General features: G+C 39.1%; 386 protein-coding genes, 4 tRNA genes, 3 pseudogenes and 1 riboswitch (2 of these 394 cut by a window edge). Of the genes and pseudogenes, 224 read left to right on the top strand and 169 right to left on the bottom strand.

Features of this window, described 5'->3' with window-relative positions; genetic code table 11:
* On the top strand, positions 1–494 hold the end of the coding sequence (locus CBM24_RS21855; RefSeq protein WP_075994945.1) for a DUF885 domain-containing protein. 1,261 nt of this gene lie to the left of the window's left edge; the window shows 494 of its 1,755 coding nt (coding positions 1,262–1,755); the start codon falls outside the window, past its left edge; it ends in the stop codon at positions 492–494.
* A 62-nt stretch (positions 495–556) separates the two neighbouring features.
* On the opposite strand, the gene CBM24_RS21850 is transcribed toward CBM24_RS21855, so the two are convergent.
* On the bottom strand, positions 557–1,546 hold the full coding sequence (locus tag CBM24_RS21850) for a GlxA family transcriptional regulator (protein ID WP_088162733.1): 990 nt from the start codon (positions 1,544–1,546) through the stop codon (positions 557–559).
* A 135-nt stretch (positions 1,547–1,681) separates the two neighbouring features.
* Here CBM24_RS21850 and CBM24_RS21845 point away from each other — a divergent pair, with 135 nt between their 5' ends.
* The 6 genes from CBM24_RS21845 to CBM24_RS21820 all read left to right on the top strand — a co-directional run bounded on the left by CBM24_RS21845 (position 1,682) and on the right by CBM24_RS21820 (position 8,812).
* On the top strand, positions 1,682–2,104 hold the full coding sequence (locus CBM24_RS21845) for a DoxX family protein (RefSeq protein WP_075993942.1): 423 nt from the start codon (positions 1,682–1,684) through the stop codon (positions 2,102–2,104).
* A 94-nt stretch (positions 2,105–2,198) separates the two neighbouring features.
* Entirely contained in the window at positions 2,199–2,648 is a 450-nt protein-coding gene (locus CBM24_RS21840; protein ID WP_088162732.1) for an SRPBCC family protein, read from the top strand.
* A gap of 9 nt (positions 2,649–2,657) precedes the next feature.
* Positions 2,658–3,059 (top strand): VOC family protein, encoded by a 402-nt coding sequence (locus tag CBM24_RS21835; RefSeq protein WP_198385978.1) that lies wholly within the window; start codon positions 2,658–2,660, stop codon positions 3,057–3,059.
* A gap of 66 nt (positions 3,060–3,125) precedes the next feature.
* Entirely contained in the window at positions 3,126–4,094 is a 969-nt protein-coding gene (locus CBM24_RS21830) for a dimethylarginine dimethylaminohydrolase family protein (protein ID WP_088162730.1), read from the top strand.
* 196 nt (positions 4,095–4,290) lie between these two features.
* On the top strand, positions 4,291–5,175 hold the full coding sequence (locus tag CBM24_RS21825) for an ABC transporter ATP-binding protein (protein ID WP_088162729.1): 885 nt from the start codon (positions 4,291–4,293) through the stop codon (positions 5,173–5,175).
* Positions 5,156–8,812 (top strand): M1 family aminopeptidase, encoded by a 3,657-nt coding sequence (locus CBM24_RS21820; protein ID WP_232475602.1) that lies wholly within the window; start codon positions 5,156–5,158, stop codon positions 8,810–8,812. The genes CBM24_RS21825 and CBM24_RS21820 overlap by 20 nt, the downstream gene beginning before the upstream one ends.
* Before the next feature lie 179 nt (positions 8,813–8,991).
* On the opposite strand, the gene CBM24_RS21815 is transcribed toward CBM24_RS21820, so the two are convergent.
* Genes CBM24_RS21815 through CBM24_RS21790 form a run of 6 tightly spaced genes read right to left on the bottom strand, consistent with a single transcriptional unit; the run spans position 8,992 to position 17,042 of the window.
* On the bottom strand, positions 8,992–10,131 hold the full coding sequence (locus CBM24_RS21815) for a cytochrome-c peroxidase (protein WP_088162727.1): 1,140 nt from the start codon (positions 10,129–10,131) through the stop codon (positions 8,992–8,994).
* A 7-nt stretch (positions 10,132–10,138) separates the two neighbouring features.
* On the bottom strand, positions 10,139–10,789 hold the full coding sequence (locus CBM24_RS21810; RefSeq protein WP_145330124.1) for a hypothetical protein: 651 nt from the start codon (positions 10,787–10,789) through the stop codon (positions 10,139–10,141).
* A gap of 34 nt (positions 10,790–10,823) precedes the next feature.
* On the bottom strand, positions 10,824–12,203 hold the full coding sequence (locus CBM24_RS21805; protein WP_088162725.1) for a RagB/SusD family nutrient uptake outer membrane protein: 1,380 nt from the start codon (positions 12,201–12,203) through the stop codon (positions 10,824–10,826).
* Positions 12,204–12,222: 19 nt separating this feature from the next.
* Complete coding sequence (locus tag CBM24_RS21800; protein WP_157698570.1) at positions 12,223–15,432, bottom strand: SusC/RagA family TonB-linked outer membrane protein; 3,210 nt, start codon at positions 15,430–15,432, stop codon at positions 12,223–12,225.
* Between the two features lie 25 nt (positions 15,433–15,457).
* Positions 15,458–16,474: a FecR family protein gene (locus CBM24_RS21795; RefSeq protein WP_088162723.1), complete on the bottom strand. Its 1,017-nt coding sequence runs from the start codon at positions 16,472–16,474 to the stop codon at positions 15,458–15,460.
* Positions 16,475–16,523: 49 nt separating this feature from the next.
* The gene (locus tag CBM24_RS21790; RefSeq protein WP_088162722.1) at positions 16,524–17,042 is read right to left on the bottom strand and encodes an RNA polymerase sigma factor; all 519 of its coding nucleotides are present in this window, start codon (positions 17,040–17,042) and stop codon (positions 16,524–16,526) included.
* A gap of 718 nt (positions 17,043–17,760) precedes the next feature.
* On the opposite strand from CBM24_RS21790, the gene CBM24_RS21785 reads away from it, so the two are divergent.
* Complete coding sequence (locus CBM24_RS21785) at positions 17,761–19,785, top strand: glycoside hydrolase domain-containing protein (RefSeq protein ID WP_198385977.1); 2,025 nt, start codon at positions 17,761–17,763, stop codon at positions 19,783–19,785.
* 216 nt (positions 19,786–20,001) lie between these two features.
* Here CBM24_RS21785 and CBM24_RS21780 read toward each other — a convergent pair whose 3' ends face one another.
* Entirely contained in the window at positions 20,002–20,898 is an 897-nt protein-coding gene (locus tag CBM24_RS21780) for a helix-turn-helix domain-containing protein (protein WP_088162720.1), read from the bottom strand.
* Between the two features lie 126 nt (positions 20,899–21,024).
* Between CBM24_RS21780 and aroE the strand changes: the two genes are divergently transcribed.
* The 25 genes from aroE to rfaD all read left to right on the top strand — a co-directional run bounded on the left by aroE (position 21,025) and on the right by rfaD (position 87,415).
* Complete coding sequence (gene aroE / locus CBM24_RS21775) at positions 21,025–21,885, top strand: shikimate dehydrogenase (RefSeq protein WP_088162719.1); 861 nt, start codon at positions 21,025–21,027, stop codon at positions 21,883–21,885.
* Positions 21,885–22,247: a phage portal protein gene (locus tag CBM24_RS21770; RefSeq protein ID WP_088162718.1), complete on the top strand. Its 363-nt coding sequence runs from the start codon at positions 21,885–21,887 to the stop codon at positions 22,245–22,247. Before aroE ends, CBM24_RS21770 begins: the two co-directional genes overlap by 1 nt.
* A gap of 1,219 nt (positions 22,248–23,466) precedes the next feature.
* The gene (locus CBM24_RS21765; RefSeq protein ID WP_088162717.1) at positions 23,467–23,973 is read left to right on the top strand and encodes a UpxY family transcription antiterminator; all 507 of its coding nucleotides are present in this window, start codon (positions 23,467–23,469) and stop codon (positions 23,971–23,973) included.
* 64 nt (positions 23,974–24,037) lie between these two features.
* Positions 24,038–24,610, top strand: a complete 573-nt coding sequence (locus CBM24_RS21760; RefSeq protein WP_088162716.1) for a D-sedoheptulose 7-phosphate isomerase — start codon at positions 24,038–24,040, stop codon at positions 24,608–24,610.
* Entirely contained in the window at positions 24,607–25,119 is a 513-nt protein-coding gene (rfaE2, locus tag CBM24_RS21755; protein WP_088162715.1) for a D-glycero-beta-D-manno-heptose 1-phosphate adenylyltransferase, read from the top strand. The genes CBM24_RS21760 and rfaE2 overlap by 4 nt, the downstream gene beginning before the upstream one ends.
* Entirely contained in the window at positions 25,097–25,591 is a 495-nt protein-coding gene (locus CBM24_RS21750; RefSeq protein WP_088162714.1) for a D-glycero-alpha-D-manno-heptose-1,7-bisphosphate 7-phosphatase, read from the top strand. The genes rfaE2 and CBM24_RS21750 overlap by 23 nt, the downstream gene beginning before the upstream one ends.
* An 82-nt stretch (positions 25,592–25,673) precedes the next feature.
* The gene (locus tag CBM24_RS21745) at positions 25,674–26,312 is read left to right on the top strand and encodes a 4'-phosphopantetheinyl transferase family protein (protein ID WP_088162713.1); all 639 of its coding nucleotides are present in this window, start codon (positions 25,674–25,676) and stop codon (positions 26,310–26,312) included.
* Positions 26,313–26,332: 20 nt separating this feature from the next.
* Positions 26,333–38,851 carry a non-ribosomal peptide synthetase gene (locus tag CBM24_RS21740; protein WP_088162712.1) on the top strand — a complete coding sequence of 4,173 codons (12,519 nt, stop codon included), beginning with the start codon at positions 26,333–26,335 and terminating at the stop codon, positions 38,849–38,851.
* Between the two features lie 16 nt (positions 38,852–38,867).
* Positions 38,868–39,758, top strand: coding sequence for a DUF6734 family protein (locus CBM24_RS21735; protein WP_088162711.1), 891 nt, complete (start codon positions 38,868–38,870; stop codon positions 39,756–39,758).
* A gap of 11 nt (positions 39,759–39,769) precedes the next feature.
* Positions 39,770–41,560 (top strand): lanthionine synthetase LanC family protein, encoded by a 1,791-nt coding sequence (locus CBM24_RS21730; RefSeq protein WP_088162710.1) that lies wholly within the window; start codon positions 39,770–39,772, stop codon positions 41,558–41,560.
* 54 nt (positions 41,561–41,614) lie between these two features.
* The gene (locus CBM24_RS21725; protein WP_088162709.1) at positions 41,615–51,241 is read left to right on the top strand and encodes a non-ribosomal peptide synthetase; all 9,627 of its coding nucleotides are present in this window, start codon (positions 41,615–41,617) and stop codon (positions 51,239–51,241) included.
* Positions 51,242–51,270: 29 nt separating this feature from the next.
* Positions 51,271–52,242 carry a TauD/TfdA family dioxygenase gene (locus CBM24_RS21720; protein WP_088162708.1) on the top strand — a complete coding sequence of 324 codons (972 nt, stop codon included), beginning with the start codon at positions 51,271–51,273 and terminating at the stop codon, positions 52,240–52,242.
* A 9-nt stretch (positions 52,243–52,251) separates the two neighbouring features.
* A complete protein-coding gene (locus CBM24_RS21715; RefSeq protein WP_088162707.1) occupies positions 52,252–60,153 on the top strand; it encodes a non-ribosomal peptide synthetase in 7,902 nt (2,633 codons plus the stop codon).
* Between the two features lie 40 nt (positions 60,154–60,193).
* On the top strand, positions 60,194–70,768 hold the full coding sequence (locus tag CBM24_RS21710; protein WP_088162706.1) for a non-ribosomal peptide synthetase: 10,575 nt from the start codon (positions 60,194–60,196) through the stop codon (positions 70,766–70,768).
* Between the two features lie 3 nt (positions 70,769–70,771).
* The gene (locus CBM24_RS21705) at positions 70,772–72,379 is read left to right on the top strand and encodes an MBL fold metallo-hydrolase (protein ID WP_088162705.1); all 1,608 of its coding nucleotides are present in this window, start codon (positions 70,772–70,774) and stop codon (positions 72,377–72,379) included.
* A 17-nt stretch (positions 72,380–72,396) separates the two neighbouring features.
* Positions 72,397–74,037: a cyclic peptide export ABC transporter gene (locus tag CBM24_RS21700; RefSeq protein WP_088162704.1), complete on the top strand. Its 1,641-nt coding sequence runs from the start codon at positions 72,397–72,399 to the stop codon at positions 74,035–74,037.
* A gap of 18 nt (positions 74,038–74,055) precedes the next feature.
* Positions 74,056–74,748: a thioesterase II family protein gene (locus tag CBM24_RS21695; RefSeq protein ID WP_088162703.1), complete on the top strand. Its 693-nt coding sequence runs from the start codon at positions 74,056–74,058 to the stop codon at positions 74,746–74,748.
* A gap of 77 nt (positions 74,749–74,825) precedes the next feature.
* Positions 74,826–75,911, top strand: a complete 1,086-nt coding sequence (locus CBM24_RS21690) for a hypothetical protein (RefSeq protein ID WP_232475600.1) — start codon at positions 74,826–74,828, stop codon at positions 75,909–75,911.
* 6 nt (positions 75,912–75,917) lie between these two features.
* Positions 75,918–77,051, top strand: coding sequence for a hypothetical protein (locus CBM24_RS21685; RefSeq protein ID WP_088162701.1), 1,134 nt, complete (start codon positions 75,918–75,920; stop codon positions 77,049–77,051).
* Positions 77,052–77,084: 33 nt separating this feature from the next.
* A complete protein-coding gene (locus CBM24_RS21680) occupies positions 77,085–79,499 on the top strand; it encodes a penicillin acylase family protein (RefSeq protein WP_088162700.1) in 2,415 nt (804 codons plus the stop codon).
* Entirely contained in the window at positions 79,492–79,854 is a 363-nt protein-coding gene (locus tag CBM24_RS21675) for a hypothetical protein (protein WP_088162699.1), read from the top strand. The genes CBM24_RS21680 and CBM24_RS21675 overlap by 8 nt, the downstream gene beginning before the upstream one ends.
* Positions 79,851–81,962, top strand: a complete 2,112-nt coding sequence (locus tag CBM24_RS21670) for an aminotransferase class III-fold pyridoxal phosphate-dependent enzyme (RefSeq protein ID WP_088162698.1) — start codon at positions 79,851–79,853, stop codon at positions 81,960–81,962. Before CBM24_RS21675 ends, CBM24_RS21670 begins: the two co-directional genes overlap by 4 nt.
* A gap of 528 nt (positions 81,963–82,490) precedes the next feature.
* On the top strand, positions 82,491–84,923 hold the full coding sequence (locus tag CBM24_RS21660) for a TonB-dependent receptor (RefSeq protein ID WP_088162696.1): 2,433 nt from the start codon (positions 82,491–82,493) through the stop codon (positions 84,921–84,923).
* A gap of 57 nt (positions 84,924–84,980) precedes the next feature.
* Positions 84,981–86,444: a PfkB family carbohydrate kinase gene (locus CBM24_RS21655; RefSeq protein WP_088162695.1), complete on the top strand. Its 1,464-nt coding sequence runs from the start codon at positions 84,981–84,983 to the stop codon at positions 86,442–86,444.
* Entirely contained in the window at positions 86,444–87,415 is a 972-nt protein-coding gene (gene rfaD / locus CBM24_RS21650; RefSeq protein ID WP_088162694.1) for an ADP-glyceromanno-heptose 6-epimerase, read from the top strand. Before CBM24_RS21655 ends, rfaD begins: the two co-directional genes overlap by 1 nt.
* Positions 87,416–87,445: 30 nt before the next feature.
* Here rfaD and CBM24_RS21645 read toward each other — a convergent pair whose 3' ends face one another.
* From CBM24_RS21645 to CBM24_RS21635, 3 genes are all read right to left on the bottom strand, one after another.
* Positions 87,446–88,759, bottom strand: a complete 1,314-nt coding sequence (locus CBM24_RS21645; RefSeq protein WP_088162693.1) for a M56 family metallopeptidase — start codon at positions 88,757–88,759, stop codon at positions 87,446–87,448.
* A 6-nt stretch (positions 88,760–88,765) separates the two neighbouring features.
* Positions 88,766–89,161 (bottom strand): BlaI/MecI/CopY family transcriptional regulator, encoded by a 396-nt coding sequence (locus CBM24_RS21640; RefSeq protein ID WP_088162692.1) that lies wholly within the window; start codon positions 89,159–89,161, stop codon positions 88,766–88,768.
* An 890-nt stretch (positions 89,162–90,051) separates the two neighbouring features.
* Positions 90,052–90,312, bottom strand: coding sequence for a hypothetical protein (locus CBM24_RS21635; RefSeq protein ID WP_088162691.1), 261 nt, complete (start codon positions 90,310–90,312; stop codon positions 90,052–90,054).
* A gap of 175 nt (positions 90,313–90,487) precedes the next feature.
* Here CBM24_RS21635 and CBM24_RS21630 point away from each other — a divergent pair, with 175 nt between their 5' ends.
* The 4 genes from CBM24_RS21630 (at position 90,488) to CBM24_RS21615 (ending at position 93,238) form a co-directional block, all read left to right on the top strand.
* Positions 90,488–91,108 carry a hypothetical protein gene (locus tag CBM24_RS21630; RefSeq protein ID WP_088162690.1) on the top strand — a complete coding sequence of 207 codons (621 nt, stop codon included), beginning with the start codon at positions 90,488–90,490 and terminating at the stop codon, positions 91,106–91,108.
* Between the two features lie 645 nt (positions 91,109–91,753).
* Positions 91,754–92,218 (top strand): antirestriction protein ArdA, encoded by a 465-nt coding sequence (locus CBM24_RS21625; RefSeq protein ID WP_088162689.1) that lies wholly within the window; start codon positions 91,754–91,756, stop codon positions 92,216–92,218.
* 127 nt (positions 92,219–92,345) lie between these two features.
* The gene (locus CBM24_RS21620) at positions 92,346–92,762 is read left to right on the top strand and encodes a hypothetical protein (RefSeq protein WP_088162688.1); all 417 of its coding nucleotides are present in this window, start codon (positions 92,346–92,348) and stop codon (positions 92,760–92,762) included.
* A 38-nt stretch (positions 92,763–92,800) separates the two neighbouring features.
* Positions 92,801–93,238, top strand: coding sequence for a hypothetical protein (locus tag CBM24_RS21615; RefSeq protein ID WP_088162687.1), 438 nt, complete (start codon positions 92,801–92,803; stop codon positions 93,236–93,238).
* 157 nt (positions 93,239–93,395) lie between these two features.
* Here the strand turns inward: CBM24_RS21615 and CBM24_RS21610 are convergent, their stop codons facing one another.
* Both CBM24_RS21610 and CBM24_RS21605 read right to left on the bottom strand, forming a co-directional pair.
* A complete protein-coding gene (locus CBM24_RS21610; protein WP_088162686.1) occupies positions 93,396–93,734 on the bottom strand; it encodes a multiprotein-bridging factor 1 family protein in 339 nt (112 codons plus the stop codon).
* A 6-nt stretch (positions 93,735–93,740) separates the two neighbouring features.
* A complete protein-coding gene (locus tag CBM24_RS21605) occupies positions 93,741–94,133 on the bottom strand; it encodes a helix-turn-helix domain-containing protein (protein ID WP_088162685.1) in 393 nt (130 codons plus the stop codon).
* A gap of 673 nt (positions 94,134–94,806) precedes the next feature.
* On the opposite strand from CBM24_RS21605, the gene CBM24_RS21600 reads away from it, so the two are divergent.
* From CBM24_RS21600 to CBM24_RS21585, 4 genes are read left to right on the top strand one after another with little or no spacing between them, the layout of a single operon-like run.
* Positions 94,807–95,169 carry a hypothetical protein gene (locus tag CBM24_RS21600; protein WP_157698568.1) on the top strand — a complete coding sequence of 121 codons (363 nt, stop codon included), beginning with the start codon at positions 94,807–94,809 and terminating at the stop codon, positions 95,167–95,169.
* A gap of 4 nt (positions 95,170–95,173) precedes the next feature.
* Positions 95,174–95,815, top strand: coding sequence for a TlpA family protein disulfide reductase (locus tag CBM24_RS21595; RefSeq protein ID WP_088162683.1), 642 nt, complete (start codon positions 95,174–95,176; stop codon positions 95,813–95,815).
* Positions 95,802–98,972 carry a SusC/RagA family TonB-linked outer membrane protein gene (locus tag CBM24_RS21590; RefSeq protein ID WP_088162682.1) on the top strand — a complete coding sequence of 1,057 codons (3,171 nt, stop codon included), beginning with the start codon at positions 95,802–95,804 and terminating at the stop codon, positions 98,970–98,972. Before CBM24_RS21595 ends, CBM24_RS21590 begins: the two co-directional genes overlap by 14 nt.
* A gap of 18 nt (positions 98,973–98,990) precedes the next feature.
* On the top strand, positions 98,991–100,343 hold the full coding sequence (locus CBM24_RS21585) for a RagB/SusD family nutrient uptake outer membrane protein (RefSeq protein ID WP_088162681.1): 1,353 nt from the start codon (positions 98,991–98,993) through the stop codon (positions 100,341–100,343).
* Between the two features lies 1 nt (position 100,344).
* Here CBM24_RS21585 and CBM24_RS21580 read toward each other — a convergent pair whose 3' ends face one another.
* Positions 100,345–100,692, bottom strand: a complete 348-nt coding sequence (locus CBM24_RS21580; protein WP_088162680.1) for a hypothetical protein — start codon at positions 100,690–100,692, stop codon at positions 100,345–100,347.
* Between the two features lie 127 nt (positions 100,693–100,819).
* Positions 100,820–101,809, bottom strand: coding sequence for a helix-turn-helix transcriptional regulator (locus CBM24_RS21575; RefSeq protein WP_088162679.1), 990 nt, complete (start codon positions 101,807–101,809; stop codon positions 100,820–100,822).
* 165 nt (positions 101,810–101,974) lie between these two features.
* On the opposite strand from CBM24_RS21575, the gene CBM24_RS21570 reads away from it, so the two are divergent.
* The 5 genes from CBM24_RS21570 (at position 101,975) to CBM24_RS21550 (ending at position 106,519) form a co-directional block, all read left to right on the top strand.
* The gene (locus CBM24_RS21570) at positions 101,975–102,271 is read left to right on the top strand and encodes a hypothetical protein (RefSeq protein WP_088162678.1); all 297 of its coding nucleotides are present in this window, start codon (positions 101,975–101,977) and stop codon (positions 102,269–102,271) included.
* Positions 102,272–102,324: 53 nt separating this feature from the next.
* Complete coding sequence (locus CBM24_RS21565; protein ID WP_088162677.1) at positions 102,325–103,299, top strand: hypothetical protein; 975 nt, start codon at positions 102,325–102,327, stop codon at positions 103,297–103,299.
* Positions 103,300–103,588: 289 nt separating this feature from the next.
* Positions 103,589–104,482, top strand: coding sequence for a hypothetical protein (locus tag CBM24_RS21560; protein WP_157698567.1), 894 nt, complete (start codon positions 103,589–103,591; stop codon positions 104,480–104,482).
* Entirely contained in the window at positions 104,445–105,290 is an 846-nt protein-coding gene (locus CBM24_RS21555) for a LytR/AlgR family response regulator transcription factor (protein ID WP_088162675.1), read from the top strand. The genes CBM24_RS21560 and CBM24_RS21555 overlap by 38 nt, the downstream gene beginning before the upstream one ends.
* A 41-nt stretch (positions 105,291–105,331) precedes the next feature.
* Positions 105,332–106,519 carry a hypothetical protein gene (locus CBM24_RS21550; RefSeq protein ID WP_157698566.1) on the top strand — a complete coding sequence of 396 codons (1,188 nt, stop codon included), beginning with the start codon at positions 105,332–105,334 and terminating at the stop codon, positions 106,517–106,519.
* On the opposite strand, the gene CBM24_RS21545 is transcribed toward CBM24_RS21550, so the two are convergent.
* A complete protein-coding gene (locus CBM24_RS21545; protein ID WP_088162673.1) occupies positions 106,514–106,732 on the bottom strand; it encodes a hypothetical protein in 219 nt (72 codons plus the stop codon). The genes CBM24_RS21550 and CBM24_RS21545 overlap by 6 nt on opposite strands.
* 284 nt (positions 106,733–107,016) lie before the next feature.
* On the opposite strand from CBM24_RS21545, the gene CBM24_RS21540 reads away from it, so the two are divergent.
* From CBM24_RS21540 to CBM24_RS21405, 30 genes are all read left to right on the top strand, one after another.
* On the top strand, positions 107,017–107,289 hold the full coding sequence (locus CBM24_RS21540; protein ID WP_157698565.1) for a hypothetical protein: 273 nt from the start codon (positions 107,017–107,019) through the stop codon (positions 107,287–107,289).
* A 249-nt stretch (positions 107,290–107,538) separates the two neighbouring features.
* Entirely contained in the window at positions 107,539–107,814 is a 276-nt protein-coding gene (locus tag CBM24_RS21535; RefSeq protein ID WP_088162671.1) for a hypothetical protein, read from the top strand.
* Between the two features lie 14 nt (positions 107,815–107,828).
* The gene (locus CBM24_RS21530; RefSeq protein WP_088162670.1) at positions 107,829–108,692 is read left to right on the top strand and encodes a hypothetical protein; all 864 of its coding nucleotides are present in this window, start codon (positions 107,829–107,831) and stop codon (positions 108,690–108,692) included.
* Positions 108,693–108,705: 13 nt separating this feature from the next.
* Entirely contained in the window at positions 108,706–109,641 is a 936-nt protein-coding gene (locus CBM24_RS21525; protein WP_157698564.1) for a toprim domain-containing protein, read from the top strand.
* A 759-nt stretch (positions 109,642–110,400) separates the two neighbouring features.
* Positions 110,401–110,811 (top strand): plasmid mobilization protein, encoded by a 411-nt coding sequence (locus tag CBM24_RS21520; protein ID WP_088162668.1) that lies wholly within the window; start codon positions 110,401–110,403, stop codon positions 110,809–110,811.
* Complete coding sequence (locus tag CBM24_RS21515) at positions 110,808–111,980, top strand: relaxase/mobilization nuclease domain-containing protein (protein ID WP_088162667.1); 1,173 nt, start codon at positions 110,808–110,810, stop codon at positions 111,978–111,980. Before CBM24_RS21520 ends, CBM24_RS21515 begins: the two co-directional genes overlap by 4 nt.
* 30 nt (positions 111,981–112,010) lie before the next feature.
* A complete protein-coding gene (locus tag CBM24_RS21510) occupies positions 112,011–112,637 on the top strand; it encodes a ParA family protein (RefSeq protein WP_088162666.1) in 627 nt (208 codons plus the stop codon).
* Positions 112,638–112,642: 5 nt separating this feature from the next.
* Positions 112,643–112,972 carry a hypothetical protein gene (locus CBM24_RS21505; RefSeq protein WP_157698563.1) on the top strand — a complete coding sequence of 110 codons (330 nt, stop codon included), beginning with the start codon at positions 112,643–112,645 and terminating at the stop codon, positions 112,970–112,972.
* Complete coding sequence (locus CBM24_RS21500; RefSeq protein ID WP_088162664.1) at positions 112,969–113,289, top strand: hypothetical protein; 321 nt, start codon at positions 112,969–112,971, stop codon at positions 113,287–113,289. Before CBM24_RS21505 ends, CBM24_RS21500 begins: the two co-directional genes overlap by 4 nt.
* Before the next feature lie 6 nt (positions 113,290–113,295).
* Complete coding sequence (locus CBM24_RS21495) at positions 113,296–113,604, top strand: DUF4134 family protein (RefSeq protein WP_088162663.1); 309 nt, start codon at positions 113,296–113,298, stop codon at positions 113,602–113,604.
* Between the two features lie 45 nt (positions 113,605–113,649).
* Positions 113,650–113,955, top strand: coding sequence for a DUF4134 domain-containing protein (locus CBM24_RS21490; RefSeq protein ID WP_088162662.1), 306 nt, complete (start codon positions 113,650–113,652; stop codon positions 113,953–113,955).
* A complete protein-coding gene (locus CBM24_RS21485; RefSeq protein WP_088162661.1) occupies positions 113,952–114,251 on the top strand; it encodes a DUF4133 domain-containing protein in 300 nt (99 codons plus the stop codon). The genes CBM24_RS21490 and CBM24_RS21485 overlap by 4 nt, the downstream gene beginning before the upstream one ends.
* Positions 114,235–116,721, top strand: coding sequence for a TraG family conjugative transposon ATPase (locus tag CBM24_RS21480; protein WP_088162660.1), 2,487 nt, complete (start codon positions 114,235–114,237; stop codon positions 116,719–116,721). The genes CBM24_RS21485 and CBM24_RS21480 overlap by 17 nt, the downstream gene beginning before the upstream one ends.
* The gene (locus CBM24_RS21475; protein WP_088162659.1) at positions 116,714–117,376 is read left to right on the top strand and encodes a hypothetical protein; all 663 of its coding nucleotides are present in this window, start codon (positions 116,714–116,716) and stop codon (positions 117,374–117,376) included. The genes CBM24_RS21480 and CBM24_RS21475 overlap by 8 nt, the downstream gene beginning before the upstream one ends.
* 4 nt (positions 117,377–117,380) lie before the next feature.
* A complete protein-coding gene (locus tag CBM24_RS21470) occupies positions 117,381–118,037 on the top strand; it encodes a hypothetical protein (RefSeq protein WP_157698562.1) in 657 nt (218 codons plus the stop codon).
* Positions 118,034–118,705 (top strand): hypothetical protein, encoded by a 672-nt coding sequence (locus CBM24_RS21465; RefSeq protein WP_088162657.1) that lies wholly within the window; start codon positions 118,034–118,036, stop codon positions 118,703–118,705. Before CBM24_RS21470 ends, CBM24_RS21465 begins: the two co-directional genes overlap by 4 nt.
* 3 nt (positions 118,706–118,708) lie before the next feature.
* A complete protein-coding gene (locus CBM24_RS21460) occupies positions 118,709–119,488 on the top strand; it encodes a hypothetical protein (protein ID WP_088162656.1) in 780 nt (259 codons plus the stop codon).
* Positions 119,489–119,502: 14 nt separating this feature from the next.
* A complete protein-coding gene (locus CBM24_RS27830; RefSeq protein ID WP_232475599.1) occupies positions 119,503–119,985 on the top strand; it encodes a hypothetical protein in 483 nt (160 codons plus the stop codon).
* An 82-nt stretch (positions 119,986–120,067) separates the two neighbouring features.
* Positions 120,068–120,622, top strand: a complete 555-nt coding sequence (locus CBM24_RS27825; protein ID WP_232475598.1) for a hypothetical protein — start codon at positions 120,068–120,070, stop codon at positions 120,620–120,622.
* A gap of 15 nt (positions 120,623–120,637) precedes the next feature.
* Positions 120,638–121,252, top strand: a complete 615-nt coding sequence (gene traK / locus CBM24_RS21450; protein WP_088162655.1) for a conjugative transposon protein TraK — start codon at positions 120,638–120,640, stop codon at positions 121,250–121,252.
* A gap of 184 nt (positions 121,253–121,436) precedes the next feature.
* Complete coding sequence (locus CBM24_RS21445) at positions 121,437–121,661, top strand: hypothetical protein (RefSeq protein WP_157698561.1); 225 nt, start codon at positions 121,437–121,439, stop codon at positions 121,659–121,661.
* A gap of 59 nt (positions 121,662–121,720) precedes the next feature.
* Positions 121,721–122,884 carry a conjugative transposon protein TraM gene (locus CBM24_RS21440; RefSeq protein WP_088162653.1) on the top strand — a complete coding sequence of 388 codons (1,164 nt, stop codon included), beginning with the start codon at positions 121,721–121,723 and terminating at the stop codon, positions 122,882–122,884.
* A gap of 19 nt (positions 122,885–122,903) precedes the next feature.
* Positions 122,904–123,749, top strand: coding sequence for a conjugative transposon protein TraN (traN, locus tag CBM24_RS21435; protein ID WP_088162652.1), 846 nt, complete (start codon positions 122,904–122,906; stop codon positions 123,747–123,749).
* 11 nt (positions 123,750–123,760) lie between these two features.
* Positions 123,761–125,800: a type IV secretion system DNA-binding domain-containing protein gene (locus CBM24_RS21430; protein ID WP_088162651.1), complete on the top strand. Its 2,040-nt coding sequence runs from the start codon at positions 123,761–123,763 to the stop codon at positions 125,798–125,800.
* Positions 125,801–125,827: 27 nt separating this feature from the next.
* The gene (locus CBM24_RS21425; RefSeq protein WP_088162650.1) at positions 125,828–126,358 is read left to right on the top strand and encodes a M23 family metallopeptidase; all 531 of its coding nucleotides are present in this window, start codon (positions 125,828–125,830) and stop codon (positions 126,356–126,358) included.
* Positions 126,351–126,515: a hypothetical protein gene (locus CBM24_RS27630; protein WP_172462462.1), complete on the top strand. Its 165-nt coding sequence runs from the start codon at positions 126,351–126,353 to the stop codon at positions 126,513–126,515. The genes CBM24_RS21425 and CBM24_RS27630 overlap by 8 nt, the downstream gene beginning before the upstream one ends.
* Positions 126,505–127,692 carry an ArdC family protein gene (locus CBM24_RS21420; RefSeq protein ID WP_232475597.1) on the top strand — a complete coding sequence of 396 codons (1,188 nt, stop codon included), beginning with the start codon at positions 126,505–126,507 and terminating at the stop codon, positions 127,690–127,692. The genes CBM24_RS27630 and CBM24_RS21420 overlap by 11 nt, the downstream gene beginning before the upstream one ends.
* Positions 127,693–127,712: 20 nt before the next feature.
* A complete protein-coding gene (locus CBM24_RS21415; RefSeq protein ID WP_088162648.1) occupies positions 127,713–128,519 on the top strand; it encodes a DUF4099 domain-containing protein in 807 nt (268 codons plus the stop codon).
* Entirely contained in the window at positions 128,519–129,133 is a 615-nt protein-coding gene (locus CBM24_RS21410; protein WP_088162647.1) for a hypothetical protein, read from the top strand. The genes CBM24_RS21415 and CBM24_RS21410 overlap by 1 nt, the downstream gene beginning before the upstream one ends.
* 72 nt (positions 129,134–129,205) lie before the next feature.
* Entirely contained in the window at positions 129,206–129,670 is a 465-nt protein-coding gene (locus CBM24_RS21405; protein ID WP_088162646.1) for a hypothetical protein, read from the top strand.
* A 70-nt stretch (positions 129,671–129,740) separates the two neighbouring features.
* Here the strand turns inward: CBM24_RS21405 and istB are convergent, their stop codons facing one another.
* From istB to CBM24_RS21355, 9 genes are all read right to left on the bottom strand, one after another.
* A complete protein-coding gene (istB, locus tag CBM24_RS21400) occupies positions 129,741–130,460 on the bottom strand; it encodes an IS21-like element helper ATPase IstB (protein WP_088160576.1) in 720 nt (239 codons plus the stop codon).
* 27 nt (positions 130,461–130,487) lie between these two features.
* A complete protein-coding gene (gene istA, locus CBM24_RS21395; protein WP_088160577.1) occupies positions 130,488–132,035 on the bottom strand; it encodes an IS21 family transposase in 1,548 nt (515 codons plus the stop codon).
* A gap of 895 nt (positions 132,036–132,930) precedes the next feature.
* Positions 132,931–133,851 (bottom strand): hypothetical protein, encoded by a 921-nt coding sequence (locus tag CBM24_RS21385; RefSeq protein ID WP_088162644.1) that lies wholly within the window; start codon positions 133,849–133,851, stop codon positions 132,931–132,933.
* 8 nt (positions 133,852–133,859) lie between these two features.
* Entirely contained in the window at positions 133,860–135,914 is a 2,055-nt protein-coding gene (locus tag CBM24_RS21380) for a hypothetical protein (protein ID WP_088162643.1), read from the bottom strand.
* Between the two features lie 2 nt (positions 135,915–135,916).
* Positions 135,917–136,903 (bottom strand): hypothetical protein, encoded by a 987-nt coding sequence (locus CBM24_RS21375; protein WP_088162642.1) that lies wholly within the window; start codon positions 136,901–136,903, stop codon positions 135,917–135,919.
* Positions 136,893–138,293, bottom strand: coding sequence for a DNA methyltransferase (locus CBM24_RS21370; RefSeq protein WP_088162641.1), 1,401 nt, complete (start codon positions 138,291–138,293; stop codon positions 136,893–136,895). The genes CBM24_RS21375 and CBM24_RS21370 overlap by 11 nt, the downstream gene beginning before the upstream one ends.
* A complete protein-coding gene (locus CBM24_RS21365) occupies positions 138,290–139,084 on the bottom strand; it encodes a thymidylate synthase (RefSeq protein ID WP_088162640.1) in 795 nt (264 codons plus the stop codon). The genes CBM24_RS21370 and CBM24_RS21365 overlap by 4 nt, the downstream gene beginning before the upstream one ends.
* Positions 139,085–139,746: 662 nt before the next feature.
* On the bottom strand, positions 139,747–141,054 hold the full coding sequence (locus CBM24_RS21360) for a site-specific integrase (protein WP_198385976.1): 1,308 nt from the start codon (positions 141,052–141,054) through the stop codon (positions 139,747–139,749).
* Positions 141,055–141,242: 188 nt separating this feature from the next.
* A tRNA-Ile gene (locus CBM24_RS21355) sits at positions 141,243–141,316 on the bottom strand.
* 89 nt (positions 141,317–141,405) lie between these two features.
* Between CBM24_RS21355 and CBM24_RS21350 the strand changes: the two genes are divergently transcribed.
* The 8 genes from CBM24_RS21350 to CBM24_RS21315 all read left to right on the top strand — a co-directional run bounded on the left by CBM24_RS21350 (position 141,406) and on the right by CBM24_RS21315 (position 149,089).
* Positions 141,406–142,038, top strand: a complete 633-nt coding sequence (locus tag CBM24_RS21350; protein WP_175441966.1) for an HAD family hydrolase — start codon at positions 141,406–141,408, stop codon at positions 142,036–142,038.
* A gap of 90 nt (positions 142,039–142,128) precedes the next feature.
* Positions 142,129–142,323 (top strand): 30S ribosomal protein S21, encoded by a 195-nt coding sequence (gene rpsU, locus CBM24_RS21345; RefSeq protein WP_088162637.1) that lies wholly within the window; start codon positions 142,129–142,131, stop codon positions 142,321–142,323.
* Between the two features lie 101 nt (positions 142,324–142,424).
* Positions 142,425–143,306, top strand: a complete 882-nt coding sequence (locus CBM24_RS21340; protein WP_088162636.1) for a tyrosine-type recombinase/integrase — start codon at positions 142,425–142,427, stop codon at positions 143,304–143,306.
* Between the two features lie 14 nt (positions 143,307–143,320).
* Positions 143,321–143,683, top strand: a complete 363-nt coding sequence (gene hpf, locus CBM24_RS21335; protein WP_088162635.1) for a ribosome hibernation-promoting factor, HPF/YfiA family — start codon at positions 143,321–143,323, stop codon at positions 143,681–143,683.
* Positions 143,684–143,924: 241 nt separating this feature from the next.
* Positions 143,925–144,317 carry a DUF6686 family protein gene (locus CBM24_RS21330; RefSeq protein ID WP_232475596.1) on the top strand — a complete coding sequence of 131 codons (393 nt, stop codon included), beginning with the start codon at positions 143,925–143,927 and terminating at the stop codon, positions 144,315–144,317.
* 374 nt (positions 144,318–144,691) lie between these two features.
* Positions 144,692–145,219 (top strand): ferritin, encoded by a 528-nt coding sequence (locus tag CBM24_RS21325; protein ID WP_075993930.1) that lies wholly within the window; start codon positions 144,692–144,694, stop codon positions 145,217–145,219.
* Positions 145,220–145,442: 223 nt separating this feature from the next.
* Positions 145,443–148,121 (top strand): TonB-dependent receptor, encoded by a 2,679-nt coding sequence (locus tag CBM24_RS21320; RefSeq protein ID WP_232475595.1) that lies wholly within the window; start codon positions 145,443–145,445, stop codon positions 148,119–148,121.
* The gene (locus CBM24_RS21315) at positions 148,118–149,089 is read left to right on the top strand and encodes an NAD(P)H-quinone oxidoreductase (protein WP_312352184.1); all 972 of its coding nucleotides are present in this window, start codon (positions 148,118–148,120) and stop codon (positions 149,087–149,089) included. Before CBM24_RS21320 ends, CBM24_RS21315 begins: the two co-directional genes overlap by 4 nt.
* On the opposite strand, the gene CBM24_RS21310 is transcribed toward CBM24_RS21315, so the two are convergent.
* Complete coding sequence (locus tag CBM24_RS21310) at positions 149,078–149,941, bottom strand: AraC family transcriptional regulator (protein ID WP_075993929.1); 864 nt, start codon at positions 149,939–149,941, stop codon at positions 149,078–149,080. The genes CBM24_RS21315 and CBM24_RS21310 overlap by 12 nt on opposite strands.
* Positions 149,942–150,085: 144 nt before the next feature.
* Between CBM24_RS21310 and fucP the strand changes: the two genes are divergently transcribed.
* From fucP to CBM24_RS21270, 8 genes are all read left to right on the top strand, one after another.
* The gene (fucP, locus tag CBM24_RS21305) at positions 150,086–151,351 is read left to right on the top strand and encodes an L-fucose:H+ symporter permease (protein WP_088162634.1); all 1,266 of its coding nucleotides are present in this window, start codon (positions 150,086–150,088) and stop codon (positions 151,349–151,351) included.
* A gap of 10 nt (positions 151,352–151,361) precedes the next feature.
* Positions 151,362–151,694 carry an L-rhamnose mutarotase gene (locus tag CBM24_RS21300; RefSeq protein ID WP_046672141.1) on the top strand — a complete coding sequence of 111 codons (333 nt, stop codon included), beginning with the start codon at positions 151,362–151,364 and terminating at the stop codon, positions 151,692–151,694.
* A gap of 2 nt (positions 151,695–151,696) precedes the next feature.
* Complete coding sequence (locus tag CBM24_RS21295) at positions 151,697–153,355, top strand: UxaA family hydrolase (RefSeq protein ID WP_075993926.1); 1,659 nt, start codon at positions 151,697–151,699, stop codon at positions 153,353–153,355.
* 49 nt (positions 153,356–153,404) lie between these two features.
* Positions 153,405–154,718, top strand: coding sequence for an alpha-L-fucosidase (locus CBM24_RS21290; protein ID WP_075993925.1), 1,314 nt, complete (start codon positions 153,405–153,407; stop codon positions 154,716–154,718).
* A gap of 2 nt (positions 154,719–154,720) precedes the next feature.
* Positions 154,721–155,485, top strand: a complete 765-nt coding sequence (locus tag CBM24_RS21285) for an SDR family NAD(P)-dependent oxidoreductase (RefSeq protein WP_075993924.1) — start codon at positions 154,721–154,723, stop codon at positions 155,483–155,485.
* 41 nt (positions 155,486–155,526) lie between these two features.
* Positions 155,527–156,384, top strand: a complete 858-nt coding sequence (locus CBM24_RS21280) for a fumarylacetoacetate hydrolase family protein (RefSeq protein ID WP_075993923.1) — start codon at positions 155,527–155,529, stop codon at positions 156,382–156,384.
* 25 nt (positions 156,385–156,409) lie between these two features.
* On the top strand, positions 156,410–157,237 hold the full coding sequence (locus CBM24_RS21275; protein ID WP_075993922.1) for an amidohydrolase family protein: 828 nt from the start codon (positions 156,410–156,412) through the stop codon (positions 157,235–157,237).
* A gap of 181 nt (positions 157,238–157,418) precedes the next feature.
* Positions 157,419–158,210, top strand: a complete 792-nt coding sequence (locus tag CBM24_RS21270) for an SDR family oxidoreductase (RefSeq protein WP_075993921.1) — start codon at positions 157,419–157,421, stop codon at positions 158,208–158,210.
* A gap of 240 nt (positions 158,211–158,450) precedes the next feature.
* Here the strand turns inward: CBM24_RS21270 and CBM24_RS21265 are convergent.
* Both CBM24_RS21265 and CBM24_RS21260 read right to left on the bottom strand, forming a co-directional pair.
* Positions 158,451–158,523 (bottom strand) — tRNA-Phe (locus CBM24_RS21265).
* 42 nt (positions 158,524–158,565) lie between these two features.
* Positions 158,566–158,638: transfer RNA gene (locus CBM24_RS21260), tRNA-Phe, on the bottom strand.
* A 187-nt stretch (positions 158,639–158,825) separates the two neighbouring features.
* On the opposite strand from CBM24_RS21260, the gene mnmA reads away from it, so the two are divergent.
* The 3 genes from mnmA to CBM24_RS21245 all read left to right on the top strand — a co-directional run bounded on the left by mnmA (position 158,826) and on the right by CBM24_RS21245 (position 161,760).
* Positions 158,826–159,917, top strand: a complete 1,092-nt coding sequence (gene mnmA, locus CBM24_RS21255; RefSeq protein ID WP_046672147.1) for a tRNA 2-thiouridine(34) synthase MnmA — start codon at positions 158,826–158,828, stop codon at positions 159,915–159,917.
* A gap of 184 nt (positions 159,918–160,101) precedes the next feature.
* On the top strand, positions 160,102–161,166 hold the full coding sequence (locus CBM24_RS21250) for a PA0069 family radical SAM protein (RefSeq protein WP_088162633.1): 1,065 nt from the start codon (positions 160,102–160,104) through the stop codon (positions 161,164–161,166).
* A gap of 51 nt (positions 161,167–161,217) precedes the next feature.
* Positions 161,218–161,760, top strand: coding sequence for a GNAT family N-acetyltransferase (locus CBM24_RS21245; protein ID WP_088162632.1), 543 nt, complete (start codon positions 161,218–161,220; stop codon positions 161,758–161,760).
* 71 nt (positions 161,761–161,831) lie between these two features.
* Here CBM24_RS21245 and CBM24_RS21240 read toward each other — a convergent pair whose 3' ends face one another.
* From CBM24_RS21240 to CBM24_RS21225, 4 genes are all read right to left on the bottom strand, one after another.
* The gene (locus tag CBM24_RS21240) at positions 161,832–163,250 is read right to left on the bottom strand and encodes an amino acid permease (RefSeq protein ID WP_075993918.1); all 1,419 of its coding nucleotides are present in this window, start codon (positions 163,248–163,250) and stop codon (positions 161,832–161,834) included.
* Positions 163,251–163,635: 385 nt separating this feature from the next.
* A complete protein-coding gene (locus CBM24_RS21235; RefSeq protein ID WP_075993917.1) occupies positions 163,636–163,797 on the bottom strand; it encodes a FeoB-associated Cys-rich membrane protein in 162 nt (53 codons plus the stop codon).
* 6 nt (positions 163,798–163,803) lie between these two features.
* Positions 163,804–165,906: a ferrous iron transport protein B gene (gene feoB, locus CBM24_RS21230; protein WP_088162631.1), complete on the bottom strand. Its 2,103-nt coding sequence runs from the start codon at positions 165,904–165,906 to the stop codon at positions 163,804–163,806.
* Complete coding sequence (locus CBM24_RS21225; RefSeq protein ID WP_046672175.1) at positions 165,906–166,145, bottom strand: ferrous iron transport protein A; 240 nt, start codon at positions 166,143–166,145, stop codon at positions 165,906–165,908. Before CBM24_RS21225 ends, feoB begins: the two co-directional genes overlap by 1 nt.
* A gap of 128 nt (positions 166,146–166,273) precedes the next feature.
* Here CBM24_RS21225 and CBM24_RS21220 point away from each other — a divergent pair, with 128 nt between their 5' ends.
* Complete coding sequence (locus tag CBM24_RS21220; protein WP_075993915.1) at positions 166,274–166,723, top strand: MarR family winged helix-turn-helix transcriptional regulator; 450 nt, start codon at positions 166,274–166,276, stop codon at positions 166,721–166,723.
* 5 nt (positions 166,724–166,728) lie between these two features.
* Here the strand turns inward: CBM24_RS21220 and CBM24_RS21215 are convergent, their stop codons facing one another.
* A complete protein-coding gene (locus CBM24_RS21215) occupies positions 166,729–167,538 on the bottom strand; it encodes a ZIP family metal transporter (RefSeq protein ID WP_075993914.1) in 810 nt (269 codons plus the stop codon).
* Positions 167,538–168,119 carry a phosphatase PAP2 family protein gene (locus CBM24_RS21210; protein WP_075993913.1) on the bottom strand — a complete coding sequence of 194 codons (582 nt, stop codon included), beginning with the start codon at positions 168,117–168,119 and terminating at the stop codon, positions 167,538–167,540. The genes CBM24_RS21215 and CBM24_RS21210 overlap by 1 nt, the downstream gene beginning before the upstream one ends.
* A gap of 200 nt (positions 168,120–168,319) precedes the next feature.
* Between CBM24_RS21210 and glmM the strand changes: the two genes are divergently transcribed.
* Complete coding sequence (gene glmM, locus CBM24_RS21205) at positions 168,320–169,702, top strand: phosphoglucosamine mutase (protein WP_075993912.1); 1,383 nt, start codon at positions 168,320–168,322, stop codon at positions 169,700–169,702.
* Between the two features lie 88 nt (positions 169,703–169,790).
* Entirely contained in the window at positions 169,791–171,866 is a 2,076-nt protein-coding gene (locus CBM24_RS21200; RefSeq protein ID WP_145329712.1) for a Na+/H+ antiporter, read from the top strand.
* A gap of 124 nt (positions 171,867–171,990) precedes the next feature.
* On the opposite strand, the gene CBM24_RS21195 is transcribed toward CBM24_RS21200, so the two are convergent.
* From CBM24_RS21195 to CBM24_RS21180, 4 genes are all read right to left on the bottom strand, one after another.
* Positions 171,991–173,013: a WD40/YVTN/BNR-like repeat-containing protein gene (locus CBM24_RS21195; RefSeq protein ID WP_088162630.1), complete on the bottom strand. Its 1,023-nt coding sequence runs from the start codon at positions 173,011–173,013 to the stop codon at positions 171,991–171,993.
* A 13-nt stretch (positions 173,014–173,026) separates the two neighbouring features.
* Positions 173,027–173,500 carry a hypothetical protein gene (locus tag CBM24_RS21190; RefSeq protein WP_075993910.1) on the bottom strand — a complete coding sequence of 158 codons (474 nt, stop codon included), beginning with the start codon at positions 173,498–173,500 and terminating at the stop codon, positions 173,027–173,029.
* 1 nt (position 173,501) lies between these two features.
* Complete coding sequence (locus CBM24_RS21185; protein WP_232475594.1) at positions 173,502–173,990, bottom strand: hypothetical protein; 489 nt, start codon at positions 173,988–173,990, stop codon at positions 173,502–173,504.
* Positions 173,991–174,086: 96 nt separating this feature from the next.
* Entirely contained in the window at positions 174,087–175,109 is a 1,023-nt protein-coding gene (locus tag CBM24_RS21180; RefSeq protein ID WP_075993908.1) for a LacI family DNA-binding transcriptional regulator, read from the bottom strand.
* A 120-nt stretch (positions 175,110–175,229) separates the two neighbouring features.
* On the opposite strand from CBM24_RS21180, the gene CBM24_RS21175 reads away from it, so the two are divergent.
* The 9 genes from CBM24_RS21175 to CBM24_RS28140 all read left to right on the top strand — a co-directional run bounded on the left by CBM24_RS21175 (position 175,230) and on the right by CBM24_RS28140 (position 188,135).
* The gene (locus CBM24_RS21175; RefSeq protein WP_088162629.1) at positions 175,230–176,714 is read left to right on the top strand and encodes a xylulokinase; all 1,485 of its coding nucleotides are present in this window, start codon (positions 175,230–175,232) and stop codon (positions 176,712–176,714) included.
* Position 176,715: 1 nt separating this feature from the next.
* The gene (xylA, locus tag CBM24_RS21170) at positions 176,716–178,044 is read left to right on the top strand and encodes a xylose isomerase (RefSeq protein ID WP_075993907.1); all 1,329 of its coding nucleotides are present in this window, start codon (positions 176,716–176,718) and stop codon (positions 178,042–178,044) included.
* A 51-nt stretch (positions 178,045–178,095) separates the two neighbouring features.
* On the top strand, positions 178,096–179,772 hold the full coding sequence (locus tag CBM24_RS21165) for a sodium/sugar symporter (protein ID WP_088162628.1): 1,677 nt from the start codon (positions 178,096–178,098) through the stop codon (positions 179,770–179,772).
* Between the two features lie 121 nt (positions 179,773–179,893).
* Positions 179,894–181,849 carry a gamma-glutamyltransferase family protein gene (locus CBM24_RS21160; RefSeq protein ID WP_198385975.1) on the top strand — a complete coding sequence of 652 codons (1,956 nt, stop codon included), beginning with the start codon at positions 179,894–179,896 and terminating at the stop codon, positions 181,847–181,849.
* 42 nt (positions 181,850–181,891) lie between these two features.
* Complete coding sequence (locus CBM24_RS21155; protein ID WP_088162627.1) at positions 181,892–182,539, top strand: 2'-5' RNA ligase family protein; 648 nt, start codon at positions 181,892–181,894, stop codon at positions 182,537–182,539.
* Positions 182,540–182,623: 84 nt separating this feature from the next.
* A complete protein-coding gene (locus CBM24_RS21150; protein WP_088162626.1) occupies positions 182,624–184,501 on the top strand; it encodes an Nramp family divalent metal transporter in 1,878 nt (625 codons plus the stop codon).
* 120 nt (positions 184,502–184,621) lie between these two features.
* Positions 184,622–186,532, top strand: coding sequence for a class II glutamine amidotransferase (locus CBM24_RS21145; RefSeq protein WP_088162625.1), 1,911 nt, complete (start codon positions 184,622–184,624; stop codon positions 186,530–186,532).
* 131 nt (positions 186,533–186,663) lie between these two features.
* Positions 186,664–187,926, top strand: coding sequence for a C4-dicarboxylate transporter DctA (dctA, locus tag CBM24_RS21140; protein WP_088162624.1), 1,263 nt, complete (start codon positions 186,664–186,666; stop codon positions 187,924–187,926).
* 98 nt (positions 187,927–188,024) lie between these two features.
* Complete coding sequence (locus CBM24_RS28140) at positions 188,025–188,135, top strand: IS3 family transposase (RefSeq protein WP_083295844.1); 111 nt, start codon at positions 188,025–188,027, stop codon at positions 188,133–188,135.
* Positions 188,136–188,211: 76 nt separating this feature from the next.
* Here the strand turns inward: CBM24_RS28140 and lon are convergent, their stop codons facing one another.
* Positions 188,212–190,689 (bottom strand): endopeptidase La, encoded by a 2,478-nt coding sequence (lon, locus tag CBM24_RS21130; RefSeq protein WP_088162623.1) that lies wholly within the window; start codon positions 190,687–190,689, stop codon positions 188,212–188,214.
* A 342-nt stretch (positions 190,690–191,031) separates the two neighbouring features.
* Here lon and CBM24_RS21125 point away from each other — a divergent pair, with 342 nt between their 5' ends.
* Complete coding sequence (locus tag CBM24_RS21125) at positions 191,032–191,688, top strand: tetratricopeptide repeat protein (protein WP_070563675.1); 657 nt, start codon at positions 191,032–191,034, stop codon at positions 191,686–191,688.
* A gap of 260 nt (positions 191,689–191,948) precedes the next feature.
* Positions 191,949–192,503, top strand: coding sequence for a ferritin (locus CBM24_RS21120; protein ID WP_088163729.1), 555 nt, complete (start codon positions 191,949–191,951; stop codon positions 192,501–192,503).
* A 98-nt stretch (positions 192,504–192,601) separates the two neighbouring features.
* On the opposite strand, the gene CBM24_RS21115 is transcribed toward CBM24_RS21120, so the two are convergent.
* The 4 genes from CBM24_RS21115 to gpmI all read right to left on the bottom strand — a co-directional run bounded on the left by CBM24_RS21115 (position 192,602) and on the right by gpmI (position 197,688).
* Positions 192,602–194,896, bottom strand: a complete 2,295-nt coding sequence (locus tag CBM24_RS21115) for a TonB-dependent receptor (protein ID WP_088162622.1) — start codon at positions 194,894–194,896, stop codon at positions 192,602–192,604.
* Positions 194,897–195,059: 163 nt separating this feature from the next.
* On the bottom strand, positions 195,060–195,338 hold the full coding sequence (locus CBM24_RS21110) for a hypothetical protein (RefSeq protein WP_157698560.1): 279 nt from the start codon (positions 195,336–195,338) through the stop codon (positions 195,060–195,062).
* A 249-nt stretch (positions 195,339–195,587) separates the two neighbouring features.
* A complete protein-coding gene (locus tag CBM24_RS21105) occupies positions 195,588–196,175 on the bottom strand; it encodes a hypothetical protein (RefSeq protein WP_088162620.1) in 588 nt (195 codons plus the stop codon).
* Entirely contained in the window at positions 196,156–197,688 is a 1,533-nt protein-coding gene (gpmI, locus tag CBM24_RS21100; RefSeq protein ID WP_088162619.1) for a 2,3-bisphosphoglycerate-independent phosphoglycerate mutase, read from the bottom strand. Before gpmI ends, CBM24_RS21105 begins: the two co-directional genes overlap by 20 nt.
* Before the next feature lie 173 nt (positions 197,689–197,861).
* Between gpmI and CBM24_RS21095 the strand changes: the two genes are divergently transcribed.
* The 4 genes from CBM24_RS21095 to CBM24_RS21080 all read left to right on the top strand — a co-directional run bounded on the left by CBM24_RS21095 (position 197,862) and on the right by CBM24_RS21080 (position 200,859).
* Positions 197,862–198,320, top strand: a complete 459-nt coding sequence (locus CBM24_RS21095) for a DUF4783 domain-containing protein (RefSeq protein WP_157698559.1) — start codon at positions 197,862–197,864, stop codon at positions 198,318–198,320.
* Between the two features lie 77 nt (positions 198,321–198,397).
* Positions 198,398–199,255: a carboxylating nicotinate-nucleotide diphosphorylase gene (gene nadC, locus CBM24_RS21090; RefSeq protein WP_088162618.1), complete on the top strand. Its 858-nt coding sequence runs from the start codon at positions 198,398–198,400 to the stop codon at positions 199,253–199,255.
* A 15-nt stretch (positions 199,256–199,270) separates the two neighbouring features.
* Positions 199,271–199,921 (top strand): glycerol-3-phosphate 1-O-acyltransferase PlsY, encoded by a 651-nt coding sequence (gene plsY, locus CBM24_RS21085; protein WP_046674998.1) that lies wholly within the window; start codon positions 199,271–199,273, stop codon positions 199,919–199,921.
* Positions 199,922–200,046: 125 nt separating this feature from the next.
* The gene (locus tag CBM24_RS21080) at positions 200,047–200,859 is read left to right on the top strand and encodes a M48 family metallopeptidase (protein ID WP_088162617.1); all 813 of its coding nucleotides are present in this window, start codon (positions 200,047–200,049) and stop codon (positions 200,857–200,859) included.
* A gap of 79 nt (positions 200,860–200,938) precedes the next feature.
* On the opposite strand, the gene CBM24_RS21075 is transcribed toward CBM24_RS21080, so the two are convergent.
* Entirely contained in the window at positions 200,939–201,415 is a 477-nt protein-coding gene (locus CBM24_RS21075; RefSeq protein WP_046675000.1) for a hypothetical protein, read from the bottom strand.
* Between the two features lie 465 nt (positions 201,416–201,880).
* Here CBM24_RS21075 and CBM24_RS21070 point away from each other — a divergent pair, with 465 nt between their 5' ends.
* On the top strand, positions 201,881–205,264 hold the full coding sequence (locus tag CBM24_RS21070; protein WP_088162616.1) for a carboxypeptidase regulatory-like domain-containing protein: 3,384 nt from the start codon (positions 201,881–201,883) through the stop codon (positions 205,262–205,264).
* Between the two features lie 154 nt (positions 205,265–205,418).
* Here CBM24_RS21070 and CBM24_RS21065 read toward each other — a convergent pair whose 3' ends face one another.
* Both CBM24_RS21065 and CBM24_RS21060 read right to left on the bottom strand, forming a co-directional pair.
* Entirely contained in the window at positions 205,419–206,060 is a 642-nt protein-coding gene (locus tag CBM24_RS21065; RefSeq protein WP_088162615.1) for a hypothetical protein, read from the bottom strand.
* Positions 206,061–206,066: 6 nt separating this feature from the next.
* On the bottom strand, positions 206,067–209,138 hold the full coding sequence (locus CBM24_RS21060; RefSeq protein ID WP_088162614.1) for an Eco57I restriction-modification methylase domain-containing protein: 3,072 nt from the start codon (positions 209,136–209,138) through the stop codon (positions 206,067–206,069).
* Positions 209,139–209,671: 533 nt separating this feature from the next.
* Between CBM24_RS21060 and CBM24_RS21055 the strand changes: the two genes are divergently transcribed.
* Positions 209,672–210,217: a hypothetical protein gene (locus CBM24_RS21055; protein WP_088162613.1), complete on the top strand. Its 546-nt coding sequence runs from the start codon at positions 209,672–209,674 to the stop codon at positions 210,215–210,217.
* Between the two features lie 74 nt (positions 210,218–210,291).
* Here CBM24_RS21055 and CBM24_RS21050 read toward each other — a convergent pair whose 3' ends face one another.
* The 4 genes from CBM24_RS21050 to CBM24_RS21035 form a co-directional block, all read right to left on the bottom strand.
* Positions 210,292–211,068 (bottom strand): hypothetical protein, encoded by a 777-nt coding sequence (locus CBM24_RS21050; protein WP_088162612.1) that lies wholly within the window; start codon positions 211,066–211,068, stop codon positions 210,292–210,294.
* Between the two features lie 27 nt (positions 211,069–211,095).
* Entirely contained in the window at positions 211,096–212,070 is a 975-nt protein-coding gene (locus CBM24_RS21045; RefSeq protein WP_088162611.1) for a hypothetical protein, read from the bottom strand.
* Positions 212,071–212,355: 285 nt separating this feature from the next.
* Positions 212,356–212,709 (bottom strand): transposase, encoded by a 354-nt coding sequence (locus CBM24_RS21040; RefSeq protein WP_088162610.1) that lies wholly within the window; start codon positions 212,707–212,709, stop codon positions 212,356–212,358.
* A gap of 290 nt (positions 212,710–212,999) precedes the next feature.
* Positions 213,000–213,446: a helix-turn-helix domain-containing protein gene (locus CBM24_RS21035; protein ID WP_088162609.1), complete on the bottom strand. Its 447-nt coding sequence runs from the start codon at positions 213,444–213,446 to the stop codon at positions 213,000–213,002.
* 674 nt (positions 213,447–214,120) lie between these two features.
* Here CBM24_RS21035 and CBM24_RS21030 point away from each other — a divergent pair.
* The 4 genes from CBM24_RS21030 to CBM24_RS21015 all read left to right on the top strand — a co-directional run bounded on the left by CBM24_RS21030 (position 214,121) and on the right by CBM24_RS21015 (position 221,373).
* Positions 214,121–214,495, top strand: coding sequence for a hypothetical protein (locus CBM24_RS21030; protein WP_088162608.1), 375 nt, complete (start codon positions 214,121–214,123; stop codon positions 214,493–214,495).
* A 125-nt stretch (positions 214,496–214,620) separates the two neighbouring features.
* Positions 214,621–216,789 (top strand): TlpA family protein disulfide reductase, encoded by a 2,169-nt coding sequence (locus CBM24_RS21025; RefSeq protein ID WP_157698558.1) that lies wholly within the window; start codon positions 214,621–214,623, stop codon positions 216,787–216,789.
* Positions 216,789–220,001, top strand: coding sequence for a SusC/RagA family TonB-linked outer membrane protein (locus CBM24_RS21020; RefSeq protein ID WP_088162606.1), 3,213 nt, complete (start codon positions 216,789–216,791; stop codon positions 219,999–220,001). Before CBM24_RS21025 ends, CBM24_RS21020 begins: the two co-directional genes overlap by 1 nt.
* A gap of 13 nt (positions 220,002–220,014) precedes the next feature.
* Positions 220,015–221,373, top strand: a complete 1,359-nt coding sequence (locus tag CBM24_RS21015) for a RagB/SusD family nutrient uptake outer membrane protein (protein ID WP_088162605.1) — start codon at positions 220,015–220,017, stop codon at positions 221,371–221,373.
* Positions 221,374–221,432: 59 nt separating this feature from the next.
* On the opposite strand, the gene CBM24_RS21010 is transcribed toward CBM24_RS21015, so the two are convergent.
* The 4 genes from CBM24_RS21010 to CBM24_RS20995 all read right to left on the bottom strand — a co-directional run bounded on the left by CBM24_RS21010 (position 221,433) and on the right by CBM24_RS20995 (position 224,732).
* Positions 221,433–221,816, bottom strand: coding sequence for a hypothetical protein (locus CBM24_RS21010; protein ID WP_088162604.1), 384 nt, complete (start codon positions 221,814–221,816; stop codon positions 221,433–221,435).
* Positions 221,810–222,550 carry a MauE/DoxX family redox-associated membrane protein gene (locus CBM24_RS21005; RefSeq protein ID WP_088162603.1) on the bottom strand — a complete coding sequence of 247 codons (741 nt, stop codon included), beginning with the start codon at positions 222,548–222,550 and terminating at the stop codon, positions 221,810–221,812. The genes CBM24_RS21010 and CBM24_RS21005 overlap by 7 nt, the downstream gene beginning before the upstream one ends.
* Before the next feature lie 401 nt (positions 222,551–222,951).
* Positions 222,952–224,040, bottom strand: a complete 1,089-nt coding sequence (locus CBM24_RS21000) for a hypothetical protein (RefSeq protein WP_088162602.1) — start codon at positions 224,038–224,040, stop codon at positions 222,952–222,954.
* A complete protein-coding gene (locus CBM24_RS20995) occupies positions 224,037–224,732 on the bottom strand; it encodes a hypothetical protein (RefSeq protein WP_088162601.1) in 696 nt (231 codons plus the stop codon). Before CBM24_RS20995 ends, CBM24_RS21000 begins: the two co-directional genes overlap by 4 nt.
* Positions 224,733–225,155: 423 nt before the next feature.
* Here CBM24_RS20995 and CBM24_RS20990 point away from each other — a divergent pair, with 423 nt between their 5' ends.
* Both CBM24_RS20990 and CBM24_RS20985 read left to right on the top strand, forming a co-directional pair.
* Positions 225,156–226,184: a hypothetical protein gene (locus CBM24_RS20990; RefSeq protein ID WP_088162600.1), complete on the top strand. Its 1,029-nt coding sequence runs from the start codon at positions 225,156–225,158 to the stop codon at positions 226,182–226,184.
* Positions 226,185–226,215: 31 nt separating this feature from the next.
* Complete coding sequence (locus CBM24_RS20985) at positions 226,216–226,524, top strand: hypothetical protein (protein ID WP_088162599.1); 309 nt, start codon at positions 226,216–226,218, stop codon at positions 226,522–226,524.
* A gap of 16 nt (positions 226,525–226,540) precedes the next feature.
* On the opposite strand, the gene CBM24_RS20980 is transcribed toward CBM24_RS20985, so the two are convergent.
* On the bottom strand, positions 226,541–227,167 hold the full coding sequence (locus CBM24_RS20980; RefSeq protein WP_088162598.1) for a DKNYY domain-containing protein: 627 nt from the start codon (positions 227,165–227,167) through the stop codon (positions 226,541–226,543).
* Positions 227,168–227,330: 163 nt separating this feature from the next.
* Between CBM24_RS20980 and CBM24_RS20975 the strand changes: the two genes are divergently transcribed.
* Positions 227,331–227,636: a hypothetical protein gene (locus CBM24_RS20975; protein ID WP_075993880.1), complete on the top strand. Its 306-nt coding sequence runs from the start codon at positions 227,331–227,333 to the stop codon at positions 227,634–227,636.
* Between the two features lie 30 nt (positions 227,637–227,666).
* Here CBM24_RS20975 and CBM24_RS20970 read toward each other — a convergent pair whose 3' ends face one another.
* The gene (locus tag CBM24_RS20970) at positions 227,667–227,930 is read right to left on the bottom strand and encodes a 5-oxoprolinase (protein ID WP_070567048.1); all 264 of its coding nucleotides are present in this window, start codon (positions 227,928–227,930) and stop codon (positions 227,667–227,669) included.
* A 66-nt stretch (positions 227,931–227,996) separates the two neighbouring features.
* Positions 227,997–228,090, bottom strand: a riboswitch (SAM-I-IV-variant riboswitch).
* Positions 228,091–228,300: 210 nt separating this feature from the next.
* Here CBM24_RS20970 and CBM24_RS20965 point away from each other — a divergent pair.
* The 4 genes from CBM24_RS20965 (at position 228,301) to CBM24_RS20950 (ending at position 233,251) form a co-directional block, all read left to right on the top strand.
* Positions 228,301–229,071, top strand: a complete 771-nt coding sequence (locus CBM24_RS20965; protein ID WP_088162597.1) for a DUF3050 domain-containing protein — start codon at positions 228,301–228,303, stop codon at positions 229,069–229,071.
* Positions 229,072–229,335: 264 nt separating this feature from the next.
* Positions 229,336–230,613, top strand: a complete 1,278-nt coding sequence (locus CBM24_RS20960; RefSeq protein ID WP_088162596.1) for a TolC family protein — start codon at positions 229,336–229,338, stop codon at positions 230,611–230,613.
* The gene (locus CBM24_RS20955) at positions 230,613–231,674 is read left to right on the top strand and encodes an HlyD family secretion protein (RefSeq protein ID WP_088162595.1); all 1,062 of its coding nucleotides are present in this window, start codon (positions 230,613–230,615) and stop codon (positions 231,672–231,674) included. Before CBM24_RS20960 ends, CBM24_RS20955 begins: the two co-directional genes overlap by 1 nt.
* Positions 231,674–233,251 (top strand): beta-carotene 15,15'-monooxygenase, encoded by a 1,578-nt coding sequence (locus CBM24_RS20950; RefSeq protein WP_088162594.1) that lies wholly within the window; start codon positions 231,674–231,676, stop codon positions 233,249–233,251. The genes CBM24_RS20955 and CBM24_RS20950 overlap by 1 nt, the downstream gene beginning before the upstream one ends.
* A gap of 70 nt (positions 233,252–233,321) precedes the next feature.
* Here the strand turns inward: CBM24_RS20950 and CBM24_RS20945 are convergent, their stop codons facing one another.
* The 4 genes from CBM24_RS20945 to CBM24_RS20930 form a co-directional block, all read right to left on the bottom strand.
* Positions 233,322–234,698 (bottom strand): ATP-binding protein, encoded by a 1,377-nt coding sequence (locus tag CBM24_RS20945; protein WP_088162593.1) that lies wholly within the window; start codon positions 234,696–234,698, stop codon positions 233,322–233,324.
* Positions 234,698–235,378 (bottom strand): response regulator transcription factor, encoded by a 681-nt coding sequence (locus CBM24_RS20940; protein ID WP_088162592.1) that lies wholly within the window; start codon positions 235,376–235,378, stop codon positions 234,698–234,700. Before CBM24_RS20940 ends, CBM24_RS20945 begins: the two co-directional genes overlap by 1 nt.
* A gap of 204 nt (positions 235,379–235,582) precedes the next feature.
* Positions 235,583–236,869, bottom strand: a complete 1,287-nt coding sequence (locus tag CBM24_RS20935) for a sensor histidine kinase (RefSeq protein ID WP_088162591.1) — start codon at positions 236,867–236,869, stop codon at positions 235,583–235,585.
* 9 nt (positions 236,870–236,878) lie between these two features.
* Positions 236,879–237,553, bottom strand: coding sequence for a response regulator transcription factor (locus CBM24_RS20930; RefSeq protein ID WP_088162590.1), 675 nt, complete (start codon positions 237,551–237,553; stop codon positions 236,879–236,881).
* 166 nt (positions 237,554–237,719) lie between these two features.
* Between CBM24_RS20930 and CBM24_RS20925 the strand changes: the two genes are divergently transcribed.
* Positions 237,720–238,244, top strand: coding sequence for a hypothetical protein (locus tag CBM24_RS20925; protein WP_088162589.1), 525 nt, complete (start codon positions 237,720–237,722; stop codon positions 238,242–238,244).
* A 144-nt stretch (positions 238,245–238,388) separates the two neighbouring features.
* Here CBM24_RS20925 and CBM24_RS20920 read toward each other — a convergent pair whose 3' ends face one another.
* Positions 238,389–239,138 (bottom strand): hypothetical protein, encoded by a 750-nt coding sequence (locus CBM24_RS20920; RefSeq protein WP_088162588.1) that lies wholly within the window; start codon positions 239,136–239,138, stop codon positions 238,389–238,391.
* Between the two features lie 244 nt (positions 239,139–239,382).
* On the opposite strand from CBM24_RS20920, the gene CBM24_RS20915 reads away from it, so the two are divergent.
* Complete coding sequence (locus tag CBM24_RS20915; RefSeq protein ID WP_088162587.1) at positions 239,383–240,507, top strand: serine hydrolase domain-containing protein; 1,125 nt, start codon at positions 239,383–239,385, stop codon at positions 240,505–240,507.
* An 81-nt stretch (positions 240,508–240,588) separates the two neighbouring features.
* On the opposite strand, the gene CBM24_RS20910 is transcribed toward CBM24_RS20915, so the two are convergent.
* The 4 genes from CBM24_RS20910 to CBM24_RS20895 form a co-directional block, all read right to left on the bottom strand.
* The gene (locus CBM24_RS20910; protein ID WP_075993853.1) at positions 240,589–241,485 is read right to left on the bottom strand and encodes a 3-hydroxyacyl-CoA dehydrogenase; all 897 of its coding nucleotides are present in this window, start codon (positions 241,483–241,485) and stop codon (positions 240,589–240,591) included.
* 64 nt (positions 241,486–241,549) lie between these two features.
* Positions 241,550–243,490, bottom strand: a complete 1,941-nt coding sequence (locus tag CBM24_RS20905; RefSeq protein WP_088162586.1) for an oleate hydratase — start codon at positions 243,488–243,490, stop codon at positions 241,550–241,552.
* 97 nt (positions 243,491–243,587) lie between these two features.
* Positions 243,588–244,484 (bottom strand): helix-turn-helix domain-containing protein, encoded by an 897-nt coding sequence (locus CBM24_RS20900; RefSeq protein WP_088163727.1) that lies wholly within the window; start codon positions 244,482–244,484, stop codon positions 243,588–243,590.
* A gap of 64 nt (positions 244,485–244,548) precedes the next feature.
* Positions 244,549–245,049 carry a GNAT family N-acetyltransferase gene (locus CBM24_RS20895; protein WP_088162585.1) on the bottom strand — a complete coding sequence of 167 codons (501 nt, stop codon included), beginning with the start codon at positions 245,047–245,049 and terminating at the stop codon, positions 244,549–244,551.
* A gap of 217 nt (positions 245,050–245,266) precedes the next feature.
* Here CBM24_RS20895 and CBM24_RS20890 point away from each other — a divergent pair, with 217 nt between their 5' ends.
* Together CBM24_RS20890 and CBM24_RS20885 are read left to right on the top strand one after the other, a co-directional pair.
* On the top strand, positions 245,267–245,719 hold the full coding sequence (locus CBM24_RS20890) for a GNAT family N-acetyltransferase (RefSeq protein WP_198385974.1): 453 nt from the start codon (positions 245,267–245,269) through the stop codon (positions 245,717–245,719).
* Positions 245,720–245,738: 19 nt separating this feature from the next.
* Positions 245,739–246,191, top strand: coding sequence for a VOC family protein (locus tag CBM24_RS20885; RefSeq protein ID WP_075993850.1), 453 nt, complete (start codon positions 245,739–245,741; stop codon positions 246,189–246,191).
* Positions 246,192–246,207: 16 nt separating this feature from the next.
* Here CBM24_RS20885 and CBM24_RS20880 read toward each other — a convergent pair whose 3' ends face one another.
* The 5 genes from CBM24_RS20880 to CBM24_RS20860 form a co-directional block, all read right to left on the bottom strand.
* Positions 246,208–246,747 (bottom strand): GNAT family N-acetyltransferase, encoded by a 540-nt coding sequence (locus CBM24_RS20880; RefSeq protein WP_088162583.1) that lies wholly within the window; start codon positions 246,745–246,747, stop codon positions 246,208–246,210.
* Positions 246,748–246,750: 3 nt separating this feature from the next.
* The gene (locus tag CBM24_RS20875; RefSeq protein ID WP_075993848.1) at positions 246,751–247,113 is read right to left on the bottom strand and encodes a DUF4180 domain-containing protein; all 363 of its coding nucleotides are present in this window, start codon (positions 247,111–247,113) and stop codon (positions 246,751–246,753) included.
* A gap of 112 nt (positions 247,114–247,225) precedes the next feature.
* Positions 247,226–248,149: a Dyp-type peroxidase gene (locus tag CBM24_RS20870; RefSeq protein WP_088162582.1), complete on the bottom strand. Its 924-nt coding sequence runs from the start codon at positions 248,147–248,149 to the stop codon at positions 247,226–247,228.
* 73 nt (positions 248,150–248,222) lie between these two features.
* On the bottom strand, positions 248,223–249,008 hold the full coding sequence (locus CBM24_RS20865) for an alpha/beta fold hydrolase (RefSeq protein WP_088162581.1): 786 nt from the start codon (positions 249,006–249,008) through the stop codon (positions 248,223–248,225).
* On the bottom strand, positions 248,989–249,774 hold the full coding sequence (locus CBM24_RS20860) for a class I SAM-dependent methyltransferase (protein WP_088163725.1): 786 nt from the start codon (positions 249,772–249,774) through the stop codon (positions 248,989–248,991). The genes CBM24_RS20865 and CBM24_RS20860 overlap by 20 nt, the downstream gene beginning before the upstream one ends.
* Before the next feature lie 498 nt (positions 249,775–250,272).
* Between CBM24_RS20860 and CBM24_RS20855 the strand changes: the two genes are divergently transcribed.
* Together CBM24_RS20855 and CBM24_RS20850 are read left to right on the top strand one after the other, a co-directional pair.
* Positions 250,273–251,106: a hypothetical protein gene (locus tag CBM24_RS20855; protein ID WP_157698557.1), complete on the top strand. Its 834-nt coding sequence runs from the start codon at positions 250,273–250,275 to the stop codon at positions 251,104–251,106.
* A gap of 171 nt (positions 251,107–251,277) precedes the next feature.
* A complete protein-coding gene (locus CBM24_RS20850) occupies positions 251,278–252,318 on the top strand; it encodes a linear amide C-N hydrolase (RefSeq protein ID WP_088162579.1) in 1,041 nt (346 codons plus the stop codon).
* 85 nt (positions 252,319–252,403) lie between these two features.
* On the opposite strand, the gene CBM24_RS20845 is transcribed toward CBM24_RS20850, so the two are convergent.
* From CBM24_RS20845 to CBM24_RS20835, 3 genes are read right to left on the bottom strand one after another with little or no spacing between them, the layout of a single operon-like run.
* Entirely contained in the window at positions 252,404–253,501 is a 1,098-nt protein-coding gene (locus CBM24_RS20845; protein ID WP_088162578.1) for an efflux RND transporter periplasmic adaptor subunit, read from the bottom strand.
* Between the two features lie 21 nt (positions 253,502–253,522).
* Positions 253,523–256,813, bottom strand: a complete 3,291-nt coding sequence (locus CBM24_RS20840; RefSeq protein ID WP_088162577.1) for an efflux RND transporter permease subunit — start codon at positions 256,811–256,813, stop codon at positions 253,523–253,525.
* 10 nt (positions 256,814–256,823) lie between these two features.
* Complete coding sequence (locus CBM24_RS20835; RefSeq protein WP_088162576.1) at positions 256,824–258,212, bottom strand: TolC family protein; 1,389 nt, start codon at positions 258,210–258,212, stop codon at positions 256,824–256,826.
* A 170-nt stretch (positions 258,213–258,382) separates the two neighbouring features.
* Between CBM24_RS20835 and CBM24_RS20830 the strand changes: the two genes are divergently transcribed.
* Complete coding sequence (locus CBM24_RS20830; RefSeq protein ID WP_088162575.1) at positions 258,383–259,393, top strand: sensor histidine kinase; 1,011 nt, start codon at positions 258,383–258,385, stop codon at positions 259,391–259,393.
* A gap of 3 nt (positions 259,394–259,396) precedes the next feature.
* Positions 259,397–260,092, top strand: coding sequence for a LytR/AlgR family response regulator transcription factor (locus tag CBM24_RS20825; RefSeq protein WP_088162574.1), 696 nt, complete (start codon positions 259,397–259,399; stop codon positions 260,090–260,092).
* A gap of 98 nt (positions 260,093–260,190) precedes the next feature.
* Here the strand turns inward: CBM24_RS20825 and CBM24_RS27820 are convergent, their stop codons facing one another.
* Complete coding sequence (locus CBM24_RS27820; protein WP_262508006.1) at positions 260,191–260,523, bottom strand: OsmC family protein; 333 nt, start codon at positions 260,521–260,523, stop codon at positions 260,191–260,193.
* Positions 260,524–261,044: 521 nt separating this feature from the next.
* Here CBM24_RS27820 and CBM24_RS20815 point away from each other — a divergent pair.
* A pseudogene (locus CBM24_RS20815) lies at positions 261,045–261,332 on the top strand (FAD-dependent oxidoreductase); the annotation flags it as partial.
* Positions 261,333–261,446: 114 nt separating this feature from the next.
* Positions 261,447–262,016, top strand: a complete 570-nt coding sequence (locus tag CBM24_RS20810; RefSeq protein WP_088162572.1) for a Crp/Fnr family transcriptional regulator — start codon at positions 261,447–261,449, stop codon at positions 262,014–262,016.
* A gap of 37 nt (positions 262,017–262,053) precedes the next feature.
* Here CBM24_RS20810 and CBM24_RS20805 read toward each other — a convergent pair whose 3' ends face one another.
* Positions 262,054–262,950: a LysR family transcriptional regulator gene (locus CBM24_RS20805; RefSeq protein WP_075993836.1), complete on the bottom strand. Its 897-nt coding sequence runs from the start codon at positions 262,948–262,950 to the stop codon at positions 262,054–262,056.
* Between the two features lie 97 nt (positions 262,951–263,047).
* On the opposite strand from CBM24_RS20805, the gene CBM24_RS20800 reads away from it, so the two are divergent.
* Together CBM24_RS20800 and CBM24_RS20795 are read left to right on the top strand one after the other, a co-directional pair.
* Entirely contained in the window at positions 263,048–263,659 is a 612-nt protein-coding gene (locus CBM24_RS20800) for an NAD(P)H-dependent oxidoreductase (protein ID WP_088162571.1), read from the top strand.
* 81 nt (positions 263,660–263,740) lie between these two features.
* Complete coding sequence (locus CBM24_RS20795; protein ID WP_088162570.1) at positions 263,741–264,031, top strand: putative quinol monooxygenase; 291 nt, start codon at positions 263,741–263,743, stop codon at positions 264,029–264,031.
* Positions 264,032–264,176: 145 nt separating this feature from the next.
* Here CBM24_RS20795 and CBM24_RS20790 read toward each other — a convergent pair whose 3' ends face one another.
* The 6 genes from CBM24_RS20790 to CBM24_RS20765 all read right to left on the bottom strand — a co-directional run bounded on the left by CBM24_RS20790 (position 264,177) and on the right by CBM24_RS20765 (position 269,338).
* Positions 264,177–264,500, bottom strand: a complete 324-nt coding sequence (locus CBM24_RS20790) for a hypothetical protein (protein ID WP_088162569.1) — start codon at positions 264,498–264,500, stop codon at positions 264,177–264,179.
* A 96-nt stretch (positions 264,501–264,596) separates the two neighbouring features.
* Complete coding sequence (locus CBM24_RS20785; RefSeq protein WP_088162568.1) at positions 264,597–265,328, bottom strand: type 1 glutamine amidotransferase; 732 nt, start codon at positions 265,326–265,328, stop codon at positions 264,597–264,599.
* 11 nt (positions 265,329–265,339) lie between these two features.
* Complete coding sequence (locus CBM24_RS20780; RefSeq protein WP_088162567.1) at positions 265,340–266,071, bottom strand: YggS family pyridoxal phosphate-dependent enzyme; 732 nt, start codon at positions 266,069–266,071, stop codon at positions 265,340–265,342.
* Positions 266,064–266,606: a GNAT family N-acetyltransferase gene (locus tag CBM24_RS20775; RefSeq protein ID WP_075993830.1), complete on the bottom strand. Its 543-nt coding sequence runs from the start codon at positions 266,604–266,606 to the stop codon at positions 266,064–266,066. Before CBM24_RS20775 ends, CBM24_RS20780 begins: the two co-directional genes overlap by 8 nt.
* On the bottom strand, positions 266,603–267,229 hold the full coding sequence (locus tag CBM24_RS20770; protein WP_088162566.1) for an FMN-binding negative transcriptional regulator: 627 nt from the start codon (positions 267,227–267,229) through the stop codon (positions 266,603–266,605). Before CBM24_RS20770 ends, CBM24_RS20775 begins: the two co-directional genes overlap by 4 nt.
* A 294-nt stretch (positions 267,230–267,523) precedes the next feature.
* A complete protein-coding gene (locus CBM24_RS20765; RefSeq protein WP_088162565.1) occupies positions 267,524–269,338 on the bottom strand; it encodes a mechanosensitive ion channel family protein in 1,815 nt (604 codons plus the stop codon).
* 271 nt (positions 269,339–269,609) lie between these two features.
* Here CBM24_RS20765 and CBM24_RS20760 point away from each other — a divergent pair, with 271 nt between their 5' ends.
* A complete protein-coding gene (locus CBM24_RS20760; RefSeq protein ID WP_088163723.1) occupies positions 269,610–272,078 on the top strand; it encodes a glutaminase family protein in 2,469 nt (822 codons plus the stop codon).
* A gap of 273 nt (positions 272,079–272,351) precedes the next feature.
* Here the strand turns inward: CBM24_RS20760 and CBM24_RS20755 are convergent, their stop codons facing one another.
* Both CBM24_RS20755 and CBM24_RS20750 read right to left on the bottom strand, forming a co-directional pair.
* Entirely contained in the window at positions 272,352–274,271 is a 1,920-nt protein-coding gene (locus CBM24_RS20755) for a sensor histidine kinase (protein WP_088162564.1), read from the bottom strand.
* Positions 274,268–275,011 (bottom strand): LytR/AlgR family response regulator transcription factor, encoded by a 744-nt coding sequence (locus CBM24_RS20750; protein ID WP_088162563.1) that lies wholly within the window; start codon positions 275,009–275,011, stop codon positions 274,268–274,270. Before CBM24_RS20750 ends, CBM24_RS20755 begins: the two co-directional genes overlap by 4 nt.
* Before the next feature lie 187 nt (positions 275,012–275,198).
* Between CBM24_RS20750 and CBM24_RS20745 the strand changes: the two genes are divergently transcribed.
* The 4 genes from CBM24_RS20745 (at position 275,199) to CBM24_RS20730 (ending at position 277,526) form a co-directional block, all read left to right on the top strand.
* Entirely contained in the window at positions 275,199–275,852 is a 654-nt protein-coding gene (locus tag CBM24_RS20745) for a Pr6Pr family membrane protein (protein WP_088162562.1), read from the top strand.
* A gap of 73 nt (positions 275,853–275,925) precedes the next feature.
* Positions 275,926–276,447, top strand: coding sequence for a hypothetical protein (locus CBM24_RS20740; RefSeq protein WP_153845241.1), 522 nt, complete (start codon positions 275,926–275,928; stop codon positions 276,445–276,447).
* Between the two features lie 148 nt (positions 276,448–276,595).
* A complete protein-coding gene (locus CBM24_RS20735) occupies positions 276,596–277,003 on the top strand; it encodes a VOC family protein (RefSeq protein WP_088162560.1) in 408 nt (135 codons plus the stop codon).
* Positions 277,004–277,262: 259 nt separating this feature from the next.
* Positions 277,263–277,526 carry a hypothetical protein gene (locus CBM24_RS20730; RefSeq protein ID WP_088162559.1) on the top strand — a complete coding sequence of 88 codons (264 nt, stop codon included), beginning with the start codon at positions 277,263–277,265 and terminating at the stop codon, positions 277,524–277,526.
* A gap of 43 nt (positions 277,527–277,569) precedes the next feature.
* On the opposite strand, the gene CBM24_RS20725 is transcribed toward CBM24_RS20730, so the two are convergent.
* The 3 genes from CBM24_RS20725 to CBM24_RS20715 form a co-directional block, all read right to left on the bottom strand.
* Complete coding sequence (locus CBM24_RS20725) at positions 277,570–277,854, bottom strand: hypothetical protein (RefSeq protein WP_088162558.1); 285 nt, start codon at positions 277,852–277,854, stop codon at positions 277,570–277,572.
* On the bottom strand, positions 277,848–278,615 hold the full coding sequence (locus CBM24_RS20720) for a hypothetical protein (RefSeq protein ID WP_088162557.1): 768 nt from the start codon (positions 278,613–278,615) through the stop codon (positions 277,848–277,850). The genes CBM24_RS20725 and CBM24_RS20720 overlap by 7 nt, the downstream gene beginning before the upstream one ends.
* Positions 278,616–278,967: 352 nt before the next feature.
* The gene (locus CBM24_RS20715) at positions 278,968–279,588 is read right to left on the bottom strand and encodes an HPP family protein (RefSeq protein WP_088162556.1); all 621 of its coding nucleotides are present in this window, start codon (positions 279,586–279,588) and stop codon (positions 278,968–278,970) included.
* Positions 279,589–280,100: 512 nt separating this feature from the next.
* Between CBM24_RS20715 and CBM24_RS20710 the strand changes: the two genes are divergently transcribed.
* Entirely contained in the window at positions 280,101–280,559 is a 459-nt protein-coding gene (locus CBM24_RS20710; protein ID WP_088162555.1) for a VOC family protein, read from the top strand.
* Here CBM24_RS20710 and CBM24_RS20705 read toward each other — a convergent pair.
* Positions 280,556–280,894 (bottom strand): winged helix-turn-helix transcriptional regulator, encoded by a 339-nt coding sequence (locus tag CBM24_RS20705; RefSeq protein ID WP_088162554.1) that lies wholly within the window; start codon positions 280,892–280,894, stop codon positions 280,556–280,558. The two genes, CBM24_RS20710 and CBM24_RS20705, sit on opposite strands and share 4 nt — an antisense overlap.
* Positions 280,895–281,101: 207 nt before the next feature.
* Here CBM24_RS20705 and CBM24_RS20700 point away from each other — a divergent pair, with 207 nt between their 5' ends.
* On the top strand, positions 281,102–283,486 hold the full coding sequence (locus CBM24_RS20700; protein ID WP_227550123.1) for a TonB-dependent receptor: 2,385 nt from the start codon (positions 281,102–281,104) through the stop codon (positions 283,484–283,486).
* A 67-nt stretch (positions 283,487–283,553) separates the two neighbouring features.
* On the opposite strand, the gene CBM24_RS20695 is transcribed toward CBM24_RS20700, so the two are convergent.
* From CBM24_RS20695 to CBM24_RS20685, 3 genes are all read right to left on the bottom strand, one after another.
* Positions 283,554–284,273 (bottom strand): hypothetical protein, encoded by a 720-nt coding sequence (locus CBM24_RS20695; protein ID WP_088162552.1) that lies wholly within the window; start codon positions 284,271–284,273, stop codon positions 283,554–283,556.
* Positions 284,274–284,279: 6 nt separating this feature from the next.
* The gene (locus CBM24_RS20690; RefSeq protein WP_088162551.1) at positions 284,280–285,443 is read right to left on the bottom strand and encodes a PepSY-associated TM helix domain-containing protein; all 1,164 of its coding nucleotides are present in this window, start codon (positions 285,441–285,443) and stop codon (positions 284,280–284,282) included.
* A gap of 248 nt (positions 285,444–285,691) precedes the next feature.
* On the bottom strand, positions 285,692–286,267 hold the full coding sequence (locus CBM24_RS20685; protein ID WP_198385973.1) for a GNAT family N-acetyltransferase: 576 nt from the start codon (positions 286,265–286,267) through the stop codon (positions 285,692–285,694).
* A 359-nt stretch (positions 286,268–286,626) separates the two neighbouring features.
* On the opposite strand from CBM24_RS20685, the gene CBM24_RS20680 reads away from it, so the two are divergent.
* Positions 286,627–288,156: a DUF2931 family protein gene (locus CBM24_RS20680; RefSeq protein ID WP_088162550.1), complete on the top strand. Its 1,530-nt coding sequence runs from the start codon at positions 286,627–286,629 to the stop codon at positions 288,154–288,156.
* A 15-nt stretch (positions 288,157–288,171) separates the two neighbouring features.
* Here CBM24_RS20680 and CBM24_RS20675 read toward each other — a convergent pair whose 3' ends face one another.
* Positions 288,172–288,663, bottom strand: coding sequence for a GNAT family N-acetyltransferase (locus CBM24_RS20675; RefSeq protein ID WP_088162549.1), 492 nt, complete (start codon positions 288,661–288,663; stop codon positions 288,172–288,174).
* A gap of 280 nt (positions 288,664–288,943) precedes the next feature.
* Here CBM24_RS20675 and CBM24_RS20670 point away from each other — a divergent pair, with 280 nt between their 5' ends.
* Positions 288,944–290,674, top strand: a complete 1,731-nt coding sequence (locus CBM24_RS20670; RefSeq protein ID WP_088162548.1) for a tetratricopeptide repeat protein — start codon at positions 288,944–288,946, stop codon at positions 290,672–290,674.
* A gap of 135 nt (positions 290,675–290,809) precedes the next feature.
* On the opposite strand, the gene CBM24_RS20665 is transcribed toward CBM24_RS20670, so the two are convergent.
* Positions 290,810–291,493: a YceI family protein gene (locus CBM24_RS20665; protein WP_070566941.1), complete on the bottom strand. Its 684-nt coding sequence runs from the start codon at positions 291,491–291,493 to the stop codon at positions 290,810–290,812.
* Positions 291,494–291,801: 308 nt separating this feature from the next.
* Here CBM24_RS20665 and CBM24_RS20660 point away from each other — a divergent pair, with 308 nt between their 5' ends.
* From CBM24_RS20660 to CBM24_RS20650, 3 genes are all read left to right on the top strand, one after another.
* Positions 291,802–292,185: a winged helix-turn-helix transcriptional regulator gene (locus CBM24_RS20660; protein WP_088162547.1), complete on the top strand. Its 384-nt coding sequence runs from the start codon at positions 291,802–291,804 to the stop codon at positions 292,183–292,185.
* Positions 292,186–292,342: 157 nt separating this feature from the next.
* Complete coding sequence (gene acpA, locus CBM24_RS20655; protein ID WP_088162546.1) at positions 292,343–293,689, top strand: acid phosphatase; 1,347 nt, start codon at positions 292,343–292,345, stop codon at positions 293,687–293,689.
* A gap of 34 nt (positions 293,690–293,723) precedes the next feature.
* Entirely contained in the window at positions 293,724–295,556 is a 1,833-nt protein-coding gene (locus CBM24_RS20650) for a cytochrome-c peroxidase (RefSeq protein WP_088162545.1), read from the top strand.
* Positions 295,557–295,607: 51 nt separating this feature from the next.
* Here the strand turns inward: CBM24_RS20650 and CBM24_RS20645 are convergent, their stop codons facing one another.
* The 3 genes from CBM24_RS20645 to CBM24_RS20635 form a co-directional block, all read right to left on the bottom strand.
* Positions 295,608–296,192 carry a hypothetical protein gene (locus CBM24_RS20645; RefSeq protein WP_088162544.1) on the bottom strand — a complete coding sequence of 195 codons (585 nt, stop codon included), beginning with the start codon at positions 296,190–296,192 and terminating at the stop codon, positions 295,608–295,610.
* 130 nt (positions 296,193–296,322) lie between these two features.
* Complete coding sequence (locus CBM24_RS20640) at positions 296,323–296,835, bottom strand: GNAT family N-acetyltransferase (protein ID WP_088162543.1); 513 nt, start codon at positions 296,833–296,835, stop codon at positions 296,323–296,325.
* 287 nt (positions 296,836–297,122) lie between these two features.
* Positions 297,123–297,482 carry a response regulator gene (locus CBM24_RS20635; RefSeq protein WP_088162542.1) on the bottom strand — a complete coding sequence of 120 codons (360 nt, stop codon included), beginning with the start codon at positions 297,480–297,482 and terminating at the stop codon, positions 297,123–297,125.
* A 206-nt stretch (positions 297,483–297,688) separates the two neighbouring features.
* On the opposite strand from CBM24_RS20635, the gene CBM24_RS20630 reads away from it, so the two are divergent.
* Positions 297,689–298,480, top strand: coding sequence for an NIPSNAP family protein (locus CBM24_RS20630; RefSeq protein WP_088162541.1), 792 nt, complete (start codon positions 297,689–297,691; stop codon positions 298,478–298,480).
* Positions 298,481–298,493: 13 nt separating this feature from the next.
* Here the strand turns inward: CBM24_RS20630 and CBM24_RS20625 are convergent, their stop codons facing one another.
* The 4 genes from CBM24_RS20625 to CBM24_RS20610 form a co-directional block, all read right to left on the bottom strand.
* Positions 298,494–298,895 (bottom strand): hypothetical protein, encoded by a 402-nt coding sequence (locus tag CBM24_RS20625; protein WP_088162540.1) that lies wholly within the window; start codon positions 298,893–298,895, stop codon positions 298,494–298,496.
* 205 nt (positions 298,896–299,100) lie between these two features.
* Positions 299,101–299,892, bottom strand: a complete 792-nt coding sequence (locus CBM24_RS20620; RefSeq protein WP_232475591.1) for an AraC family transcriptional regulator — start codon at positions 299,890–299,892, stop codon at positions 299,101–299,103.
* A gap of 202 nt (positions 299,893–300,094) precedes the next feature.
* Entirely contained in the window at positions 300,095–300,652 is a 558-nt protein-coding gene (locus CBM24_RS20615; protein ID WP_088162538.1) for a hypothetical protein, read from the bottom strand.
* A 165-nt stretch (positions 300,653–300,817) separates the two neighbouring features.
* Complete coding sequence (locus CBM24_RS20610) at positions 300,818–302,356, bottom strand: glycosyltransferase family 39 protein (RefSeq protein WP_088162537.1); 1,539 nt, start codon at positions 302,354–302,356, stop codon at positions 300,818–300,820.
* A gap of 169 nt (positions 302,357–302,525) precedes the next feature.
* On the opposite strand from CBM24_RS20610, the gene CBM24_RS20605 reads away from it, so the two are divergent.
* From CBM24_RS20605 to CBM24_RS20590, 4 genes are all read left to right on the top strand, one after another.
* Positions 302,526–303,452: a 2-hydroxyacid dehydrogenase gene (locus tag CBM24_RS20605; RefSeq protein ID WP_088163719.1), complete on the top strand. Its 927-nt coding sequence runs from the start codon at positions 302,526–302,528 to the stop codon at positions 303,450–303,452.
* Between the two features lie 151 nt (positions 303,453–303,603).
* Positions 303,604–304,449 (top strand): M48 family metallopeptidase, encoded by an 846-nt coding sequence (locus CBM24_RS20600; protein ID WP_088162536.1) that lies wholly within the window; start codon positions 303,604–303,606, stop codon positions 304,447–304,449.
* 138 nt (positions 304,450–304,587) lie between these two features.
* Positions 304,588–305,670 (top strand): hypothetical protein, encoded by a 1,083-nt coding sequence (locus tag CBM24_RS20595; protein ID WP_088162535.1) that lies wholly within the window; start codon positions 304,588–304,590, stop codon positions 305,668–305,670.
* Positions 305,671–305,788: 118 nt separating this feature from the next.
* Complete coding sequence (locus tag CBM24_RS20590) at positions 305,789–306,379, top strand: dihydrofolate reductase family protein (RefSeq protein WP_088162534.1); 591 nt, start codon at positions 305,789–305,791, stop codon at positions 306,377–306,379.
* A 51-nt stretch (positions 306,380–306,430) separates the two neighbouring features.
* Here CBM24_RS20590 and CBM24_RS20585 read toward each other — a convergent pair whose 3' ends face one another.
* Positions 306,431–306,928, bottom strand: a complete 498-nt coding sequence (locus CBM24_RS20585; protein WP_075993798.1) for a DinB family protein — start codon at positions 306,926–306,928, stop codon at positions 306,431–306,433.
* Positions 306,929–307,295: 367 nt separating this feature from the next.
* Here CBM24_RS20585 and CBM24_RS20580 point away from each other — a divergent pair, with 367 nt between their 5' ends.
* The gene (locus tag CBM24_RS20580; protein WP_088162533.1) at positions 307,296–307,868 is read left to right on the top strand and encodes a hypothetical protein; all 573 of its coding nucleotides are present in this window, start codon (positions 307,296–307,298) and stop codon (positions 307,866–307,868) included.
* A 139-nt stretch (positions 307,869–308,007) separates the two neighbouring features.
* Positions 308,008–314,007 (top strand): alpha-2-macroglobulin family protein, encoded by a 6,000-nt coding sequence (locus CBM24_RS20575; RefSeq protein ID WP_088162532.1) that lies wholly within the window; start codon positions 308,008–308,010, stop codon positions 314,005–314,007.
* A 72-nt stretch (positions 314,008–314,079) separates the two neighbouring features.
* Here the strand turns inward: CBM24_RS20575 and CBM24_RS20570 are convergent, their stop codons facing one another.
* From CBM24_RS20570 to CBM24_RS20550, 5 genes are all read right to left on the bottom strand, one after another.
* Entirely contained in the window at positions 314,080–315,519 is a 1,440-nt protein-coding gene (locus CBM24_RS20570; protein WP_088162531.1) for a TolC family protein, read from the bottom strand.
* Positions 315,512–318,673 carry an efflux RND transporter permease subunit gene (locus CBM24_RS20565; RefSeq protein WP_088162530.1) on the bottom strand — a complete coding sequence of 1,054 codons (3,162 nt, stop codon included), beginning with the start codon at positions 318,671–318,673 and terminating at the stop codon, positions 315,512–315,514. Before CBM24_RS20565 ends, CBM24_RS20570 begins: the two co-directional genes overlap by 8 nt.
* 15 nt (positions 318,674–318,688) lie before the next feature.
* Complete coding sequence (locus tag CBM24_RS20560; protein WP_232475590.1) at positions 318,689–319,768, bottom strand: efflux RND transporter periplasmic adaptor subunit; 1,080 nt, start codon at positions 319,766–319,768, stop codon at positions 318,689–318,691.
* A gap of 111 nt (positions 319,769–319,879) precedes the next feature.
* Positions 319,880–320,302 carry a hypothetical protein gene (locus CBM24_RS20555; RefSeq protein WP_088162528.1) on the bottom strand — a complete coding sequence of 141 codons (423 nt, stop codon included), beginning with the start codon at positions 320,300–320,302 and terminating at the stop codon, positions 319,880–319,882.
* Between the two features lie 345 nt (positions 320,303–320,647).
* Positions 320,648–320,872 carry a YdeI/OmpD-associated family protein gene (locus CBM24_RS20550; RefSeq protein WP_088162527.1) on the bottom strand — a complete coding sequence of 75 codons (225 nt, stop codon included), beginning with the start codon at positions 320,870–320,872 and terminating at the stop codon, positions 320,648–320,650.
* Between the two features lie 218 nt (positions 320,873–321,090).
* On the opposite strand from CBM24_RS20550, the gene CBM24_RS20545 reads away from it, so the two are divergent.
* From CBM24_RS20545 to CBM24_RS20520, 7 genes are all read left to right on the top strand, one after another.
* Positions 321,091–322,116 carry an NAD(P)-dependent alcohol dehydrogenase gene (locus tag CBM24_RS20545; RefSeq protein ID WP_070566904.1) on the top strand — a complete coding sequence of 342 codons (1,026 nt, stop codon included), beginning with the start codon at positions 321,091–321,093 and terminating at the stop codon, positions 322,114–322,116.
* 229 nt (positions 322,117–322,345) lie between these two features.
* Entirely contained in the window at positions 322,346–323,197 is an 852-nt protein-coding gene (locus CBM24_RS20540; protein ID WP_088162526.1) for a universal stress protein, read from the top strand.
* A 197-nt stretch (positions 323,198–323,394) separates the two neighbouring features.
* Positions 323,395–323,901, top strand: coding sequence for a family 16 glycosylhydrolase (locus CBM24_RS27815; protein WP_232475589.1), 507 nt, complete (start codon positions 323,395–323,397; stop codon positions 323,899–323,901).
* A 28-nt stretch (positions 323,902–323,929) separates the two neighbouring features.
* Positions 323,930–324,205, top strand: a complete 276-nt coding sequence (locus tag CBM24_RS27810) for a glycoside hydrolase family 16 protein (protein WP_232475588.1) — start codon at positions 323,930–323,932, stop codon at positions 324,203–324,205.
* Between the two features lie 39 nt (positions 324,206–324,244).
* Positions 324,245–324,979 carry a YoaK family protein gene (locus tag CBM24_RS20530; protein ID WP_088162525.1) on the top strand — a complete coding sequence of 245 codons (735 nt, stop codon included), beginning with the start codon at positions 324,245–324,247 and terminating at the stop codon, positions 324,977–324,979.
* Complete coding sequence (locus CBM24_RS20525; RefSeq protein ID WP_083663729.1) at positions 324,972–325,175, top strand: DUF417 family protein; 204 nt, start codon at positions 324,972–324,974, stop codon at positions 325,173–325,175. Before CBM24_RS20530 ends, CBM24_RS20525 begins: the two co-directional genes overlap by 8 nt.
* A 178-nt stretch (positions 325,176–325,353) precedes the next feature.
* Positions 325,354–325,761, top strand: a complete 408-nt coding sequence (locus CBM24_RS20520; RefSeq protein WP_157626181.1) for a hypothetical protein — start codon at positions 325,354–325,356, stop codon at positions 325,759–325,761.
* 58 nt (positions 325,762–325,819) lie between these two features.
* Here CBM24_RS20520 and CBM24_RS27625 read toward each other — a convergent pair whose 3' ends face one another.
* Together CBM24_RS27625 and CBM24_RS20515 are read right to left on the bottom strand one after the other, a co-directional pair.
* Positions 325,820–325,996, bottom strand: coding sequence for a DUF6496 domain-containing protein (locus tag CBM24_RS27625; RefSeq protein ID WP_167450483.1), 177 nt, complete (start codon positions 325,994–325,996; stop codon positions 325,820–325,822).
* A gap of 110 nt (positions 325,997–326,106) precedes the next feature.
* Entirely contained in the window at positions 326,107–327,915 is a 1,809-nt protein-coding gene (locus tag CBM24_RS20515) for a glycoside hydrolase family 2 protein (protein ID WP_088162524.1), read from the bottom strand.
* A gap of 69 nt (positions 327,916–327,984) precedes the next feature.
* Between CBM24_RS20515 and CBM24_RS27955 the strand changes: the two genes are divergently transcribed.
* Entirely contained in the window at positions 327,985–328,197 is a 213-nt protein-coding gene (locus CBM24_RS27955) for a hypothetical protein (RefSeq protein WP_262507970.1), read from the top strand.
* Here the strand turns inward: CBM24_RS27955 and CBM24_RS20505 are convergent.
* A complete protein-coding gene (locus tag CBM24_RS20505) occupies positions 328,168–330,207 on the bottom strand; it encodes a M13 family metallopeptidase (RefSeq protein ID WP_088162522.1) in 2,040 nt (679 codons plus the stop codon). The two genes, CBM24_RS27955 and CBM24_RS20505, sit on opposite strands and share 30 nt — an antisense overlap.
* Positions 330,208–330,664: 457 nt before the next feature.
* Here CBM24_RS20505 and CBM24_RS20500 point away from each other — a divergent pair, with 457 nt between their 5' ends.
* A complete protein-coding gene (locus tag CBM24_RS20500; protein ID WP_088162521.1) occupies positions 330,665–333,781 on the top strand; it encodes a SusC/RagA family TonB-linked outer membrane protein in 3,117 nt (1,038 codons plus the stop codon).
* A gap of 71 nt (positions 333,782–333,852) precedes the next feature.
* Entirely contained in the window at positions 333,853–335,340 is a 1,488-nt protein-coding gene (locus CBM24_RS20495) for a SusD/RagB family nutrient-binding outer membrane lipoprotein (RefSeq protein ID WP_088162520.1), read from the top strand.
* Between the two features lie 94 nt (positions 335,341–335,434).
* Here the strand turns inward: CBM24_RS20495 and CBM24_RS20490 are convergent, their stop codons facing one another.
* Together CBM24_RS20490 and folE are read right to left on the bottom strand one after the other, a co-directional pair.
* On the bottom strand, positions 335,435–336,442 hold the full coding sequence (locus tag CBM24_RS20490) for a CobW family GTP-binding protein (RefSeq protein WP_088162519.1): 1,008 nt from the start codon (positions 336,440–336,442) through the stop codon (positions 335,435–335,437).
* Between the two features lie 66 nt (positions 336,443–336,508).
* The gene (gene folE / locus CBM24_RS20485) at positions 336,509–337,180 is read right to left on the bottom strand and encodes a GTP cyclohydrolase I FolE (protein ID WP_088162518.1); all 672 of its coding nucleotides are present in this window, start codon (positions 337,178–337,180) and stop codon (positions 336,509–336,511) included.
* 169 nt (positions 337,181–337,349) lie between these two features.
* Between folE and CBM24_RS20480 the strand changes: the two genes are divergently transcribed.
* The gene (locus CBM24_RS20480; RefSeq protein ID WP_088162517.1) at positions 337,350–337,841 is read left to right on the top strand and encodes a hypothetical protein; all 492 of its coding nucleotides are present in this window, start codon (positions 337,350–337,352) and stop codon (positions 337,839–337,841) included.
* A 13-nt stretch (positions 337,842–337,854) separates the two neighbouring features.
* On the opposite strand, the gene CBM24_RS20475 is transcribed toward CBM24_RS20480, so the two are convergent.
* Positions 337,855–338,304 carry a helix-turn-helix domain-containing protein gene (locus tag CBM24_RS20475; RefSeq protein WP_158638962.1) on the bottom strand — a complete coding sequence of 150 codons (450 nt, stop codon included), beginning with the start codon at positions 338,302–338,304 and terminating at the stop codon, positions 337,855–337,857.
* Positions 338,305–338,380: 76 nt separating this feature from the next.
* Here CBM24_RS20475 and CBM24_RS20470 point away from each other — a divergent pair, with 76 nt between their 5' ends.
* The 8 genes from CBM24_RS20470 to CBM24_RS20435 all read left to right on the top strand — a co-directional run bounded on the left by CBM24_RS20470 (position 338,381) and on the right by CBM24_RS20435 (position 346,121).
* A complete protein-coding gene (locus tag CBM24_RS20470) occupies positions 338,381–339,073 on the top strand; it encodes a CPBP family intramembrane glutamic endopeptidase (RefSeq protein ID WP_088162516.1) in 693 nt (230 codons plus the stop codon).
* Positions 339,074–339,267: 194 nt separating this feature from the next.
* The gene (locus CBM24_RS20465; RefSeq protein ID WP_088162515.1) at positions 339,268–339,888 is read left to right on the top strand and encodes a TetR/AcrR family transcriptional regulator; all 621 of its coding nucleotides are present in this window, start codon (positions 339,268–339,270) and stop codon (positions 339,886–339,888) included.
* Positions 339,889–339,951: 63 nt separating this feature from the next.
* Positions 339,952–341,250, top strand: coding sequence for a TolC family protein (locus tag CBM24_RS20460; protein ID WP_198385972.1), 1,299 nt, complete (start codon positions 339,952–339,954; stop codon positions 341,248–341,250).
* 16 nt (positions 341,251–341,266) lie between these two features.
* Positions 341,267–342,202 carry an HlyD family secretion protein gene (locus tag CBM24_RS20455; RefSeq protein ID WP_088162514.1) on the top strand — a complete coding sequence of 312 codons (936 nt, stop codon included), beginning with the start codon at positions 341,267–341,269 and terminating at the stop codon, positions 342,200–342,202.
* Between the two features lie 6 nt (positions 342,203–342,208).
* Positions 342,209–343,159, top strand: a complete 951-nt coding sequence (locus CBM24_RS20450; RefSeq protein ID WP_088162513.1) for an ABC transporter ATP-binding protein — start codon at positions 342,209–342,211, stop codon at positions 343,157–343,159.
* Positions 343,149–343,892, top strand: coding sequence for an ABC transporter ATP-binding protein (locus tag CBM24_RS20445; RefSeq protein WP_088163713.1), 744 nt, complete (start codon positions 343,149–343,151; stop codon positions 343,890–343,892). The genes CBM24_RS20450 and CBM24_RS20445 overlap by 11 nt, the downstream gene beginning before the upstream one ends.
* 1 nt (position 343,893) lies before the next feature.
* A complete protein-coding gene (locus CBM24_RS20440; RefSeq protein WP_088162512.1) occupies positions 343,894–344,997 on the top strand; it encodes an ABC transporter permease in 1,104 nt (367 codons plus the stop codon).
* Positions 344,997–346,121 (top strand): ABC transporter permease, encoded by a 1,125-nt coding sequence (locus tag CBM24_RS20435; RefSeq protein WP_088162511.1) that lies wholly within the window; start codon positions 344,997–344,999, stop codon positions 346,119–346,121. The genes CBM24_RS20440 and CBM24_RS20435 overlap by 1 nt, the downstream gene beginning before the upstream one ends.
* Positions 346,122–346,217: 96 nt before the next feature.
* Here the strand turns inward: CBM24_RS20435 and CBM24_RS20430 are convergent, their stop codons facing one another.
* Entirely contained in the window at positions 346,218–347,510 is a 1,293-nt protein-coding gene (locus CBM24_RS20430; protein WP_088162510.1) for a TIGR00341 family protein, read from the bottom strand.
* Between the two features lie 257 nt (positions 347,511–347,767).
* Between CBM24_RS20430 and CBM24_RS20425 the strand changes: the two genes are divergently transcribed.
* A complete protein-coding gene (locus CBM24_RS20425; RefSeq protein ID WP_088162509.1) occupies positions 347,768–348,736 on the top strand; it encodes an ROK family protein in 969 nt (322 codons plus the stop codon).
* 249 nt (positions 348,737–348,985) lie between these two features.
* On the top strand, positions 348,986–349,369 hold the full coding sequence (locus tag CBM24_RS20420) for a hypothetical protein (RefSeq protein ID WP_145330466.1): 384 nt from the start codon (positions 348,986–348,988) through the stop codon (positions 349,367–349,369).
* 18 nt (positions 349,370–349,387) lie between these two features.
* Here the strand turns inward: CBM24_RS20420 and CBM24_RS20415 are convergent, their stop codons facing one another.
* Positions 349,388–350,284 (bottom strand): hypothetical protein, encoded by an 897-nt coding sequence (locus CBM24_RS20415; RefSeq protein ID WP_088162507.1) that lies wholly within the window; start codon positions 350,282–350,284, stop codon positions 349,388–349,390.
* A 113-nt stretch (positions 350,285–350,397) separates the two neighbouring features.
* Between CBM24_RS20415 and CBM24_RS20410 the strand changes: the two genes are divergently transcribed.
* Both CBM24_RS20410 and CBM24_RS20405 read left to right on the top strand, forming a co-directional pair.
* Positions 350,398–351,141 carry a glycine-rich domain-containing protein gene (locus CBM24_RS20410; protein WP_088163711.1) on the top strand — a complete coding sequence of 248 codons (744 nt, stop codon included), beginning with the start codon at positions 350,398–350,400 and terminating at the stop codon, positions 351,139–351,141.
* 14 nt (positions 351,142–351,155) lie between these two features.
* Positions 351,156–351,500 carry a hypothetical protein gene (locus CBM24_RS20405; protein ID WP_088162506.1) on the top strand — a complete coding sequence of 115 codons (345 nt, stop codon included), beginning with the start codon at positions 351,156–351,158 and terminating at the stop codon, positions 351,498–351,500.
* Positions 351,501–351,691: 191 nt separating this feature from the next.
* On the opposite strand, the gene CBM24_RS20400 is transcribed toward CBM24_RS20405, so the two are convergent.
* The 4 genes from CBM24_RS20400 to CBM24_RS20385 all read right to left on the bottom strand — a co-directional run bounded on the left by CBM24_RS20400 (position 351,692) and on the right by CBM24_RS20385 (position 354,777).
* Positions 351,692–351,773: transfer RNA gene (locus CBM24_RS20400), tRNA-Leu, on the bottom strand.
* 224 nt (positions 351,774–351,997) lie between these two features.
* Complete coding sequence (locus CBM24_RS20395) at positions 351,998–353,026, bottom strand: hypothetical protein (protein WP_088163709.1); 1,029 nt, start codon at positions 353,024–353,026, stop codon at positions 351,998–352,000.
* Between the two features lie 155 nt (positions 353,027–353,181).
* Positions 353,182–353,625 (bottom strand): hypothetical protein, encoded by a 444-nt coding sequence (locus CBM24_RS20390; RefSeq protein ID WP_088162505.1) that lies wholly within the window; start codon positions 353,623–353,625, stop codon positions 353,182–353,184.
* A 162-nt stretch (positions 353,626–353,787) separates the two neighbouring features.
* The gene (locus tag CBM24_RS20385) at positions 353,788–354,777 is read right to left on the bottom strand and encodes a preprotein translocase subunit SecD (protein WP_157698555.1); all 990 of its coding nucleotides are present in this window, start codon (positions 354,775–354,777) and stop codon (positions 353,788–353,790) included.
* Positions 354,778–355,213: 436 nt separating this feature from the next.
* Here CBM24_RS20385 and CBM24_RS20380 point away from each other — a divergent pair, with 436 nt between their 5' ends.
* The 3 genes from CBM24_RS20380 to CBM24_RS20370 all read left to right on the top strand — a co-directional run bounded on the left by CBM24_RS20380 (position 355,214) and on the right by CBM24_RS20370 (position 357,237).
* Positions 355,214–355,534 carry a hypothetical protein gene (locus CBM24_RS20380; protein WP_157698554.1) on the top strand — a complete coding sequence of 107 codons (321 nt, stop codon included), beginning with the start codon at positions 355,214–355,216 and terminating at the stop codon, positions 355,532–355,534.
* Positions 355,535–355,831: 297 nt separating this feature from the next.
* Positions 355,832–356,398 carry an RNA polymerase sigma factor gene (locus tag CBM24_RS20375; protein ID WP_088162502.1) on the top strand — a complete coding sequence of 189 codons (567 nt, stop codon included), beginning with the start codon at positions 355,832–355,834 and terminating at the stop codon, positions 356,396–356,398.
* A gap of 2 nt (positions 356,399–356,400) precedes the next feature.
* Entirely contained in the window at positions 356,401–357,237 is an 837-nt protein-coding gene (locus CBM24_RS20370) for an anti-sigma factor domain-containing protein (RefSeq protein ID WP_088162501.1), read from the top strand.
* Between the two features lie 63 nt (positions 357,238–357,300).
* Here CBM24_RS20370 and CBM24_RS20365 read toward each other — a convergent pair whose 3' ends face one another.
* Together CBM24_RS20365 and CBM24_RS20360 are read right to left on the bottom strand one after the other, a co-directional pair.
* Entirely contained in the window at positions 357,301–358,134 is an 834-nt protein-coding gene (locus CBM24_RS20365) for a ferritin-like domain-containing protein (RefSeq protein ID WP_088162500.1), read from the bottom strand.
* 21 nt (positions 358,135–358,155) lie between these two features.
* A complete protein-coding gene (locus tag CBM24_RS20360) occupies positions 358,156–358,878 on the bottom strand; it encodes a ferritin-like domain-containing protein (protein ID WP_075993770.1) in 723 nt (240 codons plus the stop codon).
* Between the two features lie 598 nt (positions 358,879–359,476).
* Here CBM24_RS20360 and CBM24_RS20350 point away from each other — a divergent pair.
* The gene (locus tag CBM24_RS20350; RefSeq protein WP_088162498.1) at positions 359,477–362,290 is read left to right on the top strand and encodes a PAS domain S-box protein; all 2,814 of its coding nucleotides are present in this window, start codon (positions 359,477–359,479) and stop codon (positions 362,288–362,290) included.
* Between the two features lie 197 nt (positions 362,291–362,487).
* Here the strand turns inward: CBM24_RS20350 and CBM24_RS20345 are convergent, their stop codons facing one another.
* Positions 362,488–363,375, bottom strand: a complete 888-nt coding sequence (locus CBM24_RS20345; protein ID WP_088162497.1) for an NmrA family NAD(P)-binding protein — start codon at positions 363,373–363,375, stop codon at positions 362,488–362,490.
* 103 nt (positions 363,376–363,478) lie between these two features.
* Between CBM24_RS20345 and CBM24_RS20340 the strand changes: the two genes are divergently transcribed.
* Entirely contained in the window at positions 363,479–363,826 is a 348-nt protein-coding gene (locus tag CBM24_RS20340; protein WP_075993765.1) for a winged helix-turn-helix transcriptional regulator, read from the top strand.
* 344 nt (positions 363,827–364,170) lie between these two features.
* Here the strand turns inward: CBM24_RS20340 and CBM24_RS20335 are convergent, their stop codons facing one another.
* The 13 genes from CBM24_RS20335 to CBM24_RS20275 form a co-directional block, all read right to left on the bottom strand.
* Positions 364,171–366,528 carry a TonB-dependent receptor domain-containing protein gene (locus tag CBM24_RS20335; RefSeq protein ID WP_088162496.1) on the bottom strand — a complete coding sequence of 786 codons (2,358 nt, stop codon included), beginning with the start codon at positions 366,526–366,528 and terminating at the stop codon, positions 364,171–364,173.
* 73 nt (positions 366,529–366,601) lie between these two features.
* Complete coding sequence (locus CBM24_RS20330) at positions 366,602–367,957, bottom strand: PepSY-associated TM helix domain-containing protein (protein ID WP_088162495.1); 1,356 nt, start codon at positions 367,955–367,957, stop codon at positions 366,602–366,604.
* Between the two features lie 7 nt (positions 367,958–367,964).
* The gene (locus CBM24_RS20325; RefSeq protein ID WP_088162494.1) at positions 367,965–368,663 is read right to left on the bottom strand and encodes a DUF4198 domain-containing protein; all 699 of its coding nucleotides are present in this window, start codon (positions 368,661–368,663) and stop codon (positions 367,965–367,967) included.
* Positions 368,664–368,783: 120 nt separating this feature from the next.
* Positions 368,784–370,007, bottom strand: a complete 1,224-nt coding sequence (locus CBM24_RS20320) for a DUF4374 domain-containing protein (RefSeq protein ID WP_088162493.1) — start codon at positions 370,005–370,007, stop codon at positions 368,784–368,786.
* Between the two features lie 23 nt (positions 370,008–370,030).
* On the bottom strand, positions 370,031–372,454 hold the full coding sequence (locus CBM24_RS20315) for a TonB-dependent receptor (RefSeq protein WP_088162492.1): 2,424 nt from the start codon (positions 372,452–372,454) through the stop codon (positions 370,031–370,033).
* Positions 372,455–372,586: 132 nt separating this feature from the next.
* Positions 372,587–373,789, bottom strand: coding sequence for a hypothetical protein (locus tag CBM24_RS20310; RefSeq protein WP_088162491.1), 1,203 nt, complete (start codon positions 373,787–373,789; stop codon positions 372,587–372,589).
* Positions 373,790–373,798: 9 nt separating this feature from the next.
* Entirely contained in the window at positions 373,799–374,398 is a 600-nt protein-coding gene (locus tag CBM24_RS20305) for a hypothetical protein (RefSeq protein WP_088162490.1), read from the bottom strand.
* Between the two features lie 21 nt (positions 374,399–374,419).
* On the bottom strand, positions 374,420–374,983 hold the full coding sequence (locus CBM24_RS20300; RefSeq protein ID WP_232475587.1) for an RNA polymerase sigma-70 factor: 564 nt from the start codon (positions 374,981–374,983) through the stop codon (positions 374,420–374,422).
* A gap of 138 nt (positions 374,984–375,121) precedes the next feature.
* Positions 375,122–376,201, bottom strand: coding sequence for a fatty acid desaturase (locus tag CBM24_RS20295; protein ID WP_232475586.1), 1,080 nt, complete (start codon positions 376,199–376,201; stop codon positions 375,122–375,124).
* Between the two features lie 327 nt (positions 376,202–376,528).
* On the bottom strand, positions 376,529–377,509 hold the full coding sequence (locus CBM24_RS20290; RefSeq protein ID WP_157698357.1) for an IS3 family transposase: 981 nt from the start codon (positions 377,507–377,509) through the stop codon (positions 376,529–376,531).
* The gene (locus CBM24_RS20285) at positions 377,506–377,883 is read right to left on the bottom strand and encodes a hypothetical protein (protein WP_075993755.1); all 378 of its coding nucleotides are present in this window, start codon (positions 377,881–377,883) and stop codon (positions 377,506–377,508) included. The genes CBM24_RS20290 and CBM24_RS20285 overlap by 4 nt, the downstream gene beginning before the upstream one ends.
* 151 nt (positions 377,884–378,034) lie before the next feature.
* Positions 378,035–379,015 carry an IS3 family transposase gene (locus CBM24_RS20280; protein ID WP_157698357.1) on the bottom strand — a complete coding sequence of 327 codons (981 nt, stop codon included), beginning with the start codon at positions 379,013–379,015 and terminating at the stop codon, positions 378,035–378,037.
* Positions 379,012–379,389 carry a hypothetical protein gene (locus CBM24_RS20275; protein ID WP_075993755.1) on the bottom strand — a complete coding sequence of 126 codons (378 nt, stop codon included), beginning with the start codon at positions 379,387–379,389 and terminating at the stop codon, positions 379,012–379,014. Before CBM24_RS20275 ends, CBM24_RS20280 begins: the two co-directional genes overlap by 4 nt.
* 514 nt (positions 379,390–379,903) lie before the next feature.
* Between CBM24_RS20275 and CBM24_RS20270 the strand changes: the two genes are divergently transcribed.
* Both CBM24_RS20270 and CBM24_RS20265 read left to right on the top strand, forming a co-directional pair.
* On the top strand, positions 379,904–381,115 hold the full coding sequence (locus CBM24_RS20270) for an enolase C-terminal domain-like protein (RefSeq protein WP_088163703.1): 1,212 nt from the start codon (positions 379,904–379,906) through the stop codon (positions 381,113–381,115).
* Positions 381,116–381,325: 210 nt separating this feature from the next.
* On the top strand, positions 381,326–381,709 hold the full coding sequence (locus CBM24_RS20265; protein ID WP_088162489.1) for a YidH family protein: 384 nt from the start codon (positions 381,326–381,328) through the stop codon (positions 381,707–381,709).
* Between the two features lie 96 nt (positions 381,710–381,805).
* Here the strand turns inward: CBM24_RS20265 and CBM24_RS20260 are convergent, their stop codons facing one another.
* Entirely contained in the window at positions 381,806–382,987 is a 1,182-nt protein-coding gene (locus tag CBM24_RS20260; protein ID WP_088163701.1) for an MFS transporter, read from the bottom strand.
* A 248-nt stretch (positions 382,988–383,235) separates the two neighbouring features.
* Here CBM24_RS20260 and CBM24_RS20255 point away from each other — a divergent pair, with 248 nt between their 5' ends.
* Positions 383,236–384,165 (top strand): ketopantoate reductase family protein, encoded by a 930-nt coding sequence (locus CBM24_RS20255; protein ID WP_157698553.1) that lies wholly within the window; start codon positions 383,236–383,238, stop codon positions 384,163–384,165.
* A 104-nt stretch (positions 384,166–384,269) separates the two neighbouring features.
* On the opposite strand, the gene CBM24_RS20250 is transcribed toward CBM24_RS20255, so the two are convergent.
* The 5 genes from CBM24_RS20250 to CBM24_RS20230 form a co-directional block, all read right to left on the bottom strand.
* Positions 384,270–385,358, bottom strand: a complete 1,089-nt coding sequence (locus CBM24_RS20250; RefSeq protein WP_410528358.1) for a DKNYY domain-containing protein — start codon at positions 385,356–385,358, stop codon at positions 384,270–384,272.
* A 65-nt stretch (positions 385,359–385,423) separates the two neighbouring features.
* On the bottom strand, positions 385,424–385,798 hold the full coding sequence (locus tag CBM24_RS20245) for a nuclear transport factor 2 family protein (RefSeq protein ID WP_088162487.1): 375 nt from the start codon (positions 385,796–385,798) through the stop codon (positions 385,424–385,426).
* A gap of 201 nt (positions 385,799–385,999) precedes the next feature.
* Complete coding sequence (locus CBM24_RS20240) at positions 386,000–386,800, bottom strand: DUF1080 domain-containing protein (protein WP_088162486.1); 801 nt, start codon at positions 386,798–386,800, stop codon at positions 386,000–386,002.
* Between the two features lie 152 nt (positions 386,801–386,952).
* Positions 386,953–387,633, bottom strand: coding sequence for a hypothetical protein (locus tag CBM24_RS20235; RefSeq protein WP_198385971.1), 681 nt, complete (start codon positions 387,631–387,633; stop codon positions 386,953–386,955).
* A 101-nt stretch (positions 387,634–387,734) separates the two neighbouring features.
* Complete coding sequence (locus tag CBM24_RS20230; protein WP_088162485.1) at positions 387,735–387,938, bottom strand: ArsR family transcriptional regulator; 204 nt, start codon at positions 387,936–387,938, stop codon at positions 387,735–387,737.
* A 192-nt stretch (positions 387,939–388,130) separates the two neighbouring features.
* Here CBM24_RS20230 and CBM24_RS20225 point away from each other — a divergent pair, with 192 nt between their 5' ends.
* Complete coding sequence (locus tag CBM24_RS20225; protein WP_088162484.1) at positions 388,131–390,149, top strand: recombinase; 2,019 nt, start codon at positions 388,131–388,133, stop codon at positions 390,147–390,149.
* Between the two features lie 99 nt (positions 390,150–390,248).
* Here CBM24_RS20225 and CBM24_RS20220 read toward each other — a convergent pair whose 3' ends face one another.
* Positions 390,249–390,515, bottom strand: a complete 267-nt coding sequence (locus CBM24_RS20220) for a hypothetical protein (protein ID WP_075993742.1) — start codon at positions 390,513–390,515, stop codon at positions 390,249–390,251.
* Positions 390,516–390,576: 61 nt separating this feature from the next.
* Positions 390,577–391,485, bottom strand: coding sequence for a diacylglycerol/lipid kinase family protein (locus CBM24_RS20215; RefSeq protein WP_157698552.1), 909 nt, complete (start codon positions 391,483–391,485; stop codon positions 390,577–390,579).
* A 51-nt stretch (positions 391,486–391,536) separates the two neighbouring features.
* On the opposite strand from CBM24_RS20215, the gene surE reads away from it, so the two are divergent.
* Together surE and CBM24_RS20205 are read left to right on the top strand one after the other, a co-directional pair.
* Entirely contained in the window at positions 391,537–392,271 is a 735-nt protein-coding gene (gene surE, locus CBM24_RS20210; protein WP_088162482.1) for a 5'/3'-nucleotidase SurE, read from the top strand.
* Between the two features lie 24 nt (positions 392,272–392,295).
* Positions 392,296–393,324 (top strand): aldo/keto reductase, encoded by a 1,029-nt coding sequence (locus CBM24_RS20205; protein ID WP_088162481.1) that lies wholly within the window; start codon positions 392,296–392,298, stop codon positions 393,322–393,324.
* A gap of 92 nt (positions 393,325–393,416) precedes the next feature.
* Here the strand turns inward: CBM24_RS20205 and CBM24_RS20200 are convergent, their stop codons facing one another.
* Together CBM24_RS20200 and CBM24_RS20195 are read right to left on the bottom strand one after the other, a co-directional pair.
* The gene (locus CBM24_RS20200; protein ID WP_088162480.1) at positions 393,417–394,613 is read right to left on the bottom strand and encodes a GAF domain-containing sensor histidine kinase; all 1,197 of its coding nucleotides are present in this window, start codon (positions 394,611–394,613) and stop codon (positions 393,417–393,419) included.
* Between the two features lie 38 nt (positions 394,614–394,651).
* Positions 394,652–394,831: a lmo0937 family membrane protein gene (locus tag CBM24_RS20195; protein ID WP_088162479.1), complete on the bottom strand. Its 180-nt coding sequence runs from the start codon at positions 394,829–394,831 to the stop codon at positions 394,652–394,654.
* Between the two features lie 212 nt (positions 394,832–395,043).
* Here CBM24_RS20195 and CBM24_RS20190 point away from each other — a divergent pair, with 212 nt between their 5' ends.
* From CBM24_RS20190 to CBM24_RS20180, 3 genes are all read left to right on the top strand, one after another.
* Positions 395,044–395,916, top strand: a complete 873-nt coding sequence (locus tag CBM24_RS20190) for a helix-turn-helix domain-containing protein (protein ID WP_088162478.1) — start codon at positions 395,044–395,046, stop codon at positions 395,914–395,916.
* Between the two features lie 124 nt (positions 395,917–396,040).
* A complete protein-coding gene (locus CBM24_RS20185; RefSeq protein WP_088162477.1) occupies positions 396,041–397,261 on the top strand; it encodes a TCR/Tet family MFS transporter in 1,221 nt (406 codons plus the stop codon).
* Positions 397,262–397,503: 242 nt separating this feature from the next.
* Positions 397,504–399,852, top strand: coding sequence for a TonB-dependent receptor (locus CBM24_RS20180; protein ID WP_088162476.1), 2,349 nt, complete (start codon positions 397,504–397,506; stop codon positions 399,850–399,852).
* Positions 399,853–399,936: 84 nt separating this feature from the next.
* On the opposite strand, the gene CBM24_RS20175 is transcribed toward CBM24_RS20180, so the two are convergent.
* Together CBM24_RS20175 and CBM24_RS20170 are read right to left on the bottom strand one after the other, a co-directional pair.
* Positions 399,937–400,446: an STM3941 family protein gene (locus tag CBM24_RS20175; protein ID WP_088162475.1), complete on the bottom strand. Its 510-nt coding sequence runs from the start codon at positions 400,444–400,446 to the stop codon at positions 399,937–399,939.
* A 201-nt stretch (positions 400,447–400,647) separates the two neighbouring features.
* The gene (locus CBM24_RS20170; protein ID WP_088162474.1) at positions 400,648–403,110 is read right to left on the bottom strand and encodes an outer membrane beta-barrel family protein; all 2,463 of its coding nucleotides are present in this window, start codon (positions 403,108–403,110) and stop codon (positions 400,648–400,650) included.
* Between the two features lie 280 nt (positions 403,111–403,390).
* On the opposite strand from CBM24_RS20170, the gene CBM24_RS20165 reads away from it, so the two are divergent.
* From CBM24_RS20165 to CBM24_RS27610, 8 genes are all read left to right on the top strand, one after another.
* Entirely contained in the window at positions 403,391–404,032 is a 642-nt protein-coding gene (locus CBM24_RS20165) for a MarR family winged helix-turn-helix transcriptional regulator (RefSeq protein WP_088162473.1), read from the top strand.
* 200 nt (positions 404,033–404,232) lie between these two features.
* The gene (locus CBM24_RS20160; protein ID WP_088162472.1) at positions 404,233–405,711 is read left to right on the top strand and encodes a phytoene desaturase family protein; all 1,479 of its coding nucleotides are present in this window, start codon (positions 404,233–404,235) and stop codon (positions 405,709–405,711) included.
* Positions 405,712–405,715: 4 nt separating this feature from the next.
* Positions 405,716–406,552 (top strand): phytoene/squalene synthase family protein, encoded by an 837-nt coding sequence (locus tag CBM24_RS20155; RefSeq protein ID WP_075994923.1) that lies wholly within the window; start codon positions 405,716–405,718, stop codon positions 406,550–406,552.
* A gap of 9 nt (positions 406,553–406,561) precedes the next feature.
* Positions 406,562–407,020, top strand: a complete 459-nt coding sequence (locus CBM24_RS20150; protein WP_075993729.1) for a sterol desaturase family protein — start codon at positions 406,562–406,564, stop codon at positions 407,018–407,020.
* Positions 407,017–407,718, top strand: a complete 702-nt coding sequence (locus CBM24_RS20145; RefSeq protein WP_088162471.1) for a lycopene cyclase domain-containing protein — start codon at positions 407,017–407,019, stop codon at positions 407,716–407,718. The genes CBM24_RS20150 and CBM24_RS20145 overlap by 4 nt, the downstream gene beginning before the upstream one ends.
* 240 nt (positions 407,719–407,958) lie before the next feature.
* On the top strand, positions 407,959–408,522 hold the full coding sequence (locus tag CBM24_RS20140; RefSeq protein ID WP_088162470.1) for a Crp/Fnr family transcriptional regulator: 564 nt from the start codon (positions 407,959–407,961) through the stop codon (positions 408,520–408,522).
* A 76-nt stretch (positions 408,523–408,598) separates the two neighbouring features.
* On the top strand, positions 408,599–409,165 hold the full coding sequence (locus CBM24_RS27615) for an acyltransferase (protein ID WP_198385970.1): 567 nt from the start codon (positions 408,599–408,601) through the stop codon (positions 409,163–409,165).
* Positions 409,166–409,348: 183 nt separating this feature from the next.
* The gene (locus CBM24_RS27610) at positions 409,349–409,753 is read left to right on the top strand and encodes a hypothetical protein (protein WP_198385969.1); all 405 of its coding nucleotides are present in this window, start codon (positions 409,349–409,351) and stop codon (positions 409,751–409,753) included.
* A gap of 140 nt (positions 409,754–409,893) precedes the next feature.
* On the opposite strand, the gene CBM24_RS20130 is transcribed toward CBM24_RS27610, so the two are convergent.
* The 3 genes from CBM24_RS20130 to CBM24_RS20120 all read right to left on the bottom strand — a co-directional run bounded on the left by CBM24_RS20130 (position 409,894) and on the right by CBM24_RS20120 (position 411,413).
* The gene (locus CBM24_RS20130) at positions 409,894–410,226 is read right to left on the bottom strand and encodes a hypothetical protein (protein WP_157698551.1); all 333 of its coding nucleotides are present in this window, start codon (positions 410,224–410,226) and stop codon (positions 409,894–409,896) included.
* A gap of 76 nt (positions 410,227–410,302) precedes the next feature.
* A complete protein-coding gene (locus CBM24_RS20125; protein ID WP_157698550.1) occupies positions 410,303–410,827 on the bottom strand; it encodes a Crp/Fnr family transcriptional regulator in 525 nt (174 codons plus the stop codon).
* Between the two features lie 178 nt (positions 410,828–411,005).
* Positions 411,006–411,413 (bottom strand): DUF5367 domain-containing protein, encoded by a 408-nt coding sequence (locus CBM24_RS20120; protein ID WP_075993724.1) that lies wholly within the window; start codon positions 411,411–411,413, stop codon positions 411,006–411,008.
* Positions 411,414–411,693: 280 nt separating this feature from the next.
* On the opposite strand from CBM24_RS20120, the gene CBM24_RS20115 reads away from it, so the two are divergent.
* Both CBM24_RS20115 and CBM24_RS27410 read left to right on the top strand, forming a co-directional pair.
* Positions 411,694–412,677 (top strand): hypothetical protein, encoded by a 984-nt coding sequence (locus tag CBM24_RS20115; protein ID WP_088162467.1) that lies wholly within the window; start codon positions 411,694–411,696, stop codon positions 412,675–412,677.
* 5 nt (positions 412,678–412,682) lie between these two features.
* Positions 412,683–412,835 carry a hypothetical protein gene (locus CBM24_RS27410; RefSeq protein ID WP_157698549.1) on the top strand — a complete coding sequence of 51 codons (153 nt, stop codon included), beginning with the start codon at positions 412,683–412,685 and terminating at the stop codon, positions 412,833–412,835.
* Position 412,836: 1 nt separating this feature from the next.
* Here CBM24_RS27410 and CBM24_RS20110 read toward each other — a convergent pair whose 3' ends face one another.
* Positions 412,837–413,433, bottom strand: a complete 597-nt coding sequence (locus tag CBM24_RS20110; protein ID WP_157698548.1) for a hypothetical protein — start codon at positions 413,431–413,433, stop codon at positions 412,837–412,839.
* A 109-nt stretch (positions 413,434–413,542) separates the two neighbouring features.
* Here CBM24_RS20110 and CBM24_RS20105 point away from each other — a divergent pair, with 109 nt between their 5' ends.
* From CBM24_RS20105 to CBM24_RS27950, 3 genes are all read left to right on the top strand, one after another.
* Positions 413,543–413,851, top strand: a complete 309-nt coding sequence (locus CBM24_RS20105) for a hypothetical protein (protein WP_088162465.1) — start codon at positions 413,543–413,545, stop codon at positions 413,849–413,851.
* Positions 413,852–414,158: 307 nt separating this feature from the next.
* Positions 414,159–416,381, top strand: coding sequence for a glycosyltransferase (locus CBM24_RS20100; protein ID WP_157698547.1), 2,223 nt, complete (start codon positions 414,159–414,161; stop codon positions 416,379–416,381).
* 281 nt (positions 416,382–416,662) lie between these two features.
* Entirely contained in the window at positions 416,663–416,785 is a 123-nt protein-coding gene (locus CBM24_RS27950; RefSeq protein ID WP_257787001.1) for a hypothetical protein, read from the top strand.
* 198 nt (positions 416,786–416,983) lie between these two features.
* Here the strand turns inward: CBM24_RS27950 and CBM24_RS20095 are convergent, their stop codons facing one another.
* Positions 416,984–418,159 carry a GAF domain-containing sensor histidine kinase gene (locus CBM24_RS20095; protein WP_088162463.1) on the bottom strand — a complete coding sequence of 392 codons (1,176 nt, stop codon included), beginning with the start codon at positions 418,157–418,159 and terminating at the stop codon, positions 416,984–416,986.
* A 457-nt stretch (positions 418,160–418,616) separates the two neighbouring features.
* On the opposite strand from CBM24_RS20095, the gene CBM24_RS20090 reads away from it, so the two are divergent.
* Positions 418,617–418,988, top strand: a complete 372-nt coding sequence (locus tag CBM24_RS20090) for a response regulator (protein ID WP_075993718.1) — start codon at positions 418,617–418,619, stop codon at positions 418,986–418,988.
* A 276-nt stretch (positions 418,989–419,264) separates the two neighbouring features.
* Here the strand turns inward: CBM24_RS20090 and CBM24_RS27605 are convergent, their stop codons facing one another.
* A complete protein-coding gene (locus tag CBM24_RS27605) occupies positions 419,265–419,480 on the bottom strand; it encodes a hypothetical protein (protein ID WP_198385968.1) in 216 nt (71 codons plus the stop codon).
* A gap of 367 nt (positions 419,481–419,847) precedes the next feature.
* Complete coding sequence (locus CBM24_RS20080) at positions 419,848–421,326, bottom strand: TlpA family protein disulfide reductase (protein ID WP_088162462.1); 1,479 nt, start codon at positions 421,324–421,326, stop codon at positions 419,848–419,850.
* 533 nt (positions 421,327–421,859) lie between these two features.
* On the opposite strand from CBM24_RS20080, the gene CBM24_RS20070 reads away from it, so the two are divergent.
* Complete coding sequence (locus CBM24_RS20070; RefSeq protein WP_088162460.1) at positions 421,860–422,093, top strand: hypothetical protein; 234 nt, start codon at positions 421,860–421,862, stop codon at positions 422,091–422,093.
* Here the strand turns inward: CBM24_RS20070 and CBM24_RS28135 are convergent.
* From CBM24_RS28135 to CBM24_RS28130, 6 genes and pseudogenes are all read right to left on the bottom strand, one after another.
* Positions 421,991–422,632: pseudogene (locus tag CBM24_RS28135) on the bottom strand (DUF7003 family protein). The gene CBM24_RS20070 and the pseudogene CBM24_RS28135 overlap by 103 nt on opposite strands.
* Before the next feature lie 63 nt (positions 422,633–422,695).
* A complete protein-coding gene (locus CBM24_RS20060; protein ID WP_198385967.1) occupies positions 422,696–423,358 on the bottom strand; it encodes a hypothetical protein in 663 nt (220 codons plus the stop codon).
* Between the two features lie 33 nt (positions 423,359–423,391).
* A complete protein-coding gene (locus tag CBM24_RS20055) occupies positions 423,392–423,739 on the bottom strand; it encodes a hypothetical protein (protein WP_157698545.1) in 348 nt (115 codons plus the stop codon).
* Positions 423,740–423,834: 95 nt separating this feature from the next.
* Entirely contained in the window at positions 423,835–424,080 is a 246-nt protein-coding gene (locus CBM24_RS20050) for a hypothetical protein (RefSeq protein WP_088162457.1), read from the bottom strand.
* Between the two features lie 315 nt (positions 424,081–424,395).
* Positions 424,396–424,719, bottom strand: coding sequence for an SH3 domain-containing protein (locus CBM24_RS20045; RefSeq protein ID WP_088162456.1), 324 nt, complete (start codon positions 424,717–424,719; stop codon positions 424,396–424,398).
* Positions 424,709–425,092 carry a DUF2929 family protein gene (locus tag CBM24_RS28130; RefSeq protein ID WP_088162455.1) on the bottom strand — a complete coding sequence of 128 codons (384 nt, stop codon included), beginning with the start codon at positions 425,090–425,092 and terminating at the stop codon, positions 424,709–424,711. Before CBM24_RS28130 ends, CBM24_RS20045 begins: the two co-directional genes overlap by 11 nt.
* A gap of 473 nt (positions 425,093–425,565) precedes the next feature.
* Between CBM24_RS28130 and CBM24_RS20035 the strand changes: the two genes are divergently transcribed.
* From CBM24_RS20035 to CBM24_RS19990, 10 genes are all read left to right on the top strand, one after another.
* Positions 425,566–426,102 carry an RNA polymerase sigma-70 factor gene (locus CBM24_RS20035; protein ID WP_088162454.1) on the top strand — a complete coding sequence of 179 codons (537 nt, stop codon included), beginning with the start codon at positions 425,566–425,568 and terminating at the stop codon, positions 426,100–426,102.
* A gap of 316 nt (positions 426,103–426,418) precedes the next feature.
* The gene (locus CBM24_RS20030) at positions 426,419–427,156 is read left to right on the top strand and encodes a FecR family protein (protein WP_198385966.1); all 738 of its coding nucleotides are present in this window, start codon (positions 426,419–426,421) and stop codon (positions 427,154–427,156) included.
* Positions 427,157–427,241: 85 nt separating this feature from the next.
* Complete coding sequence (locus CBM24_RS20025) at positions 427,242–430,748, top strand: TonB-dependent receptor (RefSeq protein WP_088162452.1); 3,507 nt, start codon at positions 427,242–427,244, stop codon at positions 430,746–430,748.
* Positions 430,749–430,758: 10 nt separating this feature from the next.
* Entirely contained in the window at positions 430,759–432,750 is a 1,992-nt protein-coding gene (locus CBM24_RS20020; protein WP_075993653.1) for a RagB/SusD family nutrient uptake outer membrane protein, read from the top strand.
* Positions 432,751–432,835: 85 nt separating this feature from the next.
* The gene (locus CBM24_RS20015) at positions 432,836–434,338 is read left to right on the top strand and encodes an alpha-L-fucosidase (protein WP_088162451.1); all 1,503 of its coding nucleotides are present in this window, start codon (positions 432,836–432,838) and stop codon (positions 434,336–434,338) included.
* A 127-nt stretch (positions 434,339–434,465) separates the two neighbouring features.
* Complete coding sequence (locus CBM24_RS20010; RefSeq protein WP_198385965.1) at positions 434,466–436,997, top strand: glycoside hydrolase family 2 TIM barrel-domain containing protein; 2,532 nt, start codon at positions 434,466–434,468, stop codon at positions 436,995–436,997.
* 207 nt (positions 436,998–437,204) lie between these two features.
* The gene (locus tag CBM24_RS20005; protein WP_088162450.1) at positions 437,205–438,656 is read left to right on the top strand and encodes a hypothetical protein; all 1,452 of its coding nucleotides are present in this window, start codon (positions 437,205–437,207) and stop codon (positions 438,654–438,656) included.
* Complete coding sequence (locus CBM24_RS20000) at positions 438,643–440,202, top strand: hypothetical protein (protein WP_088162449.1); 1,560 nt, start codon at positions 438,643–438,645, stop codon at positions 440,200–440,202. The genes CBM24_RS20005 and CBM24_RS20000 overlap by 14 nt, the downstream gene beginning before the upstream one ends.
* A gap of 40 nt (positions 440,203–440,242) precedes the next feature.
* Positions 440,243–440,581, top strand: coding sequence for a hypothetical protein (locus CBM24_RS19995; RefSeq protein ID WP_070566777.1), 339 nt, complete (start codon positions 440,243–440,245; stop codon positions 440,579–440,581).
* Positions 440,582–440,586: 5 nt separating this feature from the next.
* Positions 440,587–442,536, top strand: coding sequence for a hypothetical protein (locus CBM24_RS19990; protein ID WP_088162448.1), 1,950 nt, complete (start codon positions 440,587–440,589; stop codon positions 442,534–442,536).
* 411 nt (positions 442,537–442,947) lie between these two features.
* On the opposite strand, the gene CBM24_RS19980 is transcribed toward CBM24_RS19990, so the two are convergent.
* Positions 442,948–443,730 carry a DUF6794 domain-containing protein gene (locus CBM24_RS19980; RefSeq protein ID WP_157698544.1) on the bottom strand — a complete coding sequence of 261 codons (783 nt, stop codon included), beginning with the start codon at positions 443,728–443,730 and terminating at the stop codon, positions 442,948–442,950.
* A gap of 307 nt (positions 443,731–444,037) precedes the next feature.
* Between CBM24_RS19980 and CBM24_RS19975 the strand changes: the two genes are divergently transcribed.
* Entirely contained in the window at positions 444,038–445,471 is a 1,434-nt protein-coding gene (locus tag CBM24_RS19975; RefSeq protein WP_088162445.1) for a DUF4932 domain-containing protein, read from the top strand.
* 76 nt (positions 445,472–445,547) lie between these two features.
* On the opposite strand, the gene CBM24_RS19970 is transcribed toward CBM24_RS19975, so the two are convergent.
* The 8 genes from CBM24_RS19970 to CBM24_RS19935 all read right to left on the bottom strand — a co-directional run bounded on the left by CBM24_RS19970 (position 445,548) and on the right by CBM24_RS19935 (position 458,218).
* Positions 445,548–445,931 (bottom strand): hypothetical protein, encoded by a 384-nt coding sequence (locus tag CBM24_RS19970; RefSeq protein ID WP_088162444.1) that lies wholly within the window; start codon positions 445,929–445,931, stop codon positions 445,548–445,550.
* 297 nt (positions 445,932–446,228) lie between these two features.
* Positions 446,229–448,397 carry a glycoside hydrolase family 97 protein gene (locus CBM24_RS19965; RefSeq protein ID WP_232475584.1) on the bottom strand — a complete coding sequence of 723 codons (2,169 nt, stop codon included), beginning with the start codon at positions 448,395–448,397 and terminating at the stop codon, positions 446,229–446,231.
* 49 nt (positions 448,398–448,446) lie between these two features.
* Positions 448,447–449,826 (bottom strand): DUF5116 domain-containing protein, encoded by a 1,380-nt coding sequence (locus CBM24_RS19960; protein WP_157698543.1) that lies wholly within the window; start codon positions 449,824–449,826, stop codon positions 448,447–448,449.
* Positions 449,827–449,831: 5 nt separating this feature from the next.
* Positions 449,832–450,971, bottom strand: a complete 1,140-nt coding sequence (locus tag CBM24_RS19955) for a SusF/SusE family outer membrane protein (RefSeq protein ID WP_070566766.1) — start codon at positions 450,969–450,971, stop codon at positions 449,832–449,834.
* Positions 450,972–451,005: 34 nt separating this feature from the next.
* Positions 451,006–452,715 (bottom strand): RagB/SusD family nutrient uptake outer membrane protein, encoded by a 1,710-nt coding sequence (locus CBM24_RS19950; RefSeq protein WP_070566764.1) that lies wholly within the window; start codon positions 452,713–452,715, stop codon positions 451,006–451,008.
* Positions 452,716–452,735: 20 nt separating this feature from the next.
* Complete coding sequence (locus CBM24_RS19945; protein WP_070566761.1) at positions 452,736–455,678, bottom strand: SusC/RagA family TonB-linked outer membrane protein; 2,943 nt, start codon at positions 455,676–455,678, stop codon at positions 452,736–452,738.
* 391 nt (positions 455,679–456,069) lie between these two features.
* Positions 456,070–457,746, bottom strand: coding sequence for a DUF6377 domain-containing protein (locus CBM24_RS19940; protein ID WP_088162441.1), 1,677 nt, complete (start codon positions 457,744–457,746; stop codon positions 456,070–456,072).
* Positions 457,747–457,978: 232 nt separating this feature from the next.
* A complete protein-coding gene (locus CBM24_RS19935; protein WP_070566757.1) occupies positions 457,979–458,218 on the bottom strand; it encodes a DUF1569 domain-containing protein in 240 nt (79 codons plus the stop codon).
* Between the two features lie 218 nt (positions 458,219–458,436).
* Here CBM24_RS19935 and CBM24_RS19930 point away from each other — a divergent pair, with 218 nt between their 5' ends.
* The 3 genes from CBM24_RS19930 to CBM24_RS19920 all read left to right on the top strand — a co-directional run bounded on the left by CBM24_RS19930 (position 458,437) and on the right by CBM24_RS19920 (position 459,843).
* Positions 458,437–458,721 (top strand): right-handed parallel beta-helix repeat-containing protein, encoded by a 285-nt coding sequence (locus CBM24_RS19930; RefSeq protein ID WP_070566755.1) that lies wholly within the window; start codon positions 458,437–458,439, stop codon positions 458,719–458,721.
* A 254-nt stretch (positions 458,722–458,975) separates the two neighbouring features.
* On the top strand, positions 458,976–459,452 hold the full coding sequence (locus CBM24_RS19925; protein ID WP_088162440.1) for a transposase family protein: 477 nt from the start codon (positions 458,976–458,978) through the stop codon (positions 459,450–459,452).
* Complete coding sequence (locus tag CBM24_RS19920; protein WP_139145007.1) at positions 459,403–459,843, top strand: hypothetical protein; 441 nt, start codon at positions 459,403–459,405, stop codon at positions 459,841–459,843. Before CBM24_RS19925 ends, CBM24_RS19920 begins: the two co-directional genes overlap by 50 nt.
* A gap of 172 nt (positions 459,844–460,015) precedes the next feature.
* Here the strand turns inward: CBM24_RS19920 and CBM24_RS19915 are convergent.
* A pseudogene (locus CBM24_RS19915) lies at positions 460,016–460,870 on the bottom strand (IS3 family transposase); the annotation flags it as partial.
* Positions 460,858–461,139 carry a transposase gene (locus tag CBM24_RS28125; RefSeq protein WP_070566746.1) on the bottom strand — a complete coding sequence of 94 codons (282 nt, stop codon included), beginning with the start codon at positions 461,137–461,139 and terminating at the stop codon, positions 460,858–460,860. The pseudogene CBM24_RS19915 and the gene CBM24_RS28125, both read right to left, overlap by 13 nt.
* A gap of 162 nt (positions 461,140–461,301) precedes the next feature.
* On the opposite strand from CBM24_RS28125, the gene CBM24_RS19905 reads away from it, so the two are divergent.
* On the top strand, positions 461,302–461,373 hold the 5' portion of the coding sequence (locus tag CBM24_RS19905; protein WP_070566744.1) for an AraC family transcriptional regulator. Its footprint extends 807 nt past the window's final position; the window shows 72 of its 879 coding nt (coding positions 1–72); the start codon lies at positions 461,302–461,304; the stop codon falls past the right edge of the window.

The following is a 461,373-nucleotide window of genomic DNA, read 5'->3' as shown; positions in this document are numbered from 1 at the left end:
AAGCTATTCCGGGGCATTACACCCAATTGGTGTATGCGAACCAATCGCCGAGTCTCATCAAGAGTATTTTAGGTAATGGTGCAATGATTGAGGGCTGGGCTGTCTATACCGAACAAATGATGCTCGAAAATGGTTACGGTGACAATGCTCCTGAAATGTGGTTGATGTGGTACAAATGGCATCTGCGTACCGTTTGTAATGCTATACTCGATTATAGCGTCCATGTGAAAAATATGAGTGAAAAAGACGCCATGCATTTGTTGGTTGATGAGGCGTTTCAACAACAGGCCGAAGCAGCCGGTAAATGGAAACGTGTGTCTGTGAGCAGTGTGCAGCTGACGTCTTACTTTACGGGATATAAAGAAATTTATGACCTTAGGGAAGCTGTTAAACAAAAAGAAGGGAAACAGTTTAATTTGAAGGCGTTCAATGAAAAATTCCTAAGTTTTGGTAATTCACCCGTGAAGTATATTCGGGAAATGATGTTAAAATAATTATAAGGAATTCGAGCAATGATAAAGCCACTCAGAGGAGTGGCTTTATTGTTTATCACAGTTTATTGCTCAATGGCGACATCAGCAGTTACCTTGGCAAATTTGTTTCGATAATCTATTGGTGTAAGGCCTGTAATTTTTCGAAAAATATCCCGAAAGGCTTTTGTGTCGGTATAGCCTACATCAAACATCACCTCGGAAACGTTTTTTCGTGATGCTTCGAAGAATTTTTTTGCAGCTTCGATGCGTACGCGTTGCAGGTATTCGACAGGCGTGTTGTTGGTTGCTTCTTTGAATCTCCGTTCAAATGTTCGCCGCCCAATATTGACATGATTGGCCAGTTCTTCGACTGTAATTTTCTCCTCGTACTTCTTCTCGATATAGTCTTGAGCTTGTTGGATATCCAGATCAGCATGATTACGTTGGCCTCTGAATATGGCGAATTGCGATTGATTATCCCGGCTGATATCCAGCGCAAAATATTTGGCTATTAGTACGGCTGTTTCCCTGTCGGAATACTTTTCCACTAAATAGAGTATCAGATTCCATAAGCTGCTCGCGCCACCACTGCTGTAGATATTTTCATGTTCAGTGATCACAGCGCCATCCTCAATTTCAATGTGAGGGTATTTTTCCTTGAACTCTTCGATATGTGCCCAGTGTGTCGAACATTTTTTTCCATCTAAAAGACCTGTCTCAGCGAGCAGGAAAGCACCCACACATAGACTGGCAAGACTAGCCCCTTTGTGGTACAGTTTTGTAAAATAAGGGATCGCTTCGGCATTATCACGTATTCCTTTTTCTATGTTGCCAAAAATAGGCGGTATAATAAGCAGATCTGTTTTCTGAACGTCCTGTAATAGCCGGTTTGTCTTGATGGTATACTCCCCGCTATTGGCCGGAACGTAAGTCGTTAAACCTACATATTCGACTTCAAAAATAGGCTGTTTTCCAAAGGCCGTTAGAAATTCATTGGCCGTATGAAAGGTTCTGAATGCAGGGGTAATACCTTCGATAGTGCCGTATTCGGGAACAAAAACAGAGATTTGCATATCATTTTTGGTTTATGACATAAAGGTACAAATAGTTTTTGTCGTAATCTACCCCTAAAGTTGTCGTCTTTGCAACAGCCGAAATGTTGTGATCCTTTGCATCTTTGTTATATCAATATAAACAATAGAAAAACGATGAAAAAGAACAAAATTGCTTTTTGGATAGCAACGGTATTTATAGTTCTCTGGGAAGGACTGATGCCACTTGGAACACTGTTATTTGCGCCGCAATATATCAATGCGGGCACAAAACCATTGGGATATCCCGACTATTTTGCCTATGCTTTAATTATCTGTAAGCTGTTGGGCGTTATTGCAATTGCAGTACCGCAGGTTCCGACCAAATTAAAAGAATGGGCCTATGCTGGATTGACATTCAATTTAATATTTGCTTTTATTAGTCACGCATGTGTTGACAAAAATGCAGCATTTATGGTGATGCCCATTTTAGTATTGGGGATACTTGCTGTTTCTTATTTCTATCAGGCCAAGATTACTCGTTTAAGCAACAAGGAGACAGTTGGTACAGGAGTATATCATCAGACTTCAGTAGTGTAGCAAGTTTACCGGATTGTATTGGACTGAAAGAATGTACTGAGAGCGAGTAAAACAAAAAATAAGCAATAGTTATTCACTTATAAACAATATAGATATGAAAACGAATCAGGTTTCTTTACATCGAATTATTCAGGCGAGTCCTGAAAAGGTGTTCCGTGCTTTCGCAGATCCGATAGCACATGCCAGCTGGCTGCCTCCTTATGGTTTTGTCTGTACCGTACAGCAAATGGATTTTAAAGTAGGCGGAAGTTTCAAAATGACCTTCATTAATTTTAGTACCGGTCATAGCCATTCTTTTGGTGGTGAGTACCTTGAGATTGAACAAGATACTTTTATCAAGTACGTGGATCGATTTGATGATCCCAATTTACCGGGTGAAATGACTACCACTGTCTCCTTGCGTAAAGTGATGTGTGGTACAGAACTTAAGATTGAACAGACTGGAATTCCTGAGGTTATTCCTGCCGAGATGTGCTACCTTGGATGGCAAGAGTCGTTGGAAAAAATGAGAAAACTTGTAGAGCCTGAAATACCGGATGCATAGCCAATTGATATGATGTTAGTTCAGCCAATGGAACGCTTGCAAAGCGGAATTTTCATTACATTCTCAGGAAATTGTAGAGCGGCACTTACGTTTTATCAGACCTGTTTTGGGGGAACGTTACATTTTGATATGTTCGACCAACCCTTGCATGGCTGTGCTGAAATGCCTGTAGTGAGTGCCACTCTTATTTCCGGACGTGTCGCAATTTACGGCTCTGATTTGGTGCACAACGAGGGACGGAGAGTGGGAAACTACGTCGCTGTGTTTTTGCCCTGTCAGGATATTTCCGAACGTGGGGAATTGATTGAAAGACTTACATCCCAACAAAAAAGAAGAATAGATTTTGATAAGCAGCAGAAATTTATTGAAATAACTGATTTGTTCAATGTGCGCTGGGTTCTGGGAATTTAGGTTCGGCTTTCCTATACATTTGTTTTTTTTGATAAAAAAAAGCAAATTGGACTTAAAATCAGTGCTATGATCTTTGTAGAAAATGAGTTTGCCCCTTTAAAGAAAGTTATTCTTACGGTTTCTGAATTTGGCTTTCCGGAAATGATGAAGGTTGAAGATCTTCGGTTTTTATCTTCCACTGCGCTGGAGGGAGACGATGCCAATGCAGGAAAAGATTTTGGAGAAGTGTATCCCGAATTGCAAAAGGCATGGGAACAAGAGCGCAATAATTTTGCTTTGCTGTTGGAGAAATATGGCGTTGAAGTGTTGCGGCCGCGTAACCTAACAACACTTGAAAAAGTGTCCGGAGGAGAACACGGTTATTCTAATTTCTTTGTCCGTGACCCATTTTTTACCATCGGAAATGCCGTTATTGAGGGGTCAATCCGTTTTATGCAGCGCCGCAATGAAATATGGCCCATTCGCGATCTGTTGGAACGTGAAGTTTATCAAAGTGACTGCCTTTATGTGACAGCGCCAAGACCCGCCATGACGGAGCAGGAGGAGTTGGGATTATGGCATGGCCCTTTTCTAGAAGGAGGCGACATCCTGGTGCATGGTAAACATATTTTTGTAGGCAACTCTGGGCTTTCCTCAAACAGCCTTGGGATTAAGTGGCTCGCTAAACTATTACAGCCTTATGGTTATCAGGTTGAAGAAGTGAAACTTCATCCCAATATACTTCATTTGGACTGTGCACTAGGACTGATCCGCGAAGGATTGATGATCGTTTGTGAGGAAGCGCTACCCTATGGGATACCCCAAAAACTGAAAACATGGGACAAAATTGTGGTCAATTTGGAGGAGGCGAGCTTGCTAGCAACGAATGGTCTACCTATTAATCCGACAGTCTATGTGACAGATCCTGTTTTTGGCTATATTGGAGATAAGCTCTCCGCTTGTGGTGTCTATGTTGAATACGTTGATTTCCAGATCAGCCGTAGCTTTGGCGGATCCTTTCGATGTAGTACACAGCCATTATTGCGAAGTTTTTAGTAGATCTTTTAATGCTATCTAACCCGCTTGGAGACTCATCTTTTTAGGGTATTTGTCCAAAAGCAAAAATAGTTTTTTACCTGTAGATGTGTCCATTGGAAGACTTTCATTTTCGTTTGTTTTTAACTTTTACTATCTTGATGTAACATATCCTTGTTTTGGTATACTAACATATTATTAACAGTTAAAATAAATTATGAATTTATCCATAGAGACCCTTAGTAAGACTTATTCTAATGGAGTAAAAGCTTTAGATGGCGTAAACTTAGAAATTAAGCCTGGGATGTTTGGTTTACTGGGACCAAATGGTGCTGGCAAGTCTTCTTTAATGCGGACAATTGCGACACTTCAGAAGCCCGACAGTGGCCGTATTACTTTTGGTGATATTGATGTACTCAAAAATCAGCTCGATTTGCGGAAAGTTTTGGGTTATTTGCCACAGGAATTTGGTGTTTATCCCAATCTCTCTGCATCAGATCTGCTGCAATATTTTGCAAAGCTTAAAGGAATTAAATCGAAAGCCGATCGGGATGCCATTATCAACCGTGTTCTTGAGGTTACCAATCTTTGGGACGTACGCAGTAAAAGCGTAAGTGGTTACTCGGGCGGGATGAAGCAACGTTTTGGTATTGCGCAATTGTTGCTGAATGATCCCAAGTTAATCATTGTAGATGAACCGACTGCAGGGCTTGACCCCGCGGAAAGACATCGCTTTTTGAACGTTCTACGAGAAATAGGTACAGATCATACCGTCATTTTTTCTACGCATATTGTGGATGATGTGCGTGAACTGTGTCATGAGTTGGCCATTTTGAATGGGGGAAAGATTCTTTTGAGAGGCACTCCTAAAGAATCCATCGATCAATTGGATGGTAAAATCTGGGTACGTATCATCAGTCGGGATCAACTGGATGAGTATACACAAAAATATAACGTTATTTCAACCAATTACAATCAGGACAACACACTCAATATTCGGGTGTACAGCGATGTGCGTCCCGATGAATCATTTGTGAACGCTCAAGGCCAATTGGAGGATGTCTATTTTGTAGCGCTAAAAAATGATCAACGCCATGTTTAAAGCCATCTTTCATTTTGAGTTTGCGCGTTGGTTTAAGAGTTCTGCCGTCTACATCTATATGGCACTCTTCTTTGCGCTTTCGCTGTTTATTATGTTGTCTTCGCTCGGCATCTTTGACGGTATAACAGCAACGACCTCATCCAACACCATTATGAACTCTCCATGGGCGATTAATGGTATGGTTAATGGCATGTCGACTATTATCTATTTTTTGATACCGTCCATCGTTGGAGCCTGCGTCTACCGGGATTTTCAATACCAGGTGCATACGATACTTTTCAGTTACCCTTTCTCAAAAACGGACTATCTACTCGGTAAATTCTTTGGATCAGTAGCTGTTGTATTGGTTATTGTATTTGCTTCAACCTTGGGTATTATCGTCGCACAATTCGTGCCGGGTATCAATCAATCCTTATTGGGACCAATTCATGTTTGGGCATATTTACAGACCTATCTTGTACAGGTTATCCCAAATCTCATTATTTTTAGTGCAATTATCTTTGTGCTGGTAACATTGACACGAAACGTATACGTTGGTTTTGTCGCGGTGTTGATCCTTATTATTCTTCAGGTGCTGGTTCAGAATCTGGCGAACAATATGGACAATCGTTTTGTGGGGGCATTGATAGATCCTTTTGGGGATAGTGCCATCTCATACTATACCCAATACTGGTCTCCAGATGAGAAGAATGTCAATAATCTTCCCTTTACCGGAGCTGTTATTTATAACCGGTTAATATGGCTCGCTGTCGCAGCCTTATTCATTGGCGGATTTTATATGTTGTTTTCTTTTTCACAACATTCGATTTCCTTTAAATCATCGAAAAAAGGAGCCCGTTTAACCAAAAATAACTTTGATAGTATCTTCAAAATCAATCTGCCTAAAGTAAACTATGATTTTTCGACCTTTCATTATTTGAAAACGACATGGACAATGGCACGGTACGACTATCGCTATATCGTCAAAAATCCGGTGTTTTTAATATTGACTTTGGTAGGAGTATTGTTCATTATCTTGATGGCAAGCACCATTGGCTCGATATTCGGAACGTCGACTTATCCGGTGACCTGGAAAATGCTGATGATCCCGGGGACTACGTTTAAGTTTTTCCTGCTGATCCTGACGTTTCTTTTTACGGGACTTCTTGTCCACCGCGGCAGCATTACGCGGATGGGAGGATTGTTGGATACAACAGCGACGCCCAACTGGGCTTTTATGGGGTCGAAGATTATCGCAATTCTTTTGATGCAATTGACTTTGCTGGCCGTTGTGATTGCGACCTGCATGGGGTTTCAGGTGTACCATCACTATTATAATTTTGAAATTGGACAATATGTGATGCATCTGATGGTGTATGGTATGTTGTCAAATTTGGTATGGCTATTTATTTCACTTTTTGTACATACGCTTTTCAAAAATTACCTGGCTGGATTTTTTGTGTTATTGACCCTCTTTATTGGATTACCCTTTTTATCCATGGTCGGTGTAGAACAGGAGATCTATCAGTTTAATCAGGGACCGGATCTGGATTACTCGGATATGGATGGATTCGGCTATGTTCTTCCGTTTTTAACGTATCGGGTTTATTGGCTGCTTTTTGCGGTGTTTTTTGCTGTCATCGCCCTGCTGTTATGGCGAAGAGGTGGTTTTTCGGGAGTTAGGGAGCGTTGGGGTATTTTTAAGGCGAATTTGGGACCGGTAACAACGGCGCTGCTCATTTTTGCCTTTGCGGGCTTTATTGGCATCGGTGCTGCAATATATTACGAAAACCACATTAAAAATCCATATTATACCAGTTTAGATCATGAAAAACAAGCTGTAGAATGGGAAAAGAAATATAAGAAGTATCAGTACAGGCCGCAGCCCCGTGTCGTGGATATTAAGTTTAATCTGGATATTTTTCCCGATACGCGAAGTTTTAAAGCGCATGCGGACTATGTATTGAAAAACAAGACCAATATGCCTATTGATTCTATTTTTGTCAATTACAATAATTACGATTATATATTTTCTTTAAGTGTACCAAATAAATTGATTTCTGCCGACGATAAATATAATTTCAATATTTATAAACTCGAGAAGCCTATGGCTCCGGGCGATTCTATTGTGTTGAAATTTAGTACTGTTAGTCCGGCCAATACCTGGATAAATGAAAAGTCGCCTGTGAAGGGCAATGGTACGTTTATCAACAATATGCTTTTCCCGAATATAGGCTATCTTGACCGTGGCGAGTTGGTAGACAATGATGTCCGCAAAAAGTATGGACTTCCGTATCGCGATAGAATGGCTGCGCAGACTGACAAAAGGGCCCTGCAGAATAACTATATATCCAACGATGCCGATTGGATCCGTTTTGAAGCTACAGTAAGTACGGTCAAGAATCAGTTGGCTATTGCTCCGGGCTATCTCACAAAACAATGGGAGAAAGATGGTCGTAAGTACTATCAATATAAAATGGATTCGGAAATCCTGAACTTTTTTGCATTTAATTCGGCCGAATATGAAGTCAAAAAAGATAAGTGGAACGGGGTTAATTTGGAGATTTATTACCATAAGGGGCATACCTATAACCTCGATCGGATGATGGCTTCCAGTAAGGCTTCTTTGGCTTACTATACGAAAGAATACAGTGCTTACCCGCATCGACAATTGCGTATTATTGAATTTCCGCGCACAGCGGGAACTTTCGCGCAGTCCTTTGCAAATACAATTCCTTTTTCTGAAGCGATCGGTTTTATTGCTGATGTCAATGAGAAGAAAGAAGATGCGGTCGATTATCCCTACGCGGTAACAGCCCATGAGATTGCACATCAGTGGTGGGCACATCAAGTGGTAGGAGCCAATGTGCAAGGGGCTACATTGATGTCCGAAAGTATGTCTGAATATTCATCGCTCAAGGTTTTGGAAAAAAGATATGGTAAAGGGCAGATGCGTAAGTTTCTCAAAGATGCGCTCGATGGCTATTTGCAAGGACGAAGTGCCGAAAAACTAGGTGAAAAGCCGTTGATGTATAATGAAAATCAAATGTACATTCATTACCAAAAGGGATCCTTGGTGCTTTATGCCTTGAGCGATTATCTGGGCGAGGATCTTTTTAACAGGACAGCCCAATCTTATTTACAACGTACAGCGTTTCAAAACCCACCGTATACAACTTCATCAGAGTTTGTGGATAGTTTTAGACAGGCGACTCCTGACTCATTACGTTACCTGATTAAAGATATGTTTGAAACGATCACCCTGTATAACAATAAAATAGAAAAAGTAAGTTCAAAGAAACTTAAGGATGGTAAATACCTGGTTGATATCCAATTTGAAGTGTCCAAGTACCGCGTAGATGGCAATGGGAAAAAGAGCTACAATGACGGAAGTGGACAGCCGCTGTCCTTTAAGAAATCAGATCGTGTGACTCTGAAATCATTGCCATTGGCAGACTATATTGAGGTAGGTGTTTTCTCGGATAAGAAAAGCAAAGACGGTAATAAACGTCAGGAGCTTTATCTAAAAAAGCATAAAATCGATCGAATCAACAATACGATAACGCTGATTGTTGATCAAAAACCCGAACAGGTAGGTATAGATCCTTACAATAAACTGATCGATATTGAATCGGACGATAATCGAAAGGAAATATAAGGAGAGCCCGGCATAAAAAATCCCCATCATGCGATGGGGATTTTTTTATGGCTTTGTGCTGCCTTCGTTTTTTACGCTGTTCATTTAAAGCGATAAGCACATGTTATTTTAAGAAGGCTCGGTTGACACCTTATTTATCTTCGTATTAATGCTGGATTTCTCTTTTTATTTATTTTGGTTTATTCGGGCAATTTTGGCATCGCTATACGCTGTTGTGTACTGCTACTGATAGCCCCTAGAAATTTAAGCACAGCATTAATTTCTTCATTTGTGAGGTTCAGCTTTTTCAGCTTCGCCGAATGAATGGGTTTGGTTTTAGGATCTATCGTAACGCTACGCTGTATCGGTTCAGGATTACCGAGATTATAAAGTTGTACGACGTCCAGTAATGTTGGAAAATTACCATGGTGCATCCAAGGTCCTGTAAGGGTGATTTCCCGTAAAGAGGGCGTTCGAAATGCACCTATATCTTCCTGCTTGCCACTGATATGGTAATGTCCAAAGTCCTGCTGCCTGGTACCATATAATGTTTGGCCATCATTATGGAACTGATTATCTGAAAATAACGGTGTATTGTGGCAGTTGATGCAGCGTGCTTTAGTCCGAAAAAGATGAAGCCCCCAGACCTCGTCATCCGTCATGGCATCTTTATTTCCTTTAATAAAGCGGTCAAATTTGCTGTTGTAGCTACGAATGCCGCGCTCAAAAGTTGCAATAGCCTGTTGAATGCGCGAGATACTGATCGTACTGTCTCCAAAGGCTGATTTGAACAAAGGCCTGTAACCGGCTATTGCCTGAATATGACGTACAGCTACTTCGGGAGCGGTGTTCATCTCAACGCTATCGGTCAATGGGAATAATACCTGGGCTTCCAAGGAGGGAGATCGTCCATCCCAAAAGAAAGTATGGTAGTATCCAACATTATACAAGGTCATTGCATTTCGCTTTCCTACCCGTCGATTGTGCCCATTTGCTAAGCTTTTGCCGTCGCCCCAGCCCAGTTGCGGATCGTGGCAGCTTGCGCAGGCCAGCTGTTTGGTAGCAGAAAGTCTGGGATCGAAAAACAATAATTTTCCCAGCGCTGACTTTTCCTTGGAAAAGGGATTGTCCAAAGGGTATTCTACATCGGGCAGTGATCCGATATCCACAAAATTTGTTTTTACATCATCATCTAGGTGGGGAGTCGGCCATTGCCTGCTGTCGCCGGAAGCATACAATCTGCGCCATAGCGCAATATCAGGAATATCCTGATCCTGCACAAAAGCCAGCAAGATCAAGACGACTCCCAATAAACCAAATACAAGTACTCTTCGTATCATTCGTTGTTTATAGTTCTAACGCTTTGGTACTCAATTTGTATTTACGGGTTACCTTATTTGCTCCTCCGATCGCAGACTCGTTAAAATTCACTTCCAAGTCGATTACACCTTCATTTAGGTCATAGGTTCCCGAACCACTGATACCAATTTCAAAGAACTCCATATCTTTTCGTTCTTCAGCGGATTCGGTTTTCTTATAGATTTTTACCTGTTGTTCTTTTACAGTCACTTTACCGATTTTATCATTATTCTCATTTGGTAAAAATTGCAATACCTGATCGACATTTATACCAGCCGTTTTGATGTTTGTTGAGCCGATTTTATCGCTGTAAAGCGTGACCATCTGGAATAGGTTTACCCCGCTATCTGTCACATAAGGATTGGTAAAGCCCATATAAGTTGTGTCTGTTAATGACACGGTAGGATAGTGTGCTCGGATACGTTTGCCCCAGGTTTGAGTGGCATCATCGAAGCGGTAGATATAGAGTTCAAAATAAGCATCTGTACTGGTAAATGCAGCTACGGCATTATATGGCTTAGCAACAGACTCGGGCTCAGGAGTCACGGTACTGTCCTTGCTACAGGACATGGTAAAAAATAAGATGCTGAAAATAGTGACTAGCTTGGATAACTTAAGGATTGCTTTTAAACTGTTCATGTGTTGTTTTATTAATTTGTGTTTTATTGAGTGATTAATAGCCAGCATTCTGTCTCATCAGTGAATTGGAGAGTACAGACTGTTGTGGAATAGGCAGTACCATATGATCATTTGGATAAGTGACATTACAGTTTGCACCAGTACAGTCATTGCGCATAACGGATTGACCTCTACGCATCAGATCCAGGTATAAGAAGCCTTCAAGACAGAGCTCACGACGACGTTCGTCAAGGATCTCCTTGATCAGTAGGTCTTTTGTGTTGAAAAGATAAGCGCCGAGCTGCGGATTACCGCGTAGTCTGATGACATTTAGGTCTGAAATAGCTTCATTAGCATAGCCAAGTTCAGCTGCCGCTTCGGCATGAATCAAATATATTTCGGAAAGACGGATCAACTTGACGCTTGTTACTGCAGTTTGTATAGTTGGATATTTAAATATTCCACCCTGAGCACGCACATCATTTTGCCCATACAAATGGATTAGATCCTGACTTGGTCCAAACTGATAGTAGGAGTTGCCTGAATCATTGACATAATAACTACCGATTGAGTTACTGGAATAATTGCTCGGCACAGCCAATTCGAATATAGATTCTTTGGTGTTGGCCTGTTTCCAACTGTCGATATACTCAGCATTGGTATATAGCGAATAGTTCGCTTTGAGCAGTTCGGCACATAGTTGGTAAGCTTTTTCCCAATCGTTGCGATTTAATGCTAACCGGGCTTGGAGTGCTTTACTTGCCTGTAAGCTCATATATATTTTGGCATTGCCTTCAAATATAGCTTTGCTATTGGCAAATAAAGAATCAGCGAGGGACAGATCAGCCTGTATAAATTGATATACATCTGCCACTGTGGAGCGTGCAATCTGTGCCTCATTGGGTACAATTGTCGTTTTGGCCAATATGATGCCCGGATGTGAAGCATTTTCGGTGTAACGATAAGGCTGCGCATATAACTGCACAAGATCGAAATGAACCAATGCCCGCAGACCATAGGCCTGGGCCATTACGTTATTGCGTTCGAGTTCACTGACATTCTGCATCGCTGGGACACGCTTTATGATATTATTGATTGCATTGAGTAGCGTATACTGATAACTGTATAGACTGTTCATCGAACCATTTTCGGCATCTGTCTCAAAGGAATAAACATCCGAAAGTGTCGTTTTGCTCGCTACGGTAAACGTTAAGTTTCCGCCAAGCAGGTCTGGGTAAACCATACGCAAGCCATTGTAGTAAGTTGACTGAAATAGGTCTTCGTAAACTCCCGCCAAAGCCGATTTAGCACCCTGCATATCTGAAAAAAGCAGGTCGACCGATACTTTGTTTTCCGGTTCTTTATCTAAAAATTTTGAACAGCCCGTTGTGCCCAAAGTGACAAGAAAAGCAATACTTAGCGTCTTTATGTTCATAGCTCAAATTATTAAAGGATTAAAGTGTGGTGCGTAGGCCAATCGAAAAATTACGTGTCTCGGGATAGACAAACCTATACTCGCGGATACCGTTTCTGCCAGCGGGGCTTTTGTCTTTGAACCAGTAAAGTACATTTGTAACATTGAAGCTCAAAGCTGTCTGCCCTATGCCGATGCGCTTGGTCAATCGATCTGCCAGGCGATAGCTTAAGGATACGTTGCTCAGCTTGAGATAAGTCATGCTGTACAAATAGCGGGAGGAATTGTTGAGTGGTGAGCTTGAATTAAGTTTGGGGATTGCAGTGATATCGCCCGCATTCTGCCAACGATCCAGTAGGTTGACCGACATATTGGAGTTTGCCAGATTATTGCCATCCCGTAAGTAGGTTGTCGATGCAAACTTGTTGCCACCAAGGTTATACTGTATATTGAAGGTGAACTGAAAACCCTTCCAGCCCAGATTGTTGATGATACTTCCTTGAAAATCAGGCATCGAATTGCCTAGTAATTGGTAAGCGTTTTGACCCATTGCCCGTATTTCAGTCCGATTTAACAGCTCTCCATCTGGGGTATAGAATTGTTCCACTCCGGTGCTTGGATCTACACCGCCCCATTTGATACCCCAGAGCGAAGTTGAACTGTATCCCACACGCTGACCTATACCTACATTATCGGAGGAGTTTGCTGCATATTGTTCAATGAGTGGATTATTAAAGGAGGTCACCTTATTTCTATTCCAACCACCGATAAGGGTACTGTTCCAGGTTATCTTAGACTGTTTAAGCCATTGATAGGCAATGCTTAAATCGAGCCCTTGATTGTACATATTGCCCGAATTGACTGGCATTTTGCCATATCCTGTTTCTAATGGCACACTGATGTCTGTAATGAGATTGCGGATATTATTCCGGTAAAGGTCTAATACAAGACGCAATCTATTGAAGGCATTCAAGTCAAAACCGAAGTTGAATTTGATATTCGTTTCCCAACCTAGATCTGGATTTTCGGCAGCAGAAGAAGAGGGAGTTGCACTCATTTGCCCACCATAGGTCACGTTGTTTAAATCATAAAGCCCTCTGGAAGCATATGATCCGATCCGCGAATTCCCTGTGGTTCCGAAGCTGGCTCGAAGACGTAAGAAATCAATTGCTGCAACGGGTTGCATGAATTTTTCGTTGCTGATATTCCAGCCTAATCCAAGCGCTCCATTGAGTGCGACCTGTTTGTCGCCACCAAACATGGACGACTGATCTGCACGGCCACTCAGAGAAGCATAAAATCGCTTGTCATAGTCGTAATTCATTTGTACATAGTTGGATACTGTCGCATCCGAGATTTTAGAGGAAGACGACTGTGTCGAACTTGCGAGGCCGAGTGAGATGACCCTATCGTAAGTAAAGCCGGTACCTTGGCCCACTAATAATTTGCTGTATTGATCTTTTAGTTCTATCCCCGCAATACCAACAAAACGATGCCCGTTTTGCCATTTTGGGCTATAGGTTAACTGTAACATGGAGGTCCAGCTGTACGTCGTGCGATCGTTGATTCGGAGGCGCCCATCTTTAGCTGTGGAAGCACCGGCTATGCCTGAAAGAAAAGTTTCCTGCTTGGATTGCAGCATATTCCCGCCGATAGCTCCGCGCAGGCTTAAAAAGGGTAACAGTGCATATTGCAGTTCAATCCGTGCAGTCCCTGTAAAAGCCAAGGCTTTATCTGTATTTTCAGCCAGCGCTGCGACAGGATTCACGAGCCCTAAGAAGGTACTGTAAGTTCCGTCTTCCTTGTAGGGATTTATATTGGGAGGCATGTAAGCAGCATTTGCAAATTGGTCGAGCCCCTCACGCTGCATCAGTGTCGGCGATATAGTCGTGGTCATTTGCAGTTTATCACTAAACTGATTGTAATAACGCATGGAGCTTGTGTATTGCTTCAGTCCATTTCCCGGACTGGCATTTTGTTGATTTCGGTAGCCCATAGAGAGGTAATACGTATCGTTACCTTTTCCGCCCGAAAGTGATAGATTTACATTATCATAGCGTGCATTGCGTGAAGTCAGTCCAAACCAATCTGTATCAATGGTATTGCTACCCGCCAGACGCGTTGCTTCACTCTCGGTTTTGCCCGTATTGATATGGAACTCCCGTAGTAGCTCATAGTATTGCGGCCCGGAGAGCAATTTCATCCGATTGATAAATGTGGATACACCGGTATTGTATGACGCTGTCAACTGCGGTTTGCCGCTCCGCCCAGACTTGGTGGTGATTAAAATCACACCGTTTGCTGCATTAGCACCATAGATTGCGGTTGCGGCAGCATCCTTAAGTACCGAAATGGATTCAATATCTAACGGATTGATTCCTGCAATTGGGTTCAGCAATGTTTCGCCATTAAAAAGCGAACTGGCGTCGCCAATCTCCTGTTCTTGGACAACGACACCATCCACCACGTACAAAGGCTGCGATGAGGTTGATCGTCCAGTATTGCTTGTCAGGTTTGTCAATGTTCCCTGTCCTCGGATATGGAGCTTAACGGATGTGCCCAAGGAAGTGCTGGGTTCGACATATAATCCCGGTACCAATCCTTCCAACATCTTATCGACACTCTCTATAGGGCGATCGGCCTGTAAATCCTTTGCGCTGACGGTATAGACACTTCCGATCATCTCTTCGCGCAGTTTAGGCGCTTCGTAAGTACTGCTGACGAATACTTCTTCAAGCTGTTGATCTAAAGGTGACAGATTGATCTGCTGTACAGCGGTATCCACCTTGAAGTCGTAATTCTGATAACCTAAGTAACGTACGCCTATTCCCTCGCCGCGATTTTCGGCTGCTGTCAGTATGCGATATCGCCCTAAACTATCGGTGAAATAGGTTTTGTTTTCTTTGCGTAGCATAATAGTCGCACCGGCCATAGGTAAGCCTGTTTTGGCATCTTTCACTACACCTCTTAATTGTATGGGTTTTGGCGCCTTGCTGACGGCTATCAGATTTGAATGTTTAATCCGCTGAAAGCGCAACTGAAGCGTTGAAGCAAGTCTCGACAAATACGTATCGATATTCTCTTTTGCTGTCGGAAGTGGAACGCGTCGCTGCAGTCCGATGGATGCATCGTAGGAAAAATGTACAGCATGTTGCTGCGTCAGTAATTGAAAAGCAGTTTCCAAACTCCCTTGGTTGGAAGCATTTTGAGCTGAAACAGCGCCAGCGAATAATAGAAAAAAAGTATTCAATAAACAGGTTCGTCTTACTGTTTTTTTAATAAAGCACATAGGTATCTGTTGCTATTTTTTTTGATGACAATTCTTTTGAAAAACAAATCGCGGCGAGTGCGGTCTCAACAGGCAGCTTCTCAAAATGCCCGCTATACCGCCATCGTGCATTTGGTTTGCTGAGAGAGATGTGGATACCATAATATTGCTCCATTTTTCGCGCGACTTCAGCAAAAGAAGCATTTTGAAAATGCAAAATACCTTCTGCAAAATTATTGATCTCTGTTGGCGTAAATTTATCGAGATGGATCTCCTGATTTGTGACATACCCCTGTTGTCCTGGACTGAGTAGGGCTTGTTTGTTGTTTAAGTGGTTGGTCAATTTAATTTTTCCAGAAAACAAACTGACTCTGGTATTTTTAGTGTCAGCTTGTTCTACCAAAAACTGTGTTCCTAATACTGTTACCAAGGTATTGCCTGTTTTTACAGCAAATGTGCGATCAGGCTTTTTTGCAATGTTAAAGCGTGCATCGCCATCTAGCAGGACATACATTGTATCCTTACGGAAATGTTTGGGGTATTTTAGTTTACTACCACCCATCAACGTAATCTGGCTGCCATCAGTTAGATTGACTTTAACCATTTTGCCATTTTGGGCGACGACACTGAGCCATTGTTCAGCGGAAACTGTATTTACAGCTAAAGTACGCTGAGGTGAGTCTTTGTAGAAAAACTGACGGAATGTAAATGCTCCTATGAGCAGGATTGATGCTGCGGCGATCCAGCGCCATCTCGTTGTCAGTCTTCGAGTTTTTGTAGGCACTTTGCTTTCGAGTGTCGCAAATAGTTTGTCTTTTTCAACTTGATATTCCGTTTCGGTGATATGCATTTTTAGGGTATCGAGCATCTTTCGCGCGTCTGCAACAAGATCCAATTTATCCGGATTTTCTGCGATCCATGTATCCCAAAAATGAATTTCCTGTTTATTTGCGGTTCCATTATGATAAGACACAAAACTCTCGTCACTGAGCAAATCAACGCTGTCGTTATAAATTTTTTTCATGTATATATGAAGGTAGAGGGAGCAATTCCGTTTTTTTACCGGATTATTTTTATTTTTTTTCTTTTAAAATCTTAACAGATTCATATACAATGTTATAGATTGTGCGCTGACTATTGCCTGTTTTGGAAGCGATCTGTTCATAGGACATATTTTGAAAAAACCTAAGGTCAATCACCTGTCTTTGTTTAGGTGTGAGGGATTCCAATGCTTTTGATAGACGCGCAGTGGTTTCGTTTACGGTTTCCTGTTGTATGAGTAAAGCTTCATGTGAAGGTGTATTATCATTGGGCTGATAATTTCCTGAATTTAATTTTTCATTCAATACGCGATGGTCATTCAGGACACGGCGTAGCCATGTCATTAAATAAGACTTGATATTATCAACATCGGGCAGACGGTCACGTTTTTCCCATAGTTCTAAAAAAAGATGTTGTATACCGTCTTTTACGGCTTCGCGCGAATACCCCAACATAACGCCATAAGCGAAAAGCTCTCGATATACTAAGTCATATAAGGATTCAAAAGCTTCAGAAGAACCTTTTAATGTAGCTGTCCAATGTTGTTTCATGGTAAGAATGGCGCAAATCTACATTTTTATTTAGAATAATTACAAATAAGATTCTCGTTTGTATTTTTTTTGAATAAATATTTCTAGAAAAATGAAGGAATAGATTGGCATCTGCTATATGATTTGGCCTGTTTATTTCGTCAGATTTTTTGTACTGTTCTTAAATTTTTGGCATATAGATGGCTATTTTTTTGCTTTAGCAATCATAAGGTGTGGTTACTTTTTTGTTCTGTGCTCCCACCTGGGCTCGAACCAGGGACCAAAAGATTATGAGCCTTTTCTTCGGTACCTTATTACTAATTGGAAGAGCTTGGATGCTGCTTTGATAACGTAGTTAGTCGAATATTTTTTACTTATCAAAATTTGGCTCAGTTACACTATCTTTACAAAATTTGTGATAAAAATTGTCTCCTCCGATTTTAGGTTTACATTCTGAACTTTGTAGATGGAAAATAATTAATGGAATTAACAGTAGTTTAATATTGGGTTTACCTTGTGTAGGTTAATTTTGGAAGATGAAAGTTCGGTTTTCTGAAGTAAAATAGATCTAATGATTTGCTAAATCGAAATGAGCATTCTCGAAGAATTAATAAATAAAAAACATCAGGCGCTGAAAAAAATAGTTGTTTGCTATGGCCAAGAACTGTATAGGTTAGCTTTTCGTATCGTGAAAAATCAGTTTGCGCCCTTTATACATATGAAAAATAATAGACTATATATGAAAAAATTACTGCTGTCTTTGATGCTCTGTTATGCTACAATTGCTGGAGCGCAGACCGATCGTGTAAACGTCTTCTTGGGATCTTCCGGCGACCACGGCCAGCTTTCACCAGCGGCTTCTTCTCCTTTCCATCAATTGAGCATTGTGCCTTATACTAATCCGGGAACGCATACGGGCTATGAGCATCTTGCCAAGGAAATTAAAGGCTTTACACACAATCGCCTTGAGGGAGTAGGTTGTATGGGCAGTGGTGGACTGATTCTTATTAGACCATTTATAAAAAATGATATAAAGCCGCTGAATAAAATTGACGAGCATGCCCAACCTGGGTATTATGCTTTAAAAACCGCAGAGGGTATTCAAGTTGAAGTGGCTGTGAATAATGATTTTGGTCGTGAACAATATACTTTTCCCGTGGGTAGAAAAGGTTTTTTTATTGATTTGGGGCATGCTTTCAATGGCGCTTTTGTTGACAATGAATTTACACAGGAGGGTAATCTGCTATTCGGTAAAGTACGTGCAAAAACGACCTGCCATGTGGGAACATATACCATTTATTATGCGCTGGAAATTCCTACAGCGAGCGGATGGCGAAAGGAGGGGAACAAAATCTGGGTAGACCTGAAGGAGGAAAGCCTTATAGCAGATGTCAATATTGCATTTTCGGCTGTGGATCAACAGGACGCAAGAAAGACACTTGCAGAATATGATAAGCTAGATTTTTCAACGGTAAAAAAACGTGCAGCTGATCGTTGGAAAACTGCCCTGTCGGTACTGCAGGTAAAGGGCGATTCGGATAAGGTAGATTTATTCTATTCCTTGCTCTACCGCAGTTTACAATCTCCTTTTGTTATCAGCGATGAGCAGGGAAATTTTAGGGGAACAGACGGGAAAATACATCGTTCCAAAGAAACACGTTATCATGGATGGGCAATTTGGGACAATTATAAAACACAACTACCGCTTTTGGAGCTGATAGATACTGAAATGTATGAGGGCGTTGTCTCCTCGATTGCAGACCTGTACCGTTATGGGAAATTTGACTTTGCAGGAGCTCATGAACCAGCAAATTCGGTCCGGACAGAACATGCCGCTGTCGTTCTTTTGGATGCGGTCAAGAAAGGATATCGGGTCGATATTGATGGAATAAAAGATTCGTTAATACACGATACCCTGCGCTATGATTTTAAGAAACCGGACAAGTACCTTGAAGCATGTTATGATATGTGGGCAATGTCCAAGCTTTTTCCGCAGAACAGCAAAACCTATCTGGAGCGAGCAAAATCATATCAGGCAATTTGGAATAAAGATTTTAAAGACCTGACCAAACGGGATGTCGACCGTATGTCGGCACGGGATATGTATCAGGGAACAATTAGGCAATATCGTTGGAATGTACCTTTTGATGTTATGGGATTAAGAAAGCTAGCAGGTGGTGAAGAAAATTTCACACAGCAACTGGATGAGTTTTATGACGGTTATTATTTCAATAGGGCGAATGAACCGGATATGCAATCGCTGACCTTATATAATGCGAGTAAAACCCCTTGGCGCTATCAGGAGTGGATACATCGAATTGCATTGGACACCATCATACAATATTACTTTAATGACAACAGCCGTGGAATCGGAGCACATATCGACCGGATCTATAAAAATGAGCCTAAAGCCTTTGTAAGAACCATGGACGACGATGCTGGTGCTATGTCGAGCTGGTGGGTGCTTTCTGCGATCGGATTGCAACAACCTTTGGTCGGGGAACCTATTTTTTATATCAGCGTGCCATTTTTTGATCAAATCAGATTGGAAAATAAAGAGAATCCACTGACCATTGAGGTGCCGAATCGAAGCGACAAAACGCGTTATATCAAATCGATTAAGTTGAATGGAAGGGATTTGAAGAGGTTATGGATCACACATGAAGAGCTTAGAAAGGGAGGGACGCTGCAGATTGAATCGTCGGAAATACCAACCGATTATGGAAGGGATGATCCTTGGATAAGTCACATGGACAACAATTAAACATGATCTGATCAGAGATTGTAGACTAAATTGGCGTTTTTTACTACTTGGAGATTTAAAAGTACTGGCCAAAGAGATTGGAAAATCGATGACCAGTTAATTCGCTCCTGAATGGAATGGCTTTATACTAAAATAATTCAGTTACAAAATTTGCGATAAAAACTACGAAACTCAATAGTTGTTAATATCAAAGTACGATTGATCAGAGAGTCAGAGTTATTTGGCTACTTTTATTTGAGGTATTGAATCTGCGATTGGAGAGATCAAGACTGTATTTTCAAGGTGTAAATTTCTATATACTTTTGGGGTCAGACCTTTATGGTTTTTAAAAAATTTGTTTAAATGGCTTTCATCGGTAAAACCAAATTCATATACGATCTGCGATAGTGAAACGGTCGGAACAGTTAATCGAGTTTGAATTAAGTTTATGCGGTATTCGTTGACATAATTTCGATAACTTATACCAAACTTTTTTTTGAAATAATCACTGAAATAACTATTCGCAATAGAGAAGTGAGCGGCGATGTTTTTAATCTGAATAATTGACGGTTGGTAGATATGTTGATGTATGAAGGAAATGAGCTCTTCTTTACCGGGCTGACCATTGTCAATTCTTATATGAAGTTTAGCAGCAGCTTCGCTAATTAAGACTAAGATAGATCGTATCTGATAAAATATGAGCGCTGAACGAGAGATATCCTTCGAAAATTTGTACAATACTATATTCTCAATAATATTTCGAAGTATAGCATTGGAAGGTTCATCTATTTTTAATTTCACTTCCTTTAATAACTTATTCTTCATTATTCGGACAGGTTCATATAAATTGAAATTATCTACTGTATGCTGTGAGTGTTCTGACAGATATGCGTCTGTGAACTTTATAAATGTGAAGTGAGTACTTTTGTTTATCTCAAAATAATGTTCGTCTTCTGGACTTATTATAAACAGATCTCCTTCCCCATATTGAAACCTATTATTGTTCAGTAAATGAATGCCACTACCTTTGTGGATATAAACCAGTTCATAATAAGTATGGCTATGAAGGGGTAAATGAAAAGTCTTTTCTTCATAATCATGAATAACGAGTTGATCAAACTGTATTTTCTTCATTTTAAAAAGTGCTTACGATAAAAATACAAAAAATACCTTTAAATATACCTGGGCGTGGCGCCGGTAATATGCAATCTTTGTAATAGAAGATTTATCATTTTGTATCAATTACTTTATTTCACATTTATGCAAGATAACATTGATTTTTTGCCTTTTATTACGGGCTCTTTTGCCAAACCAGCTTCTGAGAATCCAACTGTAATGATGATTGAAGCAGCTTATAGATATCACAGTATCAACGCTCGTTATCTGAATTGCGAGGTTGAGCCTATGCATCTGGCAGATGCTATCAAAGGAGCAAAAGCCATGGGATGGATTGGTTTCAATTGTTCTATTCCACACAAAATAGCGGTCGTTCCATATCTTGATGAATTAGGAGGCTCTGCACGATTGATAGGTGCGGTTAATACTGTAGTTAGAAGGGGGGACCTTTGGATAGGTGAGAATACAGATGGAAAAGGATTTTTAAAAGCGCTAGAAATTATTGAAAATCCTAAGGACAAGTGTATTACAATATTTGGTGCTGGAGGAGCTGCTCGCGCAATTGCAGTTGAATTGGCGTTAGCGGGAGCCCATACAATTATTATTGTAAATAGGGACAAATCTAAAGGTGAAGAACTTGCCGATCTGATAAATAGTAATACTAAAACTAACGCGTTATTTAGTTGTTGGGAAGGAAGGTATAAGATAAAATTATCAACGAATATTTTGATCAATGCAACTAGTGTAGGGCTGTTTCCCAATGTGGATCAAAAACTCGATATTGAATTTGATCTTATCGGAAAGGAGATGATTATCGCAGATGTTATACCCAATCCCCCAGATACTCATTTTATAAGAACCGCTCGAGAAAAGGGATGTAGCGTTTTAAATGGTCTTAGTATGCTCGTTAATCAAGGCAGAATAGCAATTAAATATTGGATGGATATGGACGTCGAGCCTTCTGTTATGCATTCAGCGTTGGCCAATGTTTTAAAAATACACTAATGATCAAATTTAAACGTGTAGATCATATACTCATAAGTGTTCCTTTAGGCGGGCTAGCTTCAGCGCAAAGGTTTTATGCTGAGATATTGCGTTTGAATCAAATCCTTGGTAATCATCCCAGGGGGGCTATTTGGTTTGAAATCGGAGATATCCAGCTTCATATTCGTGAAGAAAAGTACCATCAAACAAATTCTGATATACATCCTGCGTTTGAAGTTTTCGACTTATCCCATGCTAAATTATTTTTGAAGAATCAGAATATAATCGTAAAATACTCGTCCAAGATAGATGGTCGAGAACGATGTTTTTTTCGAGATCCATTCGGAAATAGGTTTGAATTGATCGAATATCTAAGGTGCTAATATAGTGTAAACTTTACAGAAAAGGTATTATTTCCACGTCGTAGGTACCATCTGATTTCTTGTGGTGTTCATAAACTTTTGCGCTGACGGTTGCTATAGTTTTTTCTTTAGCAGGTGAAAAATCCCGTTAGATATCTTTTTACGTGAAGTTCAATAAAAAACTATGCAAAACAGGCCGAAATGGTGTGATTCTCCTAGACCTTTACATCGTCGGAAAATGATGCGTAGAAACGAAAAAAGTCGCTTTTCTATATAGAAAAGCGACTTTTTTGTTCTGTGCTCCCACCTGGGCTCGAACCAGGGACCAAAAGATTATGAGTCCTTTCGTCGGTACCTCATTACCTGATGCAAAAACGTTGTTTCTAGCTTGCAGAAGCAATTTATTGAATATTTTTCACTTATCAAAATTTGGGGCTGTTACACTATCGTTACATATTTTGTTATGAAAATGATAATTTAAATAAGATTTGATCTTAAAATAGCTTCATTTTTGAAAGGTCGAGAAAGGAAATTTTAAACTGATTAGTTATTGAAAATATCGTAAGTTTTATTCCTCAAATATGTATTTGCTACTTCTTGAAATTTATTTAGATATCCAGTTAGAATTCGAATCGAATGTTGTAATGAAACTAAATTTTCTATTTCCTTGACTACTGGATAGGGGGATAGCAAAAATAGATACCGGAGAGAATTATACTAAAAAATGGTGCTAATATTTTTAAAGGTACAAGAGTATCCCCGGAGGATACTCTAACTCCATTCTAGCAAATACAGCAATAAAAGCAGCGCTCTGCCCAACTTCTGCTTGCTCTATTGTACTATTATAGGTTTACAGTACGAACTAAGTTAAAAACCAATTTTGTTGCGGGTAAATTAAATTGATACGCTAAGATTAATTCTTGTCCTAGCCAATGGGATAACCGTCTAGGTTAAATTATTTTTCCGGACGTCTTAATTGCCTTTTATCACTAATTAAAGTTAGTAACTCCAAGCCTCACCTCTTATATATTTAATCCTAAAGGAGTAAAAAAAATGAATGTTAATTTTGTCGATTTTGATTTTTTATCTAGAATATTTTTCCTAGCTTTATGGAAGGTTGTTGAAACTTAATTTTAATAACATATTTGATTTGTAATCATTGTAAATCGTAACCTATATGTGATTTACTGTAGCGACAGCTGTATTCTCTTAAACTTAAGTAAATTATATTTTTTTGTCTATGGGTAGAATTATTCCCGGCTGGTATTTGCTGTATACCCGCCCCAATTATGAATTAAAGGTGAAAAATCAATTAGAAGAAATTAATATCTCCTCATTTTGTCCTTTATATAAACAACAAAAGAAGTGGAGTGACCGTATAAAGATTATTAATTCCCCATTATTTCCATCGTATATCTTTATTTATTTAAATAATGTGCAAGATTATTATAACAGCTTAAAAATCAAAGGTTCAGTTTGTTTTGTGAAGTTGGGACAACAGATTTGTAGAGTTGCAGATAATGTTCTTACCAACTTGAAAACAATTTGTGCAAAGCAAGATAACATTTATATAACCTCACAGCAGTTTAAAATGGGGCAAATGGTTAAAATTAAATATGGAGCCTTTATCGGAATGGAATGTGAAATCATAAAATTTGAAAATAAAGAAAGCCTCCTTGTGCGTGTAGAATTATTGAATAGGAACGTACTAGTAAAACTTTCAAATGAATATCTCATGTCATCATGATTTTTGTAACAATTTTTGAAAATGATTATTTAACTATTTTAGAATTCTTTCAATATAAAAAGCAATGTATTTCGACACCGACTTTAAGAAATCAATTGAAGAGCACAGTAGACTAGCGTCATTTATTAAGGATCATATGGAAAACGAAATAAAGCTTATTGCTGGAGTGATAAAGAGCCAACTATTTGGTAATGGCAAAATATTATTAATTGGGAACGGAGGTAGTGCTGCTGACGCGCAACATATTGCAGCAGAATTCATCGGTAGGTTCAAGGAAGAAAAAAGTCCTTTACCGGCAATTGCATTAACAACAGACTCTTCAATTATAAGCGCTATAGGAAATGATTATGGTTTTGAGAATATTTTTGCAAAGCAAGTTGAAGCTCTAGGTAATCTTGGTGATATATTAATCGCTATTTCAACTAGTGGAAATAGTCCCAATATAATTAAAGCTGTAAATATCGCCAGGCAGAGGGGGCTAATTTCTATTTGTTTGACTGGAAAGAATGGTGGAATACTTAAAGAGATTAGTGACTATTCATTGGTAATCCCTAGCAATGATACTGCTAGAATTCAAGAGATGCATATTTTGCTGGGGCATATTTTTTGTGAATATATTGATAGTGTCTTAGTATGAAAGAGAAAATTAAAAACTTACTTGATTCTAAGATTTTTAGTCTTGAGGAAATGTCTGCTGTTGTGGCCAAATGGAAAAAACAACGTAAGAAAATCGTCTTCACAAATGGCTGCTTTGATATTTTGCATTATGGGCATCTATCTTATTTGATTGAAGGTTCGAGGTTGGGTGATAAACTAATTCTAGGTTTAAACTCTGATGCATCTATTAACAAAATCAAAGGAATAACTAGACCTATTATCAAGCTAGAACATCGGGCAAGAATGCTGTCTGCTTTTCCATTTATTAATGCGGTAGTTCCATTTGACGATGAAACTCCTATTTCACTGATAAGATTATTGAGACCAGATATTTTATTTAAAGGTGCAGACTATGCAATCGATGATGTTGTTGGAGGAGAGATCGTTAGATCTTACGGAGGAGAAGTAAAACTATTGCAATTTGTAGATGGGGCATCAACTAGCGAAATTGTAGATAAGATAAGAAATGAATGCCAATCGCAAAAGTAAAGCACTTTTTCTAGACAGGGATGGAGTAATAAATATTGATAAAGGATATGTTCATAAAATAAAAGACTTCGAATTCATTGATGGCATTTTTGAGTTGTGCGAATTCTTTTATAAGCGTAGATACAAAATTGTAATCATTACCAACCAGTCAGGTATCGAAAGAGAATATTTTGGAATTGAAGATTTTCTTATGTTAACATCGTGGATGATAGATCAATTTCAAGAACGCAGTATAACAATCAGCGAGGTCTACTTTTGCCCATATCTGAATAGTAATATGAGAAAACCAAAGCCCGGAATGATTTTAAAGGCGGCTAAGGAACTTAATATCGACTTGAAAAATAGTGTGTTAATCGGTGATAAGATCACTGACATAACAGCCGGCGAGAATGCTGGGGTGGGCAAATCTTTCTTAATCGAAACAAATAAACCAATAGATCTAAATAACATAAGTTCTCTAATTCATGAATAATTTGTGTGATTAACTAAATTAGCATTATGAACGCCATTTAGTTGAGTTAACCTCCACGCAAATTGTTATGTAGTTTTTTGCAATGGTAAATGTTTTCTATTCCAGATTAGACCCCTCAGTGAGTATCGAATGGGAAAAAGATCATTACAATCTCCTTCCTCAAAGTATGCAACACAGAGCAGAAAAGTATAATAATAAGCATGATCGGGATTTATCTATTATAGGAAAGCTTCTGGTTCTCGAATCGTTTAAGAGCTTTAATATTGACTACTCACTGAATGATGTGAAAATCGATCAATTTAAAAGGCCATTTATTAATCTCGATTTTGATTTTAATATTTCACATTCTAAAGGAATTGTGGTATGTGTTGCAAGCAATAATGCACGAGTTGGAATTGATGTGGAAATAATTGAAGATATGGATATTTCGTGTTTTATTGATTTTTTCAATAAAAATGACTGGACGAAGATCTCTTTGGACAGATCCCTGGGTTTATTTTATAAATCCTGGACAACCTTAGAAGCAATATTAAAAGCACATGGTCAAGGTTTCCTCGGACCTAAATATGTATTCGGAAGTTCTATTTTTCAGCATATTATTTCCTATTTAAATAGAAATTGGAAAATCCATGAGATTACTTTGGATCCATCTTATTGTTGCCACATCGCAATTGATCAATTGGAAGAAAATCAAATCTGTCTGCACGAAGTAAAGTTTTAAATTTAATATACATTAATGATATGGAATTGTCACCTATCCAAGAGTCCATTTTAATTTCTCAACAAATTCATACACTTAGCTCACTATTTAATGTTGGTGGGTATGCAGAAATAAAAAGGGAAGTAAATATAGAACAACTTCGTCGGGCAATTATCCAGGTAATTGATAGAATTGATGTATTGGATCTTATTCAGGACAAATGCTTGGATTTTAATCTGAAATCTAAGTTTGTAATTGAGATATTGGACCAATCTAGAAGCAATAATGCGCATAAGCTTAAAGACTGGTTGCGGGATGAAATGATACGGCCTATACAAGCCGACCAAACTCTCATAGATGTAAAGTTAATTGTTAACGGTACCTCAACTATTTGGTATGTCAAAACCCATCACCTTATTTTTGACGGTTTTTCCATGTCACTTTTTTTTAGAAATGTTCTCAATTTTTATAATAAGCGCCTTTCCAACGTTGATGAGATCGAGATAATAATTCCATCCTTTAAAGACACGCTTAAATCGTTTGATCTATATAAAAGTAGCGAACAATATATTGCGGACCGTAATTTTTGGAAGGAGAGAAACGACTACGCCTCCAATGAGAAAATATTTCCAGCTCTTTATAGAAACAATGATTTAAGTGCGATGTCCGCTAAAAGAATTGAATATAGCATTGACAGTAATCTTGTTAATGATGTAGCTCAGTTTTGTGAGAATTTGAACATTTCGCCTTACAATTATTTTTTAGGTGTATTCTTCGTTACGGCAAAAGTTTATGGAAATTCTTTTGTTAATGTTGGGTTGCCTATATCCAATAGATATGGTGCAAAAGAGAAGCAGGTCTTTGGCCCGATGGTTAATATCTTACCATTGCAATTCGAACTGGATCTACAACTTTCTTTTTCGAACTTCCTACTGAATCTTAAAAAAGAACTTCTTACGATCTATCGACATAAACGATATCCGTTAAAAGATATGCTTGTTGATAAAGATGAAAAAGGGAACCTGTTTAATACCTTCTTTAGTTACCAGACAAATAAGTATGAAGTTGATTTTGAAATGGACGGTTGGAATATTAATTATTTGCATAATGGTCAACAAGAGGAAGAATTTGCATTCCACCTATTGGACTTGGGAAGGGAAAATGAGCTTAAGCTGCTTGTTGATTACAAAGATAAAATGTTTGATCGCGATAGTGTCATTATTTTAATAGAGAATTATATCAAAATGATCTCAACATGCTGTACGAGCTGGTCATCCTCTATTGAAAATATTATATCCCAATATACTGAGGTTGTGTTATTACCTCAACAAGAATCTTTTTATACCGAAAATTTAGCTGCTATCGACAATGAACCATTAATCCAGGTGTTAGATGGGCAATTACAGAAATTTTTGGATGCGAAAGTTTTTTTCCAAGATAGGAGCTGTACATTTGACGAAATTAGCGTTCTATCTAATCAATTTGCGAACTTCCTGACAGGTCAGATTGGTTTCTCAGCAAATAGTAACCATCATATTGGCGTTTCTATTCAACGAACCGACTGGATTGTTATAGCAATTCTGGGTATATTACGTACGGGCGCAACATATGTTCCCATTGACCCCAGCTTTCCCCAGGACCGCGTGAATTATATTTTGGCCGATTGCGATTGCAGCTTGTTAATTACCGATGATCTGTTAGCAGATTTCATTACTAATATCGACACCTATTCTAAAAGCTACAGTTGCAACTATAGCAATGTTAATAACATTGCGTATATCATATATACCTCCGGATCTACTGGAGCTCCTAAAGGAGTACAAATAGGACAGTCAAGCGTTGTCTCCTTCTTAGCCTGGTGTAAACAGGAATTTAATAATTCAAATTTCGACGTTATTTTTTCTACGACTTCAATTAATTTTGATCTATCAGTATTTGAATTGTTTTGCCCGCTTATTCTTGGTAAGGATTTAAGAATAATTGATACACCACTATTAACTTCTATTTACCTGGATAGACATTTGAATATCTTACTTAATACTGTTCCTAGTTTAGTCGGTTCATTTATTGATAATGGTTTTGATTTTAATAATATATCTGTCCTGAATATTGCCGGTGAACCGATTCCGAAGGGTATTTTGGATCAGTTGGATTTAAAAAGAATTGAAGTTAGAAATTTATATGGGCCGACTGAAGATACTACTTATAGTACCTGTTATAGGATTCATGATCCGTCCCAATGTTATATTGGACGGCCAATAGATAATACCCAGGTTTATATTTTAGGATCAAATGCTTCTGTCCAACCTATAGGCGCTATTGGTGAAATATGCTTGGGAGGAGCAGGACTCGCTGTTGGATATTTGAATTTACCAAATTTAACGAACGAACGGTTTATTTCCAATCCGTATTGCGAAGGGCAGCTTATGTATCGAACAGGAGACCTCGGGCGTTGGATGGTCGATGGTAATATAGATTATCTTGGAAGAATTGACGAACAATTGAAAATACGGGGTTATAGGATTGAACCTGGTGAAGTTGAGACAGTCCTTATGCAATACGATGGTATTACTTCAGCTGTCGTAATTCCCAGAGAAAGTACCCCTGGAGATATAAATTTAGCTGCATGCCTGGTTACATCTTCAGATATTAATTTAGACGCTCTTAGGGATTATCTATATCAATATCTGCCTCAATATATGGTGCCAACACATTATATGTATATTGATTCTGTTCCACTTACACCCAATGGAAAAGTTGATCGGAAGGCCCTGTTGTCTATGACTCATTCTGATATTCATTCAGATATGCCTACTATTCCACCAGAAGGGCAGCTAGAGTCTTTATTAGCATCGGCTTGGGCTGATATTTTGAATATTGATATTGCTTTGATTGGCCGAAATTCTAATTTTTTCGATCTTGGAGGGCATAGCCTACGCGCGGTAAGACTAAGTCTAGAAATTTCTAAGAAAATGCTGAAAAGGTTCGATCTGCGGGATGTATTTGCGTGCCCTATCCTACATGAGATGGCCTATGCAATAGAAATTAGTCAACCGGCTGTTCAGGATAGTATTCCTGTGATTAATGAAAATAATAATGGATTTGAGGTATCATTTGGTCAAAGACGCCTCTGGGCCATCAGTCAATTTAATCAAGCTAGCGCAGCCTATAATTTATCTGCGGCATATAACTTTGAAGGAATACTTGATTGGTCTGCTATCGAAGTGGCATTAGAAAAACTTGTCGAAAAAAATGATGTACTGAGGACTTTATTTAAGTTGAATTCAGCAGGCGAGCTGAGGCAATATATTCTTCAACCCAATGAAGTAAAGCTTGACATTCGAAAATATAACGTTGAAAATGAATTAAATGATCTTGATCAGCATATTAGCGCATTTTTTCGGGAGACGTTTAACCTCGAGCAAGCGGGGCTTTTCCGAATCGGGCTTTTTAGAATTGACGCTAGAAATGTGAAGTTTTGTTTTTCGATCCATCACATTATATGTGACGGATGGTCAATGAAAATATTATTGAATGACCTAATAAGTTTTTACAATGAGCATAAGGGATATATATATTCGGCGCGTATTCTGGAGAAAATTCAATATAAGGACTATGCCGCTTGGCATAACAATTTGATTCGTTCTGAAAAAGGTAACTTTCTCAAAGCTTTTTGGATGGAAGAACTTGAAGGGATTCAATCTTCAACGGAGATCTTAGGAGATCTGACAAGACCAAAGATAAAGACTTATAACGGTAGAACTTATAAAAAGGAATTTCTAGTTCCCCGAATTCAAACATTTCAAGAGTTCCTTAATAAAAATAGTTCGTCATTATTTATGGGGCTTTTAGCTTTGGTAAAAGTATTGATATTTAAGTACTCCGGTAAAAGTGATTTAGTGATCGGTACACCGGTCATTGGGCGCACCAACGCAAACCTGCAAGGACTGATAGGGCTTTGCGCAAATACGACCACTATAAGGTCATTTCTGGACCCGGAAAAGACATTTGTCGAATTTCTTAACGATGTAAAACATAAAGTGTTAAATGTTTATGATTATCAGGAATATCCATTTGACCTTTTATTGGACGATCTAAAAGTAGAAAGGGATGTTAGTAGGCATCCGATTTTTGATATCCAAGTAATTCTAGAAGATAAAATCAACGCGAATGATTTTGTGGAACTTAGGAATATTGTGGTTACTGAATACGAACACGAAATAATCGAAACTAGTCGATTTGATTTGGTGTTTAACTTCGAAAAAGTAAATGATAACTTGGCGTTATCCCTGAATTATAATAGTGATATTTATTCTGAACACTTTATAGGAAGATTGGTTTGCCATTTATCTAATTTATTAGATCAGATTCTAATACAGCCAGGTGTTCACTTGGGGAAATTGAATGTGGTTAATGATCAAGAATCTCGGGAAATAATTTGGGGATTTAACCCTGTACCTGAACAGGGTTTGCCTAAAATGTCTTTATTGGAAATAATTAAGAGCTATGCAATAGCCTCTCCAACCAGTATCGCGGTTTCTTGCCAAGGAGAAGATCTGTCTTACTCGCAATTATTGTCCAAAGTTGATGCTTTGGCGAACTTTCTGTCAGAAACTATTTCTTTTCAAGATAAAATTGCAGTCGTTCTAGATCGTTCCGAGTTTAGCATAATATCTTTCTTAGCGATACAATCAGTCGGTGCTATATATGTTCCAATTGATCCTCAATTGCCTAAAGACCGTATTGAATTTATTTTAAAAGATATTGATACCAAATTAATTATTACACATTCTAACTATTTATTTGATTTAGCTTTCTTTAATGGGAGTCTGATAGCCCTGGATATTCAACTTGAAGTATTCGATTCGGTACTGGAAAGTAAGGTAGAAACTCAACCTAGCGATATTTCTTATATTATTTATACTTCTGGTTCCACCGGAGTATCCAAAGGCGTGTTAGTCGAACATAGAGGAATCAGAAATACGATTGTAAACCAGATAAATTCTTTCACTATTGCTGAGAAAAAAAGACACTTACAGTTTGCTTCGCATTCTTTTGATGCCTCAATTTCTGAAATTTTGATGTGTTTGTGTACGGGAGGTGAACTCTATATTATTGACGAATTATCGAAATCTGATCCTTTTTTACTGAGCCAATATTTGAATAGTAATCAGATACAGATTGCTACTTTTCCACCTACAATTATAACAATGCTCAATTATAAACTCTTGGGCGATTTAGAAATTGTTATTTCTGCAGGGGAGGCTTTTAGATTCTATTCGGACGCCAGTAAAACTAAAATTAAATTCTTTAACGCATATGGCCCGACAGAAGCGAGTATTTGTTCCACAGTTTATGCTGTTTCTGATTTTTCCGGTCGTGTTCCTATCGGCCGTCCTATCGGTAACACGCAGGTTTATATCTTGGGGCCGGGTGACTGTGTGCAGCCTATCGGGGCCGTTGGTGAGATCTGCCTCGGAGGGGCCGGTCTTGCACGCGGCTATCTGAACCTTGAAGAGCTGACAACGTCCCGTTTTGTGGCCAACCCGCACGTGGAAGGTGCGCTGATGTACCGGACGGGTGACCTGGGGCGGTGGCTTTCGGATGGTAACGTGGATTTTCTGGGCCGTATGGACGAACAGCTAAAGATCCGGGGCTACCGTGTTGAGCCCGGTGAAATAGAGTCTGTCCTGATGGGCTTCGATGGTGTCAGTGCTGCCGTTGTTCTGGCACGGGAGAACGAATCCGGGGATAAGGATCTGTGCGCCTATGTTGTCTGTTCTGCGGACATCGATCTGGATGATGTGCGGAGCTATCTTTCGGGCCGCCTTCCAAGTTACATGGTTCCGGTTCAGTATATGCGTATCGAATCGGTTCCGCTGACTTCCAACGGTAAGGTCGACCGGCGTTTGCTGCTTTCCATGGGCGGTGATGATCTCCGGTCCGGGAGAACGGTCGTTCCCCCGGAAGGTGACACGGAGGTTCGGCTTGCCTCGATCTGGAGCGATGTGCTCGGCTGCGCTGTTTCTGTCATCGGCCGTGATTCTGATTTTTTTGAACTTGGGGGGCACAGCCTCCGCGCGGTGCGTCTCAGTACGGAGATCTTCCGACAGCTGGGGCGGAAGTTTGACCTGCGCGATATTTTTGCAGATCCCGTTCTCTGTGATATGGCCGTTGCTATAGCCAATAGCAGCGGTGTTGTTTTGGAGGGTATCCCCGGAGTTTCGGACAGTGCTTCGGGTTATGTTCTGTCCTCGTCCCAGCGCCGGCTGTGGGTGCTGAGCCAGTTTTCGGGTGTGGGGACAGCCTATCATGTTCCGGGGACCTTTGTTCTGGAGGGAGATGTCTGCGTTTCCGCTTTGGGACGTAGCTTCGCGCGTGTCCTGCGCCGTCACGAGATCCTCCGGACGGTTTTCCGGGACAGTGCCGACGGTGTTCGGCAGCATGTGCTGGGTGCCGATGAGGTCGGTTTTGTTCTTGGTGAGGAAGACCTGCGTGGTGAAGGCGGGGGCGAGAGCGAGGCACTTTTGCGTGCATCGGCACTGCAGGGGGAGGCGTTCGACCTATCGGCGGGCCCCCTTCTCCGGGGCCGTCTATACCGTGTGGGTGATAGCCGGTGGATCTTTGGGTTTGTGATGCACCACATCATCAGTGACGGCTGGTCTATGGGCATTCTGGTGCGGGAGCTGCTGGCATATTACCGTTCGGAGCAAGATGGAACAGAAGCCGATCTTGTGGACCTGCGTATCCAGTACCGAGACTATGCGAGCTGGCAGCAGTCCAGCCTTGGAGCGTCTGCGCTGTCACAGGCACGTTCATACTGGCACGGCATTTTCGGGGGCGGTGTGCCTGTGCTGGAGCTGGCGACGGACTATCCCCGTCCTGCTGTAAAGAGCTACCGTGGGGGCAGTGTCCGCGGTCATCTGGGTGGCGATGTTCTTTCGGGGCTTCGCAGGCTTGTTCAGTCGGAGGGTTCGACCCTTTTCATGGGCGTTCTGTCTGCGGTCCAGGTGCTGCTGCACCGTTACACGGGGCAGGATGATATCACCGTTGGGAGTCCGCTGGCAGGGCGGGACCATGCTGACCTTGCAGGTCAGCTGGGGTTCTATGTGAACACGGTTGCCCTGCGTGGGCGTGTTTCCGGTGATATGGACTTTTTGTCCGTTTTGGGTGAGGCACGCCGTGTGACGCTTGAAGCACAGGAACATCAGGGCTATCCCTTTGATTCGCTGGTGGAGGAACTTGATCTTGAGCGTGACATGAGCCGGAGTGCACTTTTTGATGTCATGGTGGTGCTGCAGAACAATGATGGTGTCGACCTGACGGATGCGGCTTCGGGCACTGGCCTTGGGATCAGCGCAGTAGATACAGCTGAGGGCGGTGCGAGCAAGTTTGACCTGATCTTTATCGGCACGGAAACGGCGGTTGGTCTTGATCTAGAGATCGAATATAACAGTGACCTATATGAGCATTCGAGTATAGAACGTATGCTGGGGCACCTGGTGGGTCTGCTAAGTTCGGCAGTGGAGTCTCCCGGGACGCCTGTTGGCCGGCTGTCCTATTTAGGGACCGATGAGCTGCTGTACCTGCAGAGCGGGCTGGGCCATCGTGATATAGGTTATCCAGTAGAGGATACGCTGGTTTCGCTCTTTGCGGAGCAGGTGGGTCTTTCTCCCTCTTCCATCGCCTTGGTCTTTGGTGATATTCAGCTGAGCTATGCTGCGCTGGATGAGGAGTCCAACCGCCTTGGTCATTACCTTTTGGAAGAGTATGGTGTGGTCCGGGGAGAGCATGTTGGTCTGTGCCTGGAGCGTAGCGAGTGGCAGGTGATCAGCATGCTCGCTGTTCTGAAGTGTGGCTGTGCGTATGTTCCGATCGATCCATTGTATCCCTCGGAGCGGATCAGCTATATGAAGCGGGATAGTTCGATGCGGGTTCTGCTTGATCCTAGGGTGCTGGATAATTACCTTTCGGCCCGGGAACAGTATTCGATTTTCCCTGTTGATATTGATGTGCAGGCTGGGGATCTTGCTTATATCATCTATACTTCCGGTTCTACGGGCGAGCCCAAGGGTTCGCTGGTCGAGCACCGGAATGTTGTCCGTCTACTGAAGACGGATGCCCCGCTCTTCGATTTTGGGCCATCGGACGTTTGGACGATGTTCCATTCCTACAGTTTTGATTTTTCGGTATGGGAAATATATGGGGCCCTTCTGTTCGGGGGGCGCGTTGTTGTGGTTCCTTTGGCGGTGGCGCAGGACCCGGAAGAGTTTTCCGGTCTTTTGCTCTCTGAGGGAGTTACGGTGCTTAACCAGACGCCTTCTGCGTTTGTAGGGTTGTCTTCACGGCTTGTGGAACAGAGTGTTACGGCCCTTCCGTTGCGCTATGTTATCTTTGGGGGGGAGGCGCTCAAGCCAGGTATGCTGCGGGACTGGTATGAGCAGTATCCCGGTGTTTCGCTGGTGAATATGTACGGGATCACCGAGACGACGGTGCATGTTACCTATAAGGAGATCGGTGCCCAGGAGATTGTCTCGGGAGTTAGCAATATCGGCCGTCCGATCCCAACGTTGGGCTGTTATGTGCTTGATGCCTCTGGGGAGTTTGTTCCTGCCGGAGTTCCGGGTGAGCTGTATGTAGGGGGCGCCGGGGTCTGCCGGGGTTACCTGAACCGTCCAGAACTGGATTCCCAGCGATTTTTGCGGGACTTTATTGTTTCGGGCGAGCGTGTTTATCGTACGGGTGACCGTGTGCGGCTGTTGGCGAGCGGAGACCTGGAGTACCTGGGCCGGCTGGACCATCAGGTCAAGGTACGTGGCCACCGGGTTGAACTGGGAGAGATCGAAAGCCTGCTGTCCGGCCATGCTGGTATTTCGGGATCGGTGGTACAGGCGACCGACCTTTCTGGCGACGGTATCCTGGAACTGGTGGCCTATGTTGTTGGCGATATGGTGAGCGGCAGTGATCTGCGGAACTACCTTTCCGGTCGTCTTCCGGGCTATATGGTTCCGGGGTACTATGTGTTTCTGGAGCGTCTTCCGCTGAATTCGAACGGTAAGGTCGACCGGAGCCTGCTTCCCGTTCCCGACGGACGGAGCGCAGCATCGGGGGATGTATATGAAGCTCCGGGCAGTGACACGGAGATTCGGCTTGCCTCGATCTGGAGCGAGGTGCTCGGTGTTGAACAGGTCGGTGTGCTTGACAATTTCTTTGAGCTGGGCGGGCATAGCCTGAAAGCTGTCAAGTTGAGTTCGTTAATACAAGATGAGTTTGGCGTCCATATCGCTTTAAAAGATATTTTTGCAGATCCCGTTCTCTGTGATATGGCCGTTGCTATAGCCAATAGCAGCGGTGTTGTTTTGGAGGGTATCCCCGGAGTTTCGGACAGTGCTTCGGGTTATGTTCTGTCCTCGTCCCAGCGCCGGCTGTGGGTGCTGAGCCAGTTTTCGGGTGTGGGGACAGCCTATCATGTTCCGGGGACCTTTGTTCTGGAGGGAGATGTCTGCGTTTCCGCTTTGGGGCGTAGCTTCGCGCGAGTCCTGCGCCGTCACGAGATCCTCCGGACGGTTTTCCGGGACAGTGCCGACGGTGTTCGGCAGCATGTGCTGGGTGCCGATGAGGTCGGTTTTGTTCTTGGTGAGGAAGACCTGCGTGGTGAAGGCGGGGGCGAGAGCGAGGCACTTTTGCGTGCATCGGCACTGCAGGGGGAAGCGTTCGACCTATCGGCGGGCCCCCTTCTCCGGGGCCGTCTATACCGTGTGGGCGAGAGCCGGTGGATCTTTGGCTTTGTGATGCACCACATCATCAGTGACGGCTGGTCTATGGGCATTCTGGTGCGGGAGCTGCTGGCATATTACCGTTCGGAGCAAGATGGAACAGAAGCCGATCTTGTGGACCTGCGTATCCAGTACCGAGACTATGCGAGCTGGCAGCAGTCCAGCCTTGGAGCGTCAGCGCTATCGCAGGCACGTTCATACTGGCATGGCATTTTCGGGGGCGGTGTGCCTGTGCTGGAGCTGGCGACGGATTATCCCCGTCCTGCTGTAAAGAGCTACCGTGGGGGCAGTGTCCGCGGGCATCTGGGTGGCGATGTGCTTTCGGGGCTTCGCAGGCTTGTTCAGTCGGCGGGTTCGACCCTTTTCATGGGCGTTCTGTCTGCGGTCCAGGTGCTGCTGCACCGTTACACGGGGCAGGATGATATCACCGTTGGGAGTCCGCTGGCAGGGCGGGACCATGCTGACCTTGCAGGTCAGCTGGGGTTCTATGTGAACACGGTTGCCCTGCGTGGGCGTGTTTCCGGTGATATGGACTTTTTGTCCGTCCTGGGTGAGGCACGCCGTGTGACGCTTGAAGCACAGGAACATCAGGGCTATCCCTTTGATTCGCTGGTGGAGGAACTTGATCTTGAGCGTGACATGAGCCGGAGTGCACTTTTTGATGTCATGGTGGTGCTGCAGAACAATGATGGTGTCGACCTGACGGATGCGGCTTCGGGCACTGGCCTTGGGATCAGCGCAGTAGATACAGCTGAGGGCGGTGCGAGCAAGTTTGACCTGATCTTTATCGGCACGGAAACGGCGGTTGGTCTTGATCTAGAGATCGAATATAACAGTGACCTATATGAGCATTCGAGTATAGAACGTATGCTGGGGCACCTGGTGGGTCTGCTAAGTTCGGCAGTGGAGTCTCCCGGGACGCCTGTTGGCCGGCTGTCCTATTTAGGGACCGATGAGCTGCTGTACCTGCAGAGCGGGCTGGGCCATCGTGATATAGGTTATCCAGTAGAGGATACGCTGGTTTCGCTCTTTGCGGAGCAGGTGGGTCTTTCTCCCTCTTCCATCGCCTTGGTCTTTGGTGATATTCAGCTGAGCTATGCTGCGCTGGATGAGGAGTCCAACCGCCTTGGTCATTACCTTTTGGAAGAGTATGGTGTGGTCCGGGGAGAGCATGTTGGTCTGTGCCTGGAGCGTAGCGAGTGGCAGGTGATCAGCATGCTCGCTGTTCTGAAGTGTGGCTGTGCGTATGTTCCGATCGATCCATTGTATCCCTCGGAGCGGATCAGCTATATGAAGCGGGATAGTTCGATGCGGGTTCTGCTTGATCCTAGGGTGCTGGATAATTACCTTTCGGCCCGGGAACAGTATTCGATTTTCCCTGTTGATATTGATGTGCAGGCTGGGGATCTTGCTTATATCATCTATACTTCCGGTTCTACGGGCGAGCCCAAGGGTTCGCTGGTCGAGCACCGGAATGTTGTCCGTCTACTGAAGACGGATGCCCCGCTCTTCGATTTTGGGCCATCGGACGTTTGGACGATGTTCCATTCCTACAGTTTTGATTTTTCGGTATGGGAAATATATGGGGCCCTTCTGTTCGGGGGGCGCGTTGTTGTGGTTCCTTTGGCGGTGGCGCAGGACCCGGAAGAGTTTTCCGGTCTTTTGCTCTCTGAGGGAGTTACGGTGCTTAACCAGACGCCTTCTGCGTTTGTAGGGTTGTCTTCACGGCTTGTGGAACAGAGTGTTACGGCCCTTCCGTTGCGCTATGTTATCTTTGGGGGGGAGGCGCTCAAGCCAGGTATGCTGCGGGACTGGTATGAGCAGTATCCCGGTGTTTCGCTGGTGAATATGTACGGGATCACCGAGACGACGGTGCATGTTACCTATAAGGAGATCGGTGCCCAGGAGATTGTCTCGGGAGTTAGCAATATCGGCCGTCCGATCCCAACGTTGGGCTGTTATGTGCTTGATGCCTCTGGGGAGTTTGTTCCTGCCGGAGTTCCGGGTGAGCTGTATGTAGGGGGCGCCGGGGTCTGCCGGGGTTACCTGAACCGTCCAGAACTGGATTCCCAGCGATTTTTGCGGGACTTTATTGTTTCGGGCGAGCGTGTCTATCGTACGGGTGACCGTGTCCGGCTGTTGGCGAGCGGAGACCTGGAGTACCTGGGCCGGCTGGACCATCAGGTCAAGGTACGTGGCCACCGGGTTGAACTGGGAGAGATCGAAAGCCTGCTGTCCGGCCATGCTGGTATTTCGGGATCGGTGGTACAGGCGACCGACCTTTCTGGCGACGGTATCCTGGAACTGGTGGCCTATGTTGTTGGCGATATGGTGAGCGGCAGTGATCTGCGGAACTACCTTTCGGGCCGTCTTCCGGGCTATATGGTTCCGGGGTACTATGTGTTTCTGGAGCATCTTCCGCTGAATTCGAACGGTAAGGTCGACCGGAGTCTGCTTCCCGTTCCCGACGGACGGAGCGCAGCATCGGGGGTTGTATATGAAGCTCCGGGCAGTGAAACGGAGGTTCGCCTTGCCTCGATCTGGAGCGATGTGCTCGGTGTTGAACAGGTCGGTGTGCTCGATAATTTCTTTGAGCTGGGCGGCCATAGCCTGAAAGCTGTAAAGGTCATTCAACATATAAAACGTGAAATGAAGATAACACTAAATCTCGCAGACTTCTTTCATGAGCCTACTATTAAGAAAATTGGAAATTATATTGATTTTATAACGAAACAGAAAAAGCAATCTGAGATAAAAGAAGTGTCTAAAAGCATTAAAATATAATTTTACTATTGAAGAAATGAAAATAATCCAAAGCTATTGGTCAAAGCCCGGAAATTTGAATAAAAATGATTTTTTAAATTTCAATCGATGTGGCTGGTTAGATAGAAAATATCATTATTTCGCTTGGATATTAAGTGCAAAGCAATTGCTTAAGTATTATAAAGATGTAGAGCTAGTTACAGATAACCAAGGATATGACTTATTGATTAATAAATTAGAAATACCTTATTCGAAGGCTTCTGTTGAATTAAATGAGATTAAGGATTATCATCCGAATTTATGGGCAATGGGTAAGATACTTTCTTATAGGTTACAAAAAGAAGCCTTTATACATGTTGATGGCGACGTATTTATATGGAAAAAATTCACTGAAAAGCTGGAAAACGCCGAACTTTTATGTCAAAATCCAGAAGAGGGTTTTAGCTATGATCAATACTATCGGAAGGCATTTTTACCTATTGCTTTGAACTTTGATTATTATCCAGAAGTACTTAATAGCTCTATTAATAAAAATGGTTGTATTAAGGCAGTGAATGCTGGAATTTTAGGTGGAACGAATATAAAATTTGTTCAAAATTACACAGAGGAAGCACTTGCATTTATCAATAAAAACATCACAAAGTTAAAACTCATTGATAGTTCTTTATTTAATGTGATTTTTGAACAATTTCTATTCAGGTCAATGGCAGATCACAATAATATAGACATAGCATATTTTCATAATAGTACAGTTTCTCCCCACTTTTTTGAGTTTGCTGGAATTCCAGATCGAACATCCTACATCCATTTGTCAGGTACTTCAAAAAAAGATATACTTCACTGTACGTTGCTCGAGAACAAATTGAGAACTGAATACCCTATGGACTATGCTAGAGTAATACGCCTATTAAAGAAAAATCAAATATAACTTAAGTTTCTATGAATATCAATCTAACCGATATTTACACTAATTATTCCGGATTTTTAATTGAAAATTACTTGAATGATACCGGAGTAAATCCAGCTATAAAAAGAGAAAATAGCATCAACGACGCCAGGCCGTTTATCCTTTTGTATTTGTTAGAAATATATACAATTAATAAGTCAGTTGAATTAAAGGATGTTATTGATAAAGAATTCCAAAATATCCTTTTGTGTAATGATAAGCTAGAAAATGATTATAGTTTAAAATCTGGTATAGGGTTACGTATTTATATTCTAATAAAAAAATATGAATTGGATCATGATGATAGGTACATAGAAAAAGCAATAGATCTAATAAAAGGGGCGGATTATTTATTTCTTGAGTCGCCTTATACATCGAATGGATTAATGGAGGGAAGAAGTGGCTTTTTGGTGTTATTAATAAAACTCCATAAAATAACTAAGCAAGATGACCTAAATCATTATATTGAAAAGTTTCTGTTAAAAATTTTGGAGGAAACAAAATTTGATGAAAACGGATGTTATTGGACGGAATCTTATACGGAGTTTTGCAGTTCAGATAGCCTAATTAATGGAACTCTAGGAATTTTTTACGCACTGAAGTATTTCGAATCATATTTCGGGGATATTTTTATCAATAATCTGGTACAAGAATTTAATATAAAGCTACCATCCCAAGAATATGTCCATGACGGTCAAGAAACGAATATTATTGTGCCTATAAATTCCGAAAACGAATTAGAAAATCAGTTAAAACAAATCTTAATCAAAAATTCATATATCAAAGAAGATTCGGAAGTTTTTAATTGTTTTCAAAATATTGATTTTCAGTTGTTTATTAACAAATTGAATAATCAAATTTTGTCAGCCTGCGCAAGGGACTGGACATTGGACCAAGACAGCTTGTTCGGAGATAAAATGCTGACCACCATGTATTACCATATCAAAACAACTGCATCACCAATTTGTGATGATTCCATTTACCCTTTTTTTTTAGAAAATACTCAATTCCCAGATTCAAAGGGAGCAATCTCTTTAGATTTATCTTCATTGAATCTTCGACGTTTGAAAACAGACTTTCCGAAAACAACAATGGTGGCTAATGCAATTGATAAATTTATAATTCCAAGTTATTTAATTGAATATTGTCCAACGATTTATAAGTCACAAGATTCTCAATTTGCCGGTTATATAGATCGGATTACGAAAATCAATAGCGGTATTCATCCATATATAGTTTTAAAAGAGGCGTTAGAAATTGACTTAAAGAGACTTGAAGTTATAGCTCAGCACAATTTTTGGCAGTCGGACGTTAGTAAAAGCGAGCGTTTTAAATATGTAACTAAGCTATTGGATCAGCCTGAAAACTGGTTATCTGATCAAAAATTAATAATATCTACTGCTGTTAAATTCTTGAAGACTCAGTTCGATTGGAAAGATGCTATTTTTGAGAGCGGTAAAGACTTACTCAATCTACCTGCAGCTAAAACGATAGTAATTTTTACTTCTATTGATAATAGACAAGTTGACGAAATATATTTAGAACATGACTTTCTGCTATTTCTTGATCTTTTTCGCGATGAAGTTAGCGTGCAAGACGCATTAAATCAAATATATTCGATTTTAAATACGCTTGAAGAAGAGAAGTTACTACAAATTTCAAAAAATATTGGTCTTACCAATATCTATAATAAAGCGGATTTTCTCTATTTATTTAAGAACACAATTTTTATGACTCTTAGAAAATGGATACAGCTTGGGATTCTGACCTTTAGCGCGGCCTAAAGCTGCTTATAAACACACGATTATCATTACACTACAATAAATAGCCAATTTGTTATGGATGAATTATTGAAAAAAATTTCGGATAATAATATTTTTCTTGAAGTTATTGATGGAGAGCTTCATCTATTTTGTGCTGACGAAGAAGTAGACAGTATTCTTTTAGGCGAAATAAAGAAGAATAAGGAATTTCTTATTAATATGCTTAAAGATAATACCGTATCACTTGATGACAGTGATAATATCCCTTATGCGATTGTCAATAATGTCTATGAATTATCTGCTGCACAACGAAGGATATGGATTGTCTGTCAGTCAGAAGAATCATGTGCCGCATATAATGTTTTTGGAAGCTATATCTTTAATGGTGCAATCGATTTATTACACTTGGAAAAATCATTTTCTTATCTGATCGAAAAGTATGATGTTTTACGAACGGTTTTTGAAGTTGATAACGATGATGGAAATATTAAGCAAAAAATCCTACCGAATAACGAGCTGCTTTTTAAGTTGGAAGTTTCCGAACTGAATGATATTGAGCGGGTGCGTCATAATATTGTCGGTGATTTTGAAAAGTCATTCAAATTGGATATTTGGCCTCTAATGGCTGCCAAAGTATACAAAGTAGATGAAAATAAGTCTTATTTTTCATTTGTTATACACCATATTATCTGTGATGGTTGGTCGTTAAATATTTTAATAAAAGACTTACTCGACTATTATAGGAACGGTCATGATGAAAATATTTCATTACTACCTCGACCGCTTCAATATTACGACTATTCTGAATGGCAAAACAAAAACTTACTGAATGATAAGATGAGCCATCATCGCACATTTTGGCTAGACAAGTTTAATGATCCAATACCAGTTTTGAATCTGACTGAAGACAAACCTCGTGCTAACTTTAATACATTTAAGGGACAGATAGCTTTAGGTACAATTGCCCCAGAAACAGCAGGAAAATTTAGACAAATTTTAAAAGAGTCTGATACATCAATGTTTATGGGGTTATTTGCGATCGTTAATATATTATTATACAAATTTACAGGGCAAACTGATATTGTTATCGGTACTCCTGTTTCAGGAAGAACACATCATGATTTGTCCACAGTCGTTGGAAGCTTTGTTAATACAATCCCTATTAGGTCTAACATACAGACAGAAGAGCCGTTTCTAGAATTTTTAGGTACAGTTAAAGCAAATATCTTAGAATGCCAGCAACATCAAGAATATCCTTTTGATGAATTGGTCCAAAATATTAAAGGACTTAATATTTCGCAGGGAAGACATCCGTTATTTGATGTGATGATGATTTTACATGATACCGAACTTGACGACATGTTAAATCAAAAAGCTGGTTCTGAATTGGAAATAGAATTTGTGGATGATCTCGTGAGCCGAACAAGTAAATTGGACCTTCAATTAACTTTCGTTGACAATAAAAAGTCAATTGAAATGAGATTCGTATATAATACTGAGATTTATAACCATCAAACTATCGTGAGTTTTATTGATACGCTCAATGATCTTATTGAAAATCTTCTCGACAATGTCTCACAACCGATAGCGTTAATCGATTCAGTTAGTGCTGCACGGAAAAATAAAATTATAAGAGGGTTTAATAATGATTTAAATCAGAATTTATATCAAGGTGGAGTCCCTTATTATTTTAATGAAATAATGGAAAAATATCCATCTAAGATTGCGCTTAATGATGGCTCTATAAGGTTGACTTATCTTGAATTGGATGAATATTCTAATAGAATTGCTAATTATTTAATGGACGAGTTTAACCTGACGAAGGGAGCTCATGTCGCAATTATTATGGATAAGTCAGTTTTTAATATAGCAAGTTTGCTTGCAGTTTTAAAAATCGGTGCTGTTTACGTTCCCATCGATCCTAAGTTTCCTCTTCACAGGATAAAATTTATTGTTGAAGATGCTAGGGCTGAAGTGATATTATGTGACTTTGATATATTTTATGAATTGGATTATATTTCTAAAAACCTAATAGCCGTTGATTTATTGTTTCCTCAAATGGAAAATAAATCGAAAGTCCCATTTGATATCTGTAATCCAGAGGATTTGGCTTATATAATGTATACTTCTGGATCGACTGGAGTTCCTAAAGGAGTTCTTATTGAACATGGGAGTATACTACGACTTGCGCGATTGAATGGTTTTTTAACCTTGGGGTCTGATGATGTTCTATTGAGCACGGGAGCAATCTCTTTTGATGCTGTGACATTTGAGTATTGGGGAATTCTTCTTAATGGTGGATTACTTGTTTTATATAGCAATACCAATACCTTTGATTCTGATATTTTACAAGACGTTATTTTGAATAACGACGTTAATATCCTATGGCTTACTTCCGGTCTTTTTAATGAAATCATTGAACATAAAATTTCTCTTTTTGAACGATTAAAAACTGTCATTGCTGGAGGCGATATTCTTTCTATTAAACATGTCAACTTATTGCATGAAGTATTTCCGCGATTACAGATTTTTAATGGTTATGGCCCGACAGAAAATACTACTTTTTCCACAGTTTATGCTGTTTCTGATTTTGCCGGCCGTGTTCCTATCGGCCGTCCTATCGGTAACACGCAGGTTTATATCTTGGGCCCGGGTGACTGTGTGCAGCCTATCGGGGCCGTTGGTGAGATCTGCCTCGGAGGGGCCGGTCTTGCACGCGGCTATCTGAACCTTGAAGAGCTGACAACGTCCCGTTTTGTGGCCAACCCGCACGTGGAAGGTGCGCTGATGTACCGGACGGGTGACCTGGGGCGGTGGCTTTCGGATGGTAACGTGGATTTTCTGGGCCGTATGGACGAGCAGCTAAAGATCCGGGGCTACCGTGTTGAGCCCGGTGAAATAGAGTCTGTCCTGATGGGCTTCGATGGTGTCAGTGCTGCCGTTGTTCTGGCACGGGAGAACGAATCCGGGGATAAGGATCTGTGCGCCTATGTTGTCTGTTCTGCGGACATCGATCTGGATGATGTGCGGAGCTATCTTTCGGGCCGCCTTCCAAGTTACATGGTTCCGGTTCAGTATATGCGTATCGAATCGGTTCCGCTGACTTCCAACGGTAAGGTCGACCGGCGTTTGCTGCTTTCCATGGGCGGTGATGATCTCCGGTCCGGGAGAACGGTCGTTCCCCCGGAAGGTGACACGGAGGTTCGGCTTGCCTCGATCTGGAGCGATGTGCTCGGCTGCGCTGTTTCTGTCATCGGCCGTGATTCTGATTTTTTTGAACTTGGGGGGCACAGCCTCCGCGCGGTGCGTCTCAGTACGGAGATCTTCCGACAGCTGGGGCGGAAGTTTGACCTGCGCGATATTTTTGCAGATCCCGTTCTCTGTGATATGGCCGTTGCTATAGCCAATAGCAGCGGTGTTGTTTTGGAGGGTATCCCCGGAGTTTCGGACAGTGCTTCGGGTTATGTTCTGTCCTCGTCCCAGCGCCGGCTGTGGGTGCTGAGCCAGTTTTCGGGTGTGGGGACAGCCTATCATGTTCCGGGGACCTTTGTTCTGGAGGGAGATGTCTGCGTTTCCGCTTTGGGGCGTAGCTTCGCGCGAGTCCTGCGCCGTCACGAGATCCTCCGGACGGTTTTCCGGGACAGTGCCGACGGTGTTCGGCAGCATGTGCTGGGTGCCGATGAGGTCGGTTTTGTTCTTGGTGAGGAAGACCTGCGTGGTGAAGGCGGGGGCGAGAGCGAGGCACTTTTGCGTGCATCGGCACTGCAGGGGGAGGCGTTCGACCTATCGGCGGGCCCCCTTCTCCGGGGCCGTCTATACCGTGTGGGTGATAGCCGGTGGATCTTTGGGTTTGTGATGCACCACATCATCAGTGACGGCTGGTCTATGGGCATTCTGGTGCGGGAGCTGCTGGCATATTACCGTTCGGAGCAAGATGGAACAGAAGCCGATCTTGTGGACCTGCGTATCCAGTACCGAGACTATGCGAGCTGGCAGCAGTCCAGCCTTGGAGCGTCTGCGCTGTCACAGGCACGTTCATACTGGCACGGCATTTTCGGAGGCGGTGTGCCTGTGCTGGAGCTGGCGACGGATTATCCCCGTCCTGCTGTAAAGAGCTACTGGGGGGGCAGTGTCCGCGGTCATCTGGGTGGCGATGTTCTTTCGGGGCTTCGCAGGCTTGTTCAGTCGGCGGGTTCGACCCTTTTCATGGGCGTTCTGTCGGCGGTCCAGGTGCTGCTGCACCGTTACACGGGGCAGGATGATATCACCGTTGGGAGTCCGCTGGCAGGGCGGGACCATGCTGACCTTGCAGGTCAGCTGGGGTTCTATGTGAACACGGTTGCCCTGCGTGGGCGTGTTTCGGGTGATATGGACTTTTTGTCCGTCCTGGGTGAGGCACGCCGCGTGACGCTTGAAGCACAGGAACATCAGGGCTATCCCTTTGATTCGCTGGTGGAGGAACTTGATCTTGAGCGTGACATGAGCCGGAGTGCACTTTTTGATGTCATGGTGGTGCTGCAGAACAATGATGGTGTCGACCTGACGGATGCGGCTTCGGGCACTGGCCTTGGGATCAGCGCAGTAGATACAGCTGAGGGCGGTACGAGCAAGTTTGACCTGATCTTTATCGGCACGGAAACGGCGGTTGGTCTTGATCTAGAGATCGAATATAACAGTGACCTATATGAGCATTCGAGTATAGAACGTATGCTGGGGCACCTGGTGGGTCTGCTAAGTTCGGCAGTGGAGTCTCCCGGGACGCCTGTTGGCCGGCTGTCCTATTTAGGGACCGATGAGCTGCTGTACCTGCAGAGCGGGCTGGGCCATCGTGATATAGGTTATCCAGTAGAGGATACGCTGGTTTCGCTCTTTGCGGAGCAGGTGGGTCTTTCTCCCTCTTCCATCGCCTTGGTCTTTGGTGATATTCAGCTGAGCTATGCTGCGCTGGATGAGGAGTCCAACCGCCTTGGTCATTACCTTTTGGAAGAGTATGGTGTGGTCCGGGGAGAGCATGTTGGTCTGTGCCTGGAGCGTAGCGAGTGGCAGGTGATCAGCATGCTCGCTGTTCTGAAGTGTGGCTGTGCGTATGTTCCGATCGATCCATTGTATCCCTCGGAGCGGATCAGCTATATGAAGCGGGATAGTTCGATGCGGGTTCTGCTTGATCCTAGGGTGCTGGATAATTACCTTTCGGCCCGGGAACAGTATTCGATTTTCCCTGTTGATATTGATGTGCAGGCTGGGGATCTTGCTTATATCATCTATACTTCCGGTTCTACGGGCGAGCCCAAGGGTTCGCTGGTCGAGCACCGGAATGTTGTCCGTCTACTGAAGACGGATGCCCCGCTCTTCGATTTTGGGCCATCGGACGTTTGGACGATGTTCCATTCCTACAGTTTTGATTTTTCGGTATGGGAAATATATGGGGCCCTTCTGTTCGGGGGGCGCGTTGTTGTGGTTCCTTTGGCGGTGGCGCAGGACCCGGAAGAGTTTTCCGGTCTTTTGCTCTCTGAGGGAGTTACGGTGCTTAACCAGACGCCTTCTGCGTTTGTAGGGTTGTCTTCACGGCTTGTGGAACAGAGTGTTACGGCCCTTCCGTTGCGCTATGTTATCTTTGGGGGGGAGGCGCTCAAGCCAGGTATGCTGCGGGACTGGTATGAGCAGTATCCCGGTGTTTCGCTGGTGAATATGTACGGGATCACCGAGACGACGGTGCATGTTACCTATAAGGAGATCGGTGCCCAGGAGATTGTCTCGGGAGTTAGCAATATCGGCCGTCCGATCCCAACGTTGGGCTGTTATGTGCTTGATGCCTCTGGGGAGTTTGTTCCTGCCGGAGTTCCGGGTGAGCTGTATGTAGGGGGCGCCGGGGTCTGCCGGGGTTACCTGAACCGTCCAGAACTGGATTCCCAGCGATTTTTGCGGGACTTTATTGTTTCGGGCGAGCGTGTTTATCGTACGGGTGACCGTGTGCGGCTGTTGGCGAGCGGAGACCTGGAGTACCTGGGCCGGCTGGACCATCAGGTCAAGGTACGTGGCCACCGGGTTGAACTGGGAGAGATCGAAAGCCTGCTGTCCGGCCATGCTGGTATTTCGGGATCGGTGGTACAGGCGACCGACCTTTCTGGCGACGGTATCCTGGAACTGGTGGCCTATGTTGTTGGCGATATGGTGAGCGGCAGTGATCTGCGGAACTACCTTTCCGGTCGTCTTCCGGGCTATATGGTTCCGGGGTACTATGTGTTTCTGGAGCGTCTTCCGCTGAATTCGAACGGTAAGGTCGACCGGAGCCTGCTTCCCGTTCCCGACGGACGGAGCGCAGCATCGGGGGATGTATATGAAGCTCCGGGCAGTGACACGGAGATTCGGCTTGCCTCGATCTGGAGCGAGGTGCTCGGTGTTGAACAGGTCGGTGTGCTTGACAATTTCTTTGAGCTGGGCGGGCATAGCCTGAAAGCTGTCAAGTTGAGTTCGTTAATACAAGATGAGTTTGGCGTCCATATCGCTTTAAAAGATATTTTTGCAGATCCCGTTCTCTGTGATATGGCCGTTGCTATAGCCAATAGCAGCGGTGTTGTTTTGGAGGGTATCCCCGGAGTTTCGGACAGTGCTTCGGGTTATGTTCTGTCCTCGTCCCAGCGCCGGCTGTGGGTGCTGAGCCAGTTTTCGGGTGTGGGGACAGCCTATCATGTTCCGGGGACCTTTGTTCTGGAGGGAGATGTCTGCGTTTCCGCTTTGGGGCGTAGCTTCGCGCGAGTCCTGCGCCGTCACGAGATCCTCCGGACGGTTTTCCGGGACAGTGCCGACGGTGTTCGGCAGCATGTGCTGGGTGCCGATGAGGTCGGTTTTGTTCTTGGTGAGGAAGACCTGCGTGGTGAAGGCGGGGGCGAGAGCGAGGCACTTTTGCGTGCATCGGCACTGCAGGGGGAAGCGTTCGACCTATCGGCGGGCCCCCTTCTCCGGGGCCGTCTATACCGTGTGGGCGAGAGCCGGTGGATCTTTGGCTTTGTGATGCACCACATCATCAGTGACGGCTGGTCTATGGGCATTCTGGTGCGGGAGCTGCTGGCATATTACTGTTCGGAGCAAGATGGAACAGAAGCCGATCTAGGGGATCTGCGTATCCAGTACCGTGACTATGCGAGCTGGCAGCAGTCCAGCCTTGGAGCGTCAGCGCTATCGCAGGCACGTTCATACTGGCATGGCATTTTCGGGGGCGGTGTGCCTGTGCTGGAGCTGGCGACGGATTATCCCCGTCCTGCTGTAAAGAGCTACCGTGGGGGCAGTGTCCGCGGGCATCTGGGTGGCGATGTGCTTTCGGGCCTTCGCAGGCTTGTTCAGTCGGCGGGTTCGACCCTTTTCATGGGCGTTCTGTCTGCGGTCCAGGTGCTGCTGCACCGTTACACGGGGCAGGATGATATCACCGTTGGGAGTCCGTTGGCAGGGCGGGACCATGCTGACCTTTCGGGTCAGCTGGGATTCTATGTGAACACGGTTGCCCTGCGCGGACAGGTGAGAGGTGATATGGACTTTTTGTCCGTCCTGGGTGAGGCACGCCGTGTGACGCTTGAAGCACAGGAACATCAGGGCTATCCCTTTGATTCATTGGTAGAGGAGCTAAAACTTAAACGAGATACCTCGCACCATCCTCTTTTCGATATCTGGGTTGTGTTAAAAGATAATGAGGAAATATTTGATCAATCATATCTTGAAAATCTAAAAATTACTGAAGTTGATAACGCCGTAGTCGAATCATCTCGGTTAGACCTATCTTTTGAATTTATTGATTTGCAAAATGAACTACAAATAAAGTTGATTTATAATTCAGACTTATTCAGTAGTAAGCGTTCGTTGAACATTTTGAATCATCTTATTGAGCTCATTACCAATTTGGTAAATCAACCCAGATTAAAAATAGGTGAAGTTCCATATCTAAGTCAGGAAGAATCGGAAAGATTAATTCACTTTTACAGCAAAAACCTAACAACTCCGATCTTCGAAAAACAAAATATTATTGAAATATTCAAAGATCAGGTTGAACTTAATGGAAATAAAACTGCTATAGAATATGGTAAGGTTCGGTTGACATATAAAGACTTAGCTTTATTTAGTGATCATTTCGCAGCATATCTAAGAGAAATGTGCCATGTATGTGCTGGCCAAAACGTGTCCGTTTTGCTTGAAAGAAACGAATATACTATTATAGTCCTACTAGCTATCTTGAAACTTGGGGCAATATATGTGCCGATAGATTTAAACTTCCCAGACAAACGTATTAATGATATTATTACTGATAGTGATAGTAAAGTGGTTATTAATCAGGATAATATAAATGATTTTCTTGCAAACAAAAGAAAATATGAAGATCATATTGTCACACAAGAACTTAATGAAAAATTAATTTACATAGTATATACTTCAGGTTCAACTGGGAAACCTAAAGGAGTAATGGTAAGCCATAGCGCCATTATAGATTATGTAAACGGTATTTTGCAATGTACAAATCTTTTAGAATGCGACTCTTTTGCATTGACATCGACAATCGCTGCGGATTTAGGAAACACTATAATCTATGTAGCATTACTTACAGGTAAGAAAATTGTTATTGTTGATAGGGAAAAAGCGATGAATCCCCAGTTCATGTCAAAGTTAAATGTGGATTGTTTAAAGATCGTACCATCACATTGGAAATCCCTGCATAGCCAAGATAATCCCATAATTCCCAATAAGTGTTTGATATTTGGAGGGGAGGAACTAACAGCAGATGTAGTTGAGAGTATAGTATTAAATGAGCGCAACTGCAATATATATAATCATTATGGACCTACTGAAAGCACAATAGGAAAGTTGATAAAGAAAATAGATAATTCTTCTGAATTAAATATAGGGAAGCCCTTTGGAAATAATATAGTAATGTTATTAGATAAGAGTTTTGGCTTAGTGCCGAAAATGGTTGTAGGAGAGATATTTATTGGTGGGGACGGCCTGGCTGAAGGTTATTGGAATAATCGAGCACTCACTAAAGAGAAGTTTATAGATGTTAACATCACGGGTAGCAAAATTAGATTATATCGTACCGGAGATTTAGGTATTAGAAAAGAAAACGGTGAAATAAAATATCTCGGACGTGTAGATGATCAAGTAAAGATACGGGGGTATCGTGTAGAACTCAATGAAATCAGACAGGAACTGATTTCTAGAAATGAAATAGAAGATGTAGTTGTCTTAACAGCAAATCTCCTAGGAAATGAGAAAGCCATTCTATGTTTTGTAAAAGGAGAAAATATAACCAAAGACGAAGATTTTATTGGTTACCTCAGTGAAAGATTACCGGATTATATGCTTCCTTATAAGGTGTTGAAGGTAGACGATTTTCAATTGTTGGAAAATGGAAAGATTAATAGAGAGAGATTAATTGAATCAGTTTTAGATAATACTGAAGTAATAGATAACTCTAACTGTACTTTAACCGAAAGGAAGCTTATCCATATTTGGAGCTCAGTATTAGGTATTAATGAAAATAGAATCGGCGTAGAAAGTAACTTTTTTGAGCTAGGAGGACATAGCCTATCTGCAATAAGAATTATAGGAAAGATCCATGAAGAGTTTAATGTCCAGGTCGAAATCAGTAATTTCTTTGATAATCCAACAATTTCCACCATCGGAGATGAAATCGATAACATACAATGGTTAAGCAATTAAAACGATAATTTTCATAAAACATATATATCATGCCAGCGATAAAAACTTCCCGAATTGGTAATGCAGAACAAGAACTCTGTGTAATAACACCCGAAAGCGCTTTGAACTCCAATAAAATAAGTTTACTTACTTTTTTAGACGATAATCTCGAGAGAATTTACCAGGACCTTTATAAGTATGGGGGAATATTGTTCAGAGATTTTGATTTGATAAATCAAGAAGACTTTTTACAAATTACTTCGGTATTTTCTAAACATAACAGCTTCGATTATAAGGATGGTAATTCACCAAGGACCAATTTGGGAAATAATGTCTTTACTTCTACAGAGTATCCTAAAGAATACAATATTACACTTCATAATGAACTTTCTTACTCTTCAAAATATCCTAAAATTATATCTTTTTTTTGTGAGACTCCGGCTGAATCGGGAGGCGAAACACCCGTGTTAGACGGGAGGAAGTTTCTGTCGAAATTGAGTAGTGAGATTGTTGAAAAATTCAGATCCCATGGCGTCAGATATTCCAGATTTTTAAGTGGAAAGAAAGGATTGGGAAAAACATGGATGGAAACTTTCGAAACTCAAGATAAGGATCAAATTGAACTTTTTTGTGAAAAGAATAATATAGAATATTCTTGGATTGGGGACAACCTTTATTTATGCCAGCATGGTGTTGGTATTCTTAAACATCCTACAACCTCAGAGTGGGTATGGTTTAATCAAGCAAATCAATTTCACCCAAGTAGTTTACCTGAAGATATTTATAAAATGCTCAAACTTATTCACAGAGAGCAACCTGATAAATACCCTCAATTTGCAACATTTGGCAACGGTGAACAGATCCCGGAAGAGTATTTACATGAAATTACAAAAACATCGTTTGAATCTTCCTTATCATTTAAGTGGCAAAAAGGAGACCTCCTAATCCTTGACAACATTATAATGGCCCATGGACGACGTGCTTACTCCGGAGTTAGAAAGATCTTAGTTACAATGTGTTAAATATAAATTATGAGCTCAACTGTAAAAAAAATATTGACTGGTCTAAGAAAGGCTGGAATTAATCTGAAATTAATAGATGATAAATTAGTTGTCGATTCAAACAACAATTTGGATAATGAAATTCATGTGCTAATTCGTGAATATGAAGAAGAAATAAAGGGTTATTTGAATGAAATTAATGGAATAAAACGGACAAAGATACCATTGGCAGTGCCCAGTGACAGTTATCCTGCTTCCTCCTCCCAGCGCAGGCTATGGGTCCAACATCAGATGGATCCCAATAGTACGGCTTACAATATCACGACAGCGTATACCTTTGACGGTAATATCAACTGTTCTGCACTGAAGGCCTCTGTAGAAGAGATGTTTGCTCGACATGAAATTCTCCGAACGGTACTGTTTGAGAATGCTGCAGGATCACTCCGGCAGCGTATCCTGGGTCCCTTGAGTATGGACTTTAGTCTCCATATCGAAGACCTGGCACAAGACAAGGATTCACCGGAGGTATCGTCGCTGATAGAGGGGGAGTTCAAGCATCGCTTTGATCTGAGCACCGGCCCTTTGGTCCGTTGCAGCCTGTTTCGTCTTAGCGATGATAACTGGATATTCTGCCTGGTGATGCATCATATTGTTAGCGATGGTTGGTCCATGGATATTTTCATACGGGAACTTCTGTCCCTTTATCAGTCGAATTGTGCAGGTGAACTCAATGCGCTTGCGCCTCTACGTATCCAATATAAGGATTACGCATCCTGGCAGCAAGAACAGCTGGTCACCGGAGTTTTTGAGACGCATAAAAAATATTGGCTGGAACAGTTTTCAGGCGAACTTCCCGTCCTGAGCGGACTTGGTGACCTGATCCGACCAGATACCCGTGCAACGACCGGTAGTGTTTTTGTTAAAGCGCTTTGTGAAGACGATATTTCCCGGTTGAAAACATACGTTCAGCAGGAAGGCGGGAGTATTTTCATGGGATTTCTCTCCCTTCTGAGCATTCTGCTGTACAAATACACAAGCCAGTCTGATATGATCATTGGATGCCCGATCGCTGGTCGGGACCAGGCTGACCTTTCGGGCCAGATCGGCTTTTATCTTAATATGCTGGCGCTGCGCACCCGGGTTGATACTGAGACAGATTTCAGGTCTGTTTTCCAAGGGGTGCGAAAGGTTACCTTGGAGGCATATGAACACCAGTCTTTTCCCTTTGACGAACTGATAGAAGCGCTGGCCCCGGTACGGGAATCCGGGCGTGCACCTCTTTTTGACGTGCTGATTGATTATCACGATAATCGGGGGGGAGTCGGTCAACAGGATGTAGGGGACTTTAGGGTCGGTTCTTTTGGAGGAACTGAGCATAGCGTAAGTAAGTATGACCTGACCTTTATGTTCATCGAACATGGAGAAGGAGTCAATCTTATGATTGAGTACAATGACGCGATGTTTACGGCCCCTTATGTGGAGCGTCTTCATCATCATTTTTCCCGGCTGATGCACAACGTGTTATCTGCTCCAGAAGAACCTTTAGACACACAGCACTATTTGTCCTCGGTAGACAAGAGCCAGATATTGGAAGAATTTAATGTTTCTTTTGATTCACAGCGTGAGTTCCGGTCGTTTTTGTCAATGTTTGGTGACTGCGTTAAGAAATATCCGGATTTTGCGGCCATAGTGAACAATGGGAAGAGTACCAGCTACCGGCAACTGGAAGCCCAGTCGGATCTGCTTGCCGATATTCTTTTCAATGATTATGGCGTGAAGAAAGGCGATGCTGTTGGGGTGATGGCTGATCGTTCTGAAGAATTGATCATCTCAATTTTGGGTATCATGAAATCCGGAGGGGTTTATGTGCCGATATCACCAGATTTTCCGGAGGGGCGCAAAGAACATATTATTGCAGATTCGGAGATATCGGTACTGCTTACCCAGGCATCTTACCTTTATGATGTATCGTTCTTTTCGGGTGCAATGTTTATGGTTGATGTCCAGCTCGGTTCGGAAAGCAGGCATTATGAAAGTCATCCCAAAGTAGATTTGACATGTAATGACGGTGCTTATATTATTTATACTTCAGGGTCTACCGGTCAGCCCAAGGGATGCATTATTGACCAGGGCAATCTCTCGAATTACCTTCAATGGGCGAATGGCTATTATTTTACGGAGCTTGCTCACATAAATTTTGCATTTTTTACCTCCATAGGAGTTGACTTGACGATCACGAGTATCTTTTGCCCACTTAGCTGTGGAGGAACTATCAGTATATATGGGGCAGAGCAGACTCTATCGGATACCTTTGGCGCTATATTTTCAGGATCGAGCACGGTTAATTGTCTTAAGCTGACCCCATCGCATATTGACTACCTCGGTGAGCTGGATTTGAGTTCGTCAAATTTGGAATGTATCATCGCCGGAGGTGAACGTTTATTGGAAGGGCAGGTGAACGTTTTGGTAAGTTCGGCCCCTCATGCAAAGATCTATAACGAATACGGTCCGACAGAGACCACGGTGGGCTGTACAGTCAAAGAGATAAAATTGGGTGATGAGATTACCATAGGCCGGCCCATCGATGGGGTGGCAGCTTACATTTTGGATGAGAAAAGGGGGATATGTGGCATTGGTATCCAGGGCGAGCTAGGAATAAGCGGGAAGGGGGTTGGACAGGGCTATTTAAACCAGGCCGAGCTAACGGAGAAACGCTTTATAGCAGATCCATATAGACCAGGTGAGCGCATCTATTTAACAGGCGACATCTGTTGTTGGCGAGCGGATGGGGAATTGGAATATAAAGGTAGACGAGATAGTCAGGTAAAAGTACGGGGGCACCGTATAGAACTGGAGGAGATAGAATCGGTGCTGAATATCCATCCCCATATTAGACAGGCGGCCGTAATCCAGACAGAAGACAATAGCATGGGTATGTTGGAGGCATTTTATGTTTCGGAAGAGCCTATTGACCGGTCTGAAATAGCTACGTTTTTGGAAAGAGCCCTGCCAGATTATATGATCCCGGCTCTATTTACAAAAATAGACCAAGTTCCTATGAGCGCAAGTGGCAAGAGAGACCTAAAAGCACTGCGACAATTATCCTCAAAGAACCATGACATAGATAACGTTATTAAGCCTTCAAGTGGTATAGAAAGCGAATTATTAAAGATTTGGAATGAAGTTCTAGGTACACAATTGGAACGAGTGGGTAGTTATAGTGATTTTTTTCAATTGGGTGGTAATAGTTTGACAGCAATCAAATTACTCGGATTAATTAATAAAAGTTACTCGACTAAGCTGGATCTAAAAGATATGTTTATCCATAAAACTTTTATAGATCAACTGAATATTATTAGATTAAATTATAATTCTGGCACGGACTCAATACCATTGGCAGCGCCCAGTGACAGTTATCCTGCTTCCTCCTCCCAGCGCAGGCTATGGGTCCAACATCAGATGGATCCCAATAGTACGGCTTACAATATCACGACAGCGTATACCTTTGACGGTAATATCAACTGTTCTGCACTGAAGGCCTCTGTAGAAGAGATGTTTGCTCGACATGAAATTCTCCGAACGGTACTGTTTGAGAATGCTGCAGGATCGCTCCGGCAGCGTATCCTGGGTCCCTTGAGTACGGACTTTAGTCTCCATATCGAAGACCTGGCACAAGATAAGGATTCACCGGAGGTATCGTCGCTGATAGAGGGGGAGTTCAAGCATCGCTTTGATCTGAGCACCGGCCCTTTGGTCCGTTGCAGCCTGTTTCGTCTTAGTGATGATAACTGGATATTCTGCCTGGTGATGCATCATATTGTTAGCGATGGTTGGTCCATGGATATTTTCATACGGGAACTTCTGTCCCTTTATCAGTCGAATTGTGCAGGTGAACTCAATGCGCTTGCGCCTCTACGTATCCAATATAAGGATTACGCATCCTGGCAGCAAGAACAGCTGGTCACCGGAGTTTTTGAGACGCATAAAAAATATTGGCTGGAACAGTTTTCAGGCGAACTTCCCGTCCTGAGCGGACTTGGTGACCTGATCCGACCAGATACCCGTGCAACGACCGGTAGTGTTTTTGTTAAAGCGCTTTGTGAAGACGATATTTCCCGGTTGAAAACATACGTTCAGCAGGAAGGCGGGAGTATTTTCATGGGATTTCTCTCCCTTCTGAGCATTCTGCTGTACAAATACACAAGCCAGTCTGATATGATCATTGGATGCCCGATCGCTGGTCGGGACCAGGCTGACCTTTCGGGCCAGATCGGCTTTTATCTTAATATGCTGGCGCTGCGCACCCGGGTTGATACTGAGACAGATTTCAGGTCTGTTTTCCAAGGGGTGCGAAAGGTTACCTTGGAGGCATATGAACACCAGTCTTTTCCCTTTGACGAACTGATAGAAGCGCTGGCCCCGGTACGGGAATCCGGGCGTGCACCTCTTTTTGACGTGCTGATTGATTATCACGATAATCGGGGGGGAGTCGGTCAACAGGATGTAGGGGACTTTAGGGTCGGTTCTTTTGGAGGAACTGAGCATAGCGTAAGTAAGTATGACCTGACCTTTATGTTCATCGAACATGGAGAAGGAGTCAATCTTATGATTGAGTACAATGACGCGATGTTTACGGCCCCTTATGTGGAGCGTCTTCATCATCATTTTTCCCGGCTGATGCACAACGTGTTATCTGCTCCAGAAGAACCTTTAGACACACAGCACTATTTGTCCTCGGTAGACAAGAGCCAGATATTGGAAGAATTTAATGTTTCTTTTGATTCACAGCGTGAGTTCCGGTCGTTTTTGTCAATGTTTGGTGACTGCGTTAAGAAATATCCGGATTTTGCGGCCATAGTGAACAATGGGAAGAGTACCAGCTACCGGCAACTGGAAGCCCAGTCGGATCTGCTTGCCGATATTCTTTTCAATGATTATGGCGTGAAGAAAGGCGATGCTGTTGGGGTGATGGCTGATCGTTCTGAAGAATTGATCATCTCAATTTTGGGTATCATGAAATCCGGAGGGGTTTATGTGCCGATATCACCAGATTTTCCGGAGGGGCGCAAAGAACATATTATTGCAGATTCGGAGATATCGGTACTGCTTACCCAGGCATCTTACCTTTATGATGTATCGTTCTTTTCGGGTGCAATGTTTATGGTTGATGTCCAGCTCGGTTCGGAAAGCAGGCATTATGAAAGTCATCCCAAAGTAGATTTGACATGTAATGACGGTGCTTATATTATTTATACTTCAGGGTCTACCGGTCAGCCCAAGGGATGCATTATTGACCAGGGCAATCTCTCGAATTACCTTCAATGGGCGAATGGCTATTATTTTACGGAGCTTGCTCACATAAATTTTGCATTTTTTACCTCCATAGGAGTTGACTTGACGATCACGAGTATCTTTTGCCCACTTAGCTGTGGAGGAACTATCAGTATATATGGGGCAGAGCAGACTCTATCGGATACCTTTGGCGCTATATTTTCAGGATCGAGCACGGTTAATTGTCTTAAGCTGACCCCATCGCATATTGACTACCTCGGTGAGCTGGATTTGAGTTCGTCAAATTTGGAATGTATCATCGCCGGAGGTGAACGTTTATTGGAAGGGCAGGTGAACGTTTTGGTAAGTTCGGCCCCTCATGCAAAGATCTATAACGAATACGGTCCGACAGAGACCACGGTGGGCTGTACAGTCAAAGAGATAAAATTGGGTGATGAGATTACCATAGGCCGGCCCATCGATGGGGTGGCAGCTTACATTTTGGATGAGAAAAGGGGGATATGTGGCATTGGTATCCAGGGCGAGCTAGGAATAAGCGGGAAGGGGGTTGGACAGGGCTATTTAAACCAGGCCGAGCTAACGGAGAAACGCTTTATAGCAGATCCATATAGACCAGGTGAGCGCATCTATTTAACAGGCGACATCTGTTGTTGGCGAGCGGATGGGGAATTGGAATATAAAGGTAGACGAGATAGTCAGGTAAAAGTACGGGGGCACCGTATAGAACTGGAGGAGATAGAATCGGTGCTGAATATCCATCCCTATATTAGACAGGCGGCCGTAATCCAGACAGAAGACAATAGCATGGGTATGTTGGAGGCATTTTATGTTTCGGAAGAGCCTATTGACCGGTCTGAAATAGCTACGTTTTTGGAAAGAGCCCTGCCAGATTATATGATCCCGGCTCTATTTACAAAAATAGACCAAGTTCCTATGAGCGCAAGTGGCAAGAGAGACCTAAAAGCACTGCGACAACTATCCTCAAAGAACCATGACATAAATAACGTTATTAAGCCTTCAAATAATATCGAGAATGCCTTGATTGAGATTGTCGAAGAAGTCCTTCTAGTTAATAACATAGGGTTACAATCAAATTTTTTCGACTTAGGAGGAGATTCTATTAAATCAATTCAGATCGTTTCAAGACTAAAGAAAAAAGGTTATTTTTTGACAATCCAAGATGTACTTCTTTTTCCCGAATTGAATGAGCTAAAAAATCATATAACTGAAAATATAACAGACAGTGATCAAGGAACAATTGAAGGTAAAGTTCTACTGGGACCTATTCAAAAATATTTTTTTACAACAACAAAGATTGATTACCATCATTATAATCAATCCGTACTACTTGAAATATCAAAAGACCTTAATACGGAAGTACTCAAAGGTATTTTCCAAAGAATAATTCATCACCATGATGCTTTAAGGATGCGTTTTGCTAAAACAGAACATGAATGGAACCAGTTTAATTTGGGGCATGAAGATAATGAGATATCTTTTAGTGTGATTGAAGAAGAAGAATATTTTGATTTTGAAAAATACTGTAATGAGATCCAACGAAGTTTTAATCTAGAAAAGGGGCCACTTATAAAAATATATTTATTTAGAAAATCAAGTGATTCAGATAGATTACTGATTATAGCTCATCATTTGGTTGTTGATGGTGTTTCTTGGCGTATTATTTTCGAGGATCTAGCAATATTGATTGATCAATATTATACTAATAAAGAATTTGAGTTACCAAAGAAGTCAGATTCATTTAAATATTGGATGGAATGGCAAACAGAGTATGTAGCTAGTGGGCAGCTTGAGGAAGAAAAACAATATTGGGGTGATGTGAATGCTAAAGATGTGGTTCATCTAAAAAAAGATATTGCGCTTGGAACTAATTTACAAAAGGACTCAGGAACGAAATACTTTAAGTTAGATGAAAAAACGACAGAATTATTCGTTACCAAAATGAATAACAATGATTATAAAGCTGTACAAAAGGATATTTTACTTGCAGTCCTTTCTTTATCACTTTCACAAATTTTTGAAACAAATCAAATAACTGTCAATTTAGAAGGACATGGCAGGGAGTCATTGGCAAAGAACATCGATGTTAGTAGAACTGTTGGTTGGTTTACAACGCTATACCCTGTTCATTTTGAAGTGAAAAATAAGGAAAATTTATTGAGTCATTTGCTTGATTGCCAGGCCAAAATACAGGAAATACCGAATAATGGGTTCGGCTTTGGGGCGTTAAAATATTTAGGCGGCATGCCTTACCAAATTTTGCCAGAGGTCACATTTAATTATTTAGGTGACTTTGGTAGGGGCGTTGAATTAAAGGAGAAAAAACAACTTTTTAGATTTATTGGGGATCAAGTTGGAGATCAAATACCACCAGATAGAGAACGCTCCGAACTAATCAATATCTCAGCAATAATAGTTGATCGAAGTCTCCACGTAAATATTACATATAGTAAAGAGCAGTTTTTGGATTCAACAATGGATGATTTGCTAAGTTCTTTTAAAAATTACTTATGTAAGTATATCGAACTGCTTTCATCCGATCCGGCTCAGAATGAAAAGACAAAGAATCTTACATTTCAAGGCCTTTCTCAAACGGAGATCGAAAAGATCAATAGTATTTAATTTTTTTTAAGAATTCATTTGGTGAAAATTATTTTTTATAATGATTGAAGATATTTACAAATTAAGTCCTTTACAAGAAGGTCTTTACTTTCATTGGTTAACTAATCCTTATTCACAAGATTATTTTGTTCAGTTATCTTTCAAAATTAAGGGAAAACTTGATGTTGAAATTTTAAAGGAGAGCTATCGAGAACTTGTAGCAAGACATCCGTTGTTAAGAACGTTTTTTAGCCATGAATATGGTTCAACTTTATTACAAGTTGTAAAAACAGGTATTGAATCAGAATATCAAATAATAGAAGAATGTAATGATACCATAGCTGAGAAATTCAAGGTTTCTGACAGATCGAAGGGTTTTGATTTGAACCGAGGTTCTCAAATGAGATTAGGAGTGTTAAAATTTGATGATGAAACATTTGAACTTGTTTGGAGCCACCATCATATTATAATGGATGGTTGGTGTTTAAGTATCTTAATGCGCGATTTTTTTAGCATTTATTTACACAGATTGTCAGGACAACAACCGTTCTTTGCAAAGCTTGTACCTTTTTCGAATTATATTAAATGGTTAGAAACGAGAGACGAAAACGAATCAATAGATTACTGGAGAAAGAAACTTGCTCATATTGAAGAAAATACCGTAATACCTTTTCAAAAGAATGCTCATGAATCTTCTATCAATAAAAGTGAGCATGTAGGATATAATTTTACCAAAGAGACGTCGGACAAAATTCGCAATTATTGTAAACAAAATGGGTTAACAGAAAATACATTTTTTCAAACACTCTGGGCGATCCATCTTTCCAAATTTACTCAGACAAAAGATATCGTATTCGGTTCTGTAGTGTCAGGGAGGCCTGCGGATTTAGAGGGTGTTGAAGAAATGATCGGATTATTTAGTAATACAGTTCCGGTTCATGTTGCAGTTAATACTTCTTTGACTGTTGCAGCATTAGCTAAGCAGACTCAGGAGAGTTTTATTGACTCAATTAACTATCATCATATGCAGTTGGCCGATATTTTATCTACTACAGCCTTTGGTAATGCATTGTTTGATCATATATTAGTGTATGAAAACTATCCTGTTCAAGAATTAATAGCCGGAAAAGAGAAAAACGAAAATTCCAATATTAATGAACTATCAATCGTTTCCTCTCAAGCATTTGATCAAATTGGTTATAATTTTTGGGTTACATTTAGTTCTCGCAAGGATTTTTCTATTGATTTCGGATTCAACAGCTTTATTTACAATGATGGTGAGGTAAAGTGTTTTTTGGATAGATTTGTCAATTTAATTGATTCCCTTCTAGTTAATCCAGTAAATCAAATAAAAGGGTTATCAAATCTTGACCATAAAGAATATCTTAATCTAATCCAATTGTCTCAAGGGAGGAAAGTTAATCTAAGCGGGCGAACAGTTTTGGAATTGTTTCAGAATCAAGTAAAAATAAACGAAGAAAAAATTGCGGTAAAATATAGGGATAAAGAGTTTACTTTTAATGAAATAGATGAATTGAGTTCGAGATTAGCCTCTAATCTTTTGCTAAAATTCGAAATTTTAAAAGGCGACATTATAGCCATCGAACTGCCAAGAGATGAAAGATTAATCATTTGTTATTTGGCTGTTATCAAATGTGGCGCTGTTTTTCTTCCTATTGACTCTTCTTTACCTGCTGAAAGAATAGAGTTTATACATAGAGATAGCAAGTCTGTTTGTTGTTTAACTACCGATCTATTTAACGAGCTGATGGAGGTTGGCCAAATAAATAAACATGAGGTTAAGGTCGAAGGTAATGATGTTATGTATCTATTATATACTTCGGGATCAACTGGAATGCCGAAGGGGTGCTTACTGAATCATGAAGGGATTGTGAATCGATTAGAATGGATGTGGAAATATCTCGAAGGTACAGAATCGGATGTAATACTGAATAAAACAAATTGTGCATTTGACGTTTCGATCTGGGAAATCTTTCTTCCCATTTGCTTTGGGGCTACCCTAGTTTTTGCAGATGGCGATGTTGCTGATCCAGATAATTTAGTAAGTCATATTGAGAAATATTCAGTCTCTATACTTCACTTCGTTCCTTCAATGTTAAATGAATTTATAGACTCAATAAAACTAGATCATCAAAATTTAAATAAGCTAAGGAGCCTTAAACAAATAATTTCCAGTGGTGAAGAACTTAAGGCCGAATTCGTAAATAAGTGGTACAATATAAGTAAAATACCGATTTATAATTTTTATGGCCCAACGGAAGCGAGTATTGACGTAACCTTTTTTAAAACTAGGCTAGGATTAAATAGTATTCCTATAGGACGTCCGATTAATAATATGCAAGTTTATATACTTGATCCTAACGATTGTCCACAACCTAAGGGCGCGATTGGAGAAATTTGTCTTTCAGGTATAGGATTAGCCCAAGGTTATCTCAACAGAGAAACTTTAACAGCGGAACGTTTTGTTCCATTTTCTAGTAATGAAGAAATAACCATATATCGCACTGGTGATTTAGGCCGTTGGTTATGGGATGGAAATATTGAATTTTTAGGTCGTATTGATGATCAGGTGAAAATACGTGGATACAGAATTGAACTCGCTGAAATTGAAAATGCCCTTTTAGCTTCGGCTGAAATTTCATCTGCAGTGGTTATCGCGAACGATTTTGGAAGAGGAGAGTTGGAATTGTGCGCTTTTGTTGTGTCAGAAAGGGAATTTGATAAAAATACTTTGCGTATGAACTTACTGAATCGAATTCCCGCATATATGGTACCCGTTAATTTTATACGTGTAGATTCCATCCCTCTTACGGCAAATGGAAAAGCAGACAAAAAAGCTTTATCTCGAATACCCATTAATTCATCCATTAACGTAGATTTGAGTATAATTGCTCCAGAAAGTGATACTGAAGTTGCTTTAACAGCGCTATGGGCTGAGGTATTGGGAATAGAAAAGCAAAAAATAGGAAAATATTCGGATTTTTTTGAACTTGGGGGGCATAGTCTAAGAACGATCAGATTGATGTCAACTATATTTAAAAAGTTTAACGTCCAGTTAGGCTTAAAACTGTTATTTGACAATTCCTCTTTATCTGGGCAAGCTCTCCTTATCGAAAAATCTACTTTAGATAGTTCTTTAACTTTAACAGGCGCTCCGGCCCAGGAAGCTTATGAAATTTTACCCACGCAGCTAAAGTTATGGATGCTCAGCCAAAATAATGAAGCAAATATTACCTATAACGTTTATGGAGTATACGAATTTGAAAAGGGAATTGATCAAAGTATTTTTGATACGATCTTCAAATATCTGATAAAAAGGCATGAAGTGCTTCGGACAAGTTTTTTTATTGATCAAGAGGGGAAAGTTCAACAAAAGATTATACCTGTTTCAGATGTTTACTTTAATGTAGAGTTGGTTGATACCAACAATAAGACCAATCTTGAAGAAGGTATTTTAGACAAGATATTTCTTCCTTTCGACTTAAAAAAAGGACCTTTATTGAAAGCTTATCTCTTTAGGGCGCCAGGTGCGAAGTTAAAGTTAGTATTTGTTATACACCACATAATTTGTGATGACTGGTCATTTAGGATATTGGAGAATGAATTCCATCAATTAATGGAATCGCAAATAAGAAATGAACAGTTTAGTTTGCCTGAAGTTAAAATACAATTTAAAGACTTTTCTACTTGGAAATTAAATGCTTTAACACAAGAGAAATTGTTGAGCCAGCGGGAATATTGGGCTAATAAGCTAGGGGGAGATCTTATCCGAACACAATTCCCGCTAGATATGCCGAAAAGTGGTCATCAGACATATGAAGGTAGAAGTTTAATAGGGAACTTCGATCAGTCTGTATTGAGGTCTCTCAAGAATTTGGCTACTGATCAAAAAACTACCTTATACGTAGTGGTGCTTTCTGCAATAAAGGCAATTCTATTTCGATATACTTCGGAAACAGATATCCTTGTTGGTTCATCCGCATCAAGTCGAGAAAGAGAAGAGCTTTATGGCACAATAGGATATTTTGTCAACTCTCTTCCCTTGAGGACAATATTAAACGAGGATGACACTTTTCTGTCCCTTTTAAACAAAGTAAAAGCTACTGTTTCTGAGGCATTGGAAAATCAAGACTATGATTTTGAAGAGATCTATGATAATTTAAACAATAATGGATCGGTTAATAGCAATGCATTGTTCAATATTATGGTTGTGTTTCAGCCAAAGGACGCAGATCAGAAACGCCCTCCTATTGCGTCAAATTCAACGCATTCTATCGACTCAAAGATTCAATTACATTCGGGAGTCAGAAGTAAATTTGATATAAGTTTTTTTATAAGGGAAATGGAGACTTCTATTTCTATTAATATAATTTATAATAGTAAACTTTACGAAGATAAAACCATTAAACGTTTATTCGAATCATTTAATTTGCTAGTGACTTCGATTGGTAAGTTTAATCATTGTAATCTTAACAAATTACCTGTTATTTCAAAGGAAGACTTATTATCGATAACACAATTCCTACCTTATGCTACTAATAGTTTTCCGGAATATGATAGCTTAAGTATATTAGACCTCTTTGATGATCAAGTGAGAAACAATGGAAACGCCATAGCTGTAAGTTCTAATAACAGGCAATTATCTTATTTAGAATTGGATATTATATCAAGTAGGCTCGCAAAGCTACTCTTGAATGACTACAAATTAGTACCTGGAGCGCTTGTAGGGATATTATTGGATCGAAATATAGACTACGTAACCTGTATGCTTGCCATTATGAAAACTGGTGCAGCATATCTACCAATCGATATAGAATTTCCTCAAGAACGAATACGAACTATTGTGAGAGAATCGCAGATAAAGATTGTAATCACTCAATCGGAGTATTTATTTTCGTTGGATTATTTTTCAGGCACCTTATTTGCGATTGATATTCAGTTAGATCAAGAAAATCTCGTTCGAGATTATGAATTAAAACGGAATATTACTAAGAATGACTGCGCTTATGTTGTTTATACATCCGGCAGTACAGGAAAACCTAAAGGTGTACGTGTAAGTCATGGCGCAATTTTGGATTATCTATATGGAATCCGTTCGTCAACAAATATTTCAGAGGCGAAATCATTTGGACTGCTTTCTTCTTTTGCAACTGACCTCGGGAACACTACCTTGTTTACCAGTTTGTGTTCAGGAGGAAGGCTTGTTATCTTTTCGACGGAGGAATCAATGAGCGGAAGGGCGATCAAACACCATAATCTAGATTGTATCAAAATTGTTCCAACTCATTGGAAATTGTTAGCATTAAGTGAAGGAATATTTACACCAAATACTACTTTAATTTTTGGAGGAGAGTCGATAGGTGAAGACGTTTTAGATTTATTGAGGAAAAATTCAATCTCATGTATAATATATAACCATTATGGACCAACGGAAACTACAATTGGAAAATTAATTTATAAAATCAATATTCATGAGAAAGATAAGCTACTTCCACTCGGTAGGCCTTTCGGAAATAATGAAGTTTATTTGTTAAATGGGCAAGGAGATTTTGTACCTGTTGGAGCTATTGGTGAAATTTACATCGGTGGTGTCGGTTTATCTTTAGGTTATTTACACGATGCCAAATTGACTAAGGAAAAATTTGTAAAAGCGAAATGGGATGATAGTTTAATTTTATATAAAACCGGAGATTATGGGAGATGGTTAAATGATAAAAACTTATTTTTCGAAGGACGCAAAGATGCGCAAGTTAAGATTCGTGGTAATCGAGTTGAATTACCCGAAATTACAAGGAGATTAGAGGAATTGGAATATATCGATCAAGCAGTATTGCTTCCATTTATGGATTTGGAGAGCCAAATTGAGATTTATGCATTTCTGATCTCAAAGTATAAGCTGCAAAAAGAAATAATACTGGAATATTTAAGTGAATACCTGCCCTCATATATGATTCCAAAAGAGTTGATTTTTGTTGAGAAAATACCTTTGTTAGCAAATGGCAAACTTGATGTTAAATCCTTAAAACAGCTCGCGGTTGATCTTGAAGTAAAAACTTTTAAAATTGAATCACTAACTACTTGCACCGAAATTGAATTAGCAAAAATTTGGAGTAAAGTATTAAATATCAATCTTGATAATATAGGAAAAAAGGAACATTTTTTTAATTTGGGTGGGCATAGTCTTAAAGTAGCTCAACTTGTTAATGAAGTAAATAAAAAATTCAATAAGAACATTGAATTTTATGAAATTTTTGAAACACCGGTGCTGGAAGAGCAAGCTAAATTAATCTTTGATTCTCATTCAGTGAAATATATACCGATAGGTAAGACTTCTGAAAAAGAGATGTATCGGATTTCTGCGTCACAGAGAAGAATCTGGTTAGTCTGTCAAAATCCGGCTGCCGGGAGCATGTATAATATTCCTAAATTTTATGAGTTTGCGGATTTGAACATTGAAAAATTCAAAAAAGCAGTGAATCTAGTTGTTAAAAGGCATGAAATTTTACGTACAATTTTCAAGGAGGTCCAACACGAAACAGATGTGATGCAGATCATACTGAACATGAACGATATTACTATCGTTGTAAATGAAATTGATCTAAGAGGGAATGACGATCCATATGTGCAAGTCCTTGATAAAATTAACATTGATGCCAAAACTCAATTTGATCTAGAAGAATTTCCGCTTTTTGTATTAAACTTGTATCGTATTGCCGATAAAAATCATATACTAAGTTTTGTTATCCATCATATCATAAGTGATGCTTGGTCTGCCCAGAATGTGATGAAAGAGTTCCTTCTCGCCTACAATGCATTTCTTAAAAATGAAGAACCCAATTTGTCAAATATCGAAATTCAATATAAAGATTTCTCAGAATGGCAGCATGATCAATTGGATACAGGGAAGTTGAATAATCAAAAGACATTTTGGTTAGATCTTTTTGATGATTTACCCGAAAAGACCGTTTTACCACATCAATCAACTTTTGACGCATTAAAGACCTACCATGGAAGTCAAGAAAATTTCTCTATTGATGTAAAGATTCTAAATCAATTTAATAAGCTATTGGCAAAATCTGATCACTCTACCTTCACGGGGATATTGGCCTTGATGAGTATTTTGTTAAAAAGATACACTAATTCAGATAAAATTATTTTTGGTATTCCCATTCCTGGTCGGACAAAGGAAGAATTACATAATTCTGTTGGAATGTTTGTAAACCTTTTGCCCATAAAGATTGATTTTAAACCTGAAGATACTTTTCAGGACCTCGTAGATCAGGTTCAAAGATATCTATCGCTTGCTATGCAAAATCAAGATTATCCTTATGATTCTTTGATTGATGAGCTAAATAGTTTAAATAATGCTTGTAAGTCACTTTTCGAAATTATGGTTACCTATAATGATCTTAAAGATACCAAGTCATCGAACAATACGGATATTCTAGGATTTAATACTAGTTCACAGCTCAACAGGAAATATGGAGGAAATGGAACGAGCAAATATGATATTTCGTTTAATTTTTCCGACTCTGATGATGGCCTTATATTGAGGATCGAATATAATTCCGATTTATTTGATAGAGTCTTTATTTTAACTTTTTTTGATCACTTTTTAGGGCTCTTCAATTCCTTGTTGAAAAATCCACAAAGTTTAATAAATAATTTGGAAATGCTTGCAGACCAGGAATTAAAAGAGCTTCTTCGAATAGGTAGTACGGATGAATATAAATTTATCGAATCAAATGTAATAGAGCTATTCTATCATAATTTTTTAGATAAAAAGAATCTATTAGCCTATGCCTCTGGAAAGGTCAAGTATACATATTCACAAATAGATGAAGTTTCAAATAAAGGTGCGATCTATTTGCAAAATTATTTTGAAGGGAAAAAGGGAAATATTATTGCTGTCTTATTACAAAACAAGGATGAGAGATCTATTTTTTCAATATTGAGTATTCTAAAATCTGGTAATACTTATCTGCCAATTGACCCTAATGTATCCGGTGATCGTAGAAACTTTATTCTTACAAATTCCAATTGCAAATATATTATTGACGAAAATTCATTTGAGGAAATGTTTAGTATTGTTGAAGAAGAGATTCCCCTGATGAAGATTAACAGTAGTGATATAGCATATATTTTATATACATCAGGTACTACAGGTACTCCCAAGGGCGTGAAAATAAGTCATCAATCTCTGTTCAAAACAATTAGAGGACATTTAAATATGATGTCTCTCGAGCCAGGGATGAGAATGACTCAGTTTTTTCCATTAACTTTTGATCCCTCTCTGTTGGAAATTTTTATCGCATTGTGCTCCGGATGCCAACTCTTCAATGTCGATGAAAATCTTAGACTTGAGCCGGAAAATCTGGTTAACTTTATTAAAGTTAATAAAATTGATATTTCTTTTTTGCCTCCAGCAATTTTAAGGGTGATTGCTATCGAATCATTAAAAAATTTGAAGATATTACTGACTGGTGGAGAATTAGTAGATAAAAAATATGTTGAACAGTTTGCCCAATTTGGTAAATATTATAATTCTTATGGTCTTACGGAGACTGCCATCGCATCTACTTATTTTGAATATAACGCTCTAGATGAACTACGATATTCTGTACCAATCGGAAAACCGGTTGAAGGAACATATGTCTACGTATTAGACAATGATTTAAACTTGGTTCCAAAGGGAATAAATGGGGAAATTGTAATTGGTGGTTTGAATCCATCAGATGGCTATTTAGACATCGAGCCGAACGAAAAGCCAAAATTTCTTAAAGATCCTTTTAGGAAGGGCTGTCATATATTTCTAACCGGTGATATTGGCAGATGGGATAATTATGACAATTTAATTATAACAGGAAGGGCGGATAATCAAGTAAAGATTAATGGTTATAGGGTGGAGCTTTCTGAAATTGAATATCAGTTGCGAAATTTGTCCTTCGTATCGGATGCCAGGGCATTGATAAATATTCGGGATGGAGTAAAACAGTTGGTTGCAGCTTTAGAAACTGATAAAGAGTTAAGCTTAAACGATATTAATACGGTATTAAGGGTGGAGCTGCCCCATTTTATGGTTCCTAAGGAATATTATATCTATAAAACTTTTCCAGTCAATAAAAATGGAAAGACCAACTTGGAAGAAATAAAAAAGTTGAATGCTGTTAGGCTTATTGATACAACTTTTACTGTTGAATTGACTGTTACACAGCAAATTTTGCACGAAAATTGGTGTCGAGTCCTAAAATTGAATGCAATCTCAATAGATAGCAGTTTTTTTGATATTGGAGGAGATTCATTACTAGCCGTTACATGTGTAGGTGCTATAAATGACAAGATTCATAGAAGGATAAGCGTAAGAGACCTCTACAATTGCCCAACGATCAAACTATTGTCAGATTTAATTGATCAGGAGGGGGGCAATATAAGTAATTCAGAAGTTGTTGATTGCGAAATTATACTAAATGAGTTAAAAGGTAGTGACCTTTGGAGACACCCAATCCAGGAATTTGAAGATAAATTTGATAATGTATTATTAACTGGTGCTACTGGTTTTGTTGGTATATATCTACTACAGAAAATTCTGGAAAAAACAAGTAATGCCATTGTATATTGCCTGGTTCGTGCAACAGACATCGGGCTTGCAAAAGCACGTATTATAAAAAATATGAGTTTTTATGGATTATTCAAAGAAGAATATCTGGAAAGAATAGTACCTGTTTTAGGACATCTTGAGAAAGAACATTTTGGTATCCCAAAAGAACTATATATAAACCTAGCTCATAAAATTGACTATATTTATAATACTGCCGCTGAAATGGATTTGATATCAAATTTCGAAAAATTAAAAAAGGTAAACGTTGTTGGGACATTAGAAATAATTAAATTTTCAACCTACGGGAAGTCTAAAAAAATCATACATACGTCTACATTGTCTATTTTTTCGTCCAATGATAAAAAATCAATAGATGAAAGTACAAATATACAAGACGAAAAACACTATCATTCATCAGGATATGCGAGTTCTAAATGGATGAGTGAAATGCTTCTTTTTCATTTTAAAGAAAAAGGATTGCCAATTCAAATTCACCGACTAGGCTTAATTACGGGCGATCGTATTTCAGGTAGGATGCCAATTAGTCAGTGGTTCCCTAGATTTCTGAAGTCTTGTTACGAGATGGGAGAATATCCCCTAGGTTATGAAGTACCAATTACACCGGTGGATTTTGTTGCAAGTAGCATATATGAACTTTCTCGTTTATCCGATGGTAGTGATGGCGTATTTCACATTTCAAATGAGATCAATCTACCTATTGAAAAGTTTTTTTGTGAGCATAGGCAGTCCAAGGTTCTTATTCCTTTAGAAGGTACGGTATGGTTTAACTCACAATACCAAAAATCGAAGTCTAGACCTCTGGATATTTCACCTTTCTTAGATGCGCGTATAACAAAGATAGATGAAAATGACAAGATAGAGATGAACTTTTCCTCTTCAAATAAGAAGGTAAGCACAGAATATACTATGAAAATGTTAAGCTCATTGGGTATTTATTTACCTGAGCTGGAACCCTATGCAAAAAAATATCTTACTAATCTAATATCTAATATATAAGCTATGAACAATTTAAATGATAAGGTTTGGTATACCAAACCTAACTTAGTTATTGAACCACTTTATGATAGATGGTATGCATGGTCTCATCTCATTTCTCCTGCAACCGCAGCTATGAATATTGTTGGACGTCATCTAAAAATTATGAATTCTTATATTCAATCGCCACAAATTCATGATGCTGCTGTCAAAAATCCCAAAATGTTAGGTGGTCCATTTATGGATTTCAAAAAAAATAGAGTTAATGACATAATCCTTCTAAAAAATCAAACTGAAGAACAACAAGCAAAGAATATTGAGTTTGCAATGGCAGTAACAGAGCTCGATAAAATGTTAAAGAAAGAAGCCAAAGGGTATTCACTTGAACAGTTATACCCTAAAGTTCCTGATCTACTTAAGGGATTGGTTGAACTAACTTATGATTTAAATAACAACCCTTCGTTTCGCTTTTTTGAGCCATTGTTATACAAAAGTGAGTTTTACCGGAAGGACTCACAAAGTATAGCTTTGTGGATAACGAATAATGATGAACGCCCATTTTGTCTAAGTACACCAAGAATTGACGATCCCGAGGTTATACATCTTCCTATATCTTTTGACCACCAAGGTATAGATCTACTCAGTAAAATGAAAAGGAATGGAGGCAGTATACATGAGGTGTGTGAGATGCTTAATGTTCCAGACAATGAAAAAGAATTATTCTTCAATTTCTTTACAGACCAGCCTCTACCTACCTATAAAAGTTATGAAGGAAAGAATACAAGAATGAGATATTTCGGACATGCATGTATATTGATCGAAACACAGGGTCTAAGTATTTTGCTTGATCCATTGATTAGTTACTATGGATATCCGTCAAATGTTGATCACTTTTCTGATTTGGATCTACCCGATGTTATTGATTATGTATTAATAACACATAATCATCAAGATCATATTTTATTTGAGACTTTATTACCGTTAAGACATAAGATTAGGAATATTGTTATGCCGCGAACAACTACAGGAGCATTACAAGATCCGAATCTTAAATTATTATTTACTGAAATTGGTTTTGATAATGTTATCGAATTGGATGATATGGAAAGCATTGCTTTTCCAGATTGTAAAATAATTAGCTTACCATTTACAGGAGAACACAGTGACTTAAATATACAAGCCAAAGCATGCTTTTATGTTGAAGTCGGAAAGAATAAATTTTTGTTTGCTGCTGATTCAAGAATTTTAGAGCCACAGTTATATATAAATATTCAAAAGATTATTGGCGATGTCGATGTGATTTTTTTAGGTATGGAATGTGATGGCGCGCCATTAACATGGCTTTATGGCCCATTGTTGACCGAAGATTTACCTCGAGATAAAGACCAATCTAGACGGCTGGCGGGTTCAAATTTTGAAAAAGGAATAACGTTAGTCGATATTTTTAATCCCAAAGAAGTTTATGTTTATGCCATGGGGCAGGAGCCTTGGCTGGAATTTATAAGTACGGTTAAATACACTCCTGAGTCGAATCCCATAATTCAATCCGATTTACTCGTGGAAGAATGTAAAAAGCGAAATATGATTGCCGAGAGACTCTATGGAGAAAAGGAAATATTATATAATAACTAAAAAAATATCTTTTCTAGATGAAGAAGCTATCCAAACTAGTATTACCAATAATAGGCTATAGAAATGCTATTTCTTATATTTTTCTTGGTATTCTAACAGGTGTTTGCAGCTTTTCGTTTATAAATCTGATTACTAAAGTTGTTGGATTTATCATAGATGGAAAATTGAATTCTGTCAGTAAAGATTATATATTGTTATTTGCTCTGGTGATCTTAGTTTACGTTTGGGGAAGAAGGCAATTGGCATTAACGAGTATGGATATTTCTTTACAGATAAGTTGGACATTGAGAAAGAAGATTCTGAGACTACTAATAGATTCAAATTATTATAAAATTTACGGTAGTCTCACTAAGATCCAAACCTCTATTTTATCAGATATCAATGTGCTAACAAATGCTTCCCTTAGTATTATAGATTTTACGATTTCATTATTTGTTGCCTTATCTGTGTTAATTTACCTTTCGATGATCTCTGTTAAATTGTTTTTAATTACATTAATTGTAACAGCAGTTGGAGTTTTTATTTATTATTTTACGTCTAAAAATAATGTTCATAATTTAAATAAAAATAGATTAATAGAAGATGAATTTCAACGAAACCTAAATACTGCGATATTCGGTTTAAAAGAAATTTATATTGATCAAAGAAAGGGAAATTATCTGTACAACGAAAGTATTCTAAAAAATGCAAGAGAATCCCTTTCTTTTGGTTTGAAAGCAGGAACAGCGTTTATAAACTCGCAGATGACTGGTCAGGTACTCTTTTACGTGTTGATTGCAATGATTTTGCTTGTTTTCAGTTTCTTATTATCTCTAAAAGCATCAGATGTTGTGACATATGTCTTTTCTTTAATTTATTTATTAGGATCTGTTGAGTCGTTGATGACAAATCTTCCGGGACTATTGAAGGCAAGGGTTGCCGCAAATAAGATTGAAGAATTAACATTTTCTATGGAGGAGCTGCTGCTATCACAAGAAAATGCCAGCAGCTCTTTCCCAATAACTGGTTCATTTACCACCTTAGAAGTTATAGACTTAACATTTAACTACGGAAATGATAAAAAATTTCAAATAGGGCCAATAAGGTTTTCGCTGACTCGCGGGGAGATTGTTTTTATTTATGGGGGGAATGGTAGCGGTAAAACAACTTTAATCAATGCTATCCTGGGACTTTTTCCTTTCACAAATGGATGTATAAAAATGAATGGTAATATCGTATATCCCAACATGGATGAGTATTACCGCTCCAATTTCAGTGTAGTTTTAAATGATTTCTTTTTATTCGATGAAGTTCTTTCTTATGAGACGGTCGATACGGTATTATGGGAATATTATTTAAAGCTATTTGAGATTGCGCATAAAGTTCAAATGATTGGTAATAGATTTTCTACTTTACAGTTGTCAACCGGCCAAAGAAAGAGACTTGCATTAGTTATTGCATTAATCGAAAAAAAACCTGTTATCGTTCTTGATGAATGGGCTGCAGATCAAGATCCCTACTTTAGAGAGAAATTTTACTGTCAAATCTTACCTGAGCTGAGTAGCAATGGATATACTATTATTGCGATCACCCATGATGAAAAATATTATCATTATTGCAATCAATTATTTAGAATGGAAGAGGGATTGCTATATAAGGAAAAAATAAATTTTATTTAATGTCAATAACTAAAAATTATGGCTCAAATTTTTTTAATTCATTTTGCCGGAGGAAGTTTCTATTCCTTCGATTTTTTAAAACCTTATTTGACGAACCACGAATTTATACCGATTGAGCTACCCGGTCGAGGAAAAAGGATTAAAGAACAGTTAATTACAGATTTTTCATTGGCCGCAACTGATCTATGTAAACAGGTGGAAAAGCATGTTGAGGGGAAAGATTTCATTATTTATGGGCACAGTATGGGAGCATATTTATCATTAAAAGTAGCGTCAATATTGGAAACAAAGGGATTAAAACCAAAAAGTATAATTGTGAGTGGTAACATCGGCCCGGTGAAGAAAGATAGCAATAAATTTAGGCACTTATTGAGTGATCAGGAACTACTTCTGGAACTAAAAGAAATAGGCAGTGAATCAGCTTCGCATTTTACGAACAAGGAATATAGAGAATTTTTCCTTCCAATCTTAAGGTCTGATTTTCAAGTGGCGGAGAAAAACAATCCGTCTGATTTCGATGTCGTGTCCATTCCAATTATTGCTTTAATGGGAAATAAGGAACACTTTAACGAGAAAATTGATAATTGGAAGTCTTATACATCTTCCGAATTTAGCTGGCATATTATGCAAGGCGGACACTTCTTCATCTATAATGCTGCTAAAGAAATTGCGAAACTAATGAATACCATCCTCTTACCTTCAATAGCATGATAAGTAAACACGATTTTCTAAAATATATTATTCAATGTAATTCAACCTATAACAAATCTGAAATTGATTCGGTATTAATGCTAGATAACGAAAAGATGAATTTTATTGGGGATTGTTGTTTCAGGTTTAATAAATTTCGTTATATAAATGATTATTTCCAATGCTCTGAAATTATACTCAATTATACAAATGATTCAAATAAAATTTTATACGAAACATTGTTAACTAATAACCCTTATATACGGCTTGAGAATAAGAATTGGGATTCAATAAATTTTGAAGATTATGATATCGTTTTTGTAATAGCTCATTCTGAAGATCAACTTCTTGAGTATTTGTGCCTTCGTTATCAGGACGATATTATGTCAAACAAATTTTGTGCAAAAATTTACTCAATTTCGAGTGTTACATTAAAAAAGGAGGAATATTCCAACTTTGTTTTTCCTGAATATCCTAAAATTTTAGATGTTGTCAAAAATTTGGGACCCGGCGAGATTTATTTAGAAACGGATGAAATCGACCAAGGCGAGGGTTGGTTTTTAGAGCAAGGTGTAAAAGAAGGAGACAAAGTGTTTGTAATGGTGGATTCGTCTTCCGCACGAAGTAAGCTAATGAATTTGGTAGAATACTTTGAGTTATTAAAGTCGCTCCTGCAATTACCAGACGTAAAATTATTAATTTTTGATGAAAACAAGATTGGAAAAAAAGCCTTTTATAAAGAGTGGTTAGGAGAAGATCTAATCTCACGATTAATTGTTAGTGAAGGAAAATCATTGCGATTTAACATTTCTCTACTAGGTTCTAGCTTTATTACAATGATTTTTGGCCCATGCACTGGTATTATGCATTGTTCTTCCAGTGTATATAACCATTTTTTTAATAAGGGGATGAGTATCGAAATGATGCCCTTAATGATAGTGTATACCGGCATATATGAAGCTCCTGAAATGGGGGTTGATTTTTGGTGGGGAAGCTCGCCATTAATTAAATGTTTGTTGCTAAAGACACAAAATAACCAAAATATGCTTCTTCAACTCTCTCAATTAAGCGGAAATATGTCTAATAACGAAAATAACGCTCTTCCATGTAGTGAATACAATAGCAATCAGCTCTTCGGATTTATAAATAGAGAACTGCTCTTTAATAAAAGATATTTAAGCTAAGAACTTATGGATTATAATACTCTTTACGCAGCAATCGATAAGGCGTATACTCAATTACAAAATAAAGCCCAACCTAAAATACTGGTACTATTCACCGAGCAAATTACGCTTTTAGGAGACTGTTGTCTGATCTTTGATAAATTTCGGCATGTCTGCAATTATTACAATATTAAACATCTGGATATAAATTTTTTGGGGTGGCAAAATACACGGTTTATAGAGTCACTACTGCCTGGAAACCCTTATATTAAAACCTTTTCAATATTGTCCTCATTAGAAGAAGTAAAATTAAAACATTTTGATCTGGTTTTATTGATTTCATCAGATGAAAGCAAATTTTTGGACTCACTATACAACCAATACTTTTTTGTAAACACATCTAACGATTGGAAAACTGCAGTTATATCCCTATCTGAAACTGTTCTCAAGCCAAACGTTAACAACAAATTTGTTTTTTCGACAGATATTAAACTTAAACAATATTTGAGCGCTCTGCATATTTCAAAGATATTTTTGGATGACAGGGAAATCGAAAGTGCTGAGAACTGGTTCAATAATGAAAGTGTAAAGGATAATGAAAAGCTTGTTGTTTATGTCGATTCCTCAGCAGTCAAAAATAAACTGTTGAAGCAAGAAGTACAATTCGATTTATTAAAAAAGCTTTTATTGGAGGATCCCTTAAGGAAAATATTAATCTTTGATGAATTAAATATTGGTAAACAAAGTTACTATAATATTTGGTTAAATTCTAGTTTATCCAGTCGTCTCATATTTGCCAATGGAAATTCGTTAAGGCATGATTTAAGCCTACTTAGTTCAAGAAGAGTTGAACTTATTATTGGACCGTGTAGCGGGTTAATGCATTGTGCTTCGTCTATCTTCAACGCGCTAATAGAAAACAACAAGTACATTTCCTATCCTAAAATTATCGTTTACACAGGAAATTATGGTTCAGAACGTTATAATATTAATTTATGGTGGGGTGCGTCGCCACTCGTAAAATGTCTCTATATTCAAAAAAATAACACGATTGGTGTGCTATTGGAACTGCCTTCTGGTGAACGAGATGATATTCCCAGACTCTCCACCGATCATTATACTGCTGAAATGCTCATAAATGCTTGCAAAGGTAGATCATAAAAACCTATTATTCACTTTATCACAGAAACATAAATGAAAAAAGTATTTGACCAGATATTTTCAATAGGCATCATTGTAATATTAATATTTATATTGTCAGATCGATTTTTCATGCTTCCCCCATTGGGAAGGGTACTTGATCCTTATGTCGGTATTGTTCAAAATGAAGGAGATACTGATCAGAATAATGCCGTAAAAGTAGATTTTAAACTTAAAGATAGCGTAAATATATTTTTTGACGAGAGAATGGTACCCCATATTTTTGCGAACGATTTTTCCGACTTAGCTTTTGCGCAAGGATATATTATGGGAAAATTACGATTGTGGCAAATGGACTTTATCGTTAGAAGTACAAAAGGAAGCCTGTCTGAAATTTTATCAAAAGATTATTTAGATTTTGATCGTAATCAACGTAGATTGGGATATCTCATAGCGGCAAAAAGAACATTACAACACATGGAAAAGGATCCTGCTATGAAAAATATTTTGGAGTCTTTTACTGCAGGTGTAAATGCGTACGTGGACGCGCTTGATGATAGACAAATGCCAATTGAATTTAAAATGTTAGGCTATAGACCTGAAAAATGGACAAGTTTAAACACTGTTCTTGTAATGAAATCAATGATTGGCAATTTATCAGGTTACGAAGAAGATGAGAAGTTAACCAAATTAAAAAAAAACCTGTCTGAAGGTGACTTCAAAGAGCTGTTTTCAAGTCCAGCAGAGGATATTGAGCCATTAGCTAGATACGAACATAATAAATTTCTAGACTTATTAAACGATTCGTTAGGCTTGGAGTATCTAGATCATATTCTTCTTCATGAAATAAAGGATGAAAGTCAAGTTGCGTTTAATCCAAATTTTGGAAGCAATAGCTGGGTAGTGGGGCCTAAGAAAACAAAAAGTGGATCTCCGATTTTAAGTAACGATCCTCATTTAGGCTTGAGTTTGCCTGCGATATGGATTGAAATGCAACTTGTTTGTAAAGGAATGAACGTATATGGGGTAACAATACCCGGTATACCCGCAATACTGATCGGATATAATAAAAAAGTCGCTTGGGGGATAACAAACGGTGCCATGGATGTAAAAGATTGGTATAAAATGAAAATATCATCAGATTATTCTAAATATTTTATTGACGGGAAGTGGCAGAATACATCGATGTTTATCGATACTATTAAAGTTAAAAATGATCAATTTTTTATTGATACTACATATTATTCGTGCCATGGACCTATTGTATATGATAAGAATTTCAAGCCTCAGTCGAGTTTGAATAATCATGCACTTCGCTGGCAATTACATGAACCGTCGAATGATCTTACTGCATTTATGATGATTAACCAATCACATAATATGGAAGAGTTTAAAACGGCAATTTCAAATTTCGAGGGAACGATGTTAAATTTTACCTTTGCATCCACAAATGGCGATATAGCGGGCTTCTTGCAAGGAAAGTATCCTATAAAATATATTAATCAGGGAGCATTTATTTTGGATGGCACGACATCAAAACACTTGTATAAGAATTACATTCCAGAAAAAGAACTTCCACATGTTGAAAATCCCTCTAATCAAATTATAATTTCCGCAAATCAAACTCCTACAGATCGGTTCTATCCATACTATTATAATGGTTACTTCATTGAAAATAGAGCAAAACAAATTATGTCTCGTTTGAACCATAATAAGCAATTTGATCTTAATATGATGAAAGATATTCAGCTAGACAATGTGAGCTACTTTGCCTCTTTATCGGTTCCGGTTTTACTACAATACGTCGACCAAAAAAATCTTAATGAAAGAGAGCGTAATGTAATTTCTAGATTAAGTCATTGGGACTATAGTTTTAATTATGAAAATGATATTGCTGGATTTTATTATCTGTGGTGGGAAAACCTAAAGAAACTAACATGGGACGAGTTCAAAACTTATGGTAAAAGTCCTAATGATGATGTGTTATTAAAATTGATTAAGACAAAACCAGATAATACCTATTTCGACGAAACAGAGACAACGGAAGTGAAAGAAAATGCGGCGGCGGTTGTATTGAAAGCATTTAGGAACGCAATATCAGAATATGCTGAAGAGGAAGATTTAAATGGTACAAAATGGGGCACACATAATCCTGTTAATTTCCATCACCTTTTGAAGGTGAAGGAAATGAGTGAGTTAAGAGTCTTTTCTTCAGGACATCCTGATGCAATCAATTCAATATCGAAAACCTGGGGACCATCTTGGCGTATGATCGTCGAATTACATCAAAATGAACCTGTGGGTTACGGAATTTTTCCAGGCGGGCAATCCGGAAATCCCGGTTCTAAATATTACCGAAGTAATATCACTGGCTGGAACCAAGGGAAATTTTATAAACACAAATTTTTTCAATCTGCACAATCTGCATCTAATGGTTCGGAGCGTAAACTAACATTATACGATGAATAGAAAAAATAATCTCATCAAAGTGGCCATTTTAGTTTTTTTTATAACCTGTGTTAGTAAGCAAATCAACGGCCTGGAATGGTGGTTTTACGTTATACCATTGTTTTTTATAGGAATTTTCTATAGGAATTTGATCAGCGGAATTTGGATATTTTTTATAGGCTTTTTAACAAATTTTGTTCAGTGGATTTTATCAAATATTTTTTTTTATTTGATAAAATCTGGTGCCTTAATTGATCAATATAGCTTCACTCATGTTTTGCTTGGTTTATTTGTTTCCGGAGCAATCGGTGGACTACTTTCTGGATTAGCTCTATATGCAGGTAAGAACTTTCTCAATAATAATATAAGGTCATGACACAATTTCAATCCACTCAAAAACATGTAGATACATTATCTTTATTGCAAAAAAACGTAAGTTTAAAAAGACCTGCTTTTATGTCTTCTTTTAATACTTTTAATTCGCTTTATCTTGAAGTTGCTGATTTGCTTAATGACCTATTGTGCCAAGGGCGTGGTGATAATCAATATTCTACATATTTCTGTAACTCTAGTATAGAAGCAATTCATTCAGCAGTTAAGATTTCTCGACATGCTCTTACGTCAGGTGGTGTTAGGGCTAGCTTAATTACTACAATATTGTATGATCCAGAAAATTATTATTCTTATTTATTTGACCAAAGCTTGAACGATGGGAAAGTACTAATACCGAATTTTTTCAGAATAAACAAAAGTTCATGTTTTAAAAAGATTTACGAAAATGAACCCGTGATTGTGATTTATCCATTGCGCGAAATCCTCAATATTGAATTAGATGATATTCTTTTGGCTAAGAAAAAAAATAATATTATTAAAATTTTGGACGTTTCTCAAACATCCGATTTTGAAAAGCAATTAGGTAAAATTAATATATCTAATTTTGACATCGTGATTTGGGGTAAGAATCTGACTCACGGACTATTTCCATTTGGTGCAATTTCAATTACATCTAAAATTTATTCAGTTTGGAATTCTCAAAACACCTATGGACTACATACAAATACATATGGAGGCAATTCTATTGCATTAAGTTGTGTTAAGGAAATACTGCAAAGAACACACCATAATATCCTTGATAACAATTTGTCAATTAGTGAGCAGAAATACTCGAAACCAAAATTACCAAAAAAGCATTTTCCTCCTACAGGATGTATAAATTCCTATGCAGTAATACCTATGTTAATGATCACGTCGCATGTTGTCTTTGAAAAAGCATCTGGTAGTTTTCTGTTTCTGAAAAATCCCTTAAGTAAACGGATCTTAGACTGTTTCGGTGGAAGTGGATGTAATTACATTGGGCATAATAACGAAAAGTTTCTCTTTTCTGTTTTCCAGAGATTTAAGGAAGGGATTGACTATATTCAAGAACTACAAAACTTGATGTTTAACAGAACAGGACTTCCGAAAATTATCCAAGCAGTTAGCGGGGCAGAAGCGGTAGATAATGCTATTCGAATAGCGCTGACCGCAAACTCTAAAAATGGAAAGATAATCTATTTTAGAGGTAATTTTTCGGGCAAATCATTGATATCAATTAATTTGACTTCTGGAGATCATACCGTATTTGGGCCATTATATGAGGACAAAATCGAATTAGATGCAAATAAAAGTAGTATCATAAAGGATTTCGAAAAAGCCATTTCGAATAATGATATTGCAATGGTTTGGTTTGAGTTTATACAGGGCAGAAATTTAACTGCACTTGATATCGAATTGATAAAAGTAATAGATGAAAATCGAAAGAAATATAACTATCTCATTGGAATAGACGAAATTCTTAATGGGATCTATAGGACAGGTTCCTTTCTAAGCAGCGGCAATTTGATTAAACCAGATATAGTTACTTTTTCAAAAGCTCTTAGTGCCTCTATTTTCCCAATATCAATTACTCTATTTTCTGAATCTGTCTATAATGATGCAAAATCAAAAAACGAAGATTTGGTAAACATGCTAGAAAGTCAATTCAAATCTCAATTATCTGCACATTTTGCATTTCAGCTCATTACCTATATTGAAGAAGAAAATCTTTCTGAAAATGTCAAATCAATAGAGGCTTATATCAAAAGGAATAAAAATGGTTTATTAAAGAGATCTTGGAACCTGAAAGATATACAGACTTACGGTCTCCACATTAAGCTTGACTTCCATTATAATAAGTTCCCTTTCAGTCTTTTAGGGAGAAAGCTTTCGGACACACTTATAAGTCATGTTTTTTTTAATAAAACCGGTGTTTTATGTGTGTCAAATCGTCTATTACCTCCCTTAAATATCAGTAAGGAAGAAGTTAAGATCCTAATGAATGGAATAAAAACTGTTTCGAGATACCCACGCGCAGGATTTTTTTTGTTAGGATTAAAATTACTCTTCATAGAAAGATATCTTTTATTTAAGGCTAATGTTCATGCGAAAAAAAAATTAAAAATCTAGTTCATGTACTTAAAGTAGGAAATTTTTCCTACCTTTATTTACACAAAAAAATAATTGCAATTATAAACTATGGGAATTAATAATGTGCTGATCAACTATAAAAGTAGAGATTTTAAGTTTTTCAATCAAAGACAGGACCAGTCCGTTTCGTGGATGGTTAAGAACAAATGTAATTATTTGATAATAGCAATTTTTTCGTTCAGCGTTTATTCCTGTGATTTTCAAACGTCGAAAAAGGAAAGTGCTGGAGAACATGTTAATCTTAGCGGGCACAACGAAAATATAGATGAGGTGTCTTCGACTTTCGACACGAACGAGTTAATAACATATTTAAAGGCAAGAAAATTGATAAATGATTATGACAATTATAACGTGAGATTTACCAACAGTGGTATCTATATAAATGATGAACGACAGCCAGATGAACTCTTTGAAAATCTTATGAAGAGGTATAAAATAAATAGTCGAAAATCTTTTGATATACGGCACTCGGTCACTACAAACTAAATACTGCTAAATATATATATTATGATTAGAATAATTACAGTTTTGGTACATATAATACTTGTTTTTTTTGTTGATTTCGTTTATGGACAGAATATTAATGGCCGCGTTTTCGATTCAAATTTAAAGGCTGTTCGGGGCGCGAGCGTTTATTTAAATTTGGCAGAAAAAGGAACAATTGTAAAAGTCGAGTTAACTGATAGTGCGGGAAGATTTCTATTTAATAATGTAAAGAAGGGGAATTATGAGTTAGTCGTATCATATTTGAATCAAAAAACGAATTATGATAAAGTAGTTGTGTTAGATAAAAATGAAGACTTAAATGTGCAAGATATAATCCTAAATAATGATTTAAGACTTAGCGAAGTTGTGGTCCAAGGAAATAGGCCTTTAGTTGAACAAAAAATAGATCGCACAATCGTGAATGTAGATCGACTTGTAAACACAGGTAGTGGCACAGCACTTGATGTAATTGAAAAGTCTCCAGGACTAAGGGTCGGTGAAAATGGTGAAATTTCGCTAAAAGGGCGGGCCGGGGTAACAGTGTATATCAATGATAAGCCTTCTAATTTATCTGGCTCCGATCTCGAAAATTACCTACGCTCTCTTTCCAGTTCATCTATAAAGCAATTAGAGATTATGACTAATCCACCTGCACAATATGATGCTGCAGGGAATGCAGGTGTATTAAATATAAAGACAAAACGAAATAATAGTGAAGGTTTTAATATCGGACTAAACCTTAACATGACTCAACATAAATATACATCAACTATTAATAATATTAATTATTCATATCAAACGGAAAAATATAATTTTTATGGTAATCTTGGTTATTCAAATAGAAATGGTTTCTCAGATTTAACCATTGAACGTAAATACTTTAATGATGATCAAACTTTTAAATCGTTTTTTAATCAAAATTCAGATTTAAGAAAAATGGGATATGAATTTCAAAAGAGTATCGGATTTGATTATTATCTATCCCCAAAGACAACAATTGGCGTAGTTTTAAATGGTGTTTATAGAAAACCGAAATTGAAATTTGCAAATACGAGTGAATTTAGAAATCTGGGGTCAAAAATAGATTCTGCCACACATTCCAATAACTCAGAAAAGGGGAAATTTTTAAATGGGTCTATAAATATGTATTTAAAACATGAGTTCAATGAAAAACAAAATATTTCATTCGATGCGGACTATTTGAAATTTAGCTCCGATAATAACCAGGATTTTAAAAATATAAATTATGACAGTCAAAACAATATATTATCGAATGAAAACTTATTGGGATATCTAAAGTCTGACATTGAAATACGTTCATTAAAAAGTGATTATAACCATTCGTTTCCTAATTCGATAAAGTTTTCTGCGGGTGGAAAATTGAGTTTTACTTCAACGGATAATATTGCAGATTACTATAATATAGAGTCAGGAACCAAAGTCATAGACTTTGATAAGACGAATAGTTTTAAATATAAGGAAAATATTCAAGCATTATATTTCAATCTACAAAAGGAATATAAAAAATTCAATGTTCAATTAGGTCTGAGATATGAAAGGACGGAGTTAGAAGGACATCAATTAGGTAATTTGCATAAACCTGACTCATCTTTTAGTCGATCATATGGTAGTTTCTTTCCTACTATATATCTTATGTATACAGTAGATACGTTGTCTAATCATCAACTTAAATTGAATTATGGACGTCGTATAGATCGTCCGTATTATCAAGATTTGAATCCCTTTTTAACCCCAATTGATAAATTTACTTATTTGGCTGGAAATCCTTTTTTATTACCGTCATTTTCTAATAAGATTGAATTAGGGTATACATTTAAGAAAAGATCAACGGCAACAGTTGCTTATAGTAAGGCAACCAATCAAACTAGTGAAACTATCGAGATTAACAATGGAATATATTACAGTAGGCCAGGGAATATTGGTTCGACCGAGATTTTAAGTTTTTCAGTTGACGGAAACTACGATTTAAAAAAATGGTTAAGTTTTCAATTTTTTACTAGCATAGATTATCTCAAAGCAAGAGGGCCCTTTTATGGTGGTTATTTGGATATTGATGGAGTTAATGCCTATTTGCAAGCTTTGAGTATAGTCAAACTTCCGAGGAATTGGTCGATTCAGGTGGACGGAAATTATCAAACTGATGTAGTCAATGCCCAATTTAAATACAAGCAAAAATGGGCGTTAAACCTTGGATTAGCCAAAAAAATAGGAACCAGATCTAATTTGCGCCTTGCAATTAATGACATATTTTATACGAATATCAATCAAGGTATTATACGAAATTTAAATTTAGCAGAAGCGAGTTATAAAAATGTGGGGGATACCAGAAAAGTTACAGTAAGCTATTCAATTCAGTTTGGAGGGGGAAAAAAGAAGGTGAGAGAACATATTGCTGATGGTGCAAATGAGGAAAAGGGTAGGGTAAAACAGTAAATTCAAGTTTATAGGAGAAAAAAGTAAAGAAATATAGCGTGTTAAAAAGAGGTTTCGATGAACTATTATAATATAATTAATGAATTTCAAAATTGTTCAATTCTAGTTATAGGCGATTTAATGTTGGATAAATTTGTAATAGGAAACAGCTCGAGATTAGCTCCAGAAGCTCCCATAGCTGTCGTGGATGTTCAGAGTACCAAAGTAGCACTAGGTGGGGCTGCAAATGCGGCTTTGAATTTCAGGTCCCTCGGAGCGCGAGTAAGTTTTTTCAGCATATGTGGAGATGATCAAGAAGCTGATTTAGCTGAGCGACTTCTTGCTAATGAAGAGATTGAAACAACTTTACTTCGAAATACAGCGTTTAAAACTAACTTGAAAACACGTGTAGTTTCTGACGGTCAGGTACTTGTGCGTTATGATGTCGGATCGAAAGTACAGCTTGAAACGAAACTTGAATGGCAATTTATCAACTTTTTGGAGCAGAATTTTTGTAAATACGATATGTTAATAATTTCGGATTATAACAAAGGGCTCTTTTCAGAGAATATAATATCGAAGTTGGAGCAATTAAAGCAACAATACTGCGTTTTTATTGCTATCGATTCAAAAAATCTGACGGCGTTTAGAAATATTAATCCTGCAGTTGTTAAGCCGAATTATTCTGAAGTAATCAATGCTTTACAGATTAGACCGGAAAATGATAATAGAATAGAGCAATTGAAAAATCTTGGAAGTGAACTTTTTGGAAAATTTAATTCAAAAATCATTACGGTCACTCTTGATAAAGATGGCGCAATGTATTTTGTTGAAGATAAATTTGAGTGCAGAGGTTTTGCATATCCGGTTGACTTCCAGCAAGTGTCTGGAGCTGGCGATGCTTACTTTAGTGCAATGACACTTTCTTTGTTTGTCGGTGCATCGATTGAAGAAACTGCAGAAATTTCATCTGCGATGGCAGCTGTTGCGATCTCTAAAAAGGCGACAGCATTTTGTTCTAAAGATGAGTTAGTGGCATATTTTGCGAAAAATCAGAAAATGATATACGACCGTGTGCAATTAAAATCTTTGGTCGAACTATATAGATTGCAGGGCAAAACGATTGTTTTTACAAACGGTTGTTTCGATATTTTGAATAGTGGGCATGTTAGTTTTTTGAGGAAAGCTAGAGAACTGGGAGACATATTGATTTTGGCGGTAAACGATGATGAGAGTATAGCTAGAATAAAAGGTGAAAGCCGTCCTATCAATACGCTGGAGCAAAGGATAGATGTGCTTTCGGGTTTGAGTTCAATCGATCATATATTTACATTCGGGGAATTGGATGATTCACCGCTAGAGTTTATTCATATCATAAAGCCGCAAATTTATGTTAAAGGAGGTAATTATGATAAAAGCGATCTAGAAGAGTCGCCCTTGGTTGTACAGAATGGGGGAGATATTGTCATTATTCCCTTAATTCCAAATGTCTCAACTGCCAATACAATCGGTAAAATAATGAAAATTAATGAGATAGACTAATGTGTAATAAGAAAATTTTAATCACTGGTGCGTGTGGTTTTATTGGTAGTTGTATGGTAAGCTACCTTAATAGTAAAGAATTGGATAATTTAGTTTTGGTTGATAATTTTATTGATAAAGGGAATAAGAATTTACAGGGTAAAAAATTTGCTGATTGCATCGAACCTATTTCTATTTTTAATTGGATTGCTAAAAATAAAAATGATATAGAAACTATTATTCATTTAGGAGCTAACACGGATACCCAAGAATTAGATTATCGAGTCCATAAAATTTGCAATGAGTTATTCACAAAAAAATTATGGATATATTGTAATATTTATGGTATTAAATTAATATACGCTTCTTCTGCAGCTACATACGGAACCTGTGAAGGAACATTGAAAGACAACCATTCTGAAATAGACCTATTAAAACCTTTAAACCCCTATGGTCAAATTAAAAACGAGATTGACAAATGGATTTTGAAGCAAAATTCATATAATCCCGAATGCATTGGATTAAAATTTTTCAATGTATATGGTCCTAATGAATATCATAAGGGAAGTATGGCAAGTATGGTTTATCATTGTTATAACCAAATAATTTCAACAGGAAAGGTTCAATTGTTTAAGTCTTACCATACCAATTTTGAAGATGGTGCTCAATCAAGAGATTTTATATATGTTTTGGATATTGTAAAGATTATTTACTGGATGTTGTCTAATAAGATTCCGTCTGGGATATACAATATTGGCACTGGGCAATCGAAAACTTTTGCTGAATTAAGTAAAATTGTATTTAAAGGCATGTCGATTAATCCATCAATTGAATATATTGAGATGCCATTATCGTTAAGAAAAAGATATCAGTACAATACTTTGGCTGATATTTCGAAATTAAGATCACTTGGGTATGATAAAAAACTTTTCTCCTTGGAGGAAGGAATAGATGACTATTTATCTTTTTTAAAAACTAATAGATTCTATTAATTTATAAAACGGGCAAGCGTTTCCAAGAATTTAATCGATGATTTTAATTGTATACGTGTAATTTAACCTGCTTTGACTTTCGGTAACATAGTGATGTAGAACTTCTTTATGCAAACTATTGCTTTGTTTTTTTCCATTTAGGTATAATGCATAATTTGTTATTTTTAAAGAAAACGAATGAGGGTTAAATTTTACGTTATTTACTTTTAATAATGATATGACTTTATCTTTTTGGACTCTGGGAAGGTTTTTGGTGGCAGGAGTAGTTTTATAAAAACTAAATAAATCAGAATAAAACTTTTTAGATAAACTTTTAGAAAACACTAATAGAACTGATATACTAATAATAAATAGCAGATTGGTCAACAATGCTTTTTTTTCGATACCATTAATAGTTCCATTCTTTTGATCCACTATCGATTCAACTCTTTTCAATAACATGTTTTTTTCTCCGCTTGAGAAGCTGAATGATAGACGGTTTGGAGAGTATTCTTCACACACTAGCAAAGCTTCGATGTAAGTTGTTTTTGCAGAAATAGTTAACGCAATCTTATCACAACAAAGTTCTCTCTCGAATTTAATACGTGAAGAGATCCACTTGAGAATGGGGTTGAAGAAAAAAACAATTTCAACTATTCTTTGTAACAAGTTAAATAAGTAGTCTTTTCTTCTTATGTGTGCCAATTCATGTGCAAGTATAGCGGTAATAAGATCCTCTTTTATATTAACCGACATTCCAAAGGGAATGAGTATTATTGGCGAAAAAAATCCCACTACAATAGGAGATTTTACCTTTCTGGATTCGTAAATACGTATTTTTTTTGAAATGGCTAACTGGATTGTGGTATTGTCCAAAACCGTTTTTATTTCATTGCTAACGGGAGAAAGATTTCTAGTGCTAAGAACATATATTTGTCTGAATTCCAATACGAGTAATATTAATTGGATTAAAATGATAGAAAGCCATATCGTGAGAATTATATTTTCGTGTTCAGAAATATGGAAATCTATAAACGTAACTATAGTATCATAGTATTTGTCAGGCAGGCTATTAATATTGTTGGTTGAAACTTTATCTACAGAAATGGAGTGCCGGGTATCGAACGAATTGATAGATATAGAGTCTTTTAACAAAAAGAAACCTGAAACGTATAGAGAACACAAAAGGATTAGCGCAGTAGAAAAAATCCAATACCTAATCTTTGAGGACATGGTTTTACCAAAAAAAAGTATAAGCCCTAAAATAGCCACAGTGATGGATGTATACCAAAATGTATTTAGGAATGTTTTATATAGCTCCCCAGAAAATGGTATCAAAATATTAAAGATTGAATAATGATTCATACTCAACTACTTCTTCATTTTATCTAATATATTTTTTATTTTATTTAAATCGTTTTGTGAAGCTTTTTCATTACCGAGTATTTGCAAGATTAAAGAACTAGCTGACCCCCCAAATAGATTTCCTATAAATCTGTCGATTAAAAGGCTTTTCGTTTCATATTCTTCAATTGCAGAATCGTAAATATGCTTCATATTACTTTCGTCCCTTTTAAGTAGTTTTTTTTCATACATGATTTGCATTAGCTTAAGAGTAGAACTATAATTAACAAATCTTCGTTTATTTATAAAAGTATTTACTTGTCGAACGGTGGAGGGTCCCATCTCCCATATAGCCTGAAGAATTTCTAATTCAGCTTTAGTGGGATCAATAACAATGCCTATTTCTGGTTCTTTCTTTTTCATAGCTGAAATTACTTATTTTTTTTCGAGATTTCAATAGTAGTGTTTCAAATAGAATAGTGTATATGACTTTTTCTTTAATTTAATTTATTATCGTTGAAAGAAAAATTGTGATAAAGTATTTTGATAATAGATTTGAATTTTTAAAATTAAAATCCATTAAACTATCTTCAATGTTTAGCCTTACTTTATTTATGGGCTTATAATTTATGTAAAAATTTTTGTTATTTTTTTATTTGTTAATTTTTTTTTAAAAAATTTTGTATATTTAATTCACTTGTTTATGTGATTTTTTGAATTAAAAAAGAAACAATTTTTATTTAAATTAACGCAAGTTTATCTTGACTTAAGGCATATTAATAGTGATTTAAACCGGCTGTTGTGAAATACCCGGTTTTTTTTGCATTATGATAAATTGAAATACCTATCGATAGTATTGGTTTTATATTGAGCAGATTGAAAAGTCCATTTGGAACATTCTCGACTGGACTTTTCAATAGTCATTCCCTTCTAGGCTCTGTTTTTCTGAATGTAATTGATCGAATAAATCACCTTTTTGGTATGGGTCGATCATTGTTTCGTCGAAAATATTTGGGAATATATTTTAATAAAGTAAAAACATACAACGAAATTGAACCTTATAATTTAAAAGGAAAATACAGGAATTTTAATAATACTTTTCGCAGCATAATCTTTTTTTTATTCCTGTTCACTAAAGATATACCATTCTGGTCGTAAAATTATTGCAAAGTACTTACGTGGCGAAGAACTTGACAAGAAGCTTCAGGAAATATTTGGAAAATAAATACCAGCCCTGGTATTATGCATATAGTTAGTTAGAATAGGCCGTATCTCAAATGCGGCCTTTCTTTTTGAATCAGCAGGTTTTTCTATTAAATCCTGTATCTTAAAGATATCGCTCGCCAAATATCATTTGCAAACTCTTGGTCTACCTCAGAATTTTCAAACAACCAAATTCCATCTTTCTTAATTAATTTCTGTTCCATTCCGTCCAATAATATATCAATTTCTGTTTGGTCCGTTTTTATCTCTCGTTTTAATAATTTAAGTTGATAATCTTGTCCCTTGAAAGTAATTCTAAAAGCCTGTCCCTTAAACGGGTCATAGCGCCAAGTCTCAATTGTGTCTTCCATATATATTAATCGCAATCAAAATAGAAAAAGAATCTTAAATAATCAATTTTAAGTTTTCTGTTATTTCTGAAGTTTCTATTTTATGTTTTTTTAGTAATGATTTGTCGCTAAAAGTTGTTTATTTGTTTAATAAAGTATATATTTAATGAGATAATTAAATCTAAACCGATTCAAAATGAAAACAAATAAGACTCTAAAGATTGTTATTGCAGCATTAGTATTGTATATTTTTAACTCTTGTTCCCAATCTAAAGGGGATCAATATATTGGCTTCTGGATTGAGGACGGAAAAGAGCATTCTGAGGTTCTGGAAATAAAAAAAGAGGGTGATAAATTATATTTGAATAGTAAGGATATCGAGGCTCCTGCCACTTACAACAAAGAAGATAAAACACTTAAGACCCAAATCACAAATGGAGTTGCTTCTGTCGATATTTTGATGAACCTTTTGGATGATCCTGATAAAATGAAAATGAGTATTGCAAACAAAGGCGCCGAGTTTTCAAGAGTTTCTAAAGAAAAAGCTGAAGAATATAGAAAAGCATATGAGCTTTATTATGATCCCGAATTTTTTGTAGGCGAATGGAAAAGTGAGGTCGAAAAAGAAAAACCTTTAAAGATCATCAAAGAGGGGGATTCATACTTCTATATTGACGGTTTTCTCGGTAAAAGGAAGTTAGCCTACGACAATAAGAAGCACTTGCTTATAGGTAACATAGGTATGACTACAATTACAATCAAAAGGAGCGGAGAAAAAGAAATTACTGCTTACGGTAAAAAATATCAAAAAATTTGATAGCAAATTTCAAGTTTTTGCACTGTACCTATGGGCAAAAACTTGATTAATCCTTATTTTCATTTAGTTCGGACAATAGCTCTGTCTTGAGTACTTATTAACATTAGATATAGTCCATTTTCTCTCCCTAGAACTGGATATGTGAACAAATCGATTGTCTCACTGTGTTGAGATTGAAGGGTTTTTATAATGTTATTTTACTTGTCTAATCAGAAAATAACAACAGCGGCTTTAGCGCTTAAATCTTCCAAAGAAGTGTCTTTTATTTTCTTTTCCAATGCAATTCTCATTTGCTTCCACTTATCCTGTCAAGATCCAGTATGCCCTTTTTGATTCGTTTCAAGAACGAAGGTAAGGCGTGTTACGGATTCTAAAGGTCATTGCGAGTTTTGAAAAAATAATCTCCAGCCCTTTGGGTAGTATTTTTTTTCCAAAAACCTTTTATCCTCCTAGACACTAACCTTCTTCTGTTCCTGAAAACGAAGCAAAAGCATACTCCGGCTCTTTAGACGAATAAAAAAAATGTCAGCTATGGGAATTAAAACGGATTGGAAACAGAACAAAAAAGAAAACGAAAACAAGCACCTCCTCTCATTGCCGAATAAATCAAAAAATCCATTCACGAACCATTAAAACATTAAAGACATGACACATCAATTAAATATCTCAGAAGCTAGGGTTTATGTTGGAACATTCCATAAGTACAATACTGGATCACTATATGGTAGATGGCTTGAATTATCTCACTATTCAGACATAGAAGAATTTTACGATGCCTGTAAGGAACTCCATGCAGACGAGGAAGATACAGAATACATGTACCAGGATTACGAAAATATTCCAGAAGAGCTAATTAGTGAATATGGTATTAGCGCAAACATTTTTGAAGTCCTTGAAGCAATAGAAGGAATGGATGAAAATCATAAAGAACCATTCTTTGTGTGGTGCAATAATCGCAGTAGAAACTTGGCTAGGGAAGGAATTTATGACCTCATATCCAATTTTGAAGAAGACTATCAAGGCGATTACGATGATGAAGAGGATTTTGCAAGGGATATCATTGAAGAGCTGTATGATCTACCCTCAATTGCCAAACAATATTTTGACTAAGAAGCATTCGCAAGGGATCTGTTCATGACTGATTACTGGTTTGAAGATATGGCTTTGTCTTCTGTGAATCATAAAAAATTTTTCGACCAGGCGATCTGACCTTGGGTCGCCTATAAAATTCAAACAGATGAAAACAATAATTAACAAGAATAATAAAGGAGTACTGACATTTAGAAAATTCGATGAAAATGTATTGCTGAATTTCAGCTTCGATATCGACCAACTATTCAAAATTATCCTATATGATGCAGACTTCGAACGGTTCGAGATATTCGACAAAAACAAAAAATTACTGCTGACAACAAATCAATTTGAAGAGGAGCCAAATGTATTTATTATACAACCCGTCAAAGTAGAACGTGACGAAGAAATTAAGTGGACAAATTTCGATGCGTACCGCACACCTATGTACCTCTATGGTAAAAAGGTCGAGTGGAAGGTTAACAACAGGATATTTAAGACAAAAAAATCAGCGACAGTCTTTGCTGAATTTACGAATACCAATATTGCGGAGATTATCGAAAAATTCATTCATCGAGGCTAGCGGAAAGAACTAAAAATAAATTTATAAATCAGAAAATCATGAATAATCAAAATTTTTCAATAGAAAGTGTTCTATTTGGTATTGAAAATATCAAAGGACCAATTGAATTGGTTCAATTTGCAAACCGCTTAGCGTCACATGAGGGTATTAGGTCATTTAATAGAATGGCTGTCGTAAAATTCTCTAATATCAAAATAAATAAGGCTCTTCCAAATGCCGTTCCAACAGATGAGACTTTGATAATAGCGAATGAGATAGGCCCGTACTTGGATATTTATTTGTGTATCAGAAGTGGAAAAAGTTGCTGTAGAATCGCTACGGCACATTTCCCAGATGATGAATTTTATATACATGACGAGTATCGGCATACTATACTTTTAGACAAACTCAGCGATGAGGAAATCAAATGTCTATTTAATATGGTTTGTGACGACCCTTCTGTCATTCAGCCAAAACCTATTATTACAGAGTATTAAACTATTTTAAAAGGAGAATTATTTCTTTTTTAATCTCCTTTTTCAATAAAAGAAAAGGCCCCTGCACTTTCGCGCAGAGACCAGATTCTCAAATCTTTATATTTTCTACTAAACTTGAAAAGTTAATTGACAATTTTTCAGGCTTAATGTTATATCTCTATGAACTTTTATTGTCCTTAATAATCTCGATTAGCTCTTTCACAAGATCTTTAAGGCCGATATCGCCGGAATAAGTGCCAATATAGCAATTTACACTATTATTATAGTTACCTGATCCTGTATTTATATATATAGGTTGTTTATTTGATGTTAAAAAAGCTGGTAATGGGATATTGTAAACTTGGGAGAGCTTAGAGGCTTGTTCATAGGTGGGAACTTTCTTTCCGGAAGCGATGTCTCTAAATTCATCTATATTAATATCCGCTAAGGTAGCTACTTCATCGTCACTCCAACCCCTTTTCTTGTTTTCATTCTCAATAATTACTGCTGCTAGCATGATTCGTTATTTTTGATTATTTAATATTCTTTCAAGCAAGTTAGTGAATTTCTCACGTTCTTTCCTAGATTGCTCTATCTCATCTTTTAACAACTGGAAGATTTCCTTATTTAGTTCTCCATTACTATTGTCATATTTTTCAATATTACTTTGAATACTGTTATGATAGTTCCCCTGACCGTTGTTATAATATACTGCGCTTGATTCAGAAGCATAAAAATATTCAGGATCAATTTCATAGAGCTTAGCTAACTGTTTAGCTCTTTCAACCGTCAATCTTATTTGTTCAGCTTCTAATTTATAATAAGTGGATTGGCTAATCCCAAGTTCTGTTGCAATATATTCTTGACTAAAACCTTGATCTTCTCTTAATTTTCTCAATTTACTTCCAATATTCATAACAATCAATATTAATGGTAATAATTATGAATAATTATATTCATAATTGTAATTGTAAATATACTATAAAATGCTCAATTTTACATGATTTATGTGTGTAAATGTGAAATGATTAATTTATTTATAAAAGTGTTAATGTAATAAATTGGAATAGATTATTAAAAATAATAATCTTAATTTTGAGAACTTCATTGTCTAAACGACAGAGTTTTCATTCAAGACTCTCGTTCATGAAAACCGGCTAAATTTTCAAATGGATACGAGATGATAGGATGAGTGCACTGTTCCGACCATATTTATGGCTCCGGGACTGTGTTCCTATCAGCTGCACGTATCCAAGGTCCTTAGCCGGTACCCCATGAACATGCAGACGGGCACAGTCCGCGGAGCCAATTTTTTCGCTAATGCGAATCTAAATATGGTATGATTAGAAAACAATTATTTAAGAATATTATAAGATCTCCTGAATAATCTTTCCGAGTAGCTGGCAATGTCTGGCTTAAATAGCTATTGGGTGCAAATTGCCAATAATTGACACCTTGTGAATTCCACTTTAACGCCCTCTAGCTTTCCAATTAATATATTTTCTTAAATGCAGATTTGGTTCAAAAAGTAACTGATTCATTCAGAATGGAATAGCTATGCCCCAAACTTGCGGTTAATTATCTGAGAAATGATGCCTAATTATAACAGTTTGATCCAATTTGACTTGGAACTCTATGAGATTTACCGAACAGGATATAACCCTGTCGAGAATGTGAAAAATTTTTGGGAGCAGTATTCCTTAAGTACAGTTTACGAATATATTGTAGCATTACAGACATACGTTAGCAATGAGGAAAAAGTAAATCTACAACTGTCTGAATTTTCTGTACATCTGCTCCGGGTGTTGATAGCATATCTTATGATCCATATATCTGAAATGGATTTGAGAAAAGTCTCAATTTCAGTAGATCCAAATAAGGAAGAGTTGGAGATATTTAAAAAGATCTATGATTTCTTCCAACGTGTAACCCCTTCTAATCCCAATCCCTAGAATTATGAAAAAAATAAATCTACATTCCAATAGTAGCCTACTGCTACATATCCAAATGCTTAAGACCACAGTACTTGTGATCCTATATACTTTAGTTTCTATGTTTAGTTTATCAGCTCAGACGCCCCGCAAGGATAGCGGGGCAGATGGGCTCATTACAGGTGAACCATTACTTGTTGGTCAAAAATTACCCGAAGAATTTTGGAAAAGAGAATACCTAGTCTACAACAATGGAGATACAACGAGGCAGACTCTCGAAGGCTACCGGGGAAAATTGTTGGTATTGGATTTTTGGGCGACATGGTGCGCTATCTGCCTCGGACAGATGAAAGATAAAGACGAATTGTTCAACCGTTTTCCATATCACGCAAAACTTATTTATGTCAACCCAACACAGACAAAAGATAAGTACTCCAATATTGTAAAGATCCAAGATAAACTTGCAGAGCGTTCGCTGACAGGAAATTTCCAGTCGATCATACAAGAGGAATACCTTCAACAGCTGTTCCCTAATTATATCTATCCACGATATGTGTGGATCGGCCCTAAGGGGGATCTAATCGCACTGACACTGGCCCTTAGTGTAACAGATGGACATATCAAAGACATGTTGAACTTAATTAATCCAAAAGATGGAAAGAAATAAAGTAATCTGGCTTTTTCTGATGCTTTTGCTTGCTGTAACAGCAAAAGCTCAGCTTAGTGGTACCGTCTTGGATCAGGAGACTGGACTGCCCATACGGGATGTAAACATTATTATAAAAAGTAAAGCTAAGGCAAAAACGGATAACCAGGGGCAGTTTTTCATTGCCGAAAAGATAATTGGCCAACAGGTGACTTTTCGGCATATCGCTTATAAGGATACGAGCATTTCCCTCCAAGCGGATAGACAGCTTGCTGAGTTGACAGTCATGCTTACCCTCAAGCATGGAATGATCGGCGAAGTAGTTGTCAATACAGGCTATCAGAGTGTGCCGAAAGATCGTTTGACCGGTTCCTTTTCCAGCGTGAGCAAACAGCAGCTTGAACAGCAGATCGGACGCGGTATCACGGCAATGTTGCCTTCGGTAGCCAATGGTGTGATGCTGGACAATAACAGTACCTCTGCAAATCGATTAATGGTTCGGAGTTTAAGCACCATCAAAGCAGAAAAGAACCCGTTGATTGTCGTAGACAACTTTCCTTATGAAGGTAATCTCGATGACATCAATCCATTGGATATTGACAATGTCACTGTACTGAAAGATGCTGCTGCATCTGCGATATGGGGTGTGCGTGCCGGAAATGGTGTGATCGTAGTGACTACAAAAAAAGGACAGTTCAATCAACGCCAAAGCTTCCGCTTTTCTACGGCCATTAAAACTGGAGCACCACCAGACTTGGCCAGATTGGATATAATGTCTTCTTCGGATTTTATTGGGATGGAAGAGTTCCTGTTCAATAAAGGCTATTACAATAGTCGGATCACCAGTAGTGCCATGCTGCCATTGAGTCCGATCGTGGAAGCATTGGAACGATTGAAAAATCATAAAATCACCCAAGAAGAATATGATGATTTGAAAAATAGACTATCGAGGTTAGACCTGCGCGATGAATATAGAAAGCATTTCTATAGCAATTCGCTGTACCAGCAATATCACTTGCAGGGAAATGGCGGTAACAGTGTACTGGCGTGGGTATCCTCGCTGGGGTATGACAAAGATCTAGGTGCCACAAATAGTAAAAGTGAAAGACTTACCTACAAGCTCAATAATACATTGAAGATCCGCAAAGATATTTTGCTTTCAACTGATATCAATCTTATCCATTTCAAGGCTTCGACGGGCATGCCCGCCTATGGTGATGTTAAGATGTCGACTTATGAGCTGTATCCTTACGCTACTTTTGCAGATGATCATGGTGTTCCACTGCGCATCGCACAGCGGAACAATGACTACGTGGATCAGATGACCAAAGAAGGCTATGTGCTTGATTGGAACTATTATCCCTTAACAGATTACCGTCATTTGGACAATAGTAGCCATCAGTGGATATTAAACTGGAATACGGGACTAAAATATGATGTGTCTAACTCCTTGAGCATTGATCTCAAATATAACTTGATGCTTGATCGTACGGACGCTAAAAACCTACGTAACCCGGATAGTTATTTCAGCCGTAATCTGGTTAACTCTTTTACTGAAATTGATCGCGTGAAGGGCACCGCGACATTCAATGTCCCTAAGGGAGGCGTTCTCGATCAGTCCGTAGCACGGCAGACTGCCCACAATGCCAGACTGCAGATGAATTTTAACCGTACAATAGATGTGCATGGTTTTTCAGGGCTCTTGGGTTTTGAGGGACGGATTAAAAAAGGGACAGGTGAATCTTCACGTTTCTATGGCTACAATCCGGCCACACTTGCGGTGGCAAACGTGGATTATATCGGACGTTACCCGGATCTGGTCACCGGTGCACTCAACAATATTCCCAATGGTCAATCCTTGACACAGACAGAAGTGCGCTATCTTTCGGTCTTTGCCAATGCAGTTTATTCTTATAAAAACAAGATAAATCTCTCAGGAAGTGTACGGCGTGATGCGACTAATCTATTTGGTCTCCGTACCAATGACAAATGGAATCTCCTTTGGTCTGTCGGGGGGAGCTGGAAAGCTTTGGAAAATAAAGACTGGGTGGATAGACTAACGATGCGCGCTACCTATGGTTTCAGTGGGAATGTTGATCCATCCATGGCTTCGGTGAATACCATTCAGTATTTAGGAACCAATGTGCTGAATAATTTTCCGATTGCCACATTTGCCTCTTATGCCAATCCAGAATTGAAGTGGGAAAGTATAGCGACATTAAATCTGGGGACTGACCTCATATTATGGAAAGATAGGCTCAATATGACCTTTGACTGGTACTCAAAACAAGGAAATGATCTCTATGGATTGGATGAAATCGATCCTACCGCGGGCATAGGGGCTACCGTGGTGCGCAACTCGGCAAAAATGAAAGCTTCTGGTCTGGATATAGCAATAGCAGTAAAAGCTTTAGAGAATAAAGACTGGGGAATACGCTTTCAGATAAATCTGAGCAAAAGCGCCGACAAGGTGCAAAAGTATTACCTGAATAACGCCCTTGGTCGCAATTTCGTTAATGAACGAACGATCGCGGGTATTGTAGGAAAACCTATTTATTCTCTATTCTCTTATCCTTGGAAAGGGTTGGATACGGATGGAAATCCCATCGGGTATGTCGAAGGAGTAGAATCCAAAGATTATAGACAGATTTATAATAATACCAAGCTGGAAGACATGGTCTATGAAGGACCGACATTACCGCGATGGTATGGAGCTGCGGGGAGCAGCATTCGATTCAGAAAACTGACCCTAGACTTTCGTTTGCTCTATAAATTTGGACATTACATCCGTTCACGGAGTATAGACTATAATGCCCTTTTTGCACAGAATATAACGCATGCAGATTATGCGTTGCGATGGAAAGAAGCTGGCGACGAAAACAACACTACTGTACCTGCGATGATTTATCCACTGAATAGCAACCGGGAAAACTATTATCGCAATGCTTCTGTATTGATCGAGCCAGCATCGCATATTCGATTACAATATATTAATCTGCAATATAAGTTAGAGCAGATTCTGGGAGGTAAGATAGATGCAACTTTGATTTTGAACGCCGATAATGTTGGCCTGTTGTGGAAAGCCACTAAAAAGAATTTTGATCCTGAATATGAAAATCGCTTCAACGCGATCAGTCCTTCGAGACAATGGTCGTTTGGTTGTCGCATCAATTTTTAATTGCTAAATGAACTTATCATGAAAAATACAATTAGTTTAATTTTCATTTTTGCCCTATTGTTGTTTAGCTTTTCGGGCTGCACATCTTTTCTGGATGTAAAATCGGATAGCAAACTAGCCGTCCCGACGTCATTGGAAGATTTTCGGGCACTCCTGAATAGTGTCGATAACAGATTGGCTGTTCCTGAGGGAGAAGTGATGTCGGCAGACCAATATCTCCCTGATGATGAATATGACGCCTTGTTTTGTCAAACGGATCGTGATCTTTATCGCTGGGAAGATAGTCCCATGATCCAGCAATGTGATGGTAGTGGCGGTTGGGCTTTGGGATATGGAAGTATATATAAAGCGAACGTTGTCATACATGGTGTAGAGGATTTTGAAAAGGCAAACGGAGTAAGTACTCTTTCGGCTGATGTCAAAGGGCAAGGGTATTTCAATAGAGCGATCAATCTTTACGAACTTGCGCAGGTGTGGTGCACGGGATTTGATCCCCAACAAGCGGAAAACACCCTAGGGCTCCCGCTTAAAGTTACCGATGATTTTAATGAAAAGACCATCCGGTCATCTTTAAAGGCGACTTTTGATCTTATTGTCGACGATCTACAAAAAGCTGCGGCGCTTTTGCCGGATCAACAGAACAATATTTATTGGGCTAGTAAGGTAGCCGCATGGGCTTATCTCGCCCGCGTATATCTTTATATGCACGATTATGAGCAGGCGCAAGCCTATGCCCAAAAGTGTATCAATTCAAATTTTAAACTGTTGAATTATCATAATGTCGATGGTGGAAAGGCATTTCCTTTTAAGGTCGACGGCAATCCAGAGGTGATCTATCCCCGTTTTCTTTCAACGGATTATTATTCCATAAGCATCAAAGTGAGTCGTATGGATAATCTTCTTTATCAAAGTTTTCCGGAAGATGATCTAAGAAAAACTTTGTTTTTCAATCAAAATGATAATGGACTTTTCTTCCGAGGAGATTATGGCGGTGGCTCGGGAGGCTCATTTTGCGGCCCTACGGTTGCTGAAATGTATCTGATTCATGGGGAATGTGATGCCCGAATCGGAAAGACAAACGAGGCTAGTAATACTTTGCGGAAGTTTTTAAGTTATCGACTTAGCAAAGAGAATTCTGTTTTTGAAACTCAGGTACTGGATCAGATTTTACAGGAGCGTAGAAAAGAACTGCTGCGGCGAGGTATTCGATTTGGAGATGTGAAGCGCCTCAATAAACTAGGGGCAGATATCTCATTAAAAAGAACCATTCGGGGCAATACATACATTTTACCGCCGAATGATTCTCATGCGAACATTTTGATTCCGCAAAAAGTGATTGAACAATCGGGAATCGTTCAAAACCCGCGGTGAGTTACTCGCTTCTTCGTGTTGGAGTTGCACTTTGTACCCCAGAGAGATCACCTAGATCATCGAGATGTTGCTCGATACTTTTGTCCGAAGGAACGTCTAGACTACATGGGATTTTGGTCGGTTGTCCACAGGTAAAATTTGAATTTTGTGATGGACTCCAATTCGCGGGGTCCATTACATTTGATTCTAAATTTGTAGATGGACCATTGTAATAATACGTCGTAGACGCTTTTACGGTTGAGGGTAGATCCTTTTTCATCACTACACTTGCCGCATACGTACCGATTGCGAGCAGTGCCAAGATTAAAGTGAAGAGTGACGCCTTCACTGCGAATTTATGTTTCATCATAACTTAAGAGTTTTGATTATAATGCTAAATTACAGTAATATGAACTAGACCGTTAGGCAGAAAGGGAAGTGCAGGAAGGTATAAAAGTAGATTTAATATTTACGCCTATTAAATCCGTATCAAACATTTAATCATTGCTAAGATTTGTTTTTTGAAACTGCTTAAAGTTTAAGGAAGTTAACCCCGTTTGGTTTTTAATAAAAGCATTCATTTCGGTTGTACTACTAAAACCACATTCTTCTGCCGTGGCCAACAGTTTGTCGTTACCGACAATTATAGTCGCGATATGGTCTAATAAAACCTGATGACGGTAACTGATAAATTTACATCCGTAGTGTTTTTTATGCTCGTCATTGAGATGATGCCTAGTTACTAAAAGTACCTCGGCAATATCAGATAATTTAACCTTAGCCCCCTGATGAAGAATCATAAGTTGTAATAAATTACGAGCTCGGTCTATCAGTATTTCATGCCCATCATCACGTAACTTAAATCGACTGAGTTGAATTAAAAAGATCATATGCTTTAAGATCAAATGCTCATTATCTAGTATATTGGGGTTGATTCTGCTAAATAGCAATTTTAATTGACGTTTAGTGATTTCACCTACACGAAAAGTGACACTATTAATCGACCGTTTTGACTGCGCTTTTTTAGCGATTATCAAATCTTGCAAAAAGCTAAAGTGTCTATTGGCAGGTGGCCGAAATAGTCCTGCATCTAAAATAAAGCCGACCATAATATGATGCCCTTTAGGTATTTTTAACTTATACTCTCCCTTAGAGAGATAAAGATAAGCACCTCGTCCTTCCACAAAATCCATCACGAACTCTTGAGACCTATGGATTTGCCGTAGTGGGGAATTGCTCAATAAAGGATAGACTAGATGTAAATCACCCATAGAGGTGTACACGGGTATATTTTCTTCTTGATCCATCCAAAATTCATAATAATAGAGATAGCCATACCGACCATCAAAAGTAAGCTCACTAATGCTATTGAATTTGGTTGTCCAATGCCGTTCATTCGCATTACGAATAGGATGGCTAACAGATTGTCTTGGCTGATCAACAGCTTGGTATTCTTGTGGCAAGGCGAAATAAAAACTTCTTTCCATAAACTGATCTCTTTTAATGATTGAATAGGTTTAATGGTTTGGTTAACTGTTGTTTACTGATTAAAATGTCATTATAGTAAAATTTTAAAGAGTAGCCAAAAATAAATGTGTATAGGATTTGGTACCCTGTAAAAGGGTTTTTAGATACTGTGAATTTTTAAGTATATGGAAATTTTTGATTCGCAGGTCCACAGAACCCATGTGTTCAAAAATGAATCTTTTGTCTTGTTTTTCTACCAAATTAGCCTTGTGATCACAACGCTTTCATGGCCTGAAAGCAAAGTGACCAAACTGGGCAAGTTTGGTGCTGAGCGAAAACCAAAGATGATAAAGATAATGGAACAGCTTTTTAATGAAATGCAACAATTAGCTGATCAAGCACTTTATACATTTTCCAATTTGGAAACAATAAAGTTTATGATCGAATCTGCAGAAGAAAAATGTAGTCTATACTACTTATAAAATCTAATCGGTGATCCGGACACCTTTTTTTTAGCAATTTAAACAGATAGAACATGAATTTCATTAACCAAAATATTAGTCAAAACTCTGCGTCAACACATAACAAGCTATCTTTTAGTTCTCAAAGTTGGATTAGAGGGCTAAAATGCGCTTCTCTTTTTTATCAATGGGAGCTTGTTAAAAACTACGAATCGGTTTTCAAATTATTAAAAATGTACCAGCATTGGTCTAGTCAGGAACGTCATCAGGTTAATGAATTGTTGTTAAAACGTCTTATTGATATTTGGCCATTTACTGATAGAACCATTCGAATATGGAGCTGTATGCATATAGGACCATATGGAATGATTGCTAGGGTCCTAATTGTGCTTGGATTCAAAGTAGCTGTGTTGCTTCGCTCAGACGTCTATGAAGAGCAAGTAGCTATATATAGAAAACAATTTAAACTTTCATTTGGAAAGGATGCTACAGAAAGTGAATTATTATTTATAAGATCGGACGTAGGAAATCCTCTATTACGGTTAAAGGACGCCATCTGCAAGGGGTTTCAAATTGTTATATTTATCGACGGTCAGCTTAGTAAAAATGAGCATGGAAAAGGATGGGGTAAAGTAAATCTTTATAATTCAGATATAAATCTAAGAGAAGGTATTATAGGATTGAGTTATTGGACTCAAATTCCGATCACAAGTTTGTTTTTAACAATTGTCGGTGAAGAAATCAAATTGCGATATGTTCAAGATATCGCAGTGAAAGAGAAATTAGATTATCATAGTGTGCTTGAAAATATTTTTGAACCTATCTATCTCCTCAAAATTGAAGAGCTTATTCAATGGGAATTTTTGCCAATTATATTTGATCATACTACTATAAAACAAGGATATAAAAATATCGGATCTAGTTTATGGTTACCCTTATATATGGAAAATAAAGAAATGCTTTTTGATATTACGACTGGTCGCTCAGTGTGGGTTGCACAAAATGAATTTAAGATCATATCTGGTAAGTTTAGGGAGTTTTTTAAGTAATTAACTCGCTTTTATAAGAGATAAGTATTATTTTCTTTAAACTGTAAAATATTTTTTTTACTAATTTTATAGTTGTTGAAATTAATATTTGTTCTACATACCTAAACTTATAATGATAAAACAAATTCTTCTTAAACCATTATCAAGACGTGTTCATTTCGCATTTTGGACAATTTATTTCATTTGGATCTCCGCAGTAAATATTTACAAATATGGTTGGGGGCATACGTATGTTTTATTTGTTTTGTGTCCGATAATGTTATCAATCAGTTATTTAAACAGAGGGTGGTTGCGTCAGCTACTATTTAGAAAAATTGAAGTTCTACAAGTAAGTAAATTGCTAAGTTATTTTTTAGTCACTGCTTTTTGTCTTTATCTGGCATTATATGAGTTCCCAACAGAGCTCAGTAGAAAGGTTTTAAAAAATCCTCAATTTTTCAAGCTTGCAGATTTTGCTATAGATATCATAACGTTTTATTTAACCTTTGCGCTAAAAGGTGGCTTAATATTGATCATGGAAATTTTATATAATGTTACGGTTAGCATATTCATTTATTTAGGACTGGTTCGTTCAAATTTTAGGGAAGCCACAAAAGTACAGGTCTTTCGTAATTGGATTACACATTTCATGGGTAATTTGACACAGAGTTTTGCGCGATCCGTTAGAAAGGATCCGTCAAACTTTACACATGTAGATTCTTTGCTTAAAATCGAAGGTTATGCTTTGCGACAGTTGAATTTTCGGAATGATATCTTGGGAAATTTGCAAGATGAAATAAAATATCTAAGGTTGCTGATGGTTTTATATGATGAAAAAAATATAAAACTACAATTAGATATTGAGAATATTAACAGACGTATAATTCCGATGATGTTAGTGAGCTTATATAAAAATATGGTAAAGCATGGAGATTTTAGCCATTGTAATATACTAGCCATTATTTCAGTGTCAACCTTTGACGATAAACTTAAAATTAAATGTAAAAATAAAATTTCGGAAAAGTCTGCATGGATTTATGGCGAAGGGGGTACGGGATTGAAGCAGCTTCAAACGTTGCTACGTCTTGAATATGGTAAGGACTTTACTTTGGTGGAAAAAATAAACGAAGGAATGTATTATCTAAATATTGAGATTGATTTTAATTATGAAAACGATAAAGAGGGTTTTAAAGCAGGAGAATAGGCGTAAAAAAATAAGAGTTGGAATTTTGGATGATGATCCTGAGATGGTAGAAGAACTGAAAGAATGTGTTGATCTTACAGTCAATTTTGAATGCGTATTTTCATCGACTAATCCAAAAGAGACATTATTGGCACTAAGAACGCTCAAACTCGACGTGTTGTTTTTGGATATAGAAATGCCGGTAATCGGAGGCTTGGATATTTTACCTCAGCTTGAGGATCTAAAGGTGTGTAATCCTGGAATTGCTAATTTGCAGGTTGTAGTATGCAGTACCAATGAGGCTGTAGGTGATAAAATGTTCCTCTATGGTGTAACTGATTACTTTTTGAAACCTTTTGAAAGGGATCGTTATTGGAAAGCTATTAAAAACGTGAAAACGAAACTTATGGGAGTAGGATTAAATGATCTTGATGAAAAAAACAATTGTTTTTTTTACGGCAGACGTGGAAAAGAAAGGCGACGGTTAGAATATGACGATATACTTTGTATTGAAGCTAAAAATGAGCAGAGTTGGATATGGTTAGATGACAAAACCTTTATTGAGGTTAATGAAGCTTTTGGCGATATTCTTACACGATTACCAAAATCAAAGTTTGCGCAAATTCATCGCAGTTTCGCTGTCTCTCTTGACCAAGTAACTGGCGTTACATCAACACATGTGTATTTGTCTGAAGTTGAACTTAATAGAGGGGAAAAAGGTAAGTACAAATATTTTGATAAATGGATCGAAGACAATATTATAACGGGCATACTAAATAAATCTGGGGAAATACGACTGAAAGCCAGAAATCATCACGATAGTGATTGAGAAATATATAATTGATTGAGACTTTTTTTAAGCGGGTTGTTTTGAACAAGACAGGGTATTCTAATTGGTCCACAAGTAAATGGTTGTACAAAATTGAGGAGGTATTTTGTACAACGCAAATTTCAAATCATTTAAGTATAACATTGACAGAGTTTTTAGGGTTTCTAAAAGCTAATATGATTTATTTTCTTTCGAGCTTTACAGAAATAATGGGGGCTTCCGCTAAAAAAGCGAAGATAGCCCTTTCACAGTTAATTTTAACCGCTAATAAGATATATGAAAACCTTAAGAATATTAAGAAAACCAATTTCCCTATAGAAAGATATAGCTATGTAAGAAAGATTTATATCGAAATGCTGTCAATTATAGATTCATTATTAAATGACTGTGAGCGCTTAAATGAAAAATTGCTTAGAGATCTACCCTTAACTAAATACTCTTCTTTTGTAGGAAAGGATCTGTTTAAAAAAGACCTTGTATTATTGAAATCCAAAATACATAACTCATGTATCAATCATGATCTTTCCAAACTTGTTTTAGGAACACTTCGCAATGTAATAGAAAAGAAGGAAATTAAGAGAGGGGAGATCAATTATTTAATGTTGATTTTACAGGAACTTTTAAATATCGAGAATCTTGATACACAAAAGATTGAAAATTTGCTGATTCAATATGACTTTAATTCCCCCAAGTTTTTCAATTACTGTGCTAAAAATTGCCTTTCTCAAACAGCAGAAAATGTTAGCCTACATACCCAAATGGAGGTACTTATTTCGTTGGAAGACAGATTGAATATTATACCGCAAAAGCGCTTCCTAAGGCTTACGGTGGAAGATGAATCTATTAGACAACAGTTAAAAAGTTTTTACAAAGAAAAAAAGGAAAGCCTGAAGGAAAGAATGGAATTGCGGAGAAATGAAATATTAGATTCAAAGTTGTGGCAGGATAATGAAAAAGCTTTAATAAATCTTTCAGTTCCACAAATGGGACTTATTATAAGATTATTTATGGAACAGGGGATTATTCCACGTGAGGATGTCGGAAAGACTTTTAGTTATTATGCTAAACATTTCAGGACTCCTCACGCTAGTTTTATTTCTGCCGAAAGCCTACAAAAAAAGTCGACAGACGTAGAATTTGCAACGGCGAAAAAAATGAAAAGTCAGTTAATCGGTATGGTGAACTGGTTGAACGAGCATTATAATACTTCCAACTACAAAGATTCATAATTTCCTTTTTTCAAATTCATCCAATAAACCTGCTCTTTCCAATAGCAAAAGAAGATCAGCATACCATATGTAATTGAAGTTCTTGTCTTTTCGTAATTCTGGTAGATTAACATTCATGATATCTTCTAAGGTATTCATACCTAAAATATTTGATCGGTCGAGAAAATCCTGTTCAATATTTAGAGAAGATAGGTCAATTTTTGGCGTATTCATAGTTCTAAATTAAAGCAAAATTAGCCATTGCTAACTAATATTGATATCCATCATAAATATAAAAAATCTATGTATATAGCTATTCATTATTGATTAAATTTCCTCATTCTCATATTTTTCATATGAATATCTAAGTAATGAAATTTATGAAAATATGCATTTAATGCCACTCAAGCATTTTTTTTGAAAGGGGGTGAAAGGGTTCTTTTCACCCCCTTTCACTGTTTATGCTTACCTCATTTTTCTTGCTTTGCAACCAATGGGACAATAAACCCATGGGAATTATGAAAACAAGGGAACTGTTTTTTTTAATGAGGCAAGCAACAGAGGAAGGTGTATCTAGAGCATTATTAATTACTGGCTCTGTGCCTAAATCAATCAACAAATCTCAAGCTTATAGGCAGTACGGCCGTAGCAACATTGATAGATGGATCCTTGAAGGTATCCTAGTCCCCTTAACGCATCAATCTTCTCAAATATTATTTGACCCAGAAGAATTGGAATCTATTTCTGATTCAAGCAACCGCATTACCTATCTGCAAGTGGCAGAAAGATAACTCAGCTTGCCGTGAGGCAGCAATTCTTGTTCTTTGACATTTGGGGATGAAGCATTATCCTGATAAAAAAGGAAATTATGTGAAGAGAGATTTTTTTCATTTGGAAAAAGTCTGTCGATAGCACATAGGCAGGCAATAGCCCGATCTGTACAGATTGACGTGAGTAGTCCCGATCATTTAAAACATTAAATTTTGATTGGATAAATACTTTATGTATTAACAATTTTTATTACACTATTCATTACCTAAATGAATATCATCCTTACATCTTATCAATTACAGAAACTACTATCTGATGCTTCGGAACTTGGCGCTCTCAAAGCATTAGCAAAAGTTGGGACGATTAAACCATACCTGAAAAAATCAGAAGCTTTTCGGCGTTTTGGACGCAATAACGTAGAACAATGGATCAGTCAGGGATTGATTACTCCTCGTAAAGATGGAAATCACTCAGCGGCCTGGCGAATAGACAGAATCGAAATAGAAATCATCTACAAGGCTAAATCCGCGATGAGTTTCTTTTAAAATATAAACGTTTTATGACAACAAATAGAATACTATTTGATGAATCATCTTCAAAGGAAGAATTTATCTCCATCAAATCATTATTGAACCATCTGGGATTTAAACCAAGTGTTTCAAATGAGAAGGAGAGTTTCTACTCAAATATTTTTACTTCCAATAATTTAAAACCAAACAGTTTTAGGTTAGACCATGCATTAGATGTATGGTTTGATAAATCAATAGGAAAGGGGGGAGGTATTATTGATTTTGCTAGATATTATTGGCCTAATCTCAACCTCGATGGAGTACGAGAAAAATTAAATTCGTTTTCAGCTAGCAAGGAATATCATTTCTTATTCCCAATAAATGATAAGAAAAAGAGGAAAAGAAAGCCGATTAAATTGCCTTATTACCAGGTGGCAGGTATACGGAAGCTTGGTCTTACTAATGAAGTGTCCACATTTCTTCAGGATGCCGGATTATGGGAAATTGCAGATTCAAATTTGGTCGAAGTTCATTATTATGTTAAGGACGAAAAAGGTAAACGCAGAGATTTTTGCGCAGCGGGGTGGCCAAATGAAAATGGAGGCTGGGAAGTATACGCCAAAAATTTCAAGTCATGTATAGGACATAAGGGAATGACATTTTTTGAAGCTTCCACGCGAAATATTGCCATCTTTCAGGAGTTTACCGACTACCTAAAACATAGAGATCAATTGTATTCACTTTACTCTTCGATTTTAGTACTTAACTCTTCTCAATTTGTTTCTGCCGCCATTAAAAGGGCTAGCAAATATGACAACGTTAAATTTTATTTTGATGGGAAACGGGAAGGTTATAAAGAGACGAAAAAAGAGGTACAAGGCAGCTTGCCTAATTGTATTTTTCTTCCGCTTTAAATCAATCTTTTTAATGACAAATTATATCGACCGAAAAAGTGTCGAAGGGTTGTCCATTGTGGATTTTCTCGGACGGTTGGGATACTTCCCTGTCAAAAAATCTGGCAGGGAATTTTTTTACCATAGTATGCTTCGGGAAACCGGTAAAAACACACCATCTCTAACGGTATGGGACGAAGGAGGGAAATGGATGGATCATGGTGGTGCCAACCATTCTGGAATTCATGGTGGCGGGATTGTCCAGCTTGCGATGGCTTTTTGGCCGAAACATTCTTATTTTGAAGTTTTACAAAAGATCCAATATACTTTTGACAAATTTGAAAAGGTCGAAATTCCAGTTTTTGAATCCAATAAGGTTTTCGATATGGGGGCAGACAATATCCTGGAATTTTCACACAGTCAGAAATTGGGTAGAAATTATGTTCTTACCAGGTACCTGCAGGAACGGGGAGTAGATTCTGTAGCCAACGGACTCTTATGGGAAGTTTATTACAATAATAAACTCTATTCCGATCCTACGAAGTTATTTTATGCGATAGGGTGGAAAAATGAAAAAGACAACTGGGAAATTTCTAGTCCAAAGGGATTTAAAGCTTGTATCGGAAATAAAGATATTTCAATTATACAGGGCCAGGTGGATCATCTTTCCGTATTTGAAGGTTTTTTTGATTATTTAAGCTGGCTGAGATTAGCTAAAACTGAGTTTTCACCTACGGTTATCGTACTTAACTCGGTTTCTTTAGTCAAACGTGCTATGGAGCGTATGTGTGAATTCAATAAGATAGATCTTTATCTGGATAATGATGAAGTTGGGAAACAATGTACTTCAACGATAAAAGACTATTACCCTTACGCGAATGACCGAGCAAATGTTTATTCCGGTTATAAGGATTACAACGAAATGTTAATGGACTCATTGAAGAATATACATATCCATAAAAATAGATAACTATCGGTATTTATAAATATTCAGATTTCTATTTATCCAATTATCTAGATGTCTATCTATACAGCTATACCGTATTCAGTTTAAATAACTATGTGGACATATCAATATAGGATAATCTATTCCATTAGATAAATTAATAGATGGATATATTGGAATAGATTATATTTATTACTCGATATGTATATGGCGATATATACAAATAGCTGGATTTTTCCTTATCTGGCTATTCATAAATGGATCTATGTATACGACAGAAATCGGATTATAGTATAACGGAATTTCACGAGTAATAGGGGGCTGCCAAGTTCGGCACTTATTCCGATCATATTTCTAAAACCCTAATTAAAATTTGATCCGCTTAATCCTCTGAAAGGCTTTCGCCTTCGACAAGCCAGCTACATCTTTTCTTGTTTTGTATTGGGCAAGTTGTGTCTTTGTACGTACAGATTGCGCTTTGCTGATCTTGTACCAACAAAAACGAACTTGCCCTGAAACTTATCAGCCTTTTAGGTTGACAAGTATCAGGGAAGGAAAAATGTCGCAACTCCATTTTTCTACTTTCTAAATCTTTGCCCCTTGTTCTGGTGCATTTTTCCTAAATCTAATCCTAAAACTATGTTAAAAAAACACCGCAGCCTATTCACGGGAATAGGTGGCTTTGATCTGGCTGCTTCCTGGATGGGATGGGAAAACTCGATATTCTCACCGGAGGGTTTTCATGCCAGCCGTTTAGCCAGTGGTACCTAAAACAATCGATATATGGGAAGAAACAAATCTTTCAGAACTAAAAGTCTAAAAAATAATAGGGTATGCCGGTTTGAACTGCGCCTGACGGAAAACGAGAAGGCACAGTTCCTAGCCCTTGAAAAATCGCTTGGTATAAACCGGTCAGAAATTGTAAGGAATAGGGTTTTATCTCATCCATCCAGGACATTGGTCGATTCTAAAACCATACTCCAGATGCTCGATACGCTGGGATCGGAGCTGGGAAGATCTGGAAATAATATCAACCAGCTCGCCCGGCACATTAATATATTGAAGCTGCAGGGTAAACTGGAACCCGGCGAGCTATCCCGATTCCCATCCCTCATAGCGGATTATATTAAATATCAGCGGCAGATTGAACAGGAATTCAGAAATCTAATGCGTTTAATCAAAGGGCAGCGATGATTGTTAAAATATTATCCTCCGCTAAAAATTTTGGCGGTGTCCGCTATAATACGGACAAGATCCAGCAGGATAAAGGTGAACTGGTAAAAGCAACTAATTTCGGTGCGCTTGGAGCCATGTCCAACTTGCGTCCATCTGATTATATCAACTATTTGGAACTACAGACCAGTGCGAGCAAAAAAATAAAGAACCCACAATTTCATGTCGCTATTTCATGTAAAGGCCGTAGCCATAGTAAAGAAGAATTAACAGAAATTGCGGAGAAGTGGTTAAAAGGAATGGGATATGAAAAACAGCCCTATTTGCTGATATTTCACAAGGATACTAAAAATAATCATATACACATCGTCTCAACACGTGTCGGCAGGGACGGGAAAAAAATCAGCGATAGCTATGAGAAACTTCGTTCCTATGAAGTCCTTAACCGGGTGATGGGAAACGACGAAAAAATAGAAGCTTCGAAATCCATACAAAAGGCTCTCAAATACTGCTTTTCCACGCGGGCACAGTTTATGATGATTTTGGAAAATCGGGGCTACAGTATTACGCTTGACGCTGGAAAGTACCAGATTTCCAAATTTGGTAAAAATCTTGGTGAAGTATCCCTTGATGTCATTGACAATAAAATTGGGTTGTTTCAGAAAGACCTTGATAGATTATCTCAGATCCGTGCAATTTTTCACCGCTATAAATTAGATCATGATCCGACAGTGAGAACTTTGTATCAGGAAAATCCCGGTGGGGAAAGTACTATTGCAGTTGGTTACAGGTCTGATCTGGCAGAACTGTTTAAATCAAAATTCGGCATTCAGTTCCTTTTTCATGGAAAACCCGGAAAACCTCCTTATGGTTATACGATAATTGACCATGCGGGCAAGAGCATTTATAAAGGTGGTGACTTGATGCCACTTTCAGAATTTATCTCTGCAAATAATAGTGATAAAACATTAAAACCTATTAGATCCGAAGATTCTCCGCAAGCTGAGTTTAAATCGCAAGCTCATAAATCATTTAGCGTTGAAAATTCAATTGTCCTAAATGGCATACCGGAAAATGACAGTTTTATGTTACCTGATTTCCAGATCGACATTCGGGATGACATTGATGATGAGGCCATTCATGGTAGAAATCGAAGACGTAAAAGAAAATCCCGTACCAATACACGTTAGCAAAAACATTATTGACCAAACTCGAACATTATGCTTGTACTTATTGGAAACCAGAAAGGAGGCTGCGGTAAAAGTACGCTTGTACTACTGCTCGCCAATTTTTTGGCAATAGAGAAACGTCAGACCCTGACCATTCTTGATATGGATTATCAACAGTCACTCTTTGCAAAATCGCAAAAAGCTAAAATACTGGAAAATGATCCTTTTTATGAAATTGTTCCCGCTGCACTTGAAGATTTCCCATTAATGAAGAAGAGACTGCTAAAATCTCCAAAGGACATTATTTTAATTGACCTTCCTGGGAAAATGGATGATGACGGACTTCTTCCGGTCTTTACTTCCGCCGATCTTATTCTATGCCCATTTGCGTATGACGAATTTTCAGTTGATTCAACAGTGCTCTTTTCAATGGTTGTCAAAAAGCTGAACAGACGGGCAAAGGTTCTTTTTATCCCCAACAGGGTCAAGACAAATGTAAAATACGAAACCAAGGATCAGGTTCAGAAGGTCCTGCAGAATTTTGGAACAGTCCTTTCGGAGATTTCGGACAGGATAGATTTTCAAAGGGTCTCAACAGTACATACCCCCGAGATGATCCGTCCAGTATCTTATCCGGTGCTTTCCCATATATATGACCATTTTCTTAAAAGTGATTGATGCCAATGAATATTAAAACACTAGCAGATGAACTGAGGGAAACCATTCGGAAAGATAATAATGAAGGGACAGGCAAAACAGTCCCTAAAAAGAAACCTGTCCCAAAAAACGCATTAGATCCTATCGTCGAGGAAATACGTGCCCACAGGCTGATCGGAAAAGAAAAGTTACTGATCAGGCTCGACGATAAAACCATATTTCTTCTCAAACAGCTCAAGGTTACCCAAGGAATTGACATGAACAAGATCATTTCCTATTCCCTTCAATACTTCCTCCAAAAACATCCCCAAATTTCAAATCATATCAAAGAAACCCTAAAAAATCTCGAACTATGAACTGGATTCAATTTACACTCTATCTCTCTACGCTTTATCTTGGATACTATGGACTGAACCTCATGTATGATTTTTATCGCAATAATAAGCCGGGTAATGAACCAAAAAACGTCAGAAATGGTGAAATCTCATTTCCCGAAATTCATTCTTCTACGAAGGTGGAGCTGCCAGATGAAGGAATTCCGAATGACAATTTCGAAAATGACGGTGCGATCACAAGTGGCCCAATAGAAAGTTCAGGTGGAGTATCCATAAAAGAATTGTTCTCCCTTGCACAAAATGACCTGATCGAATTCACAAAGGCAATTGCTTATTAATCAATAATGAACAAAAAGAAAACGATATGGACGGCAATTTCCGTCTTTTTTTTTGTCGACAACCTTATCGCCCAGCCGGGCCTGTCCGAATTCAGGCAGGTCAGCTCCGAGATCAGGGGCTGGTATTTTAATTTTTCCGACTTCGCCCTGGTCCTTGGGGCTATCTGTGGCCTGATAGGAGGGATTCGGATCTTCTACAACTGGCAGAGCGGAAAAGACCATCATATTGATGCGCAGGTCATGGCCTGGTTCTTTTCCTGTCTGTTTCTTTCCCTATTGAGTGCATCTCTAAAAGCACTCTATGGAATCAGCTAAAACGCCAATCTTTTTTTCCATTCACTTTTTTAATTCCTATTTCTTATGAAAGTAAAAGCAAGCAAGTTACTTGTTTTGTCCGCAATCTGCCTTTTTGCGGAACGTTCCTTCGCCCAAGGAGGAACAGTTGGTATTGACGCCGCCACATCGTCGTTAAATACCTATGTCGATCCCATATCGACATTAATACTGAGTATCGGGGCTGTCGTCGGATTGATAGGAGGAATCAGGGTCTATATCAAATGGAACAGCGGAGACCAGGATATCTCGAAAGAACTGATGTCGTGGGGTGGTTCCTGTCTATTTCTCATTCTGGTCAGTGTGGTCATCAAGGCATTTTTTGGCGTATGATACAGAAAAACTATCAATTTTATAAGGGGCTCCAAAAGCCCCTTATTTACCGAGGTTTTAAAGGGAAATTTATCTATTACGCCGTCATATCCATCATGGGCGGCATGCTCTGCGGAGGTCTTATTGGCGCATTTACCAACATGATACTTGGCTGCTTGGGCATCCTCGTATTCATGACCCTGGGAATGGTGTATACGATCAGTAAGCAGAAAAAGGGGCTATTCGACAAAACCCGTCACAACGGGATTATTATCCATCCTTCCAAAACACTGTTCAGAAATGAAAAAGCAAAGTAAGCATGCCTTTAATCTACCTTTTGCGGGCATTGATGAATTTATGGGCTTCCCGATCCTCTTTGGGGATAAGGGAGACTATTCAATTATCCTTGGTATTACCAATCCGGTCATCCAATATGATGCCGATGAAACCAAGTATTCTGCCTATCACCATGCACTCTCCAGTGTGGTCAAACTTTTGGGAGAAGGACATATAATCCAAAAACAGGATGTATTTATCCGTAAAAATTATAGGCCAGTTAAATCGGAAGTGTTTTTGGAACAAAAATATCAGGAACATTTTAACGGTCGGGAATTTACCGAAATCAGAAGCTACATCACCTTTACCAAACAGGTCAAGAAAGGTGCATTCTATACTTACGATGAGAAGATGCTTTATAAGTTTATAAGAGATCTTGGTAAAGTAATGGAGGTATTGAATGCTGCGGGGCTTCATCCAAGGGTTCTAGGAAAAGCTGAGATCAATCGACTTTTTTATAGGATACTTTCATTTGATTTTGAAGGGACGGATTCAGTATTGGATAATTATCAGTGCCATGACAATCAGATAAATCTGGGGAAGAAATCCATCAGATGCATTAGTCTTATAGATACGGATATTGTTGAACTGCCGGACACTATCAGTGCGTATGCAATACGGAATGAAACAAACGGCTTTATGAATTTTCCCGTTGACAATTTATTTTTTCTGCACAAGGTGCAGGATTATAAGGTCATGATCTATAATCAGGTGATTGAAATTCCTGCTCAGCAGTTTACGATGAATAAATTGGAACTTAAAAGGAAAAGACATTCAAATATGCCCGATCCGGCCAATCAGCTCTATGTTGAAGATATTGATAATTTATTGGCCGATGTTGCAAAAGATAATCAGTTGCTCGTAAATGCACATTTTTCTATTTTGGTCGGCTGCGATTCCGAACTTCTGGAAAGGACATCGAATTTTATTGAATCTTCCCTATTTCAGCAGGGAATCATCCCGAACAGAAATGCTTACAACCAGTTCGAATTATTCAGGTCTTCATTACAGGGCAATGCTGTGGAACTACAGGTTTATGACTGGTTTTTGACTCCGGCAGATGCGGCGCTCTGTTATTTCTTTAAGGAATCACTGCCCTGTGGTGAAAAAACGGATTTTCTGATCCGGTTTACAGACCGACAGGGGATTCCATTGGCATTTGATCCTGCTGACCTGAGTACCAACCGTATTTCCAACCGTTCGAAATTTGCGCTGGGACCTAGTGGTACCGGAAAATCTTTCTTTATGAATGCGCTTTTGGAACAGTATTATAGGTACAACATGGATATTGTCATCGTTGATACCGGCGATTCCTATCAGGGCCTCTGTACTTTTCTAGGCGGAACTTACCTGACCTATACTGAGGAAAACCCGATATCCATGAATCCTTTTGCCCTTACTCAGGAAGAGTTTAATCTTGAGAAAAAGGATTTCTTAAAAACTTTGGTAGCGCTGCTCTGGAAGGGAGCTGACGGAAAACTGTCCCAGGTAGAGGATACACTTTTATCAAACGTTATATCCTCCTATTATTATGAATATTTTTACCTCGATTCCGGTCCGCAAAACGCCCATCGTCCTAACAAATTAAATTTTGACTCTTTTTATTTGTATTCCGTTGACAAGATCAGGGATATAATTGAAGATGAATCTTTAAAGTTTGATCTGGATGAATATAGGTATGTTTTGAAGAAATTCTTTACCGGGCAAGAATTTGGCACCGTTCTCAATAAAAGCGCTGACTCCTCCCTTTTTGAAGAGAGGTTTGTTGTGTTCGAAATTGACAATCTAAAGGAGAACAAGACCCTTTTTCCAATCGTTACGCTGGTCATTATGGATCTATTCCTACAGAAAATGAGACACCGGACATTCCAACGCAAAGCCTTGGTGATCGAGGAAGCATGGAAGGCCATTGCCAGTCCCTTAATGGCGGGTTATATTGTTTACCTGTATAAAACAGTAAGAAAATTTTATGGTGAAATTGTGGTCGTTACGCAAGAATTAGGCGATATTTTGGGCAATCCAATAGTTAAGGATAGCATTCTGGCAAATTCGGATACAATTTGTTTACTCGACCAGTCTAAATTCCAGTCCAATTATGATGAAATAGCAAAACTGCTGTCCATTACCGATGTAGAAAGACGCAAGATCTTCACCATAAACAAATTACAGAATAAAGAGGACAGGTCACGTTTTAAAGAAGTCTACATCCGAAGGGGGACGGTGGGCGAAGTATACGGCGTGGAAGTATCCTTATTTCAGTATCTCGCTTTTACCACCGAAAAACCCGAAAAAAGTGCCGTAAAAATCTATGCGGATCATTTTGGAAATTACAAAGATGGCCTTACCGCACTGGTCAAAGATCTGGAATATTCTGGCAAAGCCCTGAGCGATTTTGTTGGGGAAGTTAACAGAAAGGGAATTCAAACTTTAAATCTTATGGCCAATGAATAGAATAATTATGATTTTGCTGATCTTATTTCCAAGCTTGTTTGTAAAAGCACAGATTTATACCGATCCGGCAGTTGCAGCGGCAACGGGAGCACATGCATCGGTGATGAATAGGCAATTGGATCATGTCAATGATAACCTGACACTGATCCAGCGGGGGCAGCTTGCTGTTACCGGGCAGTTGCAGATCGTCAATGATCTACAGGATAAAATTTATAAAGGACTCTCCGAGGTCTCATCTGTGGTCAGATCACTGCTGAGCATAAAAGAGATTGCTGGAATTACCGTAGATGTTATTGAGGATGTCGAAAAAGCAATGGTACTTGCAAAGGGGAATCCTGTGCTTTTACTTTTTGCAGAAGCCGGTGCAAGGGAATTTAAGAACAGGGCGACAAACCTTGCAACGGAGGTAGGGGCCTTTGTACTCAAAGATGGGAAAGAGAATCTGATGGATTCCGGTGAACGGGCAAAATTACTCAACAGGATACAAACGGAATTGACCATTCTCAGAGGCGTTGCGTATGGAATGCACCGAAATATGTATTGGGCAAAACAACGGGGAATTCTCAATTCCATAAATCCCTATGCTAGATTTATCAATATAGATAAACAGATCGCGGATGATGTTATCAGAAATTCTAGACTATTAAAGAAGTAATGCAATGAAATGGAGAATTATTTTTTGTTTCTGTATTCTTTGCTTATCCAAAACTGCAAGTTGCCAGTTGAATGTGCAGCTGTTGCACCAGCTGGTAGGTCACAGCAAGGATGAGTATGAACGGCAGAAAGAGGCCCGTGACCGCCAGGGCGTGACCACGGCAAATGAGCAGGTAAATACTTCGGGTACCACGAAGCTCAAAAAACGGTATCGGGAGATCCAGAACAGGTTCAGTATCCTGCATATGGCATTACAGGGATTGAGTATGGGAATCGAATCCGGACCGATCATTGAACGGATTATTGCCCATCAGGACAGAATAATAAATATCGCATCTGGCCATCCTGAATTTATTCCACTGGCCTTAAATAGCGAAAAGGAAATCGTAGATAGGTCAGTTCAATTGGGAAGATATATTGCCGGCCTGTTTTTGGCAATCGGGGATCTCAACCAGATGAAAGCCAGTGACCGCCGTTTGCTTTATGCGCATATACTGACTGAACTCCGACAGATAGAAGGAGTATCCAGGGCACTGGCATCTACCCTTTATTACTCCACAAGGAAGAAAATACTGGATGGTCTAAATCCCTTTCGGGAATATATAAACACCGACAGGAGAATTGTAGAAAATATATTAAGACAAATAGAAAAGAAACCATGAAGTATTATCTCATAACACTGATTATTTTCTGTTTTGATTTTTTGTATGGGCAAGGTTATGTGACAATAATTTCAGATGCCAAACATCTGGCAATCGTAAATGAAAACGGTGCGGTCAGGCTGGCCTCCGAATCGGCGCATAACAGTATGCTAAAGCAGATCAATCAAAATGTTGAAGACATCAATCTCAACCTGTCTTCCCTGGTAATCGTTCAGCAGGTGAACCATAGGTCCCTATCGGAGGTAAACAATGCTTTGAAGTCCGGTAGATCCGTGTTACAGGTTTCTTCCCTGATCGCTGAAATTATTAAACAGTCCAATAGCCTTATCGAGATTTCAAAAGAAGAACCCTGGCTGCTTTTAGTAGCAGAAGGAACAGCTAGGCAACTAAAAGAAAGGGGGATAAATCTTGCTATGGAAGTTTCTGATTTCGTTCTCAGGGAAGGCAAAAATGTCTTAATGGATTATGAAAAACGGGATTTTCTTTTGCGGAAGATCATCATCGAACTAAAGGTGATGCGCGCGCTTCTTTTCAGTATGGAACGTTCGGTTTATTGGACAAAAATAAATGGATTATTAAAAACGGTGAATCCTTTTAAAAATTTCGTCAATAAGGACATCCAAAAAGCAAAAGAGATATTAAGGAACTATGGCGCAATAAAACATTGAATTATGTGGAGAATATTAGCTATTGTTATTTTTCTGCTTGGATCTAAACCTGTCATTGGCCAGCGGATCAAGCGTCAGACCGATAAACATATTGTCAATCAGCAGGAGCGTATGGTACATAAACAATGGGACCGAAAGAAATTTACCCCGACTTCTGGCTTTCTTGGACTGAATTATCAGTATTGGCTCACCTGGGGCCTTCATCCAAATTATCCAAAGCTGGACAGGCGCTTCCTTTCAGGCTTAGGGCCCCAGACCATCCGCATGGGGCTGGTGATGGCTATGCAGCAGACCAATGATTCCTATAAAAAACAGTCCGATACCCTCCGAAATATAGCTATAAGGGAACTCACCCACTATTCAGGGCTTTTGAGTTCCGCAGATCCACTATGGATGCTATACTATAAACATGAGTTCGCCCCCCTTGAACAGGATGAATCCCTAATCCTTCAGGGGCTCAGCACAGAGGTAAAAGAATATCTGATAAATAAAGGTACTTATGAATGGTATATCAGTGAAAGATCAGGCCTCATAGAGCGTCTGGAAATCCTGAAAACAGCAGATCTTGACAGGGGCAGCAGGATCATGGGCTATCATCGCCTATTGTCCGAATATAGGGTTCTTGAATCGGGGTGGGAATCAAAGAAAAGCAATGCCCTAAAATTTCTGTCCCTATCAAGTGACCTATCTTCCATTAAGGAGATAGATCCGGTCGTGCCGTTCCCACATACTGGAAAATCTGATATTGAAATTGCGGACAAAATCCTAAATAAGAGCAGATGATAAATTAATTTTTTATGGCATACACATTTTTTTTACAGGCATCTCCAGTGGGGGTGCCTGATTCATTTAAGGATACTTTCACTTTCCTGCAGGGAAATGGAGTATACGAGGAAGGGGTAATGCACTTCCTGAAAGGGATGAAAGATACGATATGGACCCATTACGATACTTTTATTACGGACGCACAGGCGCTAGCTGCAATTTTTATGCTCATATTTTTTGCCATTAAGAGCTATGAAATGATGTCCGGCGATAAAAAAATGGAGATTATGCCCCTGCTCAGGCCATTTGGACTGGTTATGGTCATTATCTGGTGGGGAGCTTTCACAAGGGTGATCGCTTATCCTACGGATATTGTCGCTGCCAAAACGGAAAGCCTCTTTGATAGCGGACAGACCGAAGTCAATAGCCTTCGGCTACAACGTGCAAAACTCATGTATGACATAGCCAATTCCCTGACCCAGATCCAGGCGGAAACCGAAGTTGCAAAAAAATGAGGCGGATACCTGGTACGGAAAAGCGTGGGATGCGGTCACCTCAACCGTGAAAGATGGGTTTACTTCCGTCTGGAACAATGTCGTGGAGCTAAGAAACAGGATGCAGATCAATTTGCAGCTATGGATGACCTATACACTGGAAACCTTGGCAGTCTGGGTACTTCGGATCTGTGTTTATATCATATTCATGATCCAGATACTCTATTCGACCATTCTGATCATTTTAGGCCCATTCTCCGTCGCGGTAAGTATTCTTCCCGCTTTCAGGGATTCCTTCGGAACCTGGATCGCGCGGTTCGTGTCGGTCAATCTCTACTCTGGGATTGCTTATCTGGTAATGCATATAGCTAGTCTTTTTCAGCAGTATGCCTTGGAAGCCGAAATCACCCGTTATCAGGAGTTATTATCGACTTCCGGCGATAGGCTCGAAAAACTTGGCTGGCTTGCCGGAAATGGAATAATGTCATTTGGGATCGTCATAGTAACCTTCCTGATCGGCGGGCTTACCATGCTCACGGTTCCAAGTATCAGTACTTGGATCGTCTCCACTTCTGGAATTACGTCTGCCGCAGGTACAATGGGCCGTGGAGCATCCGGTATGGCAAGAACAGCTCGGAGAGTTATCGCTAAATTCTAACCTTAAACAAAGTCTATGATTATTAAAAATATAGAATCAAAGATTCGTCTGGCAACCCTTATTGCTGTCGGGAGTTTTATAACGGCCTTACTGCTGGTGTCCATAGTTTCTTTCTTTGCCTTTAAACAGGTGGAAAGTGCGAGAAAGTCAGTATATGTACTGGATATAAATAATGTGCCATTGGCCGCGCAGCAGACCAGTGTTGAAATGAACCGTTCAGCCGAGTACCGAACGCATATAAATTTATTCCATAGTCTTTTTTTTACGCTGACACCGGACGAGAAGTTTATCGAATACCAGATGAAGCGGGCGATGTATCTGATTGATGAATCAGGTGCTTTACAATACAATAACCTCCGTGAGAAAGGATTTTTTAATTCCATCTTGTCTTCCAGTGCGGTACTTACGGTCCAGACGGATTCAATCCACCTTGAAGGAAACTATTTTCGCTTTTATGGTAAACAGACCATAGACCGACGGAGCTCAACCGTCGTTCGTAGCCTCATTACAGAAGGATATTTAAGGGATCTTAAAATAAGGACAGACAACAACGCGCATGCTGTTCTGATAACAAGATGGAAAACATTGGAAAATAAAGACCTCAGTTATGTTCAGAAAAATAACCTCTAATAAATCCGAAAGTAGTGTCTGGAAAGAGATCGGCAATGAATTTTCCAGGTATACAGTCCATCTTAGAAGATGTGTAAGGTCAAAATTGAGCACATATCCCAAACAGGTTTTCATGTTCATGGTGTCATGTATCCTGATTTCAATCTGCTGTTTTTTTATGTTGCCAAGGCAAAAGGAAGTAAAAATGGTGAAAAATCCGAAACTATCGGCGCCTATCGCGGATGGAATGGGAAATATATTTGGTTCAATCTCCGATCTAAAAGAAGTACTTGAACTTCAGGCTGTCCTAGAAGGGCTTTCAAAAAAGGAAAACCTGGATAAACAGGATAGTATGATCCTTATCCAGATAAAGGATAGTCTTTTGTCGCTGGAAAACCATAATGCGAAGGATTCGATATCCAAAGATTGATCCAGCATTTTATTTCCTAAACCCGCTTAGTATTTCTCAATTCTAAATCAATTTATATTATGAAATTAGACCTAAAAAGGCCCAAATATATCATACCGATTATCGCCCTGCCTTTTATCTGTATTTTCTTTTACGTTTACCAATCCACATTTTCAAAAGAGAGTGCTGTAAAAGATAATGGGCCTCAGCTAAAAGAACATATTTCGGAAGTCTCCCCAGAGGTGAAAAATAAAGCTTTAACCGATAAGCTTAATGCTTACCGGGAAATGTACCGTCGAGGGGACGGCTATACCGCGGTGAATCAATTGCAGGAAGACAAAGTAGATGGATTCCGTTTTGATGAAATGTACAATGATAAGGAAAAACGCAAGTTAGATTCCATTAGGGATAAGCTAAAACAGGAATCACTAATTTCAGTTGATGCACCAAAGGCTGTGCATGGAAATGAAGACCTTGATCGTGTACTGGGTTCCCTTGTCCCTAAATCCAATCCAGAATCCAGAAAAGAACCAAAAAGGAAAGAAGAAGATCCGATGCTCCTGTTCCGCCGGCAGATGGAATTTGCCGATAGTCTAGCAAAGGTGAATGATCCGGAAGAAAGAGCAGCTAGAGCGGAGAGACAGCGGATTGAAATGGCGAAAAAAGCAGAAGCGGAAATGCCATTGCTGAAAGTCAGAAAGGCCGACGATACCGAATCCGTTTTCAATACGGTAAGAGACAATCCGAACGATTCTTTTATTCAGGCCATGATTGATGAAAATATCACCGGATATGTGGATTCCAGGTTGCGGATCAGGCTCATGGATGATTTATTGGTAGGAAGCAATCTGATCCACAAAGGCACCTATTTATACGCAAAAATAAGTGGATTTACCGGCCAACGTGTCCTTTTGAGCATTACTTCAATTATGCAGGGAGGTAAGATCCTGCCCGTAAAACTTGATCTGTATGATAATGATGGTCTCCAGGGCCTTTATGTGCCCGCATCCGCTTTCAGGGAATTCAGCAAAGAGCTTGGCGCAAATTCTTCTCAGGGAATTTCAATACAGGGGGGAGAAAACCAGAACCAGGTCATTATGGGCGTGATTCAAAGGATGTTTCAGTCGACTACTACAGCAGTTTCCAGGTATATCAGAAAAAACAGGGCGAAAATCAAATATAATACGCTGGTCTATCTGATAGACCCACAAGCACTTCGTGAAAATCAAAAACAATACAAATAATCATTCATCATTTTCAATTATGAGAAATCTATTTCTGTTTTTATCGGCGATATTTCTGCTCGCCGCAACCCCGACAATGGCACAGTCAGGTGGAGACCATTTACTTAGCGACCTTAAATCTATCAGGATTTCCAAGGGAAATACAGTTCACATCCTTTCACCGGAACCGATCAAATATGTGGATATATCTTCCAAAAGAGTAGTGGCAGATTTGCCTATAGATAATTTGCTCCGGCTCAAGATTGTTCCAGACAGCATGAATCTAGATGATTCAGGGACAGAACTCGGCAGCATTACAGTGGTCGGAGAAAATTTCATGACACAGTTCCGGGCCTTGAAAACTGGTCAGGATATTGAAGCACAGTCGCCCGTTCTTTATGAAATAAATCCTTTATCTACTGTCCCGCTTGAGCCTTCGGAAAACAACCTAAGCAGGAGCCAGATGAGATCGTTGTCCTATACTCTTATAACTCAATCCGGTAACCGCCCAAAGAGGAAGGAAGAGAAGTTTGGAATAGGGATCTATCTGAATGGTATCAGAACGATCGGTGATTTCATTTTTCTGGATCTTTCATTTGTCAATAAAACGAACCTTTCATTTAGGCCAGATCAGCTACGTTTTTTTGTGGAAGACAAAAGAATCACCAAGGCGACAAATGTTCAGTCTGTTGAGATAGAGCCAATCTGGCAATTTCAACCATTCGATCTTTTGAAGAAAAAGAACCGAAATATATATGTACTTAAAAAAGTAACATTTCCGGGCAGTAAAATATTGCGGGTAAGTCTCACTGAAAAACAGTTGTCGGGCAGGGCAATTGACCTGAAAATCAAATACCAGGATATCCTGAATGCAGATTCTCTATAATCAATAAAAAAATGGAAGAAACAAAAGAGCAACAGGGCCTTTATAGATTCTTCCAGTTCGCCATTTATCTTTCCATTTTTCTGGAGTTCTATCTCTTTCTTTATGTTGAGAAATCCCTTGAATATGGGATTCTAAACAAAACAAATTTACTTTTTGCAACCAAGCTGGCAAGGATGCCTTTTTATTCGGGACTGCTGGACAGTAAGCTATTTACTGTTTTTTTGGTCATACTGGTTTCTATCGGTACCCTGAGTAAAAAGAAGAAAGATCTAAATCCCAAGAACCATATTGTTTATCCCCTCACGCTTGGATTTTTAATAATTGCGCTCGCGGTATGGCTGCACGGTCAAAAAGGGAAACCGGTTCTATACGGGCTGAATTATTATGATCTTGGTTATGTATTTAGTTCTTTTCTGGGGATTGTCCTGATCCATGTTGCATTAGACAACATTTCAAAGATTATCAGCTCTAGATTAGGGAAAGATAAATGGAATATCGAGGAAGAATCCTTTATGCAGCCCACCCAGGCGAAAATTACGCCTTATTCTGTCAATATCCCTATGTTGTTTTATTATAAGGGAAGGGTTAATCAAGGCTATATTCCACTGGAAAACTTATTTAGGGGCTGTTTGGTCTGCGGAGTTCCGGGAAGCGGAAAAAGCTTTGGGGTCATTATGCCTATTCTGCGTCAAATGATAGCGAATTCTTTTACCATGTGTATATATGATCTAAAGTACCCTGATCTTGGAAAGATTGCTTACTATCATTACCTGCTGGCAAAACAGGAAAGAAAAATGCTGGATTATGAATTCCATGTCATTAACCTGAATGACCCATCCAGAAGCCGCCGGGCAAATCCATTTAAACCGGAATATTTGCAGACCCTCGCTGATGCAAACGAAACTGCCGAAGCATTGGTAGAGGCTCTAAAAAAGGGTGATAAGAGTGGAGGAAGCGACCAGTTTTTTACCCAATCTGCCGTTAATTTTTTAACAGCTTGTATCTACTTCTTTAGCAAGTATGAAAATGGACGTTATTCCACTTTGCCGCATGTTCTGGCATTTCTAAACCTATCCTATGAAGATATTTTTGACTCACTTTTTAGCAATGAAGAGCTTAATTCGCTTCTTTCTCCATTTCAGACAGCTTATAAAGCACGTGCATTTGAACAGCTGGAGGGGCAGGTTGGCACATTAAAGATCTTTATCAGCAGGCTGGCGACAAAAGAAACGTTCTGGATTTTTGGCGGAGATGACTTTGAACTTCAGGTCAGTAATCCCAAACATCCCGGAATACTGATCTTGGCTAATGATCCCGCTACCCAGAGCATCAATTCCGCATGTTTATCGGTTGTCGTCAACCGTGTAACAAAGCTGGTAAATTCCAAAGGAAACCTTCCTGTTGGAATAGTCGTTGATGAGGCTCCGAGTTTATATTTATACCGTATAGAACAGGTCCTTAGTCAGGCTCGAAGTAATCTTGTTGCGACGGTTTTGGGTATCCAGAGTTTACAGCAATTTCAGCAACAGTATGGTAAAGAAACTTCCGCAACGATTACTTCGGTAGTGGGAAATGTTCTATCAGGAAGCGTACAGAACAAAGATACGCTTGAGTGGTTGGAAAGGATCTTTGGAAAAGTAAAACAGCAGAGCGAAAGCCTTAGTATCGACAGGAATAAAACTTCTATCTCCCTGTCAGAAAAACTCGAACCCCTTATCCCCGCAGGTAAAATCGCAGCACTGCCTGCTGGTCAGATGGTAGGACTTATCGCTTCTGATGCCGTAGAGAAATTTACCGGAAAATTCAGGACCTCAGCCGTTAACTGCCGGATAAATATTGATGTTGGAGCGATAAAACAGGAAGAGCAGCATTATAGAGAATTGCCCATATTCTATGATTTTGGAGAGAAAAAAGAACAGATACTGCTGGCAAATTTCAAAAAGATCAAAGAGGAAGTTAATTCAGTTGTTGAAGCAGTTACCGGATTTCGTTATACCGAGCCTACCGAAAAAGAATCCTTAGCGGATAAGTCCAAAAATTCATCGGAATAATTTTCAGAACACTGATTTAATTTCATTATGTATAATATTCGTTGCCCCGTTTATCCTGTTTATTGTAGTCCAATAATCTGGGTATTTCTATTGCTTTTTATTTCCTTAAATACCGTTGGGCAATCCCTAGATTTTAGTCTCCCTCTTGAAAAAATGCGGGTAACGTCTCCTTACGGTTATAGGGTACATCCGATAAAATTAAAACCTATTCATCACAACGGTGTAGATCTTGCCGCCAGGGATTCACCCATCTTTAATATAATTTTAGGGAATGTGGTGAATGCCGCGGAAAGTCCTACGCTAGGTAAATTTCTGGTAATAGAATCAGGTGATGAAATTCAGGTTATATACGGACATCTATCTCGACTATTGGTCCAAAAAGGCGAATGTTTACCGCCTGGACATCTACTTGGTGTAAGCGGTAGAACAGGTCTGGCGACCGGAGAGCATCTCCATCTCTCAGTCAAAATCCGGGGTCAATTTATTGACCCCATTCTTTTTCTTAAAAAACTCAATGAGTTCAGCTTAAATCCTTTAAACGAACAAAAAAATGAATAAATCTTTTGAAAGCCTTAATGAGAAACTTAGAATTCTGAAAGAAGGCGAGGATATTGGGTTAACGCCCGAAGAGGCAGTGATATACGGTATATCTTATGGTGACGAATTTCCTTTCGAGGAGGAAAATAACGAGGAAGGAGAGGAGGATGAACAATAAGGTAAAATCACTGCACGAACAGGTTGCCGCCGCCCTTATCGAAAAATTAGAGAAAGGAACAGCTCCCTGGCAGAAACCTTGGAATTCTGCGTCAACCGATTTTAATCTGCCTTATAACGCAATTACCGGAAATAGATATAAAGGAATCAATATCTTTTCACTGCTGAATTCAGGCAGGGAAGACCCCCGATGGCTGACTTTCAAGCAAGCGGATTCCAAAGGCTGGCAAATAAACAAGGGTGAAAAGGGAACGCTGGTTCAATTTGTCAAAACCCATGATCTTATCCCAAAATTAGATGAAAACGGGAAAAAAGTCCTTGATGAAAATGGTAAAAACATAAAAGTACGGACGCCTTTGGAACGTGCCATTGTCACAGCGGCTTGGGTCTTTAACGCTGAACAGGTAAGTGGAATTCCGAAATTAGAATTAAAGCCCCAATTGAAATCTGATTGGGACCCAATAGTCCGTGCGGAAGATCTGGTTCTCCTTTCCGGTGCGGTTGTCAATCACAGAAAAGGTGATGAGGCATTTTATAGCCTCCGTTCTGACAGTATAACGATGCCGTTAAAAGAACAATTTGCCACTCCTGACCGCTATTATGCTACCCTTCTTCATGAGCTTGGGCACTGGACTGGACATCAGGACAGGCTCAACAGGTCCCTAATTAACAGGTTTGGAAGTGAAGGCTATGCAAGGGAAGAATTAAGGGCGGAGATTGCCTCTATGCTGATCGGTGATGAGTTTAAGATCGGTCATGATCCAGGCCAGCATGCTGCTTATGTAAAAGGGTGGATCGAAATGTTAAAAAATAATCCTTATGAAATCCATGCAGCGGCAACGGATGCGGAAAGGATATTTTCTTATCTACTGGAATTTGAACGTAAACGTGAACTTAACCAGCAAACCACTAATAAAAGCTCCCGAAAAAATGAAGCCAATCTCTTTATTGGCGATATCATTCCGTACAAGGATTCGATTTATAAAGTAAGCAGTCAACTGAAAAGAGGAAGATTTCAGATGGAAGTAGAGGACACCGGAAAGAAATTTGTACTCTCAAAAAATGACAGGCTCTACCAATCGTTGCTAGATATCAAAAACGGCAATGATAAAAAGACTCCAGCAATTTCTAATAGTAACGAAGAAGTCCAAAAAGCTTCTTATGGTTTAAAACGTTAATCCTATCACTCGATAATAATATGAATCAATTTAAAGACAACGAACTTCCCCTTGGTGAACTTGAAAAATTGGGACTCTATATTCAGGGACGGATACTTCTCTCCAGGGAGAATATCAATGCACTTCTTACAGGTAGAAGAACCGAAATGACAAATTTTAAGGACCTTAAGTTTGATGGGCTTTCTATTCCCGAACTCGATGCGAAACTATCTTTAAAGAAAAATGACGACGGAAGTGTGAGCCTGAATGTGCATCCAATATATAAGGTGGCTAAAGCACATGAGCTTCTGGATGAAAACGAAAGCCAGAAACTTCAAAATGGTGAGATTGACAATATTGCCAAGGAGCAAGAAGTACAAAAGGGTAAGGTCAGGAAAATAATCATCGAATACGATGAACAGACCAAAGAGTTTATTTCCTATGATCCTGAAAAAGTAAATGTTCCATTAGCTGTAAACTCAGAGACGCTTACCGAAGAGCAAAAGAAAAAATTTAAAAATGGACAGATTGTGGAATTATCTGATGGTACCAGGTTTCAGCATACAGCGCTTAACCCTCAGGGATTAAAATCGGATAATAAAAGACTAGCACTTTCGATCCTGTTTGATGCCGGCATCTCGTACCTTGTATATAGAGGGATTCAGACCCTGAAAAACCGTGCTGCCAAATTCCAATCCGAAGGTTATTCTAATGGATATAATCAGGCCATTGCTGATATGAAACAAAAAGGAAATGTAGCGGATTCTAATGTTACCATTCAGCAGTTAATAAATAAGCATATCCCAAATCAAGAATCTAGAGGATATGGACGCTCATCGTCCCGCTAATGAATGTAGATAATTTGGATCAGGATGTGATCCGATTCTTTGAACCCTTTTTTGAAAGATCTCCTGCCGGTTTTGAGTTCAGCTATAGATATTTTTCAGATCAGCAAAAGGAAGTTTGGACTAACAACGTGTGTGTTAAAGAGGTAGCTAGTGGTCTCTGGAAGGCTTGTAATCATTTTCCCCCTTCGGTAACTGATTTATTTATAGCTTCAGCTTGTCGAGATATTTTATGTTTTACACATTTTTTTCCACAATATGTTGATAACTCGTTATCTGTTGCCTTTGCTTCGATAGGCTATCTTCCATGCAAAGAGTATATTAGGGAGCTCATTTATGAGTTCCCTAATTCCAAAATCCATCTATTAGCTGAAAATAGTTTGATTGGGAAAATCTTTGACTGCAAGATTGCTCTTTGGATCCGTAGGATTGACTCAAAATTTAGGATCAATGATGATCTGATAGAAATAGAATTTGGCTCGCAAAGTCTTGTTTTACCTATTGAGAAGTTTTCTCTAAACTACTTTGAGGTGATTTCTGGTAAACGGTTCGCCATCCGAACTCATAAACCGGTTAGAGGATTCCTGAATTTCCATCATTTATTTACTTCTTTATAGTATTTAGTGCCAATAAGGTTGATTGTTATCCGTCTAGAACTTGTGGATTTATCCACCTTAGAATTATATTTTATGAATATTGAACTTAAAAATATTAAACATGCTGGTTATGCCAAAAATGCTGGACATGGTGGTTCAACTGACTATTATCATAAAGATGCAAAAGGAAAAGAACTCATAAGGGATGCGGAAGACTATACAAAGTCTTTTAAGAAACTAGATGATCCTTTTATCAATATGGCCTTAGAAGAGAAAATAGATGATCTACTTTACGATCATTTACAGAAAAAGGAACTAGAAAAATTCAATAAGAAACTGGCAAAAATAACCGAAAATGGAATCGCTTATGGTATTCCGAATGATTCGTATTCTTATTTTACTTTCAATCACTCGATGGAAAAATTCCTAAATAATATTAAAGGGATCGAACATATCAAGAATTTGATAAGGGATAAAATTATTCCAAAGCTGGGGTCCGATAAAATTATTTTAAATACAAATATTCCTGAAAAACTCCTTTTGTGCATATTCCGATGATATGCACCCAGGGATTCCGGCGATATGCACCCAGTTTTAGTTCCTGTGCTTTTTGTTCAGCATGACAAAGTTACCTTTTTTTACGTAAGCTTTCACCTTTTATAGTAAAGCGGTGTGCCGTATGCACAATCCTATCGAGTATGGCATCGGCTATTGTCTGCTCGGGGAAGATGTCGAACCATGCTGCCACGGGCAGCTGGCTGACGATGATGGTCGATTTTCTTGCATGCCTGTCCTCGATTATTTCCATGATATCATTCTGCTGCTGGCCGTCCAGCGCGGTCAGTCCGAAGTCATCGAGGATGAGCAGATCCGCTTTTGCCAGCTTTTCCAGCCTTTTGATCAGTGCTCCCTCCAGTCTGGCGACTTTTAGAGCAGGCAGTAACTTTTGGGTATTGTAGTACATCACCGAGTAGCCCTGCCTACAGGCCTGATGGCCCAGAGCCGTTGCCAGCATGGATTTACCAACGCCCGTAGCGCCGGTTATCAGGATGGATTCTCCGTTTTTGATGTAGTTTCCCACGGCAAGTGTGCTGAGCATACCCGGGTCGATCCCCCGATGCCCTCCTGTATCGATCTGCTCCAGAGATGACGTGTAGCGGAAGTTTGCATTCTTGAGCAGCCTGCTGTAGCGGTTGTTCCAGCGGACATCGCTTTCGGCCTGTATCAGCATCTGCAGGCCATCGATCAGCGAGAGTTCATGTATTTTCCGGGTCTCATAAAGGGTCTGTAGGCATCCGGCCATACCCGATAGCCGTAATGCCTGTAGCTTTGATTTTTGTTCTTCCATTTTTTGATGTTTTATCTGATTATGTAATTAACTGTAGTAGCCCTTGCCCCGGATATTTTCGTGCCGGGGCAGTAAAACGGTCTGTTCCGAGGTCTGCTGTGCCCTGGAAAGGGCACACTGCCGTATGATCCCGCTCAGGCGTTTATAGCCCAGCAGATCATTGTCGTAGGCTATACTGCAGGCCTCTTCAAAGATATCCGGCGGGGTCTTGCGCTGCAGCTGGAGCAGCCCGTCACAGGTCCTGAATGCCAGTTCGGGGATATTCTCCGTATCAAAGATGCGCCGGATCAGGCGGGCCAGCCCGGCAGAGCGCTGCGCTGCCAGACCGATGTAGTAGTCCGGGCTACGGCGCATCTGGTGTCCGCTGTTGGAGGCAAAGTGCTCCTGACGGGTCGTGTATCCCGCGCCCATCTCCCGTGGATGCACGGCGATCTTTTTCCCCTCGCAGTAGATACTGACCAGTGTGCGGGTATAGATGACCTGCGTCTTCTTTCCGATATAGGCAAAGGGCACCGAATAATGTCGGCTGTCACGCCCAAGAAGGACGCAGTTGTTGGTGTTTACCGTCAGCTCCGCATAATACCGTTTTTCAAAGTGTTTTTCGGGAAGGGGCCTGAGCAGGTGCCTTTCATCAGCAAGGAACCGCTCCTGCCGGCTTACGGGTTCACGCTGCATACGGGTCTGGTTATGCTCGCGTACTTTTTCCATGATCGCCGCATTGAGCTCCGAGAGGGAGAAAAAGACCCTGTTGCGAAGCTTGGCGAACACACGGCGGTAGATCAGCCGTACGCTGTTCTCGGCATGGGGCTTGTCCCGGGGTTTACGGGGTCTTGCCGGAATGACCACCAGCCCATAGTGTTCGGCAAAGTCCTCCATCACTTTGTTCAGTACCGGTTCGTATTTATCGGCCCGGATAACGGCCGCTTTCAGATTGTCCGGGACGAGTACCTGAGGTACGCCTCCAAGATGTTCCAGACATTTTCCCAGCGCATATAGAAAGTCGTCGGTGTGCTGGGTGGGAACGGCCATGGCGAAGGTATAATTGGAGTATGGGAGGACGGCAACCAGCACCTGTACCTTGATGATCTCCCCACTGTCGCGGTCAATATAACCCGGCGTATCGCCCACAAAGTCAACCTGTAATCGGTGTGCCGGGTCGTGCTGGAAGACCGCGCTGCCCCTGCGGGCTACCGATAATTGGTTCAGATGGTGACAGAACTGCGAATAACCGTAGCCATCAGGGTGCTCCGCACGGTACTCTTCCCAGAGCAGTTTGCGGGTAACGTGTTTGCGGCCGAGTTCTTTTTCCAGATATGGTATAAGAGGCTTGAAGTCTTCGAAACGGTCCTGTAGGTAGGCGGGGGATCCTGCCGTAAAAAGCCTCTCCAGAACAGGTTCTTCCATATCCAGCAGTTCTCCGACAGGGCGGCTGATGACCTGTAACTTCTGGACATAACGGTTCACCGTACCCTTATAAAGACCGATCTGCTCGGCAATCTTACGGTTGGACAGCCCCTGGAGATGTAAACGGAGTAATTGTTTTATCGTGCTCATTCTTTTTGTTTTTCCTGCCATATGCCTTTTCTTGATGGAATTGGCAATTAAACAAAAAGCACAGAAAATAATAGGGTCCAACTGGGTGCATATCCTCCGGAATCGCTGTTTATGTAGATCAAAACAACGGTTATCGTGCCTTTTCTGGGTGCACATGCTCCGGAATCGTCCCGGATCTATACCCCGATCCACCTGCTGGGTGCATATCCTCCGGAATCACGACGGAGCAGCTCCGAATTTCTCCCTAAACAGCTCCCTTTACGCTGTTTTTGGGTGCATAAATGCCGGAATGGCAGAGATATCAGCTCCTTTTCAGCCTGGATTAACAGCCGGATATTGGGTGCATATCCTCCGGATTATGCATTTTGGAATCTGGTCTCAAAAAAGGCCAGTATGCCCAACCTAAAAACAATATTGTAACTCAAGCCAATTTGGATTTACAAAATGAAGAAATTAAAAGAGGTAGGTAGTATGTAAATACTGGAAAGACTTTCCCTCTATTTTTTATTCACCAAGCTAATTAGCTAGCTTCACCTTTCACAATGAAAATTGGAAGCGAAGAAACTGATAAAGCGTCTCTCCTGCATAGAAAATTTGCTTTATTTTGCTAGGTAGTCACACTTAGTCTCGAAATTGGGTCAAAAAAGATTAGAATTCGAATCTAGTATTGTAATGAAATCAGATTCCCTTGACTACCGAATAGGGTGATAGCAAAAAGTAGATAGAGAGAATTATACTAAAGCGTATACGAAAAATCGGTGCTAATTATTTTTAAAGGTTCAAGAGTATCCCCGGAGCATACTCTAAACCCATTTCTAGCAAATGCGGCAATAAAAATAGGGCACTGCCCAAATTCTGCTTGCTCAATTTAAAAGTTTCTGGAATAGGAAGCTTATTTAAAAATACACATTTGAAATTAAGGTAATTCAAATGTGTATTTCCAAGTTTTTTTAATTCCTGTTGCAGTTTTAGGTAAATACGTGTTGCTATATGGAAAGATAATATTCAGAGACTTTTTATTAAAATTCCATAAATAATATAGAGCAATACCTAAAGTTTGAGGCTTAGTTGAAAGAGGGCTTAAATAAATATTTGTATGATTTGGATTTTCCTTAATTATCTCACTGATGGTTTGAGCGGTTACGAAGGGATCGAAAGCTGGAGCGAACTTATCAATACGATGTCCAATAGATTCCTTAGCCTGATGAATTTTAAGAATGCTCTCCTGATACATATCCGGTTGAAGAGAGGGAAATCCCAGAATATAATATTTCTTTTTAATCTTTGATTTCTCTTGAGAAACTTTTGCAATCAATTTATCATCGTACCCAGCAGCAATTATAAGTAAATCATTATCAATATTAGCATGATTTACGGCTGCGCTACAACCTTCAATAATTTTTACTTCATCAATAAACCCAGAAAATGTAGTCTCTTCTGCATTTTTGTAATGATGAGGTTCAGAATAAAGAAAATCTATTTTCTTTATGCCAAGCCTATACAAATAGGTAATAAAAAATATCAAATGTGGACGTATGAATCCAGTAATATCAATACAAATTTTAGAATTATCAAGAAGTGTTAATTGCGAAAACAAATCAATAAAGCACTCATCTTCTTTAAAAGATACACAAGTGTATAAATCATTTATCTTTAATGTACCATGTTTGTAATGAGGGAAATCAATCCATACTTTTTTATGGGATTTAACTTTGTCAAATAGAACTTTAGTTCTTTCGCAGTCATCATAAGCAGAAAAAAAGAAGTCGTACTCTTCTAAAGTATTGATATTGCCATTTTCATAACTAGTTTTATAAAATATCGTATAATCTACCATACGTTTGATTAAAAGAGAGTTTGAGTATCCTGAGATTTAATTTTTAAAAATTCAGGCGCGTTTAATTGATTTTTACGAAGCTTATACAATTTTTGAAATCGACTATTTTGATCATGATTAAGTATTGCTTCCGCAATTTCGTTGTTTAGGGATATACTCCCCCTAACGACAGTAGGAAGATTCCACAACGGGGCTAATATTTTATTAAGTTGAAATAGTCGTTCTTTTCGTCCAGTATTCCTGTCATATCGTCCTTCTTCATCTTCGATTAATACTGAATGCATCTTCAGCAAGTCAAGGCATTTTAACGCTTTTCCAGATAATTCATCAGCCTTGACGTAGAAACATGAAACTGTTGTCTCAACTGGCTTGTCACAAAATCTTTCCTGTATAAAATAGTCAGTTAAATTCTTCAAAGAACTGTACATTTCTTTACCTTGTTCGCCAACTACTTCTATATCTTCATAAAACCACTTTGCAGTATCATAAACCGCTAGGTATTGAGCATCTAAACTTATTCTTCCACCGTCTTCAAGTGGTCTTTCACCACGAATTCTGGAATTTTCGATTGCTTTTTTTAATATTAAAATAAAATGTCTTACGTTGCCTTGTGAAAGCTCTATAAACTTATCAATACCCGAATATTCTGTGTTTTTAATATTATTTTCCTTTGCAAGTTGTGCTATGAAATCCTTTTTTCTTTTATCTTTTATTTCATCGAAAGCGCTCTCCTTATTCCTTCTAAATTTTATGAACTCTTTATTGATCTCTTGCAAATACTTCTTTATACTGTCTCCTGGCTTTGCCTTATTCCAAAGCTTATAGAAATAAAATAACTTATACTTTTGATACAGTGGATTATCTTCTGTACTTTCCGTAATTGAATTCACTATATCTTCAATTTGTTTCGGATTACGTATCTCTAGAGCATAATTAGATTTAATAGCAGAATTTAATTTCTTTCTAAATTCACGAAGATGTTCATATTCCTTCTTTGTATTTTTTTCTTTGATTTCGTTTAAAATCTTATTTTCATCATACTTTTCAAATTTTTCATGAAATTTTCTACTAATTTCAATTGTTGGCTCTTCTAACTTCCTGTTTTTATAATATTTGACTAACCTATCTGTACAAAGCTTTTCTGCGAAGTCTTTGTATAAGTCTTCATTATTTCTTATTAACGTATCTAAGTTCACATCCTGAAATTCCGATCCAGACTTCATTTCTTGTCCTGATTTCGTTTCTCTTGTTGTAAAACCATATTTTCTAGCTCCAATCCAAAAGGTGACAGGATTTTTTTTATCCCATACCAATGTGTTGATAAAGCGTTTTTGCCATTCGAAGAGCTTTTCATATTCATCAAAAATATAGATGAATTTTACTCCCTCGAACGAACCATGATTTTCACTGATAATTTTAGGAATTCCAAACAAGAGATCACCTGGGGAGAATAAAATACTCACCTCTTCATAATCAAGTTTCCTTGTAAAAGCAGCATTCAATACCTGAAAATCAATTTTCCGTCTAAGGACGCTAATAAAGTCAACTAGACTGTCAAAATTATGACAAGAAGATAGCTCTTCCGTATTGCTGAATATTGAAATAATCTTGTTAACAAGTGTTTTTTCGACCTTGCTAGTTAAGCCTAATTCAGACATAACGTCTTTGATGCATGTAAGTAAATTATCGCAGATATACAATTCAAAATAGTATTCAAAAATTGAACACCATTGATTGTCATCTATACCTTTACCATTAAATCGACTAGAATTTAAACCATGAAACACTGAGTAAAGACCTAAATATTTTTCGGAATTGAGTAGTGAATGAATATCAACATTTCTTATTTTTTGCAATGGATAAGAAAAATAGCGAAGAATATGGGTTTTTCCACAACCCTTTCCTCCAATTATATACTTTGGTAAAAATTCGCTTGGATTTAGAATGGAATTTATGGATATATTATCCTTTGTGTTAAAATTAACCCAATATTCGTTAATCTCAACATCTGAAAATTCTGTTGCCTTAGTTACGCTAAAAGGATTATCAAGTTCTCCAATCATTTCTAATAGATTTTATAGTACCTTTTGAATATTGGTTTCCAGTTATTTGCATCACTCCAAAATATAGGTAAAGAATTATCTGGCGTATTGTGAAATAAGCTAAAAAGTAGTTGGCAATCGCCATAGCCTAAAGACGGATTAAAAAGTGGAACTCCATACTTTTCAGCTGTTGCTTTAGAAAAAGCTTTTTCAATGTCGTTATCTACATTGGTCTTAAAGTATCTGGAATCTGCTGAAAAAGCTTTAAAGGAATTATCTAAAGTAAATACTGCATCAACATTATCGAAAGCTTTAACTTTTCTTACTTCAGCAAGACCATTGGCTGTGGCGAATAGCATCAGATATTTAATTTCAATATCCGGATTCTCAAATTTAATATTTTCGGCTATGGGTTTTAAATAAGATGTAGCTTGCTGACCACTACCACAAAAATCATCGATGAAAATATATCGTTTAACATCCTTAATTTTAATTTCGCTCTTTAGATAAGATCTTTTATTTCCGTCCTTATCTAAATCTTCCACCTTAAATGTTTCAAAAATATCACTTGTATTTATGAAGTGTTTTTTTGATAGCTTACATTCCTGCCTAAAATAATATAAAAGATGAACACCGCTTTCTGATGGATTTCCAACACCAAGAAATTTTGTTACAGCGAGTTCCTTTTGAAATTCCGCACTCAGAAATGAGCAATCAGTTGAGTCAGCATTTGCTTTCCTTATAGCAGATATAATCGGGTATTTATATAAATCTCTATACAGCGCTGTAAGGAGTTCTCTTAATTCTACATTACCAAAATACATAAATTTGGATAGTAAATAAAGCATATTTAACTGCTCTTTCTCAGAAAGAACTGCATTTGAACCAGAAAAATTATTCAACCAATCTATGTGAATATTATCTTTAAATTTATCCTGCCAGATAGTTTGATAATAAGCATGAACTTTTTCTAGTAATCGATCTTTTATAGGCAGCGTATTAATTTTCATCCGCTGGCTTTTTAAATATTAGTACCCATTCTCTTGAAATTATATCGGCTGTTTTATTTCGCTTGGTCATTAAGCCATAAGATTTTATATCATCAATTAACTTTAAGACAAGCTTTAAGCCCTTACTTTGAATAAATTCTGATAAATATTCTTGTGTATTAAATTCATAATTACAGACCTTGTTATTGCCAACAATTAAAATAAAATATCCATTCGGTTTTAATACTCTGATACTTTCAATGATAGCACTTTGCATTTCGACGATATAATTTGAAATTATTTGAGCACGTGTTGGATTTATTAGTGAAACATCCGAGATAAGAGAATCACAAGACTGAATATTTGTTTTTTTAATCGCTCTTTCTAATTTTGAATAATTTTCTCGTCCAATGTTTAATTGATCATAATGTTTGAGCTCATTAGCATTTGCGAAACCTAACCAGCCTAAACTCAAACTAGAAGATCGAATATATTTCTGCGCTCCTGCATATGGTGGTGAGGTTATTATTAAATCTACAGAATGATCTACTAAGTTACTATCACTATCCAAAGAAACTGTGAGATTTCGTGCATCCTTAGAAATAATATTGGAAGTAACAGGTGTGACCCGCTCTTCATATATTTTTCCTAATTCCTGAAACCTATTAATGTTTTCCCTTGCAATAGCTTCAAATTTTGAAAATACATCAATATCTTCAAGCTCAGCTAGGCGTTTCTCAACCTTTTTAAAATTTGCAGTACCTTCTACATATCGTTTAGCATTCAAGCGTACAGGAACACTTACACGAGGATCAGCATAGCTTACTTTTTTTATCAGATTTGAAAAACAAACTAAAAAAAAGTCTTGGTAATCATTGTCCTCGATTGTGTGGATCTTATTTCTCAACAAAAGTAAAGCCTTTTTGTTTTGCGCATTAAACCAATAATCTATGTTTACTACATCAGGAAAGCTATTTTCAAATTGGCGATCGTCTTCTTTATCTATCAAACGAGATAAAATATTATATAATGTTTCAATACAGTAGTTAGCCGTTTTCACCTTCGCAATCAAACGCGCAAGTGGATTAGCATCAGCCCCAATTGCATTTCTTCCTGCCAACACAGATTCCAGTAATACGGTTCCAGTTCCACAAAAAGGATCTAAAATAGTATCCCCAGGCTTTGAGAAAATATTGTTTCTCAAGAAAAAATATGGTATATGCATCAACAACTTAGCTGGATAACTATGTATAAGATGTGTATACCTATCGGCCTTTTTGAATTCAGGAATTAGTGCTCTGAAACTTACTTCTATAGGTGTTTCAGTTAGTGCGTATTCATTTAATAAACCATCTATAATTAAATTCGCCTCCGCATTATTTTTTTTTAACTCTTTAACAACTGAAATCATACTGCAATTGGAGCTTTAATAGAAGGATATGGCTGATAGCCTTCGATTTTAAAATCTTCATATTTAAAGTTAAAAATATCCCGCACATCAGGATTTATTAACATTTTTGGATATGGCATTGGTTTTCTGCTTAATTGAAGTTCAACCTGATCCATGTGATTCATGTAAATATGTGTATCACCTAAGGTGTGAATGAATTCACCAGCTTCTAATCCGCAAACTTGAGCCACCATCATAGTAAGAAGTGCATAGGATGCGATATTAAAAGGAACTCCTAAAAACATATCTGCACTTCTTTGATACATCTGACAAGATAATTTACCTTCAGCTACATAAAATTGAAACATGAGATGACAAGGTGGTAAAGCCATTTGGTCTACTTCTGCAACATTCCATGCACTTACTATTATTCGCCTTGAATCGGGATTATTTTTGATTGTATTAATTACTTTTGCAATCTGATCAATATGTCCTCCATCTGGGGTCGGCCAATTTCTCCACTGAGTCCCATAAACAGGTCCTAATTCGTTGTTTTCATCAGCCCATTCATCCCATATACTTATACCATTTTCTTTCAAATATGTAATATTTGAACTTCCTTTTAAAAACCAAAGAAGTTCATGTATAATTGATTTTAAATGTATTCTCTTAGTCGTTACCAAAGGGAAACCCGCACTTAAATCGAACCTCATCTGATAGCCGAATATACTAATAGTACCAGTACCAGTCCTGTCGGTCTTTTTTATCCCATTTTCTTGCACGTATTTTAAAAGAGTTTCGTATTGATTCATATGAATTGTGGTCTAGAACATCAAACAATTATATTAGCTTTTATAATTAATAAAGTTCTAACAAATATGCGAAAATTCTTTTGATATGTCCATAACTACTCTATTATAACCTAATATAATTTGTTTTATAATATTATTAAAGTAAATCGATATGTTTTATAGTAACATTTGCACCTAATTTAGCAAAGAGATGAGCCATTCGGGAAATCAAATTCATAAAAGCTTTAGTTATTGTAATTTTATTGAGTAGTTTTTATTTATCAAAATTTGGTGTTGTTACACTACTGTTACAAATTTGTGGTGAAAATAATAAATATAAATTCATTAACTCAAGTAATATCTCTAAAAAAAATAGTAATATCATGTCTTAGCCGATACTGCCAAATCTAAGGTTAATGTTATTAGTCCATGTAGAATGGATAACTCAGACAACAGTTGACATTGCTATTAGTTCTTCGTCTTAGTGGTGTTGCAAATAAATACAAAACATGTAAAAAATACCAATGAAAATCCAATCCAAGGAGTTTTCATGCTAAGAGCAGTGAAAAGCCCAATTGTTGATAGTATACAAATGATAAAGAATAACAGAATTGTTTTCATAATATAAGATTAGGAATTATTTAAAAAGTATACTGGAACGAATAATTTCGTTCCAGTATACATTATGCAGCTTGTTTATTTTTATTCTTCTTTTTTGTAGATTTCTTCGGCTTATCTTTCTTAAACTCGATTTTTCTTAGAATTCTGATTACTTTTTTTTGAACATCATCAACAATTTTCCAGTCTTTTTCGATATAAATGTCAGTTACTCTATTTCCTTCATCGACGTGATTAAGAGCTAGTGAGACGTCATCTTTGTTTAAGCGACATCTATTTCTAGCAGTACTCGCAAAAGTATGTCTCGCCCAATATAGGGTAAGATTTTTAATTCCGGTTAGGTTACGTAGGTGGAGCATTCCCTTTGATAATGCATAATTAAGATAATTCGGACTTCTATATCGGTTTCGTAGTTTTTCGATATATTTTTCGAGAAGTGGCCTAGCTTCATCAATTATTCTAATGCTAATAAATGCATTATCTTTTCTTAAATCCTTTGTTTTCTTTCGATTATAATCTATTCTACCATTTCTGATATCTGATCTTTTTAAATAGTATAGATCTACAGCATTGATGCCACATAGATAGAATGATAGCATATAAAGTTCTTTGGCTAACTCAGCTCGACTGTTGGGTACTGTAGGCCAATCCCTTAATTTTAAAACATCATCTATTTCATTGTTTCTGTTTTTTGTTAGAGGGGGAGAACCTACCTTATATTTTGAAAAAGGATAATGTTTGATTCGATAGATGCCTAAATCTTCGTTATTGTATTTTCTCCTGGCCTCATTAAAGAGTGTTCTTAGATCTCTCATGTGGTTGTGAAGCCCACTGTCCGATAAACCTTTCTCTGTGGTTATTACCGAATTACCAAGTTGATTAATTCTAGTCATAGTTCTATCCGACTTCAGAAATCGTTCATACAAAAACAGCATGTTTGAATTTATTTCCTTTATGGATACAGTATGTCTTTTAAAATAATCAACAAGGCTATTGCAGATGGCTGTATGGTTCTTGGCTGTTCCGTTTCTTCCATCAGCTTTTAATCGTTCGATATGTTCCCTGCAAAATGATATGAATTCTACATCCTCATCCATATCTTTCAGGTAATCTTTTAAAGCTTCCGCTGTGAAATATTCAAGTCTCCCATCAAGTTCGCTAATTGCTTTACGGTACTCCTTGAGTTGGTCATTTAACTTGTCAAGAACAAAGGTGTCCTTGATCTTTTTTTCTTTGGTGAGTTGCTTCTGAACAACATAGTGGTTAGTATCCAAAAACTTTCTTTCCCCCTTGTGATAGACACAGATTTTTACATTGTAGGTGCCATCGGATTTCTTGTGGTGTTCATAAACTTTTGCGCTTACGGTTGCCATAATTTTTTTCTTTAGCACGTAAAAATTCCCGTTACATATTTGTTACATTTTTACGTGAAGTTCAACAAAAAACTATGCAAAACTGGCCAAATAGGGAAGGTATCCCATGGCCATTCCATCAATAAAGATTAATGGAAAGAAACGAAAAAAGCGGCTTTTTCGCATAGAAAAGCCGCTTTTTTGCTTTGTGCTCCCACCTGGGCTCGAACCAGGGACCAAAAGATTATGAGTCTTCTACTCTAACCGACTGAGCTATAGGAGCAGGTCTTTTGTTTTGTCAATTTAAACAGCTGTTGTGCCGTTTTGACGATGCAATTATCGATATTTGTATCGATATTTCAAAATAATTCGATGGAAAAAATTAAAAATATTGTTCTTGATTATGGGAATGTGATCTTTATGATCGACTTTGTAAAATTGAAAGATGCTTTTACTCAGTTAGGTATAGAAAATGTTGATGCCGTATTTGGACATCATGGTCAAAGTGCACTTTTTGATAATTTTGATAAAGGAAAAATTGATTCGACGCAATTTCGTGAGGGGATAAGAGAATTAACCCAAAATCCAGCACTGACGGACGCACAGATTGATACGGCCTGGAACAGTTTACTGATCGGTGTACCACAGGGAAATCATGAGATTTTAGTCCAGTTGAAAGATCGATACCGTACCTTTTTGTTAAGTAACAACAATGCAATTCATTATGCCTATTGTATGAATGATATTCATGAGAAATATGGTGTTGCCGACAATGAAGGTTTTTTTGAAAAGACCTATTACTCTCATTTGGTAGGGATGCGCAAACCTGATGCGGAGATTTTTGAATTAGTCATGCAAGAGCAACAATTGGATCCGGCGGAGACTTTATTTATTGATGATAGTCCTCAACATCTGGCGACAGCAAAACAATTGGGTTGGCATACGGCATTGTGTACGAAGGAGAAACCGCTAAGAATTTTGTTGGAAGAATTCGAATTGTTATAAAAAATAATTTTGTTTTCCTTTTTAAAAATAAATAGCTTACCTTTGTCCCACTTTAAATTTAAAAGCGGCGAAAGGAGGTATATATAACGCATGATTATCGTAAATGTAAAAGAAGGAGAATCTTTAGATAGAGCATTGAAACGTTTCAAAAAGAAATTCGAAAAAACTGGAGTTTTAAGAGAGTTGCGTTCACGTCAAGCTTACGAAAAGAGATCTGTAACTCGTCGCATTCAAGTGAAAAAAGCGATTTACAAACAAGCTTTGAATCAAGATGTAGCTAACTAATTGATTCGCTGAGAATTTTAAAATATAAAGGGAAAAGCAATGCTTTTCCCTTTTTTTTGTGCTTTTAAGTTTGTAATTTAAGCTATATAGCAAGGGAAAATATGTTGGAAAAGGAGTTTATTCGGTTTTTGCAGATTGAAAAAAGGTATTCAGAACATACGGTTATTGCCTATAAGCATGAGCTGGAGATGTTCCAGTCTTTTTTGGATCGTGAGGGACTGACTGTGCAGGATATCGTATACCGTGATTTACGTCATTATTTCGCGCAAATGGTAGAGTCCGGAAAAAATGCAAGTTCAGTCAACCGGAGTATGTCTTCAATGCGAACTTATTTTAAATTTTTGCAAAGAGAAGAGTGTATCGCGAAAAATCCCATGACGCTCATTAAAGCGTTAAAAACTGCTAAAAAACTACCTGTAGTCGTTGAAAAGGAAAAGCTGATGCGTTTATTGGATCAGATGGAACAGGAGCAGGATGGATTTGAATCCTGTCGCGATTATATGGTTATGGAATTGTTGTTCGGTACCGGGATTCGTTTGGCCGAATTGTTGAAAATTAAGGAGCAGGATATCGATTTTTTTAATAAAAATATTCTTATATTAGGTAAAAGGAACAAAGAACGCTTGGTTCCGATCAATAATCTTTTATTGAAAGAATTGAAAAACTATTTGCAACAAAAGGCGACGCAATTTGTTGATACTAATAACAGCTTACTAATCGTTACGAAAGAAGGAAAGCCGGCATATGCCAAGCTGATCTATGATATTGTACATCGGCAATTGACGCTGATTTCTACTCAAGGTAAGAGAAGTCCTCATATTTTGAGACATACTTTCGCAACGGCCCTGTTGGACAATGGGGCGGATTTAAATGCAATTAAAGAGCTGCTGGGGCATGCAGGGCTTGCGGCAACACAAGTGTACACGCATAACTCAGCAGAACGATTGAAGTCAATTTATAAACAAGCTCATCCAAAAGCTTAAAAAAAGGAGGAAAAATGAACATTACTGTGCAATCCATTCGATTTACTGCTGATCAAAAGCTAATCGAGTTTATCAAAAAGAAAACAGGAAAATTGGAGCAGTTTTTGGATTCCATTATTGGGGGCGAATGCTACCTGCGATTGGAAAATGTCGATGATGAGGCAAATAAAATTTCAGAAATTAAATTGAATATCCCGGGAAGCCAGCTTTTTGCGAAAGGGCAAGCGAAAAGCTTTGAGGAGGCGACAGATATTGCTGTAGAATCCTTGCGTAGACAGATTAACAAACATAAAACAAAGACGAAAAATACAGTTATCAATGGGCGTAATGAAGTTCTTGCCGTAGAGGAAGAAGAAGAGGAAGAAGAATACGATTAATAACTATTAAAATATAGAAATACATACAGGAGGTCAGTTGCTACTGACCTCCTTTTTTTTACCCGTCTATTGCAATTGGCTAGTAAGAACCTTGCGTGGATTTTCAGGTCTGTTGATCCATGCGAAATTAGGAAGGATTTATTTTGCATGAGTTGTTGGTAGGCTTATTTATATTAAATCAAAATAATCTTCTGTTTTACTTGGATTGATTATAAATAATATTTATTTTTGATCGATTTAAATGATAAGAGAAATAGAAATGTCAAAATTGGTTTGTCCGTTAGCAAATGTTGAGGAAGTTTTTTCAACCACAGCAGGTACAGTTTATCAATGTAGCCGCAAAAATTGTTTCTGGTTGGAATATAATAATGAAACAACTTCTTTCTCGGTATCGGATTTTTTGAAGTTTAAGAAGCGTATCGATGCGATTGATGTTGAGCACATGCTTCACGACACAACACGTTCATCGGATTTTGAAGTCATTATGCCTTTCCGTACCGAAAGGTGTTTCATCTTAGCTGTAGAGGATGTCCTTCAATTGCGCGAATTGTTAGATGGCGCTAAATTTATGATGGAATTGAATAGCGTAGTCAGAACTTGTTTGCAGGTTTCGCCATTTGCAGTTTTTGCATAAGGCTATACATATAAAAGAATTGAAAAAAGCGGTGTACGTCTGTGATGTACACCGCTTTTTGTTTGGAAAGACCTTATTTAATTTTAATTTAAATAAGTGTCAATGTGGTCTTCCTCTGGTTTTATTGACATTCAATGGTTTTTAGGCCTTTAAGCCACTTATTGTTTTAATTTATCGCTTATTGAAAGTGTCAATATTATGTATTTGTAATTGTATTGATTCTAAACAAGTTGCGGTTTCCATGTCTAATTTAGACTGAATTTGTATTGCATATTCTTGATACAGATTTTGAAGATCTACTGTATCTTTGTAGTGTAATCAGGTGATAATGTGTTTCACCTGTTGATATTTTAGAAATTAAACTTAAGGTAAATATGAAAGATTTATTGAAATTAAAATCTTCTTTGAAAGAAGAGATCGAAAATATATTGAATGCACAAATTAAAGTTGAAGCTCATTCTTCAGCCTTATATTTGGCAATGTCTTCATGGTGTGATGATCAAGGTTTGGAAAATGCTTCAGAATTTTTTGCGAAGCAATCCAACGAAGAGCGTGAGCACATGTTGAAGCTTTTCAATTATATCAACAACCGCGGTGGTCGTGCAATTTCTCCGGAAGTTACAGGTATCCCTCAAGATTTTGAATCGTTCCGTGGCGTTTTTGAACAAACATTGGAACAAGAGATGTTTGTTACTGAACAGTTCAACAACATCGCCGATAAATGTGCTAAAGCGAAGGATTATGTTACTTTTAATTTTGTACAATGGTTCTTGGAAGAGCAAGTAGAAGAGGAGTTTGTTGCAAGACGTATCCTTGAGTTGTTCGATGTGATTGGTGAAGACGGTACTGGTCGTTGGGAAATTGACAAACACCTCGTTAAGGTTGCCTTTGCGGGTGAATAATAAATTGTAAAAAATAGTGTAAAAAACGAGCTGTTGAGAAAACAGCTCGTTTTTTTATATACAAAATCACAACTTTTTACGTTAATAGCTTAAGAATTCTTATATTGAATTGTATTATTGCAAAGTCTATTTGATGGAACTAAGGGGCGGGAATATTATCCGGTTAGTACTTTTTTTAGCTATAACGAACTTGTTTTTTTTACCCAAAAGCGCTTTAGGGCAGGTGTCAAAAAAAGAAGTTTATGGAATTGTTGTAGATACTGCAGGAAGGCCCTTAAATGGCGTCAGTGTTCATCTGACGAGTTCTCGCGATACCTTGTTCTCATCCACTTCCGCAACAGGTTATTTTCATTTTAGTCGTGTACTCGGTAATGATATTCGTATTAGCTGTAGCCAGCTGGGCTTAAGTATATTGGAGCGTAGTTATCCGTTATATAATAGCACGACAGCTAAATTGGATGTCGGAAAATTGACCATGTTTCCCCATGTATCTCTTTTAAAAGAAGTTGTTGTACTGAAATATAAACCCATTGTATATAAGCAGGATACTGTTCAATTTAACCTAGATGCCTTTCAATTTGATCGTCGGGCACTCTTAGAAGAGGCTCTTAAAGCATTGCCCAATATACAGGTCTCCCGTGATGGTTCTGTCTATGCCTTCGGTAAGCCCATATCCTCTGTTAAGGTGGATGGAAAAAAATTCTTTGGTGGCGATGTGCTCACTGCTACACGTAACCTTCCTGCAGATTTTGTGAAAAGTGTACAGGTTATTGATTTTTATGGTGATGAGGCGACCGCAAAAGGAATTAAAAGTGCAGAATCTGAGAAAGTCCTGAATATCGTGCTCAAAGATGATAAGAAGAAAATTACTTTTGGTCAAGCCACGCTTGGCGGTGGTTCGGTAGATCGTTATTTGGGGAGTGCTGGGCTGAATCGTTTCAATGACGGTAAAGAGTACTCTGTTATCGCATCGGTGAATAATACGAATACCAATCTCTTTTCTTTCGGCTCTCCCAATGGAGGGGAGCGGGAACGGGAAATGGGCGAGCTAGCCGACTTTGCGGATCCAACGGATGGGGTCAATAAAATCGGATCTGTCGGGGGGAGTTTCTCTAGTCCACTTTCTAAAACGGTAACAGCAAGCGGTAAATATTCCTTTACGCAGCGCAATAATTATATCCAGGGAAATTCCTTATTACAATCGATATATGGATACGGCAAAGCAGCGAATAATTTGATTAGTAATTATGAAGACTACAAGATAAAATCAATCGATCGTATACATAAAATGGACTGGGATTTTGATATGAAGCTGTCGCCCAAAGATCAGCTTAAAATATCACCCAAACTATCTTGGACCAATTCGACCAGCAATACGTTAAAAGATAGAAGGATTCAAAATAATCGGTTGAGCAGTACGGGAAACTATGGCGCGGCCAATAGTACAGAAAGTCCTGCAGCGGCTTTAGATCTTTTTTACGTGCGAAGTTTTACTAAACCGGGGCGGAAAGTACTTTATACATTGCATACGGATTTTAATTCCCTGGATAAAGATGAGGAAGTGCGCGATTTTAATAGAGCGATCGACAGTAGCACGAATGTGCCAAAAATAACAGAGACTTATCTGAATCAAATGGTCCGTTCCAGCAATGAAAATAAAAATATCCAAAGTCGGTTGTCGTTGGTGGAGCCTGTTGATTTAGGTGGTACCTTGGAGATTAATTACGATTTCGACTATACCAAAATTGATGCTCGCCGCTCCACTTTTGATAATAACAATAATTTTAACAACGGCCCCATACTGGTAGACTCCCTTAGTTTGAAGTACGACTATTCCTTTGCTAGCAATAAAGTCGGCATGATTTATCGGCAAGATTTAAGCGAGAAAGTGAAAGTGAACTTCGGTTTTGCTGTTCAGCCTTCCGAATTAACGGGAAGTTCAACGGACAAACTGATAAAAACCTCCTATTCAAATGTTAACCTCGTGCCTTCTGCTGGATTGAAATGGAAGTTTACCAAAGAAGAGGATCTTTCCATGGACTATTATGGACGTAATAACCAGCCTAGCTTCTATCAGATACAGCCTGTGGTGGATAATACCAACACACAAAATATTGTGATCGGAAATAAGGATTTGAAATCCGAATTTGCACATAGTATTGTTTCAAAGTATCGGAAGTCCATTACACGAAGAGGGCAATATTTAGAAGCGAGTCTGGCTTTTAATTTGGTAAATGACAAGATTGTAGCAAACCGGACAATTGAACCTAATTCAACGATACAGAAAACGACCTATCGCAATACAGAAGGTTATTATGATATTAAGAGCTATTATTTGTTTACAGCTTCTTTATTGTCGGATAATTTGCAGATGAGCTTGAATGGTAATGCAGATTATTACAACAATATTTCCTATGTCAATGATAAAAAGAGCTTTGGTGGACACTTTTTGTTTACGCAGGCTCTTCAATTCCGCTATACCTGGAGTGATATCTTTGAAGCCGAATTAAATGGAAACTATTCTTTAAACAGGGCGACATTTGACTGGCCTGTACAAGATAATATCACGGCACATTCAGGGATTGTTGGGTTGGGATCTAAAGCTTATTTAGGGAAACATTTTACCATGGGACTTGAGCTTTCTCAAAAATTTAATGCGGGTTATTCGAGCTCATGGAACAATATTAATCCGACGATAATCAATGCCTATATGGAATATACTTTTGGAAGGAATAACTTGGGGATGTTGAGATTTCAGGGATTCGATCTGATGAATCAGAATACTGGTATTTCACGTGCCGTGGTGGGAAATGATATTTTAGATGTTCGGAACAATCGCCTGGCTCGTTATTTTATGCTTTCGCTCAATATAAGATTACAGAAATACCCGAAAAAATCATGATGAAAGCCGTCATTATTACTGAACCGGGGGGACCGGAAGTTTTGGAAGTCCGTGATGTGGAGATGCCGCAGATCGGTGAACTTGAAGTTTTGGTGGAAGTAAAGGCTGCAGGAGTGAATAGACCTGATGTCTTTCAGCGTAAAGGTAACTATCCGGCACCAGCCGGTGTAGATGGGCGAATACCGGGATTGGAAATAGCAGGGATTGTAGTCGCTAAAGGTAAGGATGTGGTCGATTGGGCTATTGGTGATCGTGTATGTGCGCTTGTTGCCGGTGGTGGCTATGCTTCCTATGCGAAAGTCTATCAGGGACATTGTTTACCTATTCCCGACCATTTGGGTTTTGCGGAGGCAGCCTCGCTGCCCGAGAGCGTTTTTACAGTCTGGGACAATGTCTTTCGAAGGGGTAAGTTGCAGGCCGACGATCATTTTTTAGTGCACGGTGGTGCTGGAGGGATTGGCAGTACGGCCATTCAGTTAGCGACCTTGTTTGGTGCGGTAGTATATACGACAGTCAGCTCATCTGAAAAGGCTAGCTTTTGTAAATCATTGGGAGCCAGTAAAACAATAAATTATAAAACGGAGGATTTTCTGGAGGCGCTGAAGCCTTTGGGAGTTGATGTTATTTTAGATAGTATTGGCGGATCATATTTTGAGAAAAATATCAATCTATTGAACCCTGATGGTCGATTGGTTTACATTAATGCGATGGAAAGCGCAAGAGTCGAGTTAAACTTGCTCAAATTAATGCAGAAACGGATTGTTCTAACGGGAAGTACGCTGCGGGCGAGAGACCGTGAATTTAAGCAAGTGCTACGGGATGATATCTGGTCTCAAGTATGGCCGAAGCTCAGCGTTGGCGATTTCAAACCTACCTTATACCGCGTGCTTCCTTTTGCGGAGGCTGCTGAAGCCCATCGATTGATGGAAGATTCAAGCTTATTGGGTAAAATTGTCTTAAGTTTTTGATCGCTGAAAGCTGAGCGGTGTAGTGCCAGTTACATTTTTGAAGTATTTATGGAAGCTCGAAAAGTTTTGAAAACCTGATTCAAAGCAGATCTGCTTCACCGTCTGTTTGTTTTCTATTAATAAATTGCAGGCTGTCTTCACACGCATTTCGATCAGAAACTGAAAGAGTGTTTTTCCGATTTGTGATTTGAAATAGCGGCAGAAAGAATTGGGCGTCATTCCCGTTAGGGAAGCAAGTTCCTGCAGCCGTATCTGGTCGCGATAATTTTCACCGATATATTGCATGGCAATCTGCATTCGGTTGGCGTCCTGATCTTGCAGCTGGATGGTAAAAGTGGGGCTCGTTAACAGATCATGTTGTTCTTCGGCCGAAATAAATTGTAAGATTTCTAATAAATGAATAATACGTGTGGTACCTGTTGCTGCCAAGATAGCGTCAATTAATTGCACAGTTTTTAGTCGGCTGCTCTCCAATAATGAAATGCCTCTTTTGGATACGCGTATAAGGTCTTTGATGGATTTATTTTCAGGTAAATTAATGAAATCATTTCCCCAAAAGTTTTCCTTAAAATGAATTACACGAATATCTGCGCTTTCTGCTCCTTCCTCTTGAAGATAAATTTCGTCAAATAACCAATAGTGAGGCAGGTTTGAACCAACAAGGGTAATATCGCCTGATTCAAAGCGCCGGACACTATCGCCAATAAATTGGGTGCCTGAGCCTTTGGCAAAATAAATTAATTCCAGTTCTTCATGGTAATGCCAAAGATTATGGTATTGGGGCGTATTGTCTCTTCTCGCGTTGAACGAATGCTCAAGATTGCTATTTAAATGAAGCAGCTGTGCTTTCATAATTATGAAATATATGCAGTAAAGTTACATAATTCAGTTTAGATATGGTAATATAGCTTAATAATTTGATAATATACTTGAATATTGTCTAGCATTTTTAAGCTTATTTTACATTAAATAACTACTTATAACCATTTGAAAAATATGACGAATAAAAAGAGTTACGCATTTGCCTTGATTTTGGTGACATCCTTGTTCTTTTTTTGGGGATTTATTCATAACCTTGATCCAATCTTAATTCCGCATTTGAGGAATGCGTTTAGTTTATCCCATTTTCAGGCTTCCTTAGTCGATTCGGCTGTATTTATCGCTTATTTTGTGATGGCGATTCCTGCTGGAATTATCATGAAAAGATACGGCTATAAAGCTGGTATTCTGATCGGATTGATCTTTTTTGCCATTGGCTGTTTTCTTTTTGTACCTGCGGCCAATACGATAAGTTATGTTTTCTTTTTGGGGGCATTGTTCGTTGTAGCCTGTGGTCTTACCATTCTGGAAACCGCTGCAAATCCGTATGTAGCGATTTTGGGAGATCCAGCTTCGTCGGCGCAAAGACTAAATTTTGCGCAGTCTTTTAATGGGTTAGCAGCCTTTGTTGCTCCGATTTTTGGGGGAAAATTTATTTTATCCCATGAACCCAAATCACAGGAAGAACTGGCGCAAATGGCTGAGCAGGCAAAGATGGCGTATATTCAGTCGGAAACAGCTGCTGTGAAATTGCCTTATGTGGTACTGGGGATATTGATCTTATTGATTGCTGCGTTGTTTTTCTTTACCAGATTACCTGATATCAAAGATGCTGAGGAAGAAGGTAGAGCCGGTTTTTTCCACGCATTGCGTCATAAAAATGTGCGTTGGGCAGTGGTGGCTCAATTTTTCTATGTGGGAGCGCAAGTTTGTATTTTAAGCTTCCTTGTATTATATGCAACAGAAGCTGCCGGAATATCGGGTAAGGATGGTGCCGATTATGCTGGGTTCGCTGGATTGGCTTTTATGTTGGGCCGGTTTATCGGTACATTTTTTATGCGTTTTGTATCAGCATCCAAGCTCTTGATCATCTATTCCGCTATAGCGATCGTTCTATCCCTATTTGTCATTTTCGGATCGGGTATTCAGACCCTTTATGCGCTGATTGGCATTGCATTCTTTATGTCCATTATGTTTCCGACAATATTCGCGTTTGGTGTACAAGGTATTGGTGCCGATACCAAATCTGCTTCTAGTTTGATCGTCATGTCTATTGTAGGTGGTGCTTTATTGCCTCCAATATTGGGTTTTATCTCCGATAAAACGGGACATTTCCAATACGGCTATTTTGTACCATTGGTTTGTTTTATTGTTGTCTTATTGTTTGCTTTCCAAAATAGAAATGTCAGTATTGCGGAAACAGAAAATCTTAAATCACATTAATTAGTTAGTAATGAAAAGATATGTCATGGCCTTGGATCTTGTGGACGATCCACAATTGATCAAGGAATATGAGGATTACCACCGCGAAGTGTGGCCGGAAATAAAACGCTCGATTCTGGATGCAGGTATTCTGCAGATGGAGATCTATCGTTTTGAAAATAGATTGTTTATGAACATGGAGGTGGGTGAAGATTTTTCATTTGAGAAAAAATCAGCTATGGATGCTGCCAATGAAAAAGTTCAGGAATGGGAACAGCTGATGTGGAAATATCAGGCGGCTATTCCGGGGGCAAAGCCAGGAGAGAAATGGGTAATGATGACGAAAATATTTGAATTAGTATAATTATGGCTATACAGCGCTATTTACAGATCCATCCAATGGATAATGTCCTTGTTGCATTACAGGACTTGGCTGAGGGAACAACAATTGTTTTTGAAGGTAAGGAATTTACATTAAAGCAAGCTGTTGCTGCCAAACATAAATTCACGATCCAGCCAATGGAACAAGATACAGAGATATTGATGTATGGTGTTCTGGTAGGGAAATTGAATACTCCTTTAGCTGAAGGGGAACTTATTACCACCGAAAACTTGCGCCATGCGTCGGAAGATTTTAGAATGGGCAACCGTAAGACAGCTTGGACAAAACCTGATGTTGCTGCATTTAAAGATAAAACGTTCAATGGATTTCACCGTTCAAATGGGACTGTTGGAACGGCCAATTACTGGTTGGTTATTCCGTTAGTTTTTTGCGAAAACAGAAATGTATTGACCTTGAAAGCTGCTTTTGAGGAGAAGCTGGGCTATAAAGTAAAAGCAAATAATTACGTTTCCGAGGTCGAAGATCTCATCGGCTTATATAAGTCTGGTGCTGATGTAAATGCGATCCTTAGTCAGGATCTGCTTGCTAATTCGACTTCCAGTGAGCAGGAACGCCTATTCAAAAATGTCGATGGAATCAAGTTTTTGAATCATGAGATGGGATGCGGTGGAACGCGTATGGATTCGGATGCATTATGCGGTCTTTTGGCTGGCTATATTACCCATCCGAATGTTGCGGGGGCAACCGTATTGAGTTTAGGATGCCAGCATGCGCAGGCTTCTATTCTGAAGGCGGAAATTGAAAAGCGAAGCCCTGGTTTTGATCGCCCGCTATATATTTTCGAGCAGCAGAAAGAAGGAACTGAAAAGGAACTTATGCAAAAGGCTATTAAAGCAACTTTTGCGGGGATGATGCAAGCTGATAAAAATGAGCGCAAACCAGCCACATTGGACAAATTGTGTATTGGACTGGAATGTGGTGGCTCGGACGGATTCTCGGGTATCTCTGCTAATCCTGCGCTCGGTTTTGTGTCGGATATTTTGGTGACTTTAGGCGGATCGGTGATTCTGGCGGAGTTCCCTGAATTATGTGGCGTGGAACAGGAGTTGAGTGATCGTTGTATCGATGAGCCAACTGCGGAGCGTTTTATGTCGCTGATGCGTACTTATAATGCAAAAGCCGAGGCTGATGGCTCGGGTTTCTATATGAATCCTTCTCCGGGAAATATTCGTGATGGCTTAATTACTGACGCGATTAAGTCTGCAGGAGCAGCCAAAAAAGGAGGAACCTCACCTGTTGCAGCAGTGATTGATTATCCTGAATTGGCCAACGGTCCGGGGTTAAACTTATTATGTACTCCAGGTAATGATGTGGAAAGTACCACTGCAGAGGTGGCCGCAGGTGCCAATATCGTCTTGTTTACGACTGGCCTAGGTACACCCACGGGTAACCCGATTACACCGGTTGTGAAACTTTCAACAAATACCAAAACTTTTGAGAAAATGCCCGATATCCTGGATCTGAACTGTGGTACCATTATCGAAGGTACAGAGACTATTGAGGAAGTTGCACATCGTATTTTGGATTATGTGATAGAAGTTGCTTCCGGTGAAGTGCAACCAAAAGCGGTGTTGTTGGGGCAAGACGATTTCATTCCATGGCGTAGAGGTGTTTCATTGTAGTTGAGTATAATGAGTTTATTGAAAATCCATGACAACTAATTATTTACATATGAAACTTAAACATGTAATCTGTGGTTTGGCCTTGCTGATGGGATCTGTATCCGCGAGCTATAGCCAGCAACATTATCAACCGAGTCCCGAAAATTTAAAAAATAGGGAATGGTTTGAACAATCTCGGTTTGGTGTTTTTATCCATTGGGGGGTATATAGTGTGCTGGGAGATGGTGAATGGGTCATGAATAACCAAAATATCAGTTTGGATGAATATGCATTGCTGCCTAAATTTTTCAATCCAATTTCCTTCAATGCGAAAGAATGGGCGAAGTTATTTAAACAGGCCGGAGCAAAGTATATCACCTTTACTACCAGGCATCATGATGGGTTTTCGATGTGGGATAGCCAGATTTCGGATTATAACGTGGTGAAGAAATCGCCCTTCAAACGCGATATTGTGAAAGAGTTGGTGGAAGCTTGCCATGCTGAAGGGATAAAAGTGATGTTCTACTATTCACTTTTGGATTGGCACCGGGATGATTATCTACCCGTTGGTAAAACGGGCGGCGGCATTGCGGGCCGCGATTCAACAAAAGGGGATTGGAATCATTATGTCCAGTTTATGAAAAGCCAATTAACGGAGCTGTTGAGCAATTATGGCAACATCGATGGGATTTGGTTTGATGGTCATTGGGACAAGCCCAATGAAGATTGGCATTTCAAAGAAATCTATGAATTGATTCATAAGTTACAGCCACAATGTTTGGTGGGTAACAATCACCATTTGGCACCATTTGAAGGTGAAGATTTTCAGATGTTCGAACGTGATTTACCTGGGGAGAATACCACTGGGTTCGGCACGAAAGCACATGATGTTGGGATATTACCGAAGGAAGTATGTGGAACAATTGCTGGATCGTGGGGATTTGAACTGAAAGATCGGACACGAAAATCTTTTCAGGAAGTGCTGAAATACCTGGTCAAGGCAGCTGGTCATGGCTCCAATTTATTGCTCAATGTAGGTCCAATGCCGAACGGTGAGATTCAGGACTATCAACAGGAGCGTTTGAAAGAACTTGGAAAATGGCTATCGCTTTATGGTGAAACAATCTATGGAACAGAGGGGGGAGCGGTGTCGCCAACAGACGATTATGCGTTGACAAAAAAAGGAAACCAGGTGTATCTACATGTGTTTAAAACGGATAAAAAGGAATTGTTGATCAATAACCTGCCTTATCAAGTGAAAAAAGTAAGCACATTTATCGGAAAGAAAGAGATTAAGTTTAGTCATAAGAACAATAGTCTACGCGTGGATTTGCCAACATCGACAGATGAAGCAGATTTGGTATTGACATTAACAATTAAATAACAATGGGAAAATTAGAACAAAAAGTAGCTGTAATTACCGGTGGTGGTAGTGGGATAGGCCGTGCGATCAGTCTGCAATTTGCTGCAGAAGGAGCAAAAGTTCATATTCTGGATTTGAATGAAGACGGTGGTAATGCGGTGGTTGATGAGATCTTGGCTTTGGGTGGTCAGGCTGTGTTTAATCGTTGTAATGTAACTGATCAGCAAGAAATTACTGCTATAGCACAAAATATCGGAAAAATTGATATTTTAGTAAATAATGCAGGTATTGCTCATGTTGGTAATTTGGAAAATTGTCAATCAGAAGATTTTGAGCGTGTTTTTAATGTGAATGTTAAGGGCGCTTATAATGCATTGCATGCTATCGTGCCGATGATGAAAGCGCAAGGTTCTGGAGCAATCCTTAATCTAGCATCCATCGCTGCATGGGTTGGTATCACGGATCGTTTTGCTTATTCGATGAGCAAAGGTGCTATTTACGCGATGTCAATGTCTGTTGCAAGGGATTACATGGCATACGGTATTCGTTGCAATAGCATTTCGCCTGCACGTGTACATACGCCATTTGTCGATGGATTTATCGCAAAAAACTATCCTGGAAAAGAGGAAGAAATGTTTGAAAAATTATCAGCAAGCCAGCCAATAGGCCGAATGGCACAACCGGAGGAAATTGCCAAATTAGCACTTTTTCTGTGTAGTGACGACGCGGGCTTTATTACTGGGAATGACTATCCAATTGACGGTGGTTTTATTAAATTGAACAATTAAAAAGCTAAAAATAAAATATCTATTATCTCAATACTATAAAAATGAAATTAATACGTTTTGGAGCTCAAGGCAAAGAGAAAATCGGTGTTCAGATCGATGGTGTAAATTACGATGTAAGCGCATTTGGTGGTGATTACAATGAACAATTCTTTGCTGAGGATGGTGTAGCTCGTTTAGAAGAATTTGTGAAGGCAAATGAAGGTAAGTTGATTGAAGTTCCTCAAGACGAGCGTATCGGAGCACCTTTTGCCCGCCCATCCAAAATTGTTTGTATTGGATTGAACTATTTAGACCATGCAAAGGAAACCAATGCACCTATTCCTGCTGAACCGATCATCTTTATGAAATCGACCACTTCGTTGGTAGGGCCATACGATAATGTCATGATTCCTAAAGATTCTTTAAAAACAGATTGGGAAGTGGAATTCTGTATCGTGATCGGCAAAAAAGCCTCTTATGTAGAAGAGCATGAGGCCTTAGATTATGTAGTTGGTTATGTGTTGCACAATGATGTTTCCGAACGTGAGTATCAGTTGGAGCGTGGCGGTACCTGGGATAAAGGAAAAGGATGTGATACTTTCGCACCAATGGGACCCTTCATGGCGACAAAAGAGGAAATCAAAGATATCAACAATGTGCGCCTATGGTTAAAGGTAAACGGAAAAACCTATCAGGATGGCAATACCAAGGATTTGATCTTCTCGGTAGCACATGTGGTATCGTATGTGTCTAAATTTATGACCTTGTTGCCTGGCGACGTTATTTCAACAGGTACACCTGCAGGTGTTGGGTTAGGATTTAATCCACCGATTTACTTGAAACCCGGTGATGTTATCGAGTTAGGAGCAGATGGTCTTGGGGAGTCCCGTCAGACTGTTGTAGCGTATTCAAAAAATTAATTGCTCATCAGGTTTTCATTTTATTATGCGTATAGATACCCATCAGCATTTCTGGAAATTCGACCCAATTAGAGATCGTTGGATTACCGAAGAAATGCAGGTCATAAGACGTGATTTCAGCCCTTTGGATATTCAGTTTGTGCTTGAACGAAATGGATTCGGAGGGAGTGTTGCTGTTCAGGCAGATCAATCCAAAGAAGAGACTGCTTATTTGGTTCAGCTGGCTAATGATTATCCTTTTATTAAAGGCGTTGTGGGCTGGATTGATCTTCAAGCAGCAGATATTCGACAACAGTTGGATGCCTATCAATCAGATACGGTCATCAAAGGATTTCGTCATATTGTTGAAGGAGAAGCGGATCCTGATTTTCTTATCCGCCCTGCCGTACTAAATGGACTGAAGGCATTGGCAGATTATGGTTATACTTATGATCTGCTCATCCGTCCACGTCATTATGTAGCAACGCTAGATTGTGTGCAGCAAAATCCAAATCTACAATTTGTGTTGGATCATATTGCCAAACCGCCAATCAAGTCGAAAGCATTTGATGAGTGGGCAGCGTTTATTGATGCGCTATCGGCTTTTCCGAATGTTGTATGTAAAGTTTCTGGACTTGCCACAGAGGCCGATTGGGAGGGATGGAAGCTTGATGATTTTAAACAATATCTGGAGCATATCTTTGCACGTTTTGGAAAGGAGCGCATTATGTATGGGTCAGATTGGCCGGTATGTCTATTGGCGGCATCTTATGAAGAAAGTATTGCCATAGTTGAAGATAAACTAGGGCAATTTACAGCTGCAGAGAAGAACGCATTTTGGGCAGAGAACGCTATACGTGTATATAATCTTTAAAAGGAAAAACTTCAGTATATTATGAAAGGGAAAAATAACATGCTGAAGTTTTTTATTGGCCAAGAAGCCGGATAAATGGGCTGAATAACGTCAATATAAAATTAATCAATAACCAGAGAACGAGTTCATTGTTGCGAATGTTAAGCACAATCAATGAAACAAACCATTCAATAAAAGTATTATGGATCTTCATTTAAGAGATAAAGTTGTTATTGTTACCGGCGGAGCAAAAGGTATCGGGCGGGCCGTAGTTCATGCCTTAGCTAAAGAACAGGCTATTCCGGTCATTGTTGGCCGTAAACAGGCGGATAATGAAAAAGTCAAGCAAGAAATCAAGCAATTTGGTGTGGATGCACTCTGTATTGAAGCAGAGTTATCTAAACCCGAAGATTGTGAACGAGCAGTCCAAAAAACATTGGAAGTATATGGCCGTATCGATGGTTTGGTGAATAATGCTGGGCAAAATGATGGTGTCGGATTAGCATCAGGTAATTATGAAAAATTTGTTGTTTCTCTGCATAAGAACTTAATTCACTACTATCTGATGGCACATCATGCCTTGGATGCATTGAAAGCTTCTAAGGGCAGTATTGTGAATATTTCGTCCAAAACTGGCGAAACAGGACAGGGGAATACCTCGGCTTATGCGGCATCCAATGGCGGACGCAATGCGCTTACACGCGAGTGGGCTGTAGAATTGTTACCTTACTCGATTCGTGTAAATGCCATTATCGTGGCAGAATGTGCCACTCCGCAATACGATACCTGGATTCAAACCTTATCGAATCCGGAGGAGACCTTGAAGAAAATTACGGATCGCATTCCATTGGAGCATCGCATGACGACAGCAGAAGAAATAGCCGATACAACAGTCTTTTTGCTGTCTAACAAGTCAAGTCATACAACTGGCCAATTGATTCATGTGGACGGCGGCTATGTGCATCTGGATCGCTCTATTATTGCTGAATCGTAGCAGAGCAGCGATTGGATTTTGGAAATTAAACTTGTGTGGTTTTTAAAGAGACAACTTTGTTCATTTCCAAAATCCATGAGCGTTTTTTGATATTGCCCTTCAATCAATGAAAACACCTCCCATCGAACTCGGGTAGTAGTGGTATGGTGAATGTTCTACATAGCGAAGACGAAGGGGAAGTTGTATGAAATGCAGTTAGCTAAAACAAAAAAAGCCTGTTCAATGAACAAGCTTTTTTTGTGGTGCCACCTGGGTTCGAACCAGGGACACAAGGATTTTCAGTCCTTTGCTCTACCAGCTGAGCTATGGCACCAGTTGACCTTTTATTTAAATCTGTGATCATCAGATTGAAGCGTGGTGCCACCTGGGTTCGAACCAGGGACACAAGGATTTTCAGTCCTTTGCTCTACCAGCTGAGCTATGGCACCGCTTTTTGCTATGGGTTTGTTCCCCTATTGCGATGCAAATATAGTCCGATAATTTGAATTCTAAAACTTTTATGGAGATTATTTTTATACTTTTTTCGAACGTGTTGATTTTGATCGAGATAAAATTACAAGAAACTAACATATAGGAAAAGGAATAAGCTGTATCTTTGCATTTCAATAATTAGAGATGAGTAAAAGAGGAAGAGTTTTAGTTGCAATGAGTGGAGGGGTAGATAGCTCCGTTGCTTCTGTCATGCTCCACGAACAAGGATATGAAGTTATCGGTATCACGATGAAGACATGGGATTATGCATCCGCAGGTGGTTCGTCGAAAGAGACCGGATGTTGTAGCCTTGATAGTATCAATGACGCTCGTACATTAGCCGTAAACTATGGTTTCCCTCATTATATATTAGATATACGTGATGAGTTTGGAGATTTTGTGATTGATAATTTTGTAGAAGAATATATTGCTGGACGCACGCCTAACCCATGCGTATTGTGTAATACCCACATCAAATGGGAGGCTTTAATGAAACGTGCTGACAAATTGGACTGTGAATTTATCGCTACCGGGCACTATGCCAATATCCGTATGCACGACAATGGTCGCTATGTGATATCAAAAGGTAAGGATGAAAATAAAGATCAATCTTACGTTCTATGGGGTGTGTCTCAAGAAAACCTTGCGCGGACGCAGTTCCCTTTAGGATCTTTCACGAAAAAGGAAATTCGTCAGATGGCTTTGGATATGGGACAAAAAGAATTGGCCAATAAGTCTGAAAGTTATGAAATCTGTTTCGTTCCTGACAACGACTACCGTGCGTTTTTGAGACATAAGGTGCCAACATTGGATCAACAAATTGGTCCAGGTAATTTTATCCTTTCCGATGGTACCGTCGTCGGTAAACATATTGGCTACCCTTATTTCACCATCGGTCAACGTAAAGGCTTAGGTATTGCCTTAGGTAAACCGATGTTTGTGATCGAAATCCTTCCAGAAAGTAATACGGTGGTATTGGGTGAAGAACACGAACTTGAAAAGTCACATGCCTATGTTCGCAATGTGAACTTTGTGAAATATGCCGGACTGGATCAACCGATGGAAGCAATTTCAAAGGTACGTTATAAAGATTCTGGTGCTTTGTCGACCATCTCCCAAGAAGGCGATAAAGTACGCATTGATTTTGTACACAATGTGAAGGGTATTGCTCCTGGACAATCGGCCGTTTTTTATGAAGGCAATGATCTACTCGGTGGTGGTTTCTTAATGAAATAAGAAGAAGCTGGATTGAGATCTAGCATAAGAATTTTAATCCCTATACTGTCTTTACAGTATAGGGATTTTTATTTGGTTTAAAATGCGACTTATCTGGGCTTCAAACTCGAAGATATTCACCTTCCGCTATAAAGATTGAGAAATCTTAATTTGTTATTACTAATAATTTTAGTAATTTTAACTTATGAATTCGTCAGAATATTTTAAGGGTAGAGGGGCACAGATCAATCCTAATAACAAATTTTCTTCTAACCAATACGTGCAGGAGCATGTTGAAGGGCTGGATGAGGAGTTTTTGGGGGCCGAAAAAACACAATTTATTCCGACTCATCCAAAATCCATTATTTCCAAGTCAAATAGTCCGGATCTCCGTTTTGAAAGATCCATTAATCCCTATCAGGGCTGTGAACATGGGTGTATTTACTGTTATGCGCGCAATTCGCATGAGTATTGGGGTTTTAGTGCAGGATTGGATTTTGAGCGTAAGATCTTGGTAAAACATAATGCCGCTCAGCTTCTCGAACAGGAGTTTAGAAAATCGAGCTATCAGCCCGATTTGATTATGCTTTCCGGTAATACAGACTGTTATCAACCTATTGAACGGAAGCTGGGTATCACACGTTCGCTTTTAGAATTGATGGTCAAATACCAGCATCCGGTCTCTATCATCAGCAAAAATGTACTGATGCGGCGGGATTTTGATCTTTTGCGTGAACTTGCAGCACGCAATCTGGTTTCCGTTGCAGTAACCATCAATTCGTTGCGCGAGGAGGTACGTCAGAAAATGGAACCACGTACTGCAACGGCATCGGCCCGGTTGAAACTGATCGAGGGATTGACAGGGATTGGTGTACCCGTCATGCTGATGATGGCACCCATTGTTCCGGGGATCAATAGTGATGAGATTTCAGATCTGATTCGTTCGGGGGCAGATGCGGGCGCAATTACAGCCTCTTATACCATCGTGCGGCTCAATGGACAGATCGGTGGTATCTTTAAGGATTGGCTCTATCAGAACTACCCTGACCGTGCTGAGAAGGTATTACATTGGATTGAAGCCTGTCATGGTGGAAAAATTAACGATACCGATTTCGGGCGGAGGATAAAAGGGGATGGTCATATGGCCGAGAGTTTACAGCATTTATTCAAGCTTTCTGTCAAGAAATATATGAATAATGGGACGCTCCCATCCTTGAGAAGGGATCTTTTTCGCTTACCCGATGCAGGCACACAGCTGGGATTGTTTTAGTTATTAGTGTCAAATGGCAGCAGAAAATAAGCCATTTGTGTAATTTTAAAAATGGAAATTAAAACAGAACGGCTCAAGCTCAGATCCGTAGAGAAAATAGATTTGGAAAATATCCATTCCCTATTAATGTACCCTGAATCTGCATTGTTTAATCCGAGTGGATTTCCGGATGGAATAGCCCATACGGCGCAAATGGTGGAAGCTTGGTCAGCGCAAATCCATGAATCCGATGTCCGAAAGGATTATACCTTTTATATAGAAACTCTAGAAGGAAGGGAGTTTATTGGTCTAATTAATATCAGCGTTGTCAAGCTACGCTATCGAAATGCAGAAGTATGGTTTAAGCTTGTTCCGACAATGTGGAAGAAGGGCTATGCAACAGAGGCATTGAACCGAATCCTGACATTTGGTTTCAAGGAACTTAATTTTCATAGAATTGAGGGCGGTTGTGCGGTTGAAAATATCGCTTCCGCTAAAGTAATGGAGAAAGTCGGCATGGTCAAAGAGGCCCGCAGACGCAAAATTTTGCCGTTAAAAGATGGTTGGAGCGATAATTATGAATTTGCTATTCTCGAGGAGGAATACCCGCTTTAAATTTTAGCAAAAAAGCCTTACTCATGCAATGAATCAGGCTTTTTTTATTGATAAGATCGAGGTTCTGTGAACTAAGATTTCTTTCTTTTGATCAAAACATAACTCACATAGAGTAATATAAGCCAAGCGGGGATCAATTCTACCGGAAGTTTCATTCCTGTGATCCACATGATGCCAAGTACAGCGATCAAAAAGATCAGACAGATATAGTTACTTAGGGGATATAGAAAGGATGGGAACTTGGTCCGCAAGTGGGCATCGAGTTTATTTTTTCTGAAATACAAATGTGTAATGGAAATCATGACCCAGTTTATAATCAGTGAAGATACCACAAGCGACATCAAGATCTCCAAGGCATTTTTCGGCGCAATATAGTTGATAAATACACAGATCGCAGCGAAAAGTGCCGAGACCAAAATTGCGTTAATAGGCGCATGATTCTTGTTGAGTTTCGAAAGAAAACGAGGGGCATTCCCCTGTTCTGCCAGTCCATATAGCATTCTGCTGTTGCTGTACACACTGCTATTATATACTGATAATGCGGCGGTAAGAACAATGAGATTTAGCGCATTTGCGATAATTTTTGTGAAATAGAAAGTCTTTCCAAAGAGGGTAAATTCAAATCCATTAAGTTTGTCAAATACCAGTACAAAAGGACTTGTATCGGCGGTGATATTCGTCCACGGTGTCAAAGAGAAAAGAATAATGAGTGCACCTACATAAAAGATCAAGATCCGATAGATCACCTGGTTGGTCGCTTTGGGGATGTTCTTTTCGGGATGTTCGGCTTCTGCAGCAGTAATACCAACCAACTCTAGACCACCGAAAGAAAACATAATCAATGCCATGGCCGAAAGGAGACCTTCAAAATTGCCATCCGATGTTTCGCTAAACCAGCCTTTTGGGAAAAAACCGCCATGTGAAGTCAGGTTGCTGAGACTTGCCTGCTCACCTCCAGTACCGCTTACCAGTAAGTATACACCAAAAACAATCATTGCGATGATCGCAATAACCTTAATGATAGAAAACCAAAATTCCGTCTCGCCATAAATTTTGACAGAGGCAAGATTAAGGGCGTTGATTGCAAAGAAGAAAAATAAACTTGATGCCCATAGGGGTATTTCAGGCCACCAGAACTGCACATAAACGCCTATTGCTGTAAGTTCGGCCATGCTTACCAAGATATACAGGACCCAATAGTTCCAGCCCGAAGCATAACCTGCAAAAGAACCCCAATATTTATTGGCGAAGTAGCTAAAACTTCCTGAAACAGGTTCTTCAACGACCATCTCGCCCAATTGGCGCATAATAAAAAAAGCAATAATTCCAGCGAAAGCATAGCCGAGTATAACTGCCGGCCCAGCTAGTGTGGCAGCCTTTCCGATACCTAGAAATAAGCCTGTACCAATTGCACCACCCAGGGCAATTAATTGAATATGTCTATTTTGAAGTCCTCTTTTTAATTCTTCCTTATTGTTCTGTTTCTCCATGTGTATGGTTAATACGGTTACTAGTCTGTTTTGAACGATCCTTGGCAGGGGAAACCTGTGAAGACTTTACTCCTTACCAGAATCGAATTGGTCAAAATTGCTGCCGCTGTATGATGTGCCGACGAATAACGTGGCTCCCAGTGCATCTTTTGCCCTAAGCGCATAAAGTTAATAAAACACTTAGGTATTTGTGCACATTCTGTTGTGCTTTTAATGTATTTCGTTGTTTTTTTATAAACAATGGCGGGAGCCATGTTTTTGGCTAAGAAATAGAAAGCGCCGTAATTTAGAAATACGGCGCTTTATGAATTAGTAGCTAGTGTGATTTTTGGCCACTCTAGCTAATAACGAAATCTTATTTGCAAATGCTACTCAAAAAGATAAATTAATTTGCTTTTTGTGTTTTTTCTACGCTGCAGTCGCATCCACAGCCTTTCGAGCAGCTAGACTTGCCCTTTAATGATTTTCGGACATTTTTAACGACATACCATACAGCCGCCAAGACGAGAATTCCTACGATGAGATATTGTACTGTTAAATTATCCATAGCTTTTTATTTTAAAAGTTGATAAGCAATTAAGGCACTGAAATAGGCCAAACCTGTCATAAAACCAAGCTGTATTAAAGTCCATTTCCATGAGCCTGTTTCCCTTTTTACTGCCGCAATTGTACTCATACATTGCATAGCAAAAGCATAGAACAGTAATAAGGATACACCGGAAGCTAAATTGTAAGCCGGTAAACCGGTATTCCGGTTAATTTCGCTTTTCATTTTGCCTAATACCGTTGTTTTAGATGCTTCATCTTCGATATCCACTTCATCACCAAGGCTATATACTGTTGCCATTGTGCCCACAAACACTTCACGGGCAGCAAAGGAAGAAATGAGACCTATGCCCATCTTCCAGTCATAGCCCAATGGTTTAACAACAGGTTCAATAGCCATGCCAAGATAACCAAGGAAGGAGTGTTCCAGACGATATGATGAAACTTCATGCTCCAAATCTGCTTCGGACAGGTTGGGGTTATTTTTTGTTACATATTCTTCTGCTTGGCTAAATTTGTCGTTTGGACCAAAACTACCTAATGCCCAGAGTATAACAGAAATGGCTAAAATAATTTTACCTGCGCCGAAGACAAAGCTTGATGCTTTTTCCCAGACATTTAAGGCTACATTTTTCCAATCCGGAGTCTTATAGGTGGGGAGTTCAAAGATGAGAAATGATTTGTGTTTTGATTTGATGACTTTGGTCAGGATAATCGCGGATAGCAAAGCTGCGAATATGCCAAGCAGGTACATCACAAACAATACAATCCCTTGTATTTGAAAGCCTCCTAATTTCGTGTCCGGTATCACCAGTCCGATCAGAACGATATAAATAGGGAGACGTGCTGAGCAGGTCATAAAAGGTGTTACCAGAATAGTGACCAGTCTTTCTTTGCTATTTTCGATGTTACGTGCAGACATGACTGCAGGAACAGCACAGGCCACTCCGGAAATCAATGGAATCACTGATTTTCCATTTAGACCAAAGGGACGCAGCCAGCGGTCCATCAGGAAAACAACACGGCTCATATAGCCCGTTTCTTCCATGATCGAGATAAAGATGTATAAAATAACAATCTGTGGAATGAAGATTACAATCCCGCCAATACCTTTGATAATACCATTGCTGAGCAAATCGGTCAGAGGTCCTGCAGGAAGTGCTGTTTGCGTATAGGCTGCAAGATCACCAAATAAGCCATCGATAAAATCCATGGCTGGTCCAGACCAGGTATAAATTGCCTGGAAGATTAAAAAGAGGATACCAAAGAAGATGACATAACCAAAGATTGGGTGAAGCAGGATGCTATCAATCGTATTGGTTTTGTTTTTATTCGAGGATTCATCCTTTACATAGATTTCAGCAAGGCTGCTATCTAGGGATTTACTGCGCAATATGGCTTCGTCTTTTTGCAGCTTCTCGGCCCGCAATTGATATTTTTCACGGATTTGCTGAATAGCCTGATTTTTTTCCTTCGATAAAAAGGATACTTCGCCTTTGGCCAGGTATTGCCAGGTGTGGTATTCCGTATCTAATGGGAAAAGACGTTTAGTTTCCTCTAATGCTGCATCAGCTTCCGTTGGTAGACTGAATTTGCTGATATACATGGGCGGAACAGCATCAAAGTTTTTGATCAGCTGATCGATACCTTGCCCCGTACGTGCATTGGTTTCGTATACTTTAGTATTTAATAGGTGTTCAAGTTTTTGAACATCGATTGTAATTCCTTTTTCTTTGGCTTCATCAATCATATTGATGACAAAGATGGCCGGCAGACCGAGTTCCCGGGCTTGTTGATAAAGAATAATAGACCGTTTTAGGTTCGTAGGTTCAGCGACGACAACGACGAGGTTTGGTCTGAAACTGCTTTCTTTATTGACTAAAGTGTTGAAAACAACTTCTTCGTCCAATGAACTTGGGAACAGGGTATATGTGCCCGGTAAGTCAATAATACGATAAACTTTGTTGTTGGCTTTAACTTGCCCCTCACGTTTTTCGACCGTAATACCGGGATAATTTCCTACTTTCTGATTTAATTTTGTAATCCGGTTAAATAGAGATGTTTTACCCACATTTGGATTACCCAAAAGTGCAATAATCGGGTTATTCATTATTTCTGATCAATAAGGATGACTTTAGCTTCTGATTTGCGGATAGCAATTAAGGCGTTATTAGCACTAATATTTAGACATATAGGACCGTCCAAAGGTGCGATATGTTTCACCTCTACTTCAGTACCGGGTATAAACCCCAATTCGAAAAATTTAGCTGGAATTTCGTGTGAATCAAAATCTATAATTACCGCTTTTTCCCCTTTTTTTAGCTTATCTAAGCTAGTTCTATTACGCATCTGCCTGTTTTTTTGAATTCTTCAAATATACAGAATTTCTACCATTTAGAATGATTCTAATGTCATAGTTATGTATTTAGTAAAAAACAGCTATCTTTACTATTCAGAACGATTAATTATCAACCAGAATGAAGATTGAGGACGAAATCAAAGTAAGTAAATTCAGCAATGAATGGCATCGTTGTACGGTAAATATTCTTTACACGTACAATTGGATTAACAATGAGCTTGAACAGCGTGCTGCCAAAGAAGGAATCACTTTGAAACAGTTTAATGTCTTGCGCATATTGAGGGGCCAATATCCCAAGCCTGCAACCAATAATCTGATTAAATCAAGAATGTTGAGTACTACACCAGATATTTCGCGTATGATTGATCGCATGGTTTCCAAAGAATTGGTTTCACGTTGTCAATCGGGTGGTGATAAAAGGGCAGTGGATTTGGTTATCACTGAGAAGGGCCTCGAGATTCTTAAGAGTTTAGATGAGGATATGTTGATGAAGGATCTTTTACCCGATCGAATTAGCGAAGAAGAGGCAATGACTTTAAGTGCACTGTTGGATAAACTTCGCGGCTAAAGAAATTAATGCGCATGGTCATGATGTTCATGATCATGCGGTTGTTGATGCTGATCGTGCCCATGATCATGTTCTCCGACAAATAAGAAACTTCCGAGTGCAATAGCAACACCGGCTATCACAGCAATCATTTTCTTTTTATTGAATTTATGATGGTCAATTGAGCCCGATTCAAAAAGTATCGTTGTCGATATGTGCAAGAAGATACCAATAACCACGGCCATGATTTTATCAAAATATTGCTGGATATTGCCTACTTCACCTGCACTGATGGCTTTGCTCAGCAAAAAGCCAAAAGGGGTCATTGCTGCAAATAAAGCTAGTGTAATGAGGATGGTGTTTTTCTTTAAATGCGTGCTTATTAGAATACTTCCCAATGCAAATGCCGCCGGAATGTGGTGGATGGATATGCCTAGTGCAAGTTCAGTCTGATGTGTTGCCGCGAGTGGCATGCCTTCAAGGAAAGCATGAAGACATAGACTGAACATAATACCTATTGGAAAACGATGATTGTGGTGGTCGTGATCATTGTCGGTATGGATATGGCCATGCTCGATCCCTTGGGAGAACTGTTCAAGAAAGAGCTGGAAAAGAAATCCAGCAAGCACATAAATACCCAATACCTCAGGTGAAGTATTGTTAGACTGATAGACATGCGGAATGAGGTGCAGTACCGTAATAGAGAATAAATAGGCTCCACTGAAAGAAAGGATGAGTTTAAGGAAACTGGTTCCTTTCTTTTGTACAAAAAATACAGCAATTCCACTTGCAAATGCAGGTATGAATAAAATTAAAATCAATAAAATTGAATTCATTATACGTGTTCAGTTTTAAAAAAGCTAGGCACAAACCGTTTGAATAAGTAGCCTGTTGCCAATCCAACCAGGATACCTAAGGCTGAACCACAGAGGACATCAAACGGGTAATGGACACCAACATAAATTTGAGAGACTGAAATTAGGGTTGCCCAGGTAATACAAAGCCAAAGCACATGTTTCCATCTTCTCCGGAAAAGTACAATCCAGAAAAAAGCAAGGGAAAAATGATTGGCCGCATGAGAGGAGGTAAAGCTAAAGCCGGAGCCGCATCGCACCCGGATGTTGACATTTTCTTTAAACTCCACGTCGTTACATGGTCTAATCCTTTTTACAGTCTTTTTGATCAAATGAGATGATATACCATCGGAAATTCCGAAGGTAACCAAGGTCATGGCAACAATTAGAATTCCCGTTTTTCCATAGGTCTTTATGAAAAATATGATCAGAAATAAATACAAGGGGGCCCAGGTATATGGATTGCGTAGTATAGGCAATAACCAATCAAACACGGGGTTACTCAAGCCCTGATTAATGGCCAGAAAAATCTCTTGATCGATGTGTACTAATTGTTGAATCATAAATGTTGCTGATGACAATGAAATTCCCAAACTTTAAAAACTCACTTTTCAAAAGTAAAAATAATTTCATTGCAAACGGTTGTTTCTTTTAAAAACAACTTTGTTGCAACAAATATACGTTAAATATTCATTAATTATAATTTTAATTCGATATTTTATTGCCATTGTGCTAAATTTACACGTTAATCAATTCAAAAGAAATGACTTTAATTAAATCAATATCAGGAATTCGAGGTACGATAGGCGGGCGTGCTGGAGAGGCACTTACCCCAATAGATATCGTTAAGTTTACAGCTGCTTATGGCAAAATAATTGTTAAGCAGAGTGGTATCAAAAAAATTGTTGTTGGAAGAGATGCGCGTGTTTCTGGTGAGATGGTAAGTAATTTGGTGATTGGTACCTTGCAAAGCATCGGTGTTAATGTGGTTGATTTAGGTCTTTCAACAACGCCAACGGTAGAGATCGCTGTACCTATGGAAAAAGCTGCTGGTGGTATTATTTTGACTGCTTCACACAATCCAGGTCAATGGAATGCACTAAAGTTACTGAATGCAAAGGGCGAATTTATTTCAGATGCCGAAGGGCAAGAGGTATTGGCCCTTGGTGAATCCTTAGACTTTGATTTTTCCGAAGTTGAAGCATTAGGACAGGTTCATAAAGACTATTCATATTTACAGAAACATGTAGACGCTGTATTAGCGTTGGAATATGTTGATAAGGAAGCTATTAAAGCCGCTAATTTTAAAGTTGCTTTGGATGCCGTAAACAGTACAGGTGGTACATTTATACCTGCCTTATTGGATGCGCTTGGTGTGCAGACAATCTATAAAATCCATTGTGAGCCGAATGGTCAGTTTCCGCATAATCCCGAACCATTAAAAGAGAATTTGACAGATCTATCAGCTGCGGTTATTGAAAACAAAGCTGATTTAGGGATTGCTGTAGATCCAGATGTAGATCGATTGGTCTTTATGATGGAGGATGGTGAGCTATTTGGTGAAGAATATACCTTAGTGGCAGTAGCAGATTATTTATTGCAGCATAAAAAAGGAAATACAGTTTCTAATTTATCTTCTACACGCGCACTGCGTGATGTGACTAAAGCACATGGTGGCGAATATTATGCCGCTGCTGTTGGTGAAGTCAACGTGGTTACAAAGATGAAGGAAGTGGATGCGGTAATTGGCGGAGAAGGAAATGGCGGTGTTATCTATCCTGCATCTCACTATGGCCGTGATGCACTGGTAGGGGTAGCGATCTTCTTGACACATCTGGCTAAACTTGGTAAAAAAGCCTCCGAATACCGCGCCTCTTTACCGCAGTACTTTATGTCAAAAAACAAGATTACACTGACTCCGGAATTGGACATTGACAACTTATTGGCCAAAATGGAGGAAAAATATAAAAATGAAGACCATTCAACAATCGATGGATTGAAAATAGACTTTGAAAATGAATGGGTTCATTTACGTAAATCGAATACCGAACCGATTATTCGGATTTACTCGGAGGGACCTACGCCTGAAGCTGCTGAGCAGATCGCGCAGAAGATTATCCGCGAAATTGAAGAAATAATTAAATAAAGATAAAAAGCTGCCTATGCAGCTTTTTGTTTTAAGACTGATCTCATCGGAAGAGGATTGTCTTAGCTATTACGAAGTTTTATAATGTATGATTAGAAAGATCATTTTAGGTACGTATTGTTTTCTTAGTTTAATTTTATTTGTCTTTCCGACAAGTGCCCAGCAGCCTATGGACGAAATCAATGGGCTACTGGATCGTTGGCACAAAACTTCGGGTGAGGTAAAGTATGGTCCATTTTTGAATGTTATTGCTTCAGATGGAGTTATTTTGGGTACTGATCATGATGAAAGGTGGGATAAAGCCCATGCAGAGAAGTTCAGCGATCAATATTTCAATCCCAAAAATGCCTGGACTTACACCTATGACAAGCGGCATATCAGCTTTAATGCCGATAGCACGACGGCCTGGTTTGATGAAACGTTTAAGATCAATACCAAGTCCTTTCGTGGCGTGGGCGTATTAAGTAAGCAGGATAATGAATGGAAGCTTCGTCAATACAGCATGTCCATGTCGGCACCTTATGCGGATGTGAAAGCGGCCGTAGGTGGAAAGGCAGGTCAGAAAATTCACAGTAACCTGTTATTGGTGATGGTGCTGTTTTTCTTTATGGCCATGTTATTTGTGCTGAGTCAACGCCTCAAGATCTCTTACCCCATTCTGTTGGTTGTTGGCGGACTTGTGATCTCGTTGATCCCCGGGGCACCTGTCATAAGTGTTGATCCTGATATCGTGTTTATGGTATTTTTGCCACCCTTACTTTTTGAAGCAGCCTGGTATACCAATTGGGGGAATTTTCTAAAGTGGCGACGGTCTATTTTTATCATGGGCTTTGGTTTGGTCTTCTTCACATCGCTGGCGATTGCCTACTTTTCGGTCAGTATTATTCCGGGATTTACCTTGGCGCTGGGCTTTTTACTGGGTGGGATTATCTCTCCTCCAGATGCCGTGGCTGCTAGTTCTGTCCTGAAAGGAGTAAGCATTCCTAAACGTGGAATTGCGATATTGGAAGGGGAAAGCCTGGTGAATGATGCAGCCTCATTGACGGTATTTAGATTTGCATCCATTGCGATTCTTACTGGCCAGTTTGTGATGAGCAATGCGACGACGCAGTTTCTGATGTTATCGGTCATGGGTGTTGTCGTTGGTCTGGTCATCGGTCACATCCTCTATATATTCCTACGTTATGTTGCTAAGTCGTCGAGTATTTCAACACCCATAACCCTTATTGCACCTTACCTGATGTATATTGTTGCGGAGCATTTTGAGTGGTCGGGGGTCTTGGCCGTGGTTAGTGGCGGATTGTTTCTTTCCTTCCGGGCAGGGGATTACCTCAACTATCATACACGGATCCAAACCAAAGAAGTGTGGGCGACAGTGGGTTTTCTCTTAAATGGATTTGTCTTTATCCTCATTGGACTTGAACTCCCGGTGATCATCAATGGTTTGGGGGAATACTCCATGGAGGAAGCTATTGATTATGCATTGGCGATTTGTGTAATTGTTATTGTTTTGCGATTAATCGCCGTTTATCTTTCGGCTTTTGTTCCCAGGATATTATTCAAACGGGTCCGCATCAAGGAAAAGAGTCCAGGGTGGAAATTACCCCTGGTCGTTGGTTGGGCCGGTATGCGCGGAGTGGTTTCTTTGGCATCAGCATTAGCAATACCATTGACTTTATATGATGGAACGGCCTTCCCACACCGAAATCTGATTTTGTTCATTACATTTGTGGTGATTTTAGTGACGCTTGTTTTTCAGGGGCTTACATTGCCTTTGTTGATTAAATTGATAAAAATTGAAGAGGTCGATGAGCAAGCTTCAATGGAGGAGCAAATCGATGAGATTCGGGTACGTCTTGGTAAAGAATCTATTGCGTATCTGGATAAACATTACGCAAAGGAAATGCTGGAGCATGAGACAATTGCCCGTGTTAAAGAGCAGATCATCCGGAGTGTAAATGCATCCGAACGAGCGAAAGAGGAGGATACACGTGCGCAGCTTTCTGCAGTAAGGGGGCTCTATAATAAAATTATGTTGGAACTTTTGGCGCTACGTCGTGACGGCCTGTACAAGATCAAGGAAAGCAAGGCCTTTGACAGTGATGTTATTAAAGAGATCGAGTATTCCCTGGATTTGGAAGAATCGCGTTTGTCGCGCAAGTAGTTGTTTATAAGTGAGTAAATCTCAGTTTTTTTGCACTGCGAAACCTAGCTCCAGTGTTGCAAAAAATAGTGCGCCGTTGTTGTAAGAAATAGCGTGTAGAGGTGCAAAAAATAGCGAATTTAGCTTATAATGCTAAATTCGCTATTTTTCCTTTATCACCCACTAAAAATATCGCTTGGCCTTTTTTTGCCTTTTGTACGGCATTGAAGCTTTCCTTTCCGATAGGCGTCCAGTTTTTTCCGCCGTCATTAGAGAGGTCTGTACCCGAGGTTCCCGTGCTGATCAGCTGTTTTTTTGAAAGGTAAATAACGGCCGACTTAAAGCCATCGGGAGCTGTTTCTGCCGCAAACCATGTTTTACCGCCATCGTTGGTTAACAGGCTATTTTTGTCTTTGTTTTTATCCTCTTTGTAATCGCCACCGACTACAATACCAGTTTTCGACGAGTAAAATGCAACGGAAAAAGGACCGGTGCTATTTTTCCCCTGAATGATGGGGCAGCTGTAACGTTGCCATGTGTCCCCCTGATCTTTGCTGCTGTAGATATTGGCTGCTGTTCCACCGGTGGCAATCCAGTATGTCCCTTTATTATCGCAGTAGATGGAGGTTCCACTGGCCGCAAAACCGGCCTCTCCTTCAGTAATTGTAAAGTGCATATTCGCGGATATATCTTTCCAGGACCTTCCGAAATCGATGCTTTTTAATAGTGGCATTTTCCCCTGAATGGCGTCGCCAAAGGCAATACCGATCCCTTTTGGTGTAAAAGCAAAACCGTCATAAAATATTTCGGGCCGCTTATCTATGAATACTTCTTTCCAGCTTCGACCGCCGTCATGGGTACTTAAGATGATGGCCGGGGAACCTGCCGAAATAATTAAGGCTTCGTTCTCATCAAATGCTTCGATATCCCTAAAATCTGTTTTTTCGTAGCCAATTGGATTTACCCACTGCCAGTTTTTTCCAGCATCGGTGCTGAGCCCGACGGTACCATTGCTTCCGCTTACCCATACAGTTGTATCATCGACTACACTTAGGCCTCTGTAGCTGCTGTTGCGTTCTTGATTTACGATGTTGATTTTTGCTTGTTGAGCACTCAGCTGGCTCAATAAGAAGGTTTGGATAATAAAGACCAGAAATAAAGGTTTCATGTGGTTATGCTTTTTATTTAAACAAATCTACTCGTCTTTTTGAAATTTTTCCCTGTTTTTTTAAGATTGTTTTGCGGAGCTGAAGAAATCCAACGGTCATTTTCCGTGGTGATTTAAAATAAGGAATGCTCAGTACGACCAACAGCGCGATGCAGGCGGAAGTGCCGAGGGCTCCGCCATAACCAGTAAAAAATTTACTGGTATTGAGCAGTATTGTCGTGAAAATAGCGCCAGCTAGAGCCAAACCGAAATAGGTTGATAACTGGTTTTTGGAGACCATGCCTATAAATGACGCGCCTATAAAAATAGGGGGAATGTACTGTGCGAGATGAGGAGGAACACTTTGTGGGAAGAAATGTAGAAAACCTGCAACAAGTAAGGTCAGCAATGCCGATGAACGCACTGCCCCTTGGTGAAACTTGGTGTTGACATAGTATGTCGCCGTGCTCCCGATGATGCCAACTAGGTATAAAATGAATGTTTCCATATTACTTAAAAATATATAAAAGGAGGTAAGTCAGTGAAACACCAAGAAAGGCCAATGTGCCTAGTTTACCGCCGACACCATTTAATAAACTTTTCGATACAATCAGAAAGATCGCTGTAAAAATACTCGCTGCTAAAATAAAAGAGAACCCATGAGCCACTTGCGCATTGGACATTCCTACAAATGCGCCGCAATAAATTGCTGCTGGAAGGTGGGGCAGATAAGTCGAATTTTTGTTGATATTTGGAATGAAAGAGGCTATGGTACCTGTCAGCGCTGCCCCCAATACAGGACCCAAACCGAAGATCTGATTGAAATAGTAGGATGAAATCGCACCTATAGGTACCCAAATAGCAATTTTAATCGATTCATATTCATGCCTGTGATGATGAATGGGCGATTTAAGGTAACTGTATAAGATCAGTAAGGACAATAGGCCAATAAAAGCCAATACAATATAAGAATGTGTATTTTCTACAAAGATGGCCACTAAAAAAAGGGCCTGAATGACGAATAATAAGCAGATGCTTATTATCCTAAATTTCTGCCGGGCTTGCATTTAAACAAATTTAGGCAAAGGTACTGATTATTTGTCTATTCTATTGGTAGATTTTCTTTTTATCAATATGGGATCAAGAACAATCTGTTCGATGGCATCGTACGGATTTTTTTGTTTGACCATTTTCAGAAAGAGTTTTGCACATTCTTCCCCCATTTTGTTGGCCTGTTGATCAATACTTGACAGTGTAGGGCTAATAAAGGAAGAAAAGGTCTGGTTTGCAAAACCGATCACTCCTGTTGCTGGAATGGCAATATTTGCAGTTTTTAATGCCTGAATAATCCCGACAGCTGTAAAGTCATCACCACCAATAAAGGCGTCCGGTTGGATTGCAGATTTTAGAATCTGTTTAGTTCCTTTGATGCCGGCTTCAATGGATAAGTCGCCGCGAATGATAAAGTCTTCCCGTGGGGAAATCTGCGCATCTTTTAAGGCCGCTTCGAAACCATGGAAACGATCCTGGAAAATAGCGATTTCTTTGTCCGTTGTGATAAAGGCAATATTTTTGTAGCCCTGTTCGAGCAGGTGCTGTGTTGCAAGGTAGCCGGCTCTAAAATCGTCAAGTTTGACCACAGGAGCAGGAATATCTTTATGGGTACGGTCAAAAATAACCAGGCATTTGCGCTGATTGATCACTTCCTGAAAATGCTGGGTTTCTTGCGTCTCCAGCGACAACGAAGCAATGATGCCGTCTACCTGAGCTTCAAGTAAGGTCTTCACGCCATTGACTTCATCTTCAAACGATTCATTCGATTGATAAAGCAATAGGCTGTAGTTGTGTTTTTTTAACTCTTTTTCAATGCTATGTACGGCTTCTGCAAAAAAATGAATTTGCATGGTAGGAACAATGACACCGATGGTATTGGACTTGCCCGAGGAAAGAGAAGAGGCCAACTTATTGACGCTGTAATTCAATTCCTTTGCTTTGTCGAGCACCAGCTTTCGTGTCGCCTCGCTGATCGTAGGCACATTATTCAATGCGCGCGATACGGTAGAGACTGTCACTCCAAGCGCACGGGCTATATCATAAATTGTCGTTTTTTTATTCACGCTCCAAAGTAAATAATTTTATTTAATATTTTGATAATTCAGAAACATACCCTACTTTTATGCAACCGGTTGCAATATTAGGCCGATGTTGTTTTTTATAACCAATTTGAATTGATTACCATGTATTTATTAGGTATAGACGTAGGTACTTCTTCTGTAAAAGTTTCGATTGTCGAGGCATCTTCACAACGTAAGGTTTGCTCGGTGCAATATCCGGATGTAGAAGCTCCCATAATTACTTTGGAGCCCAATTGGGCAGAACAGAACCCGCTCGATTGGTGGGACTACTTTAAACAGGCTCTGTTGAAGGCAAACGGGCTGGGCCTGTATGACCCCAAAGCAATTTCGGCCATTGGCATTGCATACCAGATGCACGGCTTAGTTGTGGTCGATAAAGATCAGCATGTGCTGCGAAATGCCATTATCTGGTGCGACAGCAGGGCTGTTGAATTGGGAAATATCGCTTTTGAAGAAATCGGAAGGTCTTTTAATCTGAGTCATCATCTGAATTCCCCGGGTAATTTCACAGCGTCAAAGTTGGCCTGGGTAAAAGCAAACGAGCCGGAAATTTATGAAAAAATAGATAAGATCATGTTGCCGGGGGATTTCATCGCCATGAAACTTTCGGGGCAGGTGACGACTTCCATTTCAGCCCTATCTGAGGGGATATTCTGGGATTTCAAGGATAATGTATTGTCGCGTACGATTATGGATTATTATGGCTTTGATGATCATCTTATTCCTGAGATCTTACCTGTGTTTTCAACGCATGGTCAAATTAAAGCCGCTGTTGCTGAAGAACTTGGGCTTTCTGGTACAGTGACCATCAATTATAAAGCCGGCGACCAGCCTAACAATGCACTTTCGCTGAATGTCCTTCAACCTGGTGAAGTTGCTGCGACCGCAGGTACTTCCGGTGTGATCTATGGCGTCAGCGACAAGCTGATCGCCGACCGCGAATCGCGTGTAAATACATTTGCTCATGTGAATTATCAGGAGAATGATATCCGTACAGGTGTACTGCTCTGTATCAATGGAACAGGCATTATGAATAGCTGGGGTAGACGTTTGTTGGGACGCGATTTGTCTTACGAACAGATTAACGCCCAGGCTGGCGCATCTCCTATCGGTAGCAAAGGATTGCAGGTTATCCCATTTGGCAACGGTGCCGAGCGGATGCTCAACAATCAAACGGTTGGAGCTTCAATTTCAGCGATAGATTTGAATAGGCATGAGACAAGCGATATACTGCGTGCTATACAGGAAGGGATTGCATATGCTTTTCGCTATGGTTTGGATATCATGCGCGAAAATAATCTGCATCCAAATATGATTCGTGCAGGTTATGCAAATTTATTCTTGAGCGCTGTTTTCAGGGAGTCATTTGTGGGAGCCACTGACGTTCCAGTTGAAATCTTTAATCATGATGGCAGTATTGGAGCCGCTCTTGGAGCAGGTATAGGAAGTGGGTATTATGCAGATTCTACAGAAGCTTTTCGGTCTTTGAAACCTGTGTATACAGTGGAACCTCAATTTGTAGCGCAATATGAGGAGCATTATCAGCAATGGAAGGAATTATTAAACAAACAAATAAATAGTAAATAAGATGAATATTATCAAAGGGAAAAAAGAATTTTTTAAAGGCGTTGGCCAAATTCAATTCGAAGGAAAGGACAGTACAAATCCATTGGCTTTCCGTTATTATAATCCAAAACAAATTGTTGGCGGCAAAACCATGGAAGAGTACTTTAAATTTGCCTGTTCGTACTGGCATTCTTTCAATGGTAACGGATCTGATCCATTTGGCGGACCGACACATCAATTTCCATGGGATGAAAGCAACGATGTAATCACAAGGGCAAAAGATAAAATGGATGCGGCATTCGAATTTATCAGTAAAATAAATATACCCTACTATTGCTTCCATGATGTGGACTTAGTTGATTATTCGGATAATGTGGTTGAAAATGAAAAACGTCTGTCGACTATCGTTGATTATGCGAAGGAAAAACAACAGGAAAGCGGTATAAAATTGCTTTGGGGAACAGCCAATCTTTTTAGCCATAAACGCTACATGAATGGAGCAGCAACTAATCCAGATTTTCATGTTCTTGCACATGGTGGCGCACAGGTCAAGGCAGCCTTGGACGCAACGATTGCTCTTGGTGGTGAAAATTATGTGTTCTGGGGTGGTAGAGAGGGGTATATGAGCCTTTTAAATACCAATATGAAGCGTGAGCAGGAACATCTTGCCCAGTTTTTACACATGGCCAAGGATTATGCCCGCAAAAATGGTTTTAAAGGAACTTTCTTTATAGAGCCGAAACCATGTGAGCCTACAAAACATCAATACGATTATGATGCGGCTACCGTGCTGGGCTTCCTGCGCCAGTATAATCTTTTGGAAGATTTTAAATTAAATTTAGAGGTAAACCATGCGACATTGGCCGGACATACGTTCCAGCATGAGCTACAGGTTGCTGTAGATGCAGGTAAATTGGGCTCCATTGATGCTAACCGCGGTGATTATCAAAATGGATGGGATACAGATCAATTTCCGAATGATATCAATGAATTGACCGAAGCCATGTTGATTATTTTAGAAGGTGGTGGATTCCAAGGTGGAGGTGTGAATTTTGATGCCAAAATCCGTCGGAACTCGACAGATCCTGAAGATTTGTTTTATGCACATATCGGTGGTATGGATCTTTTTGCGCGCGCGCTTATTACGGCAGATCGTATCTTGCAAGACTCGGATTACAAAAAAATACGGGCCGATCGTTATGCTTCTTTTGATACAGGCCATGGTGCGTCATTTGAAGAACGGACATTGACCCTGGAGAACTTAAGGGATTTAGCAGTGGAATTAGGTGAGCCGAAAACGATTAGTGGTAAACAGGAGTATTTAGAAAATTTGGTCAATAGATATATATAGTTCTAAAAATATTTCTATATTAGGCGATCAAATTAAACCAATTACCAATACATGAATAATTATTTAAGCACAAAAGATTACATCGTTTTCCTGGTATACTTTGTTATTGTAGCAGGTTACGGATTATGGGTGTATTATCGCAAAAAATCTGAATCTGTAGGTTCCAAAGACTATTTTTTGGCTGAGGGGTCATTGACTTGGTGGGCTATCGGAGCTTCACTTATTGCGTCCAATATTTCGGCCGAGCAATTTATCGGTATGAGCGGTTCCGGATTTAAGATGGGATTGGCTATTGCGACTTACGAGTGGATGGCTGCCATTACACTGATTGTCGTTGCGGTATTTTTTATCCCGGTATACTTAAAGAACAAGATCTTTACGATGCCACAGTTTCTCCATAAACGATATAATGGGACTGTTGCGATGATCATGGCCGTTTTCTGGTTATTGTTGTATGTTGTCGTTAATTTGACATCCATCCTCTATTTGGGAGCCATTGCGGTAAGTAGTATTTCCGGTATCAGTCTGGATGCCTGTATGTATGCCATTGCGATTTTTGCTGTGATCATTACATTGGGAGGAATGAAAGTAATCGGTTATACGGATATTATTCAGGTTTTCTTTTTGGTATTGGGTGGTTTGGCTACCACTTACCTAGCCTTGAATCTCGTTTCAGAGCACTATGGTGGCTCAGGAGTATTGGAAGGCTATCACTTGATGACCGAAAAAGCTTCCGACCACTTCCATATGATTTTGGATCGTAAAAATGAGAACTATCTCGATTTACCGGGGTTAACTGTGTTGATTGGCGGTATGTGGATCGTTAATTTGAATTACTGGGGGTGTAATCAATACATCACGCAACGCGCGCTTGGAGCAGATTTGAAAACCGCGAGAAACGGTATCTTGTTTGCAGCATTTCTGAAGTTATTAATGCCTATCATTGTTGTGTTGCCGGGTATTGCAGCCTATGTAATGTGGAAAGATGGCTTGTTCCAAAATGAAATGATGCAACATGGTGAGGTAAACCCTGACCACGCTTATCCAGTTTTGTTGAATTTATTGCCAGCAGGTTTAAAAGGCTTGTCTTTTGCAGCACTAACAGCTGCAGTGGTCGCTTCTTTGGCAGGTAAAGCAAACAGTATCGCTACAATCTTCTCCTTGGATATTTATAAAAAAGTATTCAATACAGAAGCATCGGACAAGAAATTGGTCAATATCGGCAAGCTAACTGTTGTGGTTGCCATGATTTTGGGTGTGCTGATTGCTCCACATTTGGGTATTGATAAAAAAGGTGGATTCCAATATATTCAAGAATATACGGGTTTTGTATCTCCAGGTATTTTTGCGATGTTCATTTTAGGATTCTTCTGGAAGAAAGCAACTTCAAATGCAGCTTTGTTTGCAACAATTGGTGGTTTTATTTTCTCCATCATCTTCAAGAAATTGCCGGATTGGGTCGATCTGTCATTCTTGTCATCGACAGGTTTCTCCGTTCCAAATCCAACAACAGGAGTCTACGAAATTCCATTTTTGGATAGAATGGGATTCGTCTTCATCATCTGTATTATCGGTATGATTCTCATCAGTATAGTCGACAATAAGCGCGGTGTCGTGCCAGCTGGATTGGAAGTTGATACCACGATGTTTAAACCACACCGGGCGTTTTTGGTCATTGCATTGATCGTAGCGCTATTGGTTACAGCATTATATTCTATTTATTGGTAAACCAATAGCAAATAAGATTTTAAAAACTCCTATCAATCTCGGTTGATGGGAGTTTTTTGTTTGTTTTAAAAATACCTATCTTGGTTTTACTAAAACCATTGCTTAACGAAAGATTGCTGCTATGAAAAGAAGATCCCCCTTGCTACTGATGACGCTGTTTGGATTGCTCACTACCTGTACGCCGATGCTGAGTTCCGCTCAGCGTACACAGAAACCACCTTTACATGGAAAACATTGGATGGCTATTACGGGCAAACCCTTGGCGGCAACAGCGGGTGCCCAGCTATTCCAACAAGGGGGAAATGCGGTGGACGCTGCTTGTGCAATGCTCGCAGCAACCTGTACGATGTGGGATGTACTGAGTTGGGGCGGAGAGACGCAGGCCTTAATTTATCATCCGAAACTAAAGAAGGTCATTGCGATAAATGCCTTGGGGGTAGCACCCAGTGGAGCGACAGTCGATTTTTTTAGATCAAAGGGCTACGAATTTCCACCAGAATATGGTCCCCTTGCTGCTGTCACACCGGGTACACCCGGCGGTTTGTGCTATATGTTGGCTCATTATGGAACGAAAAGTCTAGCAGAAGTATTAGCTCCTGCTCTTGAAATGGCTGCAGGGTACCCGATTGATGCGCAAACTGCAACGAGTATTGAACGTGGCAAAGAGCGCATTAAAGAATGGCCATACAGTAAAAAGGTGTTTTTAGTACATGATGGTAAATCCTGGGAAGCTCCCGAAGCCGGAGAGGTTTTTGTACAGCAGGATCTGCATAAGACCCTATCCAAATTGATAGAAGCCGAAAAGCAGGCTCTTGCAGCGGGTAAAGATCGAAAGGCTGCAATCATGGCTGCTTATGATCGGTTTTACACCGGCGATATTGCAGATGAATTTGTCCGTGGCAGTAAGGAGCAAGGAGGCTTAATCACGAAAGCAGACCTAGCCAATTGGAAACCTATTGAGGAGGAACCATTGCATGTCAATTATAAGGGCGTTGACGTGTATAAATTACAAGAATGGACACAGGGACCGGCCATGCTACAGAGTTTGCAGTTGTTGAAAAACTTTGATCTAAAGGCAATGGGTTATAATTCGGCTCCCTATATCCATACACTCTATCAGGTTATGAACTTGGCCTTTGCCGATCGGGATTTTTATTACGGTGATCCCTACGGTAAACCTAAGACACCAATTCAAGGCCTTTTGAATGAGTCCTATGCTAAGACTAGGGCCGCAACCATTGATCTTAAGCAAAATAACCCGAATGTACTTCCCGGAGACCCTTATCCCTACGAAGGTAAGCAGAATCCGTATCTTTCGTTACTGGAGCAGCGTAAGAAAGAGTTTACGCCACATACGGAGCTGAAAAATGATTTTGTCCCTAAACATGACGCACGCTCAAGTTCGTCGCGAACGGAATTGCCAAAAACAGCTCTTTTGGCATCTTTAACGGTGGATAGTGCTTATGTCGACCGTTTATTGCGGGGAACCACAAGCGTTGAAGCTGCGGATGAAGAAGGTTGGGTCGTTTCGATCACACCAAGTGGTGGTTGGCTCCCTGCCTGTATTGCCGGGAATACCGGGGTGGGCATGAGCCAACGTTTGCAGAGTTTTGTCTTAGATTCGTTGATTAACCCGTTCAATGTGGTCGAGCCGGGCAAAAGACCGCGTGTAACACTCACCCCTTCGATGGCGTTGAAAAACGGAAAACCTTACCTTTCTTTTGCTGTGCAGGGAGGAGATACACAGGATCAAAACCTATTGCAGTTTTTCTTGAATATGGTCGAGTTTGGTATGACGCCACAACAAGCCAGCGAAGCGGCCAATATCAACAGTAACCAGCTTTGGTTATCGCTGGGAGGAACGAAGACCGACGATCGAAAACCGCGCTCAGGTAGCCTTCTATTGGATAAAAATACAGCACCAGCAATTATCGAACAATTAAAGAAAATGGGGTATAGCATACAGCTCGGTGATCGTACCAGTGGACCTATAAATGCTATTTATTTCGACCAGCAGCACCATACACTTTGGGGTGGCAGCAGCAACAATGGGGAGGACTATGGCATCGGGTGGTAGTGTCTCATTAGCTTGCTGCTGGGTTTTGGTTTTGTTATCTCCATGGTATTTGTTATCTTACCTACTGATCGGAAACTGATTTTTGTTATGGAGGGTAGTGTCAATAAATATTCGTTTGTTTTTCAGCCTGATGAAGCTGGTATTGTCTTGGTAGATGGCCTGAAGCGGCGATTACGTGCATCGTTAGCCGAACTGTTTCCCGACAAAAACAAAGGCTGGTATCCCAGTTGCAATTCCAAAGCCCATGTAACGATATGTGCTTTTGAAGCAGATGGGAGTAAACTGACAATGGCTATTGAGGCTTTGCAGGAGACTTTGGTCTATGAGCGGAGTCAGTATGTTTATTTTGATCATTTTTCATCATTCGCCGGTGGTGCGTACTATATTGCACCGACTGTACATGCCCGGAGTTATCTCAAGGACCGGGCGCGAAAGGTTGTTCAAACTTTAGCGGAGTTTGATTTGATCGAGATTAGCGACGAACCCCATATTTCGATTGGACGACGTCTGGAACCAGAACAGCTTGAAATTGCAAAAGAACAGTTGCGGTCTGTCGACCTGAGCTTTATGTGCAAGGGCGTTCATGTGCGGCAGTTTAAACCTGATTTAGGGCAGTACGAGATCGTCGATTTCATCCAATTTGGCAACCAATCAAAGGAAAATTCTGGCCAGCTGGCATTTAAATTCTAATAATGTCGCAGTTTAATTGCCTAATAATGTAAAGCTTTTTATCTTTAAGGCCGACAATAGACGATATTGCACTTATAGTACTTTATGCATTACGACGAATCTCATCATAAATCCCTATCTGATATCCATGAAAGTGTAGATGTCAATCAAGGGAAATCCAAATTTAAGAAGATACTTAGTTTCTTTGGTCCGGCTTATCTCATTAGTGTGGGGTATATGGATCCAGGTAACTGGGCTACCGATCTTGCTGGAGGAAGCCAATTTGGCTATACCCTGATTTGGGTGCTGTTGATGAGTAATATCATGGCGCTAGTACTACAGAATCTATGTGCCCGTTTAGGTATTGTACGAGGTAAAGACCTTGCGCAGTGTAACAGGGAAACCTATCCTAAACGGATGAATTTTGTGCTCTATGTACTTGCTGAAATTGCAATTGCAGCCTGCGACCTGGCGGAGGTTTTGGGTATGGCAATCGGTCTTAACCTCCTTTTCGGCATTGATCTGCTCTGGGGGGTAATGATCAGTTTTGCAGATACTTTCTTATTGCTCTATCTTCAGAAGCTAGGGATGCGGAAAATGGAACTTTTTATCATTGGCCTGATTGCGCTTATCGGCATGTGTTTCATGGTAGAAATGTTTTTGGCGAAACCGGATTTTGCCGAGGTGGCCACTGGATTTATACCCAGTATCCCGAATAGTGCCGCACTATATATTGCCATAGGCATTATAGGCGCGACCGTCATGCCGCATAATCTATATTTGCACTCGGCTCTTGTACAGACACGGAAGATTGACCGGAATGAGGTTTCTATTCGAAAATCGCTCAAGTATAACTTTTGGGATAGTGCCATTGCCTTGAACCTGGCCTTTTTGGTAAATGCCGCGATATTGATTCTTGCAGCCTCTGTTTTTCACAAAAACGGTATGCATGACGTTGCCGAACTTGAAGATGCTTATCACCTATTGGGTAACCTTCTTGGAACGGAATGGGCCTCAAAATTATTTGCTGTTGCCTTGATTCTTGCCGGGCAGAGCTCAACGGTGACGGGAACCCTAGCCGGTCAGATTGTGATGGAGGGATACCTTCGATTGCGGATTAGTCCGACTTTGCGAAGGATTATAACCCGGCTTTTGGCGATTATCCCGGCTGTATTGGTGATACTTATTTCGGGTGAAGGTCGCGTTGGACAGCTGCTGATCTTTAGTCAGGTAATCTTGAGTATGCAGCTCGCTTTTGCTGTCATCCCGTTGATCCATTTTGTGAGCGATAAAGTCAAGATGGGTTCTTTTGCCATTAAACCGCTAACAAAAATTGCGGCATGGCTGATAGCGGCCATTATCGCTGTTTTGAATTTTAAATTGGTCTATGACGAAGTGGTCGGCTGGATTGGTGAAGCCGATAATATTGTGGTAACGGTATTATTGGTGATGGGCGCTGTGGGTTTGTTTGCCTTATTGATGGTGACCGTATTATACCCCATTTTACTCAAATCGAAACCAACGGAGCTGGAGGTTCACCCACCATTTGAGGCATTGCATTTTGAACATAAGGGCTCTTTTAAGAAAGTTGTGATCGCGTTGGATTTCTCAAATTCAGATCAGAAAGTAATCCAATATGCTTTACAGCTGTCGCATGACGATACGACCTTTGTCGTTGTACATATTGTTGAGAGTGCATCGGTGAAATATACCGGGGATTCGACGGATGATTACGAATCGCGTCAGGATTTGGAACGACTGAAATTGTATGCTGATTTTCTATTGTCGCAAGGACATCAAACAGCATATGAACTGGGATACAATAACCGGATCAAGAGTATTGCCGAAGTATGTGAAAAATACGGCGCCGATCTACTGGTTGTTGGAAGCCATGGGCACAGTGGTGTGAAGGATTTTGTTTTCGGTGAGACAGTTAACAAGCTGCGCCATGCGGTGAAAGTCCCTGTTTTTATCGCCCAATAGGCCTTAAGGAGCTATTCAAAAGAGCCTCTGTCTATTCACTGTAATTTTATTGCTGAAAAAGTGAGCGGGGCGATCGCTAAGTGCTAAATAATTCTTACTTTTGCGACATCAAATCAAGATATGAGCGACGCTATTAAACACGAGTGCGGAATCGCACTAATTCGCCTGTTAAAACCCTTATCTTATTATCAGGAAAAATATGGTACGCCATTTTATGGCATCAACAAATTGTACCTATTAATGGAAAAACAGCACAACCGTGGACAAGACGGGGCTGGAATTGCAACCATTAAATTTGATGTTAAACCTGGAAATCGTTACATTTCGCGTTACAGAGCAATGGGCTCAACTGCTGTGGCAGACATATTCGAATATGTACAGAAAAAATTTGCTTCTGTTCAGAAAGCATTTCCAGAAGAGTCAAAAGATACGCAATGGTTAAAAGATAACGTAAGTTTTACGGGAGAAGTACTTTTAGGACATTTGCGCTATGGAACGCATGGAAAGAACAGTATCGAAAGCTGTCACCCATTTTTAAGACAAAACAATTGGATGTCTCGTAATTTGGTGGTAGCGGGTAACTTCAACATGACCAATGTGGATGAATTGTTGCAACAATTATATGAGTTGGGACAACATCCAAAGGAAAAAGCAGATACCGTAACCGTTTTGGAAAAAATTGGCCATTTCTTAGATGATGAGAACCAGGATCTTTTCGATCAATTCAAAAAAGAAGGTCATTCTAATATTGAGATCAGCTCGCTGATTGCTAAAAATATTGATGTTACCAAAATATTGAAGCGTTCGGCCAAAACTTGGGATGGCGGTTACACCATCGCAGGTATCTTTGGTCACGGTGATGCTTTTGTTATGCGCGACCCAGCGGGTATCCGTCCGGCGTTTTATTATCAGGATGAGGAGATCCTGGTTGTAGCATCGGAAAGACCGGTTATTCAAACTGCATTCAATATTCCAATTGGTGCTGTGAAGGAAATTAAGCCAGGCCATGCCCTGATCGCTAAAAAAGATGGTACAGTATCCCAAGAGATGTTTAGACAGCCCGTAGAACAACGTTCTTGTTCTTTCGAACGGATTTACTTCTCACGTGGATCGGATGCTGATATCTATCAAGAACGTAAAGAATTAGGAAGATTACTGGTACCTCAGGTATTGGAATCTGTTAAAAATAACATCAAAAATACCGTATTCTCGTTTATTCCAAATACAGCTGAAGTATCTTACTATGGCCTAATGGATGGTATCAATGCCTACGTTCGGGATTTTCAAAAAGATACTTTATTGAATCGTTCAGAAAAAATTTCTGATGAAGAATTGGATGAAATCTTGAGTATTAAACCTCGTTTTGAAAAACTCAACGTGAAGGACGCTAAACTGCGTACGTTCATTACGCAAGATGCGGACCGTACAGACATGGTACAGCACGTATACGATACAACTTACGGTATTGTAAAAGATCACGAAGATACGATTGTTGCCATTGATGACTCGATTGTAAGGGGAACAACATTGAAACAAAGTATTTTAACGATCCTGGATCGTTTGAATCCGAAAAAAATCGTGATTGTTTCATCTGCGCCTCAGATTCGTTACCCAGATTGTTATGGTATCGATATGTCACGTATGGGTGAATTTGTCGCATTCGAAGCCGCAATTAATCTCCTAAAACAACGTGGTATGGCACATATTATCGATGAAGTTTATCAAAAATGTGTATTATCAATGACTCAGGACGTTAATGATATCGATAATTATGTCAAAGCGATCTATGCACCTTTTACTGATGAAGAGATTTCGGAAGAAATTGCTCGTATCGTAAGACCTCACCACCTGAAAGCAGAGCTTGAAGTAATTTACCAAACTTTGGATAATTTACACAAAGCTTGTCCAGACCATAAGGGTGATTGGTATTTCTCCGGTGATTACCCAACACCTGGTGGAAACAAGGTTGTCAATAAAGCTTATATGAACTGGATTGAAGGAAAGAATGTAAGAGCATATTTCAGCAGCTAAGTTCAAAATTATAATAGGAAGGGATGCATTTATGCATCCCTTTTTTTTTATATTCGTACCAATTAATTTCAATATCCTAAATTAAAAAACCGATTAAAGCAAGGGAATTGCTGTCCGTAAATAAATCTATCATGAAGCATATTTTTAAGAGCCTCTATTTTCAAGTCATCGTGGGTATACTTGTGGGGATCATCTGTGGTATCTATTACCCCGATTTTGCTGTTAAGCTAAAACCATTAGGAGATGCTTTTATTAAACTGATCAAGATGGTTATTGCGCCATTGATTTTTAGCTCCATTGTGATCGGGATAGCGGGAATGCAGGATACGAAAAAAGTGGGGAAAATCGGTTTAACTTCCATTATCTATTTCGAGATCATGACAACGATTGCCCTGATTATCGGTCTGGTCTTTGTTAATTGGATACAGCCGGGTACCGGGATGAACGCCGATCCAGCGAGTCTTGATGTATCTTCGGTATCCCATTATATTTCAGAATCCAAAGAGCCACATAGTTTTATGGATTTTATCATCGGGATCATTCCAGGTAATGTGATTGCTGCGGTAGCGTCTGACAATATGTTGCAGGTGCTCGTTTTTGCAGTGCTATTTGGGATCGGTATGACAAAAATAGGGCAGAAAGCTTGTGAGCCTGTGCTCAATGTATTGCAATCTTTTCTGAAGGTTCTCTTCTCCATTATCAAAATGATCATGTACCTGGCTCCAATCGGGGCAATGGGAGCAATGGGTTTTACGATCGGTAAGTTTGGAATCCAGGCCTTATCTAAACTCGGTATGCTGATGTTGAGCTTCTACCTGACCTGTTTTATCTTCGTGATCATCGTGATTGGGGCCGTATTGTATTTTTATCTCAAGGTGAATGTTTTTAAGTTTTTAAAATATATCAAAGAAGAGATTTTAATCGTTTTGGGGACTTCCTCTTCTGAGTCGGCTTTGCCGGGGATTATGCAGAAGATGGAAGATGCGGGCTGTGCCAAACCTGTTGTGGGCTTAGTTATCCCCACGGGCTATTCTTTCAATCTCGATGGGACAAGTATCTATCTGACTATGGCAGCGGTCTTTATTTCGCAGGCCCTCAATATGCATCTCAGCCTGGAGCAGGAAATTACCTTATTGTTGGTATTGCTATTGACCTCCAAAGGTGCTGCAGGCGTAACAGGAAGCGGTTTCGTTACCCTTGCTGCGACTTTACCTGTAGTAGGCCATGTACCGGTAGAATCTGTCGCTTTGATCTTTGGTGTGGATCGTTTTATGAGTGAAGCAAGGGCGATAACCAATTTGATCGGAAATTCAGCGGCAACGCTGGTGATTTCAAAATATGAAGATAGTTTGGACGAGGAGCTCCTACATGAAAAGTTAGGTTCTAAACGATGATTTCTGCAATCAAAAGCTATGATAAAAGAAGCTTGGCTCCAACAAAGAATTGTTTGAAAAGTCAGCTCAAACCGTTTAAGAATAGCTGATAAGGTTCTGTGAGCGAAATAGAAGATTATATCTCCTATTACAATAATCAACGGATAAAACTAAATTTAAATGGAATGAGCCCGACAGAATATCGAGCTCATTATTACAAATCTAATTAACTAAATTTGTCCAATCTTTTGGGGGCAGTCCAAATTTTGAATAGCCCCTTTCTATTCAAAACCTTTCAGGTATCTGTTAATTCTCTTTTTTTGTATTTTCTATATCTTGAGCCAGATCGATGGCACCAGTTACTTTTTCTTCCAATAGCGCGAGTTTGATCACCTGCGACATTTCAGTCACATAGTGGAATTGCATGTCTTTGATATAATCTTCCTTGATTTCCAAGATGTCTTTTTCATTGGATTTACAAAGGATAATATCTTTGATGTTCGCACGTTTTGCGGCAAGGATTTTCTCCTTAATACCGCCAACAGGTAATACTTTTCCACGTAAGGTAATTTCACCTGTCATAGCTAATTTCTCCTTCACTTTACGTTGGGTAAATAGCGATGTCAGTGCTGTGAGCATTGTTATACCAGCTGAAGGGCCATCTTTTGGGATAGCACCCGCAGGAACGTGGATATGGATGTCCCAATGGTCGAAAACGCGGTAGTTAATGCCGAAATCCGAAGCGTGGGCTTTCAGGTAGGCTAGTGCAATCGACGCAGATTCTTTCATGACATCACCCAAATTACCTGTCAGGCTTAAACGTCCTTTTCCTGGGCTCAGCGAAGATTCTATAAATAAGATATCGCCACCTACGGAAGTCCAGGCTAAGCCCGTTACGACACCGGCAACATTGTTATTTTCGTAGATGTCCTTATCAAATATTGGAGCGCCTAGGATATCGAGCAGATCTTGTTCGTTAATACTCGGACTGTAATCCTTTTCCATGACAATGCGTGTTGCGATACCACGTACGACAGAGCCGATCTTTTTTTCTAATCCACGCACACCAGATTCGCGTGTGTAATCCTCGATAATCTGTTCGATGATCTTAGCTTTTAACGAGACATCTTTGGATGCCATTCCATGCATTTCGCGTTGTTTTGGCAAAAGGTGCTTTTTCGCGATTTCGATTTTCTCCTCGATGGTATAACCATTCACTTCGATAATTTCCATCCGATCCAATAACGCAGGTTGAATAGAACTCAAGGAATTGGCTGTCGCAATAAACATCACTTTGGAAAGGTCAAACTCCATTTCGACATAGTGATCATAGAAATGTGTGTTTTGTTCCGGATCTAATACTTCCAATAAGGCCGACGAAGGATCTCCTTTGAAGTCCGCGCTCATTTTATCGATTTCGTCCAAAATAAAAACCGGATTTGCTGCTCCTGCTTTTTTCAGGGACTGGATGATACGGCCCGGCATTGCGCCGATATAGGTTTTGCGGTGTCCTCTGATTTCTGCTTCATCGCGCACACCACCCAAGGCCATACGGGTATATTTACGCCCCAATGCTTTGGCAATAGATCTTCCCAAAGAGGTTTTACCGACTCCCGGAGGGCCTACTAAACAAAGAATAGGTGCTTTCATATCATTTTTTAATTTCAATACCGCAAGGTATTCAATGATACGTTTTTTTACTTTCTCAAGTCCATAATGATCTTTATCGAGCACTTTTTGTGCTTTGTTTAAATCAAAATTGTCTTTTGTTGTTTCATTCCAGGGTAGATCAAGTAGTAGCTCAAGGTAATTGAGCTGTACCGAATAATCTGCAGCCGCAGGATTGATACGCGATAGCTTTTCGAGTTCTTTTGTGAAATGTTTTTCTACATCAACATTCCATTTCTTTTTCTTACCCCGTTTTTTAAGCTCTTCCAGCTCAAGATCGGGGGTGTTTCCACCCAGCTCTTCCTGGATTGTTTTGAGCTGTTGGTTCAAGAAATAATCACGTTGTTGCTTGTCAAGGTCGACACGTACTTTATTCTGGATCTGGTGCTTTAGTTCCAGCATCTGGATTTCTGTTGTCAGGAGCTCCAATAAAAGTTTGGCACGATTCTCTACTTTAGGTATTTGAAGTAGTTCCTGTTTTCTGACCATTTCGACATTGATATTCGACGAAATAAAGTTGATCAGAAACGAAGGGCTTTCAATATTTTTAATCGCGATACCAGCTTCACTAGGTAAGTTTGGCGAAAGTTGGATGATCTGCAGCGCCATTTCTTTTAAGGTAGAAATTGTCGCTTTAAAGTGCTTGGTCATCTTCGGCTTCGCTTCATTGAATTTCTCCACACGTGCCTTTAAATAAGGTTCAGTATCGACAATTTCCAACAAGTTGAACCGTTGTTTTCCCTGGATGATGACGGTGGTATTACCATCAGGCATTTGGAGGACTTTAATGATATGAGCTACGGTGCCCACTTTATTTAGTTCTTCAAACCCTGGATCCTCTACAGTCATGTCCTTTTGAGAAACAACACCGATGGTTTTGCTGCCTTTATAGGCTTCTTTGACCAGTTTGATGGATTTATCTCGACCTACGGTAATCGGAATGACAACACCGGGAAATAATACGGTATTACGCAAAGGCAAAATAGACAATGCTTCTGGAATTTCAGCATTCGCCATATTATCTTCATCCTCTTGTGTAAGTAAGGGGAAGAATTCGGTATCCTCTGCAACGATTGGAATTGCTTGACTGAAATCAAAAGTTTCGAATTTGCTCATAGTATTTATTTTGTGTATTTGGCAGTCGCTGACATGTTGACGGCTGACTTTCAAATTTTAAGCTTCTATTATTGTTTCCCCTATATTGCAAGGGAAGTGCCAATTGCTAAAAGTGAGCAAAATTACAAATCTATTTTCTAGAATAGGAAAAAAAGGCAGGTTAAATAAAATTTATCTGCCATTTGTTGGAGAAATAGGCATAATAATTGTAATATTGGAATGTGAAAGGGCACCGATGGCAGTTCTTGCGTTTAAAGAAATCAATCGGATGCTTTTTTACAGATGTAGAAACGATCACAAGTGATCATTAAAGAGTGAATATAAAAACGTAACTATTTAGATATGAATTTAAAATCATTTAAATTGGGTTTGTTTACTGGGGTTTTTGCCTTAGTTGCTTTTAGCGCGAATGCACAACAACCAAAACAGGCTGAGCATAGCAACGCTAATGTGAGAATGGGGCAGAAAGCTCTTTTGGATGGTGATTTCAAGAATGCAGAGTCATACTTGACTAAAGCCCTCCCTCAAGAAGGGAAAGATCCGGACGTATTATATATGTTGGGATATTCTCAATTTCAAAATGGTGACTATAAAAAATCAGCTGAAACTTTTGGAAAAGTAGTTGCATTGAACGGTAAAAATGCAAATGCTTTATACTTCAAAGCGAAAGCAACAAACAATCTTGCTACTCAAGCCACAAATAAGACATCTGTTGCTAACAAAGAGCAGTTGTTGAAAGTTGCTATTGAGGATTATTCAAAAGCAATTGCCATTACGCCGACTGATTCGAAATTCTATCAAAATAGAGCGATCGCTAATCGCGATTTAGGTATCTTGATCGGAACGGAGGGTACGCCTAACTACAATAAGGCAATGGCAACTGACGCTTATAACAATGCAATCAAGGATTACGAAAAAGTGTTGAGCTTTGATGCATCGAAAAAAGATATCCAAACAGAAATCAAAAAAGCGAAAGTATATAGAGATAACTTGAAATAGTATCGCTATAAAAGCATAGAAAAAGGGAATGCCAATGGTATTCCCTTTTTCTATGCTTATTAATTTTGTACCTATTGATTTTATAACTATTGATTTGTGCCGGTTGAAATGTACTTGTTGGAATGTAACGGTTGGAATATGCCTGTCACAAATGAGGTCCAGTTTCATTTAAAGGGGCGAATTTTCGACAGTTTTTCCTCGATAAATTTCAAACGAAATAAGCACTGAAACTGTTCTTTTCCTAAATCAAAATGAATATTATGGAAACGAATCGATTGTCAAAGGAAATGCAGGAAATTTTAATCAGTCAGATGACAAAAGAAGCTGAGGCTGCACAGATTTATTTGGCGTTGGGGGTATGGGCAGATGATCAGGGTTATGGCGGAATCGCCAATTTTCTGTATAGACATGCCCAGGAAGAGCGAAATCACATGACTAAAATTATGGGTTATATTCTGGAAAGAGGTGGACGCCCCAGAATACAGGCTATTGCAGAGCCGCCAGCGGACCCGCAATCGCTGACCGAATGCTTTAATCGCGTTTTTAAACATGAAGTAGATAATACCGAAGCGATCTATAACATTGTCAATTTAGCGATGGCCGAGAAGGACTGGGCAACATGGAACTTTGCACAGTGGTTTGTCAAGGAACAGATTGAAGAAGAGAAATTGGCCCTGGAATTGATGGATAAACTGAAGATTGCCGGTGGTGACCGAGCTTCAGATGAATCCTTGTTTGCGTTGGATTCCTCCCTGGAAGCCATGCCCGACGAAGTAGCCTTGGCAAGGGAAGCGACAGCAGATGACCCCAAATAAGTATAAAATAAAAAAGCGGGATCTTCAAGATCCCGCTTTTCTATTTTGCCATGTACTAATCTTAATCGATCTCACGATCATTTATTATCAGGCTTAATTTACTTTATGCTCAATGGCAGATACACACCGAAGGTGATGTTTCTACCCATATTGTAGACACCAAAGCTCGTGTCTTCCTGTGAAAGACGTCCTGGGCGCAATCGGCTCAACGCATCGTAATAACGTTTGTTGGTCCAGTTTGAAGCTGCTGCAAATACTTTCAGTTGCTGCGATCCGAGATGTAATGTCGTACCGATTCCTGCGTTCAATAAAGTATACGAGTTTGCTGGCGTTTCGAAGGTTTCATCAATGCGGCTCTGTTTGAAATAATTGTCTAGCCCCACAGAAACGTAGAAAGCATTCAAACCGCTAATCTTGGGCTCAAGACGCAATGTATTGTGTACAACACCAGCTGGAATCAATGGCAAGGGTCTGTTAAAGGTATTGTTCTGTGCATGGGTATAGCTAAATGTATTATCCAGGTGTATCCAGTTTAACAAATGAAAATTCAGGCTTCCTTCGACACCGTAAAGATTGGCGTTTACCTGGCCATAGCGATATACGTCGTAGGTATGAGAATCGCCATCTTCACCCACAACGGTTTTCGTGTCGCCTTTTGTTGTTGAGGCATAGATAAAATTGTGGATATAGTTTTCATAGATTCCGATACTTCCTGTAACGATGCTATGTCCAAATTCGAGGGTTGCATCCGCTTGGTAACTTCGTTCAGGTTTCAGGTTTTCATTACCCACTTCATAGCGGTACGTTCCTTCGTGTACACCGTTGGAACCTAATTCTGCCGGATTAGGAGCTCTAAAAGCTGAACCGGCATTTGCTTTAAAATTGAGGTCTTCGCTGAAAATATGGGTATATCCAAGTGCTCCACTAACATTGCTGAAACTATTTTTAAAACCAGCGAACTGCTCTTCGTCTTCAATAAAGAGTTGCTTGCCTTTGTTATTGACGTAGTCATAGCGTAATCCGACGTTAAAGGTATTTTCGCCCCAGGTTTTCTTCGCATAGCCAAAAGCGCCCAATTCCAACTGATCATAGGCCGGAATTAAGAATTCAACACCTTTATTTAAGCTGTGTTCCTGGCTAGCACTAATACCAAAGACATGTTGCCAGCCATTTTTTTCACTTAACGAATATTTTGCGTCAAGTGAATACGTATTCAGGTCAAAGAATAAAGAAGGCGTTGCTTCTTCGAGCTCCCGACGTTGATTTTTTTGATAGCCCAGATCTAGTTTTAAACTACCGGAACCGATGACAAAGTTATTGTTGAGGGCCAGTTTGTAATGGCGGATGTCCTGCTTGGGGAAATCCAAAGTACGGCTTTTTGAGTTTATGTAAAGCGGGTCACCAGGTTCGGCGTCGTAAAAGCCGATATTATTTTTCAGGTATGAAAAATTCAGATGAGAGTAGCCCCATTGCTTGTTTAGCCCGAGCATACCACTGAAATTACTGGTATTAAAACCACTATTGCCATATCGGCCTGCGGGCGTATTATAAGAATAGGCGTTTTGATAAGAACCACGCCCACGCCATACGAAGCCATTTTCATTACCGGTAAGCATAACCGAACTATTGGTTAGTCCGTTATTGGTGGAGTAGCTGCTCAATACTTCACCTTTAATTTGCCCAGCTGTAGGAACATTTGGTTCAAGCACATTGATTACACCGCCAATAGCATCAGATCCGTACATCAAAGAGGCTGCACCACGTAGGACCTCCACACGATCCGGTTGATTTTGGTCGATTTCAATACCATGTTCGTCTCCCCATTGCTGTCCCATCTGTTTAACACCATCACTTACCGTAACGACACGATTATAACCGAGACCTCGTATAACAGGTTTTGAAATACCTTGTCCCGTTGTGATCTGGCTTAGTCCGGGAACTTGTCGGGCAAGCGCATCAATAAGATTCGTCGCATTTCCCTGCAATTCATCTTTGGAGATTACAGCAACCGAGGTACTGTTGCGCCGGCTCTGTGAAGTGACCAATGTACCTGTAACGACGACTTCATTGGTTTCAATAATACTTTCGGTTAGGGCGAAATCAAGGGAAAGATTTTCTGAAGTTAAATCGACGGTCTTGACAACGGACTGATAGCCCAAGAAACGGACCTCAACTAGGTAGCGTCCACTTGAAGGAAGTGATTTAAAGCTATACTGACCTTGTTGGTCTGATGCAGTGCTCGAACGAAGCTGTTGCAGAGATATTGTAGCACCGGCAATGGGAAGATTTGTTTTTGCATCCGTTACTTTACCGCTGATTGTTGCGGCAAGGGCCGGAAATATGGAGAAATAGGAGACAAGCATAAAAATGCAGCCTATAATTTTAAGTTTCATCTGTACGAATAATTTTTACGTATATATAACATCAAGGATAATAGCAACCCAATAACTCATCGTATGAATTCTTGAGATTGTCTAGTTCTAAAAACTTTTATGAAGTTGTTTGTCGCAATAATGAGAAGAATATAGGAGTGACATTATTGGACTTATGTAAAAACTAAGCGATGGGGGGACCACGGTTGCCAGAAAGCAGTGATCGAATAATTTGATCTCCCGTGATAAACAGGCCAAATTCAACTTGCTGCGTCGGGAGTATTAATTCGCGTAGCGTAAAATTAAAAACAATTTGTGGATGTGAATTTTGATCACAAATGGAGCACTTCGGATGGTCTGCATGGTGTTTTTTTGCAGGACTGTCTACGATACTGAGTGCAGTTTGCGGATGCGCGTGGGTATACACAATGAACTGACCAATTAAGAAGGTCATTAAGAGCATTAATGCTGCGAATTTGTTCAATGAGATATCTTTCACGCTGAAATCACTACGTTTAAACCCATTTATCCGTTGAGTTATTTTGTTAATCTGGTCAAAGATAAGGAAAATAAAATATAAAGCAATTGTGTTGCATTTATTATTGTTGTGACATTGTATAAATGTCCGCTTAAAAGATAAGCTGAATTTACAGAAAAGCCCTCAAAAATGGATGCTATTCTTGAGGGCTGTGTATGGTGCCGATCAGGCTGTCTATTTTTTGGAAGGAATAAACTTGCCTTCAATTTCGTATTGATTGGCATCCAAACCTTGGACATCCTGCAGTTTGACAATTCGATACAGCGAGTCGCTGTAATAGTCTAATTTTTCTTGACTATCGTATAAGGTATTTGTTATCTTTTTATCGATATGGATGTGTTTTACCTTTTCGTTTTTGTCAAACTCGATACGCAGTTTCTGTATCTGCAGTTCTTTCTTTTTAGCTGTAAATTCTGTCACACAGTCTACAGCTTTGACTTCATACAGTGATGGATCGAAATTTTTGCTGATATCGGCAGCTTGAAAAGCGGAGAGTTCATTTTTCCAGCTGCCAATTTTTAGTTCGCGTTGCTCTTTCTCACCGTCTTTGCTGACAGATTTCAGAACTGCGGGATTGAGCTGCTGCAAGCGATTGACTTCGGCATTAAAAAACGAATCGACAGAAAATATAGCTGTAGATTTTTGTGTTTTTTTTGTTGCGGATGGAGATCCACAGCTCCAAAAAAGCAGAGCACTGCCCATAAGAAGGGAAAGTGCTCTGCCGCTATTTTTAAGTAAATTATTATTCTGATACCAATACATTTCCTGTCATTTCAACGGGGATATTGACGCCTAAAAGCTGTAAGACGGTTGGGGCAATATCACCTAATTTACCATCTGCTATTTTCTTATACTGATCGTCAATCAAGATACATGGAACCAAATTGGTTGTATGTGCCGTATTTGGCGATCCATCTTCATTGACCATAAACTCGGAGTTACCGTGGTCGGCCAAAATAATAAAGGAGTAACCATTTTTAAGGCCTGTCTCAACAACCGTTTTTGTACATTGATCAACAGTTTCCACTGCTTTTATAACAGCCTCAAAAACACCCGTGTGACCTACCATGTCAGGATTCGCAAAATTCAGGCAGATAAAATCAGGTTGAAGTGTTTCCATATCGTTGACGATAGCTTCAGTAATTCCTTGAGCAGACATCTCCGGTTGAAGATCGTAGGTCGCTACTTTTGGAGATGGAACCAACAGGCGGTTTTCACCTTCAAATTGCTGTTCACGACCTCCTGAAAAGAAAAATGTCACGTGCGGATATTTCTCTGTTTCGGCGATGCGCGTTTGCGTTTTATGATTTGCTTCCAACACTTCACCCAGGGTATTGGTCAAGTTATCTTTTTGGAAGACCACCCTGACATTTTGGAATGTTTCATCGTAAGATGTCATAGTCACATAATATAGATCCAAGGGTTGTAGATCATATTCTGGAAAAGCCTTTTGTGTTAAAGCGATGGTAATCTCGCGGCCACGATCTGTTCTGAAGTTATAACAGAAGACCACATCACCTTCTTGGATTGTTGCTACCGGAGTACCGTTGGCGTCAACCAATGCAATTGGTTTTACAAATTCATCGGTTACACCTTCGTCGTATGATTTTTGGATCGATGCAACAAGGTCACTGGATTTTTCACCTTCCGCTTTTACTAAAAGATCGTAGGCTAATTTTACACGTTCCCATCTGTTATCGCGGTCCATCGCATAATATCGACCGATTGCAGAGGCAAAAGTACCTGTTGTCGTCTTTAAATAGTCTTGTAGGTCCTTAACATAACCAATGCCGGAGTTTGGATCCGTATCACGGCCATCTAAAAATGCATGTATAAAAACTTGGTCACTTGTCAAGCCGGCCTGTTTTGCAGCATCACATAAGCCTTTTAAGTGCTTTGTATGTGCGTGTACACCACCATCGGAAAGTAATCCGATTAAATGTACCTTTTTGTTATTTTCCAATGCATATTTAAATGCGTCTTGAATGATAGGATCCGTATTGAATACGCCGTCGTTGACAGCTTTGTGAATACGACCCAATTCTTGATAGACGATTCTTCCGGCGCCAAGATTCATGTGACCAACCTCCGAGTTTCCCATCTGTCCAGCAGGTAAGCCGACAGCTTCACCCGAAGCCTCTAAGCTTGAGTTTGGATAAGCTTCTAATAAATGATCTAAAAATGGGGTGTTTGCAGCTTCAACTGCATTTGATTTATCATGTTTTCCATATCCTAGTCCGTCTAGGATCATGAGTGCAACTTTTTTCTTATTCATCGTATAACAAAGATAATCTTAATTTTAGAATCTATCAACGCATCTTAAAAAGTTCCCTTGTTAATCCCTAATAATTTTATAGGTTTGTGGCATAATTTATGTTTGGTTAAAAAGCAGAACTACCTAATGATTGATATGGATGATAGAAGCTGTTCTATAATATGTTGAGCTATATGAAATTTTTAAGCTATTGCGCATTTATACTTATTAATAGTCTTTTTGTACACACTGCGGCCTTCGGGCATTATTTAAGAGAAGTAAATACAGTGGTAAAGGTAGCTTTGCCAGGTGATGATGATTCTTTAGGAAGTATTTCAGAGGAACTGAAATCGTATTTGAAAGAAGGTAATGCAAAAAATATGGCCAAGTATTTCGGCTCAAACTTAACCTTATCTATTTTGGGGGAGAATGGCGTCTACACAAAGTATCAGTCAGAAATCATGTTGGCGGCATTTTTTAATCAGCATAAACCCAAGACTGTTAAATTGACGCAAGCCAGCAATGCGAACAATGGCTATCAATATTTTACATTTACATTAGCTACAGAACAAACAAACTATCGTGTCTTTATTAAGATCGGCGTAGGAAATAATAACCATTCGATTGAAGAGCTAAGAATCGACAAAAATTAAAGCTAGCGATGCTTTTTTTATAAATCTATTTTTCGATTAAAAAATTATTCCACATCTTAGCCCAATAAATAGTATTTATGGAGAAGGAAATCAAGGACTATCTGGCCCAGTTTGTAAAACAGGCTGTCGCGGAGGATTTGGGCGATGGTGATCATACCTCACTTTCTACGATTGAGGCTGGGGCGCAAGGTGAAGCCAAATTGATTGTTAAGGATAACGGTATTTTAGCAGGGGTCGAAGTGGCGCAGGCGATTATTGCCTATATTGACGATACGTTGACCTGCGAGGTGTTTATCCACGATGGAAGTCAGGTTAAAGTAGGTGATATTGCTTTTTATGTGAGGGGAAATATCCAAAGTATTTTGCTGGCAGAGCGTTTGGTGCTGAATGTCATGCAGCGTATGAGCGGCATTGCGACAACTACCCGAAAATATGTAGACCTTCTAAAAGGTACGGATACGAAAGTTTTGGATACACGGAAAACCACACCCTTATTGCGTGTATTGGAGAAAGAGGCCGTTCGTATAGGAGGTGGGACCAATCATCGTTTTGGTCTTTTTGATATGATTTTAATTAAGGACAATCATGTGGACTATAGTGGCGGTATTGTACCGGCTCTAAAGCGCGCAAATGATTACAGAAAGACCCTAAATAAACCAATAGAAATAGAAATTGAAGTCCGAAATTTTGCGGAGCTTGATGAAGTTCTTAACTTTGGCGAAGTGGACCGAATCATGTTAGATAATTTTTCGCCGCAGGATGTAGCCAAAGCTGTTCAGCTAATTGACCATCGATTTAAGACAGAGGCCTCTGGGGGAATAACTTTCGACACGATCCGATCGTATGCGGAGGCTGGGGTAGATTATATTTCAGTAGGTGCTTTGACACACAGTGTAAGGAGCCTGGATCTTAGTCTGAAGGCCAAATTAATATAAGAACTGATTTAATTAATGATATCGATTTATTTAGTAACTGCAGTATTACTAGCTTATTTGTTTGGGTCCATACCTACAGCAGTTTGGTTGGGACAGGCATTTTATGGGGTAGATGTTCGTGAGTATGGTAGCGGTAATGCTGGGGCGACTAACACCTTTCGCGTATTGGGCCCTAAAGCGGGATCGATCGTGATGTTTGTAGATATATTTAAAGGCTGGACAGCAACAAACCTGGCTTATTTAATAGAACTGGGACAAAATACGAGTGATGTCCAATTTGTCAACTTTCAGTTGGCACTTGGCGTTATTGCGGTATTGGGGCACTTGTTTCCTGTGTTTGCGGGATTTAGAGGTGGAAAAGGGGTGGCCACACTGTGTGGTATGATCCTCGCCATACATACACCTGCCGCTTTGGTCTGTGTTTCTGTGTTTATCATCATCCTGCTGACAACTCATTATGTTTCGCTCGGTTCCATTTCTGCAGGTTTTGCATTTCCTTTTAGTTTGGCCTTTATTTTTAAAACAACGATACCTTCTGTGCTGCTTTACGGAATAGCCATCTGTATCCTGTTGTTAATTACCCACCAAAAGAATATAGAGCGTCTGTTAAAGGGGCACGAGTCCAAGATCTACCTTTTTAAGAAAAAAGCGAAGGAAAAAGAATAGGCACAATAATTGTATTTGCTAAGTACGATTTAATAATTATTGTGAAATATCCATATGGGAAGAGCGGAAACGCGATTATCTTTCGCTTTGAAACTCCATATGGCCCTTGAAATAAAATATAAACTATGAACGGAATGTTTAAGTATTCAGCTATGGTATTAGCGTGTGTAACACTGGCATCGGGGTTGTCAGGTTGTGCAACTTCAGCTGTTACCGGGAAAAAATATTTGAAATTAGTGAGTGCTGATCAGGTTAACCAGCAAGCAGCATTGGCTTATAAAGATTTTTTATCGAAGAATGGTGCTAAAGTGGTCACTGGAACTGCGGATGCGGCGATGGTAAAACGTGTTGGTAACAAGTTGGCAACAGCGGTTAATCAGTATTTGCAGAGTACAGGTCGCGCAAATCAATTTAACTTCAATTGGGAATTTAATTTGGTGAAGAGTGATGACGTGAATGCCTGGTGTATGCCTGGGGGTAAAGTTGCGGTATATACTGGAATATTACCAGTAACACGTACGGAAGCAGGTTTGGCAACCGTGATGGGACACGAGATCGCACATGCTATTGAAGAACATTCTGTGGCTCAGGCTTCGAATCAGATAGCGCTGCAATTGGGTGGACAGATTTTAGGTTCAGCTGCAGGCGTATCTGGAAACAGTACGCTTGGTGTTTTTAACAATCTTTATGGATTAGGAGGCAACTTGGCGCAACTGAAATTTTCGCGAAGCGACGAATCTGATGCGGATGCAGCAGGTTTGATCATTATGGCTTTGGCGGGTTACAATCCCAATGAAGCTGTAGATTTCTGGAAGCGTATGGCATCGGGTAGTCAAAAAGGGCAGCCAGAGTTTTTGAGTACCCACCCGAGTGATGAGCGACGGATTGCGGATATTCAGAAATTGATTCCAAACGCAATGAAATATTATAAAAAATAAGGAGTCAATACGATAAAAAAAGCGGAGTATCCAAATGAATGAGATACTCCGCTTTTTTTTTACTTTATTTATGGCTGTATTATACCCCAGCAAAAGCGTCACTGATTCCGAGTACGACTCCAACGACCAATCCCATAAAATTGAACGCAATGGTAATAATGACCATGATTCCAATAAATTTATAGTGTTTTTTGAGCGCATCTAAGCATAATTCCAATTGGATGCTGTCACGGTTTGCTATTGCTTTTTTTGCTTTGGATCCAAAATTATACAGGAAATAGATGGGAAGGCAGAAGAAAGCAAGAAATAAAAGATAAAGTACACCAAAGGTGGATAAAGCTCCTGCTGTTACATATTCGTCGGCACCGAGTGATAATGCACTGGCACCGAAGATCAGGCTGACCATGGTTATGGCAGAAATGCCGATGAAAATAAAACAGACAATGGCCAGAAAGTTGGCCCATTTGGCCGCTGAAGCCAAGAAGGAGAGCCCTGCAGGGGACAATTTAATGTCTGCAGGTTCTTGAAAAGAAGAATTTTGAATACCGTCTTCCATGAAGCATAAATTATTAGGTGCGCGAATTTCTGAAAAGTTCTCGGTTTTTGAAACATTTTTTATATAAACCATCACGTCTATACAATCGTTTTGATTTTTTCGATCAGAATAGGTTACAGTGGCTCATATTCGACAAGAAACTGAGTTGTTTAATAAAAGTCTCGATTGATAGGAAATTAGTTAAAAATTTTCAAAAAGTTAAATTCCGATTGGAAGAATGTTGTTACAAAAGATTTTTGCGGATTTGATGTGGAAAATTATTTTCGATCAGTTTGTGCGGAGGGGAATGCTGGTTTAAAACATGTTACAACGTTTTTTTCGCTAATAAATTGTATGTTAATATAGTAATTTAGGACTGTATTTCATGAAGTATGTGTGGTTTAGTGTGTTAAGTTTATATTAAGTCCTTTGTAATTTAAAATCTCTTAGTAATTTTGCTTAACATTTTTTAACAAATCACATTATATGAAAAGATCTTTACTCTTTTTCGCTCTTGTTATGGCCAGCTATGGTGCTGTACAAGCTCAGGTTACGACAAGTAGCGTTACAGGTATTGTAAAAGAAGCAAACGGCAGTGTAACTTCGGGAGCAACAATTAAGGCAACGCACGTGCCGTCAGGAACTGTTTATTCTGGATCCTCGAATGCTGCAGGTCGTTTTAACCTTCCATCGATGCGTGTTGGTGGACCTTATAAAGTTGAAGTAACTTATGTTGGGCAACAGCCGGTTGTATATGAAGATGTCTATTTGCAATTGGGTGAACCATTCGTACTTAACCCAGTATTTGGTGACAATAGTACTACTCTTGGCGAGGTTGTTGTAACAGGGACAGCAATAAATGCTCAAAAGACTGGTGCATCTACAAGTATAAATCAAAGAGTAATTCAAAATTTACCTCAAATAAATCGTAGTATTACTGATTTTACTAAATTGACGCCGCAAGCTAATGGAAATTCATTTGCTGGAAGAGATGCACGATACAACAATTTACAAATTGACGGTGCTAATTTCAATAATGGTTTCGGATTGAGTTCTAATCCTATTCCTGGTGGTAATTCTCAGCCTATATCATTGGATGCGATTGAACAAATCAGTGTTAATATTGCTCCTTTTGATATCACGCAATCAGGCTTTACTGGTGCTGGTATCAATGCTGTAACAAGAAGTGGAACGAATAAGATAGAAGGATCTGCTTATTATTATTTGCAAAATCAAAATTTCCAAGGGCGTAAGATCGAGGATGTGACTTTAGACAAGGTGGACGCTGCAAAGAAGAATTTCGGATTTCGTTTAGGTGGACCTATCATTAAGGACAAATTGTTCCTATTTGTGAATGCGGAGCGAGAGGAAGCAACAGGAGCCAATGCATCTGGTGCTAATCTTTGGAGAGCATCTGAAAACGGAGTGGCAGATCCTAATAACAATATTGCTCGGACAAAACGGTCAGACCTAGAAGACGTAAGAAATCATTTGATTAATACATGGGGTTATGATCCAGGAAGATATGAGGGATATGCAGATGAAGCAAAAGAGAGTAGCACTAAATTTTTGGTTCGTTTAGATTGGAATATTAATGAAAAGCATAAATTTGCGCTTCGATATAATCAAGTTGTAGGGAATTCAATGCAGGTTGCCAATGGAAATTCCGGACCTTATCCAAGAAGCCAAACGAATCGTGTGAGTGATCAATCCATCACATTTGAAAATGGTAACTACGCATTTAAGAACATCGTTAGATCTGTAACGGCTGAATTAAATTCAACTTTTAATTCTCAATTATCAAATCAATTTTTAGCGACTTACACTAGAATCCAAGATACAAGAAGTACTCCGAGTAATCAATTATTTCCATTCGTAGATATATGGGACGGCTCTGCAACAGGAAGAAACTATATGAGTTTTGGTACAGAGTTGTTTTCTTACAAAAATGATGTAATTAACAATAATTATTCATTTACAAATAACTTAACTCTAAAGGCGGATAAACATACCTTTACCTTCGGTGGAGCTTTTGAAATCCAAAACTTTGGAAATTCTTACACGCGCATGGGAACTTCATATTATCGTTATGCATCTGTGGATGATTTCCTTAAAACTGGTACTCCTCAGGAAGTAGCGCCTATTATGTACGGTGTAACTTATCCTTATGAGGGTCAGGATACCTATTCAAAAATTAATTTCGGGCTAGCTTCATTATATGCTCAGGATAAATGGTCTGTTGCAGATAATTTTACAATGACATATGGTGTACGCGCCGAGCTTCCTATTTATTTAAATAAACTAACAGCTAATCCATCAATTGATGCACTTCGTTTATTGGATATTAACGGAAATCCCAAAAATTACAATTCGGGCTTGTGGCCTAAATCACAGATTATGATATCACCTCGTGTTGGTTTTAACTATGATGTCTTTAAAGATCGTTCATTGGTACTTCGTGGTGGTACAGGATTTTTCTCAGGAAGAGTTCCATTTGTTTGGTTAACAAATATGCCGACAAATGCTGGTGTTTTGCAAAATACTGTTGAGCCAGGAAGTTATGACGCTGTTTCTGGATGGATCAACAACATTAAATTTAACACCGATCCTTATTATTATTTAAACAACGTTCCTGCTGGTGCAGAAGCCGTATTTATTAAGACGCCTAAGGAAGGAGCTCCTTCTTCATTTGCTTTAGTAGATAGAGACTTCAAAATGCCTATGGTTTGGAGAACAAGCGTTGGTGCTGATTATAAAATTCCTAATTCTCCATTTGTTTTATCAGGAGACTTCTTGTATACCAAAGATATTAACGCGGTATTTCAATTGGGAGCTAATAGAAGAACACCTAATACATTCTTGAACTATGGTGCTTCCGGCGATGAAGGCGATTACGGCGATAACCGTGCATTTTATCCTGCAGGTGTAAACGGAAGTGCTTATAATAGCAAAATTGGAGCAAATAATGCTACAGTATTGACAAATACAAATGTTAAAGGACATGCGGTTAGTGCGACTTTAGGTTTAAGTGTTCCTAATTATAAAGGATTAAGTGGAAGCGTATTTTATAATTATGCAAGTGCTAAGGAGGTTTCGGCAAACGCTGGATCAAGTGCGAGTTCTGCATGGGGAGGATCTGCGACCGTAAATGGGCCAAATGATCAAATTTTACATCCTTCAGCATTTGCAATTCCTCATCGAGTTATGGCACATTTGAGTTATAGGTTAGAGTATGCTAATCATTTAGCTACTACTGTTGGTGTTTATTATAATGGTTCGTCACAAGGTCGCTTCTCTTATACTTATTATTCTGATATTAATAGAGATGGTCAAAATGCTGATTTAATCTATTTACCAAAAAATCTAAATTCATTGACTTTTGTTGATCGCGTTGACGCAAATGGAAAAGTTTTGTTTACTGCTGCTCAACAAGCTGATGCTTTAGAAAAATTTGTTAAGGATAATGGCTTAGAGAAATATCAAGGAAAGTATCTGCCAAGAAATGGATTTTTATTGCCTTGGTTAAATAGATTTGATGTCAAAGTACTCCAAGATATATTTACTAATATTGGTGGACGTAAAAACTCTTTACAGCTAAGTCTTGATGTAATAAACTTTGGTAATCTTTTGAATAAAAACTGGGGTATCCAAAGCCGTTTGAATAATGGACAATTGCTATATGGAAATAAAATGGTTCCGGGAGTTAGTAGTGGAAAAGCGGTCCTTAATACTGCTTCTACTCCAGCTACAGGAATACCAGAATTTAACATGAATGTTGTTAATGGTGATTTACCAACTACGCCTTTCCAAAATGTCAGTACATTAGGTACTACTTGGCAAATGCAGTTAGGAGTAAGGTATACTTTTTAATAAATATTAACTTACTAGAAAGCAGAATAAACTCGTTTATTCTGCTTTTTTTTCTTAAGTTTTTTGATGACACTTTAGATATTAGGCCAAGTTTCTTTTCAAAGATAATTCCAACCTTGGCTAGTAGTATCCGTCCTACCAAGTACATATTGACTTAGGCTCTATCAGTGGTTACCTTTCTTGCTAATTTACTTGAAAAATCTAGCATGAGATGATATAAAACGATACGTTTCAATGTTTGAGTAACATGGCAAGACCTATATGTAAACTTAAAGTTTTCAATAAAATTATCATACTGAAAATCAGGAAAGTGTTTACTATTATCTCCGATATCGATATTTTCCACAACAAATCCAATCATTCCATTTGCCTCTAAATATGTAGGATACTTTTCAGTAATAAATCTGCTTAATCCATCATTAAGATATTTATTATTTAAGCTATTTTTCCTCTGAGAATTTGCACCGTCTAATCTTTTGCATTCAATAAAATAGTAAGGACGATAATCGCCCTTCATAATTTTAATCATATCTAAAACTCGAATATCAACTCGCCCATCTTGAATCTGAATTTCTTTATCAAATTTATATTGACCGATTCCCAGCTTTTCTTTTAATTGATGATTATCAAGGTAATCATCACAAATAAATAAATCACGAATACTATTTTCATCATTTTTCACTAAAACTGATGAATTCAATATTTCCAAATAGCAAGAGTAGATACAAAATAATATATATTTCAAATCACGATCCTGATATGATTTCACAAAAATATTATTTTTAGGTATCTTCATATTAAACTAAGGCTGATTTGAATTGTAACTATGAAAAACTTCAACAAACTCTGATAAGTCTAAATAAGCTAATGCTGAGTGCCATGATTTATACTGATTAGGTTTAGCAATATAAAAAAAATCATCTTCAACACCTTTAATATCTTTCTGTAAGAAAAGGTCTGTACTTAATTGCTCAAACCCAAACTTAGAAATTGTACAAAGCAATTCTCTATCACCTTGATTTGTCCAATAAATTGTAGACGAACGTTGTAAGCTATTTAGAATGATTTTGAACTTCATGAGAATAGTATGTTCAGAATGCACTATTTCAACCTCAAAAAAACGCACATCACTATTAAAACGACGACCAAAATGATCAACAAAAATCTGCGCATAAGCAGTCAAATACTCTGACTCGTATGGGATCTTGGCAATTACTTTATTCTTTTCTAGCAAACTTCCTTTTAATAGAGGAATGGTAATATTATTTGTATAGTCAATCAAGCTATTTTCTTGTTTAGAAATTCCATAGTATTCTAAAAGAATAAGATCAAGGTGATTATAAATATTTTTAGCTTTTTGAACCAATTCTAACTTATTACCAGTTTGAAATTCTTCTTGATCAATTAGTTTATATAACTCTTTTAGCTCAACAACATTAGATTTCAGAGTATTGATATCTTGTATCAGAGGTAATGGAATTGAGAATTTATCTTCTTTATCATGAGACTGTTCTCTTTCAATTCCTATTGAAGAATTCGTATTGACAAGAAAATAGCTAAATAATGCCGAATTAAAAAGAGTCTCCAATAAAAACATGACATCAATGGCTTGATCAGTTAGTGGTTTTATACCTGTTACAGCATCAGTATATATTACATCTTTAAATGAAATTGCTGATTTTAATTTATAATCATTACTTACTCCTTTGCCAACGAGTAAGATGGGAGATCTAAACAAATCTATTTTTCTCGGTCTGTGCACAAACTCTAAGTCGAGCAAAAAGTTATTTGTATATATCACCATAAACGGTTTTAGATCTTTTTGCTTCGAATTAACAGAGTACTTTATAGTTTTATGTTCATCAATCGAATTTTCATCTCCTCCGCCTACCGATACGCCCTTTCCAAAAAGAAAATGTTCCTTATTAGATATACAATCATAAATAGTTTGATTCTCTTTTAGCCTTTTAATAAAAAAATAATCTAAAACATTTCCATACACTAAAGTCTTCCAAAGCCAATCATCAACCAAAAAATGCTTTTGTGCTACATCCTTAATGTCATATTTTTCGATCACAAGCAATTTAAAGGTCTTGAAGAAAATATTTGGTTTTATTGAAATATGCTTAACAATATTATTATTTATCTCATTCAAATTAGCTTTGGAATAAAAAAGTATAGTAGCTGGAGCGGTACCTTTATCTTCATTATTTTTCTTAATATCTGCGCCAAAAACTAAATGCCTTACAGAAGATAATTCAAGTATTTGACGAATTTTAAAATTATTTAATAAATATTTTCTAAAAATACCCCTTTTATCTTTTTTCCGACTAATTTTATATAACACTTTACTGACAACAACAAAGGCTGTTTCATCAAAAACAAAATCCCCAACTCTTACAAGAAAGGCTTCTGCAATCTCTCGATTCTCAATTTCTAAATTGACATTTTCACTTTTTTTATTTTCAATATATCTTTCAAAAGGCTGCTTTGCTTTGGGATGTTTAGTTGCCCAAGGAGGATTCCCAAGGATAAATTTGAAATGATGCTTTTTTAATTCTGAATCAAATTTCTTCTCGGTATCAAAGAAATCACTTACAAAAAAGTTGGTTCCTATTAATTCGGGGAATCTAAATCCAACGATACTCTTGGGTCTTAAATTATCCAACAAAGTAATATATAGAGAAAAGATGGCTACACTAACGGCATTTTCATCTTTGTCTACACCAAATATGTTGTCTTTTAAAAGTTGCTTAAGTGTATCCTTGTATGCTTCATAATTCTCTTCATTCAGATATGAAGAGTTATTTTTCTGATATTGAAAAATAACTTGTCTCAGTGTTTCTACTAAAAAAATACCAGACCCACACGCAGGGTCAAGCACTTTACAGTTATAAACATCAGGGTTTTTTTCAAAATAGTTTACGACTGTTTCTTTCTGAATATAATCTACTAGAAAAAGTGGTGTATAATATGCTCCGCTATCTGCCTGTTTTTCAATTCCAATGAATTTCTCATAGACATTACTAATAAACTCAATCGGTATAATGGAAAAATCATAGATATCGAATAAGGAAGATTGTACAGCACCATCATTATATATTACATGTCCTAAAAGAAGATCTTTGATTTTAGAAAGATGAGAAATAGTAACCTTATCTTTTTCAAATATTTCAATATTATCAATTCTATAGGACAAAGGAAAAAGGTTTCCATTAAAATCTTCCTTTACTTGCTTAAAAAAATCGTAGGCTTTATCTTTATCATCTAGGATATTATAAAAATCTTCCTTATCAGTAATCCCATATTTATTTAGTTCAACCTTTCTATCGATCAAATATCTAATAAAAATTACCCTTCCAATTAAAAAATTGGCAACTTGGGCTGGAAGATCCTTCTTTAGATTATTTCTAAGATTGTCAATATTATTGAGGAGATAAAAATCTACCCTATTACTCTGTTTAAATTTCTCCTGATATTTTTCCCAGCTACTACCTGTAATGATTTTAAAATATTCAAAATCAGATAAATTATTACTATTTTCGGAAGCAATTGTTTCTAATTCTTTTTTATTATCTAAGAGATTGAAACCATTTTTTACTACCCATTGCTTACCATCATGGATGAATATTGCAGGAGATTGATTGAAATTCCAAACTTGCTTTTCCAATAACTCTAAATCCCTTTTGCTACTAAAAAAAAGTATTAATGGCTCGTTATTGATGCAAAAAATATAATCAGGATCTATTTGCTTAAAAGATTCAACTAATCTATTTGGGAGAAAATTTCGTTTATAACTAGACAGATCATCTCGAGAATACAAACCATCCTTATCGGATAAATTTAAAAATTCTAATAGTTCGTCTAATTGCATAATAAAATAAAATTGTAAAATCGCGAATTTACTGAATATACATTAAAAGCTGTATATAAAAAATTTTAATTCACCTAAAAGCCAAATTTAGAAAATCCATATTAAAAAAACTATTTTTTTTAGCAAAAAAAGAGAAATTAAACGTATCCGCCCTATGAACTACAGTTCAGCTGATTTTTTGAAGTTCTGGGGATATAGCTCATTAATTATTTGTTGTACTTTCATCAAAATTGATGAAGAACCAATTTACTCCGGATATGCAATTGGGACACTTACACCTGAAATGATAATGTAGAAGATCTGAGATTATCTAAAGTCTAGTGAAAATTGACTAATATTATTATTTGGTGTATTCCTAATTTCTCTAATATTTGAATCGATAATAGACCTTGTTAGTATAAACTGATATTTTGGATATTTCTCTAGAGTATTTTCCAAGTGCTTTTCAATTATAAAATCTTTGTTAGAAAGATCCATTATAGTCTTAAATAGGTAATGTCTATTTCGGAGATGCTGGTCCGTAATATCCAAATATGAAGGAATTTCATGATACACGCGCAAAGGATCAGGAACTGTTACGCCAGATTCAGACTTTTATGAAGCGTGAAAATGATGTACTGTCAAGGATCGTTAAGGATTATGGTTCATTGCAGAATCTGGCTGTTCAGATTGCCGATGCTACAGGAAAAGAGGTCAACAGATTGGTTGACAAGGAAAAAGAGATTGCTTCAAAGCTCGCTGAAATCCCTGATCAGGTCAATGTAAGATATCATTACGGAATTGATATAAAATCCACGCCAGTGATCATTGTAATGATATTATTATCGATCTTCACGTCACTGGGTTTAGGAATTCTATATGAAAAAAACAGACAATTGGACAATAGAAAATCGTATGAGATACGCTACCGTATGATGGAATTGGAGCTACCTAATGTTACATCGCATATCGATTCCACATACAGGTCGGATCCTAACAAATTTCAAAATTTGGTAATTAAGAGGGAAGAAGAAAACAAGCTTTTATTCAACGTTCAAAGAAAACGTCAAGAAATAGAAGAACTGAATGGCAACTTTTAGCCCTCTAATTACAATCTAAAAACGATATATGCTATCTGACTCACAAAACTACATCGGTATCCACTAATGTAGTTTTACGAAATCAACTTCTTACAATAGATAATTTTGCTTGGATCTATCTGTCCTTTAAAATCAATGAAAGTATTTGCTCTTCTTAAACAATCCACAAAAGACTCATTATTAACCTTATATAGATATAAAAAATAAACAGCGTTACCTATATATTTTATAGAATCCCTTTCGTGATGTATTTTAACGACTAATGGCACAGATTTTTGAATATACTTTTCCCGTAATAACTCTATACCAGGTAGACCAACACCGGCGCTAAAAATATCAGTTATTATTTCTGGCATTCGAAAATAATTATAGTATCCAAAATTTGATAAATCAAAATCTGCTATATCTCGAAACAAAGTTCCATATGGTCCCCAATTGCATTCATTCATTAGCTTGTTCTGGAATCTAGAGCTTTGATATGCGGCATCCTTCAATTGCATCATATCAACATCTATGCCATCATTTATAGAATCTAAATCATGCCATATCCTTTCCAGAGCAAAGGGAACTGGCAAAAGGCCGTTTCTAGAAATTTGACATTCAGTCCCACTCAAAAGACGAGTAAAATGAAACCAGGTACATTCAAGATGTAGGTTGGTCTTCAAGAGATTTTTCGAAACAAGACTGTTATAAATCTGTCTTTCAGGAAGAATGTCCACAGAAGAATCCGGAAACCAATTATTTATAAATTCAGTAAATCCTCCATAATCTAATTTTACATTTCGTATCACTGACTCTTCTAATGTATTTACATCTTCAAAATCCAAAATGGCAACATTAATTGAACTCATACAATTAATTACATTAATTTTAAAATTCTAATTTTGAATTGCTGTAAGAATACCATTTTCGAAATAAATATATTCATTATCCTCTAAAACCCATTGCTCCGAAACATTACCTCCAATTTCGGTAGTGTTAATGTCTATTGGCTTGCTTAAAAGAGCAAGCCGAACCGCCCGTTTTGTCATCCCAATCTTATAGATATGATTCAAAACATCAGAAAAAACTTTTACACCCTCTTCTTTTTTTAGTCGATCAAAAACTTCTTTTTCTCCAAAGTAAGCACCATAAAACTTATCGCCTTCAACGTTAATTTCTCTACCTTCTCCTTTCAATCTATATTCCACCGGAATTTTATCGGAATTTTGAGAAACATACACATCGATAACAGCCCATTCACTTCCTATAGTCGCCTGAAAAGCCACTTGATTTAAATCCACCGTTTCGTTATATGAAGTAGAATAGCTATTTAGTCTTTTTGATCGAGCATAATAAACTTTCCCTTTCATCTCACGTTGAAGCTTTTCAAAATAACCATGAACAATAAATGGAAAGTGACTCGGGAGCTCATAATTGTACATGAAATAGATAATTTCATTATTCTTTGTGTCCTCAAGTTCCAGATAGAATTTATCTTGATTACAACTCTTAACGTAGAATGTTCTGTTAACTAGATCTTCATACGGCGTACTATACCTATCTGGATGTCTTTTATCCTTATAATAAACATTAGATTCATCAAATTCAGATTTCAACGGATTTCGAACAAACCCTCTAAATCCATACTTAACCATAGTTGGCCTCAATTCTCTAACTGTAAAAGTTTGCCCTTGATACTCATACATTAGGATACCAACAAAATTCTTTGTACTATCATACTTTGTTCTGTAAAGTGTTGAATTCTGCGAAAGTTCTTGATTTGGCCTGTCATTATATCTTATTTGTGAACTGGCATTTAAACAAAACAAACCAAGTATCTCTATTAAGAAAACATATTTTAATAATTTCATAATCTATATTAATAAACCTCTATACACAATTATAGCCTAAAAATTTCCACTAAAATACCAATAATCCTTAAAAAGAATATTAAAGAGATGATTTATGTAAACCAAACTATCATTCTAAAACGTATTTGTTAGCTAGTTTAGCTATTAAAAAAATGAAGTCCTTCCTGTGCATTTTCGCGATGGGCCCACTGTTGAAAACCACTGAGTTTATTACGGTAATATCGCCTTAATTTATTGGCGGATATACCATAAAATGAGCTAATAGTTTCGATGCTATGCGCTTGATTATCCGCTGATACCTTTTAAAAAAGCCGCGAAATCTGATGTGACACGCGTTCCTTTTGCTACTAAATTCCAATCCCTATAAACTACCTTACCAGTATCTTGATTGAGCCATCTTCGACGTTTAACATGTAAATAAACTTGCTGACCACGAATAGGAAAATCTTGTAAAGTAACGGGATCAAAAAAACCTTTGGATAATAAGCTATTGGTTTTGAATTCATCAGGAATAACATTCATCTCCTCCAAAAATATATCCAAGCGACATTCGCCTTTTGAATAATGGGTCATTTCAAAATAATCGGAAACCCCTTCTGGAATAATGAGAGGCATTAAAGCTTTAAATGAATCGTGCATCTGAATAATATAATAATGCAAATATCCGATTATTCTTCTTCTACTCCACAGGTTTTGTACATGATCCAAAATAAAACTTATATAGCTTAACTTTCGGAAATGAATAATAAATCAGTCCGAAATATGTCCGAAAATCAAAAAAACCACTGATTATCAGTGGCTTTTGTCGGGGTGGCAGGATTCGAACCTACCACCTCGTCGTCTCGAACGAAGCACGACGCTACCGAGCTATGCTACATGTCTTTCGATATCTCAATAGCTCGTTTAAAATACCTCCTTATAATAGCGGATCAATTTTCACCCTTCAACCTTTTCACCTCTTCTGTCAAATCAGCAACAACCTTAGTCAAATCCAAAATTGCTTGAGTCTTAGCAACGTCGTAATGAATGAGTTTTTCTAAAAGCGCTTCCAATTTATTGTCAGATTCATAAGTTATAGTTGGAAAATGATTTAAACTGTTTTGCTTAGATGTATCTTGATTATGTTGTATATAATAGATCGCTTTTTCCTCGTTAAAAGAACGAATAAATTCAACGGTTACACCCAACGCATCCGCTAATTCCTTTAAATTTGGCTCAGAAATAGTCCATGAGTTTTCAAACTCAGAAATTCGTCTTTGATCAAATTTGCTTTCGCATTTTTGCCCTAAAACCTCCTGTTTCATGCCCATGATTTCACGAATTCTTTTTAGATTTTTTCCTTCGTGTATTTTCTCCTCTTGAAATGCAATACCCATTTTTATAGATTTTAATAAGTTCGGTAATTTACCGGTATTTTACCATTTTGCGTTAAATAATTGGTTCCTTACCTTTGATATAAAGATACGATTATTTGTGGATAAAAGTAGCTTTATAAATAGTTTAAAGCCACTTTTAAAGTAAATTATTTGTCTTTAGTAGATTAAAATAATACATTTGCACCATCTCATACAGGTGGATGCACTTATGAGTCTTGTTAACGAAACGTGAGAAATTTCAAATGGAACAAGGCGATAAGTGGATCAAAACGCCCGTCAGCAATGGCGTGGCGTCCGCTTACTCGTTCCATGGGCTTCTCACGGCCTCGTTGACAGTAGGTTGGATGTCACGCCATTGCCGTTTCTATACTTACTGAAAGACTCGTTTTTATAAACAAACGAGTTATGAACAAAAAACAAAGATCAAAGAACATCATCACAGCCCCCGAGTAGCTCGGCTGGTTTGGCCAAATTAGATTTGGCTTCTCTTGCCATGGACCGCGTAACGCCAATATTATACACCTTTGTGACCCCTCATTCAAACGCGCTCTGGCTCCCAGAATAAATTAATTATTACTAATGTGAACTGAGTAACATGAGGCTCCCAATAAAAAGCTGATTTCGATCGGAGAGGGGATGCTATGTACTTTCGGTTAAAGATTACAGACTGAAAAATGAACAGGATTTTAGCGCTACAATTTGCTTTTGACTGGATGATTTATGATGTCCATAAGGTCGATTACAACCCTATAAAGGATATTGAGGCATTCTGGAATCACTATGCGCTAGAGACTGTTTCTGCTAATATTCTCCAGCTATTGAGCACGTATCTTGATGGTGGCTTAGGAGAAAATAGGCTTCTAAAAGATGAGGAAATGCAGGAATTTGCAACCGCATTGTATCGGGTGTTGATAGCTTATTGTATCGTCAATCATCGCAATATAGACCTGCGTAAAATGCAGCTGTCAGCAGAAGCTGAAGAGCGCATCGGAAAAGAGCTAGAATTGAGCAAGAAAGTCGCTGAGTTTTTCAGTAGGTTATCGAAATAACCGCCAACAAAAAAATTATGAATATCCTGAAATTTTTAGCCTTTTTAAGGGGCTATATAACCTATATATTTCAAGTACCTGTGAAGCACTACTTAAGTACAGATATAGTACTAATTACGCAAAATTTGCGTAAGAAAATTAGACAAGGAAAAACGTACTTCACAGGTACTGCGATCCTACTGAAAAAGCGCTGTACGATTGGCGTTCAAAATGAAATTAAAACAGCTGGTTCTTCGGGCAGCCTTCGGGTTTTGTTCGAGTATCCTTCGACACTGCGTCGTACCAGCGTCGACTCTTCTTCGGGAACGCTTCGACTGTTGTTCGACTGCGCTTCGACTCCTACCCGAAGCGCAGTCGAAGCCCTGCCGAAGCCGAGTCGAAGAAATGCCAAGCCTGTCTCGAATATGTCCCGAATAAGTCTCGAAGCCGAGCCGAAGGCCAGCAGACCAGGGAGTGAGGTATCACCTTCTAGGGACTTTTTTCTGACCAACTTCGCCCTGGCTTCTGTCTTTCATGCAATTGGCATCAAGTTTTCATCGGGATCTCATCGGGCCACACCGATCAAAACCCGATGCCGACCCAATGAAAACCCGATGAAATGTAAAAATTTGGCAGGAATTGATCAAAAGATGGTCGACTATAGCTTGGCACAAGAAACACACAAGCCTGACTATAGCGCGACCCTAGGTTCACCCTTGCTAAGCCCTTGTTATACACAAGGACAACTAAACGATTGCACAAGACCCACACAACAAAAGCAAGCTTTTCAGCAGGTCGGAAATGCTAGATTGACTTATGAAGTAGAATCTGAACGATCTGTTTTGAGGCTCTTTAAGTCGATCTGTAAGGCTTTTGTGTTTCGAGCTAATACTTTGTTTGGATCAATAAGTGTAGTGGTTCAGCGGGCTTTAAAATGCTTTTTGTCTGTTGCAGATTATAAGCGTGCTTATCGCATCATTTTGATATGCTTGTTTTTATGTTTAGTTTCTATGTTTAGTTTATCGGCTCAGACGCCCCGCAAGAACAGCGGGGCCGATGGGCTATCTGATCTCGTTGCACTAAAATCGGGCGATAAGATCCCGGATGCGGTATGGAACCAGCCGCTCGAACTGAACTATTTTAATGGGAAAAAGAAAACAATCAAATTCGCTGATCTGAAAGGAAAGCTGATCTTGTTAGACTTCTGGTCAACTGGCTGCCCTAGTTGCATTGAAGGAATTCCCGACATGGAATTGATCCAGCAGCGCTTTAAGGATAAGGTACAGGTTGTGATGGTCAATAGTAAGCGGAATAAGGATACACCAGAGCGGATAAAAAAGCGATTCAAGAAATATAAAGAGGACTTTAATTACACACCGGTATTGCCGACAATACTGAATGATACCTTGTTTACGTCACTTCTTCCGCATAATACGTTGCCAACGATAGGGATTATTAATCCCGAAGGTGAATTTGTCCTCAATTCTTACGCAAGTTCTATCACAGAGGATATTATCAAAGATTTTTTGAAAACTGGAGTGTCAAGCCGATTTATTGAAAAATCGGAAATCCAAAATACTGCCCGGATAAACACGCAGCCTTTGGTCGATACAACGGGACTTCTATTTTGCTCGGTGATGTCGGGTTATCGAGAAAATTATCTCGGTGTGTATCCCGCAGTGTCCTATAGCGAAGGGAATTCACTGTTTCAGGTGGGGAATTACTTTCTGAATACCTGTTATCAGCTGGCTTTTCCTGATGCATTCAAAGGGGTACAATCGAGCCTTTTTGTTTTCGATGATCGTATCACTAAGGAGTTTATCGATCTGATGTACGATTTTAAAACAACAAAAGGACAGTTTTGGTATCAGCTCTACCTGCGCGATAGTATCACACAGGAGTTAGCATTCGATTATTTTAGAAATGCTTTGATTGAACGGTTTCATGTTGCTGTTGAGCGAAAAAAAGGTATTGTTGCGGCATACGCACTTTCGCTGGATGGAGCGCGTCCACTATGGAAAACCAAGGGCGGAATGTATATGAATAGTGTGGATAAAGGCAATGAATCTTTGATCATGCAAAATATGCCCCTAAATGGTGTGATTGGTTTTATCAGGTCTGTTTTGGATAAGCCGGTAATTTTTGAGGGTAAAAGTGCCGAACGGATTGATCTGCGTTTGCCGGGAAACTTTCTTGATCTGTCTATCAAACAAAAGATAGCTGCGCTGGAACAGTATGGCATAACGCTTACACCAACACAATACAGTGGTGAATATCCTTATTTCTACACCGTATCTACTAAACATACGAAGTAATGAAAGTGTTGTTAACAGCGCTTTTTACAAGCGTATTGTTTTTCATGGGCAAGGCTCAGGAAAAAATTTGGGTACAGGGTACAATCGTTTCAGTAAAAGATGGCAGGGAGCTCGTGGGGGCCTCTATCCGGAACAAGACCTTGCATACTCAGGCTGCAAGTTCATTGCAGGGGAAATTTGCTATTCAGGTAGGTAATCATAAAGATTCTTTAATGATCAGTTGTGTCGGTTTCGTGGATAGGACAGTGGCTGCCGAATTTTTTGAGAAGCATAAGGTACTGGCTTTAAATGCTAAGGAGATTTATTTGGAAGAGGCTCTTGTCAGCACCGGTTATCAGACATTGAAAGCCAATGAGGTGACGGGGGCTATTGATGTAGTCGATAATAAGATGCTCAGTCAGCAGGTGGGAACTAATATTCTGGATAGGCTCAATAACATGACAACAGCAATTCGTTTCGACAATCAGCCGATTCAAAATGCTGACCTGCAAAAACTGAATATCTCTGTTCGAGGTTTGAGTACGATAAACGGAAATCTGGATCCGCTCATTGTGCTGGACGGCTTTATCTATGAGGGGGATATCAGTAATATTGATCCCAATAATATTGAAAGTGTCTCCATACTGAAAGATGCTGCAGCGAGTGCCATATGGGGAGCCCGAGCTGGGAACGGTGTTATCGTCATGACTTCAAAAAAGGGAGCTTTTTCCAAAGAGCAGAAGACAAAAATAACATTGTCAAATACAGTGATTTTGAAGGAAAATAGCGATCTAAATAAAATCTATCAACCCCAAAATGCGGATTTTATCGCACTCGAAAAATATCTTTTTGAAAAGGGGTACTACGATTCGGAATTGCTATACCAGCCCTATCTGGCACAGTCGCCAGTGATCGACCTATTGGATAGACGAAAGCGAAATCTTATTTCTCCGGCAGATTCGGCCAGCGGTATAGCTAAGCTCATGGGGCAAAATGGAAAACAAAACTATATGGATGCTTTTTATAATGTGCCATTTGTCAATCAGCACGCGCTGAATATCTCGGGCGGAGGGACACGCAATTCGTATGGGTTTGGTATAGGGTATACGGGGAATAAATCCGAACTGGATGCTTTTGATAGAAAGATCAATATCCAGCTGTCCAATAGTTTCAGACCTACTGACAATTTACAGTTGGACCTCCAGGTGCTGTATACCAATCAGGATAGCAGAAAAGGCAAACCTGAATTCTCATCGTTAAGCTATAGCAGTATGCAGACGCCATATCTTCAGTTTCTAAATGAGGATGGCGGTGAAATCCCATTTGAAAAGGAATATAGGGCCAGTTATCTAAAAGAAAACTATACAAGTGGTTATCTGCCATGGGATTACTATCCACTGTCGGAATACAAATTTGCGAAAGACCGACGGCAGAATAATGAATGGTTTTCGAGCCTGAACCTGAAATATAAGGTATTGCCTTACCTACACCTGAATGTCGGTGGACAGATTCAGCAGCAGCGTACAGAAAATAACGAATTGAATACCTTGGAAAGTTATGAAGCACGTAAGTGGATCAATGAGTTTACCATCATCGGTACGGGTACCACAGCTACAAAATATAACATTCCACTCGGTGGTATAAAACGATACTCCGCTGCTGAGGGCAGGTCGTATACGCTACGTGGTCAAATTGATTTTAACAAATCGATTGGTCGGCATCTGCTGGTCGGTATTCTTGGTGGCGAAGTACGGGAGAACAGATCGAACACAAATTCCTATACGGCCTATGGATACAATGAACTGCCGATGTCAAGCACTTCGGTAGATTTTGTAACTCGCTTTCCAACATTGCCGGATGACGGGATGCGACGGATACCGGGAGCACCGCAATTTTTTAAAAATGTAAATCGATTTGTATCACTTTATACCAATATAAGCGACCGATTTATGGACCGCTATGGCCTATCGATGAGTTTGCGTAAAGACGGCGCTAATATCTTTGGTGCTTCGACCAATGATAAATGGTCGCCGCTCTGGTCCGTAGGCGGATCTTGGGACATTCATAAGGAGGCTTTCTTTAATCTGTCCCTTTTTGATTATCTAAAATTGAGGACAACCTATGGAACCAGTGGTAACGTCGATCTACGAAGGTCGCCGGATCCAATTGCCTATATCGGTTCGGCAACTTATACCAGCTATCCAATGTATCAGATAAGTACCTTGAACGATCCCTTGCTAAAATGGGAAAGAGTAGCAACCACTAACTTTGGTCTTGATTTTTCAGTAAGAAAAGGAAGATTGTCCGGGCGTATTGACTATTATATAAAGAAAGGCAAAGATCTATACGGACTGAGCGAATACGATTATACGGCATGGGGCTTACAGGGTACAGTTGTCAAGAATTTGGCAGGAATGCGGGGGCAAGGTTTTGACATTGACTTAAATTCAAAGAACATAAGCGGAAAGGTCAATTGGGATACGCGAATGATATTAAGCCTGAATAGGAACAAAACAACGCAATATTACAATCTGCAAAACAGTGTCACATCCTTTCTCTCGAGCGGAAATACCATCACACCGATCGTCGGTAAACCACTGAACGCGTTGGCTGCTTATAAATGGATGGGGTTGAATGAATTTGGGGAAGGGCAGGGCCTGCTGGATGGTCAGCTAAGTACAAACTATACCGCCATACGCAACCAGGCTAATGCGTCGCCAGAAGGAAATGAAAGTATCGTGTATTTTGGATCCTCCAAACCGCAGGTCTTTGGGAATATAATCAATACCTTGGCTTGGAAAACACTGATTTTTTCTTTCAATATCAGTTACAAGGGGGACTATTACGTCAGGCGTCCTGTGACGTCCTATTTTTCATTGTTTGCCAACGGTACGGCCTATCCAGACTTTGATCAGCGATGGCAGCAGCCGGGGGATGAGCAACATACACAGGTTCCTGGGATGAAATATCCTATAAAATCAATGTCGGATGCATTCTATCAATATGCTGATATCAATGTCTATAAAGGAGATCATTTGCGGCTGGAATATATTTCGTTGACCTGGCAAGGTAAGTATACCGTCGGAAATCGTGTATTTAATATGGGGCTGTCGGCAAACGCGGCCAATCTAGGGGTACTATGGCGTGCAAATAAGATTGGTATCGACCCGGAATTTCCGTACCGATTAAGTCCACCAAAGACATTTTCTATCGGATTAAAAATTGATTATTGATCTAATAACGTAAATGATGAAAAGATTTCTTAACATATTGTGGCTAGGGGTAGTTGTTTTCTTCTTGTCGGCCTGTCAAAAATATTTAGAGGTACAGTCAAACTATGGTTTGGCTGTACCCAATAGCTTGGACGACTTACAAAAGCTACTGGATGATAGCCAGATCATGAATCTAAAGTTTCCTTCTTTTGGGGAAGCTTCGGCAGATAATTATTACCTGAGCCAATCCGCATATGATGCATTGATTGACTATGGTCAACAGACTTATATCTGGCAGAATGATCATATGAATTTCGGAAATGACTGGTCCTCCTCTTATAATACGATTTACAATAGCAATCTTGTGTTGGACCGTATAAAAAAGAGCAATCGAAATGAAGGTAATGCTAATCAGTATGATGCCATTTATGCTTCTGCTAAATTTTATCGGGCGAGCCAATATCTGGCTTTATTATGGACCTATTCAAAAGCCTATACCCAAGATTCAAAAACAGATATGGGTATTGTGCTGCGGAACAGTCCGGATTTTCATGAGCAATCGTATCGGTCATCCATAGCGGAGTGTTATGAAAAAGTAATCACAGATCTGAAAGAATCTAGTCTTATGCTTCCTGAGAAAACCAGTCATGTCATGCGTCCCAATAAGTATGCGGCTTATGCTACATTGGCTCGTGCTTACCTATCGATGCAAGTCTACGATTCGGCCCATTATTATGTTGATTTAGCCCTAAAGTACAATGTTGACCTGCTCGATTTTAATAATTTATCGGAAGTGAAAATGACAGCGTCCTACCCATTTACGATTTTTAATAAGGAGACTTTATTCTATGCTGAATTATTAGTAAGTATCAATTTGACAAGTTCGCGCGCATTGACCGATACGCTCCTGTATCGTTCTTATGACAGTAATGATTTACGCAGGTCAGCATACTTCAAAGTAGCAGCCGATGGAACGACTACTTTCAAAGGCAGTTACGCAGGATCTTCCAAGATGTTTTCGGGAATAGCAATGGACGAACTGTATCTTATGCGTGCGGAATGCAATGTGAGAATGGGGAATGTAGAGGCAGGAATGGCAGACTTAAACCATCTACTCGGGTATCGCTATAAAACGGGCACATTTATTCCTTATGTGCTAAAAGACAAAAGAGAAGCACTGGCTTTAATCCTAAAAGAGCGAAGAAAGGAATTGCTGTATAGGGGGCTAAGATGGATGGACCTAAAGCGGTTGAATGCAGAAGGAGGGGAGATTTCAATAACAAGAAAACTAAATGGGCAATTGATTACTTTACAGCCAAACTCCAACGCTTATGCACTTCCTCTTCCTGAAGATATTATTAGATTGACGGGAATGCAACAAAATCCGAAATAAAGAAAATGTAGATACAAATAGGGAAGGGGCAGTCCGATCGGACTACCCCTTCCTTTCATTTATCCCCTATTGATTGGGGTAAATGTAGTTGAGCTGCTGCCACCGGTTCTAGATGGGATATAGTTTCCTCCAGAAGTTGCGGTAGCGCCAAGTTGAATCCTTGCTGGATTCAGCTGATCTGAAGCATTCAGATCAGATTCATCGACAACCTGAGAGCAAGCCATAACGTTTGCACTGTTACAGTCCTCATCATTGGGCGTGGTATTCCAACGCGAGGCGTCTTTAACCTGATCCTCATCTTGAGGATCACCATGGAAGTAAATAGTCACAGGATCTAATTTTTTTCCTGTATAAGCCTCAGCACCTTTAAATGCTGAGAATCCGATAATCATGGCTCCGCCTAATATCATGTAGCCATAATTGTTTAAAAATTTGGTTAGCATGTAGCTACCCTCCTTTCTGTATTGCAAACCAGAAATTGATTAGTAAAGCTGCCAGTTTGCAAACTTTTGGTAAATAATTGTCGGTACGGTCCTGTGTACCGATCGTATGTAGATACCAGCAGACCTTTTACATTGCTGCTGGCAGTATTGGGCTGTTGATAGTCGTAAATGCTATCTGGTGCGTACCAAATATCCTTTGACTTCGTATCGTGGATATTCCAGTAATTGATGGCTCCCATTGCCATAAAGCCTATCAGGAATAATGCGATATTTGTTCGGCCTGTTAGTGCACGCTCGCCGTAGTTGATCGTCTTACGGTGCAATCGCCATCCGGTTATCGATAGGCCAAGAATAATGAGATTAAAGATCAAATGTGCTGTCCAGGAAATATTGCTCAAAAAGCTGGTACACATACAGGGTTTCTTTTCATATACATTCAATACCCCCAGACCGATATAAATACTAAAAACGAAAATCAGTATGGCCGAAACTTTCCATCCCAGGGCGCTCAACCTCGCTGATGGTATCGCCAGGAATACGCCAACACCGATTTCTATAAGCGGAAGTAGCCAGTAGATTACCGGAGCCAGATAACTGATCAGAGGCTGCTGCTCAAGGGCGATCTTGAATGCACCGAGCTGCCAGAGTTTATCCATCCCCACATAGACCCAAAAAAGTATCATTGCTGCCCGGATGACCTTATATATAATGTTGCCAGTTTTATTCGCTTCCATAGCCTTTATTATTTGTATTGCAGTATTTATTATTTCTTTCCCTTGTTATATTATTTTTCCTCGTTTCAAAAACAGGGCGCCGTACCTGTCCCTCCAGTGGATACAGCGGCCTGCCTGAGCGTCAGCTTCTACTTTCTCGTACGCTGTAAAACAAAGGTAGTATGGAAAATAGGCCGGCGTAGGTGTAGCGAAATGGTTAATTTGGAAAGTGCACCTGGCTCTATTCGATTTAAATAAAGACTGGGATGTAATGAAGATGTATTATGCGGTAAAAAGATCAGCGGGGAATTCTTTGTAAAACGGTCGGTTTTCGCATAATTAGGACTGTTTTTGATGGGTAGAATGAACACGTTTAGGAGGTGTAGCGGTGGCATACCCCCTGTTTTTTAAATTTTTATGTTTTATTTATTTAAGTCAGGAAACTGTCTATTCAGTTCGTCAAGCATCGTATTCAATACCTTGCGGATACGGAGCGCTGTATGAAACTCGGCGCTTTTGTCCATCCGGATCAGGCTATGCGCAGAAAGTAAGGTGCCTTCCCTCGTTTTGACGAGCCTGGAAAACACCTCGGCAACTTCTTTTTTCTCTGACGACCACATAATGTTCGCTTTAACAGATATATGCATCCAAAGTTTGAGCTCTTTGCCATTAAAATTGCTTTGAATAAATTGTTGGGGATAATCCTGCATTGTTGCTGATGGAGAGATTTTTTCATCCTCCATGTACCCGCGCATCAACTTGAGCAAGCTCCTACGGTTGCTATCATATGCAAAGTCCGGGATACAGGAGAAGTGTTTGGGGAAGCGTAACAAGGCATCCATAAAGGATGGGTCTGAATTGTAAAGTTCTTTCCAGCGATTGAAGAAGCCCATGTGGTTAAAATTGAAATTGACCATCAGAATCAAAAAGCGGTAATGCCAGTTTTTACTCTGGCGCTTGTCTTCAGCCAATTGGCAAAGTGATTCGATCATTTTGGTTAGGTAGTCCTGATGTCGGTATTGAATATAGGGAATCTTGCCATTTTCAAATAGGCTGTCCATACCCGAAAGGATCTCGGTGAGATAGGCTTTAGGTATGCTTTTCTGAGCCAACTTATCCAGAATATAGGGCATATGTTCGTATACATATTCATGCAGCCGTAGATAATAATGCCTCGGCAGCGGCGTACAGGGATCGAGATCTTTTTTAAAGAGCTGTTCGATTCGCTCAAGTAATTCTTCTAAGGCAAATAGCGCTGCAGAACTCACAATTTTACGCACGTTACAGAAGCTATACAACAAAGAGTGTAGCCGCAACAATTGAGTATGGTAAATTTGGATAGCCTGACGTGCATTATTTACCTGAATAATCTCCCGATGGGCTTGTAGTGCCAATGCAAAATTAGTATTGCAGGCCTCGGCGATCTCACCCAAATGGTTTGGAATATCTTTGTTATCAAGATAAACCAAAGCTTCTATGAGCGTTGTCAGCTTCTGTAAACTTACGATCATCTGTACCTCCTTTTGATATCTTTATGGTACCATGGCCAGCCAAATCTCCCGGGATGCATCTGAAGTATGAGTGAATCTCCTTCATTGGTCTGTTCATGTAGTTGGGGATTGACATTAATCGAAACTTTTTCTTCCTGACCTTCATAATTGAACGAAAACCATAGTTCGTATAGGTCACAGCAAGCAGGGCATTTCTGGATAACAATGGCGGGTATCCGTACAGCTTTTGCATTTGGGATATGCTGGCAATTAGCCATGATCAGCAGCATACGGATATACCAGGTACATGCAATGATCATGATGGGAAATTGGATCCCATAAAGTTTGAAAAGGTCTGTCTTTCTCCAGAAAAACAGATGTGCCATCGCGCAGATGATAAAGGCTGTCGGTATGCCCTTTTTTACAGCTGTCCAAAAGGGTTGCGAGCTGATCAGCAGCTGGTAGGGAAGGCGGTCAAATAGTGCTATGCTGCTGACCTGGATACAGACAAAAAAGATAACGAAAAGCTGCATGACGCGTTCTTGGCCACGCATTTCCAGAAATGGGATAAGAATGATCATTGCCCCGATGCTATAGACGCGCTCGCTATGTGTCCGGGCCCAGAAAATCCCATATAAGGTAATCAGTACAGCAATTGCAATAAATACATAATTGCGGCTAAATGGCAGTCTAAATTTCTTTATTGTCCTCATGATTTATGGTTTAATAATCAGTGAAGTTTTACGCTTTAAATTTACCCACTATAGCATGAAATTTCAGTGAATATCCCAACCATTTCAATGAAGGCCAATTTTTTACAATGAGTGCTGATTTCCTGACAGCGAAGGAGGATTTTCTATCAACAAAGAGTTAAATTTTCATCCGGAAGGGGAATTATTTGAGCCATAAAACGATACAAAGGCATTGATTTAAGTGAGTTGGACATTGTTTAATAAATAATTGGCTAAATTTATATAACAAAAATTTCTTCGACAGGGGAGTTTTTAAGGAAGTTCTCCAGTACTAGGAATTTATGTAATGCCGGATAAACTTAATAGGTGAAAGATAGATTGGAAGAATGTATAAATCTGATAAGTATGTAAATTTTAATAGCGTTATTAAAATGTCGTCTGTACATGAAAAGTTTTAACAAAAATAGATATCAGGATAATAGAACATTGACGGTGCAGTATCCCGATGGGATCTGGCAGGTGATTGCATCTTTCATTTTTGGAGGATTCTGTTGGTATCTGGGCTATCGGGGCGCCTTGGCGGAATGGCTTTTAGACTGGCCGGTCACCTATAGCTATCTATTTTTTGTATTGATGGTAGCGATTATTTTCTTTTATATAAGATTGGTTATCATTATATTGGACAAAAAGCAGAACTGGCTGGTTAACCCCGAAAAACGCGCCGGTATGCAATTATTTTTTTGCTGCATACTTCCGACACTTTTATTGTTCTGGATCATTGGCCCCGATCCACAGGCGAAGGATGAATGGCTGCTGTTTCCTTTAATGGTCATATTTAGCGGCATTTTGGTCCTGAATATGTCCTATACAGTTTATTTCTATGTCGCTGTTTACCACAGGCAAAAACTCATAATTTTTGAACAGAAAGAAACTATCCTCCAGCAAGAATTAAGAACGAGAGATCTCCAGGAGCAGATTGAGCTGCTTTCTCCGGGCATCGAAGAGCTGAAAGAGATCCTGGTAACAGCAGGGGAAGATAGAGATGTGGATTCCATGGATGAAATAGATTTAACCATGTGCAGATCCATGGATCTGGAGCAAGAGGTATTCCTGCTCAATAATAAAATCTTGTCCCAAAAGATATCCTATAAGGATATCGGGATTTTTACTTATAAAAATGGTATAGTCAGCCTTTATTTAAGAACTGCGATGGACGAAAATCTGACTTGTGGCGAGCAGCGCAGCTTAAAGGAAGTTGTCAATAGCACGAAGGGATTTGTACAAAAGATAGACCGGGATAAGGCTATACCTTTGGATATGATCCAAGCTTGCCTGCAACTGAAACGGGGCCGATTGCGTATCCTGCTCAAAATCCCTTTTGAGGGACGGTACTATTTTGAGGTGTCCGACAAGATTGCAAAGCATATCAGGGAATGGGTCATGTTGCAGGTGCCAATAGAAAAAGAGCAATAAAATATATTAGGTAAACTTTAATAGATAGATTATGGAAAAAGTAAGGGACAATACCTGGAAATGCCGAGCTACTGGTAAAGTTGGATTTCCTTCTTTAATTGAGGCGCAATGGGCAATGCTTCACTTTAAGTTCAGATCCCGGATGAGAAACAAATTGGATGGTAAACGTATCAAACACAGGATGGGTAAAGACGCCTGCAAAAGGGCCTATTATTGTAAGTTCTGCAAAGGTTATCATATTACCACCTGGGAAAAAGGTCACTTTAATGATTATAAGGCCAAAGCCGAATCCTGGGAGATACCGAAAGGATTAGGAAATTGGAATTATTCAATAGAATAATCCCGTGGTCTATTTTCTATTCTAATTTTTTTCCTCTATAATATTCATTCCAGCTATCCTTCGCATAACCTTTGCCCAGATATTTAAATGTAAAAGCAGTTGCATCTTTTATCTCCTGACCAAAATAATAGACTTTCCAGCTATCTTTGCTGTATCCATCGCCGAGAAGAACAAAGCTTTGGTCGGATACATCTTTTAGTCGATTGCCTCTATAATAGACATTCCAACTGTCTTTGGCATATCCTTCATCCAGTATTTTAAAGCTGGGCGCAGAGACATCTTTAATCTTAACGCCACGATAATAGGCATTCCAACTATCTTTGGCATATCCCCAACCAAGTGATTGGAAAGAATGTGGCGATACATCTTTAATCTTAACGCCACGATAATAGGCATTCCAGTTGTCTATTGCATAAGCATTGCCGAGGTCTTTGAAAGATCGTGCATCGACACCTTCGACCATCTTATCCCTGTAGAAGATCCGGTTGCCTATGTTGACATAATCGTTTTCTCTGTCATGTCGAAACGTCGTCTGAGACGTAGATCTTTTATTGTGACGACCTTGTTGAGCAATACTTTTCCCCAATATACATAGCAATGCAAAGGAAATAACAAGCATATTTTTTAAGTGGATAAAGGCCATAATGTATCTGTTTTATAATATGATATTTATATTGAATCCCTCCTTTATGACCAAGATAATTCACCGAAGGTTTAATCATTTTATCATTTTATTTCTCGTTATCCTTATCCGTTTCAAATGCAACTATTTTGGAATCCAAATATTTTTTTGTATATTGCTGGTTATGAGTTTTAAAGAAAAATTAGAGAACTGGCGCACGTCAATCAATCGCGCCGGTAGTGGTGAGGAATTGTATATTTTGCTTTTGAACTATAAAAGGTTTATCAACAAAAATTGGGTGGACGATTTTGGCGATCCGGGCAACTGGAAATCGGAATTAAATCAGGTCATCAGCAAAGTAAGAAACAAGGTGGATGTAGCAGATATCAGAGCCTGCCAAGATTTATCGTCCTATCAGGACGATGCCCGGCAGACCGCACATTCACTCAATCATACGTTAAAATATCATCACTCATTGACAAAAGGGTAGGCTAGGCCTACCTTTTTTTGCCGATAACGATTACTGTAAAGGAATCAGGACATTCTGTTCCAAGCGTACAGGGACATGCTTCACCGAGGTAAAACCGTCTTCCTTGGAAATGATGTTGGAAAGATCCAGTCCTCTTTTGGAGAACGTACTGATCAAAGCTGTTCTAAAGGTTGCTTTGGCTGAACCCCAGCCTTGTCCTAAAATCGTGTCATTGTTGAGCTGGATCAGTTCATCTGTTGAGTAATAACTGAATTTTTCCAGTAAGTGTTGGTAAAGATTTGTTGTAGTAGCCATACAATTTAAAAATTTAAAGGATTAAACCATAAACTGTATCCAGATCTTGTTGGGAAAATAATCGTTCTGTGACGTTTATTTTGGTCGAAACCCGTATTAATTTACCACCGCGGTGCCTCCACTCGGTTGGTATTGCATCATGCAATTCTGAATACTCTACAAATATAGTAGATTATTTTTTATAATAAAAAATATTTTTGTTTTTAAGGGTAAATGAGCGCTAACAACAGGAATAGGGAGGTCAAAAGCGAGGCGCGTTGTTGGCTGTGATTTGGTTATGAAGCGGATAGCTGGGCGAAAAATTTATCATGTTACTGTAATCTCATCGAAAATACTTTTAAAAACAGAGATAAGACAATACTTTTGCGCCATGAATAGAATTGCGGAAATTAACGAATACATTGCTGCCGAACGCGAGGTATTATTGCAACACCCTTTGTATCGTAAGATCAAAACGATCAAGAATCTACGTTCTTTTACAGAAGGGCATGTGTACGCTGTATGGGATTTTATGTCTTTACTAAAAGCTTTACAGATTAAATTGACCTGTACGACTTTACCTTGGTTTGCGAGTGAGCATCCATCAACACGCTATCTAATCAACGAAATTGTATTGGCTGAGGAATCGGATGAATACATTGATGGCCGCCGTTTGAGCCACTTTGAGATGTATCTGGACGCCATGGATGCCATGGGTGCCGACCTTCATCTGGTCAACAAATTTATTGCTCAAGCCAAAAAATCGAACAACATATTCGATGTCATTGCAACGACCACATTGGACAAGCGGATCAAAGACTTTTTGAATTTTACATTCGAAGTGATTGCTGAGGGCGAGGTGCATAAAATTGCCGCAGCATTTACATTTGGACGCGAAGATCTTATCCCGGGAATGTTTACCTCTATTTTGGAAGAGATTAAAACAAACTTTCCTACAGCCAATCTGGATAGCTTTATTTATTATTTTCAACGCCATATTGATCTTGACGGCGACGAGCATGGACCGTTGGCGATGCAGATGATCACAGATCTTGCCAAGGACGATGAGGTTAAATGGACGGAAATGAAAGAGATCAGTAAAATTGCGCTACAAAAAAGAATCCAGCTGTGGAATGCAATAGAAGATTCCTTATACGGATAATCTATTATTATACCATCGAGAAAGGCCTTTCAAATCACGATTTGAAAGGCCTTTTTTATGTGCTGTAAAAAAGGATATTGTAAGGACTTATTGGCAGATATTGGTCTTTTTGTTTGAATTGATGAAAAAATGTCTTTTTTCCATAACATATTGGCGTTTGTGAAGAAATCCAAGTTCCAATAAGTGTCTAAGTTTGCAACGCAAAAAAATTACATAGCACACGTGAACTTTTTTCCTCCCTATTGGGCAAAAGGCATACTAACCATGGGATTGTTAGTATGCGCTATTTCGGACACCTTCGCCCTCGATTCTTTGCGCATGTCCCTGAAAGACATGATCGACAAAGCGCTACAGAACAGTAAATACATCGAGCAGTCTTATTTGCAGCTCAAAGAAACTGAGGTGGCAGTACAGCAGCAACGCATGGAGTTGCTGCCCAAGATTTCCGCCAGAGCTTCTGCTAGTTATGCAAGTAATATGCCTGTGTATGACCAGGGTCTTTTAAATAAACCTTCCCAGCATGATATCATTCATTACTTGTACGATAGCGGCCTGGATTTTTATCTGAACCTCTACAATGGGCATCGGGACCTAATGAAAATTGAGTCCAAAAAATTGGAAAATGAGCTGGCCAGAATCGATTGGAAGAATGCCGCAGCGCAGACGAAATTGGAGGTTTGCAATCTTTTTTTGGATTTGGAACTGTCGTATAGTAACCGATCTTTAATTGAGCAGGATATCGCTGATCAACGGGCACAGCTCAGGGAGATTGAGCATCTGTATAAGGCGGGTGTTGTATTGCACAGTGACGTCTTGCGTATTTCGTTGGAGCTTTCGAAGCGGGAACTGTTGCTCGTGCAGATCGGTCATGATATTCAGGCTGCAAATCAGAAGCTGCAGCTAATTGGTGGTATTACTGCGGAGATTGTGCCCCTGCCCGAGCAGTTTCAGGTGGAAAACCCCAGCTATGAAGCGCTTGTTGCCGAAGCGCGAAGCCATGCTTTTTCCCTCCTAAAATCCGAACAGGAAGTGGTTTTGAAGAAGTTGTCGGTCAAACAGGCGCGATCAAATTATCTTCCTGAGTTGGGTTTGACCAGTACATTCACCTTTGCCAATCCACAGGTTTTCTTGTATCCCTATAATCCCAGCTGGTATAATCTGAGTATCACAGGGCTCAAATTAAACATACCGATCTCGGCAATTTATCTCAATAAAAACGTGGTGCGCGGAGCACAGATCGCATTGGATCGACAAGAGGTAAAACACCATCATGAAGAGGAGATTCTGGAAAATCAGCTTTTACAGGCCTTGTTGGATTATCAATTGGCTATTAAGCAGCAGGAGGTCTGTCAAAACAATAAGGCGTTGGCGCAGGAAAATGCACGAATTATAAAAAACAGGTATTTTAAATCATCGGCTTTGATTACAGATCTATTGGATGCTGATATGCAATACCTAAAAACACTTTTTGATCTTGAAACCGCACATATTGCGATACAGAAACATTATTATTTTATCGAATTTTTGAAGGGTACTATCTAATGAAACCTAAATCACGAAGAACAGTTGTGGAGGCACAACTCACTCGAATCACCAACTGGTTGGCCGGAATTGTCTTGTTGGCCTTGTTGTTATGGGGCGCTCAAGCATTATGGATGCGACTGCGGTATACCTACACAAATGATGCACAGGTAACACAGTATATCAATCCCATTGTTTCTCGGGTAGGAGGATATGTGGTTTCTGTGCATTATCACGATCATCAATTGGTTAAACGGGGTGATACCTTGTTGCTTATAGATAATAAGGAATATAAATATGAGGCTGATCAGGTAGCTGCATCCGTCAATAAGGAAGCTGCAGAGATCAATGTTCTTCATAGTCAAAAGGAAATTCTCCAGGCGGAACATGAATCTTTACGGACCTCAATTGCTGCCGGGGAGGCTCGGGTAACCAAGCAACAGTTGGAATATGATCGATATAATTATTTGTTTCAGGAAAAGTCTGCAACGGCACAGCAACTGGAGGATGTAAAAGCAACGTTGGATGTGTATAAGAGTGAGCTGGCTTCGTTAAAGCATAAATTACAGGCTTCACAGGAGCGTGTGCATGATGTGGATATGAAAAAAGGTGTGGTCGATGCCGAACGTGTTCGTTTGACGGCTGCTGTCGGCCGTAAAAGGCTTGATGTTGGGTATACCGTTATTCGTGCACCTTACGATGGTCAGATTGGCAAACGCACGATTGAAAAAGGTCAAATGATAAGTGCTGGTGAAGTTTTGGGCTTTATCGTCAATAGAGAAACCCCAACCTGGGTAACCGCTAATTTTAAGGAAACACAACTGCGTTATTTGCATCTTGGCAATAGGGTTGAGGTGGTTGCCGACGCGTATCCGGATCAAAAATTTTATGGAAAAATTATTTCCATCTCCCCGGCTACTGGATCTGCATTCTCCCTTTTGCCGCCAGATAATGCAACAGGCAACTTTGTGAAGATTGTACAACGCGTACCTGTGCGCATTGAGCTGGATAAGCAAAAGGGAGCGGAACAGCTTCTTTCGGGAATAAATGTGAATGTGTCGGTATCAAAAAAACAGAAATAGTGAAGGGAATTTTTAAAGAATGGGTGCCGGAGTGGTTGATCAAGCTTATCCTGTTTAGCAGTTTGATGCCCAGTATGGTCTTATTTTTCCTGCCGGGTGCAAATACAAATGTCACCGCTGGATTTTACGGTGCTCAACCCAGTGATGTCCAGTTTCTGATCATTTTGTTTTATGCTGGTTTTGTTGGATTCTACGTTTTAGAACGACGCTTTTTTTTATACTTTCCCATCAAGCAGTACTACATTATTTTTAATCTTCTGCAGCTATTGAATTGCTTTTTGATGTACAGCATCACCGATATCAGCTGGGTATATGGCCTGCGCTTTTTCCAAGGGATGTTGTTTGCTTCTGCCGTAAACTTATCGATCTCCATGATATTCTCACGGTTGAAAAGCGATCGGGCTAAGGAAGTAAGTTATGCTGTCTTTTTTGGTATGTTACTCTGCAGCTCCCCATTTAATACTTTCGTCACGGCTGAATTTATCGATTCATTCAATTTTGATCAGCTCTATCTATACGCTGCCTTATCATTTGTACCGGGTTTATTGTTGATTATGCTGTCGATGCGCTCTATACGGCATATACGCCCTTACCCTTTGTTTTCATTAGACTGGGCAAGCTGCATTTTCTATAGTCTTGTGATCGTCAGTTTTGGCTATTTAATGGTGTATGGACAAGAAGTTTATTGGTTTAACGATCAGCATATGCTGATCATATTCGGGGTAGGTCTAACGTTGCTTATTCTTTTTATTGTTCGGCAAATGGTGCTCAGGCGTGTGTATGTTCATTTGGCGATTTTTAAAAACAGGAACTTTCTCTTGGGCTTATTGATTTTGTACATGATGTATATTGAGCGCTTCTCCTTGACCATCTCAAATCAATATCTCGTACAGGTTATTCAACTCGATCCTATTCATTTGTCCTATATCCAGTGGTTTAATATTGCTGGTATTGTCGCTGGTGTTCTAGGCTCATTGTATTGGATGCTTGGGCAGCGCCCCGTAAAATGGATTTGGATTTCGGGCTATTGTTGCTTGCTGCTGTTTCACCAATGGATGTTTTTCTCCTTTGAGGGGCAGGGTAATGATGCGCATTTTTGGATACCCTTAGTTTTACATGGACTCGGAGTAGGGCTTATTATGGTACCCACCATCTTATTTTGCATTACCAGTGTCAGCCCTCAATTGGGGGCTTCTGCGGCTGCGGTCTGTCTTGCTATCCGATACCTGGGTTACACGAGCAGTATCGGTTTGCAGAATTTTTTCAAGTTGTTTGAATATGCCCAGCACCAGCAGGTTTTTAGGGACCAAACGGAAGTGGGCAATCCCTTATTTCGGGAGTACCTGCAGCAGGAATCTGTCAGCATCTTGCAGCATGGACTGCAGTATAAGGAACATACGGCAGCCTTAAAGCTCGTTGCTGAGCGGGTCAAGATCCAATCCTTTGTGCGCTATGCCATGGATTATTATGAGATCATGTCCATGATCAGTATCAGCATACTTTTGCTGATACTGATTTCGCCTTCCTTGAAAAGCATGTATAAGAAACTAGGAAAAAACAGAATTTCTCCAGCTTAGCTGACAGTGCTACATTTTTCCTTTACCACAATATGCTGGTTAAGGAGACTTAAAAAAAAATAGCATGCTATCAGGATAGGGAACGATGTGAGATATCAATGCTAAAAACACTTCCAACGCCTTTTGCCGAGCGGACGGTGATCTCGCCTTGATGGAGAAGCACGATTTTTCGGGTAAGCGATAAACCAATACCATTTCCCTCGCTATAATCTTTGTTGCTTCCACGATAGAATGGTGTGAATATATTGGGCAGATCGACTGGGTCAATGCCTATTCCGTCATCTTTAAATTCCAGCTGAATTCTATTTTCATCTGCTTTGATAGCGATTAGGCATTTTTGATTGGGTGAAAATTTACAGGCATTTTCAATGAGGTTGACAAAGGCAACCTGCAATAGATACTCATTTGCATTGATGGATAGAAGTTTTTCATCTTCAATCGCCGGATCGACAAAAATGTCGAGTTTATAATTTGGACTTGACTGGAGAACCTGCTGACATGCATCAATTAGTATTTCGTCTATACGTAAGGTTTTAAACGCGATTTCAGCACTGTCATAACTTGCTTTTGCAAAATCAAGTAAGCTATTAAATAACTTCTTCAGTTTCTGTGCATCATTTAGCGTATTGTCGATGACAGTTTTATACTCCACTATGCTGCGGTCCTTATTGGCAGAAATCTCGAGTTCTGCAATCATGGCGGCCAAGGGTGTTCTTAGCTCATGCGAGATATTGGAGACAAAATGCTTTTGGGCATCAAAGGAGTTCTCGAGACGGTCGAGCATCGCATTGAATGTGCTGGCCAATTCGGAAAGCTCGTCTTTATTTCCGCTACTCGTAAGCCTAGCATCCAAACTTGTTGCAGAAATGGTTTTTACACGTTGTGTCATTTCCAGGATAGGTTGAAAGACCTTTTTGGAAAAGAATATTCCTGCCGCATAGATCAGAAATATAGACAAAATGAAAACCAAAAGAATAGTAGATAATAGACTATTGAGTTTATTGTAGCCGTATTGATCATAAGCCGCGGCTGTGATGATGTAAGTTTTGTCTTTATATGGAAAGGTTATGCCGATGACCTGCCATTTTTCCTGATAAAATCGTATCTCTTTATTTTTGAGAATATCCTGCAGCATGGCTGGTGTCTCTTTGACAAAATCGATATCTACGGCATCATGATACAAGAGATCAAAACGGGTGTCGTAAATTGCAACCTCGACTTCGTTGAGGATTTTTCGGTTGTTGTGGTAGATATCTTCTAAGGTCTTTTTGTCAACTTTTGCATTCAAAAAAAGGTTTGCTTTGGTGTAAGCTTCTTTTTTCAATAGGGCGTAAAATTCTCTTTCCCGATTCTCTACCGCTGAAAAATATACTGTACAGGCAAATACCAGCAATATGGTGGCTGTAATCAGCGTGAACAATATGGAGATTCGTGTCCTGATTCGCATTAGTCTTGTTTTAGAATAAAGCCCATTCCGGATTTAGTATGGATATATCTGGTCGCAAAATCTTTGTCGATTTTTTTACGTAGATAGTTGATGTAAACATCAATGAAGTTGGTTCCGGTGTCGAAATGCGTTTCCCATACTTTTTCAGCAATTTCCATTCTGGAAAGGACACGCTCGGGATTTTGCAATAAATAATGGAGTAACTTGAACTCTTTGGGGGTCAAATGGATTTCGGTATTATTCCTTTTGACGCTTTTGGTATGGAGGTTCATTTCCAGGTCTCCATAACGCAAAATTGTTCCTGTGAGTGTATCTTGTTTTTGATATCTTTTGAGCAGGACTCTGATGCGGGCTAGGAGTTCGCGCATTTCAAAAGGCTTGACCAGATAGTCATCCGCTCCGGCGTCAAACCCCTCAATTTTATCGTCTGTAGTTCCTAATGCTGTTAACATGATAATGGGAACATCGGGTTTGATATGACGAATTTCTTTGCAGAGATCCAATCCATCCATCTTAGGGAGTACGATATCGGTTATGATAAGATCAAAGTCGTGTTGTAAGGCCATTTTCTTTCCAGATATGCCGTCGTAGGCAATAGCTGTTTGAAATTCATTTTCATCAAGTCCGCGTTTGATCAATCCTGCGACACGTACGTCATCTTCGACTAGGAGAATCTTCATATAAAGAAAAACGTTAAAAACTTCGATAAATCGAAATTTATCTATGATACCAAATCATGGGCCATCCATGCATTGTCCCTACAAATGTATCAAACTAAGCTAAATTTACACGGATATGCAAATAAAACTTTCTACACGGTCCTGCGATGACATCACTTACCTAATGTCTGTTATTGATCGTAGAATAGGACTACTTTTGGAATTTTAAAAATGAATGGAAAAAATATGTTGATTATTTTCAAATTGATAATCAACAGTCCAGCCTTGATACAGGGCGATTTCGGTAATAATTGCCAATCCTAAACCGCTGCCTTGGCTGTTTTTCGAGAGTTTGGAAAACCGTTTGAATAAAAGTATTTTATCTAAGGGCATTGAACCGGGGTTATATACCGTTAAAGAAGTTTGATTGAGATGTACAGCAATTGTATCGTTGGCATTGCTGTAACGTATGGCGTTCAGGAGTAGGTTGTTGATCAGAATTTCGGTCAGACTGCTGTTTCCTGTCAGCAGCACCGATGGTTGGATCTCTTGTTGCAGTCGTAGCTGTTTTAGCTCCAGATGTTCTTGCATGACTTCAATACTTTGTGTAACAAGCGAGTCCATACTGATTTTTTCGGAATGATCGAATTGACTGTTGTCAATCTTGGCGAGCAGCAGCAGGTTGCGGTTGATTCGCGTGCTACGTGAAAGCGCTTTATGCATATCTTCAAAGAGCTGGTATTGCTCATCGCTTAGATCAGGGTACTGTAATAAGATATCTAACTTATTTTTTAGGATTGCCAAAGGTGTTTGCAATTCATGAGAAGCATTTTCAGTGAATTCCTTTTGTGATCGGTATACGGCCAGGTTTTTTTCAAGAAGCTTGGATAAGGATTGATTAAGCTCATGGAACTCTATGGTGTCCGTTTGCTGGAAGTCAACCTGTTGTTGACTATTGAGATTAAATGCCTTCAATTTATCAACGGTATCTCGAAATGGTTTCCAGAGCCTAAGTGATATTTTTCTGGAGATAATAAGTAGACCAATGACCAAGATAACAAAGAAAAACAAGGTTGTTGCGGCGATGGCGGCAATAGTCTCTACGGATTCTTCAATATTTGTTTGTACGGTAAAACGATAAGGCGCACCATTGATCTGAATAACAGATGATAGGCATCTAAATCGGTCAATTGTCTTTGGTTCGACAAAACGCTGCGGTTTTTCGATGGTATACACGCTATCTTGCAATAAATCGCCCGGCTTTACGCGATGTATATTGGTTTCAGGTTGTATGTTATTCCATAAAGCGATGCTGGCTTCGAGCTTGTCTTCGGAGAGTTTTAAACTGTTCAGTTCGTAGGTTGTTTTTTTGACGATAATTTCGTTATGTTCGTCTAATTCACTTTTCCATATCCCGTCGATTACAAAATAATAAACAGGAATACTGACACCTAGTACAATCAATACATAGAGTAGAAATGGGGTCGTTATTTTGCTCAGTAGGGGTTTCATCTCACTATTTTAATTTTCCCATTTGTAGCCCGTACCGTATACCGTTTTGATATAGGATTGACTTCCGGCGTCCTGTAGTTTCTTTTTTAAATTTTTGACATGAGCATAGACAAAGTCATGGTTATCGAGCATATCAGCAATGTCGCCGGACAAGTGTTCTGCTAAGGTACTTTTTGAAATTACTTTATTTTTGTTGCCAATAAAAAACATCAGCAGATCGAACTCTTTTTTTGTCAATACAACAGGAAGATCATTGACGACAACAGTTTTTGCAAGTAGATCAATCTGTATTTCATTTTGCACAACAATATTTGAGCTATTGAATTGTTTGCGACGGATCAAGGAATAGATTCGTGCTGTGAGTTCAGATAAATGGAAAGGTTTGGTCAGATAATCGTCGGCCCCCAGTTGTAGTCCATGGATTTTGTCGTCCAATGCATTTTTTGCAGAAATGATGATCACACCGTCCTGCTTTCGCTGCGTCTTCAACTCTTCGAGTAGTTTCAGACCATTTCCATCTGGTAGGCCGATGTCCAGTAAGATACAGTCATACTGGTATAACTGAATTTTGTCCAGAGCATCCTGCAAAGTTGGCGCAAATTCGCATAAATAGTGTTGTTCGCTAAGGTACGTAGCGATGCTTTTGGCCAGCTCCAATTCGTCTTCTATGATCAAAATCTTCATGTGGTAAAGATAGAATGTCAATTTAGTAGAAATTTAGAATTTATTTCGCAATGATCTATCAATTTTGTTCATTTTTATTTCTTGTCCTACGACAAGTGTAATCGCTATTGAAACGTGTAATTTTAGTGTAAATCAGTTATTTAGTATTAAAAAAAATCAAAACGAAATGGATAAACCGAAATCATTAAAATTAGAAATCATCATTCCTGCTTATCGCATGCACAGTCAAATTTTTCTGAATGCGTTGGATGGCGTTTCGGAAGAAGATGCATTAAAACGAATTGATGGACAGACCAACCATATCGTATGGATGGCGGGTAATTTTGTAAATGTGCGTTATGCAATGGCACATGTTCTTGGGCTTCAGGAAAATGATCCTTACCATGAGCTATTTTTTATGGGAAAGACACTCGATGAAAGTTATCACTATCCCAGTGTGCAGGAATTAAAAGAAAATTTTAAATCGATATCTCCGAAAGTCTATGCTGCTTTGCTGCAAGTGGACGATACGCAGCTGGCTGAACTATTTAAGATTAATATGAATATCCCTTTTATTGAGGAGGACAAGCTAAATTTCATAGGGATGTGTATCGGACGGGAAGATTATCTGGCCGGTCAGATTGCCTTGATGCGAAGGTTGCTGCACTATTCAGGCATGAAATACGATATTGACGAAAACATCCAGTACTAAAAGAAAAAATTCAGTACTAAAAATAGAGACTCAAGATCGGCCGCTGCTTAAAACGTCCGATCTTGAGTTTTTTAAGTATGGATCTAGCCGCATGATCTGTCTGCGCTGAAAAGTCAATACCTTGGTTTTAGCAGGGAACAAGGATTACTCGCTACCTTTTATCGTCAATATAACACCTGAATATTTCTCGTGGTCTTTACCGATATAGAGCAGATCGACTTTTTTTGTCGCAGCATCCTCGAGCTGTTTTTTCAATAGATTTAAATCCATTTTTTCCGTTTTTTCCTGCCATTCATCGGTCGATTGGGGCCTGAACGAAGCAATGTTCTTCATGTCAAAAAGTGCCGAATTTGTGTCGAGCTGCTTTGAACGATGTATAAAAATAGTGTCGCCTACGATTTTATCTATTTTTATCCAACCTGCAGGAAGTCCATTTATACTGTTACCGTCCTGATCGGTAAAAAAAGTAGCGCCATAAAGTTGACCTGCCTTTAGTTGCTTCAAATTATCAACCATCTGACCAACTTCTTTTTCCCGTTGTTGATTGCCCAATTTATTCTTTACCCCATAAATGACTGCCCAGATAAGGATTGCCGCAGTGACAATTAGAAATCCTTTCCATAACTGAAAATAGGGGATGCTATACTGACTTTTGAACGCTTTGATCTCGGCTTTTAATTCATCTGAATAATTCCGCGCGTGAATCAATTTTCCTTGTTCGTCGTAAAGTCTGGAAAGTTTAACAAATCCACCGCCAAAAGGTAGGCCTATAAACCGACGGGCTGGCGTAATAATCTGTAAGGTGAAATTTCGTGGCGCGTTTTCTTTTTTTAAGGTTGCTGTTACCGTTTTTTCTGCTAATACAAAGTCGTAGATACTGAAAATAAAAAACATAGTCTGTCGTGATTTTTAATGAAGAACTGAGGGAAGGATTCCGGATCAGTTCGACTTCATGAGCAATGAAGCATAAAAGCAAAATTAAAAGAAATAAATAAAAATCAATAAAAACACCCGGGCATTGCAAGAAAATTTCGATTTTTGAAGGGTACATTTTTGAAAAGCAATAAGATCAAATTGATTTAATACGCTGTGCCTTTCAGTAGGCTGACAATATAAACCGAAATGTGCGGTATAAAATATGATAAACCTAAAACTGAGTTTTATTTTGATCTGTGTAACAAGTGTTGTTATGGGGCAAAAAATGGATAAATCAAAATTGGATAGCACCATTGCAGGCTATTACAAGGACCCGGCAGCTCCGGGAATTAGCTGTGCAGTTAGCCAAAAAGGTCGTCTTATTTATCGTTATGCAATTGGACGTGCAGATTTGAAGGAAAAGCGTGCAATCACATCCAGCTCACATTTTCGCCTGGCATCGGTAAGCAAACAGGTGACTGCACAGGCGATATATACCTTAGTGATTCAAAAGCGTTTAAAACTAGACGACCCATTGTCCCTTTTTTTTAAAGATCTGCCAGTCGCGCTGAAAGATATTACTGTAGCACAGCTTCTGCAACATACATCCGGAATCTGGGACTATGAAGAACTTATTCCGAAAGAGAGGAAAGATCAGGTATCGGATACGGATGTACTGAAGTATATCCGGCAGACTGATCGTTTATATTTCCCTTCGGGAAGTCAATTTCGTTATAGCAATACAGGCTATTGTCTTTTATCGCTGATTGTCGAGCATGTTGCAAAAAAATCCTTTGCTTCATTTGTCAAAAGTCACTTGTTTGAACCCATAGGCATTAGCAAGGGATTGGTATATGAACCGGGCACGACGGTTGATGAACGAGTCTACGGTTATCATCCGACAGAAGGCTCCTACCTGTTTGCCGATCAGAGTGTGACAAGTGCGACACAGGGGGATGGGGGTGTTTATCTATCTGCGGATGAATATCATACATGGGCCAATTTTTTGGTAAAAGATCGGTTAATACAGCCGGGACTGGAGCAATTGTTCGATCAAATGGCCTACCCGGTAAAGGATGGAATAGCGTATCATTTCGGATGGTTTATTCAAAAAAATGCAGGCCATAAAATCCTGTTTCATTCAGGTGAATCTACCGGGTTTCATCATATCGTATATATCGATGTACAGAAAGACCTTGTGGTTTCACTTTTTAGCAATCGTGATGATTTTATGATCGGTGAAGCTTTTGATGCCATCCTTAAAACAATGGGTATCAGCAAACCGGTATTGAATGAACAGCATCGCTCAACTTTTGCATGGTTGAACGGAGTTTATGCGAATGAGTGAAAGAGGGGAGCGGATTGAAATAAGCAGAAACAATAAATCGTCACAGCTCCACCTGCGACGATTTATTGTTTCTGAAGAGACCTATTTTAAAAAGTCGGGCGATTGATAGGCCGGATTGGGATAGGTATAGAACCCTTCCCCAGTAGCGACGCCCAATTTGTTTTTGTCTATAAAATGCTCCTTGAGATAGGCCACTGTTTTGATCTTTAAGGGGTCATTTGTTGCTTCGGCGCTCATTTTATTGATATTATAGGCTGTTGTGATGCCAACGATATCGAGTATGCCGAAGGGGCCTGTTGGCGCTCCAGTGGCAACCATCCAGGTTTTGTCGATCGTTTGGGCATCCGCCACTTCGTTGACCAAAAGATCCGTTGCCGCCGAAAGTAATGGGACAAGTAAGGAGTTTACAATATAGCCAGGCTGCTCCTTATGCAGCGGTAGGGCAACCATGCCAATGGATTTTGCAAAGTTTACAACCTGCTCAAATACCGCTTTGTCTGTACCAGGATGGCCCATAATTTCTGCTGTATTGTGCTTCCAGATTTCATTGGCAAAATGTAGCGCCAGGAACTTCTCGGGACGGCCGGTTTCTTGGGCAAATTGACTTGGCAGCAAGGTTGAGGAGTTTGTGGCAAAAATGGTTTTCTCCGGTGCCACTTTCGCTAATTCCTGATAAAAACCAATTTTAATGGCTGGGTTTTCGGGAACGGCTTCGATAAGAAGATCTGCTTTTGCTACCGCCGCGGCAAGATCTGAACTATAACTGAGCCTATCAAAGGTTGAAGCCAGTTGTTCTTTACTCGCATGAAGATCTTTCTCGAATGCCTGCGCCAAAATATCAAATTTTGCTGCAGCTTTTTTTAGTACATCGTCGTTGATGTCGTATACAGTGACATGATAGCCATGAAATGCTGTTTGGAAAGCGATTTGATAGCCTAAAACCCCGCTGCCAGCTATCGTTATATTTTTAAAGTCCATGATGTTATTGTTTTTTCAATTCGTAAAAACCTGCGCCACGGAACCATGGCGCAGGTTGTGATCCTTATCCTTTAATTCCTTTTAACCAATCTTTGAATTTGGTGATCTGCTCTGTCAAGAAAGATTCATGTTCTTCTTGTTCTTCAGAACCGATAGGCAGGATATGTTCAAAATAAGTGCCTTTTAGAATTTTACGCAGTAAGCCTTCGCCCACAAATGGTTTGTCATCATTTAATGTTTTGGCTGCTTTCAAAAGATGACGGATGTCGTATTGTAGGGGATTGATATCCGGAACCTGCTTGTTTAAGTTCAGCAGTTCATATACCGCAATACGTGCGGTACGTACCGAGCTTTCCATGGTAAAGACAACGTCATTGTTGGTTTCGACAAACTGACCGATCAAGCCCAGGTTTTTACATCCTTCAGGTACGACTCTCGGACGGTCGCCTTTTGCTCTTGGCATAAACATCGAGGTGATGTAAGGCATGAATGTCGTACGTACAATCGTATTTTTGATAACATCGTCCAGTTGATCAATAATGCCCAAATGGTGACATAGTTCGGCTAGAATTTCATCTCCCGTACATTGTGGCATTGGCTTTTTGATGTAATTTCCTTCTTTATCCATAAATAAGGCATATACCCATAAGACAAGAACATCATCCGGTTGGCCAGGGAAATGTGGCTGTCTATTACAGGTGAAACTCATCAGCCAATCAGAATCGGTAATGGTAATAATACCGCCAGTGACTGTTTTGCCGGAATAAGGGTCATTGACAGAATATTCTTTTAGTTTTTCGACTAAAGCCGAAGGTTTACATGTCAGGGTCGCAGACTCCCATGCTGATTTTTCGATGTTACTGCAGAACTTTTCGGGTTTACCAAAGATGGCGGATTTGGCAGCCAGATTTTTCCAGAGTTTCCAGCCTGCACTTTGACCGCTGCTGCTGTTGTCGATAGCGATGATCGGTGCATTTTTGTTGTCGCCGTAGAAGGTATCTTCTGTCATTGATCCAGTTGTCACAATGACGAAGTCGTCTTTTCCGATTGGAATTTTTACCTCTTTACCGTCTTGTTCTGTAATCAGGGCCTCCACAACTTTTCCATCGGTATTGCTTTGGATATCCAAGTCTTTGACTAACACATTGAATCGAATGTTTACACCTTTGCTTTGGAGTACTTTGCGCAAAGGGGTCACAAAGGTGTCGTATTGATTGTATTTCGGGAATACGAGTGATGAAAGATCATTCAATCCGTCTATCGCATGTAAAAAGCGGTGCATGTACAATTTCAGCTCAAGTAAACTATGCCAGTTTTCGAAAGCGAACATGGTACGCCAGAAGGTCCAGAAATTGCTGGATAAAAATGACTCGCTGAAGTAGTCTTCGATGGTTAAGTCATCTAAATCTTCTTTATTTTTGAGGAGCAATCGAATGATGGCCAGCTGATCCATTTTGCCCAATCCAAACTTGCTGAAGTCTTTTATCTCACCAAGTTTATGAATAAGCCTTGCTTTGGAGTAGTTGGAGTCGTTGTCATTGATCAAACGGTACTCGTCCAGAACACTGTAGGGGGCAGGCATTTCCAATGCAGGAATGTCCTGAAACATATCCCAAAGATTTTCGTAGGTCATATCCATTTCCCTACCACCGCGGATGACATAGCCGTCGGTTGCATTACCGGCGCCATCTAACGAGCCGCCTTCCACATGGAGCTGTTCAAGGAATGTGATGTTTTCAGCAGGAACATGACCATCTCGGATAAAATAGTAGGCTGCAGACATCCCTGCTATACCGCTTCCGACGATGTAGATTTTACTGTCTTTATATGATTTTGGTGGAATACCTTTATTGCGTTGATAATTTCCGATCTGATCAGAAAAGGGCATCGATTTTTTCGGTGTGTTACGTTGTTGTTCTTTGCTTGAATCGGGTTCATGATTTACATTTCCATATTCAGCAGATGCATTTAATACTTTGTCGAATTTTGAGGTGATTTCTTTCATGATTCTTATGTTTTTTTAATTGTTGAGTAAAGTTACAAAGACCACCTTAATCATTTGTGCCCTCAAATTCGCTATTGTTCTACCGAATTTCCTCTTTCTACATATTTTGTCGCTTTCGGTACTCTGATGGCGATAAGGTGGCGTATTTTTTGAAAAAACGACCAAATGCTGAGATGGAATTAAATCCGATTTCATAAGAAATTTCTGAGATAGTCTTTTCGGGATTCCCGAGCAGCACATAGGCTTCTTTAAGCACACGCTCATCAATAATTTCATGTGGTGTTTTACCTGATGCTCTTTTAACAATCTGAATGAGGTATTTGTTTGAAATAAATAACTGGTCGGCGTAATATTGTACTTCTTTGTATTGATTGCTATGTCGCTGAACCAGGTCTGTAAACTTATAGAACAGGTTGTTGGTCTCTTGTACACTTTCCGTTGTATTATGGTCTTTAGAGACCAATTCGTCGGCGATCTCTAACAGGAGATTAAAGATGATCGTGCGGATGATATCTGCTGTAAAATGTGTTGTTCTTAAGGTAACTTCTTTGAAGTAGTCCATTAATTTTAACAGCTTGTCAATTTGTTTATCTTGGGAGCTGACAATGGTAAAGGTCGAATTTTTAAAAAGCCCCAGTTGTTCGATAAAGAATGGATTGACAATATGTTTAAGCAGGAATGCTTTGTCAAAAAAGAGTAGCTTCATTCTAAAGTAGGCGCTGACCTGCGAAAACCGGATAATTGTTGTTGGGGCGGATATGAGGATATGGTTTGTCGAGATATGGTATTCCTGATTGTCTACCTGAATATTTATATCGCCTGCCGTGCAGATACAGATGGCATAATAATCAATACGAAAAGCATTGCTTGGGTATTCAAAAATCGGATTTCCAGAAGAAATATAATAGGGGCGGTGGCAATTTACGCCAAAGAATGATAAGGTATCTTGAAGACTTTCGTGTGTATTATAAGTTGTTTTTACCTTAAACTTCATTGACTTTTTGTTCGGCTTGGGCATATACAGTTCCTATTGTTTTAAATATTCGAATGGGCTTTGTTTATTCGGATGCTGTCCGTTTGAGCATCAGCTTTTCTGTGGCAATATCGTCTTCTATCCCCACGAAGAAACTTTTGAATCCGAATTTATTCAGTAGTCGTCTCGATGCGGTGTTATCGGGATCAATGATACCAATCACATCTTTACCTGGATTTAATGTTGTGGCAAGGGCTAGCATCGACTCGCAAATCTGTGTTCCCAGCCCCTTTCCCCAATGTTCTTTGCGGAGCAAATAACCAATTTCGAATACACTTGGATCTTTTTTGTAGTTAACAAGCTTACAGTCGCCTAAAAGCTTTAGCGTATCCGCTTCGATTGCTTTAAAATAGCCTAAATCAGGATCCTGGTTGATTTCTAGAATCGAATCGAACTTTTTCCGGGCCTGCTCTTCGGACAATCCTTTGCCGGTAATGTATTTCATGACATCATCCGCTTTAACCAAGTCGTGGAAAGCGTCAAAATCTTCCGGAAGATATTTTTTGAATAGAAGTGTATTGTACATGGCTAATGTGTTTATTTACAAGATAAGGTTGTTTTCTCTGAAATCAAATTATCGGAACCTAAATCATCATCTTTCTGTCTTATTTAACTTTTTCATGATTTTAGTTCTCCAATTTAACTTACATTGCCTTTCTGTAAAGCGGAAGGGAAGCTTTTATAAGAATGCTATTCCGTAGCGATACGGTGTAAATAAGAATTTTTAGAGGGAGATAATCGTTATGGAAATAAGAGCGGCAAGTGGAGCCGACTATGCGGCAATCCTGCGCATTTGGGAAAATTCGGTTCGGGCAACACATGATTTTTTGAAAGAGGAGGATCTTCAGTTATATAAGAGACTGATCCCAACCGAGTATTTACTACAATTAAAGGTATATGTCATCGATGATGAGGGACAGCCTACTGCTTTTTTCGCTGTCTCCGATGATAATCTAGAAATGTTATTTGTGGATTCAGCCTACAGGGGAAAAGGTATTGGGACTGTGGCACTACAGTATGTGCTGGATAAGCTCCAGGTGTATAAAGTTGATGTCAATGAGCAAAATCAGCAGGCTGTTGATTTTTATCTGAAAAAAGGATATCAGCTTATCGGACGCTCAGCTGTAGATGGTATGGGCAAATCCTATCCGATCTTGCATTTACATCACGAGCGCGCTATCAATGGATTGAAATAATTTTAAAATGAAATAACTTATGATACAAGGTTTATACGAAACGCATATTCAGGTGCGTGATTTAGCCAAATCTGTCGCATTTTATACGGAGGTATTGGGATTGCGTGTGGCACATCGCGATCCGACACGTCCTATTGTTTTTTTATGGATTGGAACCGGCAAAGACTATATGTTGGGCCTGTGGCAGGAAGAAACAAACTTTCAACCGAGACATTTTGCTTTTAGAGCGGATAAAGAGGATATCTTGAACTATGCCGTGGACTATCTGAAAACACGTGACCTGACACCTTATAATTTTTTAAAGGATGGGATCGAAGCACCGATGGTCTTTGCATGGATGCCGGCATTGGCCATTTACTTTAATGATCCGGATGGCAACCAATTGGAGTTTATCGCAGTTTTGGAAGGGGAGGGCAGGCCCGAACTGGGCGTGCTGTCTTATGCCGATTGGATCAATCGTACGACACAATAAGTCGCGAAGAGACGACTTATTGTGTTGAATCCCATTCTTCGGCAAGGATTGCAAAGACCACGTCATCTTCCCATTGACCGTTATGGAAATAGCTTTTTACAAAATGAGCTTCCTTTCGGAATCCCAAACTTGTGAAAAGCTGCATGGATGCCTTGTTTTCCGGAGCTACCGAGGCCATGATCCGATGTTTATGATACTGACGGAACAGGGCCTCTATAACTGTTTTCAGTCCTTCTTTGGCATAACCCTGTTGCTGGAATTCTTTTTTTATGGTACAGCCCAATTCCACCTGCAGGTGTTCAGTACCAAAAAAGTGAACGCCAATATCGCCGATTACTGCGTTTGCTATTTTGTCGGTCATAACGAGCTGAAACCAGGACTCTGGAAGATTGAATGTGCCCGGATTTTTAGCAATAAATGCATCGACTTCTGCCAAAGAGTCTGGAATCCAGCCCTGGTATTTATTGGTTTCTTTATCCGAACGGTAACCGAATACGGCCTGACTATCCTCCGCCATAATGGGGCGAATCGCTAATCTTTCTGATTCAATATGCATGACTTAACGATTTGAAAATCTGGCTATCGCTTCTTCACGCGTACCTACAAAATTGATTTTCTTTGATTTATTGCTTTCGTAGATAAAATCGTTTAGACTTTTGCTGTTGTATCTGGAGAAATCGCCAACGATGGCAATGTCAAAGCCATACTGCGTATATTTTTGAAGAATTTCACCGGCAAGTTTTGTTTTAAGTTCGAAGAAATCGTCTGTGATGTTCTCTTGATAAATAATTGCTTTGTATGCTTCTTGCGCGCCACAGTCGACCATAATCTGTAGACCATCATCGAGATTATGGATAAAGACGCCTGAACCTTTAACTTCAGCAATGTTTTCGTCACCTAGTTGAATAATAGTGATTTCCATTTTTTTTGTCGTGTAGTTTTAAAAATAAATTTGTGGGACCATATTCCATGATCCAGTGCTCTACGTTGGGAAATCCTGTTGGAAATGATCCGAGATAATGGGTATACAGCTTTTAACCAGCAAATTCTTTCAGCATATTAATTGTTGGGCAGAAGAACAGGGAGCCGGTATGGGCCGTACTAAAGTCCAGTATTCTATCGTAATTCCCCTCGGGTTCACCAATAAACATTCTGTTCAGCATCAATTGTACGGTACTGAATGTGCTGGCGTAAGCGATAAAGTAGGTTCCCATTTCATTTGTTGCGATTTGCCCAAAAGGCATATTGTCGCGAACAATTTTCAAATCGTCACCGACATTGGCTAGGGCCGAATGTGAATTAGTCGGTTTTTCATCGTCGCCCATCTCAATATCGTTTGCTTTGCTTCTGCCGATGACCTTCTCCTGTTCAGCGACGGGTAAAGAACGCCAGGCGTTCATGTCGTGAATATATTTTTGTACAAATAAATAGCTTCCACCCGTATAGGCTACATCCTCATCACCAACGATACCAAAGAAAGCACGATCCTCACCAAGGGGATTTTCTGTTCCGTCGACAAAACCCAAGATACTTCGGCCATCCCAATATCTGAACCCATGAATTTCCTCCTTGCAATCGGCAACGGGACTTAATAAGGCTGCAATTTCGGTGGCCATGTCAATGCAATAGCTTTTTTCATAAGCGCGAATATGGAAATGTAAATCTCCGGGGGTAGCTACAGCAATATGTTTTTGACCGATGATAGGTTCGAAAGGAACCAATTCCTTTGGCATAGGTTCGTTGAGTTCAAGCTTTTTCCAGGCATGGTGACTTATGCCCAATACCACGCTGGCTTTTACAAGGTTTGAACGTACCTGCGCCGAATTGTTGAGATTGACAACCAATGCACATAAGCGTTGGAAGACATCCTTAATGACCACATTTTCGTGGAAATTCCATACCATAAACACCGTATTGTTGCTCGGTGTATCGATGACATTTTGGGCCTGATGATCCATAAGATAAGTTGTTGTGTGTTGTACAGCCTTGCTAAGCTACAAATAAAATCGGTTGTACGGATAGACTTTTTGATTACTCGAATGCGGTTTTTTGATATAGTTTGACGATTTCATCAATGACCAGATCCGGTTCGTCATCAAAGACATGATGCTCCGCATTTTGAGCCAAAAGATAACGTCTATTGTTTTTTTGATCTGCAAATTTTTTAAGGGCAGCAATAAATAAACTGCGATCGGGTTCTTCAAAAGGCGATTTTCCTGCAACCTCATGTAGAACAGCCGTTGACGCTTCGTAGTTTAAAACGAGATGATAGAACCCTAAGCTTTCTTTTTTGATGTTATCAAGTTCACTGGCATATTCGCTCTTCAATGATTTGGATCGCTCCATGGTCATGAGATAAGGGGAGACAATATCGATCATTACTGTGCCAACAACCTGACCGGGATTGTTCGTTACAAATTTCATCGTATAGTTACCACCGAAGGAATGGGCAACAAAAAAGTACCGATCACGATAGCCCAATTGCTGCAAGGCAGTTTTAAGATCCTTTACTTCATTTGTCAAGCTAATGTTAACGGTGTCTATTTCACTTTTCCCAAAGCCAGCCCTGTCATAGGTAATTAAAGGTGCGCCTAATTTGCTCGATAGCGGTTCCAATAACTTTCTCCAAACGGAAGCATCATTTCCAGCCCCAGATTCAAAGACAATGGGGATACCTTTTTCTTCCATTAAAGTAAAATGAAGGCTATGGTTGCCTACATTGACCATGGTATCCCTGAGCTGTGCTTTTACGGCCAGCCCGGGAAGTGTCAGTAGGAGGAAAACGGATAAAAGGAGATTATACTTTAGCCTGTACATCGTTCATTTTAAGTGTCATGCTTGTCGCTTCTGTTTCGATCCATTGGCTGTATTCGGCGATAGCCTGTAAGCGAAGTTCGTCGGAGATATACCCTTCCGTAACCATTTGTCGCGATTGGGCGACTTTGTTCCAGATGGCCAGATTGGTATCAAAGTTAGCTTCTCCTTTTTTGTAGGTCTGATCGGCATTGATAACCTGAACCGAATGGAAACCTGCTTCCTGGAGCAGTGCCGCGACCTCATCAGCAACACGATTGTTCATACCTGCATCTGCTCTCCACTTCATGAAAGTATGGTAAAATGTGAGCATGCTTTCCGGAGGGGCGGGGTTCCATTCAATGGCGGTGTGATTGTAGTCTAAAATAGAAATTTGTCCTCCGGGCTTTAACCAGGATTTAAATAAGCCCAATGCCCTGGGAATATCACTTAACCATTGCATGGTGCGCGCCGTTATAATCAGGTCGAACGGATGTGGAGGCTGATAATCAAAAATATTGCTGCAGACAAGGTTCAGATTTTGGGTGCTACCATAGTGCTCATTGCCACTGTCGATAAAAGACGGTGTATTATCGAGCCCGGTTATAGTTCCGTCGCCAATATAAGTTGCTACCTCATTCGTGAGCGTTCCGGTACCGCAGCCCACGTCCAAGATTTCCATGCCAGGAGATAGTAGGGGGATAATCGTTCTATAATCGAAGGATAATGTCCTTCTTTCAAATATCTTATTGGCTTGTTGATCTTTTCTGTCGATAAATTTCTCTTTCATTGGATTTGGTTTAGTTGACTGTAAATATAGCTTTTGCTTTCCGGTTAAAAAAACTTCTATTCGTTTAACCGTTTTTGTTACGCTAATCAGACCAACAGTTGATGGCATTCCTTGATTTGTTTATGGTTACTATCAGTCGAATACCCTATTCTCCATTAAAAAGGATATCGTAGTCTTTTTACAAGGTATTAATAGGGGGTTAACAGGGTATTTACCCCTGCTAACCCCCTGTTATACCCCTGTTAACCCCCTGTAATATCCCTGTTATTATGGAAACTGATGTAAAGCAATTTCAAAGCTGTATCGGGCGATAAAAGAGGGCCATTTACTGCTTTATGACGATCATGTACTATTTTATAGAAACAGTGATATTTTGCGATTAATACCATAATTAGGAAATTATTTTAGGTCGTTTCGCTGTTTTTTTAATAATAGTTTTTTATATTGTTGTACAACAGCACTCGTGCCGTTGCAATTACACTAAGATATCCTGATATTATGCGAAAAGTATTCAAAGTTCTCACGCTAACGTATTGTGCTGTTTTTCTTTCAGCCTGTTCTTCCAACTATCTCATGACATTCAATGGGGAGAATGTAAAAAAAGATGAAGACAAGGGAACGTTTTCATTTAATAATGATACAGTACAAATTGATTATTCCTTTGCCGACAGAGATGGTCGAATTTACCTTCGAATAGAAAATAAAATCGATAAACCGATCTTATGGGATCTTAAAAGTTCGGCCATGGTTATTAATGGTAAAACGCAAGGTTATTCTGCTGAACAAGCTGCTTTTAATGGAAAGATGAATGCTTCGGTTTCCGATATAGGCACTAGTAAATCCACTATATTCAATGATGCTTGGGTGAACGGTTATATTACAGGATCGGTAAGTTTGCCTAAAGATGTGGTACTTATCCCACCACATGCCTATGTGGATGGGCATTATTTTGATTTTAAAAACGATGTTAAATCCATTGTACGATCATCCCAAAAAGAAAAAGTGTATATGTATGATATGAGTGGCGAGAGTTTTGCGGTAAAACTTGCTCGATTTGAAGTCGCCGATTCACCTTACAGTTTACGTAGTTATTTAAGTTATTCGATTTTAGAAGATGGTAAAGCCATTGTTAAAACTACGGAGCAAAAATTTTATGCTGCCCAGCTTTGGCAGACCGGTTCAGTAGCCCTTAATGATATTATTGAACTGTATAATAAGCGCGGAGACGTGCTGGCTGTTAAGGAAAAAAAGGGGCAGGGGGCAATGCTTGTTGGAGGTGCCTTGGCATTAACTGCAGTTGCTGCCGCAATTGACCCGAAAGCGGCAGAATAGTACCTAGAGCCATATATTATGGCTATAGATTATGCTCGTCTAAGCTGTGCCGGATTAAATCATGCCGGTTACAGCTTAGACAAACAATAAGCTCAAATTATTGTTTATGGAATTGGAGTGCTTTTGCACGCTATCAAGACAAAGTCATATCACGCAAAAAAATCTATACATATGAAGTATCTTGCACAATTTATGTTGATCGTATTCCTTTTTGCCGTTAAAGAAGGCCGATCCTGTACACGCGTTGTTTATAAGGGACCTAATCAGACTGTTATCACGGCAAGGAGTATGGACTGGAGAGATGATATCGCGGCCAATCTATGGGTGTTTCCGCGTGGAATAGCGCGCAGTGGAGAGGTAGGACCTCAGTCTTTGAAATGGACTTCCCAATATGGGAGTGTAGTTTCCAGTGCTTGGGACATTGCTACAGTCGATGGTTTAAATGAAAAGGGATTGGTGGCCAATGTACTCTGGCTTGTCGAATCTACTTATCCTAAATTTGATCCAGCGGGACCAAAAAAAGGGCTTGCAATCTCGGCTTGGGCCCAATATGTTTTGGATAATTTTGCGACAGTCAATGAAGCCGTATCTGCCTTAAAGGATGAGCCATTTGTAATTGTAAGTGATTATATCCCGGGAACTACCAAATTTACGACTATACATTTATCGCTGTCAGATGCCACAGGCGATAATGCTATATTTGAATACATCAACGGTAAACTGGTGATTCATCACGATGCGGCCTATACAGTTATGACAAACTCGCCCGTCTTTGAAGATCAACTGGCGCTAAACAGGTATTGGCAGGGAATTCCGGGAACTATCATGTTGCCGGGAACAAACCGTGCTGCTGATCGTTTTGTGAGGGCTTCCTATTACATTAATGCGATCCCGCAAACAGACGATGTGCGGCTTTCTGTTGCCAGTGTTTTCAGTGTGATCCGCAACTGCTCGGTTCCATTTGGAATAAGCTCGGAATCTGAACCTAATATTTCGTCTACACGATGGAGATCCGTGGCTGATCAAAAGAATAAAATCTATTATTTTGAGAATGTATTGGTTCCGGGAACGCTGTGGGTAGATCTGGCTAAATTTGATTTAAAGAAAGGGGCTCCGACGATGAAGTTGGACATGAAGCAGGGGATGGCAATAAATGGCATTTCAAATACGCTGTTTAAGGCTGCCCAACCCTTTAAATTTATGGGCATTTAAATTAGAAAGACCGAATAAATTAGAAAGACCGAACCCGGTTGTAATGGGTTCGGTCTTTCTTTTGTTTAGGAATTAGTAGAAAGTCCTATTTGACTGACGTTCCGTCTATAATCTCTTCATCCGCTTTGCTGACCAATTTAGTATCTTGTTTTAAGTCACCAAATATTTCGATCTGACCATCGATGCTGCGTCCTTTCTGTACAGGAATACGTTGTGTTTTGTTCGAAATAACAGCAATCACAAAACTTCCTTCGCCTGAAGTAAATACCGCCGATTTCGGTACAACAAAAGTACTGTCTTGAGATGTTAAAGGCAATTCGACCTCTGCAACCATACCCGGCAATAGCTTGTTGTCGGTATTGTTAATGTCAATTTCTACCCGCTCGGATCTTAATCGGCTGTCCAGGGCACCCGATTTACGAGCGATCTTACCCGAGAAGGTTTGCCCTGGCAATGATTTGACAGTAAATTGTAAGGGCTGGTTTTCGGTGAGGAAACCCGAATATTGTTCCGGAACAGCAACGGCTAACCTCAGTTTGCGTTGTTGTTGAATGGTCATGATGGGCATTTCCGAGCCACGGCCAGCAGGACCAACATAGGCGCCCTGATTGACATTTCTTGTTGCGATTACACCGTCGAAGGGTGCCCTGATTTCCAAATAATTCAACAGGTTTTGTACCTCTGCGTAGGCCGATTTAGCGGCTTGGTACTGCGCAAAATCAGCATTCTTTTTTGACTCAGCAACCTCAAGATCCAGTCTAGCCACCGTTCCCTCTACTTTGCTGGTTTCAAAGAGTCTGTCGTAAGTGCTTTTTGTAGCCATATAGACCGCCTCCTGTGATTTGAGCCGCGATTTGGCTACTGACAGCTGTGAACTCAATTCGGGAGCCTCCAGGACAGCCAATAGCTGACCGGCATGCACTTTACTTCCGATGTCCACGTTGAGACTTTTGACGTAACTGCTGACCTTAGCGTAAATCTCGACCTGCTGGAATCCCGTGATTTCTCCAGGGATCTGCATTTTATTTGTTAATTTCTGTTTGGTGGGTACAAATGTCTCCATTGCCGGAGCTGCAGCTTCCGGACTTTCTTTTTTTGCATTTTCCTCGGCAGCCGAATGGCATCCTGTTAAGGATGCGATCAGACCGGCGATAGCTAATATTTTGAACAAATTATTTTTCATGTTTTATAGATTATACTGCTTTTACGATAAAGGTTTTAATGCCGCAATATAGTGTTTACTTTCTTTGTCTTCAGGATCTAATGAGATCGATTGTGTACTGCTTTTTTCTTGTGCCCAAGCAAATATAAGCGGTAAGATGACGAGTACGGCAAAAGTCGAAAATAGTAATCCTCCAATTACGGCTCTACCGAGTGGTGAAACCTGTTCGCCACCTTCACCATGACCAATGGCCATAGGGAGCATACCCACAATCATGGCCAAACTGGTCATGATAATTGGGCGAAGCCGTAAGGATGCTGCCTCACGGGCTGCAGCCAGCGCATCGCCATTATGCCGACGGATATGTTCGGCATTGGTGATGAGCAAAACAGCGTTCGCAATGGATACACCCACCGACATGATAATCCCCATGTAGGATTGTAAGTTGAGGGTAGATCCGGTTAACAACAGCAGAATCAATGAGCCCAGCACAACCGCAGGCACTGTGGTGAGCACAACCATAGAAACTTTGAACGACTGAAAATTGGCTGATAGCATCAGGAATATAACGATAATGGCTACGGCCAAACCCGATTCGAGGCTGCTCATGGTCTCTGATAATACTTTTCCAAGTCCTATTTGCTCCATCGATAAACCACGAGGAAGCTCGCCAAGGGCTTTGATACTGCGCTGTACATCCTTGGAGGCTGTTTTTAAATCGGTATGATCAATATTTGCTGTAACTGATACATAAGGCATTGCACCTAAATTGTCGTTTTCGCCATAGGTGAAGGACGGTGTGATCGTTGCAACGTCGCTCAGAATTGGTCGCGCTGAATTTTTCAATAAAGGGATTTCACCGATTTCTTTCTCATCTTTCATTTTATCGATGGGAACCTGAACTTGGACGTTGTAAGAAAGTCCTGCTTTTTCATCGATCCAGGTGTTTTTTTCGGTATAACGCGAAGAAGAGGTGGAAGCGATCAGCGATCGTGTGACTTCGCTGAGATCTACACCCAATTGTGCGGCCCTGATGCGGTCTATCTTAATATCGTAAGAAGGGTATTTAATGGATTGTGCTAATTGTACATCTCTAAAATAAGGGATGGCTTTTAGTTCCTCGATCAATTTACCAGCGTACTTCTCGTTGTTCTTTTTGTTTTTTCCTGCTATCCGAACTTCAATAGGAGTGGGCGATCCCTGACTTAATACTTTATCCGTAAGCTCGATCGGTTCAAAGGATACCTGTACATCGGGAACTGCCGCTTTCAGGCGTTTTCGGTATTCATCACGGAACCTGTCCATATCGTGATGGTAGTCTTTCAGTGCAATTTGGAAAACAGCTTCATGTGGACCAGCCATGAAAAGATAGATCGGTGATACTGAAAACTGTCCGGGGTGTTGACCGATATAGACAGAAGATATGCTGATATGTTCTTTCCCAACCAGCTTTTCCAGTTCGGCCAGCGCTAGTTTTGCTTTTTCTTCGGTGCGTTCGATACGTGTACCTTCAGCTGCACGAAGGCGCATTTGGAACTGACTGGAGTTAACTTTCGGAAATACATCCTGTCCAATTGTGGAAAGTAAAATGACAACAAGACTTATTGCTCCAAGCAGATAAACTACGGTAATGGTTTTCTTTCTTTTGAACAAACGGTCGATCATTTTCATGAATCTGTTTCTGAACCGTTCAAAAATACTGATCTTTCCATCGTTGTTAAAGTCTTCCCGTTCAACCAATAGTTTCTTCTGATTTAGGGTATCTTGCTCGGATTCTATGGTCAGTCCAGTTGCTGCAAATTGAGCTTCATCTGTATTTAAACCCACTGGTTCGGTCGCTTGTGGCGCTTTATGCGCATGATCTTTCATGAGCCAGTTTGCCATGATAGGAACAAATGTCTGCGAAAGGAGGAAGGATATGATCATTGAAAATCCAATGGACAGGGCCAAGGGAAGAAATAACGAACCCGGGATGCCTGTCATGGTAAATGCCGGCGCAAATACGGCTAGTATACAGAGCAGGATCAATAATTTGGGTAAGGCGATCTCTTTACAGGCATCCCAGATAGCCAAGGCTTTGGGTTTACCCATATCCAGATGCTGGTGTATATTTTCTATCGTTACCGTACTTTCGTCGACCAGGATACCAATAGCCAAGGCTAGTCCACTAAGGGACATGAGGTTGATGGTCTGCCCGAAGAGTTTCAGAAAGAGCACTCCGGAGATCACGGATATCGGAATGGTTAGGATAACGATCAGCGCAGCTCTTCGATCACCTAAAAATAGGAGGACCATTAGTCCGGTGAGGATAGCACCGATTGCACCTTCAGTAATCAAACTTTTTACGGAATTGATGACATAGACGGATTGATCAAATTCATAAGATAACTTGACGTCGTCGGGTAAATTCTCCTGAATTTTTGGTAAGGCTGCTTTTAAATTCTGGACAACCTCCCAGGTTGAGGCATCACCGGCTTTGGCGATACTGACGTACACGGAACGTTTGCCGTTGACCAAAGCATAGCCTGCGGTAACGTCGGCACCATCTTTTACGGTAGCAATATCGCCTAAGTAAAGATTCTGTACCCCACCTTTAAATAATGGGATTTTTTCAAAATCTTTTACATCCTTGATGGTGTTGTTCGTTGGTGTAATGTAGTTTTTGTCCTGAATACGTACGTTTCCTGCTGGAGCGGTTTGATTGTTTAGTCTTAGCGCTTCTACGACCTGATCGGGTGTCATATTGTGACTCCGCATTAAATCGGGATCAACGTTGACCTCAATTGTACGTGGACTTCCCCCAAAAGGAGGTGGCGACAATAGGCCGGGGATTGACGTAAACGATGCCCGGACATAGACGTTGGCTAGATCTTGTAGTTCGTTGTTAGAACGCTTGTTACTGCTCAATACCAGTTGGCCTACAGGGAGGGATGAGGCGTCAAAGCGAATGATGAACGGCGGTTGTGAGCCTGGAGGAAAGGAGGCTTGGATCCGATTTGCCAGGGCACTTAGCTCGGCTGCAGCCTGGGCCATGTTGGTGTCTTCGTAATACGATACTTTCATTAAGGTCAGACCTTGAATATTCTTGGTCTCAATAGACTTGACCCCATTGGCAAAAAGAAGGATATTGACGTAGTTTTTGGCAAAATAAGATTCCATTTGATCCGGCGAATAGCCACCAAATGGATGGGCAATATAAATAACCGGAAGGTTCATTTTTGGCAGGATATCCACCTTGATCGATCGAACGGCACCTATGCCAAAGACAATAAGTCCCAATACGAGTACGAGGATGGATATCGGCTTGCGTAAGGCAAAACGTATTAAATTCATGTAATGTTATTTATAGTTCTTTGTTGAAAATATCAAAATCTCCCGCAGCTGCGGCTTTTAGTAAAAGCGACTGCCAAAGATTGATGTGGACGATCTCTCGATCGGTTTCGGCTCTATTTAATGTGTAAAAGGTCTGCGTCACGTCGACAAGTGTCGCTAGGCCGTTTTTATACATCGTCATTTTTTGATTGTAAGCTTGCTGAGCTGCCGACACTTGTCGGGGAGCTTCTAGATCACTTTTTAGGGCCAATTGGATTTTCACATCAGCGGCATCCAGCTGTGCTGTCAATTGGGCTTCGGCAGTTTGGTATTCTTCTCTCAGGGCATCATTCGTAAAGCGCTGTGCACTGATTTTTTTATTGATACGCGCAATCGAAGTCAGATTCCAGTTTATGCCCAATCCCAAGAGATAATTTTGCCTACTGGGACGAACCCCTTTCCAATAATTTGTGCTATATGCTTGTAAATCCGTAATGTAGTCGCTCTTAAAACCAGATCCCCTTGTCTGAAAGACCCCAAAGGCACTTACAGTGGGAAGATACTCTTTGGTTGATAGTTTCAATTGTTGTTCGCCAAGTTCAATTTTACTTTTATAAAATTGCAGAATAGGATTACTTTCAATCAAGTTGCCTGAAAGCGGAGTTAGCTGTACAGGAGTTTTCTGAACCAGAACAGTATCTATTTCGAGGTTTTTCGCTGGAATCCCCATCAATACCGTCAGCTTATTGTTTTGCTCCTTAACATTTTCACGGGCCTGATTGAGACTGATTTTTGCGCGCGATACTTCCGCTGAAGCAAGTGTAGAATCTACTCCGGGTAATATTCCGTTTTTTACTTTGGTGGCAGCAATATTTAAAAATACCAGTGCGCGATCCAGATTCATCTGTTGATTTTTTTCCAATCGTTGACTAGCCAATAAATTGAGGTAAGCCGCAGCGATCTTGATTTTATGCTGGAACTGTTCCTGACCGAGATCGGCCTGTAGTCGTTTGGTATCGGATTTGGCCAATTCGATACGTTCTTTTTTTCGTCCAAAGGTGTAAATGTCCCAATTGACATTGGCTAAGTAAAGCGCACCAAATGCGGCATTCCAATTTTGTTCTGGAAGAGCGGCTCCCGAAGAAGCTACACCCAGCCCACCAAATCCATACAGTGGACCATTTTGTCCGTTGACTGTTCCAAAGTCCTGTTGGGCTACGATGTTCAGATTGGGCCAAAAGTCGCGTTTGACTTGTTCATTGGTCTGCAGGGAGGACTGGAGATAATATTCCTTTGCCTTGATATTTCCATAATTTGCAATACCCTGTTCTACGGCATCGCGGAGCGTAAGCTTCTGAGCGAAGGAAGAGGAGGTCGCAAGTGATACAGCCAATGACAGCACTAAATTCAATTTCAGCATAGGTTATCTATCATTTTATGGACACGAAGATAACGATGAGATGAACTGTGATGTCCCTTTAAAATGATCTATAGCGTTTAAAAGTGACCAATTTAATTCGTCATTTATTTTTCTGCTGTTATAAACTTAAAACTTTTACTTTGTAACAGATTTTTAACAAAAAAAGGATTATGAGAAAGGTTTTTGAGAACAAGATCATACAGGAGATCGTGCTATTGATCTTTTCGTTTATCCTCTTTACTTTGAACGATTGGATTTTGATCTTGAGCTGGAAGGGATTTTTGATGGGCGTGTTCTATTTCTTGATCCTTTATGCGCATGCACAATTGAATCGCTTTTTCCTGTTGCCATTGCTACTTAAGAAGAATAAACCGCTGTTGTATATTTTGGCGTCGGTGGCAACACTACTGGTTTTTGCACTCATATTAAAAGAGCTAACGGATAACGTGATCTACAAGAATTGTTTTCTTTACAAGAATCTTGTTCAGAAAACGTTCCATTATCAATTTGGTGTATTATTGGGTTCGTTGATCTGTATATTGGGTAGTATCCAATTTATTGAATTTTATCGCTTTCAGCGTGTGAAGACCCGACGTGAACTGCTTTCCAATCAGACGCAATTATCGCATTTAAAAAAACAGCTCAATCCACATTTTCTATTCAATACATTGAATACCATTTATGGTATTAATCTGAAGTATCCGGAACGTACCTCCGAATTGATCATCAAAGTTTCTCAGCTTCTCCGTTATCAGATGGAGAGCAGCGATCGTGAATTTGTTGCGATGGATGATGAGATCGATTTTATCTCAAGTTATATCGAGCTGGAGCGCGAACGGTTAGGTTACCGAACAAAAATTGAATTTGATTATCAAAAAGAAGAAGATATCAATTATCAGATAGCGCCGATGCTATTGATTACTTTCGTAGAAAATGCTTTTAAACACGGAACCTGCAGTATTGAAGATTGTTTTGTACATATTTCGATCAAGATTGAAAAAGGGAACTTATATTTGCATGTACGGAATTCTGTTCCCGTTAAGAAAAGGAATGTTTTTTCGGCGAAAATAGGTCTGGAAAATACAATAGCGCGATTAAAGCTTTTGTATCCTAATCGGTATACATTAACGACAAATTCCAAGAAAGAGGAGTATGAGGTGTCATTGGTTATAAATCTTTAAACAATGAATAAAAATAGCTGTATCGTGGTTGACGACGAACCTGCGGCGCATTATGTACTGGTAAATTATATTGAAAGAAGTACTGATCTGCAGTTGGTCGCTCAATGTTATAATGCTTTTGAGGCATTGGAGTTTCTTCGGGAGAACAAAGTAGATTTAATCTTCCTGGATATTGAAATGCCCGAAATTAATGGGATGGAGTTTCTGAAGATGCTGGATAACCCGCCCAAAACGATTTTGACAACAGCATATTCCGAATACGCATTGGAGAGTTACGATTACGGCGTTGTTGATTATCTGTTAAAACCTATTTCATTTCCTCGTTTTTTTAAGGCTGTTCAACGTTTTTTATCCTATAACACGGTTGTGTCGCCCCTGGAAGAAGAACCCAAATCAATTAGTATACGCATGGATGGTCGTATTATTGACGTTAAATTATCGCAGATCGATTTTATCCAGAGCTTTGGCAATTACGTGAAAATTGTCACTCCTAGTCAGACATTTTTGACCGCAAGCACCACCCAACAAATTCTCACACAGGTGCCGGCATCAAAGTTTATCCGTATCCACAAATCTTACATTGCTTCGATCAATAAGGTGATCAAATATGAGCATGGAATGGTACAGATCAATAATACGTCCCTACCGGTCGGTATTACTTTCCGTCGAGAGTTACAGGAGCGGCTAGCCAATAAATAGCGCTAAGCTATGTCGTAATTCGATCAGGTATCGCTGTTCTTGTCAATTCACAGCATATCATGTGACAGCATATCATGTGAAGAAGCAAGTTCATTCATTTAGCTGGATGTGCTGATGCTGACGTTGGGTTTATGCAAGACCGGAAAGTTTACTGAATTGGCAATAAAACAATATTCACTTGCTTTTTGGTGTAATTCAATGGCTTGTGCAATCATCGTTGCATCTTTTACCCGGACCGAAGGATTTAGCGTAACTTCTTTAAAACGGCCTTTTCCACTTTCTTCTTCAAGCATGATCGCTGTTGCATGGTCTACATATTCTTCTACAATAATTTTATTGACCGAGCAGAAATGCAGGTACCATAACATATGGCAGGAGGACAGGGAGGCAAGCAATAGCTCTTCGGGATTGTATTTGTTGGGGTCTCCCAGGAACGCTGGATCCGAAGAACCTTCAATCTCAGCTTTGCCGTCAATGCTAATGCGATGGCTTCTTTCGTAGTTTTTATAATGATCGGTTCCGCTGCCGCGATTTCCTGTCTACGTAATTGTGGCGATGTAATTATGCTGTTTCATTTGAAAATAATCGTTTGACGCTGTTGGTGCTAATCTGGAAGCAAGTTAAAAAATATCCCTTTATCCTAAACATAAGCACAATCTCTTCTGCGTAGAATTGACTTTCATATTATTTTTTTTGATCTATTTTTTTATTAATAATATACCGATTGGTATTTTATTTGTAGGTTTGCGCTGATTTTAATGAAATTAAATATTTATGAATAATACGGTGTATTCTATTTTTTTAAATATACCTTTTGGTATTTTATTTTTTATTATGATTGGCGTATGTATTGAAATTTTTATCGTAGCCTTTTGGATGGTAGCTATGCGGGGGGTACTTGTAAGACCTGTTCTGGTTGTGAATAATTCTGTTAACTAAAAATAGTTCGTATATGGAACAATATGATTTGGTTGTCATTGGGTCTGGCCCAGGCGGCTATGTTGCGGCGATTCGCAGTGCCCAATTGGGGTATAAAACCGCACTTGTAGAGAAATATGATACATTGGGTGGTACCTGTACCAATGTGGGCTGTATTCCCACAAAGGCAATTTTGGATAGTACGCATCACTATCATGAAGCACAGCATCATTTTGCTGCACACGGGATTCAGGTATCGGGGCTATCGGTGGACTTTGATCGGTTGTATGCGCGTAAAGATAAAGTGGTGTTGCAAAAAACGTATTTCTTTTAGAAGAGTTAAGCGTATTCCCTTCGTAGAAAAGGCGCTGCTTGTCTATTTTTTTGGATACAAACATCAATTTATCTATGTTTGTTCTATATCATCCTTTAATTTATGGACAAACAGCTATTGTTGGACAGTATTCAGAAAGAGATCGACCTCACGGAAGATGAAATCGTACGCCTATTGGCTGTTGTGAAATCCAAAAAAGTGAAGAAGAAACAATATTTGCTGTTGGAGTGCGATCTGAGCAGGTATGCTCTTTTTGTCGCTTCGGGTTGTCTACGAAGTTATTGCGTGGATGAAAACGGCTTTCAGTATATTCAACAGTTTGCTCCCGAAGGCTGGTGGATCGGCGATATGTATAGTTTGGTAACCGGAAAACCGGGCAACTTATACATTGATGCGGTATTTGAATCTGAGGTATGGATGATTTCCAAAGTAGACCTGCATCGGCTCTATCAGGAGATTCCGAAACTGAATGTCTATTTTCGGATACTTGCCGAAAATGCATTGGTTTATTATCAAAGTCGATCGATGGAGAATCTCCGTCTAGCTGCCAAAGAACGTTACGAAAAGTTCTGTACACGTTATCCTACATTGATCGACTGTCTTCCGCAGAAACAAGTTGCGGCATATATTGGCGTTACGCCCGAATTTTTAAGTAAAATGCTGCATCAATAGCGGAAATCGGACTATCGGCAAGAAATTGCCCGGTGATCTACCATTTCTCTTTTAACAGCGTTTCCAATTGACCGATTTCTTCCTGATACATGGTTTTCTTTCTCGTTCCAAAGTAAAGTATATTCTCCACGGGAGAAGTCCCTTCCCAGATTAGTTTTATTTTTCCGGATGCAAGTGCTTCGGCACAAAGAAAGTCGGGAACAATGGAAAAACCAGTATTGTTGCTCAAGCAGCGTATGATTGAGCTGATATTTGGGACGATATAATTGGGACTGAAGTCTGGATGTTCGCCAAAGTGTGTCGACCAATAGTTTTTTAAATGATCCATATCGGCAGCCGTGCTATACCACAATTGTTTTTTCAGGAGTTGAGCTGCTTCCTTAATTTTATTGTCGCTCAGTAGTGACTCGAGTGTGGATGTGTCGGTCTGACAACCTGCAATCAAGACAATGCGCTCTTTTGAGAAAGCTTCATATTGTAGATTCTGCTGGTTTCCTTTTTGAGGTGTAATAATAAGATCCAATAAACCATTATCAAGATCCTGCTGCATCTGAGGATATTCTCCAAATTTGATAATTAAATTAAAGGGGAGCTGTGCAATATGTTCTTCCAGCGTGTATTGAAAGGTCTCAAAACACATTCCGATACTGATTGTGACACGTTCGTCCAATGCACGCTTGTGAAAATGCTGTTCACCGGTTTCTAGTTTTTTAAGTGGGTCAATAACATAGTTGTACAAGATTTTCCCCTTTTCGGTCGGCACCATTCTTCGCGCAGATCGATCAAAAAGCTTGTGGCCGGTAAAGGCTTCCAGGGAATTCAGATGTAGGCTGACACCAGGTTGAGAAATAAACAATTCCTGTGCAGCTGCAGATAATGTTCCGGTTTCATAGATTGCCTTAAATGTACGAAGCCATTCTAAGTTCCATTTCATAGTTATTATTTTTATGATACAAATATACAATTTAAATTATTTGTATGATTTAAAAATATGATAGAAATTTGTGTTATCAATAAGAAAAATTATAGAAATGAAAATATTTATTATCAACGGCGGACAGAAATTCGCACACTCGGGTGGTTCTTTCAATACCACAATAACAAATTGGACTGTTGAAACATTGGCTGAAAATGGACTTGAAACAAGGGTAACCAATATCAACGATGATTTTGATCCAATGGTTGAAGTTGAAAATTTTAAATGGGCAGACATTATCGTTTACCATTTTCCTGTATGGTGGTTTCAGGTTCCGAACCGTCTGAAGCTCTATATCGATGAAGTTTTTACGGCGGGTCACAACAACGGTATCTATAAAAATGATGGTCGTTCACGTAAGAATCCGGCCATTAATTATGGTACCGGAGGTTTGATGCATGGTAAAAAATACTTGGTGACTTCGAGCTGGAATGCTCCTGAGACAGCCTTTACAATGGAAAATGAGTTTTTTGATCAGCATTCCGTTGATGCTGGTGTTTTATTCGGGTTTCACAAGATGAATCAGTTTGCAGGATTGGAACATCTGGGAAGCTTCCATTTTCATGATATGGAGAAGGGTGCGTCTCAAGAACGTGTCGACAATTACGAAAAGGAATATAAACAATATTTGGAAGAGGTCTTCCATTTGGAAACTACGTTGAACTAAAAATTTATTGATCGATAAATCGCTTTATCCATGGCGTTATTGCGATGAAAAGAGTAAATTACCAAAATAAAAATCAATAACATGAAGGTATATTTAACCGCAATTTTAAAGGCAGTTCCCGCACATCGGGAAGAAGTATTGGCATTATTGTTAGAAATGGTCGAAGCAAGTAGAAAGGAAGAAGCTTGTATACAGTACGATCTGCACCAGGTAAATAGTGATGAAAACCAGTTTATATTTTATGAAATCTGGGAAGATCAGGCGGGCTTGGATGGGCATAATCAACAACCTTATATTGTCGCATTCGGAAAAGTTGCCGCTGAAAAATTGCAGGAAGCGCCTCAAATTATATTAATGAATAAAATCGCTTAATTTACAATGTGGCCTGTAAGGACCTTATTGAAAAGATAGCAAAGAATATCATGTAGTGGATGATGTGTACAGGCGGAAGATATTAACTATAATTGAAGTATTGGTGGGTACCAAAATCATTTGTGTTGCCTTGAATAAGCTTGTTTTATTCTGATTTAGTGACGCGAATGATTTTGTTGGTACCTTGCTGAACAGCGACATCGACTTTATTTCGTTGTGTGTAGCTCTGTTGCAGGAGGTTCAATTTTTTGGCCAGTTGACCATCCTGATTGTCCAGCCAGAAGGTCGCAGCCATAATACCAATTTGAACTCTATAACTGGAATCAGTTTCCGGAACAAGCTGCTCGATAACCTGATGTTGATACCAAGTCAGATTTTTGTTTTCTTTTTGGGAAACACAGGCGTGTAGGAAAATTGCCAGAAGGGCTAGATAGCCCATTTTTAAAAGTTGACCGCGTCTTAGGTTCATCAATAGTTTTTTTGTGTTACACCAAATCTACTATTTTTTATCCAACGAATGAATTACTGCTGTAAATTTTTACGCTCCTGTTTAGACAGAAACCCTTCATTTACTTATTAGACTTCTCGTGTATGCACATTCAAGTAAATCTAAAAATGTATGAAGTTTGCTGTTCATTTCGCGGTAATCAAAAGTCTTAATTTCTTCAGGTGATTGCACAAATTGGAGCGATTGGCTTTGAAGAAAGAGATCTTCTTCTGCATCTATCAAGAGCCGGACGACTTCAGGAGTGAGTTCCATATGGCATTGAAATCCGTAGACGAGATTTGTATAGCGAACAATTTGTCGAGGGCAGCCGACGCTGCTTGCTAAGATTTTACTTTCAGGGGTAAGTCCAGGCATATCGTTGTGCCAATGTCCGACCGGTAATGGGCTGCCAAAATGTGCTATTTTGCTGTCATTTATTCCTTCCTCTGTGAGCGTGATGGGGAAAACTCCAATTTCTTTTTGCGGACTATGTCTGTACGTTGCCGACAGCGCTTCGCCAATCAATTGTGCGCCCAGACATATACCAACAACCGCCTTGCCGGCATCAATACATTGGCGGATAAAAGCGATTTCGACCTTAGCGTCAAAATAAGGGTATTCGGACGGGGATGAATCTGGGCTTTGAGGTCCGCCCATAATGATCAATACATCGATGGAATCTATTTCTTTTGGAAGGGGATCCTGTTGATAAACATGGGAGAAAGTAACTGAATGTTGCTGTTTTTCTGCCCAGGTTAAATAGGCCCCGGGTGCTTCAAAAACTTCGTGTTGTATAAAATGTATCCGCATCGTTTTTTTTGTTAGTTGTGTTCGTTCCAGTAATAACTATCTGGTGTAGGACGTTGTCCAAAAATTGCCGTGCCTACTCTGACAATCGTAGCGCCTTCCGCTATCGCTATCGCTAAATCTCCGCTCATGCCCATCGACAATTCTTGCATCGATACACCGGGAATAGCTAGGGCTATAATCTGTTGTTGAATTTGTTTGAGCAATTTAAAACAGGCACGTACCTGTTCGGCCTCGGCACTCAATATACCGATAGTCATCAGTCCTTTAATCTTTAGTGTGCTTAATGTTGCTATTTGCTGAACCAGGCCGATCACTTCCCCTGGCGCAGCGCCGTACTTGCTCTCTTCGAAGGAAGTATTTACCTGGATGAGTACTTCCATGGTTTTATCTTCTTTTAAAAGTCGCTGATGCAATTTTTCGGCGAGATCTATACGATCGATCGAATGGATGCAGGATACGTTGCATTTGAGCAGATCCTTGATCTTATTGGTTTGAAGATGACCAATAAAATGATTGACATGGGGAACAGCGTTTAAATACTCAAATTTGTCTTTCAGTTCCTGCACTTTATTTTCAGCAATTAGGGTTTGACCAGCTTGCAGCGCGATTTCTATACGTTCGGCAGGTACGGTTTTAGTGGCTAGCAATAATTTTACCTCGCGGGGATCGCGACGGCTTGTTTTGCAGGCTTCGTCTATACGTTGTTGTATGACCTGTATATTTTCTGCTATAAACTCATGCATGGTGCGGTTGTACTGTTTTTTTCATCATGATATCTATTTGTTTATCGTCACCCAGTTGAAAAATATGCTGGTCGAATGCGACAAAACCATTTTTCTGATAGAAATTGATTGCCCGCAAGTTTTTTTCCCAAACACCAAGCCAGATAAATGAAGCTGCTTTTATTTGAGCTAAGGCTAATGCTTTTTCAAACAATAACTGTCCCACTTTTCTATCCTGAAATTCCTGTAATACATAGATGCGCTCGATTTCTAATGCCTGCGGGCACTGTTGTTCGGTCTGGGCCTGGCCGGTATTTACTTTTAGGTAGCCAATAACATCATTTTTCAAGACAGCGAAGTAAAATTCAGATTCGTTATCGCAGAGCTCGGACAATAATTTTTCCTTTGAAAACCCTTCGGCTAGATAGGTCTTCATATTCTCTTCGGTATTCGTGTCTGAAAAGGTCTGAATAAATGTTGCTTTTCCTATTTGCTGCAGCAGGTCAATATCTGTTAGTTTTACCTGTGTGATTTCTATGTCAGTGTGTGTGTTCATTTTTTTTCGTTACTTATTGATCCATTTTTCATTGCTGCGGCAATATTTCTTTCGAGCTCATTGTCGCTATTTTTTAGAAAATCACGGATACGCTGTTTTTCTGTTTCACTTTTATTTTGACTTAATTTTTTTTGGCCCTGTAAATCTGTAACGACAAGTTCGAAGGCGACGATACCCTGCATCATACCACTTTTAAAACGATCGGAAAGGCTTTCCCATTGTGTTAAATACGCTTCGTCGTAACTCAGGATCATCTGTTCTAGGGCTTTACTTTTTGCTTTTTCGTCTGTAAGGATGGATGCAAGGCCATAGGCATGTACAGCGATGTAATCCCAGGTTGGCACACTTTCTTCCTTGTCATAATGTTGTGGTGAGATATAAGCATGTGGTTCGGAGAAAATAACCAATGACGGCGTATTTTCGATATAATTGGCTTGTTCGTTTGCACGAGCGAAGTGTGATGTTAAAAGCAGCTGATCTTTATCTGTACGGACGTGAAAGGGGAGCTGTGTGGCTATTGGAATCCCCTCTTTAATCGATACAATGGTCGCAAAACTATATTGTTGCATAAATTCAACCTTTTCTGCGTAATCTTCGAACTGGAAATGTTTGGGTACATACATGCAAATAGCTATTTCTTGATTTTATCCAAAATTACAGCCAATAGATGCAACTGAGCTAGTCCAATTTGAATAATGTAGCTGGTCCAGTGTTCATTTATTGCGCGGGCTGACTGGTGTTCACGCAATCCAGGGATGTCGTTTGGCCTGACAGAGTCGAAGCCGAAGAGCTAATTTATGTTTTACATCTTTAGTTAACAAGCTCACAACAGTGGATGAATTCAACAGGATATGCATACCGGGTCAAAACGCATCACATATTCTTTGCAGTAATCAGCTAAAAATTGTGCTTTCAGATCAGTTATTGTACGAGCTGTTGGGCATTTTTGGATTATATTGTTGTACATGGTCAACTTTAGCAAATATGTGTGGGCCATTCATTTCAATTCCTGCGGCTAGAAAGTCATCTAAGATCGATTGAAAAATTTCAGACTTTGCCAGTTCAATTTCACCAGATTTAGCGATGTATACATTCAGTTCATAGAGGACATAGAAGTCGTCTAATTTTTTTTGTAAGACGAATGGCGCTGGGTTAAGGTTGACTCTTTTTATTCGGGGTGGGATGTTCAGGAGCAATTCGTGTATACGTTGCCAAGGTTCTTCATAACCGACTGTCAATTCCACCTGAAAGCAGATTCCATCTTCTGAGAAGGTTGAATAATTGACGGTATTTCCGGAAAGTACCGACGAATTGGGGATGGTAATTTCTTCATTTTTTATCGTTCGAAGCCTTGTTACCAGGGGTGATTTTTCGATAACAACGCCTGTTTTATCGGCGATGGTGATACGGTCTCCAATACGGAACGGACGCATATAGGTGATCACAAGTCCCGCTATGATATTGGAAATTGCAGAAGATGATCCTAAAGAAAATAGGACACCTATAAATACGGATATTCCTTTAAAGATATCTGAATTTGCACCGGGTAAATACGGGAATATGAGCACCAGTGTGAAGGCTTGGAGCAGAAAGCGAACAATCGTAAAGGTAGGCATGGCAAAATCGCGATGAAAGCCATTAACCTCTAATTTGCCTTTGTCAATTTCGGTAAAAATATACTTTATGAATCGAACGGCATAACGCATAACAACGAGTATGACAAATACGGTAATCAGATTTGGAATATAGTTCCAAATTGCCAAAACTGCAGTCTTCAGGGGTTTTGTGAAGAGTCCAATGAGATTGGATGCCCAGCTCTGTGTAAATGGAAAAACACTGAAGACAATCGGCAGCATGATAAAGGCAATGAGGACGATCAAGCCCCAACGTAAAATATTTATTGCATTAATAAACATCCGTGTTTTTTGTACCGAAGTGACAAGGACATAATTTTTGATCTTAATGTCTTTGATCCGTTGTGTTCTTTCCGTTAATATACGTTGCGTACCATATTTTTTCAACTTGTTTATTAATAGAATCAATATCGAAAAAACGACGAGAATGAGAAATACAAGCCCAATACGGGTAAGAAGTTTTGTAATGCTGTTATCTGCACGTTCCGTTGTGATTGAATCCTGAATTCTTTTTAGGTAGTTTGCCGCAATCTCTTCTTTACTTTTTCCTTCAAGAAGAGCATCGAGTTCTGTGACGGAAGTTATGACGAGATCTTTGTAAACGATGTCGGCACTAATTTCGCTGTTTTCGATTTTAAACGAATCTACTTTCACAAAATCGTCTTCATATAGATTATGGATTCTGCTGACCACATTGTAAGCTCGGTCTTTGGCTAATGATGATCCAAGTTTATTATAGATATAGAAGAGGGTATCCTGAAATGGCGCGACTGCATATCTTTTGGTGTTTTTTTTGATGGAGTCTACTTTAACTTTCAGCTGCTGCTTCCGAAGGTTATTTTCTTCGTCAAACTCATTCAGCTGCTGTTTTAAATTTTCCTTTTTGGGGCTATTTTGACTTTTAAGATCGGCAATTTCATGCTGAAGCTTTACCCGTTCAAGAGAATCATTAATTTGCTGTTGTCTAATTCCGTTCAGTAAGGAACTCAGATCCAATTCTTTTTTATTGACCGAATCTGTTTCTTGTGCATAAAGCTGTGTGCTCGTTGAAAAAAGACAAGATATGGTCATTAAGAAATAAACGTAAATACTTCTCATCGTGTTGTTGGTAAAATTGAATGCCGATGTTTATTAGGTCATTTTGCACATAACGATCGGACGGGTTCTCAAAGATAATAATTATCTTGATTAGATGGCAGCATGTCAAATATGATATAAATTGAAGGTAAAATGATACGATGCGACAGCTGAATTTAAATTATTCCAACTTTCTTTGTTAAAACGATTGGGCATAAGTTCAATGCGGAAAACTATGTAGCTAATTTATCCAAAAAATATGATTAAACCTTTTCAAAAATCTATTCATGCAATGAACAAACTCGGGAAGATGGGTCTCTGCTTTGTTTTGGCCTGTGCTTCTACTGTTTTAGATGGACAAGCCCAAGAACGCAAAGCTCCGGCTTATCCATTGATTACGCACAACCCCAATTTTAGTATATGGTCCATGACTGATCAGCTTCATGCGTCGACAACGAAACACTGGACAGACGCTGATCATTCGCTGTTGGGCTTAATTGATGTTGATGGTAATATTTATCGTTTTCTTGGCAAAGAAGAGCCTAGTTATGCTGTTATTCTACCGACTTCGGAAGATAAATCGTATACGGTACAATATACTGAATCAAAACCTCAAGGCGGCTGGGAGTCTTCCGCTTATAAGACGAATGCATGGAAATCGGGACTTGCACCCATCGGTGATGATGCGCAACAGGTAAAGACGCTTTGGAAATCGGACGATATCTGGGTGAGACGTGAGTTTTCCGTAGCGGATCCGAAGGGCATCAATGAGCTGTTTCTAAAACTCAATCATGATGATAATATAGAAGTATTTTTGAATGGGAAGAAGGTTTACGAAAAGATAGGTTGGACTAACAGCTTTCACTATTTACCGATTGACAAGGCGAATTTGAAGGCCGGGCAAAATCATATTGCCATCCATTTGAAGAATAGTGCTGGCGGTCGTTACCTGGATTTTGGTTTGGTTGACAGGCTCAAAGAGCGTGGACCACGAATTCAAGAAGCCGTGCAAAAAGATGTGGAAATAACAGCGACGCGTACGGTCTATAATTTTCAGGCCGGTAAGGTGGATCTGAAATTAAGCTTTACGTCGCCTTTGCTTATGGATGATCTGAATTTATTGGCTCGACCGGTAAGCTATATCACGTATAACGTAAAAGCAAACGATGGCAAGCAGCATGCTGTTAAAGTTTTTCTAAGTGCATCCACAAATATTGCGGTGTATAAGCCTTCACAGGAAGTAACCGCCGAAAAATATGAAACGGCAAAATTGTCGGTACTAAAAGCGGGAACGGTCGAACAGCCTATTTTGCAGAAAGGTGCCGATGATATGCGGATAGACTGGGGGTATTTTTATGTTGCTTCACCAAAGCAGGATAAAACGCAACAGTTTATTAGTCCGAGGGGCGGAGCCGTCGACGCCTTTAGAAAGGGAACAGCGACCGCTGCAAAAACTGTTAAGGGTACCTCACTTGCGCTGAACACGGTCATTCCGTTTGGCAATGTGGGGGCGAAAGCGGAGGAACGTTTTGTTGAGGTGGGCTACGATGAAATTTATGCGATTCAGTATTTCAAAAATAATCTGCGACCATGGTGGAACAATTCTGGCAAAGAAACGATGGAAAATCAGCTTACTTTGGCAGCAGATGAGTATCGTAATGTGCTCGATAAGTGCGTCGCATTCGACAAAGCGGTTTATGCGGATGCGCTAAAATCGGGTGGAAAAGAATATGCACATCTTAGTGTGCTAGCTTATCGCCAAAGTATAGCCGCACATACCTTGGTGAAAAGTCCACAAAATGAATTGCTATGGCTTTCCAAAGAAAATAACAGTGGTGGTTTTATCAATACGGTGGATGTTACTTATCCTTCTGCACCATTGTATTTGATCTATAATCCGGAGTTGTTGAAAGGGATGTTAACTGGAATATTTTATTTTAGCGAGAGCGGTAAATATCCGTATCCTTGGGCGGCTCACGATTTGGGTACGTATCCATTGGCCAATGGTCAAACCTATGGCGAACCTATGCCTGTGGAGGAATCGGGCAATATGATTATTTTAACTGCGGCTATCGCGAAAGTGCAAGGGAATGGGGACTATGCCAGGAAGCATTGGAAAACATTGACAACTTGGGTAGATTATCTCGTTAAAGATGGCTTTGACCCTAAAACGCAGCTCTGTACAGACGATTTTGCTGGTCATCTTGCACGAAATGCCAATTTATCTGTTAAAGCTATTGTGGGTATTGCCTGTTATGCGCAGCTAGCGGAGGCCATTGGTGAAACTGCAATCGCAAAAAAATACCGTGCAATTGCCGAGGAAATGGTCCCGAAATGGATGGAAATGGCAGATGCGGGCGACCATTACGCGCTGACATTTGATGATAAAAATACCTGGAGTCAAAAATATAATTTGATCTGGGACAAAGTGTTGGGATTGAATCTGTTTCCTCAAAAAGTGTATGATACGGAAATTAAGTATTACCTGACCAAGCAAAATAGATTTGGTATACCATTGGATAGTCGTAAGGCCTACACCAAAAATGACTGGATTCTTTGGACAGCATCATTTGCTCCATCAAAAGAAGCATTTGAAGCTTTGGTGAAACCAGTCTATAATCATGCGATTCAAACGGAATCCCGTGTCCCATTAAATGATTTTTATGATTCGACTACGGGGATCCGTGAAAACTTTAAGGCGCGTAGTGTTGTTGGAGGTTTTTACATGAAACTTTTAGCGGATATAATGAAACAAAAATAAATAATGTCAATGAGCAGGGGGAGAACCTGCAATTAAATTTAGTTTGTGTTTAGTTAATAAGACGGCGGGCAATTATAGGATTGCTCGCCGTTTGTTTATTGGGTTATGCGTTTCAATATCTCGTATTTTACGGTATCGAAATTTGGCTCAACATGATTCTTTTTTCTGATTTCTGTTGAAAATGCGTATTGTCATGCAAGTTCTGTATTGTTTTCCCGAAATTTTCACTACGGTAGAACCTAGGAAGGATGTTAAATATCCCTTTGTTTGCCATTAATATGCCACTGGTATATGAAGGATGACCGTGGTGCCTGCAGTTGGGTTTTTGGTGATCTGTACACTTGCTTTCTTACCCAACAGCTGCATGCGTTCACGACTGATCGTCCCCGAGAGTGAACGATGGGATATTTCAGGAATGTCTGGATTGACTTTGCCGCTATCTTGAATGCTCACTCTTAGGATATCTGCTGACAGTTCAAATTGGATGTCGATACGGCTATTGCCTGTTTCGAGATCTATACCATGTAGAATTGCATTTTCAACATAGGGTTGTATCAGCATTGGCGGTAGCATGACCGCACTTAAATCTTGATCTTCAGGTTGTGTGATGTGGTAATGAAAAGCATCTTCAAAACGCATTTGCTGTAAGATCAAATAGTTTTCTAAGGTTTCAAGTTCCTCATTTAATGGAACGAGGTTTTCACGGCTTAATTCGAGATTACTACGTAATAGTCGGCTGAAACGGTTCAAATATTTGATGGCATTTTCCTTCTTATCCAGGCGCATGAAGCTCTGTACAGCGGAAAGGGTATTGAAAATAAAGTGCGGTTCCATCTGTGTGCGCAACAACTGCTGCTGCAATAAGACCTTTTCTTTCTCTTGTATGGAACGGCGCTGGCGAAAACTGTAGTATAGGAAGAAAAGTACGATGATCAGTAAAATTACTGCTAACGAGGAAATGATCAGTCCTAAACGATTTTGTTGTAGTTGAAGTTTATTGATCTTGATATTTTCGTTCAGTATACGAATAGACTGATCTTTCGCCTGGAGTTGATAAAGGGCATTCATTTCTGCGATCGCTTGTGTATTCTCCGATTGGTAAATACCTCTTTGTAATTGCACAAGGTGATTCAATACGTCTATGGCTGCTTTATCTTTTCCTTGCAAGCGATAGACGGCTGCGAGACTATTCTGAAATGTAATTTCGTTGTTGGGAAAGATTAATTTGGGAAACTGCGCTTTAAGTTTGCCTGCTTTTTGGATGAATTTTTCTCCCAATACCGGTTTATTTAATGAAACATAGATTGCGGCTACATTACTGTAGTCTACGAATAAATTGTTCATCAATATAGAGGATGCTGTCTGTTGGTGCAAACGTTCATCTATTGCTATTTTTAGTAATTCATAATGTAAAATGGAATCCGGTTTCTTAGCGGTTTCATAGTATTGGATCTTCGAATCGTATAGAAAACTAATGTTGTATTTGTCTGGATTTTTAGCGTGTAATTCTTCGAGTTGATGAAGGAAGGGGGCAATATGTTCTGCTGGCCGTTGTAAGGTGTTCAGCGTCTGTATCATTTGTACCAATACGCGTTGTCGGTTAATATGTCCTTCAGGCAGTGAATCAATTAGGGGGAGTACCGAACGATTCATTTTTTCTGCAAGGTTATACTGGAAAGAGCTCAAGTTGTTTTGGGCAGCGGACAATAATATCGCTGATTTTGCTTCGGTTGACAGTCCTGCAGCGGTGTCCGATAAAACAATCGTAGCGGCTTTGTTATAATAATAGCCCGCTTCGCGTTGTTTTGCTTCTATGCTACGGATGTTTCCTATTCCATTGTAAATAAGTGCTTTGTATTTTGCGTTTCCAGTGGTGGGTTCAATGAGTTCGAGCGCCTGTTGAACAAAAAAAAGAGCCGAATCTTGACCGCTCATAGCATAGAGTCGTGCCAGGTAATATTTTACACGGGCAGCGAGTACCGTGTCTTTTTTTACGATGGAATTCTGGTCTAACGTTAACCAGGCCTGTTTGATGGAATCCCCATTTGCTGCAGTTAATTTTTGGTCTTCGAGCGTTTTAATCTGTGCAGCAATAGCATCATGGTCGGGCGATAATCCGTCTTTCTTTTGAGCGCAAGCGATAAAAAACAAAGGCAGTAGTAGCCAAGTGAAAATGCGGTTCAGTGCGCTCATTTTTCTGGGAAAAGCTGATTTAAGATCGAGTTTTTTCTGCGTGATGAAATTGGAATTTCCTCTTTGTTTTTTAAGACAATATACTCGGAACGATTGACACCAGAAATATGCGACCTGTTGACAAGATACGATTGATGGGTGCGTAAGAAATAAGGCTGTGGCAATAATTCTTCATAATATTTGAGCGGTTTAGAGATTAACTCTTTAGTACCATCATTTAAAAAGAAAAAAGTATAGGGACCGTCTCCTTTGCAGTATATGATGTTGTGAACAGGGACGATACGTACATGGTGTATGGAAGACAAGGCAATGCTTTCGGGAAGTTCACTGGCATGTAAAGCTTCCTGTGCCATTGATAAACGTTGCATCCATTGGGGATTATTTTCGCTTTTACGCCGGTAACGTTCTAAGGCTTCGTTTAGTTCGGTTTGATCGACCGGTTTCAAGAGATAATCCAAAGCACCGTATTTGATGGCTTTGATTGCAAAATGATTGTAGGCCGTAATGAAAATAATATTCTGAGGAATAACGGTTAGCTTTTTTAGGATGTCAAATGCTGTACCATCACGGAGCTGAATATCCATGAGTATAACGTCTGGTTGTTTCTCTTCAATCAATTTTACAGCATTTGTCACCGTATCACTCCAGCCAACAAGTTCAACGTCAGTTTCCTGTTGGACCAAATAGCTGATTTCTTTGCGTACGGCGGGTTCATCCTCGATAATGGCTACTCTAATCATTTATCAATACTTTATAGCGTATAAAAATAATAATTGTAAGTAAGGAAATTGAATCCATTTACAATTCGTTGCAATAATTTACAATCTGGATTTAAGGTTCGAGCAGCGGTGAATTGGATTTGATCATTTAAAATTCCAAATAGCGATTGAAATTTTTATATTTAGTATTGTATAGACCACTCGTAATATGGAAGCTCAAAAGTCATTAAAATCGGTTTTTGCTGGTAGCATTGGTTTGATTACCTTGTTTGCAGTCGTTGGGCAATTTGTATTAAGTGCTCTCGTCTCTAAGCTTGGCCGCATGGACTATATTGTCCAGTTTTTTAGTTATTTTACGATTCTAGGTAATGTAATGGTACTGCTATGCTGTTTTTTTACTGTTTTCTGGTCAAAAAGTCGAATAGGCCTATTTTTTACTAAACCCGAAACAATTACTGCCGTAACAATATACATTCTTATTGTCGGAATTATCTATAATACCCTACTCCGCTTTCTGTCGCATCCACAGGGTTTATCAATGGTAGTTGACGAATTATTGCATGTGGTCACTCCTTTGAGTTTTTTCCTTTTTTGGTGGCGTTTTTTGGACAAGGGAACAATCCGTTGGAGTCATATTTTTTATTGGTTGATCTTCCCATTAGTCTATCTTTTTTATACGTTGTGGCATGGTTCATTTTCTGGGTTCTATCCGTATCCTTTTGTCAATGTTTCCGAATTGGGAATGGACAGGGTTCTTTTGAACAGCTTTGGAGTGACCTTGGTTTTCGTCGCAATTGGTGCATTATTGATCGTATTGGGAAAATGGCAAAACAAACGGCATTCTCAACGGATTAAAAAATAAGAAAACTCAAAGCTTGTCGATGTTGTTATATTACTAGAACAGCGTTCTATTTTTTACTTTAATTGAATTGAAAATGGTTATACGATTTTTTGTCTGTGTCTCTTTGGTATTATGTGCGATATGTTGTTTTGGTCAAGTTGATGTTGATAAAATGCGAGCCGAGTACGCTACTGCTGTTCAAAATAAGAAACTCTGTGAAGCGAATCTGAAATTATTGGAGGGAGCTGCCAATTCCGCAACGGAGAAGGGATACCTGGCTGCTTATGAAATATTATGGGCGAAACATATGGGCAATCCGTTTACAAAACTAGGTCAATTCAAGAAAGGGAAAAAGCTTTTGGAGGAAATGATCATGAAATATCCCGATAATATCGATTTACGTTTTATTCGTTGGAGCGTGCAGACACATGCACCCTCTTTTTTAAGCTATAGTAAAGATCGATTGCGGGACAAGGAATATTTGGTGCACAACTTACATAAATTGCCCAATCCTAAGGGGCGAGAAGTGATCTATACGTATTTAAAAGAAGCAAATAGTTATCTCAAAGGTGATCATGTGTTTTCACAGGCCGAATTGAATGAGCTCTCTAAATAACAAGCGATCCATATAACGAGCTATCCATATAAGGTATGACCATTCCGCTGCCTATTCATTGATGCTGCATAAAAATCTTCGCATAGGTCAAGTTTTTTTTGGATGAAAATTTTCAACTTTGCATGATCAATAGCAATTAAACTTTAAAATGATGAAACAGATATTTATTAATCTCGTCGTAGCAGATGTGAATAAGTCAATGGATTTTTATACACAATTGGGCTTTACGAATAATCCTCAGTTTTCCGACGAACAAGGCAAATGTATGGTTTGGAGTGAGCATATTTTTGTGATGCTTTTATCTCCGGATAAATTTAAAACATTTACAGAAAAACCGCTTGCAGATACAAAAAAACAGATTGCAGCACTATTTTCACTTTCTGTTCCTGGTTTGGATCGTGTGAACGAAATTGTTGATAATGGATTGAAAGCCGGAGGCATTGAACCAACGCCAATGAAAGACTACGGTTTTATGCAACAGCGAAGTATTGAAGATTTTGACGGTCATACCTGGGAGATATTTTATATGGATATGAGCAAATTTCCAACGGCATAGAAATCATATCGGAATAATCGGTTATCGTAAAGTCCCTTGCAGTAATGTAAGGGACTTTTTCTTTTGTTGTAAAGGTAGCGAAGTAGCTGAATGCCGACCATTGCTGATGCCGATTTTTTTATCGGTGCTGCGAATATTAAACCATCGGATGCGAATTATAGTTGTGCCTTGCGAAAAGCTCGGCTAGGGCTTACATTTGACAACATATCCGTTTGCTGTTTAGATAAACGAATGGCCAAAAAATCATAAAACTTGACACATGTTTAAAAATAAAAAGCTCAGCAAAAACCCACTTCATTATGTTTATGCGGTGATATGGTTGGTGTTATTTGGTTCCATCGCTTACTACGTTTATTCGGGAGCGGCATTTAAACCCGAGAATGGTAAAATTCACCTCGTAGCTATACTTATTGCGTGGGTGGTGGAGTATCTGGGGCTTACAATTACAAGTCTACTCTTCTTATTGTATGGGATCTATCGGGCCATGACAACCGTTTTAGCGGATGTGAAGGATAATTTGTAAAAGAGCGTTTTTGGCTTACTAGTCAAAAACGCTCCTGTATAAGCTATGAAATAGCGGTATCCAATAGGTCATAGAGACTTTTGATCAAGGCCCGTATTTGGCTGCCATGCCGATCGGAAAATGAAAACTCATCTGCAAATCGGTTTGCTCCTCTCAAAAACTCCCGAAGCTGTTGTACATCCGCTGTAGTTGATGTGCCTGAAAATTTATTCTCATAAAGAAGAACATAGTCTAAAAACGGTTGAGCTGACTGGTTGAGTGAAACTTCCTGTTTCAATAGCGTCAGAAGTTGCAGATAATGCGCTTTTATGTATTCAATAGTTACCATGGTAAAGGAATTTCTTGTACTAGTTGTTTAAAGGCATCGTCTCTGACAGCTGCAGGGATAAATAGCTGAATTGCTTTGCCTGGCAGATGGGGGTTGATTACGCCTGCGGCAATGGGTTGTCTTGCGGTGGTCCCCTGCCATACTTTTAGTGTTTTGGCTTGTGGCACTTCATAGCGGTAGAATTTACTGAAGTTGTTCCATGCCGGTTGAACGGCAGTACCGCCGATTACGTCGCCAACGGATTTTGGAATCTCTTTGGTCCAGTAGCCGCCAGCAGGATTTCCGCCAGTGACACGATATATTTTGGTGCCTGCGGGTAGTTCTGTCGCTGTAGCGTCCACAAAGTTGGCTGCTTCAACAGCAGGTAAATCTAAATCGGGGTTATTCCATGGGCTGTTTTTTCCATTGGCTAAGCCATTCGGTACATAATCAGATTTTTCTATTCCAGGGATATTGTTCCAGTCTTCAATATATACTCTTTGATGATAAATACTTTGTGCTGTTTCTAGGTTATTCAGCAGAGCAGCCTTATCCTTGGACTTAGAAAATGTCTCTTTGAGTTTGGTTTGGTCCAAACCTTTTGCTATCCAATTGTTTAATTTGGCTTTGGTGCCTGTTCCTAAAGATTTTTCGAGGTCGTCCATCCAACTGGTCGAATTTTCAATATCATCGATTGGATCCTTATCCGAGGAACAATTAACGACAAGTTGACTTGTGAAGATTAACAGAATCAACAGTACTGTTTGAGTAAATCTGGTCATGATTGGTTTACGTTGTTAGTATATAATTAAATGTAATTAATAAGATAGTTAACGTGTTTTTTAAATAATGGTTTTGATTTAAGTGATTATTTGTTAAATAATTATTATTATAGAAATACTTTTTGTGTAATAATATGTATTTCGTTTGTGAAATTAGATAATTGTTAAAATTTATGCAAGTTAATTTTGAGAATTTACTTAATTTAAAGGAAAAAATAATTTTATGGACTATAGCGGCTTTCTAGTCTCAAAATAGATCATTCTAGCTTAATCTTCGGCGAATTTTGCTTGGGTATGAATCAAGTACCCATTCTATCCGATAGATTTGGATAGAATGAGGGATTCCAGCACTTTATAGGTTTGACGGGCTCTTGGCGCGATCAAAACGGGTTTTTAGATGCTGCCTTCTTGAACGGCGTAAACGTGATTTTTTTACAGGATAATGTCTCTTTTTCGTGATATTGTTAAAGATTAGAGCCACCAGGAATAAAATTATGCAACCTGATAGTACTGGACTTAATACGTACCAATATCCCATTGAAGAGATCTTTGTTCCGCTGCTGACTGCAATGAGTGCAGTTGCTCCACCAGGAGGATGCAGCGTGCGAGTATGCTGCATACAAACAATGGACAGGGCAACCGCAAAGGGAGCTGTCAGCCAGATAATATCGGGAAGGAGCTGTGCAACGGTAACCCCGGCGATTGCAGAAACAACGTGGCCGCCGATTAAATTGCGTGGCTGTGCAAGTGGACTTTGTATGGCCCCATAAACCAAAACCGAGGAAGCTCCGAAAGAACCTATCAAAAAGATATTTTCCAGCGAAGGTAAATGAAGTGATTGGATATAGGCGATAATAAATATCCCAACAAATGCACCAATAAATGACCAAAAATGTTCCCAAGGATCGACTAATGTCTCTCTATAGATCACATATCTATAGATCCGTAATTGTCTGTGAAGATGCTGTTTCATTTTATTTGCAAATATATGTAGACCAAGGGCTTTAAACTTTGCGCATTCTATCTTGATTTTTGAAGAATTTATAACATTCGATTTCTTATGCTGGATGTCACGATACTTTGGCAGCAAAGTCCATCGAGATGATGTCTAAGGAATGCTCCATTTTTATAGACTCATGGTAGTTACAAAGCTTTTGGCTCTTGTTCAGATCGAAAAATTTACCGGGCAAAAGTACACTAAAATAATAAGATCTATCTCCTGTAATTTAAAATCTCCCTTTTGATACCGCTAGTTTTGACGTATACTCTTTTCTGGTCCAATAGAATTGGTTGATAGTTCTCTGTCCGATCTTTCAGTATCATTTTGTGCAAATAGTTAAGTGGATGTTAGTTTGATGAAATTGGTTTCATTGTGGAGCGCAACGTGTATTTGTTGGTTTTCGATACGACCAGTGCAACTTACAATTTTGTAAGTTGTTCCAGTCTCCGGAAAAACACATTAGTTTTGTTCAAAAATTATACCCTATGGAATTGAAAGATAATATTGTAGGTTTTCATCACCTGTCGATTAAGGCTCAGGATTTTGATAAGACGATTGGATTTTATGGAAATCTTGGTTTTATTGTCGTGCATGAATGGTCGTTACCCGAGTTCAATTTAGAACGCTGCGCCATGCTTTTTAATGCCTCTATTGGCTATTATTTGGAAATTTGTGATAAGAATGCTGCTATTCCAACGCAGGGAAGAAGGCGTATAGAAGGGGAGGAGTATGTCGAGAATGCGCTACTTCATCTGTGTTTTACGGTAGAAGATGCCGAAGACGCCCGAATACAGGCTATCGCCCATGGTGCACAGGACTTGAGTGCCGGTGTTTTCGAACTCAGGCTCAGTCAAGGTAAAAAAGATGTTTTCGTACGCAACAGCCTCGTTTATAGTCCAAATGGAGAAGTGATTGAATTTTTGGAGCGTGTTGATTTTAGTTAAGGATGGTCGTTGTTAAACCCGGAAAGCGCTGCCAATAGGGGTTTTAGCTTATGACTCTTGTCGGTCAGTGAATAGACAGATGCTGTTTTACTTCGGTCTTTTTGAATGAGTCCATCCAGCTGTAATTCTTTCAATTGTTTCGCAAGTGTACGATCGCTTACTTGGGGCAGAAGAATTTTGAATTCCGAATAGTTTGTGTCCTGCTCGAGGAGTTTGAATAGAATCGAAAGTTTCCATCGACCACTGAATAATGCCAACGTTTTTGAGGCGTTACAGAACTGTTGTAATGTTTTTTCATTGATTGCATTCGTCGAATTTTCTTTGCGGTCTGTCATAAATACTAATATCGAAAAAAATGTGAAGAGTGAAAGGGATATTTCCCTAGCAATTTGTGTCCTTGCGTCATCGATTTATTTTTAATAATTCTTTTATTTAGAATTATTAAAAATAGCATATCTTTGGGCCATTATTCATTGCGCTCCTACAAAGAGACAATATCATCTACAAATTCTTTTGTCTAAATGAAAACATATATTTTATCAATGCGTTCAATTTTACGCACTGTCTTTATCATTAGCCTTTTACATCTTTCACACAATCTGCTGTCGCAGGAGAGCAAGGGCAGCGTTCGCGGGCGCTTAACAATGGTGGATGGTGAACCTATGGCTTCCAAGGCTATTTCATTGCTAGAACTTCAGCGAACGACCCTTACAGATGAGGATGGAAAATACGTATTCAAAGGGTTAGATACAGGTAATTATACCATTCGTGTACAATTATTAGGGGCAAAGGAAATCAAGATTCCGGTTCACATCGGTGCTCCTCTTATTCATGTGGAAGCGAATTATCAGATGTCGGACGAGAATGTACTTGCTTTGCAGGAAGTTGTTGTGCACGGTAAAAACAACAGGTTTGTTCAAAAAGAAAGTGTGTACGTGGCACGCTTACCCTTAAAAAATTTGGAGAACCCGCAGGTGTATAATGCAGTTCCCAAAGCTCTTTTTCAGGAGCAAATCGCTGTGGACCTCGGTAGCATTTCTAAAAATGTTCCCGGTGCTGGCATACCAATGATTGCTAACCAAGGCCGGGTAACGTTTCGTTCGAGAGGATTTGAAACTGAGCCAAATGCGCGTAATGGTGTCGCTGGAGCTGCTTTTTCTTTTATCGATCCAGTCAATCTGGAGCGCATTGAAGCCATAAAAGGACCATCAGCTACCTTGTTTGGAAAAAGTGTATCGAGCAGCTACGGTGGCGTTTATAACCGTGTTACCAAAAAGCCTTATAACGATTTTGGGGGCGAAGTTGGTTATGTAGGTGGAAGCTGGAATTATAACCGTGTCGCTTTGGATCTCAATACGCCGATAAATGCGGACCGGACAGCTCTTTTCAGAATCAATGCCGCTGGAACGATCGAAAAAAGTTTTCAGGACCTGGGATTTACCAATAGCTTTGCCTTGGCACCAAGTTTCTCGTACCAGATTACAGACCGGCTTTCATTACTCTTGGATCTTGAGTACGGACAGGCCAAAGGTACATCTGTGGTACGTTTCAACCCATACACTGGAAGCAACAAAGTGCAGTCCATCAGTGATATGAAATTCCCTTACAAGAAGACTTTTCTAAGCAATGATTTAGCCTATCAAACGCAGATGTTCAATATTTTTGCGCAGATGAACTATAAAATTTCAGAAGAATGGACTTCACAGACTATCATTTCTAGGGCAAATTCAACTATCAATGGGTATATCTCAGCGCTGAATGGTAAATCTGATTCGACGTTGAATGCACAGGTTATGGTGGGAACCACGTCCTTTATCGCGACGGATCTGCAACAGAATTTTATCGGTGATTTTCATATCGGAAAATTCCGCAACCGGATGGTTATAGGCTTGGACTACTATAATAATTCCAATTATTTTGATCGCTACCATACCAACACCCGGACAATCAATTTTATAAATCCACCGGCAGATTATCGTATCAATCATTTTATTGTTGATTCTTTAACCGCAAAATCCGCTTATCGTAAGGAGAAAAATAGTGACGATACTTATGCGGCCTATGTTTCTGATGTATTTAATTTGACCGATCAATTGATGGTTATGGCGAGTTTGCGTGTGGACCGCTTTCAATATCATGGGGTCTACAATATTACGACAGGGGAAACTACGGGCGGAATAGGTGCTGGGGGGATCCAAAAAGGACCATTTGGGCAAACAGCATTGTCACCCAAATTTGGTGTGGTATATGAAGCGCTCAAAGATAAGCTATCGGTATTTGGAAACTATATGAATGGTTTTAATAACATCAGTGGTGTGGATATCAATAGCAATCCTTTCAAACCCGAATATGCCAATCAGATGGAGTTTGGTGTAAAAGGGGATCTATTCAACCACCGCTTGGCTGGAACTGTAAGTTATTACGATATTCGCGTGGATAATGTTTTACGCACGAATCCAGATGATAGTAATTATTCCATCCAGGACGGTACACAGTTAAGTAAAGGTGTTGAAGTGGAATTGACCGCGAATCCTTTTAACGGAATGAATATTGTAGCTGGATATGCTTATAATGAGAGTAAATATAGTAATTCCGATCCATCGGTAAATGGTTTGAGACCTGCACTTTCGGGGCCACAGCGTATGTTGAATTTTTGGTTGAGTTATCGTATACCAGCTGGAAAATATCAAGGACTGGGCGCCGGATTTGGAGGAAATATGGGAAGTTCCTCTTATCAGACAAATACACAGACAGCGAAGGTTATTATTCCTTCCTATCAGCTATTTGACGCAACTGTTTATTATGATCAACCTAAATTTAGGGTCGGAATAAAAGTAGATAATTTGACAAGTGAGAAAGCTTGGTCGGTAAGGCTTACGCCACAGAGCCCAGCGCGTGTTTTGGCTAACTTTACACTAAAATTTTAGTGGAAGACAACAACGATAAAATAGATAAAAAAAAGAGAAGGCTTAGCCTTCTCTTTTTTTTATCTATTTACAGATTGAGACAATAATTGCATCGATGTCTGATTCTCATAAAGGGAATGCCCTGATCCTCGCCGGGGCTATTTTCATACCAATCTAGCCGGATCATATACATACCTTTTTGAGTTGCCCGAAAAACTATATTTGCAGCGGTGTCAACTGGAATATTTTTCTCCCAATTCTCCGGGTTAAAGATTCGGATAGTAGACTCTTTCGTCGGGCGTTTACCATAGATGTAAGGTAATATCTGATAAGAATCTTTTTGTGGTATGAGTTGGATATATGGACCTTCCGCTATGATAGGTAAGGTACCCGGCGTGCTGGAGCGTCCATATTCACCGTAAAGATATTCAATGGAACGGATGTTTTTACTGGAATCCTTTGCATTTCTAACGATGACGGGTAACTTGGTATTGATTCCAATAACCTGATAAAATGTGTTTGCTTTGGCGGAAAATGTCCCCTCCCAGCAATCCGCTTTTTTTACCAATAACAATGGTGATTCTTGGCCTGAGGTTGCTCGTGTTTTGAAGTCAAACAATTTTATGGACTCGAATTCGGTGCCACTTGTACGATGTCTTACACTAAGGTCATCAATATAACCGTAACACACGCGGACAGTTACCAATGAACTGTTTTTAGCAGGTGGTATCACCTCTATCCAGAAGGCACTGGCTTGGCTTTCTGCTCGACTTATCAGAAAGATGAGAAAAATAAGGATAATACGCATGGTAGGCTATGCTATGGTTTGAAGTTGAATTGATTTCTTCTTTTGGCTTTTTGACGGTTTCTTCTTCTTTCTTTTGTTCAGCCATATCCATATCCCTGTGATGGGGAGAGACGCTGCTAGGGTAACGGCTAAGAATGCAATAATTTTAGAGGGTAGTCCAAATATCGATCCCATATGGATGGGTTTCATCATGCGTTGAACCTGCTGTGCCAATGGTAACTTTTCTAAGGGGTTATTTTTAAGCAGTTGTCCGGATTTGCTGTCAAAGAACGCTTGGTTGATCTGTAATATTGAATTTGAAAAATTTTCCTTGGTTAGGGCAAAAGCTAAATCCTTCTTTTCAGGAAACGTGACAATTATATTTCCCGAGGTAGGGTATAGGTTGTTTAGCTGCTGATAGATCGTATCCAGCACGAGGTAATCTGAAAAAGCCAGTTTGTTGGTGTTGCTGATCTTCTCTTTTGTTGATTTTTGGGTTGAACCCAATACTTTATAGAATTGTTTATTGTACCAATCGAAACTCCAGGTCAATCCTGTTAAGGTAAAAATAATTAAAAACAAAGATGCGTAGAAACCGCCCACTGCGTGAAAATCCCAGACCTTTCTTTTGAGAGAGGCTGCCATTTTCATCGTTACACGTTGTCTGAGCATGGATTTATTTTTGGGCCACCAAAGGTAAATACCACTTAGGGCAAGAAAGAGAGCCGCTAGAGCTGAGATTCCCGTTAGGGTACTTCCGATTTTTTCGACGAGGAGAAAACGATGGATATCTAAAGTCTTTTGAAAAAAACGGTCACTCTGCCGACCTTTGGATAATAGTTCTCCAGTATAAGGATTCATATATGCATACCAGTATCCGGTCTTTTTTTGTCCATACTGTATGCGGACACTGCGGGAAGGATCTGCTGGAATTTCGATGCGAAACAACTTTTTGTCCGGAAATATGACTTCGGCTTTTTGGGAAATATGTGCAAGAGAAAGACGATTGGTTTGTACGGTTACCTTCTGTTCTTTCGGCCATAAAAGTGGGGTAAGCTCTTTTTCAAAACTCAATAACATTCCTGTAACGCAAACAGCAAAAAAGATTACACCAAATAATAAGCCGAAATAAAGATGGAGTTTTCCAAGTATATTTTTTAGAATATTTTGTTTAGCTCTTTTATTTGTCATAGATGCGCTGCCAATAGGATGAACAGCGCAAAAATACAGTATTATCAGTAATTATTCTAAATAAACGTAAAAAGTTTGATCATGTTGTTAATCGTCCCAATCTTCATTATAAGCGTAATACTCTTCAGGTCTTCTGTCAAGAGGTACATCTTTGACCGCACGGATTGCTGCATTTCCTAATTCGGAATTTTGTTTTAAGTGGACTGATTATAAGGCCTGAATGGCGATAAATAAGCTAAACACTGTATTTAATCCAGAGAAATATACATGTGGTAATATTCGCCTCCTGCGAAAGGTGTTTTTTTACCAAGCTTAAAACCAATCCTTTCATAGAGCTTTTGCGCATTGGGATTCTTTAGGTCAACGAGCAGACCAACTTTCTTAAAACCATGTTGCTTGGCATGTGTAATCGCATACTGTAAAAGTTCTGTTCCGATACCTTTGCCCCGTGCAATGGGAGCAACCGCAATTGAATCGATATAAAATTCGCCACCAGCTGTTTCGGCTTCTGGAATCAAATTATTGTTGTACTGCTCCTTCATGTGATCCAAAATAGGCTGTCTTAATTCAACAAACTGATCAGCATCGTACCCGGTTAAAGAACCTACAATACGTTCATTATCGTCGATTGCGACAAATGTATTCTCATAACTATAGAGATTACCTTTTTGCCTAAAAAGCTGGGTTAGAAAAAGTACTGCCTCAGTTGGATCTTCTTTTTGAATAAAACGAAATATAATGTCTCCCATCGCCTGGAGCATAATTTCAGGTACAACATGCGAATCACTTTCTTTGGCTTTTCTAATTTTATTATGTATATCCATGATTTGAAGAATAAAAACGAAGTTAGTAAACTTGATCGACTTTCCTTAGAGGACCTTTGATTGGAGTGTTTTCGAAGAAATTTTACGATAACGAGCGATCTCTTGCTGGAGAGGGGGGAAGCTGGACCTTTATAGACTGTGTTTGAAATGGCTCAGGATATCGATCCTGACGAAAATAGATAAAAGTTAATTAAATACATTCTTGTGAAAAAAATATATTGTCTACTTTGTGTCGAATATTTGATCAATGTAGTTGAATATCGATCGGCTTATATTCCTAAAACATTTCTTGTTATTTTTGATACCTGTTGTTGGTTAGGCGAAATCAACAGAATTTTTTTGATTAAAAACAAATTACAATGATTTTAAGAGCTACAGTTTCTGCTTTTTTGGTTGCTATCATCAGCCTAATCGCGACCCTACTTGTACATAATGCAGATTTAAATTTGGTTTATGCTGCATTTTGCTGTTCGCCTTATTTTATTGTTATCGCCTTGGTTTATTTCCATTTTAATTTCTTTCGAAAGAAATTAAAGGCCTTAGAGAAATCAAAGTTCGCTTTTGAACTTGGCTATGGTTTTCTTTTTTATTGCTTATTTTCTTTATTGCTTCCGGTATTACTTTTTTTATCGACTTTGGATGATGAATACGAGCATCGACTTTATGCGGATCTAGGGGGAGTGATTAAGGAAATGTTTCCCTTGATTTTAACACTCAGTATTTTCCTGACATTCTTTAGTAGCGTGATTATAACATGGGCCGTAAAATCCTGGAAATATTTGGTTCCGACTTTGCTTGGATATCTTATTTTGCTACCGATTATATTCGCGTTCTCAACGACAATACGTGAGTTTAATGAACTCAGGGAAGAACGCCTCACGCAAGAAGATAATATCAGGGAAGGACGCTATAAATGGTTCTGTGCGATGAGTAATCCAACAGCTTATCCCGTTCAGTTGTATAAAGGCCGCTTTATCTTTCCGAAAGATGAAGATTATGAATTTACATTTAGTGAGGGTAATATCGTGAACTATAATGCGGTGTGGGGGCAAGCTGGGGGTGGTACATATGAGCAAGTGATGTCATTGCCTAAGGCATTGGACATTACTTGGTATTCATTTGCTGAAGATGTTTTTTATCGCATGAACGGTCCGATTGATTATGGTAAATTGCGGACGTTATTCAGTACGCCATACCAAGAAAAAGGGGCGACGAAAACTGTTGATGAACATTATAATAAGATTATTTTGGGCTTTGCTCCGGAGGGTGTAGTTGTGATATGGGCCACTGGAACAGGACGTCGTCAGGTCGAAATTGGTCGTTATCAAGCAGAAAAAGTAGTGATCCATGCTACGGATACATCCAAGGATAATGGAGCGTACGGTAATATCTTTAATCAGAAATGGCGCGAACAGGTATTGTCCGATACATCGATTATTCCTTCGGATGTTCAACAAGCTATTGGAAATAAACCTATTCCCTATGGTTATTGGGATAAATTGCGCACACGGTATCCTTTACAGCCAAAACTTGTTATGTCTGCCGATATTAAAACATTCGACGCAGACTTTGAATTTTATAATGCAGAGCGTTTTGTCTTTGATGAGGGTCTTCGGGATATGGACATGGCGTCTCGAGGTATTCCCAAAGATGTTTATATCAAATGGTATGATCAGCATAATAACCGATGTGCTGCGCGGTTTTTGTTTGATGAAACTGAGACATTTAAAAACTTTGCTTCATTTTTTAATGACAAAAAGAACATTGGGGCTGTGCTGGAGTTCAATGTTGATACAAAGACTAAAATAGCAACAGCGACATTAAGGAATGATACTGAAAGTAAGCTGATTTTGAAAACTGAAGTAATCAACTATGGGGAGCATTTCTAAAATTCGGAAGTAAATCTAAAGATCTTTTTTCATGTTATAGTTTGGTATTTCGACTTCAGTTCGTATTTGGATCTGCTCAGCGATAATTTTAAATCCATTGGCTTCAAAAAAAGGTTTTGCTGTTTTGCTTACGTCTGCGGTTAAAATAGTGTTTTTATGTGCGTGAGCTTCGGTTTCCAGTGTATTAAAAAGCTTTTGTGCAATTCCTTGGCGTTGAAAATCTTTATGCACATATAAGACGTCAATGTAATCTCCATGAGGTAAGGAGGCAAAACCAACAATCTTCTGATTGAGCACAGCTACAATAAAATATTGATCTTCGATTAGCCGATGCCAACGGTCATGATTATTAACGGATGATATCCATGCTACAATTTGCTCGTTATTGTAATCGTCTGCACAGACGGTCTCAACCGTTCCGGAAAATAGGATTAATATTTCCTGCAGATCTTGCAATATTCCTTTTCGGAGAGTTAATCCTATTGTTTTTGTTTGAATTTTGTTCATCTTTTGGAAAAAGTGTTAAATAAAAGACCTGATATGCCAAATCTAGTGGGGTGCAGTGTTGTCAAAAGAAGGCGAAATTTTAATAAAAACGTGTAATTATGTTAAAGTTATAAATATTATATTTATAACCGCAAGTAGACGTGTCGATTTGCGGGCAATATGTCAGTATTAACCATTTTCTTGGAGTATTTTTCGTGTTAATTTTTAAGAATTATTGAAAATTAATTTGTCGGTTATGCCAATAGGGGAGACGGAGCGCTGAAATTCACCTTTTTTAAGCATGAAAACCATTTTATTTTATTTTTTTGTACTCGTTTCTTTGGTGTTGTCAGGCAACCTTAATCATGTATGTGGGCAATCTGTAGCGGAAATATCTGCTATTGAAAACCCTGTTGTCCAACTAGAAGCTGCCCTTCAGTTGCCCATTAGGTTTGACGGTGATACGATAAAGTTGAAAAATGCCTTGGCCCCAATTTTGGAATTGGCAGACAAAAAAAGGAGTGTTGCTTTAAAATGGGTCTATTATATGCGTATGGCCGATGGTTTCTCTATTGCGTTTGATCGTATAAATTTATCATCTGAACGGTATTATCGTTTGGCTGAGCAGTTGCTACGTGTACATCCAGACGCTGAATTAGAAATGTTGGGTTGTGCGCGTGAAGGGTATTACAATTTTATCTATAGACGGGTAAAAGAAGCATTTCCGTTCTTTCTACGAGCGAATGATTTAAAATCTAAAGTTAATGTCAAAAAAATTCCCTTGGTAGTCAAGCATTACCAATTTATGGCGAGTTTCTACAGTTATATAGGTGATCAGGCTAATGCTGTTGTTTATTTAGAAGAAGCCCTACCTTTTACAAAGCCGGCTTCACGAGAACGTATCGATCTGATCAATTCAATTGCTGTATATCTGGCAAAGGACTCGCTCAATCACCAAGCTTTTACCTATTTGAATCGCGCAATGGATGAGGCTAAATTGGCGAAAGATTCGGTTTGGATCGGTATAATTTCGGGTAATCTAGCGGATCATGCATGGCGAAAAGGTGAAAAGGAAAAAGCGATTGCGTTGGTTAAGAAAAATATTGAACTTTCTATGCGTTATAATGAGCGTAGAGATGCGATGCGGGCAAATCTCAATTTAGCAAATTGGTATATCGAACGAAAAGAATGGAAATTGGCGGAGGAATATGTAATGGCCTGTGAAAGTTTGATGGAAGATAAGCCCTATTTTTTAAAATATAAAATGGAATTGGCAAAATCCAAGTCCAACATCATGCGGGGTTTGGGACGTGGGGGGGAGGAGCTTAAGCAATTGCATTTATATCTGACGTTGAAAGATTCGTTGGAAAAAAGGATGAATGATAAGGAGATCCAGAAAATGCTCTGGCAAAGGGAATCTGAAAAATACAATCGGACTATCCAGGCGACGGAAGAAAAACGGATTCGGACAAAACGGATGTATCAGTTTATAGGCATTGTTCTTATCTTGATTTTTGCCATAGTTGTATTGTTGGTCAATAAGTCGAAAATTAAAATTAAGATGCGAAATACACTGTTGGAAAGAGACCAACTTGCGCTTGCTTATGAAAAACAATTGCTAGATCAGGAGCTTGTGATTTTACGAAACTCCTTGACTGAATTTACAGACACCATCCGGCAAAATGATGTCGTCATCCAGCAACTTAGACAGGAAGTGATCAAGATTTCTGAATCTGATCCGGCACACATGACACAAGTTACGGATAATTTAAATGCGCTTTTGCAATATCACATTATGACAGATGAGCGATGGCAAAAGTTTAAACATGTTTTTAACAAAGTTTATCCAGCTTATCTGACACAAATGAGGCAAACATATCCAAAGGTTACCGAGAATGACCTCAAGATATTAGCACTGCTCAAATTGGATTTAAGTAATTCTAGTATGAGCGAACTGCTGTGTGTTTCGGTGGAAGCAGTTCGTAAGGCAAAACAACGATTGAAGAAAAAATTGGAGCAAATCGAAGATTAAGGATATTGAGTTGACGTCTTCATGTCCTGAATGAAGATGATCTCGTATTTGGAGGTTATTTAAATCAAATAGATTAATCAAGTAGAGTCTACTCGATTAATCTATTTGCTAAGAGCGACTAAACGCTATTGAAATCTATTTCGCATTTTTTGCAGTGACATTAAGTTCAATGTCAACGTTTTGTGCGATCATCCAATCTTGTGGGTTACCTTCTGTACCGTAAGTAAGACCCCAATCTTGTCTTTGGATCGTAAATTTAGAGTAGAATGTTACTTCGTCACCATTGAAGGTAATTTTTGCAGGGAAAGTTACATTCACAGTTTTATCTTTGATGGTTAAGTTACCACTGACCGTATTTGTCGCATCAGCAACAACACTTTTTCCTTGCGCTGCATCGAATGGACCAACTTTGGTGATTTCGAATTTTGCAGTTGGATATTTTGCTACGTCGAAGAAATCAGCACTTTTTAAATGTGCATCCAAATCTGATGATTTTTTGCCACCGGATGTTGCGGGATCTACAGAAGCTGTATCTGTCAGAATAGAATTGACATCGATTGTGAAAGTACCACCAGTAACTGCGTTATTTTCAGCTGAAAGTGTTCCTTCGCTTTTCAAAACACCATATCTTGGGTTTAAACCGCCTTTATGGTAACCAGTCCATTTTAATGAGCTTTTATCTGCTTCAACAGTGTAAGTCTGTCCTTTTTGTTCAGTTACTTCCTGAGCAGTTGTTGTTGTTGCTTTGTCGCCATTTGTGTTTTGACAAGAAGCTAACAACAAGATAAGGGCTAAACCCGAGATTAATTGCTTTTTCATTTTTAATCGTTTTATTTTTTATATGTTATTTACACTTTACATTTTGCAGCATCAACTGTGCCAATTTACACCTTCTGATGTTGCCGATACAAAGGTAGATGATAGATAGTTTATTTTTGGTATCAGTTTCCTTAAAGAAACTACTTTCCAAAAAGATAGTGGTCTGTAACTTTATAAATGCGTATTTTTGTAAGAATAAAGAAATCATGTCAGTGGTCCAAGCTTTGCCTGTGTGTTCATTTATCGTTGATCGTATAGGGATAAGGAAGCCTGTGAGGGTGGACAATACATGAATAAAAAATAGTGAAATGAAAAAGGAAGCAACTTTAACGTCGTCAGGTGCATGCAAAACACGCGTGTTGGCCATTAACGATACCATGGAGATTTTAGCCGGAAAATGGAAATTTCATATTATAGGTACCTTATTGTTGGTCGAAAAATTACGCTTTATGGAACTGCTGCGCGAAGTTGATGGGATAGGTGCGAAGATGTTGTCTAAAGAACTGCAGGATTTAGAAATGAACCAGCTGATCAGAAGAACAGTATTAAATACCAAACCCCTGACGGTAGAGTATGAATTGACCGAGTGCGGAAAAACTTTGGGTCCAATCATCGATGAGATTACCAAGTGGGGTATAACCTACAGGAGTAAACTTTATACCAAGAATGAGGAAGTGGAAGCTACGACCTAGTATGTAAACACGCCTTTGTTTTTAGTGGTAAGAGAGTGGATGCCTGTAAAGAACCTGATACGTTGGCAGCAAATCCCTTTGATTATAGGTTATGAAAACGATAATAATTGTAAGTTTGTTCTAGAAATTACAGTCTAACCTACTAAAAGAAGACAGGATGCGGTTACAACACTTACTTTATTTGTCTCTTGGAGTTTTGAGTATCAGCAGTTGCGGAGTTACCAAAAACGCCCGACACCAAGAGATTTCCTTTGATGAAGGGATCAAAAAAATTAACCATGTGGTTGTTATTTATATGGAAAACCATAGTTTTGACAATCTTTATGGCGAATTCAAGGGAGCCAATGGCATAGCGAATGTCAAAAAGGGGGATTTCTTACAGGTAGACGAGAATGGTAAAGCCTATCAATACCTCCCCGAAATTCCACGTAACAATTCCTTTCCAACCAATCTACCCAATCAATTTTTTAATATAGACCAGTATGTACCTTCGGATAAGGCGACGCCCGATGTTACACACCGTTTTTATCATAATCAATTGCAGATCAATGGTGGAAAAATGGATAAATTTGCACTCTATAATGATTCCAAAGGTTTAGCGATGGGCTATTACAATACAGAGAAGCTACCTTTGTATCCGTTTGCCAAAGCATATACATTGTGTGATAATTTCTTTCAGAGTGTATTTGGCGGATCCTATTTAAATCATATTTATATGATTTCGGCAGCTATTCCTGTTTGGCCTGATGCACCAAGCTCAATGGTTGCTAAACTCGATGCAAATGGAAAGATGATTAAAGATGGTGTAGTTACGCCAGACGGTTATGCGATCAATCATGTGCTTTCTCGCAACAAACCTTATCCCGCGAAATCTGATACTTCCAAATTATTACCTTCTCAGACTATGCCGACCATTGGCGATCGCCTGACAGCGAAAAATGTAAGTTGGGCTTGGTATTCAGAAGGCTGGGATGACGCTGTTGCCGAACGTAAAAATAATTTTGCCTACAATCATGAGCCTTTTTTATATTTCGCTAATTATGAAGATGGTAAGGAAGGGCGAAAACACATGAAGGATCAAAACGATTTTATTAAAGCCGCAAAAGAAGGAACGCTTCCTAGTGTCTCTTTTGTTAAACCGGGTGGAGGCAATGATGAGCATCCCGGAAGTTCGGCGGTCTATTCCTCCGAACAACTTGCGGTTAACTTAATCAATGCTGTATTGGAGGGACCGAATGCAAAAGACGCGTTGGTGATTTTGACTTACGATGAATTTGGTGGTTTTTTTGACCACGTTAACCCACCCGTCGTTGACCGTTGGGGACCTGGGAGCCGTATCCCGGCAATTGTCATTGGACCATTTGCTAAGCGTGGTGTAGTGGATCATACGCTGTATGAAACAGTGAGCATCCTTTCATTTATAGAAAAACGCTGGGGAATAGAGCCTCTTGCTGAAAGAGATAGAAAAGCAAATCCCTTTAGAAATGCGCTCGTTTTCAAATAGACGGTTTTTATATCGAGAGATAAGAAATTGAACAATGTGTAAAAAGGTTGTCGTTTTTATCGTATTGGTTGCAATAGTATTTACCCTTGGATTTACTACAGGGCAGCCTGTTTATACAAAACAAAAAGAGGGCAATGCCCGTGAGCATCTGATTCAGAAAGAAGTACTGGGTCAGATGCTTTCTTTTAGGACATATATCAAGGATACACTGAATGCCGAAGCACGGAAAGGTACAGTGGATACACTTGGGCTGAGAAGAGCTTTTTTGAAGACAAGGCTTCTTTTTAAAAAGTTTGAATGGGCGTCCGAATATTTTACTGCAGATCTATCCAGAAGATTAAATGGTCCTCCGGTGGAGGAAGTTGAAAATGCAGATTTGTTGGATCCCTCTTTGGCCAGGGGAGTGGAGCCTATTGGATTGCAGGTGATTGAAGAGCTTATCTATCCCACTTACGATAATAGCAATAGGCAAAAGCTAATTCGTGAAATCGAACATTTGATAACCAATACGGATTATTTGATTTCCTATTTTGAGGATCATCAATTGGACGATTGGCGCATTTTGGATGCTTCGAAACTCGAAGTATTTCGGATTATATCTTTGGGGATTACCGGATTTGATAATGCACTTTCTCGAAATAGTATGATCGAGTCTTCCATTGCATTAGGCAGTCTACAGCAAATTATTTTGCAATATGCAGGTAGAAAAGAAACGCTAGCTTTGATGCTTACAGGGGCGATCAAATATTTGCAACAACACGCGGAATTTGACTCGTTCGATAGGGCGCAATTCATTACCCAATTTGCCAACAACATCAGCACGGAGATAGCACAGTTGGAGCGTAATCTTCTAGGCCCTAAAATCAGATACAATCGGATGCTTCGGCAAGACGTCAATACGATGTTTGATCTGAATGCATTTAATGTAGATGCCTTTAGCCCGGGGCCGAAATTTCACTTCAGTAATGAAAAGGCCGTATTGGGCGAGAAATTATTTTATGATGTTGCTTTGTCAGGGACACATACGAGAAGTTGCGCTTCATGCCATCATCCTGATCGCGCATTTACGGATGGGTTGAACTTGCAAGTGGACATTCATGGTTCGGGACGTTTGCTCAAACGTAATACGCCTACTTTGCTTAACGCGGCCTTACAGTCCAACTACTTCTATGATATGCGTTCGTTGACGCTGGAAGATCAGATACACGATGTCATTAGTAATAAGCAGGAAATGGACGGCTCGGTAACTGATATCGTTCAATACGTTTCTTCGGATAAAATCTATCGATCATTATTTAATAAAGCATTCAATACAACGGATGGCCCGATCTCAGCTGAGCAGGTAAGCAATGCACTTGCTTCTTATATTCGTGGCCTGACCAAAATCAATAGCCGATTTGATGATTATATGCGTGGGGATAAGAACGCATTGTCCAAACCGGAAGTGGATGGGTTTAATTTATTTATGGGCAAGGGAAAATGTGCGACCTGTCATTTCCTGCCTTTATTCAACGGTGTTACACCACCCAAATTTATACAGAGCGAAGTCGAAGTCCTGGGGGTACCAAAATCCCTGAAAGATTCTGTGCTGGATTCAGATTTAGGATACTATGATATCATTGGTGTTGATTCGTATAAATATGCCTTTAAAATACCTTCTGTCCGGAATGTAAAGAAAACTGCTCCCTATATGCACAATGGGATCTATCAGACGCTAGATGAGGTCATGGAATTTTATAATAATGGGGGTGGGGCAGGATTGGGGATCAAATTACCCAATCAGACATTGTCAGATGAAAATTTGCATCTGACCGAAAAGGAAATGAAAGATATCATTGCGTTTATGGAAAGTCTCGAAAGCCAATAAAATGGCTGGTGGGGTATCTCTTTTAGAATCCTATCGATTGTTTTTGCTGTTCTAAGGAGTTTTATTGAGCCTAAATGAGGGGGCATCAAATTGATTGAGCTCCTGCAGTAACGGTAAGGGATTAATTCTTATCGTAGTTTTTCTTTCTTGTAGATTCTCTTCGGACCCTAGCGCTTTTACCTGTTCAGTTTTTATTCCAGTTAATAAGTTGAATTGGGTTTCAGTCGTTGTGTTTTTGCCATCCCAGGTTCCTTTTTCTAGGTAGATCAATTCAAAATTTCCATTTCTGCAACGAAATGTATAGTTGGCATGCCCATCTGTGATATCGGCTAATATATGAAGCTGACCATTTTCGATAGCGAAGTTGGGCAGCGGAAAATGGGGTTCGATCATCGTCGTTGAGGAGAGGGCCAACTGTATCTTTCCGTTGGGTTTGGACAGAAATACCTGCGTTTTAATTGGTGTTGTCGTATTTGAAGTGTCCATGGCAAGAACAATTTTATCCGGATAACCATCATGATTTATATCGCCTTCTAGTTCTTGAATTTTTGCTGTAAAACTGTCTTTTGTTGCCTTTTGCTGGCCATATAAGGCTAAACTAGCTAAAAAGAATATGCTCAAGATTAGTTTTTTCATCCGGTATTAACACAGCATTAAATGAAACATAAATCGATTCAATATACGCATTCAAGATGGAAAAGCGATTGTTTTACCCTATTTTGGTTTCTCTGGATTGATTAACAGTCAAGTTAGTTCGCCTTACTGATTATAGGAGTAGACTATAATACATGGAGTAACCACTTGTTCCGTCGAGCCATTGTACAAGTTCTTTATGGCTATAGTGAAAACCGGCTTTTCGGATAGCGGCTTTTGAAATCATATTTATTTCACGATGGCTTATAGTCAGTTTTCTTAATTGATTCGCGGTGGCCCACACCATTCTTATTTTATACAAAAGACTCGATAGACCTAATTTTCTATACTGTGGCTGTATGAAAGACTGACCAAAGTAGGCTTCTTCTTTATTCAGCAACAGCATACTGGTTATCCCAATCATTTTTTCACTTTCGAAAAGACCAAAAACAATACGTGGGTATCTTATGCGTTCTGCCCAATCCATATCAGATAGTTCTATTTCAGGAGGAGTGCTCCGTCGAAAAAGTGTGGGTTCGGTTTGAATTGACTCGATACGCATCGCTTTATAAAGTGGGGATTCGCTCTCTGTCAGCTGACGGATATGGAATGAACCTGATTGAAATGCTAAAACGGACTCTGACATAGCGTAATTAATGCTGTCTTAATGATTATTTCTAATACTATAATGCGAAAGTATGTATTATTATTTATACTTCAAATGTGGTATTGCATTCATTCCAAATTGCTGATTCCCGATGACTATGCCGCGACAACTATGATGATACATGCCTGCAATTGAGTAAGCCACAATTGTATTAAAGCAACACATGATCCTATTCGTTTCAATGTGGCCTTATGCGCAAGTAGGGTATCAAAATATAAGTTTCGCGAGTAGCATTTCCGTAATGGTGCTGAAATATAAGAATAGAACTACAGTAGTTCAGCTATTCTATTTTCTAAATCTTCTAGATCAAAAGGCTTGGCGAGATAGCTGTCTGCTCCAGCTTGTTGGGCTAGTGTTTCAATATCGGTATTTGCGGAGAGGTAGATAACAGGGATGTCTCGATATAAAGGATGTTTTTTGAGCAGACGAGTGGCTTCTACACCACCTATTTTTGGAATCCAATTGTCCATCAAGATTAAATCTGGACGTACCTCTTCAACCTTTTCGATGATATCGTGAGAGGTTTCTGAAACGGCCATATTATAGCCGTTTGTTTCAAGGATTATTGTGCATATTTCAAGGACATGTTTATCATCGTCCAACATCAGTATTGTTTTATTTGGCATGTTTTCGTTTTAAAAAAAGGTGGAGCTAAATTAACTAAAAAGCCTTAGGGGAAGCATGGGTAAAATACCGATTCTAGTAAGTAGAAATCCCCATTTTTAGGCTTAATGGAAGATAGTTTTGTGATGAGACGAATCGTCCGAGTTTGAACTTTCAAAATTAATATTATCTTTATGGTATAATCAATAACCAATTCATCTTATTGCTCATGAAAAAGAATGCCTTTAACCTATATAGACCTTTCATCTTAGTTTTATTGCTTGTCGCTGTGGGAAGTTATGCCGCTGCATTTGAAAAAGTAAATCAGGACTATTTTCAATTGAAAGTATATCATTATGAGAACGATGAGCAGGAGAAAGTCATTGACCAGTATCTTGAGTCGGCTTATTTACCGGCATTGCATAAATTGGGATTTAAAGAAATCGGTGTATTTAAACCCTTAGAAAATGCAGTTGGCCAAGATAGATTGGTTTATGTGTTCATCAGTGCTGCTGATCTCAGTTTGCTGGTTAATTTGGATCAGCGGCTGGCCAAAGATCAAAAATACCTGGAGGCTGGAAAGGTTTATATTGAAGCAGGTTATAGCAATCCTCCTTTCAAAAGGTTGGAGACAATATGGATGAAAGCATTTGAAGAAATGCCCAAATCAGCGCTTCCTAAATTATCTGCTGAAAAAAATAAACGCATTTATGAACTACGCAGTTATGAGGCTGCGACGGAGAAACTGTCAATGAATAAGATAGACATGTTCAACAATGGTGAAATCGATATTTTTAATAAGCTAAATTTTAATGCTGTTTTCTATGGACAAGTAATTGCCGGTAGTACGATGCCCAACCTGATATATTTGACGGCATTCGAAAGTATAGAAGACAGGAATACACATTGGAAAGATTTTGGACCTTTATACAAACCAATGCAGGATTTACCGCAATACCAGAATAACGTATCTAAAAGTATAAAGGTGTTATTGTTTCCTACCGCATATTCCGATATTTAGAATTCGATTTAATTTATTTTTTTCTAACAAATAAATTAAATCTTTTGCACCAGTCAAAGAAGCTGGCCAAAGCCTGTGTATCTAATTTTTCAAAATTGTAAATCTTATGGGGATAGGGCAGTGCATTGGTATAGATGCCTGTATTTGCTAAAACAAGCATAGGACCATCGCTGTCAATTTTGTCGAAATATTTGCTGATGATTTTATAATGTGTATTAAAAAGTGATTCTACAGCTTCATCGTTCGGGACGAGAGAGATGGTATAGTCGTAATCTGCATGTTGCATCTTTTGGCAATTGCAGATGATATTTTTTCCAAGGGAAACCTCATTTCCGCTGTCCCAAAGAAAATTGGCGACCTCAAAAAATAAATCGTTTTTTACTTGCCCGGCAGGCTCGGCGATGAAATATCTCATTAGTTTTCTCTTTTAATTGCTTTACCTTTTAGAATTCAGTTGATTACAGTGAGTTTAATCCCAACGGAGATCAGTAATTCGTCAAAAAGGATTTTGTGCCTTTTTATAATGAAGAACCAATGATCGGGAGCTCGCCGTATTTTATATTACAAAGAAATATTAATCCAGTGGGGTTTAAAAGAGATAAAAGGTGGTAAGTATTGGACTATTCGATGTTTTTGTTTCGGAATGTAAGGGCCGTCATGCCTGTTACTTTTGAAAATAAGCGCGAAAAATAAGGATAATCATCGTAGCCAAGTGCGGTAGCAACCTCCTTAACGGATTTACTTGAATGGTATAGCAGCCGTTTTGCTTCCAATACGATACGTTGTTGAATATGATAGGTAACGGGCTTTCCAGTTGCTTTTTTTATGCATTCATTGAGATAAGCTGTTGATATTTTCAATTTCTCGGCATATATTTTTGGCTGTTTATTGATGATAAAATCTTTATCCAACAATGCATTGAACTGTTTTGTAATATGCTCTGCTCTGGACTGTGCATCACTTTTTTTTGATTGTACTAAATACTGTGAAATAATTAGGGCAGCTAGCGTATTACAGCTGTCTTTCATTAACGCAGGATACAGTTTTTCGTGTTTTCTTTCGTTGAGCTTGAGACAGATATCTACCGTTTCCGATAAAATAGTGCATGTTTCTCGATCAATGTTGATCGGAGCGATCGTGTCGATATCTTTTAATGCATTTATGTAATCCGAATTTAGGTTTTCTACACTGATCATCAGGACACTAAACGTACTGTAATCCATTGCTATTCCACGGTGTACCTGATAGGGCTGGATGATCATAACGGAAGAGGGGCCTAATCTGTGCTGTTGAAAATCTATTTCAAATATTCCATTTCCCTCTTCGAGTATAAAAAATAGATAGAAATCATCGCGATGTGCTTGACTTATTTGGTCAAGCTCTAAATTTCTAACAGCATTCTTTTTTATCAATATTCCTAAATTAAAATCATTCGGAAATGAATTTAGTGGTATAGTGTGACTCTTTTGCTGCATTTTTCTTAATGATCGATATGTACTGGATGATCCAACAACTGAATGTCTCAAAAAGGATCGCCCTTGTTAAGTGATCATTGTTGTCAAAAAGCTTCCTGTGTTTCAACGCTGGTTAGTTGATTGGAAAGCACGGTCAAATTTAAACATTTGTCAAGATAGTGAGTATATTTTTTCTATATTCGGGGTCTTTTTCGCGGAGTTCCAGGATCTTGTTTTTTAAATCCACATTGACATACCATTCCGCGTAAAGGTTCTTTTCATTTGCACCGTCGAAGAAAACTTTAGCTTTAATATAATCTTCATCAAAATGCTCTGGTCGTCCGCTGACAATAAATGCGGTGGAACCGACGCTATCTTGCATATTACCTAGCGTACCATCTATTTGAAATAGGCTATGTAAGGCCCTGGTAAAATTGTCGCTTACTTTACCTATCGAATAGAAGTTAACTCCTTCACGGTAAAATCTTTTTTTATCAACCTCAGTGTCTACAATTCCCAATTTCATATCGGGTCGAAAGGCTATTGCTAGGCCTACTGTCTCTCTACCCCAAAGCCCCTTTGCCTGAACGATATGATGTTCGTCGTCGTCCTTCCAATATTTTGTTACTGTCAATCGTAAATCCACAAAATCATCGTCTTCGCTAACATCAATTTGCTTCAGATTACCCTGTCCCTTCAAAAAATTCAAAAATCGCATAAATATCTTATTAATATGGTATTAAGCCCCAGTAGTCGCTACGGTGCTGGCGGTATTACGGCGAGCATGACTAGGTGGGAAGCTTTGGCTAAGTATATTAAAGATAATAAATATTTTATATAAAAAAAGCGCTCAGTTAACCTTAAAGGCTTAAAAGTTGCCAATTTATAAAGGAAGATTCTTTTCCTTTTTTTCTGATTCTACTTCATTTGAAACCCGTTCATTTATATTAATTTTAGCGTTGATAAAAGAGAAGATCATTGTTCCATGTTCCCGGGCGTAGCTATTTGTGATGGAGTCTGCTACCATTGACTGTGTAAATAAGGGACTGGTTGTTTTTAGTTCAGTTTCACGCTCCCAACGGTTCTTGACACGGATCAAATTGCGGTATTTTTTACTCAGATCAAACCAATTGATATAATCGGCATTGAATGAAACAGCTCTAATTCCCAGTTTGGAGTAGTAATTTATAGCACCTGCCTGCCCATAATTGTCGCAAAGAACGAGTGTATTTTGACGGTCAGGAATCTGACGATAAACACTGTCCACTTTGCGAGCAAGCTCCTTCCAACCTAGCATATCCGCGAAGTCTTGTGGAAGAGGGTGTTCTTCACCGTCTTCCCAGGTTAACATGCCATATTTCCTGTATTTTTCCGGATGGTCTACAAAGTACGCTGGATTGCGGTTGGGAAAAGCAATGTCGTAGATGGGAAGAAACAGGATGACTGTTAAAGTGATCAAGATAGGCTTTAGAATTTTACCAGTATTGTTTTCCAGCAGTGAGGAAATATAGATTGCACCGAAAGCAAAATAGATTGGATAAATGCCAATAGCATAATAATCCTTGGCTCTTAGCAATAAGAAAACACCAATGGTACTAAAAAATGACCAGAAGAATAGGCGATAAGGTTTAAATGCGGGATATTTCAATAGGGCATATAAACTGAAAATTAGAACGGGAAAGGTCCCGAAGAAGAACAAAAATTGAGAGCGGACAAAGCTCCACCGATTGACGTGGACGAGCTGCGTGGCCTGAAGTTCCTTAAAATGGGAGAATACCGGGAAATTATTTTGATACTGCCATATTAAATTCGGTAAGATGATAAGTACAGCGATGAGTAAACAACGGTATAATTTTCGTTCAGCAAAAATCTTCCTTTCCGGCACGAGTGCAAGGGCTGGAACTAAACCTAGAATAAGAAATACGATATTATATTTATTCAAAAAACCGATAGCAAATACAACAGCAATATAAATCAACCACTTCGATTGTTGGCTGTTTAAATATCGTATGATGAGGTAGTATATGGAAGTCCAGCACAATACATCCAAAGAATTTGGCTGATATAAGCCATTCAGACGGAAGAGAACGGAAAACATGATGCAGCAACTGCCAAATACAAGTGCAAAAAGGTTTCCTTTCAACGCTTCTATAGTTTTCCAGACAATTAGAATTGTTAAGGCTCCGTACAATGCGGGGAAAAATTTGATCCAGAATTCGGAATTTCCGGTTATTTTGATCAGATAGGAGGTCCAGGAGGTCAGAGGGGGAACCGAGAGGTAGCCCCAGGCCAAGTGATTCGCTTGATCGAGATGTAGAAATTCGTCACGTTGTAATTCGTAGATCGGACTAATCAACTGATATTGAATGATGATTTTTAACAGGATGAGACCGATTAGGATAAGTCGATGTTTAAGTGCCATCTAATGTTTGATTATGGTTGTCTTCCGCCAATTTACGATTAAAATAAATTCAAATTAAGTCATTTTAATAATCATCTATTGCTGCGGATCTATGGGGATCGGTGATTTCTGTGAAGAAATCAAATGCTGGTCTATTCTAAAATGTTATTTTCGTATAAAAAAAGAGATTATGAGCATAGTTTTGCTACTGAATACTGCTAGGGCAGAAGAATGGAAGGTCGAGATCACTAAACATTTACCTGATGTTAAGGTGGAGATATATCCCGAAATAGAAAATTATGATGCGGTAGAATTTGCACTTTGTTGGAAGCCTGATGCTAATTACTATACTCATTTTCCTAATTTAAAAGTTATTCAGTCGGGAGGAGCGGGGATAGATCATTTATTCCCAAATGAGATTCCTTCAACGCTCCATATCTGTAGGATAATAGATCCAATGCTGAAAAGCGATATGTTTGAGCATATTTTGACCTGTTTGATGCATGCAATGAAGAATTTTTCGATGTATGCTACAGCAAAGGAACAACAGCATTGGCAACCATTAGTATATAAATCCATTGGTGAAACCAGTGTCACAGTTTTAGGCTTAGGTGAGATTGGAGGCTATGTTGCCGAGAGGCTGGTTCAGTTGGGGTTTCTAGTAAAAGGATGGTCCAATTCCCCTAAAGCGCTTCCAGGGGTAGTTTCTTTCTCGGGACAGGAAGGACTTAGGGCGGCTGTGGAAAATAGTGATTTGGTTGTCAATATTTTACCCCTGACCGATGCTACAAGAGGAATTCTAGATCATAACCTTTTTAAATTGTGTACGAATGGAACTGTCCTCATAAACGTTGGTAGAGGTGGTCATCTCGTTGAAAATGAGCTGCTGGCGGCTATTGATAAGGGGCAGATTGCCCAAGCTTACCTCGATGTCTTTCACCTGGAACCGCTGCCAAAAGATCATCCATTTTGGTCCTGTTCTTCTATTTTTATAACACCGCATGTAGCAAGTCGAACCAATATCAGTTCGTCGGTTTTACAGGTAGTAGACAATTATAAACGAATGATTCGGGGGGAGGCTTTACTGAATGAAGTTTCTTTGGAAAAAGGTTATTAATGATAATATCCCCTTTAAGGGGCTAATGATAATGTACTCTGATGTGTAAATTGGGTATGTTTTTTGTTTTTGATTTTTTGTAAACTTATAGGCAAATGGATTTTATTTTTTAGATTTATATAGTCAATTATCCTTGCTTTATTAACGGTTTATGAACGTACAAGTATCTACAAACTTTAGAAAACACGCGCGTAAAACAATTTTATCTATTGTTGTTTTTGCGGTTACTTATGTTATTCTGCTACTCTTGGCAATAGGTATTACTGTTGGTTTTACTTTATTGGGACTATTGATATTCACTGCCAAGCCCATGTTTTTAACCGCAGTATTATGTTTGGGCTTACTCGCTACAGGTCTGACTATACTATTCTTTTTATTAAAATTTGTTTTTGCGTCAACAAAAGTTGATACGGGGCATCTTACACAGATATATGAGAGCGACGAACCACAGTTATTCGCACTTATTCATGAGGTGGTAAAGGAAGTTGACACAAGCTTTCCAAAGAAAATTTTTCTATCGCATGATGTCAATGCATCTGTATTCTATGACTCTAGTTTTTGGAGCATGTTTTTACCCATTAAGAAAAATCTTCAGATTGGTGTGGGGATGGTGAATGCAGTTACTCAACAGGAACTAAAGGCTATTCTTGCACACGAGTTTGGCCACTTCTCACAAAAAAGCATGAAAGTGGGTAGCTATGTTTACCATGTTAATCAGATTATCTACAATATGCTGTATAAGAATGAATCGCTGGATAATATGTTTGGTAAATGGAGTAACATCAGTGGGTACTCTGCTATTTTTATTGGTATATCGATGTTTATTATTCAACAGATTCAGCATATTTTGAAGCATGTTTATGAATATGTAAATCTAATTATTTGGCGTTATCAAGAGAGATGGAATTTCATGCGGATGAAATTGCGGCACATGTTGCTGGTTCCCAGGCTTTGGCTGACTCGCTCTTACGTTTGGGGTTTGCAAACCATGCACTAAATAATGTACTTACTTTCTATGATAACAAATTTTCTGAAAATATCCGTAGTCGTAATATTTATCCAGAGCATCGTTGTGTCATGCTCTTGTTTGCGGAACGCAATAGATATCAAGTGAAATGGCTTTCCCCAGATCGAATTGGCGACTTTAAAAAAATATGATAAATCGAAGTTAAATCTTGAAGATCAATGGTCGTCCCATCCATCGGATGAAGATCGGGTAAAAGCATTACAGAAACTTAATATTGTCAAGCAAGAAGCCAACAATGCACCTGCTATTGAAATACTAGCTAATCGTGCTGCCGTAGCAAACCAAATTTCGGATAAGTTGTTTGCGGAGGTACAGTATCAACAGCCCCCATCACTGTTAGAAATAACGTCTTTCAGTGATGATTTTGAAAGTCGAATGAACAAGTATGCTGTTGATCAAAGATTCAATGATTTCTATGACTACAATCATCCTGTGCGAAAAGGTGAAACTCCAATTTTTCAGGGACAGTCAAAGCCGACTTTTGATGAGTTATTTGCCGATAGTAGAGTTGATACACTGTATGAACTTAATAGTCTAAAAAATGACAAATATGTCGTTGAAGCAATCAGCAAAGGAGAATTAAAATTAAAGTCCTTTGACTATGACGGTATAAAATATCGAGCTGCAGACGCCATCGAATTACTAAAAAAAATTGAAGACACTATTGCAGCTACGGAGCATAAAATTACCGACTACAACCAGCAGATCCATTATTATTTTGCACACTTGGCTGATACGCAGGGGATGTGTGAAGAGTTTGAACGAAGATATTATGATTTTGCTTTTTTCGACAAGAATTATGAGGAGGCACAAGAACTTTATGCTCACATGACGGAGAATACCCGGTTTATATTTCAGACTTTGCCCTTCGCTGATATTGAGGCAAGGTTGCAAGACGTCAAACGTAGGGAAGGAGAATTAAAAAAGAAACTGGCAACGCTTTTGGCACTTCCCGGAAGCAAGGATGAATTGAATGATACGTTGCTTACTTCATTGGACACGTATATCAACAGGGATTTAATATATTTTAATGTAGATCATTATAACGAGGATAATCTTCAAATCCTTTTTAATGCGATATCGGCCTATAAAAAGTTATTGGATGATCAGCATTTCGCGAAGAAAAAGCACTATTTGAATTTTATGCTTACCCTTGAGGAAGGTAAAGGACAGAAAAAAGAACTGTCGTAAATGCCCTTGTATATTGACGGTTTGTCCCCGCTGTACGTCGATTGAAATGGTTTATTTTTGATAGACAATAACCCAGTTTTGAATTGGATTTGTTTTATTAAATATTAAACTTTTTGTTATGCGGAAATTAATAATGAAAATGTCTGTTTCCATCGATGGATTTGTTGCGGGCATCCACGGTGAACTTGATTGGATGTTTAAAAGTGGCGATGATCATTCTAGCGCATGGGTTTTAAATATTTGTGAATCTGCCGGCGTTCATCTAATGGGTCGAAAGACCTTTGAAGTAATGGCTTCCTATTGGCCTGCCTCAACAAATCCTTTTGCGGCAGCAATGAATGAAATCCCTAAAGCTGTCTTTACAAAAAAGGGCTATCATCCCAAAACAGAAGATTTTGCTCACAATGCTAAGCTTCCTGCGCATTCCTCTTGGATGAATGCCCGGGTTTTTGATGCAGGTCTCATTGAAGGAATTAAAGAATTAAAAGCGGAGTCAGGGAAGCCACTATTGGCTCATGGAGGAGCTGAATTTATGCGAAGTTTAATTGAAACCGGATTAATTGATGAATATCATCTGATCACACATCCAATTGCATTGGGTACTGGGCTGCCTATATTCGACGGTCTTTCTAGATTTCTCGATCTAAAGCTCGTGAATGTGCAAGTTTTTCCAGGTGGTGTTGTCGCACATACATATTGTCCAGCGTAGAATGAAAATACGACATATAGATGTCGTATTTTCATTCCAGCAGCTAGCATTTTAGAAATTCTGTGAATCGGCAGAGGGGCCATAACTTGCTGGAAGGGGAATATCATTGAGTCTATAATAAACACCTAACTGTGCCCTGTGATGTGTAATCTGGTTTAATGAGTGACGAATAGCACCGTATTTGCTCCAGCTTGCCAGTTCATGGCCATCATTTTTAATGGTCCAGCTTGGAATCAAGTCTTCTTCCTTAGCTGTTTCTAAAGCATTTTTTCCGGCTTCGTAATCTTCGTCCAATTTTTTTAAGAGATCATCCCGAGTCAATAGACTTGTTGGCACATAAGCACTTTTGGCAAAGTCAAGTTCTGAAGTCTTTAAAATGGTACTTGGCCATTCGAACACTTCGACTAAGTGGGTTGCCAGACGCATCATTTTCATGCTTTTTTCATGTGGGACATATTCATTCTTGCCTTCAGGGAAAAGTGCAATGAAGTTTTTTGTAATTTGATACTCATTCGCTAATTCTTCTTTTAATTGTGGTAATGTTTCCATGTTTTTTTACTGTAATAATTTAAAATTCGATTAGTTATCCTACTAATAGCCTTTGCTCTGGAATTGTTTTTTGTTTAGTATTTGTTTTCCTGCTAAGGTTAAACAAAGATATAACCACTATGTGACAGCTATGTGTCAGTATGAATTGGATGAACCATCATTTATGATAAAAATAAAATAGTGGCAGCTCCTGTTATTTCATGTTGTTGAAAACTAGGGCTGCGAAGGCTCGAATATTTGTTTTTATAACGTTTATTTAAGCAAGCGCAGCAAATAATAAAGCAGGTCAAGCGAATTGTAAAAAGGGTGAAAATGAGCATATAGACTAAGTATATTTGATTGGTAATTAATTAAATAAAATAGAACTATGGGAAATAAGAAAGCAATATTCACTTTTGTAGGCCTGGTATTGGTTGCAGTACTTGGTATCGGTATATGGGCTTACCGTCTTTTGGGAAATATGGAGGCGGATCAGGAAAAAACAGAACAATTATCTTCCCGAATTTTAGCTGGTTTTGGCGATCATACTACTATTTATAAATATCCAGTACAATTGTCCGCAGTAGACTGGGGGAAGAGCTGTCTAATTCTTGAAAATGGCGGTGCCGGTGATTTGGGAATAACTTATAAGGAAAAATGGAACGAGGCATTGGGAACAGTAGATAATTACCCCGGTGATGCTGTCAAAGGCATTGTTATGATAGCGATGGACATGCAGGAAAAAGGAGAGTATGTCAACAAGATCGGTCAAAAAGATAAAGCTTATCAGCGCAATTATATTATTAGCTATGTAGATCTCGACAAGAAGGTAGTCATCGCCCGCGATACCCTATATGGTGAGGAGCCGCCTTTGGTCAATCGTTCCAGCGGTTCGGGAGCTGGTGACTTTCCCTCGGACACTGAAGTTATAGATTCAATCAAAGGTAGGTTGAAATTGTAATTTTTTTTTTTCTCCGTTTATGGAATTTTGATATTCTTCGCATCCCTGCACGAAAGTTGAAGTGCCGGATGGAAAAATCTAGTACTTGGCTTTAGGTAAATTTATCTATTTTTAAAAGAATTTAGCCAGTATCTTAAACATGAAATGGAAATCAATTGTTGTCTGCTTTTTAGCTGTTCTGTATTCTGTGGTCCTTTGTGGGCAATCGACCTTATTCAATAGTCCGCGTGGATCTTCTGACTATTATATTTATAAACTGAGCCCAGAAGTTTTAAGAAAAATTCACTTGGGAGAGAAGAAATTCGATGAAACTATGCTCAGCGATTTTTTTCTCAAGTATAAGGCCGGAAGTCCACAGCCGACTTTACCTCCTGGTAATTATGTCCAGGTCCGCGCCAGTGGAGCTGATCTCATTTATCAGGAATTGATTAGTGATAACCTATATGTCAAGATTATTCCGGCAGAAATTTTTGCGATTTGTCTATACGATTCTCTGGGAACGATTATAAAAGATGCCCAAGTAAAAGTGAAGGGACGTCGCATGTCATTCGATAAGAAGTTACATTATTATAAAGCTGCTAATGCAAATAGTGACGATGTCGTCAGTATTGAACATAAGGGTGTCTATCATTACCTGAGTGTAGAACGGAGTTGGCCTTACAAAGAAAAGGTTCCATTATGGAGAGGAATCAAAAATAGCTGGCTTAGAGCAAAGTTTAAGATTAAGAGGTTCTTTTATAAACAAGAAACTGAACAGACAGAAAGCTTTATGGTTTTTAACAAGCCAATGTATAAGCCAAATGAGCAGGTTAAATTTAAAGCTTATCTTGAGGAAGAAAAATGGAAACCTTACCGTGATTCTATTGCCGTACGTCTGACAGGTGGATATGGATATGCTAAAGATACCATTTTGGCCCGACTTGCTCCTTATCATCCGGGAATGTACAACTTTGCATTTGATTTGAAGGGCCTTGGCCTTATCCTTGATAAAGATTATGGGATTTCTTTGGAATCTACAAAAGCCAAAGTCGTCTTGCATCAACAGTCTTTCCGATATGAAGACTATGAGTTGAAAAGCCTAAGCTTTAATATGACGTCCGAAAAGACGAAATATGCTAAAGGAGACAGTGTGCGACTGAAACTAAAAGCTTTAAATGAAAATGAAATGCCCATATATGATGGGAAAGTAGATGTGCGTGTTGTGACAAGTCCACTTTATACGCTTGATATAAAGTCCAATAAGGTCAATTTTATTCCAGATACATTATGGCAAACGAGCGTTTCGCTCGCAGATGTCGCGGAAAAGGAAATTGTATTACCCGATTCAATCTTTCCGGCTGACATAGGTCTTACATTTCGGGTTATTGGCACCTATCTAAGTTCGGATAATGAAAGAATTGAGCGAAGTCTCGACCTTAATATACTCAACAGCGAAAAGGAAATTCGTATTGCTGTAAAAGACGGGCATGCGGAGCTGAAGTATTTCGAAAAAAGTGTTGCGATGCCAACAACTGCTCAGCTAATGATATTAGGTGAACATCGTGAAGTGCTGAAGACTGAAAATTTGAGCTTACCTAATTTGGTTTCTATACCTTGGCAGGCCGAAGAAATTGTTGTCAAGTCGAATGGATTCAGTAAAAACGTTTATCTGGAGGATCAAGAGCAGGCACAACTGAATTATCGGTTTTATCGAACTGCGGATTCGGTGATATTGCATGTCAATAATCCCGCTATGATTCCATTTTGGTATCGTGTCTATCGTGCTGGTCGTACGATTGCTTCGGGTTATAATACCAAATTAAATGGTACATTTTTAGCTCGGGGAAAAGACGGGTATAGCATGGAAATCACCTATCTTTTTGGAGGAAAATCAAAAGTTATCCAGGAAGAATTACCCTATGTGGAGAAGAATTTAAATTTGGCCGTCAACACGGCGACGACAGTTTATCCGGGGCAGAAGGCTGACGTGGAACTTTCGGTTACGGATAAGAATGGTAACCCTTTGAAAGATATCGATATTACGGCCTATGGTTTTACCTCAAAATTTAGGTCTGCAACCACTCCAAATATTACTATGGGTGGTCTGATGCGAAGGGCAAGAGTCTCACAAAATCTTAATTTTAGTTTGGATGATGATGAGAAGGTTCATCAGGGAGCTCTTCAAAATTGGGCAAAATGGTCTAAAGATATGCAGTTGGATACAATGGCTTTTTATCGGTTTTTATATCCCAAAGATTATTATCAGGAGTCTCTTCCTCTGGATGCGGTCAAGAGCCAAATTTCCCCTTATGTCGTAGTAAATGGTGCGGTGCAGGGGATACATTTAGTCTGGATAGACGGTGTATTGACTTATGCTAAACAAGACCAACAAAATAACAATACTATTTTTGAAGTTTCTCCGGGGCAGCATGATTTTAGATTTAGGACCAAGGATCGCGACATTCGTGTAAATGGCTTTTATCTTGAAAAGGGGAAAAAGGTCATTGTTTCCTTTAATGCCTCACAGGATACGATTGGTTTTAACTACCCCGACAAAGCATTTAGCAAAGGCCAGATTTTGGTTTACCGATTACCTAAAGAAGAACGTGGTAAGCTCTACACTAACGAATTGACTGAATTGAAGCGCCAGTTGATTACAGTAACCAACAATTTTGGAGCCTGGCAATTACCCAATAATAATGCATTGATTGAGATGCCTGCATATATCCAGACAGCGGGAGATCTCTACTACCTCAATCCCCTAAGAAAAACTGTTTACGATAACCGGTTGCGGACACAGGTTCCCGTCCCCTTGATGGTGGGACCATTTCCAAGGACAGAAATGTATAATGGTGTGTCCAAAATAGGCAGCCTCATGGTTGACACAGCAAAAATTGGACGTTTTGAAATTGAGGGAGGCTATCAATACAGTATCTATAAAAATTACCAAAAGCAAAAAAGCTGGGATGGCAATCCTTTGCGGATTGATCTGTATGATTTTACGCCAAATTTAGATTTTCAGGAGAGGGTATGGACCTTGGAGGATATCAAGTCAAACGTAGAACGTACTTTCCAGGAGACCATGCAGAATAGCACGGGACCTGCACAATTTGCTACGGTGAAAAAAGGGAAAAAAGACGCTATTTTTAAATTGAATTTAACTCTGGGTAATGATGCTGCACAAAAAGGGATTCGACCTGCATTGATCTTTATTGAACCGACGAATGTAGAGGAGAGAATGTACTTTCGACTGTTTTACGGTGGACATCGAACTTTTGGGGATCTTCCGGTCGGCGATGTTACTTTGCATATTGTAAAGGATGATTCAACTTCATTTAGCCTGCCAATCAAACTCAAAGCCAATGGGATGAATTATCTCAGACTGGATTCTATTCAATGGAGCAATGCATCCCAAGCGGCAAGATTGGCTTACAAACTTGTACGCGATGAAATTATTGTGCGTACCGTGGAAAACCCATTGCGGGATTCTATAAGACATGGGCAAGAGATTGATCCGCAGCTCTTAAAAATAGACCGAGAAGATTTTAGCGCGAAAAGAAAGAATAATAAGGTCGCCAGGATCTTAGTTTACGATGGTGATACGCCATTAATTGGGGCTAAAGTGAGTGTTTCGGATACCAAAAAACGATATTTCACAAGCTTTGACGGAAGTGTGGAACTTGAGCTTTCCGATGACAAAAATACGGTACTTGAGATTGTTGCTTTAGGGTACAATACAGCTACAGTCAAAGTCTCCAGTGGCAAAGATTATTTCGTGGAGTTAAAGCCAAGCGAAAATCAATTGGATGAAGTGGTTGTTGTGGGGTATGGCGTCCAAAAAAGACAATCATTGACTGCGGCAGTGAAATCGATCAATGCTAGGATGGATGGGGTGACTACGGTTATGTTACAGGGTGCCGTAGCAGGGATTCGTATTCGTGGCGCTGCTAGTCCGGCCCCCAATGAAAAACCATTGATTTTAGTAGACGGAGTCCCCTTTGAAGGTGATATTTCAAGTCTTGATCCATCGACTATCGCGTCATTGAATGTGATTAAAGATCAATCTATGCTTGGATTGTATGGTGCTAGGGCCGCCAACGGTGTGGTGATGGTTCAGATGAAGGCTGGAGCTTCTGCGACATCGACAGGTGCTGTGGTTATGCCCTATTTGGAATCTGGAAATACGATGCGCGTGAACTTCCGCGATGATGCATTCTGGCAGCCAAAGCTAACTACCGATGCTCAGGGAAAAGCTAATTTTGAAGCGACCTATCCGGATGATATTACCAATTGGCGAACATTCTTTATTGCTAAAGGAAATAAAAATTTCGCCGACATAAAAGAGCTAAATGTCAAATCTTTTAAAGCTGTTTCGGCACATTTGTCGACTCCCCGATTTGCCATCAGAGGTGATCAGTTTACAGTCATGGGACGGGTTGTCAATTATCTTAGCGACAGCTTACAGCTCTTGCGTACCATCAACAATGGACTAACAACGCAGGAGGCAAAGTTGAAAATTGCGAAGTCCTATCGGGATCCTATATCGGTTATTGCCGATAAGGGGGACAGCATCCAACTTGCTTATTCGATCGGATTGTCAAATGGATATTTTGATGGCGAAAAACGTAGCATTCCGATTTTTGAAAAGGGGCTTGAACAACATGAAGGAGATTTTAAAGTACTCAACAGTACCGCAGAGTATTTGCTAAAAACTTCTCCTGCGCTAGGCGAAATCACCTTGCATGCCGAAGCAAATTCGCTGGAATTTTTACAACGGGAAATCGAATCGATTGATCGTTACAAATTTCTATGCAATGAACAGATGGCTTCCAAATTGAGCGCGTTACTTTCTAAAAAAGAGCTTACAAAATTGATCGGAAAGCCCTTTACAGAGGATAAGAAAATAAAGGATCTTTTGAAGGAGTTACAGAAAAACAAAAATTCCAATCAGGGCTGGGGCTGGTGGAACAAAAGTGAAACTGTGACCTGGATCAGCAACTATGTGATCGGGGTCCTGTTGGATGCCGGAGAAGCAGGATACCAGGTTGAGATCGATACGGAGATCTATGCAGAACGTGAAAAAACCATGTTGAAAAGCAGCTTGGCTTCGCTGGATCTTCTATTGGATAAAGATAAGCTTCACGGGGCCAAAGAGAATTTGTTTGGCTCCCTGATATATCTGCTCCGGCTAGATCCGAAAACCGATTACAAAGATTATTTCTTCGAAATTGATACAAAACTGAAAAGTAAAACCATTAAGGATAAACTGTTGAAATATCTATTGATTTCAAAACTGGGTCTTAAGGATTCACATGCTGCAGATACCGTTCTTAAATACTCCTCAAGGGCTATCTTAGGGGGGCTTTATTGGACTTCTGGAACTACAACAGATCAGAAAGGTAGATTTTTTATGCGACCTACGGAAACCAATACCGAGAATACACTGTTGGCTTACGGTGTCTTAAAATCAATTGGTGGTCATGATTCGGATTTAGAAAATATCCGTAATTACTTTTTCGCGCAGCGGCAGCAAAACCAATGGTATAATATCTACGAATCTTCCCGTATCATACGAAGTATTCTTCCTGATTTACTGAAAGAGGGTGAGTCTTTCCAGGCACCGGTAATGGTCATCAATGGCAAACGCGTCACTACATTTCCGTATACGCAAAGCTTTAAGTCGGATGAACAGATTAAAGTGAGGAAAGAAGGGACGGGGCCGGCTTTTGTGACAGCCTATCAAAATTTTTGGAATCCAAATCCTGTCATAGAAAAAGAAAAGGGCCTTGCCGTGGCAACGCGATTTAAGGACAATGGTGCTACGGTAGCGGCGCTAAAGGAAGGGAAGCCTGTAAAACTTGAAGCAAGCGTAACCTTAACTGGTGAAGCTGAGTATGTGCAGATCGAAGTTCCTATACCGGCGGGATGTTCTTATGAAACCAAAACCAATGGATACTATAGAATCGAGGCGCACCGAGAGCATTTCAAAGATCGTGTCGTCATTTTTTGCAACAAACTGGGGAAAGGTACACATACCTTTGAGATCGAACTTTTACCTCGTTATACCGGGACTTATACAGTCAACCCCGCGAAGGCTGAATTAATGTATTTCCCGACATACTATGGAAACGAGAAAATGAAAGAAATCGTGGTGGAGTAGATATGCTTTTACAAAAAAAGGGACTTATCACATGATAAGTCCCCAACATATAAAAACTAAAATTAAATTGTGCTATTGATGATCCCATCCACCACCTAGGGATCTGTATATGGCTACGCTTGCTTTGAGTTGGTTGACCTTTTTCTCAACGAGCTCAAATTTGGATTCCAGGGCATCACGTTGTGTCAGCAGAACCTCCATATAATCTGCGCGGGCGTATTTAAAGAGGTCGTTGGAAATACCGATAGACTCATTTAATGCATCAACTTCCTTGGTCTTAATTTGTAGGCCATTCTCCAGATTTTTAATTTTGGAGAGCTGGTTTGCAACTTCAATATAAGCAGCCAATATCGTCTGCTCATAATGGTAAACAGCCTGAACCTGTCGTGCATTTGCGCTATAATACGCGGCTTTAATTGCCCGTTTGTTGATCAAAGGGGCGGTTAGTTCACCAACGAGGGAAGAGAGAAACGCTTCCGGTTTGATGATATAAGTCGGATCAAAAGCTTGAAAACCTACTCCCGCTGCAATGTCCAGAGAAGGATAAAAGCGGGCTTTGGCCGATTTGATATCCAGTTTGGAGGCTGCAAGTTCATATTCAGCCTGCTTTATATCCGGTCTGTTTTCCAGAAGGTCGGCCGGGATGCCCGCATAAACGGTTTGCGGAACAAGCTGATCAAAGGATTGTTGATCCCTTTGAACCGGCTGCGGGAATCTTCCAACGAGGTAGTTTATTCTATTTTCTGTTTCTGTGATCTTCTGCTTGATATCATATTGCATACCTTGGGTTTTCAATATCTGGGCTTCAAATCTTTTGACGGCAAGTTTATTGGATCGCGCGTTTTTCTTCAAGTCATTTACCACGACAAGTGCATCGTTTTGAATCTTTACATTCTCATTGATAACCAGAAGTTCGTTGTCCAGCGCCAGGAGTTCATAATAAGAATCTGCAATTTCAGCGATCAGGTGAGTTACCATAAAGTTTTTGCCTTCCACGCTGGCAAAATACCGTTGCAGCTGCGCTTTAGTCGCATTGTGGAGTTTACCCCAGATATCTGTTTCCCATTGTGCCTGTACACCAACTCCAAAATCAAATAGCGGTTCCGGCATTTCGCGTCCGGGTTCGATTTCTGTATTCTTTTCCATCGCTCCAATGTTTGTGTAGCGACTTACTTTGTCGACCCCCGCACCAACTTTTACACCTACGGAAGGTAGATATTCACCTTTTTTGGCGCTTACCTCATTTTTGGCTATTTCAATTTCCTGAAGCATAATATGTAGCTCCTGGTTGTTTGCTAGTGCCTGACCGATCAGTCCTTGTAGATTGGGATCGCTGAAATAGCTGTTCCATTTGATTTTTCCTGTATTCACGGTGTCGCTGTCAGCATCCCCATAGTTTCCGGGAACGGTTCTATTTTCGGCACGTTGTTTTATTTCCAGTGGTTTGCAGGCTGCAAGACTAAGCAAGAAAAATGCGAAACCTGTATAGTGATATAATCTGTTCTTATTCATAATGTATCATGTCTTCGCTTAATGGTGATTCGTCTTCGGCTTGGATCATTTTTCTTCCGTCAGCCAATTTTGCAAAAATGTAGTAGAGTCCGGGAATGACAATAACGCCAAAGATAGTTCCGACGAGCATACCTCCCAGCGCTGAGGCACCTATGGTATGGTTACCGATAGCTCCGGCACCACTGGCAAAGACAAGTGGTACAAGTCCAGCGATAAATGCAAATGAGGTCATGAGGATAGGTCTGAAACGTGCTCGTGAGCCCTCAATAGCTGCTTCTAATATGCTATCGCCAGCTTGGCGCCTTTTCACGGCAAATTCTACGATAAGCACTGCATTTTTACCCAATAAACCAATAATCATGATCAGTCCGACCTGTGCATAGATGTCATTTTCCAGTCCCATAGCTTTTAATAGGAAGAATGATCCAAATACACCAACTGGTAGCGACAACAATACCGCAAACGGAATGATAAAGCTTTCGTACTGTGCAGCAAGTACAAGATATACGAAGACTAAGACGACTAAAAAGACATAAACGGCTTCGTTTCCACGTTGGGCCTCATCATAGGACAAGCCCTCCCAGGCAACTTTATAGCCATGTGGTAATGTTTGAAGTGCAGTTTCGTTGATTGCCTGAATAGCGTCGGCCGTTGTATACCCATTTGCCGGAAGTCCACGGATGGCGGCCGAATTGTACATGTTGTAGCGCGTGATTTCGTTTGGTCCCTGTGTTTTTTTTAAGGTCATAAAGGCCGAATAAGGAACCATTTGGTCATGATCGTTTTTGACGTAAAGGTTCATGATATCGGAAGGTAGCCTTCTAAATTCTGGTGAAGATTGTACATAGACTTTGAAGAACTGACCGAAACGGATAAAACCCTGCTCATAGGTACTACCGATAAGGATATTGAGGTTGTCCATGGCTTTACCAATGGAAACGCCTTTTTGCATGGCGGCGTTATTGTCAAATACCAATTCGTATTGTGGGTAATTGGCGGCAAAGAATGTAAAGACTCCGGTGAGTTCCTTACGTTTCTTTAGATTAGCGATAAATGCTTTATTTACTTTATCGAAATCTTGGTAATCGGTGGTCCTATTGAGGTCCAGCAGGCGCATGGAGAAACCTCCTGAAGAACCAAACCCTGGAACAGCGGGAGGTTCGAAGAATTCAACCGTTGCACCTAGATTTTTTGATTTTTCTTCAAGTTCTTCCATGATCTCTTTAACGGAGTGTTCACGTTCACCCCAGGTTTTGAGGTTGATAAGACAGGTTCCTGCATTCGATCCACGGCCTTCGGTCATGATTTCATAACCCGCCAGTGATGAGACAGATTCTACCCCATCTACCCCTTGACAGATCTTTTGGAGCTCTCTGGAAAGCTTATTGGTCTGTTCCAATGTTGATCCTGGAGGAGTCTGAATAATGGCATATATTGTGCCTTGGTCCTCGCTCGGTATAAAACCTCCTGGAAGCGTTTTGTTAATGACGAAAATTCCGACACAGAATGCTATTAAGATACCCCATGTAATTACTTTTCGGCTGGCAATTTTACGAAGTAAGGAGGCATACTTGCCCGTTATTTTATCAAAAGTACGGTTAAAAAGGTCGAGCGATTTAGTGAATACATTTGATTTTTTTGGTTTACCATGGTTATTTTTCAGGAGCATCGCGGCAAGCACAGGAGTAAGGGTTAATGCGACTACTGCAGATATCACGATGGAACTCGCCATGGTAATTGAAAACTGACGGTAAAATGTTCCGACAGGGCCTGTCATAAATGAAATGGGGATAAAAACGGCCACCATAACAGCTGTAATAGCGATAATAGCACCTGCGATTTCGCCCATGACTTCTTTTACAGCGCTGTATGGCGATATGGCACTTTCTTCCATTTTGGCATGTACTGCTTCAATGACCACAATGGCATTGTCCACGACAATCCCGATAGCAAGCACCAATGCAAACAAGGTCACTAAGTTGATCGACATACCGAACCATTGGATGACGAAGAATGTACCTATCAGCGAAACGGGCACGGCGATGATTGGAATCAACGTCGAACGCCAATCGCCAAGGAAAATAAACACAACAATGGCAACTAAAATAAAAGCATCGCGTAGGGTATGCATCACCTGTTCGATAGAAGCATCCAGGAATTGGGATACGTCATAACTGATTTTATAGTCTATCCCTGGAGGAAAGTTACCTTTCATCTCAGCAAGTTTTGCCTTCACATCTTTAATAACGTCATTGGCATTACTGCCATAATTCTGTTTCAACACAATTGAAGCCGAGGGATGCCCGTCTAAATTGGAATAGATGTCAAAGAATTCACTACCCAATTCGACTTTAGCTACGTCTTTTAACTTGATGTTTTCACCGTCGCCGTTTGCGCGAACGATAATATTGTCGTATTCTTCAGGTGTATTGTATTGCCCTTTATAAGTTAGGACATATTCGAGGGATTGCGCTGCAATACCCGAGCTTTGTCCCAGTCGACCGGGACGGCCGATGATGCTTTGTTCTCCTATCGCTTTCATCACTTCATCAACTGACAAGCTATAGGCGCGCATACGATCGGGATTTAACCAGACGCGCATGGCATATCTACGGCTACCTAAGATTTGTGATTTGGCGATGCCATGAATACGATTGATTTCAGGAATGATATTTACCGTTGCATAGTTGTACAAGAACTTTTCATCCATGCTTTTATTTGTACTGTAAAGATTCACGTACATCAGCATACTGGGCTGAATTGGATTGACGACGACTCCTTCCTTTTGAACAAGTTCAGGCAATAGTGGCATAACCTGATCCACCCGGGTTTTGACCAGTACTACGGCATCGTTAGGATCTGTTCCCGGATCAAATACGACGTTTACGGTTGCTTCACCGGCACTGGTCGCATCGGTTGCGATATAGCGCATTCCCTGTACACCGTTGATTGCATTCTCCAGTGTAATCAATGAGGATTTTACAAGTACATCGGCACTTGCACCCGGATAGGCAATGGAGACCGCAACTGTAGTTGGTGCGATTTTTGGAAATTGCTCAGTAGGAAGTTGCTTTATGGCCAAACCTCCGATAAATAGGATTACAACCGATATGACAATAGCAAATACCGGTCGATGTATTACTTTTTTAAACATAATGCTGCTTTTTAATTACTCTGCATATAAATCTAAGTTTGACATGACTTTCTCCGGTGTCTGATATTTGGATTCAATGGTCTGGTTTTCCTGTACCATGCGAAGTCCATTCAGTAGAATCTTTTCGTCCTTGCCCAATCCGGAAGAAACAACATAGATATGCGGCAGTTCGGCAGCAACTTTTATTTCTCTTGCTTTTACTTTATTATCTTTTGTAATAACGTAAACATATTTTTTTTCAAGCTCTTCGAATGTAGCTTTCTGAGGTATCATAAGCGCGTTATTATAGGGCGATGTAATGACGATATTACCTGTCTCGCCATAACGCAATAATCCCTTTGGATTTGGAAAAGTCGCTCTGTAGGCAATATTTCCAGTTTCATTATTGAAGTCTGATTCAATTGTTTCAACAATACCCTCATGACCGAATTCTTTTCCATTGGCCATGTTTAACCGTACATGCAGCGGGCTAGTGTCTTTTTTTGTGTCCATTTGATTGAGGTATTCGACTTCGGGGACATTGAAGTAAACCCACATTTTACTGTTATCGGACAGTTCTGTGATCAGCTCGCCTTCATCTACAAGACTTCCTTTACGGACATGGAGCTTACCAACGATTCCTGAAAACGGTGCTACGATGTCAGTAAATTTGAGATGAGTATTCATAGCGGCTAACTCAGCTTTGGCTTTTTCATATTTTGCTTTTGCCATTTCAGTTTCCTGCGGAGCGACAATATCTTTTTCGGACAGATTTTTGGTGTTCTGATATTCGATTTCAGCATATTTTACCTCGGCTTTAGCACGATTAACATCGGACTCATAGAGGTTGGGCATGATTTTAAAGAGGGGTTGTCCTTTTTGTACAAATTGACCTTCATCGACAAATATCGATTGAATGTAGCCTTTTTCCTGCGCGCGCAATTCAATATGGTTGATCGAACGGATTTGGGCGACATAATCTTTATTGACAATTGTATCTTTGACCAAAGGAGTAGTGACGTTGAAAACTGCAGCTTCTTTTTTGTCTTTTTTTTCTGACTGACAGCTTGTCGATAGAATAATAAGGCACAGGCTTATATACATAAAGCTTCTCATGACCATGATAATAGTTTTTTAATTATTTTCGAAAAATTGAACAATAGTGTGACCTGCTTCCAAATGATTTTGAAAGTTATTTTGATCTTTTTTTAAGAAATTATTAAAAAATCACAGCCTGAATACACTGTAATGGATATATAGGGCGCTTTTTCGTGAAGTATGCTGGTTGGAATTTGCAAGCGAAACTGCTGTGCGTGTATTGTGAAATTCGGGATGTATATAAGAGACTAGATTTCCAAAACCCTCTCCTTTAAGTGCGAATAAGTTAGGGCTATTGGAATCACTTCCGGTGTCGTCGTTTTCATTATCATTTTCTGAAAAATAAGCCCTTAATTTTTCATGTCGAGGACGTTTAGTTTTGCGAATAACTTTGGTGTCATAATCTTCGCTTTTTAATTGCTTGTTGAAATGATTGACAGCGTGAAGATTGCAGGAAGGGATTTTATTTGGTGTTGGCATATGATACCAGCCAAAACTGATAAGTATTGCGCAAACTACGCCGAACAGATATTGATGGAATTTTCCTTGCATCCTTGAAAGCAAATGTAATTAAACTTTAAAAATGATACAAGTGATTTAGGTATGGAAATTTTAAAGTTTATGTAATATTGTTACAAAGTGTTTAAACTGACGGTGTTTTAGTAATTAATTGTGTAAAAATTGCTCAAATTCCGTTTTTGAAATTGCGTTTAGGTCATATTTTTGAAAAATATGACCTAAATAGCTTTAGTTTTCTTCAATGGGTTATGTTTTTAGGTTTTTTTCGAGTTTATTTTCGTTGTTTTTTTGTTTGGCCTAATCTATTCTTTTACTTGAGTAAAAATGGCTTGCAGTATTTTTTGATAAGTAACTACCTTAATATTCAATTGGGCTATTCTAAACGGTTTTTAACGTTTTCTGATTATTTCGTAGCATTTGTATTGCTTTTTCAGCTCTTGTTTTTCGGGTTTGTTCCTGTTTTGCTGATCCAACCCAATCACAATAGCCTTGTTTGTATGATTTGGAAAGTGTTTCAAAAAAAGCATTGGCTTTTTCGTCCATATCCAACAATTGTTGGAGTTCCATAGGAACGCTTTCGATATGTTCATTTTTTTTTAACATATATTTTTATCCTTTGATTCCCGATAAAAATACATAAATATCTTCGAGTTGCCGGCCTTTATTGCATGAATACTTTTGACTTGCCCGTTAGGTAATACGATCAGGAGATTGCAATACTTTTTCTTGGAATAAGACTTACATGTTGCCGCTGTCTTCATATGCGTTGAAACATATATTGTTCTTATTTGTTTTTCTATTAGTCAACAAAAATTTTCAATATGAAAGCAGTACGTTTTTTTGGGCACAAAGATGTCCGCGTTGTGAATGATCTTGTGAAGCCCGTTCCTAAGGGCGATGAAGTATTACTAAAAATTGGTGGTGCAGGTGTTTGTCATTCTGATCTTCACATTATAGATGAGGGGACCGTTGTAGGTACGGTGTTTACCTTGGGACACGAAAATGCGGGCTGGATTGAAGAAGTTGGATCTGATGTAAAAGACTATAAAAAAGGTGATGCGGTATTGGTCTATGGTCCTTGGGGCTGTGGGCACTGTAAACCCTGTCAGCAATCAAAAGAAAATTATTGTGATCACCAGTCTGAAATGGCTTATGGTGGTGGGCTAGGCCTAGATGGCGGGATGGCGGAATATATGCTTGTCCCTTCTTCGCGCTTACTGGTCCCAATTTATGACTTAGATCCAGTCATTGCTGCGCCATTAACGGATGCGGCACTTACACCTTATTCGGCGATAAAACGTTCTATTGGTAAATTAACGGCAGATGAATATGTAGTTGTAATCGGAGTTGGAGGTTTGGGCCATGTTGCATTACAAATACTAAATGAAGTAAGCGCGAGTTCAATTATCGCCTGTGATGTCACCGAAGAAAAACTAGCCTTTGCTAAAGAACTGGGGGCAGCCTATGTGGTCAATTCGAAGGATGCAAATGCAGCCGAACAAATCAATAAGATTACCGGCATTAAAAAAGCTAAAGTAGTGATTGATTTTGTAGGCGCAACATCGACTATAGATCTAGGAACAAAGGTTGTTGGTTTGGATGGTGACCTGACAATTGTTGGATTAGGTGGGGGACACTACCAGTACAATATGTCTGGGCTTCCTTTTGGTGTGAGTATGACAAACCCATATTGGGGCTCGCGGGTTGAGCTTATGGAAGTTGTAGGTTTGGCTAGGCAAAGGAAGATTCATATTGAAATTGAGCAGTTTAAGCTTGATCAGGCTAACGAAGTTTATGATCGAATGCGCAACGGTAAGATCAAAGGAAGGGCTGTACTGATTCCTTAGTAAAAAAAAGTCTATCTTTTTGGTAGTTTATTTTGGTTTTTATCTTTTTGATGCTTATCTTTGTTGTATCATAATTTAGGTTTATAATTGGTTATTTAAGGTTTTCATTCTCCCCGTTTGAAAACCTTTTTTTTTTGAAAGTCTCTCTTTTGATTGGTTATTAAAAACCTTCTGCATTCTCTACTGTTGTAATACTAGTAATCTGCGCTGATTTATCTGCAAAATATTTATGGACAAAACAATTCTCGTACTCACCGATTTTTCTGAAAATTCATGGACCGCTATCCGCTATGCGGCGAATCTGGCTAAAAGATTTAACTGGACAGTAGAGCTTCTGCATACTTATACTATCCCAATAAAAGACAGTGTCCATGCTAAAATGGAGAATATGTTTTTGACGCCTCAGAAGGAAGAGGCTGAAGGCATGCTCAAGGACTGGCAGACACGTATCGACGATGAATTTCCTGATCTCAGCAGTAAAACCGTAAGTTTGCTCGGCGACTTGGAAAAAACGGTACTAAACTTACTACAAGAAAAGGAATACCGCTTTATCGTTATGGGAGCTAAGGGTAAAGGTATGATACAAAATGCGGTCTTGGGAAGCAATACCTTTGCCCTGATAAAAAAGAGTCCAATCGGTGTCTTGGCAGTACCCATCATGTTCCAAAAATTTAGGTTACAAAATATCGGATTACTGAGCAATTTTAAAGCGTCCGAATATGATCTACTTGACAGTTTCATCTTACGTGTACCGGAGAAATTCAATCTCAGTCTCTTGCACGTAACACAAAAGTATATCTCTCCAAAACGAGAAGATATTGAAGACTGGAAACAAAAGCTATCCACCCAATTCTCGTTTAATAAAATTGATTATGTGGAAAAAAACGCGGTCAATCGCTTAGATTACAATATGCCTATACCGCGTTGCATCGACTACATGGTAGAAATCGAAGCTATTGATCTTTTACTTGTGTCGTACATTCCTAAAAGTTTTTTCAAAAGTATATTTTCCAGAAATCTTACGAAAGCAATTTATCGTAATCTGACGGTTCCTACTTTTTTTAAGCGTAATTTATATTAATTGTCGGTAATCTCCTCCTTGTTATTACTATCCATTGGTTAATTGTACACGATTTAGTAAGTAGAAAATGATTGCACTAAAGTTAATAGCCGTGATTTTATGATTGCTAACTGAAATTTAAATCGCCTCTCCGATATGAAGTAATGTATTCGTATTTTTCATTAGCTTTATACATAGTTGTATAAAATATAAACATAATGAGCCTTTGGATACTTCCTTTAATCACCATACTTTCCGCAAGTCCCGATAGTACGCATGCAGGAGAATATAAGTTTGCTGAAACGCCCAGTTGGAGCGATGAGTTTGATTACAATGGTCTGCCGGACGCAAGAAAATGGGGGTATGATGTAGGCTCCTTGCATAATGGCTGGGGAAATCATGAACTTCAATACTATACAGCTGCAAACAGGAAAAATGCAAGTGTGGCAAATGGTGTTTTACGTATTACTGCAATAAAAGAACAATATGAGGGGTTGGATTATACTTCTGCTAGGCTGGTCAGTAAGAACAAGGGCGATTTTCTGTATGGTCGATTTGTAGTCCGAGCCAAGGTACCGAAAGGGAAAGGTACGTGGGCAGCCGCTTGGATGTTGCCGACAGATTGGGTTTATGGAGGATGGCCACATTCGGGGGAAATAGATATCATGGAGCATGTCGGTTATGACGAGAATGCAATACATTACCGTTCATACAAAGGACTATAATCATTCCATTGGAACTCAAAAAGGAGTGATGAAGCGAATTAATCAGGCAACATCGGAGTTTCATGATTATCGGATTGACTGGACCCCCGAGTATATCCGGGGTTTCGTGGATGATGTTCAGATCTATAGTTTTCCGAATGAAGGAAAAGGCAATGGCGTGTGGCCATTTGATAAAAGATTTCATTTACTATTGAATCTGGCCGTTGGTGGAGATTGGGGCGGTGTGCAAGGTGTCGATAGTAGCGCATTTCCTGCTGAGATGGAGGTGGATTATGTCAGGGTATATGATTTACTGAAACCTTAAATGAATCTTATTTTCTGTAATTTATAAAGATTAATTCAAATGTTTAGGCATCAAGGGAGAGGAAGGAATTATACTCATAATTTGAAGTTAGCCTCTATTTTGTCTTGTGTTGCAGGCCTGGTTAATATTACAGGTGTTCTTGCCGTTGGCACTTTAACAACAAATGTCACAGGTCACTTCGCATTTTTTTCAGAACAGTTGATTTTAATGAATTACAAGATGGCTTTGATTTATCTGTTATATATTGCTTTCTTTTTAATGGGAGCTACCGTTTCAGGTTTTATTGTAGAATTAGCCTCAAAAAAGAAATCACATAACGCTTATATCATTCCAATTTGTATCGAGTCTATTATCTTAATTAGCGTAGGACTGGTCCCAGCTTTATTTAAAGCAGGGCCAACTTTGCCAACAATAATTTCATTTGCCCTGCTTTTTGCTATGGGACTTCAGAATGCTCTGGTAACGAAGGTGTCACAATCCGTTGTCAGAACGACGCATTTGACCGGATTGTTTACTGATCTTGGTATTGAAATTTCACAGTTGCTTTTTTATAGAGAAATTGTTGAGAAAGTGAAATTACACAAAAGTATTTTTCTTAAGTTGATGATTATTGGTGGTTTTTTTTTCGGGGGAATTATAGGAGGTTTTATGTTTCAATATTTTAAATTGAAAACATTAATGTTACCCGCTACAATGCTTTTGTTTGCCTTATGGTATGACCATATTCTGCTTAAGTTTTATCATTTGAAGCGAAGCTTAAGGGCGGATGAATAATAGTTTTGAGTCAGGATCTAACCTAATAACAACACCGGAAGCACTTGTGCCCAAATCTGATGGGGATTTTCCTTCACCGAATTATGCTTTTCCTTATTTCTCTGTAGCCGGAAGATTAGTACTGAAAGATGTAATTATGTTGGCAGCAGCGTTGATTATTGGAGCATATAGTGTTGACCGCCTGATGGAAAAGTAGATTTAGGATCAACGCGAATAGATGCTTTTTTATGAAATAGTTGCGGTTTGCCCAGACTAGCGAATAGTGAATCAAGCTATATTTGCCAACTTTTGGAAGGTATCTTTGATGCCAGCTGTATTTTGGCAGCATCTTTGTATCTCGTCGTTAAACTATATTGAGTTATACCACGAACGATATGAAAATAATACGAACGACCCTTTCATTTCTTCTGTTTAGTTTCATCCTTTTAGTTGGATGCAACAATAATCAACAGATCAGGATGATTGATAAAGATGGGAACACACATTTGTTGACAAGAGAAGGTGATCGAAAAGGAGAATTGGGACTGCAGCGTATCATCGCTCGTGGCAATGATACAGTAATAACGATTGATGGTGCAGGTCATAAAATGATATGGACAGCTTCAGATGTGACCAATATTGATACAACAAAGATTCAATATTATCTCAAAAAAAGAAATGGAAGCAGTGTTCATATTTATACACCCGTCGATGTAAATCAAAATTTTATAGATGTAGAGGATAGTCAAAATGTTTTGTCAGATCCTTATGATGGTACAGACAAGAAAAAATCCTTACTGTAGATTGCCGCATGAAAAAGCATAATTTGGTCTAAAGAGAAAATCCTAGCAAGTTTGCTTGCTAGGATTTTTTTTTGGGTACTTTGGCACCTTCTTTTTTGGCTTCGGAGAGGCCGATAGCAATCGCCTGTTTTCGTGATGTTACCTTTTTTCCGCTACCAGATTTTAATTTTCCCTCTTTCATTTCGTGCATCGTCTTTTCAACTTTCTCAGATGCTTTTTCTGAATATTTTGCCATAATAGTGTTACACCTTGATCTGTTATTAAACACTTCTGCAAAAAGAACAGCTGTTTCAGTTGAATCGTTTGAAAATTCTTTGAGAGCGAAATAGCGAGCATCTGTATCCGCTAATTCAATTCATTTCCAGCTTTAATCACGGCTTGGTTGACGGCTTTTATTCTTTCAAGAACCATTTTTTGTATTTTACGGTCGTAAGTCAATAGACCATTGACTTCATGTTCCACGTCTGTAGTTTGCGTATAAATAGCAACACTGAGTCCTTTGTATCTGAGCAATTGTTCGACATTATCCATTAGGAATATATAACGGTCTGTGAGTGCCTCTATAGTGGGTTCGTATGCATAGGCATTGTTTTCGACGGGCCACATGTGATCGCGGACAAATAAGCCTACGCCACCAAACTCTCCAAGGGAAGCAGCCCGTTTCGGATCAGGTTCTGAGGCACCCTTGGGGCCAACATAGATATGGGTGTCAACAAAATCTCCATTTCCGGGATCACCATAAGCTTTTTGGTAAGATGGATTGTTGTTAAATCCCGAATTACCGTTCACTAAACGTGAAGGGTCATATTGTTTGGTCCAGTCGGTAATATTGCGAACATCGAAAGCGCCCCAATTTTCGTTAAAAGGAACCCAGGCGATAATGGATGGGGAGTTGTAGTGGTCGTCAATGATGGCCTTGTATTCATCACGAAATGCTTTTCGATAAATCGTAGTATCTTCATCGGGATACCAAAGGCAAGGCATATCTTGCCACACGAGCAGTCCCATTTTATCTGCCCAATAATAGAACCGTTGGGGTTCGGTTTTCATATGCTTACGAATAAGGTTATAACCAGCTTTTTTGGTAAACTCGATATCATATTTGAGAGCTTCTTCCGTAGGTGCTGTTAGAATACCATCGGGCCAGTACCCCTGATCCAGGAGACCGAGCTGCATCACAAATTTGTCATTCAATAGCGGCCTTACAATTCCGTTTACCTTACCAAGTTTAATATCACGCATACCAAAATAACTCTTAACCTCGTCGATGATTTCTCCATTCTTCCCATGTATACTTAATTTTAAATCGTATAAAAAGGGGGAGTCAGGAGACCAAAGTTTTGGATTTTCTACCGGGATATTAAATTCCATGCCCGACTGAATTACCGTTTTTGAAATTTCTTTTCCTTCTGAAGAAACGATGGCTGTAACTTTTGCCTTGGCTGTGCTAGTGACCTGTATTTTTAGTTGTTTTTCTGCTACTTGAGGTAATAATTTGATTCCCTGTATATGGTTTTTGCTTACTGGTTCCATCCACACAGTTTGCCATATGCCAGAAGAAAATGTATAGTCGCCTCGAGGTCCATTTTTGCCCGAAGGATACTTACCGTCGTTCTTGTCATGTGCTGCAACGACAATGTTATTTGGACCGGCCTTTAAAAACTCAGTGATGTTGATCCAGAAGGAGTCGTAGCCACCTGAATGAGTACTAGCTTTTTTTCCATTTACAAATATGGTCGCATCGTGATCCACTGCACCAAAATGGAGTATAATATCTTTCCCTTTCCAATGATTAGGTAGCTCGAAATTTTTACGATACCACAGATTAATTTCTTGTTTGCGTTGTATTCCGGATAAATAGGACTCTGGACAGTAGGGGACAAGAATGCTTTCTCGGCTGCGGTCAAAGGAAATGGGGGCAGCAGGATTCAGCGCATTCGGAGCGTCCTTTCCACCTATATAATCCCATTTACCGTTGAGACATAGCCATTCGTTCCTTTCCATTTGGGGACGTGGATATTCGGAAAGTGGGATTTCTGTTTGCTTGGCTATTGCTGTCCATGGGGTTGAAAGCTGTGGCTGTTGTGCCAAAGCATTAAGCCAACCGAAGAGCGATAGTGCCAGCACAAAAATTGAGGTTTTGGTTTTTATCATGGTATACTTCTTGGTTTTTCAGAATATGAATATAAGTATACTAAAATGATTTAGTGAATTATAAACGAAATGTTACTAGTGCCGCTTTCATATTGGGCTTGGTTGGTTGGTTGGTTGGTTGGTTGGTTGGTTGGTTGGTTGGTTGGTTGGTTGGTTGGTTGGTTGGTTGGTTGGTTCACAAAAGAAATAGATGTTGGATTAAAGAAATTTACAGGAGCTGCCATTTTTGAGACAGCTCCTGTAAAATGCTTATTACCAGATTTTGATTCTTTCTTCCGGTGACTTGTACAGTTTGTCTCCTTGTTTAACATCGAAAGCTTTATAAAAAGCGTCAACATTGATCAATGGACCAAAACTTCTGAAATATCCTGGAGAGTGTGGATCAGTTTTAACTTGGTTGACCATATATTTTTCACTGGATAGGGTTCTCCAAACAGTTGCCCAGCTTAGGAAAAAGCGTTGATCTTGCGTGTATCCACTTATTTCACCTGGGTTTCCCTTATCTTTTAAATATAGTTGAAGTGCGTCGTAAGCAATGTTTACACCTCCTAAATCCGCGATATTTTCACCGTTTGTAAATGTTCCGTTGACGAAAGTGCCTTTTACAGGTTCATATTTATCGTATTGAGCTGCGAGTGTTTTTGTTGCTTTTTCAAAATTGGCTTTATCTTCTGGTGTCCACCAGTCTACCAAGTTTCCGTCCGCATCAAATTGTGCGCCCGAATCGTCAAATCCGTGGCTCATTTCGTGGCCAATTACCGCACCTATACCACCGAAATTGACAGCTGCGTCGGCTTGTGGGTTGAAAAATGGCGGTTGAAGAATTGCTGCCGGAAACACGATCTCATTGTTTACGGGATTGTAATAGGCATTTACTGTTTGTGGAGTCATTCCCCATTCTGATTTGTCAACAGCTTTGCCAATTTTAGCCAGATCCTTTTCATATCGCCATGTGGTGATATTTTGGAGGTTAGCATACAGATTACCGCCTTTATTTTCAGATAGAATACTCAATTTAGAATAATCTTTCCATTTGTCCGGATAGGCAACTTTTACAGTAAATTTGTTTAATTTTTCAAGCGCTTTTCCTTTTGTAGCCGAAGACATCCAGCTTAAATCGTTGATATGGACTGCAAAACTTTTCTTTAAATAGTCGATCAATTCGACCATTTGTGCTTTAGCCTCAGCTGGAAAATATTTTTCGACATATAATTTTCCGAAAGCTTCACCTAATGTGGAATTGATCAGTTCAAATCCTCTTTTATTTAATGCTCTTTGTTCTTGTTGACCTCTTAAATACTTACCATAAAAAGCAAATCGCATGTCTCCTAATTTTTCGCTTAAATAAGAGGCACTACCGTTGATCATATGGAATTTTAAGTAATCTTTAATAACAGGAAGGTTTTGTGCACTGACCAATTTATCGAAGTTCTTGTAATAACCTAATTCCCCAATGATTACTTTTTCTGTATTGACACCTACTTTTTTAAGGTACTCAGGTAGATTTACATTTTTAACCAAGGCGGTTAACTCTGCCATGGTCTGTGGATTGTACTGTAACGTATTATCACGGCTTTGTTCATTGGTCAAGTAGGTCTTCGCAATGCTTTTTTCGTAGTCAACGATTCCTTTTGCGGCAGCATCAGCATTTTTATAGCCCAATTCTGTTAACATGGAAGCTACATATTTTTGATACTCGGCAATAGCTTCGGTATTTTTTTCATTTTCTTTTTGATAATAATCTCTTCCAAGTCCTAAGGAGGCATCTCCTAAGTAGACTGCGTTCATTTTTGAATCTTTTAAATCAGCATAGACACCCCAGCCATAGAAATTATTCTCACCTTCTTTCGTTACGGAAGTTAAATAATTCTGAAGATCTTTTAGGTTTTTAATCGCGTCAATTTTGTTTAAATTTCCCTGAATCGGCTTAATACCGTCTGCATTTCTTTTCTGTAAGTTCATGTAAGAAGCATACAGGTCCTGTATTTTTTTGCCCTCACTTCCTTCAGGAAATTTATCTTTTAAAAGTGAGTTCAGAATTTTCATCGAATTGTTGTCCGTATCTTCTGCCAATTTATTGAAGCTTCCCCAAGTGGGTTTGTCGGAAGGAATTTTAGCCGTTTTCATCCAGGTTCCGCTTACGTAGTTGTAAAAGTCATCCTGTGGACGTACAGATTTGTCCATTAAGCTCAGATCAAGTCCTTTGTCGGGTACTGTACCTGCTGTCTGTGCTTCCGCATGCTGTGTGTAGACTCCAGCCAAGAAAATTAGGGCGAGTGTTAATTTTTTCATTGTTGTTTTAATGTTGTATGATTTTCAATAATTCAATCTGGGAGTACGCACAAATTACGGACAAAATAGGTTATGTTATTTGCTCCGTGTAATTCGATTTGTAGCAGCCATGTCAATAATTAGCTGTGATTTTTTTAAAGCAAAAAAAATCATTTACACAAATGACGGAAAATTCTAATTCAGCAACAAGTAAATTTGATCATTATCTGTCATTTTATTAAACTAATCGGGTAAATTAACATGTTATTCGTTTGCTAACGAATAACATGCATATACTTTTTAAAGTATATCCTTTGATGTGTCGGTGAACGCTCCACTATCTGACTTAGTTAAGCTATTTTAGGGTAAGAAGAAATACTAAACTTAATATGGAAATACTAAACTTAATATGAATTTAGTTTAGTATTAATAAACGATGTTTAATATTGCTTACATTTTCATCTATAAGTAAGCGATTATGTTCAAACTATCCTATTCAATTTCACCTAAAGTTACTGGCCTAACATTGTCATTGGCCATGCTGGCTGCACAGGGGTTTAGCCAGACCCGATCGTTCCAGGGGAGACTGGTCGATTCATTGAGTCAAGGCGCTATTCATGGCGCAACAATTCGTAATTCTCATTTAGCTAAGCTTGTTTCATCGGATCATTCCGGTAAGTTTGTGATTGACGCACATATCGGTGATACGCTAAGAATTGGCTACATGGGGTATCTTCCCAAGGTTTTCATTGTTGGTAATCAACCTTCATCCGTTATTTCGCTTATACCGAACCAACAATCCCTTAATGAGGTGGTTGTAACTGCGCTTGGTATCAAAAAAGAAAAGCAGGCTATTGGCTATTCAGTGCAGGAAATAAAAGGCAAAGACATGGTTAAAGCTCGGGAACCAAATGCTATTTCTGGTTTAGCTGGACGCGTGTCAGGCTTAACAATTACACCGAGTACAAACTTATTTGGAGACCCGGGTATCACGTTACGTGGTCGGAGCAATATTCTTATTGTGGTCGATGGCATGCCGATTAATACCGATTCATGGAATCTTAGTCCGGATGATATCGAATCCTATTCTGTCTTAAAAGGGGCAAATGCTGCGGCATTATATGGGAACAGAGGTCAAAATGGAGCGATTGTGATAACGACAAAACGAGCAAAATCACAGGATAAAGGTTTCCAGGTTGAATTTAACTCAAGTACACAATTGCAGACGGGGTATAATGCGATACCAAAAATTCAAACCGAATATGGCCCGGGTTCAAATTATCAATATGCTTTTAAAGATGGTCGTGGGGGTGGAATCAATGACAACGATTACAATATTTGGGGACCCCGATTTGAAGGACAGCTTATTCCGCAATATAACAGTCCGATAGATCCCAAAACAGGACAGCTTATTCCCTTACCTTGGGAGGCCAGAGGAAAAGATAATTTGAAGAAATTTCTTCAGAATGGTCTTTTGAGTACAAACAATATTGCTATATCGACCAAAAATGATCATGGTGATCTACGCTTATCTGCGTCTCAGATGTTTCAACGGGGAACTACGCCTAACACTAAATTGGGAAGCACCAATATAAATCTTACCGGAGGCATTAACGCTGGTAGTAAGCTCCGTTTCGATGCGAGCATAAATTACAATAAGCAGTATTCACCAAATTATCCAAATATTGCTTATGGACCAAATAGTCCTATTTACATTCTTACATTATGGGGAGCGGCAGATTATGATATTGATGATCTTCGCAACTATTGGCAGCCTGGGAAAGAAAATGTACAGCAGTACAATCGTGAATACACCATTTATGACAATCCTTGGATGACGGCTTATGAAAATTTGAGGACTTATAATAAGGATGATATCTACGGTTACGTGTCGGCTAATTACAAGTTTAATGATAAATTGTCATTAAATGCACGTACCAGTGCTAGTACCTGGAATAGGAATAGAACGATTAAAATTCCAATTTCTGCCAACTTATATAATTATAATATCGGTGGAAGCCGTGTTGGAGGTTATCAGGAAACCTATGATACTTTTTGGGAAAATAATACAGAAGTCTCCTTAAAATACCAAAATCGTATCGCCGAGGACATAGGCTTCTCAGGCTCAGTATTTGGTAATTTAAGAACCGTCAGTGTCAAATCGCTGTTTGCACGTACAGATCGTGGATTGACTGTGTCCGGTGTTTATGACTTAAGTAATTCGATCATGCCCACGGTGTCTACTAACGATCGCGCCCTGCGTCAGGTGGGAAGTGTCTATGGATTCATGGATTTAGACTATAAAAGTATGTTATTCTTAAATCTAACGGGGCGATTTGATAAATCTTCGACGATGCCGGTAAAGAATAACACTTACTTCTACCCATCGGCTTCACTAAGCGCTGTGATTTCACAGATGGTCACTTTGCCCAAGGTTATTTCCGCATTAAAAATCCGTGGGGCATATGCCAACGTTGCAAGTGATTTTGTCAATGAATCGGCCCAGTACGATATTTATAAACTTTTGCCGGCATACAGTAACTATGGACGTTGGGCCAATTCAATGACCGGCGTAACATATACCGATGTATTACCTAACCCGGATCTCGTGGCAGAGCGTGTGAAAACGGCGGAAATAGGTTTGGAAACACGTTTATTTAACAACCGTCTGGGTTTCGATTTTGCTTTTTTTAGAAACTTGGAAGGTCCCAGGATTATCGAATTGGCTACGTCGGTTACTTCAGGTGTAAGAGCGAGACAAACCAATGGGTTGACTTTATTGCGTAAAGGTATCGAGCTGAGTATCGATGGGACTTTGATTCAACAGAAAGATTTTAGCTGGAATGTAATGGTCAATGCATCAACAAATCATGCCTGGCTACATGACATCGATGGGCATCAAACGCGTTCGGGGAATGTTCGTGTTGGTGAGCGATGGGACGGATATTACGTGAATGATTTTCAGCGTGATGAAAAAGGAATGCCAATTGTGGGTACAAACGGTTTACCAGCTTACAATCCTTATGTGAGCAGAATAGGTTATAGCGATAATAAATTTACGGCCAGTATCAGCAATAGTTTCCGATACCGTGATTTCAGTTTTAGTTTTCTTGTGGATGGCCGCTTTGGTGGTTTAATAAAAAATGTGCAGGATGCCAAACAGTGGGGATCGGGAACACATCCCGAATCAGCAAATGAATATCGTCTAAAGGACAGGGAAAATAGGGATGTCAAAGATTATAAAGGAACTGTCATGACCAATGGGTTAAAAATAGTCAAGGGGCAGCTCAATACAGATCAGGATGGTAAGATAATCTCCGATACAAGAGAATTTGCCCCAAATGACATTTCTGTGTTGTGGCAAAATTGGGCCACTAATTACTATCAGTCGGGACCAATTACGGCCAAAGGCCGAACCTTTGTCAAATTACGGGAGATCGTTTTCAGTTATAATGTACCTGCCAACTTGTTGAAAAATTCCAGATTCTTCCGCAGTGCAAGTGTTTCAGTCGTCGGTAGGAATTTGCTGTATTTCACTGGAAAAGGTACCCAAAATATGGATTTGGACCAATTCACCAGTGCTAGCTCAGACTAGACACCATCAGTAAAGAGCTTTGGTCTAAATCTTAATGCAACCTTCTAAAAACTTAGTCAAAATTTTTAAAAATGAAGTACTTTAAATCCACTCTCATTCTTCTCCTGTTCGGGTGCTCTTTCAGTTCCTGTAAAAAGATAACGGATCTACAAAAAGACCCTGCGGCCGTATATAATCCTGCTCCAAAACTTTTGTTTACGGGAATACTTATGCGTTCTTACGATGCGCCATGGAGTGAAGATCATCGACATAATCAGTATATGACACAAAATGAGGCCTATTATGCGGGGCAACCTTATGGATGGACTACAGGCTCTTTTGAAACGCCCTATGGTATATTGCGTGATGTGTACCGTATGGAAATCGAAGCTGCGAAAACTCCTGAATTGAGTGCTGCTTATATGACCATGGCCAAATTTTTCAAGGCTTATTTCTTTGCCCGAACGACTGAAATGTTTGGTGATATTCCATTGACAGAGGCTCTGCAGGGTGAATCGGCGGGCAATTTTGCACCCAAATACAATCCCCAGCTGGAGGTATATCAGCAAGTGCTTAGCTGGCTTGAGGAGGCGAATAATGAACTGGCAAATCTCAAAGAAAAAGGCAATACATTAGATGGCGATTTCTTTTACAATGGCAAGCCTGAGCAGTGGCAGAAACTGGTCAACTCGTTTAAGCTACGTGTTTTAATTAGCCTCAGCAAACGTGCCGACGATAGCCCCGCATTGCGGGTTAAGGAACGCTTTGCTGAAGTTTTGGCGAATCCTACCAAATACCCGCTGATTCTTGAAAATCGGGATAATTTTCAACTCCTTTACAATAATATTAACACCTATCCGCTATGGCCAACAGACGGTGTGATTATAAAAAAGGATGTGCGCAACACATTGGGAGCAACCTACCTGAATATTTTAAAGACTTTACAGGATCCAAGATTGTTGATTCAGGCACTGCCGGCTTCGGCGATGCCTTCTGATCCTACGCGCCCCTTCGACGCATACAATGGCGGGAAAACAGGCGACCTACAGAGTACCTTGCTAAAACAAGCTGCGGATGGACAGCTATCTATGATCAATTTCGATTATTGGCTCGCTTCGCCGTCTGGGGTTCCGTCTATTCAACTTGGTGCCTCCGAAGTCCAATTTGCTCTGGCAGAAGGTATCAATCGCGGTTGGGCTAGCGGAGATGCTGCGGTAAGATTTCAGTCGGGGATAAGTCAGTCGATGCTGTTCTACGGAGTTTCTCAAGACAAGATCAATTTATTCTTACAAACAAATCCTTACAAAGGGAACAATATGGAAGGGTTAAAGCAGATCTTAACACAAAAGTATGTGGCATTTTTTGAAAACTCAGGAAAACAGGCATTTTTTGAGCAGCGCCGGACAGGAGTGCCAGTTTTTGATATAGGACCTTCGAATGCCAATAATAACCAGATACCGAAACGGTGGGCATACCCCAAGACTGAATACAGTACCAACGAAACTTACTTGAAAGATGCTTTGCAACGTCAGTTTAATGGATCAGATACCCAAAATGACATTATTTGGCTTATTAAATAAAATACAAAGTAAGCGTAATTAGTTATGGAAAGACCTCTTGGATTTGTGTCCGAGAGGTCTTTTTACGTAGACAATTGTTTCTATAAATCGTTTATTACTTCTCTTTGATGGTCAACATACGTATCAGGAGATCTTGTATGGAGAGACTATCCAGCTCTTTTCCAATAAATACCAGTGTATTCATTTTTCTTTCATCCTGTTTCCAATGGTTACCGTAGTCCATATCGACACGTGAACCGACGGTCTGTATAATGATTTTTTTGTTTTCATCTTTTTTATAACCAATTCCCTTCATTCGGTAAATTTTGTTTGGATACTTGCCGACGAGTTTGCTCAAACCGAGAAATAGGTTTACGAAATTAAATTCTTCAGCAAAAGTATAGACGCGCGTTGCAATATCGCTCAGATGTTGTTTTGCCAGACTTGATTTGCCAAGTATCAGTGAACTGCTTAGATTAATGTTCTTCAGAAAAGAAAAGGCTTCTATTTTTTTTGTGTACTTTATTTCCTCAATTATTTCGAAAGGAAACCCCTCCGTTACTGTTGACTGGAGAGTTTTCGCTAATGGGTTTACATGTGCTAAGTAGTTGCTTAAATAGCTCAAATATGCTGAATGTACCGCTTCGGTTTTGTTAATGACAATGACGTCGGCAGCTGTGATTTGCCGTAACACTTCATCCCTTTCCTTGATCTGATCTTCAATAAGTGCAGCATCAACCAAGCAAATAATCTTTTTTAATGGGAAGTAGTTCTTAAACACTGGATGCCTTGTAAAAGGTTCTGTTATAGCATCGGGTATAGCAAGACCTGTACATTCAATAACGAGTTCATCAAAGCAGTCCTGTTTTTGATAGAGCGATTCGAGTGCGGTGTAAAGTTCATCGTTCAGCGTACAACAGATGCACCCCTCTTGGAGCGCTACCAATTGTCCATAGTTTTCATTGAGCAAGGAACTATCTATATTTAGTTGTCCTATCTCATTTTCAATGATAGCAAAACGTTTTTTCGGATAGGATTTCATTAAGGCATTTAGAAAAGTCGTCTTTCCTGCACCTAAAAAGCCAGTTAAAATGGTTGCTGGGCGAGCATGGGCTGTATTCATTTGCGATGATTATACATTTAATCTGCTTCTGGTATCATCCCAACGAAAGTTGGGGAAAGGCAGATCTTATTTCAATAAATTGAAAAATTCGTTTCGTTTACTTTCTGATAAGAATATACCGCTGTATTCCAGTGTTGTTGTACAGCTGCTGGTGTCTTTGACACCCCGTGCGGAGACACAGAGATGATCGGCATCAATCACAACAATAATATCATCTGTTGCTAAGGTGGATCTGAGCTCATTGTAAATCTGTAAAGTAAGGCGTTCCTGCACCTGTGGTCGATGCGCATAGTAGTCTACAATACGGTTTATTTTTGACAGTCCTATTACGCGGTCTTTGGGGATATAGCCTATATGTGCCCGCCCCACGATTGGTAAAAAATGATGTTCACAGGCTGAATTTACCCGCATGTCTTTTTCTATCAATAGCTTATTGTAGCCATAGCGATTTTCGAAGGTGGACAGCTTGGGCTTGTTAACCGGGTTAAGGCCATGGAACAATTCGTTGATATACATTTTTGCTACACGATGGGGCGTTCCGCTCAGACTGTCATCTTGTAGGTCGAGGCCAAGTTCATACATGATGTCCTTAAAAAGTTGAGATATCTTGCTGATTTTTTCTTCGTCTGTTCGATCAAATGCATCGGGTCGCAGGGGAGTATCCATTGAAGTCATCATGTGTTGGTCTCCTAAATCTTCCGGATTGGATGCTGCATCTTTTTTTAATAATGTGTTCATAAATTAATTTTTATCAAATCGTGCTGATTATACATCTTGTCTATTGTCAAATGGAGTTGCCATTTCATAGCGCTATTCGTGTTATAAATATAGTTAAAAAACATCAAATGCAATATAGTTGCTTTTACTGTTTTTTAACTATATTTGATAAGTAAATCATTAATGCGTTATGTTTAAGCAATTTATTCTAGTTTTTTTGTTTGTTGTTGCAGGAAGTAAAACTAATCCAGTTTTTTCTCAAGGGGTAACGGAATCACAACATTTGATAGAGCATAAGCCTTTGATGAATGAGGTTTGGAAAACCTTTGACACCATGCTCTATAAAGTTAACAAGGTTAATGGCAAGACGGTTTACACCCCCTATTTTCCGAGTAAGCTGTCGAAACTGGATGGAACAAGTGTAGAGTTGCAAGGCTATATGGTACCGTTAAAGGCCGGTCTTCGCCATAATAGGTTCCTTTTGTCGGTTTTGCCAGTGCAGCAGTGTATGTTTTGTGGACAAAATGGTATTCCACCGATGGTGGAGGTTACGCTGAGCGACAACAATAAAGTGTGGTTAAAAGAGAATCCTGTTATTGTAAAAGGCTATGTCAAATTAAATGAGAAAGATCGGAGCAGGGTTGAAATCTTTATAAGAGATGCAGCTCTTTTAAAACAGTAGGGATTATCAAAAGCTAACGATTCCGCCAGGTCCACCAAAGAATGATTCCATAGATAAGAACAGCGACCGCAAGCAGTAAAAATAGTTCGAAACTTGTCTCCGGAAAACTAGTCGATTGTGAAAGAAAGGCGGATATTAATAAAATGCCGAGTATGCCTGAGGTTATGCTCACAATGAGTTTTTGAGCTTTGTTTAACGCGGGTTTTGTTTGTTGTGCTACTTTCTTCTCGAGGATCTCATGTACAGGTTCGGTTTCCTTCAATAGTGCAATATCGAGATCAAGCTGCACTGCCATTAAATTGAGGGTATAAGCCCTTGGTAGAACTTCAGCTTTTTCGATGCGCTGTACAGATCGAAGATTCAGTTTGACAAGATCAGCAAGTTGCTGTTGGGAATATCCTTTACTGATACGGGCATTTTTGATCAAAAGCGCTATTTTCTCTTTGCTGGATTTATTGGTCATTTTATGACATTTTGCGGCGTATTCAAATGTCGTGAAATTAAATGATTTAAGGCTATAGCTTTGTGTAAAAAAAATCATGATCGCTATTGCTCTTGAATTGGTCATCTCCCAGTTTTTGCTGGGTTATTTTTGCAAGCGGAACCTCCAGGTTCTGGGGTTTTCCTCAAAGGTCGGATCTTTCCTCTTTTGTCTGTTTGGTCCCATAATATATGTTACTGCTCTCTATTTGAGTATTGCTTATTTAGTCGGAAACCCGTATCAACTAAATCCGAATTATACGGTATCTGATTTTTTTGGTAGTTTTTATTATGTATCAAAAGCAGTGGTATTTGAGGAATTGATCTTTAGGGGAGCCGTATTATATATTCTTATGAGACGCTGTGGTCAGGGGAAAGCTGCATTGATCACGGCGCTGGCTTTTGGCATTTATCACTGGTTTTCGTACGGTATCGTGGGGCAGATTTTTAATATGCTGGAAGTTCTTGTATCGACCGGTATAGTGGGGTATTTATTTGCACGAATTTGTATTAAAACAGGTAAAATAGTGCATCCGATCGTTTTACATTTTGGTTATAATTTTGCAACGATGATTCTATTTTCGAAAGAAAAAAATATCGGACTGCAGCTCCTGATAAAAACGTATGCGGTAGACCCAGTCAAACCCGAGGGGATTTTGCCTTTGTTCGTCCTCGTTAGTTATTATATCGGTTTTCCGCTGTTGTGCTATATTTTTCTTAAACAACTAAAAGCTGCAAATAATTTGTCCTGACTGCCTGCTAGTACCTATCATTTGCTCGCTTTATTACTTGCATGTTGAGGAACGGGTTTCTTTTTTTTGTGATTTATTTACATTGATTATCATATAAATACGTTTGTTGTTTTGTTTTAATCATTTGATTAAAACAATTGTTTGTTTTTGATTCTTTTTTCTATCTTTGCATAATACAAGGAAGTTTAATCGGGATGAAAGAGAAGAAAATAGATCTGTCGACGGAAACGAAAATTAAGGAAGCGGCGAGGGTTGTATTCTATAAAAAAGGTTTCTCAGCAACCAGGACAAGGGATATTGCTGAAGAAGCAGGGATCAATCTTGCTTTGCTCAATTATTATTTTCGGAGCAAAGAGAAGCTTTTCGAAATTATTATGTTTGAAACCTTTTCGGCTTTCGTACAGAGTATGGCTGTCATCCTTAATGATGAAGCAACCAATCTTGAAAGTAAAGTTGAATTGATAGCCAATAGATATATCGATTTTATCATCAGAGAACCGGAGGTGCCTACTTTTTTGATTTCGGAAATCAGAAACAATCCTCAGGAACTCCTCGAAAAGTTGCCAATCAAACAATTGCTAAACAATTCTGTTTTTTTTAAACAACATCATGAAGCCGTAACACAAGGCTTTATTATGGAGCCACATCCTTTACATTTTTTAATGAATTTATTGGGGTTGGTTGTGTTTCCTTTTATCACAAAGCCTTTGATTATGGGGGTACAAGATCTCGATATCGAACAGTTTAATGCACTTATGATAGAGCGTAAGAAGCTTATACCGATATGGATAGGAGCGATGATGACAGCAAAATAATTTTTTTGTCCCAAACTTAATCAAATGATTAAATCTAAAGATTAAAAAATAATGCCACAATATATGAACAACGCAGTTATGAAGTATTGTTATTTAACGCATGTTATTCTTTTATTGATCCTGTTGCATTTTGCAAATAGGGCAACTGCACAAGGAGAAGCGCTTACTTTGGAGCGTTGTTATACGCTTGCCAAAGCAAATTATCCAGCAATTAAAAAAATGGATCTGATAACCAAAACGGGTGAGTATACCATCCAAAATGCCAATAAAAGGTTTCTCCCCCAAATCAGCTTCTCAGGTCAGGCAACCTATCAATCCCAAACAGTAAGTTTTGCGGATGCTGTAGGTTCATTGCCGGGTATTTCCCTACCTTCTATCAGTAAAGATCAGTATAAAATTCAGGGTGAAATTAGTCAGCTCATTTACGATGCTGGCAATACAAAAATACAGAAGGATTTAATCGCTGCAAATACGGCACTGGAGGAGCAGACTTTAGTATCCAGTCTCTATGGGATCAATCAACGTATCAACAGTCTTTATTTTGCTATTTTATTAATCGATGCCCAATTGAAGCAGAACGAGTTAAACAAGGCTAACTTACAGACTCAGGTACAAAAAGCTGAGGCTGCTTTTGACAATGGGGTAGCATTTCGTAGTAATGTGGAAGAGCTGAAAGCTGAAGTATTGAATATAGAAATGCAGACCACAGAATATACATCTAATCGTACAGCATATTTAAATATGCTTTCGCTCTTTATAGGAAAGAAGCTGCCCGAATCCATGCAATTGGAATTGCCTACTGCTCAGTATACGCTTTCCTCCATTAACAGACCTGAATTAAAAGCTTTTGATTTACAAAAAAACATCGTTGACCAACAGGAGAAACAATTGAAAACCGATTATCTTCCACAGGTAAGTGGCTTTTTTCAAGGGGCATATGGAAGGCCAACCCTCAATATCATTGAAAATAAATTTGGTCCCTGGTACGTTACAGGGCTACGTTTTTCTTGGTCGCTAAGTAGCTTTTATTCGCTGTCCAACAAAAGAAATATCCTTCAGCTCAATCGTCAGTCTATTGATGCCGATAAGGAGACATTTTTGTTGAATGCCAAAGTTGACCTGAGCCAACAGGATGAGCAGGTTAGTAAATATACCACCTTGATTCAACAGGACGATGCTGCAATTGCCTTGCGGACATCGGTGACTCAATCTGCTGAGGCGCAGTTGAGCAATGGAGTGATCACGACCCATGAGTATATTCAAAAATTAAATGCCGAACATTTGGCCAAGCAGCTCAAGATATTGCACGAAATCCAATTGTTACAAGCGATCTATAATTTAAAATTTATAGCCGGGAATTAACTGTAAACATCAAAAAATGAAAAGATTAATTGTATTTATTACTGCGCTCTCTTTGCTTAGTGGTTGTAAGCAACATAATGAATATGACGCTTCCGGGAACTTTGAGGCTGATGAAGTGATTGTCTCTGCGCAGCAAAACGGAATATTGATGCAATACGCTGTGGAAGAAGGAAAGCAATTGAAACCTGGAGATACTGTCGGAAAAATAGATGTCCGTACTGCTGAATTGCAAAAAGAACAAGTGCAGGCAAGTATCGAAGCTTTAGCTCAAAAGACGGTGAATCCCAGGGATCAGGTTGAACTGGTACGGCGCCAATTAGTCGTTCAGGAAGCGCAATTAAAACAGCAGCTGTACGAAAGGACCCGGACGGAAAATCTGGTAAAATCAGATGCCGCAACACGTAAACAGCTCGATGATATCAATGCGGCAATCGATCAATTGCGGAAACAAATAGCCGTGACCAAGCAACAACTCACCCTCAATACATACAATACAAATACTCAAAATCGGAGTATCCTGAGCGAAAAAAATCCCTTAGAGAAATCTGCTGCACAGATTCAGGAACAGATCAATAAGGGACAGGTGATCAATCCTATTAATGGGACAGTTTTGGTAAACTATGCACTACAGGGTGAGTTGCAGGTCGTCGGTAAACCTTTATATAAAATTGCCAACACGACGAAGCTTTATTTGAGGGCTTATATTACCGGAATTCAGTTGCCACAGATAAAAGTCGGACAGCAGGTGACTGTGCGCATTGATGACGGCAAGGAGAATTATAAGGAATATCCCGCAACAATCACATGGATTTCAGATAAATCTGAGTTTTCACCAAAGACAATTCAGACTAAAGATGAGCGCGCTAATCTTGTTTATGCGATCAAAGTAAGTGTGAAAAATGATGGTTATTTAAAAATAGGGATGTATGGTGAGGTCCTTTGGTCAAAGTAAGTTATTATGATCGCTGTCAGTGTAGAAAATATGGTCAAAACCTACGGTAATGTTAGAGCCGTAGATGATGTTTCTTTTGAGGTGAAGAAAGGTGAGTTGTTTGGGCTTATAGGGCCTGATGGCGCCGGTAAAACATCAATTTTCCGAATACTAACCACTTTACTGCTTGCGGATAGTGGTACTGCTGCTGTAGAGGGATTCGATGTTGTCAGAGAATATCAACAGATACGCAATCGGGTAGGGTATATGCCAGGACGTTTTTCATTATACCAGGACCTGACGGTAAAGGAGAATCTTACTTTCTTTGCGACAGTTTTTGGTACAACCATTCAGGAAAATTATCCACTTATCAAAGATATTTATGATCAGATACAACCCTTCAACGATCGTAGAGCAGGGAAATTGTCTGGCGGAATGAAGCAAAAGCTGGCCTTATGCTGTGCGCTGATCCATAAGCCCGACGTGCTTTTTCTGGATGAACCGACAACAGGTGTCGATGTTGTATCCAGAAAGGAATTTTGGGAAATGTTGACCAAACTCAAGGAACAGCAGATCACGATCGTGGTATCCACACCCTATATGGATGAAGCTCGACTGTGTGATCGTATTGCATTAATGCAGGGCGGAAGGATTATGTCAATCGATGAACCGTCAGGTATTATAAAAAGTTTTCCAAAGCCACTATATGCGGTTAAAGCGGACAATATATATAAACTGCTCCAGGATCTCCGTTCGGATCAGGCGGTAGAAAGCTGTTATGCATTTGGCGAATATTTGCACCTTACCCCAAAATCAGAAGTGGATGGTAGAGAAGGTATTATTGCCCTGGCAAATAAGTATAACCCACAACATCTCGTGGTTGAAAAAATAACTGCAACAATCGAAGATAGTTTTATCCGCCTGATGCAGGATCAAAATGGTATGGACGAATTCAAACAAGTTACAGATGGAGAATAAGGCAATAGTCTGTAAGGACCTGACCAAGCAATTTGGAGATTTTAAGGCCGTAGATAAAATTACGTTCGATGTTGACCAAGGCGAAATTTTTGGTTTTCTTGGTGCCAATGGTGCGGGGAAGACCACGGCCATGCGTATTCTTTGTGGTTTGTCCTACCCGACATCGGGTGAAGCAACTGTCGCTGGCTTCAATGTGTATAAAGAACAGGAGCAGATCAAAAAGAATATCGGTTATATGAGTCAGAAGTTCTCGTTGTACGATAACCTCACTATTTTGGAAAATATTGAGTTTTATGGAGGTGTGTATGGTGTTTCAAGGGCAGACATAAAGTCGCGAAGCAGTGATTTGGTCCACACCTTAGGTTTAGAGAAAGAAGCAAAAAAACTCGTGGGGGAATTACCTTTGGGCTGGAAACAGAAGTTGGCATTTTCTGTAGCGATTTTCCACCGACCTAAAATTGTTTTTTTGGACGAGCCAACAGGGGGCGTTGATCCGATTACCCGACGGCAGTTTTGGGATATGATTTATGAGGCTGCTGCCAATAACATAACGGTGTTTGTGACAACACACTATATGGATGAAGCCGAATACTGCAACCGTATCAGTATTATGGTAGATGGGAAAGTCGAAGCAATGGACAGTCCCACAAATCTAAAACAGCGGTTCGAAACCCATTCCATGGACGACGTATTTTATCAACTGGCACGTGGAGCTAAACGATCGGGAGATTGATATGAAACAGCTATTCGCTTTTATTCGCAAGGAGTTTTATCATGTTTTTAGGGATCGTAGAACACTGCTTATCCTTTTTGGGTTTCCCGTCGTTCAGATTCTCCTTTTTGGCTATGCATTGAGTAGCGAAGTTAAAAATATTGGAATTGCGATTCAGGATAATGCACGTGATGTCAACTCCAGTGAAATCGTAAACCGTATTAAAACAAGTTCATATTTTCAGGTGAAAGACGAAATTGTAAATTATAAAGATGTAGAAAGCCGATTTAAAGATGGAAGCATCAAATGTGCAATAATCTTTCCTGCCAATTTCGGGGAGGATCTATATCGAAAGGATGGTGCTCAAATTCAGCTATTAGCTGATGCTTCCGACCCGAATACTGCCACAATAGTCACCAATTATCTGACAGCTATAATCAAGGCATACCAGCAGGACCTAAATCCCGGAACAGCGTTATCTTATCAGATTGTGCCCCAACTGCGACAATTGTATAATGAAGAGCAGAACGGTTCCCTTAATTTTATCCCTGGAGTGATCGCATTGATTTTTATGATCGTGAGCACAGCCCTAACCTCCGTGGCAGTTGTGCGCGAAAAAGAGCTGGGGACTATGGAAATTCTATTGGTATCGCCTTTCAAACCCATTATGGTTCTCATCGCCAAAGCGATTCCATATCTCGTGCTTTCACTCGTCAATTTTATCATTATTCTTCTACTTTCGGTGTTTGTACTTGATGTTGAGATCAGGGGAAGTCTGGTGTTGATTTTCGCGGAGAGTATTTTATTTATTATCACCTGTCTTTCTTTAGGCTTGTTGATTTCTAATGTCACCGATTCCCAGCAAACGGCCATGTTAATAGCGATGATGGGCATGATGCTGCCGACCTTATTATTGACTGGCTTTATGTTTCCTTTGGAAAATATGCCCTGGATATTTCAGGTTATTTCGCATATCGTGCCATCCCGCTATTACTATGCAATTATTAAAGCTGTCATGCTCAAAGGAATGGGCTTTAGTTATGTTTGGAAAGAAACATTGATTCTCGCCGGGATGTCAGTTGTGTTGTTGTCAATTGCATTGAAAAGATTTAAAATCAGGTTGTAATGGAGGTATTGAGATTCATATTACAGAAAGAGTTTCGGCAGATATTCAGAGACAAAATTATCTTGGCTATGATGTTTGTCATGCCGACAGTTCAACTGATCATCATGCCATTTGCAGCCAATTTTGAAGTGCAGAATATCAATATTGCTTATGTTGACAACGACCACAGTTCTTATTCAAGAACCTTAATCAATAAAATTGCATCTTCAGGATACTTTAAAATCGTAAGTAGTCCACTATCTTATAAAGTTGGATTGGAAATGATCGAAAAGGGAGACGCTGATCTTGTATTGGAGATACCGACAGGTTTTGAGCGCAATCTGGTGCGGGAAGGTACGCAGCAAGTCAATATCGCAGTGGATGCCATCAATGGTACAAAATCGTCCTTGGGTGGAGCTTATTTAACCAGTGTAATTACTGATTTTAACGGCGGTTTGGATGTAAATATCAAAGCCGCTAAAACAGGTATTTCAGAGCAGGTCGCAACCGTCAAAATAGCGAATTCCAATTGGTATAATCCCAAGGCTGAATACAAATACTATATGGTGCCAGGTATTTTGGTTTTGTTGCTTACGATGATTGGCGGATTTATTACAGCGCTCAATATTGTCAAAGAGAAGGAAATCGGAACAATCGAGCAGATCAATGTGACGCCCATCAAAAAATGGCAGTTTATCCTAGGGAAACTAATTCCATTTTGGATTGTGGGCATGATTGTTTTTACCGTTGGTATGATTGTAATGTATATTGTTTATGGTATTTTTCCGCAGGGAAGTTTACTGCTTTTATATCTCTTTGCTGCAGTGTACCTCATTGCACTATTGGGGTTGGGATTGTTTATTTCTACCCTTGCAGACACACAATTGCAGGCCATGTTCATCGCATATTTCTTTATGATGGTTTTTATGCTGATGAGTGGCTTTTTTACCAGCACAGATAGTATGCCGGCTTGGGCAAGAGCGATTTCGCAATGCACACCAGTTACCCATTTTATCAGTGTTGTACGGCTAATTGTCTTAAAAGGGAGTGGATTTCAGGAAGTGAAGAAAGAGCTTGTTTATCTTATTGGATTTGCTTTTTTGTTGAATGGTTTAGCCATCTATAATTATAGAAAGACCGTGTGAAAACATGGCGTAGTCATTCGTTCTTTGCTAATTGAACATAGCTCTTACGCTTGTTTAAACCGTCAGATCGTCGGCATAGAACGAGCTGACTCAAGTCTATTTACGTATAATTTCCACACTATCTTTCGGAAAATGATTTTGTAGCCATTGTTGTAGCTTTTCCTGTTGTGTTTGAGGTAGCGGAGTTTTGGTAGAATAAATAAATGCGACAAGGTTGGCTAAGCTATCTTTTTTGCTGTAATGTTGTTGTATACCAATGCTATAGGAGCTTAGCTCGGGAAACAATACCAAGATATCCCGATCGAGTTGTGGATTAGCCAATTGGTATTTGGTAAGTTCATTATTGAGAGCTCTTATGGTAAGGTCTTTTTCACTTACAGCAGCGGTACGCTTATCGATTTCGCTAAGAATACTTGATTTTAGGTCTAAACTGTCCTGATGAATAACCAGCGCGGTATTGGTAATCCCAAATGCTTCCATGCTGTGTTGTAGAGACTCAACTTCTTTTTTGCTGAATTTTTTTGATAAGAAAGCCAGTTCTAATTTCTTTGGATTACCATTCATCTCCAGTTTTTCATAAATAACCGTATAACCTTTATTGCTCAATTCCTGTTGAACGAACTGATTTACTTTGTTTGTGTATTTTTTTTCTTGCAGGAGATTGTAGGCAAAATATATGCTCGGCAATACAAGTATAATTGTGATAATGGTAATACTTTGTGTAATTCTTTTTTCCCGTTGCTGATCGACATAATGTGTTTTGGGGTACCGTAAATATTTGACAATCACAAAGGTCGAAATGCAGATAAAAACACAGTTTATTATATATAGGAATAATGCGCCGGCGAAAAAGCTGAAATTGCCTATTGCGAGCCCATAGCCCGCGGTACAGAGCGGAGGCATCAGGGCTGTTGCAATTGCTACTCCAGGAATTGGATTGCCCTTATCCACTCTTGTAATAGCAATGACACCGACCAGACCACCGAAGATTGCAATCATGACATCGTAGATATTAGGTGATGTGCGTGCTAGTAATTCAGATTGTGCCTCTTTGAAGGGACTTAAAAGAAAATAGATAAACGACACGACTAAGCTGATCAATGTGGCGATCAGTAGATTTTTTAGCGATTTTTTTAATAACGGAAAGTCAAAAGTCCCTAAGGCGAATCCAGCTCCTACTATTGGTCCCATTAACGGAGATATCAGCATGGCTCCTATAATGACGGCAGTAGAATTTACGTTCAATCCAACAGACGCCACTACAATCGCGCAGGCTAGAATCCAGGCGTTAGCTCCGCGAAAAGAAATATTGCTGACAACATTTTCCAGAACAGCTTCCTTTTTTTCTTCACCTTGGTGTAGATCAAAAAATCGTAATATTTTATTCATAAATTTATTGTTGTACTAAAAAATATAAATATAGGGCCTAAACTATTCTTAACGTGCTAAAACTATGCCGCCTTTGGTAATTTGTTGTGCGTAGGCAATAAAATAAAGTAGCGATGCCGGATACATCCAACTTTGATCGGATTGCTTGTGATCATAAATAGCGTTCCCTACAAGTATAAAATGGCAAGAAGATTTTGTCGACTGCTCATAAAATATTATCTTTTAGTAATTTTAGAACTAAGAAACAAGAAATAGAAATGTCGTTAATAGATTTATCAAGACGTGTAGCGTTGGGAATAGATATCGGAGGGACCAATACGAAATTTGGCGTGGTCAATCATCGCGGTGAAGTACTTGAAAAGGGAAGCATAAAAACAGATGATTATGAGACAGTAGAGGAGTTTATCGATGCGTTGTATGAAAAAGCATCTCCTTTAATTGAAAATTTTGGTGGTAAAGATAGCTTTGATGGAATTGGTGTTGGTGCTCCGGATGCGAATTATTATACTGGAACCATAGACCATGCGCCCAATCTTCCTTGGAAGGGTGTCATTCGATTCAGTGACTTAATGACCGCTAAGTTTAACATTCCCTGTACCATAACCAACGATGCTAATGCTGCAGCCTATGGTGAAATGCTTTTTGGTGCAGCGCGGGGAATGAAAGATTTTATTATGATTACCCTAGGGACAGGTGTCGGCAGCGGTATCGTCGCCGGCGGAAAGCTTATCTATGGTCATGACGGATTTGCTGGAGAATTAGGCCATACCATTGTTAAACCTGGAGGAAGGAAGCATTGGAGCACAGGTTCTGAAGGAAGTTTAGAAGCCTATGCGTCAGCGACAGGAATAACGATCACGGCAAAGAAAATGAGAGCTGAGTTTCCTGAGTCGATGCTAAATCAGTATCCAGAAGATGCTATAAATTCGAAGACTGTTCATGAGTGTGCTTTGAAAGGGGATGCAATTGCCATCGAAGTATTTAGATATACGGGGCAGAAGCTGGGTGAGGCCTTGGCCAATTTTGTGATGTTTTCATCTCCTGAAGCAATTCTCCTATTTGGTGGGGTAATTAAAGCTGGTGATTTTATCTTAAAACCTGCGAAGCTGCATATGGAAAGAAATCTTTTTCCTTTGTTTAGGAATAAAGTGAAACTTGTCTTTAGTGAATTGGAAGAAGCTGATGCTGCTATTCTTGGCGCAAGTGCATTGGTTTGGGAAAAATAAAATATTAATTTGTTCTCAAGATACTAACACCATCTATTAGGGATACCGTTTGTATCTTGAGAACAGGTTTTTTAAGTTGTTAATTTATAAATTTATGGGGTCTTTCTGTTAGGGTAAATCCAATACGCTGCCCAGAATTGGCAAAGAAATAACCGACTATTTCATACCTAAGGAAAGCTGTTGTTATTTTTCGTGTATCTAAAGGCATAGTCTTTGCTGATGAATTCTTTTAAACTTAAAACTATTTGTATGAAAAAGACCGTTTTTCTTCTTTTGTTGCTATGCACAGCCTTATTCTCAAAAGCCGACCAACTACAGGCCCTAACACAAAAACAAGCTGAAACCGCAGTAGCATATCTTAAGAAAGAGCCCATTGTTATTTTATGGTGTAGCTGCTGCGACAATCAAGCACCGAAAAAGATTACTGTAAACGAAGTATTTTTTAAGCAATATCCTGACGGGAAATATTATTCTGTTATCGTAAAAGGTAGAGACGAAAGCGGAGTGGAAGTGGAAGAATATGTAGATTTAGCGTATGTATTTGTGAAAAAAGGGAAAAAAGCCAAAAGTCTAGGCAAGGTTTTAAAATTTGAATGTGATCCTTGTACAAAACCATTTGACTGGTCGGTTTAAATTCTTGATGCTACACATTTATCGGTAATCTATTCTGTTAGCTTCGGTGTCTTTGAGTTGCTTTAAAATTGATGGCGGAATCTCATCGCTGTCGATAGGGAAGCTGATGGAATCTGAAATAAATGTTTTTCGATCTGCCTTTTGAAATATCTCAAATAGCGCAATGGGTTCCTGATTAAAACTGATGCAAGTGCTTATATAATGAAGTTCGAAAAGCTTAAAGTGTGGATCTTTAAGCTTTTCATTAATATCTTTTATTCTAGATATAAAATGTCGTTGCCGGATGAAGGTATTGCTATTCATCAAGATAAACACATAATCTGAATAGGCGTTTATTTTTCCAAAATATTTGTGATGATCGCCGCCACTCCTTTCGATAAAATATTCATTGGATGTCTCAGATTTATATATTTCCATGGCAGATCGCCATATCCGATCCTCTTTGGCTTGCATAATATTGTCCGGAAGGTTTCTATTATAAGAATACCAGCATCCAACTAAGCGATCCAACAGCAAGGTATTCTGTTTAACATTGTTCATATTAATTCTCAGATCATTAAAATTAAAGGCCTCTGTATTTGAATTAATAAAATCAATATAATTTGCATAGCCTAGAGCTTTTACGATCAAAGTCAATTTTGCCAAATTAGGCTTGCTTAAGTCCGCAGTTGTATTTTGCTCATATTTTTTTAGTTTATTAATGACAAGATGTTCATAAAGATAATTAGAGCCTAATAATTGGGGCTCTTTTTTTATGTTCTTTTCCTTGCAATCATGTGTTATCAACTCATTAAGTTCTGTTACAATAAAAGACCATTCGGTTTTGGTTACATCTTCCCAATGATTTTTCTTCAGGAAATGGAATCCCAGGAAATTCATTAATTTTTCGAGGTGCAGAATATCTTCTTTTTTCATGAGCTGTCTTATAAGACTAATTTAAGATTTATTTGATGTAAAAAGAGACTGTTATGAGATTTTTATATTTTCCAATCTATACATATTTGATTGGAAAATATAAAGTTAAGATAATGGAAAAAAATAGCTTATTACATCAGGATAGTCTCTGGCTGAGACTTCAGGAATTTTCGCTTGATCGTCCAAATGTTGATTTTCCTTTTTCAAAGAAACTAGCAAAAGAAGAAAATTGGACTTTAGATTTTACCCAAAAAGCGATAGAAGAGTATAAAAAGTTTGTGTATCTCTGCTGTAGACTCGATAATGGTGCTTCACCGAGTGAAATTGTTGACAAAGTTTGGCATATGCATCTCCTTTATACCCAAAACTATTGGGAGGAATTCTGCCCACATGTTTTAAAGCAAAACTTGCATCATCACCCATCAACAGGGGGGGATATCGCAAAAAAAGAGCATGAAAAGTGGTTTTCGGATACTTTAGCTGGCTACAGGGGAATTTTTAAACAGGAGCCACCAAAAAATATCTGGATAAAGGAAACAAATGGTCGAAGGAAAACGATGATTGGAAAATTGGGGTTGATATTTTTATTTACTCCTATTTTGCTACTCAGCTCGTGTTGGGGAGAAGTGATCAATAGACTGACGGCGATGCTCATGTGGGGAATCAGTTTTTTCTTTTTGGTAGGAATTGTTATGCTGATTATTAACAGTATTGTTCCAAAAGATCCAAAAGATCGAAAAGGGTCCAGGAATAATTCTGACGACGGAGGAAGCTGTACGAGCGCTAATAACTGCGGTAGTGCTGGTGGTTGTAGTAGTTGTGGCAGCTGTGGTAGTTGCGGTGGTTGTAGTAGCTAATAATGTAAACGACGATGAAAAAGATAGCAGTTCATTTGGCAAGTATGACGATTAGTTTGATTTGGTTGGTAATTTACCAGCAGACTTGGAATCCATTTTCTTTAAAAGGACCTCAATTTTTGAAATTCTATCTGATTCTTCTGATGGGATTCTATACTTCGGTTTTAATCCTCAAATTTTTACAAAAACCCATTTCAAAAACAGTACGCTATTTTATGCTTATGATCTTGCTCCTAGGAATTATAAAATTGCTCAAGGGGCTATATTTAGGAAAGCCGATTGGTTATCTTACCATTCTTTTAATGATCGAAGTTCTCATAATATCATTACATATTGATAACAAAAGAAGTGGACAGTAAATGAGATTCCCGTATTATTTAGATCGGAAGAAAATTGAAGATCGTATCTTTTATGTTTTTGGAGCATTTATTCGGACTAAAGATTAGTTGGTGCTGAAGGAAAATATGTGATCGAAGCATGTAGCTTAGAAATCAAAAAAAAGGTGCTGGTCAAAAAAAATCCCGAGCTGAAAGCTCGGGAGAATGATAAGTGCGGAAGAAGGGACTCGAACCCCCACGCCTCGCGGCGCCAGATCCTAAGTCTGGTGCGGCTACCAATTACGCCACTTCCGCATTAGGATTTCTTATGATGTCGCAAATATATAAACCAAAGTGATATCTTGCAAGTCGATAAGCTAGATTCCTTCTTTTAAATACGGATCATCCTGTTTATGAATGGAATATTTTTAATTAGGATACTTGTCTCTTTGATCATATGATCTGCAGGCAGCTTGTTTACCCGATTTTTTGATGAAATGCTTGCTGTCCTAATCAAGTTTTGTTAAGGCCTTTGAATTTCAAAACAAAAATACATATTGAAAAAAATCAGTTGTATGAGTCTTCTCAGCGGGTATGATATTCTCGCCAAAAAGCCGTGATTTTACAGTTATTAAATTTTGAGAAGTAGCATAGGGTGAATGTGCTGCATTGAGTTTAAACAATGATATACTATTTGGTCGACTTAATTCTTTTAGATCCTGAATGCCTTTCACGAGCATAAGTGGGCCATCTGCATTTACCCAATCTACTTTTTCATCTGCAGGGGTTGGAAATTGAGGATTCTTTGGGAGATACATTTCACTAGCAATGGTATAACTAACAAAGCTAGATACCTTATATCCTTTATTTTTCAAGCGTGCAGCAAAAGGATCGTTGGTTGCATCCTTTCCTTTTTGTAAAACATGAAAGAAACCAAATAGCCCATATAGTTTTTTACCTTTAATATGGTGTTCTTTCATATAATTTTCCAAATTTAATAGCATAGCTGAATCCCTGGATACGTCAGATTTATCTGCTGTAAAGCTTTTGTCTATGCCAATAACAGTGATTTTTGCCGAATCGGCAAGGTTGCGGTTATAATCATAAATTTCACCCCATTTTTGATATAGCTCTAAACTAGATTGTTGCGGAATACGTTTACGAATGGAGCTGACCACATCTTTCAGTAGCGCGTTATCTTTTAGGGGCTTGGATAAAAAGCTGTTTAGTTTATTGGCATTTGTACTATCCATCTCAGCAATGTAATATTTAACACCGAGCTTTTTGTTCAAATAGAATAACAGCTCTTTGTCCAACTTTTGATTGTCTGCGTAGCCATGAATTTCCCCAAGTAAAAAAATATCCGAATTATAGAAGCTATTATCGAATAGAGAATCTACAATACGATCCTTAATCTCCGTTTTATGGAGCTTGAGATACGCTATATTTTCCGCATTGGTATTTCCTATAAATATCCGATTGGAAATGAAAAAATAGAGGAATAATAGCCCAATAATGGCCAGTATAGAAAAAAATGTGATCTTAATAAATTTAAAAAACTTTTTCATAAATGAGGTTTTGGCAAAGGTATTATTTTTCAAGGAATGAACCAATAAGTATCCATGCATATAATTAAAATATATGTATTGGTGTTTTTAAAAATTGGGTCATTCTTCAATGACTATTATTGCCATAGGACGATTGCTGGCGAACCGCTGCTGGCTTATTTTACAGCTTTTTGTACGATAACAGAAATTTTGTAGTTACCCCGTAGCGTTTGTGTCCCTTGTTCTTTGTTCGGATAAGGGGCGATATCTTGTAATGAAATGGTATATCCGTTGGTATTGGCAGTTCTTTGATAACCTCTATCCTGTAAATCTAGTGTAGCGAGCTTTATGATCGTGGGTTTGGTTGCTTTTTCTGCGATCTCAATTTCTGCTACTGCAACTCCAGACCAAATACAGTTGACGCCTTCAGGGCAACGGCTATCTTCTGAAATACCTTTAAATTTGATCTTGATCGGATATGCTCGCAATGATTTTCTTTGTCCCTCAGCTAAGGATACACTTTCTGTCTCTTTTTTATTTGCAATACTTTCCTTTTTCGTTGCACAACTTGCTAGTGAGCAAATTCCTAGTCCAATAATAATCGTTATATAATTCCTCATCTTTGCCGAAATAAAACTAGTGTATATGTTATCCGGTTATTACTACCAAAATTAAGCCATATTTAAGAGGTCACGCTAGTATTAATTGCCGTTTATACCACTGTTTGTTACGCTTAATAGTGCTAAAATCCTATTTGGATCATTGCTGTGGCTTTTGGGCAATTATTGCTGTGATCCATTTTCATAATGATATGATTTTTCAGGTTCGTCACAGCTCGTAAAGAATAAGCTGGTTTTAGCTAGTTTTGATTTATCGAATCTTTCATCTTGCAGAAAGGACAGACCCTGCCGGATGTACTTATTTAAATACCGATCGTCTTGCTCAGGATTTCCTGCAAAAAAAGCTTCATTGTCTGATGCAAACTTGCTGATATATCTTTTGGTGACAGGATCTAAAATGTACTGTTCGAGGTCAGGGTAAAATATTGTGTAATGTGCATTGCTAAATATTTCCGTGGGGTCGATATAGTTTGTCTTATCATAATCCTTCTTCATGGTCAATATTTCGTTCCAATGCTCTTGATTTGAACCGTCTTGATTTTCTCTTAAAAAACCTCTTTCTCCACCATAATTGGAGAGCCTGATGGCTAATTTATTACCTTCAGCCAAATATAGGTAAGCGCTGAAATTTTGACGTGCACGTTGGGGCTTGTTATAAGCAGCTATAAAATCATTGAATTTTCCTTCATTGGTATACTGAAAGACTTGATAAGTGCTATCATCTTCCATATACTGACTTTGTACAATAAATTTAAGCGATTGAACTGGTTTGGATTCCTGATGAACAAAAGGGGGGCTGAAACAGTTTGCCTTGTCATTGAAAACCCGATGTGTACTGTCACTATCAAATTGTACATAGGTTTTCCCGCTTTCAAAACCTGCCAGATTGAAATAAGTACTGTCTTTGAAGTTAGCATTGTGACGTCCATACAGTTGAAATAAAGGGGCTTCATCCGGATAGAAAAGCAGGTAATCTTTTTCAAAAACATAGGACCCGAAAACAGATGTAGCATAACCATATAACAGAAATTTGCCATCTTCAAAAAGACAAATTCCGCTATTACCACCATACTGTCCACTGATTGTCTTTGCCTTATCTTTTCCGCTTGGAAAATAGTGCGTGACTTGCTGTGCTTTACTATTTGTTACCATAAGGATAAGACTAATTAAGCCTAGAATTTTTTTAATGAATGACGTGCTTTTACTTTCTTTCCGCATATCTTTTGTTGTTTATCAAATTTAAACCATTGCAACACTGGTTCAATGGTGGTATTTACAATCCGTGCAGGCATTTTACGATTCGCCGAAACCTGTAAGGGGGCAAACTAACACATATCCTCTCGCTTGGTAAATTAGTGGTTTTATCCGTCGTATTTTCAACTTACATTAACATTTTTTTTCACCTATTAGAACAAAATATACCCCCACTTAGACCGCCGGTTCGAATATCTTTGATTCTCGTCTGATGAACACTTCGCCTGCTTTGAATGTTCATGGAAATTTATGATGATTTTATAGCCAATAAGATAAATAGATGTCAACACTAACCCGTATAAATGCATATATGCATCTCAAAAAACATATTCGAATGAATGTAATTGCAGATCTTGATATGAGTATTTTCTATTTTAAGAAAAGACCTTTCATCGTGATGGATTTGTCAAATGAAAAGATATATTTCAATGATAGTGGATTAGAATGGTTACGTTCAGAAAAACAAATAGAACAGCCTGCTCAATGGACTCGGAGTAAATATCTTCCCTCCAAAAATTGGGTGGGACTAGCTGTTAATAACGAAAGAGATGATTTGATTATCCAGTTAATTGATGAATTTTATCTGGCGACATGTGATATGCTATTGATAAATCCAATTTCTAAGGGGAGTTCTTCTTGTAAATTAAGCTATTAGATAAATTTTAGTAAATCTAACTGTGTATACCAGGTTAGCCGAAAATGAAAACTACAAGCTGATTATCTGGCCTAATTAAGTTAAATTGATCCCGTTGTAGTGGGACTACTAGTGGAATTTAATAACCAAAAACAGGAATTGAGCAATGTAAAACATTAGTAACAAGTGCTATCCGCATATATACAAAGGTGTATTAGGTATTTTAACCTGTTTTATAGGTACTTTAACTTATTTTATTTTAGTTGCTTTTTTTTCTGATTTTTAATATCCATCTTTAGCTCATTATAAACGTGAAATTTGAGTCCATTACACAACCTTTCTGAAGAAACATTGATTCTTTTGTTGAAAAAGAAGAATCAGCAGGCTTTTAGTTATCTTTATGATCACTATGCCACTGCGCTCTTTGGTGTGGTTTGTCGTATAGTGGCCTCAACTGAGCATGCGGAAGAAGTCATACAAGACGTATTTGTCAAAATTTGGCGACACATCGATGTTTTCGATGCCGAAAAAGGCCGTCTTTATACCTGGATGATTAACATTGCCCGTAATACAGCCCTCGATCATCGAAAATCAAAATTGATCGTAAACGAACAGAAAAACCAACCGCTTTCAAATATCGTAAATAGAGAGGAAGAACAAGATCAAAGTCAGGGCGAACTACATACGAAAGCAGATTTTATTGGATTCAGAAATATTTTAGATAAATTGAAGCCTGAATGGCGTATCTTGATTGAAATGGCCTACTATGAAGGATATACACAACAAGAAATAGCCGAACAACTTGATGTTCCGCTCGGAACGGTAAAAACCCGTACCAGAGCAGCATTTATACAGTTACAACAATTATTAAAGGAGTACCGTTAGTTTTGGATATTAGAGCATACATATCGTCGGGGATTATTGAATCGTACGTTTTGGGACTGGCTTCTGAAGAGGAAGTGAGCATCTTGAATTGTATTCGAAAAAATAATGTCGAAGTGGAACAAGCCATCATCGAAGCAGAAATTGCACTCGAAGAGTTGGCTGATAGCCAAGCGATGGAGATGCCTATGCAGTTCAAACAAGATATATGGAATAAACTCATAGCGGAAAATCTGGTGCCAAGCGAAGATCAGGAAGTCAACGAAGTACTCGCACCCGCCTCGACAGACCATAACGAAGTAATTGCTATCGATGCCGACAAGAAAACGCTCGGTGCTCGATCTTACACATGGACGGTTGCCGCGAGTCTATTGTTAGCGGTTAGTATTGGTGCCAATATTTTCTTATATCAACGTAAACAGGATACAGCAAATAAGTTAAATCAGACAACGTCCTTACTTGATGCTGAACAAGAAAAACTCACAACCTTACAGGATAAATGGACCCTGGTTCAAAATCCAACTATAAAAACGATCCCTCTTAAGGGAGTTGAGCATACACCCGATTATCGTGCCTTGGTATTTTGGGATCAGGCATCAAAGGCAGTTTATCTGAGTATCGAACATATGCCTGTTGCACCTAAAGGAAAGCAATATCAGTTGTGGGCGATGGTTGACGGTAAACCTGTTAATGCAGGTGTTTTTCCATTGGACTCAAAAGGAGACACTGCAAGTAAGATGCTCGATATTCCCCATGCTCAGGCTTTTGCCATTACACTGGAAGATGAAGGCGGCAAAGATGCGCCAACGCTCAGTGCATTATGTGTGATGGGGAGTATATAAAAAAATGCCCTGATGGGATAAACCGATCAGGACATGCTAAAAACAGGTAAACTACGTCTTTTGTTAGGATTTTATAAATAAACCTGCAATATTAAGTACAGCTTCTGCAGTTAAAGGTTCGTCGAATGACTGAGTTGCCGCATTGGTCGAAATTTTCCCCGAGGCACCTGGCAAAGTCGTAATATCCACTCCCGCTTGTGTCACATTATTTTCGCCTGCATATACCGGATTGACAACTGCTCCTATACCACTGTCATTGCTTCCCGTAATCCAAGGTTTTTGATTGGCGGCTCCACCTCCGCGGGCACGGCGCATTTGACGGATATGGGAGGCATGTCTTGCTTCAACCGAATGGATCTGCAGTGCGGCAGTCAGTACAACGCGATTGCCAAGTAAAATTCCCGCCTGGCCTTTATAAGCTCTTACCCCAGTATCTTCAAATGCTTGTGCGACAGCTAGAAATGTATCATAGTCACTGAAAACATTGCCAAAAGTGCCACCAGCAGTAAAATCAAAGGTTGGTTTTGAAACAGCTTTATTGCCCAATACCTGTTTAAGAAAATTCACATGTGCAACTTCATGGTCACGAATGGTGGTTATCGCACCAAGTGGTTTACCTGTGGGGATAAGCCCTGCTTTGGCAACACCCATTGTATAATATTCTGCTTCGAGATATTCCAATGTCAAGGCATAGTTGAGTACTCCATTTACATCTGTGGGCGCAGTGGCACCGTAGGCTTTTTTAAAGAGTTCACCTATCATAAAGGGCAGGGCAGCCAAGGTTACTTTTTTGCTCATGGAAGCCAAACTTTTGATTGCTTCACGGCGAGGGCTGATACGATCGCTGAATTCAGGATCTACAGCATTTATTTGTTCAAAAACGTTTAAGAGATTCATGATAATCAGATTTTGGGTGAATTAATAGGTTGGTAGATCACTAACATCAATCTTGGACTTAATAAATGGTGCAGCGGCACTAAGCACCACGCTTGGACTCTTTGCGAGATCAAGACCATTTGAATCCACTACTTCTTGATTGGCAAAACTGCCGTTGTCGATCATATCCCTGACCCAAGCAGCATGTCGTGCTTCAACGGAAACAATCTTACCTGCCAATAGTAAATAATTGACATCTTTGATTAGCCAACCAGCACCATTGTAGGCCGAAACACCAAGGTCTTCAAATGTTTTTGCTGTTGCCAGTACTGTTTCACGGCTACTGAAATTGACGCCAGCTAGGTTAAATTCGAGACTTGAAATGGCTTTTGCACCCAAGGCCACTTTGAAAAACTCACGGTGTGCAATTTCATGATCACGGATATCGGTGAAAAAAGATTTTTCCATATCCGTCATACCGCTATAGGGATTATTGACTAACTGGATGTAGAATGCGGCTTCAAGTTGTTCAAGTGCATAGGCATAATTTAGGATAGCAATGTCGCCGCTGCCAAAATACATGCCCTTGCCGCCGTTATCCATACCATCGTCGTGGTCTTTTTTACAGCTCGACATACCGAGTATGGCTAATGTCGCTGCGCTGGCTCCTGCATATTTTAAAAAGTCTCTTCGTCTGAGATCTCTTTTGTCCATGTCACTATTGGAGTTCAATAGTGTTTCGTTGTGGGAGGTTATCTTTTCCATAACAAAAGTCTTTTAGTTTATAATTTTTTCTCTGTACTTATACCCATTTACGACTTTTTGGAAAGCTTGGATTTAACAAGTGCAATTTTTTTTAAAATATTTTTTTCGCATTGAAAAACTGATATAATCTTCTCCTTTATGGGCGCCAAAGACAGAACAGTCCTAAAAGATTTTGATGATTTCTATTTTCAATCGACTCAGGTATATATTATTCGTTACATTTATTGCATGTTCGTTTCAGATGGCGTGTTATTAGGAAAGGATAACAGTTGGCTTTGGATAATTTTAAGCGCAAAAGGTAGGCGGGAGTGGAGTACTTATTGTTGGTAGACTTTTAATCTAATAGTTTGTTTTTTTATTTAAAACTATTTTAACGTAGCGGTGTTCATGTTTATATTTATCATGCTACTAGCGCTGGTTTTCGATGTTTTACCATAGAATCAGGAGTGTTAATACAAAATATATTTTAGTTGGGCGTGGGAATGATTCAAATCAATGATTAAAAAATAGTGTAAAATCATTTGTACGCTAGAGCAAGCTATACATGAGGACCAATAAGGAATTCGAAGATAACATTAATAACAATAGAAGCTTTTGAATGACTGCTAAATTATCCCCAAAGAATGAATCAGATCGGATTCGCATATTGCACGAATACGAAATTTTAAATACCGCAACCGAGGAAGAGTTTGACCGCATTACGAAAATCGCATCGCTTGTATGCGGTACACCTATTTCATTGATCTCGTTGGTGGATAAAGACAGGCAGTGGTTTAAGTCACGCGTTGGTTTGGATACCGAAGAAACCATACGGGATGTATCTTTCTGCCAGTATACGCTGGAAGAAGATCAACTGATGGAAGTTGAAGATGCTGAAAAAGACGAACGTTTCAAATCCAATGAGCTTGTTACCCGAGAACCAAATATCCGTTATTATGCCGGTTTACCATTAATCGATCCCAATGGCTATGCCTTAGGTGCGCTATGTGTTATCGATCGTGTTCCAAGGCAACTCGACCAGCATCAAAAAGAAATTCTAACCCTTCTCCGGGATGAAGTTGTCGCGCTTATTGTCAACAGAAAGGAGAAAGAAAAGTACAGGGAAAGTGAACAAAAGCTGAAAGCATTTTTCGATAATTCTCAGGGGCTTATGTGTACCCATGATCTGAAAGGGAATTTCATCACCGTCAACGATGCTGGAGCTAGGATCTTAGGCTATACGAGAGATGAGATTCAGACTTTATCTCTTTTTGATATTGTTCCATTGGAGGGGCACAAGAATTTACAGGACTACCTGGACGCGATTGTTCGGCATGGAACAATCAAAGGAGAAATGCGTACCATGACTCGTTCGGGTGACATGCGTATCTGGATGTTTAACAATATTCTGCAGGCCAGTGAGAACAAAATACCTTATGTGATTGGTAATGCAGTAGATATTACAGAACAACATTTTCTAGAAAAGAAGCTTAAGCATGCACAGGCGACATTGATGCGGACTGGAAGGGTGGCTAGAATTGGGGGTTGGGAATATACGCCTGCTGATGGGAAGATTGTTTGGTCCGAAATTACGAGAGAAATTCATGAGGTACCCGAAGACTATGAACCAGAGCTGACAACTGCGTTACAGTTCTATAAAGCGGGAGCAAGTAGAAATAAAATACGGACTGCAATTGAACAGGCACTCGCTACGGGAGAAGCTTGGGACCTGGAACTAGAGATTGTCACCTTCGTTGGTCATGAACTGTGGATACGTGCATTGGGAAATGCTGATTTTGAAAATGGTCATTGTGTCCGTTTATACGGTACCTTTCAGGATATTGATAAGCGTAAACGTATCGAAGCTGAGTCTTCAAATTCAAAAAAACTACTTGCAGAAGTGTTGGATGCAACTTCTGCTGTCGGTATTATTGCGACCGACAACGCTGGTGTAATCACATTGTTTAATACAGGGGCCGAAAACCTCTTGGGATATCGTAGTGAAGAAGTGATTGGTAAATTTGGTCTTGCACACTTTCATTTAGAAGAGGAGCTCGTGTTGAGGACGAAAGAACTGGAGGTCGAATTGGGACGTTCGGTAGATAAACTTCGTTTCTTTGTAGATATGGCAGTGCTACACGGTGCTGAGCAGAGAGAGTGGACCTATTGTCGAAAAGATGGATCTCAATTACATGTTTCCTTAGCAGTTACTCTTATTAGGGATATTAATGACAATGTCATCGGTTATCTTGCGATTGCGACAGATATTAGCCGGATTATTCATCAACGCGAGGAGCTGGAGAAGGCAAAATTAGTAGCCGAGCAGGCAAGTGCAGCAAAATCACAATTTTTGGCAAATATGAGCCATGAGCTTCGTACACCGCTGAATGGAATTGTTGGCTTTACCGATCTATTGCTTGGAACAGCACTTGAAGATACGCAACGCGAATACCTTACGATCGTTGATCAATCCGCTAATTTATTGCTTGGCATCGTAAACGACATTCTAGACTTCTCTAAAATTGAAGCCGGCAAATTGGAACTGGAGATTGAACAGACCGATCTCTACGACCTGGTTATTCAGCTGACGAACTTTCTTAATCTGCAGATCAAAACCAAAAATCTAGCGTTTTATCTGAATATCGCTGCCGATGTACCACATTATATCTGGGTTGACGCCCTCCGCATCAAGCAAGTATTGATGAATTTATTGAGCAACGCCACAAAATTTACCGAGAAAGGAACCATTGAACTAAGCATTACAGTAGAATCACATGATACAGACCAGGCTGTTCTGTGTTTTAGTGTCAAAGACACAGGCATAGGTATCAAAGAGGATAAATTGGAGCGGATATTTGATGCATTTACGCAAGAAGATAACTCGATGACTAAACGTTATGGCGGAACTGGTTTAGGACTGACGATATCGAATAAACTGCTTAAAATGATGGACAGTGAATTGAAGTTGGAAAGTACTTTTGGTGTAGGCAGCCGTTTCTTTTTCAACATTCGTGCGCGTTCTATCTGGGAAATAAATGAGTGGGAGGAATTGAAAAAAATAAAGGATGTACTCGTTGTTGCCGAGGAAGAATCTGAACGAAATGCCTTGGCTCGGATGTTATCTTTAAAGAATATTGATAGCGTACAGGCAAAAACTGGATTTGAAGTATTACAGATGTTAAAAGGGGGACGCTGTTTTGACGCTATCTTGATCGACAATCAATTGCCTATTATCAGTGGTATCGAAACAATAAAGAATATTCGCGAAAAAAAATTTAATAACAATTTTGAGCACAACATCATTCCCATTTTTAGTGCTGAAGAGCAAAACATAGAGCTGCTTTGTCACTCTCTGGCTATAAGTTGTTGGTTAATCAAACCTGTCAAGCCTGAAGACCTGTATTCTGTTTTAATAAAGAGTATTTCCGTTTAACTTTAGGCACATGGCTAATTTTAATGGTATGATACGAAGGAAGTTCAAGCTTTTCATAACCTATTCAGAGAGCTGCGCAGGATGTTTAGTTTAATAGGGATGAGTCCGATGGAATATCGTGCTCATCCCTATTAAATTTAATAAAAAAGGGCCGATCTTATTAGTTATTACAACTTAAAATACTCTTTTTTATTGATCTATAGTTTTTGGAATCGTTTAGCAAAATCAATGGCAAAATGATTTAATTGGATCTTACCATAGATAGGCTGACCCTGAATTTCAAAATCTTGTTGTAATTTTCCTGCACGGATTGCCTGCCCCATCTCTACATAGAGTGATGCAATTTCTGTTGGAAGTCCCGCCTTTAACATACCGTCCAAAGCTTGTTCGTCGGTAAATTCAATCCATGGCAGGTTTGGATTACCAATAGCAGCTCCCAATGTGTGGGCAATTTCTGCTCCTGAAACATAATCGCTAACAATATAACGCACGTGATGTCCAACTTCTGAATTTTGGAGCGCATCGGCTGCGGCAGTAGCAATATCTAAGGAATCAACCAATGGAATTTTTATTTCTGCAGGGAAGTTTGATCCTTCAATACCTGCGTTTTTGATTAATGGAATATCGTTATAAAAATTCGTGTAGAAATATCCGGCACGCAAAAAGGTGATATGAACATCGCGTAGTGTTTTGTATATCTCTTCAATTTGGTGCAAACCGCGAATTGGTCCTGTTCCAGCATCAAAATCAGCACCAACGCTGCTTAACATCACTATTTTTTTTAAGCCAGCCGACTTTATGGCTGTCGCGTAGGCTTTTCCTGCATTTGCGGTATTCTCAACAATATGTTGGCCACCTAAATTGGGAGGAGTCATCAGAAAAGCAGCATCTGCACCTGAAAAACTCGCGGTTAAAAAAGGAACATCTAAGATAGAACCAATAAGCGCTTTAGCGCCCAAATGTTCAATTTCGCTCGCTCTTTCAGGAGAACTGCTGATTACACTTACCTCATGACCTTGTTTGATAAGAATATCGACTAAATGTCTGCCTATATTTCCTAAAGAACCTGTTATTGTAATTTTCATCGTTTATTTTTTTATATGTGATAATACAAAAGTACATTTGTACTTTCTTTTAAGGAAGTACTTACCCTATAGTAAGTATGCTGAACGCAAAAACAAGACAATCATGACAGCAATTAAGGAGACATCGACGATTCAGGAAAACAAAAAAATTGCAGCGGAATTATGCCCTGTAACTTTCACAATGGATAAGATCGGCGGATATTGGAAACCAATTATTATCTATCATCTGTCTACGGATTGTAAGAGATATAGTGAACTTAAAAAATGTATCCCTGCAATTACAGAAAAAATGCTCATTCAGAGTTTAAAACAATTGGAAGCGGATGGATTGATCTTAAGGGAGGCAAAACCCGTTGTTCCGCCTTTTGTGATCTACCGATTAAGTCCGGCAGGGGTAGGTTTATTTCCTGTTATTCAGGCAATGGCCAATTGGGCACTTGAAAATCAATAATCATTTACCGTTTTCCTATCGCTATTAAAGATAAGATTGTTTGACAAATGCAGATGCTTTTCGCCAGGATATAGGTTTAATATAATGTGATGTTTGTAATGTGTTTCCATTTTTCAGGTTTTATTATTTCCCGGCTTGGAAGATACAAGGTAGACCGGTGGCAATGGCGAATACCGATGAAGGTCTCCTAGACCCTATAAGCTAATTTTTAGGAACAAAAAACGCTTGAATCGGGGAAATTCAAGCGTTTTAACTAACCAATTATAAACCTAAATTATGAATTTATAGTATTACATTTTTTATGCCAGTCTACTTAATATGACAAAATTGCAGGTCCACCTTCTTTAGTCTCCAAATCGGTAGCTCAGTGACAATAAGACTTTTCTGTTGTCCGGAAAGTCAGCATAAAATACCTTAAGGTCTCCATATTCACTAACCAACTGCGGGTTCGCATTTCTGAGCAGACCATTTGCGGTCAGTTTGATCATGCCGCGATCTCCAAACATTTTTTTCTCCGCGGCGACATCTATACCATACCTTTTATCGGTTCGGGAAGGTCCAGTAGTAATTCCCGATCGATAATAAAATGCAATTTCGCTGCGAAATCCATATTTAAATTGCAGCGTATGCCGGCTGTTTGCTGTCCAGCTTGAGCCTTTAGAATCTAAGTTCACATTTCCAATTTCTCCGGAGTAGTTATTGTAAAATGCATTGACATAGTGGCTTGCTGTCCACCATGATCGTAACGTTTGGTTATACATTACACTTGCGCTATAGTTCATATAGCGCCCGATGTTCTCTGGTTTCGACAAGTTTTCACCAACTTTATCGCCTTGGCGGATAATCCAGTTGATCATGTCACGTCCATATGAAATACCTACTGTGGTGAACAATTTGTTCCTATAACCGTGACCAATTTCCGTAATATAGCTTTTCTCGGGTTTCAGGTCAGGATTTCCCTCATTGTAGCTATAGGCATCTTCGTAAATTCGAAATACGTTGATGTCATGATCACCCGGTCTTTCAATACGGCTGCTAAAGGATGTTCTTAGTGTATTTTTCTCATTTAGATGATATAGCAATGATCCACTTGGAAACAGATCAAAATAGCGCTGGTCATTTTTTTTGTCCAACGTGACCTGATTGGCATTTATAAATGTATATTCTCCCCGCAGGCCAGCCTGATATTCTATTCGTTTGTATTTGCCAGAGTAGATGGCATATAACGCTTCGATATGCTGCGTGTATTGAAAGCGGTTGGAGGTGGCATTGTCCTGTATCCATTTGCCATTATCCAATAGCGTATTTATGACATCGTTGTTGATAAAAAAATACGTTCCTTTCCAGCCGAGCTCAATTTTGCTTGAATCTGTTAACGGTTTACTGTAGTCAAGTCTTCCGGAATAGGTCGTATTACTCAAGTCCTGAATATTTGTCCTCCCTGTTGAAGATTGCGTGTTTGTTTGCAAATTAAACTGATCGGTTTCAAACCGGTTATTATAATCGTTTCCGTGTGGAGCAAAGTCAAAGTTGAATTTTAAAAAGTGATCTTCTCCTTCGTATTTATTAATATAATTGATATTAAATGTCCAGTTTTTAAACGACTCGTCAAAACGGTTGTTACTGATTGCTTGCGCTGTCTGAATATTGGCTGGATAATCCCAGGTATCCATCTCGATAGATGCATAGGGTTTATAATTGCCCGTCATCCAGTGTACACTTCCATCCAAAACTCCACCATCCGAAAATTCATATTTTGCCCCAGCACGAACACTATGAAAACTGGCATCATCTAATTTCTTACGTTCGTGTTGTCTCTGAAAGGAGGTTAAATTACCCTGGTTAAAAAAACTTCTTTCTGTAAGATTATGGCTATTACTCCGATCAAAGCTCTTATTTCCCTGCAAGTACATATCTAGCCCATTCACCTTGTAGTGTAATCCACCGCCCAAACCACCATAAAATTGTCGGCCCTGTCCAGCACGGATGAAGGCATCGCCCCCAAAACCGGCCTTTGCATTTCGCTTGGTCACAATATTAATTATGCCGGCAGTTCCCGCGGCATCTTCACGTGCCGAAGGGTTACTGATCAGTTCCAATTTGGATACTTCGGATGCTTGCAGTCCGCGTAAAATACTGGCAAGCTGTTCACCGGAGACATACATATCACGGCCATTGATGCGTACGTTAGCACCTGCGCGACCCTGAATTGAAAAATTTCCTTTCCCGTCCGAAACAAGACCCGGTGTTTTTTCCAATAATTCGAGGACATTGTTGCCTTCAGCTAATACACTTCCTTCGACATCAACTACCATTTTATCGGCATACTGGCGTACACTAGCCTGCTTTCCAACAACATGTACAGTTTCCATCAGATGTTCAACTGGTTGTAAAAAAATGGGCAGTGCTGAGTGTTCGGCTCCAGCTAACTGGTATGCTCGACTATGTACTGTTGTGTAGCCGATTGAACTATAGCGTATAAGATAATTTCCATTTTTAGGCGTATGCAGTAGAAATGAGCCATCCTTAGCTGCATCTGCCTGCATGATCAGGGAAGAATCAGCTAAGTGTAAAAGACTGGCTGTGGCACCTTTGATTGGATGCCCGTCTTTGTCAAATATTTTTCCAGATAATTTCGTTTGTGCGACAAGTCCAGTGGCAGCGCCTGAAAGTAATATAGATAATAATGTAGATTTCGTCATAATAATCGTGTCCTTTGTCCTCTTCGAGAAAGAACCGGTTTAAGCATAAATTAAATAGTAGTGGTTCGAAAACCTAAAGGTTTGTGGATTTTGGACGGAAACGAATCGGTGGTTTTCGTATTGTTGTTTGTATGTTCGTATTTGATACGTCCATTTCTTCCCCGCTATGCAATTCCCTGCCCAATTTATTGCTGCCTTTTTTCTTTCCCCATTTGCGATTGTACCATATAATGAAGCCTGTAATAGGAAGCGTACCTGCTATAAAGGTGAGTACAAAAGCCAGCATTTTTGTGGGGAATCCCCAAATTGACCCCACATGAATATCGTAATTGAGTCTTCTGAATTTTTCACCTGCACTTAATTCGGCAAAATCCTTGTTGAATAAGGAAATGTTATTGGGTAGAAATGCCCCGCTGTACTGATCGAATGAATAATAGCGATTGTTATACTGTCGATCCATGTCATTGCGAATATAGACCGAAATCGTAGCGTCCTTTTTTTCCTTGTCTGGATAGGTGATTGTCAAGTAGTGTGGATCTTTATATTGGGTTAAAATCGTCTCAATCTCTCGATCAAAAGCTGTTGAAAAAAGGGTTATTTGACCAATTTTTGTTGAATCGGATTGGACAGAAGTTCTTTCGGCTAGCGGCGTTCCCCAGTTTGTTGACCAATACAAGGCTCTGTTAAACCACTCGATACCATAATACATTCCAGTTATGGCCAATAATAGAATCAAAATAAAAGAATAAAAGCCAACCACATTATGCAGATCCAAATTAATTCTTTTCCAACCAGCTTTCCATTTGATCCGAAAGCTTTTTTCCCGAGTTGATTTTGTCCATTTTTTGGGATACCACCAGACCAATCCTGTGATTAAAGTAATACTAAAGACCAAGGTTGCATAGTTTACAATGGGGCGACCAATTTCTCTGGGAAGCCACAGAAAACGGTGTCCACTCAGCGTCCATGCAAAAAAGCTGTTCAATTTTTCTCTTAACTGCGCTTCCTTGGAATTGTCTTCTGTTTGCAAACCTAGATATTGGCCTGTATATGGGTGTAATAGATGCACCTGTGCGTTTGCTTTTGAATTAGCTTCTCTGCCTTTGTCCTCTTGTTCCTTTTTTTTGAGGGTAAAGGAAATGGGGTGATCCCGGGTATAGGTAATGCCCCTTACTACAGCATTAGGATAGAGTGAGTCTGCTATTCCGACGATCCTTGAGGGCGAAATCAAGGACTGGCTGGAAGCAAGGATATATTGCCTTTCTTTTTTCGGGATAACAAGATCGATAATCTCATGGTTAAAAACCCAAAGGCAGGCCATCAGGCAGATCACAAATACAATACTACCTGAAATTAATCCCAGCCAAAGGTGCAACCAATTATTGATCTGCCTGAACAGCGAATTATTTTTCTTCTTTCTTACAGCCATGTCCACATTAGTTTACGGCAAAACTCATAGAGCTTGCGCGGCTATACTCTTCAAAGTCTTGTCCTGTAACTTTTTCCCTTTTCGATACTTCCGCAAAGTATTTACCAGTCCATTCTGGCGTGAATTTGATTATACCCTGGTCATTTGTCTGCAGCCATTTAATCCATCCGCTGGGTGCAATGATCTGAACAGCTGTATTTGCTGCAGGTTTACCTTTTTCGAATAAAGTCAACGACAGCTCTTTTTTATTTTTGGAAACTATATTGTTCGTAAAGACAAACAATTCATTTTCGATATGGGTTGCTGTATTTCCAATAGTGGAATTTCCGACTTGGATTGTCGCTATCGCATTGATCTGATACTGTGTTTTGGCTCCTTCTTTGCGATCTGTATCTTTTTTTAGGGTAATGTGGTATACGCCCTCTTGGTCAGGGGTGAATGAGGCCAATAAGTGATCTTCTTGAGCAGTTGTTATCAAGGCGGCTGTGCTTCCATCAGGTTTGATCAATGTCAACCTAATCTGCGTACCATCTTTATACCACCACCATTTTGAGATAAGTTCATGTTCATCGGGTTCACCATAAATGACCTTTACCGTATGGATCTTTCCTTTGTTCCCTTGCAGTGAGGTTTCAATAAAGACAGCATGTGCCGAAGCTGACAACACAATAAAAAATGTGAAGAGGTTAATGAGTATTGTTTTCATTTGATTTAAACTAGGAGTTATATTTTAGAAATACCTAGATTCGATTTTGCCTGTTTTATCATCGAGTACTCGAGTTTTGAAGGTGTCATCGACTAGGTATTTCCTAAACTTAGTGGTGTTTTATTTAAGCTTGTTCAAGTGATAAACCTGTGTAATTCCTGGATCGATCTCGGCACCGCGTTTTACCGAATTTTTTGCTGGATCGTATTCATACACATACCATTTAGACTCATCTGTCTTGAATACATCGTATAATTTTCCATTTTCCATAAAGTTCATCGTTGTTTTAGATTCTCCACCACCGACTAAAATCCGAAGATCTGCAACAATCTTTTTATTTGCCGGATCGACCACAAATGGACTAATGTAAACCTTGCCATCACCTAGTTTTTGAACTTGTGAAATGTTGTTGCTGAAAACGTTGTAGTCTTTCAAGTCGAAGAAATAATCTGGATCGAACGTAGTCTGGCCAGCCTTGATACGCAGTAAACCATAGGTAGCAGCATCAGTCTTTTTCGTCACGATGTATAGATCATTATTGTCGTCTGTAAAAGTAAGTGTCTGTACTTCCCAGTGTCCTGCAGCGAATCCTCCTCTGGCATCTTTTATAATTTTCCCATTCGCTAAACTCGGATAATCACACACATACATGTAGGCCGTGTCGATGATATCTTTACGAGTTTCATTGCTTCTGTATTTGTGTCCGACAAATAATTTGTCGCCTCTTTGTGTGAAGCTCGTCGGTACGATATATGGATTATGATCTTTTCCTTCCGGAGTTTTGGGGTTAAAAGTGATCATTGGAATTTCTATACCAATTGTTTTATTGATTGTCATATTGTTGATATTCATAAAATAAATCGGTTGTTCCAGTACATTTTTCACTTTATTGGTCGTACCAGCTGTTTTAGTCATGACCATTTCATCTTTTGTGCTAATATCTTTTAGTACTTTTCCCAGATAGAAATTTCCAGGGAAAGCGTAATTGTTCGTTTCTTTCCAAGATTTACTATTGACTACTTCAAATTGACTAAATCTTGTTCCATCATTTGACAGGTAATATTTACCTTCATAGGCATAAGCGTAAATGGCATAGAATGCTGCTGGTAGGTGAGAGGTAATATCGATTCCTTGATTGTTGTTCGGAGTGAGCAGGGTATCTTTCATTAAATTATCTGCGGTAAGCAGGTAAGATGAACCCGCTGCGGTCGTCACCCATACACTATATAAGCTATTTGAAGTCGGTGTAGTTTCATCAGGTGAAGTGGTGTCAGGTGATTTCTTGCAGGAAGAAAATAACACAGTCGCAGCAAATATTGCGATGGCGAATTTATTGATTTTCATAAAAATATATATTTATTTGTTTTTTACATAATGGATAATCTCAGCTTGACGTAGAATGCACGTCCAGGTCGTTGCAGTCGAAAATTGTCGTATGCTCGTTCATCTGTTAAATTTCTAGCCTCAAAGGATACATTGTATTTGTTCCGGTCCCAAGCGTAACTAAGTACCGCAGAATGGATATTTTGGGAAGGGATGAGATCTTTGGATTCAAGTGATCCCAAGTATGATTCTGTCAGATAAAACCAGTGCGTGTATTGATATAAGTAGGAGAGTTGCACTCTGCTTCCTTGCTGAAACCAGTTATTCTGGATCAGGCTTATATCAGCGTTTCCATAGATCCAAGGGCGATTAATGAGTTGTTTGCCATAAGTGAGGCTAATTTGTTTATTGTCTGAATCGTCTGTGTATTTTTTGTTGTAAGTAGCTTTATCGTAAGAACCATTCAGGGTAACTGCTAAAAGATCTTTAAGGCCATATTTGACTTCGGCCTCAAAGCCGTAGAGCTTTACTCCAGGTTCGTTATAGCTTTGAAAATAGGCATTTCCATTCTGCATGACCGCACGGCTGGTTATATAGTTATCTGCCAAGCGATAGAAACCTGTTAAATCGACATTCAGAAAGTGATTTTGATTAATATACGTATTGTAGTAAAACCCAGTGTTGATATTGTCACTCCGTTCGGGCTTTAAATCCCAGTTGGATGTTGTATTGATACCGTCACCATAAAGAGCCGTCATAGAAGGTAAGTTGTATGCTCTTTCATAAGATAGTTTCCAACCGCCATCCTTGGTTATCCTATACCGTGAGGCTAAACTCATGCTGTAGTAATTCCCTTGCTTTTTTTGACTGATTATCCCACCGCTGATCAAATTGTTGTTTGCATCAAAGGTGCGTTCGTCAATATCTTTTGAGGCATTCATGCGGTAATATTTTACGGCTAAAACATTTGATAGGCGCTTGTCAAACCATTGGTTTTGCCATGACAAACCCAAAATATGTCGGCCCAAGTAGGATGGCAAACCAGACCGGTCATAATTGCCAATCAGTTCATATTGTTTCTGATCGTTGCTATTGAAATTGTAATTGAAATTTAAACTCTGATTACGCGCTTCATCAAAGTCATAGTTTAGATTTACGCGCGCGAGATAATTTGACAAATTATACTTTGTATCTTTTTGGGGATTCGGGGTTGTGGCATTGTAATTCGAGATCCAGTTTCCGGACCAATCGTAATTGTACATAGCTGTATCCCGCACGTAGCGGGTATCGTAGCTATAGCTTGTGAAAATATCTGCGTATAGGCGATTGATAAGAAAATTGCTTTTTTTATAGCTCAGGGTCGGCATCAGATATTTGCTTTCAGACCATGCTCCGCCAAACACTTTGCTAAGTGAGGCCCCAAGTTGGTTTTCTTTGTGATTTTGTGAATAGGTCAGACCTGCATAGAACTGATCAGCCCAGGATACGTCGCGAAAACCGACCTCCAATTGTCCCATGGCTGAAGTGTAAGCATCGTTAAAACGCTTGGCTTTGGGGATCGTGACATACTTGTTGTCGACGGTGTTCTCGATAAGAACGTTGTACTTTTCGTTAGTATACATGTTATAATCATTGTCGGAATGATTGTAAAATGCATTCATCCGGAAGGAAAGTTTGTTTTTGGGATTGGTAAATGTGCCGACTACGGCTGCCTGATGTGTATTGAATGAGCCGTAGGAATAACTCAGATCCAGATAAGGTCTTGCTCGGCGCTTTGTAATAATATTGACAGCACCTCCGAGCGCATCGGAACCCAGAAAAGCGGGAACTACACCTTTGTAAACTTCGACGCGATCAATCAGATTGACAGGAATATTATTTAAGGACATCGATGACCCAAAGTTTTCCATGGGAACACCATCAATATAGATTTTTGCATCGAGCCCGTTGATACGGAATACAAAGTTGGAGCCTAATCCACCATCTTCACGAATAGTGACTCCTGTGGCACGCTTTAAAACCTGTGTTAAATTGGCAGCTTCGTTGGCATGTTTATTCATGTCAATGACACTGACATTAAAGCCCGATCGCTTTATTTCCGCTACTTTCTGCTCATTTTCAGTTTTCCTATGTGCTGTTACGGTTACCTCGTCGATATAATTGCGATCCTCGATAAGTTGAAAGTCCTGAATATTTTTCCCGTTTAGAGGTCGCTCTTCGTAGTTATATCCCACCGCAGTGACACGTATGATGGCCTTGTTCGGGATATTCGTATGTAGCTTATAATATCCATCTACATCGGATGAGGTACCATTGACCTGATCTTTTAGAAGTATTGTTGCACCTGGGATTGGTCTTCCAAAATTATCTTTGACAAAACCTGAAATAACGTTCTTTTGGGAGGTCTGGGCCTGTGTAAATACGGTAAAAATTAATAAGAGTAAAAAAGTAGATGTTGACTTCAACATTTTTATTTAGATTAAGTATATACAAGAAGGTTGCCTATACCGATCGCTTACCGAATGTTGATTTCAGCTATTTTTTTAGAAAATATGCAAATAGTTGATTATGAGCTTTGTTTTTTTTGAAGAAACTATGGATTATTTTTTCAAATAATCCATACGTACAATAAAGTTTGTACTATTGGGGAGTTGGATCCCCTTGGAGATTTCTTTTGTCTGCAAATTATACTTCCATACACGATGCTCATCATTTGCACCATCTATCGCTATATAAACATCCTTTTTGTCACTCCAGACGTTCTCTTTTTGGGTACCTTTATCCAATGGGAGCGGAATTCTTTCGATGGAACCAGATTTTAAATCCACCAGTCTATATTCGAACTGATAAACTGCGTGATAATTGGAAAAATCGGTGTATAAATTCTTCTGTTCATTGCGAACAATCGCCTTTCCGTCGCCCACATACCAGATCCCATAGGCATGATTACCAATTGACTTGGAAACATTGATCATAAAGTGCTGATCGACGAGCTGCTGCCCTTGCTTCTTTCTAAAAATTGCTGTTGGAAGCTTTAAATTATTGCCCAGCGCTATGCCAGGATTGGTCATAAAATAATAGTCCCCTAATTCGTCTTTAAAACTATAGGATTGTATGATGTTGAAGCCACCGGGATAGGTCGAACGGGTTTCTTTCTGAATTTGTTGAAGTGTAAAGCTAGGATAGTTTATTGTGGCGTAATAGGTCGTATCAGATGTGGTATGTCCATATTTCCCGCGTGATTTGAAGAAGGAATAGGCCAGCCAAAGGTTATTGTTTTCAATATCAACAAGTCCGAGGTGTAGTGCGTTATATTCTTTTGTTGCAAAGGGAAGTGTGATGGTATCCTCCTTAATAATTTTCATCTCTGCAACATTAATCTGATAGAGTCGGGCCTGGGCTTTTTTTGCAATAAGATCCTCTCGGCATAGCGCAATTAAATTGTTGTCATCTTTCCAGGTGATGGTTTCAAAGTCGCGATTCTTTAATTGTATACTGTCAATAAGGACCAAGGACGCCCCCTGTAATCGATGTTTTGTAAATACACTGGTTTGGCTTGACAACCGATAAAAGAAGCCATTTTTATAGATATATTCCCGTTCCTGAATTCGTGAGCTGGACAAAGGGATTTGTAGCGTAGCTTGTCGGGTGTCCTCCAGACTTTCGGAGAAAAACAAACTGGTTGGGCTTTCATCTTTGTTGAACAGACAAAAAACAAAATCAGGATCTATGTTTTTGTTGGAAATTTGTTGACAGGAAAAAATAAAAGTTGCAAGGAAAGACAACAATACTAATCGCTTCATGTTTGTCTATTAAATGCTTTGAAATTGTTCTCTAATTTTAATCTGCATATTGGACGGGAGGAATGCCAAATCACTTTTTTGAAAAGCAACGATTTTACCAAAATCCGGAGAATCAGAAACAAAGTATTCTCGCCCGGCCTTAAATACAAGAACATTATGGTTGCTATCCACAAGCTCAAAGTCCCGTTTAGGTGTGATCATAAAGTCTCCGCTGAAGGTTAGTTTTTTATTGACCAAATCAATATTGGCCGTGCTATTTTTACTTAACTGTAAATCATAATGATCTTCGGTAAAGAGCTTGCTATTCTCAATTGATGTATTGGTAAAGGTATGATTATCCAGAGCAGGGGGAGATAGATAGAAAACAGAAAAACCGATTACAAGAACTGCGGCGGCGGCAGTAATTTTGGCCCAATGGAATTTTCTATATCGATATACATCGGCATTAATTTTATTCCACATGTCCGATCCAACTAGTTCATCGACATGGTTATTTTCCGCAATACTATCCCATGAATTATTATCCAACCATTTTTCAACCGCATGCTTTTCAGCTTCAGAGCATTGACCTGAAGCATATTTTTTAAGTATTTCTTGGTTGATTTCCATCTTTTGATAATCCACGTATATTCAAAAGTACAAAAAAGTAATTAATAGGAATCTCGCAATATTGATATTGCAATACTTTTTAAGTCTTATTTTGATAACTGACAATGCTTTACTGATATGATATTCGACTGCTCGCTCTGAAATAAGTAGATTTGTTGCAATCTCTTTGTTCGTTAACCCTTCGTCGCGACTCAGTTTATAGACATTTTTGCATTGTTTGGGTAAAGAATCAACAGCTTGATCCAAGTGATTTTTGAGTTCTTTGTAATAAATATAATTGTCTTCGTAAGATGTTGCTTTGCTATTTAAGATCAGCTCATGATGTCTTTCTTTATTTCCTTTATTCCGAAGAAATTCTAGCGATTTTAATTTTACCGAACGCAATAGATAACGCTCCGCATCCTGAAGTTCTAGCTGATATCTTCTTTCCCACAGAGATTTGAAGACATCTTGAACAATTTCTTTTGCATCATCTTCATTGTCTACACTTTTAAGCGCAAATGAAAACATTCTCTTCCAATACAGTTGAAAGAACTCTTCAAATTGTTGTTTGTTGATCTCTATTTTACGTACGGAGGTTTTCAAAGCACCCAAATATACACTCTATTTAGACTTGTTCCAAATAAAATGCAGTAATCTACTATCGCGCTACGTTGACTTAGTTGTTCTCGTGCTATCCAGCTGAAGCCGGTAACAGGTTAAAACTATAATAGGAGCGATTGATTATTCCTTAGATTTTAGGTAGGGGATACGATATTGTTCGTCAAATCTTTTCTTGTCATCCCGATAACTACTGACTGCGCCGAGTTTATACATCATTTTGATATAACACCAAGCGAGGTCAATCTGATAAGGCTTAAAACCACTCCGTGCACTCTTAGGATATAAATGATGGTTGTTGTGCCATTCACCCGCTACAATGCCGGGCCATAACTGATTTATCGATTTGTCTTTCTCATTGAAATCAATACCTTCACGTTGCTTGTCTTCACCTTTTGCATGGCCTTCATAGTTGAATGTCCGTACACCGATTGCCCAGAAACCGGCCGCACCAAAGAGTGTACAGGCAAGCGCGTGGCCACCGATCAAATAGAAAATGGCATACCAAAAAGCCCAGTTTAGTATCCAGGATCCGATAGCATGGGAAGGATTTACGTACGACCCCCATTTTCGATATTGTGCATAACTATTGGCGGTTACACCTGTATGTCGCATCAGTAATTTAACACGGTTATATGAATTTTCCGTAAGGTCCTTAGCAATAGGCTGATGATTTACATCGGCTAAAAAACAGTATAGAAAGCCAGCTTGTGCATTATAAGGGTCACCAGGGGTGTCAGATTTTGCGTGATGAACATGATGTGAAATCACATATATTTCTTCTGGAATTACATTAATAGTCAGATTCTGTGTGAAAAAACGCCAGAATCCGTTCCGGAATTTAAATGCGCCATGTGTTGCAAATCGATGGTGCCATATCGTACCATGAGTCCCCATAACGATCATACTGTAGACAAATGCTGCCAAGACAGTCCACCAACTGAAGTGGTACACCAAAAAGATGATAAAAAAGGGGATGAGGCAAGCTACTTTTAGCCAGCTAAAAAAGGGTAACCAATTTCTTTTATCTTTAAAAATATTGAGGCGTTTGAAGAATTCGCTGAAAATTTCTTTTTTGCTTGGCTTTACGAGGTTTCCATCGTTGTCTTTCCATCCGTAGGTAGGAACTTGCAGAACATGGTCTAAAAAGGGCATTTGTGGTTGATGTAAATTATAATATTTGCTAAAGCTACCATTTAACATCGTTAAAAAGTGTTAATACGAAAAGTTTAACATATCCTTAAGATGTATCAGGCTATTTGAAAAAATAAAATACTGTAAGGAAAGCGAATCCCATACGCGGTAAGTTTAACCTTATATAGTTTTCGATATTTACTCATACAATCGACGTTTTTTCCTCGGAGCTTAGTCGCTATTTATTCGCTCCCAACCGAAGAAGCACCGAAGAAGTTCCGAACAAGCTCCGAACGAGCACCGAACAAGCATCGAGTAATCTCCGAAGTGTCTTATACTGAAATAGGTTTACATTTACCGAACAGATTACTATATAGATTTTACATCCTATTTTTTCTACTGGATTTGGTTGTCATTGTCCGTTTTCTGACTGTTATCGGTTGTCCTTTCCCTAACCACAGTTTCCCTAGTTTTGCTGCGGAACTTTTTTGACTCAGCGTTACGTCTTTGAAACATTTTGGGAACTTTTTGGTTCTGCAATTGCTGATGTGCCTGCTGGGGAGACATCATATTGCAGGACATATGTGGCCTAAAATGATTGTATATATTGACTGCCTTGACCAGCTGTGCAAGTGCCGTTTTGTAGTCTGGAAAGGTCTCAGCCATGCGATATTCGCTTTTTAGGATGCCATTTAGCCTTTCTGCCACGGCATTGTCGTACGGGCTTCCGGATTGTGTCATGCTTATTGTAATCCTATTTTCCTGCAATATAGTGACATAATTTGTACTGCAATACTGGATGCCGCGATCGGAGTGGTGGGTCAGATCGCTCTGTGGATACATTCTATGTGATATTGCCATCCTGAGCGCTGATATACAGGCCTGTGCTGTTGGCCTGTGCGTAAGTTTGTAGCCCACGATCTTTCGGGAATAGGCATCTGTGACCAGGCACAGGTAGATCCATTTGTCCCGGATGCGGATGTAGGTGATGTCACTTACCCATATCTGCTCGGGACGCAGGGCCTGCCTGCGCTGCACAAGGTCGGGCCACTTTTTGAAACGGTGGTCGGACTGGGTGGTGATGGCATACCTGCGTTTGCATTTGACCAAAAGGTCATTTTCGCGCAACAGTCTGAAGAAAGCGTCCCTTCCCAGTCCAACCATCGCACTACCCATTTCTTTGACCAATATGCTGCGGAGTTTAAGGGTACCCATGCGATGGGAGTCCTTCCGAATTTCACGTACCCGCGCCAGCACAAGCCCGCTGCGAACGGAGTATTCCTGTTCTCTGCCCATATATTTATAGTAGGATTGCCTTGTTCTGCCAAATAGTCCACAAAGTCTGGAGACCGAAACATTCTGGTAACACGACTTCATTTCTTGGACGATTTGGCCCCAGACTTTTTTACAAAATCAGCCCCATGGAGCTCCTCCGCTTTTTTGATCAGCATCTCCAGGGCAGTAATTTTGAGGTTCGCCTGGAAGAGTTCATCCCTGAGATCCTGCTCATTTTTCACCCCAGTGTCTTCTGGCTCAACAGTCTGGGAAACTTCCAGCTCCAGATTGTTTTCCCACTGCTGGTACCATTTCATAAAATACCGCGGAGTGGCTTCCCCCGGAAGATTGTACTTCTGGGCAAGTTGCGAATAACTCAGCTTGCCGGCAAGGTATTCTCTGGAAACGAGGATCTTGAAGCTATCACTGTAAACTTGCTGTCCCCCTGATTTACGTTTTGTCATACGCTTTTTCATAATATTAAATTTAAGATTTTAATATTCGGTTTTTGTAAACCTTTTTCAGGAATGGACAAAGATAATAGCTATTCATTAGCTCCTGTCTTATACTGAAATAGGTTTACATTTACCGAACAGATTACTATATAGATTTTACATCCTATTTTTTCTACTGGATTTGGTTGTCATTGTCCGTTTTCTGACTGTTATCGGTTGTCCTTTCCCTAACCACAGTTTCCCTAGTTTTGCTGCGGAACTTTTTTGACTCAGCGTTACGTCTTTGAAACATTTTGGGAACTTTTTGGTTCTGCAATTGCTGATGTGCCTGCTGGGGAGACATCATATTGCAGGACATATGTGGCCTAAAATGATTGTATATATTGACTGCCTTGACCAGCTGTGCAAGTGCCGTTTTGTAGTCTGGAAAGGTCTCAGCCATGCGATATTCGCTTTTTAGGATGCCATTTAGCCTTTCTGCCACGGCATTGTCGTACGGGCTTCCGGATTGTGTCATGCTTATTGTAATCCTATTTTCCTGCAATATAGTGACATAATTTGTACTGCAATACTGGATGCCGCGATCGGAGTGGTGGGTCAGATCGCTCTGTGGATACATTCTATGTGATATTGCCATCCTGAGCGCTGATATACAGGCCTGTGCTGTTGGCCTGTGCGTAAGTTTGTAGCCCACGATCTTTCGGGAATAGGCATCTGTGACCAGGCACAGGTAGATCCATTTGTCCCGGATGCGGATGTAGGTGATGTCACTTACCCATATCTGCTCGGGACGCAGGGCCTGCCTGCGCTGCACAAGGTCGGGCCACTTTTTGAAACGGTGGTCGGACTGGGTGGTGATGGCATACCTGCGTTTGCATTTGACCAAAAGGTCATTTTCGCGCAACAGTCTGAAGAAAGCGTCCCTTCCCAGTCCAACCATCGCACTACCCATTTCTTTGACCAATATGCTGCGGAGTTTAAGGGTACCCATGCGATGGGAGTCCTTCCGAATTTCACGTACCCGCGCCAGCACAAGCCCGCTGCGAACGGAGTATTCCTGTTCTCTGCCCATATATTTATAGTAGGATTGCCTTGTTCTGCCAAATAGTCCACAAAGTCTGGAGACCGAAACATTCTGGTAACACGACTTCATTTCTTGGACGATTTGGCCCCAGACTTTTTTACAAAATCAGCCCCATGGAGCTCCTCCGCTTTTTTGATCAGCATCTCCAGGGCAGTAATTTTGAGGTTCGCCTGGAAGAGTTCATCCCTGAGATCCTGCTCATTTTTCACCCCAGTGTCTTCTGGCTCAACAGTCTGGGAAACTTCCAGCTCCAGATTGTTTTCCCACTGCTGGTACCATTTCATAAAATACCGCGGAGTGGCTTCCCCCGGAAGATTGTACTTCTGGGCAAGTTGCGAATAACTCAGCTTGCCGGCAAGGTATTCTCTGGAAACGAGGATCTTGAAGCTATCACTGTAAACTTGCTGTCCCCCTGATTTACGTTTTGTCATACGCTTTTTCATAATATTAAATTTAAGATTTTAATATTCGGTTTTTGTAAACCTTTTTCAGGAATGGACATCCACAATTTCCATCATCCTGGTTGGTATTGAGTTCTAAATTTCTTCTAAATTGTTTTTATTAGATGATGGTCCTGTTACGGTTATTCGCTATTCTTATTTCATTTACAGTTTCTTCTGTCGCGATTGTACTGGTATCATCTTTAAGACATAGGCGTTTATATGCAAATTTTTTCTGCATTATTGGTATGAGGTAATAAGGCCGTTCGAAGCAATAAAGATAGTCATATGGTAATTGTACACGACAGAGACATTTATAAAAAAAAGAGACAAATTGTACAGCAATTGATACGCCTTGTCAATAAATACAAAGGCTTATGCAGTATCTTTCATATGGATATTTATAAACTAATTATAAGGCTTTGGTTAGGTGGCTAGTTATGCCTACGCTTGTGTAAACGAAAAAACTAGAAACAAGTCTATCCTGACCGTTTCGGATAATCAAAATAAATCAACTATGAAAAGAAGAACATTTATTCAGGCGCTGAATTTTGGCATTGCCACAGCTACGTTGTATAAAGGTTACGCAAATGAAATTTTATTTTCCTCTGATGCTGAACCAGGAAACAAGGTATTGTCCTATCACAAGATAAAAGATATCAGATTTTCTACCGTAAAGATGAATTATCCGAGACTTGTGGGGAAAAATGCCCGTCTCGACCTACATGGTTATGGACCTGATGTGGAAATATGTGTTATAAGGACAGATCAGGGAGCAATGGGCTGGGCCTCACTCCGTGGCTCAAGACGTGAAGCTGAACAAATTTCGGGAGAATTGATAGGCAAGAAAATGTCAGATCTTTTCTCTCCCAAAGTCGGTACACTGCTGCAGACACATATTCCCTTTGATATGGCTCTTCACGATCTCGCAGGAGTCATTTTAAATAAACCTGTTTATGAAATACTTGGTCGAAAAGATCCGATCATAACAGATTATTATAGTGGTATGATCTATTTCGATGACTTAGAACCAGCGGATAGGCCATCAGGAATTGACCGTATTCTTGAGGAATGCCAATATGATTATGAAGTGGGTTACAGGCAATTCAAGTTAAAAATTGGAAGGGGACATAAATGGATGCCTTTTTCCAAAGGACTTCAACGGGATATTGAGGTTACAAAAGCAGTGGCAGACGCATTTCCCGACTGCAGAATTTTAGTTGATGGAAATAACGGTTTTACATCAGACCAATTTATTCAGTATTTAAAAGGTATCCCAATGGTAAATCTCTTTTGGATAGAAGAACCTTTTCATGAAACGGTGGTGGATTATCAAAAGCTTAGCGACTTTTTAAAATCGGAAGGCATAAATACTTTGCTGGCGGATGGCGAAGCAGATCCTGATCAGAACTTGCTGAGAACCTTATTTGAAAAGAAACTGCTGGATGTTCACCTTACGGATATTGAAGGCCTTGGATTTACGAATTGGAGGAACTTAATGCCAAAGTTAATACAACTCGGAGCACAAGCATCTCCACATGCCTGGGGATCACTTCTCAAGAGCTTCTATACAGCGCATTTAGCCGGAGGGCTCGGAAATACCGTAACCATTGAAGGGGTTACAAGTACATCTGATGATGTGGATTTGTCGGGATATCTCGTCAAAGATGGGAAACTTATTCCTCCCTCATCTGCAGGGTTCGGTATGCCATTGCTAAAAAAGATTTGAAAGAAAGAAGCTTTGAATTATTTTTCAAACCTTTCAAAGTTTTGCAACGTTCATAGAGGAGCAAACAATGGAATTTCTTAACCTTAAAAAATTGACTAACCCGTGAAATTAAATGTGCTGAAGCATATTCACGGCGATAAAGTATTGTTTAAGGCTATGAAATACTTTTTAAAATTCCTTTAACTTTTTGTTGATCAAAATTTATTTCAAATGTCTAATAAAACTGTACCCCAGAAGATAAATGACCATCTTGCGAATGAACGAACTTTCCTTGCTTGGATCCGGACAAGCCTGGGCATTATGGGCTTCGGTTTTGTGGTTGTTAAGTTTTCATTATTTATTCGTCAGATTGAGCTCATTTTAAAAAAAGATGTAGTTGCAGGATCCCAGCATGAACATTCGGGTGCTGTTGGTGTTTCTATTGTGGTTATTGGAGCATTGACGGTTATTGTCGCCTTTTTTAAATATCGTAAAACAAACAAACAAATTGAAGAGGAGAACTTCGCTCAAACTTCAAATAGCATTACAATTGTGGCCATATTGATTTTTGTTATAGGTATTATTTTGAGTTGGTATCTTGTCGACGGTCTTTAAGGAGATGCATTAGATCTAGTTAGCCTGGAATGATTATTCAGGCTAACTAGATCTCAATTGTCGTGCATTGGCTATTTATAATACCGGCAAAATATATTATTGCTGTGTACACTGTACCACAGTGATTTGATTTGTTGTACCACGTTTTTCTAAAAACTCTCGTAGGGCGATCATCAGAAAGGCGAGAAAACCAAAACCCATCGTAAGCCAGGGCGAAAACTCCACACCTTTCGAAACGATAATCCAGCCACCTACGGTAGTTCCCAAGGTTACCCCGAGATTGCCAAATGAAGTCGCTAGACTATTGGCAAATTCTAGCGCCTCGGGAGCGGAAGAAATCATATAGGTAGATGCGTTTAAGAAGCTAGGAGAATAAAGAAATCCCCATAAGGCAATCGTACAGACCGTAGCGAACATATTGCCATCTGAAAAATACAGTAATAAAGGAATAATAAGTGTACCGGATAAGAAAAATGCTGTGGTAAACGTAATATTTTGGTTGAGCATTTTCCCTGCCACCCAGTTGGCGATGACTCCAATAATACCAAATACAAATAGCATATAACTAACCATGGTACTGTCCATATTCTTTGCTTTGTTTAAATATTCGGCGAAATAACTATAGGTAGAAAACCAAGCGGATACCATAAAGAAATTCATTGCGGTACTGACCATAAAAATGGGTTTGGTTAATATTTTCATCTGACTACCGTAGGATTTTTTTTCTTTTACAGGCAAAGGAGGAATGGTAAAATAGATCGCCAGTAGTGCAATTATACTGACAATGGCCTGTATCGTGAAAGAATATGTCCAGGAATAGAGACTGGCAATGTAGGTGGCGAAGGGGACTGTTGTCACCATGGCGATTGCAACACCACTAAAAACAATGCTCATAAGCTCATTTTCATTTTTCTTCCCCCCTTTTAAAATGGCGACAGACAATGCTGTCGCAATATAAACAGGTTGGAGAAAGGCGGGAAGAATTCTTACAGTAAGTAATAACCAGAAAGGAGGGGATAATGAAGAGACAATCGCCGTGATTAAGAAAATAGCGATGGCAGTTAACATGACTTTCTTGCGGTCGAATCCCGAAGCCAGCAATGTCATAAATGGCCCAGTTATGGCAATGATCAAGGCAAAAGCACTTAATAAATAACCTGCTTTGTCGATACTGATATGATAATGATCGGCTATTTGGGGCAAGATGCCAATAATGCCAAACTCGGTTGTGATTACTGCGAGAAAACCCAAAGCTCCGATGTATGCGTATTTTTTCATAAATAAAAACCTATTGTACATGATTAATTATACGAGCAAATGTAAAGGCAAATACTTGCTTCTGGGTGTAAAGCGGCTATTTGTGTGTTACTAACAAATTTGTAAGTAATGGTAAAAGAAAAGTTGTTGCTGAATAATTGATCTCCGCCTGACATTGATAAGTTGTGTGTTGTCAAAAGTTCTTTTATATTCACTTTAGATTTATTTTAAGGTTGAATACAGGTAAGGAATACGAAATAAAAAAACTAATGGAACAGCATATATTAATTGTGGGCCTGGGGGGAGTGGGCGGCTATTTTGGTGGTATGTTAGCGCGCAAGTATGAAAACACTGATATTCATGTCAATTTTTTGGCGCGAGGTAACCATCTTGAGGAGATTAACCAACATGGTTTAAAGCTGTTATTAGAAAAGGGAAGTTTTACAGCGAAGCCCTATCAGGCTTCCAGTGAGGCTGAAAACTTCACAAAAATGGATTACATTTTTCTTTGTACTAAATCTTATGATCTAGAAGATACTATGGCCTTATTAGGACCGTGTGTGAGCGCAGATACAGTATTCATACCCTTGCAGAATGGAGTAGACAGCAAAGAACGTATCAACAGATATTATCCGAATAATTTGGTTGTGGATGGTTGCGCCTATATTGTATCCCGTTTAAAGGCTGCTGGAGTAATTGAAGTGACCGGGAAATGGGGTACAATGAGTTTCGGATTGAATGGAGAACATGATGAAAGACTGGATAGGTTATATCATCTTGTTCAACAGGCTGATATCCATGTGAATTATTCCGATGAAATTGAGAAAATAATATGGGATAAATTTATTTTTATTTCCGCTATGGCCACAGCTACTTCTTATTTTGATTATTCTATTGGTCAGATAATGGAAGATCCAAAGAAGAAAGATGCGGTTGTTAAACTTATTCAGGAGGTTGCAGCATTAGCTCAGGAAAAAGGAGTTGTTATTGCTGATCATATTGTACATATGACCTTGGACAAAATGGAACAAATGCCTTACGATGCGACTTCATCCATGCATACGGACTATCTTAATAAACGACCGAAAACAGAGTTGGCATCTTTGACAGCTTATGTTATTCGTGAATCTAAAAAGTATAATCTCGAGACACCTGAATATCAACGCATGTTTGATGTATTGCGCCTAAAATCTGACTAGCTGTATTAAAATAGTTTGCGAGTTGGAAATTTCAATCGATAAGTTCCTCTGGACAAGCTTTTTTTGAATACAAAAAGTAGGTTTAGCTGTCAAAAGAAAGCTGATTAGATTTTATTTCCTGTAAGGCCGCTGAATTTATTGCCTCGATTGTCTTTATAAAAATCACCGTCCTTCTTAAAACTATTTGCATCTACTCCTTCAAGCAGCTGTTTTTGATAAAAGACATTTTTTGCGTCTTTTCCGAAATCGTGACCTAAAGGTATAAACGTTTTAATATCGGCATCTGGAATTATTTCCTGATTATAATACACATTATCCTTGTCTTTTGAATAGGAGTTGCTTCCATACACATCATTCTTTTTATCAATCGGGAATAATTCAAAGGAAGGAGCATCTACCTGTTCATATCTGAAGTTTTTCCCCCTGAATAGGATCGTTTTGTTGTCAATACTAATATGATCCTGATCAAGTACACGAATTTTATCAATTGTCTTAAAGGACCTCGTTATGACATCTGATCCCTGCTGAAATGGTGGGTAGTAAATTGTATTGCCAATTCTTATGTAATATTTGTTTATGGCTTCAATGTTTCCGGCGTTAGCAACAACTGCTTTAAAGGTACCTATATTCGGAGAGACATAAACTGAATCTTTATCCATTAAAAAATAGTCATTGACGAACGAAAAGGTTTTCCGATCTGCCTTTATCATGTCATTACTGTAGAAGTAATGGTCCTTGTCGCGTGCCCAGTTTATATGATCCTTTACGAGCTCATATGTTTTTGGATCTGCTCCCTGGATGATATTAAAGCCTAGGGCCTGATCGATATAATAGACATGAAAACGATCTTTTGGAATCTGATTGTCGACATAAAAGGAATTCTTGTCCACAAGTTTTTGAATCGTGCCACGAAAATATACCGCATTTTTGTCTTTAGCAATATCTTCTGACAAAACCTCAAACGATTTTGCATCAGCCTGCATTTGTGAAATGCCCAAACTAAACCAATTTCCATTCTGACAATAAGCTATCTGCCCTTTTGAATCGATGAAGTAGGAACCGGATTTTTGTTTATCAACAGGTTTGCCAATATTTCGACAAGAAATAAAAAAGCAAAGTAAAATACAAGCCAGAAAAAAAGTATATTTTTTCATTTTTGCATTGCATATAATCCTAGATTTATTATTTATCATACCCATCTATATAAATTTACAAGGACAAAATTAAAAAACCGAATTTTCAGTTTTCCGTTTCCTTATTAAGGCAATTGTATAAAACTGGCACCAATGACTTTTAGTGTGTTGTCAATGTGTCTCCATACCCTAAAATATCTAAATTTTCCTTCTAATGGGGCTCCCATTACCTTACCTTTTGCCGTCATCGTAGTAACGGAAAGGGCGGTATCCCCAATTATTCTGATCTCATCAATTTCTGTTGAAGCATTTTCAATAATTATAGCCTTTGATCGGTGTGCATTTAGATCCATTTCTTTGGTTAACATTTGACCATCAGGTGCTACAGCAACAAGGTCGTCATATAGGAGGAGATCAAGACCGTCTACATTACTGGCTAGCTGCGCCAAGAAAAGTTGGTTCTCTGCTTCTGCAATTTCTTCTTTCGTGATTTTATCCATATCCCTATCAGATTGTAATTTTTTTTTGTGCTTATTACTTTAAAAATAGTAAATCTAGATATTAGTCAGCTAACTATGAAAATGTATGCAACTATTTAAGGTTTATCTAGATCAAGAATTTCGTAATATTTTAATAATGGGGGTGAACTTGTTAAACTGCTAAGTTTAAAATCAAGATGTTCCTCCTGTCGGAAAAATTAATTACTTCTTTGGTTTAGGTAGCTCCTTAATCCATATATTCTTAAAATCTACGGGTTGACCTTCACTCTGTAATGCGATAAATCCACTGCTGAGCAACTTACCATCGATCTTAATTTTGGGGTCATATCCATTGGCTGTTCCACCTCCAATCTGAGGTCTTGAATATTCTAGTACGGTATCTCCGTTAATGATATGTTTGATTAACGAATCTCCTAATACAATCAACTCCCCTTTAACCCATTGATCACCATCATAGGTCTTCGAAGTAGAATTTAAGCAATGTGAGGAGGCAATTTTGCCCTGATAGACCACATTGGTTCCAGGAGAACACATATTGCCTGTAGGGCGGGGCTGACCATCGCTCAGTCCTCCCAAAAGTTGCATTTCGACAGAAATGGGCCAATCCTGTTCTTTCAACATTGTTCTGGGATCCTGCGAATGAAACATAACGCCGCTATTACGAAGTGTATAGGAGGGGGCACCTTTATGGAGCTCGCCTACAAATCGATATTCAAATTTTAAATGATAATAAGAAAAGGGTGTTTTATAATATAAATGGCCAAATTGATCATTAAAATCATCATACTGATCATATCTGACCTTAATTATTCCATCTTCAACTCGAAAAGTATTTCCGTAGTTCACACCAACATCATGATGATGAATTTTGACAAACCAATCATTGATGTCCTTTCCATCAAACAAGGATTTCCAGCCATTATTATTGCCCTGACCTTTCATTCCTGCGCATCCTGTAAAAATAAGACCGGTAGCTACTATTGAATAGATAATTCTTCGCATTGAAGTGATATTTGGTTTAAAATTGGATAGCAAGATACGATATATTCCATTAAACTTTACAGTCTAAGAAATATCGTGGACAGCCGTAGCTCATTGCCGTTAAGCGCTGGCTAGATCATAATCAGACAATTTAAACGACGAATCAGTATTTATTAAGCAAGTTTCGCTTCTCTTGTTAATTTACTTTTGTCAAGGTATAGTTCACTACTGAACAGGTCTGTCAATACTTTTTCAATCTCGATTTTATTGCATGTGGTAGGGTTTCGTCTCGATTTTAAATAATTTTCCGCGGTCATTTTTTTTGCCAATTGTCCTACCGTCTGCAAGTCAAGCACCTTACCGGTTTTGTGTGCAATCCAAAGCGAAGTGTGCGAAAACACAAGGCCTGTGAGTCCAATTGGCCAATTAAAGTAAATACCAGCTAAGGAAGCAACATAAAAAATCGCAAGTAATAGGGTCAGCCAAAAGGGAGGGCGTAGGATATCAAGTTTAAAGCCTAAATGTCTTTCGAGTTTTTCTACCCTTAACCGCCGACCATTTTTTGGGAAAATATCCGCAAGTGCAGCGTTTATCGTGATCGTTTTATGATCGATTTGAGCTGTCGAAGCTATTGCCTCACGTAGCTTATAAAAAGCCTGCTGATTTGTACAGTCGCTAGAATGATCAAGTTGGATCTTATTTGTGATATGATCGCAGAGCTCACCAAACGTTGAGATATGCATAAGTTCTGTGCCCCTAAACTTAATGTCAAATGATTTTTCGACTTTAACGAGTACATCGCCAATATCGTCTGGGTCTATATTTTGAAGTTCACAGTCTGTTATCGCATTCATAGTATGAATTCGTTAAGTTATACGAATATACTGAAAATGTTTCTCCAGGTCCTGTGCGGGTAGAAAGAAATTGTCGTAATCTAAGCGTAAGTTCATGATGGTTACGATTTAATTTGTGATAAGTCAATGCCAAATGCTGTCAATTGGGATTCTCCAAGTTCAGTAATATAGAGGTTTCTATCGCTGGGATCTGTTTTTGCTAGCCAACCTTTTGCTATTAACACCTCCAGTAAGAGCTGGCCGAGTTTTCCGCCGATATGTTCGTAACATAATTTTGCGGACTTCACTTTATCGTAGTTTTTCATTTTCGTCTGTTATGGGCTTAGTTTTTGATTTATAGTTTCTTAGCTATAAAATTATGAAAATGAAAAGGGACGCAAAATGATCAAAATCATCTATTCAAGTGGCTATTTGACACAATGTAGCGTGTTATTCTTTTAGATTAAAAAAACAAAATGTACCTAAATTTGGTATCTAAAACAGGGATTTTATAATTTATGAAAAAAGAACAGGATAAAGAGCAGCAGGTAAGCAGTTTGTTTATACGATTTAAAACTCAATTAGAAGACTCTGCTTATGTAAACGTCGATTTTTTGGTTCTTCTAGTGGATATCATTCGTCCCAAGCATACCAATCTGCTTTATCAGATCGATATTCAATTTTTACTGGATTATCTCCATGCCGCACCCGAGGAGCAGGAGTGCTTTCAGCTTTATTTAAAAAGAATTCTGGCCAGGAAAGATTTTGATCAGTTGATTTCAGATACAGGAATTATCAGCTATGCGGATTTTTTTTATGAACTTAAAAAAAGGATCACCGAGCGATACTTACCTTTTCAGCCACCCAAGTCTACTTTGCAATATATATTAAATCAGGTTTTTTACAAACCTCGTGATGCTGATTGGATTGCTACGGTTTCGCAAGAGCAGGTCGATGAACTCTTTCGTTTATGCGGATTCGAAACAATTTATGATGATGAAACTGGTTTTGGAATGATCGAAATATTGTATGGGTTGGAACTGTTGGTTCAACGCATTACGGGGCGTGCAATGGAAACGGATGTAAATAAGATGGTACCTGAGTTTCAAAATTTTGATAGTCCATTTATAGCCATTATGCGGGAATTCACCGAATTGAATGATCGTATTTTGCAATCGCATAATAAGTTTATCTCCTCGGATGACCTGACTTATAAACAAATTTTGGTACTTCATAAGCAATGCGAATCGTACATTGAAACTGCCTTCGATAATTCACATCGTTTCGGAATTTCCATAAAGGTTAATCAATCACTTTTGCGCATGCGGCAACAACTTGAAAGGATCCGAGAAATCTTGCTTTTTTTAGTGATTGATCATCCGAAGGAAAAAAAGGAAAAGACTATCGCACTAACAATGACCCTTATTGGATACAATTCCCGAAAAAGCAATATTCGCAAATTGGTAGGGCAAAGTACACAGCTTTTAGCGTACGAGATTACTCATCATACTGCACAGACTGGAGAACATTACATTACTTCAAGTCGGCAGGAATATTGGAAAATGTTCCGGTCTGCCTGCGGTGGCGGCCTCATTGTAGGCGTAATGTGCATCGTTAAATTATTGTTAGGTAAGGTTCACAGCAGTGAGTTTGGCCATGCATTTTTATATAGCCTGAATTATGCTATTGGCTTTACGTTAATTTATCTTTTTGGTGCTACCTTAGCCACCAAACAACCAGCAATGACTGCTTCCGCATTGGTCAACGCAATTGAGCAGGGGATTGCCGAACAGGCGACCAACAAACATCGATATTGGATATTTGCTGAATTATTTGCACGATTATTTCGGTCTCAGTTTATTGCTTTTGTCGGTAATGTTTTGATGGCTTTTCCGATGAGTCTTTTTCTTGTTTGGGTGATTCAACAATTGTTTCAGGTCAATATTGCGAGTGGCAAGTGGTTGCATCTGGTCAATGATCTCAATCCGATAAAAACACCCTTGGTTTTGCATGCCTCTATTGCAGGTGTTTTTTTATTTCTTTCCGGTATTATTGCCGGCAGTATTTCAAATAGGGATAAGCATAACTCTGTATACTATCGTATTCAGGAACACCCCATGTTGAAAAAGATATTTGGACAAGCAAAAACAAACAAAATAGCTTCGTTTTATGAAAAAAAATGGGCAGGAATCGTGTCTAACGTGTGGTTCGGGATCTTTATGGGGTCAACAGCTTCCATCGGACTTTTTTTAGGTTTAAATCTTGATATTAGGCATATTACATTTGCTAGTGGAAATTTGGCCCTGGGCTTATTCGGTCATGGGATGGAGCTCTCTACCGACATATGGATTTGGGGCATTTTAGGGATTGGAATTATAGGTTTTTTTAATTTTATGGTCAGCTTTTCGCTATCCTTGATGTTAGCCTTCCGCTCGCGAAATCTATCGTCGAAAGAATTGATTAAAATGGCAAAGGCTGTTTGGATCTATTTTAAAATAAATCCAAAGCTGTTTTTCTTCCCACCTCGAAAAGGTTAAGGGGCTTAATATTATCGTTGACTGCAATGTTTCGATGCCGAGAGGTATGTGTCCCACGTAAATACTACACGTAAAGATTTCGTATCATTTTGCTATGATCTAAACATTGATCTCACCAGAAAGGTCGGGTTTATCTTTGTCATCTTTTTCTTCCTGTTCAGCCTGTGCTTCCTCCTTGTTATGGGTGCGATCGTCTTTGAGACCAGACAGATTGGTGTTAGGGCCCTTTTCTTCTTCTTTGGAATCTTCCTCTTGTTGTGACTGGGACAAGTCTGGGCTTGGCTCACGTGGATCCGGATTTGGGATAGCAGTCATGAGAAGGGCCACCATGCTTAGTTTATTATTTATGTTTTTTGATCTGTTCATTTTAACTCGTTTTTTAAAAGAGAACATTTTTCGAACCATTATCGTTGGCTGAAATCGTATCTTATTTATTGCCTGTGATAATTTCAACTATACCATCCAGTAAGGTAAGCTTCAATTGTTGGCCAAAGTAACTCTTGCGCTCATCATCGATGTGTATTTCTTTGCCTTCCCATTCCATCGCCAATTGACTAGCCCGGATAGGTATTATTTTAAATTCGACGTTGGTTCCATTCAATAGTCCATCGATATAGCTTAAAAGTTCCTGACGTTGATCGACAGTGACAATGATGATATCAAATTGTCCATCACCAGGATCAGCATCAGCAGCAAGCACTAGCCTCGGTCCGATGCTTGGTATATTCATGATCTCAACCAGTATGCACTCTTTTTCATAGTTATTTCCAGCTACTGTAAGCCTTAGTGTGGTAGCGGGGAATGTTTCCACCAGCTTGCGGAGCTGTATTAGTGCAGTTTTGATTTCATCTTCCGCATTAAGATCTTCGGTGTTTTTTTTATCCATTTTTTTCATTAGTGTAGGAAATACCCCAAAACCGATAGATTCAATAAAATATAGAGGTTTTCTTTCTAACCCTATGACCATCCCTACATCGAATTTTTTAAGTATAGCGCTTCTCCACAGACTAATAGCTTTTTCACAGTCTAGCGGAATACCAAGAGAGATAGCAATATTGTTTGCAGTGCCTTGTGGTAATATGGCGATCGGCCTCTTAAATATTAGCTTTTTTTCCAGTAGACCCATAATGGTCATTCTTATAGTGCCATCACCGCCAGCCAAGGCGATGATATCCGTCTGTGGGTCGATCTTTTTGACAGCATCTTTTTTTGTTACTACAGTGCAATTGTGGCCAAGATCTTCAATCAATTGACATAGTTCGTCTTTATCTCCATTCGAGTCATCCCCAGCAGCAGGATTGTGAACTAACCTTATGTTTTTGCCATGTTCTTTCATAACAGCAGAACAAAGCATGCTTGAGATTGGTTTTCATAGAAAAGGACAGCTATGAATATACTTATCACCAATGACGATGGTATCTATTCACCGGGGATTGCGGCACTGGCACAGACGGCGAGAGAGTTTGGAACGGTAAAGATTGTGGCACCCGATGTTGAGCAGTCGTCAATGGGTCACGCTATAACGCATTCCCGGCCCTTAAGCTATCGGCGTGCGCCTGTTACTTTTGCAGATATTGATGCCTTTAGGGTCAATGGAACGCCGGCAGATTGTGTGGCCTTGGGTTTACATATGTTTCCAGATACGCAGGTTGTGCTTTCAGGTATTAATATGGGACCAAACCTAGGCAATTCAATGTGGCACTCAGGAACATTGGCTGCGGCGAAGCAGGCCACATTGCTCGGGATTACTGGTATTGCATTGAGTACACCTGTTGGAAAGACAGAACCTGATTTTGAAGGGCTATCTCGGTGGACAATCGAGGTGCTCAAGATATTGCTGAAAAATAAGGGCCCTGCTCTTTATAATGTGAATTTTCCGCCTAAACCTCAAGGGCTTTCCTGGACAAGACAATCAGTACGTTTATATGATGGCCGTGTGGTGCCTGGAGAGGATCCTATGGGAAGGAAAAACTATTGGATCACAGTAGTGCCATTAGAACCTGCTGAAAAGGGTACTGATCGCTGGGCAGTAGAACACAATTTGGTTTCTATTACCCCCTTACGTCTTGACCTAACTGCACATGATGAACTTGCGGCCAGGCAGACAAGCGAACATAAATAATAGCGAGTAATAAAATACTATAAGATGGTAACAACCGAAAATTTAATACAAAAGAAAAGATTCCGTCCCGCCAACAAAGCTGGATTTGGCGGAGTGGCATTGGGAAATGGATTTCAGCACAACTCAGATGTCGAATGCTTAAAGGCAGTCGAAGCCGCCTGGAATGCAGGGATACGATTGTTTGACACCTCGCCATGGTATGGTTTGGGTATCAGCGAACGTAGGATGGGCTTATTTTTAAAAGATCAGCCTCGAGAAAGTTTTACGCTATCAACAAAAGTAGGCCGATTAATGTTGCCACGGGAGGATTTTAAAATGGAGCAATTGTTATGGAAAGGAAAATTAAATTTTGCTTACCAATATGATTATAGCGCTTCAGGAGTGAGAAGAAGTATCGAAGATAGTCTACAGCGCTTGGGATTATCTTCCATTGATATGGTATTTATTCATGATCTTTCACCTGACAATGGAGATATGAAAGACAGCTATACACATTATTTTGAGCAAGCTATTCACGGAGCAATGCCCGAATTGACTAAGATGAGAGAAGAAGGTGTTATTAAAGGTTGGGGACTGGGAGTTAATACCATTGCGCCTATCTTACAGACATTGGAAGTTGCTGATCCAGATATTTTTCTCTCAGCCTGCCAGTATTCATTGATTAAACATGACGATGAACTGAATCAGATTTTCCCGAAAGTTGCTGAAAGAGATATTTCCATTATTGTAGGAGCGCCATTATGTGCTGGATTTTTATCGGGTAAAGATCGTTATCTCTATGATGGGAAGTTTCCTGCCGGTGTTAAAGAAAAGCTAAATGCTTTGCAACAGGTCGCGAAAAATCACGCTGTAGATCTTCGTACAGCAGCATTGCAATTTGCAGCCGCTCCCGACGCAGTGTCTGGTGTTATACCCGGAGCACATACCGCTGAACAGGCCGTGCAAAATGCACATTCCTTTGAGGCAAAGATTCCCGCCGACTTTTGGAAAGAGTTGAAACATGATAAACTTATTGAAGAACACGCACCGGTACCCAATATCCAACATAACTGATAAGACTAAGGGTGTGAATAGCGCACCCTTTTCTGTTGAATAAAGCATCTCAGCGACAACTAATGCTCGCTGAAATATTTGTTTATTCTCTATTATTGAACAACGTTAGTTAAATCTATGGGGATCATCAGGTTAAACGTAATTTTATTGTCTTTTAAATTTACGACTATCTTTCCTTTATGAATTTTAACTATTTCACTCACAATAAATAATCCTAATCCGAGTCCATTACTATTGACTCCTTTTACGAAAGGCTTAAATAGATCTTTAAGATCTGAATATTGCGGATAGGTGACCTCATTTGTAACACTAAAAACAAAATTTTCTTTTTTAATGCATGCATTTATTTCGATATTTTGATGAGGATTACCATGTTTTATAGCATTTCCAATTAAATTAGCGAAAGCCCGCCCCATTTTCTGATGATCACAAGGTACATCAACCGGAAGGTCGATGTTGACGATTAACGTTCTATTATGTAATACTTCAAATTCCGATAAGATTTGCTTTATCAATGAATCCATACGGTAATGATCATTAATTCTAATTAGTCTGCCTTGAAGACGGATCGTACTGAAATCTAAAATATCATCTATCACTCCTTTCACCCGTAATGAAGCCTCTTCTATTTTCTTTATTAATTTTTTTTGACTTTCATCTTTAATGTTTGCGCCAAGATATTGCGAAATCACTTTTAAGATGCTGACAGGATTATTTAAGTCATGGGCCAAGGACGATAAAACCAGTTCTCTGTTTTTGGAATACCTAAGTTCCTGTTCTAATTTTCTTCTCGTATTTCTACGTTCAATGACAGTTTTAAAATCTATTGCAATCAAATCACTGCAAACAGGGAGCAACGTCTCCAATTTAATTGGGTCGAAGTGTACGGGTTCCGCATTCATGAAACTCAAGTGTCCAACAATAGAATTATTTTTGTTAATAATGGGATAAGAGATATAGCTTTTTAAACCGAATTCATGAAGAACTTGTGTCCATTCGTCGACAGAACATTGCTCGCTATCGTCAATGTAAATAGGTGAGAAACCTTTCCTTATTTCCTGATATATTTTAACGTAGTTTTCACTGTTTTTATTGACGATCTTCTGAGAGTGATAGTCATAAACGCACCAATTCCCCCATTTACGGCCAATTTTCCTACGTATCATGCCATACCTCATTTTCGTGTGGCCACATAAAGCCTCCAAAATTCTTTGACAGGAGTCGAAGTCGCTCTTCTTCGTATACCTATCGTACCATTGATTTTGATTTAATTGGTTTGGGATTGTCATTTTTATTGCCGGTCTATTTGTTTACGAATAGCTTTGACTTATTGTTGAGGTTGGTGAACTTTAGAAGTACTAATACCCTTTATTGCGCGAAATATAAATGCTATAGCTGCAATAATTAAAAGAATATGAATAAAATCTTCTGTTATGAATCCTCCCACAAAAGTAACTGCCCAAACAATCATTACGCTAATAGCTACCGAATATAATAGGTCTTCCATATAATATTATTCTTTATTGAAGAACAATATCTAAATAGAATCGTTTCGTAATTTTGTAACTTGATAAGAAAACTTACAAAAAAAAGCCGTTTTACATTAGTATTGCGGCTTTTTCTTCAATTTCTACGGCTTAGGACGTTGATTCCCTTAGGAAAATGGTAAAAGTGATGAAAAATACATGTTATGCTGTTTTTTTTTAACGACATTTGAACATGGCTCTATTAATAACTTTGGATAATGTCTATCAATTGTATAATCTTGACCTTTCAAAAAAGACGGAAGGCATAGTTATTCTTAGTCAACGACATGGCCCTGGGAAGAAGTATACAAGTCATAGCCGCATATTTGATGGTTTATTATTAGGTTTTATGGTACAGGGATCTATGAAATCTCAAATCCATTTCTTAGAATATGAAGTAAACAAAGGGGATATTGCTATTTTGCAGCCACAAGTGATGATCGACACAAAATCATTGAGTGAAGATGCTGAAATTATAACAATCGGTCTTTCATTGGATTTCATTACAGAATTTCCTGTTCTACGGGAGTTTGTAATGAACAATCAAATAAGATGGCAGCCAATTATTAGACTTCAATCGGAAGAAATTAAACTCCAAAATGAATTATTGACCCTTATACAAAACTTCTACCATAAAAAAGCAAGTCCCAATAAGACACAAATGCTACGGCATCTCGTCATGGTGCTAGTTAGTATGATTTCTGAAGTCTATTCTAAATTACCAAATAACAAAAATTTGGTGAAAAGCCGTACGCATGAGATTATCGATGAATTTTATCTGCTTGTTTCAACGTATGCCGGGCAAAAAAGAAGTGTTGTATTTTACGCTGAAAAACTACATTTAACACCTCAATATCTTTCAACTTTCCTCAAACAGAAAACTGGAAGATCTGCATTACAATGGATTGATCATCTCACAATTCTACATGCTAAAACATTATTAAAATCTTCTAATTTATCAATCAAAGAAATTAGTAATGAACTTCATTTTGAAGAAACAAGCGTCTTTTGCAGATACTTCAAACGAATTGTTGGTTTGTCACCAACAACTTATCGAAATGTGTGATAGATGGTATTCGTTTAACTATCGAAGGCATTTACAGATTTTCAAGTAGAATTAGCTTTCAAATGGTACGTAAACACCATTAAATTGTCAATAGCTCCTTTTCCCGTCTGTTTAATTTTACGGCATGAAAAATACAGGAAAAAAAGCAGCTATCGGGTTTATATTTATTACCCTGTTGATTGATATTACAGGTTGGGGCATTATACTTCCAGTTGTTCCTAAACTCATTGCAGAACTTATTCATGGAGACCTTAGTGAAGCAGCAAAATATGGAGGATGGCTCGGCTTTGCTTATGCTATTACACAATTTATATGTGCGCCTATAGTGGGCAATCTCAGTGATAAATATGGTAGACGCCCAATTATCTTAATTTCTCTTTTTGGATTTGCCATCGACTATATATTATTAGCATTGGCGCCATCTATCAGTTGGCTCTTTTTGGGAAGAATCATTGCTGGGCTGACTGGGGCTAGTATTTCAACCGCTAGTGCATACATCGCTGATATATCCACGGATGAAGATAGAACCAAAAATTTTGGTTTAATAGGCGCAGCTTTTGGTATGGGGTTTATCTTGGGCCCGGTAATCGGTGGTTTACTTGGATATTACGGTGCTCGAGTACCCTTTTATGCCGCCGCTTTATTATGCCTAGTAAATTTTCTCTATGGGTGGTTTTTCCTGCCGGAAAGTTTAGATAAGGATAAACGACGACCATTTAATTGGAAACGTGCGAACCCTATTGGAACATTTAATTTTCTGAAAAAACAATCGAAAATAGCGCGCCTTGTTGTTGCCTTGATTTTGGTCTATATCGCTCTTCACGCCGTGCAGAGTAATTGGCATTTCTTTACCATGTATAAGTTTAGTTGGACAGAACGGACGGTTGGCTTATCACTTGGGTTGCTCGGATTATTGCTTGGATTAGTACAGGGGTTTCTAATAAGATGGGTAACGCCTAAATTAGGCGACGAGAAAAGCGTATATTTTGGATTATTCTTTTATGCGGTCGGTCTTATGCTATTCGCATTCGCTAGTGAAGGATGGATGATGTTTGTTTTCCTTATCCCATATTCCTTAGGCGGAATTTGTGGACCCGCACTGCAATCTATTATTAGCAAGAGTATTCCTTCAAATGAACAAGGTGAACTTCAGGGAGCGTTGGCAAGTTTGGTAAGTGCAACATCTATTATTGGACCTCCAGTAATGACAAACTCATTTTATTATTTTACACAGGATAAAGCGCTATTTCAATTTTCGGGAGTGCCATTTTTTCTGGGATCCATTTTAATTTGCATGAGTGGAATTATGATATATTTTGTTTTTCAACGAAATAATAACCATTAAGAAAAGGGGATAACGCCTGCCAACTGTAATCGAGAAATTGTTACTTGTATCGATAATGGATTCATATTCTAAATTTTTAGCTTTAAGTATTTCCTAACTTTACTATATTTGCCATTAATAATAATTAGTCTAAATAGTAATTATATCTTTTTCAGATCAGGCTTTCCCAGATAGAAAGGTTTGGAAATAGACAGATATCAATATGCGGACAGGACGAGTGATTTTTTAAATACCTTCAACACGTGAAAACAACAACAAGATCTTGGTTTATTACCCCGAAAACAACATTGGCGAGCAGTCTATTGGTTTTAAGTTTTTCCATAATTCCAGCAATAAGTTTTTCAAGGGAAAGACCGATTGCTGTCAAGAAAAATGGTAATGATCAAGAATCGGGGACAATTAAGGGCAAGGTGAAAAATTCAGAAGGGAAAGGTTTGTCCAATGTGTATATCAATATTGATGGGATAAATAGCGCCAAGACTGATCATGAAGGGAATTTTATTTTTTCAAAGATTCCTAAAGGCATTCACTCCATGACCGTAAAGCATATTGGTTTTCAAGAAATCAAATCGCAGATCGCACTGGAAAGGGAAACCCTCGAGCTCCCAGATTTTGTCATGGAGCAAACAAGAAATCATTTGAATGAAGTTGTCGTAACGGCGAGCCGACTGGCTGAAAGTATTGACGAAGTGCCATCATCAATTACCTATATCGGAGGTAAGACCTTAGAAGATCAACGTCTGATAAATGACAACCTACCCAATATTTTAATGCAGAAAGTGCCCAGTATCTCTCCCAGTGAGGAAAGCCAAAACAATTTTATTGCTAAAATACGTGGTCGGAATTTTTTGGTACTTATTGATGGAATTCCTCAATCGACTCCATTAAGAAATGGCGGAAGAGATATGAAGACGATAGACGCTAGCGCAATTGACCATATTGAGGTCATCAATGGTGCTTCTGCAATGTATGGAAATGGTGCCGCCGGTGGTATAATTAATTACATAACAAAGAAGCCAAAGACAGACAGGAGTTTTCATTCTTCCACCTCTTTAAATAATTCCCTAAGCTTGGTCAGACCAGATGAAACATACGGGTATAATTTGGCACAAGTATTTTCTGGATCGAAAGACAAGTTTGATTATGTTGTGCAAGGAAAGATTGCGCGAACAGGTGTGGTACGTAGCTCCGATGGTACCATTGTAAGTCCATTTTATGGCCTGGGCGAGACAAAAAGTTATAATGCCTTAGCAAAGATTGGTTATCAGATTAACGATAATCATCGTGTTGAACTTATGGGTAACTATTATAGAAGTGTTCAGGATAGTAAATATGTTGGCACCAAGGGGGAGTTTGGCAGTAAACCTGCTATAGGGATACCTTCAGATACAGTGATTAACGGTGGGACACCTTACAATAAAGCTTTTCATGTAAAGTATGATGGTAACTTTGGTAGAACCTCAGCAAATATGAGTCTGTATTATGAAGATATGAACACGGTATTTGAAAGCTACAACCAAACATATTCTGATCATAAGGGAGCCAGAATAAATTTTAGTACGCCCTTTGATCTATCCAACAGCAATAAGGTAACTTTAATTTATGGAGTAGATCTTTTAAAGGATCACACGGTTCAAAAAACGTTGGACGATGGATTAGTGACACCCGACATGAATATGAAAAGTGGCGCCCTATACCTTCAAAGTAAGTTTAACCTGGCTGAATATTGGATCTTAAAAGGTGGTGTGCGATACGAAAACTTGGATTTCAAGGTAGGAGATCTAACAAAAGCAGGGAAAGTCACTCCTGGAGATAAGAGCAACTCAAACTCATTTGTATTCAACTTGGCAGGAAGGTATAATAAATTAAAATACCTGCAGCCCTTTGTATCATTTTCACAAGGGTATTCTATCGGCGATGTAGGACTTGTATTACGGAATGGAGTACCTTTGAGTCAAATTGATCCGAAGCCTGTAGTTGTCAATAATTTTGAGTTGGGACTAAATGGAACCTATGCTATGTTAAGTTACCAATTGACCGGGTACTATAGCTCTTCCAAAAAGGGTAGTACTTTCGCAGAAACTTCAACGCCAGGTAATTATGAACTGATTCAGGTGCCTCAACGTATTTATGGTTTGGAATTTGTAGTCGATGTAACCCCTGTTGAATGGTTGAAGTTTGGTACTATACTCGGGTATATGGATGGTAGACAAGATTTGAAAAATGAGGGAAAATATAAGGATAAATTGGATAATTCCATTATTTCACCTTTTAAAGTAAATATCAATGCAGATTTCAAATTGACAGATCGGTGGAATGTCTATCTGCAGTATTTACATTTGGGGAAACGCGATGTGTTTCAACCTTCTGAATATAATTATGGCAAATATCCGATTTCCGGCTATGGTCTGATGGATTTCCAAACACGCTACAAATTAAAGAATCTGGCGTTCATTTTTTCAGTTAATAATATCCTTAATAATGATTATTTTCCACTGCACGCGGAGGTGAGGGGAGCTACAAATGAAGGCCGTTATTATGTAAAAGGAAGCGGAACAATAGCGAATTTAGGTATTCAACTGGATTTGTAATACAACAATTTGATACGATTAATAGAAACAAGCCCCTGTAAGATTTTTATAGGGGCTTGTTTATGGCGAGTCTTTTCCCTCTTATTATCGCTTATACCGCTCATAATACTCTTCTATCAATTTTTTGAGTGTATTGAAATCAAGCGAAAGTTGATCTGCCGAAACGGCTATTCCATTTTCGAGTACATGTTGTTGTACTTGTGGAGAGAAATGCTGCATATAATTTTCGGGATGGTGTAGCTTCAAAAAAACAAAATGGACGCCATGGGCCATTCCTGTCGAGACAGATTGAATAGCAGTCCATTTTACAGTCCCAGCCTTTATTCCTACTGGCGTACCATGATATCGAATGCCATTTGCGTTCAATATTAGGCCAGTCCGATCTTTAACAAATAGGCTTTTTACTCCGCCAATTAGACAATAACATCCTAAGCCCCCTAAGGTCAACATCAATGCTCCAGGGAAAATTCTTATTTTTTCAGCGACAAAGAAAATATAGTAAGCAAATGCCAAAGCCGCTATCGTCAACAGTAAGCCAAATAGCGCCAATTTCAGACGTTTTTTGTTATCGAATTCTATGATAGTCTCGTTCATAATTAATGTTCTCTTTCACATCTTTATCTGACTAAGTTAAAAACAACGCTTTTTAAATTTTCATGCGAATTTCAATTCGTGTGGAATCGTTTTAAATTCGCAGTATCTTGACGTCTATCTGTATTTAAGCTATTTTCTAAACTCAAGTAAATCCAGCACTATGCTTCACGAATCATCTTTGACGATTAACGTATTGATGGGTTAATCTATCCTCGAATCTTTTTCCAGCTTTTTGGTCTGTTTTGCGGAGAAGGTTTTTCCGAAATTGTAACTGAAACTCAATTTTGCATAGCGAGACTTCAATTTATTCACTGTTTCAATGCTAATCACATTGCCTAAACTGGAAATAGGTGCTTTTTGTAAGTTGAAAATATCCTCAATCGTCAGGGATATGTTTAACTTGTCCCGAAGCACTTTTTGTTGTAAACCCGTCGTGATATATCCTGTTCCCCCATATTGCATTTGAAAACTATTTCTTTTCGAAGCATAAAAGCCGAGTATTTGAACAGTAGTCTTTGGCAGAATATTAATAAAGGTGTTGATCGACCCACTAAAGTTGACAATCCCAGGTAACAAAATATCTGCTGTATTATTCGATCTGAAAGTCGGTCGTTGGGCCGATAAATATGTACTGACATTCACGCTGCTTCCAAATTTGTTTTGCGACATGACATAAGCTCCAATCTGGTTTAGATTATAATCATTATAATAGTTAAACTCTGGACTTCCAACCTCCTCATTATATCTTGAGATATAGGTAAACATATTCTTCGAGAAGTTTCCATATAAAGAAAAGATCAGTGAGTGGTTGGTATTCCACTTATGTGAATATTGCAAATCTAGTCTATTTGCAAAATATGGCTTCAACTGTGTGTTACCGTTGGTAAAATAGATAGGATTATTGGTCACCGCAAATGGATTGAGCATACTATAACCAGGGCGTTCGATTCTTCTGTTCCCCGATAAAGCAATGCTGTTTTTAAGGTCCTCGAAATCATAACGTACATTAAAGTTGGGAAATAGATTAAGATAGTTGTTTTTAATCTGTTCGTCAGTTGAAAGGGATCGTAACTTATAATCGAATGATTCTAGTCGCAAGCCTACATCGAAGGAGAAGTGTTTATATTTACCACTCAGAGAAGAATAAGCAGCAAGTATATTTTCGTTATATTGAACCTTATTTTCACTATTTGCTTCTCCTCCGACGATATTTCCATCTGTGGTCAGATTCTTAAAGAAGCTTTCTGTATTTGCACGGGCATATTTTACACCAAATTTTAGATCCGTACCCTTTCCGATGTTAGTTTTGTAATCTGTATTGAAGGTCCAGATTTCATATGGTCTCGTAATAATAAAATTTCTGCTATCATTTTCTGAGGAATTTATTTCCGTGTTAGAAAAATCATATGCCTTTCTCCAGAATGAAGTGTTATTCTCATTCGAGTATTTCGAATAATTCAGGCCGATTGAAAGCTTGTTTTTCTTTTTAAAATCTTTGTCGTAGATCAAATCGACGATATGGAAATTATTGTCTAAAAACATGAAGTCCCGCTGTTTAAGCTGCCTTTGAAATTCATCTTTCCGATTATAGATCGTGGCGTCTCGTTCATTTGGAAATTTACCATAAAAGCTGGCGTACCAATAATTAAAAGAGAGTGTACTTGTTGAATCAATAGTATAAAGTGTATTGATTTTCATGGAATGTGTCCTTTGGGATCTTTCACTAACCTGTTCTTGTCTATAGAGATAACTAGAATCAGGTAAGAAATAGTTTTTTATAAGATCGTTTCGTTTATGCAAATTTTCACTATATGAAAAATTATAACCCAATGAAATTTCAAACTTACTTTTTTTTAGATTTAAATTAAGCGATTGGTCCGTTCCCCAAAGGGTAGAAACACTTGTACTTGCCGACCCAAAGAAGCCTAAATTGGAATTTTTCTTAAGTCTGATATCTAACACACCTCCGTCTCCTGCGGAATCATATGCTGCGCCTGGACTGGTAAGCACATTAACAGACAAGACCTCGTTGCTCGGTAGAGATTTCAGGTAGTTCAATAAATCCTGCCCCCCCAAATTGACTTTTCGACCATTTATCAATACAGTAGCTCCCTTTCCGAGCAATTGTAATTTGCCTTCCATTTCATCAACGGTTAATCCCGGTACCTGCTTGAGCAGTTCTGCAATATTTGTACTATTGCCTAATATATTGTTTTCCGCATTAAATCTATACCCACCGGTAATCAGCTCCAAGGTAGGTCTCTTGGAAGAAATCGCAACCTCCTCAAGTTTATTGTCAATCTTATGAAGCCTTATAGTACCGATATCTATATTGCTTCCGCTCGGCGTTTCGATTCTTTTTATCTGAGGCTGAAAGCCAAGGTGGTTGATTTTTAGGTAAAATGAGCGCTGACTATAGGTTAATTGGAAGTCTCCGCTTTCATTTGTCACCACTGTTTTGATAGGGGTGCTGCTACTTTGATGATCCACCAGGGATATTGAAACTAAATGAACGGGTTCTTTTGTAAGAGAATCGACTACTTTGCCCGTAACAGTAAAGGTTGAATCGATGCGCGAAAGGATAATCCTATTAGATGAACTATGAGCTATGGCGAAAAGAAGCAGGCATGGGAAGAGTAGGGCAATTTTTTTTAAGACTTTCATGTAATTAAGGTTCTTGTGCAAAGTTTGATGACCATTGTTTGCAGTTAGTGACTATAGGTTAGTCGAGCTCAGGAAAAAAATGTTGCACGATTTATAATAAAAGCGATTACCAATTGGCACAAAAGTCTTTTTATAAGTAAAAGCAAGTCTCTGCCCGATATGAGTTTCAGTTGGTAAAAATCAAGAGTAGATAAGATTTATAGTCTATATTTATTCTAAAAATTTTCTTTTTTAAAATAATTAAAACAAATATGGTATATTTATGTTCTAAATAAAGTGTATGAAATATCAGCTTTTAAGAGAAATCATTGTATTAGTAGAGGAATTTGAACAGGAGAACGTAGATGGAATCTACAGTACCGACGCGGATGGATTTAAACGTTGGGTAGTGGCAAAAGAAACCGATGTTCTGGTCGAACCTGAATGGGACGGTAAGGAAAATGGGCGTAGTCCAGAGAGTGTGATCAGCACATTAATAGTGCATATGAATAGGTTTGCAAAAAGTTATTCAAAGGCAGCTATTTTGGAATCTGATTTTTCTACACAAGAGGAGTTTATATACCTTATAACCTTAAGGTCGTTTGGCGAGATGACAAAAATGGAATTGATCAGGCGGAATATTCATGAAAAGCCCGCCGGCATGGCGATTATAAATCGTTTGATCAAACAAGGATGGATCGGTCAGCAAGATTCAGAGCAAGACCGACGAAGTAAGGTGCTTTATATCACAGAAAATGGCTTATCGGCGTTGGATCGACAAATGGGAAAAATACGTCATGCTACCCAGATTGTTTCAGGTGATTTGACCTACAATGAAAAAATAACACTGATAAGTCTATTGGATAAATTGAGCAAATTTCATCAATTAATCTATGATAGAAATATTGCACCTGATAAATTGCTGGAACAAGTGAAGTTATAATTCAGTCCGAAGTGTAATAGGAATAGCTGGCTTTTTGTTGTCTTTTACACTTTTTGAAAAAGTCGCCTCCGAAATCTGATGATTAATAGGCAGATCAAATTATGGATATAATAAGATACTTTAATGCACACATTGTCCATTGCGGTAATGGAAGGTCCATCTGGATGTTGCCCTTGCATAGGGAGTTAAAATAAACAAAAATGAAAAAGAAGGTAGCAGTTATTGGTGCAGGTTTTTCGGGTCTTTCAGCGGCGGCCTATCTTGCGCAGGCAGGATACGATGTGCATGTTTTTGAGAAACATACGCAGCCCGGTGGAAGGGCGAGACAGTTTAGTACGACAGAAGGGTTTAGATTTGATATGGGACCGAGCTGGTACTGGATGCCTGACATCATTGAATCATTTTTTTTAGATTTTGGGTGTTGTACTGCTGATTTTTTTGAACTTGTATCACTCAATCCACAATTTGAAATGATATTTAACTCTGGACAGATTCGTGTACCTGAATCCTATCAGGAGTTAAAACAATTATTTGAACAGATCGAACCTGGGGCTGGTACGCAGTTGGATAGATTTATGGAAGCTGCAAAATTTAAGTATGAAGTCGGCATGCGGGATTTTGTGAATAAACCCTGTCACAATTGGGGCGAATTTCTCTCTCCAAAAATTGCACTTAGTGCTTTTAAGCTAGATTTGCTTTCTAATTTTAGATCCTATGTTGCCAAATATTTTAAGGACCAAAGATTGCGGACATTGATGGAATTCCCCGTTATATTTTTGGGCGCTTCACCCAAGGATATTCCGGCATTATATAGCCTGATGAACTACGGCGGTTATGCGCTTGGAACCCATTATCCCAAAGGGGGCTTTTTTCAGTTAGTACTGGCGATGCAGCAAGTAGCGGAGAGACAAGGTGTCACTTTCCATTTTGATCATAATGTTGATGCGTTAAATATTGAAAAGAATAAGATCACATCATTAGTTGTTAATGGTGTGAATCATCCATTTGATCTCGTGGTTGCATCGGCCGATTACCACCATATCGAAACACTACTTGCCAAGGAGTTGAGAAACTACGATGACGATTATTGGAAGAGCAGGACCTTTGCACCCTCAAGTTTGATCTATTACCTAGGGATGAAATCGTCCATTCCAAATCTAACGCATCACACACTGTTCTTTGAGCACCCGTTGGATGATCATATCGACTGTATTTATGGTGAAAAAAAGTGGCCTCAAAATCCGCTGTTCTATGTATGTTGTCCATCCAAAACGGATCCGCATGTTGCTCCTGCAGACAGTGAGAATCTCTTCTTATTAATGCCCTTGGCGACCGCTATCCCGGATGATGATGAAACACGTGAAAAATATCTAATTAAGATGTTAAAGCGTTTGGAAAAGCATACCGGTACAAAAAACTTATATGAACAGATTGTATACAAGAGGAGTTACTGTGTAAGCGACTTTATCAGCGATTATAATGCTTACGGGGGAAATGCTTATGGACTAGCAAATACATTGAAACAGACAGCAGTATGGAAACCCAAGATCAGAAATAAGAAAGTCCATAATCTTTTTTATTCAGGTCAGCTAACGGTTCCTGGTCCCGGTGTGCCTCCCTCCATTTTATCAGGGAAAATTGTTGCCAAAGAAGCCATTGAATTATATCGTAAAACATAAGACCATGAAAAAGCTATTTGATGAACTCGCTTATGAAGTAAGCAAAAAAACAACTGAAAAATATAGTACAAGTTTCTCGCTCGGTATTTTGGCACTCAAGCCCAGCATTAGGGCGAGCATTTATGCGATTTATGGCTATGTACGATTGGCTGATGAAATCGTGGACAGTTTTCATGGATATGATAAGAAGCGGCTGTTGGCGCGGTTATATCTCGAGACAAACTGTGCTTTAGAGGAAGGTATCTCATTAAATCCGATATTACAATCTTTTCAGGAAACGGTACATAAGTATGCTATCGACGTCGAGCTAATCCGCCAATTTCTGCATAGCATGGAAATGGACCTGAATAAAGTCGACTATAATTCTGAACGCTATAAAGAATATATCTATGGCTCGGCTGAAGTGGTGGGATTGATGTGTTTACAGGTTTTTACAGAAGGTAATAGACAGCGTTATGAGGAGTTAAAACCTTACGCTATGAAACTGGGCTCTGCATTCCAGAAGATAAACTTCTTGCGGGATCTTAAAGACGACTACCATGTTCTTGGTCGTACCTATTTTCCGAATTTGGATATGACTGTCTTTGATAATGCACTCAAAAGCCAGATTGAGGATGAGATACACAGCGAATTTAAGGAAGCGCTTTTGGGAATTAAAAAATTGCCTGCATCGGCAAAATTTGGCGTTTATCTGGCTTACAAATATTATCTTTCCCTGTTTTCGAAGATTCGAAAAAAGTCCTCAAAGGAGATTTTGGAAAGCAGGGTGAGGATACCAAATGCGCAAAAAGCCTATGTTGCTTTAAAAAGTTATCTGCGTTACAAAGCTGCTTACTTATAAAATAAAGCTATGAATTTTATTACTGTATTGGTCACTTTTATTGCTATGGAGGGCGCAACCTGGCTTATCCATAAGTATATTATGCACGGCTTTCTCTGGGTATTACATCGCGATCATCATGATCATAGCAATGCGGGCTTTTTGGAAAAGAATGATTACTTTTTTATCATTTTTGCTCTTCCCACCATCGCGTTGATGTATTTCGGTTCGTTAAGGGATTACAATTATCTGTTTTACATCGGATTAGGGATTATGCTCTATGGTATGGCGTATTTCTTTGTGCATGATATATTTATCCATCAACGCTTCAAATGGTTGAGTAAAACAAATAACCGTTACTTTTTGGCGCTTCGGCGTGCTCATAAACAACATCATAAACATTTAGGTAAAGAGGAGGGCGAATGTTTTGGTTTTTTATATGTTCCGATGAAATACTTTAAAATGTATACTAACAATGAAAAAATATGATGCCATATACTTACTCGCTTATCTTATTTTTTACGGTCGTAATCTGTTTTGTCGCATCCTTCGACAAGCGGCTTCGATTCGATCGTGAGTTTGTTCCATTCTTAAAGGCAGCGGCCCTTGTTGCTGTTTTTTTTATCGCTTGGGATGTCTGGTTTACCAGTAGGGGAGTGTGGTGGTTTGACACAAGGTACACCCTAGGCCTGGTTATAGCAGGCTTACCATTGGAAGAATGGTTATTCTTTATCTTCATCCCTTTTTCTTGTATTTTCACCTATTTCTGCATTGATAAATTTTTTAGATTACAATCGCTATCTGCCTTTAATAATATCGTAGTCTTTGTGAGTATCATTATATGTGCTGTGGTGGCACTTCGATATGCCGACAGAATATATACAGTTGTTACCGCTACTGTGACTATCGCGACATTAATGCTTTTTCACTTTGCATTTCGGATACAATGGATTACGCAGGCCTCTGTAGTCTTCACCTTGCTTATGTTGGGTTTTTTACCTGTCAATGGTATACTCACCGGAACAGGGTTGGATTCTCCGATAGTAAACTACAATCCCATGGAATTTATGGGGATCAGGGTGCTTACGATTCCGGTTGAAGATGCGGTGTACGGATACACCCAGTTTTTGTGGGTTCTTTACTTTTTTAAAAAATTTCAAAGCAGGCCTAAGAAACCCAATATATAAAGAAGGAATTCAGATTCACTGTATTGTCTAAAAAAATGGCAACTTAGTCAAAAATAGCTTCAGAAAATACTAGTTCAGAGGCCTTTTTTCTTACGACATTGCGAATTGCCTGTTAAAATAAAGCTTAGATAATTTACTCCACTTTTTTGAGCGTTATCATTTCGTTAGGCAATTTTTATTCTTTTATACATTTGATTTCATTAGTTTTGTCACTCATCCAACAATTGAGAATAACATTTAATGGATCACATCATCGCAGCTATACGAGCTCATTTCGATATAAAAAAAGAGCCTTTGGAAATATTGTTAAGCAATTTAACCATGCTAAGCGTTCCTAAAAAGACAAAACTAATACAGCCAGATAGAAGCGATAAGAACATTTATTTTGTCGAAAAAGGTATTGCCCGCGCCTACACCATACGCGATGGAAAAGAGGTAACCTCCTGGTTTAGCAAGGAGGGGGATTTACTTTATTCAACAAATAGTTTTCACGGATTTGTGTCAGGGTATGAGACTGAAACAGTACAGGTGCTCGAAGATTCACTTTTATATTATATGACAATAGATCAACTGGAAATGCTTTCCCGTGATTATATCGATATTGCTAACTGGATGCGATACGTCCACCAGAAAGCTTTTGTTGAGATGGAACGTCGGTTAGTCATCCGCTTATATCTCTCGGCCGAGAAAAGATATGAAGATTTTATGGTTAACCATGCAAAATTGGCCCAGCGGGTAAATTTGGGATATATAGCGTCTTTTCTTGGTATATCACATGTGACGTTATGTGCACTTCGAAAATAGCGCTATTTCTTTAACTACTTAAAAATTGTTCCGGGGTGGATTGTTTATTTTTGCATCTTAACCAACTATATTGAGTATGCAAATTTCTAATGCACATGTTGATCAGCAACGAATTGCCTGGGTAGATGTATTGCGTTTTATCGCAATATTCATGGTAATCGCCATTCATTGTTCAGATCCATTCAATGTATCGGCCGAAGCAGGGTCTAATCCAGATTTTAACTATTGGGGCTCCATCTACGGGGCGGCGCTAAGGGCCTGTGTACCTATTTTTGTGATGATTACCGGATTACTGTTGCTACCTGTGAAAATGAGTATGGGTGAGTTTTATAAAAAGCGTCTGTTGCGTATTACAGTTCCGTTTTTATTGTGGTCGGTACTTTACAACCTTTTCCCTTGGATAACAGGACTATTGGGACTTCCGCCAACGATCATTTCAAATGTATTTGCCTATGCTGCCAAAGATTCATCACAGTCGTTAGCAAGCGCACTTGTTCAAATTTCTTTAATTCCAATTAAATTCAATGTTTATACCGTACCCATGTGGTATATCTATATGTTGATCGGTTTATATCTTTACATGCCTTTCTTTTCCGCATGGGTTGAAAAGTCGACCTCTGGGCAGCAGAAGGTATTTTTGTGAATTTGGTTATGTACACTGGTTTTGCCTTATGCCTATTCATTTTTCTCAAAATAGCTATTTGGCCTTAGTGCCTGGAATACTTTTGGTACATTTTATTATTTTGCGGGTTTTAATGGGTATTTATTACTTGGGTATGTATTGACTCATCACCTAAAAACCTGGTCTTTTCCCAAGACATTTTTAGTGAGTGTACCTTTATTTATAATCGGCTTTACAATTACATATACCGGCTTTAAATGGATGGCTTCCAATCCGGCTGCCAGTGAAGATCAGATCGAGCTGTTCTTTTTATATTGTTCTCCTCAAGTATTCATGATGACTTTAGCCATTTTCTTGTTAGTACGTACTGTAAAGTTGACGTCGGTAAAGATGAGAAGCATTTTTTCAAATATTACAAAATGTGGCTTTGGCATCTATTTAGTACATTATTTTGTTGTAGGGCTTGGCTATTGGTTGGCCAATGTTCTTTCAATTCCAATATCACTAAAAATTCCTATGACTGCAGCCCTTGTTTTCCTAATTTCCTGGGGCTTTGTGGCTACTTTTTATACAATAATCCCGCGGGCATCAAAATGGATCTTCGGGTAAGGATAGCTACCTTGATCGCGCTATATGCCAATGATTGGGGAGCGATATTATGCATGTCTCTATTTCATTTAAAATAGCTCCAGCTATGAATACCAGTATTGGTACATCCTAAACACCGTTTGTAGGATAATCAGCGTTGTCTATTGCTTTACCCAATAAAAAGTCTTTGAAAAAATACCTTTATGAGCCACTATTTTTAACTTTTTTCCCTGCAGGTACATTTCGCAATTGCCCTTTTGTCCAGTGTCGTGGTTTTCCACAGTCCCTTTCCACTCATTTTTTTCAAAACGGACATTATAAAGTGTTGGACGGCCTTTGGGATCGAGACCAGAAAATTTTCCGTTGCTATAAGAGATGGTGATAATGAAGCCCTCTTCAGTTTTCCATTTACCTGCAAAATTATCATTAGAGGATTGTGCAACACTCATTATTGCCATGAAAATGATAGTAAGGGATGACAGTATTTTTTTCATATTTAATGATTTCATACTGCAAAGCAAATTAAAATAAACTGCAGTGTTTTTAAGATATCTTAAAAAATGAAATCAGTTACCTACTCGCGCGTATCACACTTAGTGTTTGCTGGGTAATGCCCAGATAGGAAGCAATGTGCCCTAGGGAAGCTCTTAGCAATATGCGAGGAAATTTGTCGATGAGATTTTTATAGCGTTGCTCGGCAGTCTGAAATTGTAATGCAAGAGTTTTATCGGATAACATACTAATCACTTGCAACGATACTTGCAGCCGGAAGTCTTTAAAAGCGGGTATGCTATTACAGAGTTCATCTAGTTTGCTATAGGGGATAATACGCAAATTTGCTTCCTCCAATACCTGTTTACCATAGGGATGAGGACGGTCGAAAAAAACACTTTCAAAAGATACCAGGAAATTATTCTCGTCGAAAAAATAATGGGTGATATCTTTTCCATCTAAGTTATAAAAAGCGCGTAGTAATCCTTTTTCAATAAAATAAACATTTTGGTGGTGATTATCTGGATGCGCCAGTATAGTACCTTTTGCAAAAGTTTGTTTATTAAAGGCTTCGTCGATAGCTTCGCATTCGGCGTTGTTCAATTTTATGTGCCTTAGTAGATAAGATATGAGTTCCATTTATTTCAAATATAGAAAAATACAGCAGGCTGCCCATGGCTCCTTTCTATATTTATTCTAATAGTCTCCAAGTCCATCAGGAAGTAGATAGATTAATTTTACTTTTGGCAAAAAAAATGTGAAATGCAAGCTCAAGATTGTTTCAGTCCTCGCCAAGTATCCTGTTTTGTCGCAGTCCTGTAACGACTGACGTTAATAATACAACGCTATAAGCCCACATGAGCCAAGAACCAAATGTTGCAGCTCGGCTTGACGGCATATTGGGAAAGATCTGTTCAAAAAATTGAATAGCGAATGTATCGAGAATCATTCCTGGCAATACCAATAGCACTCCGGCCACTATATTTTCAAAACCTGAAAGTTTAAATCTTTTGAAAGTTACGATTGAGATCAAAATCAATGTAGGAATTACTGCTAGATATAAACTGGTTAGTATACCGGCTGAATCTGCAATAAAAAAGAATTGTCCCGCAAATCGGAAAGCCAACGTTGCCAAAAACCAAATTAAAAATCCGATAGCAAGAACTGGTAAAATAAACGTTTTTTTCATTTTTAAAATTTTGACAAAGGTACTATACGACAAACGCTACTTTCGAGATTCATCTAGAAGAAAATTCTATGTTGAGTAATAACATGATAGAAATTTTTGTAAATCTCTGGACTTGTGCAATGAGGAATTTTGATCAGCGAATGTAATGAATATCCCTTCCATTAGTTTATCAAGTTAGCTAAAGTTGATATTGGCTGACAAATATTCTTTGCAGACTTGATTAAGATTAACTAGCTGGAGATAAAGCTACAATAAATAGCTCATATTGTATATATCAATTATGAATTCTACGAATGATGACATCGGGAAATTTGATGCCATTTATCTAAGTTTTTTGGGTAAATTGGATTTTTCTGAAACCCCGATTTTAAAGGAACAAAAATTTTTCTTTATGATGTACACGAAACATAATCTTAGCTACTTCTTAATCCTTATTTTGTTTTTTTGTATTGTAGCTGCAGGAAAGGCTCAGGTGCTACCATTCTATAACGTTACACCTTTGGAGGACGATGATTATTTTACAAAAACTGTTTTTTCATTCAATCCTGCTTTTATGAAAAGCAATAAAGTAAAAAGCATTCTACTGCAGAGTGAAGAGAAGATTGGTATGAAATATATTTACAGTTTTAACACTGACGGTATGGTGGTAAGTATGACGAGCATACGATATAATAACGAAAAACCTGATACCGCTTTTTATACCAGATATTTTTATAATTTAAACGGACTCATCGATAAAAAAGCAAGGATAGATTATTCCAATGGCATCGTAAAAGTGAATAGCTTCCAATACAATAAGAATAATAAAATTGATATCATCCGAACCTTCACATTGAATGCTCAGATGCCAAATAGGCCACAAAACAATGATTGGCAGGGAAAGCAATTTCCCAGAGCGGACAACATGATTTTAGAAGGCGCCTTACCTGACGAAAGCCTTTGGAAGAAAATTACAGCGAATAATGATTTTTCTTCCATGCAATATCGTTACTATACCGAAAACGAATTCGAGGCAGAAGAACGTACCGAATATTTCAATTTTAGTAAAAATAGCGGCGGTTCAGATACGTGTTATCAAAAAAAGACGTATTACTATTTGAAAGGGCATCCGGTAGTGTTGTTTCTACATATTGCTGTGCTGTCGAGAAAACACCATCTGAATTGTATCAATTCAAAGACGGACTTTTGGTACAGCTCACTGATGCACCTTCTTCCCCTGATCCCAAAACAGAAAAGTATGTCTACGACCAAAACCGAAACCTGAAACTAATGGAAGATAGTTGGAACGGACGAAAAGTAAGTGAACTGGGAATGAGTTATGATGAAAAAGGCTTTGTGGTTTCCATACAGCGAAAGTCGGATGCTGCTAAGGCTCATTATTTTGAAGATCGCATTCTAAAGGCAATTTATAGTTTTTACTAACTCAATAACCATTGCTTCTTTTCCATATTCCATTTTCATCGAGAATTTTTAAATAACTTTTAGGCGACTCATCTGATTGACAACATTGAACCAGTTGATCGGTTAAGGCAGTTAGAAAGTCAAAACAAATAGAAAAGTCCTCTTTTGAGTTATAAAAGCCACCCCACTCATTTAAGCTCCAACAAAATATATCGCCCCTGTCGGTCGTAATCGAAATCACGATGTTAGGGGTATCTACGTCTTTTTTTTTGTAGTAATCATAGTTTTCCCCTCCCAACAATGATATTTCACGGGCAGGAATGTTGATTGCACTTATGTCGGAAAATAAAACCGAACCAAAACAGGCACTTGTAAATCCGTCCTTATTCAGCGTTACTATTTCTGTCGATTGTCGTTCGGAAGTCGTTTTAAATAGTTTATAAATAGCTATTAAGAGGAACGGAAATAATATCAGTAACAACCAGCTCGAGAGATCATGTGCAGGGCGTACAAGAAAAAGGGTAGTTGTTAGTGTAATAGCCAATAAAACCGTAAAAAACCAAACAAGAATGGCTGAGGTTTTGCTGCGGTTATTAAAACGAAATTGATAGCTCTTCATCGTAAGTTGAATTTCTAGTAAAAAACCATAACCTTTTATAATAAATATATGGATATTTTGTTGGTAATTAGTGAATTGCATGTAAATTGCTCTTGGGTTACATACTTTTATGAATGAGATCGATGAAATGTTATCCCTATATGGGCTGAGCGAAAAGCGCAGTATTTTACGCTTGCTCGATGATTTTCAGGACGAGGCGGAAATTAAAGAATATTGCTGGAAGGTTTTGAGAACTTACCCTGACCTTAAGAAAGAAGCCTGGTTAATTGGACTGGAAGGGGGCGATTATATCTACAGTTTTGATGGACATTACGTTTTCATCACGGATGATATCTGGAGTTTTAATTTAATCGCGAGGAAACCAGTACTAAAGTTGCTGGTAGAAAAGATAAAAGCCTTAAAAGCATCAGGTGAATGATAGACTTCGAAGTTCAATAACCTGTAAATAAGATGTCTTCGTTGTTGGATGTTATAACCAACTTATCATCGATCGTAAGGGCTGCCGATTTATTAAAAAAATAATTAGTTGAATAGCTTCAACGGGCTGTTTCCTGCTTATTAAATTTTGGCAGCGTTAAATTATCGGATATATATTACTCTTGTTACCCTTATAATAAAAATTTTCTTTCAATTTATTTTTGTATATTTATAAACCTCCCTACGTGCAGCACCTTGTCAAAGATACAAGAAGATCGTATGCAAGGACTTCACTTAAAAATCCAACAATGATTTCAGCAAAAAAAAGAGGAATAGCGTTCCTATCCACTTATCCTCCACGCGCCTGCGGTATTGCAACTTATACAACAGATCTAATGAAGGCTATCGCGAGTAAATTTGAAGAGTCTTATCGACTAATTCCTATACCGATAGTAGATGACAATACGTCTCAGGAAGATGGTCCACTAGGGAAATTAGATATAACAAACCCGCTCTCTTTCGACACTATTCTTGAAAACATTTTGTTTGATCAGGATATTAAATTGATCTGTATCGAACATGAGTTTGGCCTTTTCGTTGGTCAAGAAACTGAGTTCATAACTTTTCTCAAGGATCTTAATTCAGCACAGCTTGCTATTGTCGTGACTTTCCATACGGTGTTGCCAGCACCAGACCGCATGCTGCTCGAACATGTATATGCCATTGCTTATAATTGTTCGCAAATCATCGTGATGACACAGGGATCCGCCGATATCCTTACTAGTACTTACAAAATTCCTACCAGTAAAATAACCGTAATTGCGCACGGTACGCATTTAGCTCCAGCGACGGATAAACACGCCATTCTTGAGCGATACAGCCTCGTGGACAAGAAAATCCTCAGTACATTTGGTTTACTTGGACCCAGTAAGAGTATAGAGACTACACTTTATGCGCTCCCCGCTATTATCGAACAAAATCCAAATGTAATGTTCCTTATTTTAGGGATGACACACCCCAATCTTTTACGATATGAAGGAGAGACGTATAGAAACAAACTTGAGACAATAATAGACCGATATAACATTTCAGATCATGTCCGTTTTGTTAATGAATTTCTCTCAACAGAAAATTTATTGTCCTATCTGTCGATCACCGATGTGTATCTTTTTACGTCAAAAGACCCTTTGCAGGCGGTTAGTGGAACATTTTCTTATGCGCTTAGCTCTGGCTGTCCCATTGTGTCGACGCCAATCCCTCACGTAAAAGAGGTTTTAAAGGAAGATATGGGGACCATAATTGATTTTGAAGCTTCTGACCAGCTTGCGGCTGCAGTCAATCAAATTTTGGATGATGAACTTAAATTAGGCAAGATTCATCGTGTGAATCTTCAAAAGATGGTTAAAACCTCCTGGCAGAACGTTGCTATAGCTCATGTTTATCTTTTTGAGTTACTTATAGATAAAAAGAGGGAAATGATATACTCAGTTCCCCCCGTCAACCTGGATCATATTTTTCGGATGTCTGAAGAACGCGGATTTGTTCAATTTGCGGATATCTCTATGCCCGACCTTGCAAGCGGTTATGCGTTGGATGACAATGCAAGAGCACTTATAGCGATGTTACATCACTATAAAATATATGAATCATATGAAACCATTGCTCTGATTCAGAAATACCTGGATTTTATAGGTTATTGTATGCAAGCAGATGGTACATTTCTGAATTATGTAGACAGGAACGGCAATTTTACAATACAAAATAAACAGGAGAATCTTGAAGATGCCAACGGCCGAGCTGTCTGGGCTTTGGGTGAAGTGGTGGGCATGGCTAATCTTTTGCCTGAAAGGATAGTAAAACTTGCAATAGAGCTTTTGGAGCGGGCATCCAAGCATGCATTAGTTTACTATTCGACAAGATCGATGGCCTTTACCATTAAGGGCCTAAGTTTTATGAAGGGCAAAAATTATAAGGCTATCATAGAAGTCCTAGCAGATCGTCTAGCAGCTATGTTTGAACATGAGAGCTCTTCAGATTGGCAATGGTATGAATCTTATATGACTTATGGCAATAGTGTTATTCCAGAAGCCATGTTGATCGCCTATGAGACAACTAGGGACAACAGATATAGAGATATCGCCTATCAATCCTTTGATTTCTTATTGAGCAGGATTATTGTCGACGAAGAGATTCATGTGATTTCCAACAAAGGCTGGGCACATCGTGGCCAGCTGAGAACCGAGGGCAGGGGCGGAGAGCAGCCCATTGATGTTGCTTATACTATTATTGCACTAGATAGATTCTATAAGTTTACAAAAGATGAGCAATATAAGAAGACCATCCGAATAGTATTCGACTGGTTTTTGGGACGGAATCATATTAGACAGATTGTTTATAATCCTGTTACCGGAGGCTGTTTTGATGGACTGGAAGAGCATGCTATCAATATCAATCAAGGTGCAGAATCCACCATAAGCTATCTAATGGCAAGACTTAAAATGGAGGATCATACGCACGAACCTATGAGTTAGTTTCTTTTGAACAGTAGTTGCTTCATTGTCAATTATTATTTGTATATTTAATACTATGATCTACTATTTCATATAACCCCATTTCGTAGGTCCAATATGATAAATATACTTGTTTTATCTTTAAATTCTCCACAATATATTTTCCGGAAATTTTTAGTTCAACAACTAGCTGCTAGCGTACCTCAAAGAGAGAACACGTTTTAGTTTACTTTTATTCTTCCCGATCAAGTATAAACATTGAAAAGGGAAAAGGATAATACGCACTATAAAATCCATACATCATGAGTAAAGACATTAAAAAGGAAAAAAGCACAAAAGAGAAAACGCAATCTTCTTATCAAAAAGAAAAAGATTCTGTTTCGAAAGACTTAACGGAGAATGTTTTCCGTAAAAAAAAGAAATAGGCAATTGAAAAGATAGCTTATTTGTTTGCACTTGCACAAAGGCAGATTAATTTGGAGCGGGTACAAAGGCTGGATTATTAGACCAGGCTTTTGCTCGCTTTTTTCTTTAACAAAACTGAATTTGAGTATCGTATATTATATCTTTATGATGCATAATTGTCGAGCATAAATCCTATAAAAAAATGATCAAAGCATCTATCATATTGGTATCCAAAGGGTAAAAACCACCTTTTCATCAAAGCATTTGACATGGATATCACCGCTGTGAGCCGTGATTATCTGTTTGGAAATATAAAGGCCCAATCCCAGTCCACCTTCTTTCTGGTTTTTTCTTCCAACGAAGGGCTTAAATAGGTTATTGAATATAGGCGCTGCTATCTGATGGCCATCATTTTCTATCTGGAAGATAAATCTATCACTTTCAATAGACGACTTTATAACGATTGTATTTTCTGCCAAACCATGTCGGAATGAATTTCCTATGAGATTTGAAAACACCTGTGCCATACGCTCATGATCGCATGTTACTGGATGTTTTGCTCCGAGATTTGTCTGTACTTTTCTGTGGGGTGCACTTGTTTGGATCTCACGAAGGGCCTGAAGGATCGCTTTATCTAATTCGACCAGATTTTTGTTCAGATGTATTCCCGTGCCGAGTTTACTCCGGGCAAAATCAAGCATGTTATCTATTAGACCTTTCATTCTATAGGACGAATCATAAATAAGCTTGGCCGTTTGTTTATGTTTTGCATTCTCGAGTTTGTCGGCGAGATATTGCGATAAGGTAATCACAGCACTCAATGGATTTTTTAGGTCATGCCCCAGCACGGATAATAGCGTATCCCTGCGTTCAGAGTATTGTAATTCTTCACCTAACAGGGCTTGGGTATTTTTTATTTTGGCGATCGAACCCAAATGAAAACTGATCAGTTCAGCTAGAAGTTCAAATAGTGGTGCTATTCGTTCTCTATCAATTGACACGGCTTTATAATCTATCGTGCAGAGGGTTCCAAAGAACAATCCATCATTGTCAACGATCGGGAATGCGATATAACTTTTAAAACCTTTTGCATACAATTTTCTTTTCCAATCTTCATTTTCACAGTGGTCGATATCGGGGATAATAATAGGAGCATGTTTATCATGTGCCTCATCTCCTAAGGTGTAATGTAATTCGAGCTGCTGCCCCGCTGTTACTCCGACTCCGAGCGAATCCCGTACAGCACAGGCTATCCATTGATGGCCATTGTGAGAGGTCACCAGCCCTAGATCCATTCCTGTATATAGACATATGGTGTTCAATATATTCTTTACTACAGGAATATCTTCGATCCGCATGAGCAAATGGGAGATGGCATCCTTATTTTCTTTCATATCTGTTGCTATTGGTAAAATCGAAGTCAATATCAATGACTAAAATATATCACTTTGTAAGGAATGACTATATAATTACAAATTGGAGAATAAGATGTTTGATTTTCTGTTCGAATCTTGTGTTAGCGGACTTTATGTCTAAATATAAGCAAAATTTAATCGTTTTTTAGAATCTAATTGTATCAGAGAGGGGTGGATCCCAATTGGAAATACTTATTATTCCGGTTAAAAAGACCTTGATTTTCAATACAAAAAGACGTTTTTATACGTCTTCGTTGGAATATACACGTGAAATAGAGGTGATAGCTCTGCTAATAGAACTAATACTGTTCGATGGATGTTCTAATTTAAAAGCTCTAGGGCAATAAACTTTCTAACCATGGCAACACATAAAAGTAACGCAAGTGAAAATTCTGAAAAATGTATCTCTGATCGATAGAATTTAAAAAAACTCAAGATGAAAAAGAAAATTGTGGTGTGTGATGATGATATAGAAATACTGAATGCATTTTCTATTGTATTGGAGGATCAAGATACGATAGTTATAACGGTAGCGAATAGCTTAGTTCTGATAGACGTGTTGGACAGTATAGATGCTGATATACTTTTTTTGGATATTCATATGTCTGCACGTAACGGAGACCAAGTACTGCGAGACCTCAGGAGTTCATCTAAACATGATAAGCTGCCCGTAATTATGATTTCAGGTCATATCGATGGACGGAGTATTTCAGTGGAATGTGGAGCCGACGGATTTTTAGCTAAACCTTTTGATCTTATCGACTTGGAAAACTATATACGGAGATTTGTTTATGAAAGTGAATCTTAATATCAAATACTACGCACGACCATAAGGAAGAAACATGTTTTTTGAAATTTCCAATATTTTTGAAGAATATCATTGTCAATTCACTTGGTTCAATGTTTTTTTAAAACAGTGATAGCCGAATTTTTTAACTAAAAAAGGTAATACATTTTTCCTCTTAATAATTTGTATCAATAACGTCGCATACGCACAAAAAAAAGAATATTTTTACGAACCGGATCGCTAAAGAGGAAGGCAATAAAATGAAAAAGCAGCTATTAAGCTGCTTCTCTGCGGTTCTTAAAGGTAGATGGTTTCGCCACCGGTGCTGGTGTCCGAATTATCGGATCGGCCGCCACCACCGCCACCGCCACCACCGCCACCACCGCCACCGCCACCACCGCCACCACCGCCACCACCGCCACCTGATCCAGCAGCGATGCCTGATTCCATTTCAATGACGGTACAGCGTAATGAAGGAGCTTCGTACTCCTTTTTCATGTGCTCTGTTTTCATCTGCATTTAATTTTAGTAATCAATTGATATTCTCTTTATGTCAGAAGACTTTTAAAGATAGCTGTCCGGCGACTGGTAGAGGTTATGAAAATTATTGTATAATGCTATCAAAAGCATAATCCAAAAAAGCAAAAGCCTCCCAGAAGGAGGCCTTTGAAGGTTGTACTACAGTGAAATAATAATTATATAAATGAAATAGAAGAGACGATTTAATCAAGGAAGCATTGCTTTAAAGGACAAAAATGCGTCCGAATGATGTAATTAACTCATGGTAAAAGCTTGATGAATAAGCCTAAGCTAAAATGGCTAGCATATTCTTGCTGTGTATTATAAGTACTATCGTTAAATCGTAGGAAAATCATCTCTATTACCCTTTTTTAGCCAGGTCAATCTTAACTGAGATCTCATTGACGATTTTTTCGATGTCTGCGTCACTGCCCGCTGACTGAAAGCGGATAAATCCTTCTTTGTCAATCACCACTTTGTTTGGTATGCCTTTTACACCATAAGCCGAAACAACTGATTTTTTCTGGTCTTTCATTTCATCAAACAATACGTGGAAACTGTATTTATTTTCGGCGATAAATTGTGCAACCAAGTCCTTGTAATTGATTTCTTTCTGCCAGGTATTGACAAATAGAAATGTAACTTCATCATCATTCGCGTATTTGTTAACAGCAGCCTGCATGCCGGGGAAGGATATTTTACAGGGACCGCACCAGGTCGCCCAGAAATCCAGCACGACGACTTTGCCTTTTAGGCTAGCCAAAGAGACTTCCTTGCCATTATTGTCCATCAAAGAAAACTGTGGCGCCTCATTTTTGATCATTTCGGATTTGAGCTTCGTAATCAGCGCTGATTTGATCCGACCATCGAGCTGGCCGATATATTGGGTTGTATCCGAAAGATTGCCGTTTAGCTGACTGTACAAAGGTAATAGTGCGTTCATGAGCCGTGTTGTTTTTCCGTTTTGGACAACTTCATTTTCTAATAGGCTAAAGGCATCCAAATGCCTTCCTTTGATGTTCAGCGCTTTTGCATATAATATAGTTGTAAACTCCGAAGGAAGCTGCTGTTGTTGCAGGGCGAGCACATCTAAGGCTTTATCTAAGGCATTAGCCCCCATAAGTGATTCGGCATACTGTAATGTAATCCCGCCGTAGTATGGCAACCCGTCCTTATTGCTAGTGCTTTCAGCCGAATTCTTACGCACTGTAAGGTCTGTGTAAACAGGTTCGAGCATCGCTTGGACAAAGACAAATTCACCCTGCTTATTTAGTTCTCTCTCAACCATAAAATTGGATTCCACATAGTTTTTTCGAGGTTTTAATGCATTCATATATTGGGTTACTTTAGCCAGATTTTTTTCTCGGGCATATTGCAGGGCAATAGCACCCGTGGCATAGCCGTACACGCCATTGCTCTTTTCCTCGTAATTCCCTTCTGGATATTGTTGCAACAGTTGCTTATACTGATCTTCTGCCTGCTGGGCTGTGAGGTCGGTATTTTGAAATAATGCCCCAAAGGCCGTATTGCGGACGGTGATTCCTTTGGGAAATTTTTTGTTTATACCTTTTTTTATGGTTTCGGCCATATCCGTCTGCTCTAAACCTTCATAGAGCTGGGCGGAAAGCAACTGATCTTCCTCTTTTTTGGATTTTGAAAGAAATAAGGCTTCCTTCAAAATATTGTTTTTTGCCGCGTCGGTATTTTGCTGAAATAAGCCATTCAGATGCTTAAACAGTTCTTCCCGAGTGATTCCCTTCGTGGCAGCGAGTTGTCCAAAGACGGTCTGGCTTCCCAAAAGCAAAATAGGAAGCACGAATTTTATTGATTTCAATTGCATGTTTTGTGTTAAAATTAAGTTTACATTCTGCTATAGTATTTTAAATGGATTAGGTGCTGGAATGTCCCGAAAAAAATGAAAATATATTAACGCTGGCTCAGCAATTTGCTGATAGTTTTGGAAAACTAGAAAGATAGGATTGAATAGTACTGTAATTTTCATTGAATATCCCCATAGTGTCCCGAATAGTGCTTTAAATTTAATATCCTGATCAGTTAACTTTAATACAATGTTTTTCATATGCTATTTCAGTTCAAATCGCTCTGGACAAGCGGTGAAATAGTTTTCATTGAATGATATTATTTGGAAGAGCATCTCTGGAGCAATCTGGGTGTGCTTATTTTCGTATAAGTAGATCGCCTTGTGAATGGGAGTTAAACTTGAGTTCAGTCCGGGGAAAAGATATATCCAGTGGAATTCCATATTATTTTATAATAAAAACTATAATTACGTTGAGGAATCATTGAATTAGCTTTATCTGAATGATATCTTTTTTATAAAAAAGCAGTTGTAGGATAATTCTGAAAACAGGTATGAAGGAAATAATTCTAGTTGATGAAACCAAATGGCATCTCGAGGTTGACTATGCCACAGATGATCGGAGAAAAATTGCACTTTACAAAAAATGGTTACAGTTCGACAACGGCAGATTGGTTTATGATCACTACAAAGTTCCACCCTCAGGCCAATATTTCCAGTGTGTGTTTGGTGCAACAGTAGGCTTATATAGTGCTTTATTGCCAGTCGCAAGTGCTTCTGCAATCTGAATAAATGTTTCCATTTCACTCGGTAGTTGGTTATCCGCTAAATCAGGATGAAGCCATTCATTCAGCTCTAAGAATATCGGTAAATCTGATGGAATGCTCAGCGATATTTCGGTATTGGTTAGCCAAATATGATCCTAATATTCAGGCACTAAGCTTCTCATTAAATCCCAAGGGGCAATTTTATTCGGGTATTCAAGATCAATTTGTTTCTGTTTAAAAAAGTCGGAATTCGTATTTAACACAATAATTTGATCTCTAATTTTTATGGTTTTAACATTACTATCCAAATATGGAATATAATTTTCGTCGTCATAAAGAAATGACTCCGTATCAGAATCACTTACGAAACAATTGAAACTGACATCATCATATCCGTTAAGTAGGCAATTGCCATAGGCAGAGACAAGTGTTGTAAAACCATTGACATCATAATCGTGATTGTTAAACGCAAAAATTTCAATTAATATTGCCCATCGACTTTCATCTCGAAAAATTACCATTTTTTGATCTCCATGATAGTAATAGCCGTTATCCAACATTGGAAAGGTATAATTTTTAGCCTCTTGGTCAAGTTGACTCAGTATTCCTTCTCTTGATATCATTTATTTAAATTTCTTTAATTCTTCCAGCAATTTATTCTGTTTGGAAATGAAAGTATTTAGGCTATCTATTTTTAGAGGATGCGCATTTTGATATTTTTCAATTTCAGGTAGTGTTTTTCTGATTTTAAAAGCAGTATAGGTGCTAACGAGCGTTTCATTATTTTTAGTTATTTGACTGATATGATCTGTTATATCTTTTACTTTAAGATCGTATCGATCAGCACTGGCGGTAATTTCTTTTTCTACCTGTTGTTTTACAAATGAATCTGTAATGGCTTTCGTTTGTTCATTGGCATCCTGATAATAAGAATTATTGGTGTTGAGCACAATGTTATATACAACTAAAACTTTTTCTGTTTCCTCTAATGTCTTCACAATCCTGGAATTGAGAGCTGTAAGGTTTTTATCATCTTTTATCAATTCGGAATAGATATTGTCTACAGTTATATTATTTCCACGATAACTCTTAAAAGAACCTGAAGCAGCCGACTCAGCATTGTCCACTGCATTTTCTACAAGGGGTGAGTTCTGTTGCTTATTTTCTTGGCAGGAAAGTATAGACAGAACCAGCGTGGAAGCAAAAAGAATATTTTTCATAATTGTTTTGCTAAACGGTATAATATTATAGCCATCATATATGTCTCCATAATTAAATATAAACATTTAACTTCCATATTTCCAATGATCTTTGACTTGTCAAGTGTCTAGCTCTGTTGCAGAGTAATCATAGTTGAAAAGTCTTGCTTTAATCTTAGTGTTATTGACAAAAATACCAAAGTCAACATTTGCTTTAGTGAGAAAACCAGCACTATTTCCATCAATTTCGATACTTCCAAATTTTGAGAGTTTTGCCAGTTTTGTATTGAATGATCCATCATTGTCGGAAGATAGTTTTTTAAGCGTATTTCCTTCAGAATCTAAAAATCGTATCTCGGCATTGGGTACTTTTCTTTTTGTCTTAGCTTCAGTGACAACGCCTGAAATCGTTACCGAGTCTTGCGAATCGTTTTCGTCTAAATAGCCTGAAGCTCCGTACCCGCCCAATACTTTATTGTTTTCTGTCTGATGACAGAACAGGATGAGAAACAAAAGATCAAAAAAAAACTAAAATTTTAATAGCCCAGATCAAATTATAACACCTATTTATGTTTGCTATTTGCTTTTTCAACTTCTTTCCTTAGCTTTTTCCGGTCCTTTTTAGGCCCTGTTTCATTAATATAAACAGGTTGCCTAGGTAATTTTATATCCAAATAATGATCTTTAAAATTTGCATCAATTCGCACATCATCGATTGTCAGATTCGATCCAAATTTTTCTTTAATAACTTTACCCAAAAAACCATCTGATGAAATTTTATTTACAAATTCACCTTTTTTGTCGGTCATAAGGGAAGTTATGGTACCCTTTCCATTTTGAAGAAAAAAAACTCTTGCGTCAGACAATATTTCGTTATTGTAACATAATCTTACTTTTCCATGTATCAATGGTGCAACCTCGCTTTCTCCTTTGTCTTGCTGATTAAAACTACTGCAATTGTTTCGATCTATTTCAGGAAAGTCATCAAGATTCTTTTGTGTTGAGCAGCTTAATAGTGTTGAAAATAAAAAGAGTTTAGGGAAGATTACAATATCCCTGCACCCATTCTATAAAACGAATATGGTTAAACCGTGGCAATATTATTGATATGCACCAAATGAAATTTAGAGTTCAGTATCAGAGAAAATCTCTAATCCTTTTTTAGGGATATAGCTACCCTTTAAATTATTATATTCTTCTGCGAAAATAATCCGATAAAAATCTTGATTAGCATTTCTTACAGTTAGTTTCACTCCACTGTGAAGCGTGTCGATGATATGACTGTTTATTTTTGGCCTTTTATACACGGGTATTGTTGAAATTACTTCGGCATTGGGACTGTAATTATCCTTTAAATATTTACTATCTCTTACGGCGAGTAAATACATCCAATAGGTAAAGAGGATGGATCCGGTAATAAAAATAATGGATCGCATATTAATTTTCATAGACTACAATCTTCATTGATAACTTAGTTTTTAGCGATCTATACTTCATTTGATGAAATCCCAAACTCAGGAAATAAGCTGTAAAAGCTAATACAACCCGTGCTGAAATGCCGTCACCTTGGAGCTGCCTCCCAATATAGTAGGCCATCGCTCCGTATAAAAAGGAATAGAATACAGTTACTAAATATCGCGTAAATTTCCATCTTAGAAAAAGGAATAAAAAGAGGAATGCAAGAGCGGGAATGCTAACTATTTCAATCCAGATGAAGTTGTTTTGTATGTACAGAAAAAAATGGAATATAATAGAAGTAATAATGGCTTCAATGAAAACTATATTAATCACTGCTTCTCTGACAAAATGGATTTTGTTCATATATGGTACCGAGTTGAGGGATGTTAAAATATGCTGAAATAGGTTTATCCTCTAAATTAAGAATTAATGTGGATTTTTTTGTTTAAACAATTGATATTCTTACAGTCAACCAAGTTTGTGTTCCTACGATATCATGGGCTTTATTTTATAATGCACAGACAAAATATATCGCTGCTGGGGAGTACAACTACTCTAGCGTGTCGATTGATCCCCAACTTTGCTGCTTCTCATCCAGTTTTAGATCCTTCAATGAAATAAACATATAACTATACCAAGGTGATACTATGATTTCGAGGCCAAAGCAAAATTTGGACTAATTTTTTATTTAAAAATTTTATATATCGTTTTATACATTTATAAAAAAATATTAATATTGTATTTATGTAATACATAATATTGTTGGCATTTTTTCTTAATCTAACCAATTAGTCTTAAACATCTGCTAACCATTGAAGAACAATTTAATTACCGATATGGAATCGAATCAAGTGGAAAGTCAAATAGAGCACAAAATTTTGCGCTGTCTAAAAGACGGAGATATGCAAGCATTTTCCTTAGTATATAATTTTTACTGGGATGGCCTCTATAGCTTTGCTTTACGATTAATGAAGGAAGAATCGCTAGCACAAGATGTTTTACATGATGTCTTTACCGAGTTGTGGGCCCGTCATAAACGATTAAACATCCAGTCATCGTTAAAAGATTATTTATTCATTTGTACAAAAAACAGATGTTTTAAGCTGCTGAGGAAATTACGTAGGTTGAATGAAGTAGAGGATCACCTGTTGTTAGACATCGCGATTGAGCATGATGAGCTTTCGTATAAAGAGCTTTCTGATCAGCTTGATGGCTTACTAGCAAGACTTCCAATCAAAACAAGGGCAATATTTATTATGAGTCGAGAAGATGATTTATCCTACAAACAAATCGCAAAAAAAATGAATCTTAGTATTAAATCTGTAGAATATCATATATCAAAAGTCTTGAATAAATTACGAAAAGCCTTATAATTATATTCGCCTTTTCGTTAACTTGTCGTATTAACAAATTAAAATCTTTCAAATTCATCTGTATTATAAACACATGCCCCTAAACGATAGCGAACATATAAAAAAACAAACTTTTGATCGTATTCTAACAACGATTAGCACAAAGAAACGTAAAAAGCGTTTGTTGAATGGTGCTATCCTATTTTTTGTTTTATCTATTTGTTCTGTTAGCTTCTATATTTTCTATTCTCGTTCCATTGATCTGTCCCCCCAAAAAGCTGAACATCTTTATGCCGATATTACAGCAGGTGATATCACAATCTCAGGATCAAGGCCCATGTCGCTTGCTGAATGGGAGAATAATAAAAACAAACCTTTCAAGGTCAGTAAAAAGAAAGATATGTTGATTATTGAACAGACAGAATCATCAACCTCCGAATTTGATGATGTTGTTCTGCGTGTTGGGGTTGGTGGATTGTATAAGGTTTTGTTAAAAGATGGAACTATAGTATTTCTTAATTCTAATTCTGAGCTGAGTTACAAAGGCGATTTTTTAAAAAATCGGATTTTAACTTTAAAAGGAGAAGCCTTTTTTGAGGTTGCTAAGAGACAGCAGGCTGATATTAAACAGGAGTTTATTGTTCTGACAGATAAACAGCGGATAGCTGTTTTAGGTACAAAGTTTAATGTTTTGTCTCGTGAAGGAGCCGAGCAGACTGTATTAACAGAAGGAAGTATAGCTTTAAAAAGTATTAAATCAGGAAAAAACAAGTTGCTTGTTCCTGGAGAGATGGCCATGCTGGATGATCAAGGATCTATTGATAAAACAATTGCTATAACCGAAGATTATACGTCGTGGAAAGATGGTAATTTGTATTATGAAAATAAAAGCTTGCGCTATATTCTCTCAGATCTTTCTAATATCTATCCAATTCATTTTGATCCCAATAAAGTTCCTAATCGAAATTTTACACTTTTTCTTAAAAGAGATCGCTCGTTTTCTGAGATTTTGGATCTCATAAAAAGATCAGGCAATTTGAACATCACGTTAAAAGGTCATGAATTAATTTTTTAAAAAAATTTTTTAGGGTAATCGCGTTTGGGAGACTCTTTATTGTAAGAATGGGAATAATGCCCCTTTTACAATAAAGCCTAAAAATATGAATAAAAAATTTCACCTGAGAAAAAACAAATTTTGGTTTGTTCGGGACCAATCTGCTTTAACTTTTCTAAAGCGATCGTCAAGAATAGGTACTATCCTTGGTTTAATAGCTCTCCAAAGCCTTCCCTTAGCCAAGGCACAAGAATTAAACCTCAATCTAAAAAATGCAACCTTATCAGAGGTCCTAAAAGAGATACGTAAACAAACGGGATATCAGATTATTTATGATTCGGATATTTTGCAAAACAAAAAATTAATCTCTTATTCTGGTTCCAAATTGGATTTGAGGTTAGTGTTGAAAAAAGCGCTCACGGAGCAGGATCTAGATTTTGTGATTGAAGGTAAAACTATTATTGTTAAACCACAGGAAAGGAATAGTTTCAAAAATATCCCAAATCAAAAATTAGAAAAGATAGAGATTAAAGGTACAGTTTTGAATGCATCGGGAAAACCAATTGCGGGTGTGACTGTGACAGAAAGAGGTACCTCAAATACTGTATTGACAGCAGAAGACGGAACATTTACTTTAAAAGTAGCAAATGAAAAATCTATTTTGGATTTTTCCTATGTGGGGTATGCTTCTTTAAGTGAAAACGCTAGTCGCAACCCAATGCTGTTGACAATGGCCAGTCAGGATAGAGCCTTGGAAGAAGTTGTCGTAGTGGGGTACGGAACTCAAAAGAAGGCAAATTTGACTGGTGCGGTTTCTTCCCTTGATGGTAAAGAGTTAGAGTCAAGACCTGTGCAGAATGTTGGACAGGCGCTGCAGGGCATGATTCCTGGGTTGAATTTACAGACAACTGGATTGGGCGGCGAGCTAAATCAAAATCTAAGCGTCAATATCCGTGGTGCGGGGACGATAGGCGTAGGGTCGAGTTCATCAGTTTTGGTTTTAATTGATGGGATGGAAGGTAATATGAATGCGCTGAATCCTCAGGATATTGAAAATATCACCGTGCTTAAAGATGCAGCAGCTTCTGCTATTTACGGCTCCAGGGCACCTTTTGGAGTTATCCTCATTACAACAAAATCTGGAAAATCGGGGAAGATAACAGCAAATTATAACAATAATATAAGACTGGGCAAGCCAAGAGGGCTACCAACGATGTTAGATTCCAAAACATTTGCTTACTATTTTAATGAAGTCGCAGCAAACGATGGTGAGGGTGCAAAATTTTCGCAGGAGGTATTGGAACGGATTGACGCTTATCAGAAAGGAGAAATAGAAACGACAACTACCCCAAATGCTAGTGACAGATTTCAATACTATACGGGATCTAATGGGAATACAAACTGGTTTAAAGAGTTTTATAGGGACTTTACAACTTCCCATGAACATACGCTCAGTTTGAATGGCGGTACTGAAAAGCTAAATTTTTATAGTTCTGCAAATTACATGGATCAAAATGGTTTGAACAGATTTGCCAATGATAATTTTCAACGATATTCGATAGCTACGAAAATCAATGCAAAGATTAGCGATAAGGTGGACCTCATGTACAATACGCGTTTTGTACGTGAAGACTACGAAAAAGCAAGCCATATGAATGATTTATATTATCATAATATAGCGAGAAGATGGCCTACGATACCTTTGTACGACCCAAATGGAAATTATTCCGAACCAAGTGAAATATTGCAGCTGCAGCAAGGAGGACGTTCAAAATTTCAGAAAGATTTTCTTTATCAGCAGCTACAATTACATTATCAGCCAATCAAAAACTGGAATATAACAGGAAATGTCAATTACCGCATTACGACTCAAAATGACCATGCCGAAATTTTGAGAGCTTATTCAAATGATGCAAAAGGAAACCCGTTTCTCCTTGCAGTAGGATACAATGCTGCGGGGTATACCAATGTGTCTGAATACAATCGCAAAGACGAATATTTCAGTACAAATTTCTTTTCAGATTATTCCTTTGACCTCAACGATGATCATCATTTCAAAATTTTGGCTGGTTTCAATTCAGAGCTCAATAAGTATAGAGATCTCAATGGAAGCATGAGCGATCTGATCACAGATAATATACCGACATTGAATACTGCCACCACCAATCCAAGGGCTTCTGGGGGCTATCAACATTGGGCTACCGCTGGTTTTTTTGGACGATTAAACTATAGCTACAAAGATAGGTATCTTTTTGAGGCTAACGGACGATACGACGGCTCTTCACGTTTTCCAAGAGATTTGCGCTGGAATCTCTTTCCCTCCGTTTCCGTTGGATGGAACATAGCGAATGAATCATTTTGGCCTATTAAGGAGCATGTTTCCATGTTTAAGTTACGTGGTTCCTATGGCGAGTTGGGAAACCAATATACGGACAATTGGTATCCTTTTTATGCAACAATGCCAGTAAGTATAGCTAATGGTACCTGGCTTTTGAATGGACAAAAAACAAATACAGCCAGTGCACCTGGGCTTATTGCCTCAACTTTGACCTGGGAGCGTGTATCAAGCTGGAATGTGGGGTTGGATCTGCGGGCACTTTCCAATCGTTTAGGTTTATCTCTTGAAGTCTATCGTCGGAATACATTCGATATGATAGGACCAGCACCAGAACTTCCCGCTATTTTGGGTACAGCTGTGCCGCGATTAAACAATGCCGAGATGAATTCCAAAGGCTTCGAAATTGAGGTAAACTGGAAAGATCATATCGGTAAACTAAATTATAGCGCACGAGCTGTACTTTCCGACGACCGTCAGACAGTAACCAAATATCCTAATCCTACTGGTACGTTGAGTACTTGGTATGATGGCCGGAAGAATGGGGAGATCTGGGGATATCAAACTTTAGGAATAGCACAGAGCGCGGAAGAAATGGCTGCACATCTCGCTAATGCCAAACAGTCTTTCGGGACAAACTGGCAAGCTGGCGACATCATGTATGCTGATCTCAACGGAGACGGTCAGGTTAATAATGGAGCCAATACGTTGGCTAACCCAGGGGATCTGGCAATTATAGGAAATTCGGCCCCACGCTATCGTTACAGTTTTGATTTAAATTTCAATTATAGCGGGTTCGATTTAGGGATTTTCTTGCAAGGTGTTGGAAAACGCGATTATATGCCCAATGGCCCATATTTTTGGGGAGCGAATGGCGGGATGTGGCAATCTGCTGGATTTGTTGAGAATATGGACTTCTACCGTGATGAGAATTCCACTATGGTACAAAATGGTATATTAGGTGTTAATAAAGATTCCTATTTACCAAGACCTTATTTTAATACCTCAAAAAATCAGCAAACGCAAACGAGATATTTGCAAAGCGCCGCTTATTTACGTTTAAAGAATGCTCAGTTTGGATATACGTTTTCTCCACAGCTATTGACCAAAATAGGATTTTCCAAAATTCGAATTTATGCATCAGGTGAAAATTTGTTGACTTTTACCAAAATGGCCAAGGTTTTTGATCCGGAAACCGTTGGACTTGGAGGGTGGAACGATGGAAAAACATATCCATTTTCGACGACTTATTCTTTTGGACTTAACTTGAATTTTTAAACAGATAGATATGAAAAGAACATATTATTTCTCCACAATTTCTTGGTTGCTATCAATGACCGTGTTGTTCACTTTGCACTCCTGCAATAAGTATTTGGATAGAGAACCCTTATCCAATGTAACACCACAAGAATATTTAAATACAGAAGCGGACTTAGCTGCATATACTGTTGGACGTTATGCCTTTCCATCCCATTCTGGCTGGGGGCTTGGAACATTTGCCAACGATAACGGTACTGATAACCAGGTGACTTCAAGTTATTCGACACGCTGGGTCCCGGGAGAATGGCGTGTGCCAAGTTCCGGAGGTGAATGGGATTTTACCCAGATTAGACAGTTGAACTATTTTCTTGAACAAGTACTTCCAAAATGGAAAAATGGTAAGGTAACAGGAAATTCCGCAAATATAACCCATTATGTGGGAGAAGCTTATTTTTTGAGAGCGTATGAATATTTTACTAAGGTACAGGCGCTAGGTGATTTTCCGATCATCAGAAATACACTGAAAGATAATATGGAAGAGCTGACCGCTGCTTCTGTTCGACAACCTAGGAATGTGGTGGTTAGATTTATTCTTTCTGATTTGGATTCGGCGATTACACTGCTGAACGATGTTGCTCCGGACGGGAAAAACCGTATTTCAAAAAAGGCTGCTTTACTTTTTAAATCTCGTGTAGGATTATTTGAAGGCTCTTGGCTAAAATACCATAAAGGAACTGCTTTTGTCCCTGGTGGTACTGGCTGGCCGGGTGCAAAATCGCATCCAAATTTTTCGATCAATATCGATAATGAGATCAATTATTTCTTAGAACAGTCGATGACAGCCGCCGCTCAGGTAGCCGATGCAGTCGAACTTGTTGGAAATACAAAGGATGATGGTTATAATTCATCTTCAAATCCCTATTTTAAAATGTTTGGTGATGAAAATCTAAACGGTTACAGTGAAGTCCTTTTATGGCGGAGTTATTCAATGCCTTTAGGAATTACGCATGCTGTAAATCACTACATGAACCGTAATGGCGGAAATTCTGGATATTCAAGAGGTCTTGTGGAAAATTTCACCATGAAAAACGGACTGCCTATTTATGCTTCTAACGCTGGGTATGCAGGTGACGATTCCATCAGCCTCGTCAAAAAAAATCGGGATAATCGCTTACAGCTCTTTATGAAAGCACCTGGGGAATTGAGTTATACCAACCAGACTTCTTCGACAGGTGCTGTGCAGACAGAGCCGAGACCAGATATTATCGGACTAGCCGAAACAAGGTACGTGACAGGTTATGCCTTGAAAAAAGGAATGAGCTATCTTTTTGCCCAAGCTGAGGGACAGACTGGTACCACAGGCTCGATTATATTTCGCGCAGTCGAAGCGTATCTAAACTATATTGAAGCAAGTTATCTTGCAAAGGGAGTGATCGATGCAAAAGCCAATAGTTACTGGACAAAAATCAGAGAAAGAGCAGGTGTAAATACAGATTTTATGGCAACCGTAAATGCGACCGACATGCAAAAGGAAGCTCAGGGTGACTTTGCTGCATATTCAGCAGGACAATTACTATCTGACAAACTTCTTTATAATATTAGAAGGGAGCGCCGTTTGGAACTAGTTGCCGAGGGATTTAGATTTAATGATCTTAGGCGTTGGCGGGCTCTTGATCAGCTAGCAAGCAATCCATACATTATTGAAGGGATGAGGCTGTGGGGGCCTATGCAAGACTGGTACAAAGATAAAGGCGTCTCGACTTTAATCGTACCCGGCACAGCAGGAAAAACCGCAAATGTGTCTTCACCACAGGAAAGTCAATATTTAAGACCCTATCGGATTAATCTTTCGGCTAACAATCTTGTTCTAAATGGCTATAGCTGGACCAGTGCCCATTATTTGTCTCCCATAGCAATAAGTCATTTGAGCATAACTTCGACAGATGGTAGCCCAGCTGGTTCAATTATCTATCAAAACCCGAATTGGCCTTTAGTTGCCAATCAGGGGGCCAATCAATAATTGGTCGGAACCTTTACGAAAATTTTGAAGATAAGATAGTTCGGAGATTATTTCGGCTATCTTATTTTTGTCAGATAAATATCAAATGAAGAAAATTAATACAATTACATTACTGTTATTGGCAGCGGTTTTTCACGCTTCGGCTCAAAATATGATTGCATTACAACCCGGAGAATCAGAATCTGCTATTGTAACCAAAGCTGCCAACGTGATACCGACCCAAAGACAGCTTGATTGGCAAAAGCTGGAAGTGACCGGATTTCTCCATTTTGGGATCAATACCTTCACAAATAAGGAATGGGGTGAAGGGAAAGACGATCCAAAATTATTTAATCCGACGCAATTAGATGCAGAACAATGGGTTAGGACAGCAAAGGAAGGTGGAATCAAACTTTTGATTCTTACGGCGAAGCATCACGATGGCTTCTGCCTCTGGCAAACGAATACAACAGACTATTCGGTTAAAAATTCTCCTTACAAAAAGGGAAAAGGAGATATTTTTGGCGAACTTGCTGCGGCCTGTAAAAAATACGATATGAAGTTGGGGGTATATCTTTCCCCTTGGGATCGACATGAAGCTTCTTATGGGTCAGAAGCTTATAATGATTTTTTTGTTGCCCAATTGAGCGAATTACTGACCCGATATGGTCAGATTGATGAAGTTTGGTTTGATGGTGCTAACGGAGAGGGACCTAACGGTAAAAAGCAGGAATACGATTGGAATCGTTATTATCAGGTTATACGTGAAAAACAACCTGAGGCCGTTATCGCAGTTATGGGACCCGATGTAAGATGGGTCGGTACAGAAACGGGGTATGGACGGGACACAGAATGGTCAGTTGTACCGGCTAGTAATCTAGCACAAAATCAGATAGCTGCAGGATCGCAACAGCAGATGAATATTAAACCGGCCGGAGATATGCGTAATAAAGATCTTGGGAGCAGAGAAAGGATCAAAAAGGCAAAAGGGCTGGTATGGTACCCAGCGGAAACTGATGTTTCTATACGCCCGGGATGGTTCTATCACGAGGAAGAGGATAACAAAGTCAAAAGCCCGGGTAAGTTGATGGATATTTATTTTAATTCGGTAGGGAAAAATGGTGTCTTGTTGCTTAATATTCCACCAACAACTGCAGGTTTGATTCATTCGGTAGATGCTGCAAATTTAAAAAAGTGGAATGACTGGCGCACAGCATTGTTTTCGAAAAATCTTTTAAGCAAAGCTAAACTCCATACTGCAGGCCTCGTTTTAAAAAAATGGAAAAAAATGCCATTTTGGACGACGAAAGATGAAAAAAACAGCATAGCAACTTTTGAATATACCCTACCTAAAGCAACCGCGTTCAACGTTCTTTCCTTACAGGAAACCATCGCTTTAGGGCAACGTGTCGAGCGATTTAATTTGGAGATCTGGCAAGATGGAGTCTGGAGAGAAGTGTCGAAAGGAACTACTATCGGTAACAAACGTTTATTGACTTTTCCGACAGTTAGTGCCCAGAGATTAAGAATCAACATTTTACAATCTCGCCTAAACCCGCAAATAGAACAGCTGGGACTCTATTTCAATGAAAGAGGAGCATTTGAATAGCACATCATGATTTCAGCTTTAATTCCAATCACAAAAGATCTGAATAATTTTATTATGTTATACATAAGTTGTATTTTCGGATCTTCAATTTGTTTTTATGAACAAACTCAACCTTAAAATGCTATAGATGCAAAAAGAATCTAAATCTTATTTATCCATTTTTTCAACCCGAGGACTGAAATTTATACTATGTGCAATAATATCTATTGGACCAAATACTTTATTTGCTCAGGAACGAATAGTAACCATGCTCGAGGATGGATGGAAATTTACAAAACATGATCAGCCAAACTTCGCTGATATCGGATTGATTACAAGCGAATGGCAGACTGTTCGTGTTCCGCATGATTGGGCAATTTATGGCCCATTTAGTGCCAACAATGATAAGCAGCATATGGCTATTGCTCAAGATGGACAAAAGGAAGCATTGGAACATGCAGGTCGGACTGGTGGACTTCCGTTTGTAGGCGTTGGCTGGTATCGTAAAGAATTTGAATTGCCACAAAACGTTCAAAATAAGCGCACGGTTTTACAGTTTGATGGTGCTATGAGCAATGCTGTCGTTTTTGTGAATGGGAAAAAGGTCGGCAATTGGCCTTATGGCTATAATAGTTTTTATTTTGACGTTTCCGAGTATGTGAGTCCGGGTCAAAATTTGGTCGCGGTAAGATTAGAAAATAAGTCTGAGTCATCCCGCTGGTACCCTGGCGCAGGATTGTATCGAAATGTTCGATTGGAGATCACTGAAAAAACAAGTATTGCACATTGGGGCACCTATATTACGACGCCTGAGATCACAAAGGATTTCGCTCGAATTCAGGTTCGGACTGATTTAGCCGGTATAGATCTGTCGAAAGATTCTCTTTCCTTAGAAACTATTCTTATCGATAGCCATGGACGCATCGTGGCGAAGAAGAATGATCAGATAGGCAACTACCAGATCCAGCAGATGCAACAGGAATTGTTCGTTGAGAAACCACAATTGTGGGAATTGCAATCCCCCAATTTATATAAGGCTGTCAGCAAGCTCTATCAGAACGGCAAATTAATCGATAAATATCAAACCGTATTTGGAATCAGAAGCATTGCTATGGTACCCAATAAAGGGTTTTATTTGAATGGAAAGCTGACCGTATTTAAAGGAGTGTGTTTGCATCATGATTTGGGGCCTTTGGGAGCAGCTGTGAATGATGCCGCTATTAGGCGGCAGTTACGAATAATGAAAGATATGGGCGTTAATGCCATTCGCACTTCCCATAATATGCCGGCTCCGGAGCTGGTGCAAGCCTGTGACGAAATGGGTATTATGCTAATGGCGGAAAGTTTTGATGAATGGAAAATTCCCAAAATGAAGAATGGGTACAATCAATATTTTAACGATTGGGCCGAAAAAGATCTTGTCAATCTGATACGGCATTACCGCAATAATCCAAGCGTTGTGATGTGGTGTATTGGAAATGAAGTACCCGAACAAGGAAGTCCTGACGGATCTAAGGTCGCGCGGTATCTGCAAGATATTTGCCATCGTGAGGATCCATCTCGCCCAGTTACCCAGGGGATGGACAACCCTGATGCGGTTATAAATAGTAGCTTTGCCTCAACGATGGATGTTGCAGGCTTTAATTATCGTCCATTTAAATACCCCGAAGCCTATAAAAAGTTACAACAGCAGTTAATTCTTGGTACTGAAACTGCGTCTACTTTGAGTTCTAGAGGTGTTTATAAATTTCCCGTTGAACGAAAATCGATGGCAAAATATGACGACCATCAGGCTTCGAGTTATGATGTAGAGCATTGTTCCTGGTCGGATTTGCCTGAAGATAACTTTATTCAGCATGACGATCTTCCTTACGCAATAGGTGAATTTGTCTGGACAGGGTTCGATTATTTGGGCGAACCGACACCCTACTATACAGATTGGCCAAGTCATAGTTCTTTGTTCGGTATTGTAGATCTTGCCGGTATCCCTAAAGATCGATATTATCTTTATCGTAGCCATTGGAACCAGGAATTGCATACACTTCATATTCTTCCTCATTGGAACTGGAAGGGACGCGAAGGACAGAAAACGCCAATTTTTGTCTATACAGATTACCCTGCAGCGGAAATTTTTATCAATGGAAAAAGTCAAGGAGTAAAAAAGAAAGATTTTGATGTTACCTTGGAAAATTCTAACGATAAAAAGGCACAAAATGATTTTATGCGTCAAAAGCGCTATCGTTTGATGTGGATGGATACTAAATACGAACCGGGTACGGTTACGGTAGTTGCCTATGATTCTTTAGGAAATATAGCTGCAAGAGATAGTGTAAAGACGGCAGGTAAGTTATATACTGTACGTTTAGACGTTGATCGGAAACAATTGAAAGCAAATGGAAAAGATATTGCTTTTATCACAGCTACGCTGGTTGATAAACAGGGGAATATTGTGACAGGCGAAGACCGAGAATTAAAATTCAAGGTAAAAGGGCAGGGGGCATTTAAGGCTGTGGCGAATGGAGATCCAACAAGTTTGGAATCATTTCAGAAGCCTTTCATGAAGTGCTTTAATGGTCAATTGGTTTTTCTTGTTGAAAGCAGAGACTCTGTTGGGGAAATTATAGCAGAAGTAGAAGGAAAAGGATTGAAGAAAGCAAGCGTCAAATTAACGGTGAAGTAAATGATATGTTTCATCCTATAATGCTGTACAATCAGATAATATAGGTGTGTGTATAGATGGAATTTGCTTGTGGGGCACGATAATCTCATAAAGGTCTATTAAATATTGTAGAGAATTATTTGGCCTAATTAATGCATCAATTAATTATGTTTAAAAAAATGCTTTTGATACAACCTTTTTAATATCTTTGGTGAGTAACTTCATTTTATGAAAAGAGCTATTTTTTACCATTGTGCTCAGCTATTTTTCTTAATTCTAATTTTATTAATTGGAGGATGTTCCAAGAAGGAGAATATTGCGAGCAAAACCGATGAATATATTGATCAGGCAGAAATATTAAATCCTTTGAATCTTGTTGTAAGTGCTGCAAATAAAGATTTAATAGAGTTATCTTGGGATAAGGTGAACAGTTCGCATTTTAAGCCAGTATCCTATGCGATATATGTCGATAATAAGCTTGTAGCGAAGGATCTTAGTATAACAAAATACAGCTTAATTAATTTGCTTGGCGATACAAATTATAAGATCCGTGTAATTGCGAGTTCCCAAACGGGAATAACACAAGAACAAAGCATAGATGCAAGAACTGTTGGAGGCAGTACAACTAACGGAAGTACTTATGTTGAATACAAAATTCATACGCAATCACGTATAACGGGCAATAATAGCATCCGTCTTCTGGAAGATGGTGGACATTTAATCTGTACATTTTTGCAGCATGAGGGTGGAGAAACAAACTTTAAACTGATTGTATATCGTACAAATAATAAAGGCCAGATTATATGGTATCGCTTGATCCAGGATCTAAATTATTATGATTTACCACCACATGTAGTGTTGCCTTCTAAGCAAGATGAAGCTTTCATTATTGTTAAACACGATATTTATGTCATTGATCAGACAAATGGTAAACTGAAACTGGAGAAGCCCGTTTCGATAGATTTGTCTCCGAATGATTACGTTTCATCAGTTCAGTTTGACGCGTCACATAACATGATCATGGGTACAGGTGGGGGAGAGCTGTTAAAGGTTACTATCAGCGACTTTAAAGTTGTTTGGAAACGTAAAAATAGCTCCGTTGGGATTTCTTCAATTCAGTTAGACAATGCGCAACAGATCTATTATAGTTTGCTTGATTCTGAAGCAACAAAAATTAAGGTGCAAAAAACAGATCGGGACGGTAATGTGCTGGCTACTTTTGAGTTTGATGGAAAGCTTCCTGGCGATTACGAACGTCAATACCATATGCCTATTTTACTGAAAGATAAAAATGATATTTTTTATCTCTGGGGTTTTGACTTCTATTCCTATTCGTTAAGGTATGTCAAATTTGATAAGAATGGCAATGTCAAGGCAAAATTGGGTGAGTACGTCAATTTAAAGCCAGCAGGAGCTTTTTTTGATAATGATAACAATATTGTGGTCTATGGACAGCAAGAAGGTGGTGGAATATCCACTTATGGTACTATAAATAAGTATGACAGTGATCTGAAGCTCTTATCGACTTTACAATATCGTAATTTGGAGATGCATATGTTTAAAAATATGACCCAGAATGTCGATAATTCATACAACCTGTTTTTCTATTATATACAAACCTGGTCCTATGAAAATTTGAATTTCATTTATATTAAAACAAAATCAAATGGACAACTTTAACAAATACCTTTGTCTACTGGGGCTTGTTTTTCTTATGTCGGCCTGTAAAACTGAAAAAAATGAGGTTTTTCCAAGGATTATTAATGAGGCCATCACTAGTGTCCGGGATAAAGAAATTTCAATGACCTATCAGATTTCCAGTCTAGGATATACAAAATCGGGCGTCAGGTACTATAAAAAAGATAATCCCAGTCAAGGAAAAAGTGTTGAAGCTGTTCGTGAAGGCGATATGTTTCGACTCACATTGAATGAACTGGATTCCGAATCTACTTATATTTTGGTGCCTTACATCGAGTATAATGGCAACACAATAGAATCTGAGCGTAAAACTGAAATAACCACAACTGCTCCATTCCCAGAAGATTTTACGCTCTTTTGGCCTACACCCGTGGCAACTTATGACGAGACTGGCAGGTTTACCACTGTTGTAGAAGGAAAGAACCTCCATAATATCAACTTGCGGGATCTCAAATTTCTTTATTGGAAGGACACATTGCACATGGACTATCCGCAAGCGACAAAAAATGGAACTTATCAAATCAACCTGTCGGGGTATTATCCGTACAGAGATGGTAACCATATGATGCGTGTTCTCTACAAAGAGAAAGAGATTATTGGACAAGCCATTGATTTTGTTTATACTGGAAAAGCCTTGTCCTTAAAGCTGAAAAAAACGTCGTTGAGGACTACTTATGCATCTATCTGCAATAATCAAATTTATTATTTTGGAGAAAATTCAGTCTCACTATTTGATCCTGAAACAAGCAGATTACAAAATATTGCTCATATTCCGGATTCGATACGATTTCTTCCTGCAAAATCCGTCTCCTTAAAGAATAAGATATTTTTTGTGTCACAACCAGTAAGCCATATACTGCCTTCTTTAGAACCGAATGCTTTTCATGGCAATGAGCTTCTTTGTCAGGCTTTTGATGTTGAAAAACGTGAGTTTTCAAAGTATTATTTTAGCCGGCCCCAACTTAAAGAATCGCACGGTTATAATAATCATGGTATCTTTGTGCACAATAATACGGTCTACCAAACGTATACACTTACGTTGAATTCGCGAGGCATAAAGAACATCGTTGCCAAGTATAGTCCAGAAAAAGACAAATTTGAAGAGATTGCCACTTTCGATATCAATTTTACTAGCGACTGTTTTGTCTCAGTTAAAGGCAGATTATATGCACTTGGAGTTTCAAATGTATTTGACCAAGGTTTCAATATCGGGTATACCTTAACGATATATGCTGTTGACGCGAACACATTTAAACTTACAGAATTATATCGTGTCGGAACAACCCATCAAACCTATCCTTATGCGCCAGTAGGTGCCATAAATTTTAATGGTGATATATTACTGGCATTGGACGTCAATAATTTTATGATGTACAACATAGTAAAAAACACGCTAAGTCCTATCTATTTAAGTATTAATGGAAATCATATGTATTTTGGCGGAATGTTCACTTATAAAGACAAGTATTACCTCAATGCTGATATTAACTTTTTAGAAGGCTCAATTTATGAAATGTCTATCCAATAACAACTGTATATGCTGGTTTATAGGAGTTTTATTAGTCCTTATGAGCTCCTGCAAAAAGGAAACCGTATATAACGAAATAGATGCTTTTGCAGATATTCAAAATAAAGTTACTTTAGATAAAGGCCAGTACATACTGTCTTTTACACTTGCTTCGTATCCATATAGTAAAGTTGAAGTATATGTACACGATGATCTTGCTGTTATGTACAAACAGACCGGAGGAAAAATCTACAATGCCGTGAGTCAAAATAACAATAAGTATAGTGTGTTCTTTTCCCCTTTAGAAAAATCGAAAAAATACTATTATCAACTGATTGTTAACGACAGCAACGGGAATTCAGTACGTTCAGCAATATTTAATTTTACAACTCAACCTTAATATCCATGTATAATAAGTCTACATTATTTTGGTGTTCATTTCTTTGTGTTTTTTTTGAAAGCTTTTTATTTGTAGCCTGTTCAAAGAAGGAATACCAGGATGTACTGAAAACAGTATATGAACCTAAGGCCGAGCCCACTGAACTATATGACGAATTCACCGTCCAGCTAAAGGGTAGCGCCTTACAAAAAGGGGAAACAGGTACATGGAGTATAACAAAAGGAACTGTAGTGGAAGATTATGTGAAAATCGACGATCCTAATAACCCTAATTCGTTTTTTAGGGGAGTGCCTGGAGAGGAATATATCCTTACCTGGACGGTAAAAGGTAGTGGTAATAGTAATACGGCCACAGTCGATGTTAAAATACCCGAGTTACATATCGATATTAAAGAAAACACACCCTCATCTTTTAAGACTATACTTCATTTCGCCGTGGATCCTAAATATAAAGGTAAATGGTCTTTCGATAAAGCTTATGGTCATCTACATAGCACATACCACGACGGATGGGCTAGGCCAGTAGAAGAAAACCCTACTATTGAACTGCATGGTTATTCCAATACCAGCTATCAAGTTACCTATACGATGACTTATGCTGGGAAAAATTATCAGTTTACCAAAAAGGTACAGACTGGCGAATATCAAGAAGACGAGGCATTAAATGAATTGCAAATGGGGCGCGGTGGGCGTGTTGTTGAAGATAAGGATGGACATATTATTGAAATAAATATGCAGGCTTCAGGTATTGCACATCGTTTTAATGACCCGGGCTCTTTTCCTGCGCTTAAGGCATTTAAATATCTGAGGAAGCTTATTTTAGGTGGATCTTCATTGAAAGATGTTCCGACTATTTTCGGCGATCATTACCTTGCTCTTGAAGAACTTAGTCTGGATCGGGTAGGCTATTATCTTACCATTCCCGATAATTTTGGCAATCTGACCAAATTGAAATCATTTCACCTCACACCGATGCGAACCCCCGATTTGGGATATACCGTGGTATTGCCAAAAACTTTTGGGAACTTAAAGTCGCTCGAAACCCTTATTATGCGGTATGTCGGCGATGTAGACTTCAACGGCACGTTGGGTAAACTGGCAAACCTAAAACACCTCGATTGTTTTGTTACCCAGCTTCCTTCAGATTTTGGAAACTTGACCAAACTGGTGTCTACGGAAATTCTCGCGCAACAGGCTTATATCCCATCAAGTTTGAGTCAATGCCGTAATTTGAGGTTTGCACGTTTTAGTTTTGTTTATGCGGGATCATCACCAGTTACCTTGCCTTCGGATATCGATAATTTGACTAAGTTGGACACGCTTGAAATTTACGGAGAAAGTAGGCTTCAGCAGCTGCCACAATCTTTTGGTAACCTCAAGAGCTTAAAACAACTTTGGATTCAAGGAGAAAGCTTGCAATCTATTCCTGATAATATTGGGAACTTGTCTAATCTTAGATTCTGGTTAGTGGGCGGTAATTTTAAAACTTTACCGGCTTCGATAGGTAACCTTAAAAAATTAGAAGATCTTTGGCTATCCCCTTCTGTAGAGAAGCTTCCAGATGAGTTCGGCGGATTAAGTAGTTTATCCTATCTGAATATGGAGAATAGTAGACTGACAACTCTACCAGAAACATTCGGAAAACTTAAGAGCCTGAAGGAAATCAATGCAAGGGCATCTTCGATTACTGATTTTCCAAGCAGTTTTGGACAGTTGGACGGTCTGCTAAAACTGGATTTCAATTATAGCAAGCTCAAGAAATTTCCTGTAGAGATTTGTGCTTTGAAGGCCGTGAATAACGTTATTTTGAACGGTACAAATTTGGGTCGACTTCCCGATGAAATTTATACCATGCGTTCAGGTGTGATTTTTACGCTATATCAATGTTTGAATATGGACTATGATCAATTAAAGGAAATCACTGCGAAAAGAGATGGTCTTGTATTTTATTACTGATAAGCGGATCATGATTGCCTGTAAATATGTTAATTTTTTAAGGCATGGCCCACAGGAAGTAAACATAAAGTCCGATACCACAGGGTGCTCCAGATGAATATTTACAGAATCTTTTTGGACGGAAACAAAAGGGTATAACGTAATACTATTCAAGCTTAATGAAGTTTCAAAAATTTCTTTTCGGACGATCAATTTTGGGTAAATTCCAAAAGAATAGAATAAAATGATAAAGGAGCTGACCAATATCATGATCATCCTTTTTTTTGGAAGTATTATAAGGATAGCGAATGCGAGAAAAAAAAGAATTGTAATAACCGGAAAAACAAACGGTACTAGGCCATCAAAATTCACACAAAGCCCAAAAACTGTTAAAAATAAAATTGGTAATACGATTAGTATTATTGAAAAGTTTTATGGAGTCCAGTACTTTTTATAATACTCTAGCTGCGATTTTACATCGGGATCTTTCCCCTTTAATTTCCTATAATAACTTGTTAATATGATGCCAGACATGTCGTCAGGATGCCTTATTCCCCTTTTATTGAAATATGCGGAGAGCCTTGAACCTCCCCAGAGGCCCCAATTATTTCTCATCCACATTCCAAATCCGAAATGTGAGCCGGCCATAAACTCTGACTCTGTCATTTCTCTTATTTTATTTTTGGTGCTATCATCCCAGAACGAGTCTATTTGGACAAAACAATCGTCAAGGTTTTTCGGGATATAAATACCGGCAATTGTGTCCGCATCCATCCGCTGTCTGATTTCCTTTTTCAATTTGTTTTCCTTCAGTTTGAATGCCTTAACGAGAGAATCTTCTTTTACATAACCCGCTGAGAGTAGCTGTTTATAGTATTCCAAAATCACATCTTTTTTAAAGTTGTGGATTCCTTTATTATTTAAATATGTAAATAATGGAGATTTTCCAGTCGAAAGGAGCGAGTCAATCAATTCAAATTCACTTTTAAGTTCATTGTCGGTTAATTCACTTAACTCTACCTCATCACTATACTTGATTACGTTTTTTAGGCTATCGGAAACGTTAAGATTTAATAATGAGGCTGTTTCTTTCAGATTTCTAGGAAGGGAGTTTTGAGCAGAAGCAGAGGGCAGTGACCAAACAACTGATATAAGTGCAAGCAATATAAATCTTAGGGTGGTCATATTATTGGTGTAAAGCAGTTTTAAATTCAACTAATTAGATCTAAATAATTCTTGAACTAATTTAAGAATTTATTCTTTTCTAACAGCTGTCAACTTAGGTAACGTTGCACAAGAAATGTAATATGCTTTCAAACAGTTATAAGACTTAAGTGATCAATTTAATATTAATGAATAAGATTATAGAAAATGGCTGGCAGCCTGTTCAATATTGAACGGCCAGTGTTCAATAACGGTCAGTATTAAGAAAGAAATTCGTTCGTAGTGTATTGGCAAATAGCGTGTTAAATTTATTGGCAAACTATTTGGAATCCCCATTCAAGTACAAAATAAATAAAAGATGGTAAAGCCTATTTCCAATATGTTCGAAAAAACTTCTAAATATGTATTGATTATCCTATTCAGTTTATCATTTATGCTTACCTATGGGCAGCGTAACGAAATTATGGATAAGCCAAAAGTTGATGAGCGTATCGAGCTTCTGAGTATTGTGTTTAGACTTGCTGGCAATCAAGAGTATAGCTCAGCTATTTTTAAGCGCTACGTTGATCGAATCAATGAACACTATGGTCCTTTTAAAGAACACGAATTGATCACTTTTGTCAATAAGATTAAAAATGAAAATGGCATAGGCTACGATGCAGTGATGAGTATGGCCATACATCTTGATGATAAGTTCAATCTTAAGCAAAAAAATATCAACGAAACCCTGGACAAAAGGTGGAGTAGAGCTAATGCTCTTCAATTCGCAACACTGTTAAAGAAGTTTTACAAAGACAGTAATAGCAAAGGATTTTTTCAGGATAACCAGGCACTGTACAATGAGGTACAAAAGCGCTTTCTTCCAATTTATGAACATATTGAATTGGACTGGTACCCTAAATTCTATGGTAAGAAACCATCCGAAAAGTTTTTGATTGTGAATGGTTTGGGGAATGGCGGCGGTAACTATGGGGTAGCCATTAAAAATCCACAGGGTCTTAAGGAAGTCTACGCTATTATGGGGACATGGAGTATGGATAGTCTTGGCATGGCTGAATTTCCTTTACAGAGCTATTTACCTACATTACTTCACGAGTTTAACCACTCCTTTGTTAATTATTTATTGGAAAAAGACACGACAATTTTTAGAGACAGCGGCGAAAAATTATATAGCGTTGTAAAGGAGGAAATGAACCGGCAGGCATACGGTAGCTGGCAAACGATGTTGAACGAGGCATTGGTTCGAGCTGCGGTTATCAAATATCAAAAAGATCATAATTTCAGCTCCGAAGAGATTTCAAAGGAAACCAATGGACAGCTAGATAGGGGATTTCTTTGGATTGAGAAACTTGTTGATGAACTTGAACACTTTGATCGTCAGCGAGACTTATATCCTACTTTAGAAAGCTATATGCCTGTACTTGCCAAGGTTTATCAATCCTATGCTAAAGATATTTCTTCTTTAGATGCGGCTTTTGAAGAAAGAAGACCAAAAATCATTTCTTTTGAGGGAATTCAGGATGGACAAACCAATGTCAACAACACCTTAAGGGAGCTGAAGATAAATTTCGACAGGCCCTTATTGGGACAGGGACGGTCATTTAGGGGAGTTTCCAAAGAAGGTTTTCCGCTGATAAAAGGACATCGTTATTCTTCAGATAAGAAATCTGTTATCATTGATTGGGAGTTAGAACCAAACAAAAACTATGAAATTATCATTACAGGAAATGCATTCCGTACTGCAGATGGGATACCGATGAAAGACCATTATCTAAAATTTAGTACAAAGTAATTTACTGTAATGGACAATATTTGACCATATACATAATCAATTGTGGCAAAGGTAACTCACATTATCGTTGTGAGAGTTAAATAGGTTCATTCCATTGAGGTATACCGACAAACATATCATTTACAAATTTTTCTGTATACCGCTGCATTCCAGCTTCCTCCTTATCAAAGTAGGTCTTTATTTTTGAGCATACTTTAGGGTTGTAGCATAACTTGACGCGGAAATTTTCGATCCATTCGGCCCGTATAACAATCGTAATTAATTTTTTTTTGTCTCTGGACAAGCCGATTACGGTAATATCTTTGCACATCCCAGCATACCAATCGATAATATACACTTTGGTGCCCGGGCTAAACTGTTTAGAGCCTTTGTGGGTTTCCATTTTCCCTTCACCATAACTAATTTCCTGTTTGATATTAGCTACTAATGTCCATAATGGTATAGGTTCTAAATGATCCATATTTATTCAGCGCTATTTTAATTAAAATATTTTCGCAACTAGCTTCATGATATCGCTTTACTGGTTTTTGAATTTACAAAACAGGATGTAAGAAATAGAACTGCATATATAACGCATTGCATCTCGTTGGTAGTCCGATATCAAGTTCGCTAATGAACATTAGTTATATCGATCCGTTAAACTATCATAAGTGAGATAGGGATGAAGGCCTTATTAATTATAGAAATGGATAAGACATTTAGGGATTCATTTCCGTTTGGATACGAAAAATCCTCCCTATGATCTCATCAATTGCCTTTATTTCTTGATTGGGACAATCGAAACAGCATAACCACCGCCTGCGGCACAATGTTGAACGATCGTATCCTTTTTCGTTACTCTTGTAGTTTTTATTGTATACGCTTGTGGTTTTGTCTTATAGTTTGCGTCTGACGCATCAGCATAAATAGTTGCCAAATAGGTCTTTCCTTCATCCAGAAAATCAAATTTTATCTTCGATGTTCTGCTGGAATTTCCATTTACACTTCCTAAAAACCATTTTTCTGTATTTTTTTCTTTACGGGCAACGGTAATATATTGACCAGGTTCAGCCTCTAAATATTTACTGTCATCCCAATCCAGCCCGACATCTTTAATAAATTGAAAAGCATCTGGAAAACGATCATAATTTTCCGGAAAATCTGCTGCCATCTGCAAAGGGCTATACATTGTTACATATAGCGCCAATTGGTTGGCCAACGTACTATTCACATGGGCACCATTGGCGAGGTTCATTTCAAAAATACCAGGGGTATAATCCATTGGACCGCCAATAAGTCTTGTAAAAGGCAAGATAGTTACATGATTAGGCTTTATGCCACCGAATGCATGGTATTCTGTACCTCTAGCAGATTCATTGCCTATCAAATTTGGCCAGGTACGTGCTACACCCGTCGGACGTACAGCTTCGTGCTGATTAACCATAATTTGGTAGGAAGCTGCTTTTTCTACAGCATACTGAAAATGGTTATTTGTCCATTGGCTATAGTGGTGTTCACCCAATGGAAGAATATTTCCTACATACCCACTTTTTACAGCATCATAACCCAATTGGTTCATCAGCCTATAGGCTGTATCGATATGTCGCTCATAGTTGCGGATAGATCCGGATGTCTCATGATGCATAATCAGTTTCACACCTTTGGCGTGTGCATAATCGTTTAATCCTTTGAGATCAAAATCAGGATAAGGCGTGACAAAATCAAAGACATAATCTTTATCATTACCAAACCAATCTTCCCATCCGATATTCCATCCTTCAACCAAAACACCCTCAAAACCATGCTTCGCAGCAAAATCTATATACTTTTTAACGTTTGCTGTTGTCGCGCCATGGGTACCATTTGGTTTTGCCTTACTGAAATCTGTTATTCCCAACTGGACAGACGGAAATTCATTTGTATAGGACCAACTACTCTTACCGGAAATCATTTCCCACCACACGCCTACATATTTTGTAGGCTTTATCCAGGAAGTATTTTGTATTTTGCTTGGCTCATTCAAATTATAGGTCATCTTAGACGCCAATATATCTCTTGCATCATCACTTACGATAATTGTTCTCCAAGGTGAGGTAGCGGGTGCTTGCATTTTACCCTTATCGCCATGTGAATCTGGTGTAAGCCAAGATTCAAAAACAAAATTTTTGTCATCCAAATTGAGGTGCATCGTCGAATAATTCAGACAGCTTGCTTCATGTAAATTGATGTAAACACCTTCATTGGTTTTTAGCATCAACGAGGTCTGTACCCCCGTTGGCGAGAAGGAGGTTTGAGAGACGTTTCCACCTTCGTAAGCGCTTCCCATCAAACCCCTTATTTCAGATAGTTTAGATGTGGTATAATTATATTCCTGGGTGTCATAATCGCCAGGAATCCAATAAGCAGTATGGTCACCAGTCATGGCAAACTGGCTATGTTCCTCTTTAATAGTGAAGTAATTTAGGTTTTTCTGCAGTGGAAATTCATACCGAAAACCGAGACCATCATCAAATAAGCGAAAACGGATAATAATTTGGCGCTCTGTTTGTTTTTGGTTTAATGTGACAGCGAGTTCATTATAATGGTTTCTTACATTTTTAGTTTCTCCCCATACCGGTTGCCATGTTTCATCGAAAGTGCTGGTCTTTGAATCGGAGATTTCAAAATTGCTATAAAGCGAGCTCTTCTTTTTTATCTGGGTTTCACCATCCGTTTGTCCCCTTAAATGTAATTCTTCATCCGGTTTGAGCTTGAGTTCCAATCCCAGATTGCTGGTCTTGATTACCACGTTGTTTTTAAACTTTAATTCGTAGGTTGGCGTACCTTCTTTTGTCAATCCAAAGGCCAGTTCAAATCTTCCATTGGGCGATTTTATCTGTTGCCCCCGTGCTACGATCCCGTTAGAGCAAAAGACGACAAATAAAAGAAAAATTGATTTTTTCATCATTTCTATTTTAGCATATATATTAAAATTCAGTATTGTTATGAGCTTTGGATTACTTCGTCAATCGCAAAACTGTTACACCATGGGGTGGAATATTTTCAAAATAGGAACTCATTGTCCCCAGGTCTTCATGTTTCCATAAATCCCTTACCCGCCAATGGCTGCCAGATAAATCTGTAAAATTCAATCCTCTGGTTTGATAGTTACTCTCTCTATTAAAAAGGGCTATGACCCAATCACCATTGGTCAACTGACCTTTCCAGATTTGGCTTTTTGGATCTTTCGGATCGTTGGTTAAGGGTTTTCCGACAAATCCATCTTCTCTTAAAGCAAGTAGTTCCCTATTTTGGTAAAGCCAAAGATTTTTACCGATGGAATTATAACGGTCTCCAACTGTGACAGCGCCGCGAGAAATGAAGCAGGCTGAGATTACACTCTTCTTTTCATGATCATTTGAAAAAGTATTGATCCGAAGAAAATCAGCATCCAGTATCATCTTTCCTCTGCCTGAAATGTTAGACCAATAGGTCAGACCATCCATGCCATTTGCATATTGTGACCATCCAACACGTTTGATTCCACGTTCATTGTCGCTCCATCGCCACCATTTGCCATCTCCAACATCGTCGTTGACGCGGATCATGTGTCCGTATTTTTGCTCTACCTGCGCATCATTATAGAGATGTGGCATCACCAGACATAAGAAAATTCCATTTTTATCGCAGGCTTCACGCATCCACCGAAGAGCTTTCTCGTAGTACGCCGCCGGACGTACTGGACCTACTGTCCCCATATTCCTATCTTTTCCATCTTCAAACCAGGAAAGAAAATCTACGCGTAGATAGCGCACACCCATATCCGCATAGTATTGAATATATCCTTTGACATATTCTTCGGCTCCCGGTTTGTCAACTTGTACCCATTTAAACCAGGTGGCCTGTTCATCTTCTTTCATGATGCTGGAAAGGGGAATATTCGTTCCTTTAATTTTTACACCAGCATCAGCGGCCAATTTGATTACCCATAGGGGGTTGTTGTATATTCCCAAAGTCATCCCTCTACCTTTCAGGTTATCGGACCACCAGGCGTAGTCGTGCTTCCATTTGGACGAGTGGGTAGTACGATAACCATCGGCGTTGTATTTAAAGTCGTCGCCCCAGCCGTCGATACAGACCATCTTGTAACCAAAAGATTTTAGGTTGTTGTCAATCCAGTTGATATTCTTTTCCCATTCATCTTCAGGAATATAACCATCCGTTTCGAAGTTATATTCGTAAGGGCTCCAATATAGTGGGCCGACGAACGGATTTTGCAAACTGTCTGGATGAATTATCTTTGTGGTTATATCATTTGAAGGAGTTTTTGAACATGCTGTCATAAACAGCATGTTCAAAAATACAAGTGGTGTAGCGAGTTGATGAAATCGTCTCATATGGCCTAATTTTTGACAATTGAAATTGTTTCGTAAAGCTGGTTGAAGGTAATTTTATACGTTCCAGCTTCGGTAATTTTCCATTTGTTGTCGATTTTACCCTCAGCGATAATTATTGCATCTTTTCCTGTTGTTCCTTCTCCATTGGTTGGTGGCATGAAGAAATCTCCGTCCCAGCTTCCGGTTGCGGTTGGGATCTTAAATTCGCCCACTTTTAATGAGCCTGTATAAGTAAACTCATAAGGGTTTCCTGCTGTAGGCACCATTGGTGTTGGATTATCTATTGTCCAGCCAGAAGGCACAGCGTCCCCTACGAGCCATATCTGCTTGTACGGGGTAAAAGGTTTGATCGTTATAAATGGGGTTGCACTGATATTAAGCAGAATCTTGTAAGCGCCAGCAGTTGCGATGTTCCATTTATAATCAGGGTTTCCACCCGGAACCAGCTGAACACCAGTTTCGGAAAGTTTTGGATGGTTTGCTAAAGGCATAAAGAAATCTGTCCCCCAATTTCCTGTCGCTACAGGGATTTTAAAGTCACCAGCATTCAATACTTCATTAAACTTAAACTGAAAGGCGTTGGTCGGATCTTTCTTCATTGCATTTGGGTTTTCAATATTCCAGCCATTTGGCGTAGCATCGCCCACCACCCATAGGGATGCATACGCCGCACCGACCGGACCAGGAACAACCTGTATGCTGATTGTTTTCGATGTAGTTGACAGCGTTTTTGACGGAATTAGTCCGAGCACCGTAATATCCAGTTTGGACTCTATATTGACCGTCATCTTCAATTTTTCAACTAGTATAGCGTTCAATTCACCCTGGGTAAACCGTTTGCTTATCGCTCCAGAGGCGACTGCTACACTATCCCGTTGCTCACCGTTAGCCAGGATTATTTTATAAGAGATCATTGAGTTTGAAAATGCCGGCCACGAAACCGTAAGCGCATCCTCAGACGGCTTACTCGGATTAATGACCACTTTATCAGCAGATGCTGTAATATCCGTAATTTCGAATGGCAGTGGAGTAGGTGCATCCAGTTCTTTCGAACAGGACTGCACCATTATTAAACATACGCCCCATAGCAGGATATTTCCAAGTTGCTTTGAAGCCGACAATCTTATATTCCAATTAAATTTCATAACTTTCAAAAGGTTTTATACTTACTAAAACTGATTAGTATCCGGGATTCTGTTGCAATGACGGAGTTAGTGTGAAAACACTCTGACCAATAGGATAAATTTTAGTATGATCACTATTATCAGGTTCTTTATCCCACCATTTTCCAGAATTGAATTTACCCCAACGAATTAAATCGGTTCGGCGTCTTCCTTCGACCAGGAACTCACGACCCCATTCATCGATCATTTCCTGATCGCTCAATTGCTGTCCCGACTCCAGGTACAGGCTGTTTGAGCCAGTTGGATAGTTACGCTTACGCACCGCATTCAACAATTTTGCGGCGGATCCTTTATCGCCGGTTCTATATTTACATTCAGCTAGTGAATAATAAATTTCAGCAAGTCTAATCTCTGCAAATGCCGAAGAAATGGTATTTGGATCCTTAGAAGGATATATCGGATATTTCGCAACCCATAAGCCAGAGTTGTCATCTGCATGGTTCATATTGGATTCTTTATCTGCGATCTTTGTTCCCGGAGGGGTATCTTTAAACCATCCCACCTGATCACGGGCAAAGATGGTATATCCTCGGTTGCTTTTGACCAATTTTGTCGGATCGCTATAATAGGGGAGGTAACCGAACAAAAACATACCTTCTCTTTTACTATTGCCAAGATTTTTATATTTCTTTAATCGAAGATCATCTGGATAGCGCTGAAATTTGATAAAGGGCTTACCGAGGGCAAAATTATACTCGACACTGTCCACATCCCGTCCTGGCTGAAGGGCATAGCGGGTATTCATATTTCCGAAATCGGTAAAGCCGAAGAAATTTTGAGCCTGATGCGGTGCCATCCACCAATACATATCCGAACTATAATGCCAGTGTGTGCGGGCCAAAGTTGCAGGGAATCCGTAGATAACTTCACTTGAATTTGCGTTATCGTAATCAAAAGGTTTTGACCATATCGTTTCCAATTGGTAATTGCCATATTTTCCGTCTATGATATCCTGACATACCGCAGCACATTCAGCATATTTGCTTTGACCCGTATAAACTTCAGCATTCAGATAAAGTCTGGCCAATAAGGCTGCGGCTCCGCCTTTTGTCCATCTACCAATACCCGTTGTGCCGAGATCCTGACGGAGTGGCAATCCGGGAATAGCATCTTTCAGCTCTTTTTCAATAAAGGCGAAGGTTTCAGCAGGTGTCGCTTGCGGCGGAGTTGCAGTTTCACCCTTTACTTTTGTTACCAGTGGAATATTCCGGTATAAATCAAAAGCCCGTAGGTTGAACCAGGCCCGGAGTGTCTTCAGCTCAGCCACAAAGTCGGCCTTTTCCGCTTCAGTGATCTGAACTTTTTGGATATCCACCTTTTCGATATCCTCAAGCGAGTTTGTAGCTAAACTGATACCCTGAAAAAGAGCTTTCCACATATCACTGGTATAATCATCCTGAACTGTCCAGGTATGGTAATGAGCCCGTTGGTATTTGCCTCCATCAAACCAGTCGCCATCCCTATTTGGGGTCATCAATTGGTCGGCAGGGAGTTCCTGCGCGTAAAATAGACCACCACCCTGAATCGACCAAAAGGCATGTTCAAACGGTCTCAAAAAATCACGGATCACATCTTCTCTTTTCTGTAAGAAATTGTCAGAAGTAATTTTATCATATAAGGTTTCGTCAAGCTTGGTACAGCTTGCGCTTCCCAAAATTAGGGTGCTAATGGAAAGGGGAATTATATAACGTAATGAAAATTTCATCTCTTTGTTGTGTTTAATCGTTAGAATTTAACCTGTAAGCCTGCTAGGAATTGTGCCGTCGATGGATAGTAAGACAAGGAAGTATTTATACCGGGTGTCAGTCCATTAACGGATATTGCTTCAGGATCACCTGTTGTAAACTTGGTGAAAGTATATAGATTGCGTGCTACGGCATACACCCGGATCGAACTGATTTGCTTGACAGGAGGTTTGATATTATAACCAATCGTAATATTGTCGATTTTTACAAAATCACCTTTCTCCAAGAAGTAATCCGAAAGAGTAGAATAGGTCTCTGCATTGGTCAACGCAGCATATTTGCCATTTCCATAAGCCGATTTGAGCACGTTCGCACCAGATTGCGTAACTGGGGTTCCCAAATAAAAAGCGGTCGTGTTAAAGAGGTCGTATTTAAATGAACCTCGTAAAAATACCGAAAGATCGAAGTTTTTGTAGGTAAAGTTCTGTCCCAAACTGGCGGTAAACAATGGTAATCCATTGCCTACAAAACGTTTATCTTCTTCCTTTGCTGTGTTTCCGGGTATAATATTGTTGTCCTTATCATACACCATCAAACGTCCAGTGGCGTCGATACCGGCAGATTCGTACATATAGAAACTGCCGATTCTCCGTCCTTCTTCCAAACGTTGAGCTGGTCCGGGAGACCCCGGCGAAGGCATATAGGACATGAATTGAAAGTTTTGCCCCTTATAAATGTCATTTGAAAAGGAAACGAATTTATTGCTATTTGATGCTCCAGCGAAACTTACCGAATATGAAAAATCTTTCTGGGTGAGGATTTTAGCATTCAATTGCACTTCCAGGCCCGAATTTTTCATAGTACCTACATTGGCAAAGGTTGTTGTTAACACGAATGGTGGAACCGGAACGTTATAGGAGCCTAGTAGATCTTTGTTGGTACGTACATAATAATTGATACTACCACTTATTTTTCGTTGGAAAAGATCAAAATCGACGCCGAAATTTAAGTTCTGTGCTTTTTCCCAACGAAGGTCATAGTTGGTATTCTGACTGGGACCCCAAACTTGGTACGATGCCCCGTTAAATGCAAAATAACCATAACCTTGATAAGTATCTAACGAAAGGTAACTGCCAAAGTCCTGATTACCCGTCTCACCGTAATCTGCTCGAAGTTTCAGGTCATTGATCCAAGAAGCTTTCGGAAAGAAATCCTCTTCCATAATTCGCCAGCCTAAGGAGAGCGCGGGGAAATAACCCCATTTGTTCAGTCTTCCAAATTTAGAAGAGCCTTCATAGCGCAAACTTGCCGATGCATAATATTTATTTGCCAAATCATAATTTACTCTTCCAAAAAAAGCGATCAGTTTCGCATCATTTTTATATGAACCAACCGATCTGAATGTGTAATCACCCGGCTGTGGATTGGTAGGAATAGGGACGTCATATTGACCTGAGCCCAGATTGTTATACGTCAGTACATCGGATGGGAAATTTTGGTTACCCGCATTCATTCCTGAATACAGAAAATAATTATATGCATATCCTCCTAATACGTTAATATTATGTCTTCCGAAACTTTGTTTGTAGTTTCCTGTCCATTCAAATACATACTGGTCACTTTTTTTATAATTTCTTCCTGCTGAATTTCTACCACTATTTCCATTAATCGCGCCTGTATTGTAGGACGGTGTAAAATTGAAATCAAAAAAATCAGAAGATTGTTGTGCCAACGTTACCTGTGTAGACAAGTTTTCCAAAATGTTAAGTTTAAAAGCTGCATTCCAGTCCAGGTACTTGCCCTCGGTTCCATCCAATACCGTGCGAAGTTCTTCAACAGGATTATAAGCACCAGAAAAACCCGTATTGATATAATTGAATAAGTTTGGATTTTTTGCATCCATCACCGGCAATGTCGGATTTAGTGTCAAACTTTGATTGAATGCATTATAACTGGCATTATTTGCTTTAAGGAACCTGGGCGCAATGGTTACAGTGGCTGTATACAGGTTATTGGCCGAGGTATGGGACAGATTCAACCGCGCCCCGTATTCTTTCTTGTCTGAACGTAAGTCCAATCCATGAGCATTGCGCAGGTCAAATGAGACGATATAATTGGTTTGTCTGTTTCCACCAGCTAACTGAAGCGTATTTTTTTGATTAAAGGCGAATTTGCGCGATACTTCGTTAAACCAATTGGTATTTCCTCCAAAATCCGTTCCTCGGTTGTGTTTTAAAAAATCTTCGGCACTGAGAACCTGGATACGGTTATTCGGTAAGTCAAAACTCGCATATCCATCATAAAATGCGTAAGGCTCAGATGTGCCTTTTTTTGTTGTGATAATAATTACGCCATTGCTCCCACGTGTTCCATAGATAGCAGAAGCTGCACCTCCTTTGAGTATATCGATTGATTCAATATCGTTTTGATTTAAGTTGTCAACATTTCCCCCAGGAACACCATTAACCACATAAAGCGGTCCAAGTCCGGCGTTGCGGGAAGACACACCACGTAGTTGCAGACTGGGAGAGGAATTCGGATCTGACTGGCCAGTGTTTACTACACTGAGTCCCGCTACCTTGCCAGCAAGAGCATTAAGTACGCCATTTCCACCAAATACGTTGAGATCCTTACCGTTTAGATGTGTAATGGCGCTGGTTACTTCTTTTTTATCTAGGGTTCCGTAGCCAACTACTACAACGTCCGCTAATCTTTCTTCATTTGTTTCAAGCGTTAGATTATAGACAGTGGCGTTATCAATATTCTTTTCCAATTTTTTATAGCCTAGAAAACTTATCTGTAATTTATCCCCGACATTTACTGCGGATAGTGAAAATCTTCCTTCGTCATCTGTTTTAGTAGCTTTTGGTTTTCCGGATACGGTAATAGAAACACCGGCCATTGGTTTACCTGTCACATCAAGAATTTTCCCTTGAATGTTTTTTTCTTGAGCTTGTACCCATGTCATTATCAGTATCCACATAAACACAGTTAATAGATACTTTAAAGACGAGCACTGTCTTAAATAGATTACCCTCATAAATTGGTTGTTTAAAATTTTTAAATTATCCCTTTTTTGCTGCTTAGGTATTTTCTAAAACAGCCATTGGTTACAGTTCCAAATCTAGAGAAACCAAATCCCAGGAAAAAGATCGTAAACGCAAAATATAAGTCTGGTGAATGTTTAAGTATTTGATTATTAGCTGTTATATCTATATTTTTCTTTAGAAAAATATAGATATAACAGCAGTAAATTAGGTAGGGAAATAACATTTAGCGTACCGAATAATCTAAATTTAACACGCAGTACGATATGTAATACAGCGAATCAGAGCTGTATAGATGGGTATTTAAACGTATCGGGTGTCTTGTTTCTAAATACTTTTAATCGTTCCGATCTGCATGATGTTTTTATCAAATTCATCCTTATCTATGATAGCTTTGCTTTTAATTTTTGCCCGATAAGTATAAATTGTGTTTAAGGAACAATGGAGAAATCCAGCAATTTTGGATGAATCATTTACACCGAGTCTGATTAGGGCGAAGATGCGCAATTCGGTATTCAAGAGCTCATTCGTTTTAAGCATTATCTTTCCATCTTCGGTCAGCAACGAGTTTAAATCGTCTACAAAACTGGGAAAGAGATGAAGAAAAATATGATCAAAGGTATTAAACAGTTCCTTTTTTTCTTTGTCTATTCTCTCGTTAGATTTAACCAAGTTAAGGAGCTCCGAGATTTTGTCTCCCATGATCATTTTCTTTATTAAGGTCTGAAATTTCTCCAATTTCGTGATGTACATTGAACAGATATCAAGAAAATGTCCGATGTATACCTCTTTGATGTGATTGGATTCATACAACAAATTGTTCGTTTTGGACAATTTGTTGTTTACAATTTTATACTCTTCATTTTTAGTTTGTAATTCGTCATTTAGTTTATTGAGATCCTGATTTGCTTTAAATAATTCGAGCCTGAACCTACTCACTTTTCTCATCTGTTTATAAACATATATTATCGCTAGTATCAATAATATGGAAAGGACGGAAGCAACAATTAAAAACGTAAACAATTGCTCCTTTTTTTGTTTTTGATGTTCCTGATAAGAGGTATCAATAATTGGGAAAATTTGAGAAACTTCATAGGTCCTAAATTTAGCATTGCAGAAGATTGCGTCTTCAAGCGATGATTTTATACACATATAGGATTCATCGATGTAACCTTGTTGGTGCAGTAAAAATGCTAACGCTTGCATGGAAGTATTTTCTTTTATCGCATTTTTAATATCGCAAGCTGCGGATATAATCAGCAGTTCGCACTGTTTGCCTACATTGCCTTCCTTTCGGTATATTTCTGAAAGTGAGAATGCAAGCATTGCTTTTTCATGGCTATCTTCCTTTATTGTCGCGAATATTGAATTCAAGATTACTTTAGCCTCTTTTATTTTGTTCAGGTCGATCAGTTTTTCTGCATATACCATTTTGTAGTGATTCGAAGATTCATCAAGCAGCGTTAATAAAGAATCACGATAATTACGGCTAATTGCTAAATAATTTTTTTGGTTATAATTATGGTATGCATAAAACTTGAAAAAGTTCTTTTGAGCATCCAGATATTTTATTTTTAGGTGATTGTTTAATTTTTGGATGGGTATTCTATCCAAAATATCTTTAGAATCAATGTACATACCTGCGACCAGATAATGTAGAGAAAGGTCTAATTCAGTTTCTAGTATCCAATTTGGACTCTGGAGTTTATTTGCCAGTTCCAAATTTTTCTTAGCATAATAAATAGCGGAATCAGATTTATAGGATGCGTATGAGCTACTCAGCTGTTTTTGTAATTCAAATTTTAGATTCAGATTTTCGGTGCTATTGTCCAGCTTTTTTTTTATCAGGGAAAGATAAAGCTCTTTTTGCTCAACAAAAGTATCTTTATTTTGAATGAGATTAGTAAGATTGAGAATTGAGGAGTCTTTTAAAGCAATCGCTTTAGTTTTGGAAATTGTGGCTATAAAAAATAAAATCAGATATAAAAATACAGGTTTTCCCATTTATATTAGTAGAATACTATTCAAATTAAAGAAATTGAGCAGATCAAATATAAATAAATAACTTGAGTTTGTTCAATGGCGCTTTTTTTATAATAGATCATATCCGAGATTAAACACAATCCTGCGTGTTGAAACATTACACCAATAATGACCTATTCCATTTTCAGATACCTGCCCTCGAACGAACCCGTTATAACGTCTGACACATGTAGCGGTTCCGTGACTTTTTGGGTTACGCTCCAAACTGCTTTAAATGGTGGTTGCAATGTTTGTATATGAACTGACCTAATTGGGCTCTGGACATTCTACCAAAGAACCAATGTACAAATGTAGCTTTTTCAAATGTTTCATATTGCTCGATTAATAATTGCGTTACTGTCATTTTTCCCCAAAGAGCATCGCTGTCCTCGTGTAATAAATTAATTCTTTCGATGACCGCTTCTCTTATGTTTTTCTCAAATATTGATTTCATATTAGGAACATTTATCTATTCTATCTGGATTTTGATCATTTGCAGTCTTACAAATCTAACAGATTTGTTCTTCGATCGACTTTGCATAGGATAAGAAATAGAATTGCATATCTATCGCATTACATCTCGTTGATAGTCTGATAGACAGGATAATTTTTTGAACAAGATATTTTGAAAGTGGATTTTTAGCCCTGGATCAAACTGCCGGAAATGTTGTTTTGGGTGTTGGGAAAACGGGCATCTCGTTATATACGGTCGACAACTGTTCCGTAGAGGGAAATATTATTGAGGGGAATGATTCCAATGAGGTCGGTATCGATATTCAATCTTCTTCGGTACGCAGATCATCAGATATCAATGTGAGCGGAAACCAGATCAAAAGCGGATTTAAAAACGGTATCAACACTTTTAAATCGACAGGAACAGGATTTGACAGGATAGCTATCACAGACAATCGGTTGAAAACTGTGGTGCAGCATATCCAGTTAAAAGGTAAATTTTGAGCTACTTTAATTTCGTGCTTAATTTATTTCTGCAAAGTATACATCTCCGAATATCGCAATAACAAACATGAGCAAATAAAAAATGTGAAGTCTGGATATACTTGAACAAGCTGACCCCTCAAAATTGAATTAGAATTAGGGATGCGTAGTGCGTTTAAAGCTGTTATTCAACTGCCATACTGGCTGATGTTGGTTCTTCCCCACTTTTGGTGGTAATACCATTATATTTGTCTTCAATTAGCGTTCATATTTTAATGAATGCATCAAAACTTGTTTTTTCGGACGATGGTGATAACTTCAGGATTATATCAGTAGATAACCAGCAAGATGTACTGGTAGTTTATGTGCAGAGTACTACCCAAAGTGCTGTCTGCCCAAACTGCTGCATCACTTCGAAAAGAATCCACAGCTATTACACCCGCAAGATCGCAGACCTTCCTGTCTTTGGTAAAACTTCCAGAATTATTCTTCGCTCTCGTAAATTTTATTGTCATCAAGACGAATGTCCGTTCAAAATATTCACCGAGAGGCTCGAGAGTCATTTCAGGCCATATAAACGGAGGACTGAGCGTCTGGAAAGTAAGATCAGACAACTTGGGCTTCTTGCCGGAGGAAGGCCTGCTCAGCGGATTTGTACCATATTGTCTATACCCACTAGCGATACGACTATACTACGGTTGATTGAAAAAAGCGATTTTTCACCAGCAAAAGGTGTTGAAAAATTTAAGTGAGGCTGTACAGAAAGTTTTGATTAGGCATTACAGCAAAGCCACAGCTTTGTTGGCCAATAAGCAGTTGCGGGTTGACGATCAACAAATAGCTGAAAATCAAAGCTCACTATCTGAAAACAGAAGCTCTCCGGATTCAGCTCATGGCGGGATCCGCTTAAAGCGGTTTGAGCAACTGAAGGAATTACAGAAAAAAGGATATTCCATACGTGCCATGGCACGGCATCTGTGCATGCACAGACAAACCGTCAAAAACTATTTGGACATGGAAACCTTGCTCCGGAAATCTCAATGCAAGATTAATCCGCTTGAAAAATTCTTTTACGCATATAAAAAAGCGTATGGGGGAAGAGCCGAGCATATTGATCACCACATTGTGGCAGGAGCTCTATGATACTGCCGGTTTGTTGGACAACTAAATTCAAACTTAATATATAATCTTCAATTTTTGACTGTATTTGCTAATATTTTTCTTTTTTCAAATCCCCTCCCCAAAGTGATTGAGGGTGTTTGAAAAAGAGGGAAATATTATACCTACCACCAGCTTTCCTTATTGCACCGACCAATTATGAGGCTTTCTTTGCGTAATAAACAGTGTCTGGAGTTTCATCATCAAGCGAATCGTGCCGTCTTATCGTGTTATAAAAGGTAACATAAGCGTTAACTTTCTGATAGAGATCCATCCCTGCGTTAGGAGGATTCAAATAGATTTTCTCTCTCTTTAGTGAACCCCAAAATCTTTCTATGTAAATGTTATCGATCGCACGACCTTTGCCATCCATAGATATTTGAACTTCTGCATCTTGCAGCGCACGAACAAAGATACTGGAAGTAAATTGAGAGCCTTGATCTGTATTAAAAATATCTGGTTTACCGTGTTTTTCAATCGTTTCAAGCATGATATCCCTGCACCATTCTGCATTCATTGTATTGGAAACTCCCCAACCCATGATCTTTCTACTATACACATCGATGATAGCAAACATGTACATAAAACCCCGGAACATGGGGATGTAGGTTATATCAGCCTGCCACACCTGATTTATTCGTTCTATCTTGAGATTCCTCAGAAGATAGGGGAACTTATAATCAGCTTTGTTTGATCTACTCAAATTCTTCTTCGGATATATCGTCCTAAGGTTCATGAGCTTATAAAGCCTCCGAATACGTTTCTCACCTACAAAATACCCCAGGTCTTTACACAGGTGAACAGTCATACGTTTAACACCATAAAATGGACAATCTAGAAATTTGCGATCTATCGCATTCATCAGCTGTTGCTTCAGCGTAGATACTCCCTTAGATTTGAAATAGTAACTGCTATGAGGGAGTTCTATGATTTTACACTGTTTATGAATGCTCAGATGGTGGTGGGACGGGCAAATAAGCTTACGTTTATCTTCTGTGCTCATTTGCCCAAGATTTTTTTTAAGAAATCAACCTGCATCTGGAGTTCGCCGATCTTCGAATAGAGCTCTTTCTCTTTCGAATCATCATTAACCATAGGCTTATCCGTCGTAAATGCTGCTTCAGCATTATCTAAGAATTCCCGCTTCCAGGTATTGATCTGCGTAGCTTGAACTTCATATTTAGAGGCAAGCTCATGAATCGTTTGCTGTTCCTTAATAGCTTCGATAGCTACTTTAGCTTTGAAGCTTGCACTAAACTTTCTTCGTGTTTTTTCATCTATTAACTGCTAATTTAAACATTTAAACAGTTATCCAGTATTTGGGGAGTATCATAAATATAATACTATTTTAACTGATAATAGCTTGATTCATACTATTTGATTGTTCTGTTATTGTTTATTAATAACTATAGTGTTATTTTAGATAATAGTATTTTAACAATTATGAGCCACCATCCGATCAAAGAAGTCACTCCATTAAGAGAAACAGAATGCTTCACTGTGTTTCATCGCATT

Source organism: Sphingobacterium sp. G1-14, assembly GCF_002196555.1.
Classification (GTDB): Bacteria; Bacteroidota; Bacteroidia; order Sphingobacteriales; family Sphingobacteriaceae; genus Sphingobacterium; species Sphingobacterium siyangense.
The sequence above is the reverse complement of the archived record's forward strand: the minus strand, read 5'-3'. Positions and strand labels throughout refer to the sequence as shown.

Bases quoted from the DNA above. Each gene is read 5' to 3' on its own strand.
- CBM24_RS28130 (WP_088162455.1), bottom strand. From the start codon at position 425,092: ATGAACAAAATCCATTTTGTCAGAGAAGCAGTGATTAATATAGTTTTC.
- CBM24_RS20130 (WP_157698551.1), bottom strand. From the start codon at position 410,226: ATGAAAAAAATACTGTCATCCCTTACTATCATTTTCATGGCAATAATG.
- CBM24_RS20625 (WP_088162540.1), bottom strand. From the start codon at position 298,895: ATGAGATATTTCATCGCCGAGCCTGCCGGGCAAGTAAAAAACGATTTA.
- fucP (WP_088162634.1), top strand. From the start codon at position 150,086: ATGACGAATAAAAAGAGTTACGCATTTGCCTTGATTTTGGTGACATCC.
- CBM24_RS21745 (WP_088162713.1), top strand. From the start codon at position 25,674: ATGGTAAATGTTTTCTATTCCAGATTAGACCCCTCAGTGAGTATCGAA.
- CBM24_RS20235 (WP_198385971.1), bottom strand. From the start codon at position 387,633: ATGAATGCGATAACAGACTGTGAACTTCAAAATATAGACCCAGACGAT.
- CBM24_RS20865 (WP_088162581.1), bottom strand. From the start codon at position 249,008: ATGTACAGGCTAAAGTATAATCTCCTTTTATCCGTTTTCCTCCTACTG.
- CBM24_RS20455 (WP_088162514.1), top strand. From the start codon at position 341,267: ATGAAAAGATTAATTGTATTTATTACTGCGCTCTCTTTGCTTAGTGGT.
- CBM24_RS20410 (WP_088163711.1), top strand. From the start codon at position 350,398: ATGGAAAAAAATAGCTTATTACATCAGGATAGTCTCTGGCTGAGACTT.
- CBM24_RS20545 (WP_070566904.1), top strand. From the start codon at position 321,091: ATGAAAGCAGTACGTTTTTTTGGGCACAAAGATGTCCGCGTTGTGAAT.
- CBM24_RS20435 (WP_088162511.1), top strand. From the start codon at position 344,997: ATGGAGGTATTGAGATTCATATTACAGAAAGAGTTTCGGCAGATATTC.
- CBM24_RS20840 (WP_088162577.1), bottom strand. From the start codon at position 256,813: ATGAATTTAATACGTTTTGCCTTACGCAAGCCGATATCCATCCTCGTA.
- CBM24_RS20795 (WP_088162570.1), top strand. From the start codon at position 263,741: ATGAAGGTATATTTAACCGCAATTTTAAAGGCAGTTCCCGCACATCGG.
- CBM24_RS20940 (WP_088162592.1), bottom strand. From the start codon at position 235,378: ATGAAGATTCTCCTAGTCGAAGATGACGTACGTGTCGCAGGATTGATC.
- CBM24_RS21145 (WP_088162625.1), top strand. From the start codon at position 184,622: ATGAGCGACGCTATTAAACACGAGTGCGGAATCGCACTAATTCGCCTG.
- CBM24_RS20615 (WP_088162538.1), bottom strand. From the start codon at position 300,652: ATGCGATTTTTGAATTTTTTGAAGGGACAGGGTAATCTGAAGCAAATT.
- CBM24_RS21065 (WP_088162615.1), bottom strand. From the start codon at position 206,060: ATGAAGATACCTAAAAATAATATTTTTGTGAAATCATATCAGGATCGT.
- CBM24_RS21570 (WP_088162678.1), top strand. From the start codon at position 101,975: ATGGAAATTTTTGATTCGCAGGTCCACAGAACCCATGTGTTCAAAAAT.
- CBM24_RS21480 (WP_088162660.1), top strand. From the start codon at position 114,235: ATGAAAAAGCAAAGTAAGCATGCCTTTAATCTACCTTTTGCGGGCATT.
- CBM24_RS20710 (WP_088162555.1), top strand. From the start codon at position 280,101: ATGGAATTGAAAGATAATATTGTAGGTTTTCATCACCTGTCGATTAAG.
- CBM24_RS20320 (WP_088162493.1), bottom strand. From the start codon at position 370,007: ATGAAAATCAATAAATTCGCCATCGCAATATTTGCTGCGACTGTGTTA.
- CBM24_RS20645 (WP_088162544.1), bottom strand. From the start codon at position 296,192: ATGAAAAAACTAATCTTGAGCATATTCTTTTTAGCTAGTTTAGCCTTA.
- CBM24_RS20080 (WP_088162462.1), bottom strand. From the start codon at position 421,326: ATGCAATTGAAATCAATAAAATTCGTGCTTCCTATTTTGCTTTTGGGA.
- CBM24_RS20885 (WP_075993850.1), top strand. From the start codon at position 245,739: ATGATACAAGGTTTATACGAAACGCATATTCAGGTGCGTGATTTAGCC.
- CBM24_RS21810 (WP_145330124.1), bottom strand. From the start codon at position 10,789: ATGAACAGTTTAAAAGCAATCCTTAAGTTATCCAAGCTAGTCACTATT.
- CBM24_RS21670 (WP_088162698.1), top strand. From the start codon at position 79,851: ATGACACAATTTCAATCCACTCAAAAACATGTAGATACATTATCTTTA.
- CBM24_RS21245 (WP_088162632.1), top strand. From the start codon at position 161,218: ATGGAAATTAAAACAGAACGGCTCAAGCTCAGATCCGTAGAGAAAATA.
- CBM24_RS20910 (WP_075993853.1), bottom strand. From the start codon at position 241,485: ATGGACTTTAAAAATATAACGATAGCTGGCAGCGGGGTTTTAGGCTAT.
- CBM24_RS20700 (WP_227550123.1), top strand. From the start codon at position 281,102: ATGCGTTCAATTTTACGCACTGTCTTTATCATTAGCCTTTTACATCTT.
- CBM24_RS20475 (WP_158638962.1), bottom strand. From the start codon at position 338,304: ATGACCAATAAATCCAGCAAAGAGAAAATAGCGCTTTTGATCAAAAAT.
- CBM24_RS20575 (WP_088162532.1), top strand. From the start codon at position 308,008: ATGAAATGGAAATCAATTGTTGTCTGCTTTTTAGCTGTTCTGTATTCT.
- CBM24_RS21840 (WP_088162732.1), top strand. From the start codon at position 2,199: ATGAAAACGAATCAGGTTTCTTTACATCGAATTATTCAGGCGAGTCCT.
- CBM24_RS21510 (WP_088162666.1), top strand. From the start codon at position 112,011: ATGCTTGTACTTATTGGAAACCAGAAAGGAGGCTGCGGTAAAAGTACG.
- CBM24_RS21175 (WP_088162629.1), top strand. From the start codon at position 175,230: ATGTATTTATTAGGTATAGACGTAGGTACTTCTTCTGTAAAAGTTTCG.
- mnmA (WP_046672147.1), top strand. From the start codon at position 158,826: ATGAGTAAAAGAGGAAGAGTTTTAGTTGCAATGAGTGGAGGGGTAGAT.
- CBM24_RS21625 (WP_088162689.1), top strand. From the start codon at position 91,754: ATGACACATCAATTAAATATCTCAGAAGCTAGGGTTTATGTTGGAACA.
- CBM24_RS21070 (WP_088162616.1), top strand. From the start codon at position 201,881: ATGAAAAGATCTTTACTCTTTTTCGCTCTTGTTATGGCCAGCTATGGT.
- CBM24_RS20255 (WP_157698553.1), top strand. From the start codon at position 383,236: ATGGAACAGCATATATTAATTGTGGGCCTGGGGGGAGTGGGCGGCTAT.
- CBM24_RS21540 (WP_157698565.1), top strand. From the start codon at position 107,017: ATGAAAACAAGGGAACTGTTTTTTTTAATGAGGCAAGCAACAGAGGAA.
- plsY (WP_046674998.1), top strand. From the start codon at position 199,271: ATGATATCGATTTATTTAGTAACTGCAGTATTACTAGCTTATTTGTTT.
- CBM24_RS20730 (WP_088162559.1), top strand. From the start codon at position 277,263: ATGTTTAAAAATAAAAAGCTCAGCAAAAACCCACTTCATTATGTTTAT.
- CBM24_RS20175 (WP_088162475.1), bottom strand. From the start codon at position 400,446: ATGAACGAGACTATCATAGAATTCGATAACAAAAAACGTCTGAAATTG.
- CBM24_RS21005 (WP_088162603.1), bottom strand. From the start codon at position 222,550: ATGGAAGCGAATAAAACTGGCAACATTATATATAAGGTCATCCGGGCA.
- CBM24_RS21485 (WP_088162661.1), top strand. From the start codon at position 113,952: ATGATACAGAAAAACTATCAATTTTATAAGGGGCTCCAAAAGCCCCTT.
- CBM24_RS20845 (WP_088162578.1), bottom strand. From the start codon at position 253,501: ATGAAAAATAATTTGTTCAAAATATTAGCTATCGCCGGTCTGATCGCA.
- CBM24_RS20165 (WP_088162473.1), top strand. From the start codon at position 403,391: ATGAAATATCAGCTTTTAAGAGAAATCATTGTATTAGTAGAGGAATTT.
- CBM24_RS20900 (WP_088163727.1), bottom strand. From the start codon at position 244,484: ATGAAGTTTAAGGTAAAAACAACTTATAATACACACGAAAGTCTTCAA.
- CBM24_RS20660 (WP_088162547.1), top strand. From the start codon at position 291,802: ATGAAAAAGGAAGCAACTTTAACGTCGTCAGGTGCATGCAAAACACGC.
- CBM24_RS21805 (WP_088162725.1), bottom strand. From the start codon at position 12,203: ATGAACATAAAGACGCTAAGTATTGCTTTTCTTGTCACTTTGGGCACA.
- CBM24_RS21470 (WP_157698562.1), top strand. From the start codon at position 117,381: ATGAAATGGAGAATTATTTTTTGTTTCTGTATTCTTTGCTTATCCAAA.
- CBM24_RS21300 (WP_046672141.1), top strand. From the start codon at position 151,362: ATGAAAAGATATGTCATGGCCTTGGATCTTGTGGACGATCCACAATTG.
- CBM24_RS20930 (WP_088162590.1), bottom strand. From the start codon at position 237,553: ATGAAGATTTTGATCATAGAAGACGAATTGGAGCTGGCCAAAAGCATC.
- CBM24_RS21460 (WP_088162656.1), top strand. From the start codon at position 118,709: ATGTGGAGAATATTAGCTATTGTTATTTTTCTGCTTGGATCTAAACCT.
- CBM24_RS20195 (WP_088162479.1), bottom strand. From the start codon at position 394,831: ATGGAAGACCTATTATATTCGGTAGCTATTAGCGTAATGATTGTTTGG.
- CBM24_RS20170 (WP_088162474.1), bottom strand. From the start codon at position 403,110: ATGAAAGTCTTAAAAAAAATTGCCCTACTCTTCCCATGCCTGCTTCTT.
- CBM24_RS21285 (WP_075993924.1), top strand. From the start codon at position 154,721: ATGGGAAAATTAGAACAAAAAGTAGCTGTAATTACCGGTGGTGGTAGT.
- CBM24_RS21685 (WP_088162701.1), top strand. From the start codon at position 75,918: ATGGATTATAATACTCTTTACGCAGCAATCGATAAGGCGTATACTCAA.
- CBM24_RS21500 (WP_088162664.1), top strand. From the start codon at position 112,969: ATGAACTGGATTCAATTTACACTCTATCTCTCTACGCTTTATCTTGGA.
- CBM24_RS21275 (WP_075993922.1), top strand. From the start codon at position 156,410: ATGCGTATAGATACCCATCAGCATTTCTGGAAATTCGACCCAATTAGA.
- CBM24_RS20630 (WP_088162541.1), top strand. From the start codon at position 297,689: ATGAAAAAGAATGCCTTTAACCTATATAGACCTTTCATCTTAGTTTTA.
- CBM24_RS20765 (WP_088162565.1), bottom strand. From the start codon at position 269,338: ATGAGAAGTATTTACGTTTATTTCTTAATGACCATATCTTGTCTTTTT.
- CBM24_RS20515 (WP_088162524.1), bottom strand. From the start codon at position 327,915: ATGATAAAAACCAAAACCTCAATTTTTGTGCTGGCACTATCGCTCTTC.
- CBM24_RS21575 (WP_088162679.1), bottom strand. From the start codon at position 101,809: ATGGAAAGAAGTTTTTATTTCGCCTTGCCACAAGAATACCAAGCTGTT.
- CBM24_RS21420 (WP_232475597.1), top strand. From the start codon at position 126,505: ATGAACAATAAGGTAAAATCACTGCACGAACAGGTTGCCGCCGCCCTT.
- CBM24_RS21310 (WP_075993929.1), bottom strand. From the start codon at position 149,941: ATGAAAGCACAGCTGCTTCATTTAAATAGCAATCTTGAGCATTCGTTC.
- CBM24_RS20420 (WP_145330466.1), top strand. From the start codon at position 348,986: ATGAAAAAGACCGTTTTTCTTCTTTTGTTGCTATGCACAGCCTTATTC.
- CBM24_RS21630 (WP_088162690.1), top strand. From the start codon at position 90,488: ATGAAAACAAATAAGACTCTAAAGATTGTTATTGCAGCATTAGTATTG.
- CBM24_RS20525 (WP_083663729.1), top strand. From the start codon at position 324,972: ATGAATAATAGTTTTGAGTCAGGATCTAACCTAATAACAACACCGGAA.
- CBM24_RS20050 (WP_088162457.1), bottom strand. From the start codon at position 424,080: ATGACCGACAAAAAAGGTGAATTTGTAAATAAAATTTCATCAGATGGT.
- CBM24_RS20290 (WP_157698357.1), bottom strand. From the start codon at position 377,509: ATGAAGTCGTGTTACCAGAATGTTTCGGTCTCCAGACTTTGTGGACTA.
- CBM24_RS20750 (WP_088162563.1), bottom strand. From the start codon at position 275,011: ATGATTAGAGTAGCCATTATCGAGGATGAACCCGCCGTACGCAAAGAA.
- traN (WP_088162652.1), top strand. From the start codon at position 122,904: ATGAGAAATCTATTTCTGTTTTTATCGGCGATATTTCTGCTCGCCGCA.
- CBM24_RS20610 (WP_088162537.1), bottom strand. From the start codon at position 302,356: ATGGCACTTAAACATCGACTTATCCTAATCGGTCTCATCCTGTTAAAA.
- CBM24_RS20740 (WP_153845241.1), top strand. From the start codon at position 275,926: ATGGTTATACGATTTTTTGTCTGTGTCTCTTTGGTATTATGTGCGATA.
- CBM24_RS20185 (WP_088162477.1), top strand. From the start codon at position 396,041: ATGAAAAATACAGGAAAAAAAGCAGCTATCGGGTTTATATTTATTACC.
- CBM24_RS21200 (WP_145329712.1), top strand. From the start codon at position 169,791: ATGATTAGAAAGATCATTTTAGGTACGTATTGTTTTCTTAGTTTAATT.
- CBM24_RS21415 (WP_088162648.1), top strand. From the start codon at position 127,713: ATGAATCAATTTAAAGACAACGAACTTCCCCTTGGTGAACTTGAAAAA.
- CBM24_RS19950 (WP_070566764.1), bottom strand. From the start codon at position 452,715: ATGAAATTTTCATTACGTTATATAATTCCCCTTTCCATTAGCACCCTA.
- CBM24_RS21780 (WP_088162720.1), bottom strand. From the start codon at position 20,898: ATGAAGAAAATACAGTTTGATCAACTCGTTATTCATGATTATGAAGAA.
- CBM24_RS21545 (WP_088162673.1), bottom strand. From the start codon at position 106,732: ATGAATACGCCAAAAATTGACCTATCTTCTCTAAATATTGAACAGGAT.
- CBM24_RS19990 (WP_088162448.1), top strand. From the start codon at position 440,587: ATGTATAATAAGTCTACATTATTTTGGTGTTCATTTCTTTGTGTTTTT.
- CBM24_RS21615 (WP_088162687.1), top strand. From the start codon at position 92,801: ATGAATAATCAAAATTTTTCAATAGAAAGTGTTCTATTTGGTATTGAA.
- CBM24_RS20565 (WP_088162530.1), bottom strand. From the start codon at position 318,673: ATGTTTAAAAAAGTAATACATCGACCGGTATTTGCTATTGTCATATCG.
- CBM24_RS20285 (WP_075993755.1), bottom strand. From the start codon at position 377,883: ATGAAAAAGCGTATGACAAAACGTAAATCAGGGGGACAGCAAGTTTAC.
- CBM24_RS20830 (WP_088162575.1), top strand. From the start codon at position 258,383: ATGAGAAAGGTTTTTGAGAACAAGATCATACAGGAGATCGTGCTATTG.
- CBM24_RS19945 (WP_070566761.1), bottom strand. From the start codon at position 455,678: ATGTGGATACTGATAATGACATGGGTACAAGCTCAAGAAAAAAACATT.
- acpA (WP_088162546.1), top strand. From the start codon at position 292,343: ATGCGGTTACAACACTTACTTTATTTGTCTCTTGGAGTTTTGAGTATC.
- CBM24_RS21270 (WP_075993921.1), top strand. From the start codon at position 157,419: ATGGATCTTCATTTAAGAGATAAAGTTGTTATTGTTACCGGCGGAGCA.
- CBM24_RS20470 (WP_088162516.1), top strand. From the start codon at position 338,381: ATGATCGCTATTGCTCTTGAATTGGTCATCTCCCAGTTTTTGCTGGGT.
- CBM24_RS21520 (WP_088162668.1), top strand. From the start codon at position 110,401: ATGGGAAGAAACAAATCTTTCAGAACTAAAAGTCTAAAAAATAATAGG.
- CBM24_RS20720 (WP_088162557.1), bottom strand. From the start codon at position 278,615: ATGACCAGATTTACTCAAACAGTACTGTTGATTCTGTTAATCTTCACA.
- CBM24_RS21115 (WP_088162622.1), bottom strand. From the start codon at position 194,896: ATGAAACTTAAAATTATAGGCTGCATTTTTATGCTTGTCTCCTATTTC.
- CBM24_RS19960 (WP_157698543.1), bottom strand. From the start codon at position 449,826: ATGAGACGATTTCATCAACTCGCTACACCACTTGTATTTTTGAACATG.
- CBM24_RS20500 (WP_088162521.1), top strand. From the start codon at position 330,665: ATGTTCAAACTATCCTATTCAATTTCACCTAAAGTTACTGGCCTAACA.
- CBM24_RS20770 (WP_088162566.1), bottom strand. From the start codon at position 267,229: ATGTATGTACCCAAACATTTCCAGTTCGAAGATTACGCAGAAAAGGTT.
- rfaE2 (WP_088162715.1), top strand. From the start codon at position 24,607: ATGAAAGAGAAAATTAAAAACTTACTTGATTCTAAGATTTTTAGTCTT.
- CBM24_RS21235 (WP_075993917.1), bottom strand. From the start codon at position 163,797: ATGGATAATTTAACAGTACAATATCTCATCGTAGGAATTCTCGTCTTG.
- CBM24_RS20350 (WP_088162498.1), top strand. From the start codon at position 359,477: ATGACTGCTAAATTATCCCCAAAGAATGAATCAGATCGGATTCGCATA.
- folE (WP_088162518.1), bottom strand. From the start codon at position 337,180: ATGAACACATTATTAAAAAAAGATGCAGCATCCAATCCGGAAGATTTA.
- CBM24_RS20450 (WP_088162513.1), top strand. From the start codon at position 342,209: ATGATCGCTGTCAGTGTAGAAAATATGGTCAAAACCTACGGTAATGTT.
- CBM24_RS21360 (WP_198385976.1), bottom strand. From the start codon at position 141,054: ATGGCAACCGTAAGCGCAAAAGTTTATGAACACCACAAGAAATCCGAT.
- CBM24_RS27605 (WP_198385968.1), bottom strand. From the start codon at position 419,480: ATGAAAACAGAGCACATGAAAAAGGAGTACGAAGCTCCTTCATTACGC.
- CBM24_RS21770 (WP_088162718.1), top strand. From the start codon at position 21,885: ATGATCAAATTTAAACGTGTAGATCATATACTCATAAGTGTTCCTTTA.
- CBM24_RS21490 (WP_088162662.1), top strand. From the start codon at position 113,650: ATGAAAGTAAAAGCAAGCAAGTTACTTGTTTTGTCCGCAATCTGCCTT.
- CBM24_RS21660 (WP_088162696.1), top strand. From the start codon at position 82,491: ATGATTAGAATAATTACAGTTTTGGTACATATAATACTTGTTTTTTTT.
- CBM24_RS20970 (WP_070567048.1), bottom strand. From the start codon at position 227,930: ATGGCTACTACAACAAATCTTTACCAACACTTACTGGAAAAATTCAGT.
- CBM24_RS20380 (WP_157698554.1), top strand. From the start codon at position 355,214: ATGAATGTAATTGCAGATCTTGATATGAGTATTTTCTATTTTAAGAAA.
- CBM24_RS21095 (WP_157698559.1), top strand. From the start codon at position 197,862: ATGAAATTTTTAAGCTATTGCGCATTTATACTTATTAATAGTCTTTTT.
- CBM24_RS20000 (WP_088162449.1), top strand. From the start codon at position 438,643: ATGGACAACTTTAACAAATACCTTTGTCTACTGGGGCTTGTTTTTCTT.
- CBM24_RS20920 (WP_088162588.1), bottom strand. From the start codon at position 239,138: ATGTTTTTTATTTTCAGTATCTACGACTTTGTATTAGCAGAAAAAACG.
- istA (WP_088160577.1), bottom strand. From the start codon at position 132,035: ATGGCAGGAAAAACAAAAAGAATGAGCACGATAAAACAATTACTCCGT.
- CBM24_RS20390 (WP_088162505.1), bottom strand. From the start codon at position 353,625: ATGAGGAATTATATAACGATTATTATTGGACTAGGAATTTGCTCACTA.
- CBM24_RS21495 (WP_088162663.1), top strand. From the start codon at position 113,296: ATGAACAAAAAGAAAACGATATGGACGGCAATTTCCGTCTTTTTTTTT.
- CBM24_RS21525 (WP_157698564.1), top strand. From the start codon at position 108,706: ATGACAAATTATATCGACCGAAAAAGTGTCGAAGGGTTGTCCATTGTG.
- CBM24_RS20225 (WP_088162484.1), top strand. From the start codon at position 388,131: ATGAAAAAAGAACAGGATAAAGAGCAGCAGGTAAGCAGTTTGTTTATA.
- CBM24_RS21075 (WP_046675000.1), bottom strand. From the start codon at position 201,415: ATGGAAGACGGTATTCAAAATTCTTCTTTTCAAGAACCTGCAGACATT.
- CBM24_RS20785 (WP_088162568.1), bottom strand. From the start codon at position 265,328: ATGCGGATACATTTTATACAACACGAAGTTTTTGAAGCACCCGGGGCC.
- CBM24_RS21830 (WP_088162730.1), top strand. From the start codon at position 3,126: ATGATCTTTGTAGAAAATGAGTTTGCCCCTTTAAAGAAAGTTATTCTT.
- CBM24_RS21020 (WP_088162606.1), top strand. From the start codon at position 216,789: ATGAAAGTGTTGTTAACAGCGCTTTTTACAAGCGTATTGTTTTTCATG.
- CBM24_RS20445 (WP_088163713.1), top strand. From the start codon at position 343,149: ATGGAGAATAAGGCAATAGTCTGTAAGGACCTGACCAAGCAATTTGGA.
- CBM24_RS20015 (WP_088162451.1), top strand. From the start codon at position 432,836: ATGAAGAAAATTAATACAATTACATTACTGTTATTGGCAGCGGTTTTT.
- traK (WP_088162655.1), top strand. From the start codon at position 120,638: ATGATTATTAAAAATATAGAATCAAAGATTCGTCTGGCAACCCTTATT.
- CBM24_RS20560 (WP_232475590.1), bottom strand. From the start codon at position 319,768: ATGAGAAGCTTTATGTATATAAGCCTGTGCCTTATTATTCTATCGACA.
- CBM24_RS20640 (WP_088162543.1), bottom strand. From the start codon at position 296,835: ATGTCAGAGTCCGTTTTAGCATTTCAATCAGGTTCATTCCATATCCGT.
- CBM24_RS19995 (WP_070566777.1), top strand. From the start codon at position 440,243: ATGAGCTCCTGCAAAAAGGAAACCGTATATAACGAAATAGATGCTTTT.
- CBM24_RS21425 (WP_088162650.1), top strand. From the start codon at position 125,828: ATGTATAATATTCGTTGCCCCGTTTATCCTGTTTATTGTAGTCCAATA.
- CBM24_RS21060 (WP_088162614.1), bottom strand. From the start codon at position 209,138: ATGCAATTAGACGAACTATTAGAATTTTTAAATTTATCCGATAAGGAT.
- CBM24_RS20755 (WP_088162564.1), bottom strand. From the start codon at position 274,271: ATGAGCGCACTGAACCGCATTTTCACTTGGCTACTACTGCCTTTGTTT.
- CBM24_RS21750 (WP_088162714.1), top strand. From the start codon at position 25,097: ATGAATGCCAATCGCAAAAGTAAAGCACTTTTTCTAGACAGGGATGGA.
- CBM24_RS21240 (WP_075993918.1), bottom strand. From the start codon at position 163,250: ATGGAGAAACAGAACAATAAGGAAGAATTAAAAAGAGGACTTCAAAAT.
- CBM24_RS21505 (WP_157698563.1), top strand. From the start codon at position 112,643: ATGAATATTAAAACACTAGCAGATGAACTGAGGGAAACCATTCGGAAA.
- CBM24_RS21595 (WP_088162683.1), top strand. From the start codon at position 95,174: ATGAAAAAAATAAATCTACATTCCAATAGTAGCCTACTGCTACATATC.
- CBM24_RS20975 (WP_075993880.1), top strand. From the start codon at position 227,331: ATGAGTTTTAAAGAAAAATTAGAGAACTGGCGCACGTCAATCAATCGC.
- CBM24_RS19975 (WP_088162445.1), top strand. From the start codon at position 444,038: ATGGTAAAGCCTATTTCCAATATGTTCGAAAAAACTTCTAAATATGTA.
- CBM24_RS21635 (WP_088162691.1), bottom strand. From the start codon at position 90,312: ATGGAAGACACAATTGAGACTTGGCGCTATGACCCGTTTAAGGGACAG.
- CBM24_RS21555 (WP_088162675.1), top strand. From the start codon at position 104,445: ATGAAAACGATAAAGAGGGTTTTAAAGCAGGAGAATAGGCGTAAAAAA.
- CBM24_RS20585 (WP_075993798.1), bottom strand. From the start codon at position 306,928: ATGGAAACATTACCACAATTAAAAGAAGAATTAGCGAATGAGTATCAA.
- CBM24_RS20035 (WP_088162454.1), top strand. From the start codon at position 425,566: ATGGAATCGAATCAAGTGGAAAGTCAAATAGAGCACAAAATTTTGCGC.
- CBM24_RS20860 (WP_088163725.1), bottom strand. From the start codon at position 249,774: ATGAAAGAGAAATTTATCGACAGAAAAGATCAACAAGCCAATAAGATA.
- dctA (WP_088162624.1), top strand. From the start codon at position 186,664: ATGAAGCATATTTTTAAGAGCCTCTATTTTCAAGTCATCGTGGGTATA.
- CBM24_RS21825 (WP_088162729.1), top strand. From the start codon at position 4,291: ATGAATTTATCCATAGAGACCCTTAGTAAGACTTATTCTAATGGAGTA.
- CBM24_RS27950 (WP_257787001.1), top strand. From the start codon at position 416,663: ATGAGTAAAGACATTAAAAAGGAAAAAAGCACAAAAGAGAAAACGCAA.
- CBM24_RS20790 (WP_088162569.1), bottom strand. From the start codon at position 264,500: ATGAACCTAAGACGCGGTCAACTTTTAAAAATGGGCTATCTAGCCCTT.
- CBM24_RS20675 (WP_088162549.1), bottom strand. From the start codon at position 288,663: ATGAACAAAATTCAAACAAAAACAATAGGATTAACTCTCCGAAAAGGA.
- CBM24_RS20315 (WP_088162492.1), bottom strand. From the start codon at position 372,454: ATGTTGAAGTCAACATCTACTTTTTTACTCTTATTAATTTTTACCGTA.
- CBM24_RS20955 (WP_088162595.1), top strand. From the start codon at position 230,613: ATGAAACCTAAATCACGAAGAACAGTTGTGGAGGCACAACTCACTCGA.
- CBM24_RS20985 (WP_088162599.1), top strand. From the start codon at position 226,216: ATGGAAAAAGTAAGGGACAATACCTGGAAATGCCGAGCTACTGGTAAA.
- CBM24_RS21370 (WP_088162641.1), bottom strand. From the start codon at position 138,293: ATGATTTCAGTTGTTAAAGAGTTAAAAAAAAATAATGCGGAGGCGAAT.
- CBM24_RS21475 (WP_088162659.1), top strand. From the start codon at position 116,714: ATGAATAGAATAATTATGATTTTGCTGATCTTATTTCCAAGCTTGTTT.
- CBM24_RS20570 (WP_088162531.1), bottom strand. From the start codon at position 315,519: ATGAATAAGAACAGATTATATCACTATACAGGTTTCGCATTTTTCTTG.
- CBM24_RS20340 (WP_075993765.1), top strand. From the start codon at position 363,479: ATGACAGCAATTAAGGAGACATCGACGATTCAGGAAAACAAAAAAATT.
- istB (WP_088160576.1), bottom strand. From the start codon at position 130,460: ATGGAAGAACAAAAATCAAAGCTACAGGCATTACGGCTATCGGGTATG.
- CBM24_RS20530 (WP_088162525.1), top strand. From the start codon at position 324,245: ATGTTTAGGCATCAAGGGAGAGGAAGGAATTATACTCATAATTTGAAG.
- CBM24_RS21700 (WP_088162704.1), top strand. From the start codon at position 72,397: ATGAAGAAGCTATCCAAACTAGTATTACCAATAATAGGCTATAGAAAT.
- CBM24_RS20270 (WP_088163703.1), top strand. From the start codon at position 379,904: ATGAAAAGAAGAACATTTATTCAGGCGCTGAATTTTGGCATTGCCACA.
- CBM24_RS20800 (WP_088162571.1), top strand. From the start codon at position 263,048: ATGAAAATATTTATTATCAACGGCGGACAGAAATTCGCACACTCGGGT.
- CBM24_RS20935 (WP_088162591.1), bottom strand. From the start codon at position 236,869: ATGAAACCCCTACTGAGCAAAATAACGACCCCATTTCTACTCTATGTA.
- CBM24_RS20685 (WP_198385973.1), bottom strand. From the start codon at position 286,267: ATGGATATACATAATAAAATTAGAAAAGCCAAAGAAAGTGATTCGCAT.
- hpf (WP_088162635.1), top strand. From the start codon at position 143,321: ATGAACATTACTGTGCAATCCATTCGATTTACTGCTGATCAAAAGCTA.
- CBM24_RS20960 (WP_088162596.1), top strand. From the start codon at position 229,336: ATGGGATTGTTAGTATGCGCTATTTCGGACACCTTCGCCCTCGATTCT.
- CBM24_RS20245 (WP_088162487.1), bottom strand. From the start codon at position 385,798: ATGGATAAAATCACGAAAGAAGAAATTGCAGAAGCAGAGAACCAACTT.
- CBM24_RS21620 (WP_088162688.1), top strand. From the start codon at position 92,346: ATGAAAACAATAATTAACAAGAATAATAAAGGAGTACTGACATTTAGA.
- CBM24_RS20540 (WP_088162526.1), top strand. From the start codon at position 322,346: ATGGACAAAACAATTCTCGTACTCACCGATTTTTCTGAAAATTCATGG.
- CBM24_RS27955 (WP_262507970.1), top strand. From the start codon at position 327,985: ATGTTACTAGTGCCGCTTTCATATTGGGCTTGGTTGGTTGGTTGGTTG.
- CBM24_RS20005 (WP_088162450.1), top strand. From the start codon at position 437,205: ATGAAAAGAGCTATTTTTTACCATTGTGCTCAGCTATTTTTCTTAATT.
- CBM24_RS21465 (WP_088162657.1), top strand. From the start codon at position 118,034: ATGAAGTATTATCTCATAACACTGATTATTTTCTGTTTTGATTTTTTG.
- glmM (WP_075993912.1), top strand. From the start codon at position 168,320: ATGACTTTAATTAAATCAATATCAGGAATTCGAGGTACGATAGGCGGG.
- rfaD (WP_088162694.1), top strand. From the start codon at position 86,444: ATGTGTAATAAGAAAATTTTAATCACTGGTGCGTGTGGTTTTATTGGT.
- CBM24_RS20810 (WP_088162572.1), top strand. From the start codon at position 261,447: ATGGACAAACAGCTATTGTTGGACAGTATTCAGAAAGAGATCGACCTC.
- CBM24_RS20150 (WP_075993729.1), top strand. From the start codon at position 406,562: ATGAATTTTATTACTGTATTGGTCACTTTTATTGCTATGGAGGGCGCA.
- CBM24_RS20010 (WP_198385965.1), top strand. From the start codon at position 434,466: ATGCAAAAAGAATCTAAATCTTATTTATCCATTTTTTCAACCCGAGGA.
- CBM24_RS27625 (WP_167450483.1), bottom strand. From the start codon at position 325,996: ATGGCAAAATATTCAGAAAAAGCATCTGAGAAAGTTGAAAAGACGATG.
- CBM24_RS20430 (WP_088162510.1), bottom strand. From the start codon at position 347,510: ATGAATAAAATATTACGATTTTTTGATCTACACCAAGGTGAAGAAAAA.
- CBM24_RS19965 (WP_232475584.1), bottom strand. From the start codon at position 448,397: ATGATGAAAAAATCAATTTTTCTTTTATTTGTCGTCTTTTGCTCTAAC.
- CBM24_RS21645 (WP_088162693.1), bottom strand. From the start codon at position 88,759: ATGAATCATTATTCAATCTTTAATATTTTGATACCATTTTCTGGGGAG.
- CBM24_RS21385 (WP_088162644.1), bottom strand. From the start codon at position 133,851: ATGGTAGATTATACGATATTTTATAAAACTAGTTATGAAAATGGCAAT.
- CBM24_RS20140 (WP_088162470.1), top strand. From the start codon at position 407,959: ATGGATCACATCATCGCAGCTATACGAGCTCATTTCGATATAAAAAAA.
- CBM24_RS20850 (WP_088162579.1), top strand. From the start codon at position 251,278: ATGAAGTATCTTGCACAATTTATGTTGATCGTATTCCTTTTTGCCGTT.
- CBM24_RS20020 (WP_075993653.1), top strand. From the start codon at position 430,759: ATGAAAAGAACATATTATTTCTCCACAATTTCTTGGTTGCTATCAATG.
- CBM24_RS21330 (WP_232475596.1), top strand. From the start codon at position 143,925: ATGATAAGAGAAATAGAAATGTCAAAATTGGTTTGTCCGTTAGCAAAT.
- CBM24_RS20745 (WP_088162562.1), top strand. From the start codon at position 275,199: ATGGAAGCTCAAAAGTCATTAAAATCGGTTTTTGCTGGTAGCATTGGT.
- CBM24_RS19955 (WP_070566766.1), bottom strand. From the start codon at position 450,971: ATGAAATTTAATTGGAATATAAGATTGTCGGCTTCAAAGCAACTTGGA.
- CBM24_RS20155 (WP_075994923.1), top strand. From the start codon at position 405,716: ATGAAAAAGCTATTTGATGAACTCGCTTATGAAGTAAGCAAAAAAACA.
- CBM24_RS21440 (WP_088162653.1), top strand. From the start codon at position 121,721: ATGAAATTAGACCTAAAAAGGCCCAAATATATCATACCGATTATCGCC.
- CBM24_RS20580 (WP_088162533.1), top strand. From the start codon at position 307,296: ATGGGAAATAAGAAAGCAATATTCACTTTTGTAGGCCTGGTATTGGTT.
- CBM24_RS21705 (WP_088162705.1), top strand. From the start codon at position 70,772: ATGAACAATTTAAATGATAAGGTTTGGTATACCAAACCTAACTTAGTT.
- CBM24_RS21730 (WP_088162710.1), top strand. From the start codon at position 39,770: ATGAATATCAATCTAACCGATATTTACACTAATTATTCCGGATTTTTA.
- CBM24_RS21785 (WP_198385977.1), top strand. From the start codon at position 17,761: ATGAAAAAATTACTGCTGTCTTTGATGCTCTGTTATGCTACAATTGCT.
- CBM24_RS21565 (WP_088162677.1), top strand. From the start codon at position 102,325: ATGAATTTCATTAACCAAAATATTAGTCAAAACTCTGCGTCAACACAT.
- CBM24_RS20880 (WP_088162583.1), bottom strand. From the start codon at position 246,747: ATGCATATTGAATCAGAAAGATTAGCGATTCGCCCCATTATGGCGGAG.
- CBM24_RS21010 (WP_088162604.1), bottom strand. From the start codon at position 221,816: ATGCTAACCAAATTTTTAAACAATTATGGCTACATGATATTAGGCGGA.
- CBM24_RS21380 (WP_088162643.1), bottom strand. From the start codon at position 135,914: ATGATTGGAGAACTTGATAATCCTTTTAGCGTAACTAAGGCAACAGAA.
- CBM24_RS21120 (WP_088163729.1), top strand. From the start codon at position 191,949: ATGGAAACGAATCGATTGTCAAAGGAAATGCAGGAAATTTTAATCAGT.
- CBM24_RS20440 (WP_088162512.1), top strand. From the start codon at position 343,894: ATGAAACAGCTATTCGCTTTTATTCGCAAGGAGTTTTATCATGTTTTT.
- CBM24_RS20190 (WP_088162478.1), top strand. From the start codon at position 395,044: ATGGCTCTATTAATAACTTTGGATAATGTCTATCAATTGTATAATCTT.
- CBM24_RS21585 (WP_088162681.1), top strand. From the start codon at position 98,991: ATGAAAAATACAATTAGTTTAATTTTCATTTTTGCCCTATTGTTGTTT.
- CBM24_RS20265 (WP_088162489.1), top strand. From the start codon at position 381,326: ATGTCTAATAAAACTGTACCCCAGAAGATAAATGACCATCTTGCGAAT.
- CBM24_RS21375 (WP_088162642.1), bottom strand. From the start codon at position 136,903: ATGAAAATTAATACGCTGCCTATAAAAGATCGATTACTAGAAAAAGTT.
- CBM24_RS20335 (WP_088162496.1), bottom strand. From the start codon at position 366,528: ATGACGAAATCTACATTATTATCTATATTACTTTCAGGCGCTGCCACT.
- CBM24_RS21740 (WP_088162712.1), top strand. From the start codon at position 26,333: ATGGAATTGTCACCTATCCAAGAGTCCATTTTAATTTCTCAACAAATT.
- CBM24_RS20345 (WP_088162497.1), bottom strand. From the start codon at position 363,375: ATGAAAATTACAATAACAGGTTCTTTAGGAAATATAGGCAGACATTTA.
- CBM24_RS21605 (WP_088162685.1), bottom strand. From the start codon at position 94,133: ATGAATATTGGAAGTAAATTGAGAAAATTAAGAGAAGATCAAGGTTTT.
- CBM24_RS21715 (WP_088162707.1), top strand. From the start codon at position 52,252: ATGAGCTCAACTGTAAAAAAAATATTGACTGGTCTAAGAAAGGCTGGA.
- CBM24_RS21530 (WP_088162670.1), top strand. From the start codon at position 107,829: ATGACAACAAATAGAATACTATTTGATGAATCATCTTCAAAGGAAGAA.
- CBM24_RS20665 (WP_070566941.1), bottom strand. From the start codon at position 291,493: ATGAAAAAGCAATTAATCTCGGGTTTAGCCCTTATCTTGTTGTTAGCT.
- CBM24_RS21350 (WP_175441966.1), top strand. From the start codon at position 141,406: ATGGAAAAAATTAAAAATATTGTTCTTGATTATGGGAATGTGATCTTT.
- CBM24_RS20460 (WP_198385972.1), top strand. From the start codon at position 339,952: ATGAACAACGCAGTTATGAAGTATTGTTATTTAACGCATGTTATTCTT.
- CBM24_RS20600 (WP_088162536.1), top strand. From the start codon at position 303,604: ATGAACGTACAAGTATCTACAAACTTTAGAAAACACGCGCGTAAAACA.
- CBM24_RS27630 (WP_172462462.1), top strand. From the start codon at position 126,351: ATGAATAAATCTTTTGAAAGCCTTAATGAGAAACTTAGAATTCTGAAA.
- CBM24_RS21250 (WP_088162633.1), top strand. From the start codon at position 160,102: ATGAATTCGTCAGAATATTTTAAGGGTAGAGGGGCACAGATCAATCCT.
- CBM24_RS21315 (WP_312352184.1), top strand. From the start codon at position 148,118: ATGATGAAAGCCGTCATTATTACTGAACCGGGGGGACCGGAAGTTTTG.
- lon (WP_088162623.1), bottom strand. From the start codon at position 190,689: ATGAGCAAATTCGAAACTTTTGATTTCAGTCAAGCAATTCCAATCGTT.
- CBM24_RS21445 (WP_157698561.1), top strand. From the start codon at position 121,437: ATGGTGAAAAATCCGAAACTATCGGCGCCTATCGCGGATGGAATGGGA.
- CBM24_RS20025 (WP_088162452.1), top strand. From the start codon at position 427,242: ATGAATAAAAAATTTCACCTGAGAAAAAACAAATTTTGGTTTGTTCGG.
- CBM24_RS20870 (WP_088162582.1), bottom strand. From the start codon at position 248,149: ATGGATCATCAGGCCCAAAATGTCATCGATACACCGAGCAACAATACG.
- CBM24_RS20280 (WP_157698357.1), bottom strand. From the start codon at position 379,015: ATGAAGTCGTGTTACCAGAATGTTTCGGTCTCCAGACTTTGTGGACTA.
- CBM24_RS20395 (WP_088163709.1), bottom strand. From the start codon at position 353,026: ATGAAAAAGTTTTTTAAATTTATTAAGATCACATTTTTTTCTATACTG.
- CBM24_RS20250 (WP_410528358.1), bottom strand. From the start codon at position 385,358: ATGATAAATAATAAATCTAGGATTATATGCAATGCAAAAATGAAAAAA.
- CBM24_RS21765 (WP_088162717.1), top strand. From the start codon at position 23,467: ATGGGTAGAATTATTCCCGGCTGGTATTTGCTGTATACCCGCCCCAAT.
- CBM24_RS21340 (WP_088162636.1), top strand. From the start codon at position 142,425: ATGTTGGAAAAGGAGTTTATTCGGTTTTTGCAGATTGAAAAAAGGTAT.
- CBM24_RS20385 (WP_157698555.1), bottom strand. From the start codon at position 354,777: ATGGTAACAAATAGTAAAGCACAGCAAGTCACGCACTATTTTCCAAGC.
- CBM24_RS20690 (WP_088162551.1), bottom strand. From the start codon at position 285,443: ATGACAAATAAAAGAGCTAAACAAAATATTCTAAAAAATATACTTGGA.
- CBM24_RS20855 (WP_157698557.1), top strand. From the start codon at position 250,273: ATGCGAAAAGTATTCAAAGTTCTCACGCTAACGTATTGTGCTGTTTTT.
- CBM24_RS21125 (WP_070563675.1), top strand. From the start codon at position 191,032: ATGAATTTAAAATCATTTAAATTGGGTTTGTTTACTGGGGTTTTTGCC.
- CBM24_RS20145 (WP_088162471.1), top strand. From the start codon at position 407,017: ATGATGCCATATACTTACTCGCTTATCTTATTTTTTACGGTCGTAATC.
- CBM24_RS21535 (WP_088162671.1), top strand. From the start codon at position 107,539: ATGAATATCATCCTTACATCTTATCAATTACAGAAACTACTATCTGAT.
- CBM24_RS20635 (WP_088162542.1), bottom strand. From the start codon at position 297,482: ATGCCAAATAAAACAATACTGATGTTGGACGATGATAAACATGTCCTT.
- CBM24_RS20060 (WP_198385967.1), bottom strand. From the start codon at position 423,358: ATGTTTATATTTAATTATGGAGACATATATGATGGCTATAATATTATA.
- CBM24_RS21675 (WP_088162699.1), top strand. From the start codon at position 79,492: ATGAATAGAAAAAATAATCTCATCAAAGTGGCCATTTTAGTTTTTTTT.
- CBM24_RS21030 (WP_088162608.1), top strand. From the start codon at position 214,121: ATGAACAGGATTTTAGCGCTACAATTTGCTTTTGACTGGATGATTTAT.
- CBM24_RS20120 (WP_075993724.1), bottom strand. From the start codon at position 411,413: ATGAAAAAAACGTTTATTTTACCAGTTCTTGCTATCGGATTTTTAATT.
- CBM24_RS20735 (WP_088162560.1), top strand. From the start codon at position 276,596: ATGATGAAACAGATATTTATTAATCTCGTCGTAGCAGATGTGAATAAG.
- CBM24_RS21580 (WP_088162680.1), bottom strand. From the start codon at position 100,692: ATGATGAAACATAAATTCGCAGTGAAGGCGTCACTCTTCACTTTAATC.
- CBM24_RS21430 (WP_088162651.1), top strand. From the start codon at position 123,761: ATGGAAGAAACAAAAGAGCAACAGGGCCTTTATAGATTCTTCCAGTTC.
- CBM24_RS21045 (WP_088162611.1), bottom strand. From the start codon at position 212,070: ATGAAATTATTAAAATATGTTTTCTTAATAGAGATACTTGGTTTGTTT.
- CBM24_RS20650 (WP_088162545.1), top strand. From the start codon at position 293,724: ATGTGTAAAAAGGTTGTCGTTTTTATCGTATTGGTTGCAATAGTATTT.
- CBM24_RS21160 (WP_198385975.1), top strand. From the start codon at position 179,894: ATGAAAAGAAGATCCCCCTTGCTACTGATGACGCTGTTTGGATTGCTC.
- CBM24_RS21000 (WP_088162602.1), bottom strand. From the start codon at position 224,040: ATGATCGTAAGTTTACAGAAGCTGACAACGCTCATAGAAGCTTTGGTT.
- CBM24_RS21220 (WP_075993915.1), top strand. From the start codon at position 166,274: ATGAAGATTGAGGACGAAATCAAAGTAAGTAAATTCAGCAATGAATGG.
- CBM24_RS20990 (WP_088162600.1), top strand. From the start codon at position 225,156: ATGAAAAGTTTTAACAAAAATAGATATCAGGATAATAGAACATTGACG.
- CBM24_RS21655 (WP_088162695.1), top strand. From the start codon at position 84,981: ATGAACTATTATAATATAATTAATGAATTTCAAAATTGTTCAATTCTA.
- CBM24_RS20105 (WP_088162465.1), top strand. From the start codon at position 413,543: ATGAATGAGATCGATGAAATGTTATCCCTATATGGGCTGAGCGAAAAG.
- CBM24_RS21405 (WP_088162646.1), top strand. From the start codon at position 129,206: ATGAATATTGAACTTAAAAATATTAAACATGCTGGTTATGCCAAAAAT.
- CBM24_RS21835 (WP_198385978.1), top strand. From the start codon at position 2,658: ATGATGTTAGTTCAGCCAATGGAACGCTTGCAAAGCGGAATTTTCATT.
- CBM24_RS21155 (WP_088162627.1), top strand. From the start codon at position 181,892: ATGGTATTTGTTATCTTACCTACTGATCGGAAACTGATTTTTGTTATG.
- CBM24_RS20495 (WP_088162520.1), top strand. From the start codon at position 333,853: ATGAAGTACTTTAAATCCACTCTCATTCTTCTCCTGTTCGGGTGCTCT.
- CBM24_RS21110 (WP_157698560.1), bottom strand. From the start codon at position 195,338: ATGCTCTTAATGACCTTCTTAATTGGTCAGTTCATTGTGTATACCCAC.
- CBM24_RS20240 (WP_088162486.1), bottom strand. From the start codon at position 386,800: ATGCGAAGAATTATCTATTCAATAGTAGCTACCGGTCTTATTTTTACA.
- CBM24_RS27815 (WP_232475589.1), top strand. From the start codon at position 323,395: ATGAGCCTTTGGATACTTCCTTTAATCACCATACTTTCCGCAAGTCCC.
- CBM24_RS21195 (WP_088162630.1), bottom strand. From the start codon at position 173,013: ATGAAACCTTTATTTCTGGTCTTTATTATCCAAACCTTCTTATTGAGC.
- CBM24_RS21040 (WP_088162610.1), bottom strand. From the start codon at position 212,709: ATGCACGATTCATTTAAAGCTTTAATGCCTCTCATTATTCCAGAAGGG.
- CBM24_RS21410 (WP_088162647.1), top strand. From the start codon at position 128,519: ATGAATGTAGATAATTTGGATCAGGATGTGATCCGATTCTTTGAACCC.
- CBM24_RS20605 (WP_088163719.1), top strand. From the start codon at position 302,526: ATGAGCATAGTTTTGCTACTGAATACTGCTAGGGCAGAAGAATGGAAG.
- CBM24_RS21690 (WP_232475600.1), top strand. From the start codon at position 74,826: ATGCTAGATAACGAAAAGATGAATTTTATTGGGGATTGTTGTTTCAGG.
- CBM24_RS21035 (WP_088162609.1), bottom strand. From the start codon at position 213,446: ATGGGTATTGCATTTCAAGAGGAGAAAATACACGAAGGAAAAAATCTA.
- CBM24_RS21760 (WP_088162716.1), top strand. From the start codon at position 24,038: ATGTATTTCGACACCGACTTTAAGAAATCAATTGAAGAGCACAGTAGA.
- CBM24_RS20965 (WP_088162597.1), top strand. From the start codon at position 228,301: ATGAATAGAATTGCGGAAATTAACGAATACATTGCTGCCGAACGCGAG.
- xylA (WP_075993907.1), top strand. From the start codon at position 176,716: ATGAATATTATCAAAGGGAAAAAAGAATTTTTTAAAGGCGTTGGCCAA.
- CBM24_RS21680 (WP_088162700.1), top strand. From the start codon at position 77,085: ATGAAAAAAGTATTTGACCAGATATTTTCAATAGGCATCATTGTAATA.
- CBM24_RS21215 (WP_075993914.1), bottom strand. From the start codon at position 167,538: ATGAATTCAATTTTATTGATTTTAATTTTATTCATACCTGCATTTGCA.
- CBM24_RS20670 (WP_088162548.1), top strand. From the start codon at position 288,944: ATGAAAACCATTTTATTTTATTTTTTTGTACTCGTTTCTTTGGTGTTG.
- aroE (WP_088162719.1), top strand. From the start codon at position 21,025: ATGCAAGATAACATTGATTTTTTGCCTTTTATTACGGGCTCTTTTGCC.
- CBM24_RS27830 (WP_232475599.1), top strand. From the start codon at position 119,503: ATGGCATACACATTTTTTTTACAGGCATCTCCAGTGGGGGTGCCTGAT.
- CBM24_RS20330 (WP_088162495.1), bottom strand. From the start codon at position 367,957: ATGGCTGTAAGAAAGAAGAAAAATAATTCGCTGTTCAGGCAGATCAAT.
- CBM24_RS21210 (WP_075993913.1), bottom strand. From the start codon at position 168,119: ATGATTCAACAATTAGTACACATCGATCAAGAGATTTTTCTGGCCATT.
- CBM24_RS20465 (WP_088162515.1), top strand. From the start codon at position 339,268: ATGAAAGAGAAGAAAATAGATCTGTCGACGGAAACGAAAATTAAGGAA.
- CBM24_RS20775 (WP_075993830.1), bottom strand. From the start codon at position 266,606: ATGAACACACACACTGACATAGAAATCACACAGGTAAAACTAACAGAT.
- CBM24_RS21820 (WP_232475602.1), top strand. From the start codon at position 5,156: ATGATCAACGCCATGTTTAAAGCCATCTTTCATTTTGAGTTTGCGCGT.
- CBM24_RS20705 (WP_088162554.1), bottom strand. From the start codon at position 280,894: ATGACAGACCGCAAAGAAAATTCGACGAATGCAATCAATGAAAAAACA.
- CBM24_RS20875 (WP_075993848.1), bottom strand. From the start codon at position 247,113: ATGGAAATCACTATTATTCAACTAGGTGACGAAAACATTGCTGAAGTT.
- CBM24_RS20275 (WP_075993755.1), bottom strand. From the start codon at position 379,389: ATGAAAAAGCGTATGACAAAACGTAAATCAGGGGGACAGCAAGTTTAC.
- CBM24_RS21290 (WP_075993925.1), top strand. From the start codon at position 153,405: ATGAAACTTAAACATGTAATCTGTGGTTTGGCCTTGCTGATGGGATCT.
- CBM24_RS20895 (WP_088162585.1), bottom strand. From the start codon at position 245,049: ATGTACAATACACTTCTATTCAAAAAATATCTTCCGGAAGATTTTGAC.
- CBM24_RS20295 (WP_232475586.1), bottom strand. From the start codon at position 376,201: ATGTTAAATGGTAGCTTTAGCAAATATTATAATTTACATCAACCACAA.
- CBM24_RS21165 (WP_088162628.1), top strand. From the start codon at position 178,096: ATGAATAATTATTTAAGCACAAAAGATTACATCGTTTTCCTGGTATAC.
- CBM24_RS21015 (WP_088162605.1), top strand. From the start codon at position 220,015: ATGATGAAAAGATTTCTTAACATATTGTGGCTAGGGGTAGTTGTTTTC.
- CBM24_RS21850 (WP_088162733.1), bottom strand. From the start codon at position 1,546: ATGCAAATCTCTGTTTTTGTTCCCGAATACGGCACTATCGAAGGTATT.
- CBM24_RS21050 (WP_088162612.1), bottom strand. From the start codon at position 211,068: ATGAGTTCAATTAATGTTGCCATTTTGGATTTTGAAGATGTAAATACA.
- CBM24_RS20160 (WP_088162472.1), top strand. From the start codon at position 404,233: ATGAAAAAGAAGGTAGCAGTTATTGGTGCAGGTTTTTCGGGTCTTTCA.
- CBM24_RS21695 (WP_088162703.1), top strand. From the start codon at position 74,056: ATGGCTCAAATTTTTTTAATTCATTTTGCCGGAGGAAGTTTCTATTCC.
- CBM24_RS21150 (WP_088162626.1), top strand. From the start codon at position 182,624: ATGCATTACGACGAATCTCATCATAAATCCCTATCTGATATCCATGAA.
- CBM24_RS20230 (WP_088162485.1), bottom strand. From the start codon at position 387,938: ATGAAAAACTACGATAAAGTGAAGTCCGCAAAATTATGTTACGAACAT.
- CBM24_RS21055 (WP_088162613.1), top strand. From the start codon at position 209,672: ATGAAGGAATTTCATGATACACGCGCAAAGGATCAGGAACTGTTACGC.
- CBM24_RS21725 (WP_088162709.1), top strand. From the start codon at position 41,615: ATGGATGAATTATTGAAAAAAATTTCGGATAATAATATTTTTCTTGAA.
- CBM24_RS20100 (WP_157698547.1), top strand. From the start codon at position 414,159: ATGATTTCAGCAAAAAAAAGAGGAATAGCGTTCCTATCCACTTATCCT.
- CBM24_RS20360 (WP_075993770.1), bottom strand. From the start codon at position 358,878: ATGGAAAAGATAACCTCCCACAACGAAACACTATTGAACTCCAATAGT.
- CBM24_RS19940 (WP_088162441.1), bottom strand. From the start codon at position 457,746: ATGGGAAAACCTGTATTTTTATATCTGATTTTATTTTTTATAGCCACA.
- CBM24_RS19925 (WP_088162440.1), top strand. From the start codon at position 458,976: ATGAATGCATCAAAACTTGTTTTTTCGGACGATGGTGATAACTTCAGG.
- CBM24_RS20365 (WP_088162500.1), bottom strand. From the start codon at position 358,134: ATGAATCTCTTAAACGTTTTTGAACAAATAAATGCTGTAGATCCTGAA.
- CBM24_RS20695 (WP_088162552.1), bottom strand. From the start codon at position 284,273: ATGCGTATTATCCTTATTTTTCTCATCTTTCTGATAAGTCGAGCAGAA.
- CBM24_RS20760 (WP_088163723.1), top strand. From the start codon at position 269,610: ATGAACAAACTCGGGAAGATGGGTCTCTGCTTTGTTTTGGCCTGTGCT.
- CBM24_RS27810 (WP_232475588.1), top strand. From the start codon at position 323,930: ATGAAGCGAATTAATCAGGCAACATCGGAGTTTCATGATTATCGGATT.
- CBM24_RS20220 (WP_075993742.1), bottom strand. From the start codon at position 390,515: ATGAACAGATCAAAAAACATAAATAATAAACTAAGCATGGTGGCCCTT.
- CBM24_RS20070 (WP_088162460.1), top strand. From the start codon at position 421,860: ATGAAGGAAATAATTCTAGTTGATGAAACCAAATGGCATCTCGAGGTT.
- rpsU (WP_088162637.1), top strand. From the start codon at position 142,129: ATGATTATCGTAAATGTAAAAGAAGGAGAATCTTTAGATAGAGCATTG.
- CBM24_RS21280 (WP_075993923.1), top strand. From the start codon at position 155,527: ATGAAATTAATACGTTTTGGAGCTCAAGGCAAAGAGAAAATCGGTGTT.
- CBM24_RS20925 (WP_088162589.1), top strand. From the start codon at position 237,720: ATGGATAAACCGAAATCATTAAAATTAGAAATCATCATTCCTGCTTAT.
- CBM24_RS21515 (WP_088162667.1), top strand. From the start codon at position 110,808: ATGATTGTTAAAATATTATCCTCCGCTAAAAATTTTGGCGGTGTCCGC.
- CBM24_RS21590 (WP_088162682.1), top strand. From the start codon at position 95,802: ATGGAAAGAAATAAAGTAATCTGGCTTTTTCTGATGCTTTTGCTTGCT.
- CBM24_RS20215 (WP_157698552.1), bottom strand. From the start codon at position 391,485: ATGAAAGAACATGGCAAAAACATAAGGTTAGTTCACAATCCTGCTGCT.
- CBM24_RS21795 (WP_088162723.1), bottom strand. From the start codon at position 16,474: ATGAAAAAAATTTATAACGACAGCGTTGATTTGCTCAGTGACGAGAGT.
- CBM24_RS21720 (WP_088162708.1), top strand. From the start codon at position 51,271: ATGCCAGCGATAAAAACTTCCCGAATTGGTAATGCAGAACAAGAACTC.
- CBM24_RS20945 (WP_088162593.1), bottom strand. From the start codon at position 234,698: ATGCGAATCAGGACACGAATCTCCATATTGTTCACGCTGATTACAGCC.
- CBM24_RS20260 (WP_088163701.1), bottom strand. From the start codon at position 382,987: ATGAAAAAATACGCATACATCGGAGCTTTGGGTTTTCTCGCAGTAATC.
- CBM24_RS20505 (WP_088162522.1), bottom strand. From the start codon at position 330,207: ATGAAAAAATTAACACTCGCCCTAATTTTCTTGGCTGGAGTCTACACA.
- CBM24_RS21190 (WP_075993910.1), bottom strand. From the start codon at position 173,500: ATGGAAACATTCATTTTATACCTAGTTGGCATCATCGGGAGCACGGCG.
- CBM24_RS20110 (WP_157698548.1), bottom strand. From the start codon at position 413,433: ATGAAGAGCTATCAATTTCGTTTTAATAACCGCAGCAAAACCTCAGCC.
- CBM24_RS21080 (WP_088162617.1), top strand. From the start codon at position 200,047: ATGAACGGAATGTTTAAGTATTCAGCTATGGTATTAGCGTGTGTAACA.
- CBM24_RS20480 (WP_088162517.1), top strand. From the start codon at position 337,350: ATGTTTAAGCAATTTATTCTAGTTTTTTTGTTTGTTGTTGCAGGAAGT.
- CBM24_RS20045 (WP_088162456.1), bottom strand. From the start codon at position 424,719: ATGAAAATTAATATGCGATCCATTATTTTTATTACCGGATCCATCCTC.
- CBM24_RS20780 (WP_088162567.1), bottom strand. From the start codon at position 266,071: ATGCATGAGTTTATAGCAGAAAATATACAGGTCATACAACAACGTATA.
- CBM24_RS20325 (WP_088162494.1), bottom strand. From the start codon at position 368,663: ATGAAAACAATACTCATTAACCTCTTCACATTTTTTATTGTGTTGTCA.
- CBM24_RS27615 (WP_198385970.1), top strand. From the start codon at position 408,599: ATGCAAATTTCTAATGCACATGTTGATCAGCAACGAATTGCCTGGGTA.
- CBM24_RS21845 (WP_075993942.1), top strand. From the start codon at position 1,682: ATGAAAAAGAACAAAATTGCTTTTTGGATAGCAACGGTATTTATAGTT.
- CBM24_RS21610 (WP_088162686.1), bottom strand. From the start codon at position 93,734: ATGCTAGCAGCAGTAATTATTGAGAATGAAAACAAGAAAAGGGGTTGG.
- gpmI (WP_088162619.1), bottom strand. From the start codon at position 197,688: ATGAATAAGAAAAAAGTTGCACTCATGATCCTAGACGGACTAGGATAT.
- CBM24_RS20425 (WP_088162509.1), top strand. From the start codon at position 347,768: ATGTCGTTAATAGATTTATCAAGACGTGTAGCGTTGGGAATAGATATC.
- CBM24_RS20115 (WP_088162467.1), top strand. From the start codon at position 411,694: ATGAATTCTACGAATGATGACATCGGGAAATTTGATGCCATTTATCTA.
- CBM24_RS20405 (WP_088162506.1), top strand. From the start codon at position 351,156: ATGAAAAAGATAGCAGTTCATTTGGCAAGTATGACGATTAGTTTGATT.
- CBM24_RS21735 (WP_088162711.1), top strand. From the start codon at position 38,868: ATGAAAATAATCCAAAGCTATTGGTCAAAGCCCGGAAATTTGAATAAA.
- CBM24_RS21600 (WP_157698568.1), top strand. From the start codon at position 94,807: ATGATGCCTAATTATAACAGTTTGATCCAATTTGACTTGGAACTCTAT.
- CBM24_RS20995 (WP_088162601.1), bottom strand. From the start codon at position 224,732: ATGAGGACAATAAAGAAATTTAGACTGCCATTTAGCCGCAATTATGTA.
- CBM24_RS20520 (WP_157626181.1), top strand. From the start codon at position 325,354: ATGAAAATAATACGAACGACCCTTTCATTTCTTCTGTTTAGTTTCATC.
- CBM24_RS20490 (WP_088162519.1), bottom strand. From the start codon at position 336,442: ATGAATACAGCCCATGCTCGCCCAGCAACCATTTTAACTGGCTTTTTA.
- surE (WP_088162482.1), top strand. From the start codon at position 391,537: ATGAATATACTTATCACCAATGACGATGGTATCTATTCACCGGGGATT.
- CBM24_RS19935 (WP_070566757.1), bottom strand. From the start codon at position 458,218: ATGAAATCAATATTTGAGAAAAACATAAGAGAAGCGGTCATCGAAAGA.
- CBM24_RS20680 (WP_088162550.1), top strand. From the start codon at position 286,627: ATGATTTTAAGAGCTACAGTTTCTGCTTTTTTGGTTGCTATCATCAGC.
- CBM24_RS20095 (WP_088162463.1), bottom strand. From the start codon at position 418,159: ATGAAAGAAAATAAGGATGCCATCTCCCATTTGCTCATGCGGATCGAA.
- CBM24_RS20805 (WP_075993836.1), bottom strand. From the start codon at position 262,950: ATGAAATGGAACTTAGAATGGCTTCGTACATTTAAGGCAATCTATGAA.
- nadC (WP_088162618.1), top strand. From the start codon at position 198,398: ATGGAGAAGGAAATCAAGGACTATCTGGCCCAGTTTGTAAAACAGGCT.
- CBM24_RS20200 (WP_088162480.1), bottom strand. From the start codon at position 394,613: ATGACAATCCCAAACCAATTAAATCAAAATCAATGGTACGATAGGTAT.
- CBM24_RS21710 (WP_088162706.1), top strand. From the start codon at position 60,194: ATGATTGAAGATATTTACAAATTAAGTCCTTTACAAGAAGGTCTTTAC.
- CBM24_RS20090 (WP_075993718.1), top strand. From the start codon at position 418,617: ATGAAAAAGAAAATTGTGGTGTGTGATGATGATATAGAAATACTGAAT.
- CBM24_RS19970 (WP_088162444.1), bottom strand. From the start codon at position 445,931: ATGGATCATTTAGAACCTATACCATTATGGACATTAGTAGCTAATATC.
- CBM24_RS20555 (WP_088162528.1), bottom strand. From the start codon at position 320,302: ATGCAAGGAAAATTCCATCAATATCTGTTCGGCGTAGTTTGCGCAATA.
- CBM24_RS20030 (WP_198385966.1), top strand. From the start codon at position 426,419: ATGTCGCTTGCTGAATGGGAGAATAATAAAAACAAACCTTTCAAGGTC.
- CBM24_RS20825 (WP_088162574.1), top strand. From the start codon at position 259,397: ATGAATAAAAATAGCTGTATCGTGGTTGACGACGAACCTGCGGCGCAT.
- CBM24_RS21365 (WP_088162640.1), bottom strand. From the start codon at position 139,084: ATGAATCAATACGAAACTCTTTTAAAATACGTGCAAGAAAATGGGATA.
- CBM24_RS21790 (WP_088162722.1), bottom strand. From the start codon at position 17,042: ATGAAACAACATTGGACAGCTACATTAAAAGGTTCTTCTGAAGCTTTT.
- feoB (WP_088162631.1), bottom strand. From the start codon at position 165,906: ATGAATAACCCGATTATTGCACTTTTGGGTAATCCAAATGTGGGTAAA.
- CBM24_RS21295 (WP_075993926.1), top strand. From the start codon at position 151,697: ATGGCTATACAGCGCTATTTACAGATCCATCCAATGGATAATGTCCTT.
- CBM24_RS27410 (WP_157698549.1), top strand. From the start codon at position 412,683: ATGGAAGATAGTTGGAACGGACGAAAAGTAAGTGAACTGGGAATGAGT.
- CBM24_RS21225 (WP_046672175.1), bottom strand. From the start codon at position 166,145: ATGCGTAATAGAACTAGCTTAGATAAGCTAAAAAAAGGGGAAAAAGCG.
- CBM24_RS20980 (WP_088162598.1), bottom strand. From the start codon at position 227,167: ATGGCCTTTATCCACTTAAAAAATATGCTTGTTATTTCCTTTGCATTG.
- CBM24_RS20310 (WP_088162491.1), bottom strand. From the start codon at position 373,789: ATGAAGCGATTAGTATTGTTGTCTTTCCTTGCAACTTTTATTTTTTCC.
- CBM24_RS20890 (WP_198385974.1), top strand. From the start codon at position 245,267: ATGGAAATAAGAGCGGCAAGTGGAGCCGACTATGCGGCAATCCTGCGC.
- CBM24_RS21105 (WP_088162620.1), bottom strand. From the start codon at position 196,175: ATGTATTGGTATCAGAATAATAATTTACTTAAAAATAGCGGCAGAGCA.
- CBM24_RS20415 (WP_088162507.1), bottom strand. From the start codon at position 350,284: ATGAAAAAAGAAGATATTCTGCACCTCGAAAAATTAATGAATTTCCTG.
- CBM24_RS20835 (WP_088162576.1), bottom strand. From the start codon at position 258,212: ATGCTGAAATTGAATTTAGTGCTGTCATTGGCTGTATCACTTGCGACC.
- CBM24_RS20725 (WP_088162558.1), bottom strand. From the start codon at position 277,854: ATGGTAACTATTGAATACATAAAAGCGCATTATCTGCAACTTCTGACG.
- CBM24_RS21640 (WP_088162692.1), bottom strand. From the start codon at position 89,161: ATGAAAAAGAAAGAACCAGAAATAGGCATTGTTATTGATCCCACTAAA.
- CBM24_RS20305 (WP_088162490.1), bottom strand. From the start codon at position 374,398: ATGGAAATCAACCAAGAAATACTTAAAAAATATGCTTCAGGTCAATGC.
- CBM24_RS20205 (WP_088162481.1), top strand. From the start codon at position 392,296: ATGGTAACAACCGAAAATTTAATACAAAAGAAAAGATTCCGTCCCGCC.
- CBM24_RS20905 (WP_088162586.1), bottom strand. From the start codon at position 243,490: ATGAAAGAAATCACCTCAAAATTCGACAAAGTATTAAATGCATCTGCT.
- CBM24_RS20915 (WP_088162587.1), top strand. From the start codon at position 239,383: ATGATAAACCTAAAACTGAGTTTTATTTTGATCTGTGTAACAAGTGTT.
- CBM24_RS21815 (WP_088162727.1), bottom strand. From the start codon at position 10,131: ATGATACGAAGAGTACTTGTATTTGGTTTATTGGGAGTCGTCTTGATC.
- CBM24_RS21325 (WP_075993930.1), top strand. From the start codon at position 144,692: ATGAAAGATTTATTGAAATTAAAATCTTCTTTGAAAGAAGAGATCGAA.
- CBM24_RS20715 (WP_088162556.1), bottom strand. From the start codon at position 279,588: ATGAAACAGCATCTTCACAGACAATTACGGATCTATAGATATGTGATC.
- CBM24_RS20590 (WP_088162534.1), top strand. From the start codon at position 305,789: ATGCGGAAATTAATAATGAAAATGTCTGTTTCCATCGATGGATTTGTT.
- CBM24_RS20550 (WP_088162527.1), bottom strand. From the start codon at position 320,872: ATGTTAAAAAAAAATGAACATATCGAAAGCGTTCCTATGGAACTCCAA.